At 66.6% G+C, this 366,177-nt stretch carries 301 protein-coding genes and 1 pseudogene (1 of these 302 only partly in view); 164 read left to right on the forward strand and 138 right to left on the reverse strand.

The features are described from left to right. The 12 genes in view from C4B30_RS00565 to C4B30_RS00620 are tightly spaced (at most 58 nt apart) and all read right to left on the reverse strand, a layout consistent with a single transcriptional unit that may run on beyond the window. Nucleotides 1–55, reverse strand: partial view of a PLP-dependent decarboxylase gene (locus tag C4B30_RS00565; RefSeq protein WP_027786444.1) — the beginning only. The gene continues 1,121 nt to the left of window position 1, outside the view; only the first 55 of its 1,176 coding nucleotides appear in the window; the start codon lies at nucleotides 53–55; the stop codon falls past the left edge of the window. Then, a complete protein-coding gene (locus tag C4B30_RS00570) occupies nucleotides 45–1,034 on the reverse strand; it encodes a 3-oxoacyl-ACP synthase (protein ID WP_034185521.1) in 990 nt (329 codons plus the stop codon). The genes C4B30_RS00565 and C4B30_RS00570 overlap by 11 nt, the downstream gene beginning before the upstream one ends. Nucleotide 1,035: 1 nt before the next feature. Beyond that, nucleotides 1,036–2,019, reverse strand: coding sequence for a ferritin-like domain-containing protein (locus tag C4B30_RS00575; RefSeq protein ID WP_051421441.1), 984 nt, complete (start codon nucleotides 2,017–2,019; stop codon nucleotides 1,036–1,038). Nucleotide 2,020: 1 nt separating this feature from the next. Further along, a complete protein-coding gene (locus tag C4B30_RS00580) occupies nucleotides 2,021–2,650 on the reverse strand; it encodes a hypothetical protein (RefSeq protein WP_027786447.1) in 630 nt (209 codons plus the stop codon). 1 nt (nucleotide 2,651) lies between these two features. Then, nucleotides 2,652–3,527: a hypothetical protein gene (locus C4B30_RS00585; protein ID WP_027786448.1), complete on the reverse strand. Its 876-nt coding sequence runs from the start codon at nucleotides 3,525–3,527 to the stop codon at nucleotides 2,652–2,654. A gap of 7 nt (nucleotides 3,528–3,534) precedes the next feature. Beyond that, nucleotides 3,535–3,789 (reverse strand): acyl carrier protein, encoded by a 255-nt coding sequence (locus tag C4B30_RS00590; RefSeq protein ID WP_006481176.1) that lies wholly within the window; start codon nucleotides 3,787–3,789, stop codon nucleotides 3,535–3,537. A gap of 58 nt (nucleotides 3,790–3,847) precedes the next feature. Then, nucleotides 3,848–4,945: a hypothetical protein gene (locus C4B30_RS00595; protein WP_027786449.1), complete on the reverse strand. Its 1,098-nt coding sequence runs from the start codon at nucleotides 4,943–4,945 to the stop codon at nucleotides 3,848–3,850. Between the two features lie 13 nt (nucleotides 4,946–4,958). Further along, complete coding sequence (locus tag C4B30_RS00600) at nucleotides 4,959–6,287, reverse strand: hypothetical protein (RefSeq protein WP_027786450.1); 1,329 nt, start codon at nucleotides 6,285–6,287, stop codon at nucleotides 4,959–4,961. Next, complete coding sequence (locus C4B30_RS00605; protein WP_027786451.1) at nucleotides 6,277–7,020, reverse strand: outer membrane lipoprotein-sorting protein; 744 nt, start codon at nucleotides 7,018–7,020, stop codon at nucleotides 6,277–6,279. The genes C4B30_RS00600 and C4B30_RS00605 overlap by 11 nt, the downstream gene beginning before the upstream one ends. Next, nucleotides 7,017–8,234, reverse strand: a complete 1,218-nt coding sequence (locus C4B30_RS00610) for an ABC transporter permease (RefSeq protein ID WP_027786452.1) — start codon at nucleotides 8,232–8,234, stop codon at nucleotides 7,017–7,019. Before C4B30_RS00610 ends, C4B30_RS00605 begins: the two co-directional genes overlap by 4 nt. Beyond that, nucleotides 8,206–8,916: an ABC transporter ATP-binding protein gene (locus C4B30_RS00615; RefSeq protein ID WP_027786453.1), complete on the reverse strand. Its 711-nt coding sequence runs from the start codon at nucleotides 8,914–8,916 to the stop codon at nucleotides 8,206–8,208. The genes C4B30_RS00610 and C4B30_RS00615 overlap by 29 nt, the downstream gene beginning before the upstream one ends. Further along, nucleotides 8,913–10,688 (reverse strand): fatty acyl-AMP ligase, encoded by a 1,776-nt coding sequence (locus tag C4B30_RS00620; protein ID WP_027786454.1) that lies wholly within the window; start codon nucleotides 10,686–10,688, stop codon nucleotides 8,913–8,915. Before C4B30_RS00620 ends, C4B30_RS00615 begins: the two co-directional genes overlap by 4 nt. A 420-nt stretch (nucleotides 10,689–11,108) precedes the next feature. Here C4B30_RS00620 and C4B30_RS00630 point away from each other — a divergent pair, with 420 nt between their 5' ends. From C4B30_RS00630 to C4B30_RS00645, 4 genes are all read left to right on the forward strand, one after another. Further along, nucleotides 11,109–12,056 (forward strand): fatty acid desaturase family protein, encoded by a 948-nt coding sequence (locus C4B30_RS00630; protein ID WP_027786455.1) that lies wholly within the window; start codon nucleotides 11,109–11,111, stop codon nucleotides 12,054–12,056. A 29-nt stretch (nucleotides 12,057–12,085) separates the two neighbouring features. Continuing rightward, nucleotides 12,086–12,946 (forward strand): diiron oxygenase, encoded by an 861-nt coding sequence (locus C4B30_RS00635; protein WP_089502478.1) that lies wholly within the window; start codon nucleotides 12,086–12,088, stop codon nucleotides 12,944–12,946. Nucleotides 12,947–13,566: 620 nt separating this feature from the next. Beyond that, on the forward strand, nucleotides 13,567–14,559 hold the full coding sequence (locus C4B30_RS00640; protein WP_027786457.1) for a LysR substrate-binding domain-containing protein: 993 nt from the start codon (nucleotides 13,567–13,569) through the stop codon (nucleotides 14,557–14,559). 160 nt (nucleotides 14,560–14,719) lie between these two features. Continuing rightward, a complete protein-coding gene (locus C4B30_RS00645; RefSeq protein WP_027786458.1) occupies nucleotides 14,720–15,544 on the forward strand; it encodes an alpha/beta fold hydrolase in 825 nt (274 codons plus the stop codon). Nucleotides 15,545–15,599: 55 nt separating this feature from the next. Here C4B30_RS00645 and proP read toward each other — a convergent pair whose 3' ends face one another. Further along, entirely contained in the window at nucleotides 15,600–17,069 is a 1,470-nt protein-coding gene (proP, locus tag C4B30_RS00650) for a glycine betaine/L-proline transporter ProP (RefSeq protein ID WP_027786459.1), read from the reverse strand. Nucleotides 17,070–17,343: 274 nt separating this feature from the next. Next, nucleotides 17,344–18,372: a DNA topoisomerase IB gene (locus tag C4B30_RS00655; protein ID WP_027786460.1), complete on the reverse strand. Its 1,029-nt coding sequence runs from the start codon at nucleotides 18,370–18,372 to the stop codon at nucleotides 17,344–17,346. A gap of 376 nt (nucleotides 18,373–18,748) precedes the next feature. On the opposite strand from C4B30_RS00655, the gene C4B30_RS00660 reads away from it, so the two are divergent. From C4B30_RS00660 to yjfF, 4 genes are read left to right on the forward strand one after another with little or no spacing between them, the layout of a single operon-like run. Beyond that, nucleotides 18,749–19,711: an ABC transporter substrate-binding protein gene (locus C4B30_RS00660; RefSeq protein ID WP_027786461.1), complete on the forward strand. Its 963-nt coding sequence runs from the start codon at nucleotides 18,749–18,751 to the stop codon at nucleotides 19,709–19,711. Between the two features lie 59 nt (nucleotides 19,712–19,770). Next, complete coding sequence (locus C4B30_RS00665; RefSeq protein ID WP_027786462.1) at nucleotides 19,771–21,285, forward strand: sugar ABC transporter ATP-binding protein; 1,515 nt, start codon at nucleotides 19,771–19,773, stop codon at nucleotides 21,283–21,285. After that, complete coding sequence (locus C4B30_RS00670; RefSeq protein WP_027786463.1) at nucleotides 21,282–22,325, forward strand: ABC transporter permease; 1,044 nt, start codon at nucleotides 21,282–21,284, stop codon at nucleotides 22,323–22,325. Before C4B30_RS00665 ends, C4B30_RS00670 begins: the two co-directional genes overlap by 4 nt. Further along, complete coding sequence (gene yjfF / locus C4B30_RS00675; RefSeq protein WP_027786464.1) at nucleotides 22,322–23,410, forward strand: galactofuranose ABC transporter, permease protein YjfF; 1,089 nt, start codon at nucleotides 22,322–22,324, stop codon at nucleotides 23,408–23,410. The genes C4B30_RS00670 and yjfF overlap by 4 nt, the downstream gene beginning before the upstream one ends. 94 nt (nucleotides 23,411–23,504) lie before the next feature. On the opposite strand, the gene C4B30_RS00680 is transcribed toward yjfF, so the two are convergent. Both C4B30_RS00680 and C4B30_RS00685 read right to left on the reverse strand, forming a co-directional pair. Continuing rightward, on the reverse strand, nucleotides 23,505–25,847 hold the full coding sequence (locus C4B30_RS00680) for a sensor histidine kinase (RefSeq protein ID WP_027786465.1): 2,343 nt from the start codon (nucleotides 25,845–25,847) through the stop codon (nucleotides 23,505–23,507). Continuing rightward, complete coding sequence (locus C4B30_RS00685; protein WP_027786466.1) at nucleotides 25,840–26,673, reverse strand: response regulator transcription factor; 834 nt, start codon at nucleotides 26,671–26,673, stop codon at nucleotides 25,840–25,842. The genes C4B30_RS00680 and C4B30_RS00685 overlap by 8 nt, the downstream gene beginning before the upstream one ends. 1,471 nt (nucleotides 26,674–28,144) lie before the next feature. On the opposite strand from C4B30_RS00685, the gene C4B30_RS00695 reads away from it, so the two are divergent. Together C4B30_RS00695 and C4B30_RS00700 are read left to right on the forward strand one after the other, a co-directional pair. Further along, on the forward strand, nucleotides 28,145–32,089 hold the full coding sequence (locus C4B30_RS00695; protein ID WP_027786467.1) for a YadA-like family protein: 3,945 nt from the start codon (nucleotides 28,145–28,147) through the stop codon (nucleotides 32,087–32,089). Nucleotides 32,090–32,204: 115 nt separating this feature from the next. Next, complete coding sequence (locus tag C4B30_RS00700; RefSeq protein WP_027786468.1) at nucleotides 32,205–32,867, forward strand: OmpA family protein; 663 nt, start codon at nucleotides 32,205–32,207, stop codon at nucleotides 32,865–32,867. A gap of 202 nt (nucleotides 32,868–33,069) precedes the next feature. Here C4B30_RS00700 and C4B30_RS00710 read toward each other — a convergent pair whose 3' ends face one another. Then, nucleotides 33,070–33,258, reverse strand: coding sequence for a hypothetical protein (locus tag C4B30_RS00710; RefSeq protein ID WP_027786470.1), 189 nt, complete (start codon nucleotides 33,256–33,258; stop codon nucleotides 33,070–33,072). Nucleotides 33,259–33,473: 215 nt separating this feature from the next. Here C4B30_RS00710 and C4B30_RS00715 point away from each other — a divergent pair, with 215 nt between their 5' ends. The 5 genes from C4B30_RS00715 to uvrA all read left to right on the forward strand — a co-directional run bounded on the left by C4B30_RS00715 (nucleotide 33,474) and on the right by uvrA (nucleotide 43,937). Continuing rightward, nucleotides 33,474–33,689: a DUF3820 family protein gene (locus C4B30_RS00715; RefSeq protein WP_027786471.1), complete on the forward strand. Its 216-nt coding sequence runs from the start codon at nucleotides 33,474–33,476 to the stop codon at nucleotides 33,687–33,689. Between the two features lie 266 nt (nucleotides 33,690–33,955). Beyond that, a complete protein-coding gene (locus tag C4B30_RS00720) occupies nucleotides 33,956–34,870 on the forward strand; it encodes a LysR substrate-binding domain-containing protein (protein ID WP_027786472.1) in 915 nt (304 codons plus the stop codon). Between the two features lie 184 nt (nucleotides 34,871–35,054). After that, a complete protein-coding gene (locus C4B30_RS00725; RefSeq protein ID WP_027786473.1) occupies nucleotides 35,055–36,329 on the forward strand; it encodes a dicarboxylate/amino acid:cation symporter in 1,275 nt (424 codons plus the stop codon). Beyond that, nucleotides 36,326–37,786 carry an amino acid racemase gene (locus tag C4B30_RS00730; protein WP_175888566.1) on the forward strand — a complete coding sequence of 487 codons (1,461 nt, stop codon included), beginning with the start codon at nucleotides 36,326–36,328 and terminating at the stop codon, nucleotides 37,784–37,786. The genes C4B30_RS00725 and C4B30_RS00730 overlap by 4 nt, the downstream gene beginning before the upstream one ends. A 256-nt stretch (nucleotides 37,787–38,042) precedes the next feature. After that, the gene (gene uvrA, locus C4B30_RS00735; protein ID WP_027786475.1) at nucleotides 38,043–43,937 is read left to right on the forward strand and encodes an excinuclease ABC subunit UvrA; all 5,895 of its coding nucleotides are present in this window, start codon (nucleotides 38,043–38,045) and stop codon (nucleotides 43,935–43,937) included. An 88-nt stretch (nucleotides 43,938–44,025) separates the two neighbouring features. Here the strand turns inward: uvrA and C4B30_RS00740 are convergent, their stop codons facing one another. From C4B30_RS00740 to C4B30_RS00750, 3 genes are all read right to left on the reverse strand, one after another. Beyond that, nucleotides 44,026–44,967, reverse strand: coding sequence for an amino acid ABC transporter substrate-binding protein (locus C4B30_RS00740; protein WP_027786476.1), 942 nt, complete (start codon nucleotides 44,965–44,967; stop codon nucleotides 44,026–44,028). Nucleotides 44,968–44,980: 13 nt separating this feature from the next. Beyond that, a complete protein-coding gene (locus C4B30_RS00745) occupies nucleotides 44,981–46,288 on the reverse strand; it encodes a dicarboxylate/amino acid:cation symporter (protein ID WP_027786477.1) in 1,308 nt (435 codons plus the stop codon). Between the two features lie 258 nt (nucleotides 46,289–46,546). Then, nucleotides 46,547–47,464 carry a LysR family transcriptional regulator gene (locus tag C4B30_RS00750; protein WP_027786478.1) on the reverse strand — a complete coding sequence of 306 codons (918 nt, stop codon included), beginning with the start codon at nucleotides 47,462–47,464 and terminating at the stop codon, nucleotides 46,547–46,549. Between the two features lie 175 nt (nucleotides 47,465–47,639). Between C4B30_RS00750 and gltP the strand changes: the two genes are divergently transcribed. Further along, nucleotides 47,640–48,968 carry a glutamate/aspartate:proton symporter GltP gene (gltP, locus tag C4B30_RS00755; protein WP_034185523.1) on the forward strand — a complete coding sequence of 443 codons (1,329 nt, stop codon included), beginning with the start codon at nucleotides 47,640–47,642 and terminating at the stop codon, nucleotides 48,966–48,968. 53 nt (nucleotides 48,969–49,021) lie between these two features. Then, nucleotides 49,022–50,281 (forward strand): aminotransferase class V-fold PLP-dependent enzyme, encoded by a 1,260-nt coding sequence (locus tag C4B30_RS00760; RefSeq protein WP_027786480.1) that lies wholly within the window; start codon nucleotides 49,022–49,024, stop codon nucleotides 50,279–50,281. 54 nt (nucleotides 50,282–50,335) lie between these two features. Here C4B30_RS00760 and C4B30_RS00765 read toward each other — a convergent pair whose 3' ends face one another. The 9 genes from C4B30_RS00765 to C4B30_RS00800 all read right to left on the reverse strand — a co-directional run bounded on the left by C4B30_RS00765 (nucleotide 50,336) and on the right by C4B30_RS00800 (nucleotide 54,378). Then, nucleotides 50,336–51,070, reverse strand: coding sequence for an ABC transporter substrate-binding protein (locus C4B30_RS00765; protein WP_027786481.1), 735 nt, complete (start codon nucleotides 51,068–51,070; stop codon nucleotides 50,336–50,338). A 359-nt stretch (nucleotides 51,071–51,429) separates the two neighbouring features. Next, a complete protein-coding gene (locus tag C4B30_RS00770) occupies nucleotides 51,430–51,744 on the reverse strand; it encodes a hypothetical protein (protein WP_143751686.1) in 315 nt (104 codons plus the stop codon). A gap of 73 nt (nucleotides 51,745–51,817) precedes the next feature. Next, nucleotides 51,818–52,024, reverse strand: coding sequence for a hypothetical protein (locus C4B30_RS00775; protein WP_027786482.1), 207 nt, complete (start codon nucleotides 52,022–52,024; stop codon nucleotides 51,818–51,820). 9 nt (nucleotides 52,025–52,033) lie between these two features. Then, nucleotides 52,034–52,246 (reverse strand): 30S ribosomal protein S21, encoded by a 213-nt coding sequence (gene rpsU, locus C4B30_RS00780; protein ID WP_027786483.1) that lies wholly within the window; start codon nucleotides 52,244–52,246, stop codon nucleotides 52,034–52,036. Nucleotides 52,247–52,278: 32 nt separating this feature from the next. Next, the gene (locus tag C4B30_RS00785; protein WP_027786484.1) at nucleotides 52,279–52,488 is read right to left on the reverse strand and encodes a hypothetical protein; all 210 of its coding nucleotides are present in this window, start codon (nucleotides 52,486–52,488) and stop codon (nucleotides 52,279–52,281) included. A gap of 48 nt (nucleotides 52,489–52,536) precedes the next feature. Continuing rightward, nucleotides 52,537–52,821, reverse strand: coding sequence for a hypothetical protein (locus C4B30_RS00790; RefSeq protein WP_027786485.1), 285 nt, complete (start codon nucleotides 52,819–52,821; stop codon nucleotides 52,537–52,539). Nucleotides 52,822–53,213: 392 nt separating this feature from the next. Beyond that, a complete protein-coding gene (locus C4B30_RS35550) occupies nucleotides 53,214–53,369 on the reverse strand; it encodes a hypothetical protein (protein ID WP_175888565.1) in 156 nt (51 codons plus the stop codon). Nucleotides 53,370–53,615: 246 nt separating this feature from the next. Beyond that, on the reverse strand, nucleotides 53,616–53,819 hold the full coding sequence (locus C4B30_RS00795; protein WP_027786486.1) for a cold-shock protein: 204 nt from the start codon (nucleotides 53,817–53,819) through the stop codon (nucleotides 53,616–53,618). Between the two features lie 274 nt (nucleotides 53,820–54,093). Next, nucleotides 54,094–54,378, reverse strand: coding sequence for a hypothetical protein (locus C4B30_RS00800; protein ID WP_027786487.1), 285 nt, complete (start codon nucleotides 54,376–54,378; stop codon nucleotides 54,094–54,096). A 472-nt stretch (nucleotides 54,379–54,850) separates the two neighbouring features. Between C4B30_RS00800 and C4B30_RS00805 the strand changes: the two genes are divergently transcribed. From C4B30_RS00805 to C4B30_RS00815, 3 genes and pseudogenes are all read left to right on the forward strand, one after another. After that, complete coding sequence (locus tag C4B30_RS00805) at nucleotides 54,851–55,813, forward strand: chromate resistance protein ChrB domain-containing protein (protein WP_027786488.1); 963 nt, start codon at nucleotides 54,851–54,853, stop codon at nucleotides 55,811–55,813. A gap of 20 nt (nucleotides 55,814–55,833) precedes the next feature. Further along, nucleotides 55,834–57,006, forward strand: a complete 1,173-nt coding sequence (locus C4B30_RS00810; protein WP_027786489.1) for a chromate transporter — start codon at nucleotides 55,834–55,836, stop codon at nucleotides 57,004–57,006. A 14-nt stretch (nucleotides 57,007–57,020) separates the two neighbouring features. Beyond that, a pseudogene (locus tag C4B30_RS00815) lies at nucleotides 57,021–57,095 on the forward strand (chromate resistance protein ChrB domain-containing protein); the annotation flags it as partial. A 37-nt stretch (nucleotides 57,096–57,132) separates the two neighbouring features. Here C4B30_RS00815 and C4B30_RS00820 read toward each other — a convergent pair. Together C4B30_RS00820 and C4B30_RS00825 are read right to left on the reverse strand one after the other, a co-directional pair. Beyond that, a complete protein-coding gene (locus tag C4B30_RS00820) occupies nucleotides 57,133–58,029 on the reverse strand; it encodes an oxidoreductase (protein ID WP_027786490.1) in 897 nt (298 codons plus the stop codon). Further along, on the reverse strand, nucleotides 58,016–59,248 hold the full coding sequence (locus tag C4B30_RS00825; protein WP_027786491.1) for an MFS transporter: 1,233 nt from the start codon (nucleotides 59,246–59,248) through the stop codon (nucleotides 58,016–58,018). Before C4B30_RS00825 ends, C4B30_RS00820 begins: the two co-directional genes overlap by 14 nt. 138 nt (nucleotides 59,249–59,386) lie before the next feature. Here C4B30_RS00825 and gcvA point away from each other — a divergent pair, with 138 nt between their 5' ends. Then, nucleotides 59,387–60,319, forward strand: coding sequence for a transcriptional regulator GcvA (gene gcvA, locus C4B30_RS00830; protein ID WP_027786492.1), 933 nt, complete (start codon nucleotides 59,387–59,389; stop codon nucleotides 60,317–60,319). 165 nt (nucleotides 60,320–60,484) lie between these two features. On the opposite strand, the gene C4B30_RS00835 is transcribed toward gcvA, so the two are convergent. Then, on the reverse strand, nucleotides 60,485–61,651 hold the full coding sequence (locus C4B30_RS00835) for a porin (protein ID WP_027786493.1): 1,167 nt from the start codon (nucleotides 61,649–61,651) through the stop codon (nucleotides 60,485–60,487). A 639-nt stretch (nucleotides 61,652–62,290) separates the two neighbouring features. Here C4B30_RS00835 and C4B30_RS35105 point away from each other — a divergent pair. Further along, nucleotides 62,291–62,683, forward strand: a complete 393-nt coding sequence (locus tag C4B30_RS35105; RefSeq protein ID WP_143751687.1) for a hypothetical protein — start codon at nucleotides 62,291–62,293, stop codon at nucleotides 62,681–62,683. Here the strand turns inward: C4B30_RS35105 and C4B30_RS00840 are convergent. After that, nucleotides 62,657–63,121 carry a GNAT family N-acetyltransferase gene (locus C4B30_RS00840; RefSeq protein WP_027786494.1) on the reverse strand — a complete coding sequence of 155 codons (465 nt, stop codon included), beginning with the start codon at nucleotides 63,119–63,121 and terminating at the stop codon, nucleotides 62,657–62,659. The two genes, C4B30_RS35105 and C4B30_RS00840, sit on opposite strands and share 27 nt — an antisense overlap. Before the next feature lie 149 nt (nucleotides 63,122–63,270). Here C4B30_RS00840 and C4B30_RS00845 point away from each other — a divergent pair, with 149 nt between their 5' ends. The 6 genes from C4B30_RS00845 to C4B30_RS00870 all read left to right on the forward strand — a co-directional run bounded on the left by C4B30_RS00845 (nucleotide 63,271) and on the right by C4B30_RS00870 (nucleotide 69,945). Then, entirely contained in the window at nucleotides 63,271–63,933 is a 663-nt protein-coding gene (locus C4B30_RS00845; protein WP_027786495.1) for a GntR family transcriptional regulator, read from the forward strand. Then, nucleotides 63,917–65,155 (forward strand): dicarboxylate/amino acid:cation symporter, encoded by a 1,239-nt coding sequence (locus tag C4B30_RS00850; protein ID WP_027786496.1) that lies wholly within the window; start codon nucleotides 63,917–63,919, stop codon nucleotides 65,153–65,155. Before C4B30_RS00845 ends, C4B30_RS00850 begins: the two co-directional genes overlap by 17 nt. A gap of 172 nt (nucleotides 65,156–65,327) precedes the next feature. Beyond that, nucleotides 65,328–65,729 carry a hypothetical protein gene (locus C4B30_RS00855; protein WP_152777264.1) on the forward strand — a complete coding sequence of 134 codons (402 nt, stop codon included), beginning with the start codon at nucleotides 65,328–65,330 and terminating at the stop codon, nucleotides 65,727–65,729. Nucleotides 65,730–66,100: 371 nt separating this feature from the next. Further along, nucleotides 66,101–66,556, forward strand: a complete 456-nt coding sequence (locus tag C4B30_RS00860) for a GNAT family N-acetyltransferase (protein ID WP_027786498.1) — start codon at nucleotides 66,101–66,103, stop codon at nucleotides 66,554–66,556. Between the two features lie 121 nt (nucleotides 66,557–66,677). After that, the gene (locus C4B30_RS00865; protein ID WP_027786499.1) at nucleotides 66,678–68,090 is read left to right on the forward strand and encodes an HD domain-containing phosphohydrolase; all 1,413 of its coding nucleotides are present in this window, start codon (nucleotides 66,678–66,680) and stop codon (nucleotides 68,088–68,090) included. Nucleotides 68,091–68,175: 85 nt separating this feature from the next. Beyond that, entirely contained in the window at nucleotides 68,176–69,945 is a 1,770-nt protein-coding gene (locus tag C4B30_RS00870; protein WP_027786500.1) for a histidine kinase, read from the forward strand. Nucleotides 69,946–69,977: 32 nt separating this feature from the next. On the opposite strand, the gene C4B30_RS00875 is transcribed toward C4B30_RS00870, so the two are convergent. Continuing rightward, nucleotides 69,978–71,093 carry an extracellular catalytic domain type 1 short-chain-length polyhydroxyalkanoate depolymerase gene (locus tag C4B30_RS00875; protein ID WP_027786501.1) on the reverse strand — a complete coding sequence of 372 codons (1,116 nt, stop codon included), beginning with the start codon at nucleotides 71,091–71,093 and terminating at the stop codon, nucleotides 69,978–69,980. 398 nt (nucleotides 71,094–71,491) lie between these two features. Here C4B30_RS00875 and C4B30_RS00880 point away from each other — a divergent pair, with 398 nt between their 5' ends. Next, nucleotides 71,492–72,613 (forward strand): sensor histidine kinase, encoded by a 1,122-nt coding sequence (locus C4B30_RS00880; RefSeq protein ID WP_027786502.1) that lies wholly within the window; start codon nucleotides 71,492–71,494, stop codon nucleotides 72,611–72,613. Between the two features lie 376 nt (nucleotides 72,614–72,989). Here the strand turns inward: C4B30_RS00880 and C4B30_RS35110 are convergent, their stop codons facing one another. Further along, complete coding sequence (locus C4B30_RS35110) at nucleotides 72,990–75,014, reverse strand: hypothetical protein (RefSeq protein WP_143751688.1); 2,025 nt, start codon at nucleotides 75,012–75,014, stop codon at nucleotides 72,990–72,992. A 554-nt stretch (nucleotides 75,015–75,568) separates the two neighbouring features. On the opposite strand from C4B30_RS35110, the gene C4B30_RS00890 reads away from it, so the two are divergent. Then, nucleotides 75,569–75,997: a hypothetical protein gene (locus tag C4B30_RS00890; RefSeq protein ID WP_227789469.1), complete on the forward strand. Its 429-nt coding sequence runs from the start codon at nucleotides 75,569–75,571 to the stop codon at nucleotides 75,995–75,997. Between the two features lie 36 nt (nucleotides 75,998–76,033). Here C4B30_RS00890 and C4B30_RS35775 read toward each other — a convergent pair whose 3' ends face one another. Then, entirely contained in the window at nucleotides 76,034–76,315 is a 282-nt protein-coding gene (locus tag C4B30_RS35775; RefSeq protein WP_227789468.1) for a hypothetical protein, read from the reverse strand. Between the two features lie 257 nt (nucleotides 76,316–76,572). Here C4B30_RS35775 and C4B30_RS00905 point away from each other — a divergent pair, with 257 nt between their 5' ends. Continuing rightward, nucleotides 76,573–77,301, forward strand: coding sequence for a transporter substrate-binding domain-containing protein (locus tag C4B30_RS00905; protein ID WP_027786504.1), 729 nt, complete (start codon nucleotides 76,573–76,575; stop codon nucleotides 77,299–77,301). Nucleotides 77,302–77,417: 116 nt separating this feature from the next. Here the strand turns inward: C4B30_RS00905 and C4B30_RS00910 are convergent, their stop codons facing one another. Genes C4B30_RS00910 through C4B30_RS00920 form a run of 3 tightly spaced genes read right to left on the reverse strand, consistent with a single transcriptional unit; the run spans nucleotide 77,418 to nucleotide 79,554 of the window. Continuing rightward, nucleotides 77,418–78,014 carry an NADPH-dependent F420 reductase gene (locus tag C4B30_RS00910; RefSeq protein WP_027786505.1) on the reverse strand — a complete coding sequence of 199 codons (597 nt, stop codon included), beginning with the start codon at nucleotides 78,012–78,014 and terminating at the stop codon, nucleotides 77,418–77,420. A gap of 27 nt (nucleotides 78,015–78,041) precedes the next feature. Beyond that, nucleotides 78,042–78,809, reverse strand: coding sequence for an SDR family NAD(P)-dependent oxidoreductase (locus tag C4B30_RS00915; protein ID WP_027786506.1), 768 nt, complete (start codon nucleotides 78,807–78,809; stop codon nucleotides 78,042–78,044). 10 nt (nucleotides 78,810–78,819) lie between these two features. Continuing rightward, the gene (locus tag C4B30_RS00920; protein ID WP_027786507.1) at nucleotides 78,820–79,554 is read right to left on the reverse strand and encodes an SDR family NAD(P)-dependent oxidoreductase; all 735 of its coding nucleotides are present in this window, start codon (nucleotides 79,552–79,554) and stop codon (nucleotides 78,820–78,822) included. A gap of 105 nt (nucleotides 79,555–79,659) precedes the next feature. Here C4B30_RS00920 and C4B30_RS00925 point away from each other — a divergent pair, with 105 nt between their 5' ends. Continuing rightward, a complete protein-coding gene (locus C4B30_RS00925) occupies nucleotides 79,660–80,583 on the forward strand; it encodes a LysR family transcriptional regulator (protein WP_027786508.1) in 924 nt (307 codons plus the stop codon). Nucleotides 80,584–80,673: 90 nt separating this feature from the next. Beyond that, nucleotides 80,674–81,636 (forward strand): GlxA family transcriptional regulator, encoded by a 963-nt coding sequence (locus C4B30_RS00930; RefSeq protein ID WP_027786509.1) that lies wholly within the window; start codon nucleotides 80,674–80,676, stop codon nucleotides 81,634–81,636. A gap of 113 nt (nucleotides 81,637–81,749) precedes the next feature. On the opposite strand, the gene C4B30_RS00935 is transcribed toward C4B30_RS00930, so the two are convergent. Next, on the reverse strand, nucleotides 81,750–82,682 hold the full coding sequence (locus C4B30_RS00935; RefSeq protein ID WP_027786510.1) for a LysR family transcriptional regulator: 933 nt from the start codon (nucleotides 82,680–82,682) through the stop codon (nucleotides 81,750–81,752). 210 nt (nucleotides 82,683–82,892) lie between these two features. Here C4B30_RS00935 and C4B30_RS00940 point away from each other — a divergent pair, with 210 nt between their 5' ends. Both C4B30_RS00940 and C4B30_RS00945 read left to right on the forward strand, forming a co-directional pair. Next, the gene (locus C4B30_RS00940) at nucleotides 82,893–83,759 is read left to right on the forward strand and encodes an NmrA family NAD(P)-binding protein (RefSeq protein ID WP_027786511.1); all 867 of its coding nucleotides are present in this window, start codon (nucleotides 82,893–82,895) and stop codon (nucleotides 83,757–83,759) included. Nucleotides 83,760–83,976: 217 nt separating this feature from the next. Then, nucleotides 83,977–84,915: a PLP-dependent cysteine synthase family protein gene (locus C4B30_RS00945; RefSeq protein WP_027786512.1), complete on the forward strand. Its 939-nt coding sequence runs from the start codon at nucleotides 83,977–83,979 to the stop codon at nucleotides 84,913–84,915. A 129-nt stretch (nucleotides 84,916–85,044) separates the two neighbouring features. On the opposite strand, the gene C4B30_RS00950 is transcribed toward C4B30_RS00945, so the two are convergent. After that, on the reverse strand, nucleotides 85,045–86,046 hold the full coding sequence (locus C4B30_RS00950; RefSeq protein ID WP_027786513.1) for an NADP-dependent oxidoreductase: 1,002 nt from the start codon (nucleotides 86,044–86,046) through the stop codon (nucleotides 85,045–85,047). Nucleotides 86,047–86,312: 266 nt separating this feature from the next. Between C4B30_RS00950 and C4B30_RS00960 the strand changes: the two genes are divergently transcribed. Further along, nucleotides 86,313–86,942 carry a TetR/AcrR family transcriptional regulator gene (locus tag C4B30_RS00960; RefSeq protein ID WP_027786514.1) on the forward strand — a complete coding sequence of 210 codons (630 nt, stop codon included), beginning with the start codon at nucleotides 86,313–86,315 and terminating at the stop codon, nucleotides 86,940–86,942. Nucleotides 86,943–87,077: 135 nt separating this feature from the next. Here the strand turns inward: C4B30_RS00960 and C4B30_RS00965 are convergent, their stop codons facing one another. Next, nucleotides 87,078–88,142, reverse strand: a complete 1,065-nt coding sequence (locus C4B30_RS00965; protein ID WP_034185525.1) for an AraC family transcriptional regulator — start codon at nucleotides 88,140–88,142, stop codon at nucleotides 87,078–87,080. Nucleotides 88,143–88,342: 200 nt separating this feature from the next. Between C4B30_RS00965 and C4B30_RS00970 the strand changes: the two genes are divergently transcribed. Together C4B30_RS00970 and C4B30_RS00975 are read left to right on the forward strand one after the other, a co-directional pair. Further along, on the forward strand, nucleotides 88,343–89,266 hold the full coding sequence (locus C4B30_RS00970) for an SDR family NAD(P)-dependent oxidoreductase (RefSeq protein ID WP_230469158.1): 924 nt from the start codon (nucleotides 88,343–88,345) through the stop codon (nucleotides 89,264–89,266). Nucleotides 89,267–89,383: 117 nt separating this feature from the next. Then, on the forward strand, nucleotides 89,384–89,680 hold the full coding sequence (locus C4B30_RS00975; protein WP_027786517.1) for a YciI family protein: 297 nt from the start codon (nucleotides 89,384–89,386) through the stop codon (nucleotides 89,678–89,680). Nucleotides 89,681–89,752: 72 nt separating this feature from the next. Here the strand turns inward: C4B30_RS00975 and aroE are convergent, their stop codons facing one another. The 5 genes from aroE to C4B30_RS01000 are packed head-to-tail and all read right to left on the reverse strand — an operon-like array spanning nucleotide 89,753 to nucleotide 93,606. Next, nucleotides 89,753–90,586 (reverse strand): shikimate dehydrogenase, encoded by an 834-nt coding sequence (gene aroE, locus C4B30_RS00980; protein WP_027786518.1) that lies wholly within the window; start codon nucleotides 90,584–90,586, stop codon nucleotides 89,753–89,755. Further along, nucleotides 90,586–91,806, reverse strand: a complete 1,221-nt coding sequence (locus C4B30_RS00985; protein ID WP_027786519.1) for a CaiB/BaiF CoA transferase family protein — start codon at nucleotides 91,804–91,806, stop codon at nucleotides 90,586–90,588. The genes aroE and C4B30_RS00985 overlap by 1 nt, the downstream gene beginning before the upstream one ends. Then, nucleotides 91,806–92,264, reverse strand: a complete 459-nt coding sequence (locus C4B30_RS00990) for a MaoC family dehydratase (RefSeq protein ID WP_027786520.1) — start codon at nucleotides 92,262–92,264, stop codon at nucleotides 91,806–91,808. Before C4B30_RS00990 ends, C4B30_RS00985 begins: the two co-directional genes overlap by 1 nt. A 2-nt stretch (nucleotides 92,265–92,266) precedes the next feature. Further along, nucleotides 92,267–92,659, reverse strand: a complete 393-nt coding sequence (locus C4B30_RS00995) for a VOC family protein (protein ID WP_027786521.1) — start codon at nucleotides 92,657–92,659, stop codon at nucleotides 92,267–92,269. Continuing rightward, nucleotides 92,656–93,606, reverse strand: a complete 951-nt coding sequence (locus tag C4B30_RS01000) for a ketopantoate reductase family protein (RefSeq protein WP_027786522.1) — start codon at nucleotides 93,604–93,606, stop codon at nucleotides 92,656–92,658. The genes C4B30_RS00995 and C4B30_RS01000 overlap by 4 nt, the downstream gene beginning before the upstream one ends. A 99-nt stretch (nucleotides 93,607–93,705) precedes the next feature. Between C4B30_RS01000 and C4B30_RS01005 the strand changes: the two genes are divergently transcribed. Continuing rightward, nucleotides 93,706–94,608: a LysR family transcriptional regulator gene (locus tag C4B30_RS01005; RefSeq protein ID WP_027786523.1), complete on the forward strand. Its 903-nt coding sequence runs from the start codon at nucleotides 93,706–93,708 to the stop codon at nucleotides 94,606–94,608. A gap of 110 nt (nucleotides 94,609–94,718) precedes the next feature. On the opposite strand, the gene C4B30_RS01010 is transcribed toward C4B30_RS01005, so the two are convergent. Further along, on the reverse strand, nucleotides 94,719–95,639 hold the full coding sequence (locus tag C4B30_RS01010; protein WP_027786524.1) for a LysR family transcriptional regulator: 921 nt from the start codon (nucleotides 95,637–95,639) through the stop codon (nucleotides 94,719–94,721). A 99-nt stretch (nucleotides 95,640–95,738) separates the two neighbouring features. Between C4B30_RS01010 and C4B30_RS01015 the strand changes: the two genes are divergently transcribed. Then, the gene (locus C4B30_RS01015) at nucleotides 95,739–96,353 is read left to right on the forward strand and encodes an NIPSNAP family protein (protein ID WP_027786525.1); all 615 of its coding nucleotides are present in this window, start codon (nucleotides 95,739–95,741) and stop codon (nucleotides 96,351–96,353) included. A gap of 120 nt (nucleotides 96,354–96,473) precedes the next feature. On the opposite strand, the gene C4B30_RS01020 is transcribed toward C4B30_RS01015, so the two are convergent. Genes C4B30_RS01020 through C4B30_RS01035 form a run of 4 tightly spaced genes read right to left on the reverse strand, consistent with a single transcriptional unit; the run spans nucleotide 96,474 to nucleotide 100,551 of the window. After that, nucleotides 96,474–96,857, reverse strand: coding sequence for a GtrA family protein (locus tag C4B30_RS01020; protein WP_027786526.1), 384 nt, complete (start codon nucleotides 96,855–96,857; stop codon nucleotides 96,474–96,476). A gap of 12 nt (nucleotides 96,858–96,869) precedes the next feature. Further along, nucleotides 96,870–97,913 (reverse strand): glycosyltransferase family 2 protein, encoded by a 1,044-nt coding sequence (locus C4B30_RS01025; protein WP_027786527.1) that lies wholly within the window; start codon nucleotides 97,911–97,913, stop codon nucleotides 96,870–96,872. Nucleotides 97,914–97,936: 23 nt separating this feature from the next. After that, entirely contained in the window at nucleotides 97,937–99,316 is a 1,380-nt protein-coding gene (locus tag C4B30_RS01030; protein WP_027786528.1) for a glycosyltransferase family 87 protein, read from the reverse strand. Further along, a complete protein-coding gene (locus C4B30_RS01035; protein WP_027786529.1) occupies nucleotides 99,313–100,551 on the reverse strand; it encodes a glycosyltransferase family 87 protein in 1,239 nt (412 codons plus the stop codon). Before C4B30_RS01035 ends, C4B30_RS01030 begins: the two co-directional genes overlap by 4 nt. A 1,049-nt stretch (nucleotides 100,552–101,600) precedes the next feature. On the opposite strand from C4B30_RS01035, the gene C4B30_RS01040 reads away from it, so the two are divergent. The 15 genes from C4B30_RS01040 (at nucleotide 101,601) to C4B30_RS01110 (ending at nucleotide 114,586) form a co-directional block, all read left to right on the forward strand. Beyond that, nucleotides 101,601–101,792 carry a Flp family type IVb pilin gene (locus C4B30_RS01040; RefSeq protein ID WP_027786530.1) on the forward strand — a complete coding sequence of 64 codons (192 nt, stop codon included), beginning with the start codon at nucleotides 101,601–101,603 and terminating at the stop codon, nucleotides 101,790–101,792. Between the two features lie 149 nt (nucleotides 101,793–101,941). After that, nucleotides 101,942–102,133, forward strand: coding sequence for a Flp family type IVb pilin (locus C4B30_RS01045; RefSeq protein ID WP_027786531.1), 192 nt, complete (start codon nucleotides 101,942–101,944; stop codon nucleotides 102,131–102,133). 82 nt (nucleotides 102,134–102,215) lie between these two features. After that, entirely contained in the window at nucleotides 102,216–102,434 is a 219-nt protein-coding gene (locus C4B30_RS01050; RefSeq protein WP_027786532.1) for a Flp family type IVb pilin, read from the forward strand. Between the two features lie 28 nt (nucleotides 102,435–102,462). Beyond that, nucleotides 102,463–103,002 carry an A24 family peptidase gene (locus C4B30_RS01055; protein WP_027786533.1) on the forward strand — a complete coding sequence of 180 codons (540 nt, stop codon included), beginning with the start codon at nucleotides 102,463–102,465 and terminating at the stop codon, nucleotides 103,000–103,002. Between the two features lie 43 nt (nucleotides 103,003–103,045). Continuing rightward, complete coding sequence (locus tag C4B30_RS01060) at nucleotides 103,046–104,446, forward strand: ATP-binding protein (RefSeq protein WP_027786534.1); 1,401 nt, start codon at nucleotides 103,046–103,048, stop codon at nucleotides 104,444–104,446. 35 nt (nucleotides 104,447–104,481) lie between these two features. Then, nucleotides 104,482–105,321: a Flp pilus assembly protein CpaB gene (gene cpaB / locus C4B30_RS01065; protein WP_027786535.1), complete on the forward strand. Its 840-nt coding sequence runs from the start codon at nucleotides 104,482–104,484 to the stop codon at nucleotides 105,319–105,321. Nucleotides 105,322–105,425: 104 nt separating this feature from the next. Further along, the gene (locus C4B30_RS01070) at nucleotides 105,426–107,345 is read left to right on the forward strand and encodes a type II and III secretion system protein family protein (RefSeq protein WP_027786536.1); all 1,920 of its coding nucleotides are present in this window, start codon (nucleotides 105,426–105,428) and stop codon (nucleotides 107,343–107,345) included. 20 nt (nucleotides 107,346–107,365) lie between these two features. Beyond that, complete coding sequence (locus C4B30_RS01075; protein ID WP_027786537.1) at nucleotides 107,366–107,662, forward strand: hypothetical protein; 297 nt, start codon at nucleotides 107,366–107,368, stop codon at nucleotides 107,660–107,662. Nucleotides 107,663–107,687: 25 nt separating this feature from the next. After that, the gene (locus C4B30_RS01080) at nucleotides 107,688–108,959 is read left to right on the forward strand and encodes a pilus assembly protein TadG-related protein (protein ID WP_027786538.1); all 1,272 of its coding nucleotides are present in this window, start codon (nucleotides 107,688–107,690) and stop codon (nucleotides 108,957–108,959) included. 13 nt (nucleotides 108,960–108,972) lie between these two features. Then, complete coding sequence (locus tag C4B30_RS01085) at nucleotides 108,973–109,509, forward strand: TadE family protein (RefSeq protein WP_027786539.1); 537 nt, start codon at nucleotides 108,973–108,975, stop codon at nucleotides 109,507–109,509. After that, nucleotides 109,506–109,949 carry a TadE/TadG family type IV pilus assembly protein gene (locus C4B30_RS01090; RefSeq protein ID WP_027786540.1) on the forward strand — a complete coding sequence of 148 codons (444 nt, stop codon included), beginning with the start codon at nucleotides 109,506–109,508 and terminating at the stop codon, nucleotides 109,947–109,949. Before C4B30_RS01085 ends, C4B30_RS01090 begins: the two co-directional genes overlap by 4 nt. Before the next feature lie 22 nt (nucleotides 109,950–109,971). Continuing rightward, nucleotides 109,972–111,180 carry an AAA family ATPase gene (locus tag C4B30_RS01095; protein ID WP_027786541.1) on the forward strand — a complete coding sequence of 403 codons (1,209 nt, stop codon included), beginning with the start codon at nucleotides 109,972–109,974 and terminating at the stop codon, nucleotides 111,178–111,180. Between the two features lie 18 nt (nucleotides 111,181–111,198). Beyond that, nucleotides 111,199–112,563, forward strand: coding sequence for a CpaF family protein (locus tag C4B30_RS01100; protein ID WP_027786542.1), 1,365 nt, complete (start codon nucleotides 111,199–111,201; stop codon nucleotides 112,561–112,563). A gap of 34 nt (nucleotides 112,564–112,597) precedes the next feature. Beyond that, the gene (locus C4B30_RS01105; protein ID WP_027786543.1) at nucleotides 112,598–113,575 is read left to right on the forward strand and encodes a type II secretion system F family protein; all 978 of its coding nucleotides are present in this window, start codon (nucleotides 112,598–112,600) and stop codon (nucleotides 113,573–113,575) included. A 36-nt stretch (nucleotides 113,576–113,611) separates the two neighbouring features. Then, complete coding sequence (locus tag C4B30_RS01110; RefSeq protein WP_027786544.1) at nucleotides 113,612–114,586, forward strand: type II secretion system F family protein; 975 nt, start codon at nucleotides 113,612–113,614, stop codon at nucleotides 114,584–114,586. 314 nt (nucleotides 114,587–114,900) lie between these two features. Here the strand turns inward: C4B30_RS01110 and C4B30_RS01115 are convergent, their stop codons facing one another. Both C4B30_RS01115 and C4B30_RS01120 read right to left on the reverse strand, forming a co-directional pair. After that, nucleotides 114,901–117,393, reverse strand: coding sequence for a xanthine dehydrogenase family protein molybdopterin-binding subunit (locus C4B30_RS01115; RefSeq protein ID WP_027786545.1), 2,493 nt, complete (start codon nucleotides 117,391–117,393; stop codon nucleotides 114,901–114,903). Nucleotides 117,394–117,395: 2 nt separating this feature from the next. Then, entirely contained in the window at nucleotides 117,396–117,869 is a 474-nt protein-coding gene (locus tag C4B30_RS01120) for a (2Fe-2S)-binding protein (protein WP_027786546.1), read from the reverse strand. 737 nt (nucleotides 117,870–118,606) lie between these two features. Between C4B30_RS01120 and C4B30_RS01125 the strand changes: the two genes are divergently transcribed. Continuing rightward, nucleotides 118,607–131,323: an autotransporter-associated beta strand repeat-containing protein gene (locus C4B30_RS01125; RefSeq protein ID WP_105131570.1), complete on the forward strand. Its 12,717-nt coding sequence runs from the start codon at nucleotides 118,607–118,609 to the stop codon at nucleotides 131,321–131,323. A 315-nt stretch (nucleotides 131,324–131,638) separates the two neighbouring features. Then, complete coding sequence (locus C4B30_RS01130; protein ID WP_105131577.1) at nucleotides 131,639–134,695, forward strand: beta strand repeat-containing protein; 3,057 nt, start codon at nucleotides 131,639–131,641, stop codon at nucleotides 134,693–134,695. A gap of 336 nt (nucleotides 134,696–135,031) precedes the next feature. Here C4B30_RS01130 and C4B30_RS01135 read toward each other — a convergent pair whose 3' ends face one another. Beyond that, nucleotides 135,032–136,045 (reverse strand): LacI family DNA-binding transcriptional regulator, encoded by a 1,014-nt coding sequence (locus C4B30_RS01135; RefSeq protein ID WP_027786547.1) that lies wholly within the window; start codon nucleotides 136,043–136,045, stop codon nucleotides 135,032–135,034. A gap of 235 nt (nucleotides 136,046–136,280) precedes the next feature. On the opposite strand from C4B30_RS01135, the gene C4B30_RS01140 reads away from it, so the two are divergent. The 6 genes from C4B30_RS01140 to C4B30_RS01165 all read left to right on the forward strand — a co-directional run bounded on the left by C4B30_RS01140 (nucleotide 136,281) and on the right by C4B30_RS01165 (nucleotide 143,912). Continuing rightward, nucleotides 136,281–137,435: an ABC transporter ATP-binding protein gene (locus C4B30_RS01140; protein ID WP_027786548.1), complete on the forward strand. Its 1,155-nt coding sequence runs from the start codon at nucleotides 136,281–136,283 to the stop codon at nucleotides 137,433–137,435. Between the two features lie 63 nt (nucleotides 137,436–137,498). After that, nucleotides 137,499–138,737, forward strand: coding sequence for an ABC transporter substrate-binding protein (locus C4B30_RS01145; RefSeq protein ID WP_027786549.1), 1,239 nt, complete (start codon nucleotides 137,499–137,501; stop codon nucleotides 138,735–138,737). Between the two features lie 79 nt (nucleotides 138,738–138,816). Further along, nucleotides 138,817–139,734, forward strand: coding sequence for a carbohydrate ABC transporter permease (locus tag C4B30_RS01150; protein WP_027786550.1), 918 nt, complete (start codon nucleotides 138,817–138,819; stop codon nucleotides 139,732–139,734). Nucleotides 139,735–139,745: 11 nt separating this feature from the next. Beyond that, nucleotides 139,746–140,597, forward strand: a complete 852-nt coding sequence (locus C4B30_RS01155; RefSeq protein ID WP_027786551.1) for a carbohydrate ABC transporter permease — start codon at nucleotides 139,746–139,748, stop codon at nucleotides 140,595–140,597. A 35-nt stretch (nucleotides 140,598–140,632) separates the two neighbouring features. Beyond that, nucleotides 140,633–142,603 carry a beta-galactosidase gene (locus C4B30_RS01160; protein WP_027786552.1) on the forward strand — a complete coding sequence of 657 codons (1,971 nt, stop codon included), beginning with the start codon at nucleotides 140,633–140,635 and terminating at the stop codon, nucleotides 142,601–142,603. Nucleotides 142,604–142,607: 4 nt separating this feature from the next. After that, the gene (locus C4B30_RS01165; RefSeq protein WP_027786553.1) at nucleotides 142,608–143,912 is read left to right on the forward strand and encodes a sugar efflux transporter; all 1,305 of its coding nucleotides are present in this window, start codon (nucleotides 142,608–142,610) and stop codon (nucleotides 143,910–143,912) included. 79 nt (nucleotides 143,913–143,991) lie between these two features. Here the strand turns inward: C4B30_RS01165 and C4B30_RS01170 are convergent, their stop codons facing one another. From C4B30_RS01170 to C4B30_RS01175, 3 genes are all read right to left on the reverse strand, one after another. After that, entirely contained in the window at nucleotides 143,992–145,152 is a 1,161-nt protein-coding gene (locus C4B30_RS01170) for a glycoside hydrolase family 53 protein (RefSeq protein WP_027786554.1), read from the reverse strand. 274 nt (nucleotides 145,153–145,426) lie between these two features. After that, nucleotides 145,427–145,597: a hypothetical protein gene (locus tag C4B30_RS35555; protein WP_175884989.1), complete on the reverse strand. Its 171-nt coding sequence runs from the start codon at nucleotides 145,595–145,597 to the stop codon at nucleotides 145,427–145,429. A 169-nt stretch (nucleotides 145,598–145,766) separates the two neighbouring features. Beyond that, nucleotides 145,767–146,678: a DUF72 domain-containing protein gene (locus C4B30_RS01175; RefSeq protein ID WP_027786555.1), complete on the reverse strand. Its 912-nt coding sequence runs from the start codon at nucleotides 146,676–146,678 to the stop codon at nucleotides 145,767–145,769. A 278-nt stretch (nucleotides 146,679–146,956) separates the two neighbouring features. Here C4B30_RS01175 and C4B30_RS01180 point away from each other — a divergent pair, with 278 nt between their 5' ends. Then, nucleotides 146,957–149,128: a TonB-dependent siderophore receptor gene (locus tag C4B30_RS01180; protein ID WP_027786556.1), complete on the forward strand. Its 2,172-nt coding sequence runs from the start codon at nucleotides 146,957–146,959 to the stop codon at nucleotides 149,126–149,128. 16 nt (nucleotides 149,129–149,144) lie between these two features. On the opposite strand, the gene C4B30_RS01185 is transcribed toward C4B30_RS01180, so the two are convergent. Beyond that, a complete protein-coding gene (locus tag C4B30_RS01185) occupies nucleotides 149,145–149,960 on the reverse strand; it encodes a response regulator transcription factor (RefSeq protein ID WP_027786557.1) in 816 nt (271 codons plus the stop codon). Nucleotides 149,961–151,090: 1,130 nt separating this feature from the next. Here C4B30_RS01185 and C4B30_RS01195 point away from each other — a divergent pair. Both C4B30_RS01195 and C4B30_RS01200 read left to right on the forward strand, forming a co-directional pair. Continuing rightward, nucleotides 151,091–154,684, forward strand: coding sequence for a YadA-like family protein (locus C4B30_RS01195; protein ID WP_027786558.1), 3,594 nt, complete (start codon nucleotides 151,091–151,093; stop codon nucleotides 154,682–154,684). A 337-nt stretch (nucleotides 154,685–155,021) separates the two neighbouring features. Next, the gene (locus C4B30_RS01200; RefSeq protein WP_027786559.1) at nucleotides 155,022–155,429 is read left to right on the forward strand and encodes a VOC family protein; all 408 of its coding nucleotides are present in this window, start codon (nucleotides 155,022–155,024) and stop codon (nucleotides 155,427–155,429) included. Between the two features lie 186 nt (nucleotides 155,430–155,615). Here C4B30_RS01200 and C4B30_RS01205 read toward each other — a convergent pair whose 3' ends face one another. Next, nucleotides 155,616–156,002: a MerR family transcriptional regulator gene (locus C4B30_RS01205; protein ID WP_027786560.1), complete on the reverse strand. Its 387-nt coding sequence runs from the start codon at nucleotides 156,000–156,002 to the stop codon at nucleotides 155,616–155,618. 98 nt (nucleotides 156,003–156,100) lie between these two features. On the opposite strand from C4B30_RS01205, the gene C4B30_RS01210 reads away from it, so the two are divergent. Both C4B30_RS01210 and C4B30_RS01215 read left to right on the forward strand, forming a co-directional pair. After that, nucleotides 156,101–156,997, forward strand: coding sequence for an alpha/beta fold hydrolase (locus C4B30_RS01210; RefSeq protein ID WP_152777276.1), 897 nt, complete (start codon nucleotides 156,101–156,103; stop codon nucleotides 156,995–156,997). Between the two features lie 255 nt (nucleotides 156,998–157,252). Continuing rightward, a complete protein-coding gene (locus C4B30_RS01215; protein ID WP_027786562.1) occupies nucleotides 157,253–158,680 on the forward strand; it encodes an MFS transporter in 1,428 nt (475 codons plus the stop codon). A 142-nt stretch (nucleotides 158,681–158,822) separates the two neighbouring features. Here C4B30_RS01215 and C4B30_RS01220 read toward each other — a convergent pair whose 3' ends face one another. Next, nucleotides 158,823–160,223: an LLM class flavin-dependent oxidoreductase gene (locus C4B30_RS01220; RefSeq protein ID WP_027786563.1), complete on the reverse strand. Its 1,401-nt coding sequence runs from the start codon at nucleotides 160,221–160,223 to the stop codon at nucleotides 158,823–158,825. Continuing rightward, nucleotides 160,220–161,491, reverse strand: coding sequence for an acyl-CoA dehydrogenase family protein (locus tag C4B30_RS01225; protein ID WP_027786564.1), 1,272 nt, complete (start codon nucleotides 161,489–161,491; stop codon nucleotides 160,220–160,222). Before C4B30_RS01225 ends, C4B30_RS01220 begins: the two co-directional genes overlap by 4 nt. Nucleotides 161,492–161,836: 345 nt before the next feature. Between C4B30_RS01225 and C4B30_RS01230 the strand changes: the two genes are divergently transcribed. Next, nucleotides 161,837–163,075, forward strand: coding sequence for an SfnB family sulfur acquisition oxidoreductase (locus tag C4B30_RS01230; RefSeq protein ID WP_034185528.1), 1,239 nt, complete (start codon nucleotides 161,837–161,839; stop codon nucleotides 163,073–163,075). 59 nt (nucleotides 163,076–163,134) lie between these two features. Here C4B30_RS01230 and C4B30_RS01235 read toward each other — a convergent pair whose 3' ends face one another. Then, the gene (locus C4B30_RS01235; RefSeq protein ID WP_027786566.1) at nucleotides 163,135–163,884 is read right to left on the reverse strand and encodes an SDR family NAD(P)-dependent oxidoreductase; all 750 of its coding nucleotides are present in this window, start codon (nucleotides 163,882–163,884) and stop codon (nucleotides 163,135–163,137) included. A gap of 163 nt (nucleotides 163,885–164,047) precedes the next feature. Here C4B30_RS01235 and C4B30_RS01240 point away from each other — a divergent pair, with 163 nt between their 5' ends. Further along, on the forward strand, nucleotides 164,048–164,941 hold the full coding sequence (locus C4B30_RS01240; protein ID WP_027786567.1) for a LysR family transcriptional regulator: 894 nt from the start codon (nucleotides 164,048–164,050) through the stop codon (nucleotides 164,939–164,941). Nucleotides 164,942–165,167: 226 nt separating this feature from the next. Here the strand turns inward: C4B30_RS01240 and C4B30_RS01245 are convergent, their stop codons facing one another. Next, nucleotides 165,168–166,256 (reverse strand): aldose epimerase family protein, encoded by a 1,089-nt coding sequence (locus C4B30_RS01245; protein WP_027786568.1) that lies wholly within the window; start codon nucleotides 166,254–166,256, stop codon nucleotides 165,168–165,170. A 27-nt stretch (nucleotides 166,257–166,283) separates the two neighbouring features. Next, complete coding sequence (locus C4B30_RS01250; protein ID WP_027786569.1) at nucleotides 166,284–167,477, reverse strand: XylR family transcriptional regulator; 1,194 nt, start codon at nucleotides 167,475–167,477, stop codon at nucleotides 166,284–166,286. A 264-nt stretch (nucleotides 167,478–167,741) separates the two neighbouring features. On the opposite strand from C4B30_RS01250, the gene xylA reads away from it, so the two are divergent. The 7 genes from xylA (at nucleotide 167,742) to C4B30_RS01290 (ending at nucleotide 177,489) form a co-directional block, all read left to right on the forward strand. Further along, a complete protein-coding gene (gene xylA, locus C4B30_RS01260; protein WP_027786570.1) occupies nucleotides 167,742–169,064 on the forward strand; it encodes a xylose isomerase in 1,323 nt (440 codons plus the stop codon). Nucleotides 169,065–169,068: 4 nt separating this feature from the next. Then, nucleotides 169,069–170,562, forward strand: a complete 1,494-nt coding sequence (gene xylB / locus C4B30_RS01265; protein WP_027786571.1) for a xylulokinase — start codon at nucleotides 169,069–169,071, stop codon at nucleotides 170,560–170,562. 70 nt (nucleotides 170,563–170,632) lie between these two features. After that, nucleotides 170,633–171,661, forward strand: coding sequence for a D-xylose ABC transporter substrate-binding protein (gene xylF, locus C4B30_RS01270; RefSeq protein WP_027786572.1), 1,029 nt, complete (start codon nucleotides 170,633–170,635; stop codon nucleotides 171,659–171,661). Nucleotides 171,662–171,724: 63 nt separating this feature from the next. Beyond that, nucleotides 171,725–173,284 (forward strand): D-xylose ABC transporter ATP-binding protein, encoded by a 1,560-nt coding sequence (gene xylG, locus C4B30_RS01275; RefSeq protein WP_027786573.1) that lies wholly within the window; start codon nucleotides 171,725–171,727, stop codon nucleotides 173,282–173,284. Continuing rightward, entirely contained in the window at nucleotides 173,281–174,492 is a 1,212-nt protein-coding gene (locus tag C4B30_RS01280) for a sugar ABC transporter permease (protein ID WP_027786574.1), read from the forward strand. Before xylG ends, C4B30_RS01280 begins: the two co-directional genes overlap by 4 nt. Before the next feature lie 37 nt (nucleotides 174,493–174,529). Further along, a complete protein-coding gene (locus C4B30_RS01285) occupies nucleotides 174,530–174,850 on the forward strand; it encodes a hypothetical protein (RefSeq protein WP_027786575.1) in 321 nt (106 codons plus the stop codon). Nucleotides 174,851–175,365: 515 nt separating this feature from the next. After that, a complete protein-coding gene (locus C4B30_RS01290; RefSeq protein ID WP_227789479.1) occupies nucleotides 175,366–177,489 on the forward strand; it encodes a LamG-like jellyroll fold domain-containing protein in 2,124 nt (707 codons plus the stop codon). A gap of 134 nt (nucleotides 177,490–177,623) precedes the next feature. Here C4B30_RS01290 and C4B30_RS01295 read toward each other — a convergent pair whose 3' ends face one another. Continuing rightward, complete coding sequence (locus C4B30_RS01295; RefSeq protein WP_027786577.1) at nucleotides 177,624–177,881, reverse strand: hypothetical protein; 258 nt, start codon at nucleotides 177,879–177,881, stop codon at nucleotides 177,624–177,626. A gap of 223 nt (nucleotides 177,882–178,104) precedes the next feature. Between C4B30_RS01295 and C4B30_RS01300 the strand changes: the two genes are divergently transcribed. The 6 genes from C4B30_RS01300 (at nucleotide 178,105) to C4B30_RS01325 (ending at nucleotide 185,078) form a co-directional block, all read left to right on the forward strand. Beyond that, on the forward strand, nucleotides 178,105–179,595 hold the full coding sequence (locus C4B30_RS01300; protein ID WP_027786578.1) for a sensor histidine kinase: 1,491 nt from the start codon (nucleotides 178,105–178,107) through the stop codon (nucleotides 179,593–179,595). Continuing rightward, nucleotides 179,577–180,959, forward strand: a complete 1,383-nt coding sequence (locus tag C4B30_RS01305; RefSeq protein WP_027786579.1) for a sigma-54-dependent transcriptional regulator — start codon at nucleotides 179,577–179,579, stop codon at nucleotides 180,957–180,959. The genes C4B30_RS01300 and C4B30_RS01305 overlap by 19 nt, the downstream gene beginning before the upstream one ends. A 369-nt stretch (nucleotides 180,960–181,328) precedes the next feature. Then, nucleotides 181,329–181,910 (forward strand): hypothetical protein, encoded by a 582-nt coding sequence (locus C4B30_RS01310; protein ID WP_230469160.1) that lies wholly within the window; start codon nucleotides 181,329–181,331, stop codon nucleotides 181,908–181,910. Between the two features lie 42 nt (nucleotides 181,911–181,952). Further along, nucleotides 181,953–182,501, forward strand: coding sequence for a hypothetical protein (locus C4B30_RS01315; protein WP_027786581.1), 549 nt, complete (start codon nucleotides 181,953–181,955; stop codon nucleotides 182,499–182,501). Nucleotides 182,502–182,521: 20 nt separating this feature from the next. Further along, entirely contained in the window at nucleotides 182,522–183,787 is a 1,266-nt protein-coding gene (locus C4B30_RS01320; RefSeq protein ID WP_027786582.1) for an MFS transporter, read from the forward strand. A gap of 37 nt (nucleotides 183,788–183,824) precedes the next feature. Continuing rightward, nucleotides 183,825–185,078 carry an arsenic transporter gene (locus tag C4B30_RS01325; RefSeq protein ID WP_027786583.1) on the forward strand — a complete coding sequence of 418 codons (1,254 nt, stop codon included), beginning with the start codon at nucleotides 183,825–183,827 and terminating at the stop codon, nucleotides 185,076–185,078. A 29-nt stretch (nucleotides 185,079–185,107) separates the two neighbouring features. On the opposite strand, the gene C4B30_RS01330 is transcribed toward C4B30_RS01325, so the two are convergent. Together C4B30_RS01330 and C4B30_RS01335 are read right to left on the reverse strand one after the other, a co-directional pair. Beyond that, nucleotides 185,108–187,213, reverse strand: a complete 2,106-nt coding sequence (locus C4B30_RS01330; RefSeq protein ID WP_027786584.1) for a TonB-dependent siderophore receptor — start codon at nucleotides 187,211–187,213, stop codon at nucleotides 185,108–185,110. A 250-nt stretch (nucleotides 187,214–187,463) separates the two neighbouring features. Next, nucleotides 187,464–188,165, reverse strand: a complete 702-nt coding sequence (locus tag C4B30_RS01335; protein ID WP_027786585.1) for a FadR/GntR family transcriptional regulator — start codon at nucleotides 188,163–188,165, stop codon at nucleotides 187,464–187,466. 233 nt (nucleotides 188,166–188,398) lie between these two features. Here C4B30_RS01335 and C4B30_RS01340 point away from each other — a divergent pair, with 233 nt between their 5' ends. The 8 genes from C4B30_RS01340 to C4B30_RS01375 are packed head-to-tail and all read left to right on the forward strand — an operon-like array spanning nucleotide 188,399 to nucleotide 197,672. Beyond that, the gene (locus C4B30_RS01340; RefSeq protein ID WP_027786586.1) at nucleotides 188,399–189,943 is read left to right on the forward strand and encodes a sugar ABC transporter ATP-binding protein; all 1,545 of its coding nucleotides are present in this window, start codon (nucleotides 188,399–188,401) and stop codon (nucleotides 189,941–189,943) included. Continuing rightward, a complete protein-coding gene (locus tag C4B30_RS01345; RefSeq protein ID WP_027786587.1) occupies nucleotides 189,936–190,967 on the forward strand; it encodes an ABC transporter permease in 1,032 nt (343 codons plus the stop codon). The genes C4B30_RS01340 and C4B30_RS01345 overlap by 8 nt, the downstream gene beginning before the upstream one ends. A 42-nt stretch (nucleotides 190,968–191,009) precedes the next feature. Then, nucleotides 191,010–191,957 carry an ABC transporter substrate-binding protein gene (locus C4B30_RS01350; RefSeq protein WP_027786588.1) on the forward strand — a complete coding sequence of 316 codons (948 nt, stop codon included), beginning with the start codon at nucleotides 191,010–191,012 and terminating at the stop codon, nucleotides 191,955–191,957. A gap of 36 nt (nucleotides 191,958–191,993) precedes the next feature. After that, the gene (locus tag C4B30_RS01355) at nucleotides 191,994–193,010 is read left to right on the forward strand and encodes an aldo/keto reductase (protein WP_027786589.1); all 1,017 of its coding nucleotides are present in this window, start codon (nucleotides 191,994–191,996) and stop codon (nucleotides 193,008–193,010) included. After that, on the forward strand, nucleotides 193,007–193,882 hold the full coding sequence (locus C4B30_RS01360; RefSeq protein WP_027786590.1) for an amidohydrolase family protein: 876 nt from the start codon (nucleotides 193,007–193,009) through the stop codon (nucleotides 193,880–193,882). Before C4B30_RS01355 ends, C4B30_RS01360 begins: the two co-directional genes overlap by 4 nt. A gap of 22 nt (nucleotides 193,883–193,904) precedes the next feature. Continuing rightward, nucleotides 193,905–194,915, forward strand: coding sequence for a zinc-binding alcohol dehydrogenase family protein (locus C4B30_RS01365; RefSeq protein ID WP_027786591.1), 1,011 nt, complete (start codon nucleotides 193,905–193,907; stop codon nucleotides 194,913–194,915). Between the two features lie 31 nt (nucleotides 194,916–194,946). Next, nucleotides 194,947–196,152, forward strand: coding sequence for a mannitol dehydrogenase family protein (locus tag C4B30_RS01370; RefSeq protein WP_227789466.1), 1,206 nt, complete (start codon nucleotides 194,947–194,949; stop codon nucleotides 196,150–196,152). Then, nucleotides 196,149–197,672, forward strand: a complete 1,524-nt coding sequence (locus C4B30_RS01375; RefSeq protein WP_027786592.1) for a UxaA family hydrolase — start codon at nucleotides 196,149–196,151, stop codon at nucleotides 197,670–197,672. Before C4B30_RS01370 ends, C4B30_RS01375 begins: the two co-directional genes overlap by 4 nt. 87 nt (nucleotides 197,673–197,759) lie before the next feature. Here C4B30_RS01375 and C4B30_RS01380 read toward each other — a convergent pair whose 3' ends face one another. The 5 genes from C4B30_RS01380 to C4B30_RS01400 form a co-directional block, all read right to left on the reverse strand. Next, nucleotides 197,760–199,718 carry a phosphatase PAP2 family protein gene (locus C4B30_RS01380; RefSeq protein WP_027786593.1) on the reverse strand — a complete coding sequence of 653 codons (1,959 nt, stop codon included), beginning with the start codon at nucleotides 199,716–199,718 and terminating at the stop codon, nucleotides 197,760–197,762. 188 nt (nucleotides 199,719–199,906) lie between these two features. Beyond that, the gene (locus C4B30_RS01385) at nucleotides 199,907–201,493 is read right to left on the reverse strand and encodes a methyl-accepting chemotaxis protein (RefSeq protein WP_027786594.1); all 1,587 of its coding nucleotides are present in this window, start codon (nucleotides 201,491–201,493) and stop codon (nucleotides 199,907–199,909) included. A 369-nt stretch (nucleotides 201,494–201,862) separates the two neighbouring features. Beyond that, nucleotides 201,863–203,044: a fumarylacetoacetate hydrolase family protein gene (locus C4B30_RS01390; protein WP_027786595.1), complete on the reverse strand. Its 1,182-nt coding sequence runs from the start codon at nucleotides 203,042–203,044 to the stop codon at nucleotides 201,863–201,865. 32 nt (nucleotides 203,045–203,076) lie between these two features. Further along, on the reverse strand, nucleotides 203,077–204,858 hold the full coding sequence (locus C4B30_RS01395; RefSeq protein ID WP_027786596.1) for an IlvD/Edd family dehydratase: 1,782 nt from the start codon (nucleotides 204,856–204,858) through the stop codon (nucleotides 203,077–203,079). A gap of 187 nt (nucleotides 204,859–205,045) precedes the next feature. Then, nucleotides 205,046–206,083, reverse strand: a complete 1,038-nt coding sequence (locus C4B30_RS01400) for a LacI family DNA-binding transcriptional regulator (protein WP_027786597.1) — start codon at nucleotides 206,081–206,083, stop codon at nucleotides 205,046–205,048. Nucleotides 206,084–206,380: 297 nt separating this feature from the next. On the opposite strand from C4B30_RS01400, the gene C4B30_RS01405 reads away from it, so the two are divergent. Next, nucleotides 206,381–207,727 carry an MFS transporter gene (locus C4B30_RS01405; protein ID WP_027786598.1) on the forward strand — a complete coding sequence of 449 codons (1,347 nt, stop codon included), beginning with the start codon at nucleotides 206,381–206,383 and terminating at the stop codon, nucleotides 207,725–207,727. Nucleotides 207,728–207,904: 177 nt separating this feature from the next. On the opposite strand, the gene C4B30_RS01410 is transcribed toward C4B30_RS01405, so the two are convergent. Next, nucleotides 207,905–209,071, reverse strand: a complete 1,167-nt coding sequence (locus C4B30_RS01410) for a pyridoxal phosphate-dependent aminotransferase (RefSeq protein ID WP_027786599.1) — start codon at nucleotides 209,069–209,071, stop codon at nucleotides 207,905–207,907. Nucleotides 209,072–209,124: 53 nt separating this feature from the next. Here C4B30_RS01410 and C4B30_RS01415 point away from each other — a divergent pair, with 53 nt between their 5' ends. From C4B30_RS01415 to C4B30_RS01435, 5 genes are all read left to right on the forward strand, one after another. Next, nucleotides 209,125–209,775 carry a GntR family transcriptional regulator gene (locus tag C4B30_RS01415; RefSeq protein WP_227789465.1) on the forward strand — a complete coding sequence of 217 codons (651 nt, stop codon included), beginning with the start codon at nucleotides 209,125–209,127 and terminating at the stop codon, nucleotides 209,773–209,775. 203 nt (nucleotides 209,776–209,978) lie between these two features. Further along, nucleotides 209,979–210,896, forward strand: coding sequence for a nucleotidyltransferase domain-containing protein (locus C4B30_RS01420; protein ID WP_089502469.1), 918 nt, complete (start codon nucleotides 209,979–209,981; stop codon nucleotides 210,894–210,896). After that, nucleotides 210,889–211,656 carry a DUF4149 domain-containing protein gene (locus tag C4B30_RS01425; protein WP_027786602.1) on the forward strand — a complete coding sequence of 256 codons (768 nt, stop codon included), beginning with the start codon at nucleotides 210,889–210,891 and terminating at the stop codon, nucleotides 211,654–211,656. Before C4B30_RS01420 ends, C4B30_RS01425 begins: the two co-directional genes overlap by 8 nt. Before the next feature lie 220 nt (nucleotides 211,657–211,876). Next, nucleotides 211,877–212,539, forward strand: a complete 663-nt coding sequence (locus tag C4B30_RS01430) for a nucleotidyltransferase family protein (protein WP_227789464.1) — start codon at nucleotides 211,877–211,879, stop codon at nucleotides 212,537–212,539. Nucleotides 212,540–212,744: 205 nt separating this feature from the next. Further along, entirely contained in the window at nucleotides 212,745–213,458 is a 714-nt protein-coding gene (locus tag C4B30_RS01435; RefSeq protein ID WP_027786603.1) for a DUF4396 domain-containing protein, read from the forward strand. A gap of 64 nt (nucleotides 213,459–213,522) precedes the next feature. Here the strand turns inward: C4B30_RS01435 and C4B30_RS01440 are convergent, their stop codons facing one another. Beyond that, nucleotides 213,523–214,098 (reverse strand): DUF308 domain-containing protein, encoded by a 576-nt coding sequence (locus C4B30_RS01440; protein WP_027786604.1) that lies wholly within the window; start codon nucleotides 214,096–214,098, stop codon nucleotides 213,523–213,525. A gap of 290 nt (nucleotides 214,099–214,388) precedes the next feature. On the opposite strand from C4B30_RS01440, the gene C4B30_RS01445 reads away from it, so the two are divergent. Then, entirely contained in the window at nucleotides 214,389–215,864 is a 1,476-nt protein-coding gene (locus tag C4B30_RS01445) for an HD domain-containing phosphohydrolase (protein ID WP_027786605.1), read from the forward strand. Nucleotides 215,865–215,995: 131 nt separating this feature from the next. Here the strand turns inward: C4B30_RS01445 and C4B30_RS01450 are convergent, their stop codons facing one another. The 9 genes from C4B30_RS01450 to C4B30_RS01490 form a co-directional block, all read right to left on the reverse strand. Then, nucleotides 215,996–217,453: an amidase gene (locus C4B30_RS01450; protein ID WP_027786606.1), complete on the reverse strand. Its 1,458-nt coding sequence runs from the start codon at nucleotides 217,451–217,453 to the stop codon at nucleotides 215,996–215,998. Between the two features lie 36 nt (nucleotides 217,454–217,489). Beyond that, nucleotides 217,490–218,722, reverse strand: coding sequence for an MFS transporter (locus C4B30_RS01455; protein WP_027786607.1), 1,233 nt, complete (start codon nucleotides 218,720–218,722; stop codon nucleotides 217,490–217,492). A 22-nt stretch (nucleotides 218,723–218,744) separates the two neighbouring features. Then, nucleotides 218,745–219,683 (reverse strand): SphA family protein, encoded by a 939-nt coding sequence (locus tag C4B30_RS01460; protein WP_027786608.1) that lies wholly within the window; start codon nucleotides 219,681–219,683, stop codon nucleotides 218,745–218,747. 78 nt (nucleotides 219,684–219,761) lie between these two features. Further along, complete coding sequence (locus tag C4B30_RS01465; RefSeq protein WP_034185530.1) at nucleotides 219,762–220,772, reverse strand: helix-turn-helix domain-containing protein; 1,011 nt, start codon at nucleotides 220,770–220,772, stop codon at nucleotides 219,762–219,764. A 234-nt stretch (nucleotides 220,773–221,006) separates the two neighbouring features. Then, entirely contained in the window at nucleotides 221,007–222,479 is a 1,473-nt protein-coding gene (locus C4B30_RS01470; RefSeq protein ID WP_027786610.1) for an NAD-dependent succinate-semialdehyde dehydrogenase, read from the reverse strand. Nucleotides 222,480–222,588: 109 nt separating this feature from the next. After that, a complete protein-coding gene (locus C4B30_RS01475; RefSeq protein WP_027786611.1) occupies nucleotides 222,589–223,080 on the reverse strand; it encodes an Lrp/AsnC family transcriptional regulator in 492 nt (163 codons plus the stop codon). Nucleotides 223,081–223,165: 85 nt separating this feature from the next. Beyond that, nucleotides 223,166–224,566, reverse strand: a complete 1,401-nt coding sequence (locus C4B30_RS01480) for an aspartate aminotransferase family protein (RefSeq protein WP_027786612.1) — start codon at nucleotides 224,564–224,566, stop codon at nucleotides 223,166–223,168. Nucleotides 224,567–224,726: 160 nt separating this feature from the next. After that, nucleotides 224,727–225,653 carry a 2-hydroxyacid dehydrogenase gene (locus C4B30_RS01485; protein ID WP_027786613.1) on the reverse strand — a complete coding sequence of 309 codons (927 nt, stop codon included), beginning with the start codon at nucleotides 225,651–225,653 and terminating at the stop codon, nucleotides 224,727–224,729. A 12-nt stretch (nucleotides 225,654–225,665) separates the two neighbouring features. Then, complete coding sequence (locus C4B30_RS01490; RefSeq protein ID WP_027786614.1) at nucleotides 225,666–226,526, reverse strand: GNAT family N-acetyltransferase; 861 nt, start codon at nucleotides 226,524–226,526, stop codon at nucleotides 225,666–225,668. A 462-nt stretch (nucleotides 226,527–226,988) separates the two neighbouring features. Between C4B30_RS01490 and C4B30_RS01500 the strand changes: the two genes are divergently transcribed. The 12 genes from C4B30_RS01500 to C4B30_RS01560 all read left to right on the forward strand — a co-directional run bounded on the left by C4B30_RS01500 (nucleotide 226,989) and on the right by C4B30_RS01560 (nucleotide 241,648). Continuing rightward, nucleotides 226,989–227,657: a haloacid dehalogenase type II gene (locus tag C4B30_RS01500; protein WP_027786616.1), complete on the forward strand. Its 669-nt coding sequence runs from the start codon at nucleotides 226,989–226,991 to the stop codon at nucleotides 227,655–227,657. 456 nt (nucleotides 227,658–228,113) lie between these two features. Next, nucleotides 228,114–229,697 carry an ABC transporter substrate-binding protein gene (locus C4B30_RS01510; protein WP_027786617.1) on the forward strand — a complete coding sequence of 528 codons (1,584 nt, stop codon included), beginning with the start codon at nucleotides 228,114–228,116 and terminating at the stop codon, nucleotides 229,695–229,697. Between the two features lie 79 nt (nucleotides 229,698–229,776). Then, a complete protein-coding gene (locus C4B30_RS01515; RefSeq protein WP_027786618.1) occupies nucleotides 229,777–230,730 on the forward strand; it encodes an ABC transporter permease in 954 nt (317 codons plus the stop codon). A gap of 31 nt (nucleotides 230,731–230,761) precedes the next feature. Beyond that, the gene (locus tag C4B30_RS01520; protein ID WP_027786619.1) at nucleotides 230,762–231,721 is read left to right on the forward strand and encodes an ABC transporter permease; all 960 of its coding nucleotides are present in this window, start codon (nucleotides 230,762–230,764) and stop codon (nucleotides 231,719–231,721) included. Then, entirely contained in the window at nucleotides 231,721–233,589 is a 1,869-nt protein-coding gene (locus tag C4B30_RS01525; RefSeq protein ID WP_027786620.1) for an ABC transporter ATP-binding protein, read from the forward strand. The genes C4B30_RS01520 and C4B30_RS01525 overlap by 1 nt, the downstream gene beginning before the upstream one ends. Nucleotides 233,590–233,784: 195 nt before the next feature. Continuing rightward, the gene (locus C4B30_RS01530; protein WP_027786621.1) at nucleotides 233,785–235,062 is read left to right on the forward strand and encodes an NAD(P)/FAD-dependent oxidoreductase; all 1,278 of its coding nucleotides are present in this window, start codon (nucleotides 233,785–233,787) and stop codon (nucleotides 235,060–235,062) included. A gap of 23 nt (nucleotides 235,063–235,085) precedes the next feature. After that, complete coding sequence (locus C4B30_RS01535; protein WP_027786622.1) at nucleotides 235,086–235,517, forward strand: helix-turn-helix domain-containing protein; 432 nt, start codon at nucleotides 235,086–235,088, stop codon at nucleotides 235,515–235,517. Nucleotides 235,518–235,637: 120 nt separating this feature from the next. Beyond that, nucleotides 235,638–236,372 (forward strand): cupin domain-containing protein, encoded by a 735-nt coding sequence (locus C4B30_RS01540; protein ID WP_027786623.1) that lies wholly within the window; start codon nucleotides 235,638–235,640, stop codon nucleotides 236,370–236,372. Between the two features lie 2 nt (nucleotides 236,373–236,374). Then, nucleotides 236,375–237,700: an NAD(P)/FAD-dependent oxidoreductase gene (locus C4B30_RS01545; protein WP_027786624.1), complete on the forward strand. Its 1,326-nt coding sequence runs from the start codon at nucleotides 236,375–236,377 to the stop codon at nucleotides 237,698–237,700. A gap of 140 nt (nucleotides 237,701–237,840) precedes the next feature. After that, a complete protein-coding gene (locus tag C4B30_RS01550; protein ID WP_027786625.1) occupies nucleotides 237,841–239,298 on the forward strand; it encodes an aldehyde dehydrogenase family protein in 1,458 nt (485 codons plus the stop codon). A gap of 65 nt (nucleotides 239,299–239,363) precedes the next feature. Next, complete coding sequence (locus C4B30_RS01555) at nucleotides 239,364–240,551, forward strand: M20 aminoacylase family protein (RefSeq protein ID WP_027786626.1); 1,188 nt, start codon at nucleotides 239,364–239,366, stop codon at nucleotides 240,549–240,551. Between the two features lie 194 nt (nucleotides 240,552–240,745). Continuing rightward, on the forward strand, nucleotides 240,746–241,648 hold the full coding sequence (locus C4B30_RS01560) for a GNAT family N-acetyltransferase (protein ID WP_027786627.1): 903 nt from the start codon (nucleotides 240,746–240,748) through the stop codon (nucleotides 241,646–241,648). Nucleotides 241,649–241,729: 81 nt separating this feature from the next. On the opposite strand, the gene C4B30_RS01565 is transcribed toward C4B30_RS01560, so the two are convergent. Then, the gene (locus C4B30_RS01565; RefSeq protein ID WP_027786628.1) at nucleotides 241,730–242,593 is read right to left on the reverse strand and encodes an SDR family oxidoreductase; all 864 of its coding nucleotides are present in this window, start codon (nucleotides 242,591–242,593) and stop codon (nucleotides 241,730–241,732) included. A gap of 110 nt (nucleotides 242,594–242,703) precedes the next feature. Between C4B30_RS01565 and C4B30_RS01570 the strand changes: the two genes are divergently transcribed. After that, the gene (locus tag C4B30_RS01570; RefSeq protein WP_027786629.1) at nucleotides 242,704–243,603 is read left to right on the forward strand and encodes a LysR family transcriptional regulator; all 900 of its coding nucleotides are present in this window, start codon (nucleotides 242,704–242,706) and stop codon (nucleotides 243,601–243,603) included. A 113-nt stretch (nucleotides 243,604–243,716) separates the two neighbouring features. Here the strand turns inward: C4B30_RS01570 and C4B30_RS01575 are convergent, their stop codons facing one another. Further along, nucleotides 243,717–245,237: a GGDEF domain-containing protein gene (locus C4B30_RS01575; protein WP_027786630.1), complete on the reverse strand. Its 1,521-nt coding sequence runs from the start codon at nucleotides 245,235–245,237 to the stop codon at nucleotides 243,717–243,719. A gap of 332 nt (nucleotides 245,238–245,569) precedes the next feature. On the opposite strand from C4B30_RS01575, the gene C4B30_RS01580 reads away from it, so the two are divergent. Together C4B30_RS01580 and C4B30_RS01585 are read left to right on the forward strand one after the other, a co-directional pair. Then, on the forward strand, nucleotides 245,570–246,865 hold the full coding sequence (locus C4B30_RS01580) for an MFS transporter (protein ID WP_027786631.1): 1,296 nt from the start codon (nucleotides 245,570–245,572) through the stop codon (nucleotides 246,863–246,865). A 55-nt stretch (nucleotides 246,866–246,920) separates the two neighbouring features. Further along, the gene (locus C4B30_RS01585; RefSeq protein WP_089502470.1) at nucleotides 246,921–247,703 is read left to right on the forward strand and encodes a substrate-binding domain-containing protein; all 783 of its coding nucleotides are present in this window, start codon (nucleotides 246,921–246,923) and stop codon (nucleotides 247,701–247,703) included. 24 nt (nucleotides 247,704–247,727) lie between these two features. Here C4B30_RS01585 and dctA read toward each other — a convergent pair whose 3' ends face one another. Then, a complete protein-coding gene (gene dctA / locus C4B30_RS01590) occupies nucleotides 247,728–249,038 on the reverse strand; it encodes a C4-dicarboxylate transporter DctA (protein ID WP_027786633.1) in 1,311 nt (436 codons plus the stop codon). A gap of 34 nt (nucleotides 249,039–249,072) precedes the next feature. Next, nucleotides 249,073–249,996: a LysR family transcriptional regulator gene (locus C4B30_RS01595; RefSeq protein WP_027786634.1), complete on the reverse strand. Its 924-nt coding sequence runs from the start codon at nucleotides 249,994–249,996 to the stop codon at nucleotides 249,073–249,075. Between the two features lie 242 nt (nucleotides 249,997–250,238). Here C4B30_RS01595 and C4B30_RS01600 point away from each other — a divergent pair, with 242 nt between their 5' ends. From C4B30_RS01600 to C4B30_RS01620, 5 genes are all read left to right on the forward strand, one after another. Further along, on the forward strand, nucleotides 250,239–251,138 hold the full coding sequence (locus C4B30_RS01600; RefSeq protein ID WP_027786635.1) for a LysR substrate-binding domain-containing protein: 900 nt from the start codon (nucleotides 250,239–250,241) through the stop codon (nucleotides 251,136–251,138). Between the two features lie 153 nt (nucleotides 251,139–251,291). Next, nucleotides 251,292–252,041 carry an SDR family NAD(P)-dependent oxidoreductase gene (locus C4B30_RS01605; protein ID WP_027786636.1) on the forward strand — a complete coding sequence of 250 codons (750 nt, stop codon included), beginning with the start codon at nucleotides 251,292–251,294 and terminating at the stop codon, nucleotides 252,039–252,041. A 74-nt stretch (nucleotides 252,042–252,115) separates the two neighbouring features. Next, nucleotides 252,116–253,441: an MFS transporter gene (locus tag C4B30_RS01610; RefSeq protein WP_027786637.1), complete on the forward strand. Its 1,326-nt coding sequence runs from the start codon at nucleotides 252,116–252,118 to the stop codon at nucleotides 253,439–253,441. 40 nt (nucleotides 253,442–253,481) lie between these two features. Continuing rightward, the gene (locus C4B30_RS01615; RefSeq protein WP_027786638.1) at nucleotides 253,482–254,327 is read left to right on the forward strand and encodes a transketolase; all 846 of its coding nucleotides are present in this window, start codon (nucleotides 253,482–253,484) and stop codon (nucleotides 254,325–254,327) included. Then, nucleotides 254,324–255,322, forward strand: coding sequence for a transketolase family protein (locus C4B30_RS01620; RefSeq protein ID WP_027786639.1), 999 nt, complete (start codon nucleotides 254,324–254,326; stop codon nucleotides 255,320–255,322). Before C4B30_RS01615 ends, C4B30_RS01620 begins: the two co-directional genes overlap by 4 nt. Nucleotides 255,323–255,569: 247 nt before the next feature. Here C4B30_RS01620 and C4B30_RS01625 read toward each other — a convergent pair whose 3' ends face one another. The 3 genes from C4B30_RS01625 to C4B30_RS01635 form a co-directional block, all read right to left on the reverse strand. Continuing rightward, nucleotides 255,570–255,866, reverse strand: coding sequence for a hypothetical protein (locus C4B30_RS01625; RefSeq protein WP_027786640.1), 297 nt, complete (start codon nucleotides 255,864–255,866; stop codon nucleotides 255,570–255,572). A 162-nt stretch (nucleotides 255,867–256,028) separates the two neighbouring features. Further along, the gene (locus C4B30_RS01630; RefSeq protein WP_027786641.1) at nucleotides 256,029–256,454 is read right to left on the reverse strand and encodes an Hsp20/alpha crystallin family protein; all 426 of its coding nucleotides are present in this window, start codon (nucleotides 256,452–256,454) and stop codon (nucleotides 256,029–256,031) included. A gap of 36 nt (nucleotides 256,455–256,490) precedes the next feature. Then, the gene (locus C4B30_RS01635; RefSeq protein WP_027786642.1) at nucleotides 256,491–256,934 is read right to left on the reverse strand and encodes an Hsp20/alpha crystallin family protein; all 444 of its coding nucleotides are present in this window, start codon (nucleotides 256,932–256,934) and stop codon (nucleotides 256,491–256,493) included. A 354-nt stretch (nucleotides 256,935–257,288) separates the two neighbouring features. Between C4B30_RS01635 and C4B30_RS01640 the strand changes: the two genes are divergently transcribed. After that, nucleotides 257,289–258,302: a hypothetical protein gene (locus C4B30_RS01640; RefSeq protein WP_027786643.1), complete on the forward strand. Its 1,014-nt coding sequence runs from the start codon at nucleotides 257,289–257,291 to the stop codon at nucleotides 258,300–258,302. A 105-nt stretch (nucleotides 258,303–258,407) separates the two neighbouring features. On the opposite strand, the gene C4B30_RS01645 is transcribed toward C4B30_RS01640, so the two are convergent. From C4B30_RS01645 to C4B30_RS01655, 3 genes are all read right to left on the reverse strand, one after another. Beyond that, on the reverse strand, nucleotides 258,408–258,722 hold the full coding sequence (locus C4B30_RS01645) for a hypothetical protein (protein WP_027786644.1): 315 nt from the start codon (nucleotides 258,720–258,722) through the stop codon (nucleotides 258,408–258,410). A 133-nt stretch (nucleotides 258,723–258,855) separates the two neighbouring features. Next, nucleotides 258,856–260,901, reverse strand: a complete 2,046-nt coding sequence (gene tkt / locus C4B30_RS01650; protein ID WP_027786645.1) for a transketolase — start codon at nucleotides 260,899–260,901, stop codon at nucleotides 258,856–258,858. Between the two features lie 307 nt (nucleotides 260,902–261,208). Beyond that, complete coding sequence (locus C4B30_RS01655) at nucleotides 261,209–262,591, reverse strand: spinster family MFS transporter (RefSeq protein ID WP_227789672.1); 1,383 nt, start codon at nucleotides 262,589–262,591, stop codon at nucleotides 261,209–261,211. A gap of 840 nt (nucleotides 262,592–263,431) precedes the next feature. On the opposite strand from C4B30_RS01655, the gene C4B30_RS35115 reads away from it, so the two are divergent. Together C4B30_RS35115 and C4B30_RS01660 are read left to right on the forward strand one after the other, a co-directional pair. After that, nucleotides 263,432–263,575 (forward strand): hypothetical protein, encoded by a 144-nt coding sequence (locus C4B30_RS35115; RefSeq protein WP_155257387.1) that lies wholly within the window; start codon nucleotides 263,432–263,434, stop codon nucleotides 263,573–263,575. 56 nt (nucleotides 263,576–263,631) lie between these two features. Beyond that, on the forward strand, nucleotides 263,632–264,876 hold the full coding sequence (locus C4B30_RS01660; protein ID WP_027786647.1) for an aromatic ring-hydroxylating oxygenase subunit alpha: 1,245 nt from the start codon (nucleotides 263,632–263,634) through the stop codon (nucleotides 264,874–264,876). Between the two features lie 192 nt (nucleotides 264,877–265,068). On the opposite strand, the gene C4B30_RS01665 is transcribed toward C4B30_RS01660, so the two are convergent. From C4B30_RS01665 to C4B30_RS01675, 3 genes are read right to left on the reverse strand one after another with little or no spacing between them, the layout of a single operon-like run. Further along, complete coding sequence (locus C4B30_RS01665; RefSeq protein WP_027786648.1) at nucleotides 265,069–266,733, reverse strand: GMC family oxidoreductase; 1,665 nt, start codon at nucleotides 266,731–266,733, stop codon at nucleotides 265,069–265,071. Nucleotides 266,734–266,736: 3 nt separating this feature from the next. After that, a complete protein-coding gene (locus C4B30_RS01670; protein WP_027786649.1) occupies nucleotides 266,737–268,233 on the reverse strand; it encodes an aldehyde dehydrogenase family protein in 1,497 nt (498 codons plus the stop codon). 21 nt (nucleotides 268,234–268,254) lie between these two features. Then, nucleotides 268,255–269,148: an MBL fold metallo-hydrolase gene (locus C4B30_RS01675; RefSeq protein WP_027786650.1), complete on the reverse strand. Its 894-nt coding sequence runs from the start codon at nucleotides 269,146–269,148 to the stop codon at nucleotides 268,255–268,257. A gap of 333 nt (nucleotides 269,149–269,481) precedes the next feature. Here C4B30_RS01675 and C4B30_RS01680 point away from each other — a divergent pair, with 333 nt between their 5' ends. Further along, on the forward strand, nucleotides 269,482–271,137 hold the full coding sequence (locus C4B30_RS01680; protein ID WP_080681427.1) for a methyl-accepting chemotaxis protein: 1,656 nt from the start codon (nucleotides 269,482–269,484) through the stop codon (nucleotides 271,135–271,137). Between the two features lie 84 nt (nucleotides 271,138–271,221). Further along, nucleotides 271,222–272,001: an enoyl-CoA hydratase/isomerase family protein gene (locus C4B30_RS01685; RefSeq protein WP_027786651.1), complete on the forward strand. Its 780-nt coding sequence runs from the start codon at nucleotides 271,222–271,224 to the stop codon at nucleotides 271,999–272,001. A gap of 30 nt (nucleotides 272,002–272,031) precedes the next feature. On the opposite strand, the gene C4B30_RS01690 is transcribed toward C4B30_RS01685, so the two are convergent. The 6 genes from C4B30_RS01690 to C4B30_RS01715 form a co-directional block, all read right to left on the reverse strand. Further along, on the reverse strand, nucleotides 272,032–273,027 hold the full coding sequence (locus C4B30_RS01690; RefSeq protein WP_034185532.1) for a LysR family transcriptional regulator: 996 nt from the start codon (nucleotides 273,025–273,027) through the stop codon (nucleotides 272,032–272,034). Nucleotides 273,028–273,261: 234 nt separating this feature from the next. Further along, on the reverse strand, nucleotides 273,262–274,443 hold the full coding sequence (locus C4B30_RS01695) for a CaiB/BaiF CoA transferase family protein (protein ID WP_027786652.1): 1,182 nt from the start codon (nucleotides 274,441–274,443) through the stop codon (nucleotides 273,262–273,264). 18 nt (nucleotides 274,444–274,461) lie between these two features. After that, on the reverse strand, nucleotides 274,462–276,414 hold the full coding sequence (locus C4B30_RS01700; protein ID WP_034185533.1) for an AMP-binding protein: 1,953 nt from the start codon (nucleotides 276,412–276,414) through the stop codon (nucleotides 274,462–274,464). Between the two features lie 15 nt (nucleotides 276,415–276,429). Beyond that, on the reverse strand, nucleotides 276,430–277,635 hold the full coding sequence (locus C4B30_RS01705) for an acetyl-CoA C-acetyltransferase (RefSeq protein WP_027786654.1): 1,206 nt from the start codon (nucleotides 277,633–277,635) through the stop codon (nucleotides 276,430–276,432). A 91-nt stretch (nucleotides 277,636–277,726) separates the two neighbouring features. Further along, on the reverse strand, nucleotides 277,727–278,476 hold the full coding sequence (locus tag C4B30_RS01710) for an SDR family NAD(P)-dependent oxidoreductase (RefSeq protein ID WP_027785805.1): 750 nt from the start codon (nucleotides 278,474–278,476) through the stop codon (nucleotides 277,727–277,729). Between the two features lie 24 nt (nucleotides 278,477–278,500). Further along, complete coding sequence (locus tag C4B30_RS01715) at nucleotides 278,501–279,376, reverse strand: MaoC/PaaZ C-terminal domain-containing protein (protein ID WP_027785806.1); 876 nt, start codon at nucleotides 279,374–279,376, stop codon at nucleotides 278,501–278,503. A 242-nt stretch (nucleotides 279,377–279,618) separates the two neighbouring features. On the opposite strand from C4B30_RS01715, the gene C4B30_RS01720 reads away from it, so the two are divergent. The 6 genes from C4B30_RS01720 to C4B30_RS01745 all read left to right on the forward strand — a co-directional run bounded on the left by C4B30_RS01720 (nucleotide 279,619) and on the right by C4B30_RS01745 (nucleotide 288,368). After that, entirely contained in the window at nucleotides 279,619–280,770 is a 1,152-nt protein-coding gene (locus C4B30_RS01720; RefSeq protein WP_027785807.1) for an acyl-CoA dehydrogenase family protein, read from the forward strand. Nucleotides 280,771–281,482: 712 nt separating this feature from the next. Continuing rightward, nucleotides 281,483–285,001: a pyruvate carboxylase gene (locus tag C4B30_RS01725; protein ID WP_027785808.1), complete on the forward strand. Its 3,519-nt coding sequence runs from the start codon at nucleotides 281,483–281,485 to the stop codon at nucleotides 284,999–285,001. Nucleotides 285,002–285,484: 483 nt separating this feature from the next. Beyond that, entirely contained in the window at nucleotides 285,485–286,237 is a 753-nt protein-coding gene (locus tag C4B30_RS01730) for an IclR family transcriptional regulator (protein ID WP_063831215.1), read from the forward strand. A 7-nt stretch (nucleotides 286,238–286,244) separates the two neighbouring features. Continuing rightward, nucleotides 286,245–287,033 (forward strand): IclR family transcriptional regulator, encoded by a 789-nt coding sequence (locus tag C4B30_RS01735; RefSeq protein ID WP_027785810.1) that lies wholly within the window; start codon nucleotides 286,245–286,247, stop codon nucleotides 287,031–287,033. A 90-nt stretch (nucleotides 287,034–287,123) separates the two neighbouring features. Continuing rightward, nucleotides 287,124–287,837 (forward strand): nitroreductase, encoded by a 714-nt coding sequence (locus tag C4B30_RS01740; RefSeq protein WP_051421416.1) that lies wholly within the window; start codon nucleotides 287,124–287,126, stop codon nucleotides 287,835–287,837. Nucleotides 287,838–287,954: 117 nt separating this feature from the next. Further along, entirely contained in the window at nucleotides 287,955–288,368 is a 414-nt protein-coding gene (locus tag C4B30_RS01745; RefSeq protein WP_027785812.1) for a YybH family protein, read from the forward strand. A gap of 78 nt (nucleotides 288,369–288,446) precedes the next feature. Here C4B30_RS01745 and C4B30_RS01750 read toward each other — a convergent pair whose 3' ends face one another. Beyond that, nucleotides 288,447–289,286: an alpha/beta fold hydrolase gene (locus C4B30_RS01750; protein WP_051421417.1), complete on the reverse strand. Its 840-nt coding sequence runs from the start codon at nucleotides 289,284–289,286 to the stop codon at nucleotides 288,447–288,449. 630 nt (nucleotides 289,287–289,916) lie between these two features. Here C4B30_RS01750 and C4B30_RS01755 point away from each other — a divergent pair. Then, entirely contained in the window at nucleotides 289,917–290,552 is a 636-nt protein-coding gene (locus tag C4B30_RS01755) for a TetR/AcrR family transcriptional regulator (RefSeq protein ID WP_051421418.1), read from the forward strand. A 39-nt stretch (nucleotides 290,553–290,591) separates the two neighbouring features. Here C4B30_RS01755 and C4B30_RS01760 read toward each other — a convergent pair whose 3' ends face one another. The 5 genes from C4B30_RS01760 to C4B30_RS01780 form a co-directional block, all read right to left on the reverse strand. Continuing rightward, nucleotides 290,592–291,491: an alpha/beta fold hydrolase gene (locus tag C4B30_RS01760; RefSeq protein ID WP_063831217.1), complete on the reverse strand. Its 900-nt coding sequence runs from the start codon at nucleotides 291,489–291,491 to the stop codon at nucleotides 290,592–290,594. 267 nt (nucleotides 291,492–291,758) lie between these two features. Beyond that, on the reverse strand, nucleotides 291,759–292,868 hold the full coding sequence (locus tag C4B30_RS01765) for a porin (protein ID WP_105131571.1): 1,110 nt from the start codon (nucleotides 292,866–292,868) through the stop codon (nucleotides 291,759–291,761). Nucleotides 292,869–293,464: 596 nt separating this feature from the next. Next, a complete protein-coding gene (locus C4B30_RS01770; RefSeq protein ID WP_080681396.1) occupies nucleotides 293,465–294,283 on the reverse strand; it encodes an SDR family NAD(P)-dependent oxidoreductase in 819 nt (272 codons plus the stop codon). A 48-nt stretch (nucleotides 294,284–294,331) separates the two neighbouring features. Next, on the reverse strand, nucleotides 294,332–295,804 hold the full coding sequence (locus C4B30_RS01775) for an aldehyde dehydrogenase (RefSeq protein ID WP_034185493.1): 1,473 nt from the start codon (nucleotides 295,802–295,804) through the stop codon (nucleotides 294,332–294,334). Between the two features lie 29 nt (nucleotides 295,805–295,833). Further along, nucleotides 295,834–297,273 (reverse strand): MmgE/PrpD family protein, encoded by a 1,440-nt coding sequence (locus C4B30_RS01780; protein ID WP_027785818.1) that lies wholly within the window; start codon nucleotides 297,271–297,273, stop codon nucleotides 295,834–295,836. A gap of 325 nt (nucleotides 297,274–297,598) precedes the next feature. On the opposite strand from C4B30_RS01780, the gene C4B30_RS01785 reads away from it, so the two are divergent. The 5 genes from C4B30_RS01785 to C4B30_RS01805 all read left to right on the forward strand — a co-directional run bounded on the left by C4B30_RS01785 (nucleotide 297,599) and on the right by C4B30_RS01805 (nucleotide 304,338). Next, entirely contained in the window at nucleotides 297,599–298,411 is an 813-nt protein-coding gene (locus C4B30_RS01785; RefSeq protein WP_027785819.1) for an enoyl-CoA hydratase/isomerase family protein, read from the forward strand. 210 nt (nucleotides 298,412–298,621) lie between these two features. Continuing rightward, nucleotides 298,622–300,112, forward strand: a complete 1,491-nt coding sequence (locus C4B30_RS01790) for an aldehyde dehydrogenase family protein (RefSeq protein ID WP_027785820.1) — start codon at nucleotides 298,622–298,624, stop codon at nucleotides 300,110–300,112. 41 nt (nucleotides 300,113–300,153) lie between these two features. Continuing rightward, complete coding sequence (locus C4B30_RS01795; RefSeq protein WP_027785821.1) at nucleotides 300,154–301,617, forward strand: aldehyde dehydrogenase family protein; 1,464 nt, start codon at nucleotides 300,154–300,156, stop codon at nucleotides 301,615–301,617. 54 nt (nucleotides 301,618–301,671) lie between these two features. Then, nucleotides 301,672–302,742: a zinc-dependent alcohol dehydrogenase family protein gene (locus C4B30_RS01800; protein ID WP_027785822.1), complete on the forward strand. Its 1,071-nt coding sequence runs from the start codon at nucleotides 301,672–301,674 to the stop codon at nucleotides 302,740–302,742. 171 nt (nucleotides 302,743–302,913) lie between these two features. Next, on the forward strand, nucleotides 302,914–304,338 hold the full coding sequence (locus C4B30_RS01805) for an MmgE/PrpD family protein (RefSeq protein ID WP_027785823.1): 1,425 nt from the start codon (nucleotides 302,914–302,916) through the stop codon (nucleotides 304,336–304,338). A 159-nt stretch (nucleotides 304,339–304,497) separates the two neighbouring features. On the opposite strand, the gene C4B30_RS01810 is transcribed toward C4B30_RS01805, so the two are convergent. From C4B30_RS01810 to C4B30_RS01835, 6 genes are all read right to left on the reverse strand, one after another. Next, nucleotides 304,498–305,364: an HpcH/HpaI aldolase/citrate lyase family protein gene (locus C4B30_RS01810; RefSeq protein ID WP_027785824.1), complete on the reverse strand. Its 867-nt coding sequence runs from the start codon at nucleotides 305,362–305,364 to the stop codon at nucleotides 304,498–304,500. A gap of 3 nt (nucleotides 305,365–305,367) precedes the next feature. Then, entirely contained in the window at nucleotides 305,368–306,567 is a 1,200-nt protein-coding gene (locus C4B30_RS01815; RefSeq protein WP_027785825.1) for a CaiB/BaiF CoA transferase family protein, read from the reverse strand. A 10-nt stretch (nucleotides 306,568–306,577) separates the two neighbouring features. Further along, nucleotides 306,578–307,435, reverse strand: a complete 858-nt coding sequence (locus C4B30_RS01820) for an FAS1-like dehydratase domain-containing protein (protein WP_027785826.1) — start codon at nucleotides 307,433–307,435, stop codon at nucleotides 306,578–306,580. Nucleotides 307,436–307,506: 71 nt separating this feature from the next. Beyond that, the gene (locus C4B30_RS01825; protein ID WP_027785827.1) at nucleotides 307,507–308,439 is read right to left on the reverse strand and encodes an electron transfer flavoprotein subunit alpha/FixB family protein; all 933 of its coding nucleotides are present in this window, start codon (nucleotides 308,437–308,439) and stop codon (nucleotides 307,507–307,509) included. A gap of 16 nt (nucleotides 308,440–308,455) precedes the next feature. Then, entirely contained in the window at nucleotides 308,456–309,205 is a 750-nt protein-coding gene (locus C4B30_RS01830; RefSeq protein ID WP_027785828.1) for an electron transfer flavoprotein subunit beta/FixA family protein, read from the reverse strand. Nucleotides 309,206–309,225: 20 nt separating this feature from the next. Then, nucleotides 309,226–310,398: an acyl-CoA dehydrogenase family protein gene (locus C4B30_RS01835; RefSeq protein ID WP_027785829.1), complete on the reverse strand. Its 1,173-nt coding sequence runs from the start codon at nucleotides 310,396–310,398 to the stop codon at nucleotides 309,226–309,228. 113 nt (nucleotides 310,399–310,511) lie between these two features. On the opposite strand from C4B30_RS01835, the gene C4B30_RS01840 reads away from it, so the two are divergent. Continuing rightward, nucleotides 310,512–311,441 (forward strand): LysR family transcriptional regulator, encoded by a 930-nt coding sequence (locus C4B30_RS01840; protein ID WP_027785830.1) that lies wholly within the window; start codon nucleotides 310,512–310,514, stop codon nucleotides 311,439–311,441. A 12-nt stretch (nucleotides 311,442–311,453) separates the two neighbouring features. Here the strand turns inward: C4B30_RS01840 and C4B30_RS01845 are convergent, their stop codons facing one another. From C4B30_RS01845 to C4B30_RS01885, 9 genes are all read right to left on the reverse strand, one after another. Beyond that, entirely contained in the window at nucleotides 311,454–312,950 is a 1,497-nt protein-coding gene (locus C4B30_RS01845) for a class I adenylate-forming enzyme family protein (protein WP_027785831.1), read from the reverse strand. Between the two features lie 69 nt (nucleotides 312,951–313,019). After that, nucleotides 313,020–313,706, reverse strand: coding sequence for a nitroreductase family protein (locus C4B30_RS01850; protein ID WP_027785832.1), 687 nt, complete (start codon nucleotides 313,704–313,706; stop codon nucleotides 313,020–313,022). Between the two features lie 112 nt (nucleotides 313,707–313,818). Further along, entirely contained in the window at nucleotides 313,819–314,985 is a 1,167-nt protein-coding gene (locus C4B30_RS01855; protein WP_027785833.1) for a CaiB/BaiF CoA transferase family protein, read from the reverse strand. Nucleotides 314,986–314,987: 2 nt separating this feature from the next. Beyond that, complete coding sequence (locus C4B30_RS01860; protein WP_027785834.1) at nucleotides 314,988–316,226, reverse strand: CaiB/BaiF CoA transferase family protein; 1,239 nt, start codon at nucleotides 316,224–316,226, stop codon at nucleotides 314,988–314,990. A gap of 111 nt (nucleotides 316,227–316,337) precedes the next feature. After that, the gene (locus C4B30_RS01865; protein ID WP_027785835.1) at nucleotides 316,338–317,504 is read right to left on the reverse strand and encodes an acyl-CoA dehydrogenase family protein; all 1,167 of its coding nucleotides are present in this window, start codon (nucleotides 317,502–317,504) and stop codon (nucleotides 316,338–316,340) included. Between the two features lie 25 nt (nucleotides 317,505–317,529). Continuing rightward, nucleotides 317,530–317,994, reverse strand: coding sequence for a MaoC family dehydratase (locus tag C4B30_RS01870; RefSeq protein ID WP_027785836.1), 465 nt, complete (start codon nucleotides 317,992–317,994; stop codon nucleotides 317,530–317,532). Nucleotides 317,995–318,025: 31 nt separating this feature from the next. Next, entirely contained in the window at nucleotides 318,026–318,913 is an 888-nt protein-coding gene (locus C4B30_RS01875; RefSeq protein WP_027785837.1) for an HpcH/HpaI aldolase/citrate lyase family protein, read from the reverse strand. Between the two features lie 191 nt (nucleotides 318,914–319,104). Next, nucleotides 319,105–319,725, reverse strand: a complete 621-nt coding sequence (locus C4B30_RS01880) for a TetR/AcrR family transcriptional regulator (RefSeq protein WP_027785838.1) — start codon at nucleotides 319,723–319,725, stop codon at nucleotides 319,105–319,107. 167 nt (nucleotides 319,726–319,892) lie between these two features. Further along, on the reverse strand, nucleotides 319,893–320,807 hold the full coding sequence (locus C4B30_RS01885) for an alpha/beta hydrolase (protein WP_027785839.1): 915 nt from the start codon (nucleotides 320,805–320,807) through the stop codon (nucleotides 319,893–319,895). Between the two features lie 447 nt (nucleotides 320,808–321,254). Here C4B30_RS01885 and C4B30_RS01890 point away from each other — a divergent pair, with 447 nt between their 5' ends. The 5 genes from C4B30_RS01890 to C4B30_RS35120 all read left to right on the forward strand — a co-directional run bounded on the left by C4B30_RS01890 (nucleotide 321,255) and on the right by C4B30_RS35120 (nucleotide 325,447). Next, entirely contained in the window at nucleotides 321,255–322,247 is a 993-nt protein-coding gene (locus C4B30_RS01890) for an AraC family transcriptional regulator (RefSeq protein WP_080681397.1), read from the forward strand. A 92-nt stretch (nucleotides 322,248–322,339) separates the two neighbouring features. Continuing rightward, nucleotides 322,340–322,795, forward strand: a complete 456-nt coding sequence (locus C4B30_RS01895) for a nuclear transport factor 2 family protein (RefSeq protein ID WP_027785840.1) — start codon at nucleotides 322,340–322,342, stop codon at nucleotides 322,793–322,795. Nucleotides 322,796–322,907: 112 nt separating this feature from the next. Next, nucleotides 322,908–323,270, forward strand: coding sequence for a hypothetical protein (locus C4B30_RS01900; RefSeq protein ID WP_027785841.1), 363 nt, complete (start codon nucleotides 322,908–322,910; stop codon nucleotides 323,268–323,270). A gap of 56 nt (nucleotides 323,271–323,326) precedes the next feature. Then, a complete protein-coding gene (locus C4B30_RS01905; RefSeq protein WP_027785842.1) occupies nucleotides 323,327–324,571 on the forward strand; it encodes an aromatic ring-hydroxylating oxygenase subunit alpha in 1,245 nt (414 codons plus the stop codon). Between the two features lie 45 nt (nucleotides 324,572–324,616). Beyond that, a complete protein-coding gene (locus C4B30_RS35120) occupies nucleotides 324,617–325,447 on the forward strand; it encodes an aspartate/glutamate racemase family protein (protein WP_158683359.1) in 831 nt (276 codons plus the stop codon). A 102-nt stretch (nucleotides 325,448–325,549) separates the two neighbouring features. Here the strand turns inward: C4B30_RS35120 and C4B30_RS01920 are convergent, their stop codons facing one another. Further along, nucleotides 325,550–327,064 (reverse strand): aldehyde dehydrogenase, encoded by a 1,515-nt coding sequence (locus C4B30_RS01920; RefSeq protein WP_051421422.1) that lies wholly within the window; start codon nucleotides 327,062–327,064, stop codon nucleotides 325,550–325,552. A 119-nt stretch (nucleotides 327,065–327,183) separates the two neighbouring features. Further along, on the reverse strand, nucleotides 327,184–327,978 hold the full coding sequence (locus C4B30_RS01925; protein WP_027785845.1) for an SDR family NAD(P)-dependent oxidoreductase: 795 nt from the start codon (nucleotides 327,976–327,978) through the stop codon (nucleotides 327,184–327,186). 367 nt (nucleotides 327,979–328,345) lie between these two features. On the opposite strand from C4B30_RS01925, the gene C4B30_RS01930 reads away from it, so the two are divergent. Continuing rightward, entirely contained in the window at nucleotides 328,346–329,308 is a 963-nt protein-coding gene (locus C4B30_RS01930) for a PDR/VanB family oxidoreductase (RefSeq protein ID WP_034185537.1), read from the forward strand. A gap of 146 nt (nucleotides 329,309–329,454) precedes the next feature. Here C4B30_RS01930 and C4B30_RS01935 read toward each other — a convergent pair whose 3' ends face one another. Both C4B30_RS01935 and C4B30_RS01940 read right to left on the reverse strand, forming a co-directional pair. After that, complete coding sequence (locus C4B30_RS01935; protein ID WP_105131574.1) at nucleotides 329,455–330,636, reverse strand: porin; 1,182 nt, start codon at nucleotides 330,634–330,636, stop codon at nucleotides 329,455–329,457. Nucleotides 330,637–330,980: 344 nt separating this feature from the next. Next, nucleotides 330,981–331,259 (reverse strand): hypothetical protein, encoded by a 279-nt coding sequence (locus C4B30_RS01940; RefSeq protein WP_051421423.1) that lies wholly within the window; start codon nucleotides 331,257–331,259, stop codon nucleotides 330,981–330,983. 602 nt (nucleotides 331,260–331,861) lie between these two features. On the opposite strand from C4B30_RS01940, the gene C4B30_RS01945 reads away from it, so the two are divergent. The 9 genes from C4B30_RS01945 (at nucleotide 331,862) to C4B30_RS01990 (ending at nucleotide 341,761) form a co-directional block, all read left to right on the forward strand. Then, nucleotides 331,862–333,055 (forward strand): acetyl-CoA hydrolase/transferase family protein, encoded by a 1,194-nt coding sequence (locus C4B30_RS01945; protein ID WP_051421444.1) that lies wholly within the window; start codon nucleotides 331,862–331,864, stop codon nucleotides 333,053–333,055. Nucleotides 333,056–333,195: 140 nt separating this feature from the next. Then, nucleotides 333,196–334,350, forward strand: a complete 1,155-nt coding sequence (locus tag C4B30_RS01950) for a CaiB/BaiF CoA transferase family protein (RefSeq protein WP_027785849.1) — start codon at nucleotides 333,196–333,198, stop codon at nucleotides 334,348–334,350. Nucleotides 334,351–334,656: 306 nt separating this feature from the next. After that, nucleotides 334,657–335,799, forward strand: a complete 1,143-nt coding sequence (locus C4B30_RS01955) for an acyl-CoA dehydrogenase family protein (RefSeq protein WP_009688657.1) — start codon at nucleotides 334,657–334,659, stop codon at nucleotides 335,797–335,799. A gap of 79 nt (nucleotides 335,800–335,878) precedes the next feature. Next, complete coding sequence (locus C4B30_RS01960) at nucleotides 335,879–336,376, forward strand: MaoC family dehydratase (protein ID WP_105131575.1); 498 nt, start codon at nucleotides 335,879–335,881, stop codon at nucleotides 336,374–336,376. A gap of 11 nt (nucleotides 336,377–336,387) precedes the next feature. Then, entirely contained in the window at nucleotides 336,388–337,599 is a 1,212-nt protein-coding gene (locus tag C4B30_RS01965) for a thiolase family protein (RefSeq protein WP_027785851.1), read from the forward strand. 19 nt (nucleotides 337,600–337,618) lie between these two features. After that, nucleotides 337,619–338,038 carry a Zn-ribbon domain-containing OB-fold protein gene (locus C4B30_RS01970; RefSeq protein ID WP_027785852.1) on the forward strand — a complete coding sequence of 140 codons (420 nt, stop codon included), beginning with the start codon at nucleotides 337,619–337,621 and terminating at the stop codon, nucleotides 338,036–338,038. A gap of 105 nt (nucleotides 338,039–338,143) precedes the next feature. Further along, the gene (locus C4B30_RS01975) at nucleotides 338,144–339,364 is read left to right on the forward strand and encodes a CaiB/BaiF CoA transferase family protein (protein ID WP_027785853.1); all 1,221 of its coding nucleotides are present in this window, start codon (nucleotides 338,144–338,146) and stop codon (nucleotides 339,362–339,364) included. A 21-nt stretch (nucleotides 339,365–339,385) separates the two neighbouring features. Further along, complete coding sequence (locus C4B30_RS01980) at nucleotides 339,386–340,534, forward strand: CaiB/BaiF CoA transferase family protein (RefSeq protein ID WP_027785854.1); 1,149 nt, start codon at nucleotides 339,386–339,388, stop codon at nucleotides 340,532–340,534. Between the two features lie 294 nt (nucleotides 340,535–340,828). Continuing rightward, nucleotides 340,829–341,761: a LysR family transcriptional regulator gene (locus tag C4B30_RS01990; RefSeq protein WP_027785856.1), complete on the forward strand. Its 933-nt coding sequence runs from the start codon at nucleotides 340,829–340,831 to the stop codon at nucleotides 341,759–341,761. A 14-nt stretch (nucleotides 341,762–341,775) separates the two neighbouring features. Here C4B30_RS01990 and C4B30_RS01995 read toward each other — a convergent pair whose 3' ends face one another. Further along, on the reverse strand, nucleotides 341,776–342,672 hold the full coding sequence (locus tag C4B30_RS01995; RefSeq protein ID WP_027785857.1) for a LysR family transcriptional regulator: 897 nt from the start codon (nucleotides 342,670–342,672) through the stop codon (nucleotides 341,776–341,778). A 111-nt stretch (nucleotides 342,673–342,783) separates the two neighbouring features. Between C4B30_RS01995 and C4B30_RS02000 the strand changes: the two genes are divergently transcribed. The 5 genes from C4B30_RS02000 (at nucleotide 342,784) to C4B30_RS02020 (ending at nucleotide 348,167) form a co-directional block, all read left to right on the forward strand. Next, a complete protein-coding gene (locus C4B30_RS02000; protein ID WP_027785858.1) occupies nucleotides 342,784–343,719 on the forward strand; it encodes an alpha/beta hydrolase in 936 nt (311 codons plus the stop codon). A gap of 111 nt (nucleotides 343,720–343,830) precedes the next feature. Next, nucleotides 343,831–344,697, forward strand: coding sequence for an oxidoreductase (locus tag C4B30_RS02005; RefSeq protein WP_034185494.1), 867 nt, complete (start codon nucleotides 343,831–343,833; stop codon nucleotides 344,695–344,697). Nucleotides 344,698–344,941: 244 nt separating this feature from the next. Beyond that, on the forward strand, nucleotides 344,942–346,387 hold the full coding sequence (locus C4B30_RS02010; protein ID WP_027785859.1) for an MmgE/PrpD family protein: 1,446 nt from the start codon (nucleotides 344,942–344,944) through the stop codon (nucleotides 346,385–346,387). After that, nucleotides 346,384–346,962 (forward strand): DUF2889 domain-containing protein, encoded by a 579-nt coding sequence (locus tag C4B30_RS02015; RefSeq protein ID WP_027785860.1) that lies wholly within the window; start codon nucleotides 346,384–346,386, stop codon nucleotides 346,960–346,962. Before C4B30_RS02010 ends, C4B30_RS02015 begins: the two co-directional genes overlap by 4 nt. A gap of 299 nt (nucleotides 346,963–347,261) precedes the next feature. Beyond that, nucleotides 347,262–348,167: an alpha/beta hydrolase gene (locus C4B30_RS02020; protein WP_027785861.1), complete on the forward strand. Its 906-nt coding sequence runs from the start codon at nucleotides 347,262–347,264 to the stop codon at nucleotides 348,165–348,167. Here the strand turns inward: C4B30_RS02020 and C4B30_RS02025 are convergent, their stop codons facing one another. From C4B30_RS02025 to C4B30_RS02035, 3 genes are all read right to left on the reverse strand, one after another. Then, complete coding sequence (locus C4B30_RS02025; protein WP_027785862.1) at nucleotides 348,168–349,790, reverse strand: GMC family oxidoreductase; 1,623 nt, start codon at nucleotides 349,788–349,790, stop codon at nucleotides 348,168–348,170. 13 nt (nucleotides 349,791–349,803) lie between these two features. After that, entirely contained in the window at nucleotides 349,804–351,090 is a 1,287-nt protein-coding gene (locus C4B30_RS02030) for an MFS transporter (protein WP_027785863.1), read from the reverse strand. A 589-nt stretch (nucleotides 351,091–351,679) separates the two neighbouring features. After that, nucleotides 351,680–352,420: a carboxymuconolactone decarboxylase family protein gene (locus C4B30_RS02035; protein WP_027785864.1), complete on the reverse strand. Its 741-nt coding sequence runs from the start codon at nucleotides 352,418–352,420 to the stop codon at nucleotides 351,680–351,682. A gap of 604 nt (nucleotides 352,421–353,024) precedes the next feature. On the opposite strand from C4B30_RS02035, the gene C4B30_RS02040 reads away from it, so the two are divergent. Both C4B30_RS02040 and C4B30_RS02045 read left to right on the forward strand, forming a co-directional pair. After that, nucleotides 353,025–353,948, forward strand: a complete 924-nt coding sequence (locus tag C4B30_RS02040; RefSeq protein WP_027785865.1) for an alpha/beta hydrolase — start codon at nucleotides 353,025–353,027, stop codon at nucleotides 353,946–353,948. 39 nt (nucleotides 353,949–353,987) lie between these two features. Then, nucleotides 353,988–354,893, forward strand: a complete 906-nt coding sequence (locus tag C4B30_RS02045) for an NAD(P)-dependent oxidoreductase (protein ID WP_027785866.1) — start codon at nucleotides 353,988–353,990, stop codon at nucleotides 354,891–354,893. A gap of 28 nt (nucleotides 354,894–354,921) precedes the next feature. Here the strand turns inward: C4B30_RS02045 and C4B30_RS02050 are convergent, their stop codons facing one another. From C4B30_RS02050 to C4B30_RS35125, 5 genes are all read right to left on the reverse strand, one after another. Next, nucleotides 354,922–355,701, reverse strand: a complete 780-nt coding sequence (locus tag C4B30_RS02050) for an IclR family transcriptional regulator (RefSeq protein ID WP_051421424.1) — start codon at nucleotides 355,699–355,701, stop codon at nucleotides 354,922–354,924. Between the two features lie 48 nt (nucleotides 355,702–355,749). Further along, a complete protein-coding gene (locus tag C4B30_RS02055) occupies nucleotides 355,750–356,502 on the reverse strand; it encodes an IclR family transcriptional regulator (RefSeq protein ID WP_063831218.1) in 753 nt (250 codons plus the stop codon). 258 nt (nucleotides 356,503–356,760) lie between these two features. Next, nucleotides 356,761–357,699, reverse strand: a complete 939-nt coding sequence (locus C4B30_RS02060; protein WP_027785869.1) for an alpha/beta hydrolase — start codon at nucleotides 357,697–357,699, stop codon at nucleotides 356,761–356,763. A 155-nt stretch (nucleotides 357,700–357,854) separates the two neighbouring features. Continuing rightward, on the reverse strand, nucleotides 357,855–358,427 hold the full coding sequence (locus C4B30_RS02065; protein ID WP_027785870.1) for a nuclear transport factor 2 family protein: 573 nt from the start codon (nucleotides 358,425–358,427) through the stop codon (nucleotides 357,855–357,857). 28 nt (nucleotides 358,428–358,455) lie between these two features. Then, the gene (locus C4B30_RS35125; protein WP_143751690.1) at nucleotides 358,456–358,677 is read right to left on the reverse strand and encodes a hypothetical protein; all 222 of its coding nucleotides are present in this window, start codon (nucleotides 358,675–358,677) and stop codon (nucleotides 358,456–358,458) included. 39 nt (nucleotides 358,678–358,716) lie between these two features. On the opposite strand from C4B30_RS35125, the gene C4B30_RS02070 reads away from it, so the two are divergent. From C4B30_RS02070 to C4B30_RS02090, 5 genes are all read left to right on the forward strand, one after another. Continuing rightward, entirely contained in the window at nucleotides 358,717–360,375 is a 1,659-nt protein-coding gene (locus C4B30_RS02070) for a flavin-containing monooxygenase (RefSeq protein ID WP_034185495.1), read from the forward strand. 184 nt (nucleotides 360,376–360,559) lie between these two features. Further along, nucleotides 360,560–361,312: an SDR family NAD(P)-dependent oxidoreductase gene (locus tag C4B30_RS02075; RefSeq protein WP_027785871.1), complete on the forward strand. Its 753-nt coding sequence runs from the start codon at nucleotides 360,560–360,562 to the stop codon at nucleotides 361,310–361,312. A 144-nt stretch (nucleotides 361,313–361,456) separates the two neighbouring features. Further along, the gene (locus C4B30_RS02080; RefSeq protein ID WP_027785872.1) at nucleotides 361,457–362,203 is read left to right on the forward strand and encodes an SDR family NAD(P)-dependent oxidoreductase; all 747 of its coding nucleotides are present in this window, start codon (nucleotides 361,457–361,459) and stop codon (nucleotides 362,201–362,203) included. 30 nt (nucleotides 362,204–362,233) lie between these two features. Next, a complete protein-coding gene (locus tag C4B30_RS02085; protein WP_027785873.1) occupies nucleotides 362,234–362,617 on the forward strand; it encodes a VOC family protein in 384 nt (127 codons plus the stop codon). A gap of 33 nt (nucleotides 362,618–362,650) precedes the next feature. Next, nucleotides 362,651–363,481 (forward strand): SDR family NAD(P)-dependent oxidoreductase, encoded by an 831-nt coding sequence (locus C4B30_RS02090; protein WP_080681399.1) that lies wholly within the window; start codon nucleotides 362,651–362,653, stop codon nucleotides 363,479–363,481. A gap of 119 nt (nucleotides 363,482–363,600) precedes the next feature. On the opposite strand, the gene C4B30_RS02095 is transcribed toward C4B30_RS02090, so the two are convergent. Then, nucleotides 363,601–365,154 (reverse strand): MFS transporter, encoded by a 1,554-nt coding sequence (locus C4B30_RS02095; protein WP_027785875.1) that lies wholly within the window; start codon nucleotides 365,152–365,154, stop codon nucleotides 363,601–363,603. Between the two features lie 806 nt (nucleotides 365,155–365,960). On the opposite strand from C4B30_RS02095, the gene C4B30_RS35780 reads away from it, so the two are divergent. Further along, the coding region (locus C4B30_RS35780; protein ID WP_234015367.1) for a hypothetical protein at nucleotides 365,961–366,177 on the forward strand (217 nt) is incomplete at its 3' end.

The following is a 366,177-nucleotide window of genomic DNA, read 5'->3' on the forward strand; positions in this document are numbered from 1 at the left end:
GGTCGGCGATCCATGCATGATCGCCGGTGACGGGAAGCGGGCGCTCAGGCGTCATGGCGGCCCACCGGATGAAGCGTGGCGGCCGCATACGCGCCGCAGTTCGACTGCATCACGCCGAGCACGCGCCGGCCGTGCGCGACCGCATCGAGCCCGACGTCGGCCAGGTTGATCGGAAAATCCGAACAGCACGCGTGGCCGCGCGCGTGGATGTTTTCCGCGTACAGCCGCTCGGCCGGCACGCGCATCGCGCGGCACAGCGCGTTCCAGCCGGGCAGGTCGGCGTTGTGCGGCAGCACGAGATCGTACGCGTCGAGCGCATGCGGCTCGAGCGCGACGGCCGCGTCGATCGCGCGGCGCGTGTACGGCCACTCCATCATGATTAGGTCGGCCTCGTTCGCGGCGACGGTGTCCGACCCGCGATGCCATTTCGCGTGCGTCTCGATCGCGATGCCGCCGAGCCGGTTCTTCGTGCTGTTGCGCGCGATCAGCATCGCGGCCGCGCCGTCGCACTGCACGCCCGTCATCTGCCGCATCCGGTAATCCTCGCCGTACACGCGGTCGGACGACACGACGAGCGCCGCGTCGAGCTGCGGATGGCGGCGCATCAGCGCGCGCACGGTTTCGATGCCGGCCGCGACCGACACGCAGTTCAGTTGCGCGACGGAGCCGAGCCACAACGGTTCGATGCCGAACCGCGCGGCCACTTCATGCGGCAGGCTGCGCGGCGCCGGCGGCACGCTGAACTGCTGCGTGTGCACGTGCACGATCGCGCCGACCTCGGACGGATGCACGCGCGCGGTGTCGAGCAGCCGGCCGACCGCCGCGATCGCGAGATCGGTCTCGCTCGTGTCGAGCGCCATATGGAAATAGCGGCTGCCCGACTGCGCGATCGCGGCCGCCCGCTGCGCCGGATAGTCGCGTTCGGCGGCCCAGGCCTCGATATCGACGGGCAGGCCCGGCAGCTCGTAGGCCACCGCGTCGATGCCGATCCAGAAGCCGGCGTCGCGGGATGCGTGTGAGGAGGGCATCGTCATGTCAGTTGAGCGGCATCGCCGCGTAGTCGAGGACGTCGAGCTTTTCGAAGGTCGCCTGCACGGTCGGCGTGAGCAGGCCCATCTCGCGGATCGTCGGCACGAGGCGCCGGAAGATCGAGCGGCGGATCGAACTCGACACCGGCGATTCGCGCACCATCGCGCTGCATTCGCGCTTCGACAGCCCCATCGGTTCCCAGATGTCGTCCGCGCACAGGTGCTCGTACAGCACGGCCGCGCCTTCGCAGACGAATTCCTCGCGCTCGCGCAGTTCGTGCGAACTCATCTCCGCGTACACGCGGCACAGCGTGATCCGGCCGACCGCGAAGTGACGCGCCTCGTCGCGCTGGATCCGCACGAACAGGTCCTTGATGAACGGATCGGTGCTGTACGCGACGACGCTCTGGAAGATCGACAGCGCGATGCCCTCCACCAGCACCTGCATCCCGAGGTTCGTCATGTCGAGCGCGCTGCTCGTGATCGTGTCGTGCAGCAGCCCCTTCAGCGAGCGGCTCATCGGGTAGCTGACGTCGAGCTTCTCGTTGACGAGCTTCGCGTACGCCTCGACGTGGCGCGCTTCGTCCATCATCTGCGCGGCCGCGCACAGCCGCGCGCTCAGGCCGCTCTCGGCCGATGCGAGCTTCGACGCGCAGATCAGCGCGGCCTGCTCGCCGTGCAGGATCTGCGACAGCAGCCAGCCCTGCGCGTGATGGCGCACCTCGCGCTTGTCGGCGTCGGCGAGCTTGCCCCACAGCTCGGTGCCGTAGATCAGGAGCGTCGGATCGGGCATGCCGAGCGGATTCGCCGGGTCGAGGTCGTGGCTCCAGTCGACGTCGGTCGCGACGTCCCACTGCGCGGCCTTCGCCTTCTCGTACAGCCGGTTCAGCGCCTCTTCGCGCAGCGCGTAGTCGTTCGACATCAGCGCGTCGACGGGCATCGACCAGCGGATATCGGCCGTGTCCTGCATCACGGTAAGCGTGTCATTCATGTCAGGGTCTCCCCGGCCGCGCGGCGGCGCCGGAATGTTGGGCGGAATCGGTGAACGGGGCGGCGGCGCGCGACGCGCCCGGGTGCGGTTCGAGCCGGATCGCATAGGCCGGCCACGCGCCGCGCAGTTGCGCGTCGAACGCATCGGCGAGCCGCGCGGGCCAGATCGCGCAGCACACGCGGTTGTCGCCGGCGAATTCCGCATCGCGCAGGATGCGGTCGCCGATCCAGACGACCGGCGCGCCGCGCGCGGCGTCGCGCAATGCTTCGTCGTACAGGTGCACGCCGAGCAGCACGTGCGGGGCGAGCAGTTCGGCCGGCAGCGCGCCGAAATACGGCGCACAGACTTCGATGAACAGGCGCGCCTCCGGATGAACGGCCTCGCGAATCCGCGCCGTGATTTCCGCGAGGAATGCGAAATACTGGACGTGATCGAGCAGCACGCGGCGTTCGCCGCCGGCCACGTCGTACGTATTGCCCGCGTCGTACGCATCGCCGGCCGCTTCCGCGAGTGCGGCGCGCGCATAATCGGCCGGCGTGTCGAGCGGCATCCGGTACGCGCTGGCCGCGACCGCGACCGGCTGCCGCGCGTCGCGCGCGATCCGGTAGGTGAAGTGAACGGGTCGCACCATGTCACGCCTCGCCGTCGAGAGAGAACGTCGCGTCCGGCGCGAACGCGACGTCGGCGATCGCGTAATAGCCGTTCAGCGCGAGCGAGCAGACGGCCCCGCGGCGCGGCGTGTCGCCGTCGCGGTGCGCGAGCAGCACCGACAGCCACGGATCGCTGCCGAACGCATGACCGAACACGCCGTGACCGTCCGGCAGCAGCGGCGTCTTGCCGACCGACGCGAGCAGCGCGCGGCGCGACGTGGCCGGAAAGAACGGCAGCGCCGCGTGCAGCCCGGGGCGTGCCGTGCAGAACGTACGGATGTCGCGACCGAGCCGCACGACCGCGCTGGCCGGCGGCGCGGCATCCGCGATGACCGACTGCGCCGGTTCGCGGCCGACGTCGACGAGCAGCGTGCAGACGCCGAAGCCCGAGCGCCCCCATGCGGGATTGCCGTGCCAGTACGTATAGCCGTGCACGTCGATGTCGACGATCTGCAGCAGCAGCGTGCGCGGCCCGGTCTCGGCCGCGGTCGCGAGCGTGCGGCGCAGCACGTAGCCCCAGCCCGCGCATTCGTACGAGCACGTCATCCAGTCGGGCGTGTAGTCGTTCGCGCCGGCGAGTGCCTGCGCGAACACGCGATGCTGCGGCGAATCGTTCATCAGCAGCATCGACAGGATCGTCGAGCTGACCACGTAGTCGTCCGCGCCGATCGCGCCGCACAGCCGCTCGCGTTCGGCGCACGCCAGCGTGCCGATCGCGCGGGCCGTGTCGTCGAGCGGCGCGGCCACGCCGTCGCGCGACGGCGCGACGCGCCGGTACGCGAGCGCCTGCACGGTCAGCGCGGTCGCCGGGGCCGGCTGGACGACGGCGGCCGCCACGGGGGCAAGGGGCGCGAGCATCGTCGTATCAGGCCGCGTGCTGCTGGCTGCGCAGTTGCGCGTCGAGCTGCTGCAGCGTCGTGTATTGCGTGATGTTCAGCGCTTCCGGGTCGATCGAACCGTAAAGCTGTTCGCAGAACACGATCAGCTCGACGATGTTCAGCGAATCGATGCCGAGTTCGCCGATGCCGGCGTCCGTGTCGACGGTTTCGACGTTGAGGATTTTCGCGACTTCGCGTGACAGGATGTCGAGCGCGTCGGCCGGAACGTTCTGGGTCGTCATGAGGAGAGCTCCTGGAGTTGAGTTGGATTGATCGGGATCGATCGGCCTGTCGCGTGGGTCAACTGCCGGCTTCGCAGCGCAGGCTCTTGCGAAGCTCGTGATAACAACGGTACGAACTGCCTTCCATCTTCGAAAACGCGAGCAGGTCGCGCTGGTCGTCGAACAGCGGCACCTTGCCGTCGCGGACGAGCGCGCTCAGGAACTCGTTCGACAGCAGCTTGATCGCGAGCACGCGCTGCACCTTGCCGAAGCTGTAGTGCGCGTCGTCGGTCTGGCTGCACGCGGCGTCCGCGATGAAGCGGTGCACCGCGCGTGCGTCGGCGTCGAGCTCGACGCGGCCGGCTCGTTCGAGCCAGCCGACGTGCGCCATCAGCGCGCGGACGAAGTACGGCCGCACGACGGTCAGGTATTTGTTGAACACGGTCGGGCCGCCGATCCGCAGGCGATCCTCGGCGGCGACGCGCACCTGGCCGCCGACGTTCGCGAGCTGCAGGTTGCCCGCGAGGAACGGCGCGCCGCAGGTCGCGCGCTTGAGCTTCCGGTATTCGTCGGGCCACACGAGGTACGCGGCCGGGAACATCACGCCCGGCAAGCGCGCCGCGACGACGGCCATGCAGTCGCGGTGTGCCTCGATGCCCCACACCTTGTCGACGGTCAACGCGAGCCCGCCGTCGTCGCTGCGTACGACCGTGCGCCATGCGGCGAGCGACGGGCCGCCGCCGTCGCTCATCAGGAACGCGAAGTTGTGGCCGCTGTCGATGCACTCGCATGCGCGGCGGTTCTGGTCGTCCGAAAAGAACAGCCCGAACATGATGCGGATGAACGCGCGCATGAACGGCTTGAACAGGTGATGAAACCCTTCGCGGCCGATCTGTTCGAGCAGCGCTTCGGTGAGCGGCGCCTCGTCGTGCCGAAGCGGTGTCGATGCGGCCGCGTCGGGCAGCACGTCCGGTGTGGACGCGCGCAGCGCGATCACCATCTCGCTGTCGAGCAGCCGCACGGCGGCGGCTTCGACGAGCCGGGCCGCCGCGCGCGGCGGCGTGCCGATCGCGTCGAGGTGGCGCAGCACCGGATACGCGGCCTGGTCGGCCACGCGCAGCAGCAGCGGCGGCGAGGGCGGCGTGGCGGTCGAAGCGAGAACGGAAAGCGTGGACATGGCAGGGTTCCTGTCAGAAACGCACGCGCACGGCGGCGTCGATACGGGTGCCGAGACCGACCATCCGGTACTCGGACTGGCTGTCGGAGAAGGCGCGGGTGAGCGCGACGTCGACGCTCACGCGTTTGTTCACGTCGGCGACGATCTGCGCGATCGCGAGCAGGCCCTTGTCCTGCGGCGAATAGACGCCGCGCAACGAATATTCGACGCGGCCGATTTTCTTGCCGAGCCGCGCGAACAGGTAGTCGCGCAGGCTGCCGTCGGCGCTCACGAAAGCGGCCGTGCCTCCGAGGCCGGCCAGCGCGGCGCCGGGCGCGACGGGCAGCAGCGCGTTGTTCGCCTGCACCGCGCCGACCATCCGGCGCCACTGGCTGGCGTCGTAACGCGCTTCGTCGTGCGACCACTCGACGATCAGCGACAGATTGCCGGGCAGCGCGCTCTGCATGCCGACCGCGCTGCGCCACATGTATTGGCGATCGTTGCGGCGATCCACGGCGTCGTACGCGGCCGCCGAATCGAGCGACGTGCCGTTCGCGATGAAGGCCGGCAGCGGCCGTGTCGTGCCGCGCTCGAGCCACGCACTCGCATAGACGGTGTTCGAGCGCGCGACGTCGAACGACAGCGTCGCGCCGGCGCCGCCGCGGCCCGCGTGACGGCCGGCGAGCAGAGCGGCCGAGCCGCCCGACCAGTTGTATGCGCCGCGCACGAGCTGCGTCGCGCCTTCGACGTCGCGGTTGTCGACGTCGTTGCGCAGCGTGCGGTTCTCGCCGGCGATGAACTGCAGCGTGGTCTGCTCGCCGGCCCATTTCGCTTCGACGAGCGGCGTGCCCTCGACGTCGCCGTAGCGGTCGTAGATGTCGGCCGTCGCGGCCCGTTTCTGGAAGAAGCCGAGCGGGAAGAACGCCTGCGACGTATCGAGCGTATCGATTCGCTTGCCGGCCGTCAGCGTGATGCCGTTGTCGAACGCATAGCGCACGCCGGCTTCGTTGAAGCGGCTCGCCTGTGCGCCGAGCGAATGGTTGCTGGCGACGACGCGTGCATTCACGAACAGGTTCTCGCCGTCGATGCGCGCGAGCACGCCGGCTTCCTGCCGATCGCGCGGCGAGTCGCCGATCAGGCGGCCGAGCAGCGCGCGGCCGTCCATGCTGTCGACGGAGCGCGCGTAGCCGATACCGTTGAGCGTGCCGAGCTGGTCCATCAGCGATTCTCCATGCGCGAGCGTGCAGCCGAGCGCGAGCGGGACGGCGAGCGCGATACCCGGCCAGCCGCGGCTGGCCCGGCCGGACGACGAACGGAGGCGGTCACGACGAGCGTCGGCATCGGCGTCGTACTCACTGACCATCGGCGAGCGTGTCGGGGTTGAACCAGCCCGACGGAATCTTGTGCGGCTGGCCGTCGAGGATGTCGACGACGCTCGCACGCTGCTTCTCGACCTCGTTGCGATACGTGATCTTGCGAATCACCTTGCGGCCGTTCGCGTCGACCGGCGCGGAAAAATCGGCGCTGCGAAACAGCAGGCCGCTTGCCAGGAAGAACTGCGCGCGCACCGGCACGTCGGTATCGGGCGTGACCCACAGCTTGATCGTCGGGTAGACGTTGTCGGGGTCGGTCGCGGTCAGGTCGAGCTCGGTGGCCGGCTTGCCGGCGATCGGCGTCGTGCCCGGCGCGGCCGTCGCGCGATAGCTGTCCGCCCAGTGCGTGCGCGTGATGTCGCTGATCACGACTTCGCCTTGCAGCCGCTGCATCCCGTTGATGCGCACCGCGCTGCGCGTATTCGGCACGTAGAACCAGTGCCCGCGCGTGGTCGCGAGGTATTTCTGGCCGTCGTTCTCGCCGCTGCGCGTGAGCGCGAGCGTGTCGCCGTTGCCGCGCGTGTAGACGAGATAGCGGGTCGCGTCGCCGGATTGCCCGGCGACCTCGTTGGTGATCCGGATGTTCGTCTGTGTATCGGCTGCCGTGCTGCGGTAGGCGTCGGCACGGGCGAGCATGGTCTGGGCCGTCGGCACGTCGGCCGCGTGAGCGGCGAGCGGCGCGCACGCGACGAGCGCGGCGAACGTAACGCGAATGCGATTCATGGGGCGAGTCCTTCGAGGATGTTGCGTTTCGCGAGCCCGAGCGTCGCGAGCAGCGCCGCGGCCACGCCGAGCACGACGAACGCGGCTTCGACGGCGGCCACGGCGACGGGCGACACGGTGAATTCGAGCAGGATCGGTTTCACGCGGCCGGGCGGCGCGGGCAGGTGGATCTGCGCGTGATTGAGCGCGACCATCGTCAGCAGCGCGAGCGCGATGCCGGCGGCCGCACCGAGCAGGCCGAGCAGCGCGGTTTCCTGGATCAGCACGCCGCGCACCGTGGCGGCCGGCACGCCGAGCGCGCGCAGCGTCGAGATCTCGCGGCGCCGCTCGACGATGCTCATCAGGATCCAGTTGCTCATCGACAGCAGGATCGTCACGCAGAGGATCGCGCCGAATACCGAGAACTGGTTCTTGTACAGCGCGACGACCTGGTGATAGAGCGACACGAGCTGGTCCCAGGTCCGCACGTCGAGCGTCGGCAGCGCGGCGCGCAGCGTCGCGGCGGCGGCCGGCGCGTGCGCGGTATTCGACAGGAACACCGCGATGCGCGACGCGCGGTCGGTGCGCAGCAGCGCCTGTGCGGCCGTGAACGTCACGTTGACGATCCGTTCGTCGACGTCCTTGTTGCCGGTGCTCATCACGCCGACGATCTGCGCGTCGGTCGCGTTGATGCCGCCGTGCGCGGTCGACGCCATCAGTTGCACGACCGAGCCGACGTGCACGCCGAGCTTGCGCGCGAGTTCGGCGCCGACGACGACTTCGGTGCCCGCCTGCGTCGGCGACAGATAGCGGCCCGACAGCACCGTGTGATAGTCGAAGAAGCCGGGCGGCTCGCGGTTCGGCTCGATCCCTTCGCCGACGAAGCCGTAGCTCAGATCGCCGTTCGACACGAGCCCGTCGAAGTCGATGCCGCGCGCGGTCGTCGCGACGCCGGGCAGCGCGGCGATCGCGCGCGTCGCGGCAGCCTGCTCGTCGGCGGTCAGCCCATACTGCAGCGGCCGTTCGCCGATCAGGTCGAGATAGCCGTGGTGCAATACCTGCACATGACCGACGCCGCTGTCGATCGACCCTTCGCGCACCGCGTCGAACGTCGCGATCACGTAGCCGAGCGCGAGGCTCGACGCGAACGCGGCGACGCCGATCATCGCCATCGTCAGCACGGTGCGGCGCCGGTTGCGCCAGAGGTTACGCCACGCAAACGTCGACCAGTTCACGATTCACTCCCGGTACGCCGTCGCGCATCTCGATGCGACGCGGCAGGTGCGCGCACAGACGATCGTCGTGCGACGCAATCAAAAAGGCGGTGCCCAGCGTGCGGTTGGTGTCGAGGATCAGCTCGGCGACCGCCCGCGCGTTGGTGCTGTCGAGGCTCGCGGTCGGCTCGTCCGCGATCACGATCGCCGGCTCCTTGGCGAGCGCGCGGGCCAGCGCGACGCGCTGCTGTTCGCCGCCCGACAGCTCGCCGGGGCGGTGCCGTTCGCGCGCGGCGAGCCCCACCGCGTCGAGCATCGCGCGGGCGCGTTCGCGCCGCGTGCGCGGCGTGCCCCACGCGAAGCAGCCGAGCTCGACGTTCTCGAGCGCCGACATCACCGGAATCAGATTGAATTGCTGGAACACGAAGCCGATGCGTTCGCGGCGAATCCGTTCGAGCGTGTCCGGTGCGTCGTCGATACGGCGGCCTTCGAGCCAGCGTTCGCCGCTGCTCGGCACGTCGAGAAAGCCGGCGAGGTTGAGCAGCGTGCTTTTGCCGCTGCCCGACGGCCCGACGAGCGCGACGACGTCGCGCCGGCCGATCGAGATCGTCGCGCCGCGCACCGCGACGACGCGGCCCGCGCCCTCGTACACGCGTGTGACGTCGCGCAGCTCGAGCACGGGATCAAGCGACGCGGCCGTCATGCGAACGCTCCCTGGCCCGCTTCGACGGCGGCCGACGCGGGAATCACGGGCAACGCGCCGTTCGCATAGAGATCGCGGCACTTCAGGCGCTGCAGCTTGCCGCTCGTCGTGCGCGGCAGCGAGCCGGGTTCGACGAAACACAGATCCTGCGCGGCGAACCCGATGCGCGAGGCGAGCAGCTGCTGGCATTCGGACCGCGTTTGCGGCGTCGCGTCGACGGGCCGCGCCTCGATCGCGACGACCAGCCGCTCGGTGCCGGTTTCCGGATCGGGAAGACCGAACGCGATGCATGTGCTCTTGCGCAGCGCGCCGTGCGACGCGAGCGCTTCCTCGATCTCGTGCGGGAAATAGTTGCTGCCGCGAATGATGATCACTTCCTTCTTGCGGCCGAGGATATGCAGCTGGCCGTCCGCGACGTAGCCGATGTCGCCGGTGCGGAACCAGCCGTCGGCCGTCAGCGGCGCGGCGACCGTGCCGTCGTCGGGGTTCAGGTAGCCGAGCATCACCGACGTGCCGCGGATCGCGACTTCGCCGACCGCGCGGTTTGCCAGCGCGTGGTCGCCGTCGTCGAGGATGCGGAACGCCATCCCGTCGATCGGCGTGCCCATCGCGAGCACTGTTTCGGTATCCGTATCGGTTTCCGTATCGTGGCCTTCGTTCGCGGCGACGGGCCGCGCCTCGCGGCGCTCGATCAGCGCGCGCCGGTCGAGCGTGTCGGCGATCACGTACGGTGCGCCGTCGACCTTGCCTTCGTGCCATGCACGATGCATCGATACCGCGAGCGTCGATTCGGCCATCCCGTAGCACGGTTGCAGCGCCGACGCCGCCAGGCCGTACGGCGCGAACGTCGCGGCGAAATCGCGCAGCGTCGCGTCGTCGACGCGTTCGCCGCCGATGAAGATGTTGCGGCACGCGGACAGATCGACGCCGTCCATCGCGGCGGCATTGAAGCGGCGCACGCAATAGCGCAGCGCGAAGGTCGGCACCGACGTCGTCGTCGCGCGTGCCGATGCGATGCGCTTCAGCCAGCCGAGCGGATTCCGGATGAAGCTGTTCGGCTGCATCATCAGCAGCGGTGCGCGGTAGTGGAGGTTCGACAGCAGCGTGAGCAGCCCCATGTCGTGATAGAGCGGCAGCCACGACACGGTGCCGTCGCCGGCCGCGACATCGAAGCGCACCGATCCGCCGATGCCGAGCACGTTCGCGATCACGTTCTCGTGGCTGAGCACCGCGGCCTTCGGATGCGACGTCGAACCCGACGTGAGCTGGACATGATGCGGATCGCGGCCGCTCTTCGCGCTGATCAGCGCGCGCGCGCCGGCATCCGCGGCGCTCGACAGCGTCGCGAGATCGACGACGCGCGTGGCGCCCGCGGGAAACGCATCGTCGTGCCAGGCCGCGGCCTGCGCATCCGCGGCAACGACGATGCGCGGCCGGTACAACTCGCACGCGACGTCGATCACCTGCCGTCCGGCCGCCGCACGCCGTGCGGGAACGGGCACGGTACAGGGCAGCGCGCCCGTCATCACGCAGGCCATCATCGCGACCGCATGCTCGACCGACGCCGGCAGCGCGAGCATCACCAGATCGTTCTCGCGCACACCGAGCTCGCGCAGCGCGCCGGCCTGGCGAAACACCTCTTCCGCGAAGTGCCGGTACGTGATGCCCGCTTCGCGGCCCGCATCGTCGACGAACGTCATGCGATGCATGGCACCCGCGACGTCCTCGAGCGATTCGATCAGGCGATGAATGGTGGATGCGTACTTCGTCACGAGGATTCTCCCCTTGAGGAACACGGCCGCTCGCGCCACGGTGCCGGCGGCGCCGTTCGTCGAGTGAGGAGGATTCTTGCCGGATCGATCCGTTGCGACAAACGGAATCTATGCAGGCTATGCATGAGCGGAGCGCATCCACGAAGACCCGCGCAAATTCATTATTAGCGTGACGGGACGCTAGGTGACTGGTCGGTCTCATTCGACCGGTCGTCTAGTTCACGATGTGGTTCGCTCATGCGCAGGCGTCATGCAATGCGTTCGGAAAATTCGTTTGTCCGAAACATCGACTCACAGAAGAATTGCATCCCGGCAGCGCGCCAGCGTCGCCGCGTCATCGTGCCGGGCAGGGTCCGGCTCAAGGAGAGCGTCTTGTCCGTCACCTCATCGCTTGTCGCCCGCTCGAAACCGGTTGCAGACATGAAGAGCCGCCCGAGCGGCGTGGTCTTCTCGCTGAAGCTGGCGGTGTACGTCGCGCTCATCGCGCACGGGATGATGTTCGCGCTGTCGGCGCTCGTGATCCTGAAGGTCGTCGGCATCCTGCTGCTCGGCGCGATGTATGCGCACGGCGTCGAGCTGCAGCACCAGGCGCTGCATTACCAGGGGTTCCGCAGCAAGCGCCTGAACATGGTGTTCGGCGTGCTGCTCGGCATGCCGATGCTCGTGTCGTTCCACGCATACCAGGACAGCCACCTGCGCCATCACCGGCTGCTCGGCACGCCGGAGAACAAGGAGTTCTTCGACTACGGCGATCAGTACGGCGCGAGCCCCGTCGTCAATGTCGGGCTGTGGGCGTGGCGGCTGTCGATGGCCGCGCACTATATCCAGTTCGCGAAGAACGTCGTGAAGCTCGTCGTGCCGGGCGCGCGCTTCGGCGACAACGCGCTCGTGTCGCGCGCGATCCGCCGCGACTACCTGCTGATGGCCGCGGCGATCGCGCTGCTCGCCGCGCTGTCGTTCGCGCTGCACACCTGGTTCGCCGTCTGGGTGTGGGTCGTGCCGCTCGTATGCGTGGCGGCGCCCGTGCATGCGCTGGTCGAGATGCCCGAGCACTACCGCTGCGACCTGACGAGCACCGACCCGTTCCGCAACACGCGGACGATCGAGAGCAACGCATTCATGACATGGTTCACGAACGGCAACAACTATCACGTCGAGCATCACATGATGCCGAGCCTGCCGATCGAGCGGTTGCACGACCTGCATGGCGCGATCGCGCCGCGCATCCGCTATTACCACCGCACCTATCGGCAGTTCTACTACGCGTTGCTGCGCGGCCGGCTGTCGCCGCGCTCGGTGGAGGACGATCGGGACGATCGCGAGCCCGATGCCGAATCGGTCGCGCCGGCGTCCACGCAATCGGCATGACCACCGGCGCCGAATGCCTTGCGACGACGGTGACCGCGATGCTCTATCCCGAACTTTACAGGTCGCTCGAAGCTGTCCGCTGGGACATGGAGAAGGACATTCCGTGGGACAGGTTCGACGCTTCGTTGCTCACCGACGAGCAGGCGAAGACGATCAAGATGAACGCGATCACCGAATGGTCGGCGCTGCCCGCGACGGAAATGTTCCTGCGCGACAACCAGCACGACAGCGACTTTTCCGCGTTCATGAGCGTGTGGTTCTTCGAGGAGCAGAAGCATTCGCTCGTGCTGATGGAATACCTGCGCCGCTTCAAGCCGGAGATGGTGCCGACCGAAGAGGAGCTGCACGCGGTGCGCTTCCAGTTCGATCCGGCGCCGCCGCTCGAGACGCTGATGCTGCACTTCTGCGGCGAAATCCGCCTGAACCACTGGTACCGCTGCGCGGCCGACTGGCATACCGAGCCCGTCATCAAGCAGATCTACGAAACGATTTCGCGCGACGAGGCGCGTCATGGCGGCGCGTACCTGCGCTACATGAAGAAAGCGCTGAACAACTGCGGTGACGTCGCACGCGCCGCATTCGCGAAGATCGGCGTGCTGATGGCCTCGGCGCGCCGCACCGAGAAGCCGCTGCACCCGACCAACCTGCACGTGAACCAGGCGCTGTTCCCGCGCGACACGGTGCAGTCGCGCCTGCCGGATCCGGAATGGCTCGAGCGCTGGCTCGACGAGCAGATCCGGTTCGACGGCGAGTGGGAGAAGAAGGTCGTCGAGCGGATTCTGCACAACCTGTCGATCCTGTTCGAGCGCACGTTCGCGACCGCGCAGGAGCTGAACCGCTACCGCCGCGAAGTGACGCCGCGGACGAATGGCGCGGCGGACGGTCCGTAGCGATCGACACGTATTGCCGTCGCGCGTTTCGGGCCGGATTCCGGCCGACAGGCGAACCCGCTGCACGCTGACCGGCACTGCCGGCCGGCGGATTATTCATTTCCGGACATAATCCGTTCATCAATTACTCGAACCGCATGGCAAGAACGAATTTCATCCGTTTAGTATTTTTTAATAAACACGGAATTCCGGATTTAAATGGCATTTTGCGTGTATGTTGCAGACTGTTTGTGTTTCGCAATCCGGAAAATAAAATGAAAAAGTCGGCTGATTGAAATCGAATTGTAGGCCTCGGGCGCTGCCTCTGCCATGGCGGCGTAATCGTCGCAATGACGCCGAATTTGGCCCGTAATCGACTGTTTTTACGAGAATTTAACAACCATCCTGGTACGCTCGATTCGTTCGCATATTAATTTACAAAATCACTACTTGATAATGTTGGTGTAAGAATATCGACACGACGAAAATTGATAGATAAATACAAGTGTCACGATTGAAAATAAGAATGATATGCATCCATGCTTCAATATAAAATCGTTTCCGAATCCAAATGGGAGAAACGAATCAGGGGAGACGAAAGGCAACTTGCCTGTCGATGGGTGCAACTTTGAGGCGGCGGTATGGCTAATGTGAGATTGGCAAAGCGATTGAGAAGTTTGCCTTCGCTGGATTTCCTGAGAGGCTTCGAATGCGCGGCGCGCCATTTGAGCTTCACGCGTGCGGGGCAGGAGCTCAACGTCACGCAATCGGCCGTGAGTCGGCAGGTCAAGGCGCTCGAGGAGCAGCTTCGGATCGAGCTTTTTCATCGGCACATTCGTTCGCTGACGCTGACCGACAAGGGACGCGAGCTGTACGACGCGATTTCGTTCGCGTTGTCCGACCTGGAATCGGTGGTCGGCAAGCTGTCGTCGAGTGTCGGCCAGCGCGCCATTTCGTTGTCGACCACCGTTTCGTTCGCCGCGCTGTGGCTGATTCCGCGCCTCGGTTCGTTCCGCGCCAGCTATCCGGACATCGACGTGCGCGTGTCCGCAACGAGCGAAATTGAAGATCTTAAACGCAAACGTTTGCACCTGGCCGTGCGTTATGCCGGCCCGTATACGTCGACCGACGATACGGACGTGCTGTTTCGCGAGCGTGTCGTGGCGGTGTGCAGCCCGAGTTTGATGACGGCGGTGGGCGACGCCGCGTCGATGAAGCCGGCCGACCTCGACAAGCACGTGCTGCTGCATCTCGACGATCCGCGCGGCGAATGGCCCTGGCACGGGTGGAGCCATTTGCTGAAGGAGCTGGGCGTGCCGCGGCTGCGGCCGGCCGGCGCGCTGCACTTCAGCCAGTACGATCAACTGGTCCAGGCCGCGGTCGACGGGCACGGCATCGCGATCGGCAGGCGGCCGCTGGTCGACGGGCTGTTGAAGCAGGGGCGGCTCGTCGAGCTGTTCCCGCACTGCACCGTAGCATCGGGCAGCTACGTGCTCGTGCAGAACCCCGATGCGTGCAACGAATTCGACATCGCGGTGCTGACCAACTGGCTGCTCGAACAAGCGTGTCATCCGCTCGCGACGGAGCCGGACACGCCCGGCAGCAACGTGCTGCCGATGTATCGCGTCGGATGACGCGTCGGGTAACGCGGCGCGGCGAGAGCGTCATGCGCGCCGTCATGCGCGATACCTGCAACCTGTGCGATGATGCGCCGCTTCGCGTTCGTCGCAGAACGCCGCCGACCGCGGCACCCGTTTCCGGGTCACCGCCGAGTCCTGACATTCCGGAGACAGCATGCCCGCACACAGCATCCAAGGCAGTACCCTGCATTACCACGATCACGGCGCCGGTTTTCCGGTGCTGCTCGGGCACAGCTATCTGTGGGACGCGACGATGTGGGCGCCGCAGATCGACGCATTGTCGCGCCGGTATCGCGTGATCGTGCCGGACCTGTGGGGGCATGGCGAATCGGGCGTGCTGCCGGACGGCACGCACACGCTCGACGATCTCGCCGCGCATGCGAGCGCGCTGCTCGACGCGCTGGAAATCGAACGGTGCGCGATCGTCGGGCTCAGCGTCGGCGGCATGTGGGGCGCACGGCTCGCGCTGCGCGAGCCGCAGCGCGTGCGCTCGCTCGTGATCATGGACGCGTCGCTCGAGGCCGAACCCGATGCGACGCGCATGCGCTATTTCGCGATGCTCGATGCGATCGAGGCCGCGGGCCGCATCGCGCCGCCGCTGCTCGACGCGATCGTGCCGTTGTTCTTCCGGCCGGATGTCAATCTCGACGATCCGGTGCCGACGGCGTTTCGCCATGCGCTCGCGAACCTGCCCGCCGACCGGCTGCGGCAATCGATCGCGCCGCTCGGCCGGCTGATCTTCGGCCGCCCCGACACGCTGCCGGCACTGGCCGAACTCGATGCCGCACGCACATTGCTGATGTGCGGCGCGGGCGACATGGCGCGCCCGCCGTCGGAAACCGTGAAGACGGCGAGCGTGATCGGCTGCGAGCATGTGCTGGTGCCGGACGCAGGCCATATCTCGAACCTGGAAAATCCCGCGTTCGTCACGCGCACGCTGCTCGACTGGTTCGACACGCAGCAACTGCCGTCGAACTGACGGTCACGCGAACGGCGACACGCGCGCAGGCCGCGCGGCGCCGCATCGACCCGCGTCACGCACGCTCGCTGACCGGCGTGAACTCCCGGTCGCGCACACGCGCTCCGTCGGCACCGCCGCGCACGAGGCTCAGCGCTTCCGCGCGGCTCGCCACGCACGGCCCGGAGCCGGGCAGCGGCTGGCGCGCGGTCTCGCGCAGCGCAAGCACCGACACGATGCCGATGAACGACGCGCCCATCAGGTAGTACGCGGGCATCATCAGGTCGCCGGTGCGATCGACCAGCCATGCGGCGACGAGCGGCGTCGTGCCGCCGAACAGCGACACCGACACGTTGAAGCCGATCGCGAGCGCGCCGTAGCGGATGCGCGTAGGGAAGAGGGCAGGCAGCGCCGACGGCATCACGCCCGTGAACGTCGACAGCAGGATGCCGTAGATCAGCATCCCGCCGAAGATCGGCAGCATGCCGCCGGTGCGGATCAGCATCAGCGCCGGCACCGAGAGCGCGAGCAGGCCCACGCAGCCGGCCATCATCACCGGCTTGCGGCCGACCTTGTCCGACAGGTGCCCGGCGTACAGCGTCATCGGCATCATCAGCACCATCACGAGCAGCACCATGAAGAGCCCGTGCGATTCGCGAACGTGCAGCGTCGCCGACAGGTAGCTCGGCAGGTACGACAGCGCCATGTAGTCGGTCACGTTGAAGATCAGCACGAGGCCGACGCATTGCAGCAGCGGCCTCCACTGTTCGACGAGCAGCGTCGCGAAGCGCTGCTTCGGCCGCGCGCGTTCGTCCGCTTCGCGTGCTTCGGCCTCTTTCCTGAACGCCGGGGTTTCCTCGAGCTTGAGCCGCACGTAGAGGCCCACGAGGCCGAGCGGGCCGGCGATGAAGAACGGTACGCGCCAGCCCCACGACAACAGCGCGTCCTGCGACAGCGTGGCCGTCAACAGCGCGACCGTGGCCGCGCCGAGCGTATAGCCGATCAGCGTGCCGAACTCGAGGAAGCTGCCCATGAAGCCGCGGCGCTTGTCGGTCGAGAACTCGGCGATGAAGGTGGCGGCGCCGCCGTATTCGCCGCCGGTCGAGAAGCCCTGCACGAGGCGGGCGACGAGCAGCAACACGGGCGCCATGATGCCGATCGACGCATAGCTCGGGATCAGGCCGATCGCGAAGGTGCCGGCGGCCATCATGATCATCGTGGCGGCGAGCACGCGCTGGCGGCCGATACGGTCGCCGAGCGGGCCGAACACCATGCCGCCGAGCGGGCGCACGAGGAACGCGGCCGCGAACGTGCCGAAGGTGGCGAGCAACTGCGCGGACGGGCTGCTGGACGGGAAGAACACCTTGCCGAGCGTGACGGCGATATAGCTGTAGACGCCGAAGTCGAACCATTCCATCGCATTGCCGAACGCCATGGCGCCGACCGCGCGCTTGACGACGGCAGGGTCGACGATCGTGATGTCATCCAGCTTGACGGACTTGCGCGAAGACCGGGCTTTCGCGGGGTGCGCTTGCGACGGGCTCAATGAACTCTCCTGGAATTGCCTTGGCAGCCGGCCGGCGGGAATGAAGCGGGGGCGTGCGGACCGACGGACAGCGAAGGCGGATGTCTCGGGGGTGCCTCGATGCCGGTGGCGTGGCGCGCGCAGCGGACGACACCGGGCAGGTGTGTTGTGCGAACCAGTTTAGAGAAACGGGGGCGAGCGGCTATCGGTCATGCGCCTGGAAACCGGTGGTAAACGACACGCCGGGGAAGCGGCCCCGATTGCGCCCCGTCGGGCCGCGGCGCGGCGTGGACGCTCATCTCGCCATTCGCCGGCTCGCGGACACCAGCAACGCCACGAACGCCGCTTCGTCCGCACGCAGGCCGCGCGGCGTGCGTCGGACCGCCAGCGCGGCGAGCGTACCGGCCTCGAACGCGTCGAGCACCGCCGGATGGATGTAGCAGCGCCGGCACACGGCCGGCGTGTTGCGCAGCAGCTCGGCCACCGCGCGCACGGTCTCGACGATCTGCTTGCGGGCGTGCGTGACGCCGCGATGCTCCACGCGCCGCAACAACCCGAGCGCATGCACGCTGCCGGCCCAGGTCCGGTAATCCTTCGCGGTGAAATCGGCGCCGCCGGCCTCGCGCAGGTAGTCGTTCACGTCGGACGACCCGACCGGATGGCGTGCGCCGTCGTCGTCCACATACTGGAACAGCTCGTGACCGGGCAGTTCCGCGCACCGTCGCACGATGCGCGCGACCCGCGCATCGTCGACCGTCACGTCGTGCTCGATCCCGCTCTTGCCGGCGAAGCGCAGCCGCACCTGGCCGGGCTGGATCTTCAGATGGCGCTTGCGCAGCGTCGTCAGCCCGTACGAGCCGTTTTCGCGCGCATATTCGGCGTTGCCGATCCGCGCGAGCGTCGTGTCGAGCAAGCGGACGATGGTTGCCACGACCTTGTCGCGCGGCATGCCCGGCAACGCCAGATCGCGGGTGACGCGCGCGCGGATGCGCGGCAGCGCCCGCGCGAACGCGGCCATCCGCGCGTACTTGTTCGCATCGCGGGTCGCGCGCCACTGCGGGTGATAGCGATACTGCTTGCGGCCGCGCGCATCGCGGCCCGTTGCCTGAAGATGACCGCGCGGGTCCATGCAGATCCAGACGTCGGTGTACGCGGGCGGAATCGCAAGCGCGTCGATGCGGGCGATTTCGTCGGCATCGCGAACCCGCGCACCGTCCGGCCCGTAATACGCGAAGCCGTTGCGCAGCCGCCGGCGCGTATAGCCCGGGCGACGGTCGTCGACATGGCGCAGCGGCCCGGCGGCGCCCGAAGCGGGCTGCTTCATGTCGGAAGGCGCCGGCCGGCGGCGACGTCGGCGCGCGGCGACCCACGTTCACGGGCAGCGATCATGTTTGTCTCCTTTGGGTTCGCGTGAAGGGCGGCCGCCCGGCATGGGGTGCGAACCGCCATTGCGACGGAGCAAGAACCGTGCGCCGCCTCCGCGCGGGCGATTCCGTGGTTAGGTGTTTATACGTATGCCGATTCCGGTATCGCCTCAATCCAATATTTCATTGGAAGGTTATCGGACTTGTTCCTAGACTGATGCGGGGCATGTATGCCGCGCCGACCGGACATGCCGGCCGGCGCAGCCCGATCCGCGCCAGCGCCACGCAGAAACACAACAGCGCCGCGGCACACAACGACATCATCGGAGACGGACCATGACATTCATCAGGAAGCTGGCGGCCACCGCGATCGTCGCGGCGACGGCGGTGTTGGCCACCGGCGCGCACGCGCAGCAAAAGCCGATCACGCTCGGGTTCTCGCAGGTCGGTGCGGAAAGCGCATGGCGCACCGCGAACACCGTATCGGTGAAGGGCGCGGCGAAGGACGCCGGCATCAACCTGAAGTTTTCCGACGCGCAGCAGAAGCAGGAGAACCAGATTCGCGCGATCCGCTCGTTCATCGCGCAGAAGGTCGACGTGATCGCGTTCTCGCCGGTCGTGGAATCGGGCTGGGAGCCCGTGCTGACCGAAGCGAAGGCCGCGCATATCCCGGTGATCCTGACCGACCGCGCGGTCGACGTGAAGGATCCGTCGCTGTTCGTGACGATGATCGGCTCCGACTTCCTCGAGGAAGGGCGGCGCGCCGGCCACTGGATGGAAGAGCATTACAAGAACGACCCGGGTCCGATCAACATCGTCGAGCTGCAGGGCACGGTCGGCTCCGCGCCGGCCAACGACCGCCGCGCGGGCCTGCTCGAAGTGATCAAGAACAATCCGAAATTCAAGGTGATCGCGTCGCAGAGCGGCGACTTCACGCTCGCCGGCGGCAAGCAGGTGATGGAAGCGTTCGCGAAGACCTACGGCAAGCAGATCAACGTCGTCTACGCGCACAACGACGACATGGCGCTCGGCGCGATCCAGGCGATGGAAGAGGCCGGAATCAAGCCCGGCAAGGACGTGAGCGTCGTGTCGTTCGACGCGACCAAGGGCGGCTTCCAGGCGATGATCGCGGGCAAGATCAACGTCGACGTCGAATGCAGCCCGCTGCTCGGCCCGCAACTGATGAGCGCGGTGAAGGACGTCGTCGCCGGCAAGCCGCTGCCCAAGCGCATCGTGACCAACGAAACGGTGTTCCCGATGAACGTCGCGGCGCAGGTGCTGCCGACCCGGAAGTACTGACCTGTCCGCACGGGCGGCGGCCTGCCGGCCACCGCCCGGCGACGTTTCGAGGAGGATGCATGGAGCGTGCGCCGGTGGTCGAGATGATCGGCATCGACAAGTCGTTTCCGGGTGTCAGCGCGCTGCAGCGCGTGGATTTCCGGCTGTTTCCGGGCGAGATCCACGCGCTGATGGGCCAGAACGGCGCCGGCAAGTCGACGCTGATCAACGTGCTCACCGGCGTGCATGCGCACGATGCGGGCGAGATTCGCGTCGGCGGCCAGCCCGTGCGCTTTGCCGCGCCGCGCGAGGCCGAGGCGGCCGGGATTCAGACGCTGTATCAGGAAGTGAACCTCTGCGCGAACCTGTCGGTCGCGGAGAACATCTTCGCGGGCCGGCAGCCGATGCGGCGCGGCGTGATCGACTGGAACACGATCCATGCGCGCGCGCGGGCGGCGCTGGCCGATCTCGACCTGTCGCTCGACGTCACGCGCTCGCTCGACGCGTATCCGATCGCGGTGCAGCAGATGGTCGCGATCGCGCGTGCGGTGTCGGTCGACGCACGCGTGCTGATTCTCGACGAACCGACCTCGAGCCTCGACGACGGCGAGGTCGCGCGGCTGTTCGACGTGTTGCGCCGGCTGAAGGCGTCGGGCATCGCGATCCTGTTCGTCACGCATTTTCTCGAGCAGACCTATGCGGTGTCCGACCGGATCACCGTGATGCGCAACGGCGAGCGCGAAGGCGAGTACCTGGCGCGCGACCTGCCGGTCGACGTGCTGGTCGCGAAGATGACCGGCCGCGAGCGCATGTCCGACACGCTGCAGGCCGGCGCCGCGGCGGTCGAGCGTACCGCCGCGGCCGCCGCGCCGTTCCTGTCGATGCAGCGGGTCGGCCGGCGCGGAATGATGAGCGCGCTCGATCTCGACGTGCGCCCCGGCGAGATCGTCGGGCTGGCCGGGCTGCTCGGCTCGGGCCGCACCGAAACCGCGCAGCTGGCGTTCGCCGCGGCGCGCCCGGATACCGGCGCGATCGAGATCGACGGCGCGCGCAGGCGGCTCGCGTCGCCGCACGATGCGGTCCGCAACGGCATCGCGTACTGCCCGGAAGACCGCAAGAAGGAAGGCATCGTCGCCGCGCTGTCGATCCGCGAGAACATCGTCCTCGCGCTCCAGGCGCGGCGCGGCTGGTGGCGGCTGATCGGGCGCGCGCGCCAGCGCGAGATCGCCGACACGTATATCGCCCGGCTCGGCATCAAGGCACGCGACGCCGAGCAGCCGATCGGGCTGCTGTCGGGCGGCAACCAGCAGAAGGTGCTGCTCGCGCGCTGGCTCGCGACGGACCCGAAGCTGCTGATTCTCGACGAGCCGACGCGCGGCATCGACGTCGCCGCGAAGTTCGACATCATGGAGCGCGTGCTCGCGCTGTGCGCGCAGGGGCTGGCGATCCTGTTCATTTCGTCGGAGATCGGCGAGGTCGTACGCGTGAGCCACCGGATCGCGGTGCTGCGCGACCGGCGCAAGGTCGCGGAGCTGACCGGCGCCGATGCGTCCGAGGAGCAGGTTTACCGGCTGATCGCGGGAGGCCAGTCATGACGTGGTTGCGCACGCTGTTTCGTCATTCGCTCGCGTGGCCGGTGCTGACGCTCGCGCTGCTGTTCGCGCTGGACGTCGCGCATCGTCCCGGCTTCCTGTCGATCGTGCTGCTCGACGGCCACCTGTTCGGCGCGCCGATCGACATCCTGAACCGCGCGGCGCCGCTCGTGATCGTGTCGCTCGGGATGACGCTCGTGATCGCGACGCGCGGGATCGACATCTCGGTCGGCGCGATCGTCGCGATCGCCGGCGCGGCCGCGGCGATCGTGCTCGAGGCGGACCCGTCGCGGGTCGGCACGGCGCTGGCCGCCGCGCTCGGCGTCGGGCTGCTGGCCGGTGCGTGGAACGGGCTGCTCGTCGCCTTCGTCGGGATGCAGCCGATCATCGCGACGCTGATCCTGATGGTGGCCGGGCGCGGCGTCGCGCAACTGCTGACGGGCGGCCAGATCATCCCGATCGGCGCGCCGGGCTACCTCGCGCTCGGCGGCGGCTACCTCGCGACCGTGCCGTGCGCGGTGTGGATCGCGCTTGCGACGATCGGCGCGACCGCGCTGCTGGTGAACCGCACGGCGCTCGGGCTGTTCATTCGCGCGATCGGCGTGAATCCGGTGGCGACGCGGCTCGTCGGGCTGCGCTCGGGCGCGGTCGTGTTCGGCGTGTATCTGTGCTCGGGCGTGATGTCGGCGCTCGCGGGCATCCTCGCGAGCTCGAACGTGCGCAGCGCCGACGGCAACAACGCGGGGCTGCTGCTCGAACTCGACGCGATTCTCGCCGTCACGCTCGGCGGCACGTCGCTGCTCGGCGGCCGCTTCAGTCTCGCCGGCTCGGTGCTCGGTGCGCTGATCATCCAGACGCTCACCTACACGACCTATTCGATCGGCGTGCCGCCGGAGGCGACGCTCGTCGTCAAGGCGGTCGTCGTGATCGTCGTGACGCTGATCCAGTCCGACGCGGCGCGTGCGCTGCTCGTCCGGCACGCGTCGCGGCTGCTGCCTTCCGCGCGATCGCGCGCCACCACCACCGGAGCGACGCCGCGATGAACCGTTTCCTTGGCCGGCTCGCCGATCCGCGCACTCTGCCGATCGTCGTGACGATCGTGCTGTTCGTCGTGCTGTTCGGCTTCGGGTCCGTGATGTACACGGGCTTTTTCTCGATGCAGGTGCTGACCGGGCTGCTCGTCGACAATGCGTTCCTGCTGATCGTCGCGATCGGGATGACGTTCGTGATCGTGTCGGGCGGGATCGACCTGTCGGTCGGCTCGGTCGTTGCGCTGACGACGATCTTCTGCGCGGTCGGCGCCGAACGGCTGCACTGGCCCGTGTGGGTGATCGTGCCGCTCGTGCTCGCGTTCGGCGCGCTGTACGGCGCGGCGATGGGCGCGCTGATCCATTATTTCCGGTTGCAGCCGTTCATCGTCACGCTCGCCGGGATGTTTCTCGCGCGCGGCGCGTGCTTCCTGATCACGACGCAGTCGATCACGATCAACGAGCCGGCGTTCCATGCGATCGCGGGCATCAGCGTGCCGGTCGGCGGCGGCATGCTGAGCGCCGGTGCGCTGATCGCGCTCGCGACGCTGGCCGTCGCGATCTACGTCGCGCATTTCACGCGCTTCGGCCGCAACGTGTATGCGGTCGGCGGCAACGAACGCTCGGCGCTGCTGATGGGCTTGCCGGTCGCGCGCACGAAGATCGGCGTCTACGCGCTGAGCGGCTTCTGTTCGGCGCTCGGCGGCGTGGTGTTTACGCTCTACGTGCTGTCGGGTTACGGGCTGCAGGCGCAGGGGATGGAGCTCGACGCGATCGCCGCGACCGTGATCGGCGGGACGCTGCTCACGGGCGGCGTGGGCTACGTGATCGGCTCGGTGTTCGGGGTCGGCATCCTCGGCACGATCCAGGTGCTGATCACGTTCGACGGCACGCTGAGTTCGTGGTGGACGCGGATCGTGATCGGCGCGCTGCTGTGCGTGTTCTGCGTGCTGCAGCGGGTCATCGAGCGGCACGCGACGCGGCGCCGCACCGGCGGCACGGGGCTCGGCGCGCAGCGGCCGACGCATGCCGCCGCGCCCGCGCGGCCGGCGCCGCCCGAAGAGGACATCGCGCTGGTATCGACGATGCGGCGGTCGTAGGGGATTCCTTCCCCCTTGCGCGACCGACAGCGCGGGCGAACCGCGGTGGAATGATGCACGCGGCCGCATGCCGGCCGCATGCGGCGCGGCGCCGTCAGGCCGGGCCGGCGGCGTCCGCCTCGGTGTCGAACGACGTATCCGCGACGCGCGTGCGTTTCAGCGAGCCGGCCAGTTTTTCGATCGCGGGCAGATCCAGCGCATCGAGGTGCTCGCGCATTTCCTGCACGAACGGCGCATGGTCGGGCTCGTCCGCATACTGGCCGAGCCATTCCTCGATATCGGTCAGCCGGCCTTCGCCGGCGAGCACGATCAGCTCGGCGAGCGCATCGGCGGGCGGGCTGCGCATCGCAAGCGGGGCGCTGGCCGGTTCCGCTTCGTCGTCGGAACGAAACCGCCTGATGAGCCCCGACACCGGCGCGAGCGCATGACCGAGGGCCGGCGCGGCGACCGCGAACGAGAACGTCGTGCCGCTCCCCGGCTGGCTCGCGACGGCCAGCTCGCCGTCCATCGCGGCGACGATGCGCTGCGCGATGAACAGGCCCAGCCCGGTGCCGCCGTTCACCGCCTGCACCTGCTGGTACGCGCGGAAGATGTCGGTGGTCTCGGTGATGTCGATGCCGATGCCCGTATCGGCGACCTCGAACAGCAGGCGCCATGCATGGCCTTCGCGCGATGCGTGAACCGACAGCGTGACCGTGCCGTTGCGCGTGAATTTCGATGCGTTGGACAGCAGGTTCAGCAGCACCTGTTGCAGCCGGATGCCGTCGATCAGCACCGTGCGCGGCAGCGGCGTGACGGGCCGATAGATGAACCGGTTGTCCTGCTGCGCGCACAGCGCGAGCGCGTAGTGGCCGATGTCGTCCAGCAGCCCGGGCAGGTCGGTGCGGTCGGGCGCGACGCCGAGCGGGTGGAGTTCGGCCTTCGTGAACGCGAGCAATTCGTCGATCAGCGCGAGCTGGTAGCGGATGCTGCGGTCGATCGACCGGATCAGCCGCGCCTGGCTGCGCGTCGCGCCTTGCAGCAGCAGCTTCGCATAGCCGTTGATCGTCGACAGCGGCGCGCGCAGGTCGTGACTGACGTAGCCGAGCGTCTCGATCTTCTGCTGCATGTGCGTTTTCGACTGCTGCAATGCGTCGTTGAGCGCGACCGTGCGCCGCGCGACCTCGTCGCGCAGCCGATCCTGCTCGGTGAGCTGCCAGTGTTCGAGCCGCTTGCGTGCCTCGGTGCGCTGACGGCCCACGTGGTGAATCCACGCGGCCAGCACGAGCAGGTGCGTCGCGAGCCCGATGATCGCGATGACCGGGTTCGGATAGACGTCGGACCGGATCCACGACAGCACGGGTGGCAATGCATCGCGGCCGTCGAGCATGCGGATCAGGATGTTGAACGTCGCGAACGCGACCGCGATCAGCATCACGCGCGCCGTCGGCGTGCGCCGGATCACGAGCATCAGCGCCATGCTGATGTTCACGATCGCGAGCACGGTGTTCAGCCACAGGCAGAACCAGGCGAAGGTCGCCAGATCGCCGAACGCCGCGCCGGTTATCCCCGCGCATTCGAGCGCGAGAAACACCACGTACACCGCGCGCATCGGCATCTTCGCCTTTTCGCGATGCGAGACCATCAGGATGAAGACGATGAAGCACGCGACCGACAGATACGCGAAGATCGTTTCGCCGCGCGTCGACCACTCGCGCGCGCCCGGCGCCAGGAGCATCGCGAGATAGCCGCGGTACGCGGCTTCGAACAGCGCGGTGTTCAGGGTCAGTGCGGCCAGCGTGTGGAACACGCCGCTGCGCGAGAAAAAGCCGATCAGCAGCGCGCACCAGACGAGTGCAAGCAGCCCGCCGAAGAACCCGAAGTTCCACATCGACGCGTGCAGTTCCTGCGCGATCCACGCGTCGCGGGTGAACGCGACCGGCGCAAGGCGCATTTCCTTGCGCGACGTGATGCGGATCAGCACGGGGAGCTGTTCGCCCGCACGCAGCGTGACGTCGAGGGTCGGGTAGCGCGACGGCGCGTCGCGCGCGTCGCCGCGGTCGGTCGGGAAGCTGCGCTCGAGCATCCATTGGCCGTGCCGGTCGACATAGAAGTCGGCCCGGTCGACGCGCGCATCGCGAATCGCCAGCACCAGCGGGCGCGTGTCGCTGTCGCGGTTGATCAGCGTCGCGCGGACCCACCAGGCCGAGCGCGAAAACGTCACGTTGAATGCAGTGCGGGCCGTGGCGGCCGGGTGAAGCGACGGCTCGGCGAGCCGGGCGGCGACCTCGTCGACGGACAGCGTCGTGCCGGTGTCTTCGAAAACCGCTACGGCTTCGAGTTGCGCGGGATTCGGCGTCGTCGCGGCACGGGCCGTCGCGCACGTGACGGCCAGCGCCGCCAGAAGCAGGAGCAACGTGCGACATCCCGCCGCCCATGCCGCGTAGTGCCTACGCATCGCCGTGGCGCCCCTCCGGTGCGGCCGGTGAGTCGACCGCGTGGCGCTGGCGCCGCCAGTCGGACGGCGTGATGCCGAAGCGTTCGCGGAACGCCGTCGCGAAATTGCCGGGTGTGGAAAAGCCGATTTCCTCCGCGATGTCGCCGATCCCCATCGACGTTTCCGACAGGAAGTGCATCGCGGCGCGCAGCCGCGTGTCGCGCAGGTACTCGAATACGGTCTGGCCGAGATGGTCGCGGAATGCGCGCGACAGCCGTTTTTCGTGCGTGCCGACCTGCTTCGCGAGATCCTCGAGGGCCGGTGGATGGCGCAAGTCGCGCAGCAGCACGTCGCTTGCCGCGCGCACCAGCGCCGCGTCGCGGTTGTCGGGCAGTTCGGGCAGGTGCGCGAACGGCTGGCTGCGTCGCACGCGCTTCAGGTGATTGCGGATTCGCGCGATGACTTCCGCCGGTTCGAACGGCTTGACGATGTAGTCGATCGCGCCCGTTTCGAGCCCCGCGATGCGATCCTCGAGATCGCCGGCGGCCGTCAGGATGATCACCGGAATGGATTGCGTCGATGGGGTGGACGCCAGCAGCCGGCTCGCGGCGAAACCGTCCATGCGCGGCATGCGGACGTCCATCAGGATCAGATCGGGCGCGATGGCCTGCGCACGGTGATAGGCCTGCAGCCCGTCGAACGCGACGCTGATCCGGCACTGGGCGGTGCGCAGGATCTCGGTCAGGAGTCGCAGGTCGTTCGGGCGGTCGTCGACGATAAGAATATGGGCGCCGGCGAGATCCGGCGTGGTGCGTGGCGACGCCGAACTGGACAAGCGGGATGACATGGTTGCGAACGCGTTGGAGGGGAGTGGCCTGTCAGGTCGGAGGCATCGCAATCTGAACGATTGTTGCAAAAAATTATATGCCGACAATAGTGTCGAAGGTGGGATTCCGTGCGGCGCGTGTGGGCTTGTCGCATCGGCATCGCGGGTGCGCGGAGGTCTGGTCCGTTCTTCCGGAAAACAAGTCGGAAAAATATGCCGAATCGATTTGTGAAATTACGGTCTTTATTTCCGGTTAAATGATTTCAAGAATGGAAATGGCCCGGATGATGAATTTATGCTCTCGGTGTCGAAATCCGATGACGAGGATGTAAATCGAATTCTCCGATTACTTGCCGGTCGACTAAATTCGATGTAATCCCGGCGTGCATTCATGTTTCCGGAAAATCGGATTTCCTGCAAATGTGTATGAATGTAAATACCGTCCGCTCCGGAAAAGTATTTGTCCGCTCAGGAAAAGGTTTGTTTGGACGAATGTCGGCACACTAGCTCCAGCGCGGCTGGAATCGGTTCTCTGGATGCTTCCGGCTGCCGTAAAGATTGCTGTCGCCGTTGCTTTCCGGGTAGCCAATTTTCAATGTCACATTGAATGATGGTATTCCCGGATAATGAGAAGGCGGTAACAAAAGAATAGAGGGCACGAGGGTAATGCAAACGTCATAATTCGCGAGAATTTTCGATATACAAGATGAGTCGCGAAATGACGGGACGGGGCTGGGTTTGAGGCATCGGGCGAGAAGAAATCGTCAAGTAAATTCGATCGATTAATTCGATGCCGGGGTCGTTCGGTGAGTGGCCGGTTTTTCCGGAAATCCGGAATAACCGTCGCCGGCCGGACGGAAAGGGGTGAGCGACTTCGCGTGAGTCGCCGGGCGGTTTGATCGATCCGGCGGCGGCGCGCGGTGCTCTGTCGAATCAGGCGGATACGAAAAATATGAATACGACAAGCATGGCAGGTCAGGGCGTCGGGTCGATCGATCCGGTGCCGGCTGTCAGCGTCAGCGATCCGGCGGCGCATGCCGCAGACCCGGGGACAGGATGGCGCCTTTCGCCGCCTGAATGAAAGATGACGGGCCGCCCGCGATGCGGGCCGGGGTCCGTTCGTCCAGCGTCCGAGCGACGTTTTTCCGATGAGATTCGAAGTCGCCCTTCGGCGGGTGCGACGGTGTACGCGTGTGCGGATTCGCGACGCGTCGTGCGCCATGTCGCCGCCGGGCAGGCGATCTCGACTTCCGTGAATCGATAACCGGCGATCGCCATCGCGCATCATGCCGAACGGGCATGCGCGCCGATCGATCGTGCCATCGCGATGTGGGTCGAGCGTTTCGTGCAGCGCTGTTCGTAGTCTTTATTAGTAATGCGAAGTAAGAGGCGGAGCGTCGCGAGGCAGACAAAAGCGGAGAGGGTCCGCATTTCGCCTGACGCCGCGTTCGCTGTTGCGTCATCCAGCACATGAGAACCGAGGGAACACAAGATGAACAAGTCGTTCAAGTCGATCTGGAACGAAGCACTGGGGGCCTGGGTTGCGGCTTCGGAGCTTGACCGGGCACGCGGCAAGCGTGTTGCGTCGTCGAAGCGCGCGCCGGAATGCGCCGCACACGGAGAAACCGCGATGCACGCGGGCAAGCCGCCGGCACCTTCGGTGCTGAGTCTGGCCGTGCTGACGGCGACCGCCTGCCTCGGCTTGTTCCATGCGAATGCGCATGCACAGTACGCGCCGGATGGTGGCACGGCCACCGGGGGAGTCAGCTCGATATCCATCGGTAACGGATCGACCGCCGCGCAGGTGAATTCCACCGCCGTCGGCAATCTGTCGACGGCGCAGGGCGTGTCGGCCACGGCGCTGGGCCCGGGCGCGCATGCGATGGCCGACGGTTCGACGGCCGTCGGCATCAACGCGCAAGCGAACGGTGTCAACAGCGTGGCAATGGGCGTGCAGGCGATCGGTTCGGGTCCCTTTGCGGTCGCGATCGGGAATCTGTCGCAGGCCACGCAAAGCGGCGCGGTGTCGATCGGCAGCGGCGCGACCGCGAACGGCCTGGCAGGCGTCGCGCTCGGGAACAATGCATCGGCCTCCGGCCAGTATGCGGCTGCGCTCGCGCTCGGGTCCCTCGCTTCCGGCGCGCAAAGTATCGCGCTCGGCTTTTCGGCGCATGCCACGGACACCGGTGCCGTTGCGCTCGGTAACCAGTCGACGAGTTCAGGCTCGGCCGCCGTCGCCTTGGGCAGCGGCGCACTGGCTTCGGGGAATTCGGCCGTCGCAATGGGCGTGAACAGCGGTGCGAAAGGTACGTCGTCGATTGCCATCGGTTGGGGCGGTATCGCCGGCGTGCCGGGCTCGGGCACCCAGTCACTCGGCACCAGTTCGATCGCGATGGGCTCGGGTACGGCGGCCAGTGCGGACAATGCACAGGCATTCGGCCTGAACGCCAATGCGTCGGGTCTCAGTTCGATCGCGATGGGCGTGCAGTCGACCGCGACGCAGCAGTTTTCGGTGGCGCTCGGCAATCTTGCGCTCGGCAGCGGCGTATCCGCGACCGCGCTGGGGCCGGGGGCGACGGCGTCGGCCACGAATGCGACGGCGGTCGGTATCAACAGCGTCGCGGCGGCGAGTTCGACCGTCGCGATCGGCGATTCCAACTCGGTCGCCGCGGCAGCAGGCACGGGTTCGGTCGCGGGCGGCTACGGCTCGAAGGTGCTGGGCGGTGTCGGCGCCGTCGCGCTGGGCTTCGGCCAGACGGTGAGCGGCAATGGCGCGGTCGCGATCGGCGATCCGAGCAGCGCGATCGGCACCGGCGCGGTCACGATGGGTTCGAACAACACCGCGAACGGCGACGGCGCGGTGGCGATCGGCAATACCAACAACGCGCAGGGCACGGGGTCGCTGGCGCTCGGCAATACGTCGACGGCGGCGGCGGCGGGAGCGGTCGCGTTCGGCGCGTCGGCCGTGGCCAACAACGCAAACGATGTCGCGCTCGGCTCGGGCTCGACCACGGCCGCGCCGAACCCGACGGCCAGCGCGGTCATCGGCGGCGTCACGTACAACTTCAACGGCATCAACCCAACCAGCGTCGTCAGCGTCGGTGCGGTGGGCAGCGAGCGCCAGATCACCAACGTCGCGGCCGGGCGCATCGATTCGTCGAGCACGGATGCGATCAACGGGTCGCAACTCGCCGCGACGAACACGGCAGTCAATTCGCTGTCGACGTCGACGGCGTCGAGCATCACGTCGTTGTCCACGTCCACGTCGACGGGCATCAGCTCCCTGTCCACCGGCCTCAGTTCGACCAACAGCACGGTGACGTCGCTGTCGACGTCCACGTCGACGGGCATCAGCTCGCTATCCACCGGCCTGAGCTCGACGAACAGCAACCTGACGTCGCTGTCCACGTCGACGTCGACGGTCGTCGGCTCGTTGTCCACCGGCCTGAGCTCGACCAACAGCAATCTGACGTCGCTGTCCACGTCGACCTCGACCGTCGTCGGCTCGCTGTCCACCGGCTTGAGCTCGACCAACAGTTCGATCACGTCGCTGTCCACGTCGACCTCGACGGTCGTCGGTTCGCTGTCCACCGGCCTGAGCTCGACGAACAGCAACCTGACCTCGCTGTCGACCGCCACGTCGACCGGGATCAGTTCGCTGTCGACGGGCCTGAGCTCGATCGCGAACAACAACACGAACCTCGGCAACAGCACGGCCGGCGCGATCGGCGGCGGCGCCACCTACGATCCGACGACCGGCACGATCTCCGCGCCGTCGTACGTGACGTACAACAGCGACGGCTCCACGACGATCAACAACAACGTCGGCTCCGCGATCGACAACATCAACGCCAACGGCATCAAGTATTTCCACGCGAACTCGACCGCGCCCGACAGCCAGGCGCTCGGCACGGACAGCGTCGCGATCGGCCCGAACGCGATCTCGCGCGTGAACGGCAGCATCGCGCTCGGTTCGGGTTCGGTCGCCGATCGCGCAACCGTGCCGTCGTCGGGCATCATCCGCAACGGCAGCGCGTCGATTCCGTACGACACGACCGACCAGACGCTGCTCGGCGCAGTGTCGGTCGGCGATGCGACGAACAGGACGTACCGCCAGATCACCAACGTCGCGGACGGCACCGGCCAGCAGGACGCGGTAACCGTGCGGCAGCTGACCGGCGCATTGCAGTCGTTCGCGGTCACGGGGCAGAAGTACTTCCACGCGAATTCGACGGCGGGCGATTCGCTGGCCGTCGGCGCCGAATCGATCGCGGTCGGTCCGACGACGGTCGTCAACGGCGACAACGGCGTGGGCATCGGCAACGGCGCGATCGTCGACCAGACGGCGCCGGGCGGGATCGCGATCGGGCAGGCGGCGAGTTCCGCGCAGGCCGATGCGATCGCGCTGGGCAGCGGCGCGACGGCAACCGGTGCGCAGTCGGTCGCGCAGGGTGCGAATGCGGTGGCGGTCAGTGTCGGCAGCGTCGCGCTCGGCTCGGGCGCGCGCAGCACGGCGACCGATGCGCTCGCGCTCGGCGCCGGCGCATCCGCGACGTTCGCGAACAGCGTGGCGCTCGGCGCCGGTTCGCTGACCACGGTCGGCGCGCTGACGAACTACGTCGCGTACGGCTTGAGCAGCCCGCAGTCGTCGGCCGGCGAAATCAACGTCGGCAATCGCCAGATCACGGGCCTGGCCGCCGGCAAGAGCGGCACGGACGCGGTGAACGTGTCGCAGCTCGATTCGGTCGCGAACCAGTTGACGACACTGATCGACCAGCGCACGACCAACCTCGGCGGGCAGTACACGACGAACCCGCCGGGCGGCAACGTGCCGCCGGGGGCGAGCGGTTCGAATTCGTCGGCGGGCGGCTCGGGGGCGGTCGCATCGGGCTCGAACAGCACGGCGGTGGGCAACAGCTCGACGGCGTCGGGCAACGGCTCGACAGCCATCGGCGTGGGTTCGACCGCATCGGGCAACAACTCGACCGCGCTCGGCACGGGCAGCAACGACGGCGGTCGCTCGAACGTCGTCGCGGTCGGCTCGGCGGATTCGGCGCGGCAGGTCGTGAATGTCGCGGCCGGTACGCAGGGCACCGACGCCGTGAACGTGAACCAGCTGAATGCGGTATCGAACCAGTTCACGCAGTCGCTGAACACGGTCAACAATCAGCTCACGCAGATGCAGCAGCAGATCCAGCAGACCGATTCGATGGCCCGCGAGGGGATCGCCGCGACCGCCGCGATGGCGTCGATCCCGCACATGGACCGCGATTCGAACTTCGCGATGGGGGTCGGCACGGCGACGTTCCAGGGCCAGAAGGCCATGGCGGTCGGCGTGCAGGCGCGCATCACGGAGAACCTGAAGGCGACGGTGAACGGCGGTTTCGCCGGCAGCCAGCGCGTCGTCGGCGCGGGCATGCTGTATCAGTGGAAGTGATCGCGCGCAGCGGTTCGTTCCGGCACGCATTGCCGGAGCGGACCGCGCCGAACGCAAACGCATGCGCGTGCGGCCGCGCCGCACGCTGCGCCCATCGCATTCTCGGAGTAATCAAGTGAAAAACATCCATCTTGCCCTGCTGGCGTCCGTCGTTTCCCTCACGGCCTGTTCGAGTGCATCGGGGCCGACGTACAACGCCTACGAACTGCAGGCGCGAAACGGCATCCGGACGTTCCAGGTCGACTGCCACGGCATCCTGTCGACCGCGAAGACCTGCATGAAGGTCGCGACACGCATGTGCGGCAACGAGCCCGTACGTCTCGTCGACACCACCACGCCGTACCGCGACGGCGCCGATCCGCATTCGATCGTGTTCCAGTGCGGTGCGGCACCCGCGCCGGCTGCCGCGGCCGTTGCGCCGACGCCCGCGCCGGTCGAGAAGGTGAGCCTGACCGGCGATGCGTATTTCGCGACCGACTCGGCCGTGCTGACGGCTGCGGCCACCGCCGCGCTCGACAAGCTGCTGAACCAGCAGGCCGACCGGCATTTCTCCCGCGTGGAAGTGGACGGCTATACCGACGCGACCGGTTCGGATACGCACAATCAGGCGCTCTCGAAGCGCCGGGCGGATGCCGTCGCCGCCTACTTGCGCGAACACGGGCTGAAGGCGGATTCGTTTGCCGCGGCCGGTCACGGGGAAGCCAATCCGGCGGCATCGAACGATACCGCCGAAGGGCGCGCGCGCAATCGTCGCGTGGAAATCTCGCTGCAGAAGTAGGACGCTGCGACCAGTTTGCCGCAAGCGTGGCCGTCGAAGCCGGACGGCTCGCTTGCGGCAATGATGCTCGGCGCGGACGACCGCGGCGGGAAAGGCCCGTCGCGGTGTGTGCAAGCGGTGCTCGTCGCATGGACGCCGCCGCCGCACGACGACTTGCGTCCGGCACGCGGATCGCCATCCGCACCGGGCCGTAAGGCGGCGCTCAGTGCCTGATCACGCAGACGGCCACGATCTCGTATCCCGGGTCGGCATGCGCGCTCGCGACTTTCTCCGCTTCATCATACGAACCAAACGATGCGGCATCTTCGATGGCGGGCGCCATGCCGATATCGCCGTCCTCGGCGGTGCACAGAAACTGCTCGCCGGTCTTCACGACGTAGGTGGACATCATGATTCCCTCCATGGTTGGCAGGGGGAAATTCCAGTCTAGCAGGCATGAAGGAAGTCGGCGGCCGACGCGAATCACGGCTGTCAACCGGCGCCGGCCCGTCGATTCGGCCTGCCATGAAGGGCCGGATTCGCGGCCGCGCGCCCGCCGCGTGGCCCGGCGGGCGCGCGGCGGGGCCGCGACGCGCGGGCGAGCGGAAAGCCGTGCACAATACGCGCATGCGAGCCCCCGATCTTGAGCGCCTTGTCGCCGTCACCATGCCCTTCGGAAAATACCAGGGCCGACTCATTGCCGACCTGCCCGGACCTTACCTCAACTGGATGGCTCGCGAAGGGTTCCCGCGCGGCGAACTCGGCCGCCAGCTCGCGCTCATGCACGAGATCGACCATAACGGCTTGCGGCACTTGCTGAAGCCGCTGCGCAAACCCGCATAGCACGACATCACGCCCGACCGGTCGCCCGAAGCGTTGACCGCGAGGCGGCGATGTCGTGCACGCTCGAACGCGGCGTCACGGCCGCCGCGCGACGGGCGCGCTCGTCCGCCTCGCCGCATGCATGTCCCTCGGCGGCGGGCACTGGCTTCAGAGCGCGGACGGCCGCGACGAGCACATACAATGTGAGCGTTCGTCGGCCGGCGCGCCACCATGACCCGAGCGCCGCGCGCAGGCCGATTCCTCCCGCGCACCTCTCCAGGGCCGACATGGAAATCAAATGGATCGAGGACTTCCTCGCCCTCGCTCAATATCAAAGCTTTTCCCGGGCGGCGGAGTTCCGTAACGTCACGCAGTCGGGCTTCAGCCGTCGCATCCAGTCGCTCGAGCAGTGGATCGGCGCCGAGCTGATCGATCGCAGCAGCTTTCCGCCGGTGCTGACGCCGGCGGGGCGCCTGTTTCGCGAGACGGCCGAGGACGTGCTCAGCCGCCTGTTCGACACCCGCGCCATCATCCGCACCGAGCAGCGGATCGCCGGCAAGAGCCTGCAGATCGCCGCGGGCCACACGATCGCACTGAGTTTCCTGCCGGGCTGGCTCAAGGCGCTCGCACCGCATTTCGGCGAAGTGCGGGCGCGCGTCATTCCGACCAATGTCCACGATTCGATCCTGATGCTCGTCAACGGCAACTGCGAGCTGATGTTTGCGTACCACCATCCGGAGTTGCCGCTTCATCTCGATCCCGCGAAGTATGCGCACCTGACCGTCGGGCTCGACACGTTGATGCCGGCATGCCGGCCGAACCGCCGCTCGGCGCCGGCTTTTCGTCTTCCCGGCACGAAGCAGAACCCGCTGCCGCTGATTTCCTATACGGAAACCAGCTACTTCGGCCGCTGCCTCGCGCTACTGCTCGGCCGCGCATCGGATGCGCCGGCATTGCAACTGCACTACGAGTCCGACATGGCCGAAGTGCTGAAGAAACTCGTGATGGAAGGCGAGGGCGTCGCATGGCTGCCCCGCAGCGCGATCGCCGCCGAACTGGCGGCCGGCGAACTCGTGCCGGCCGGGCCGGCGGCGTGGAATCTGGAAGTCGAGCTGCGCGTGTATCGCGACGTGTCCAACCGCAGCGAATTCCTCGACACGCTCTGGCAGCACCTGCACACGACACCTTCACGGCTCGCGTGAGACAGGGTTTCCCCGCGTTATGCGGGGCTCGCATACCGCCATGTCGTACCGGCATCACCGTTTTATCGACCGTCCCTACCATTCGTTCCAACGGCAAATGCGACGCATGACCGGCGTCGCGCGGCCTTCTTCGCCGCGCTCGTCCGCCTTTCGGCGGCACGGCGCCATCCAGGGACGAATGGACATGAAAAATCGCCTTACCTTGAGCATCGCAGTCGGCATGATCGCCGGTGTCGTCGCCGGCTATGCGTGTCACGCGAATATCGCGGACCCGGCCACGCTGAAAACGATCGCCGGCTACTTCTCGATCGTCACCGACATCTTCCTGCGGCTGATCAAGATGATCATCGCGCCGCTGGTGTTCGTGACGCTCGTGTCCGGGCTGGCCGGCATGGACGGCGGCGACGACGTCGGGCGCATCGGCCTGCGCTCGATCGGATGGTTCGTCTGCGCGTCGCTGATTTCGTTGAGTCTCGGCCTCGCGATGGCGAACGTGCTGCAGCCGGGCGCCGGCCTGAACCTCACGCCGGCCGCCGGCGAGGTCGACACCGGGCTGAATACCGCGGCGCTGAACGCGCGGGACGTGATCACGCACGCGTTCCCGACCAGCCTGCTCGACGCGATGGCGCGCAACGACATCCTGCAGATCCTGGTGTTCTCGGTGTTTCTCGGCATCGCACTGAGTGCGTTGAAGCGCGACAAGCGCGTGGCCGTCGTGATCCAGTCGATCGACGGGATGGTGCCGGTGATGCTGCGCCTGACGAACTACGTGATGCGTGCGGCGCCGCTCGGTGTGTTCGGTGCAATTGCTTCGTCGGTCACGCTGCGCGGCCTCGACGTGATCCATACGTACGGGAAGCTGATCGGCGCGTTCTATCTCGGGCTGTTCGTTCTCTGGGCGATCCTGATCGGCGTGGGCTACCTGTTTCTCGGGCGGCGCATCGGGCACCTGCTGAAGGCCGTGCGCGAACCCGCGCTGATCGCGTTCTCGACCGCGAGCAGCGAGGCCGCGTATCCGCGCCTGACCGAGCAGCTCGAGCAGTTCGGCGTCGACAAGAAGGTGGTGGGCTTCACGCTGCCGCTGGGTTACGCGTTCAACCTCGACGGCTCGATGATGTATCAGGCGTTTGCCGCCCTCTTCATCGCGCAGGCATTCGGCGTGCACATGCCGTTGTCGGAGCAGGTGTTCATGCTGCTGGTGCTGATGCTGAGCAGCAAGGGGATGGCCAGCGTGCCGCGCGGGTCGGTGGTCGTGGTCGCGGCGGTCGCGCCGATGTTCCATCTGCCGGCGGCGGGCGTCGCGCTGGTCCTCGCAATCGACCAGATTCTCGACATGGGCCGTACGGTGACGAACGTGATCGGCAACAGCGTGGCGACGGCGGTGATCGCGAAGTGGGAGGAGCGGCGCGCCGCGAAGCCGCGGGATGCCGGGTTCGATCAACCTGAGCTGAAAGCATGATGCGCACGGACCACGTGAACGCGCGGCGCAAATTCGGCGTGGTTGGCGGCCTGGGGCCGCTGGGCGGTGCCGACGTGTTCTTCAAGATGGTGAAGGCGACGCCTGCGTCGTCGGACGAAGCACACCCCGAAGTGATCTTCGAGCAATACCCGTTCAAGGGCGCGGGAGCGGGGAGTGCCGCGACCATCGAACGCAAGCTGTACGTGTTCGACATGATCCGGCAGTTCGAGAAGCGCGGCGTGACGACCGTCGTGCTGCCATGCTTCCTGAGCCACACGTTCATCGACGAGCTGAAGGCGAATACCAGCCTGCCGATCGTCGATATCGTCGAAGCGGTTCGGAGCCACGTGCGGTGCACGTACCCGGCCGCGACGCGTATCGGCGTGCTGGCGTCCGACTACGTGCGGGACAAGCGGCTTTTCGATGCGTATTTTCCGTCGCCGCGGTTCGAAGTCGTCTATCCGCGGCCGCACGGCGGGATCGACCTCGTGACCGAAGCCATCTACGGCGCCGACGGCATCAAACGCGGCAATCTTCGAGGGCGTCCGGTCGAACTGTTGCGCCGCGCGTGCGACGATCTGATCGATCGGGGCGTGCAGGTGATCGTGCCCGGCCTGACCGAGATCGCGCTGGTCGCCGATGAAATCGGTCCGCGGCGCGTGCCGCTCGTGGATTCGAATCTGGCCTATGCGCGGTACGCGCTGACCGGACAGCCGGATTCGCGCGCGGCGGCGTTCAAGATCGGCGTGGTCGGCGGCGTCGGCCCGGCCGCGACGGTCGATTTTCTGGACAAGATCGTGCGCAACACGCCGGCGTCGCGCGATCAGGACCATATCAAACTGCTGGTCGAACAGAATCCGCAGATTCCCGATCGGACCGAGAATCTGGTGGGTACCGGCGCGGACCCGACGATCTCGCTGTACGCAACCTGCAAGAAGCTCGAGGAAGGCGGTGCGGACGTCGTCGCGATTCCGTGCAATACCGCGCACGCGTTCGTCGAACGGATTCAGCCGTACCTCGGGATTCCGATCGTCAACATGCTGACCGTGACGGTCGCCCACTTGCGCGAAACCTGGCCGACGCTGCGCGAGGTCGGCGTGCTGGCGACGTCCGGCACGATCGAAAGCGGCGTTTACGACAAGGCGCTGGAATCGCAAGGGCTCCGGCAAGTCGCGCCGACGTCGGCGTTGCAGGCGCGCGTGATGGAGGCGATCTACGGCAAGCACGGCGTCAAGGCCGGTTTCACGACCGGACGGTGCGAGGAAGATATCGGCGCCGCCGTCGAGGCGTTGATGGCCGACGGCGTGAGCGTGATCGTGCTCGGGTGTACGGAGCTGCCGCTCCTGCTTCCGGGCGGAGAGTACGTCGCGCGCGACGGCAGTCGGGCCACGCTCGTCGACCCGACCGACGTGCTCGCCCGCACGTGCATTGCGTATGCGACGGGGGGCGGCGGCTGAGCCGGTTGGCGTTCGGGGCGGACGTCGCCGGGGCGCGGACGACAAACCCGTTTTGCCGCCCCGATGCCAGGAATGATCTGGAGCGCTTTAGTGCGTTCGCCGGTTCATGGAAAACTGTATGAATATACAGTATAGTATCCGTCGAACTCGGGCCGCGCGGGCATCACTTGTCGCGGCCCGCGCCGCGCCTGCGGGCATCCGCCGCAGCGTTCCGGCACCGTGAACTCTGGCTAACTCATTCAGACGGGCAGGCAAATTGTCATCCAGCAATCTGATCCGCATTCGCGGAGCACGTCAGCACAACCTCAAGAATCTCGATCTCGACCTGCGTACCGGTGAAATGACGGTCGTGACCGGCCCGTCGGGCTCCGGCAAGTCGAGTCTCGTGTTCGACACGCTGTACGCGGAAGGCCAGCGGCGCTACGTCGAAACCTTCAGCGCGTACGCGCGGCAGTTCCTCGACCGGATGGATCGCCCGCAGGTCGAGCGCGTCGACGGCGTGCCGCCCGCGATCGCGATCGACCAGACCAACCCGGTTCGCAGCTCGCGCTCGACCGTCGGCACGATGACCGAGCTGAACGATCACCTGAAGCTGCTGTACGCGCGCGCGGCCGAGCTGTTCGACCGCAAGACCGCGCGGCGGGTGCGGCACGACACGCCGGAGACGATCTACGCGGAACTCGTCGCGCGCACGCAGGCGGACGATCCGCGCGTCGTCGTCACGTTCCCGGTCGAATTGCCGGAGGCGGTGTCCGACGAGGAAATCGCGCAGTGGCTGTCGGCGAGCGGCTACACGCGCGTGCAGGCGCAGCGCGAAGTCGCGTCGCCCACCGGGCCGCGCAAGGTGCTCGACGTGGTGGCCGACCGTTTCCGCGTGCAGCAGGCCGACAAGGTGCGCGTGGTCGAGGCGATCGAGGCGTCGCTGAAGCGCGGCGGTGGCCGCGCGAACGTGTACGTGCTGGCGCCGGAGGCGGAGAACGCGGTGGCCGAGCCGCAGGTGTGGCGCTTCTCCACCGGGTTGCACGATCCCGATAGCGACCTGCGCTACGCGGAGCCGCAAGCGGCGCTGTTCTCGTTCAACTCGGCGTACGGCGCGTGCGAAACCTGTCGCGGCTTCGGCCGCGTGATCGGCGTCGATCTCGGCCTCGTGATCCCCGATGCGCGCAAGACGCTGCGCGGCGGTGCGATCAAGCCGATGCAGACGCCCGCGTGGAAAGAGTGCCAGGACGACCTGATGCGCTACGCGGCGAAGGCCGGCATCCGGCGCGACGTGCCGTGGTCCGAGCTGACGGAGGCCGAGCGCGACTGGGTCGTCGACGGTTCGCCGGACTGGAACGGCAAGTGGCAGAGCCAGTGGTACGGCGTGAAGCGCTTCTTCGGCTACCTCGAATCGAAAGCGTACAAGATGCACATCCGCGTGCTGCTGTCGAAATACCGCAGCTACACGCCGTGCGACGTGTGCGGCGGCGCGCGCCTGAAGACGGAATCGCTGCAATGGCGGCTCGGCTCGAAAGACAATGCCGACGGCGTGCTAGCCCCGGCCGATCGCTTCATGCCGCGCGGCGTCGACTGGAGCCGCGCGCAGCTCGAAGCGCTGCCGGGCCTGACCGTGCACGACCTGATGCTGCTGCCGATCGAGCGCATCCGGCGCTTCTTCGACGACATCGTCCTGCCGAGCGCGCTGCTCGACGATGCCTTGAAGCTGCTGCTCGCCGAAGTGCGCACACGCCTGAAATACCTGTGCGACGTCGGGCTCGGCTACCTGACGCTGGATCGGCAGAGCCGCACGCTCTCGGGCGGCGAGGTGCAGCGGATCAACCTGACGACGGCGCTCGGCACGTCGCTCACGAAAACCCTGTTCGTGCTCGACGAGCCGAGCATCGGGCTGCATCCGCGCGATCTCACGCGGATCGTCGAGGCGATGCACCGGCTGCGCGACGCGGGCAACACGCTGGTCGTGGTCGAGCACGATCCGTCGGTGATGCTCGCGGCCGATCGATTGATCGACATGGGCCCTGGCCCGGGCGAACGCGGCGGCACGATCGTGTACGACGGCACGCCGGCCGACATCCGTTCGGCGCACACGCTGACGGGCGAGTATCTCGGCGGCCGCAAGCAGGTCGCGCATGCGTCGAACTGGGCGCGCCGTCCGGTCGATGCGAACACGCCGCGCATCGTGCTCGAAGGCGCGACCGAGCACAACCTGCGCGACGTCACGGTCGAGATTCCGCTGCAGCGGCTCGTGTGCGTAACGGGCGTATCCGGTTCCGGCAAATCCACGCTGCTGCAGGACGTGCTGTACCCGGCGATGGCGCGCCATCATGGCAAGGCGACCGAGTCGCCGGGTGCGTTTCGCAGCCTCACGGGCGCCGACCAGGTCGGCGACGTCGTGTTCGTCGACCAGTCGCCGATCGGCAAGACCACGCGTTCGAACCCGGCGAGCTACGTCGGCGCGTTCGACGAAATCCGCAAGCTGTTCGCGAAGGCGCCGCTCGCGCTGCAGCGCGGCTACGGCGCCGGCACGTTCAGCTTCAACTCGGGCGACGGCCGTTGCCCGACCTGCGGCGGCTCGGGCTTCGAACACATCGAAATGCAGTTCCTGAGCGACGTCTACCTGCGTTGCCCGGACTGCGACGGCAGCCGCTACCGCGCCGAGATTCTCGAAGTGCGCATCGAGCGCGCGGGCCGCGCGCTGAACATCGCCGATGTACTCGACCTGACCGTCAGCGAAGCGGCCGCGTTCTTCGCGACCGACGCCGAGGTACTGCGCGTGCTGCAGCCGATCGTCGACGTCGGCCTCGAATACGTGAAGCTCGGCCAGCCGGTGCCAACGCTGTCGGGCGGCGAAGCGCAGCGCCTGAAGCTCGCCGGCTTCCTCGCCGAGTCGGCGGCGGCGGCCAACGGGCGCCGGGTCGCGACGGAAGAGGCGCGCATCGCGCGCGCGAAGCTGTTCATGTTCGACGAGCCGACCACCGGGCTGCACTTCGACGACATCGCGAAGCTGATGCAGGCGTTCGGCAAGCTGCTCGCGGCCGGCCATTCGCTGATCGTGATCGAGCACAATCTCGACGTGATCCGCGCGGCCGACTGGCTGATCGATCTCGGCCCGGAAGGCGGCGACGGCGGCGGCCTCGTGCTGTGCGCGGGCACGCCCGACGACGTGAAGGCCTGCGCCGGATCGCATACCGGCGTGGCGCTGCTGCAGTACGACCGCGCGATGGATGGCCGGGCGGCGGTGGCCGACGAAGGCGTGCCGCTGCAGGCCGCGCTCAACGCGGCGCGCGCGCGCCGTGCGATCGAGGGCGAGGACGTCGTGCGGATCGTCAACGCGCGCGAGCACAACCTGAAGTCGCTCGACGTCGACATCCCGCACGGCAAGTTCAACGTGATCACCGGCGTGTCGGGGTCCGGCAAGTCGACGCTCGCGTTCGACATCCTGTTCCACGAAGGCCAGCGCCGCTATCTCGAATCGCTGAACGCGTATGCGCGCTCGATCGTGCAGCCGGCCGGCCGACCCGAGGTTGACGCGGTGTACGGCATTCCGCCGACCGTCGCGATCGAGCAGCGGCTGTCGCGCGGCGGGCGCAAGAGCACGGTCGCGACCACGTCCGAAGTGTGGCACTTCCTGCGGCTGCTGTATGTGAAGCTCGGCCTGCAGCACTGCATCCACGACGGCACGCCGGTCACGTCGCAATCCGTCGAATCGATCGCCGCGCAACTGTTGCGCGATCATCGCGGCGAACACGTCGGGCTGCTCGCGCCGCTCGTCGTCAATCGCAAGGGCGTATATACGGATCTCGCGAAGTGGGCGAAGGCGCGCGGCAGCACGCATCTGCGCGTCGACGGCGAGTTCGTCGCGGTCGACGCGTGGCCGAAACTCGACCGCTTCCGCGAGCACACGATCGAACTACCGGTTGCCGACATCATCGTGTCGCCGGACAACGAGGCCGAGTTGCGGCGCAGGCTCGACGAGACGCTCGAACTCGGCAAGGGCGTGATGCATCTGCTCGCGCCGCTCGACGGGCTGCACGATGCGATGCGCAACGATCATTCGACCGCCCGGGTCGGCGCGGTCAAGGTGCTGTCGGTCAAGCGCGCGTGCCCGGTGTGCGGCACGAGCTATCCGGAGCTCGACCCGCGGATGTTCTCGTACAACAGCAAGCACGGCTGGTGCACGACCTGCGTCGGCACCGGCGTCACGCTCACGCGCGAACAGCGAGCCGCGTACGACGACACGGTGCTCGCCGAGGACGGCCGCGGCCGCGAACAGACGCTGCCGTCGGACGAGCAGGAGCCGGAAGGCGTCGGCAACGAGCCGTGCCCGGATTGCGGCGGTACGCGGCTGAACCCGTCCGCGCGTGCGGTCACGTTCGACGCGCATCCGATCGTCGAGGTCGCGCAATGGACGGTGTCGGACACGCGGCGCTGGATCGACGCGCTGGAACTCACCGGGCGCGACGCGCAGATCGCGCGCGACATCGTCAGCGAGATCGGCAGCCGCCTCGCGTTCCTCGAGGAAGTCGGGCTCGGCTACCTGAGCCTCGACCGCGCGGCGCCGAGCCTGTCGGGCGGCGAAGCGCAGCGTATCCGGCTGGCCGCGCAACTCGGCAGCAACCTGCAGGGCGTCTGCTACGTGCTCGACGAGCCGACCATCGGCCTGCATCCGCGCGACAACCAGATCCTGCTGGACGCATTGCGCAAGCTCGGCGACAAGGGCAATACGCTCGTCGTCGTCGAGCACGACGAGGACACGATCCGCCGTGCCGATCACATCATCGACGTCGGCCCGGGCGCCGGCAAGCGCGGCGGCACGCTGGTCGCGCAAGGCGCGGTCGCCGATCTGGCCGCGCAGGCCGAATCGGTGACGGGGCGCCTGCTCGCCCAGCCGATGCTGCACCCGCTGCAGCCGCGCCGCGGCGTGAGTTTGCCGGGCAAGAAGGGCGGTGCGGCGGTGCCGGACGCCTGGCTGACCGTGCATGGCGCCAAATTGCACAACCTGCGCGACGTCACGGTCGGCATTCCGCTCGCGCGGCTCGTCGCGGTGACGGGCGTCAGCGGGTCGGGCAAGTCGACGCTCGCGCGCGACGTGCTGATGACGAACCTGCTCGACGCGGTCGGCCGCTCGGTGCTGTCGTCGCCGGCCACGCGGCGTGCGCGCAAGGCCGCGCAGCAGGACGCGCCGGCCGCCAACCGCCGCTCGAGCGTGCTCGCGCGCAGCGCGCCGCGGCCGTCGCTGAACGTCACGCATGCGTGGCAGGGCTGCGAGTCGCTCAGTGGCTGGGAGCAGATCGATCGCGTGCTCGAAGTCGATCAGACGCCGATCGGCAAGACCCCGCGCTCGTGCCCGGCCACCTATATCGGCGTGTGGGACACGATTCGCAAGCTGTTCGCCGATACGCTCGAAGCGCGCGCCCGCGGCTATACGGCGTCGCGTTTCTCGTTCAATACCGGCGACGGGCGCTGCCCCGCGTGCGAAGGGCAAGGCGTGCGCACGATCGGCATGAGCTTCCTGCCCGACGTGAAGGTGCCGTGCGACGTGTGTCATGGGCAGCGCTTCAATCCGGAAACGCTTGCCGTCACGTGGCGCGGCCGGAACATCGGCGACGTGCTGACGATGGAGATCGACGAGGCGGTGGAATTTTTCGCGCCGATCTCGAACATCGCGCATCCGCTGCAGTTGATGAAGGATGTCGGGCTCGGCTATCTGACGCTCGGCCAGCCGTCACCGACACTGTCCGGAGGCGAAGCGCAGCGCATCAAGCTCGTCACCGAGCTGACGAAGGTGCGCGACGACGTCACGCGACGCGGCCAGAAGGCGCCGCACACGCTGTACGTGCTCGACGAACCGACGGTCGGCCTGCACATGGCGGACGTCGCGAAGCTGATTCGCGTGCTGCACCGGTTGGTGGACGCAGGGCATAGCGTCGTCGTGATCGAGCACGACCTCGACGTGATCGCGGAAGCCGACTGGATCATCGATCTCGGGCCGGAAGGCGGGGTCGGTGGCGGCACGATCGTCGCGGCGGCTCCGCCGGAAGCGCTCGCGAAGGTGAGCGCGAGCCATACGGGGCAGGCGCTGAAGCCGGTGCTGGCGCGAACGGCCACCGAAGGCGCCGAAGCGGAGCAGCAGGGCGCGGCGCGGGTCGGCTGAACGCGTTGCATCCGGCGAGCGGCCCCGGTGCCTGGCGAGGCATCGGGGCCGCTCTTGTTTCGTCATTCGTCGTTCATGCCGACGCCGCTCAATTCCCGTTGACGCCGATCGTCTCGATGATGGTCTCCAGTTGCGGGCTCATCGGTAGGTTGAGACTCAAGCCCGACGGCAGCGGGCGCAGGAACCAGCGCTTGTACTGGCGCGCGATCTCGCCGTCGGCGGCCAGCTCCTGGAACGTGCTTTTCACGAGCTGGGCGAGCTGCGGATCGTCCCTGCGGAACATGATGCCGTACGGGTCGTACGAGAGAAAATCGCCCACCACGTCGTACTGGCCGCCCTTGCCCGCATTCTCGGCGATCAGCCCGTACAGCAGCACGTCGTCCGTCGCGAACGCGTCGGCGCCGCCGTTCGCGACGAGCGCGAAGCCCTGCGCATGGTCCGGCACCACCTGTAGCTGGATCCCGAGCCTGAACCGCTCGTTCAGGTCGCGCAGCGCCTTCTCGTTGGTCGTGCCGGCCGTCACCGCGACTTTCTTGCCCGAGAGATCGCGGAACGAGCGGATCGGGGCACCTCGTTTCACCATTACCTTCGTGCCGGCCACGAAGATGATCGGCGAGAACGCCACGCGCTTCTGGCGCTCGAGGTTGCTGGTCGTGGAGCCGCATTCCAGATCGACCTTCCCGCCGACCACCGCGTCGATGCGGTTGTCGGACGTGACCGGCACCCACTGGATCGTCAGGCTCCGGTTGATCGCATCCTCGATCGACGACACGAGCGCCTTGCATAGTTCGATCGAATAGCCGATCGGCTGGTTGCGCGCGTTCAGGTACGAGAACGGTATCGACGCGTCGCGATAGCCGAGCGCGATCGTGCCGCTGCCGCGCACCTTCGCGAGCGTGCCGGTCAGTTGGGCCGGCGCGAACGGCTCGACGCGCGGCTGCGTCGAGGGTGCATCTTCCGCGCGCGCGGCCGCGCCCGTGGCGAGCAGGCCCACGAGCGCGAGCGCACGCCAGAATCGCTGCATCTTCATCGCCGGGCCTCCGTCAGACTTCCGTCGGATGTGCGATCGTCGCTTCCTGTTCCGCTTCGATGCGCGCCGCGTTGGCGTCGGCTTCCGCTTCCGACAGGAGCTGGCCTTCCCATTTCGCGACCACCGCGCTGGCGATCGAGTTGCCCACCGCATTGGTGGCCGAGCGGCCCATGTCGAGGAACGTGTCGACGCCGAGAATCAGCAGCAGCCCGGCTTCCGGAAGCCCGAACTGGTGCAGCGTGGCGGCGATCACGACGAGCGACGCACGCGGCACGCCGGCCATCCCTTTCGACGTCAGCATCAGCACCAGCAGCATCGTGATCTGCGTGCCGAGCGACAGGTGCATGTTGTACGCCTGCGCGATGAACAGCGACGCGAACGTGCAGTACATCATCGAGCCGTCGAGGTTGAACGAATAGCCCATCGGCATCACGAAGCTCGAGATCTTGCGGCGCACGCCGAAACGGTCGAGTGCGTCGAGGATCTTCGGGTACGCGGCTTCGGAGCTGGCCGTCGCGAACGACAGCATGAACGCTTCCTTGATCAGCACGAGCAGCTTGAACACGCGGCGGCCGAGGAACAGCAGCCCGGCACACACGAGCAATGCCCAGAGCAGGAACAGGCTGAGGTAGAAGTCGCCCATGAACACCGCGAACTTCAGCAGTACCGACAGCCCGTTGACCGCGACGGTGGCGGCCATCGCGGCCATCACCGCGAGCGGCGCGAGCTTCATCACGTAGCCGGTGATCTTCAGCATCACGTGCGACAACTGGTCGATCGCGGCGATGAGGATCTTGCCGCGCTCGCCGAGTGCAGCGAGCGCGACGCCGAAGAACATCGAGAACACGACGATCTGCAGGATCTCGTTGTTCGCCATCGCCTCGGCGATCGACCTCGGCACCATGTGGCCGACGAAATCCTTCAGCGTGAACTTGGACGTCGCGAGGTTCGCGGATGCGCCGATGTCCGGCAGCGGCAAGCCGAGATTGTCGCCGGGCCGCAGCACGTTCGCCATCAGCAACCCGAGCAGCAGCGAGACCAGCGACGCGGTGACGAACCAGCCGATCGATTTCGCGAACACGCGTCCGACCGATGCCGCGTCGCCCATGTGCGCGATGCCGACGACGAGCGTGGAAAAGACGAGCGGCCCGATCACCATCTTGATCAGACGCAGGAACACGTCGGAGACGAGCGAGATGTAGCCGGCGATTTCGGCGGCGGCCTTCTTGTCCGGAAAGCTCGTGAAGATCATGTAGCCGATCACGATGCCTACCGCCATCGCGATCAGGATCCAGACGGCTGCAGCATTCTTTTTTCGCATCGTGCGCCTCCCATGCAGCGGTTTCGCAATCGGGGATGGGAGGACAATACAGGACCAGAATGGCGATGAACAGTGCAACCGGGTTCGGGTTTGCGCTAGCGCCGGTCGCGGCCGATTGGGCGACGGCGCTTGCGCCGGTGGCGCTTCGTGCCTGCGGCCGGCGCAACCGGATACGGATTGATTGGTGCGGTGCAGCGGATCGCCGGTTCGGCGGCCGCAGAATGGCGATGGGCGATGGGCCGCGCCGCGCCATTCGCCCTAGTCATGCGCCCGCGGATCCAGCAGGCTCGTACTGAAATCGCATGCCTGCGCGGCGAGCCGGACGATCTCGGCGGTCAACGACTGGGCGCGTTCGGCGCGATGCAGCGCGACGTAGCGAACCGGCGGCAGCGCCGGTTGCGTGCGCACGATCTCCAGCGCGTCGCAAGCGACGAGGTGCGCGACGCACGCCTTCGGCAGATAGCTGATGCCGAGGCCCGACAGCGTCAGGCCGATCTGCGCGAGCAGGCTGTTGCTCGACAGCACACGCTGAATCGCGACGCCGTGTTCCTGCAGAAAGCGCGTGTACAGGTGTCCGGTGCCCGACAGGTTCCCCTGCAGGATCAGCGGAAACCGCGCGAGGTCCGTCAACGCAAGGGCGGCCCGGGACGTCGGCACGAATCCGGCCGCGCACATCCACGCGTTGTCGACCTCGCCGACCACCGTCGCCGTGAACGCGTCCGTCGCATGAATCTGCGGGACCACGATCAGATCGATCGTGTCGGCCGCGAGCCGGTCGCGCAGCGTCGCGGTCAGGTCCACCTCGGCCTCCACGTGCACGCGCGGATACGCGGCCTGGATCGCCGCGATCAGGCGCGGCAGCCACGTCAGCGCGGTCAGCTCGGTCACGCCGATCCGCACATGCCGCACCAGCGCTTCCTTCGAACTCATCCGCTCGACCACGCGGTCGCGCTGCTCGAGCAATTCCTTCGCATGGTCGAACAGCTCCGCGCCCTTGTCGGTGAGCCGCGCGCTGCGATGCGCGCGATCGAACACGGTCAGGTCGAACGCGCGTTCGAGTTCCTGGATCCGCTTCGATACGGCCGACTGCGTCGTGTTGAGGCGCGTCGCGGCCGCGTCGAACGAGCCGAGCCGCACGATCCAGTACAGCGCTTCCATCTGCTTGAACGTCAGCATCGCGTGTCACTCGATAGATGAGAAAAAGCGATATGTTCTCATGTCAAAAAATCGCTTTTTTTACCTATTTCGGCTGTTTAAGGTGCTCCCGTTGCGTCGCCGGGCGAGTGCGTTCACCAGAAAACGCACCGCGTCGCGCCCATCGTTCAATCGAACCCCCATTCTTGGAGACTGCATGGACACCGTCATCGATTCCCCGCCCTCCGTCGGCGCGGCCCGCAAGCCGCGCGTCGGTCTTGCGTGGCAGATCGTCATCGGCCTCGTCATCGGCATCGCGACCGGGCTCGTGCTGAACCGGTTTCCTCAATTGCGCGACACGGCCGTGTCCGGGTTGCTGCAGCCGGCCGGCGACATCTTCATCAAGCTGGTGCGGATGATCGTCGTGCCGATCGTGTTCACGAGCATGGTGATCGGCATCGCCGGCGTGGGCGACGGCAAGTCGCTCGGCCGTCTCGGCATCAAGACGCTGCTCTATTTCGAGGTGGTCACGACGATCGCGATCGTGCTCGGCCTCGTGATCGGCAACGTGCTGCAACCGGGCGTCGGCACCGACATGTCGCAACTCGGGCACACCGACATTTCCCGTTACCAGCAGGCCACGCAACAGGTGCAGCAGGCGCACCACGGGCTGATGGCGCTGGTGCTCGGCATCATCCCGGACAACATCGTCGCGTCGATGGCGAAGGGCGACCTGCTGCCGGTGATCTTCTTTTCGCTGCTGTTCGGGCTCGGGCTGCAGTCGGTGCCGGAAGAACATCGCAAGCCGGTGCTCGCGATGCTCAAGGGCGTCGCCGATGCGATGTTCAAGGTGACGAACATGGTGATGCGCTATGCGCCTGTCGGCGTGTGTGCGCTGATCGCGGTGACCGTCGCGAGCTTCGGCTTCGGATCGCTGCTGCCGCTGCTGAAGCTGGTCGCCGTCACTTACTTCGCGATCCTGCTGTTCGCGATCGCCGTGCTCGGCGTGATCGCACGGCTGTTCGGGTTCCGCATCCTGACGCTGCTGCGCGTGATCAAGGACGAGCTGATCATCGCGTTCTCGACCTGCAGCTCCGCGACCGTGCTGCCGCAGCTGATGAAGAAGATGGAGGACTACGGCGTGCCGAAGAGCATCACGACGTTCGTGGTGCCGACCGGCTACACGTTCAACCTCGACGGCGCGTCGATCTATCTCGGCATCGGCACGCTGTTCGTCGCGCAGCTCTACGGCGTGCACCTCGGCTGGCAGCAGCAGGTGCTGCTGACGCTGACCATGGTCGTCACGTCGAAGGGCGCGGCCGGTGTGCCGGGCTTCATGTTCGTGATCATGCTAGCGACGCTCGCGAGCGCCGGGTTGCCGCTCGAAGGGCTCGCGTTCATTGCCGGCGTCGACCGGATCATGGACATGGGCCGCACCGCGCTGAACGTCGTCGGCAACGCGCTTGCGCCGCTCGTCATCGCGAAATGGGAAGGCCGGTACGACGCGGAAAAGGGCCGCGCGTACGTCGAATCGCTGCGCGGCTGAATGCCGCCATGCATGCATCGCACAACATTCCGAAGCAAACAGGAGCATCGAAGATGAGCAGTCCCCGTGGAGCACTTTTTCCCGACGCGTTGATGCAGCAGATCAAGTCGCGCTTTCATCACGTCGATCGCGACGTCGACGGCCGGGAGCGGCTGTTCTTCGACAACGCGGGCGGGTCGTTCCGATTGAAGGCGGCGGTCGACGCGTACGCACGGGTCGATGCGCTGCCCGATTGCCCAGAGCGCATCCATGCGCGCGCGCTCGATCTGCAGGCGGTCCAGTCGCATGGCGAGGACGACGTTCGCACGATCCTGAACGCGCAGGGCGGCACCGTGTATGCGTCGCTGACCGCATCGGGGGCGATGTTCGACATGGTGCGCGCGATCATGGAGAACGTGCCTGGCACCAATGCGGTGACGACCGTGCTCGAGCATCCGTCGTCCTACGATGCGATGACGTATTACGCCGAACGTACCGGCAAGACGCTGCGCATCGCGCCGAGCAATCCGGAGACCGGCGGCGTGGACGTCGACGCGATCGTGTCGCTGGTCGACGCGGATACCGCGCTGCTCAACGTAATGGCTGCGTCGAACATCTCCGGCGCGAAATTCGATATCGAGACGATCGTCGCGCGTGCGCGCGAGAAGAAACCCGATCTGTTCATCGTCGTCGACGCGGTCCAGCATGCGCCGCACGGGATCATCGACCTGCAGCGCACGCCGGTCGACGGGATCAATTTCGCACCGTACAAGTTTTTCGGCTGCCGCGGCTCGGGCATGTCGTGGCTGTCGCCGCGGGCGGCGGCCTTGCCGCATCACCGGCTCGCCGCGAAGGAGAACGGCGTATGGGAACTCGGCAGCCCGGCACCCGCGCAGTTTGCGGTCGTGTCGTCGATCGTCGATTACGTGGCCTGGATCGGCCGGTATTTCATCGATTCGGACGACCGGCGCACGCTGTTCGTCGAGGGCATGCGCCGGATCGAATTGCACGAACGCGCGCTGCTCGCCGCGTTGCTCGACGGTTTGCGCACGCTCGACGGCGTCGACGTCTACTGGGATCATGACGATCTGACGAAGCGCGACCTCATCGTCGGGATCGGCTTCGCGCATCTCGAACCGACGCAGGCGGTGCGGGAATACGAGCAGCGCGGTGTGATCGTGTATGAGCGCGTCGCATCGAGCCTGTATTCGGGCCGGATGCTGAAATCGTTCGGGCTCGCCGGCGCGGTGCGGATCTCGCCGCTCCATTGTCACGCGCCGGACGATATCGCGCGATTCCTCGCGATAACCGAAGCGCTCGCGACGCAACGCTGATCGACGACTCGGCCCGGATCGTCCGGGCCGTGTCGCCTCCGGCGCGATTTTCGATCAGGCTGCCGGCGCGACCGATGCGCCCGTGATGCCGTGCCGGCGCAGCGAATCGGCGACGAAGCCCGACGCCTTCATTTCCTCGACGAATGCGTTCAGTGCCGCGGCGGCCGCGTCGCCGCGACTCTTCGGCACGCCCATCGCCTGCCGGATCACCATGAAGCGCTCGTCGAGCAGGCGCAGGCCGGGCGTTTTCGCGGCGTCGGTTTCGAGCTGCTGCTTCACGCCGGCCGCCACCTCCAGCTTTTGCTCGACGAACGTCGGCACGACGGCTTGCGACGTCGGCGCGCGCACGATCTGCGCCGCTTTCAGTTCGCGGGTGAGGAACAGGTCGTACGCGCTGCCCTTGCCGACGGCCACGCGTTGGTGCGGCTGGTCGACGTCCGCGTTGGCGCGGATCGGCGACGCGTCCGGCACGAGATAGAAGCCTTCGATCAGCACGTACGGCGCGGTGAACGCGACCGTTTCGCCGCGCAGCGGATCGACCGCGAAGAAGCCGAAATCGGCGCGCTCTTCTGTCAGCGCCTGCACCGATTTGCCGGCGGCGTCGAACACCACGAGTTCCAGGTCGGCCGACAGGCGCTCGGCGAATGCACGGGCGAGATCGATCGATACGCCGAACGGTTCGCCCGTGGCCGGGTCGCGGTTCGCGAGGATCGGGTTGCCGAGGTTGATCGATGCGCGGAGCTTGCCGGTGGGGGTGAAGGCGGAGACGACAGCAGGAGCGATGGGCATGAGCGGACTCGCGGGAGGCGTAGGGTCGATAGGGTGACGGGACGCGCGACGGCGCGTCGATGTCGAGCTTATCACCCGAACGTCGGGTATCGCGTGTTGTAGGCGTGTAGGCGTGTAGGCGTGTAGGCGCGTAGGCGTGCCGGCGTCGAAACGTCGAGCCGGGCGCCTTCCGCGTGTCACGTCACCCGCATCGATCGATGCATGCGATGCAGATAGATGCCGCAATTTGCGCTACCGGCGCTCCGTGCTCGCGTCATTGTCTACGCCGAAGCCACGCCGGGAGATCGCGAGGGTACGTACGGGGGGAATCCACGGGGTCGAACTCGAACGTTCTGCCTTACGGCGCAGCGGAATCGAGGTCAGACATGCTCGCGAAGGTAGCGGACGCATTTCATCCGCAGGCTCGACCGATCTCCCAGGGCGTCCGGCGATGCGGGCGTCGGGGCCGGTTCGGCATTCGCGAGCGGTTCCGCGAATGCGGTGCTGTCGGCCGGGCGGGCCGATTTCGCGATCTGAAGGGAAGCGTGGCCTATCCAGACGCGGTCGCGCCACTCGCATTTCGCGCGATGGATAACCAGCCACGCTTGCAGCGATTCGACGAGCTGGAACGGTGAAAGCCACTCGCGCGTCTGCCTGCGGGTGACGAGTTGCATGACAACGAGGAAGTAGAGCAAATCTACGTACTTGGTCCGGCCGCGCATAGTCCGTCTTGTGATTGTCGATACTTGCGATTGCGCCGGTGCCGGCTCACCGTTGAACGCTGAGCGCCTTCTCGATCGCGGCAATCAGTTTGAACGCATCGCTGCGCCCGATCAGCAACCCGCGGCTGGTGTACTCGCACCCGAATGCATAGAAGCTCGGCAGCAGCGTCACCATGTCGCTCTGCTGATCGAAATCGACTTCGCATTTCGTCAGGGGGAAGAACGGAGGCGCCTCGGCCGGCATGTTGTGCACGATGTTCTCCTAGTACATTTTTCGGGGCGGCAACATGCGCTTCGCCCTCAAGCGCTGTCTGGAAACGGCGCTGGCCTTTTTCCGCTTGCGCTCCGTCGTCGGCTTCTCGTAGCCGGTGCGACTGCGCAATTCGCGAATCAGCCCGGTTTTCTCGATGCTGCGCCGGAATCGTCGCAGCGCGACATCGATCGGTTCGTTGAGCTTCAGCGTGATTGTCGTCATGTAGATCCTGTCGGAAAGATTTGAACGGAAAGCTAGCCGAGCCGTGTCATGACGGCGCTCGCTATCTCGTCGGATTCGAATTCCGAATATCCTGCTCCGATCGATAACGCACGTACCGCCATGAACATGTGCAGCTCCGGTTGGTGGCACATCGCTGAATCGGCGATTCCGGCGGGGACGGCGGTGTCGAGCCGGGTCACTTCACGTCGTCCGATCAAGCCGAGCAGTTCGTCGATGATCATTTCGCCCTCCAGAATGCCGAAAAAATGATGTTGCACTGCCGAGCCGCTTCAGCGCGGGATGGAAAAGAACCCCTGCTTGTCGCGATTGTCGTCGATGATGTTCTCGGCGTAGCGCACCGATGCACGACGGGCGTCACCGGCGTTGTCGAATGGGGATGCGTCGCCCAATCGGAACGTCTGGCTCTGCGTCAGCGTATCGGTGGCATCGCGAAGGCAAATCTTGACTGCCGCGTCGAATCCGGCGTCGTAGTTATGCGGGCAGCCATTCAGCGCCGGCACATGGGGGTAAATCAGTGGATAAATTTCGAATCCACGGTAGACATGCATGCTCATGAGAAACTCCTGGCGTTCAGCCATGACGAGTCGCATGGGCGAACACATCCGGCCGGTATTCCCGTTGCGGGGCGGGCCAGTGGGTGAAGGGGACAACGTTGCAGCGCGAAGGAGGGGCGATGCAGCAAGCGGGCGGGTGGAGGGGCGAACGGTCAAAGGATGGCTGATCGCTCGAATGAACCCATCATACGCGCATCGTTTGTCGAACGCCCACTTTATTCCGGGTGGGCGCAAGCACGCACCTTCACACGGTGCGGGTGGCCGGATCGTGGACACGGTGCCGGCGCGTGCATCCCGATCCGTACGCGTCGACCGTCACGCCGTTTCCGGTGTCACGCGGAATCTGCCGTCGGGAAGGACTTCATCGAGGACGCCGCGCGGTTCCGCGCGCGTTATTGCGCAGCAAGCGGGCGTTTCTTCGCGCGCGATTTCGTGGCGGCGGGCGGCTCGGGCGGCACCCAGTTCAATGCGGTGCCCAGCTTCGGCAGGGCCATGGCTTGCTTGGCACGCGGAGGCACCTTGTTGCTGCGAGGCTGGCTTCGGGTCATGCGGATTCTCCTGCTGCGCCGCTTGCGCGGGTCGGTGAGCACGACGTGCGCCGACCGCGCTCGTGCGATTGAACGTGCGCGCGGCGATCGATGTTCGGGTACCGGTATACGCACAGGGACGATGGCCGGATGCGAAGCGGACCGCCGCGCCGAGCCTGCGTCGAATCGCATTGCCTGCGACGGAGGGCGTGGCACGTGAAGCGGCAGCGATGTGCCGCTTCGTGAACGGGACTGCCGGTTCAGCGATTACAGCGGGGTGATGTTCGATGCTTGCAGGCCTTTGGGGCCGTTCTTCGTTTCGAAGCTGACCTTCTGACCTTCCGCGAGGGTCTTGAAGCCGTCGCTGCGAATCTCGGAGAAGTGGGCGAACAGATCGTCGCCGCCCTTGTCGGGGGTGATGAAGCCAAAGCCTTTGCTGTCGTTGAACCACTTGACGGTACCGGTATCCATATTAGATCTCCTGAAAATGAACGAGCGAATGTGCCCCGAATGGACGAGGGGAAAAGAATCAAGGAGGGAGAGGACAACGAATACCGCAGGCTGCGGTCGATGATGAGCAGCAATCGCGCTTCTTGAATACTTCTGCGGCCGACAGTACGCGTCGGCAGGAAATGTGTCAAGCGCTTTCGGCCTCGGGGCCAGAAGCGTGACGCTTCTTCGGGCTGCGGCCAATCGCTTGCCGCATGCACGTCGCGCCGTGCGATGCGCGGTTCCGGCGATGACGTCAGAGCGTCGTCAGCAACTGCAACTGACGTTCGGTCTCGTTTCCCGCGACCAACGAAAAGAACCCGGTCTCGCGACGTTCGACTACCGTGAGCCCTTCGTTGTCGGAAAAGACGTTCCACGCGCTGTCGTCGACACGTGCGATCGCTCCGCGCGTGCGCGCGAATGCCAGCAATAGCGGGCTCGCTTGGCGGCGGAGCACTTGACGATCCGAATTCAGCACATAGGGCGGCCAGCCGGCCCGAAGGACGAGATAGTAAGGAATGGAGCCGGGATCGATTGTCATTGGGGCGGTTTCATGTGCGGGGCTGCGTTTGCCGTCCAGCTGCATTCGGAACGGTGTCGGGGCAAGCGGGCGATGGATCGACGGGAGTTCGCCGTGGCATACTGACAGTTTATGCGTTGAACCGCTCGATTCGCAGAATATCGTCACGATGTCCGGCGGCGTCGAGCGCGTATCCGGTTTCGATTGGGGTTGCGGCTCAGCGACGACGCGATCGGCCGTCGGGTGGCGCGCACTCGATCAGGACACGATACGCATGTTCCGATGTCGTCGCGCGCGGCTTCGGCGTTTATTACGTGATACCGGACGTTCTGTCCATTTCGTCGATATGTCGATCCGGATGGCGCGGGTGTTGTCGACGATCGTTATTTTGGCGTTCCTGCTCCACACGTCGAGCGGAGCTGCCTGCTGCCGAAACGTTGTAGCGATATCTACCGAATTGCAGTGTTCGTGACGGCAAATTATGCTGCCCATCATGAATGCCGCCCCGACTTCCTGGCTCCTGTTGATCGTCAGTCTGCCGAACTCCGGCGCGACTGCCCGCATGCGCATCTGGCGCACCGTCAAGGCGCTCGGCTGCGGCGCGCTGCGGGACGGCGCATACCTGTTGCCGGCGCATGCCGAGCAGGCGGCGCAGTTGCGCGAGCTGGCCGACGACGCGCGTAACGGCGAAGGGCATGCGTGGGTGCTGGATGTCCGTGCGGACGATCCGGCTGACGAAAGCGCGTACGAGTCGCTGTTCGATCGCGCGGGAGATTACGCGGACTGGCTCGCCGAGCTTTCGGAAGCCCGCAAGACGCTGCCCGATCTGGCGGTGGCCGATCTCAATCGCCTGCAACGCCGTCACGCTCGCACGTACGAGGCCATTCGAAGCATCGATTTCTTTCCCGGCGAAACCTCGCTGCGCGCGCTTGCGCAATGGCGGGATTTCACCGCCGCGGTCGAGGCGTTGCGCTCCCCCGGCGAGCCGCATGCGGCCCAACGCGGCATCCCACGTCGCGACCGTGCGCAGTATCAGGGCAGGCTGTGGGCGACGCGCCGTCACCTGTGGGTGGATCGCGTCGCCAGCGCGTGGTTGATTCGGCGTTTCATCGATCCGCATGCGCGCTTCGTGTGGCTGGACAACCTCGCCGATTGTCCGGTCGATGCGCTCGGCTTCGATTTCGACGGCGCTCCGTTCACGCATGTGGGCGATCGCGTGTCGTTCGAGGTGCTGGTCGCGAGCTTCGGATTCGGCGACGACGACGGACTCGTCCGGTTGGGCGCCATGGTGCATGCGCTGGATGTGGGCGGCGCCGCCGTACCGGAAGCCGGCGGATTCGAGGCCATTCTCGCGGGCGCCCGCAAGCGTCTTGCCGACGACGATGCGTTGCTGATCGAGATCGGCGCCGTACTCGATTCGTTGTACGTGCATTTCAGCGGCAACCGACAATCCTGACCTTGTTACCCGCCCGCAACATGGATACACATCGCGACCGCCCGGCCTATACGCTGTGGCAACTGATCCTGTACTTCGCGTGGCTCGGCGCGACGGGTTTCGGCGGGCCAGTCGCGCTTGCCGGCTACATGCATCGGGATCTCGTGGACACGCGCCGATGGATCGCGGACGCGGACTACAAGGAAGGCCTGGCGCTCGCGCAACTCGCCCCGGGCCCGCTTGCCGCGCAACTGGCGATCTATCTCGGCTATGTGCACTACCGTATCGTCGGCGCCACGATGGTCGGGATCGCGTTCGTGCTGCCGTCGTTTCTGATGGTGGTGCTGCTCGGCTATGCATACACGCGATTCGGCGGGCTGACGTGGATGCAGTCGGTGTTCTATGGCGTCGGCGCGGCGGTGATCGGCATCATCGCGATCAGCGCGCGCAAGCTGACCGCGAAAAGCATCGGTCACGACAAACTGCTGTGGGCGATCTATCTCGCGCTGGTAGCCGTGACAGTGATCACCGAATCGGAAGCGGCGTGGCTGTTTCTCGCGGCGGGCCTGCTCGTCTGGTTCACGCGCTCGCCGCCCAGGTGGTTGCGCCAGCGGCGCGTCAATGCGGTCGTGGCATTGCCCGTCTCGGCCGCCGGCACGTGGTTCGGTATCGTGGCCTGGCCGCAGCTCGCGCAACTCGCCGTCTTCTTTGCGAAGGCCGGCGCCTTCGTGTTCGGCTCGGGGCTCGCGATCGTGCCGTTCCTCTATGGCGGCGTGGTCACCGAGCACCATTGGCTCAACGAGAAGCAGTTCGTCGACGCCGTGGCGGTCGCGATGATCACGCCGGGTCCGGTCGTCATCACGGTGGGCTTCATCGGCTATCTGGTGGCGGGGTTGCCCGGCGCGTGCGTCGCGGCAGCCGGCACGTTCCTGCCGTGCTACTTGTTCACGGTGGTGCCGGCCCCGTACTTCAAGAAGTACGGCAGGCTGCCGGCGATTCTGGCATTCGTCGACGGGGTGACGGCCGCGGCCGTCGGCGCGATCACGGGGTCGGTGATCGTGCTGGCCCGACGTTCGATCGTCGACGTGCCGACTGCGTTGATAGCGCTCGCGACGATCGTGCTGTTGGTCAGGTTCAGGAAGCTGTCGGAGCCGGTGGTCGTCGGCGGGGCCGCCGTGATGGGCCTGATCGTGTACCCGCTGTTGCATCACTGACCGTGGAGGCCGCCATGCAATGGATTACGCGACGACGTCCGAAAATCGACAGGGTCGCTTGTCCCTGGCTCATTGCCCGTTTCATCGAACTCACACTGGTCCGACTGGATAGAGCGTTTCTCGCTATCAGCCCGGCCCGTCGCTGGCGGCCGCGAGAAGCGGCACGACCAGATCGCTGATCGGCGTCGGAATGCCATGAGTTCGCCCGTATCGCTGCACGACGCCGTTTCGGCAGTCCCATTCGAGGGGGCGGTTGCCTTGCCGGTCGGCAAGAATCGACGTACCTAAATCAGGCGGAAAGCCATGGAATCCCTCGACGATTTCCAGCGGCACTTCATCGCCGAGCTTCGCGCCCTCCGCACGCGCGACCTCGAGACATTCCCGCAGGTAGGCAAGCGACAGTTCGGTGATGTCGCTTCGCGAGAACATGCCGGCGCGGCGACCGGTCAGCACCATGAGTCCCGCCACCGCGTTCTGCAACAGCTTTCGCCACGCGAGCGAGACGAAATCCTCCGCCACCTCGGGCGAGCATCGCGTGCCGCGCAAAGCCGAGACCACCACGTTGCTCGCCGGCGTATCGGGCAGGGTGAGCCGCGGCTTGCCCCGCAGCCACACCGACGCACCCGATTCGCGCTGCGCCGGAAACCAGACGACCGATGGCACGACCTCGGCGCCGGCCGCATGCGGTGCGAACGCGGCTTTCTGCTCGACGCCGTTTTGCAGCACGCAGACGACGGTATTCGCATCGCATAGCGCGGCGAGCCAGGGTGCCGCGCTCGCCACCTGCGTCGACTTGACCGCGACGAACACGACATCGACCCTTTCCTTGATCGCTTGCGGATCGGTCAGTACGGGCCCGGGTACGACGATCTCGCCGCCATCGAAGCGCAACTTCAGTTGTTCGTGCGCCGAGCGGCCGCAGATCACCGGCGTGCGGCCGGCTTCATGAAGGGCCGCGGCGACGGTCGTTCCGATTGCGCCGGGACCGACGAGGGCGACGCTCGGGTAGTCAGACTTCATCATGGGGTTCATCCTGTCGAAAGTTATCCGCCAGATGCGGGCGCAGTGCGAGGGCGAGCGGAAAAATCGCCAGCGCGGTCAACGCCGTCGCATACGTGGCGCCGTGCACACCGATCCTGTCGCCCAGGAAACCGTAGAGAACCGGCGATAGCGCGCCCGATGCGATCGTCCCGGTATAGAAAATCGCGAATGCGCGCTCGGTGCGCTCGGGCGCGGACATCTCCGGGACGGTTCCGTACAGCACCGACGAAGTGCCGTTGAGCATCATGCCCAGAATCGGCAGCGACACCATGGTAAGCGCCAACGGGAGATACATCACCGCGATGATGCACACAGCCGTGCCGCCCTCCGTGAGCAGCACCGTCGTCACCGTACCCATGCGCGCGCCGAGCCAGCCGCACATGAATTTGCCGGCCGCGCCCCCGATGAAAACGAGCGCAAGGGCCGTGCCCAGCAGTGGAGGCGAGACACCCTTCGCCTGGAGCAGGAACGGCAGAAAGGTAAGCAGTCCCATGCGTACGGCCGTATCGAGCACGCCGATGGAAAACAGCGCGGAGAATCCGCTTTTTCCCGTGCCGCCGCGTTGAGCGGACGCTTGTTCTTTTGCCGGCGCTTTTCCGGCGCCGCGCGGCACGGCGGGAAACCAGAGCGCGATGACGGCGGCCACGACGCAGCCCAGCCCGGCGACGATCCATAGCGCATGACGCCACGGCATCATCGTCACGAGCAGCGAAATGGCGGCCGGCAGTGCGGATTTCCCCAGATCGCCGGAAAAGTTGTAGATGCTCAGCGGGCCTCTCGCGTCGCGCCCGTAGACGCGGGAGACGGCGCCCGATGCGATCGGATGCTGCGTGCTGGAGCCGCCGCCCGAAATCGCCAGCGCGACGCCCAAGCCGAGCAGGCCGCCCGACATGCCCGCGATCGCATAGCCGAGCGCGGCGAGCAGCGTACCGAGTGCGAGCGTCGCTCGGCTGCCCAGACGTTGTGCGAGACGCCCGGCGGACAACTGCAGCGTCGCCATCGTGCCCGCATAGACGCCGCGCAGGATAGCCAGGGCCGCAAAGTCGAGTCCGAATTCCGACTGCCACACGGGTAGCAGCGCGTAGATCATGTCCGTATAGCCGTCGTGCATCGCGTGGGCAATGCACGATAGCCATAGCACGCGCGGCCGCGATGGCGCAGTTTCCCGCACGACGGAAGGGGAAAAAACCGGCAAGCGCATCGTCATTCTCTCCGTACGAGCGGTGGATGAAAGGCGCTCGTGGTGTGGTTTTCAGGCTCGACGTGTAAATTTTATGACCGGGATACCGGTCATTTCAATTGAGCTAAAATCCCGTCAACGGAGAGAAAAAGTCACGTCATGAACGAAAGCCGAGGTGCTGCGAAGCACCGGGACGAGTTGCCCCCGCTCAATGCGCTGCGCGCTTTCGACGCGGTCGCGCGGCACGGCAGCTTCGCGGGTGCCGCGGCGGAACTGCACGTTACCCACTGGGCCGTCGGAAAACAGATCCGATTGCTGGAAGACTGGTTCGGCCTGCCGTTGTTCGATCGTCGTCCTCGCGGCGTCGTGCTGACCGACGAAGGCGCCGCGTTGCTGAATGACGTCAGTCACGCGTTCGAGCGTCTCGGTACCGCGGTGGTACGGCTGCGCCACAACCCGTTCGCGCACCGGATCTCGGGCGTCGTGCGGGTGAATGTGCCGATGAGCTTTGCGCTTTGCTGGCTGTTGCCGCGGCTCGCCGATTTCCATTCGCGGTACCCCGACGTCGATGTCAGGGTGTCGACGACATCGCGCAAGCTGCGCTATGTCGCCGACGCTTTCGATATCGGTGTTCGCTCCGGTCCGGAGCAAGGCGCGGGCGTCGTGTCGCGCCCGTTGATGCCCGACTTGCGCGTACCGGCCTGCAATCCCGCATTGCTGCGCCAGCATCCGATACAGAGCGTGACCGACCTGCGCCATCACACGCTGCTGCATTCGGCCACGACGCGCTCCGCCTGGTCGCACTGGTTGAAGGAAGCGGGTGCTTCCGATCTGCGAGCCGCCCGCCATGTCGAATTCGATCACGTGAATCTTCAGCTTGGCGCGGCCATCGAGGGGCTCGGTGTGGCGCTGGCGTCGCTGCCGCTGATCGGGCGCGATCTTGCCGAGGGGCGCCTCGTGTGTCCGATCGCATCGCCGGTATGGCGTGCCGACGATTACATGCTGGTGACGAACGCCGATCGCGCCGACGATGCGGCCGTGTCCGCGTTCGAGGCGTGGATGGAAGGCATGGCGAATCAGGAGGGTGGCTAGGTTCGCGGACTGGAGCGGGCGGTGAGGCTGCGCCGCGAGCGAATGAAACCCCATGGCCTTTCAGGTTTCCCGATCGTGGGGTTCGGAACGGGACATCGGTATTACCCACGCAAGTCTGCTTCGCCGGAGTAGTGCGGCCACTACCCCGGACTTGCGAGTCGGCGATCAGAAGCCGTGGAACATGCCGATGTTGACCTGAACCTGGTTGCCGCCCGATGAGGTGTTGCCGAAGTCGGCAGCCGAAGCCTGCGCGCCCTTGGCGTGGACATAGGCCCCCATCGCGTACAGCGCGGTGCTCTTCGACAGCGAGTACGTCGCACCCAGCGACACCTGGCTGATCGAGGCCATCGTGCGGCCCTCGGCAGCTTGCGTCGGCGTGGCTGCGGAACCGTATACATACGTGTAGCCCGTCGCCAGCGACAGCGCCGGCGTGACCCGGTACTGCAGGAGCGCACCCAGCACGTTGAAGTGGATCGACGGCTGGCCATCGTTCCCCTTGTACTGAGCGTTCGAGTAGCGCAAGCCGGCCGTGTACGGACCCACCTGGTATTGAGCGGCGATTTGCGCGATGCCCGCACTCTTGAACGCATTGCCGCCGTAGTAGCCCGAACTCGGATAGCCCAGCGCGCCACCGAAGCTCGGTTGTGCGGTTGCGTTCACCCATCCGTTCTCGCCCTGGTTTGCCGCGTGAAAGTAGCCGCCGGCGACCGTCAGGCCACCTTGAGCGTAAGTCGCCGCCGCCGACCACGATTGACCGGAACCCGTTGCACCGGCCACGCCGCCGAACGAGTACGCGCCTTCCGCCTGGAAGCCGTGGATGATCGGCGAAATGTACTTCACCGCATTGTTCTGGTTCGTCGTGTTGTCGTTGTTGTCGACGTCGCCCGGTGTCGAGAACGTCGACGCCGAAATGGCGTCACCGGTGAGAACCTGAACCATTTCCGTCACGGCGTCGAGCTGGCGTCCCATGCGCAGCGCACCGTACTGTTCGGACGCGAGGCCCACGTAGGCCTGACGGTTGAACAGCGAACGCGTGGAACCGATGGGCCCCTGGCCGCCTATCCCACCCGTAGCGATGTTGAAACCATTCTCGATCTTGAATACCGCCTGGAGGCCGCCCCCAAGATCCTCTTGCCCTCTGAGGCCCCACTTGTTCGAACCCGAGGCGCCGCCATCGAGGCCGAACCTGCTGTGGCCATTGATGTTCGACGTATAGCCGATACCGGCATCGAGCATGCCGTACAGGGTGATCGACGACTGTGCCATTGCTGCCGACGATGCGGCGAAGGCGGCAACAGCGATAACGCTGATGTTGATTTTTTTGTTTTTCATCTGCATTTCACGGTCAGGAGTGGTTTCGGGATGGGTTGAAACGGCTTTGGTCGTATTCGCGGTCTGCGCGTCGTATCGGTCGAATCGGGCGGCGTCACATTCGCCAAGTCGGCATATCGAGTTCGCTCATTTCGTGGTCCTTATAAAATGGCATGGGGAACGTCACGCTGCTCGACCGTCGCACTCCACGCTCGTGCAATGCCTGCGAGCGAAGTCGGCGACGGCGAGACCAGAGGCTGCTCCACTAGCGACAAAAGACGCGCTGGAAATATCGGCGATCCTCGCGGACTGACCAGGCGGCCGGTTCAGCCACGGCGACGTGCGCCAATCTTTTCGCCCGGCGCCAATACAGCGTGGTCGCACTTTGCAAGCGTAAAAACCATATCAGGAACATAAATTCCCGTCAAAATTAGTTTGATATAAGTTAATCTCGTTTGATGGCCTGGCGCCTTCCGGAGTTTCCCTTAGAGGCGCCGGCATCAGGACGAAGGGTTATCGAGGCCTGCGCGCCATCACGCTGACGATCTCGACAACGGCAAGCGAATGCGGGCGAGGTGATGTGAGGGCGATAGCGGGCTGCAAGGGGCAGCCACGGGGAGCAACAATCGGAGAGGAACGTACCGCGGTTGGCAGGTCGCATTGATCGCCGCACCGGGTCAAATTCGGTCGTTCAACAAGCGTAGAGCCCTCGCCGAAAATCGGTCGCCAAGGTTCGTTCTTGGTAACCGTTCCATTTTCTCTGGGATTGCAACAATCGAAACGGTAAAGACGATTGTTGAATATTCAACCGTCTTGACCGGAAACTCGCGAGACAAGCGAATGGCGCTACCGTTCGGCGGCGCGCTGGATGATGCAGGTATTGCGACAATCGTCGTCGCACACGATCTTGATCTTCGCGCGGGCGAACCAGCTAATGCGGACGCTGGGCGAACCGGTGTTTTCGGGCCGGCAGCCAGCGCCTGGTATCGGCCCGCGATTGCGATCGAACGTCGGTCGCAGATGGAATCAGCCCACGATTTGGCGCTGCATTAGATAGAATTTCATGTCGTCGCGGCCATGCATTGAAATCGGTATCGGATCGCGATCAAAGCCGAGCATTTCGTAGAATGGGTAGGCTGATTCGCGCGCCGTACACCAGAGCAGGGTGCCGCGCTGTTCGCGGACATGGCGAATGGAAAGATTGACCAGCAGGCGTCCGAACCCCAGGCCGCGTACCGACGGATGGACGGCCATGCCGCGAAGGCGCCACGCTTCGGCATTCGAAACGCCGGATTGTCCTTCTTTACACACCGATGCCACGGCAACGATATTGTCGTTGTCACGAACGGCAAAGTGGATTGTCGTTGGGGCGTGATCTCCGTGTAGAGCGCTTCCCTCTTCATCTCCAGCCATCAAGACCGCGGCCCTGAGGGGATAGGTTTCTTCCGCGCGGACGGCACAGATGGTAAAGCGCACATCTTGTGAAGTCATATAATTATCGGCTCTCTTCGTGACGCAGATTTTTCTTCCAATTCTCTTTCGGCATACTCACTCGCAAAATTAGCAGTTGCCGGACATGGCGAGTAAGGGTAATTTCCTATCACTTTCTTTTTTGAATCATACGCTAACTGCGATCACAGATGACGTCGAAAGTCTCGACAGATGCAGAGCTGGCCTACGACGAGATCCGGTCGAGGATTTTTGACGGCCGCCTTGCGCCTGGGCAGAAAGTATCGCACCGAGGCCTGTCGGACGAACTGGGTTTCGGCCAAATGCCGGTGCGCAGCGCATTGCATTTGCTCGAGTCCGAAGGGTTGGTCGTCGTGATCGAAAAGAGTGGCACATATGTCGCGTCGCCGACTACCAGCGATCTTCGCGAAATTTTTGAAATGCGGCTGGCCCTGGAGAGTACCGCAGCGTTTCTTGCAGCGAGATCGGGAGTAACGGCAGGCCTTTGCGACGCGGCGGCAAAAATGCAGGAACTGGTTGACCGAGACGTCTCGGACATCATGCTCGAGCAACGTATCGGTTGGGTGTTTCATCAAGAGTTGTTTGCTGCCGCACGGAACGTACGAATCTCATCGGCGTATGGTCTATTGCGGGCCCAGACCTTGGCCCTGAACGAACTCCCGCGCGGCGACGCTGAAACCGTTCGGCGCGGCACGATCGAGCACCTGCACATCTTTCACGCAATCGAAGCGAACGACGGCGAGCTTGCGCGTCAGCATATGTGGAATCACATCGTTGACGGTACGCCCGCACGGATAAAACTGCTAAAGGCGAGGCATGAACACGAAAAATAAAGGGCTTTCCCTTCCGATGCAAATGCTTGGCGGGCTTGTCCTGGGCGTCGCTTGCGGCGTGTTTGCTCCGGGCTTTGCCGCGAAGCTGGGCTTTCTGAGCACGATGTTCGGCCACGCGATCAAGATGGTCGTCATGCCGTTGATCTTCCTGTCGGTCACGGTCGGGGTCTTTCGTGCGGGCAGACTTCGCGAGCGGCTTGGAAAGGTCGCACTGTCCAGTATCGGCTTCTTCGTGTTGATGACTGGCTTGGCTGCATCGTTCGGCCTCTTGCTCAACTTCGTATTTCGACCGGGTCTTGGCGCGAGCGCGGCTCACTCTGGATCGATGCCCGCAGCGCTCGCGTCCAGCATCGACTGGACGAAATTTCTCGTTGATTTGATTCCCGCCAACATCGTCGCCGCGCTTTCCGCAGGGAATTCTCTGCCGGTGCTCGTTTTCGGCGTCATTTTCGGCGCGGCATTGTCGGCTGCCCCGGAGCGTGCCGAGCCCGCGATTGCCGTTTTCGAGGCGTTGCTGTCGGGGCTGTTCAAGATGATCCAGTGGGTGATCGCATGGTCGCCGCTCGCGATCTTCGCCGCGATCGCGCAGTTGTTGTCGGCCAAGGGCTTTGCGGGCGCGCACTCGCTTGTCGAGCTTCTTGGCGTGGCCTATCTCGGCATGGCGGTTCTGGCGGTCGTACTCACCATCGTCATTCGCGTCGCCGGTCAGTCGCCGCTCGCCGTGCTCAGGAAAGTGAGGGAGCCACTGATCCTCGGCTTCACGACGCGTTCGTCCGAAATTACCTATCCGTTGCACCTGAAGAAGCTGGTTGAATTGGGCGTGCCTTACGGCGTGGCGTCCACGATTTTGCCTCTGGCCTATATTTTCAATCGCGACGGCGCGGTTCTCTATACGGCCCTCGCGGTCGGTTATCTGGCCGACGCATATCACCTTGTCTGGTCCTGGCCGCTGGTGATCACGATTTTGATTTTGACGGTCGTCACCATCGACGGTGCAGCCAATGTGCCCTCCGGGGCGATCGTGGCCATCACCATCGTTCTCACGTCGATCGGCTTGCCGGCCGATGCGGTGCTGCTGCTGTTGGGCGTCGACGCCTTTTTCGACATGGGGAGAACCGCCCTCAACGTCTACGGAAGCACGGCGGCAGCGGCTGTCGCGGTGAGGCTTTCCGGTTCGGACAGTATGGCCGCAGATACCGTGACGGGTCAGGCGAGTGTGTAGGTGCTTCGAAAGCGCCGGGCGCTGCGCGCTTCAACGTTGCGCGCGCCCATTGCAAGGCGCTGGCGTACGTTCACCCGAGCATCCACGCACGGCGAGGAGGCACGGTTGGATGAGCAAGCGTATTCATCAAGTTGCAGTTAGTAGAACGACGTATCATTGCAGGAGAAACGTGATGGTTGGTTCAGAATCTGCGGATTTTTTCATGCTGCGCCTAGGCACGCCGCATCCGTCGTGGACATTCACCGATGACAGCAACATGATCGGCATGGTCGATTGCGATGGGGTGGTGAGCGCCGTGTTCGAACTGGATCGCAACCAGATCGCACAGATTAGAGGACTGGGCCGGTCGGTGGAGAGAATCAGATGTATTTGCGACCGCGCGGGCCGGGAGTTGCATTTTTATCTCCATGGCAGACAGGTGTCGCGAGGCGTGTGGGCTGGGGTCGCGTCGGCCGATCCTGACTATCTGCCGACTGAAGCGGCGATCGCAACATGGGAAGTGCCGAAGCCCGTCGATGCATTCAGGTTGACGGGCGTGCGCGCGGACTTGATCGCATCGGTTAGCCCGGCCTAAACTGCGATCACAGATCGCCGCGCAGGCTCGGAGGAGCCAATCGTTTGACATACCGGGCCGTCTGCACGCGTCCGCCATTTAATGCATGTGGTCCTGGCACACCTCAACCTCGGATCGCCAGGACCAATTTGCTGGCCGGTTCACCGGCCAGCGCTTTTTATTCATTGAGCCGATTGAATCGGTTCGTTTGCCGCGCGCCCTCCGATCAAGGAGCGGCGCGCCGCGCTGAAGTCTCCTTCGAGCGAAGATGTCAGAAGTCGGTTCACGCGGGCGCAAGGCGTCAAGCCGCCCTGAGGCGATCACTCGCCTCGATGCTGGGGGGCCGCACCGCCAAACCGAGCGTTCGCTTTCCCCTGCATCCCGCCAGCCCAATGACAGTGACCCCGACCTTCCTCCCCGTCACGCACGCCGACGCCGAAACCCTCGTCGCGATCCGCATTGCCGCGATGCGCGACAGCCTCGAGCGCATCGGCCGTTTCGATCCTCGGCGTGCGCGCGACCGGTTTCTCGTGTCGTTCGACCCGGCGCTATGCCGTTTCATCGAAGTCGACCATTCGCGTGCGGGCTTCTACACGCTTCGCCCGATGGCGGATCACTGGCTGCTCGACCACCTGTACATCGTGCCCGCGCATCAGGGGAAGGGCATCGGCGCCGCCGTGCTCCGCGAGATCCTTGCCCAAGCCGACGCACACCGGATGCCCGTTCGCGTCGGCGCACTGCGCGGCAGCGACTCGAACCGCTTCTACGAACGGCACGGTTTCGTGCGAACCGACGAAGCGGAATGGGACATCTACTACCGGCGCGAACCCGGCGCGTCAACGACATAGCGTTCGTGCGATGCATGCCGGTGGGAATCGACACGCGCACATTAGCGTTTCCACCAATGTGGAAAATGCGGACCCGGCCGATGTTGCAGAGAGGGCGTAAATAATTGATCCGAGGCCGATTATGACCACATCTGCAACAAACGACGTGAATGCCGTGCCGCCCGAAACGTCCGACAATGCGGCGGCATCCGGCGAGGCGGCCCGCGTACCGTCGATCCTGCTGGTCGACGACGAACCGAACGTGCTGTCGGCGCTCAGGCGCGTGTTCCGGCCCACCGGCTACGACATCGTGATCGCCGACAGCGGCGAGGCCGCGCTCGACATCCTGGCGTCGACGGAAATCGACCTGATCGTGTCCGACATGCGCATGCCGCACATGAGCGGCGCGGAATTCCTGGCGCGCGCGCGGGGGCTGTACCCGGACACGATGCGCATTTTGCTGACCGGCTATGCGGAGATCGCGTCGGTCATGCAGGCCGTCAACGAAGGCGGCGTGTATCGCTACCTGAACAAGCCGTGGGACGACCACGACCTGCTGTTGACCATCGAGCAGGCGCTGGAGCAGCGCCGTCTGCGTCGCGAAGCGGCGCGGCTGGCGGCGCTGACGGAGGCGCAGAACGAAGCGCTGCGCCGTTTCAATACGGACCTCGAAACGCAGGTTCGCGCGCGCACCGAAGAGCTTGGCCAGACGGTGATGTTTCTCGAAGCGGCGCAACGCGACCTGAAAAGCAGTTTCACGGCGATGGTTCAGGTGTGCGCGAGCATGATCGAGCTGCGCTGCGGGGCCGCGAGCGGGCATGCGATGCGGGTCGGCGAGATCGCGCGGCGGCTCGCGCTGGCGGCCGGGATGAGCGAACTGCACGCGCAGGACGTCTATTTCGCGGGGCTGTTGCACGGCATCGGCAAGCTGTCGCTGCCGGACGAATTGCTGCACAAGCCGCTCGCGCGGATGACGACGGACGAGCACCGCGTGTTCCAGGAGCATCCGTTGCGTGCGCAGATGGTGCTCACGCCGGTCGCCCAGTTGCACAAGGTCGCATCGATCGTGTTGCACCAGTACGAGCGCTTCAACGGCCGTGGCACACCGGACGGCCTGGTCGGCGACGCGATCCCGATCGGGTCGCGGATCGTCGCGATCGCGCGCGATTTCGAAGGGTTGCGCAACGGCGAAATCGGTGCGCCGCATTCGATCGAACAGGCAATCGACGTGTTGCGCTCGCAGGCGAGCGTGCGTTACGACCCGCAACTGGTCGCGCGCTTCATCGAGTTGATGCGGGATCCGGCAAGTCTCGGCATCGCGGCGTCCGTCGCGGAAATTCGGTCGGCGCAACTGCGCGAGGGGATGCAGCTCGCCGACGATCTGCGCACGCATCGCGGCGTGTTGTTGATGACGAAAGGCAGCGTGATGTCCGCGCACCAGATCGAGCTCGTGCGCCGCTTCGAGACACGGGAGGGCACGCCGTTCGACATTCTCGTGCTGGCCCGTCCGGCCGGGCAGGCGCACGCGCCCAACGCAGGTGCGCCGGCGGCCTGACGTCGACACGTCGGCCTGACGGCCGCGGTGTGCGCGACCGCGCGCACCGCGGCGATGCATTCAACCCGTTCCGGGGCGTCCGATCATGCATGGCACCTACAACCTTCCGCTCGTCCTGCTGTCGCTCGCGATCGCGACGCTGGCTTCCTATACGACGCTCGACCTCGCCGCGTTCATCTCGCTGCTCGACAATCCGAAGCTCAAGCGCGCATGGCTGGGCGGCGGTGCGGCGGCGATGGGCACCGGAATCTGGTCGATGCATTTCGTCGGCATGCTCGCGTTTTCGTTGCCGGTGTCGCTCGGCTATGCATGGCAGGAAACCGGCGCGTCGCTGGCGATCGCGGTGCTCGTATCGTATTTCGCGCTGAACGTCGTCACGCGCGCACGGTTGGCCTGGTGGCGGCTGTGCGCGGGCGGCGTGCTGATGGGCGGCGGGATCGCCGGCATGCATTACACGGGGATGGCCGCGATGCACATGCAGCCCGGCATTCGCTACGATGCCGCACTGTTCGCCGCGTCGATCGGCATCGCGGTGATCGCGTCGACGGCCGCGCTGTGGATCGCGCAGGCGTTGCGCATGCAACAGGCGCGCCACGCGACCGCGCAACGCATCGGCGCGGCCGTCATCATGGGCATCGCGATTACCGGCATGCACTACACGGCGATGGCGGCCGCGCATTTCGCGCCGGATGCGCGGTGCGGCGCCGCGAACGGGGTCGACGCACCGTGGCTCGCGACGACGGTCGCGTTGTTCACGATGGCGACGCTGGTCGTCACGCTGCTGGTGTGCCGTTTCGATGCGCGCACAACTTTCCTGCGCGGGATGACCGACACGCTCGAACGGCTCGTGCGGGTGAGAACCAGCGAACTCGAACGCGCGCTGCATAGCTACGAACAGACGACGCGGATGCTGCAACGCACGCGCGAGAACATGGCGGCCGAGATCGACGAGCGCAAGGCCGCGCATGCGCTGCTCGAACGGGAGAAGGACGAACAGCGGCGCCTGTTGCATGCGCTCGAGGAAACGCACGAGCAGTTGCTGCAGTCGGAAAAGCTCGCATCGATCGGCCAGCTCGCGGCCGGCGTCGCGCACGAGATCAACAATCCGATCGGCTTCGTCAGCGCGAACCTCAATACGTTGAAGACGTGGGTGCGCAGCCTGATCGATGTGGTCGCGGCACATGAAGCCGCGCTGCCGCAGCTCGATCCAGCCACTCGCGACACGTTGACGGCCGTGCACCGCGCGGCCGATCTCGACTATGTCCGGGACGAGATCGCGATGCTGATCGACGAGTCGATCGACGGCGCGCTGCGCGTGCGGCGCATCGTGCAGGACCTGCGCGATTTCTCGCGTCCGGCCAGCGACGAATGGAGCGTGGTCGATCTCCATGCGGGCCTCGAGAGCACGCTCAACGTCGTCCACAACGAACTCAAGTACAAGGCCGACATCGTGCGCGATTACGGCGATGTCCCGCACGTCGAATGCCTGCCGTCGCAGTTGAACCAGGTTTTCATGAACCTGCTGGTCAACGCGGCGCAGGCGATTCCGGAGCGCGGCGTGATCACGATCCGCACGTCGAGCGACGGCGATCAAGTGTCGGTCGCGATCAGCGATACCGGCGCCGGCATGACGCCCGACGTCGTCCGGCGGATCTTCGATCCGTTCTTCACCACGAAGCCGGTCGGGCAGGGCACGGGGCTCGGGCTGTCGGTATCGCACGGCATCATCGAGCGTCATCGCGGCACCATCGACGTGACCAGCGAACCGGGGCGCGGCACGACCTTCCGGATACGGTTGCCGGTGCGGCGTGCCGGCGACCGCGCGAACGCGGTCGCGCTGGAGCAACGGGCATGACGACATGACGGCGGGGGCGCGAGCGTCGTGCGTCATGTCGATCGCTTGCGGCGCTGACGACGAAAGAAATGCCAGAACATCGAGGTCGCGTCCGGCCCGGTGGCGGAATGGAACGGCTCGCTCGGATCTCCGCCGCTCCATGCATGCCGCAGCCCGCGAACGACACAAACCCTGACGACCAGCCGTCCACGCTTTAGATAATCGACGTAGTCCGCATCGTCCTGCGTGTAGCTGCGTTGCTCGCCGACGCGGATCGCACCGTGTTCGTCGACGAGCCGGTTGAGTCGCGCGAACGCGATGCCGAGCTGCGCCGCGTTCCGGTCGGTCACGACCGTATCGAGCGCGCCGTGCACGACGAGCGCCGGCATGCCGGGATAGGACGCGACGTCGGTGCACGCGTCGAGCACATGGATCGGATCGTCGCGGATGCCGCGACGCATCAGGCTCATCGCGGCCATCGTCGACGACGGCGGCGCGATGGCCGGGCCCGAGTGCAGGCCGACCGCCGCGAAGCGGTCGGGATACCGTATCGCCAGCGCCGCGGCGAGCCCGGCGCCGGCGGACATGCCGGCCACGTAGATCCGGTCGCGATCGAAGCCGTGGCGTTGCACGATGGCGTCGACCAGCGACGCGACGGCCGCGGCTTCGGATTCGGTCGCGTCGCCGTGCCAGTGCCAGCAGCGGTGCGCATGGGCCGTCTTGGCCTGCTCGGGAAACAGCACGGCGAATCCCGACCGCTCCGCGAGACGGCACATGCGCGTGCCCGCGGCGAACGATTCCGCGGTCTGCTTGCAGCCGTGCAGCATGACGACGGCCGGCATACCCGCTGTTATGGCCGGGGAGGCGGGAAGATACAGCGCGTACGCAAGATGGTTCACGAACCGGCCGGCGCTCGGGCCGGCGGAATGAAACGAGCGGAGCCACGTGCCGGGTGGTCGGGCCGATGGGATGCGGGCTCCGTGCGCGGACCCGGTCCGTCTCGCGGTACGGACGGTGGCGGCCGGCTTGACGGCCCGTTGGGCCACCTTTTTGCTGGCCTTTTTGACGGCCGGCCGCGATCTGCCGGCCTGCTTCTTCGGGCGTGTGCCGGTCGCGATGGAAAACAGGTCGAGAGGCCGCAGCCAGAGGCTGGATTTTTTCCTGGGCATGTGCAGTTGCGTGCCGGCGGCCGGCCGTGGCAGGAAAATGCGGCCGAATCCGGCGTCGGGATGAAAGACGAACGAGCGCGGCGCAAGGTTCGTGCTGCCGGCGCCGCGGCAATCGGACAGCGTCGCACCGATTATCGGCGATGCTAGCCGCCCGACGTGACGTGCGTGCGAATCGACGTTCGCTTCGGCCCCGTCGCGACCGCAAATTCAGTCGCGTATCGTTCAAGGGCTCCGAATGCCTGGCCAGGGCTAGGTCGATCGACGCTGCCGCTCGGTGCTCATCGCCCGCGCAGCCGGAAACGACGACGGTGATTGAATCGCCGGCTGACGTCGATATTCGCGTGATATCGTGCGGTTCGACTGAAGTGTCCACCGATCATTCCGTTGTGAGGGGCGACATGCGGCTTGCCGATTTCATCGTACGGAACATGGAACCGATCCTGGTGCAGTGGGAAGCGTTCGCCGCTACCCTGTTACCAGCCGCGAGGAACATGAACTCGCTCGGGCTGCGCGACCACGCGCGTGAGATCCTGACCGCCGTCGCCAAGGACATCGCGACGCCGCAAACGAGGAAAGCGCAACATGAAAAATCGTTGGGGCGCGCGCCCGAGCCGGTGAATGCCGCAGAGACGGCCGCCCAGACGCATGCCGTCCTGCGCGCCCGGCGGGGCTTCAACATCAATCAACTGGCAGCCGAGTATCGGGCGCTGCGCGCCAGTGTGCTGCGCTTGTGGATCGACGAGTGTCAGCCGAGCGTGCCTGATCTGGACGACGTCATGCGCTTCAACGAGGCGGTCGATCAAGCGCTGGCGGAATCCGTCGCCTTTTTTACCGAACAGGCCGAGCAGGCTCGCAACTTGCTCCTCGGCATGCTCGGCCACGACATGCGCACGCCGCTGCAGACGATCCAGGTCACGGCGTCGTATCTCGCCGCGCTCAATGCAGGGGAGGAGGTATCGGAAGCAGCCGCGCGCCTGATCAGGAGTGGTGGACGCATGCACGGCCTTCTCGACGATCTCTGCGATTTCAATCGAACCCAGCTCGGACTGGGCATCAACGTCGTTCCCCGTACGATCGATCTCGCGCACGTGCTCGTCAACGTGGTGGACGAATTGCGTGCAGGTCATCCCGATCGTGAAATTACGCTCGATATGAGCGGCGACCTTCGAGGCGATTGGGACGATCAGCGAATGCAGCAATTGCTGAGCAATCTGGTGAGCAATGCGGTCAAGTATGGAGCGCCCGGGACACGGGTGCGGGTGATGGCCGCGGCGGCCGGCGCGGAAGTGCTCATCGAGGTCGGCAACAACGGCCCGGCCATGGATCGGCTCACGCTGGACCGCATCTTCGATCCGCTTCAGCGCGGGGCGGATCATCCGGAAAGAACGGGTGACGATATCGGCCTGGGACTCGGCTTGTTCATCGCCAACGAAATTGCCAAGGCGCATCGCGGTCGGATCGACGCGCGGTCCGATCAGAGGGAAACCGTGTTCACGGTGCGCTTGCCGAGAGGCGCGTGAAGTGGGGAGTGTGGGCCGGGGATGCGTCGGCTTCGGGCGGTTCGACTCGGGGGCTTGTGGGATGGTGGTGATGCATCCGTCGGGGCGGCGGTTGAAACTGCTGCTGCGGGGGCGTGCTCACGTGATCGCGAAAAGTTGCTTTGGCCGATGAGTTCGCAGTGGCCCGCATGCGATCGCTTGAGGTTCGCCATCTGGCTTGCGGCCGGTGATGGCGATGGGCCGTTACCGGCCATAAAGCGACTTTCGTTTTATGCAGTGCCGACACATTCAGACGGCCGCTCCACTCCGCAAACGGCCATCCTATCAACCTAAGGCTGCATCAAAGTCGTCGACCTTTGCCGCGGTTGGACCGGCTTGGTGCCAGCGGCCGGTTTCCTCAAAGGTTCGCGTCGGCAGTAATAGCGTTAGACCGGGGAACGCACTCCAATGTGAGTACCAGTCCCTCCCAGTCGGTTTCACTGATTGCATGCAGCGGCACGAGACGAACCTTGACCCCGTCTCGCAGCCTTTGAACCTGAGGTGGAGAAGCAAGATAATCCGCCACACGTGCTTCGGCTTCAGCGAGGTCGGAATAAAAAACCCGTTTAATCCGCTTTACAACCGCGAGGTTACTCATATCCAGACCAGCATCTTCGAGTTCACCTTCGAGATACTTACCGAGAATGTACTCATCCACAACCGAAACCCCCTTGGCGGGAATACCAACATGGGTCGACGTGCTGACGACGGCAAGTGGTACAACTTTGAAGTCCTCGTGGAGCTTTATCCCGAGCCGCGCGACATCAGTCACGAAATCACCCCGGTTATCCGTCAAGGCCTTTGATTTTCGCAAGGCCTGATCCGCGGCCCCAAGAACCGTGCGTTGGTGCATGGCAAGCGCTTTCGCTTCAGTAGGTTCGAGAATGCACTTGCTCTCACCAACCAGAACGGTCGAACCGATCACGATTATCAAATCAATCTGCTCGGATCGACCTGCCGACGGACTAAACACATAGTTGTCTGCAATGCAAACAGCCTTGCCTGCCAGAACGGGGGAAGCATTGATGGCTGCTACCATCTTCGATCTGACATGCGCTTCGAAGGGATCTCCTCGGACTTCCAGGTCAATCCCGCCGCGCCGCATCCAAATGTCAACCAATCTTCTCAAATTCGGGTTAACAATTGCGGCGAAAATCGGTGCGACTACCTTTGAACCGACGGGTACCAGCGGGGAATCCCAGATCTCCTGCCCGGCCTTCCCATAAAAGGTAAAGAAATCGACGATCTTTCGCCCTTTGGCCGGCGCGATAGCTGCGGCGGACGAAATTGCCTGAACCAGTGCTTCGGTTTGCAATACGGGAACAAACGCCGGCAACCAAGTGTGGGTGGGAGCCTCTTGATCGTTAGCAGCGCGTTCATGATCAGAGATGGTCGCCAATAGCATTTGAGCTGCACGTGATATAACGACCCATGCGTCGAGGATCTCAGTGAGTGTCACACCCTCTAGAGATGGCAAGTCTTTCCCAAGTAGTTCCTGGTAGTACGGTTCATTTGCTAGCATTCTCAGTAATACCTGATCCTCTTGCGCCTCTGAGCTTTCGCCTAGTCTTGAAACGCTAATTACTTGCTTTCTACCTTCTTTGCGTATCGCCTTGATGTCTCGAATGCGCATAGTTGCGCCCCGAGCAGCGTATTCACGATGTAACATCTTTGCCTGAAGCGAAAATCCGGTCCACAAAGTGTGTCGTCTGGCAATGCCGACGGCCTGACCCCGCTTCACATCTATGTCCTTCGGAACAAACACCGTCCTATTTTTCACCTCTATTACGCCATAGCCATTCCAAAGACAATCATCCCAGAGATCTTCCGTGTGACGATACGTGATCCCTAGATTGAGTTCCAATAGAATGTCTTTCCACGAAATCTGCGCCATGCGGGGGTTTCCGCTCAGATCCGGATCGTCTTGCAATGCAACTTTGATAGGAATTTCAATTCCCTCGACGAGGCTCTCAACAATTTCATTGGGCGACCATTCAAATCCGCCAGGCAGTTCAAGTTTGACTTCCGCGAAAATGTCCTCAGGACGGATCCCGTCGTCGTTTCGCTGCGCAAGCTCCCTTCCCACTGCGATTAACGCCTCTCGGGTCTTTTCTTGCGCGACAAGAAAGCCGTGATTTGCAGCAGCAACAAACGCTCGTACTTTTTCTGTCGTAGTGAGATCTTTTGTTGTCGAAAGCTTTAATCTGCTACGAATATTCCCAAGCTTCGTGTGAATCACCAAAGCGGCATCATATAAACGCCGGTCAGCGATATCAGGCGATTTCACGCTATCAAATGCGGCTTTCCACTTTTTTTCTGTAAATTTGGTCCGACGCGGGCCGTCAACACCTTCAGATTGAACTAGTTGTACAAAATCACCCATTATTTTCCCCGTTAATTTAGAAGTCACTAATTTTTACGCAGTGTGAAGCACGTCGTCGTTCTTGCTTTAATACCATTTTCGATTAATTAATCGGCAAACTTGATCCATTCGGAACATTGTACTCTCGGCAGAAAAGTGGCGAATACGTCGATTTTGACATAAGGCTTTCCCAAGATGGATCTACAGAGAAACACGCGGAATGTCCGTTCCACTTTGCTTCCTGCCGTTGTAGCCGTGACTGCTCGACTGTCAGCAATGGGTCGGAAGTCGCCGGTCGGGCCGCACCGGGCGCCGACCGGCGACTTCCGGCCAATATCCGTCATTCGTCGGCGTGCGCCGGCAAACGCTCGACCGGTCGCTTCCCCGGTGCACTGCAGACGTTCAGTCGAAGATCGCGCTCTTCGCGCTATCGCGCCGATGCCGCTTGTGCTCGTCAACTCCGCGACTAGACTGGATAAATAGCGCCCGGGGGTGCTTCAGCGGCAGCCGCCTGTCGCGAGTCAGTGGACCGCTGGCTGCTCGCGTAAGTAGCGCCGAGCAGGAGGACATGTGAAATGCTTCATCTGGCGCCAGGAAAGAGCATGGCATCGAGGCGGGCAGAGAGCGCGATGGCGCGCGCGGTTCTGCTGGCGTCCTCTGTCTTCTTCACGTCAGGACATGCCGAGCCGGTCGTCACGGGGCCGCTCAGCGTCGAAGGATCGCTCGTCGTCCTCGGGCCGGTTACTGTCGACGGCTCACTGACGGTGGCTGGTGACATCTCCGCCCGCGGCCCGATCAACGCGGTCTCGATTGAACGGATTCCTCCCGACGGTCATGCCATACGCAGACGTCAGGGAGAAAATACGTTTCACGGCCCGCTCACCGTGCATGGCCCGCTGACCGTGCACGGGGATCTGGAAGCACATGGACCGATTTCCGTTGGTGGCGCCGTCGGCGCCGTTGGGAAAGTTGACGCTGAGGGTTCGATTACGGAGCGTCGTTGAATACGCGTCAGCGGAGATAGCACTCGTTCCGTTGGCTCAGTCGCTTGACGCATTTCGCAGATCCATATTCGAAGCGTTCCGGGCACCCGGCGATGCGCTCGACTTCGGCCATTTGTATAGCGTATGCAAGCGGCCCTTGATGTCCGGCCGATAGACTTCGTCCTTCCAGCGGTCTGACGCTATCTCTTCGAAACCTGCCGAAACCGACTCTTCGCCGTAGCCCGGAATGCTGAAGGCGAATCCGGGCGGGGTGCAGCAGCTGATCGCGATGCCGGTGCCACGGCCGCGCAATTTGAAGGTCAATACGCCGGCGTTCATCGCGACGAAGGCGCGGCTCTAAGCGCTGACTCGTCCGAAGGAGACCGCGACCGCCGAAGACGACGCCGTCAAGCCGCATATGATCCGGATGGCGGGCGTCGCGGACAAACATCGAATAGCGACGTCACATCTCGTCCATCGCGATAAAAAACCGCGATCGGCGTGCCATGGCCAGGAGACACGTCCGTCCGCATGAGTAAAATCATCAACGATCCGCCCCACACTTGAGCACCACCTTCGGCTTGCGAGGCAAAGCGATGAAGTTAACCATTGCGTACATCGAAGAACCTCCGTTCGGCTGGACCGAAGCGGACGGCACCGCTACCGGTGCCGATCTCGAGCTCGCGGAGACGATCCTCCGGCAGATAGGCGCCACTCGCATCGAGTATCGCCCGACGACGTTCAGCGAATTGCTGCCCGGGGTCGCAGCAGGTCGCTGGGACATGAACGTGCCGCTCTTCGTGACCCCGAAGCGTGCCGATACCGTCGCGTTCAGCGTGCCGGTGTGGGGGATCGAGGACGGCTTTCTGGTTCGGCCCGGCAACCCGAGAGCGCTCCGCAGCTATGCGTCGATCGCCGAACGTCCCAATGTGCGTCTCGGCATCATCGCAGGACAGGTGCAGCATGATTCCGCGATGGCGTCAGGCGTCAGTCGGCGGCAAATCGTCGTCTTCGAACAGCAGGCCGACGCGATTGCGGCCGTTCTCTCCGGCGTGATCGATGCCTATGCGAGCACGGCTTTGGGAAATCGAATCGTTGCGAGCCGGATAGGCAACTCGATGATCCAGGACGTCGCGCACGAGCCGGATGTAAACGGCACCCAGCGGACGCCTCCGCTGGGTGCGTTTTCATTCAACCGCGAAAACCGCGATCTGTTGACGGCGGTCAATCAGCAACTTCGTTCATATCTCGGCTCGTCGGACCATCGCGCTCGCATGGCGAGATTCGGACTGACGGCACGCGAGATCGATCCGGCCGTCCTGTAGACAAGGTAGGCCGGCACTCGGCCGCGAGCGGTCATTCGCACACGTTGCCGTTCGGGCGTCGGCTGCGCCCGGCAACGGTCCATTCGATTCGGCGAAATGCAGGAAATCGAACCTCGTCAGGCAAAGCTGATCAGGTCCTTGAAGATCAGGTGTCCCCAGCTTTTTCCGCGCGCGTGCACCAGCCATCCACCTTCCGATAACCCGCCGAGCCGGATCGGCGCGAAACCGAGTTTTTCCGCAAGCGCACCGACCTCCGCCGCGGCCTCGTCATCGTCGCTCGCCAGAAACACGACTCGCCTGCCGCCGTGGACGGCCGGGTCCTGACCGAGGACGGCGGCGACCAGATGATTGAAGCCTTTCACCAATCGGGCGCCGGTGAACGCTTTCGCGACGAAGGCCGAGGACGGCAGACCGTCCAGTTCTTCCAGCGGGGCCTGCGTGTTCATCGCGTCGACGACGGTCTTCCCGTTCCAGTCGGCCAGTGCTTTCGCGACCGCCGGGTGCGACTCGAAACGAACAGCCAAAAAGATGATGTCCGCCTTGACGGCTTCCGCAAGGGTCGTGGGCGTGATCGTCGGTCCGATCGCGGCCGCCTCCGCCGCAAAGCTTTCCGGATCGCGCGTGGTTGCAACGGCCACGTTGATGCCGTTGCGGGCGAACGCCCTGGCAAGCGCGTGGCCGATCTTGCCGAAACCGATGATTGCGTAACGCATATGTTTCTCCTTCGTTTCCCGATGTGGTCAGAGCTTGTAACCGCCGCTCGCCTCGATCGTCTGGCCGGTCACCCAATGGCCGTCATCGGAAGCCAGAAACGCGACGACGGCGGCGATTTCAGAAGGCTCGCCAAAGCGGCCCAGCGCGATTTGCGCCTCGGCCGCCTTGACGAGTTCGGGATTCTCGCGAAAGGCGGCGTTCGCATCCGTTCGCGTGAAGCCCGGCGCGACGGCGTTCGCAGTGATGCCGCGCGGCCCCAGCTCGATGGCGAGCGTATGGGTCAGGGTGTTGATGGCCGCTTTCGCCATCGAGTAGACGGGCGCCGCCGTGACGGGCTTCGTGGCGGCAGCGGAAGAAATGTTGACGATGCGCCCGCCGTCGGCGAGGCGATCCAGCGCGGCCTGAATGATGAAGAAGGGCGCGCGGGCGTAGACCGCCATCAGGGTGTCCCAACTCTCCGGTGTCGCGTCCTTGAAGCCGAGCCAGCCGGAATTGCCGGCGTTGTTGACCAGAATGTCGAGGGCTTTGCTGCCGTTGCGCCTGATGAGTGCGTCGTCGAGCTTTTCGAACAAAGCCGGGACGCTCGCCGGGTCGACGAGATCCGCATGGATCGCGAACGCGGTGCCTCCCGCTTTTTCGATGGCCGCGATCGTTTCATCCGCGCCGGATTGACTGGCGTTGTAGGTCAGCGCCACTGTCGCGCCGTCGCTCGCCAGACGTTCGGCGATGGCGCGGCCAATGCCCCGCGATCCGCCGGTCACGAGCGCGGTCTTGCCCTTCAGCGATTGGGTCATGTGCTTCTCCTCAGAGTTGTGCCAGCCCGCCGTCGACGGCAACCTCGCTGGCGGTCATGAAGCTGCTGTCCGGCGACGCGAGAAAGGCGGCCACCGCCCCGATCTCTGCCGGTTCGGCCATGCGCTGGAGCGGCGTCATCGCGCCGTAGGCCTTCTGGCCTTCTTCGCCCAGCGCCTCCTTGGCCAGTTCGGTCGCCGTCGCGCCGGGCGACAGCACGTTGACCCGGATGCCGGTACCCTTCAGGTCTGCCGCCCAGGTCCGGGCGAGATTGCGCACCGCGGCCTTGCTCGCGCTGTAGGCCGTGAATCCGGGGGCGCCCGTGGTGCCGGCGCTCGAGCCGGTCAGGATGATCGACCCGCCCGCGCCCATCAGCGGCAGCGCCTTCTGGACCGTGAAGATCGTCCCCTTCACATTGGTGTCGAAGGTGTCGTCGATGTGCTCGGCGGTGATCTGGCCGAGTGGAAGCGGGCTCCCGGTCCCGGCATTGGCGAAGACGATGTCGAGGGTGCCGCGCTCCGCTTTTACCGCCGCGTAGAGCCGGTCGAGATCGGTCGGATCGGAAACCGAGCCCTTCACCGCGCGGGCATTGGGCCCAAGGTCGGCCACCGCCGCGTCGAGCGCCGCCTGCCGGCGGCCGAAGAGGAAGACGAAAGCGCCTTCCTCGATGAAGCGCTGTGCCGCGGCGCGGCCGATGCCGGTTGCGCCGCCGGTGATCACGGCGGTCTTTCCATTCAGTCTGTTCATGTCGTGCATCCTTCGAAACAAAAGCGACAATCCGATTCTGGCGTGCTTGATTCATGAAGCCAATTGACTGAATATCTATAAGTGCCATCTACTTTTTAGATACCTATGCTGGACAACGTCACCATCAATCAACTTCGCGCGTTCGTCGCCGTGTGCGACCAGGGGAGCTTTTCCGGCGCGGCCAGGGAGCTGAGGCGTGCCCAGTCGGCGATCAGTCACGCGATCGGCGCGCTCGAGAGCGCTTTCGACGTGGTGCTGTTCGAGCGCAACACGCGCAAGGCGACGCTCACGGCCGCCGGGCGCAGCCTCCTGCCCGATGCGCGCGGGGTGATCTCGCGCACCGAGGAAATGAAGATGCGTGCGGTCGCGATTGCCGAAGCCGGCGTCCCGCAAGTGTCGATCGCCGTCGACACTTATTTTTCACGTGCGCACCTGATCGAATGCCTGCGCACGCTGCAGGCGGAATTTCCGACGGTTGCAATCAATCTGCGCATGACGACCATGCAGGGTGGCGAGCGTCTGGTTCTCCAGGGCACGTGCGCGTTGGCGGTGACGATCACGGACGTGCCCGAACTGAGCCCCGGCACCATCGAACGGCATCATCTATTCGATGCGCAAATGGTGACCGTATGCGGGCCATCGCATCCGCTAGCCGCAATGGCGAAGCCGATCCCGAGAGAGGAGTTCGGCCGGCACATCCAGCTCGTCGTCACCGACAATCAGCCGGATGCGGAAAAGACCCAGCAAGGGGTCGCCAGTGAACGCCAGTGGTGGGTGAATGACCTCGGCGCGAAGCACGACCTGCTCAGAGGGAGCTTGTGCTGGGGGCACATGCCGCGCCATATGGTCGAGGAAGACCTCGCGAAGGGGACACTGGTCGAACTCCGGCGGCGCGCATGGCACATGCGGCCCCTTACGTTCATGATCTCGCAGCGGCGCGGGTACGCGTTTTCCGGATGCGAGACGCGGCTGATCGAACTGCTTGGCAAATGTCCTTCGCAAAGGGCGGGACGAGCGAGGTCGGCGTGACGTGCTTCTTCACAGCGTTGCCTTGCACTCCGCGCTTTTTTCGGAAACCGGACTATAGTCGTAAATGATATCAACGGCGACGTTTACGACATGAGACTGACCATCCTCGCCCTCGACGGTCTGTTCGACACCGGGCTGACGGTGCTGCTGGATACCTTCGCGATGGCCAACGAACTGGCTGCTGCTCAGGGCTTCGCCGCACCGCCTTTCGACGTGACGGTGGTGGGCGTGCGCAAACGCATCCGAACCGCGCATGGATTGTCGATGCTGGTGGAACCGGCAAGCAGCGTACGCCACCCGGACTGGGTGGCCGTGCCCGCGCCCGGCATCAGGGAGCCGGAGCGCCTGATCAAGACGCTGGAGCGTCGAGACGTGCGCGATGCGATGGCGCATCTTCGTGCGTGGCATGCCGGTGGGATAGGCGTTGCCGCCGCCTGTATCGGGACGTTCTTGCTGGCCGAAGCCGGGCTTCTGGATCGTCGCGAGGCGACGACCACGTGGTCGCTCTCGCCTTTTTTTCGTCAACGTTATCCGACGGTCGATCTGAACGATTCGCGCATGGTCGTCGCCGCGGATCGTCTGGTCACGGCAGGATCGGCCATGGGCCATCTCGACCTTGCGCTGTGGTTGATGCGTCAAGCCAGTCCCGAACTGGCCACGCTGGTGGCCCGCTTCATGCTGATCGACAAGCGTTCGTCGCAGGCCGAATACATCATTCCGGATTACCTTGCACACGCCGATCCGTTGGTCGCGCGATTCGAGCGCTGGGCCCGCGAGAATCTTTCCCTCGGTTTCTCGCTTCAGACGGCGGCAGCCGCATTAGCCGTTGGGCCACGCACGTTGCAGCGCCGTACCGAGGCCGTACTCGGGAAGTCGCCGTTGGCGTTCTTCCAGGATCTCCGAATCGAACGGGCGCAGAACCTCGTGTCGATGGGTTACGACCTGGAGACGATCGCAAGCGAGGTCGGCTATGCGGATTCGGCGACGTTGCGGGCCTTGTTGCGGCGCCGGCTCGGCCGTGGGGTGCGGGAGTTGCGTGCCGACAATCGGTAGCGTCCTCGGTATGGATGAGCGGCCCGGCTCGAACGCAGTCGCTGCGTCGACGGCGGCGCAGTCGTCCGCCGCGAATGCCGACACAGAGTTCAGTGGGCTCGGCTGGAACCGCACTAGCGCGTGCCGACGCCCGCGTGAATGCCCGTCAGTTCGACCATGAAATCGAGGAACGCGCGGGTCTTCGCCGGCACGTGATGCCGGGATGGGTAATACGCGTATAACGGATACCGCTCGTCGGCCCATTCAGGAAAGAGATCGATCAACCGGCCTTCGGCGATCAGCGGCTCGGCGCCGAGCAGCAGCATCTGCGCGATTCCGGAACCGGCGAGGCATGCGTTGAGCAGGGCGCCCGGATCGTTGACCGTGAGGCGTCCCCGGGTATCGACCACGATGCGTTTGCGCTTGCGATGGAATTCCCACGCGAACGGCTTGCCTGTTTCAGGATTCCGAAATTCCAGGCAGCGGTGGCTCGGGTTTTCGAGATCCTCGGGTTTTGCCGGCCGTCCCCGGCGCGCGATGTACGAGGGCGCCGCAACCGTCACGACGCCGGTATCGAGCAGCTTTCTCGCGATCAGGCTCGATGCTCGCGGTTCGCCGAATCGCACGGCGAGATCGAAGCCGTCCATGACGAGGTCGCCCAGGCTGTCTCGCGCGATGAGTTCGATTTCGAGCTCGGGATGTGCGTCCATGAACGCATCGAGCCGCGGCCCGAGAATGGCCCGGTAGACGACGGGATCCAGATTGATGCGCAGCTTGCCGCGCACGGTTGAGGCGCCGCCCGCAGCCGCCGCGGCGGCTTCCTCCAGCCCGGCGAGATGGGGCATGACCTGCTCGTAAAAGCGGCGGCCCTCTTCGGTCAGCGACACGGACCGCGTCGTTCGGTTGAAAAGCCGGATGTTCAGCTTTCTTTCCAGCCGGGCAATCGCTCGGCTGACGCCCGGCGGCGTCATGCCTATGACGTCGGCGGCAGCCGCGAACGTCCCGGCATCGACCACGGCGGCGAACACGCTGATGCCGCCGGACAGTTTCTCGCTACTGGATCTCATGGTTGTTCGAGTGAATACGGATGGCGGATTGCGTGCGAGCCATTGAAGGCCGACACGCGAACGCCGCACGCTGCAGCACGGTCGGGCGTCTGCATCGATCATGCCGAATTGATGACACGTTGTCACTTATCTGATGCCATCCATGTCGTTTTGTTTTGATCGGCGTTTGTCCAGAATGCGACCCACGCATTCACACATGGAGAACGAGCAATGTATGCAATCACTGGAATCACCGGTCAGGTCGGCGGCGCGCTGGCGCGCGAGCTATTGGCCTCTGGGCGGTCGGTGCGCGCGGTCGTACGCGACACGACGCGGGCAGCGGCGTGGGCGGAGCGCGGGTGCGAGATGGCGACCGCGTTGATGGAAGACTCGTCGTCGCTCGCCGCCGCGTTCGCCGGCGCTTCGGGCGTTTTCATCCTGCTGCCGCCGGTGTTCGATCCGGCGCCCGGGTTTCCCGAAACGCGGAAGGTGATCGAGGCCGTATCCGCCGCGCTTCTGAAGGCGCGCCCCGAAAAGGTCGTTTGCCTGTCGACGATCGGCGCGCAGGCCGAGGAGACCAATCTGCTCACGCAACTCACGCTGATGGAGCACGCGCTGCGCGAGATGCCGATGCCGGTGACGTTCCTGCGGCCCGGCTGGTTCATGGAGAACGCCGCGTGGGATGTCGCGTCCGCGCGCGACGATGGCGTCGTCGCCAGTTACCTGCAGCCGCTCGACAAGCCCGTGCCGATGGTCGCCACCGCGGACGTAGGCCGTGTGGCGGCGGAACTGCTCCAGCAGACGTGGCGCGGTGTACGTGTCGTCGAGCTCGAGGGCCCGCGCCGGGTGAGCCCCAACGATCTCGCACTGGCCTTCGCTCGCGTTTTGGGCCGGCAGGTGCGCGCGGAAGCCGTCGACAGGCGAACGTGGGAAGCGCTGTTTCGCGCGCAGGGCATGAAGCATCCGCTACCCCGCATGCGCATGCTGGACGGCTTCAACGAAGGCTGGATCGATTTCGAAAGTCATCCTGACGAAATCTTGCGCGGCCACGTCGCGCTGGACACGGTTCTGGGCGAGCTCGTGTCGCGTGCGGCCTGATTGCATTCGGTGGGCGCGCGCGGCGCGTGTGCGCTACGCCCGCCCACGCATCGGATTCCCGGTAGAACGGATGTCGTGATTGTCGCTATTAATGTCATTTCTGACTATGGTGAAAGGCCTCGTCGCGCGTCTAGACTGCGAAGCATTTCCGGCATCGGCGGGTTTGTCCAACCGCCACTCGCCCGGTCTTGCCAGTTCGCTCACTTCAGAGGTCAACATGCAATCGACTCCCGGCAGCATTCTCGACACGATCGGCAACACGTCGCTCGTACCGTTGCGAAACGTCGTCCCGAAGAACGGCGCGCGCCTGTTCGTCAAGCTCGAAAGTCAGAATCCGACCGGCAGCATGAAAGACCGGATCGCGCTCGCGATGATCGAAGCGCCTGAGCGCGATGGGCGTCTGAAGCCGGGTGGCGCGGTGGTCGAGTACACCGGCGGCAGCACGGGCGTGTCGCTCGCGCTGGTATGCGCCGTCAAGCGGCATCCGCTGCATCTGGTTTCGTCGGACGCGTTCTCGAAGGAGAAACTGGATCACATGCGCCTGCTTGGCGCGACGCTGACGATCGTCCCGAGCGACGGCGGCAAGCAAACCGAGAAGCTGACGAAAGACATGATTCGCGAAGCGAATCGAATTGTCGGCGAGACGGGCGCATACCTCACCGCGCAGATGGAGAATACCGATCAGTTCGACGCCTATACGAAGATGGCCGACGAGATCTGGGAGCAGACCGGCGGCCGTCTCGACGGCTTCGTCCAGAGCGTCGGCACGGCGGCGTCGCTACGCGGGATTGCGCGGCGCTTGCGCGAACACGATGCACGCATCCGGATCGCCGGCGTCGAGCCGGCAGAATCGGCGGTGCTGTCGGGTGGCCCGACCGGGGCGCACAAGATCGACGGAATCGGCGCGGGCTATGTCGTGCCGCTATGGCACGACGGCATCGCCGACGAACTCGAGCGTGTCTCCACGGAGGAAGCGAGAGCCATGGCGTTCCGACTGGCCGCGGAGGAGGGGCTGTTCTGCGGTACGTCGACCGGAGCCAACGTAACCGGCGCATTGCGACTCGCCGAACGGCTTGGCCCGGACGCCACGATCGTGACGATCATGTGCGACACGGGCATGAAGTATCTGAAGTCGTTCGCGGAAACGATCGGTTGATGGCCGTTGGGCGAATCGTAGTCCTAAGCGGCCCTCAGGTTTTCCATCGAGTCCGGCCCTGGCCGCCGCTGCGCCTCTTCAAAAGCCAGGGCAAGAACCCGCACAGTCAGTCGTCAACGGATTGGCCGCTCACTTGATTTTCACGACGACCTTGCCCTTGGCGCGTCCCTGGGCCAGATATTCGAGCGCTTCCTTCGCCTGGTCAAAAGGAAACACCTTGTCGATCACGGGACGAACGTGTTCCGACTCGAGGAGTGCGCCAATTTCGGCGAGCTGGGCTCCATCCGGACGTACGAAGAGAAACGAATAGGTCGCATCTCGTGTTTCCGCAAGCCGGATGATCTTGCGGCTCATGAGCCCGAATACCCACCTCAGCACGACGTTCAGCCCGCGAGCACGGGCGAACGCCGCGTCCAGCGGCCCGACGAGAGATACGATCTTGCCGCCTGGATTCAGGATGCCTACGGATTTTTCAATCGCATCGCCTCTGATCGTGCCAAGCACGACGTCGTAGCCGCGCAGCACGTTTTCGAATTCCTGCTTCTTGTAGTCGACGATTTCGTCGGCGCCCAAGCTGGTTACCAGTTGGACGTTGCCCGTACTGGTGGTCGTTCCGACCGTCGCGCCGAAGTGCTTTGCCAGCTGAATCGCGAACGTGCCGATACCGCCGGACCCGGCAGGAATGAACACCTTCTGGCCGGCTTGAATATTGGCGCGCTCCTTCAATGCCTGCCACGAGGTAAGCCCGACCATCGGGACGGCGGCAGCCTGCACGAAGTCCAGATTGACCGGCTTCGGCGCCGCAACGCGCTCCGGCACTGCCGCGAATTCGGCGAGCGAGCCTCGGCCGAGATCGAAGAGGCTGGCAAAGACGGCATCACCCGGCTTGAAACGCGTGACACGGCTGCCGACCTCGGTCACCACACCGGAAATATCGCTGCCGAGCGTGGCCGGCAATTCGAATTTGAGGACGGGCTTGAACGTTCCTGTCGGAATCACGTTGTCGACCGGATTCAACCCCGCCGCGTGGATCTGGACCAACAGTTCATCAGGCTTTAGCGCGGGTCGCTGCACTTCGGCGAACCCGATCTCGGGGGACTTGCCATAGCGTCTGAAGATAAGTGCTTTCATGGTGTTCCAGATTCAAGGTTGGGTACCAGCCAGTGCCTGCCCGCGCGATTGCGGGTCAGCGGTGTCGTGACAACGCGATTGGCGAGGGTCACGCGGCCAAGGGCGCAGGCTCGAAAAGCGTCTTGTCGGTCATGTTGCGCCGGTTTTCGGGGTGGGGAACGCGGAGCAATGATGATGGTCGTAATCTAATCTGTCAAGGTTTTGATGACGATCGACATCAATGTATGATGGAGCCTTCGCAGGCATGCACTCACGGTCGTCAGGAAATGAAGATCACCAAGGCACAGGCGCAGGCCAATCGGGAGCACGTCGTCGAGACGGCGTCGAAGCTGTTTCGGGAGCGTGGCTATGATGGGGTTGGCGTTGCCGATCTGATGGCTGCCGCCGGCTTCACGCACGGGGGCTTTTACAAACAGTTCCGCTCGAAGGCCGATCTGATGGCGGAATCGGCGGCGTGCGGCATCGCGCAGACCGCGGCGCTGAGCGCGGGCGCGAACGCGTCCGAGTTCGTGCGGTATTACCTTTCTCGCACGCACCGCGACACCCGTGCGACCGGTTGTACGATGGCAGCGCTAGGCGCGGATGCCGCCCGTCAGCCGGAAGCGGTTCGAGCTACGTTTGCGGCCGGTATCGAGAGCCTGCTGGCTGCGTTGAGCCCTGAAGGCGGTGCGTTGGACGATGTGGACGCCGCCCGGACGCGAGCCAGGTCGCTCGACATGCTGGCGCACGCGGTCGGGGCCATCGTCATGTCGCGCGCGTGTCCGGACGATTCGCCACTGGCTGACGAAATTCTTGCGGTTTGCCGCGACGCGATTCTGGCGTCAATGAGCCAGTCGGTGACCGCGGGCGAACCTCCGCGCAATGAAGGTGGTGGCGCGTCGGCAGGGTCGGCGTGACACCGTGATCGGCGAGCACCGACCGGCGCGCAAAGCCGATCGAGCCCGTCGATGCAACACGGTGAGCCCTGTCAGGCGTGACCGGGGAGGGCGGCGCAAGCCGCCGCCAAAACCTGATACCGATTGCGAAACGATTCAGGAGCCGGTTTTCTTGAGCGCCAAACGCGCCGCCTGTGGCGTCTTCCCCGTCCACACCTGAAACGCCCGCGCAAACGAATTGGGATCCTCAAAGCCGAGCAGAAACGAGATCTCCGCGCCGGACATCGACGAATTCGTCAGGTAATGCTTGGCGAGCGACTCGCGCAGGGCGTCCAGCGTCTCCTGGAAACCGGTACCTTCAGCCTTCAGCTTGCGTTGCAGGGTCCGAGTGCTGACGCCGAGTTTTCGACAAACGGCATCCATCGACAGTTCACCAGCCGGCAGTGCCTCGAGTAGCACGCCGCGCAAGCGCTCCACCATGCTGGCGGCGCGGTCCAACTCCGCCAGCCGCGTGCGCAGGGCAGGCTCGAAATACGACCACATTTTGTGGTTCTCGGTCAGGAAGGGGCGTTCAACGTCCGCGGCGGCAAAAACCAGCGTGGCCAATGCGCTGCGGTCGACCGGTACGCCGAAGTACGCCTCGTATGCACGGAGGTCCGACTCCGATCCTTGCGGCACGGGCCAACTTGCCCGCAACGGGCGCACGTGGCTGCGCGTGGCGAGTCGTGCGAGCTGCACGAAGAACACCAGCTTGAACGCCAGGAACACGCTCGGCGCAGACTCCGTGCGGTCCAGGAAATCGATGGTGACCGTGCACTGCGTCGCGGTTCGCGCCACGTTGATCTCGATCGGCGCGACCAGCCTGACGTACTTTGCGATGCGGTGAAGTGCCGCTTCCATGTTCGAGCTGCAGAGTGCAGCAAAAAGTTCGGGGTCGAACCAGTCGGACGACATCACCTGCGCGACCTGCAACGGTGCCGGGCAGTCTGCCCGCACGGCCTGGCCTTCGGCTTCGATGGCCCGCCAAAGTTTGAAGAAGTCTGCCGAGTTCAGCCGCACGTTCTCGCGGGCGAACAGATCGCCCGGCAGCTGTGCGCGGCCCAGCACGCTCGGCGTTGCCAATCCTGCGTCATGCATCAGTAACCGCCAACCGGGCCACACGGCATACATCAACTGGGAGCCGCGGTAGCCATTCAGCGGGATTCTGGGTTCTGTGGACATGGGCGAAGTTTACGCGGTGGACAGCGACAGCGCACTCGCTGAACGCGCCAACAGCGTACGCGATCTTTGGCGCGTTCGGCAGTTTCATTGGCGCGTTCGGCGAGTGCGCGTGACGCGGCTCAACGGCAAAGTGCTGCTTAAGCCAGCGGTGCCGTCAACTCACGTGTGCCAGGCGGTTATTCACCATTGCAGACACGGCGGTGCGTCGGTTCGATGCTTTTGCGGGGCTGTTGCGGCAGTCGTCGGATCCTGCCAGCTCCGGACGCGAACTGCGCATCCCGGCCTGCATGAGTGACAACATCTTTTGGAAGGCGCACATGAAAAAAGCGGTCCTGATTACGGGCGCATCGTCGGGTTTTGGGTTGATGCTTGCCAATCACCTCCATCAACAAGGTTTCGACGTGATAGGCACCAGCCGTACGCCGGAAAAATGCGCCGGTAAGGTGCCGTTCAAACTGCTGCGCCTGAATATCGATGAAGATGGCTCCATCGAGGCGTTTGCCGACGAATTGTTCAGACACGTCAAGCAGCTGGATGTACTGGTCAATAATGCGGGTTACATGGTCACCGGCATCGCGGAAGAGACGCCGATCGAACTGGGCAGGCAACAGTTCGAGACCAACTTCTGGGGCACGGTCAAGGTGACAACTGCGTTGCTGCCGAAGCTCCGGGCGCAGAAGCGCGGGCATATCATTACCATCAGTTCCATCGTGGGGCTGATCGGTCCGCCGAACCTGTCGTATTACACTGCTTCCAAGCATGCGGTTCAGGGTTTCTTCAAGTCGTTACGTTTCGAACTGAATCAGTTCAACATCAAGATCAGCATGGTGGAGCCGGTCTGGTTCAAAACGAATCTTGGCCACAATGCCGTGTCGGCGGGCAGCGGCAACATCGCCGACTACGACGCGTACCGGAAACAGGTAACGGCCGCGACGCAAAAAGGCATTGACGAAGCGGAAGCGCCGGATGCGGTCGTCAATACTATTACCCGGCTGATCAATACCCACGAGCCGAAATTCAGCAATCCTGTAGGGAAGATGACGGGCATGATTCTTTTCCTTCAAAACTACGTGCCAAAAATGTTCGAAGGTTCGATACTTAAAAGCGTAAGAACGGCGAAATGAAGCTTCCGGCGGCCATTGATCTTTCAACTTACGGAAACGTTACGTAAGGATGTCAGTTGGTAAAGCCGTTGTTCATTCCGGAATGGCAGTCGGTTCTATAAATGAGGTGATTAAACGATGAAATATTATCTTTGCAAATTCATTCCGCCGCGTGCGAATTTCCTCGCGACGATGTCTGCCGACGAAAAGGAATGGATGAGGCAGCACGGAGTTTTCCAGAACGCGCTCCTCGACAAGGGGCTGATCGTCGCTCATGGCCCCGTGATCGATGACGCTGGCGGCTACGGCGTATCGCTCTACCAGATTGCCGACGATCAGGATATTTCCGCGCTGACATCGGAAGATCCGATCGTGAAGAACGGCGTGGGTCATTACGAACACTACACCATGCTTCATTTGACGACGCGTGGTTGAGCGCCCTGGCGGAAGCGGCGCCGAACGCGCCGCCGCGTCGATCGCTGGCTAGCCGCGCAACGATCCCGGCGTTCAGTCGAACGGCACGGCCAGCCGATCGATCACCGAACTGGTCGCCGGGCGCACGCCGCGCCACCATGCGAACGCCTCGGCCGCCTGCTCGACCAGCATGCCGACGCCCTCCGCGATCCCGTGCACGCCCGCGTTTTTCGCGAGCCGGAGAAACGGCGTGAGACGTTTGCCGTAGGCGAGTTCGTAGGCGGTTCCCGTCGGACTGAACACGCTCGGCGGGACGGGCGGCAGGTCGCCGGTCAGGCTGGCCGATGTCGCATTGACGACCAGGTCGAAACGTCCCATCCGCGCGAGGTCCGCGTAGCTGCCGGCCACCAGCGGGCCGCGCCCGGCGACCTGCGTGGCCAGGGCGCACGCCTTGTCGACGTCGCGATTCGCGATGACGAGTTCCGCCGGGCCTGCTTCGAGGAACGGCAACAGCGCGCCGCGTGCCGCGCCGCCCGCGCCGAGCACCAGGACACGCTTGCCGGCCATCGGAAGATTGAGGTTCGCTTCGATATCGCGAACCAGCCCGATTCCGTCGAAATTGTCCGCCAGGATGCGGCCGCCGTCGAACTTGAGCGCGTTGGCCGCGCCCGCGAGCTGCGCACGCTCGCTGCATTCGTCCGACATCGAGAACGCATCGAGCTTGAACGGCGCGGTAACGTTGATGCCCTTGCCGCCACCGTCGAAAAACGCGCGAACCGCGGCGGCGAAGGCGCCTGCCGGCTCGAGCGGGCCCTCGATCGCCGTATAGCGAATGTCCTGCCGCGTCTCTTGCGCGAAGAGGCCGTGAATCAACGGGGATTTCGTATGCCCGATCGGATTGCCGATCACCGCGTATCGGTCGGTCATCATTGGCTCGCTTTTGAATAGAGGACGCCGTCGGCCTGCATCGCGTCGATTTCGGCCGAATCGAACCCAAGGGAACGCGCGACTTCCGCGTTGTGCTGCCCGAGATCGGGCGCGACGTCGCGAATCGTCGTATCGCAATCGGAAAACCGGAACGGCAGGTTGGGCAGACGCAGCGTCCCGTAGCGCGGATGCTGTTGCTCGACGACCATGCCTCTGGCCTGGATCTGCGGATCGTTCAACACCTCGTCGATGCGTTGCACCTTCGCGCAGGGAACGTCGATGCCGTCCAGCAATTCCAGTACCGACGAGACGGAACGCGCGGCCACCCACGGCTCGACCACCGACAGAATCTCCGCGCGGTGCGCGTTGCGCCCGGTGCCGTCGTGAAAGCGCGGGTCGGCGCCGAAACCCGCCGGGCCGCCGTGCGTCGCGATCAGTGCTGCGAAGCGCTTCCACGCGTCGTCCACCTGCGCGGCGATCACGAGATCGCCGTCCGCGGCACGGAACACGCCATAGAGGGTCGAGGTCGGCATGTCGTGCCCGGTCTGCTCGGGCAGCACGCCCTGCAGCGTGTAGCACTGCACCGCGTATTCGTGCATCGACACCAGCGTGTCGTACAGCGCCATGTCGACGTGTTGCCCGCGACCGCTCTTCACGCGCCCCAGCAGCGCGGCGTTGATCGCCGCGACCGCATGAATGCCGGTGTACATGTCGCCGAGCGAAATGCGCAGCAGCGGCGGCCGCTCGCCGGGCGTGCCGACCATCTGCATGATCCCGCTCTTCGCTTCGGCGATCAGCCCGAAGCCCGCGCGATGGGCGTCGGGACCGGTGTGCCCGTACGCCGAAATCGAGCAGTAGACGAGGCCCGGATTGCGCGCCGACAGTTCGGCATAGCCGAGCCCGAGCTTGTCCAGCGCGCCCGGCCGATAGTTCTCGACGAAGACGTCGGCGGAGTCGCACAGCCGCTGCATGAACGCCTTGCCGCGCGGGTCCTTCATGTTGACGCTCACGCCGCGCTTGCCCATGTTGAGCTGCAGGAAGTAGCCGCTTTGCTGGTCGTCGAGCACGGTCGCGTGCTGGCGCCCGGCGTCGCCGGCGCCGGGACGCTCGACCTTGATGACTTCTGCGCCGAGCGCCGCGAGACAGCGCCCGACATACGGGCCGGCGAGGAAATGGCTGTAGTCGACGACGCGGATGCCTTCGAGGGGACGTGCCTGCATCACGATGCCTCCGGACGGCGCGGGACCATCAGACGATGTTCGCCATGCTGAACGATTTGCCCGTCCTGATTGATCAGTTCCGACGGCAGCACGACGATGCCCCAGTCCGGACGGCTCTTGCTGGCCCGCATCGAACCGACGCGGAACGTCACGTGCAGTACGTCGCCGACCTTGATCGGCAGCAGAAAATCCCAGGTCCAGCCGAGCGACATGCCCGGCAGAAAGCGATAGTCGCTCTGGGTCTTCAGGCCGTCGGCAACGGACAGGCCGAACAGCCCGTGCGCGACGAGGCAGCCGAAATGGCTGGCGTTCGCGTACGCCTCGTCCACGTGCACGGGCGTATGGTCGCCGGTGAGGTCGGCATACGCGAGAATGCGCTCCTTGGTCACGATGTAGCTCGGGCTCGTGCATGCATCGCCCTCGCGGGCGTCGTCCCAGTATTTCTCGACGATCGTCATGGTCATGCCTCCGCGCGCGGGTCGATCGCCAACGCCTGTGCGACACAGGAAGCCGGCCTGGCCTGAATCAGTTCGACGGCGAGCCCGTCGGGCAGGCGAAGCCAGTTGCGCCCCTGCGGCATCTCCGTCACGTCGAACCGCCGCGCCGCGGCCAGCGCGGCCTCCAGGTCTTCGCACATCACGCCGAGATGGGCGAGCCGGCCTTCCGGGCCGTCGTGTTCCGGCGCGTGAATGAACTGCAGGCCGCCGAGCGTCCAGTACTGCCGCGGTGCGTCGAGCGTGCCGTCCACTTCGCGCAGCGTCATGCCCAGCACGTCCTCGAAGAAACGGATGTGCCAGCGGATGTCCTTCACCCAGATCGCAACGTGTTCGAGATAGGCTTTCGTGGCGTTCATGCGGCAGTCTCCTCGCGTGCGCGATCGGCCATCGCGCGCTCCAGCCCCTTGATGCAGGCGACGAGCGTGGCATTGACCGGGGTCGGCACGCCGTAGCGCTGCCCGCAGCGCACGACCGAACCGTTGATGAAGTCGATCTCGGTGATCGAGCCTTTCTCCAGGCTTTGCAGCATCGAGGTCTTGAAGGCCGCGGGCAGCCCCTCGGCCGCGAGCGCCCATGCCTGTTCCGGATCGGTCATCGACAGCGTCACGCCGGCGGCCTGCGCCGCCGCGATCGCCTCGGCGACGGCCGCGAGCGACGTCGCCTTCAGCAACGGCTCGTCGTAAAGCTGACCGTAGGTGAGGCCGGTGAGGCCGGTCAGCGCGCCGGTCGCGACGTTCACCAGCAGCTTGTCCCACATCGTGCCGACGATGTTGTCGCTGATCGTCGTCGCGAGGCCGGCGGTATCGAACGCGTCGGCGATCGCCCGGACACGCGGGGTGATTCGGCCGTCGAGTTCGCCGATGTAGGTGGCCTTGCCGATGACGCCGGATTCGATATGGCCCGGCCCGCGAAGCACGCCGCCGACGTAGGTCTTGCCCGCGAGTACGCGCTCGCGGCCGACGGCCTCGCTCAGGATGTCCTCGTGCCCGAGGCCGTTCTGCAGCGACAGCACGACGGTATCGGGCCCCACCAGCGATCGGGCGCCGCGGATGGCCGCGTCGGTGTGGAACGACTTGACCAGCACCACCACCAGGTCGGCCGCGCCGACTTCGGCGGCCTGCGTCGTCGCGTGGACGCGTACGTGCCGGGAGCCGCCGGCGTCGTCGACCCGCAGGCCGTCGCGACGCATCGCATCGACGTGCGCGGGCGAGCGGTCGATCAACCAGGTCTCGTGACCGCCTTCGGTGAGGGTGGCGCCGATCGCACAGCCCAGTGCGCCGGCACCCAGAATCGCAATTTTCAACGGTGTCTCCTTGACGTATGGCCTCACGATAGGAGCCGCCGCTCATATCGGCAATGCAATGGATACAATGGCGTCATTGCCCAGCACAATAATGCGACGATGCCCGCCGATCTGCCGGACCTGAAACTGCTTCAGCTATTCGATCTCCTGTACGACGTGCGCAGCGTCACGCGCGTCGCCGAGCAACTCGGCCAGAGCCAGCCGACCGTCAGCATCTGGCTCGGGCACTTGCGGGAGCACCTGCACGATCCGCTCTTCATCCGGACGCCCGGCGGCATGGCGCCGACACCGCAGGCCGACGCGCTGATCGGGCCATGCCGGGAAATTCTCGAATCGCTGCGACGTTTCACTGCGTGGGAGATCGCGTTCGATCCCGCGACCGCCCAGCGACGCTTTCGCATCTGCATGACCGACGCGAGCCACGTCACGCTGCTGCCGCGGCTACTGGCCCATGTCCGCGCGCAGGCGCCCGGCGTCCGGCTGGAAGCCGCACGGATCGACGGCAATACGGAGCGGGCGCTCGAATCCGGCGAAGCCGATCTCGCGATCGGCTATGTGCCATGGCTCGGTGGCGGTATTTATCAGCAGAAGCTTTATGACCAGGACTGGATTTGTCTGGTGAATCGGCATCACCCGAGGATTCGCGGCCGGCTCGGGGCCAGGCAGTATCGTTCGGAAGGGCATGTCGCCATCACGGCCGGCACCGGGGCGCAGCTCCTCGAACAGGCGCTGCGACAGGCGCGCATCGAGCGGGACGTGGTGCTGGAATTGCCGGGCTTTCTCGGTCTGGGGGCGATTGTCCAGACGACCGACCTGATCACGACGCTACCTCGTCATATCGGCGAGACGCTGGCCCAGGCCAGCGATTTGGCGGTTCATGCTTGCCCGATCCCGGTCGACGGGTTTGCGGTGCGGCAGCATTGGCATGCGCGCTATCACCACGAGGCCGGCAACCGGTGGCTGCGCGGTGTCGTGATTCGATTGTTCGGTGCTTCGCATTGACCAGTGGCGTCGGCGTTCGCGATGGAGGCCGGAGGTGTCGCGGCATTCGGGCGTTACCGATCCGGTCGCGCCCGCAAGTCGATCGGCTTTGAACAGGAACGGCAGCCGCGTTACGTCCGGTAGGCCGTTTCGGCACCGAACCGGTCGACCACGAATTCAGTAAAGCTACGAAGCTTCGGTGATTTTCGCCGCTCTTGCAGATAAAGCAGATTCATCGGTCGTTCGGGGCCGGCAAAGTCCGGCATGATCTCGATGAGGCGCGCCTCGCGAATGTCCTCGTCTATCAACATGGAAGGAAGCATCGCGATACCCAGCCCGCTCAATGCCGCTCGGCGCAACGCTTCCGCGCTGTCAATTTTCAGTCGGCCGTCCACGGCGATGCTCATCGGCCCATCCGGACCTTCCAGCATCCATTGAGGTTGCGCCGCGTGCCATTCCGAACGGGGCGGATACGCGTACGTCAGGCATTGATGCTCGCCCAGCGCGTGCGGCGTAGTCGGCGCTCCATGTTCGCGAACGTAAGCGGGCGACGCACACAGCACCAGCCGATATGGCGCCAGCGGGCGCGCCACCACATCCGGGTTGGCGAGCGCGCCGATGCGAATGGCTGCCTCGAAACCTTCGTCGAACAGATCGGCGAGCGAGTCGGTTGCGACGATATCGAGCTTGATCTCGGGGTAGCGCCGGTAATAGTCCGCGAGCGCGGGAATCAGGCACTCGTTCGTGAACACGACGGGCGCAGTCACGCGCAAACGCCCTCGTGGCTGCTTGAGGTGATCGAGCGCAAGCTGTTCCGTGTCGTCGACCAGACCGAGGACTTCGACGCATCGCTCGTAGTAAGCATGGCCGAACGCGCTGACTTTCTGCTTACGGGTCGTGCGGTGAAGGAGGACCGCGCCTAGCCGACTTTCCAACGCCTGAAGATAGTTGCCGACCATGGTCGGCGACAGATTGGACGCTTGCGCCGCCGCCGTCAGGCTGCCCGTTTCCACGATACGGACGAATACGGCCATCGCCTTGAGGAGATCCATTGCGCAATGGTACTGGATTCTGTTTCAAGGTGCGGCGCGTTTATCAGCCGCCGGTTTGGAAATAGATTGGGATATGCAAGCAAAAAAGGGAGGACAGAAATGCTGTATGAACTCGCGACGTTGTCGTGTCCGCTTCTGGACCAGGACAGGGTGTCCCGCCATGCGCATCGCTGGGTATCGGATGCCGACGCGCAAGGGCGGCTGCTGGGAGCATGGCGCACGGAAATTGGCGAGCTATCGCGGGTTGTCGTGCTGCGTGGCTTCGAGACGATGGATGAGTTGCAGCATGAACGCAATCGGGCATTGAGCGCCGAGCGACCTTTCGGGATTGAAAGCGCATCCGTTCGATTGACGATGGAAAGCCATGCGCTTTTTCCTTTTCTACCCGATGTCGAACCGGCGGCATTTGGCGACTTCTATGAGATTCGCCGCTACTGGCTGAAAGCCGGCGGTATTGCGCCGACCATTGCCGCGTGGGAACGGGCGGTGGGCCCGGCCAAAGCCTATACGTCGCATCTCGTTGGCAACCTGTACGCGCTCGATGGACCGCCGCGCATCACGCACATCTGGGGATTCTCGAGTCTGGAAGAACGTATGGCGCTGAGAAAGCGGCACTATGCGGAGGGGCTTTGGCCTCCGAAAGGCGGTCCGGAGCAGATCGAAAGGGCGACGTCGACGATCGGCTTGCCGGAGGCGTGGTCGCCGTTGCGTTGAATGCGGCGCCGCGGCTGCCGCGCAATCCGGCCCGCGGCGCCGCTCGGGTGATCGGCCACGTAACGACATTGAATCTGTTAATTGATTGACCGATTGTCGGCAGGGACGAAAGAGGGCCGCTTACCGGTACGTCCAGAGCCGGTGCAGCACGAACGTCGTCGGCGGGATAAGCAGCGCGATCGCGACGACACCCATCGCGCGCGACACATCCAGCACCTCCGCGGCGCGTGCGATGAGGATCGTTTCGACGAAACCGGCGAGCGTGACCGCGAGAAAGCGCATGGCATTGCGGGTGCGCACCGTCGACGAGAAGCTCCACAGCGTATTCGCCAGATACGAGAACGCGGTGGCGCAGCCGAATGCGACCGCATTCGCGGTCACCGGCGTCGCATCGAGCAGCGCGAACAGCGCCGCCGCGACCAGCGTGTGAATCGCGGTCGAGCAGAGTCCGGATACGCCGAAGCGCACGAGCCGCGTGCGCTCGGCCCGGAGCGGGCCGATCATGGCGCCTGCGCGTCAGCGCGCGCCGATGCGCGCCCGGACCGGCTGTGCGCGCCGGCGGGGCGGCTGGCGGCGTGCGTCGCGAGCGACCGGCAGTTCGATCACCTTGCCGTGCGCCTGGTAGCGGCGGCGGATCAGGTAGATGGGCCGTTGCTTCGATTCGTCGTAGATCCGCCCGACGTATTCGCCGACGACGCCGATCCCGATCAGCTCGATGCCGCCGATGAACAGCGTGACCGAGATCAGCGATGCGTAGCCGAGCACCGGATTGCCGAACAGCAGCGTGCGCAGGATGATGAAGGTGCCGTACAGGAACGCGAGCGCCGCGATACCGACGCCGATGTAGGTCCAGCTGCGCAGCGGCACGGTGCTGAAGCTGGTGATGCCTTCCAGCGCGAAATTCCAGAGCTTCCAGCCGGAGAATTTCGAGTGCCCGGCGCTGCGCGGATCGCGCTGGTATTCGACGATCACGGTCTTGTAGCCGACCCACGCGAACAGCCCTTTCATGAAGCGGTGCCGCTCGGGAAGGTTGCGCAGCGCGTTCACGACCTTGCGATCCATCAACCGGAAATCGCCGACGTTCTCCGGCAGCTTCACGTCCGACAGCAGGTTGTGAACGCGATAGTAGATCGCGGCGGCGGTGCGTTTCGCGAAGGAATCGCACGCGCGGTTGCTGCGCTTGGCCGCGACGACCTCCGCGCCGTCGCGCCAGTGCTCGATCAGCACCGGAATCAGGCTTGGCGGGTCCTGCAGGTCGGCGTCGAGCGGGATCACCGCGTCGCCGGCGGCTTCGTCGAGGCCGGCCGTCAGCGCGGCTTCCTTGCCGAAATTGCGGGTGAGATCGATGACGCGCACGCGCCGCTCGGCGGCGCCGATGCGGACCAGGCGTTCCAGCGTGTCGTCGCGGCTGCCGTCGTTCACGCAGACGATCTCGAAGCGGATCGCGTCGATCGCGGTCAACAACGGAATCACGACGTCGAAGAAGCGCTCGACGGCTTCGCCTTCGTTGTAGAACGGCACGACCAGCGAGACGAGCGGCGTGTAGATGGATTCCCGCATGATGATTCCCCTTGTGATGTCGCTTACCGGTGGACGCCGAACGTCAGGCGGCCGGTGCGGCGCATGTCGTGCGCCGGGCGGTGGTGCGGTCGGACCGCGTGCGCGAAGTCGGTCTCGGTCGAGGTGTCGCGCGCATCGGGCATCGACGGCACGTCGCGTCGTTCCTGGGCAATCCGGCCGACGAGCAGCGCGAGCGACGCGAGCGTCACGAGCGGCATGAACTGGAACGACAGGTGCGGTACGATCGCGAGACCCGCGAGCGGCATCGGCCACAGCAGCATCAGCCATTCGCGGTCGAAGTGGCGCCAGCCGTGCGTCCACGCATAGCGTGCATACCACGCGATCACGATGCCGTACCACGTCAGGTCGTAGTCGTACAGATAGGGGCTGACGAGCAGGCATGCACACGCAAGGGTCGCGGCGCGCAGCGCGTACGAGCAGGCGCCGCGCCACGCGTAGACGACGGCGATCGCGGCAGCCGCGGCCGACAGTAACTGAAGGCCGCGCGCGACGAGCGCGGGCCAGCCGGCCATCGTCGCGAGCGCGAACAAGGTCGGCATGCGCGCGAGCTTGGCGTGGCCGGTGCCGACGATCGTATAGACGTGGGCGATCAAGTGGACGAACGCGATCCATGGGCCCACGCCGAACGCGAGCGTCGCGAGCAAGGCGCTGCCGACGATCGTCGCGGCCCACGCAGCCAGCGCGCGCCATTGGCCGGCACACAGCAGCGCGAGCGGGAACAGCACTGCGAGCTGCGGCTTCATCGTCAGCAACCCGAAACAGATGCCGGCGAAGACGGGGCGGCGGTTCAGCGCGAGCAGACCGAGCGCGGCGAGCGTCGCGGTGAAGAGGCTCGTCTGCCCGACGATCACCGTGAGGAACGCGCCGGGGAACGCAAGTGCGCAAAACCACGCGGCGTCGCGCTGCACGGTCGCGCGGATCGCCGCCGCGAACAGCGCGATTCCGATGCCGAGCCACAGCACGATCGCCAGCGTGTACGGCAGCCAGCCGAGCGGCAGCACGAGCAGTAGCATCGTCGGCGGATAGAGCCACGGCAGCGTGCCGTCCGCGAGCGTCATCGTCGGGAGCGCGAGCTTCTGGACCGCGAACAACGTGGAGTAATGCCATGCGTCGGCGCCGTGCCCGTGCGCGGCGAGCCATGCGGCGCTCCAGACCGGCGAGAAGTCCTGCGACAGCGGCTCCAGCGCGCCGTCGTGCGACAGGTGCAGGCGGACCAGGTAAATGACGATGAACAGCACCTCCGTCAGCAGCACGGCGGCCGCATAGAGGCGCACGCGATCGCGATTGAGCCAGTGCGGATAGCGGCGCGGGCCGGCGATCGGGAGTTCCGGATGCACGTGGGCGGCCGGGTGTGCGTGGCGGGCGAACGACGGCGTTTTCATCGTGCGCTCCGGGATACGAACGCCGTGCGGCGCACGACGACGAACAGCACCGCGAGCAGCACGACCGGCCCGATTTGCGGCAGCTTCATCAGCCGGTTCAGCATTTCGAAGATCGGCAGCAGCCATGCCAGCACGACGATGCCCTGGTCGCCGGGCAGCCAACCTTCGTCGAGGCCGTGCGCGATCAGACAGAAGAGCGCGATGCCGAGCCACGTCAGTTCGTAGTTCCAAAGATACGGCGTCGTCAGCAGCGTGGCGACCGCCAGCACCGCGCCGCGCAGCCGCATGTCGCGCGTGCGGCGCCAGACGTCGACGGCCGCGGCGAGCGCGACGAGCGCGACCGCCGCCTGGGCGGCCAGCGCGGCCGCGACCGGCGCGCCTGCGAGCCGCAACGCGGCGAACGGCGTCGGCGACGCGAGCCAGTACGACGCGAGCATGAAATGCTGCGCGCGTACCGTCTCCAGTGCGTGACTCAACCCGTGCAGCGCGGCGGGGCCGGCCAGCGCGACGCCGGCCGCCGCGAACAGCGCCGCGCTGATCGCCGCCGCCGCGAAGGTGCGCCACGCACGCGTCGCGATCAGCACGAACGGGAACACGACGGCGAGTTGCGGCTTGATCGCGAGCAGCCCGATCAGCACGCCCGCCACGACCGGCCGCTTGCCGAGCAGATGCAGCGCGAGTGCGGCGAGGCCGGCGGTCAGGATGCTGTTCTGGCCGAACAGCGCGGACATGCACACCGCCGAATATGCGACGACGACGAGCGTCGCGGCGCGCGGCACGGGAAGATGCGCGCGCAGCCCCGACAACCGCGAGACGGCGAACGCATAGCATAAAAGACTGCCCGCGAAAAAGAGGAAGTAAGCGGGCAGGAAAGGCACGAGGGCAATCGGCGCGACGAACAGCAGCATCGTCGGCGGATAGAGCCAGGGAAGCGGCCGGTTTTGCAGATACGCACCGAAGTGCGCGAATTCGGCCTGCAGAAATGACGACGTGTCGTAGGCCGCCGCGGCGTGACCTTGCAACACGAGATGCGATGCGGTCCAGAAGACGGAGAAGTCGGTGCCGGGGCGGGCGGTGGCGTTCGACGTGAAGCCGTCGGTCACGACGCCCCAGACGATCAGCAGCGCAGCGAAGAGCATCAGCATGATGCAGCTGTACGGAATGATCCGGTCGGCCGTCAGCCATTGAGCACAGCGTATTGCGCGATCGCGCGTTCCACGATTGGCTGTGTACATGATGCCCCGTCTGTCGTTTGGCCGCGTGGTCTGTCGCAGCCGTTTGATGTTGTCGTGCCTGCGGATCGATCGCTCTGAGATAGCGTTGTCCGTGAATTCATTGTTGAAGAAAAAATCGCATGATGCAAACCGCGCACGGCCGGCCGGCATTGAATGTGTTCATCGGTTCGGGTGAAAACCGCCATTTCTGGTATGAGAAAACGCCGCCGCCGGCATTCGTGTATCTGGCCTGAAACATTCCGCGTTTTTTGTCGGCTGTGCAGGCCGCCGAACCGGCGACGCACGAGGCGCTCGCCATGTTCGGGAAAATCCCGAGAAAATTTTTTGGACCCTTTGTGCAGCGCGGCGACGGGGTTTCGTGCCGACCACATGCGCCCGAACCGCATATATCAAGGTTGAAACATTTCGGTGGCCGGACGTTTGGCGAGGGGGCGTGCGGATCGCCGGAACCCTTGCCGCGCCTCGATTTCGCCCGGGATGGTCCGCTCTTTGCGTAAGCGTTGGCACGGCAGTCGACGATGTGGTGACCGGGCGGTTCGGGCAACAAGCAGAGGAACCGGCTCGGCATCACTTGCGGAAAAAGATGGTCCGGAGCGCGTCGGGGAACACGCGGCTCCGCTCGATCGAGCGCGGGAACCGTCGTCGAACGACCAACGAGACCCGATCGCTTCCGGGCAATAAGAAATCGGCATGGCAGTACATGGGGAATAAAAATGAAAGACCACAGCACATCGCGGATCGCAAGCCGCGTTAAAGACACATTGCAGTTTTGCCGGGAGTTCGTCTCCCGTTCAACTGGATTCCATGCGTCGAGCGGCCGCCGTGCCGTTCCGGTCGATCGACCTGCCCGGTTCATCCGACTGGTCGAACCGTACACGCATCTCTCATGCTCCGTCTCGCCGATACCCGTTCGCACGGACCGGGGTGGTCCGCCCCGTTTCCGCGACTGATCGTCGGCTTCCGATTTCTAGCGTAGTGCCGGTGGTGCCCACCCCCCGACGTCTCGACCGACGAAGGGTATTTCATAGCAGTCCGAAAGGAGAGTGCTCATGTCAAGAATCATCGAAAAGATCGCGTGGTTCGTCCAGGATCAGGGCGGCGTGACGGCCATCGAATACGGCCTGATCGCCGCGCTGATCGCGATCGGCATCGTCGCCGCTCTGGCGACGGTCGGTACGGATCTGAAGACCGTGTTCAGCACGATCGCCGCGGATCTGGACTCGGCGGTAGCAGGCATCTGATGGACGGTACGACGAACGGTTCGCCCGAATCGTCCGAATCGTTCGTCGGCGCCACACGGCATCAACGACATTCCTCGACGTATCGATGCACGGTCGTCCGACCAGCCGGTGCGCGAGGGTTTTGAAAGTCACCACGCAAGGAGATCACCATGTCCAAGCTCATTCAACAAGCCGGCCGTTTCATTCGCGACGAAGACGGCGTGACCGCCATCGAATACGGCCTGATCGCCGCCCTCATCGCCATCGGCATCATCGCCGCGCTGTCGACCATCGGGAAGGATCTCAAGACCGTGTTCAGCACGATCGCGGCCGACCTCGATTCGGCGGTTGCAGGCATCTGATGCACCGTGCCGCGGGCGGCTCGGCTGGTGCAGCGTTCGGGCCGTCCCCGGCCATCCGTTCAACCGGAAACCGGAGACCATCATGCATGCCATCACGCGTGTCGCCCGTCGCTGGATCGCCGACGAACAGGGTGTGACGTCGATCGAATATGCATTGCTCGCGTCGATGTTCGCCATCGCGGTACTGGGCAGCGTCGTCACGCTGAAGGGCTCGCTCGTCGATACATACGAGATGATCGCCGCGGCCGTGACGGCTGCCGTGAGCACCGCCGTGACCACCGCGTTGTCCATGGTTTCCTGATCCACCGATTCGATACGCGAGGTTCGCCATGCTTCCCGTTGCGCCGCCTTATCCGGTTCCGTTGTGCGTGACGCTGCTCGCGGTCGCCGCGGCCGGCACGGACATCGCGAGCCGTCGCATTCCGAACCGTCTCGTGTTGCTCGGCCTGGCCGGCGCGCTGGTTGCGCAGTGCCTGTTGCACGGCGTACTGGCAGGCGTGCTCGGATGGCTTGCCGGCGCTGCAACCGGCTTCGGCCTGCTGCTGCCGTTCTACCTGTTGCGCGGGATGGCGGCCGGCGACGTGAAGCTGATGCTCGCGATCGGCGCATGGGTCGGCGCGGAAATGACGTTCTACATCGTGCTGGCCACGTTCCTGGCCGGCGGGATCGGCGCCGTCGTCTACGCGCTGCTGCGCGGGCGGACGCGCCGGATGTGGGCGAACGTGCGCACGCTGCTCGTGCGGCGCTCGCAAGCGGCGCGCGCCGAGGCCGACAACGGCCCCGTCGAGATCGTCTCGGTCGGCACGCTGCCGTACGGCGTGGCGATCGCGGTCGGCACGCTGGGCATGCTGTTCGCGTCGTGCGCATAGCGCGGCGGATCCGCAACGAAGACGCAACGAGGACGCAACGATCATGAACACGAACCACACCGAACCGAGACGCGACGCGCAGGTGGCACGCCTGCCCGACCCGCCGCCGTCGCGGGAGGTCCATACGAAGCTGGGCGCGCAGCTGCCGCCGGCGCCGCGCTCGCTCGCGGAAACCGGCTTGAGCATGGCGTTCGTCGGCGGCCTCGTGCTGAAGTCGACGCTGGTGCTCGGCCGTCCGTCGTACGGCGACCTGGTCGAGCGGCACTGCCTGCCGCTCGCGGTGCTCGACGACGTCTTTGCGTTCCTGGTGCGCGAGCATCTCGTCGAGCTGATCCATCGCGGCGCGACCGATCTCGACGTGACGTTCCGCCTGACCGATGCGGGCCGCGTGCTCGCGCTCGAGGAACGGGAGCGCAGCGGCTACAGCGGGCCCGCGCCGGTGACGCTCGACGCGTATCTCGCGAGCGTGGCCGCGCATTCGGTGCGCAAGCTGCACATCGGCCAGAGCGACGTATGGGCGGCGTTCGAAGGCATCGTGATCGACACGGCAGTGCTCGATGCGGCGGCCGCGGCACTGAACGCGGGCCGGCCGCTGCTGATCTACGGCCCGGCCGGCAGCGGCAAGACCTTTCTCGCCGAACGGCTCGGCGCGCTGATGCACGGCCGCGTGCCGGTCCCGCACGCGATCTGCGCGGCGGGCGAAGTGATCCAGGTCTACGACCCGCTCGTGCATGTCGACGCGCAGGCACCGAGCGTCGGCCAGTCGGTCGATCGCCGCTGGCGCCTGTGCCGGCGGCCGGTCGTGATGTCGGGCGGCGAGCTGACGCTCGACGAGCTCGACCTGCGTCGCGACGAAGCGGCCGGTTTCTACCAGGCGCCGCCGCACATGAAGGCGAACATGGGCATGTACGTCGTCGACGATCTCGGCCGCCAGCGCGTCGAGCCGCGCGACCTGCTCAATCGCTGGCTGCGTCCGCTCGATCGCGGCGACGATTTCATGACGCTCGAATCCGGCAACCGTTTCGTGCTGCCGTTCGACGTATGGCCGGTGTTCTCGAGCAACCTGGCGCCGGAGCAGTTCTGCGACGACGCGTTCATGCGCCGCCTCGGCTCGAAGCTGCACGTCGGCGCGATGTCGATCGACGACTACCGCGCGGTGTACGACGCGGCCTGCGCATCGCTCGGGCTCGTGTCGGCGAGCGACGCGTTCGACTTCCTGCTGCATCGGCTGCATCTGCCGACCGGCAAGGCGTTTCTCGCGTGCTTTCCGGCGGACCTGCTGCGCCTCGTGGCCGCCGGCGCGCGTTATCGCGGCGATCCGCCCGAGGTGACGCACGACGCGCTGTACGACGCGTGGGCGAGTTACTTCGGCGCGGCGCCTGAACGGGACGGCAGCCATCCGCCGCCGGTCGAGCGCGGAGGCCGTACGTTCGTCACCGGTTGAGCGGTTTCTTTCACGATTCGTCGAGGAGCATTGCCATGAAAAACAGTCGAGCGGTCATGATGCTGGTCGTCGCGATGATCGCGGGTCTTGCCGCGGTCGTATTCGCCTCCCACTGGCTGATGCAGACATCCACGAGCTCGGTCACGTCCGTCGCGGTGGCCAGCACCGACCTGAACCTGGGCGAGCCGCTCGGGCCGAACCAGATCCACATGGTGAGCTGGCCGTCGGGCAGCGTGCCGACCGGCGCGTTCACCGACACGAAGACGCTCGAAGGGCGTGTCGTGCGCACCAGCCTGTCGCGCGGCGAACCGGTGATCGAATCGAAGCTCGCGCCGGTCGGCACGAAGGGCGGGCTGTCCGCGGTGATCGCCGACGGCAGCCGCGCGATCACGGTGCGCGTGAACGACGTGGTCGGCGTCGCCGGCTTCGCCCTGCCGGGCAACTACGTCGACGTGATCGTCAACACGCAGGAACAGCAGGGCAAGACCGACGGGCAGAGCATCTCCAAGATCGTGCTCGAGCACATCCTCGTGCTCGCCGTCGCGCAGCAGGTCAGCCGCGACGACACGGCGCCGAAGGTGGTCAACGCGGTGACGCTGGAAGTCACGCCCGAGCAGGCCGAACGGCTCGACGTCGCACGCAGCGTCGGCACGCTGTCGCTCGTGCTGCGCAACCAGGTCGACCAGAAGACGCTGAACACGGACGGTGCGACCAAGCTGACGCTGCTCGGCAAGGAGCCCGTGCCCGAAGCGCCGCCGGCGCCCGTCCACGTGCGGCAGGTCCGCGTGCACGTCGCGTCGCACGCGGCGCCGGAAGCGCGGCGCGATTGCGTCGGCGTGCTGACCGGCGTGAAGGGCAGCGTCGAATGTTTCTGAAGCCAAACCAACCAGCCAGACCAACAGATCGGCCGCCGGCAACGCGCGGCGGCCTTGGAAGTCGATAACCGGCACGGCGCCGGTCTCTCGGGGGATCAGACGAAATGAAGATCAAACCGCAATGCACAGGTACCGGCCCGCTACGCACACGCGTCGCACGGGGCACGATGATGGCCGCGATCCTCTGTTCGGGATGGCTGACCGTGTATGGCGCACTCGCGCAGGAAGGCGTCGAATCGGCGGTGCTGACGAAGGGCGGCGCCAGCGCGCCGGCCGCGGTCGGCAAGGGGCCGATGCAGATGACGATCAGCATGGCGCCGGTGCCGGCCGCCGCGCCCGCGTCGGCGGGGCCGCTGCGCGGGCCGAACTGCGTCGGCGCCGTGCGCGAATCGAGCAGCGTCGCCGTGCCGCTCGGCAAGTCGCTGCTGGTGCCGATGCCCGAGCCGGTCCGCAACCGGACGATCGGCAATCCGGCCGTCGCACAGGCGACGATGGTGTCGCCGCAGACGCTGTACATCCTCGGGCTCTCGGTCGGCACGACCAACATGATCGTGCAGGGCAGGAGCGGCGCATGCCGCGTGATCGACGTCGCGGTCGGCGCGGACGCCGGCGGCCTGCAGGCGTCGCTGCTGCAACTGATGCCGAACGAACGCGACATCCATGTGTCGACCGCGGCCGGCACGATCGTGCTGGCCGGCACCGTGTCGAGCTCGCAGGCCGCGCAGCAGGCGGTGCAGATCGCCCATGCGTACGGCGACAGCGCGGGCGATGCCGCGGGCGGCGGCAAGCAGGGCGGCGGCGTGCTCAACATGCTGAACGTCACGTCGCCGCAGCAGGTGATGCTCGAGGTGAAGGTGGCCGAGGTGTCGAAGACGCTGATCAACCAGATGGGCAGCGCGTTCAACATCCAGGGCGGGTTCGGTTCGTGGAGCGGCGCGCTGGTCAGCAACCTGCTCGCGGGCGTCGCGAGCGGCGCGCTGTTCAACAAGGCGAACAACAAGCCGTTCAGCGTCGCGGCCGACGCGCAGAACACCGACAACCTCGTCAAGATCCTCGCGGAGCCGAACCTCGTGACGATCAGCGGCCAGGAAGCGACGTTCCTCGCGGGCGGCAAGATCTTCATCCCGATTCCGCAGAGCAGCGGCAACGGCACGTCGTCGATCACGCTGCAGGAAGAGGAATTCGGCGTCGCGCTGAAGTTCACGCCGACGGTGCTGGCCAACGGCCGGATCAGCCTGAAGGTCGCGCCGGAAGTGTCGGAGCTGTCGCAGACGGGCGTCACGCTGAGCGCGACCAACATCGGCGGCACGTCGATCCTGCCGCTGATCACGACGCGGCGCGCATCGACGACGGTGCAGATGAGCGACGGCGAATCGTTCGCGATCGGCGGGTTGATCAAGGACAACGCGACCGGCGCGCTGAAGGCGATCCCGGGCGTCGGCGAAGTGCCGGTGCTCGGCGCGCTGTTCCGCAGCACGTCGTTCCAGCAGGATCGCACCGAGCTGATCTTCCTGATCACGCCGCACCTGGTGAAGCCGCTGCAGACCGCGGACGTCGCGCTGCCGACCGACAGCTTCTCGAAGCCGAACGAAGCCGACGTGTATGCGACCGGCAACATGGAAGGCCGCGGCGGCGTCCGCAAGGCAGGCGCCCAGCCCATGCAACCCGCGAACGCCGCCGCTCCGCAGACACCGGCCCAGGCGCCGGCGCCCGCTCCGGCGCCGCGATCGGAAGCACCGGTCGCGCCGGCCGCGCTGCCGGCGCCGCGCGCGCCGCAAGACGCCGACGTGCAGCCGCCGGCGCCCGTCGGGCCGCCGAAGGCGCCGGTCGCGGCCGCCGCCCCGCAGTCCGACCCGGCCACCTCGGCGCGTGTCGCCCGCATCGAAGCCGCCGCCGCGCGCCTCGCGGCAGCCGGCCCCGATACGCCGGCCCAGCCGGCGGCGCGCTCGAAGCACCGGATCGCGGCGGCGCCCAAAGCGCAGATCGCGCGTGCGGGCGCGGAACCTCAGTCCACCGATCGTTGAAGCCATCCAAGGGGAAGCTCATGAAATCCGCCTACCTCGTATTCGTGCGCCGCGCGGCGCTCGCCGTCCCGCTCGCGTTCGCGCTTGCCGGCTGCATGTCGTCGACCCCGGTGTGGGACAGCCGCTTCGGCGACTCGGTCCGCACCGTGATGCAGGCCCAGATCATCGATCCGCACGCCGGCGAACATACGGCGTCGGCATCGGGCGTCGACGGCAGCGCCGCCGCGGCCGCGCTCGACAACTACGACAAGTCGTTCAAGCAGATCACGCCGCCCTCCAACGCGTTCGTGATCGGCATCGGCAAGGCCACCCAGTAACGACGGCATGCTCAGGGAGAACGCCATGAACAGCGCAGCCCGCTATCCGAAAGTCACGCGTCGCAGCCTGCATCGCCAGCGCGGTGCCGTCGCGATCATCGTCGGCCTCTCGCTGGCGGTGATGATCGGGTTCGTCGGGCTCGCGCTGGATCTCGGCAAGCTGTACGTCACGCGCAGCGAACTGCAGAACAGCGCCGATGCATGCGCGCTGTCGGCCGCTCGCGACCTGACTTCGGCCATCAGCCTGTCGGTGGCCGAGGCCGACGGCATCGCCGCCGGCCATCTGAATTTCGTGTTTTTCCAGAAAAAGTCGGTGCAGATGGCGACGAACGCGAACGTCACGTTCAGCGATTCGCTGACCAATCCGTTCCTGGCGAAGAACGCGGTCACGACGCCGGCGAACATCAAGTACGTGCAGTGCACCGCGACGCTGAGCAAGATCGCGCACTGGTTCATCGAAGTGCTGAACGTGCTGCCCGGCACCAAGCTCGCCAATGCGGCGGAGGTGTCGGCGAGCGCGATCGCCACGGTCGGCGGCGGGCAGACGACCTGCGCGATCCCGGTGTTCGTGTGCCGCACGGCGGGCTCGCCGTCGTACAAGGTCGGCGACTGGATCTCGTCGCCGTCCGGGTCGTCGTCGACCTACGGGCCCGGCAACTTCGGCTGGGCCGCGCTCGACGGCTCGACGAACGAAACGACGCTGGCGGGCGAGCTGTCGGGCAACACCTGCAACATCACGACCCCGCCGGACCTGAGCACCACCGGCCTGAAGTCGGCGTCGCAGCGGGCCTGGAACACGCGTTTCGGCATCTATACGAACGGCGCGAACGGCTCGAGCGGCCAGCCGGACTTCACCGGTTACGCGTATGTCGGGCCGAACTACGGGCCGCCCGGAACGGCTGGCATCAAGGGGGACGCGTACACGCAGTTCGTGACCGACCGCGCGAGCTTCAAGCCTTACCAGGGCGACGGCGCGCCGCCGTCGGGCAGCGGAATCGCCACCAACGGCACGGCGACGGCGAGCAACTACCAGACGGCCGGCGGCGATCGCCGCGTCGCGCTCGCGCCGGAAGGCGATTGCTCGACGCTGTCCGGGAACAGCGGCAAGGTGCACGTCACGCAATGGGATTGCGTGCTGATGCTCGATCCGCTCCCGTTCAGCGCCGGCAGCGGCGCCGTCGTGGCGCACCTCGAATACCTCGGCTCGTCGGTCTCCGCCAACAGCCCGTGCGCGACGCACGGCTTGCCGGGCAGCGGTAGTGCGTCGGGAACCCAGGTTCCGATGCTCGTTCAATAACGGAGAGACGATCATGAAGAAGCCGTCGTTTCGTCGTTCGCGCACCCGCGGCGCCGCCGCCGTCGAGTTCGCGCTCGTGCTGATGCCGATGATCCTGCTGGCGACCGGCGTGGCCGAATTCGGCCGGGCGATCTACCAGTACGAGACGCTGACCAAGGCGACCCGCGACGCGGCGCGCTACCTGTCGGTCTGGTTGCCGACCGACAGCGCGTATCCGGTGTCGCAGGCGCAGTGTCTCGTCGTCTACGGCAGCACGACGTGCGGCTCATCGGGCACCGAGCTGGTGCCCGGCCTCACGACGTCGATGGTCACGATCTGCGACGCACAGCACACGACCGGCTGCAGCGATGCGTCCGATCCGTCGCAGTTCGCGAACCTGCCGACCTATGACGCGGACAACAACAGTTCGTCGAGCGGCTCGGCGGCGGGCGCGATCAACGTCGTCGAAGTGAAGATCAGCGGCTACAAGTACCAGCCGATTCCCGCGTACCCGGCGCTGCCGTCGATCACCTTCGGCAACATCGTCACCGTGATGAGGCAAGTGTCATGAACGCGCGCCATGTTCCGCCGTCACGCCGGCGCGCCCAACGCGGCGCGGCGATCGTCGAATTCGCCCTCATCGCGTCGGTGCTGATCATGCTGCTGATCGGCATCTTCGAATTCGGCCGCGTGCTGTTCTACTGGAATACCGCGAGCGAGGCCGTGCGCCTCGGCGCACGCACGGCGGTGGTCTGCGACGTGAACGCCGCGGGCGTCGTGAAGCGCGTGAAATCGATGCTGCCGCTGCTGTCGGACAGCAACGTGTCGGTCAGCTATACGCCGACGAGTTGCGACGTCAACACATGCTCGTTCGTGACGGTGAGCGTCACGAACGTCACCGTCAAGACCATGATCCCGTTCGTGAACGTCACGGTCAGGATGCCGCCGTTCACGACGACGCTGCCGCGCGAAAGCCTGAGCTCCGCGACGGGCGGCTCCGCCTGCAACTGATCGAACACACGAGGCACACGACATGATCAATATCCTCGTAGCTTCCGACGATACCGCGCGGCTTTCGCAGATCGCGCGTCTCGTGGCCGACTGCGGACGCTATCGCACGACGCGCGCCAACGGCCGTCCGTCGCAGATCGAACATCGCACCGACGGGCTCGACGCGTTCGACGTCCTGCTGGTCGACGGCACGTCGCTCGAGCCGTCCGAGCTGTCGGCGATCGAGCGCATCTGCCGCGCGCACGCGAGCCTGACCTGCATCCTCGTGACGGCCGATGCATCGCCGCACGTGCTGCTCGACGCGATGCGCGCGGGCGCGCGCGACGTGCTGCAGTGGCCGCTCGATCTGCAGGCGCTCGGCAAAGCGCTCGAACGGGCGGCCGGGCAAAGCACGCGGCGCGATACCGACGACACGCGGATCGTGTCGTTCATGTCGTGCAAGGGCGGGGCCGGCACGAGCTTCGCGGCCAGCAACATCGCGTTCGAGATCGCCGAGGGCTTCAAGCGCCGCGTGCTGCTGATCGACGTGAACCAGCAGTTCGCCGACGCGGCGTTTCTCGTCAGCGACGAAACCCCGCCGTCGACGCTGCCGCAGCTGTGCGCGCAGATCGAGCGGCTCGACGGCGCGTTTCTCGACGCGAGCGTCGCGCACGTCACGGAAAATTTCCACGTGCTGGCGGGCGCCGGCGACCCGGTCAAGGCCGCCGAGATTCGCGAGGACGCGCTCGAATGGATTCTCGGCGTCGCCGCGCCGCGCTACGACTTCGTGATCTTCGACGTCGGCGTCGGCATCAACCCGCTGTCGATGGTCGCGCTCGATCGGAGCGACCAGATCCAGCTCGTGCTGCAGCCCGCGATGCCGCACGTGCGCGCCGGCCGCCGGCTGCTCGAGATCCTCGTGTCGCTTGGCTATTCGACGGACCAGTTGCGGCTGATCGTGAACCGCGCGACCCGCGCGAGCGAGCGGACCCGCACCGCGCTCGAGGAAGTGCTCGGCCTGCAGGCGGCCTGCACGATTCCCGACGACGCCGACACCGTGCTCGAAGCGATCAACCAGGGCCATCCGGTGTCGCGGCTCGCGCGCGGCTCGGCGGTCGTACGGGCGTTGCAGGGCTGCGCGAAGCAACTCGTCGACGGCGAGGTGCGCGCGGGACGCAGCGCGACGCACACCGAACCGTTGATGTCCCGGCTGTTCGGCCGCAAGGCCACGCCTAAGCTCAAGTCGATGTAATTCTTTCGGGGAATCATCATGTCATTGCGCGAACAGATGTCCTTGCAACGGGCCCAGCCGACGGCGGCTAGCGAACCGGCCGGCCCGGCGCATTCGTCGGTGCGCGACGCATACCAGAAGCTGCGCCGCGAAATCCACCTGGCCGTGCTCGAGCGCGTGGAGCTCGAGCGCCTGTCGCGGCTGCATCAGGACCAGGTCCGCATGGAAATCGGCGCGCTGATCGCGCGCATCCTCGACGAGGAGCGGATGCCCGCGAACGACATCGAGCGGAGACAGCTCGCGATCGACGTGTACGACGAGATGTTCGGCTTCGGCCCGCTCGAGGCGCTGCTGCGCGACCCCGGCATTTCCGACATCCTCGTGAACACCTACCGGCAGGTCTACGTCGAGCGCCGCGGGCAGCTCGAACTGACCGACGTGACGTTCTACGACGACGCGCACCTGATGAAGGTGATCGAGAAGATCGTGTCGCGCGTCGGGCGCCGTATCGACGAATCGAGCCCGATGGTCGACGCGCGGTTGCCGGACGGCTCGCGCGTGAACGCGATCGTCCCGCCGTCCGCGATCGACGGGCCGCTGATGTCGATCCGGCGCTTCGCGGTCAACCCGCTGAAGATGGACGACCTGGTGCGCTTTCACAGCCTGACGCCGCCGATGGCCGAGCTGCTCGACGCGCTGTCTCGCGCGAAGGTGAACGTGCTGGTGTCGGGCGGCACCGGCAGCGGCAAGACGACGCTGCTCAACATCCTGTCCGGCTTCATTCCGCGCAACGAGCGGATCGTGACGATCGAGGACGCCGCCGAGCTGCAACTGCAGCAGCCGCACGTGCTGCGGCTCGAAACACGGCCGCCCAACATTGAAGGCAAGGGCGAGATCACGCAGCGCACGCTGGTGCGCAACGCGCTGCGGATGCGCCCGGACCGGATCATTCTCGGCGAAGTGCGCGGCGCCGAAGCGCTCGACATGCTCAACGCGATGAACACGGGCCACGAGGGCTCGCTCGCGACGATCCACGCGAACACGCCGCGCGATGCGCTGACGCGGCTCGAGAACATGGTCAGCGTGTCCGGACTGACGCTGCCGCCAAAGACGATGCGCCAGCAGATCGCGTCGGCGATCTCGGTGGTCGTGCAGGCGGCGCGGCTCACGGACGGCAAGCGCAAGATCGTCAGCATCCAGGAACTGACCGGGATGGAAGGCGACATCATCAACATGCAGGAGATCTTCACGTTCAAGCGCACGGGCGTGGACCGCGACGGTGCGGTGCGCGGCCACTTCTGCGCGACCGGCGTGCGGCCGAAGTTCGTCGAGCGGCTGCAGGCGTTCGGCATCAACCTGCCGGATTCGCTGTACGACCCGTCCGTGCGTTACGAGACGGACTGACGCCAGGGCGCCGTGTGCTGCCGGGGAGGCATTCATGAATGCGATCTTTTACGGTTTTGTGATTCTCACCTTCGTCGCGGTCGTGCTGTCGATCGAAGGTGTCTATCAATGGTGGAACGCGCGACACGGCGCCGCCGCGCGCCGGATCGAATCGCGCATTCGCGCGATGTCGGCGGGCGGCAACGTCCAGCAGGAGCGGCTGTCGATCCTGAAGAAGCGCATGCTCGACCAGTCGAAGCCGTTCGACCGGCTGCTGCTGCGCCTGCCGCGCGTGCATGCGCTCGACCTCGTGATTCAGCAGTCGGGCCTCGACTGGACGCTGCCGAAGCTGATCACGCTCAGCGCGACGTTCGCGGCGCTCACGTGGTTCGCGGTGAGCTTCGCGCGGTTGCCGCAACTCGCCGCGGTGCCGATCGCGCTGTTCGCCGGGTGGGGGCCGATGATGTACGTGTTGCGCCGCCGCGCCCGGCGGATGCGCAAGCTCGAGCGGCAGTTGCCGGAGATCTGCGACATGATCGCGCGCGCGCTGCGTTCCGGTCATTCGTTCACGAGCACGCTCGGAATGGTCGGCGACGAGTTTTCCGAGCCGATGGGCGGCGAATTCCGCGTCACGTTCGACGAGGTCAACTACGGCGTGTCGCTGCACGATGCGCTGATGAACCTCGCGACGCGCGTGCCGGTGCAGGACCTGCGTTACTTCGTGATCGCGGTGCTGATCCAGCGCGAGACGGGCGGCAACCTGGCCGAGCTGCTCGACAGCATCGCGGGGCTGATCCGCGAGCGCTTCAAGCTGTTCGACAAGGTGCGCGTGCTGTCGGCGGAAGGGCGGCTGTCGGCGTGGATTCTCGGGCTCCTGCCGTTCGGCACCGCGGCGGTGATGGCGCTGCTGAACCGCGAATTCCTGTCGGTGCTCTGGGAGGATCCGGCCGGGATCCGGATGGTCGGCACGATGCTGGTATCGATGCTGTTCGGCCTGTTCTGGATCCGCCGAATCGTCCGCATTCGCGTCTGACGCGCGAGCCGAATAACGAACCGTTGCGAGGTTGTCATGCAAAACCTGAGCGTGGTCCAGGCCGTGATGCTGGGCGGCTTGTTCATCTTCGTGGCCGGCGGCGTGCTCGTCGCGATGCTGCTGTTCGCGCCGCGCGGCATCCAGCGCCGGCTCCAGCAGGCCGGCGGGGCCGCGGCGGGCGCCGTCGCCGGCCCGGGCGACGGCGACGACATGGCGTCGCGCTGGGTCGCGAAGCTGGTCGAGCTGTCCACCCCGATCTCGAAGCTGTCGGTACCGAAGGAGGGCTGGGAGAATTCGCCGCTGCGCATCCGGCTGATGAATGCCGGCTGGCGCAACCAGAGCGCGGCCGCGCTGTATTTCACCGCGAAGACGATGCTCGCGCTCGGCCTGCCGTGCGCGGCGCTGGCGATACTGATCACGACGCCGCTCGGCGACGAGCGTGCGCTGCTGTCGGTGATCCTCGTGGCGCTCGCCGGCATCGGCTACTACATCCCGAACGTCGTGCTGTCGCAGCGGGTCAAGGTGCGCCAGCAGAAGATCTTCGAGGATTTCCCGGACGCGCTCGACCTGCTGACGGTGTGCGTCGAAGCGGGGCTGGGGCTCGACGCGGCACTGATGAAGGTGAGCGAGGAGCTGCGGTTTCGCAGCGAGGTGGTCGCGACCGAACTCGACCTGCTGCTGCTCGAGATGCGCTCCGGCTTCACGAAGGAGACGGCGCTGCGCAATCTCGCGCTGCGCACCGGCGTGGAAGACATCGAATCGTTCTGCGCGATGCTGATCCAGGCCGACCGGTTCGGTACGAGCATCAGCGAATCGTTGCGCGTGCTGTCGGACATGCTGCGCACGCGGCGCCGGATGCGCGCGGAGGAGCGCGCGGCGAAGATCGCGCTGAAGCTGCTGTTTCCGCTGATCTTCTGCATCTTTCCCGCGCTGATGATGGTGCTGCTCGGCCCGGCGATGATTCACGTCTATCGCGTGCTGCTGCCGACGTTCGTCGGCGTCGCACAGTGAGCGGCGGGGCGACACGGCTTTACCTGCATCGATCACGATCTTGCGTGCCGGCCCCGGGCGATCCGGCGGCCGGCACGGCAACAGGCTTCATGGAGGCTTCCTCCCCAGGCGGCGCCGCGAGACAGGCCGACCATAGCGGCGTCAATGCATCCTGGACCCATGGTCGACCATGGAACAAGCCGTAGTCCACCGCCTTCACGGCTGCCCCCTACTGCTAACCGCTCGAAGCGGCGGCGTCCCGTATCGGGACGGCCGGCGCGCGGCGCATCACTAAAAACGACTGCCGGTATCGATCGCGCGCCGGATCGTCTACGTCACACCGTGCCTTTCTTCAGATCCTCGATGCACGGAATCCCGGCGCGCCGTTTCGGCCGCAGGAATTTCGGCACCGCCGGCGACTGGCCGACGCCGGCGTGGCTTTGGTCGACCTTGGGCTTCGACGCGATCGACTTGGCCTTGCGCGGCAGCCGGCAGCCGCCGGCCGGCAGGTCGCCGTACGGGTCCTCGTCGACGGCCGCAGTGGGGGCCGCCGACATCGCGGGGGCGGCCGAGGCGACCAGCATCGGGCCGAACGGCAGCGCATGCAGCCGTTCGCCGGTCAGGACGAACGCACCGTTGGCCACCGCCGGCGCGATCGGCGGCACGCCGGCGTCGCTCAACCCGGTCGGCTGAGCGTCCGACGGAACGAAGAAGACATCCACCGGCGGCGCCTCCTGCATGCGCACGGGCGAATAGTCGGCGAAACCGGCGTTGCGCACCGCGCCATGGTCGACGTCGATCGCGAAGCCCGGCTTGGTCGTCGAGAGGCCGAACAGCGCGCCGCCCTGGATCTGGGCTTCCGCACCCGTCGGGTTGACGATGCGGCCCGCATACACGCCTGCCGTCACGCGATGCACGCGCGGCTGCTGCGCTTCGATCGAGACTTCCGTCACGTACGCGACGACCGAGCCGGCCGTTTCGTGCATCGCGACGCCCCACGCGTGCCCGGCCGGCAGCGTGCGCGTGCCGTAGCCGGACTTGTCGACGGCCAGTGCGAGCGCCTGGCGATGCGGTGCGTGTTCGGGGCCGGCCAGCCGCGCCATCCGGTAGGCGACCGGGTCCTGCCGCGCCGAGTGCGCGAGTTCGTCGACCAGCGTTTCCATCACGAACGCCGTGTGCGTATGGCCGCCCGAACGCCACGACTGGACCGGCACGTCGGCGTCGGTCTGATGGACCGATACCTGCATCGGGAAGCCGTACGGGCTGTTCGCCACGCCTTCGGTCAGGCTGGGATCGGTGCCGCGCTTGAGCATCGTCGTGCGCTCGAGCGGCGAGCCCTTCAGCACCGACTGGCCGACGACGACGTGCTGCCAGTCGCGTACGGCGCCGCTGCCGTCGACGCCGATGTCGACGCGATGCAGCACCATCGGGCGGTAATAGCCGCCGCGCAGATCGTCCTCGCGCGTCCAGATCGTCTTGACCGGGCCGAGATGGCCGGCCGCGAGGTACGCGGAGGACACGTGGGCGGCTTCGACCACGTAGTCCGACGTGGGCGTCGAGCGCCGGCCATAGTCGCCGCCCGTCATCATCGTGAAGATCTGAACTTTCTCCGGGGCGACGCCGAGCGCCTTCGCGACCGCCGCGCGGTCGGTCGTCTGCAGCGACGAGCCGCCCCAGATCTTGATCCCGCACGCGCAGCTCGGTGGCCCGACGTCGACCGTGCAACTGAGCGGCTCCATCGCCGCATGCGCGAGATACGGAAATTCGTAGTCCTTCTGGATCCGCGTTGCCGCGGGCGGCGCGCTGCCCGCGTCGCCCGTGCGAACCACGGTCCCGGGCGTGCCGGCGAGCTGCTTGTACGCCTGCATCTGTTCGGCGGACGTGACGGTCGAGCCGGCATCCTTCCACGTGATCTTCAGCGCATCGCGGCCGAGCTTGGCCGGCCAGTAGCCGTTCGCGATCACGGCCACGCCGGTGCCGCCGCGATCGGTCGGGATCTCGACGACCTCGACCACGCCCTTGACGGCCCGGGCCGCCGCCGCGTCGTAGCTCGCGACCTTGCCGCCGAAGCGCGGGGGGCGCGCGACCACGGCCACCATCGTGTCCGGCAGGCGCCAGTCCATCCCGTACTTGAGCGTGCCGTCGAGCATCGCGCGCGCGTCGACGCGCGGGGTCGGCTTGCCGATGAGGCGGAACTGGTCCGGCGACTTCAACGGCACCCGCTGCGGTACCGGCATCGCCATCGCGTCCGGTGCGAGCTCGCCGTAGGTCGCGCGGTAGCTGCCGGACGTCACGACGCCATTCGCGGTCCGGCACGTGGCGGGATCGACGTTCCAGCGCCGTGCGGCCGCGGCGACGAGCATCGCGCGGGCGGACGCGCCGAGCTCGCGGTATTGCGCGAACGAGTGATTGACCGACGTCGAGCCGGCCGTCATCTGGATGCCCGTCACCGGATCCTTGTACGGCTCGCCGGCCGGCGCGAGCACGGTGCGCACGTTGCGCCAGTCGGCGTCGAGCTCGTCGGCCAGCGCTATCGGCAGCGCGGTGCTGACGCCCTGGCCGGATTCCGTCCGGTTGACGGCAACGGTCACGGTGTTGTCCGGCGCGATGATCAGGAATGCTTGTGGTGGTGAAGCCTGCACGGTTTTGCCCGCTTGCGCCGCGGCGCGCGTCGGCGCGATGCCGAGCGCGAGGCAGCCGCTCGCCGCCATCGTCAGCTTCAGGAAGCCGCGCCGGCCGAGCTTCGGAGAACGTGTTCCGGCGACCGGCGAAGCGTCGCGGTGGGGGGCGTCGGCGCTTGCCGGGCGCCCGAAAGTGCGGATACGCATGGTCACAGTCTCCCGGCAGGCTCAAGCGCGTGAGCCGCATCGTGAATCGCGGCGCGAATGCGCTGGTAGGTCGCGCAACGGCACAGGTTGCCGGCCATCGCGCGATCGATGTCGGCATCGGTCGGCGCCTTGTTGCCGCGCAGCAGGCCGGCCGCACTCATCATCTGGCCGCTCTGGCAGTAGCCGCATTGCGCGACGTCGTGCCGGATCCATGCGTCGAGGACGGCCTTGCCGACCGCATCGTCGGCGAGATGTTCGGATGTCGTGACGTGCGCGCTTCCGACCGCCGACAACGCAAGCGTGCAGCTTCGGGCCGGCCGGCCGTCGACATGAACGGTGCAGGCGCCGCAGTCGCCGGTGCCGCATCCGAACTTGGTGCCGGTCAGCCCGAGGTTGTCGCGCAGCACCCAGAGCACCGGTGTCGACGGATCGGCGTCGATCTCGGCCGGCCGGTTGTTGATGTTCAACGTCACCATCGTGAAGTTCTCCCTTGGACACCTCGTTATCGCCCGAGAAACAGGAAAGGCAATGCGGCGAATCTGAACCAATTAAAGCAGATTCGCTAAAAAGTCTGCACCGGGGAATTCGAGTTTTTTGCCTTTCTTAATGATTTTCCCGGTTTATTTAAAGAGAATCATTTTCATCTCGCGCGACCAATGGATTAATGTGAATGAAAGAATATTGAGTTTTGCCAAAAAAATACCCGTTCGATGGAAAACGTTTGCGACTCGGGCCTATATTTGACTCGCGATCGCGCCGGGAGACAGGCGGATCGGGCGGCAGGCACTAACGAATCGGTATGCGGGGCAACAGGAGCGCGGTTGTCCGACGGGATCGGGCGGCGTTTGATTGTGGGGCGGGAAGTCCCGTACGGGCAGGGTTTCGGCATGGATGCGTTGTTGGCCTGTATGGATGGATGTGCGATGAGCTGTGCTCGTCGAGGCAACGTTTACGGTGTCGTGAAAACAACTATTATTGATTAGTGGAAAATTTACCGGGTAATGAAGGGGGTTAAAAGTAAAATATGCCGATTCAATAATTCTCGTCGATTCGTTCTTGTTTGTTTTTAATCCAGCCAGCCGCTTCGGATTGGTGACGGGACGGTGTTTTTCCGGAAAACATCGAATAACGCATTCCGGTATTTATCTCAGGCCATTTTAATTCGCCGAGTGAATGCCCGGTGTCGTCGATTCTCTTATGGGAAGGTGTGATTATGCGTATGCGCATGGGCTCGAACAAAAAGCGCGCGGAAGCACGTCCGAAATTCCTCGTCCCGACCGGCATGCTGGTCGCGCTGGTCGGCGCCGGGATCGTCCCCGTCGACGCACTGGCTGCCTGCACCGGAACGACGACCGTCAGTTGTACCGGAGCCAGCACGTCCTATTCGAACGGCACGAACAATCTCAACCTGACCGTCCAGTCCGGCGCGACCGTTTCCGTGGTGCCGTTGATCGGCGGCACGGCGCTGTCGCTGACGGGCAGCGGCGTCACGCTGACCAACAACGGCACGATCGACCCCGCGTTGTCCGGGTTGAGCATCGTGTCGAACGGCACGGTGGTCGGCAATATCGCGTCGGCGAGCACCGTCAACGTCACGAACGCCAGCTCGGGCGTGATGATGGGGTCGACGAGCTCGCTGCTCAACGGGCCGGCGTTGACGGTATACAACGGCACCGGCGGCACGACGAACATCACGAATGCCGGCACGATCGGTACGACCGGCCTGCTCGGCTTCGGCGCGGGGCCCACCGCGCAGGTCGTGACCACGTCGGGCGGCGCGCAGGCCAACTTCACCAACGCGAGCGGCGGCACGATCAACGGTTCGGTGGTGCTCGCGCCCAGCGGGACGCCGGGCACGGGCAACACGTTCACCAACGCCGGCACCGTCACGGGCAACGTGTCGCTGGGCGCGGCCTTGGGCACGTCGAACACGTTCAATGCGCTGACCGGATCGTCGGTCGGGCTCGGCGTCGATGCCGGGCTGGGCGGCAACAACACGCTCAACCTGCAACTGAACACGGCCGCCGGCGGCGCGACGAACGGCGCCATTGCGGTCGATACGTACGGCAATTTCAACAACCTCGCCGTGCAGGGCGGCACGTGGGACATCACCGGCGCATCGACCGCGACGAACGCGTCGCTGACCGGCGGCACCGCGATCGTCCACGGCGCCGGTGCGTTGGGCACCGGCACGATCGTCGGCGGCGGCGGCACGCTCGAGGCCGGCGCGGCCGGCGTGAACCTGCTCAACAACGTGACGCTGACCGGCGGCCTGACGGTGGACGGCGCGACCGGGCTCGCGTTGTCGGGGGCGATCGCCGGCGGCGGCCCGCTGAACGTGAGCGGCACCGGCGCGCTGACGCTGAACGGCGCCAATTCGTTCACGGGAGGAACGAATCTGACGGGGGGCGGCGGGCTCATCGTCGGCACCGGCACGGCGCTCGGCACGGGCGCGCTGAACGTGAGCGGCGCGGGCGGCACGCTCGGCACCAGCGTCGGCGGCACGCTGCTCGGCAACGCGGTGAATCTCGATACCGGCGTGACGTTGGGCCTGAACGGTTCGGCCGACCTCGGTCTGGGCGGTACGATCGCAGGCACTGGCAGTCTCGCGCAAACCGGCACGGGGACGACGACGCTGTTGGGCGCGAACACGTTCTCGGGCGGCACGGCGCTGAGCGGCGGCGGGCTGATCGCCGGCAACGGCGCGGCATTGGGCACGGGGGCGCTGAACGTGGCCGGCACGGGCGGCACGCTCGCGACGAACGTCGGCGGAACGCTGCTCGGCAATGCGGTGAATCTCGACGCAGGGGCCACGCTGGGCCTGAACGGCGCGGCCGACCTGAGCCTCGGCGGCACGATCGCCGGTAACGGCGGCCTCGCGCAAAGCGGCACGGGCACGACGACGCTGCTCGGCGTGAACACGTTCTCGGGCGGCACCGCACTGAGCGGCGGCGGGTTGATCGCCGGCAATGGCGCGGCGCTCGGCACGGGCGCGTTGAACGTATCCGGCGCGGGCGGCACGCTCGCGACGAGCGTCGGCGGCACGCTGCTCGGCAACGCAGTCAACCTGGGCGCGGGCGCGACGCTGGGCCTGAACGGCGCGGCCGACCTGAGCCTGGGCGGTGCGATCGGCGGGAACGGCAGCCTGGCGCAATCCGGTGCCGGCACGACGACGCTGCTCGGCGCGAACACGTTTACGGGCGGCACGGCGCTGAGCGGAGGCGGACTGATCGCCGGCAACGGCGCGGCATTGGGCACGGGGGCGCTGAACGTGGTCGGCGCGGGCGGCACGCTCGCGACGAACGTCGGCGGCACCGTGCTCGGCAATGCGGTCAACCTGAGCGCGGGCGCCACGCTCGGCCTGAACGGCGCGGCCGATCTCGGCCTGAGCGGCGCGATCTCGGGCGCGGGCGCCCTGGCGCTCGGCGGCACCGGCGCCACGACGTTGTCCGGCGCGAACACGTTCACGGGCGGCGCGAGCCTGACGGGTGGCGGCAGCCTGATCGTCGGTGGCAACTCGGCGCTCGGCGTGGGCGGCGCATTGACCGTGAGCGGCCTCGGCGGTTCGCTGAGCACCGATCTGGCCGCCGGCGCAGCGCTCACGAACGGGATCGACCTGAACGGCGCGTCGCTGACGCTGAACGGCGCGAACGACCTCGGCCTGAGCGGCTCGATTGGCGGCACCGGCGGTCTCGTGCTGAGCGGCACGGGGACGACGACGCTGTCCGGCGCGAACACCTTCGGCGGCGGCACGACCCTGAGCGCCGGCACGCTGCTCGCCGGCAGCAATACGGCGCTGGGCAGCGGCGCGCTGAACGTCGCCGGCGCGGGCGGTGCGCTCGGCGCGAGCGTGAACGGCACGACGCTGGGCAACGCGGTGAACCTCGGCGCGGGCGCGACGCTCGCGTTGACCGGCGCGAACGATCTCGGCCTGAACGGCGTGATCGCCGGTACCGGCGGGCTCGCGCAAACCGGTTCGGGCATCACGACGTTGACCGGCGCGAACACGTTCTCGGGCGGTACGACGCTGAGCGGCGGCGGAATCCTCGCCGGCAACGGCGCGGCGCTGGGCACGGGTGCGCTGAGCGTGACCGGCGCGGGCGGCTCGCTCGGCACGACCGTCGGCGGCACGGTGCTCGGCAATGCGATCCAGCTCGGCGCGGGCGCGGCACTGACGGTTGGCGGTGCGAACGACCTCGGGCTGGGCGGGATCATTTCCGGCGCGGGCGGCCTGTCCGTGAGCGGTCCGGGGACGACGACGCTCACCGCGGCCGAGACGTTTACCGGCGGCACCACGATCGGCAGCGGCACGCTCGCGATCGGCGCGGGCGGCAGCCTCGCCGCGTCGAGCCCCGTCAACCTGACGGGCGCCGGTGCGCAGTTCAACATCACCGGTGCGACCACGCCGCAGTCGATCGGCACGCTGTCGGGTGTCGCGGGTTCGACGATCGATCTCGGTTCGAACAACCTGACGCTGGCAGGCAGCGGCAGCGGCGTCTTCGCCGGCAACATCGGCGGTGCGGGCGGGCTGACGCTTTCCGGCACCGGCACCGAAACGCTGACCGGCAACAACACCTATGCGGGCGGCACGGCGCTGACGGGCGGCAGCCTGGTCGTCGGCAGCGGCGCGGCGCTCGGCCTCGGCGCGCTCGACGTCAACGGCTCGGCTTCGCTCGGCGCGAGCGTGCCGGGCGTGACGCTCGGCAACGCGGTCAATCTCGGTGCCGGCGTCACGCTGGGGCTGAACGGCGCGAACGATCTCGGCCTGAGCGGCACGATCGCCGGCAACGGCAGCCTCGCGCAAACCGGCACCGGCACGACGACGCTGCTCGGTGCGAACACGTACACGGGCGGCACGACGTTGAGCGCCGGCGGGCTCATCGCCGGCAACGGCGCGGCGCTCGGCACCGGTGCGCTGAACGTGAGCGGCGCGGGCGGCACGCTCGCCACGAACGTCGCCGGTACCTTGCTCGGCAACGCGGTGAACCTCGGCGCCGGCGCGACGCTCGGCCTGAACGGCACGGCCGATCTGAGCCTGGGCGGCGTGATTGCCGGCGACGGCGGGCTTGCGCAAACCGGCAGCGGCACGACGACGCTGCTCGGTACGAACACGTACACGGGCGGCACGACGCTCGCCGGCGGCGGGCTCGTCGCGGGCAACGGCGCGGCGCTCGGCACGGGCGCGTTGAACGTTACCGGCGCGGGCGGCTCGCTCGGTACGAGCGTCGGCGGCACTGTGCTCGGCAATGCGGTGAATCTTGGCTCGGGCGCGACGTTGACGGTCGGCGGCGCAAACAACCTGGGCCTGGGCGGCGCGATTTCGGGCGGCGGCAACCTCGCGGTGAGCGGCCCGTCGATCACGACGCTCACGGGGGCGGGCAGCTACACCGGCAACACGACGATCGGCAACGGCAGCACGCTCGCGGTGGGCGCGGGCGGCAGCCTGTCCGGCGGCAGTTTGTTCGATCTGGCCGGCGCGGGCGCGACGCTCGACCTGAGCGCGGCCACGTCGCCGCAGACGACGGGCGGGCTGGTCGGCACGGCCGGCTCGGCGGTGAATCTCGGCGGCAATACGCTGACGCTCGGCGGCTCCGGTAACGGCACGTTCGGCGGCACGATCGGCGGCGCGGGCGGGCTGACGATGGCCGGCACCGGCACGGAGACGCTGACCGGCGCGAACACCTATATCGGCGGCACGACGATCAACAGCGGCACGCTGGCGCTCGGCGCGGGCGGCAGCCTGGCAGCAAGCGGCGCCGTGAATCTCGGCGGGGCCGGCGCGACGTTCGACCTGAGCGGCGCGGCGCTGCCGCAGGCGATCGGCACGCTGTCGGGTGTGACCGGTTCGACGGTGAACCTCGGCGGCAATGGCCTGATACTCGGTGGTGCAGGCAGCGGCACGTACGACGGCACGATCGCGGGGGCCGGTGGCAGCCTGACGCTGTCGGGTACGGGCACCGAAACGCTGAACGGGACCAACACGTACACGGGCGGCACGAACCTGACCGGCGGCGGCACGCTGCTTGCCGGCAACGGTGCGGCGCTCGGCACCGGCGCGCTGAACACGAGCGGCGCAGGCGGCACGCTGGCCGCGAGCGTCGCCGGCACGACGCTGAACAATGCCGTGAATCTCGGCACCGGTTCGGCGCTGACGCTCGGCGGCACGAACGATCTCGGCCTCGGCGGCGTCATCGCCGGCGGCGGTAGTCTCGCGCAGGTCGGCAGCGGCACGACCGCGCTCACCGGTGCGAACACCTACACGGGCGGCACGACGCTGAGTGCCGGCGGCCTGTCGGTCGGCAGCAACACGGCGCTCGGCACGGGCGCACTCAGCGTCACCGGCAGCGGCGGCGCGCTCAGCGCGAGCACGGCGAACCTGCTGCTGGCGAACGCCGTCGATCTGGGCGCCGGCTCAGCACTGAATCTCGGCGGCGCGTTCGACTTCGGCCTGAGCGGCATGATTTCCGGCGCGGGCGGCGTGGTGCAGTCCGGCTCGGGCACGACCACGCTCGGCGGCGCGAACACCTATGGCGGCGGGACGACGTTGAGCAGCGGCGGACTGAGCGTGGGCAGCAATACGGCGCTCGGTTCCGGCGCATTGAACGTGACCGGCAACGGCACGCTGAACGCGAGCGTGAGCGGCACGACGCTCGGCAACGCGGTCACGCTCGGCGCGGGCGCGACGCTCGGGCTGAACGGCGCGAACGATCTCGGCCTGAGCGGCACGATTTCCGGCAGCGGCGGCCTGGCGCAGACCGGTGCGGGCACCACGACGCTCACCGGCACGAACACCTACGGCGGCGGCACGACGTTGAGCGGCGGCGGGCTCATCGCCGGCAACGGCAGCGCACTGGGTTCCGGCGCGCTGAACGTGACGGGCGCGGGCGGCTCGCTCGGCACGAGCGTGGGCGGCACGACGCTCGGCAATACAGTCAATCTTGGCGCGGGATCGACGCTGACGGTTGGCGGTACGAACGATCTCGGGCTGGGCGGCGGGATCTCGGGCAGCGGCGGTCTGTCGGTCAGCGGCCCGTCGACGACGACGCTCACGGGAACCAACACCTACACCGGCAATACGACGATCGGCGGCGGCAGCACGCTGGCGGTCGGCGCGGGCGGCAGCCTGTCGTCGGGCAGCGCGCTCGATCTCGCCGGCACGGGCGCGACCCTCGACATCAGCGCGGCGACCGTGCCGCAAACGAGCGGGATGCTGTCCGGCGTGGCGGGCACGAACGTGAATCTCGGCGGCAACACGCTGACGCTGGCCGGCGCCGGCAACGGCAGCTATGCGGGGACGATCGGCGGCACCGGCGGGCTGACGATGGCCGGCACGGGGACGGAAACGCTGACCGGAACCAATACGTACACGGGGGCGACGACGATCGACAGCGGCACGCTGGCGATCGGCGCGGGCGGCAGCCTGTCCGCGAGCAGCCCGGTGAATCTCGCCGGCGCGGGCGCGACCTTCGACGTCAGCGGCGCGACCACGCCGCAGACGACGGGCACGCTGTCGGGCGTGGCCGGTTCGACGGTGAACCTCGGCGGCAACAACCTGACGCTCGGCGGGTCGGGCAGCGGCACGTATGACGGCACGATCGCGGGCGCGGGCGGCAGCCTCACGCTGTCGGGCACCGGTACCGAAACGCTGACCGGCAACAACACCTATACGGGCGGTACGAGTCTCACCGGCGGCGGCACGTTGATCGCGGGCAGCGGCTCGGCGCTCGGCACGGGTGCGCTGAACACGAGCGGCGCAGGCGGCACGCTCGGTACGAGCGTGGCCGGCACGACGCTGACCAACTCGATCAACCTGGGTTCGGGCTCGACGCTGACGGTCGGCGGCGCGAACAACCTGGGCCTCGGCGGCGCGATCTCGGGAAGCGGCAACCTCGCGGTGAACGGCCCGTCGACCACGACGCTCACCGGCGCGAGCACGTACACCGGCAACACGACGATCGGCGGCGGCAGCACGCTGGCGGTCGGTGCGGGCGGCAGCCTGTCGTCGGGCAGCGCGATCGATCTGGCCGGTGCAGGCTCGACGCTGGACGTGAGCGCGGCCACGTCGCCGCAGACGACCGGCACGTTGTCCGGCGCAGCGGGTTCCGCGGTGAATCTCGGCGGCAACACGCTGACGCTCGGCGGGTCGGGCAGCGGCACGTTCGGCGGGACGGTCGGCGGCACGGGCGGATTGACGCTGTCGGGCACCGGCACGGAAACCTTGACCGGGACCAACACGTACACCGGCGCGACGACGATCAACAGCGGCACGCTGGCGATCGGCGCGGGCGGCAGCCTGTCCGGCAGCAGCCCCGTCAATCTGGCCGGTGCGGGCGCAACGTTCGACGTCAGCGGCGCGACCACGCCGCAGACGACCGGTACGCTGTCGGGCGTCGCAGGTTCGACGGTGAACCTCGGCGGCAACAACCTGACGCTCGGTGGCACGGGCAACGGCACGTATGGCGGCACGATCGCGGGCGCGGGCGGCAGCCTCACGTTGTCGGGCACGGGTACCGAAACGCTGACCGGCAACAACACGTACACGGGCGGCACGACCCTGAGCGGCGGCGGCACGTTGATCGCGGGCAGCGGTTCGGCGCTCGGCACGGGTGCGCTGAACACGAGCGGCGCGGGCGGTACGCTGGCCGCGAGCACGCCCGGCACGACGCTCGGCAACGCGGTGAACCTCGGCAGCGGTTCGACGCTGACGGTCGGGGGTACGAACGATCTCGGCCTCGGCGGTGCGATCAGCGGCAGCGGCAACCTCGCGGTGAATGGTCCGTCGACGACGACGCTGTCGGGCGCGAACACCTACACCGGCAGCACGACGATCGGCGGCGGCAGCACGCTGGCGGTCGGCGCGGGCGGCAACCTGTCGTCGGGCAGCGCGATCGACCTGTCCGGCACCGGCGCCACGCTCGACCTGAGCGCGGCCACGTCGCCGCAGACGAGCGGCGCGCTGTCCGGCGGCACGGGCACGAACGTCAACCTGGGCGGCAATACGCTCACGCTCGGCGGCGCAGGCAGCGGCACGTACGGGGGCGTGATCGGCGGCACGGGCGGGTTGACGCTGTCGGGCACCGGCACCGAAACGTTGACCGGGACCAACACGTACACCGGCGCGACGACGATCAACAGCGGCACGCTGGCGATCGGCGGCAACGGCAGCCTGTCGTCGAGCAGCCCGGTCAGCCTCACGGCGTCCGGCGCGACGCTCGACCTCAGCGGCGCCGCGTCGCCGCAATCGACCGGCGCGATCTCGGGCGTGGCCGGATCGACGGTGAACCTGGGCAACAACAACCTGACGCTCGGCGGGTCGGCCAGCGGCACCTACGCGGGCAACATCGCCGGCACGGGCGGCGTGACGATGTCGGGCACCGGCACCGAAACGCTGACGGGCAGCAATAGCTACACCGGCGCCACGACGATCAACAGCGGCACGCTGGCGATCGGCGCGGGCGGCAGCCTGTCGGGGACGACGCCGGTGAGCCTGACGGGTGCGGGCGCAACCTTCGACCTGAGCGGCGCGACCACGCCGCAGACGACGGGCACGCTGTCGGGCGTGGCCGGTTCGACGGTGAATCTCGGCGGCAACAACCTGGCGCTCGGCGGCACGGGCAGCGGCACGTACGACGGCACGATCGCGGGCGCGGGCGGCAGCCTCACGCTGGCGGGCACGGGTACCGAAACGTTGACGGGCAACAACACCTATACGGGCGGTACGAGCCTCACCGGCGGCGGCACGTTGATCGCGGGCAACGGTTCGGCACTGGGCACGGGTACGCTGAACACGAGCGGCGCGGGCGGCACGCTCGGCACCAGCGTGGCCGGCACGACGCTCGGCAACGCGGTGAATCTCGGTGCAGGTTCGACGCTGACGGTCGGCGGCGCGAACAACCTGGGCCTGGGTGGCGCGATCTCGGGCAGCGGCAATCTGGCGGTGAGTGGCCCGTCGACGACGACGCTCACCGGCGCGAGCACGTACACCGGCAGCACGACGATCGGCAACGGCAGCACGTTGGCCATCGGCGCGGGCGGCAGCCTGTCGTCGGGCAGCGCGGTCGATCTGGCCGGTGCGGGCTCGACGCTGGACGTGAGCGCGGCCACGTCGCCGCAGTCGACGGGAGCATTGGCGGGCGTCGCGGGTTCGACGGTGAACCTCGGCGGTAACGCGCTGACACTCGGCGGGTCGGGCAGCGGCACGTTCGGCGGTACGATCGCCGGCACGGGCGGCAGCCTGACGCTGGCGGGTACCGGTACCGAAACGTTGACCGGTCCGAACACGTACACGGGCGGCACGAACCTGGCGGGCGGCGGCACGCTGCTCGCCGGCAACGGTTCGGCGCTCGGCACAGGTGCGCTGAACACCAGCGGCGCAGGCGGCACGCTCGGCACGAGTGTGGCCGGCACGACGCTGACCAACGCGGTCAACCTGGGTTCGGGCTCGACGCTGACGGTCGGCGGCGCGAACAACCTGGGCCTCGGCGGCGCGATCTCGGGCAGCGGCAATCTGGCTGTGAACGGTCCGTCGACGACGACCCTCAGCGGCACCAGCTCGTACACGGGCAACACGACGATCGGCAACGGCAGCACGCTGGCGGTCGGCGCGGGCGGCAGCCTGTCGTCGGGTAGCGCGGTGGATCTGGCGGGCAGCGGTGCGACGCTCGACCTGAGTGCCGCGACGACGCCGCAGACCACCGGCGCGCTGTCCGGCGTATCGGGTTCGGCGGTGAATCTCGGCGGCAACACGCTGACGCTCGGCGGATCGGGCAGCGGCACGTTCGGCGGGACGGTCGGCGGCACGGGCGGATTGACGTTGTCGGGCACCGGTACTGAAACGCTGACGGGCAACAACACGTACACCGGCGCGACGACGATCAACAGCGGCACGCTGGCGATCGGCGCGGGAGGCAGCCTGTCCGGCAGCAGCCCGCTGAGCCTGACCGGTGCGGGCGCAACGTTCGACGTCAGCGGCGCGACGACGCCGCAAACGACGAACGCGCTGTCGGGCGTCGCGGGTTCGACGGTGAACCTCGGCGGCAACACGCTGACGCTTGGCGGGTCGGGCAGCGGCACGTACGGCGGCACCATCGCCGGCACGGGCGGCAGCCTCACGCTGGCCGGCACGGGCACCGAAACGCTGACCGGGCCGAACACGTACACGGGCGGCACGAACCTGACCGGCGGCGGCACGCTGGTCGCGGGCAGCAACACGGCGCTCGGCACCGGCACGCTGAACACCGGCGGCGCGGGCGGCACGCTGGCCGCGGGCACGCCGGGTACGACGCTCGCCAACGCGGTGAACCTCGGCACGGGATCGACGCTGACGGTGGGCGGTGCGAACGACCTCGGTCTGAGCGGCCCGATCTCCGGCAGCGGCGCGCTCGCGCTCGGCGGCCCGGCGACGACGACGCTTTCCGGCGCCAACACGTACACGGGCGGCACCAGCGTCACGGGCGGCGGCACGCTGGTCGCCGGCACGCCGACCGCACTCGGCAGCGGCACGCTGAGTGTCGGCGGCAACGGCGGCACGCTCGGGACCAGCGTGCCCGGCACGACGCTCGGCAACGCCGTGAATCTCGGCACGGGTTCGACGCTGACGGTGGGCGGCGCCAACAACCTCGGCCTGAGCGGCGCGATCTCGGGCGGCGGCAACCTGGCGGTGAGCGGTCCGTCGACGACGACCCTCAGCGGCGCGAACTCGTACACGGGCGGCACGACGATCGGCAACGGCAGCACGCTGGCGGTCGGCGGCAACGGCGGCCTGTCGGCCGGCAGCGCACTGACGCTGGCCGGCAACGGCGCGACGCTCGACGTCAGCGGCACGACGACGCCGCAGACGGCCAGCGCGCTGTCGGGCGCGGCCGGTTCGACCGTGAATCTCGGCGGCAACACGCTGACCGTGGCCGGCCCGGCGGGCGGTTCGTTCGGCGGCACGATCGCGGGCACCGGCGGCTTCGCGATGCAGGGCGGCGGCACGCAGACGCTGACCGGCGCCAACACGTATACCGGCGGCACGACGATCGGCAGCGGCAGCACGCTCGCGCTCGCCGGCGCAGGCAGCCTCGCGTCGACGAGCCCGATGATTCTCGCGGGCAGCGGCGCGACGCTGAACCTGACGGCCGCGGCCGCACCGCAGTCGATCGGCACGCTGTCGGGTACGACGGGCTCGAACGTGAACCTCGGCGCGACGCCGCTGACGGTCAATACCGCGGGCACCAGCTCGTTCGCGGGCACGCTGTCGGGTACCGGCCCGCTGACGCTGGCCGGCACGGGCGCGCAGGTGTTGAGCGGCACGAACACGTTGTCCGGGCCGACGACCGTGACCGGCGGCACGCTCGCCGTGACCGGTTCGCTGGCCAGCTCGCCGGTGACCGTCGGTAGCGGCGCGACCGTCACCGGGACGGGCACGATCGGCGGCCTGGTCGTGTCGGGTGGCGGCACCGCATCGGTTCTCCAGCTCGGGCAGCCGCTGAAGGTCGCGGGCAACGCGACCTTCCAGCCGGGCTCGACGCTGCAGGTCGGCGCCACGCCGCAACAGAGCGGCGGCCTCGACGTGACCGGCTCCGCCACGCTCAACGGTGGGTCGGTCCAGGTCGTCGCGGCGGCCGGGCAATACCAGCCGGGCAAGCTCTACACCATCGTGAATGCCGGCGCGGGCGTGCAAGGGCAGTTCAGCGCGGTGAACTCGACGTATGCGTTCCTCACGCCGACGCTCACGTACGACCCGGCGCGGGTGCTGATGTCGCTGGCCCCGAACGGCACGCCGTTCGCGTCGGTTGCGACGACGCCCGACGGGCAAGCGGTGGCGGGCGCGGTCGGCACGCTCGGCGCAGGCAACCCGCTGTTCGATACGGTGCTGACCTCGGATGCGCCGACCGCCAACCGTGCGTTCACGCAACTGGCCGGCGACCTGTATCCGAGCACGCGCAGCGTGCTGCTGTCGGATAGCCGCTACGTGCGTGACGCGGTGCTCGATCGCGCGCGGCTCGGTTCGCAGCCGGGCGGGGCGCTGTGCGGATGCGAGGCGCCGGTGTCGGCGGACGATCACTCGGCGGCGCTCGACCGGCGCATGGCCGCGGAGAACGGCTGCACGCCGGCCAAGTCGTTCAAGCCCGCGGTGTGGGGCCGGCTGTACGGTTCGCATAGCCGGTTCGACGGCGACGGCGTCGCTTCGATCGATCGCAACCTGTACGGCTTCGTCGTCGGTACGGATGCGGAAGTCAGCAGCCACTGGCGCGTCGGTATCGCGGGCGGCGCGTCGCGCAGCCAGCTCAATACCGACCAGAACGAGTCGGCGAAGGTCAACGGCGAGACGATCGCGCTGTACGCCAGCGGCCGATACGACGCGTGGAACGTGCGCGGTGGCGTGTCGCAGTCGTGGTACCGCGTGCATAGCGAGCGCAATCCGTCGTTCGGCGGCTTCTCCGATCACGATACCGCGAGCTACGACGCGAACGCGACGCAGGTGTTCACGGAGATCGGCTACTCGACGGCCATTCGCAACGTCGAGCTCGAACCGTTCGTCGGGCTCGCGTTCGCGAGCCTGCACACCGGCGGCTTCAAGGAGAACGGCGGCGCGGCTGCGCTGCAGGGCGATTCCGACACGACGGGCCTCGGCTTCTCGACCGTCGGCGTGCGGGCCTCGACCGACCTCGCGGTCACGACGAAGGGCAAGGTCACGGCGTTCGGCACGGTCGGCTGGCGCCACGCGTTCGGCAATACGCAGCCGGCGTCGAGGCTGTCGTTCGCGAGCGGCGGATCGCCGTTCAGCGTGGTCGGCGTGCCGGTCGCGCGCGACGCCGCGGTGCTCGAGGTTGGTGTCGATGCGGCCGTCACGAAGAATCTGTCGCTCGGCCTGTCGTACAGCGGCCAGCTCGGCGGCAACATCGGCGATCACGCGCTGTACGGCAATCTGTTGTGGAAGTTCTAAAGGGAGGCGGGGGCCGCTCGCGATGGAGGGGGGCGTCGTGAGCGGTCGATCGTTGTTGGTCGTCGATCGATGGTTTGATAGTTCGATGATGGTTGGTTTTCAGATTCGCATTGAAGACGTTTCGTGATGCGAATCAATTTTCATGAAGTGCGCCGCTTGGTGTTTGGTATCCCGTTGCATCGGCCTGTTTGAACCTGTTTCAACGCTTTGCCGTATCGGGCAATCCGCGAACGATTCGCGCCGCCTTCGGGCGATGGGGTCCACGCGTCATCGCTCGAGCTGTTCCGCGGTTGTCCAACCGAAATGAGGTTATTCATGAAAACGAAAATGAACGCGAAATTGACAGGCATCGCCTTGTCGGTCGGGGTTTTGTTCAGCCTGGCCGCCACGGCGTCCCAGGCGGGGGTCGTGACTGCCGTGCCGGGAAGTCTCAGCAATACCGACGGCGTCATCATCGAAGGCGCATCGCCGGCGCCCGACGGGCTCATCGGCACCGTGACGGGATGGGGGAATGGGGCGGTGACGGTCGGCAGCCCGAATGCAGGCGGTATCTCGATCGGGATGGCCGGGTCGGGGACGGGAACCGCGGCGATCGATATCGGTAGCGGATTGCTCGAGCCGGTCGCGGGTGCGGCCGGCACGGTGACGGGGGCGTTGGGTGGCATCGGCGGGAGTGGCGGTGCGACGGGTGGTCTTGGCGGTGTCGTTGGCACGGTGACCGGTGCACTGGGCGGTCTTGGTGGAAGCGGTGGTGCGACGGGTGGTTTGGGTGGTGTCGTCGGGACGGTGGGCAACGCGGCCAGCGGTGCGGTCGGTGCTGTGACGGGTGCCTTGGGTGGTGTGGGCGGCGGCGGTGCGACTGGTGGTCTCGGTGGTGTCGTTGGCACGGTGACCGGTGCGCTGGGTGGTCTTGGTGGAAGCGGTGGTGCGACGGGTGGCTTGGGCGGTGTCGTCGGGACGGTGGCGAACACGGCAACTGGCGCGGTCGGTACGGTAACGGGTGCTTTGGGTGGTGTTGGCGATCCGACCGGTGGGCTTGGTGGCGTCGTTGGCACGGTAACCGGTGCACTGGGTGGCATCGGTGGCGGCAATCCGACGGGCGGCCTCGGTGGTGTTGTCGGGACGGTGGCGAACACGGCAACTGGCGCGGTCGGCGCTGTGACGGGTGCCTTGGGTGGTGTTGGCGATCCGACCGGGGGTCTCGGTGGTGTCGTTGGCACGGTAACCGGTGCACTGGGCGGCATCGGTGGCGGCGGGACCGGTGGTCTCGGCGGTGTTGTCGGCACGGTAGCGAATACGGCGACGGGTGCAGTCGGAACGTTGACTGGCACGCTGGGTGGCGTCGGCGGTGGGACCGGTGGTCTCGGCGGTGTTGTCGGCACGGTAGCGAATACGGCGACGGGTGCAGTCGGAACGGTGACTGGCGCGCTGGGTGGCGTCGGCGGTGGGACCGGTGGTCTCGGCGGCGTTGTCGGCGCGGTAGCGAATACGGCGACGGGCGCAGTCGGAACGCTGACTGGCGCGCTGGGCGGCGTTGGTGGCGGGACCGGTGGTCTCGGTGGCGTCGTTGGAACGGTGGGCAACGCGGCAAGCGGCGCAGTCGGTACGGTGACAGGTGCCTTGGGTGGTGTCGGCGATCCGACAGGCGGTCTTGGTGGTGTGGTCGGTACGGTAATCGGTGCACTGGGTGGCATCGGCGGTGGCAATCCGACTGGCGATCTCGGCGGTGTTGTCGGCACGGTAGCGAATACGGCCACGGGTGCAGTCGGAACCCTGACTGGCGCGCTGGGTGGCGTCGGCGGTGGGACCGGTGGTCTCGGTGGTGTTGTTGGAACGGTGGGCAACGCGGCAAGCGGTGCAGTCGGTACGGTGACGGGTGCCTTGGGTGGTGTCGGCGATCCGACTGGTGGGCTTGGTGGTGTGGTCGGTACGGTAACCGGTGCGCTGGGTGGCATCGGTGGCGGCGGGACCGGCGGCCTCGGCGGCGTTGTCGGCACGGTAGCGAATACGGCGACGGGTGCAGTCGGAACGCTGACTGGCGCGCTGGGCGGCGTGGGCGGTGGGACCGGTGGTCTCGGTGGTGTTGTTGGAACGGTGGGCAACGCGGCAAGCGGCGCGGTCGGTACGGTGACGGGTGCCTTGGGTGGTGTCGGCGATCCGACCGGCGGGCTTGGTGGCGTGGTTGGCACGGTAACCGGTGCACTGGGTGGCATCGGTGGCGGCGGGACCGGCGGCCTCGGCGGTGTTGTCGGCACGGTAGCGAACACGGCCACGGGTGCAGTCGGAACGTTGACTGGCGCGCTGGGCGGTGTTGGTGGCGGGACCGGTGGTCTCGGTGGCGTCGTTGGAGCGGTGGGCAACGCGGCAAGCGGCGCGGTCGGTACGGTGACAGGTGCCTTGGGTGGTGTCGGCGATCCGACTAGCGGGCTTGGTGGCGTGGTTGGTACGGTAACCGGTGCGCTGGGTGGCATCGGTGGTGGCGGGACCGGTGGTCTCGGCGGCGTCGTTGGCGCGGTCGGCAACACGGCAACGGGCGCAGTCGGAACGTTGACCGGCGCAGTGGGCGGTGCCGGCGGTGCGACCGGTGGTCTCGGCGGCATTGTGGGCACGGTCGGCAACACGGCAACCGGTGCAGTCGGAACGCTGACCGGCGCAGTGGGCGGTGCCGGCGGTGCGACCGGCGGCCTCGGTGACATCGTAGGCACGGTCGCCAATACCGGCACGGGCGTCGTCAACGCCGTCACCGGAGTCGCCGGCAACGGCGGCGCGCTGATCACGCCGATCACGAGCATCGTCGGCAATCTCGGCGGTTCGCTGCCGGTCGGCGCAGCGACTGGTGCGATTGGCGCAATGTCCGGCGCGGTAACCGGCATCGCCGGCACCGGCACGGCGGCAATCACGCCGATCGCATCGACCGTCACGTCGTTGATCGGATCCGCCACGGGCGGCGCCGGCAACGTCGTCGGCTCGGGAACCGGCGTCCTCTCCGGCGCAACCGGCGCGGCGGGCTCGCTCGCGACGGTCACCACAGGCCTGGCGGGCTCGCTCGCGCACACCGTAACCAGTACCACCGGCGCGGTCGCCGCGACCCTGCCGGCATTGAGTGTCGCGCTCAACGGCGGCACGGCGGCCGGCGCAGTCGGCGGTGTGACGAACGCCGCCGGGGCGCTCATCTCCGGTGGCGCGACGGTCGCCAACGCGGCGGTGCAATCGGTCGGTTCGGCCGTCGGTGCGGTGGCCGGCGTCGTTCCCGCGCTGGCGGTTTCGCTGAACGGCAATTCCGCGCAAGGCGGAGGCAGTTCGTCGGGCGGTCTGCTGGCACCCGTGACGTCGCTCGTCACTTCGCTCACCGTCCCGGTGATCAAGAAGTAGGCGACGTCGATATCGCGGCCGCCGCATGCTCCGGGCGACCGCGAATCATCACGCTACACGCGCGTCACCCACAACGCCGGCGGGACGACGAATCGTGTCGACTCGCGCGGCGTTGTCTCGGTGACGCGCCATTTTGCGTTTCGCGGAGCGGTGGCGTCGGATGCCGCTCTCTCGGACTTCCGATCTCTTCCTGCCCGCATCGGTTCGCCGCGCGTCGAAGGGGCGATGTACGTTTCCCGCCCTCGTCGAATGCGAAAACGCAAACCGCGCGACCGACGCCACGCCGTTCATTGCCGACGCATACGCCGCACGCGCAAACGCGTGCATGTCGAACCGTCAGTCCGGCGCCACCCCGGTCGATTCGCGCACGACGAGCTCGGGCGCGCCGATCGTATGCACGGCCGCGGACGGCTCGATCCCGTCGATCATGTCGAGCGTCAGCGCGATCGCCCGCGCGGCAATCTGCGCGGTCGGGAACCGTACGGTCGTCAGCGCGGGGCGGAACTGGTGGGCGAGCTGGATATCGGTCATGCCGACCACCGACAGATCGGCCGGTACGCGCAAGCCGAGATCGGCGGCGGCCTGCATCGCGCCGATCGCCATCAGGTCGTTGGTCGCGAACAGCGCGGTGAGGCCCGGCTTTTCCCGTAGCAGCGCGGCGGCCGCTTCGTAGCCGCCTTCGATCGAGTCGTGCGCCGACACGGTCGTCAGCGCATTCGCCGGATGGCCGCGCGCGGCGAGTTCGTCGGCGAAACCGCGCAGCCGCACCGACTGCGGTCCGCCCGAACCCTTGCCGACGAGCGCGCCGAACGCGCGATGCCGCAACCCGGACAGATGCGCGGCCGCCAGCGCGCCCGCCGCCGCGAAATCGACGGTCACGCACGGCAGCGTGCGCGACGCATGCACGTGTTCCCACATGCACAGCACGATCGATGCGCCGTGACGCGTGATGTCGGCGAGTTCGGCTTCGGCCAGATCGGTGTTCATCACGATCGCGCCGGCCGCGAGCGTGCCCGCGATCCGCTCGAGGTAGTTGCGCGTGATCGCCGGATCGTCGTCGGTATTCGACACGAGCAGGTAATGGCCGCGCTTGCGCGCCTCGCGTTCGGCGGCCAGCACGAACTCCGGGTAGAACGGGTTCGTGATGTTCGACAGCATCAGCGCGAGCGTCGACGTGCGGCCTTCCGCGAGCGCGCGTGCGGTCAGGTTCGGCCGATAGCCGAGCTCGCGGATCGCGGCCATCACGCGCTCGACGGTCGCCGGCTTCACCTTCTGCGGATTGCGCAGCACGTTCGAGACGGTCGCCGCCGTGACGTTCGCGCGTCGCGCGACTTGGGCGAGTGTCACCATGCGAGGGCTCCGTTCGGCCGGGCAGCGCCGCAAGAGAACAGTAAGGCGGGGGAGTGTCTGCTCATATTCTGGGAGTGTGTCCCACAAGTTGCACAGGGACAGCCGATACGCTAATTTCTCGACACATCAGAGGAAGGAGACGACATGGTACGGCGAACCGGGCGAATCGAACCACAGAAATTTAAGCGTTTAAATTTTCCGATCCGATGCGTGTGACCGGCCAGAGGAGAGCGCGATGACCGCCATTTCATTGAAGGATGTCTCCAAGCGCTACGGCGACCATGCGCCGGTGCTGCGCGACGTGAACCTCGAGATCGCGTCGCACGAATTCTGCGTGTTTCTGGGCCCGTCGGGCTGCGGGAAATCCACGCTGCTGAGAATGATCGCGGGGCTCGAGGACGTGACCGAAGGCGAACTGCGGATCGACGGCGCGCGGATGAACGACACGCCGCCCGCGGAGCGCGGCGTCGCGATGGTGTTCCAGAGCTATGCGCTGTTTCCGCACATGACCGTGTTCGACAACATCGGTTTCGGGCTGCGGATCGCCGGCACGCCGAAGGACGAAATCCGCCGCCGCGTGACCGAGGCCGCGCGCGTGCTGCAGCTCGACGCGCTGCTCGATCGCAAGCCGAAGGCGTTGTCGGGCGGGCAGCGGCAGCGCGTCGCGATCGGCCGCGCGATCGTGCGCGAGCCGCGCGTGTTCCTGTTCGACGAACCGCTGTCGAATCTCGATGCGACGCTGCGCGGCCAGACGCGAGTCGAAATCGCGCGGCTGCACGCGCGCTTCACGCAATCGAGTTCGGTCTACGTCACGCATGACCAGATCGAGGCGATGACGCTGGCCGACCGGATCGTGCTGCTGCACGCGGGCGACGACGTCGCGCGCTTCGGCAGCATCGCGCAGGCCGGTGCGCCGCTCGAGCTGTATCACCGGCCGGCCAACCGCTTCGTCGCGGGCTTCATCGGCTCGCCGCGGATGAATTTTCTGCCGGCGGTGGTCGACGCAGGCGATGCGCACGGCTGCCGGCTGACGCTGGAAGGGTCCGGCGAAATGCTCACGCTGCGCGATCGCCCGTTGCCGCGCCACGTCGGCCGCGGCGCGCGCGTGACGCTCGGGATCCGTCCCGAGCACCTGACGGTCGCGGCGTCCGGCGATGCCGGGTTGCCGTCGATCGTCCGCGACGTCGCGCTCGTCGAGCAGCTCGGCGAAGCCGCGTACGTGCATCTCGACCAGCCCGATGGTGTGCCGCTACTCGCGAAACTGCCGGGGCAGGCCGCATTGCGGCGCGGCGAGCGCCACGCGTTCCGCGTGCCGCCGTCGAGCTGTCACCTTTTCGACGAAGCCGGCATCGCATTGCCGGCCATCCACGCCGAAGCGGCGTTCGCGTAACGGCGCAATGCCGACCCGCCGCATGCGACGCGGCATTCAACACACCAATACCAGGAGACAACGATGAAACTTCGTGCGAGCCGACTGCTGCTTGCCCTGACGACTGCCGCGGCATGCGCCGCGGGCACGGCCGACGCGGGCACGCTGAAAGTGAACGTCGCCGCGCGCGGCAACCAGCGCGCGACGTGGCAGGCAGCGTTCGACCAGTTCCACAAGGCGAATCCGGATATCGATCTGAAGGTCAGCTACGTCGGCGAGGAGGCATACAAGGTGCAGATGTCCGGGTGGCTCGCGACCGATCCGCCCGACGTGCTGAGCTGGAACAACGGCGAACGGCTTGCGTATTTCGCGAAGCGCGGGCTGATCGAGGACCTGAGCGCGGACTGGCAGAAGAACGGCTGGAACGACACGTATGCGTCCGTCAAGCAGTCGTCGACCTACGGCGGCAAGCTTTACAGTTTGCCGCTCGGCTATGACGCGTACGGGTTGTTCTATCGCAAGGACCTGTTCGAGAAGGCCGGGATTCACGGCGAGCCGGCCGACTGGCCGCAGTTTCTCGACGCGTGCCGCAAGCTGAAGGCGGCCGGCATCGCGCCGATCGCGGTGGCCGCGCGCGATGCGTGGACGCTCGCTGCGTGGTTCGACTACCTCGACCTGCGGATCAACGGCTATGCGTTTCACCAGAAGCTGATGGCCGGCGACGTCGCGTATACCGATTCGCGCGTGCGTGCCGTGTACGCGGCGTGGAAGAAGCTGATCGACGACAAGTATTTCATCGACAACGCGCTGTCCTACGACGTCGATTCGTTGAGCCCGCTGATCGTCAACGGCCAGGCCGCGATGACGCTGATGGGCACGTGGTATTCGGCAGGACTGCTGAGCGCGACGCGCAACCCGATCAGCTTCTTCCGCTTTCCGGTGATCGACGCGTCGGTGCCGCTGGCGGAGGACGGCCCGGTCAATGTGCTGATCGTCCCCGCGAAGGCGCACAACAAGGCCGATGCGCGCCGCTTCCTCGCGTTCATGGGGCAACCGGCGGTCAGCGGCGAATTCGCGAAGGGAATGGGGCAACTGCCGTCGAACAACAAGGCGCCGGAGCCGCAGGACCCGATCTCGAAGATCGGCTTTCACACGCTCGCGACGACGCCGGGCGGGATCGCGCAGTTCTACGACCGCGACATGACGAAGGAAATGGCCGACGAGGGGATGAAGGCGATGCAGCAGTTCCTGTCCGATCCGACGCAGCTCGATGCGATCCTGCAGCGCCTCGAGCAGACCCGCAAGCGCATCTACCGGAAGTAATGCGCCGCGCGGCCGGGCCGGCGCTGCCGGTCCGGTGCTTCGTCGTCACCGTTACGTTCGTTTCATCGAAGGTCATCTCATGTCAACCAGCCTGTCCGAAAGTGTCGCGCGCCGCGATGCCGGCTTGCAGCGGCCTGCACGCGCGTCGCTCGCGCGGCGGCGCAACCGCGCGGCCCTGTGGTTCGTGCTGCCGGGTTTCGCGCTCTTCACCGTGTTCGTGCTGTATCCGATCGTCAGCAGCATCTGGCTGAGTTTTCATCACTGGGACGGGATGACGCCGATGACGTTCGCGGGGCTCGACAACTATCGCGAGCTGCTGCAGTCCGACACCTTCTACGTCGCGCTGAAGAACAACGTGCTGTGGCTCGTGCTGTTTCTCGCCGCGCCGCCGCTCGGCCTCGCGCTCGCGCTGTACCTGAACCAGAACGTGTTCGGCATCCGGCTCGTGAAGTCGCTGTTTTTCGCGCCGTTCGTGCTGCCGGGCGTCGTGGTCGGTCTCGTGTTCTCGTGGTTCTACGACCCGACGTTCGGGCTGCTGAAGCTGATCGTCGGGCACGGGATCCCGGTGCTCGGCGATCCGCGCTATGCGACCTACGGCGTGATCGCCGCCGCGCTGTGGCCGCAGATTCCGTTCTGCATGATTCTCTACCTGACCGGGCTGACCGGCATCAACGGCGAGATCGTCGAAGCGGCGCGGATGGAAGGCGCGCGCGGCTTCACGCTGCTGTGGCACGTGATCCTGCCGCAACTGCGGCCCGCGACGTTCATGGCGGTCGTGCTGACCGTGATCGGCGCGCTGCGCAGCTTCGACCTGATCTCGGTGATGACGGGCGGCGGCCCGTTCGACAGCTCGACCGTGCTCGCATATTTCATGGTCGACCAGGCGATCAAGTATTACCGCGAAGGCTATTCGGCCGCGATCGCGGTCGTGCTGTTCGCGATCATGCTCGTCTATATCGTGTGGCAGCTTCGCAAGCTGGTGCGCGTCGAGTCGTAAGGATAACCAACATGTATCCGATGCCCGTGTCCCGCTGGGGACGTCCCGCCCGTCTGCTGTACCGGCTATCGCTGCCGTGCGCGCTCGCGCTGTGGCTCGTGCCGCTGCTCGCGGTGCTCGTCACGTCGATCCGATCGACCGACGAGATCATGGCCGGTCATTACTGGGACTGGCCGAAGCAGTTCGCGCTCGTCGCCAACTACGGCGCCGCGCTCACGCAGACGCCGATGCTTCATTACTTCGCGAACAGCCTCCTGATCACGGTACCGTCGGTCGCCGCGTCGATCCTGCTCGCGTCGCTTGCCGGGCACGCGCTCGCGAACTACCGGTTCCGCGGCAATCTCGTGCTGCTCGGGCTGTTCGTCGCCGGCAATTTCGTGCCGATCCAGATTCTGATGATCCCGGTGCGCCAGATCATGCTCGGCGTCGGCCTCTACAACACCGTGTGGGCGCTCGTGCTGTTCCATACCGCGTTCCAGACCGGCTTCTGCACGCTGTTCCTGCGCAACTTCATCCGCGAGCTGCCGTTCGAGCTGATCGAGGCCGCGCGCGTCGAAGGCGCGTCCGAGTGGGCGATCTACTTGCGCGTGGTGCTGCCGCTCGTGCGGCCCGCGCTCGCGGCGCTCGCGATCCTCGTGTTCACGTTCGTATGGAACGACTACTTCTGGGCGCTGTGCCTCACGCAAGGCGACGACGCGGCGCCGATCACCGTCGGCGTCGCCGCGCTCAAAGGGCAGTGGACGACGGCCTGGAACATCGTGTCGGCCGGCTCGGTACTCGCCGCGCTGCCGTCGGTCGCGATGTTCTTCGCGATGCAGAAGCACTTCGTCGCGGGGCTCACGTTCGGCGCGACCAAGGGCTGACCGTCCCATCCTCTTTCTTCAGCAAGGAATCCACGATGCACCTCGGCGTTTGTTACTACCCCGAACACTGGCCGCGCGAACAATGGGATCGCGATGCACGGCGCATGGCCGAACTGGGCCTGACCCGCGTGCGGATCGCCGAATTCGCGTGGAGCCGGATGGAGCCGGAGCCCGGCCGCTACGACTGGGCGTGGCTCGACGAGGCGATCGACACGCTCGCGCGCCGGCAGTTGAAGATCGTGCTCGGCACGCCGACCGCCGCGCCGCCGAAGTGGCTCGTCGATCGTCATCCGGAGATCCTGCCGGTGGGCGCGGACGGCGCGGTGTGGCAGTTCGGCTCGCGTCGCCATTACGACATCGCGAGCCCGGTGTATCGCGAGCACTGCGTGCGCATCGCCGACGCGATGGCGCGGCGCTACGGCGCCCATCCGGCGGTGATCGCGTGGCAGACCGACAACGAGCTCGGCTGCCACAACACGCTGCCCAGCTACACGCGTGCGGCGCTCGAAGGCTTCCGCGCGTGGCTCGCCACGCGTTATGGCGACATCGGCGCGCTGAACCGCGCGTGGGGCAACGTGTTCTGGAGCATGGAGTATCGCGGCTTCGACGAGATCGAGCTGCCGCGTCATACGCCGACCGACGCGAATCCCGCGCACCTGCTCGACTTCCGGCGCTATCAGTCGGACGAGGTCGCGCGGTTTCATGCCGCGCAGGTCGACGCGATCCGTCCGCACGCGCCGGGCCGCGACGTGCTGCATAACTTCATGGGATTTTTCACCGAGTTCGATCACTACGCGTTCGCACGCGGCGGCCTCGACGTCGCCGCGTGGGACAGCTATCCGGTGCCGCGTACCGAAGTGCTGCCGCTCGATGAGGCGGACAAGCGACGCTGGGCCCGCACCGGGCATCCGGACGTGTCGGCGTTCTCGCACGATCTGTATCGCGGGGTCGGCAACGGCCGGATGTGGGTGATGGAGCAGCAGGCGGGGCCCGTCAACTGGGGGCCGTACAACCCGGTGCCGCATGCGGGCGCGGTGCGGCTGTGGACGTGGGAAGCGTTCGCGCATGGCGCGGAACTCGTGTCGTATTTCCGCTGGCGGCAGTATCCGCACGCGCAGGAGCAACTGCACTCGGGACTCAACGCGCCGGACGACCGGTTGTCGCCGGGCGGTCATGAAGTGGCGCGCGTCGCACGCGAGATCGCCGCGCTGGATCCCGCGCTCGTCGTCGGCGAGCGTGAGACGGCCCGCGTCGCGCTGCTGTTCGACTACGAGGCAGACTGGATGATCCGCATCCAGCCGCACGGCGCCGACTTCGACTATCAGCAGCACGCGTTCGACTGGTATCGCGCGCTGCGCGAGCTAGGGCTCGACGTCGATATCGTCGCGGCCGATGCCGACGTGTCGCGTTATGCGTTCGTCGTCGTGCCGACGCTGCCTGTCGTGACGGATCGCGTCGTCGAGCAGGCCGCGCGCGGAAACGCACATTGGTTGTTCGGGCCGCGCACGGGTTCGCGCACCGCGGAATTCGCGATCGCGCCGGGTCTCGCACCGGGCAAGCTGCGCGACGTGCTGCCGGTGCGGATCGGCCAGGTCGAATCGCTGCGGCCTTCGCTCGCGCCGCGTGTGTCGTTCGACGGTGTCGACGGCCATGCACTGAAATGGCGCGATCACATCGACATGGAATCGCCGGCCGACATAGACGTGCTGGCCGCCTGCGACGACGGTGTGCCGGCGCTCGTGCGGCGCGGTTACGTCACGATGGCGACGGCCTGTTTCGATCGGACGCTGTTGCGCGCGATCGTTGCCCGCTGCGCACGCGATGCCGGCCTGCCGATGCGTGCGCTGCCGGACGGTGTGCGGTTGCGTCGACGCGGGCGGGTAACGTTCGCGTTCAACTACGGTGACACGTCGTGCACGCTGCCCGCGCCGGACGGTGCGCGCTTCGTGCTCGGCGGCCGGGAACTCGGCGCGGTGGACGTGGCCGCCTGGGTCGAGCCGGACTGACGCGATGCAGTCGTTGCGGTCGCTGCGGTTGCATTTCGCGCGCCTGGCGGGGATCGCGTACTTCGTACCGCTGTCCGCGGCGGCGCTGATGCTCGGCGTCGCGATGTCGTTCACCGCGCCGTACCTGTCGCTGTTCGGCGTGGAGGCGGCGGGAATGTCGCCGCTGCTCGCGGGCGTGTTCATGACGCTGATCGCGGCGAGCGGGGTGGTCGCGAGCACGTGGGCCGGACGCTGGTCGGATCGCCGCGACCGGCACCGGCCGCTGCTCGTCGTGTCGCTCGCGGCGGCCGCGCTGGGCTTCGCGCTGCTGTGCGTATTGCGGACGCACGGGCCGGTGATCGCAGCCGGCACGATCCTGCTCGGCGCGGGCGCCGTGTCGCTGTCGCAGATCTTCTCGTTCGCGCGCGCGGTACTGCCCGTCGCCGACGATGCGCAGCGCGAACTCGCGTCGGCCGCGCTGCGCACGATGCTGTCGATCGCGTGGGTGTTCGGTCCCGCGCTCGGTGCGCTGATTCTCGCGCAGACGGGTTTTACCGGGCTCTTTCTAGCGGCTTCCGTGGGCTTCGTCGCATGCGCGGCGATCGTCGCGCGGATTCCGGAGCCGGTGCGGCGGCCCACGGCGGCGCATGTGCGCGCAGTCGATCGCGCCGCGGCGCCGCCGGACGAGGCGACGGCTGGCGTCGCCGCGCCTCGCGCGAGCGTGCTGCGGACCCTCGTCGCGCTCGCGCTGATAGGGCTGGCGGCGAACGCGACGATGATCGTGCTGCCGCTCTACATCGTGCGTGGACTCGGCGGCACGCCGACGAACGTATCGGCGGCGCTCGGGCTGGCCGCATTGCTCGAAATCCCGATGATGCTGTGGCTCGGCGTCCGGTCGACGCGGCTGGACAAGGCGCGCTGGCTGATGGCGTGCGCGCTCGTGCATGCGGCGTATTTCATCGGGCTCGCGGCGGTGTCGCGGGTCGATGCGATCCTGCCGCTGCAGTTGTTGAGCGCATGCGTGGTCGCGATCACGTCGTGCCTCGGGATGACGCGCGTGTGCGATTTGATGCCGTCGCGCCCCGGCACCGCCACCGCGATGTTCTTCAGCACGGCGCGCGTCGGCTCTATCGCGTCGGGCGTGCTGTCGGGCGCGTGCGTCGACCTGTTCGGCTATCGCGCGACATTCGCGGGCTGCTGTGGGCTCGCGCTCGTCGCGTTCGCGCTGCTCGCCCGGGATGCGCACGGCGGGCGGGGCGGAGCCGGCGGCACAAGCGGCACAAGCGGCACGGCGACGCCCGCGCGTCGCCGCTTCGACGCACCGCACTGACGCGCGCTGCGTCGCCGCTTCGACGCACCGCACTGACGCGCGCTGCGCCGGTGCGGTGACGCCGTCACGACGTGCCGCGTCAGCGCTGGCGATATGCGTCGAGCGACGACAGGGCGTGGCCGTGGAAGTCGAACAGCGTGTTGTTGTCCCACTGATCGCCCGCGCCGACCTTCCAGCCGACGCCCGGCGTCGGAATCCACTCCGGCTCCCACCAGAACACGCCCTTGCCGCGATGGCCCGGCACACCCTTCACGATATCGACGACCGCCGCGAGGAATTGCGCCTGCCCGGCCGGCGACGGCGGGAACGCGGTCGAGCCCGTGTTCGTCATCGCGTTCGGCTCGGAGTCGCCGTCGCTGGTGGTCCACGGATACGCGGTCTCGACGACGATCAGTTCCTTGTCGTAGCGCACCGCGAGATCGTTCGCGTTGTTGCGCAGGTCGTCGAGCGCGCCTTGCCACTGCGGGTAATACGACAGGCCGATCACGTCGAACGCGACCCCGCGTTGCGTCGCGCTGTCGAACCACCAGCGGCTTTTCGCGTTGTCGCCGCCGCTGTCGATGTGCAGCATCACCTTGATGCGCGGATCGACGGCCTTCACCGCATCGTGGCCCGCCTTCAGCAACTGAGCGAGGTTGTCCCACTGGTCGTAGCGGCCGAGCGGCCACAGCATGCCACCCGTGATCTCGTTGCCGATCTGCACCCACTCCGGCCGCACGCCGGCGCGCTGCAGTTGGCGCAGCACGTCGGTCGTATAGGCCGACAGCAGCGCGCACGTATCGGCGAGATTCTTGCCGGCCCACGCGTGCGGCGGGTATTGCTTGCCGGGGTCGGCCCACCAGTCGCTGTAGTGGAAATCGATCAGGATGCGCATCCCGAGCGCGGCCGCGCGCCTGGCGAGCGCAACGACATGGGCCGCATCGTTGTAGCCGGCCGCGGCGCTCTGATTCGCCGGGAAGAAATCCGGATTGCCCGGATCGTTCCATACCTTGATGCGGATCGAGTCGACGCCGTGCGCGTGCAGGATCTTCAGGCAGTCGCGCGGGTGCCCGCGGTCGAAGTACTGCGCGCCGTGCGCCTCGAGTTCCGGTAGCGTCGACACGTCGGCGCCCATCGCGAACGGGGCGCTGCCCGCGGCACGCGTGACGGCCTGCGCGAAGGCCGGCAGCGGGCCGGCCAGGTCGAGACAGGCAAGCGCCGCGGTCGAAACGCTCCATTTCAGCATCGATCGTCTGTTCATCGTCATCCTCCAGGTGAGGGATCCCGTCGGATGCGGGATCGCCGGCTTCAAAAAATTTTAAGCGCTTAAATTTGCGGCCCCGATACGAGGCCGGATCGAGCGTAGCGCAACCGCTGTCGCCTACGCAAAGGACGCATGCGTTGCCTACTATCTGGTGAGGTGGGGAGGCGCGCGCATTCCCGGCGTCCCGCCGTGCGCGCGAAACGGCCATTGGACGTACGTCAGGAATCCGGACGATGCCGCCCGATCGTGCAGGGCAGGCGCCCGTGACGTGTTACGACCGATCTCGATTCCGCGCGCGCGTCGCGCCGGTGATGACCGCGATGCCGAACAGGATGACGGCCACGATCTCGATGATGTACTGCGCGACGTGCAGCGTCATCAAGCCCCAGGCGACGCCGCCGATGAAAATGATCCATCCGACCAGGTAGATAAGCAGGGTCATCGCTTTCTCCTTGCAGTGTTGGGTTCATGGCGCCGCTTGCCGGTCGTGAAAAATTTACCGGGCGCGCGGTGCGCGCGATGAGGAGATGATCTCGCAGCACCGGAGCATATTGCGCGCCCGGCCTCGCGGTTCCCGACGGCATTTTTCGGCATGCGGCTTGCTAGCCGCTTCATTCGGATGCCGTGTCGTGCGCATGCAGCCCGAGCCGCGCCATCAGCCGCCCGGCGTCGAACGGCGCTTGCGTTTTCGTGTCGTTGTCGAAATAGCAGTACACGTCGCGCGTGGCCGCGCGCGGCGGTTGCAGCGCGGGTGCGGCGAGACGCGCATCGTCGGGCTGCCCGCCCTGGCTCCACGTTTCGATTCTGCGTGCCCATCGCTCGAGCGCCGCATCGGAGTATTCGCCTGAATACTTCGTTTCGGTGCCGTGCAGCCGCATGTAAACGAAACGCGCGCTCAGATCCTCGAACTGGGGCCACGCCTCGGTCGAATCCGACACGACGAGCGCGACCTTGTGGCGGCGCAGCAGCTTCACGAACGCCGGATCCACGAAGCTCTCGTGCCGCACTTCCACCGCGTGGCGCAACGCTCGCTTGCGGTCGATCTCCAGATACGTCGCCCGGACGTGCGAATCGTGCCGGCGGGCGAGCGCGAGTGCGGCTTCCGTATCGTGCGGCAGCAAGCTCAGGAAGTGCTCCATGTGCGCCGGGTCGAAACGCAGCGACGGCGGGAATTGCCACAGCAACGGCCCGAGCTTGTCCTTCAGCGCGAGCAGCCCCTGGGCGAAAAAATTCGCGCACGCGACCGTGGCTGCTTCGTCGCGAAAACGCAGTATGTGCGTCAGGTAGCGCGAGCCCTTGACGCTGAACACGAACCCCGGCGGTGTTTCGGCATACCAGCGCCGCCAGCTGTCCGGCGCTTGCAGGCTGTAGTGCGTGCCGTTGATTTCGATCGTCTGCATCCGGCCCGATGCATACCGCAGCTCGCCGGCCTGCTTCAGGTCGTCCGGGTAGAAGGTCCCCCGCCAGCCGGGGTAGCGCCAGCCTGAAATGCCGATGTGAATCCTGCCTGATGTGCGTGTCACGTCGATGCCCGGCTATGCCGGGTCCCTGATGAGGTTCGGGCGACGCGCAATATGCGTGCCGCCCCGTCACCGGTCCAATTCTTTTTTTAAAGACCGCGCCACGTTCGGCCGGTATGATCGCTGCGCTCGCGAACGGCGCGATCGGCCGGTGCGTACCGATCCACGCTTCACTGCCTTCGCCAGCACGGTAATCACGACACCACCGGACGGACCCCGACGATACGCGGTCCGTCGATCCGGCCGAACGGGCCAACCCAGCACGACGGAGTATCGAGACGATGTGGATGGAGACAGAGGCGGGGCGGCGCGCGACGGCGATCGCGGCTGGCGGAGCATTGTGCATGGCCGCCGCGGGCGGTGCGCACGCGCAGGCATCGGCGCCGGCCGCGGCGGCCGTGCTGCCGGCCATCGACGTGCGAGGGCCGACCGATGCTTCGGCCGTCGGGCTCGTCGGGCGGCGCACCGCCACCGGCACCAGGACCGACACGCCGATCGACGAGATTCCGCAAACGATCAACATCGTGACCGCGCAACAGATCGAGATGACCGGCGCGGCCGACCTGAACCAGGCGTTGCGCTACGTGCCGGGTTTCGCGACGTTCGGCGCCGACAGCCGCACCGACTGGTATGCGGCGCTGCGCGGCTTCACGCCGACGCTGTACGTCGACGGCCTGCCGGCGCCGGACACGGCCGTGATCGCGAACTGGCGCGTCGATCCGTACACGATCGATTCGATCGCGGTGCTGCGCGGGCCGACGTCGGTGCTGTACGGCGCGGGTGAGCCCGGCGCGATCGTCGACGCGCAGACGAAGCGCGCCGACGGCGCGCGCGTGCGTGAAGCCGGCGTGCAGATCGGCAACGATGCGCGCAAGCAAGCCATGCTCGATGTCGGCGACAGGCTCGATCCGGACGGCAAGTATGCGTACCGCTTCGTCGGCGTCGCGCGCGACGGCAACGCGGTGACCGGCCCGAACGGCGACCGGCGGGTCGCGCTCGCGCCGTCGTTCCGGTGGCGGCCGAACGCCGACACGTCGCTGACGTTTTCCGCGACGTACCTGCAGGACAGCGGCGACATCTCGTCGAACTTCCTGCCCGCTCAGGGCACGGTGCTGCCGAACCCGAACGGCCGCCTGTCGCAGGACATCTACATGGGCGACCCGTCGTTCAACGACTACCGCAAGAAGCAATGGTCGCTCGGCTACGCGCTGGAACACCGCGTGAACGCGATCTGGACGCTGCATCAGGACGTGCGCTGGTCGCACCTGTCGCTCGACGATGCGACGGTGTTCGGCAACGGCCTCGTGCCCCGCAGCACGACGAACATGATGCGTTTCGCGGGGCTGTTCCAGCTCAACTACAGCCGGCTCGACATCGACAATCATGCGCAGGCGCGCTTCGGCACGGGGCCGCTCGAACACACGCTGCTGTTCGGCCTGCAGTTCGACCGGCAGACGACGACCAACAGCGTGCAGCTTGCGCTCGCGCCGTCGCTCGACCTGTACCACCCCGTCTATCGGCCCGTGACGGCCGCGATCTTCTCCGGCCCGACGTCGCTCGGCCACGTCGACCAGTACACCGCGATGAACGGGTTCGGCGTGTATGCGCAGGACCAGATCCGCTGGCAGCGCTGGACGCTGACGCTCGGCGGCCGCGAGGACGTCGTGAACGCGCGCTTCGACGACCGGACCGCCGGCACGCATGCGCAGCAGGACGTCAGTGCGTTCTCCGGACGCGTCGGGCTTACCTATCGCGGCGACGCCGGGTTATCGCCGTACGTCAGCTATTCGACGTCGTTCGATCCGGTCATCGGCGTGCGGATGTTCGGCGGCGGCTTGCCGAAGCCGACCCGCGGCACGCAGACGGAAGCCGGGCTACGCTGGCAGCCGGCCGGCCGGAACCTGATGCTGAATGCGGCCGTGTATCAGATCGACCAGACCAACGTCGTGACGCCGACGCCGGTCAATCTCGACCCGAGCGCGACGACGTCGGTGCAGACCGGCAAGGTGCGCTCGCGCGGCATCGAGCTGAGTGCGGTCGGCAAGGTGACGCGCGAGGTGTCGATCGTCGCGTCGTATCTCTATCAGGACGTCAAGAACGTGCAGGCGAACGACGCGTCGCTGAACCACTGGCCGGTGTCCGTACCGCTGCCGCGGCAGATGGCGTCGATGTGGGCCGACTGGACCTGGCACACGGGCGCGCTGGCCGGTCTCGGCATCGGCGGCGGCGTGCGCTACCAGAGCGCATCGGCCGGCGCGCCGGACAATTCGCTGACGGTGCCGAGCGCGACGCTTTACGACCTCGCGATCCATTATGACCTGCCGCGCTGGCGCTTCGCGGTGAACGTCGCGAACCTGTTCGACCGGCGCTATGTGAGCGGCTGTCAGTCGTACGCCGTGTGCGTGTTCGGCAACGAGCGGACCGTGCTGGCCAGCGCGAAATACAACTGGTGAGCGCGTCGCATGCGGCCTACACGCGGCGTTGCGGCGCCCGGGTAACGGTGCGCGCGCCCGCATGGCCCTGGCGTCGCCATTCGGTCGGCGTGATGCCGAAACGTTCGCGGAACGCGGTGGCGAAATTGGCCGGCGTGGAAAAGCCGATTTCCTTCGCGATACTGGCGATGCTGAGCGACGTGGAATCCAGCAGATCCTGCGCGATCCGCAGCCGCTCGTAGCGCAGATATTCGAATACCGTCTGGCCGAGATTGTCGCGAAACGCGCGCGACAAGCGCTTTTCGTGCGTGCCGACCGCACGCGCCAGTTCCTCCACCGTCGGCGGATCGTTGAGCGTGCGCGACAGGTGGCGGATGGCCGCGCGCACGATGATGTCGTCGTCGTTGCCGCCCGCGAACGGGCTTTCCGCCTGTTCCGTCCCGGCGGGCCGTTCGCGTTTCGCTCGCGAGAGCTGCACGCGAATCCGCGCGATCACCTCCGCCGGCTCGAACGGCTTCACCACATAGTCGACGCCGCCGATCTCGAGCCCCTCGAGCCGTTCGTGCAACGCGCCGGCCACGGTCAGGAAGATGATCGGGATCGCGCCCGTCAGCGGATCGGCGGCCAGCAGGCGGCATGCGGTGAAGCCGTCCATGCGCGGCATGCGCACGTCCATCAGGATCAGGTCGGGCATCAGCGCCTGCGCGCGCTGGCACGCTTGCTCGCCGTCGAATGCGATGCTGATCCGGCATCCCGTGCTGCGCAGGATGTCGGTCAGCAAACGGAGCTGGTCGGGTTGATCGTCGACGATCAGGATATGCGCGTCGCTCAATGCGGAGATCGATGAAGGCATCGTGCACCTGTTGTGAAAAGGCGGTTGGCTGCGTTTTCCGCGGGTGGCCTGCCCGGTGAGATGGAAACGTCGGAAGCCGCTCCGTGGCGATGCATCCGGCGCATCGCACGCTCGCATCGATTCCCGACAGGGTAGAACCGCGCGGCAGGCAACCGCTCGGCGCATCGCGCGGCGTTCGTCGTTTTGATCGCCGAGCCGGTCGGGACGCGACGCATTGCCGTGCTCGCGTGGAGAATGATCGCGACTGCCGGAATCGATGCGAGCGGAATTGTAGGAGCATATTGGAAATCCGGCCAGCCATGACCGCTTCATTCGCGCCATTCCATCTTCGTGATTATCGAAAATGTCGGTTTGCGACAGGGATGTGAAACGCCGAGGCGCGCAATTACTCGTGGTTTACGCGTATACCCAGTGAGAAGCCGCGTATCCGGCCGGCTTTCGGATTGTATTTTATGGAAAAACATTATTTGAATCCGCTTTGGCAAAGTATTTATCCGCCCGGTAAAAGATCTTGAATAACGGCGTCGAGCGGCAATCGTTTGCGGGGTGGGCTTATTTTACGTAACTCATTGAATATCCGGAATTTTACAATCTATAAAGAATGCCCGCTTTAATAATTCAAGTTCGTGTCTCATAATTCGTCCGAACTTTGAGTAACGGGTGGAGCAGGTAAGCGGAAGCACCGCAAGCGGTGACGGACGTTGCCTGACCCGGGGCCGGCGCATCAATTGATGATTGTCCAGGCATGTGCTCGCTGCACGAAGTGAAACCCGGTCGCCGGGGATGAAATAAAAGAAGCGGAGTGAGCCGCGATCGGTGCGGCGACAAATCGGGGATGGTCATGACGACGGGTTGAATCTCCGGATTCAGTCGGGGAAAGACTCGTCCATGGAAATCGATACGTATTCCTAATGCAGTTGTCGAATTAACGGAACGGGACGTCAGGCCGACGGCATGCCCCGGGCGTTCGAACGCCCGGTCGAAACGGATGCTCGACGCGTGTCGTGTCGACATGGCTTGCCCGGCGCCGGAATCCGCTTCCGAAACGAAGTCGCAATCGAAGTCGAAGCTGTCAATAAAAGTAAGTAGTCCATATTCAAACCAGACGCTACACAACGGAGCAGAAGACCATGAAGAGGAAGCAGATTTCGGCGCTCGCCGCCGCGATGTTCACGGGGGCGGGTGTGCTGATCGCCGGCGCCGCGCACGCGGACAATTTCGTCGACCGAGGCAACCCGGACAACGCGCTGAACGGCCAGTGCATCGACGGCACCAACCCGCTGTGCGTGGCAACGAAGAACGGCAGCTTCGTCGCGGTCAGTACCACGAACGTGACGCAGGGCACCAATGCGAAGGCAGGCTCCAGCGGTATCGCGATCGGCGACCAGTCGAATGCGAGCAGCAACGGCGGCAGCAGCAGCGGCGGCGCGATCGCGATCGGGGTCGGTTCGCAGGCGCTGGCGAATTCGTCCACCGCGATCGGCACGGTGGCGGTCGCGCAGGGCAACACGGCGCTGGCGATCGGCCGCCAGTCGGCCGCGGTCGGCGATTTCTCGATGGCGCTCGGCAACGTCGCGGATGCGCACGGCACGAGCTCGATCGCGCTCGGCCATTCGGCGCTGGCCAGCGGCGACCGTTCGGTCGCGATCGGCGGCGCGAACCCGACGTCGAGCGACGGCGTATCGGCCGGCGCCTCGTACGACGCGGCCACGCAGACGCGTGCGGCCGGCACGCAGTCGGTGGCGATCGGCGCGGGCGCGCAGACGAACGACAACAACCAGGTGGCGATCGGCTCGGGCAGCGTCGGCGCGAACAACGGCGGCACGCCGGTGTTCGGCGGCACGGCCGCGCCGGTCGGCGGCGCGGTGTCGTTCGGCGCGCTCGGCAAGGAACGCCAGCTCAAGAACGTCGCGGCCGGCGCGGCCGATACGGACGCCGTCAACGTCCAGCAGTTGAAGAACGTGAACAGTACGCTGAGCACGGGCATCGGCAATGTCGACGCACGCGTGACGTCGGTCGGCAATGCGCTGTCGACCTCGATCTCGAACGTCGACGCACGCGTGACCAGCGTCGGCAACAGCCTCAGCACGAGCATCGTCACGGCGACGCAGAACGTCGTGAAATACACCGACGATTCGCATGCGGCGATCGCGCTCGACGGCGCCACCGGCACGACGATCGGCGGCGTGGCTGCCGGCGTCGCCGATACCGACGCCGTCAACGTCGGCCAGTTGAAGGGCAGCATCGCGCCGCTGCAGACGTCCGTTTCGACGGCGGCTTCGAACATCACGAACCTGCAGAACAGCGTGACCGGCATCAACGGCTCGCTGAGCACCGCGGCGTCGAACATCGTCAACCTGCAGGCGGCCGATACGCGCAACGTCAAGTACGACGGCGCGAGCGGCTTCGACTCGGTGACGTTCGCCGGCCCGAACGGCACGACGCTGCACAACGTCGCGGACGGCAAGGACCTGCACGACGCAGTCAACGTCGGCCAGTTGACGGGCGGCCTCGCATCGCTCAGCACGAGCGTGACGAACAACCTCAGCACGACGCTCGGCAACCTGAGCACGTCGATCACCAGCCAGATCGGCAACGCGACGAAGAACGCGGTGCAGTACGACGACGATGCACACGGCGGCGTCACGCTCGGCGGCACGGGCGCCGCGGCGCCGGTCGGCCTGCACAACGTCGCGGACGGTGTGGCGGCAGGCGATGCCGTGAACGTGGGCCAGCTCGGCAAGGCGACCGACACGCTCAACCAGTCGATCACGACCGTCGGCAACCAGGTGACGACGAATACCGGCAACATCGCGGCGCTTCAGCAGGATGCGCTGCAATGGAACCCGGACCTCGGCGCCTACGATGCGAGCCACGGCGGCCACGGTCCGCAACTCATCAGCAACGTCGCGGCCGGCAAGAGCGGAACGGACGCGGTCAACGTCGATCAGTTGACCGCGGCGATTCACGACGGGACGAGCCAGCTCGATGCGCTCGCCGTCAAATACGACGATGCAAGCAAGCAGCAGGTGTCGCTCGGCGCGGGCAACGGCGGCAGCCCGGTGCGCGTGACCAATGTCGCGGAAGGCAACGTGGCGGCCGGCAGCACCGATGCGGTGAACGGCGCGCAACTGCGCCGCGCGACCGACGGCGCCGCGGCTGCGCTCGGCGGCGGCGCGAGCGCGAACCCGGACGGCTCGATCGGCGCACCGAACTACAAGATCGGCGGCAGCGCGTTCAACAACGTCGGCGACGCATTGACGAACCTCGACGGCCGCGTCGGCAGCAACACGACGACGCTCGAGAATCACGAAACGCGCATCGGCAACGCCGAGACGAATATCGCGGGCAACACGGCCGCGATTGCCGGGCTGCAACAGGATGCGCTGCAATTCGACCCGGCGCTCGGCGCGTTCAACGCCGCGCGCGGCGGTGCGCCGACGAAGCTGACGAACGTGGCCGACGGCAACCTCGCCGCGGGCAGCACGGATGCGGTGAACGGCGGCCAGTTGTCGGGCGTGAAGACCGCGCTCGAACAGCAGATCACGCAGGTGTCGAACCAGGCCGGCGAAGCCGTGAAAAACGTCGTCAAGTACGACGTCGACCCGAGCGGCAACCGGCTGAATTCAGTGTCGCTCGTCGGCGGCGACGCAACGTCGGCGGTCGTGCTGAAGAACGTCGCGGCGGGCACCAGCGATACCGACGCGGTGAACGTGAAGCAGTTGAAGGACGTGCAGTCGAACCTGAATCAGCTCGGCGCGCTCGCGGTGCAGTACGACGACAGCTCGAAGAGCACGATCACGCTCGGCGGTGCGGGCGGCACGCGCATCACCAACGTGCAGGCCGGCACGCTCGGCGCGACCAGCACCGACGCGGTGAACGGTTCGCAGCTCTACGCGACCAATCAGCAGGTGTCGAAGAACACCACCGACATTTCGAACCTGCAAGGCAGCGTGACCAACATCGCGAACGGCAAGGCCGGCCTCGTGCAGCAGCAGGATCCGAACGGCGCGATCACGGTCGGCAAGGACTCCGGCGGCGCGAGCGTGAACTTCACCGGCACGGCGGGCGACCGCGTGCTGACCGGTGTCGCGGCGGGCGTGAGCGACAACGACGCGGTCAACGTGGGTCAGTTCAACAACGCGCTGAAGAACGTGGCGGCCAACGACAAGATCCGTGCGGCCGCAACCGATTCGAACACCACGTGGATCGCGCGTGCCGATGCCGGTGCAATCGGTTCGACGGCGACCGCGACCGGCAAGAACGCGGTGGCGGTCGGGCAGGGCTCCGTCGCCGATCGCGACAACTCGTTCTCGGTCGGCGCGAAGGGCAGCGAGCGCCAGATCACGAACGTCGCGGCCGGCACGGCGCCGACCGACGCGGTGAACGTGCAGCAGCTGAACGACAACCTCGCGACGGCGTCGACGCAGGCGAAGGGTTATACCGACCAGCGCATCGGACAGGTATACAACTCGTTCAACGACCTGAAGAAGGACATGTACGGCGGCGTGGCGTCGGCGATGGCGGTGGCAGGCTTGCCGCAGCCGACGGGGGCGGGGCGCTCGATGGTATCGGCGGCGACGTCGAACTATCACGGCCAGCAGGGCTTTGCGGCCGGCTACTCGTACGTGACGGAGAGCAACCGCTGGGTCGTCAAGGCATCGGTAACGGGCAACGCGCGGTCGGACTTCGGCGCGGTGGTCGGCGCGGGTTATCAGTTCTGATGCAGGTCGCGTCGCGTTGAGCGATGCGCAGGTGCCGGGCAATGCATGCAAAGCCCGGTATTCGCCGTAGATCGGTGGCCCGGCGTCCGAGTGTGGACGCCGGGCCTTCGTCGTTTGACGCACGCCGGTGCGATCGGTCGCACGACGCCGAATGCGAGCAGCGCGATCCGTTGCGAGCGTCGCTCGCCGCCCGAACGACCGCCTCACGCGGGCTGGGCGTCCTTTCGGCGGGTGCGTCCAATGCGAGTTGTGGAATGCGAGCCCGCGCTCGTATTCTGAAGTCACCGGGCGGCACGGCATGGGGCCTGCGCCCACCACCGCATCGGAGCACGCGACAATGACCGAAACGACACCCACGATGAAGCTCAACCACCTGAGCTTTCCGTCCGCCGACACACTGGCGACCGCCCGATTCTTCGAGCGATACCTCGGCTTCACGATCGCGGGAAGCTGGGAGAAATCGTGGATCCTCAAACGCCCGGGTTTCGACGTCGTGATCGATCACGTCGGCGACGGCGTGCCCGCGTGGCCCGCCAATTTCCACGTCGGCTTCGAACTGCCGAGCCTCGATGCCGTGCAAGCGCTGTTCGCGCGCTTCAAGCAAGAGGGCGTCGCGATGGAGACGGGCGTCTTCAACAACGGGCGCGGTTCGCGCTTCTTTTGCCGCGCGCCGGGCGGCGTGATGTTCGAACTGAACACGCGCGCGGATGCCGCGCCGGAATATCAGGGCACCTTCGACGATTGACGCGAGGCGGTTCGTGCCGTGCCGCGCTCAATCGCAATCGCAATCGCTACCGCCGGCTCGGGTGAGGGCGAGGGACTCGATGACCGCGCGGGTACGCGACGGTTTGGTGATCTCCGTCCATTGCAGATGCGCGTATGAGTAGCCGAAGGGCGAGGAGAGGCGATCCGTGCCGCGAACGCCACCGCGTCAATCGAGCGGCGGCACCGCGCCATCCCGCAACATCTTGACGAGCCGCGCGCGCCGCTTTTCTAGATCGGCGATCTGACGGTCGATCGCTTCGAGGCGGTCGCGCTGGACGTCGGTGTTCTGATCGCACGAACGCGCGCCCTCGATCAGCAGCATGCAGTCCGGAAAGCCGCGAATGTCGTCGAGGGTGAAACCGGTCGCGATCATGCGCTGAATCTGTTTGACCTGCGTCACCGCCTTGTCGGGGAACAGGCGATAGCCGTTGCCGGCGCGCACCGACGCGAGCAAGCCGTGCTCGTCGTAGTGCCGGATCGAGCGCACGCTCGCGCCGGTGAGCTGCGCGAGTTTGCGGACGGTCAGCAGCGGTGGCGGAGGCGGGTTTTTCATGAAAGGCAGGTTAGCACGATTCGCTTGACTCTCACATCAGTGTGAGGGTTGAGACTGTACGCCCGTTCATCCTTACAGGAAAAATCGTGAATATCCGAATGCTGATCCACTGGCTGATTGCCGCGATCTGGTGGGCGACGCCCTTCGCATGGGCGTACGACGCGGCGGCCGCGCCGCTGAGCTATACCGTCACGTCGACGGACGGCGTGAAGCTGGCCGTTCAGGAAAGCGGCGACCCCGACGGCGTACCGATCATCCTGATTCACGGCCTGCTCGGCAGCCGTCTGAACTGGGACGCGCAGGTCCGCAGCCCCGAACTGCGTGGATTCCGGATCATCACGTACGATCTGCGCGGCCACGGGCTGTCGGACAAGCCGTCCGGCGCGCAGCCGTATCGCGACGGAACCCGCTGGGGCGACGATCTCGCCGCCGTCATCGAAGGCGCGCATGCGCGCAAACCCGTCGTGGTCGGCTGGTCGCTCGGCGGCGTGGTGATCTCGAACTACCTCGCCAGGTACGGCGATCGCGCGATCGCGGGCGCTGTGTACGTCGACGGCGTGGTCGAGCTTGCGCCGGGCCAGATCGTCGATCATCCGGACGTGTACCGGGACATGAACGCGACGGATCTGAAAACGCATCTCGACGGCGAACGTACGTTCGTCGGTCTGTGCTTCAACCGTCGGCCGGATGCCGTCACGTTCGAGCGGTTGCTCGCCAACGCCGCGATGGCGTCGTGGGACATGCAAAAGGCCATCCCGACGATGTCGGTGTTCGCCGCCGCGGGGCTCGGCAACGCGCGCGTGCCGCTGCTCTTCGTCTACGGCGGCCGCGACGCGCTGGTCGATACGCATGCGACGCTGGCCCGCGCGGCCGAGCTGAATCCACGCATTGCCAGCAAGGTGTACGCGGAGTCGGGGCACGCGCCGTTCATCGAGGAAGCCGAGCGGTTCAATCGCGATCTGGCCGAGTTCGTCCGGTCGGCGTCCTCGCCATGAAGTCGTGTGCCGTGCGGGCCGGCGATGTCGGGCCGGCGTGACCGGGATTCCGGCCGTGTTTATGACGCACGCCGATTAATTTATCGCTTTATATCGCTTGGGATTGCCGGATCGGAGGAACAGAATTTCTGCTGCCGGAACCCGCCCACAGCGGCGCCGCGTTCGCTTGGCGCCGCGATGATCGCGAAGGCACCTGCCCGGTTCCCGGCTTCACGACGACCTTGCCGTGCATTCGGCAATAAACTAAGGAATCCGATGAGTTCGATCGATCTGAGCCCCGTCACGCCGGTTTCTTCCCCCATCCGCTCGGCCAGCGACGTCGCGCGCCTGATCAACACGGTGGGCAGTTCGGTCAGCCATGCACGGATGATCGTGCTGCTGGCGCTCGGCGGCGTGTTTCTCGACGCGTACGACCTGACGACGCTGTCGTACGGCATCGACGACGTGGCGCGCGAATTCGGGCTGACGCCCGCGCTGACCGGGCTGGTCGGGTCGGCGATCATGATCGGCACGATCTTCGGCAGCCTGATCGGCGGCTGGCTGACCGACCGGATCGGCCGCTATCAGGTGTTCATGGCCGACATGCTGTTCTTCGTGGTCGCGGCGATCGCGGCCGGGCTCGCGCCGAACGTCTGGGTGCTGATCGCCGCACGTTTCGTGATGGGGCTCGGCGTCGGCATCGACCTGCCCGTCGCGATGGCGTTCCTCGCGGAATTCTCGAAGTTCGACGGCCGCGGCAACAAGGCGTCGCGGCTCGCGGCATGGTGCCCGATGTGGTACGTCGCGTCGTCGGTCTGCTTCCTGCTGATCTTCGGCCTGTATTTCCTGCTGCCGGCCGAGCATGCGGGATGGCTGTGGCGCGCATCGCTGATTTTCGGCGCGGTGCCGGCGCTCGTCATCATCCTGTTCCGCAACCGCTTCATGAACGAATCGCCGCTGTGGGCCGCGAATCAGGGCGATCTGGCCAATGCCGCGCGCATCCTGCGCGAGTCGTACGGCATTCACGCGCACGAAGCGGAGGACGCGCGACGCGAGCCGAGCCCGCCGCCCGTGCGGATTCGCGTGCTGTTTCAGCGCCCGTATCTGGGGCGCACGATCGTCGCCAGCGTGATGAACCTGTGCATCCCGTTCGAGTACACGGCGATTGCGTTCTTCCTGCCGTCGATTCTGTCGCAATTTCTGGGTGCGGGCGTGTTCGAGACGATCGCGGCATCGCTGGCGCTGAACGTGCTGTTCGCGTTCACCGGCGGCTTGCTGGGCATGCGTCTCGCGTATCGCTATCCGTCGCGCCACGTCGCGATCGCGGGTTTCGCGTTGCAGACGGTCGCGCTCGTCGCGCTGGCGCTCGCGGGACATCCGCATGGCGCACTGGCGGTGGGCGTCGTGCTGCTGATGCTCGGCACGTGGCTGTTCGCGGAAGGGTTCGGGCCGGGGGCGCAGATGATGATCTATCCGACGCTGTCGTATCCCGCCGCGATCCGCGGCACCGGCGTCGGCTTCGGACGGTCGCTGTGCGGCATCGGCCAGGCGCTGGCGCTGTTCGTGCTGCCGATCCTGCAAGCCCGACTCGGCACCGACATGTTCTGGGTCGTCGCGGTCAGTGCGGTCACGCCGATCGTGTTTCTGCTGATCGTGCGTCACGAACCGACGGCGCACGACATCGACGACGAAAGCGTCGCGTAAGCGCTGACGGGCGCTGACGGGGACGCTCGCCTTCCCCGGAAAACACGAACGGCTTCGTCGAACCGCACGAAGCCGTTTGTCCTGAAGCCGGCCGGAGTCGCATATGCGGACCGGCCGGCTTCGATATTGCCCGACGTTTTCGTTACGCGCCGACCGCTTCCCGCTCGGCCTCGCGCTTGACCTGTTCGATATCGCGAAACCGCGCGGCCGGATGCTCGTCGGGCAATCGCGCCGAGCCGCCGAAGAGCTTTTCGCGCAGCGTGCCCGGCGCATACGCGCTCGGATACACGCCGCGGCGCTGAAGCTCGGGCACGAGATGGCGGACGACATCCTCGAAGGTTTCATGCGCGACCGCATACGCGAGATTGAAACCGTCCACGTCGGTCGCGGCCACCCATTCCTGCAGGATGTCCGCGACGGTCGCCGCCGACCCCACGAATACCGGGCCCATCCCGCCGATGCCGCCCCAGGCCGCCAGCGCCTCGATCGTCCACGCGGTGTCGCCGCCCGACAGGTGCTCGACCGCCGACACGATGGCATTCGTTTCGACGCGCCTGACGGGATCGGTCGCCGCGTACTGGCCGAAGTCGATACCGGTCCAGCCCGACATGAACACCAGCGAGCCGTCGTACGACACGTAGCGGCGATACTCGTCGAACTTGGCCTGCGCCCGCTCGTCGGTCTCGTCGACGATCACCGTGACGAGGTTGTAGATCAGCACCTTGGCCGGGTCGCGTCCGGCGGCAGCGGCCTGCGCGCGTACGTCGGCCACGTAGCGCGCAAGCTGGTCGCGGGTGGGCGCGGCGACGAACACGCACTCGGCGTGCTGCGCGGCGAACGCCTTGCCGGGGCCCGACGCGCCGGCCTGGAACAGCACCGGCGTGCGCTGCGGCGACGGCTCGCACAGGTGATAGCCGGGCACGTCGAAGAAGCGGCCCTGGTGACCGATCTCGTGCACTTTCTCGGGATGCGTGAACACGCGGCCGTCGCGATCGCGCACCACCGCACCATCCTCCCAGCTTCCCTCGAACAGCTTGTACAGCACCTCGACGTACTCGGCCGCGACCGCATAGCGGTCGTCGTGCGTGCGCAGCCCGTGATCGCCGACGTTCTTCGCGCCGCTCTCCAGGTACGACGTGACGATGTTCCACGCGAGCCGGCCCTTCGTGTGATGGTCGGCGGTCGACAGCCGGCGTGCGAACGTGTAAGGGTGCTCGAACGTCGTCGACGCGGTGATGCCGATGCCGAGATGCTCGGTCGCCATCGCGATCGGCGCGGCCAGTTGCAGCGGATCGTTGACCGGGATCTGCGCGGCCTGGTGCAGCGCGTGATAGTTGCTGCCCTTGTACACGTCGTAGTAGCCGATCACGTCCGCGATGAAGATCGCATCGAAGATCCCGCGCTCGAGCACGCGGGCGAGGTCGGTCCAGTAGTCGAGATCCTTGTACTGCCACGAGCGGTCGCGCGGATGCGCCCACAGGCCGGGCGACTGGTGGCCCACGCAGTTCATCTCGAACGCGTTGAAGCGGATGGTCTTGCTCATTGCGCGGCTCCCGTTTGCGTGCCGGTGCCCGCATCGGCGCCCGAACCGTTGCCCACGCGCCAGACGAACGGCGGCGTGCGGCCGTTGATGATCCAGTCTCCGACGATGCGCGCCTTGTAGACGAGCGGATTGTGCGACGACACCGTGCGCGCGTTGCGCCAGTGGCGATCGAGCGCGGTCGTGCTGCGGGTCGCGGACGCGCCGAGCGCGTCGAACAGGCGCGTCGCCGCGCGCAGCACGAGTTCGGACACGACGAGCTGGCTCTGCGCGGATTCGATTTCGGCCGCGACGTTCGCGGCCTGCTCGGCCGCCTCGTCGCCGCCGAAGCGCGCTTCGTACGCCTGCTGAAGCGGTTGCGCGGCGCGCAGCGCGAGCGCGTCGGCCGCGTATGCCCATGACGCGATCTCGCCGATTACCTGCTGCAGCTGTGCGTCGTCGCCCGCGCGCCGTGCATTGCCGTGGCTGTACACGCGCGTGCGGTTGCGCACGAGTTCGCCCGCGTCGCGCACGATCGCATGGCCGATACCGGCCAGCGTCGCGACGTGGAACAACTGGTAGAACGCGGTCTGGTACTTGAAGCGGCGCGCGAAATCGATCACGTTGTCCGCGTCGACCGTCGCATTCTCGAAACGTGTCGTGCCGCTGCCGGTGGTCGTCTGGCCGAAACCGTCCCAGTCGTCCTCGCGGATCACGCCGGGCTGCGCGGTCGCAACCGCGACGATCACGTCGCTGCCGTCGTGCGCGCGCTGCGCGAACACGTCGATCCAGTCGGCGAACAGGCTGCCGGTGCTGTAGAACTTCCGGCCGTTCAGCACGAGCCGGCCGTGCTGCTCCGACACCTTCGTGGCGGTCTGGCCGAGCGGTACGTCGCCGGCTTCCGACCACGCGTTGCCGACGAGCTGGCCGCTCGCGAAGCGGTCGAGCCAGGTCGTGCGTTGCGGCCCGTCCGGCGCGTTCAACCAATCCTCGACGAACGCGAAATGTCCGCGCAACGCCTGCGGCAAATTGGAATCGGCGGCGGCCAGCTCGGTCAGCAGCCGGAACAACTGCGGCAGCGATGCGCCGGCGCCGCCGGCGTTGACCGGCAGTCGTATCGCGCCGAAGCCAGCGGATTTCAGCCAGCCGATCGCCTCGTGCGGCAGTTCGCGGCGGCGTTCGCGCTCGGCGGTGCCGGTGGCGATGCGCTCGAAGATCGGCCGGAACCGGCTCGCGAGCGCATCGTAGTCGGTACCGGTGGAAAGGTCGAAGGCTGCGTGCGACGAAGTCATGCGGTATTCCTCGAAAGACGGGCCGTGTGCGCCGGGAGCCCAGTATAGGAAGCGCGGCGCGGGCGTTCCAATAACGGATTCTCGGATCGTTATCGTCGCTGCGTATTACCGGGACTGCGACTTCGACCGCGACCGGAACCGCGACCGCGACCGCGACCGCGACCGCGACCGAGTGGGGCCGCATCGACGTTCTCGCGTCCGTTTCGACGCCAAGACACCGGTTCGCCTGCGTCAGGCTCGACATCGTTTGTTATCCAAAGGAATATCGTTTCAAGAATCGCTCGGTTTTCCGGCCCGCGCGGCGCTGCTAGATTGAATGCTTTCGCCATTCGACAGGAGAACCCGATGTCAGACACGAGCGCGACGATTCAGGAGCGGCCGGCCGACGTGCCATCGCAGGCGGCGAACGTGATCGCCGACGATGCGCAAGCGCTTGCGGTCGCGCATGCGCTGGCGCAACGCCTGGCGCAAGGGGCGGCCGAACGCGATCGCGAGCGCCGCCTGCCACGCGAGGAAATCGAATGGTTTTCGCAGTCCGGGCTGTGGGCGATCACGGTGCCGAAGGCATACGGCGGCGCGGGCGTATCGCATGTGACGCTCACCGAGGTGATCAAGATCGTCGCCGCGGCCGATGCGTCGCTCGGGCAGCTTCCGCAGAATCATTTCGGGCTCGTCGACGTGATCGCGCTCGTCGGCAACGACGCGCAGAAGCGTCATTTCTTCGCCGAAGTGCTGAGCGGCAAGCGATTCGGCAACGGGTTCTCGGAGAAGGGCACGAAGCACGTGCTCGACCTGAAGACGCGCGTGCGCCGCGACGGCGACGACTATGTCGTCGACGGCACGAAGTTCTACTCGACCGGTGCACTGTTCGCGCATTACGTGCCGGTGCTCGGGCTCGACGACGCACGCCAGGCATGGCTCGCGTACGTGCCGCAACCGACGCCGGGGTTGACCGTGATCGACGACTGGTCGGGATTCGGGCAGCGCACGACCGCGAGCGGGACGGTCGTGCTCGACGCGGTGCGCATTCCGGCGTCGCACGTGCTGCCGGCGCAGCGCGTATCGGACGTGCCGACGCTCAACGGTCCGCTGTCGCAGATCATCCAGGCGGCGATCGACGCGGGCATCGCGAAGGCGGCCATCGACGATACGCTGACATTCGTGCGAACCCGCTCGCGGCCATGGGTCGACAGCGGCGTCGAACGGGCGGCGGACGATCCGCTGACGATTCGCGAAATCGGCCGCCTGCACGTCCAGCTGCACGCGGCCGACGCGTTGCTCGAGCGTGCGGCGCGCACGCTCGACGAGATCGCGGCAAAGGGCGACGTGACCGATGACGATGTCGCGCGGGCATCCGTCGCGGTCGGTGAAGCGAAGGTGTTGACGACCGAGGTCGCGCTGCTCGCGGGCGAGAAGCTGTTCGAGCTGGCCGGCACGCAATCGACGCTCGCCGAGCACAACCTCGACCGGCATTGGCGCAATGCGCGCACGCATACGCTGCACGATCCGGTGCGCTGGAAATATCACCTCGTCGGCAACTACTACCTGAACGGCGCGCGCCCGGCGCGCCATGCGTGGAATTGAACGTCAGCGGCCGGACGCCGGCAGCGCGCGGGTCGACGGCCGCGCGATGCCGTCGAGCGTCAAACCTGACCGACGCCGCCGTCAACCATCATGTCCGCGCCTGTCATGTACACGCTTTGATCGGATGCAAGGAACACGGCCGCGTTCGCCATCTCCTCGGGCTGCGCGAGCCGGCCGAGGGGGACCATGTTCAGGTACATGTCGACCAAGGATTGACGCTCCTGCGCATTCGTCACCTGTGAGTCGAGCATCGGCGTGTCGGTGACGCCCGGGCTCAGCGTGTTGACCCGAATGCCGCGATTCTTGAACTCGGCGGCCCAGGTGCGTGCATACGAACGCAAGGCCGCTTTCGTCGCTGCGTAGGTGGTGTGACCCGGAATACCCATCACGTGCATGGCCGACGAAACCAGAATGATCGATCCGCCATTCGTCATGAGCGGCAGGAGCTTCTGCACCAGGAAGACGGGGCCACGGGCGTTGAGGTCGAACGTCTTGTCGAAATGTTCCGGGGTCAGGGTATCGATCGACGCCTGTTCGACCAACGCCGCATTCGACACGACGATGTCGACCGCGCCCGTGTCGGCCCTGACCGCCGACGCAACGCGTTCGAGATCGTCGAGATTCGTCGCGTCGGCCTGGATGGCCGTGACATTGCGTCCGATCCGTTCGGCGGCCGCGTCGAGTTGAGCCTGCCGGCGCCCGAAAATGAATACGTGCGCACCTTCGGCGACATAGCGCTGCGCGATCGCGAGACCGATACCGGTTGTGCCGCCGCTGATGACGGCGACCTTGCCTGCGAGAGAAGTCATTGGAATCTTCCGTGTATTCGTGGTTGACGGAAGAAAGCGTAACTGCCTGCGCCGCGAATGATAATCGGGCGAATCTTCATAAGCGCTATTCCTTGTTAGAATCGCTCGCACTTCAATGTGAGCGATCCGAGCGCGGAAACGAGCGGTTTCGCCAGGGGCTGCAATGGATCGATTGGACGAACTCGGCGCCTTCATCGCCGTCGTCGACGCAGGCGGGTTCTCGGCCGCGGCGCGTAGAACCGGCCACTCGCAGTCGGCCATCAGCAAGGCGGTCGGCTCGCTCGAGAAACGTCTCGGCGTCATGCTGCTGAACCGCAGCACACGGAGTGTCACGCTGACGGATCAGGGGCAGCGCTATTACGATCGCATGAAGCCGCTCGTCGACGAGTTCGACGAAGCCGACGGCGAGATGACGAGCAGCACGCTCAATGTCACGGGCCTGGTCAGGATAGCGACGCCTTCGACCTTCGGCCGCCTGCACGTACTTCCGCTTATTCCGGACTTGCTGTCATCGAATCCCGGGCTTCAGGTCGATCTCGTTCTCTCGGACTTCGTGCGAGACATGGTGGAAGATCGCATCGATCTCGCCATTCGAGTCGGTCGAGTCGACGATGCCGACGCTGTCGTCAAACGCGTGGCAAGCACTCGCCTTGTTTGCGTCGGCTCCCGAGACTATTTCGAGCACCATGGCACCCCGAAGGCGCCTGACGAACTGGTCGATCACAATTGCCTTCTGTACGGGGGCCTTTCGGAATCGGCCGCCAGTTGGCCGTTCGTCGGCCCCGCCGGCGATTTCAGCGTGACCGTTCGCGGCAACTTGTCGTCGAACAGCGTCGAAACGATTCGGGCGGGCGTGCTGGCGGGTGTCGGAATTGGCCTCTTCACTGAGGCTTCGCTTACCGACGAACTCGGGCATCCCGGCATCATCACGGTTCTCGACGAATTTTTGAAAGAAGTGAGGGACATCAGCCTCGTGTGGCCGAAACGCCGGTATGTGCCGGCACGCGTCCGCATGGTGACCGACTTCTTTTCCGCCGCTCTTGCCCAGCGCGATTAGGCAACCACGGGGATCGTCACCGTATCGGCATCGAGACGCGAACCGAAGGAACGACAACCGGGACCGCGCATCGCTGACGCCGATCCGGTGGGGCAACCGGTCGTTCGTCATGCGTAAGACCCGCCGCCACGACGGCCCGGATGCCGTGGCGGAGCCGGCAGTCGCCCGGGGCGACGTCGACGCCGCCTGACGCGCGACGATGCGGCTCGCGCGTCCTGTGCGCCTCCTATGCCTGAACCCCCACCCGATACCGGGTGGTTTGCCGATAGACGGCGCCCGGATGAAGGATCGCATCGTCGCGCAGGCCGTCCATGTTGACCTGATCCGGAAAGCCGCCCGCCTCGACGCACAGCGCCGCGTGTCGCGCGCATGGCGTGCCGCCGCTCACGCGCACGCCGTCGAGATAGTTGCCCGTATAGAGCTGCAGTCCGCGCTGATCGGTCGACACGATCAATTCGCGGCCGCTCTCCGGATCGTAGACCCGTGCGACGGGCCGGACCTCGCGCGCGCCGTTGCCCACGACGAAGCAGTGATCGAAGCCGCGTGCGCGCGCCAGTTGCGCATGCGGCCAGTCGAGGCGTGCACCGAGCGGCGCGCTTTGCCGGAAATCGAACGCCGTGCCCGTCACGTCGGCCGTGCCGGTCGGGATCAGCGCGTCGTCCACTTCGAGGAACGCGTCGGCGTCGATGTGCAGCAGATGGCCGCGCACGTCGCTGCCCGCGCGCCCGTTCAGGTTGAAGTAGCTGTGATTCGTCAGGTTCAGCGGCGTCGGCGCATCGGTCCAGCCCGTATAGTCGATCGTCAGCGTGCCGTCGTCGTCGAGCGTGTAGCGAACCTGCACGCTCACGTTGCCGGGGAATCCCGCGTCGCCTTCCGGCGAATTGAGCCGCAGCGTCAGCCCGCCGCTATCGTCGAGCACGTCCCACCGCGCGCGATGAAAACCGTTCGCGCCGCCGTGCAGCAGGTTGCCGTTCTCGTTGCGGTCGAGCAGGTAGTCCACGCCGTCGAGCGTGAAGCGTGCGCCGGCGATCCGGTTCGCCCATCGGCCGATCGTCGCGCCCAGGTAGACCCCGGATTCGAGGTACTCGGCGGGCGTGTCGTGCGCGAGCACGATATCGGCAAAGCGTCCCGTGCGGTCGGGTGCGAGCCACGACACGACGGTCGCGCCGAGGTCGCTGACGACGACACGCATCCCGTGCGCATTGCGCAGCGTATAGCGCCGCACGGGCTCGCCGTCGGGCAACGTGCCCCACGGCTCGGCATGCACGCGTGCCACGCCGGGCGTCAGGTATGAGGAATCGGTATCGATATGCATGAGTGGATGTCGGGTGGGCGGCGCTCGTCAGTGCGTGGCGGCCGCGCGTTCCTGATATTCGCGCGGCGTGCAGCCGAGTTCACGCCTGAACACCGCGTACATGTACTGAATCGACGTGAACCCGCACCGGATCGCGACTTCGGCGCTCGATGCCTGCCGGCCGGCGAGCAGCGCCTGCGCGGCTTCGAGTTTGTGGCGCAGGATCTCCTGGTGCACGGTGCGTTGCAGTTCGCGCCGGAAGTGCTCCTCGAGCAGCGAGCGCGATACGCCGACATAGTCGGCGACCTGTTCGGTCTTGATTCCCTGGCACGCGTACTGCCGGATGAAATGCCGGGCACGCATCACGTGCGGGCTCGCGAGCGGCTGGTGGCGCGTCGATTCGAGCACGTTGATGCCGACCGGCGGCACGAGAATGCGCTGCCCGGGAAAGCGCGCGCCGCGCAGCATCCGGTGCAGCAAGTGCGCGGCGGTGCGGCCCATTTCCTCGGTGCCCTGGATCACCGACGACAACGGAATGCGCGTCAGCGTGCGCGTGAGCGGATCGTTGTCGATACCGATGATCGCGACCTGCTCCGGCACCGCGATGCCGGCGATCAGGCACGCCTGCAGCAGGTGGCGCGCGCGGGCATCGGTCACCGCGATCACGCCGACCGGCTTCGGCAGCGCATGCAGCCAGCCGACCAGTTGTTCGATCGCGTGATTCCAGCCCGACGCGCTCGTCGACAGCCCGCGGTAGATCGGGGCGTCGAGCCCGTCCGCGCGCGCGAGCCGGTCGAACGCCAGTTCGCGCTGCTGCGCCCAGCGGTTCTCCTGCGCGACCGGCAGGCTGTACATCGCGAAATGCGCGAGGCCCGCCCCGATCAGATGCGTATAGGCGAGCGACACGAGCTTGGAGTTGTCCGTCGCAATATATGGGACGCCGTCCGGGTATTGCGTCGGATCCTCGTACGACGATCCGATCGCGACGATCGGCAGCGGCGAACCGGCGAGCGCGTCGGCGACGGCGGGGTCGTCGAAGTCCGCGATGATGCCGTCGCCGTCGAAACGCTCGATCCCGGTGAGCCGGCAGCGGAAGTCGTCTTCGAGGAAGAGGTCCCACACGACGCGCGTCGTGTGCAGGTACTGGCCGATGCCGCTGATGATCTCGCGGTCGTAGACCTTGTTCGCGTTGAACAGCAGCGCGATGCGGTGCGGTGTCTGGGCGGAAGGGGCGCGTGTCATGTCGGTGTCGGGTGAGCGCGTCGGGGGCGCCGTGCCGTTGTCTCCGGGGCGCGCTCGCGGAGGCGGCGCGGTGGTCTGGTGTACGGCGATTGTAGGACGGAACGTGCGCCGCGCGAGCGCGGCTGGCAAGAAACATCAAGCGCGCTGCGCAATTTCGCAATTGCCGGCCGGCAGGCGTGCGGGCACGATCCAGCCAACCGAACTCGGCCGCGTGCGTCGTCGCGACGTGCGTTGCGCTGCAACAAGAACCTGCACGGAGACGCCATGTCGTATTTCGAACACATTCCCGCGATTCGCTACGAAGGTCCGCAGTCGGACAACCCGCTCGCCTATCACCATTACGACCCCGAGAAGCGCGTGCTGGGCAAGACGCTCGCCGAGCATCTGCGGATCGCGGTCTGCTACTGGCACACGTTCGTATGGCCCGGCCACGACATGTTCGGGCAGGGCGCGTTTCAGCGGCCGTGGCAGCAGCCGGGCGACGCGCTCGAACGCGCGCGGATGAAGGCCGACGCCGCATTCGAGTTCTTCACGAAGCTCGGCACGCCGTTCTATACGTTCCATGACACCGACGTCTCGCCGGAAGGCGACAGCCTGCGCGAATACGCGGCCAATTTCGCGCGGATGGTCGACTATCTCGGCGAGCGCCAGCAGGCAAGCGGCGTGCGGCTCCTGTGGGGCACCGCGAACCTGTTCTCGCACCCGCGCTTCGCGGCCGGCGCCGCGACGAACCCGAACCCCGACGTGTTCGCATGGGCCGCCACCCAGGTGTGCCATGCGCTCGACGCGACCCACCGGCTCGGCGGCGAGAACTACGTGCTGTGGGGCGGACGGGAAGGCTACGAGACGCTGCTCAATACCGACCTGAAGCGCGAGCGCGACCAGTTCGCACGCTTCCTGTCGATGGTCGTCGAGCACAAGCACCGGATCGGCTTCAAGGGCGCGCTGCTGATCGAGCCGAAGCCGCAGGAGCCGACCAAGCATCAGTACGACTACGACGTGGCAACGGTGCACGGCTTCCTCGTGCAGTACGGACTGCAGAACGAGATCCGCGTGAACATCGAGGCGAATCACGCGACGCTCGCGGGCCATTCGTTTCATCACGAGATCGCGAATGCATTCGCGCTCGGCGTGTTCGGCAGCGTCGACGCGAACCGCGGCGATGCGCAGAACGGCTGGGACACCGACCAGTTCCCGAACAGCGTCGAGGAACTGACGCTCGCGTTCTATGAAATCCTGCGCCACGGCGGCTTCACGACCGGCGGGATGAACTTCGACGCGAAGGTGCGGCGCCAGAGCATCGATCCGGAAGACCTGTTCTACGGTCACGTCGGCGCGATCGACATACTCGCGCTCGCGCTCGAACGCGCGGCGGTGCTGGTCGAGAACGACCGGCTCGACGCGCTGCGCCGGCAACGCTACGCGCAGTGGGACGATGCATTCGGCCGCAAGATCCTGTCGGGCGGCTATACGCTGGAGTCGCTCGCGGCCGACGCGCTCGCGCGGGGCGTGAACCCGCGGCATGCAAGCGGTGCGCAGGAGCGGCTCGAGAATATCGTGAATCAGGCGATCTACGGGCTGCGCTGACGCCATGTACATCGGACTCGATCTCGGCACGTCGGGCGTGAAGGCGGTGCTGCTCGACCGCGATGGCGCGGTGCGCGCGAGCGCGAGCCGCCCGCTCGCGGTGAGCCGGCCGCAGCCGCGCTGGTCGGAGCAGGCCCCGCGCGACTGGTGGGACGCCGCATGCGGCGCGCTTGCCGCACTCGTGTCGGACGCGCGCACGGCCGGCATCGACCCGCGCGACATCGATGCGCTCGGCCTGACCGGACAGATGCACGGCGCAACGCTGCTCGATGCCGACGGCGACGTGCTGCGCCCCGCGATCTTGTGGAACGACGGACGCGCGGACGCGGAGTGCGAGGAACTCGAACGGCTCGCGCCCGCGCTGCGCACGGTGGCCGGCAACATCGCGATGCCGGGCTTCACGGCGCCCAAGCTGCTGTGGGTGCGTCGTCACGAGCCCGACGTGTTCGCGCGCATCGCCCGCGTATTGCTGCCGAAGGATTATCTGCGCTACCGACTGACCGGCGCGTTCGCGACCGATCCGTCGGACGCCGCCGGCACGCTGTGGCTCGACGTCGCGAAGCGCGACTACGACGACACGCTGCTCGCCGCCTGTGGGCTGTCGCGCACGCAGATGCCGGCCGTATTCGAGGGCAACCGCATCACCGGCACGCTGCTTCCGGCGGTCGCACGAGAGCTCGGCCTGCGCGAGATCCCGGTGGTCGCCGGCGGCGGCGACAACGCGGCCGGCGCGGTGGGCGTCGGCATCGTGCGGCCCGGCGACGCGCTGCTGTCGCTCGGCACGTCGGGCGTGTATTTCGCGGTGTCGGACGGGTTTCGCGCGAATCCCGAATCGGCGGTACACAGCTTCTGTCATGCGCTGCCGGATACGTGGCACCTGATGTCCGTGATGCTGAACGCGGCCGGCTGCGTCGACTTCACCGCGCAACTGGCCGGTTACGACGGCGTCGCGGCGCTGCTCGACGATGCCGAGACGAACGCACGCGCGAGCCACCCGTGGTTCCTGCCGTACCTGAGCGGCGAGCGCACGCCGCACAACGACGTGAACGCGAAGGGCGTGTTCTATGGGCTCGAGCCCGACACGCGGCGCGCGGATCTCGCGAACGCGACGCTCGAAGGCGTCGGCTTCGCGCTGCTCGACGGCATCGACGCGCTGCATGCGGCCGGGCTCGCGCCCGACAGCATCACGGTGATCGGCGGCGGCTCGCGCAGCGCGTACTGGACGCAGATGCTCGCGGACCTGAGCGGCCGTGCGCTGACGCTGCGCGCGGGCGGCGAAGTGGGGCCGGCGCTCGGCGCCGCGCGCCTTGCCCGTCTCGCGCTTGAACCGGGTGCGACGCTCGCCGACGTGTGTCCGCAACCGCCGGTCGTCGCGGTGCGCGAGCCCGATCCCGCGCGGCACGCGTGGTATCGCGACGTGCGGCGGCCGACGTTTCGCGCGCTGTATCGTGCGCTCGAACCGGTGTTTGCGACGGGCGCGCGACGCACGTTGCAGTGACTCGATGCGGGCGGTGCCATCCGGCGGCCGCCCGCGGTTCGTGAGTGGTTCAATAACAAGGAGTGGAGACATGAAATCCGTGACGCGTCGTACCGTATTGAGTTCGCTTGCCGGCGCCGCCGCGCTGGCGATCCTCGCGCTGGGCACGCCGCTCGCCCACGCGAGCAAGGACAAGCCCGAGATCGGCTTCTGTATCGACGACCTGCGCGTCGAGCGCTGGTCGCGCGATCGCGACTATTTCGTCGCGGCCGCGACGAAGCTCGGCGCGAAGGTGTCGGTGCAGTCGGCCGATGCGAGCGAGGAGCGGCAGATTTCCCAGATCGAGAACCTGATCTCGCGCGGCGTCGACGTGATCGTGATCGTGCCGTTCAACTCGAAGACGCTCGGCAACGTCGTCGCCGAAGCGCGCAAGGCCGGCATCAAGGTCGTGTCGTACGATCGCCTGATCCTCGACGCGGACGTCGACGCGTATATCTCGTTCGACAACGAGAAGGTCGGCGAGCTGCAGGCGCAGGGCGTGTTCGACGCGAAGCCGAAGGGCAATTATTTCCTGCTCGGCGGCGCGCCGACCGACAACAACGCGAAGATGCTGCGCGAAGGACAACTGAAGGTGCTGAAGCCGGCGATCGACCGCGGCGACATCAAGGTGGTCGGCCAGCAGTGGGTGCCCGAATGGAGCGCGTCGACCGCGCTGCGGATCGTCGAGGACGCACTGACCGCGAACAACAACAAGATCGACGCGATCGTCGCGTCGAACGACGGCACGGCCGGCGGCGCGATCCAGGCGCTCGCCGCGCAGCATCTGGCCGGCAAGGTGCCGGTGTCCGGGCAGGATGCGGATCTGGCCGCGGTCAAGCGCGTGATCGCCGGCACGCAGACGATGACCGTCTACAAGCCGCTGAAGCTGATCGCGAGCGAAGCCGCGAAGCTCGCGGTCGATCTCGCGAAGGGCACGAAGCCCGCGTTCAACGCGCAATACGACAACGGCAAGAAGAAGGTCGATACGGTGCTGCTGCAGCCGACGCTGTTGACCAAGCGTAACGTCGACGTCGTCGTGAAGGACGGCTTCTATACCCAGGCCCAGCTGGCGAGCCAGTAACGGCGCGACGCGCGGGCGGCGCTTCACCGGCGCACCCGCGCGCATCCTGCGAGGCATGAACGAATGACGGAACCCCTGCTGACGATGCGTGGCATCGTCAAGGCATTCGACGGCGTGAAGGCGCTCGACGGTATCGACCTGACCGTACGGCCCGGAGAATGCGTCGGGCTGTGCGGCGAGAACGGCGCGGGCAAGTCGACGCTGATGAAGGTGCTGTCGGGCGTGTACCCGCACGGCACGTGGGACGGCGAGATCCGCTGGGAAGGCGCGCCGCTCACGGCATCGGGCGTGCGCGACACCGAGCGCGCGGGCATCGCGATCATCCATCAGGAGCTGATGCTCGTGCCCGAGCTGTCGGTGGCCGAGAACATCTTCCTCGGCAACGAGATCACGCTGCCGGGCGGGCGCATGCACTTCGCGGCGATGGTCCAGCGCGCCGAGGAGCTGCTGCACGAATTGCGGATCGACACGATCAACGTCGCGCAGCCGGTGATGAACTACGGCGGCGGCCACCAGCAGTTGATCGAGATCGCGAAGGCGCTGAACAAGCAAGCGAAGCTGCTCATCCTCGACGAACCGTCGTCGTCGCTGAGCGCGTCGGAGACGCGCATCCTGCTCGACATCGTGCGCGACCTGAAGCGCCGCGGCGTCGCCTGCGTCTACATCTCGCACAAGCTCGACGAGGTGGCGGCCGTGTGCGACACGGTTACGGTGATCCGCGACGGCCGCCATGTCGCGACCGAGCCGATGGCCGCGCTGACCACCGACCGGATCATCGCGATGATGGTCGGCCGCGAGATTCGCGACCTGTATCCGCGCGAGCCGCACGAGATCGGCGACGTCGTGCTCGACGTGCGCCACGTGACGTGCCGCGACGTGACGAACGCGCGCCGCAAGCGCGTCGACGACGTGTCGTTCAGCGTACGGCGCGGCGAGATTCTCGGCGTCGCCGGGCTCGTCGGCGCGGGGCGCACCGAGTTGATGCAGGCGATCTTCGGCGCGTATCCGGGCGCGTGCACGGCAACCGTGACGATGAACGGCCGGCCGCTGTCGATCCGCTCGCCGGCCGACGCGATTCGCGCCGGGATCGCGATGGTGCCGGAGGACCGCAAGCGCCACGGCATCGTGCCGCAGCTCGGCGTGGGCCACAACATCACGCTGGCGGTGCTGCGGCGCTTCTCGGCGCGCGGGCGGATCGACGCGGCCGCCGAACTCGATACGATCCGCACCGAGATGCAGCGGCTGTCGGTGCGCGCCGCGCATCCGTTTCTGTCGATCGCGAGCCTGTCGGGCGGCAACCAGCAGAAGGCGGTGCTCGCCAAGATGCTGCTGACCGAGCCGCAGGTGCTGATCCTCGACGAACCGACGCGCGGCGTCGACGTGGGCGCGAAGGCCGAGATCTATCGGCTGATCTTCGCGCTGGCCAAGCGCGGCGTCGCACTGATCGTCGTGTCGTCGGAACTGCCGGAGGTGCTCGGCCTGGCCGATCGCGTGCTGGTGATCGGTGAAGGCGAGCTACGCGGCGATTTCATCAACCAGGGCCTCACGCAAGAACAGATTCTCGGCGCCGCGCTGAAGCCCGCGCGGCTGCCCGCCGAACCCACCGCAGCGAGTGCGACATGAATTCCGAACTTTCTTCCTCGACCCCGGCGACGCCGGATGCGAACGCGCGTCGTCCCGACGGCCGCGCGCCGCGGCTGCCGTTGCGCCATGTCTTCACGCGCTACAAGGTGCTCGCGCTGCTGTTCGCGGTGGTCGCGATCTGGGCGTTCTTCTCGGTGCTCACGGACGGCGCGTTCGTCACGCCGCGCAACGTATCGAACCTGTTGCGGCAGATGTCGATCACCGGCATGCTCGCGTGCGGCATGGTGTTCGTCATCATCGCGGGCGAGATCGACCTGTCGGTCGGCTCGCTGCTCGGGCTGCTCGGCGGCGTCGCCGCGATTCTCGACGTCAACCGCCACTGGCCGGTCGCGGCGACGGTTCCGGCCGTGCTCGTGCTCGGCGTGGTGATCGGGCTCTTCAACGGCTGGTGGTCGACCTATCGGCGCGTGCCGTCGTTCATCGTCGGGCTCGGCGGAATGCTCGCGTTTCGCGGCATCCTGCTCGGCGTGACGGGCGGCTCGACGATCGCACCCGTGTCGGACGGCTTCGTGTTCATCGGGCAGGGCTATCTGCCGCGTGTGGCCGGGGACGCCCTCGCGGTGCTGCTGTTCGTGGTCGCGACGCTGCTGGTGGTGCGGCAGCGCGGCACGCGGCGGCGCTACCGGCTCGCGGTCGCTCCGTTGTGGCAGGACGTCGCGAAGATCGTGGGCGCCGGGGCGGTGCTGTTCGCCTTCGTCGCGACGCTCGACCGTTACGGCGGTATTCCGGTGCCCGTGCTGCTGCTGCTCGTGCTGCTCGGCGTGTTCTCGTGGATCGCCACGCAGACGGTGTTCGGCAGGCGTATCTATGCGGTGGGTTCGAACCTGGAGGCGACGCGGCTGTCGGGCGTGGATACCGACCGCGTGAAGCTCGTGATCTTCGCGCTGATGGGGCTGATGTGCGCGTTTGCCGGCCTCGTCAATACGGCGCGGCTCGCGGCTGGGTCGCCGTCCGCCGGCTCGATGGGCGAACTCGACGCGATCGCCGCGTGCTTCATCGGCGGCACGTCGATGCGCGGCGGGTCGGGCACGGTCTACGGCGCGCTGATCGGCGCGCTCGTGATGGCGAGCCTCGACAACGGAATGTCGATGCTGGACGTCGATGCGTACTGGCAGATGATCGTCAAGGGCGCGGTGCTGGTGCTGGCGGTGTGGATCGACGTGGTGTCGCGATCGAACCGGCGGTGACGGGCCGGTCGGTCGCCAGTCGAAAAAGAGGAAGACCATGGAACCAGACACGATGCGCTTGCCGGATGTTTCCGTGCTCGGGGCGGCCCGGCCGCTCGCGATGCCGGATGCCGGCTCCATGCTCGACCTCGGTGACCCGCGCGACCGGCAGGTGATCGCGGATGCACTGCGCGCGCTGCTGCGCGAGCGTTCCGAAGCGCTTGCATTCGCGATGCGCATGGCCGACCAGTGCGGCCGGCCCCGGCCCGATGCGGCCGATTTCGCGCTGACCGACATCATTCGTCTCGCGCGCATCGTCGAGCGGATCGAGCGGGACGGCGCGGCGAAGCGCGCTGCCGTCCCCGCGAACGCACGCTGAAAGGCAATGGGGCCGATGCGCGGACTGCAGGCCGAAAGCGCCACGCATGCCGTACGGTCGACGTTGAACGCGGCGAACCGGATCGCACGCCGATCGGGCGACGACGCTTGCCCACGTCGCGAGCCGACGGGACCGTTGCTTACAACACGTAATTGACCCAGCCGATCCCGACGCGCACCATGCGCGGTCGCCGCCGCTTCCCACCACTGTCACCGTTCACGTTTAGGATCGCATGGCGTGTTGCCGTGGCGGCCGGAAGCTGGGCAGGCGAAGCGGGGACGCTTCGGAGGATGCCCGATCGACAGCCCTCCGGATCGCCGATCGCCGTGCCGGCATTCCCGGCGCGCGGCACGCTTTCGATGAAGTTCGAACCCAGGGCCGCGCGCGGGCGTGGCCGCAACGACGAAGGGAGACGCATGAGCGGCAGGCAAGGGACGAAGGACAAGGCGATGCGCGAAGCGCTGGCGCATCGCACGGGCGACGCTTCGCAAGCGGAATGGACGTCGGACGACGCGATGTCGCGGCGCACGTTTCTCCACAGTCTGGGCGCGCTGGCGGTGCTCGCCTGCGGCGAGACGTTCGGCGGCGCAAGCACCGCACTCGCCGCCGTATCGACGGGCTCGTCGCCGGCCTTCGTCCATCCGGGCCTGCTGCATACGCAGGCGGATTTCGATCGCGTCGCGCAAAAGATGATGACGCACGCGCAGCCGTGGTTCGACGGCTGGTCGGTGCTGATCGCGAACAGCCACGCGAACTCGTCGTGGAAGCCGCGGCCGCAGGTCGAAATCGATCGCGGCGGCAAGGGGTCGCAAAACTATGGAATCCTGTACAACGACGTCGCCGCCGCCTATGCGTGCGCGCTGCGCTGGAAAGTGACCGGCGACAGGGCGTATGCGGACACGGCGGTGCGGATCATGAACGAATGGGCGTCGACGCTGCAGCGCCTGGGCGGCGATTCGAACGTCGATCTCGCGGCCGGCCTGTACGGCTACGAGTTCGCGAATGCCGGCGAAATCATGCGCGGCTATCCGAACTGGGCCGCGGCGGATTTCGCCGCGTTCCAGAAGATGATGCGCACCGTGTTCTACCCGATCAACACCGATTTCCTGCATCGCCACAACAATACCGAGATCACGCACTACTGGGCGAACTGGGATCTGTGCAATATCGCGTCGATTCTCGCGATCGGCGTGCTGTGCGACGACCGCGCGCTGTTCGACGAGGCGATCGACTATTTCCGGTCGGGGCCCGGCAACGGCGCGATACCGCAGGCGGTGTATTACCTTCATCCCGGCCATCTCGGCCAGTGGCAGGAGAGCGGCCGCGACCAGGGGCACAACACGCTCGGCATCGCGCTGGCGGGCGCGATCTGCGAGATGGCCTGGAACCAGGGCGTCGACCTGTACGGATACGACAACAACCGCTTTCTCGCCGGCGCGGAATACGTCGCGAAAGCCAACCTGCGCCAATCGCCCGACGGTCCGTTCTTCGACGTGCCCTACGTCACCTACGCGAACGTGAACGTCACGCAAACGCAGTTCGCGACCGGCGGACAGGGCGGCGTTCGGCCGTGCTGGGCGCTCGTGTACAACCATTACGTGAACCGCAAGGGGCTCGCGGCGCCGTGGTCGAAACGTTTCGCGCTCGCGGCGCAGCCCGAGGGCGGGGGCGGCAACTACGGGCCCAACAGCGGTGGTTACGACCAGCTCGGCTACGGCACGCTGATGCACACGCGCGATCCGGCCGGGGCCGCGCCGGCGCCGAGCGGCCTGACCGCGCATGCGAGCACCGGGCGCGCGGTGTTGTCGTGGTGGGGCGTCGCGAACGCCACGCACTACACGGTCAAGCGCGGCGCGGCATCGGGCGGCCCGTACGCCACCGTGGCGACCGGCATCGTCGATCCGCTGACGTGGACGGACAGCCCGGCCGCGGGTACCTGGTATTACGTGGTGAGCGCGACGACGCCGACGGGCGAAACGGCGAATTCTGCGCCAGCGCGCGTGGTGACCGGCCAGCAGTTGCAGATCTGGCTGCCGTTCGACGAGTCGCGTGGCGCCACCGCCGCCGATCGCAGCGGCAACGGGCATGCCGGTACGCTGGTCGGTGCGGCGGCATTCGCGCCGGGGCGCAACGGCAATGCGCTGTCGCTCGACGGTGCCGGCAGCCATGTCGCGCTTGCGGCGGGCGTGCTGGCCGACGTGTCGGATTTCACGGTTGCCGCGTGGGTGTGCGCGCGCACCGTGCGGAAATGGTCGCGGGTGTTCGACTTCGGCACCGGCACCGGGCGCTACATGATGCTCACGCCGCTGGCCGACACCGGTGTGCTGCGCTTCGCGATCACGGTCAACGGGCCGCACGGCGAACGGCGCATCGATGCGAAGGCGCCGCTGCGGGCCGCGCAGTGGACACACGTTGCCGTCACGCTGGCGGGTACGACGGCGACGCTCTACGTCGACGGTGCAGCCGTCGGCAGCGCGACCGACGCGTTTCTCGCGCCCTGGCGACTCGGTTCGACCGCGAACAACTGGATCGGGCGTTCGCAGTTTGCGGCCGATCCGGCCTTCGACGGCCTCGTGAGCGATTTCCGCGTGTACCAGGGGGCGCTGACGGCGGCGCAAGTCGCCGCGCTTGCGCGGTAGGGGCGCCCCACACGCCAGGATTGGCCGAGATGGCCGGCGCCGGATTTCCGGCGGCGGGCGTTTTTGATTCCCGTTCGTTTTTTCGGTCGGACACCTTTAAGCCTGATCATGCCCTGCCTTGTGTCCCGAACGGATTACATACTTGCCTTCGACGACAGCCGCGCGAGATCGACCGTCTGGTGGGACGAGCGGATCACCCTCATGACGATCCACACGACGAGGTAAGCCGAGCCGCAGATCATGAAGAGGATGTTGTAGCCCGCGCCGATGTGCCCGAGCGCCTTGAAGTGATCGAGAACGGCGCCCACTAGCAGCGGGAAGAGCGTTGCGCCGAGCGCACCCGCCAGTCCGCCGATACCCACCACCGAACCGACGGCTGCCTTGGGAAACATGTCCGAAGCCGTGGTGAACAGATTGGCCGACCATTCCTGGTGCGCGGTCGTCGGGATCGGTCGCCGATTCCGAAATGCAAGCGGCGAGCGTGATGGCAGCGGCGCGCGCCGTCGCCGTTCCCATCCGGTCGGGCCAGCCGTCGGCGCGATGGATGGCGGTCGTGACGGCTTCGCATGACATGCAATACGCTATTCTGTCGTCCTCGACCGCCAGCCCGATCCGATGAAGCGCCCGTCGTTTTCCACCCAACTCGTCATGCTCTGGGCACTCGTCGCGGCGCTGTACGCGACGCTGGTCGCGGTCGTCTGGGTCATGGCGAGTTCCGCCGAGAGCCAGCAGGTGGCCAGCGCGAAGGCCGCCGGCGCGTCGGCATGCGAAGCGGTCGCGTCGCGTTACAGCGCGTCTTCCGCGTCGGCGGGCGCCGCGCCCGGGCCGGAGCTGATGCACGCGATCCTCGATATCGTGCTCTCCCGTGCGCCGGACATGGAGGGCGGGTTCTGGATGCCCGGCGCCGCCCCTGCGGCGAGCGGCTTTCTCGCGTATTCCTTTCCCACTTATCAGGGCAGCGGCGCCAAACACGACGTTCCGGAAGCGGAAACGCCGCTGATCCTCCGCACGCTGCGTGCCTCGGCCGCGACGCATGCCGCGACGGCGAACGTCGTCGAAGGCGCGCAGGATGCCGTGATCGCGGCGGCCTGCCCGGTACGCGGCGGCTCGGGTCTGTACGTGTGGATGCTGACGCGTGCGCGCCCGCCGCTGGGCCGGCACGGGGAACTGCTGGCAACGGGCCTCGCGGCCGTGCTCGCCGTGATTCTGGCGATCGCGGCGGCGCTGGCCGTGGCGCTGCGCCGATGGAAGCGCAATCTCGCACGGATCGAGAGGGGGCTGGGGCCCGACGGTCGCGAGCATCACCTGCCGTACGTCGGCGAACCCGATCTCGACCGCGTCATCGATGCGTTCAACGAGCGGGCGCGGCGCGCGGACCTGTTGCAACAGCAGGCCGACGAACTGCGCACGCGCCTCGCGCAGGCCGAGCGCTTCGGCATGCTGGGCAAGCTTGCCGCGCAGGTTGCGCACGAGATTCGCAATCCGATGGGCGCGATGCGGCTGAAGGCGGAAAACGCGCTGGCCGGTGACGGCCGGCGGCAGCAGGACGCGTTGCGCGTGATCCTCGCGCAGATCGAGCGCATCGACGCGCAATTGTCGAGCCTGCTCGCGCTGACGCAGCCGGTGCGCCCGCATGCGACACGTGTCGACGTCGACGCGTGGCTCGCGCAGGTCGTCGATGCGCACCGCGAGCTGGCGCAGCGGCAAGCGATCGATCTGACGCTGTCGCTCGCGGGGCAGGGCGAACGGCTCGCGTGGCCGTCGGATTTTCCCGCTTTCGATCCCGACCAGATGCGGCGGGCGCTCGACAATCTGCTGCTCAACGCGCTGCACCACGCGGGCGACGGCGGCGCGGTCACGCTCGCCGCCGAGCGGCGCGCGTTCGCCGGGCGCGACTGGCTGCGCATCATCGTGTCGGACAGCGGCCCCGGCGTGCCGGCCGCGCAGCGCGAGCGGATTTTCGAGCCGTTCGTGACGGGCCGCGCGGATGGCACGGGTCTCGGTCTTGCCGTCGTCCGCGAAGTGGCGGCGGCGCACGGCGGGCACGCGCGCCTCGATGGAGGCGCCGCATTCGTGATTGAAATTCCATGGCAAACATCCTCATAGTCGACGACGACGCGGCCTTTCGCGACGGCCTCGCCGAAACGCTCGCCGATCTCGGTCATCGCGTCGTCGAGGCCGCAACCGGCCGGGCCGCGCTCAGCGTGCTGCGCGACGGCGGTGGCAACGGTATCGAATGCATCTTTCTGGATTTCCGCCTGCCGGATCTGGACGGATTGGCCGTGCTGGCGCAACTGCGCGACGATGCCACCCTGGCCGCGATTCCGGTCGTCATGCTGACGGCCCATGCGACCAGCGACAACACGATCGAAGCGATGCGGCTCGGCGCATTCGATCACCTGACGAAGCCGATCGGGCGTCGCGACATCGCGCAACTGCTCGAACGCATCGTGTCGGCGAATCAGCCGCCGGCGCCGGCGCCATCCGACGGCGGTTTCGCGGGCGAACCTGCCGCGGACCGACCGCGCTTGCTGGGCGTGAGCGCGGCGATGCGCGACGTGCAAAAGCAGATCGGCCGGGCCGCGATGAGCGATGCGACCGTGCTCCTGACCGGCGAGACGGGTACGGGCAAGGAGGTGGCGGCCCGCGTGCTGCATGCGGCATCGGCGCGGCATGCGGGGCCGTTCGTCGCCGTCAACTGCGCGGCCATCCCGGCCGATCTGCTCGAAAGCGAGTTGTTCGGGCATCGTCGCGGCGCGTTCACCGGGGCGCATGCCGATCGCGCGGGGCGGCTCGTCGAGGCCGACGGCGGGATGCTTTTTCTCGACGAGATCGGCGACATGCCCGCCGCGATGCAGGCGAAGCTGTTGCGCGCGCTGCAGGAGCGTCAGGTGATGCCGCTCGGCGCGGATCGCCCGACCGCGATAGACATTCGCGTCGTGGCCGCGACACACCGCGACCTCGCCGCGGCGGTCGCGAACGGCACGTTCCGCGAAGATCTCTTCTATCGGCTGAACGTCATTCCGCTGCACCTGCCGCCGCTCGCGGAGCGTGTGGCCGACATCCTTCCGCTGGCCGCGCATTTCCTCGGCAGCGCGGCGGGCATGCGCCCGCTGCACCTGACGAACGACGCACAACGCGCGCTGCTCGATCACCGCTGGCCGGGCAACGTTCGGGAACTGCGCAACGTGATGGAGCGGGCGGCCGCGCTCGCCCCCGGGCCGGCCGTCAGCGCGGCCGATCTCGGCCTGGCCGCCGTGCCGGCGCGCCAGCCGGGCGCCGATGCGGTGCCGGCGCACCTGCTCGACATGCCGCTGCCCGATGCGTTGGCGACGGTCGAGCGCGCGGCGATCATGCATGCGCTCGAGCGCGCGAACGGCAATCGCGCGGAAGCCGCGAGGCAGCTCGGGATCGGCCGCCAGTCGCTCTATGCACGCATGGCGAATCTCGGGATCGAGCGCGACGACTAGTCGCGCCGTTTCGACTGTCGGGAATGCCGACATCCGGCGAAGCGACGTGTCGGGAAATCCGACATGTTTGGCGCGCGTCGTCGTTCGGCGCATGACCACGCGGGGCGTCACGGGTTGGCACGGGTATTGCGGATATCGATGCATCGCAATCCGTCGCCGGACCCCGTCATGAAGTCGTACCTGCCTGTCGTTCGATCGCGGCCGCGGTGCCGTGGCGCCGTGCGCCGGTCGTATCGCATGCTCTGCGCCGCCGCACTCGTTGCCGTCGCAACGGTCGGCCTGGCGCAGGTGCCGCCGGCGCCGCGCGCGGAAGACCCGCCCGGCGCCGTGCCGCCTCCGTCTCCTGCTCCTCCTCGGCCTCGCACGCTCGTGCCTGCCGGGCCCGGAAACGACACCGCATCGGATGCGCTGGTTTCCGGCACGCTGTCGCGCCTGACGATCAATCCGGAAGGCACCGTCGACGGCTTCGTGCTCGCCGACGGCACGCTCGTCCGACTGCCGCCGCATCTCGGTTCGCAACTGACAGCGCTCGTGCGGTCGGGCCAGCGTGTCACGGTAGCCGGCGAACGACGCGTCGACGATGAAATCCGCGCACGCATCGTCCGCAACGACGACACCGGTGCATCGCTGTCCGATCAGCCGCCCGCGCCCGTCGCGCCCGTGCCGCCCATGCTGCGCGGCGTCCACCTCGCCCGCCTGAGCGTGTCCGGCGTCGTGCGCCGCGTGACGCGCGCGCCGCGCGGCGAGCCGGACGGCGTAATGCTCGACAGCGGTGCAATCGTCAAGCTGACCGTTCCGGCCGCCCAGCAATTCGGCGCGCTGCTCGTCCCCGGCGAGCGCGTGGCCGCGGTCGGTTACGGCACGCGCAACGCATACGGTGAAGCGTTGCAGGCGACGGCGTTCGGCGCACCGGGCCATGTCGTGAATCTCTATGACGATGTCGCGCGCTGATCGCGCGACGCTGTTCCCCAATCCATCGAAAGGAGTCCTGCCATGCACTGGATCGATCCCGCCTGCCTGCCCGAAACGCGCGGCCGCGTCACGCAGTTCCTGCTCAATCCGCACGGAGAAATAGACGGCCTGATCCTGAACGGCGACCTGCAGGTTCACGTGCCGCCGCATCTGGGCCGCGAACTGGTGCGCCGTGTGGCGGTCGGCGACCGCATTCGCGTGCGGGGCGTCAAGCCGCGTCGAGCGGCGATGATCGCGGCCGTGCAACTGACCGGGCGCGACGGCGTCGACATCGTCGACGACGGGCCTGCGCACGCTGCACCGCCGAAGCCGACGCACGCCACTCGAAAACCGATGGAATCGAGCGGCGAAGTCGCGTTTGCGCTGCACGGCCCGAAAGGCGAGTTGAACGGCGCGTTGCTGACGAGCGGCGTCGCGTTGCGGGTACCGCCGCATGCGGCTGAAGCCCTGCACGATTATCTGCGTCCCGGTGTCCATGTGCAGGCGTGGGGCCACGGCATCGTCACGCCGCACGGCACGATGCTCGACGTGAGCGAGATCGCAGAGCTCGTCGATGCGGATATCGAATGATCGTGCGACGGTGAGACGACATGAGAGCGGCACGCGCGCTCGAAGCGCTCAACTTCTTCCTGGCCGACGTGCAGGCCGGCATCGGCCCGTTCATCGGCGTCATTCTGCTGTCGCGCGGCTGGGGTGCCGATGCGATCGGCTCGGTCATGACGCTGGCCGGGCTCGCCGCGATGGCCGCGACGCCGTTGGCCGGCGCGCTCGTCGATGCGGTGCGCGCGAAGCAGGCGTTGATCGTCGTGGCGACCGCGGTGACGGCGCTTGCGTCGCTGGCGTTGATCTTCGTCCACAGCTATCCGGCGGTGGCGGCGTCGCAGATCCTGGCGGCGGTCAGCGGCGCGGTGCTGGCGCCGGCCGCCGCGGGCGTGACGCTCGGCATAGTGCGCCGGCAGGGGTTCGATCGGCAGTTCGGGCGCAACCAGATGGCGAACCATGCCGGCAACGTCGCCGGTGCGGCGCTCGCTGGGTGGCTCGGCTGGCATGTCGGATTCGACGCGGTGTTCGCGCTCGTCGGCGTGTTTACGGTCCTCGCGATCGTGAGCACCCTGGCGATTCCCGGGCACGCGATTGATCATGCGTCCGCACGTGGTCTCGATCCTGCCGGCGCTACGCCGGGAACGGACGCGACGCATCCCGATGCGTTCGACACGGCGTCGACGTCGCGCGTCGGCGGCCTGCGCACGCTCGCCGAAAACCGGCCGCTGGTTCTGCTCGGCGCGTCGCTCGCGCTGTTTCATCTCGGCAACGCCGCGATGCTGCCGCTCTACGGGATGGGCGTCGTCGTCACGCATCGCAGCAACCCGAGCGCGTTCACTGCACAGACCATCGTTATCGCGCAGTGCGTGATGATTGCGGCGGCGTGGCTCGCGCCCCGACTGATTCGCACGCACGGTTACTGGCGGGTGCTGCTGTGCTCGTACCTCGTGCTGCCGGTGCGCGGGCTGGTCGCCGCGACGTGGATGAGCGAAGCGGGCGTGTGGCCGGTGCAGGTGCTCGACGGTATCGGCGCCGGCCTGCAAAGCGTGGTCGTGCCCGCGCTCGTGGTTCGCCTGCTGCATGGCTCCGGCCGCGTGAATGCCGGGCAGGGCGCCGTCGCGACCGCGCAGGGCATCGGCGCGGCGCTCAGTCCGGTGCTGGGCGGCGTGCTCGCGCAGCACTTCGGCTATCCGGCCGCGTTCGTCGTGCTGGGCGCCGTGTCGACGGGCTCGCTCGCGCTGTGGCTCGGCCACGCGCGATCGCTGAGCAGCGTGTGCGGCAAGCCCGCCGATCTATCGGCGACATCGTCGTGACAGCGATGTCGATTCCCATGCCTCCGTCCCTTTGCTCATGAACCCTGTTTCGCTTGCCTGGCTGATTTCCGCGCTCGCCACCGCGGGCGTCATCACGCGTCCGTTCGGTTGGCCCGAGGCCACGTGGGCGGTGAGCGGCGCGCTGCTATTGGTCGGGTTGAACCTGCTGCCCGCTGCCCAGGCGCTGGACGCCGTCGCGAAAGGCGGCGACGTGTACCTCTTTCTGACGGGCATGATGCTGCTGTCCGAGGCGGCCCGTCGCGAGGGGCTGTTCGACTGGGTCGCGACGCACGTCGTCAATCTCGCGCAGGGCTCGCCGCGGCGGTTGTTCGCGCTGATCTACCTGGTCGGTGTCGTCACCACGGTGTTCCTGTCGAACGATGCGACCGCCGTCGTGCTGACGCCCGCGGTCCTTGCCGCCGCGCGCCGCGCGAAGGCCGATCCGATGCCGCTGCTGTACAGTTGTGCGCTCGTCGCGAATGCCGCGAGTTTCGTGCTGCCGATTTCGAATCCGGCGAACCTGGTGCTGTATGGCGCGCGCATGCCGTCGCTCGGCCCATGGCTCGTGCACTTCGCGGCGCCGTCCGTCGCGTCGATCGCGTGCACGTTCGTCATGCTGCGGATCGTGCAGCGACGTGCGCTTTCCGGCGGTTGCGAGTCGGGGCTGCCGGTGCAACCGCTGACGCGCGGCGGGCGCATCGCGCTGGCGGGCATCGCGGCAACGGCCGTCGCGCTGATGGTGGTGTCGGTCCTGGATCGCCCGCTTGGATTGCCGACCGCACTGGCGGGCGTCGTCACGGTCGCGTGCGTGGCGATGCGGGATCGCGCGGCGTGCGTGCCGATCGTTCGCGCGATTTCATGGAGCGTGCTGCCGCTTGTCGCGGGGTTGTTCGTCGTTGTCGAGACGCTCGACCGGACCGGCGCGGTGCACGTACTGGCGGGGCTGCTGCACGCGCTGATGCAAAGCGGCGAGCACGTCGCCGCCGCGGCGGCGGGCGTCGCGGTCGCGCTGGTGTCGAACGGGGTCAACAACTTGCCCGCCGGGCTGATCGCGAGCTCGACGATCCAGGCCGCGCACAGCCCGCGAACGGTGGTCGATGCGATCCTGATCGGCGTGGACCTCGGCCCGAACCTGTCGGTCACCGGATCGCTCGCGACGATTCTGTGGCTGAGGGCGATCCGGCGCGAAGGGCTGCAGGTCGGTTTCCGCGCATTCCTCGCGGTCGGTGCGTGCGTGATGCCGCCGGCGTTGCTGCTCGCGCTGGGCGCGCGATTCGTGGTCGGCGGCTGACGCGCGATGCGTCAGCCGTCCCGGCCGGCCTAGAACGAGTACGCGAGCGACGCGAACAGGCTGCGCGGCGCGCCCGGCGTGACCCACAGGCTGTTGTACGAGCTGACGTAGGTGGTGCGATTGAACAGGTTGTTCAGCACCACCGACGCACGCAGGTGCTTGTTGACCTGAAGGTAGCCGTTGAGCTGGACGGTCGCGTAGGCCGGCAGCTCGAAGCCGTCCTGCGTGTTGGCCGTGTTGCCGGCCCGGCGCCCGACGTAGATCAGGCCCGCGCCGGCGCCGGCCTTGTCCGCGAACGGCAGCGTGGTCTCGTACATGAGCAGCGCGCTGCCGCTCAGCCGCGGTACGTCGACGAGACGTGAACCGGGCGCCAGCACGGTATCGCGCGTGACCTCGGCGTCGACGTACGCGAAATTGGCGATGCCGCGCAAGCCGTGGCCGAGGTCGCCGCTCCACTCGAATTCGACGCCCCGGCTGCGCACTTCGCCGGCCGCGCGCGAGAAGCCGGCGTTCGCCGGGTCGGCGGTGAGCACGTTGCGCTTGGTGACGTAGAACGCCGAGACGGTCGTGAGCCAGCGCGCGCCTGCCCATTTCGCCCCGGCTTCGTAGCCGCGGCCCTTTTCGGGATCGAACGCGCGGCCGCCGACGTCGGCGCCGTTGTTCGGCCGGAACGAATACGCGGTGTTCGCATACAGCGACAACGCGGGGCTCATTTCATACACGACGCCGACACGCGGGCTCACCGCGGTCTGCAACTGGCTCGTCGTCACGCCCTTCAGGCGGTTGTCGATCGACTGGTGGAAGCGATCCCAGCGCAGCCCGGCAAGGATTTTCCAGTGCGGCCCGAACGCGAGCGTGTCCTGTGCGTAGACGCCTTGACCGTCGTCGCGCTCGAGCAGGTTGGTCGCGGTGCGCGGTGTCGGCGCGGGCTGGCCGTAGACCGGATCGAAGATGTCGATCGCATACGGCGCCGCGGCGGTCGGCGTGGAACGCGTGACGAACTGGTCGTAGTTGAAGCGGTACGCATCGACGCCCATCACGAGCGTATGGCCGATGCCGCCCGTGCGGAACGTGCCGGTCGTCTCGAGGCGGCCTTGCAGGTCGTTCGAGTGAAACGCGACTTGCCGGTAGCGGCGCCACAGCGTGCGGCCGTCCGGCTGCAACGCGAAGGCTTCGGACGAACGCCCCGACAGGTCGGTGTTGCGTTGCGCGACGCCGGCGTTGATCGACCAGCGCGAATCGATGCGATGCTCGAGCGTGAACTGGTGGCCCGTGTTGCGCACGTCGTAGTCGCCGTCGCGCGGCTCGCCGAGAAAGCGCGACGCGGGGATCACGCCGAGCTGCCCGTTGACCGCCAGCACGCCGCGATCGAGCGGCGCGCGCTGACGCGCACTCTCGAACTCGTAGTGGAGCGTCGTGTCGGCGCCGATGTCCCAGGTGAACGACGGCGAGAACAGGTAGCGTTTGCTCGACACCGTGTCGCGAAAGCTGCCGTTGTTCTCGTTCATCGCGACGAAGCGGTACGCCAGCGATTTCGTGACGGGGCCGGTCGAATCGAGCGTCTGGCGCAATGCGCCGTAGCTGCCGGCCGACACGCCGATGGTGTTCGCGCGTGCGAACTGCGGCTGCTTCGTCGTATAGCTGATGATCCCGCCCGGATCGCCGCGGCCATACAGCGCGGACGCCGGCCCCTTGAGCACTTCCATGCGCTCGAGGTTGACGGTGTCGCGCGGCACGCTCATGCCGCGATTCCACGAAAAGCCGTTGACCAGATAGTCGGTGCCGGACGTGTTGCCGTCGCCGGCGAAGCCGCGCACAGCGTAGTTGTCCCATAGGCCGCCGAAGTTGTTCTGGCGCGAGACACCCGCGACCCAGTCGTAAAGATCGTCGCCGCGCGTGGCGGCCACGGTCTGGATCAGCTTCGTATCGACGCTGCTGACCGCGAACGGAATCTCCATCACGTCCGCCTCGCCGCGCGTCGCGCTCGTCGATTCGCGCATGCGAAACGGCGCCGTCGCGCGTTGCGCCGATACCTCGATGGTGGGCAGCGACGTTTCCTGCGCGTCGGCGGCGCCCATGCCCGCCGTGCCGACCACGATGGCCATCGGTGCGGCCGCCCAGTTGCTCCTGCTCATACGCCTCCTGTTGGTGTGTTTCGCGTTCGGGCACGGCGGGCGGCCTCGCGCCGACATCTGTGTTCCAAACAGTACATTTGCGCGGCAATTTAATGCAAATGAGAGGCATTTGCAATCGTAATTTTCAGAACGGACGCGCAACGCGAAACGGCGCGGCACGCGGCCGCGAAGGAGGGGAAGAGAGGGACGGAAACCGGGCTGGCGTCACATGACGACGCGCTCGCCGACGCGTGCCGGCGCCGGTGCGCGATCAGTCGGGATCGGCTTTCAGCCCGCCGTCGATCCAGCGCGCCTCGGACGCGCGAAGATGCGCGCGGATGGCCGTCTGCGCCGCGATCGGGTCGCCGGCCTGCAGCGCGAGGAGCACGTCCTCGTGCTCGCGCACGGCGGCGGTCCAGGTCTGAGGATTCTCCGCGTGGCCGCGCATGGCCGTCGCGATCGGGTCGTGACGGCTGTCGAACAGCTCGCCGACGAAGCGGGTGAGCACCGAATTGCCGGCGGCTTCCGCGATCAGCATGTGGAACTGCCGGTCGGCTTCGACCGGGGATTTGCCGGCCTCCGCGAGCCGCTTCATGCGCTGAACGGTGCGGCGCAGGCGCTCGAGCATCGCGGCCGTCATCCGCGCGGCGGCCAGTGCGGCGACGCTGCCTTCGACGGCCGCGCGGGCCTGCATCAATTCCGACGGGCTGTCGCCGAGCGTGACCATCGTGCCGACATCGTCGGCCGCCGTGTCGCGGACATAGACGCCGGAGCCCATCCGGATTTCGATCTGGCCGCCAATTTCCAGCGCGATCAGCGCCTCGCGAAGCGACGGGCGCGATACGCCGAGCGTCAGCGCCAGCTCGCGTTCCGGCGGCAGCCGCTCGCCGATCGCGAATTCGCCCTGACGAATCAACGCGACGATCTGGGCCGCGACCGATTGGTAAAGCCGCTTGGGTTCTGTCGATTTCATTCGATGCAATGGGGTCAATGCGCTTTCGGCGCAAGCGCGTGTCGCGGAGTCTATCACGCACGCTGCTTCGCCCTTTGCGGCGGCCCGTTCATCCCGATGTGCGGGTTTTCACCATTGGTAAGATCAGATGTGAATAGTTAAATTGGCTTGACCAAAATTGGTTTGATTGCTGTAATTCGTCTAAATTGGACTGACCAGAGCCTGCCGAGGTCGATCCACCCCAAGGAGACGCAATGGCAATGCCTCGCAATCTGCCCGGTCAGGCCGCTCAGGACGAAGCGGACCGGGAGATCCTGCGCCTGGAAGGGATTCGCAAATGCTTCCCGGGCGTCGTCGCGCTCGACCGGATTCGCCTCGATCTGCGCCGCGGCGAGGTGCATGCGGTGTGCGGCGAAAACGGCGCGGGCAAATCCACGCTGATGAAGATCATCAGCGGTCAGTACCTGCCCGACGAGGGGGTGATTCGCTATCGCGGCGCGCCGGTGCGATTTCGTTCGGCATCCGAAGCGCAGGCGGCGGGCATCGCGATCATTCACCAGGAACTCAATCTCGTCCCGCACCTGAGCGTGGCGGAGAACCTGTTTCTCGCACGCGAGCCGCGGCGCGGGCCGTTCGTCGATACGAGGCGCATGAATACGGATGCGGCGCGCTGCATCGCGCGAATCGGCCTGAATGTCGCGCCCACGACGAAGGTCGGCGTGCTGTCCATCGCGCAGCAGCAAATGGTCGAGATCGCGAAGGCGCTGTCGCTCGATGCGCGCGTGCTGATCATGGACGAACCCACGTCGTCGCTGACCGAAACGGAAACGGTGCAGCTCTTTCGCATCATCGAGGAACTGCGCGCCGACGGCGTGGCGATTCTGTATATCTCGCACCGGCTCGACGAAATGGCGCAGATCGTCGATCGCGTGACGGTGTTGCGCGACGGGCGCCACATCTCGACGGACGATTTCGCCGACGTGAGCATCGACGACATCGTCGCGCGCATGGTCGGGCGGACGCTCGACGACGCCTATCCGTCACGGCAATCGGTGCCGACGGACGACGTGCTGCTCGACGTGCGGGAACTGCGCCGCGACGGTGTGTTCGGGCCGGTGTCGTTCGCGCTGCGCCGCGGCGAGATCCTGGGTTTCGCGGGATTGATGGGCGCCGGGCGCACCGAGATCGCACGCGCGATCTTCGGCGCGGACCGCCCCGACGGCGGCACGATCGCGCTGCACGGCCGGCCCGTGACGATCCGCTCGCCGCGCGAGGCGATCCGGCACGGCATCGCGTATCTGTCGGAGGACCGCAAGAAAGAAGGGCTCGCGCTGCCGATGCCCGTCGCGGCGAACCTCACGCTCGCGAACGTGCGCGGTATCTCGTCGCGCCTCGGTTTCCTGCGCTTCGACGCCGAGCTGGACGTGGCGCGCCGCTACGTGCAGGACCTCGCGATTCGCACGCCGTCCGTGCATCAGCGCGTGCGCAATCTGTCCGGCGGCAACCAGCAGAAGGTCGTCATCGGCAAATGGCTCTACCGCGGTTCGAAGATCCTGTTCTTCGACGAGCCGACGCGCGGGATCGACGTCGGCGCGAAATTCGCGATCTACGGGCTGATGGACCGGCTCGCCGCCGACGGCGTCGGCGTGGTGCTGATCAGTTCGGAACTGCCGGAGCTGCTTGGCATGACCGATCGGATCGCCGTTTTTCACGAAGGTCGATTGACCGCGTTTCTCGACACCAAACACACCAGTCAGGAGGAGATCATGCACTACGCGTCGGGGCGTTCCCATGCTTGAAATGACATCCGATCGAAGCCAGGCCGACGAACGGGCGGCGCGACAGCGGCGGCGCGACCTGATCCAGAAGTTCGCGGCGCTGGGCAGCCTGGTCGTGCTCGTGTTCGCGTTTTCGATTTCGAGCGCGGCGTTCTTCTCGGTCGACAACCTGATGACCGTCGGCCTGCAGGTCACGTCCATCGCCTATCTGGGCGTGGCCGCGACCTGCGTGATCATCACGGGCGGCATCGACCTGTCGGTCGGCTCGGTGCTCGCGCTGGCCGGCGTGTGCGCGGCGCTGCTGGTCAAGGCCGGCGTGCCGGTGCCGGCGGCCATGGCGGCCGGCATCCTGGTCGGCGCGCTGTGCGGGTTCGTCAACGGCATTTGCGTGACGCGCATGGGCCTGCCGCCCTTCATCGCGACGCTCGGCATGATGCTCGTCGCGCGCGGCATCGCGCTCCAGATCACGGGCGCCCGGCCGGTATCGGATCTCGGCGACGCGTTCGGCGCACTCGGCAACGGTGCGCTGCTGCGGATCTCGCGCATCGGCGCGGACGGGTTCCCCGACACGACCTTTCCCGGCATTCCGTATCCGGTCGTGATCATGGTCGTGCTGTTCGTCGTGGTGTCCGTCCTGCTGTCTCGAACGTCGCTCGGCCGTCATATCTACGCGGTCGGGTCGAACGCGGAGGCGGCCCGGCTCTCGGGCGTGAACGTGCAGGGCGTGAAGCTGTTCACCTATGTGCTGTCCGGCGCGCTCGCGGGCGTGACCGGCTGCGTGCTGATGTCGCGGCTCGTCACGGGGCAGCCGAACGAGGGCGTCATGTACGAGCTCGACGCCATCGCCAGTTCGGTCATCGGCGGCACGTCGCTGATGGGCGGCGTCGGCACGATTTCCGGCACGGCGATCGGCGCGTTCGTGATCGGCGTGCTGCGCAACGGCCTGAACATGAACGGCGTGTCGAGCTTCATTCAGCAGATCATCATCGGCGTCGTGATCCTGGGCACGGTCTGGATCGACCAGTTGCGCAGTCGCCGGCCCTGACCGGCAGCAAGCAGTCCCTACCAACGAGAAGCGGAGCGAGACATGAACAAACCCATCCTGCTGGCGGCATCGGCGTGCGTATTCGCGGCGTGCAACAGCGGCGCGTATGCGGCGGGCGGCGAGATCGCCGTGATCGTCAAGACGGTCAATTCGAACTATTGGCAGAACGTGCAGAAAGGCGCGAAGGCGGCGCTCGACGGGGCCAAGGGCTACACGATGACGTTCCAGGGGCCGGCGGCCGAGTCCGACATCAGCGGACAGGTGAACATGGTCGACAACGCGGTCACGCGCCATGTGGCGGGCATCGTGCTCGCGCCGTCCGACCCCGATGCGCTGGTACCCGCGATCAAGAAGGCGTGGGAAGCGCATATTCCCGTCGTGCTGATCGATTCGGCCATCGCGGATGCCGGCAAGCCGTATTACCAGGCGTTCCTGTCGACCGACAACGAGAAGGCGGGCGCGCTGTGCGCGAAGGCGCTGATCGACCGCGTCGGGCAGTCCGGCAAGATCGCGATCATGTCGTACGTGCCGGGCGCCGGGTCCGAGGTCAGCCGCGTCGGCGGGTTCCGCAAGTATATCGAGAGCCATTCGAAGCTGCAGGTCGTTGGTCCGTACTACTCGCAATCGCAAATGGCGACCGCGCTGAACCAGACGACCGACGTGCTGTCGGCGAATCCGGACCTGAAGGGCATCTTCGGCGCGAACGAGCCGACCGCGGTCGGGATGGGCCGCGCACTGAAGCAGTCGGGCAAGGCGGGCAAGGTGGTGGCGATCGGGTTCGACGGCAACGAGGACCTGCAGGGCTTCGTGCGCGACGGCACCGTGCAGGCGATCGCGGTGCAGGGCTCGTGGCAAATGGGGAACCAGGGCGTGCGCACGGCGCTCGACGTCATCGAGCGCAAGCCCGCGCCGAAGCTGATCGATACCGGCGTCGTGATGGTCGACAAGCAGAACCTCGATTCGCAGGCGGCGAAGAATGTCCTGTACTGACCGGCCGTGCCGCTTTCCCGCATCGAGTCACGACGCATGAATGCAAACGATACGCGCATGTTGCCGCGCAGCGGGCTGACGGTGTCCGCGCTCGGTCTCGGCTGCTCGCAGCTCGGCGGCCTTTATCGTCCGATGTCGGCCGCCGACGCCGCCGCGCTCGTCGACGCCGCGTGGGCGGCCGGCCTGCGCTACTTCGACACCGCGCCTTATTACGGTTACACGCTGTCCGAGCGGCGCACGGGGGCGGGGCTCGCCCCGCGCGAGCGCGGCGCCTTCACGCTCAGCACGAAAGTCGGGCGGCTGATGCGCGCCGACGCGAGCGTGCGGCCAGGCGACGACGGCTGGGCCGAGCCGTTGCCGTTCCGGCCGGTCTACGACTACAGCTACGACGGCATCATGCGTTCGCACGACGACAGCCGGCAACGGCTCGGGCTCGCGCGGATCGACCTGCTGTATGTGCACGACATCGGCGCGATGACGCACGGCGATCGTCACGCGCACTACTGGGAGCAGTTGACCCGCGGCGGCGGGTTTCGCGCGCTGGACGCGCTGCGCGCGGGCGGCGAGATCGGCGGGTTCGGTCTTGGCGTGAACGAATGGGAAGTCGCGGCCGATGCGCTGAACGAAGCGGCGCTCGACGCCGTGCTGCTGGCCGGCCGCTACACGCTGCTCGAACAGACGGCGCTGGAACCGCTGCTCGATGCGTGCGCCCGTGAAGGGACGGGTATCGTGATCGGCGGCGTGTTCAATTCCGGCGTGCTTGCCGGCAACGGCAAGTTCAACTATGCGGATGCGAGCGCCGACGTGATCGACAAGGCCACGCGGCTCGGCGCGCTGTGCAACCGCTTCGACGTGCCGCTTCCCGCCGCTGCATTGCAGTTTCCGTTCGGCCATCCGGCCGTCGTGTCGTGCGTGGTCGGGGCGCGCAGCGTGGCTCAGCTTAAGCAGAACATCGAATGGTTCGAGCGCCCCGCGCCGGCCGAACTGTGGGATGCGCTGCGCGACGAAGGTCTGATCGACGCGCGCGCGCCGGTTCCGGGGGCACGCGCATGACCGCACGCATCGACGCCCATCAGCATTACTGGCGAATCGGCGCGCGGGCCGGCTGCTGGCCGCCGGCCGAACTCGACGCGATTCACCGCGATTTCGGCCCCGCCGATCTGGCGCCGCTGCTCGATGCCGCGCGCATCGATACCACCGTCCTCGTGCAATCGCTGCCGAGCGAAGCCGACACGCGCTTTCTGCTCGATCTCGCGGCCGCCACGCCGAGCGTCGGCGCCGTGGTCGGCTGGGTCGACATGAAGGCCGACGACGCGCCGGCGCGGATCGCGGCGTTTGCATCCGCGCCGAAGGCGCGCGGCTTGCGACCGATGCTGCAGGATCTGCCCGACGACGCATGGATCGACGATCCGCGGCTGGATCGCGCAGTCGCCGCGATGCTCGAGCATGGGCTCGGTTTCGATGCGCTGGTGATGCCGCGCCATCTCGATGCGCTGCATGCGTTCGCGCGACGCCATCCGGATCTGCCGATCGTGATCGACCACGGCGCCAAGCCATTCGTCGAGCGCGGCGAGTTGCAGCCGTGGCTGTCGTCGATGCGCCGGCTCGCGAGCCTGCCGAACCTGCATTGCAAGCTGTCCGGCCTCTGGACGGAGGCCGGGTCGTCGGCCGGCCCGGATGCCGTGCGGGCGCGCACGCGGCCGTATGTCCACGCGCTGGCCGAGCTGTTCGGGCCGACGCGCCTGATGTGGGGCAGCGACTGGCCGGTGCTGCGGCTGGCGTCGGCATGCGGCGGCTACGGCGAATGGCTGGCTGCGTGCGAGGACGATTGCACGCGGTTGCTTGGCTCGGCTTCACTGGCCGATCTTTTCGGCGGCAACGCGCGCCGCTTTTACCGGATCGACACCGCACGCCACGACGAATGAACCAGAACGAAAGGAACCCGACATGCTCAGCGTGATTTGCGAATCCCCCGGCGTGCTGCGCGTGCAGCATCGCGAACTGCCCGTGCGCGGCAGCGGCGAAGTATTGTTGCGCGTGCAACGTGTCGGCATCTGCGGCACCGATTTGCACATCTTCACCGGCAACCAGCCATACCTCGACTATCCGCGCGTGATGGGTCACGAGCTTTCCGCGGTGGTCGTCGAGGCGGAACCCGAGTCGGGGCTCGACGTCGGGGACGCTGTGTACGTGATGCCGTATCTGTCGTGCGGGCATTGCATCGCATGCCGTCACGGCAACACGAACTGCTGCGTCAACATCAAGGTGCTCGGCGTGCATCGCGACGGTGCGCTGGCCGAATACCTCAGCGTGCCCGCCCAGTTCGTCCACAAGGCCGACGGCATTTCGCTCGACCAGGCGGCGATGCTGGAATTTCTTGCGATCGGCGCGCATGCGGTGCGGCGCGCCGACGTCCGTGCCGGACAGCGGGCGCTGGTCGTCGGCGCCGGGCCGATCGGCATGGCCGCGATGATCTTCGCGAAGCTGCGCGGCGCCGACGTCACGTGCCTCGACACGCGGGCCGATCGGCTGGCGTTTTGCCGCGAGCACCTGGCGGTCGATGCGGCGGTGGAAGTGGGGGAAGACGACGCGGCGCGTCTCGCGTCGTTGACCGACGGCGAGTATTTCGATGCGGTATTCGACGCGACGGGCAACCTCGATGCGATGAATCGCGGTTTCGAATTCGTCGCGCACGGCGGCAAATACACGTTGATCTCGATCGTGCGCGGGCACGTTGCGTTTTCGGATCCCGAATTCCACAAGCGGGAAACCACGCTGCTCGCAAGCCGCAATGCCACCGCCGAGGATTTCGCGACGGTGCTCGACGCGATGCGTTCAGGGCGTATTCCGGACCGTGCGCTGAACACGCACCGGATGCGGCTCGACGAGGTGCCGGACGCGCTTCCGCGTCTGCTGGAAGCGGGGCAGACCGTCGTGAAGGCGCTCGTCGAATGTTGATCCGTCGAATCCGGCACGTGGAGCGCATGCGATGACGCCGCCGATCCTGCAATTCGGCACGAGCCGCTTCCTGCTGGCGCATGTCGACCTGTTCGTCTCCCAGGCGCTGGACGACGGCAACGCGATGGGCGGCATCGGCATCGTGCAGACGACCGGCAATCCGGCCAGCCGCGCCCGCATCGACGCGCTGCGCGCGACCGGTCGCTATCCGGTGCGGATTCGCGGGCGCGACCGCGGCGGCATCGTCGACGAAGTCGTCGAATGCCGCGCCGTGCATCGCGCATGGGACGCCGAGCGCGACTGGGCGGAGATACGCCGCGCCGCGATCGAGACGGTCCGCGTGATCGTATCGAACACCGGCGACGCAGGCTATCGCACCGATCCGCGCGACGCGGCGGACCTGCCGGACCGGCCGCAGCAGACCCCGCGCGGCTTTCCGGCGAAGCTGCTCGTGCTGCTGCATGCGCGCTGGCAGGTGCGTCCCGACGATGGCATCTCCATCCTGCCTTGCGAGCTGGTGACGAACAACGGCGACACGCTGCGCGACATCGTGCTGGACCTCGCGCGCCGGTGGCGGCTGCCCGACGCGTTCGCCGACTATCTGCGCCACCGCTGCGTGTGGGTCAACTCGCTCGTCGACCGCATCGTGTCCGAGCCGCTGCATCCGGTCGGCGCGATCGCGGAGCCCTACGCGCTATGGGCGATCGAACGGCGTGCCGGCATGGCGTTGCCGTGCCGGCACGCGCAGATCGTCGTCACCGACGATTTGCGCAGCCATGAGCGCCTGAAGCTGTTCTTCCTCAATCTCGGGCACAGCTGGCTCGCGGAGCAGTGGCTCGCGGCGGGGCGCGACGCATCGGAAACGGTGCTGGACGCGATGAACGATGCGCGGCTGCGCGACGGTCTCGAGGCGGTGTGGCGCGATGAAGTCGCGCCGGTATTCGTGGCGCTGGGCCTGCGCGAAACGGCCGAACACTATGTCGACAGCGTGCGCGAGCGCTTTCTCAATCCGTTTCTCGCGCATCGCATCGCCGATATCGCGGTCAATCATCGCGAGAAGGTGGCGCGGCGAATGGAGCCGTTGCTCGCGCTCGCGGATTCGCTGGCGCTGCCGGCCGAACAGCCTCGGTTGCGGCAACTCGTCGCCCGCCATGGCATGGCGGCCGGCGATCCGGCGGCCGGCGACCCGGCCGGCGACCCGGCAGGCGTCGCAACGACAGGGAGAACTGCATCGTGAAGCAACCGGCAATCGTGATCCTTCACGGCGACGACAACGTCGCCGTCGCACTCGACGCGCTGGCGCCGGACGTGCCGATCGACGTGCACGGCGCGCCGTTGCGGCCGGCGGCCGCGGTGCCGGCCGGCCACAAGGTCGCCACGGCGCCGATCGCGCGCGGCGACGCGATCGTCAAATGCGGGCAGCCGATCGGCATCGCGCTGCGCGACATCGCCGCGGGCGAGCACGTGCACGTGCACAACGTCGGGATGCCCGAGCGTCATGCGCACGACGACGGGCCTGCCGGCGATGCGCACGAGGTTCCGGCGGATCGCGGCGACACCTTCGACGGATTCGTGCGGCCCGACGGCAGCGTGGGCACCCGCAACTACGTCGGCGTGATCGCGAGCGTCAACTGTTCGGCGAGCGTCTGTCATGCGATCGCCGATGCGTACCGGCACGGCGCGCTCGATGCGTTCGGTCATGTCGACGGCGTCGTCGCGATCACCCATCAGAGCGGCTGCGGCATGTCGGCGACCGGCGACGGCATCGAACTGCTGCGCCGCACGCTCGTCGGTTATGCACGCAACCCGAACTTCGCCGGCGTGCTGCTCGTGGGTCTCGGTTGCGAGGTCAATCAGGTCGGCGCGCTCGCGGAACGGCTCGACGCGGCCGCGCCGGGCACCGTGCGCACGCTGGTCATCCAGGACGAAGGCGGGGTGCGCGACACCGTTGCCCGAGGCGTGTCGATCGTGCGCGCGTTGCTGGAGGTGGCCGACGGCGCGCGTCGCAGCGCGGTGCCGGCATCGCGGCTGACGGTCGGCCTGCAATGCGGCGGGTCCGACGGCTATTCGGGCATCACGGCGAATCCGGCGCTCGGCGCGGCCGTCGATCTGCTGGTCCGCAACGGCGGCACGGCGATTCTGTCCGAGACGCCCGAGATCTACGGCGCGGAGCATCTGCTGATCGCGCGGGCGGCCTCGCGCGACGTCGCCGAGCGTCTGCTCGGCCGGTTGCAATGGTGGGAGCGCTACGTCGCCGATCACGGCGGCGAAATGAACAACAACCCGTCCCCCGGCAACCTTGCCGGCGGCATCACGACGATTCTCGAGAAGTCGCTCGGCGCGGTGTCGAAGGGCGGGCGCTCGCCGCTTCGCGCGGTCTACGACTATGCGGAGCCGGTGCGGCAAGCCGGGCTCGTGTTCATGGATACGCCCGGCTACGACCCGGTGTCGGCGACCGGGCAGATCGCCGGCGGCGCGAATCTCGTGTGCTTCACGACGGGCCGCGGTTCGGTGTTCGGCTCGAAGCCGGTGCCGACGATCAAGATCGCGACGACGACCGGCCTGTTCGAGCGGATGCAATCGGACATGGATTTCGACAGCGGCGGGATCGTCGCCGGTTCGCTCACGGTCGACGAAGCGGGCGCGCGGCTGTTTCGGCTGATGCTCGACGTCGCCTCCGGACGACGATCGCGCAGCGAGGACAACGGTATCGGCGAACGCGAGTTCGTACCGTGGCTGCGCGGCGCGATCATGTGACGCGCCGCGCACGCTCCTCGCGCGATCAGGCCGCGAAGGAGCACCCGTGACGGAAACCGGCACGAGCCGGCAGGCGATCGTTGTCGGCTACGCCGCCGACAGCGTGATCGACACGCCCGTCGCGGTGTAGGCCGGCGTGGCCTTGAACCCGTCGACCGTCACCGTCGAGAACTTCGCGGCAGCCGCCGCGCCGTCGATTAGCGCGATGGTGTCGCCGGCCTTCGGCGCGTAGCCGTTCACGAATTTCACGTGCAGCGTGCCGCCCGCGACGGTGAGCGGGCCGCCCACGCGCAGCCGTCCGCCGCCGTTGCCGTCGATGTCGAGTTCGAGCGTCGTGTTGTCGAGCTGCGTGTAGCGGGTGGCGATCGTCACCGGCGCGGCGGCCGCGATTCGCACGCTGCCGCCCGGTCCGACGTACACGTCCCCTTTGCCGAACGCCGTCGTCGACGCGGCTGCCAGCGTGCCGCCGCTCACCTGCGTGCCGCCCGTGTAGCCGTTGTTGCCCGCCAGCGTCAGCGTGCCGCTGCCCTGCAGCGTCAGCTTGCCGGCGCCAGCGACGTCGTTGCGCCACAGGTCGGCGGCATTGAGCCCGCCCTGCGATGCATCCATCGACACGATCACGTTGCCGTTGAACGCGCCGTAGCCGTCGGCCGCCGCGAACAGGTTCAGGCGACCCCAGCCTTCCGCGTCGTCCATGACCGGATAGCCGGACGGCAGTTCGGTTGTTTTCAGCACGACGCGCCGCTGGTCGGCGCTCAGGTACGGAAAGCGCGTCTGCAGCAGAATCTCCGAGCCCTTCGGCACGACCGGCGGTGCGTTCGTCGATTCGATCGCGCCAAAGCCGAACGTCATGCGGCGCAGGAACGCGCTCTTGTTCGTCGTGTAGTCCGCGAACCGGTCGGTGGCCGTCGTGCCGGCGTGCGCGAATGCGGAGAAGGTCGTGGCGCTGGTGCCCGTCAGTTGTTGCAACGTCTGATGGGCTTGCGTGTAGGCGGCCTGCGCGTCGCCGGCGTACGCGGTCAGGTTCGCCGCGCTGACGGCCAGCGCGAGCATGCGCCCGCCGATCACGTCGAGCGGCGAATGCATGCCGGCCAGGATCCGGTTCTCGCCGAGCTCGAGGCCGCGGCTGACCATTTCCTGGAAGCGTTCCGGCACGAGCCACGCCATCGTCGTCGCATCGCGCATCGCTTCGGCCGTGTGGCCGCTGATGAAGCCGCCGTCGGTCGCGGGCGTCGCGCTTTCGGCCGGCACCAGCGTCGGCGCGACGATCACGCTCGTGCTCCAGCGGTACGGACGCGCGTATTTGAAGAAGCGCTTCGAAGGTTCGGTCGACGCGTTGTTGCCCATTTCGTTGAGCAGGTCGACGACCTTCCCGAAACTGGCGTTGCCGCTGCTGCCGACGCCGACGTTGTTGCCGGAGTCGTTGTACAGCACGGTCGTGGCATCGGCGGGCACGCTGGTGATGCTGGTCGTCTGCTGGGCCGCGGTGCGCCACGCGGCGGTGAGCGGACCCATGCCGTCGGTCACGCTGTATCCCTTGCCGCGCCGGTCGTCGTAGTACGCGGCATCGGCCTGCTGCGGCGTACGGGCGGTCGTCGCGTCGATCACGTACTGCACGTTGGCCGACAGCACCGCATCGTTCAGGATCGTGCCGCACGGCACGCCGCTGTTCGGCAGTCCGGAGCAGGTCGACGGCGAGATGGCCGGGAACGCGCCGTTCGCCGGCGCGCTCACGCCCGCGTCGACCAGCATCGTCGACGGTTGCCAGAGATCGAGGAAACGGCTCAACACGCGCACCGCGGCGTTGGTCGACAGCGTCGCATAGCGCGCATCGCCGCGCTGGTTGGTCGCGACGTTGTCGACGAAAGCGGGCGCGCTCGGGATCGGCGCGCTGTCGACGAAGCCGGGGTCGGCGGGGGGCGCCGGAACGGCCGCGGCGATCGTGGCGGTCGACGCGACGTCGTCGCCGCCGCCGCAGGCGGCCAATACGATCGCACTCGACAATGCCGCGACGTGCAGCGGGAAACGGCTTCGTGACGCAAACATGCAAGACTCCATCCTGATGGTCGAAGAGGGAGGATTGTGGTGAGCGATCGTTACGCGGTCGTTACGGAATTGTTGCGCGTCGTACGCGGCGGGTGTGAATTCCCACTATCTGGTTAATTTCGGGTGCTGAACATGGCGGACGCCGATTCGATGCGCGTGTCGCGGATATGCGGCTGCGCGTCGAGTCGCTACGCCTTCGCCGTGCCGGTGTCCAGCCGGAACAGCGATACGGCCTCGGCAAGCCGGTTCCCCTGTTCCTCGAGCGACTTCGATGCGGCGGCGGCCTGCTCGACGAGTGCGGCATTCTGCTGGGTGACTTCGTCCATTTGCGTAATCGCCAGATTGACCTGCTCGATGCCGCGGCTCTGCTCGTTCGACGCGGCGGCGATTTCGCCCATGATGTCGGTCACGCGCGAGATCGCGTGCGTGACTTGGCTCATCGTATCGCCCGCGTTGTTCGCGATATGCGAGCCGTCCTGGATTTTCCGGACCGATTGCGAGATCAGCTCGCGGATTTCCTTCGCGGCGCTCGACGAGCGCTGCGCAAGACTTCTGACTTCGCTGGCCACCACCGCGAAGCCGCGGCCCTGCTCGCCGGCGCGGGCGGCCTCCACGGCCGCGTTGAGCGCGAGGATGTTGGTCTGGAACGCGATCCCTTCGATGATTCCGGTGATCTCGGCGATCTTGGCAGAGCTCGCGCTGATGTCCGTCATCGTGTCGACCATCAGGCCGACCGCCGTGCTGCCACGCTGGGCGACTTCCGATGCGTTGTCGGCCAGGCCGCTTGCCTGCTGCGCGTTGTCGGCGTTCAGACGCACGGTGGATGTCAGTTGCTCGATGCTCGAGGCGGTTTCCTGCAGCGATGCGGCTTGCTGTTCCGTGCGGGAGGAGAGGTCCTGGTTGCCGGACGCGATTTCGCCGGCGCCCGTCGCGACGTTGCCGGATGCGGTACGGACTTCCGAGATCAGGCGGATCAGGTTCGCCTGCATGTCGCGCATGGAAGCCAGTACGCTGCCGGCCGGCGCGGCGCCGGTCGTGGATTCGGCGCCGAGATCGCCGGCGGCGATATGGCGGGCGATCTCGCTGAGCGCGGCAGGCTCCGTGCCCAGCGAGCGCAGCAGGCCGCGGATGATGAAGAGGCCCGAGATCGCGGCGGCCGCCGCCGCGGCGATGCAGATCACGATCAGCATCAGTCGCCGCGAGGTATATCGGTCTTCCGATTCCTTCACCAGTTGGGCGGCCCGCGAGCGCGAGTACGTCGCATATGCCTCGGTGGCCGCGACGAGCTGGGCCAGCAGCGGTCGGCACTGTTCGTTGATCATCGTGATCGCCTGATCGCGCCGGTTGTTCGCCGCCGCTTCGACGATCGCGCGCGCCACGGGGCCGTACTGCGCCTCGACCGCCGCGATTTGCCGAACCAGTTCACGAGACTTGTCGGACGCGCCGCTCCCCTCGCGGACCGCATTCGTCAGCTCGCCCAGCAGCGTGCCGACTTCGCGGTCGGCCTGCAGTGCCGCTTCCTTCTCGAGGTCCGCATCGCGCGGTCCCGCCGCCAGGACCTGGTTGCGGGCGGCGATCGCACGCCGGTCGACCGCGACGCGAACCTTGTCCACGAGGGTCGCGCGGGCGTTGGTGCCGTTGACATAGTTATCGAATGCCGCGTTCGCGTTGGCGAGCGATACGATGCCGACGAGAGAGACGACCACAACCATGCACGTAAGAAGTCCGAAAGCCATGATCAGCTTCGTGCGAACCGTTAGCCGTCGATCGTTCATGGGGAAAGTCCAGTATCAAATAGCTTTCCTTATTATCGGTACGGTGAGTGAACAATTTAGGACGGTTGCCGAGCGCAATCGTTTGCGCGTGACCTGCCATCGAAAAAAAATTTCGACAGCGATCCGAGCTCGTCACGTCGAGGGGGCGAAGGGCTCCGTTTGCGCCCGACAGACCCGCTTCTGCCTTCGCGCTTCGCGCGGCGTGGTGCGTCGCGGTTGATACGCGACAAGAGGCGCCGGAGCAGGCGAACGGCACGTGAAGCGGGTTCGATCGCACGCGACGTTGCGCGGGTGCTTCACGGACCGATCGTCGACGAGGCTACCGCCACCGAGCAATGCGCGGCGGTTCGCACGCCCCGTCTGCCGCCTTCACGCAGCAAGCAGCCCGCGCGCGGCCAGATTCGCATACAGCGCGCGCACGCCGAAGGTCCACGGCGCGATCTCCGTGCAAAGCCGCACGGTGTTGACGAGTGCGCCGAGCGCGGGCGTGGAGATGGTGACGCGGTCGCCGAGGTGATGCGTGAATCCGCCGCCGGGCGCGTCGCGATCCTGGATCGGCGAGAACATCGTGCCGAGGAACAGCATGAAGCCGTCCGGATACTGGTGATGCGCGCCGCAGGTCTGCGCGACGAGGTCGGCCGGGTCGCGGCTGATCTCGCGCATGTGGCTGATGCCGTCGAGGACGAAGCCGTCGTCCGCGCCTTCGACGCGCAGCGACACGCTGGCCTGCCGTACGCCGTCCAGCGTGAAGCCGTCGTCGAACAGCCGCACGAACGGGCCGATCGCGCACGAACCGTTGTTGTCCTTGCATTTGCCGAGCAGCAGCGCCGAACGGCCTTCGATGTCGCGCAGGTTCACGTCGTTGCCGAGCGTCGCGCCCACCGGCCTGCCGTCGCTGGCGACCGCCAGCACGATCTCCGGCTCCGGGTTGTTCCACACCGACACGGGCAGCAGCCCCACGTCCGCGCCGAAGCCGACCGCGGACATCGGCTGCGACTTGGAGAACACCTCGGCATCCGGGCCGATGCCCACTTCCATGTATTGCGACCATGCACCGCGGCGCTCGAGTTCCGCCTTCAGGCGCAGTGCGGCTTCCGAGCCCGGCACGATCTTCGACAGATCGGTGCCGATGGTCGCGGCGATGGTGTCGCGTACCTCCCTCGCTTTGGCCGGATCGCCGCCGGCCTGTTCCTCGATCACGCGCTCGATCAGGCTGACCGCGAAGGTGACGCCGCACGCCTTGATGGCCTGCACGTCGCACGGCGCGAGCAGGCGCGTGGCGCCGGGCGTGCCGTCCAGCGTCGCCTGCAACAACGGCTCGACGCGGCCGAGCGATTCGCCGGGAGCCGTGCGCGCGAGCGCGACTGCATCGGGGCGGTCGAACAGGTCCGCGGTGGTCGGCACGGTGCGCGTGATGTCGAACACTTCGCCGCCACGCACGGCGACGACGCTCGGCCCCGCGTGGGCGCCGTCGTGCCGCCAGACGCGGCCGATCAGCAGCGCGTGGGCGAGGTCGTGCGGCAGGCAATCGGAAACGGAAGGAGTACGCATGGTCAGCTCGGCAAGAGTCGGGGGCGGGGCAGTCAGTGCGAATGGCGCGGGTTGCCGCGCTGCTCGATGACCTTCAGGTACAGCGTGGCCGGTTCGAGGCAGCCGCCGGTGGACAACTGGCCGACGAACCGGCGATAGAGTTCCTGCCAGGGCGTTTGCGCCTCCGGCACGGTGAAGCTCGCGGTCTCGCGACGGCGCGCGAGTTCGTCCGCGTCGACGAGCACGTCGACGCTGCGGCGATTCAGGTCCACACGCACGCGGTCGTTCGTGCGCAGCAAGGCGAGGCCGCCTCCCACCGCGGCTTCCGGCGACATGTTCAGGATCGACGGGCTGGCCGACGTGCCGCTCTGGCGTCCGTCGCCCATGCACGGCAACGACGTGATGCCGCGCTTCACCAGCTCGGCGGGCGGCGCCATGTTCACGACTTCCGAACTGCCCGGGTAGCCGACCGTGCCGCAACCGCGGATCACGAGGATGCAGCGCTCGTCGATGTTCAGCGCGGGATCGTCGATACGCGCGTGGTAGTCCTCGGGGCCGTCGAACACGATCGCGCGCGCCTCGAACGTATTCTCCGCGCCCGGCTCGGCCAGGTAGGTCCGGCGGAAGGCGTCGCCCACCACCGACATCTTCATGATGGCGCTGTCGAAGAAGTTGCCCGACAGCACCATGAAGCCGGCCCCGTGCTTGAGCGGCGCGTCGGGCGTACGGATCACATCGCGGTCGGCATCCTGCGCGGTGTCGGCGATCTCGCCGATCGCGCGGCCGGATACGGTCAGGCAGTCGCGCCGTAGCAGGCCGGCCGCGTCGAGCTGGCGCAGCACGGCGGGCACGCCGCCGGCGCGATGGAAGCTCTCCCCGAGGTATTCGCCGGCCGGCATGCAGTTCACGAGCAGCGGCACGGCTTCGCCGAAGCGCTGCCAGTCGTCCAGACTCAGCTCGACGCCCATGTGGCGCGCGATGGCGATCAGATGCGGCGGGCAGTTGGTCGAGGCGCCGAGCGCCGACGCGACGACGATCGCATTCTCGAACGCCGCGCGCGTCATGATCGTCGACGGGCGCAGGTCGTCGCGAACGAGTTCGACCGCGCGCTTGCCGGTAGCGTAAGCGATCTGGCCGCGCTCGCGATAGGCGGCGGGGATGCTCGCGCACCCGGGCAGTGACATGCCCAGCGCCTCGGCGAGGCTGTTCATCGACAGCGCCGTGCCCATGGTATTGCAGTGGCCGATCGACGGCGACGAAGCCGTGGTCAGCTGCATGAAGCCTTCGTAGTCGATCTCGCCGGCGGCGAGCAGGTTGCGGGCATGCCAGATCACCGTGCCGGAGCCGACCCGCTTGCCCTCGTGCCAGCCGTCGAGCATCGGGCCGCCCGACAGCACGATCGCGGGCATGTCGACGGTCGCGGCCGCCATCAGGCAGGCCGGCGTGGTCTTGTCGCAGCCGGTCGTCAGCACCACACCGTCCAGCGGAAAACCGTGCAGCACTTCCACCAGCCCGAGGTAGGCGAGATTGCGGTCGAGCGCGGCCGTGGGCCGGCGGCTCTGCTCGGCCAGCGGGTGCACGGGGAACTCCATCGGAATGCCGCCCGCGTCGCGAATGCCCGCCTTGGTGCGCTCGGCCAGCTCGATGTGGTGGCGGTTGCACGGCGCCAGGTCGCTGCCCGTCTGCGCGATGCCGATGACGGGGCGGCCCGACTGCAGCTCCTCGCGCGTCAACCCGTAGTTCATGAAGCGCTCGACATAGAGCGCGGTCATGTCCGCGTGCGCGGGATCGTCGAACCATTCCTGGCTGCGCAAGCGGCGAGGGATTTGTGACATGGCAGGCTGTCTCCGAAGGGCCTTCTTGATTGTGCGTGCCGGATAGTTACCGGTAACATCGATTGGATGTTAGCACGGGTTTTTTGCGTTGCGGAAGGGATTTGTGCGCGCGTGGCGGAGGTGAGGGCAGGGGGCCGGAGCAACGCCGCGCACGTCGCGCGCCGGCACGTGGGCGGCCGTCGACCCGTCAGGCGCTTTCCCGCGCGACGATCGTGTAGTCGATACGGATGCTGTGCGACTCGGTCCGCTCGCCGCCGTCGCGCGCTTGCAGCGCCGCCAGCAACGCTTCGCCCGTGCGTAGCCCGATGCCGTACGCGTCCACCGACACGGTCGTGATGGTCGGGTGGCAGCACGCCGCCACTTCGAAGTTCCCGAAGCCGGCCACGGCCATATCGGCGGGTACGGCAAGCCCGCGCCGGTGACATTCCATGATCGCGCCGAATGCCGACATGTCGCTCACGCACATCACCGCATCGGTATCCGGCCATTGCTCCAGCAGCGCCGCCATCGCGGGCCCGCCGTGGCTCATCGTGATCGGCGATTCGCCCAGCCGCACGACGCGCGGTTCGCCCAGCCCCAGCGCCTTGATCTCTGCCTGGTAACCCTTGAGTCGGTCGAGGCCGCGGCGATCCAGTTCGCTGGCGCCGACCAGAAAGCCGATGCGTCGGTAACCGCGCTCGGCCAGGTGGCGCACCATCGCACGGGCGGCGCGCACGTTCGAGAAGCCGACGGCGGTGTCGATGGGGCGCGTGGGCAGATCCCACATCTCGACCACGGGAATCGCCGAGCGCTCCAGCACCTTGCGCGTCGCATCGGTGTGCTGCGCACCCGTCAGCGCGATGCAGCGCGGCTGGTGTCGCAGCATCGAGCGCACTAGCCGTTCTTCACGTTCCAGGTCGTAGTCGGTGTCGCCGAGCAGCAGCTGGAGGCCATGCGGTTCGAGCGCATCGGTCAGGCCGCGCACGGTGTCCGAGAAGTTGGAACTCGACAATGACGGCACCAGCACCGCGACGAATTCCGACCGCCCGGACGACAGCGCACCGGCGGCCGCGTCGGCCACGTAGCCGAGCTGGTCGATGGCCTCGCAGACCCGTGCGCGCGTCTCGGCGGCCACGCTGTGGCCCGCGAGCACGCGCGACACCGTCATCTTCGATACGCCGGCCAGGCGCGCTACGTCGGACATGCGGGGCGGCCCGGCGGGCCGGACGGCGGTGGGACTGGGCATCGGAATCGCGATCGGGAGAAAGCCGGAAAGGCTACATCATACCGGTGCGGCATATCGTGCAGGCCGGCCGCGATGCGCTCGTCGAAGCGACGCCCGTACTAGGGAAACCACGCGTTCGGCGGGACTTGTACGCGCCTGTCGCTGCATGCTACCTTGGCGTTTGTTACCGGTATCAAAGCACTGCTCGCTCCCGTCGCCTCGTCGGCTTTTTTTTGCCACCGGATGTTATCGGTAACATCGATGCGTCAAGCGCACTCGCCGGTACGAAGAAGACCTAAACGAACAGGAGACAGACCGATGCCATCCATTACGCAGGCCGCTGCCGCACCGGCCGCGGCCGACTCGTCCGAGGACGCCCTTTATCGCAAGGTCATGCGGCGCATCCTGCCCTTGCTGCTGCTGTGCTACGTCGTGGCCTATCTGGATCGCGTCAACGTGGGTTTCGCCAAGCTGCAGATGCTCGACGACCTGAGCCTGAGCGACAGCGTCTATGCGCTCGGCGCCAGCATCTTCTTCTGGGGCTATTTCCTGTTCGAGATGCCGAGCAACCTGTTGCTGCATCGTTACGGCGCACGCTTCTGGATCGCGCGGATCATGATCACGTGGGGCATCGTGTCGTCGTCGATGGCCTTCATCGTGCCGCTCGCGCAGTTCTTCCACGTGCAGACGACCACGATGTTCTACACGCTGCGCTTCCTGCTGGGGCTGTGCGAAGCCGGGTTTTTCCCGGGCGTCATCCTGTACCTGAACTACTGGTTCCCGGCGCGCCGCCAGAGCGTGGCGATGTCGGGTTTCCTGGTGGCGATCCCGCTGAGCCTGACGCTGGGCAGCGTGCTGTCCGGCTGGCTGATGGAGCAGACGCATGGCCTGTCGGGCATGAGCGGCTGGCAATGGATGCTGCTGCTCGAAGGGCTGCCGTCGATCGTGGTGGCGTTCATCGTGCTGGCGTGCCTCGGCGACGGCCCGCGGTCGGCGAAGTGGCTGTCCGCCGACGAAAAGGCGGTGCTGTCGCGCAACCTCGAATCCGAGGCCGCGCACAAGTCGCACAGCGTCGGCGCCGCGCTGCGCAGCCCGCGCGTCTGGTTGCTCACCTTCATCCTGCTCACGTTCAATACCGGCTTCTACGGGCTGGCCTTCTGGCTGCCGTCGATCATCCGCGCGTCGGGCGTGCGGAGCCCGCTGCATATCGGTTTGCTGACGGCCATTCCGTACCTGACGGCCATCTTCGCGATGGTGTGGAACGCATCGCACTCGCGCAGGACCGGCGAACGCCGCCTGCACGCGGCGATTCCCGCGCTGATCGGCGGCGTCTTCCTGATTCTGAGCGCGGCGTTCGCCCACAACGTGGCGCTGTCGATCGTGTTCCTGACCGTCGCCACGTGCGGCATCCTCGCGCTGATGCCGATCTACTGGACCTTCCCCGGACAGATCCTGTCCGGCACGGCCGCGGCGGCCGGCATCGCGCTGATCAACTCGGTGGGCAACCTGTCCGGCTTCACGGGCTCGATGATCACAGGCGTCGCTAAGCAAATGACCGGCGACATCAACAACGGCACCTATGCGCTCGGCGCCTGCCTGCTGATCAGTTGCGTGCTGATCGCATTGATTCCGCGGGACATCCTGCAGCCGCCGGCGGGGCGGTAGGGCGTTCGCGCGATGTCACGTCCAGCCGGGGCCGGGACATCGCGCCGCCCCGGCGCCGGATGCATCACGTCATGTGGATTGATCTCGTGTGAATTCGCTCGACCATCACGGACGGAATGCCGGATGCCTCCAACCGGCGACGCCCTGCGCGCGACTCAGTTTTCTCGTGGGCGACCGTCATGCGTCTTCCAGGGCGAAGCGTACTTTGTCCCCGAGCGTGCGCAACCGCTCGACCGGTTCGTTCGAGTACACGAATCGGACGTACTGCTCGCCGTGTGCGACGCCCCATCCGGTCATGGCCGTCGCACATACGCCACGGCGCAGCAACCGCTCCGACATCTGCGATCCGGTCAGGCCGAAATCGGACACCCGCAGCAGCATCGACCAGCCGCCCGCCGGCATGCCGAACGGAAGACCTGACAGTTCGGCGGCGACCGTATCCCGGCGCCTCTCGAGTTCGCTCACGTAGCCAGGCAGATCGGATGCAGAATGTTCGAGCGCAACCGCCGCGGCCTCCTGGGCAATGCCGACCGGCACCACGACATTGGCGAGCGACACGGCCACAAGATCGGGAATCAGCCATTCCGGCGCGACGATCCAGCCGACGCGCCAGCCAATCATGCGCAGCTCTTTCGACGCGGCGCCGACCGTGACCGTACGCTCGGCCATGCCGGGCAGGCCGGCGGGATGGATGACCGTGCGTCCATCGAAGAGCAGCCGTTCCATCGCGCTGTCGAGGATCAGCAGCAGATCGTTCTGCACACACAGGCTCGCGATCAGTTGCCAGTCGGACGCATCGAAGAACCCGCCCGAAGGCATCGACGGAGACATCAGCAGCATGGCCCGTGTTTGCGGACCGATCGCTGCCCGCAGCGCGGTCTGATCCAGCTTCCACTCGCCGCCCGGCGCGAAGGCGAACGGTACTTGCCTGGGCACGCCGCCCGCAAGGCGGACGCGGTTCAGCAGGCCTGCGTACGTCGGATCGGTGACGATGACTTCGTCGCCGGTCTCGACGGTGGCGAGCAGCGTGTTCAGAATGCCGGAGAGTCCGCCCGCCGACACCACCACCTGGTCGGCCGTGAAGCATTGCCCCGAAAGCCCCGACACGTGGGCGGCAGCGCTCGCGCGTAGCCGATCCTGGCCGACGAATGGCAAATAGGAGTTGGCCGCGTCTCGCTGGATTGCCTCGCGGGTGAAGGCGAGCGCCTCGGAAGTGGGTGGGATGTCGGTATCGAGATTCTCGAGTCGCAAAAGGTCGACGTCGGCATGATCGGCGATCGAACCCATGCGATCGACGCCGATGCCGGCAATGTGCTGCAGGCGTGCAGGACGGTGGTGGCGCATCGAGCCTCCGATTTTGTTACAATTTAATAGATAATATATGCATGGTGGTCGGCATGAACTTTGAAGTCAAGGAGGATCGCTCGCTGGCCGATCGGATCGCCGTCGCGCTGGGGGACCGCATCATCTCGGGCGTCATCGCGCCGGGGGAGTGGCTGCGTCAGGACCACATCGCGGCGGAGTTCGGGGCGAGTCATGTGCCGGTACGCGAGGCGTTCAGACGCCTGGAAGCGCAGGGGCTGGCCGTGGTGGAACCGCGGCGAGGCGTGCGGGCGGCGCCGCTCGAGCCGGCGGACGTGCTTGAAATGGCAAAGATGCGTGCTGCTTTCGAGGGGCTGGCGCTGCGCGAGGCGATTTCCGCTCTCGACGCACGTGCGCTGGAGGAACTCGATGCGATCCTCGATCAGGAGGCGGCGGCGCATGGTATAGCCGTGCTGGGTACGCTGAACCTGAGATTTCATCGCGCACTGACCGCGCGGTGCGGGATGCCGCGGCTCGTCGACGCGATTGGCGACATGCATCGCGCAAGCGCACGGCATTTGTACGCGACGTGGCAGCAACTTGACTGGCACGATCGCTCGAACGACGAGCATCGGAACATCGTCCGGGCGATACGTGATGGGGATGTGGACGCAGCGTGTGCGGCCTTGTCCTCGCATATTCTGGCTGCGGGGGACGCACTGGCTCAGGCGTTGCGCAGGCGGTAGAGGGATGCAGGTCGAGACGGGGGCGTCAAGCGGTCCCAAAGGCCGGTTTTGGGAATGGCTGGCGTCTTCTGCGGGTTGGTTATAGCTGAACGCGTGGGGCGGCATTCGGCTAGTTCCAGTCGTTCGCAGCCGCTTCAGACTGGCACTGGAACGTCAGCTGCACCGCACTAAGCGGCCACCAACGTCGTGCCAGTCCAAGTGCAATGACGATCCTGCGGGCTTATAATCTTCCGACAACAAATCGGGGGCTCTACGTGGCATACACCGTAGACGGAGCATTCGCGGAGTTTTACGACGAGATCAATCTTTCAGGCGACTTCCGCGCGTTAGCGTCGGCGCGCCGGGATCACATTTTCAATCTACTCGGTAATCGATTCCACTTGATCGATGCTTTCGCTGGCGGCTCAATCCCCAAATACACAGCGCTTCATGGCCGTGCTGACATGGACATCTTTGTCGTCCTCCACTATGGGAAGCACTGCGCCGGCCGTCTTCCCTCGCAAGTATTACTTGATATCCGAACCGCGCTATCGGGCAAGGAGCGCGTTAGGCGCAACGGACAAGCGGTGACGCTTCGCTACACTGCTTTTCCTGACGTCGACGTCGTTCCCGTGTATTTCACAAGTCACGATGGTCAGCGATATGAAGATGCGCAGTATCTGAACGTGCCCGACATGAACACGGAGACATGGATCCGCTCGATGCCGAAGCTACATACGGCACGCGTCGAGCAAGCTGCGGCTGCATATGGTAAATATTTTCGGCGCGCCATAAAGATGATGAAGTACTGGAATTGGAAGCACGGAGATATATTGCGAAGCTTCCACATTGAGGCGCTTGCGGTGCTGTTTCTCGGAATAGGCGATTGCAGCAGCCTGCCGCTCGCCCTTCACAGATTTTTTGATGCAGTACATGGCAGTGTTTTGACAGCCGTGCATTACGACGGGGCGCGCATCGACGATTACCTAACGGCGCAAGATCGGATTGGACTCTCCGACAGACTTCGTAGCGCGTGCACCCACGCAAACTCGGCGTGGCTGAATGGTTTTCTCGGCAACCACGAGTTTGCAATAGCCGAATGGCGAGCGATTTTCGGAGATCCCTATCCTTCTTATGGCTAACAATCAGCGTCACGACCCTATTCGCGCTACGTACTATCGCCCCGTCGAAATCGGCGAAGCCTTCGGTGAGTGGCTGTTCTGGATCACAACTGGGCTGTCGGCGACCCTGATTCTCGTTGACCGAGCCACCCACGCGCAGTTGTACGATAGGCTGCAAATGGGTCTGGTCATTGCAGCGGTTCTGGCGTTTATCATCGGCACCGCAGTCAGACTCTATCTTCAACCCCGTGCATTAGCCGCAAGATCCGCTGACTTGATATCTCAGAGCTTTGGAGTAGCGTTGTCGCATGAGACGACTGTCGGATACTACAATAATCAAATGCCGGCTGGCCACAGAAGGTTGGCGGCAATGGCGCTAGAAAACGCGTTCTTTAGCAAGGAAATCTCTAAATCAATGCTCAGGTTTGAACGGTTCCGCGCCGGAGTTGCGCTCCTGATATTTATTTTTTTGATGAGAGAGGACGATCTTGCATTTGGGGCGATTGCTGCTGCTACCGTGTTTGGTGAGCAAGTCATAGTGCGTTATCTACGACTAGAATGGTTTCGCAGTCGCTGCGAATCAATTTATAAACAGCTTCACGACTTGTTTCTCCACAATCCAACAGATCCGACTTTCACCGCCGAGACGATTGGTGGCCTGAACTCATACGAGTCTGGAAAGGCCATGGCGGGAGTAACACTTTCTGACCGAATTTTCAAAAAACGCAATGCCGACCTGTCGACACAGTGGGATGTCATTAAGCAGACACTGAGGCTCTAACTGGAGCAGTTGACACTTGTACATACTCGGGTGTTACCGCATCGTGTGGCCCCTCGTGCGCCGATGCGGCGAGTCGATCGTTGAGTGACGACGAAACCGAGATTTTCGGCACCCCACAGCAAATACATTCTCGCGATATTACCCGAGAACTTGTTCCATGCGGTGCCACCGGAATTGCCAAAAATGCCAGCACTCCCCTAAGTTTGGAGCGAAGATTTACATGAACTCTTATGAAAAACTGATTGGAATAGCCAGTCGTTCCACTTGGTGTATGTCTGCATTATCGGCGGTACGCGAGATGCAGCTGGATTCGTGGTGCATCGGTGGAGGAGCGATTCGCAATCTGGTGTGGGATTCACTCCACGGATATGAGACTCCAACATACCTACCAGATGTCGATGTGGCGTATTTCGACTCGTCCGATCTGTCTTCAACTCGCGACGCGGAGATTCAACAGCGACTCGCCGCAAGGTGTCCTGAGATTCCCTGGGAAGTCACCAACCAAGCGGCTGTTCATCTATGGTTTGAGAGTGTATTCGGCCACCCGGTGCCACCATTGACTTCCTTGGCAGAAGCTATCGCATCGTGGCCGGAGTACGCGACGGCAGTCGGATTATCCCTTCTCCAGGATGGGACAATTGATGTTTGCGCGCCGCACGGCGTCGACGATCTTTTTTCTATGGTTATACGACGCAACCCGACGCGCGTCAGCATCGAGACATACCGTAGACGGATCGAGCAAAAAAATACTGCGACCGCTGGCCCCGCGTTACGGTTGTCAGCTAGCCACGATGAGCAAGCCACGCCACCGCCCGAATGTCGGACATTGTCAAGAAGCCGTTGTACCGTCGGTGTAAAGACGGTTGCCCGTTTGAGTCCGTGAGCAGCCACTGAGCGCGCGTTCGCTCGACAGACCGCTTCGGGTCGGAAGTCGCCGGTCGGCCGCACCGGGTGCCGACCGGCGACTTCCGGCCAAGAGACGACACTCGGCCAAGTGAATCGGCGGACCTGACGACGGAAAGCTTCATCCGGCGAACGGAACGTGCCTTGCTGGGTGTTTGGCATTTGACTCGCCAGCAGGAATATCGATGATTTACGGAACCTTTCCACCTTGGCTGCATACGCTATCGGTCACATCGATCATTTTGGGTGCGGCCTGTGCCGTTGCAATCGTCGTTGACGAAGCTCGACACCCTCAGAAGATGTGGATCATGAACGTCGTCTGGCCCCTGACGGCGTTGTTCGGGACGGTCTTGTGGGTTGCCGCCTACTACGTGTGGGGACGGAATGTCACTGACGCGGGACACGAGGTCGACGAGCAGCCGTTCGTCGCGATGGTGATGAAAGGCACGAGTCACTGCGGCGCGGGCTGTACGCTCGGAGACATCGTTGTCGAGTGGTCGGCTTTTGCCTTCCCCGCCTTGGCAGTCTGGTTCGGGTGGCACACGGTGTTTGATGAAAAAACGTTTGCTGTCTGGATCCCCGATTTCATCGTCGCCTTTCTGTTCGGCATCGTTTTTCAGTACTTCACTATCAAACCGATGCGGGGGCTCTCGGCACGCGCAGGTTTGATTGCGGCCGTCAGAGCGGATATCGCGTCGATTACCGCGTGGCAGGTCGGCATGTACGGCGTTATGGCCATCATCCAGTTCCTGTGGTTCAAGCCGGCTTACGGCGGTATCGCGAAAGTTGCGAGCCCCGAATTCTGGTTCGCCATGCAGCTCGCGATGCTTGCAGGATTCGCCACCAGCTATCCCGTCAACTGGTGGCTGATCAATTCGGGTATGAAGGAAAAAATGTAAGGGTCCTGACCGCAAGCACAGCGAAGGTGGCTTGTCGCGTGACATCTTCATTTCGACCGAAGGCTCACGACACCCTACGCCGCATCCCCCGCACCTGCAGCCAGATGGCGGATATCAGGAAATAAAGCGCACCCACTCCCGCATAGCCTGCGATCTTCACGATCGCCGGCGGCATTGGCGCGTGGCTTTGCAAAATGAAGAACAACCCAGCCAACGCCGATTGCGCACCGCTCAGTATCATCACCCACTGGGCGCCGGCATGCTTCCAGCGCCGGACGGCGGTGCCGAGCTGCAGCGCGCCGGAGAGAATCGCCCAGACGCCGAACACCGCGAGTACCGCGTGCGTGCCCGCATTCAACGCCGGAAATACCGCCAGTGTCGTGACGGCGCTGATCGCGACGTTGATCGCCTGCGTGCGGTTTGCCGCCGTCCCGCCGCTGCGGGACAGGTCGACGAAATTGGCGAGTGCATCCCAGGCCGGATAAACGACCAGCAGGACCGCCGCGCCGGCCGCGCTTTGCCGGCCGACGGAAAACGCCAGTGCGACCCAGATCAGCGAGAATATCGCCCTGGAAAAGTAGTACCGCTTCAGCCATGGTTCGTCGGCAAGGGCACGGAATTCGGGGTAACGATCAACCATTTGCACTCCTTCTTACATCGAATCGTCGTTGCGGCCGGTGCGCAAGGTGTCCGCCATGCGGATGCCGATGTGGCGCCGACCGAATCTCCAGTGCGCCGAGTATCGCAATCGTCCAGGCCTCCCGCTATCGGTCAGATGTCCGATGGCGAAGTCCGCCGGCCGTCTGCGCCGATGCGGGCCAACCTCGCGCCGGCGTGGCCACGGTGAGCCGCCACGCGCATGCTCGTGCATGACACGACGCCGTCGCGTATGATCGTTTTCCCGTCCTCGCGAATGTCTCTGCCCACCCGATGTCCGACGCCGAAGCCCGTCACGCCCCGCTGCGCATATTCGACGCCGTACGCGCGCTGGCCTTCATCGGCGATCTCAGCATGGGGCAGCCGACCGACCATTCGCCGCGCACCGGCTGGCTGGCGTCACGGCTCGCGCACGCGGCACGATTCGATGCATCGGTGTGCGACACGGCGCGCGAGGTGGCGCTGTTGCGCTGGTCGGGCTGCACGGCGAACGCGGCGGGTTTCGCGCAGGTATTCGGCGACGACGTCGCGATCCGCGCCGCGATGCTCGAGAGCCGGTCCGGCATCGCCGAAGCGATCGGCGGCGCGGGCGTCGCGATGATCCCGCTCGCGCAGATTCATTGCGAAGTCTCGGGCGAGGTTGCACGAATACTCGGTCTGCCCCACGCGACGGAAACCGCGCTGCGGCATATTTTCGAAAGCTGGGACGGCAACGGGCTGCCCGCACGGCTCGCGCGGGAAGAGGTGCCGGCCGCCGTGTCGATCGTCGCGCTTGCGGGCGATCTCGACGTGTTCAGCCGCACGTACGGCGTCGAGCGGGCCCTCGAATTGATCGGGCAACGGGCGGGGGCACGCTATCCGGCCGTGCTCGTCGACACGGCTGCGCGCGACGCAACGCGCTGGCTGGCGGCGCTCGAGCACATGACGTCCGCCGAACTGGACGCCGCATTGGCCACGCCGGACATGCAGGGCGCGACGTCCGCTGAATTGATTGCGGACGTCATCGATCTGAAACTGCCGTGGATGACGGGTTTTTCGCGTGCGGTCGCCGCGACGGCGGCCGCCTGTTACGGCCGTCTCTCGTCGGACGAGGCAGCGCGCGAACGCGTGTACCGCGCGGGGCTGATCCATGGCATCGGCAGGGCCGCGGTGCCGAACGACGTGTGGAATCTGCCGGCGCGGCTGCCTGCGAGCGCATGGGAAAAGGTGCGGCTCGTGCCGTACTGGACCGAACGCGCCGGCAGGCAGACCGGCGCGCTCGGCGAAGCCGCGGTGCTTGCTTCGTATGCCTACGAACGGCAGGACGGCTCGGGCTATTTTCGCGGCGTGCGTGACGCGGCGCTGACGCTGGAAGCGCGCGTGCTGGCGGCGTCGCTGGCATGGGTCGCGTTGCGCTCGGCGCGCCCGTGGCGCGCGGCGCTGAGCGATGCGGCCGCCGCCGGCCAGTTGCAGGAAGAAGCGGCGCGCGGCCGGCTATGCGGCGAAGTGGTGGCCGCGCTCGTGACGAATGGGGCGCCCGCGCTCCGGCGCACCGTCACGCGTCCGTCGCCCGCTGGCCCGCGCCTGTCCGCGCGGGAAATCGACGTCCTGCGGGCGATTTCCCGCGGCGCGAGCAACAAGCAGGTCGCGCAGGCGCTCGCGATGAGTCCGAGCACGGTGCGAACCCATGTCGAAAAGGCGTTTCGCAAGCTCGAATGTTCGACACGCGCCGCGGCGACCCTCAAGGCGTCGGCGCTGGGGCTGCTCTGACGCGATCCGAGACGCGGATTCGCGTTCGCGCGGCTGGTGCACCGGCTGCGCCGGGCGCCGATGATCGTGGCACGCGCGGCACGCGACGATCAACCTGGGTGCCGCCATCCCGTCGCCTGCCGCCGGACCATTCACGCACCCGACGGCCCGACGCGAACCAGCGGGGCACGCTCGGCCCACGGTGCGGCGCGTTCGAGCTGGGCGGCGAGCGAGAACAACAGCGACTCCGCGCCGAAGGCCCCCGCGAAATGGCTGCCGATCGGCAAGCCTTGCTCGTCCCAGTAAAGCGGCACCGACATCGCCGGCTGGCCGGTCGCGTTGAACCACGCGGTGAACGGCGAAAACCGGTGCGACCGATCGATGACGTCGCTCAACGATTGCGCGGCGTCCACCGTCGCGAGTGCGGCCGGCGGCAGCGGCGGCATCGCGAGCGTCGGCGTCAGCAACACGTCGTAGCGTTCCATCAGCCGGCCGAACGTCCTGCCCAACGCATGGATCCAGTCGACCGCGCCCGCGTATTCGGCGCCGCTCACGTTGCCTTTTTCGCGCAGGATGATGCGGGTGCGCGCCTCGATTTCGTCGTCGCGCACCGGCGCGCGTCGCTGGGTGCCGATCGTGTCGAGCAGCGCGCGCGTTTGCGCGCCGATGATCGTGAACACGTGGCCATAGAAAGCGGCCGAATCGACGGGACTGCCGAGCGGCTCGACGTCGTGTCCGAGCGAGCGCAGCAACGCGACGGTATGTTCCAGTGCAGCCCGGCATGCCGGATGAAGCGGCCAGGGCGGCGCTTGCTCGATCACGGCGATTCTCAGCGGCCGGGGATCGTGCTGCGTGGCCGCGAGAAACGTGTCGGCCTGATGCGGCGCCGCATACGGCGCACCGGTATCGGCGCCGGCGGTCAGGTCGAGCAGGGCGGCGCTGTCGCGAACCGAGCGCGTGATCGCGTGGTTGATGCCCATGCCGGCCCATCCCTCGCCGATCATCGGGCCATTCGGCGTTCGGCCGCGCGTCGGCTTCAATCCGAACACGCCGCAGCAGGACGCGGGTACCCGCAGCGAGCCGCCGCCGTCGTTGCCGTGCGCGAACGGGAGCACGCGAGCGGCGACGAGCGCCGCCGCCGCGCCGCTCGATCCGCCGGCGCTCACCTGCGGATTCCAGGGGTTGCGCGTGATGCCGAAGCGTGCCGACGACGTGCAATACGACGTGCCCAGCTCCGGCGACAGCGACGTGCCCGCGATCGGTATGCCCGCGCGCCGCAGGCGGGCCACGAGTTCGCCGTCGAAGTCGGGCCGGTAGTCGCCGAACAGGAACGATCCGTTCGACATCCGCGCACCGCGCACCGGCATGAACAGGTCCTTGATCAGCGTCGGGACGCCGGCGAGCACGCTTTCGTGCCCGGTGACGGACGACGCGGCCTGTCTTGCCGTGTCGTCGAGGCGTTCCGCCACGGCATTCAGCGTGGGGTCGAGCGCGTCGAGACTGGCGAGCACGGCGTCCAGCAATTCGGTCGGTTTCACTTCTTTGGCTCGAACGAGCGCCGCGAGCGCGATGCCGTCGTGCGTGGCGATGAGCGTCTGAAAGTCTTTCATGGGTTTATCGTTCAGGAACAGGAAAACATGAATGGGTCATTCGTCGTCGCGGCGGCGACACGCCGGTAACGACCACGACAACGCCGCGACGGCCGTGCCTGCCGCAATCGCGAACACCGCCGCGCGTAGCCCGCCGAATGCGTGCGCGCAGCCCAGCACGACGAGCGGGCTGACGAACTGACCCAGATAGAGCGCGGCCGTGAAACCGCCCAGGCCGCGGCCGCGCATCGCGAGCGACAGCGTGCGCATCAGCGGCAGGATGGCGTTGGGCACCAGCATGCCGCCGCCGAAGCCGTGAATCACGACCGCCACGACGATGGCCGGCACCGTATGCGCGCGGGCCAGCAGCGTCAGGCCCGCCGCGAGCAGCGCAAGGAGCACGACGTTGACGAAGCGGCGGCCGATCGCGTCGCGCAACCATGGCCACGCGATCGAACCGGCCAGCGTCGACAGCAGGCCGACGCCCGCTACCGCGCCGATCATCGTCGACGATCGCTGGCCGATGTCGACCATCAACTGAGGCATCTGCACCGGCACCACGAACGAGCTGATCATGCCGATGCAGATCAGCACGTAGCCGACCGCGAGCGTCCGCCCGAGCGTTCCATGGGCCGGCGGCGTGCCGTGGTCGGCCGGCTGCGCGGGCTGACCCTCGCGCAGCGGTTCCCACAGCACGGTCGCAATCGCCGGCAGCAGCAGGATCGGCAACAGATAGAGATAGAACGGATAGCGCCACGCGTGCTCGCCGGCCGCGCCGCCGAGCACGAAAAACACCGTGCCGACGATACCGATCGTGACGACCTGCCGGTTCACGTAGCGCACCCGTTGCTCGCCATGCCAGTAATCGCCGATCAGCGTCGTGCAGCACGTCATCACGCACGCTTCGGCCGCGCCGAGCGCGAACCGGCAGACGAGGATCGCGGTGAGGCTGTCGAGCCACGCCGGCGCGGCGCCGACCAGCCCGTACACGAGCGTCGCGAGCAACAGCAGCATCTTGCGTCCGACGCGATCGGCCAGCCAGCCGGCGAGCGGCGCGCACAGCGCGATCGCGAGGGCGGGGCCCGTCGCGACGAGCGGAACGAGCGCGGCCAGCCGCGGGTCGGCCGGCACGAATTCGGCCGCGAGTTTTGGCAGGACCGGCGCGATCATGACCGCGCCCATCACCGTGAGACTGCTGCCGAGCAGCAGCACGGCACCCTGGCTTGCGCCGGCCTGTCGGGCGGCACGCGTACAGGGCGGCGCGGATTGCGTTGAAGAAAGCGGATTCATCGACAGCTCCCGAATCGGAACATCAGAACGACAGCGCGGCACGTAGCGCGATCTGGTAACCCTGCGCGCGGTTTTGCGCGCCGAATTCCTTGTAGGCATGCAGCCAGACGGCGGGCTTGCCGGGCTCGACGTAGCTGATCGCCGGGCCGAGCGCGTTCACGCGCGCGCGGTTGCCGTCGATGGTCGGGCCGTGGTCGTTGCTCAACTGCCGCTCGAGGTAGCCGCCCAGGCCCACCGTGAACGCGCCGACGTGCTGGCCGAGCGCGAATTCCTGGCGGAATCCGGTGCCGCTGCGATAGTTCGTTGCATGGTTCGTCGTGTTCTGATCGATCTCGATGCTGGTCGAGATTTCGAAGCCGCCGTCGGTGATGTAGGTCGCGCCGACGATCGGCGAGAAGGTCCAGTGATTGACGCCGGGATTGAAGAGACGGGTGGCGCGATACGCGCCCGTCGGCGCTTGCACCTGCAGGGCGACGTTGACGTACAGATTCGGCGATGTCCACGCGAGGATCAGCGGCTGGAAGTCCGCATCGCCGATGTTGGTCGGATCGGCGGACATCGCGAGCGTGCCCGCGGGCGTCGGCACGTTCACGTGTCCGTTCAGGTTCAGGAACGGCACGACCGCGCCGAAGCCGACGTTCGCGCCGAACAGTTTCGCGTTCGTCATCCGGATATACGCGACGCTCCACGACGCGACCGTCAGCGAGAAGTCGGCGTTGCCGCCGTTGCGGATCGTGCGGGTCGAGTAGTACGCGAAGCGCGTGGCGAGCGTGCCGTTCGGCGTGGGCGGCGGCATGATGCCCGCGCCGAAATCGAATACGCCGAACGGCGTGATCGGGCCGTCGCTTTCGAGCGCCCGGGCGTTCTGGCATGCGAGCGTGGCCGCCAATGCGCCGATCGCGACGGCGGTGGTGCGTGTGCGGCAGCGCCGCACGCCGTGCGGACGTCTGAGGATTTCCATCGTGCCGTTCCCCGTACAGTTGAAATGTGTACGGAGTCTAGGAACGTCAAAATCCGGGGCGTTATCCGCTTTTGGTAATTATCGTGACGGGCGTTTGAGCGTGTCGGACGGCAGTTCCCCGAACAGTTCCCGGTAGTGCGACGCGAACCGGCTCAGGTGCCAGAAACCCCAGCGGCACGCGACGTCGCTGACCGATGCGCTTGCGGGAGAATGCTCGCGCAGCTCGCGGCGCACCGCGTTCAGCCGCAGCACGCGCAGGTACCACGCGGGGTGCGTGCCGAGGATTTCCTCGAAGCAATACTGCAGTTTGCGCCGGCTCGCACCGACTTCGCGACACACGTCGAGCACCGTCAGCGCCACACCGGGCCGCGACGCGACGAGTTCGCGCACGCGATCGACGACGCGGCGACGCGCGGACGGATCGAGCCGGACGGGGCGGCCGGCCGCCTCCATCGCGTGCACGAGTTCGACCAGAATGGCGTCGTGCAGCGTCTTGCGCGTTTGCGGCCGCGCGAGCGGGCGCTCCGGCGTATCGGCCGCCCCGAAGCCGGCCATCAGCAACGCTGTCAGCGCGTCGTGGCGCGCGGCGGGCACCCGCAGGATGCTGGTTTCGCTCGACGATACGCCGTCGCCATCATTGTCCCGATCGCCGAGCCACGCCAACCGGTGCAGCGTGTCGCTGGGCACCGTCAACAGCACGACGTCCTGATGGTCGGGCGTGCGCAACTCCGGCAGCGACGTGCCGCCGGAGACGAGCAACGCCTTGTCGCGCAGCGGCGCGCCGCCGCAGAAGCCGGCGCCGGCGGTTTCCAGCGGGATGCTGAACGACGTCTTGCCGGCGCACTGGTCGCCGCGCTTGAGCAGCGCGCGGTTCACGCGTTCGCGCAGCAATTGCATGCCGTCGAAGCGGATTTCGTGCAGCGTTCCATGGAACGGCCCCGGCGACAGCTGATCGAGCCGGATCGACCAGCCGTGCGTGCATTCCGCGTGGGTATCGACGTCCTCGCTGGAGAAGCGCCGGATCAACGGCAGCGCGTCGGGCGCGGTGTCGGCGAGGCCTGCGGCGAGCGGCTGCGGAGCGGAATGCATGGCGAGCGGGGCGATGGAGGAGGCGTCCGCCGACAATGCGCACACAAATTCCGGTTGGCAATGCGTTTTTACCCGGGGCCGGGGCCGTGGCTGCGGTCGCGCCGCGGATGGCGCGGCGGGCACGCGCGATTCGGCATGACGTCAGCACCGACCGCTTCGTCGCGCCCGAATCCGTAAGGCATGCCGGCGGGAGCGGCACGCCCGACGGGAAATCGAACGCGCGGCGACACCGGTTCAGTCGAGCCCGCCTTGGCACAGATACTTGATCGACAGATAATCGTCGAGGCCGTAGCGCGAGCCCTCGCGACCATAGCCCGATTCCTTCACGCCGCCGAACGGCGCGGCCTCGCTCGCGAGCGCGCCTTCGTTGATCCCGACGATCCCCGTTTCGAGCCGCGCCGACACGCGCGCGATGCGCCGCACGTCCTGCGTGTAGAAATAGGCGGCGAGTCCGAACGGCGTGTCGTTCGCGGCGTCGACGGCGTCGTCCTCGGACTCGAAGCGAAACAGCGCGGCGACCGGGCCGAAGGTTTCCTCGCAGGTGAGCCGCATGTCGGCGGTGGCGTCGGCGAGCACCGTCGGCGCGTAATAGTTCGGCCCGAGTTCGGTCAGGCGCTGGCCGCCCGTCAGCACGCGTGCGCCGCGTTCGACGGCATCGCCGACGTGGCGCGCGATCTTGTCGACCGCACGCGCGTTGATCATCGGGCCGATCTGCGCGGCCGGGTCGGTCGCCGGCGCGACCTTCAGCGCGGCGACGCGCGCCGCGAGCTTCGCGGCGAATGCGTCGTAGACGCCGGCCTGCACGTACACGCGATTCGGCGACACGCACGTTTGCCCGCCGTTGCGGAACTTGGCGGCCATCAGCCCGTCGACCGCGGCATCGAGCTCGGCGTCGTCGAACACGATGAACGGCGCATTGCCGCCGAGCTCCAGCGACAGCTTCTTCAACGTCGCCGCGGATTCGCGCGCGAGCAGCTTGCCGACGGGCGTCGAGCCGGTGAACGTGATCTTGCGCACGCGGCCGTCGGCGAGCCAGTCGGCGGCGGCGTCGATGCCGCGTTCGCGCGACGCGGCGATCAGGTTCAGCACGCCGGGCGGCACGCCGGCTTCCTGCGCGAGAAACGCGAGCGCGAGCGCGGTCAGCGGCGTGTCCTCCGCCGGCTTCGCGACGACCGTGCAGCCGGCCGCGAGCGCGGGAGCGATCTTGCGCGCGATCATCGCGAGCGGAAAATTCCACGGCGTGATCGCGGCGACGACGCCGATCGGTTCCTTCACCGCACTCAGCCGCTTGCCGCGCTGCTGCTGCGGGATCAGGTCGCCGTACGTGCGCGTCGCTTCCTCCGCGAACCACAGCACGTACGACGCACCGTACGCGACTTCGCCGCGCGCTTCGGCAAGCGGCTTGCCCTGTTCGCGCGACATCAGCTTCGCCAGATCGTCGGTGTGGGCGATGATCGCCGCATGCCATGCACGCAGGATCGCGGCCCGTTCGCGCGCGGGCGTCGCGCGCCATGCGGGCAGCGCGCGTGCCGCGGTGTCGGTTGCCGCGCGTGCGTCGGCGGCGCCGCTGTCGGGTGCGTGGGCAACGGTCTCGAGCGTGGCCGGATCGGTGACGGCGAAGCGGCGGCCGTCGAGCGCATCGCGCCAGGCGCCGTCGATCAGATTGGCGGTGCGAACGAGTTCGGTTCGGGACAGCGTAAGCGGCATGACAGGTCCTTGAATGAAGCGGTTCGGCGACGACGGCGGCGCGGCGCGGGCGCGACTCCGCCCACGCGGACAGCCGGCTGCCGCGTGACGGAGCGACGCACGCCGAGTATCAGTGGCGTTCGCCGAACAGCGATTCGAGCGGGTAGTGCCGTTTGACGAACGGCGACTTGATGATCACGTAACTGAAATACTTCTCGATGCCGATGTTCTGCTCGAGCAGCCCTTCGACGATCGTCTGGTAATGGCTCACGCTGCGCGTGATGAACTTCAGCAGGTAGTCGTAGCCGCCGCTCGCGAGGTGGCATTCGACGATCTCGTCGACGTTGCGGATCGCCGCGACGAAACGCTCGAAATCCTCGCGCCGGTGGTCGGCCAGCGTGACCTCCGTAAACACGACCTGCACGTCGCCGAGTTTCTCGAGCTGGATGTGCGCGCCGTAGCCGCCGATGTAGCCGGCCTTCTCGAGCCGCTTCACGCGGATCAGGCATGGACTGGGCGACAGCCCGACCGCATCGGCCAGCTCGACGTTGGTCATGCGGCCGCGCTTTTGCAACTGGGAGAGGATGCGCAGGTCGATGCGATCCAGCTTGCTGTCCGTCATGTTCACGTGAAAGGGCAAAAATGGAATGTCCGGTTACTTTAGAGTCGAACGATGGCGGCCACAAGCCCGGCTTTCCCTTGGCCTGTCAGGCCGGCTGCGCGTGCGCGGCGTCGAGCGCACGCTGCACGCCCGGGTCGGCCAGCACGTCGTCGAGCGTCTTGCGCAAGCGTTCGAACAGCAGGTCGAACTCGCCCGCGGTGAAACTCAGGGCCGGCGCGAAGCCGAGCACGCCGTCGCCGAACGCGCGAAACACCACGCCGTTCGCGTACGCGGCGGCCGCGATCCTGTCCGGCACGTTCAGCGCCGCGTCGAAGCGCGTCTTGCGGGTCTTGTCGGTCACCAGTTCGAGTGCGCCGAGCAGGCCGACCGAACGTGCGTCGCCGACGAGCGGATGCGCGCGCAGTGCGTCGAGCCCCGCGGCGAAGCGCGGCGCCATCGCCTGGCCGTTCGCGAGCAACCCGCCTTCGTGATAGAGCTTCAGCACCTCGAGGCCGATCGCCGCGCTGACCGGGTGCGCGGAATACGTATAGCCGTGGCCGACCACGGGCGCATCGGCGTGCTGGCCCGCGATCCCTTCGTAGATCTCGTCGGACATCAGCACCGCGCCCATCGGCGCATAGCCGGCGGTCAGGCCTTTCGCGACGGTCATCAGGTCCGGATCGACCTGCTCGGCCTCGCATGCGAACAGCGGGCCCGTGCGGCCGAAGCCGGTGATCACCTCGTCGGCGACGAACAGGATGCCGAGGCGCCGGCACGCGTCGCGCATCGCCTTCAGCCAGCCGGCCGGCGGCACGATCACGCCGCCGGAACCCTGCACCGGTTCGCAGAAGAAGGCGGCGACGTTGTCCGCGCCGAGTTCGGCGACCTTCGCTTCGAGCGCGGCGACCGACGCGGCGATCAGCGCCTGCGGATCGTCGCCGAGCGGATGGCGGTACGGGTAGGGCGACGGAATATGGTGCTGGTCCGCGCGCGGCAGGTCGAAATGACGGTGGAACGCCGGCAGCGCGGTGAGGCCGGCGCCGATCGACGACGAGCCGTGATAGCCGCGTTCGAGCGCGATCATCTGCTTTTTCGACGGGCGGCCGGTGGCGTTGAAATAGTGCGTGATGAAACGCACCGCCGAGTCGACCGCGTCCGAGCCGCCGAGCGTGAAGTACACGCGGTTCAGCGACGGCGGGGCGAGCGCGGCGAGCCGTTCGGCGAGTTCGATCGCCGGCTGCGAGCCGAAATGGAAATAACCGGTCGCGTAAGGCAGCTTCGCCATCTGGTCGGCGGCGGCTTTCACGATGCTGTCGCGGCCGTAGCCGACGTTCACGCACCACAGGCCCGAGAACGCGTCGAGTAGCGTGTGGCCCGCGGCGTCGCGCAGGAACACGCCGTCCGCGGATTCCAGCACGGTGACGCCGCGCGCCTCGTGCGCACGGTAATTGACGACGGGGTGGATCAGGTGTTGACGATCGGCTTCGATCAGCGCGGCTTGGTTCATGGGAGGGCGGGACTCTCGTCAGGTGTCAGCGGTGAGTTCATGCTACCGGGCGAGACATTCGCATGCGTCTTCAATTTGCGGTCCGAAACGTATGCGCGCGGCGTTTGTGCGGGGCGCTTCGGCATTTTCTGCTGCGTGTCCGGCGGGCCGGGCATACACGTCAGTAGCCGCGTGCGCGATCGACGACGCCGATCATCGGCTGGCCCGCGCGATGGCGAGCGAGGTTCGCGAGCACCGCGTCGACCGCGGTGTCGGGCCGCGTCGCGCTGGCGATGTGCGGCGTGATGCGAATGCGCGGATGCGTCCAGAACGGATGTCCGGCCGGCAGCGGTTCGGGATCCGTCACGTCGAGGATCGCGCTGTCGATGCGGCCGCTCGCGAGCGCGGCGAGCAGCGCCGCCGAATCGAGCTGCGGGCCGCGCCCGACCTGCACGAGCGACGCGCCGGCCGGCAGCGCGTCGAACACGCGCGCGCCGAGCAGGCCGCGCGTGCCGTCGGTCAGTGGCAGCAGGCAGATCAGGATGTCGGTGCGGGCGAGGAACGCGTCGAGCGCCGCGTCGCCTGCATGGCAGTCGACGCCGTCGAGCGTGCGCGGCGTGCGGCTCCAGCCGGCGCACGGGAAACCGAAGCGCCGCAGCGTGTCGAGCACCGCCTGGCCGAGCGTGCCGAGCCCGAGCACGCCGACGCGCCGCGACGCGGCCGCGCGCACGGGCCGCTCGCGCCACGTCCGGTCACGCTGCTGGGCCGCATAGTCGAACAGGTCGCGATGGATCGTCAGCACGGCCTGCGTCACGTATTCGACCATCCCTTCGACGATGCCCGGCTCGATCATCCGCACGACCGGGATGTGCGCGGGCACGCGCGACAGGTCGAACTGGTCGATGCCGGCGCCGACCGAGAACACGACTTCGAGATTCGGCAGCAGCGCGACCGGATCGTCCGGCGGCTGCCACGCGGCGAGATAGCGGACGGCTTCGGCGTCGCCGAGGTCTGGCCAGATCCGGAACGGCAGATCGGGCGCCTGTTGCGCGAAGCGCGCCGCCCACTGCGCGCCGCGCACCGGGTCGGCCTTGTAGAGAAAGCTCATCGTGCGTGCCGCTCAGCCGAGCGCCTGGTTCACGATCGCGAACGCGCGCAGCGTCGGGTCGCGCTCAGGCGCCGTGCCGCGCGCCATCGCGACGACGGTGTCGACGCGCGGCAGCCCGAGCCCCTGCAGCCAGTCGGACAGCCCGCTGTCGCCGGGCACGTCCAGCCGCACGAACATGCCCTCGTGCAGCGCGAGCCAGTGGCTGATCAGCGCTTGCGCGCGCAGCGCATCCGGCGCGATCACGGGGCCGATCACGTGGCCGCGGCCGAACCGGCGGAACAGCGCGAAGCCGAGCAGCTCGCCGTCGCGGTCGAGCGCGATCCCGTTCGCAACGTCAAGCAACGCTTCGATCACCGCACCGCGTTCGTAACCGGCCGCGCGCGACGCGAGCGCGGCGAGGCGCGGCCCGTCGTTGGTGCCGAGCGGGCGCAGGCGCTCGCCGGGCGGCAGCGAGATCAGCGGCGGCTGGAAGGCGGCGCCCTGGTGCTGATCGATGGTGCCGATCGCCTCGAAGCCGAACTTCACGTAGAGCGGTTCGCCGGACGGCGTCGCATGCAGGAAGATCGTGCGCGCCCCGAGGCTGTCGACGACGCGCGCGAGCAGCTCGCGCCCGATGCCGCGGCCCTGACGCTCGGGAGACACGATGACCATGCCGAGCGACGCGTGCGATTCGCCGAAGCGCCAGCCGAACGCGGTACCGACGACGCCGCTTTCGTCTTCGGCGACGAAGCCGCTGCCGAGCCGGAAGACGAAGCGCCAGTCGTCGAGCCGGTGCGGCCACTTGACCGCTTCCGACAGTCGATGGGCGGCGGGCAGGTCGGTTTCGGCGAACGTGCGATAGATGAGCGTGCGGGATGGGTTGAGGTCGGACACGCCGGACTCCGGATGGGTGGGAATGACCCGTTCACTCTGCCAGCGCGGTGGCGGCACGGATAGGACGATTCGCCTGTTTTCCGGCTGCGGCCGGCGCCCGCGGGACCCATGCAAACCCGCACGATCGGCACGAACGAACGCACCGACCGTGCCGGCGCGGCCGGTCGATCCGGCAACGCCTGCTGTGCGAATGCCACTACGATGAATGTACGGCGACGCCGCCTGCCGCCAGGCCGCGCCGGCAGGCGAGCCCGTCGCAGTGGCGCGGTGTTCGTCGGCCGGACCCGCCGCGCCACACCCGATCGCGCCGCAGATCGTGCTGCATGTGCCGCGCAACACGCGGCGATTCTGCGCTTTGAGCCGCGTCGAACGATGTGCGAACGACTTTTTGCCCTGATTCAATTTCAACCAACCCAGCCCGTCCCCGGCCCTGCCGGGGCTTCACACCGACAGGACGTCACCATGATCCAGTTTGAACCGAAGTTCATCACCTTCGACTGCTACGGCACGCTGACCCGTTTCCGGATGGCCGAGATGGCGCGCGAAGTCTATGCGGACCGGCTGTCGCCGGTCGCGATGGAGGAATTCGTGCGTGCGTTCGCCGCCTATCGGCTCGACGAGGTGCTCGGCGCATGGAAGCCGTACCGCGACGTCGTCGTCAACGCGATCCGCCGCACCTGCGCGCGGGTCGGCACGGCGTTCGACGAAGCCGAGGCCGAGCGCTTCTATCTGGCGGTGCCGACGTGGGGCCCGCACCCCGACGTGCCGGCCGGGTTGTCGCGGCTGGCTTCGAAGTACAAGCTCGTGATCCTGTCGAACGCAATGGACGACCAGATCATGAGCAACGTCGACAAGCTCGGCGCACCGTTTCATGCCGTCTTCACCGCGCAGCAGGCGCAATCGTACAAGCCGCGGATGCAGGGCTTCGAATACATGTTCGGCAAGCTCGGCTGCAAGCCGGAGGACGTGCTGCACGTGTCATCGAGCCTGCGCTACGACCTGATGACGGCCGAGGATCTCGGGATCAAGCACAAGGCATTCGTGAACCGCGGCCACGAGCCGGGCACGCCGTTCTACAACTATTACGAAGTGTCGGACATCGGCCATCTCGCGACGCAGCTCGGGCTGTAAGCGGCGCGTTTCTCCGGGGCGACGTCGCGCACGCCGTGCCGCCGCCGGTCGCGATCCCGGGGAAAACCCGCGCAAGCGGCAGGCTGCCGACGTCGCCACGTCGCCACGTCGCCACGTCGCCGCGTCGCGCAAGCCCTGCGCGCATTCGCGCCGCACGGTCGGGATGAACGCGTCGATGCCGGCGAACAATCCTCTGAACTTTCGCGCGTGCGTCGGCATGCGGGCGGCACCCGCCGGCGATTCCTGGCGCATGCAGCGAATCATGCTGCGCAGGCTACCCAAAACGGTCGATTCGTATCGTGAGGGTGCCTCGAATCGCGACAACCGGCATTTTGGCGATGCTTAAATGAATTGCATGTGCACGACGTCGCGCCCGCCACCAGCAAGCGGGCACGGCGAGATTGAACAACCACGCTGGACCCTTGGACCCACTTTCCACAGTCAGGAGCAGTTCGGATGAGCGACGATATCGACAATGGCGGCAAGGGCGGCTTCACGCGCCGCGACATGATGCGGGTCATGGCGGCGAGCGGCATGATGGCCGCCGGGGGCGGCGGGCTGCTGATGCATGCGCAGTCGGCATTCGCCGCGCCCGCGCCGAAGCGCGGCGGCAAGATCCGGGTCGCGAACGAATCCAGCTCGACAGCCGATACGCTGGATCCGGCCAAGGGCTCGACGGGTGCGGACTACATCCGCTTCTTCATGTTCTACAGCGGCCTCACGCAGCTCGACGCGAGCCTGACGCCGCAGATGAACCTCGCCGAGTCGCTGCAGACGGCAGATGCGAAGACGTGGATCATCAAGCTGCGCAAGGGCGTCACGTTCCACGACGGCAAGCCCGTCGGCCCGGCCGACGTGGTGTTTTCGCTGCTGCGTCACAAGAACGCGGCCACCGCGTCGAAGGTCAAGCCACTTGCCGACCAGTTCGCCGACGTGAAGGCGAGTGGCCCCGACGAAGTCACGTTGACGCTCGCCAGCGCGAACGCCGATCTGCCGGTCATCCTCGCGACGCCGCAGCTCGTGATCGTCAAGGATGGCACGACCGACTTCGCGACCGGCATCGGCTGCGGCCCGTACAAGCTCAAGTCGTTCAAGCCGGGCGTGTCGACCGTCGGCGTGCGCAACGACAGCTACTTCAAGCCGGGCATGCCGTATCTCGACGAGATCGAGCTGATCGGCATCAGCGACAGCGCCGCACGCCTGAACGCGCTGCTGTCGGGCGACGTGCACCTGATCAACGCGATCGACCCGCGTTCGACGCAGCGGGTCGCGTCGGCGTCCGGCTATGCGCTGAAGGAAACGAAGTCGGGGCTCTATACCGACCTGATCGCGCGCAGCGACAATCCGATCGTCTCGAATCCCGATTTCGTCGAAGGGATGAAGTACCTGTTCGATCGCGAGCAGATCCGCTCGGCGGTGTTCCGCGGCTACTCGGTGATCGGCAACGACCAGCCGATTCCGCCGGGGCATCGCTACTTCAACGCGTCGCTGCCGCAGCGGCCGCACGATCCGGACAAGGCGAAGTTCCTGTTGCAGAAGGCGGGGGCGCTCGGCGCCTCGCTGCCGCCGATCTATGCGACGTCCGACGCAAACGGGTCGATCGAAATGGCCGTGCTGCTGCAGCAGGCCGGCCAGAAGATCGGGCTGAACCTGCAGGTCAACCGCGCGTCGCCCGACGGCTACTGGTCGAACCACTGGATGAAGCACCCGCTCACCTTCGGCAACATCAACCCGCGCTCGAGCGCCGACGTGCTGTTCACGCAGTTCTTCAAGTCGGATGCGCCGTGGAACGAGTCGGGCTGGAAGAACGCGAAGTTCGACCAGTTGCTGCTCGCCGCGCGTTCGGAAACCGACGACGCGAAGCGCAAGCAGATGTACGGCGACATGCAGGTGATCGTGTCGCAGCAGGGCCGGGTCGGGATTCCGGCGTTCATCAGCTTCCTCGACGGATACGACAAGCGGCTCGCGGGCCTCGGTTCGATCCCGACCGGCGGGATGATGGGCTTCATGTTCGCCGAACACGTGTGGTGGAACGCATGACGTCGTTGCTGGCCGCCGTCGCGCGGCCGGTGCGGATCGCCGCGCCGGCCACGCGCGGTTTTTTGGGGAGTGCCGCTCCATGAACCGGATTCTCATCGGGCTGATCGGCCGGCGCATCGCAGTGACCGCGCTGACGCTGCTGATCGTGTCCGCGATCATCTTCACGATCACGAACCTGCTGCCCGGCGACGCCGCGCAAGCCGCGCTCGGTCAGTCGGCGACGCCGGAAACGGTCGCCGCGCTGCGCCAGCAGTTCGGCCTCGACTTGCCGGCGCACGTGCGTTACGTGCACTGGCTCGCCGGGCTGCTGCACGGCGATTTCGGCCGCTCGCTGTCCGGCGACATGCCGGTGTCGGAAATGATCGGAGGACGCCTGCCGAAGTCGCTCATGCTTGCGGCGATCACGACTGCCGTGTCGGTACCGATCGCGCTGCTGCTCGGGATCCTCGCGGCGGTCAAGCGCGAGTCGGCGATCGACCGCGCGATCAGTCTCGGCACGCTGTCGCTCGTCGCGACGCCGGAATTCCTGATCGCGACGGTCGCCGTGCTCGTGTTCGCGGTGAAGCTGCGCTGGCTGTCCGCGCTGTCGTACGGCGGCCCGATCGACAGCCTGCACGATTTCCTGCGGGCATATGCGATGCCGGTGCTGACGCTGTGCGCGGTCGTGATCGCGCAGATGGCGCGGATGACGCGCGCCGCGGTGATCGAGCAGTTGAGCGCGTCGTATGTCGAGATGGCCGTGCTCAAGGGCGCGAGCCCCGCACGCGTCGTGCTGCGCCATGCGCTGCCGAACGCGATCGGCCCGATCGCCAATGCGATCGCGTTGAGCCTGTCGTATCTGCTCGGCGGCGTGATCGTCGTCGAGACGATCTTCAACTATCCGGGTCTGGCGAGCCTGATGGTCGACGCCGTCAGCAACCGCGATTTCCCGTTGGTCCAGGCGTGCACGCTGATCTTCTGCGTCGCTTACCTGACGCTCGTGCTGTTCGCCGACCTGTGCTCGATCGTGTCGAATCCGCGACTGCGGACCTGAGCGCCCCCGTCCACCTTCCGAGATGCCGCCCATGCACCCGACCGACCCCGTTCATCGCAGCAGCGCGCTGCCGCCGTCAGGCGAACCGCGCTCGCCGTGGGGAGGCGCGACGCCGCCCGCCGCGCCGTCCCCCGACCAGCCGCGCAAGCGCCGCGGGGCACGCCTCGGACTGACCACCGGCGGCCGCGTCGGCCTGTCGATGGTCGGCCTGATGCTGTTCGTTGCGGTGTTCGCGCCGCTGCTCGCGCCGCACGACGTCGGCGCGATCGTCACGCCGGACGTGTTCGCGCCGTTCGGCGCGAAGCTGCCGTTCGGTTCCGACTTTCTCGGCCGCGACATGCTGAGCCGGATCCTGTACGGCACGCGGCTGACCGTGCTGCTCGCGCTGGCCGCGGTGCTGCTCGCCGCGGTGACCGGCACGACGCTCGGGCTGCTCGCGACCGTGTCGGGCCGCGCGGTCGACGAGACGATGAGCCGGCTGCTCGACGCACTCACGTCGATCCCGTCGAAGATGTTCGCGCTGATGTTCGTCGCCGCGTTCGGCTCGTCGCTGCCGCTGCTGGTCCTCACCGCCGCGGTCAGCTACATGCCCGGCTCGTACCGGATCGCGCGCGCGCTGGCGGTCAACATCAGCACGCTCGAATTCGTGCAGGTGGCGAAGGCGCGCGGCGAAAGCGCGCTGTACATCGCGTGCGTCGAGATGCTGCCGAACATGATCCACCCGATGCTGGCGGACACCGGGCTGCGCTTCACGTTCGTCGTGCTGCTGCTGAGCGGCCTGAGCTTTCTCGGGCTCGGCGTGCAGCCGCCGTATGCGGACCTCGGCTCGCTCGTGCGCGAGAACATCGCGAGCCTCGGCGACGGCTCGGCCGTCGCGATCATGCCCGCGGTCGCGATCGCGATCCTGACGGTGGGCGTCAACCTGATGATCGACGGTCTGCCGCATCGCGGCCGCCGCAAGGGCGCGGCCGGCGCCGCCGGAGGACGCTGATGCGACACGAATCGAACCCGCTCGTCGAAGTGCGCGGGCTGCGCGTGGTCGGCGGCCGGCCGGGCGGCGAGGAAACGACGATCGTCCACGGCGTCGACTTCGAGATCGGGCGCGGCGAGGTGCTCGCGCTGATCGGCGAATCGGGCTCCGGCAAGACGACGATCGCGCTGTCGCTGATGGGCCATGCGCGCACCGGATGCCGGATCGCCGGCGGCTCGGTGAAGCTCGACGGCACCGACGTGTGCACGCTGTCCGCGCAAGCGCTGACCGCGCTGCGCGGCCGCAAGGTCGCGTATATCGCGCAGAGCGCGGCCGCCGCCTTCAACCCGTCGCGCACGATTCTCGACCAGGTGATCGAGAGCGCGCTGATCCACAAGACGATGACGAAGCGCGACGCGCAAGCGAAGGCGATCGAGCTGTTTCGCGCGCTCGCGCTGCCGGAGCCGGAGACGATCGGCAAGCGCTATCCGCACCAGGTATCCGGCGGTCAGCTGCAGCGGCTGATGGCCGCGATGGCGCTGATCACCGATCCGGAGCTGGTGATCCTCGACGAGCCGACCACCGCGCTCGACGTGACCACGCAGATCGACGTGCTGCAGGCGTTCAAGAGCGTGATCCGGCGCTACGGGATGAGTGCGGTGTACGTATCGCACGACCTGGCCGTGGTCGCGCAGATGGCCGACCGGATCGTCGTGCTGAGCGACGGCGTGATCCGCGAGGCGGGCGACACCGAACAGATCCTCCATGCGCCGACGCACCCGTACACGCAGAGCCTGATCGCGGCGGTCACGCCGAACGATGCCGAACGCGACGCGCGAGCGGAACAACCGGCCGCGCCGGCGCCGCTGCTCGACGTGCGCGGCGCGATCGCGGGCTACGGCGGCCGCACCGCGAACGGCTGGCCCGCGAAGGTGATCCTGCATGAAGTCGACCTGCGCATCGGGCGCGGGCAGACGGTCGGCGTGATCGGCGAATCGGGCTCCGGCAAGACGACGCTCGCAAAGGTGATCGCGGGCCTCGTGCCGGCGACCGGCGGCGAGATCCTGCTCGACGGCGAGCCGCTCGCGCGCGATATCGGCAAGCGCACCAAGGAGCAGCATCGCCGCGTGCAGATCGTGTTCCAGAACGCCGATACCGCGCTCAACCCGGTGCATACCGTCGAGCGCACGCTCGCGCGACCGCTCGCGTTCTACCACGGGATCAAGGGCGCGCGTGCACGCCAGCGCGTCGCGGAACTGCTCGAACTCGTGCGGCTGCCGCCGGCGGTGGCCGCGCGGCGTACCGGCGAGCTGTCGGGCGGGCAGAAGCAGCGCGTGAACCTCGCGCGCGCGCTCGCGGCCGAGCCCGACCTGATCCTGTGCGACGAGGTCACGTCGGCGCTCGACACGGTCGTCGGCGCCGCGATCATCGAGTTGCTGCGCGACCTGCAGGCGAAGCTCGGCGTGTCGTACGTGTTCATCACGCACGACATCGCGAAGGTGCGCGCGATCAGCGACGACATCGTCGTGCTGTATGCGGGCCGCCGCGTGGAGACGGGCAGCCGCGACGCGCTGTGCGCGCCGCCTTATCACCCGTATTCGCACCTGCTGGTGTCGTCCGCGCCGGAACTGCGCGTGGGCTGGCTCGACGATGCGGCCGAGCGCTGTCACCGTCCGCTGGTGCCGATCGCCGCGGGCGCGGACGATGCCGGGCTGTGTCCGTTCCTGTCGCGCTGCGCGATGCGGGTGGACGGACTGTGCAACCGGACGGCGCCCGTGCTGCGCACGCTCGACAACGGCGCGCAGGTGCTGTGCCATCGCAGCGAGGAAGATCTCGTGCGCTTCCAGGCGGAGCCGGTGCCGGCCGGTGTCACGCCGGTGCAGCTGTAGTGCGCGGGCGCGAACCGTTCCTCGCGCGGTGCGGTGGACGGTGCACCGCATAGTCTGCTGAGACGGTCGCGCAAAACGGCAATTTGTGCGCGTGTCGTGCGCGAATACGCGGCAACCGCGGTTTGTGACGATGATTAAATGATTCCCATTGAACGGTCGCCGATCGTCATTGCCGGCATGCAAATGAAGGATCCAATGAAACTGGAATCGTACTGGCTGGATACCCGCCCCGCGTTTCGCGCCGGCAGCGTTGGCCCCGTCGAAGGGCGCGCCGACGTGGTCGTGATCGGCGGCGGCTTCACCGGCTTGTCGGCGGCGCTCGCGCTCGCGCAGCGCGGCGTATCGGTGGTCGTGCTCGAAGCCGCGCAGGTCGCCGGCGAAGCGTCGGGTCGCAACGGCGGCCAGTGCAATACCGGCGTGGCGCAGGACTACGCGTCGCTCGCCGCCCGTATCGGCGCCGAGCCCGCGAAGCAGTTCTATCGCGCGTACGAAAGCGCGGTGAAGAGCGTCGAGACGATCGTGACCGAACACACGATCGACTGCGACTTCCGGCGCGCGGGCAAGCTGAAGCTCGCCGCGAAACCGCAGCACTTCGCGGGGCTCGCGAAGACCTTCGACGCGTTGCGACGCGACGTCGATCCGGATATCGAACTGATCGAGCCGTCGCGGATCCGCGATGAAATCGCGTCCGACGGTTTTTACGGCGGACTTCTGCAGCGCAACGGCGCGCAGATGCACATGGGCAAGTTCGGCGTCGGGCTCGCGCAAGCGGCCGTGCGTGCCGGCGCGCGCGTCTACGAGCACGCGGCCGTCACGCAGATCGAGCGGCTCGACGGCGAGCGCCACACGGTCACGTGCACGCGCGGCACGCTCGTCGCCGACCGCGTGCTGGTCGCGACCGGCGCCTCGCAGCACGGGCCGTTCGCGTGGTTCCGGCGACGCATCGCGCCGGTCGGCAGCTTCATCGTCGTGACCGAGCCGCTGCCCGACGCGCAGTTGAACCGATTGTTTCCGCATCGCCGCGCGTATGTGACGTCGCGCCAGATCGGCAACTACTTCCGCGTGACGCCCGACAACCGGCTGCTGTTCGGCGGCCGCGCGCGTTTCGCGATGTCGAGCCCGCGCTCCGATGCAAAGAGCGGCGACGTCCTGCGCGCCGGCATGGCCGGCTATTTCCCCGAACTGGCCGGGGTGCGGCTCGACTACTGCTGGGGCGGTCTGGTCGACATCACCGCCGACCGGCTGCCGCGCGCGGGCCAGCACGACGGGCTCTATTACTCGATGGGCTACAGCGGCCACGGCGTGCAGATGTCGGTGCACATGGGCCGCGTGATGGCGGACGTGCTGTACGGCGCGGCCGCGTCGAACCCGTGGCGCGAACTCGACTGGCCGGCGATACCCGGCCATTTCGGGCACGCGTGGTTCCTGCCGCTCGTCGGCGCGTATTACCGGATGCAGGATTTCCTGCATTGAAGCGAGCGCCGGGAGAATTCGATATGACAGTGCAATTCGTTGGCTCGCCGCGTGTCGCGCGGCCCGTCTCGCCGGCGATCGGCGACGTGCTGCGCACGATCGACGCGTCGTTCGCGCAGCCGCTGAACCTCGATACGCTCGCGGCGGTGGCCGGGTTGAGCGTGTCGCGTTTCACCGCGCGTTTTCGCAGCGAAACCGGGCTGTCGCCGCACCGGTATCTGTGTCTCGTGCGGGTACGGCGGGCGCAGGACCTGTTGCGCGCCGGTCTCGCGCCGTCGGTCGTCGCGACCGACGTCGGCTTCTTCGATCAGAGCCATCTGTGCCGGCATTTCCGGCGTGTGCTCGGGATCACGCCGCGCGATTACGTGGTCGCCCGAACGGGCGGCGCATCGGTGCGAACGCCGTCGACGCGCCTGCGCGCCGAACGCCGCGATGCGTCGTGTCATGCGGCATAAGCGCACGCATGGACGTCATGCCCCGCTGAGGATTTTCCGGCAGAAGAGCCGGCGAACGACGATTTCCGATATCGCGTGACGACGTTGAAGCAGTCCGTCGCGCACTGCACAGGAGTAGAAATGACCGCAGTTTTCGTGTTGCACCGGGCCGACGGCGCACCGTCTTCCACCGCATTCAGCAAGCAGGCGTTCGGCGCGAGCGATCCGTTCGCGTCGCATCGCGAGATCGCATGGGAAGGCCCCGACGCGATGGCCGCCGGACGTATCGGTTTCGTGGGCGAGCTGGACGTGCCGAGCTTTCCGCACATCGAAACGCTCGTCGTCGTCGAAGGCGAGCTGACGCTCGAAGCGGTTGGGGCCGCACCGTTGGTCGTCGGCCCGGGGCAAGGCGCCGTCATCGGCTGCGGCACCGCACTGCGCGTCGCCGCGCAATCGCCGGTGCTACTGATGTTCTGCGCGGCAGCGTGCGCGAAACCGACGAAGCAGGGCCTCTTTGCGCTGCGCGCCGACGCGGATTTCAAACCGTCCGCGACGCTGCCGGCCGAGGTACTGCTCGGCCCCGCGCCGCAATGCCGCAGCGACAACGTGTTCACCGACGACGGCGCCGGGTACTGCGCGGGCACGTGGGATTCGACGCCGTATCACCGGATCGTGCGGCCGCATCGCGCCAACGAGTTCATGTTCCTGCTGGACGGCGGCGTGCGGTTCGCGGCGCCCGACGGCAGCGTGCTGTCGCTCGGTGCCGGCGATGCGCTGTTCGTGCCGCGCGGCGCGTCGATCGGATGGGAAAGCAGCGAACGCGTGGCGAAGTTCTACGTCATGCAGACCGTCGATACCACCGTGGAGCGAGACTGAACATGTCCCCTCCGCTGCGCCATATCGAAACCTTGTCCACGCCGCCGGCCGCGGCCGACGTCGTCGTGATCGGCGGCGGCATCATCGGCGTCTTCACCGCCTACTATCTGGCGCGCCGCGGCATCTCGGTCGCGCTCGTCGAGAAGGGGCGCATCGGCGCCGAACAGTCGAGCCGCAACTGGGGCTGGTGCCGGCAGCAGAACCGCGACGCGCGCGAGTTGCCGATGGCGAGCAAGAGCATCGATCTGTGGGAACGATTCGCCGCCGAATCCGGGGAAGACACGGGCTTTCATCGCTGCGGGCTGCTGTATCTCAGCAACGACGAGGCCGAACTGTCCCGCTGGGCCAACTGGGGCGAATTCGCGAAGACCGCGGGCGTGACCACGTACATGCTCGACAGCAAGCAGGCCGCCGAGCGCGGGCGCGCGACCGGCCGGCAGTGGAAGGGCGGCGTGTTCTCGCCGACCGACGGCACGGCCGATCCGGCGAAGGCCGCGCCGGCCGTGGCCGCCGCGCTGATGAAGCTGGGCGGCAGCGTCCACCAGCACTGCGCGGCGCGCGGCATCGAGCTCGAGGCCGGCCGCGTCGCCGGCGTCGTCACGGAGGCGGGCGTCATCAAGACCCGGACGGTCGTGATGGCCGGCGGCGCATGGGCGTCGTCGTTCTGCCGCCAGCTCGGCATCCGGTTTCCGCAGGCGTCGATCCGTCAGTCGATCCTGAGCGTGTCGCCGGTCGAGCATCCGCTGCCGGATGCGATGTATACGTCCGGCGTGTCCGTGACGCGCCGCAGCGACGGACGCTACGCGTTGGCGATCAGCGGCCGCGCGCGGGTGGACCTGACGCCGCAGTTCCTGCGCTTCGCGCCGCAATTCGTGCCGATGTTCGCGAAGCGCTGGCGCAATCTGCTGCCGGGCGGCCTCGAAGGCGTGCGTGGCGGCCATGAAACGTTGAAGCGCTGGCGCCTCGATGCGCCGACGCCGATGGAAGCGGTACGCATTCTCGATCCGAAGCCCGACATGCCGACGGTTGCCGAAACGTACCGCCGCGCGGCCGAACTGTTGCCGGAACTGCGCGACGCGACGATCACGCACGCATGGGCCGGGTTCGTCGACAGCACGCCGGACGGCGTGCCGGGCATCGGCGAAGTGCCGGGCGTGCCGGGGCTGATCCTCGCGGCGGGGTTTTCGGGGCACGGCTTCGGGATCGGGCCGGGCGCCGGGCACCTGATCGCCGATCTCGCGTCCGCGGCGCAACCGTTCGTCGACCCGGCGCCGTACCGGCCCGGCCGGTTCAGCGAGTCGGCATGGGGCAAGGTCGCGGATTTCTAGTGCAAGGCCGTCGCGCGGACGCGGCGCGCCGACCTCAACCCGTGGAAAGGTTTCGACTGGCCCGCGATTCCGGGCCGCTTCGGCAAACCCTGGTTCCTGCCGTTCGTCGGCGCCTGGTATCGACTCAAGGACCCGCTGCAATGAATTCACCTGTTGTTCGCCTAATGCAAGCCGGCCGGCTCGATCGCTTTTTCATCGACGGCGACTGGGTCATGCCGGACGGTCGCGACCGGTTCTCGGTCGTCAGTCCGTCCACCGAAGACACGCTGTGCGAGATCCCGCTCGGCAGCGCGCGCGACGCCGACCGCGCGGTGCGGGCCGCGCGCCACGCGTTCGAACGCTGGTCCGCGACGTCACCGCAGGAACGCGCTGCATTGCTCGACCGCGTGCATGCGCTGATGCTGGAGCGCGCCGAGCTGTTCTCGACCGCGCTCGCGCTGGAAATGGGCGCGCCGATCGGCTACGCACGCGGCGCGCACGTGCCGCTCGCGGCCGAACATATTCGCGTCGCGCGCGATAACCTCGCGCGCTACCCATTCGTCGAGCGGCGCGGGACGACCGCGGTCGTGCGCGAGCCGATCGGCGTGTGCGCACTGATCACGCCGTGGAACTGGCCGATCTATCAGATCACCGCGAAGGTCGGGCCGGCGCTCGCGGCCGGCTGTACGGTGGTGCTGAAGCCGAGCGAACTGTCGCCGCTCAGCGCGCTGCTGTTCGCGGAAGTCGTCGCCGACGCGGGCGTGCCCGCCGGCGTATTCAATCTCGTGAGCGGCAGCGGCGAAACGGTGGGCGCCGCGCTTTCGGCGCATCCGGAAGTCGACATGGTGTCGATCACCGGCTCGACGCGGGCCGGCGTGCTGGTGGCGCAGGCGGCGGCGCCGACCGTCAAGCGCGTCGCGCAGGAACTGGGGGGCAAGTCGCCGAACGTCGTGTTGCCGGATGCGGACCTGTCGCGCGCGGTCCCGCCGGGCGTGGCCGCCGCGTTCCGGAACATGGGGCAATCGTGCAGCGCGCCGACCCGCATGATCGTGCCGCGCGACGCGCTCGGCGCGGTCGAGGCACTGGCCGTCGCGGCGATGCAAACGCTCGTTGTCGGCGATCCGTTCGACGAGGCCACGACGCATGGGCCGCTCGCCAATCGCGCGCAGTTCGGTCGGGTCGCGCGGATGATCGACGCGGGCATCGACGAACGCGCGAAGCTGATCGCCGGCGGCCCCGGCCGGCCCGCGGGGCTCGACAAGGGCTTCTATGCGCGGCCGACGATTTTCTCCGATGTGCGCACCGACATGGCGATCGCGCAGCAGGAGATCTTCGGTCCGGTACTCGCGATCCTGCCTTACGACACCGTCGACGAAGCGGTCGCCATCGCGAACGACACGGTCTACGGGCTCGGCGCGCACGTGCAGGGCACCGACAAGGAACGCGCACGCGCGGTGGCCGCGCGCATCCGGGCAGGACAGGTGCATCTGAACTACCCTGCATGGGATCCTCAGGCGCCGTTCGGCGGGTACAAGCAGTCGGGCAACGGCCGCGAATACGGGGTCGAGGGGATGGAGGAGTACATGGAGGTCAAGTCCATCCTGGGTTTTTATGATTGATGCGGCCGTTGCGCGCGACGCAGCAGTCGCGATTTGAACCGGTTTGCTTAGCAAGGGTGCCGAGAGTGGAAAACGCCATCATCCCCGACGCGTCGCTGGACGCGCATCACGCGCACTGGGCGACACTGCGCCGCGACCTGCACGCGCATCCCGAGTTGCGATTCGAGGAACACCGGACGGCCGACGTCGTCGCCCGCGAGCTCGAAGCGCTCGGCTACGCGGTGTCGCGCGGGCTGGGCGGCACGGGCGTCGTCGCGAGCCTGCCCGGCGCGGATCCGCGCCGCGGCATCGTGCTGCGCGCCGATCTGGACGCATTGCCGATCCACGAAGCGAACGACTTCGCGCACGCATCGTGCACGCACGGGATCATGCATGCGTGCGGCCATGACGGCCATACCGTGATGTTGCTCGGCGCCGCACGCGTACTGAAGGCGCTGCCGCAGTTGCCCGGCGCCGTCCATTTCGTGTTTCAGCCGGGCGAGGAGGGCGGCGCGGGCGCGCGCAGGATGATCGACGACGGGCTGTTCGAGCAATACCCGACGGAAGCGGTATTCGGCATGCACAACTGGCCCGGTCTGCCGGCCGGGCATTTCGGGTTGCGTACGGGCCCGATCATGGCCGCGGGCTGCCGCTTCAGGATCACGGTGACGGGCAAGGGCGCGCATGCGGCACAGCCGCATCTGGGCATCGATCCGGTGCCGCTCGCGTGCTCGATGGTGCTGCAGTGTCAGACCATCGCCGCACGGCACAAGGACCCCGTCGACCCGGCCGTCATTTCCGTCTGCATGTTCCATGCGGGCACGACGGACAACGTGATTCCCGACACAGCCGAGCTGCGCGGCACGATCCGCACGCTGTCGTCGGCATTGCAGCAGAAGCTGCAGCGCGACGTCCGGCTCGCGTGCGAGGGGCTCGCGGGGGCCTATGGCGCGCAGGTCGACGTGGAGTTTTTTCAGTACTACCCGGCGACGGTCAACACGCCGGCCGAGACGGCGCTGTGCGAAGCGGTGATTCGCGACACGTTCGGCGACGCGCGCGTTGAGCGCGACGTGCCGCCGAACATGACGTCCGAAGACTTCGGCTTCATGCTGGAGGAGCGGCCGGGCGCTTACGTGCTGATCGGCAATGCGCAGGACGGCGCGAGCGCGCCGGCACTGCACCACCCGAAATACGACTTCAACGACGACATCATTCCGGCCGGCGTCCGGTATTGGGTCGCGCTGGCGCAGCGTTACTTCACGCGATCGCCGTGATGGGTCGGGGCGGTGTTGAAACCGGTCGACGTCGGGTTGATCGGGCGTCGGGTCCGGGAAAGGCGTTCTTCCGGGTGGTCGGGTACCCATGCCAGCCGGGGAGAGCCGTGCAATTCGTCGCCGCTTCGACGTGATCGCCGCGTATTTTTCAGCGTGCCGTGTCGCACGAAAACACTATTTGGAAGGATTCCTTGATGAAACAGGAACATGAAGTGAAGGCGCACGGCGCGACGTCGGCGCTTCGCTACCGGGGATTCACCGCGGCGGACGTCACCGCTGCCCATGCCCTTACCACGGCGCTTCGCTGGCCGTTCAGGGTGGAAGACTGGCAGTTCTCCGCCGACACGTCGACCGCGTTCGCGGCCGAGGAAGACGGCGTGGTCATCGGCACGGCGATGTGCTGGAAGTTCGGTGCGGATCGCGCGGCGATCGGGCATGTGATCGTCTCCGACGCGCATCAGGGCCGGGGAATCGGCCGCAAACTGATGGAGACGCTCCTCGACGAACTGGGGCCGCGCATCACGTTTCTGCACGCGACGCCGGCCGGTCGGCCGCTCTACGAGAAACTGGGATTCAGCGTGTGCGGATCGCTGGGCCAATATCAGGGCAATGTCGATCGGCCCGCCGCGGTTGCCGTGCCCGACGGCGAGCGGCTGCGTGCCGGTTCGCCGGCGGACTGGCCGCGCCTGATCGAACTCGACGCACGGGCTTCCGGCCTCGAGCGCGAAGCGCTGTTGTCCGCGTTGCTGAAGCGGGGCGAAAGCGTCGTGCTCGAACGCGACGGCGAGGTCGTCGGGTTTTCGGTGCTGCGGCGCTTCGGTCGCGGATACGTGATCGGTCCGGTGGTCGCGCCGCGTTCGGGCGACGATGCGCGTGCGAAGGCGCTGATCGGCTATTGGCTGACGAAACGAGACGGCGAATTCGTTCGTATCGACGTGCCTTCCGGGAGCAGTCTGCCGGCGTGGCTGAGCGAGCAGGGATTGAAACAGGTGGATACCTGTTCGAAGATGGTTCGCAACGCGCCGGCCGCGGCACACGAGGGCCCGGCCGACCCGGCCTTCGGACTGTACGCGTTGATCAGTCAGGCCATGCTGTAAACCCCGGCCGCGCACGGCGGCCGGTTCTTCCAGGGCGGCTGCCCGCCCAGCCACCGTCGGCATGAACGCGCGCCATCGCGCTCAGCGCACAAGCGCGGCCGCGAAGTCGCGATACGTCCGCAGCGGGCGGCCGAGGATCGCGGTCAGCCGCTCGACGTCGCCGGCCTCCGGCACCATGCCGTCGCTGACGTAGCGTTCGGCCATCAGCCGCATTTCGTAGGCCATCCATTTCGGCATGAACTGAGCCAGATTGCTTTCGAACGGCGTCGGATCGTCGCCGCCATACGCAACCGGGCGGCCGAGCGTTTCCGACCAGATCGACGCCAGTTGCGCGCCCGTCAACGTGTCGGGACCGACCAGGTTGAGGGTGTCGACCGGCAGCTTGCCGGGCGCGTCGTGGCGGCGGATCAATTCGATCGCCGCGACTTCCGCGATGTCGCGCACGTCGACCATCGCGGCGCCCTTGCCGCCGATCGGCACCGGATAGACGCCGTGCCCGACGATCACGTCCTTGACCATCGATTCGTTGTCCATGAAATATGCGGCGCGCAGGATCGTCGCGCTGAAGCCCATCTGCTCGATCATCCGCTCCGCGCCGAATTTCACCGCGAGGTGCGGCACGTTCACGAAGCGGTCGGCGTGGAGAACCGACAGATAGACGACGCGCTCGATGCCCGACTCGCGGGCCAGATTCAGCGCAATCAGCGCTTGCGTGAATTCGTCGCCCGCCACGGCGTTGAGCAGGAACAGCGTGCGGACGCCGGAGAATGCCGCCCGCAGCGCGTCGACGTCGAGCATGTCGCCCTGCGCGACGGTCACGCCCGCCGGAAAGTCGGCCTTGGCCGGATCGCGCACCAGCACGCGCACGTCGGCGCCGCGATCGACGAGTTGACGGACGACCTGGCGGCCCACACGGCCGGTGGCGCCGGTAACGAGAATGGTCATGATGTTCACTCCTGAAGTAACGGTTGGGTTGACTGCCTGCGTAAGTTAAGTGATCCACACACGATCCGGAAGATGTGATAAATAGACGTGTCGTCTCACTGGTGGAACACATGGACCTGCTTGCTCTCGCCGATTTCAACCTCGTCGCCCGCCATGGCAGCTTCGGGGAAGCCGCGCGGGTCGCGGATCGCCCAAAGGCGACGCTGTCGCGCCGCGTGGCGGAACTGGAGAACAGTCTGTCGTTGCGTCTGTTCGAACGCGGGTCGCGCGGCGTGAAGCTCACGCAGGAAGGACGCGCGCTCTACGAGCGGACGGGTGCTTTGCTCGCGGAGCTTGCCGACAGCGCGTCGGCGATCGCATCGGGGAGCGAGCGGCCGCGCGGCCGGCTGCGCATCAGCGCGCCGATGCTCTTTTCCCAGTTCGCGATGGGGAAGCTGGTGGCGACGTTCGCGCTGAAATACCCGGACGTCCGGCTGGAGGTGACGACCGAAGACCGGCCCGTCGACATGATCGAGGAAGGGTACGACCTCGTGATACGCGTGAACCCGGACCCGGACGAGAGCCTGATCGGGCGCGTGATCCTGCGCGACCGGCTGGTCGTCGTCGCGACGCCCGCGCTGGCGCGGCCTAGCGGCGACGCACCCGCACCGGCCGTGGTTCGCGGCGCGATCGGCACCCGCGCCGTATGGGAAATCGCGGGCCCGGCCGGGACGGCGCGCATACCGGTCGAACCCGTGGCGCGGCTGTCGTCGCTGGTCATGGTGCGCGATACGGTCCGCCTCGGCCTGGGCGTCGCGCGCCTGCCGGTATCGCTCGTGAGCCGCGACCTGGCCGCCGGCACGCTCGTCAGTTGGGGCGACGTGCCGGGGCCCGATATCGCCCTGTGGGCGCTGTATCCGTCCAGACGATTATTGAGCGCGCGCGTTTCCGCGTTTCTCGATCATCTGAAGGACGCGTTTCCATCGGGAAAGCCGGAAGAACTGGCTGCGTATATCGAACCCGGGCAGTGAAACGGCCGCGGTCGAGACAGCGCACGCGCGTCGCGGCCGCGATGTGCCGAGGGGGATGCCGTCGCAATCGGCAGGGGTGATTCCGCCTTCCATCCCGATTCGAACCGGGGCCTTCACGCCGGCTGTGCGACCGGCTCCGTCCGCGCGCAACACACGCGGTTCCTGCCTTCGCGCTTGGCGCGGTAGAGCGCCATGTCCGCCTGATGCGCGAGCGCGTGCACGGAAGCATGCCGCGCGCGCCGACCGGTTGCACAGCCGATGCTGACGGTGAAGGCCGGAACGGTTTCGGCAAACCCGTCGAGCCGGTTGCGTTCCACCTCGCGGCGAATCGCGTCGGCCACCTGCGCGGCGCCGTCTTCGTCCGTATCGGGCAACACCGCGACGAATTCCTCGCCGCCGTAGCGCGCGGCGAGGTCGCCGCGCCGCCGCGTATGCGCGCGGATGCATTCGGCGAGAAAGCGCAGCGCGGTGTCGCCCAGCGCGTGCCCGTGCCGGTCGTTGTACTGCTTGAAGTGATCGGCGTCGATGAACAGCACCGACAGGCTCCCGTCGCTGCCGCGTTGCAGCCGCTCCCATTCGTCGGCCAGCGCGGTATCGAGCGCGCGACGATTGTGCAGTCCGGTCAACGGATCGGTACGCGTGAGATCGGTCAGCAGCGTCTGCTTGCGGAAGTTGTCCCGCAATGCGAAGGCAAGCAGCCAGACCACCGCGCAGAACGATACGCCGATCACGGATGCCGACACGCCGACCGTCCACGACAGGCGCCGGATGCCGGCCAGCACGTCGCTTTCGGCCGGCGCGACGACCGCGATCAGCGGCGTGCCCGGTATCCGCTGGTACGTATACAACCGCACGGTGCCGTCGAGGCTCGAGCGCGCGGGATAGAAGCCCGATTCGCTGTTCACCATCCGCTTGAAGGATTTCGACAGACGCAGGCGGCTCATCTGGCCTTCGTTCAACGAAGGGTTTCTCGCGAGGATCGTGCCGTCCGCGCGCACGATCGCGCTGACCCCGTTCGGCCCGACGTCGAGACGGGACAGGAGCTGCTCGAAGTAAGCGAGATCGACGGCGACGACCGCGATCCCGTCGAACGCATGATCCGGCCGCTCGATGCGCCGCGACAGCGCGATGGATTCCTTGCCGTCGCGCGAGCGGGCGCGATAGGGCTGGGATACGTAGAGCCCGACGTTGTCCGCATCGCGATGAACCTTGAAGTAGTCGCGATCGCCGAAGTCCCACCGGTGGGTCGAGCTGCAGCACCCGTCGATCAGCCGGCCGTGCCGGTCGGTCACGCCCATGCCGGTCACGTATTGCGCCGCGGTGCGCTCGAACAGCAGGTCGTGCCGTAACCCGGCGTCCATGCGCTGCACGCCCGGCTTGCCGAGATCGGCCGCCAGCGCGACCAGCGCGGTGTTCGACGTTTCGACCGTCCTCGCGATCTGGCTCGCCAGTACGGCCGCGACGTTGCGCGACGTCTCATGTGCGTGCACGACGACTTCGCTGCGCGCGGCCCACAGCGTCACCGCGCTGATTCCGAGCGCCGCGAGCGACATCAGCGTGCCCAGCGCGCCGACGACGAACGGATTGCGTCCGGCCCAGTCGGCGATTTTCTCGATCGAAGTGAATGCGGGCATGCTCGCGCTCGTTGTGAGATGCCAGCTGCGATTGCGCCAGCGCGGATTCCAATCCCGGTTAACGGCACGGTTCAGGAAAAATCGAGGCCGGCATGGCCGCCCGTCGGCCACATCGGCATCGCGTGACGGCGCAAACGTGTGCGGTCACCCAGGCATGCGGCAATACGCCCGAACGCCATCCGGACACATGCGGCTCATGTTGATTGATAACCATCCTGCATCAATCGTTCCGAAAATCGCACTTATCGTTTGATCGATACCGCGCCAACATGCCGGAAAACGACAATCGACCAGCCCCTCCCGCGTATTTCAGGTTTTCAGGAGACACCCCGATGCACCCCTCGTCCCGCCTTCCGGCCGAACGTTCGAAGGCCGCCGCGATCTTTCGCGTCACGGCCGGCAATTTTCTCGAGCAGTTCGACTTTTTCCTGTTCGGCTTCTACGCCACGCAGATCGCCAACGTCTTCTTCCCCGCGCAAAGCGAGTTCGCGTCGTTGATGATGACCTTCGCCGTGTTCGGCGCCGGCTTCCTGATGCGGCCGCTGGGCGCGATCGTGCTGGGCGCGTACATCGACGAGGTCGGCCGACGCAAGGGCCTGATCGTCACGCTGACGATCATGGCGAGCGGCACCATCCTGATCGCGTTCGTGCCGGGCTACGCGACGATCGGGCTGCTCGCGCCCGTGCTCGTGCTGACCGGCCGGCTGCTGCAGGGCTTCTCCGCGGGCGCCGAACTGGGCGGCGTATCGGTCTATCTCGCCGAGCTGGCGACGCCCGGCCGCAAGGGCTTCTTCACGAGCTGGCAATCGGCCAGCCAGCAGGTGGCGATCGTCATCGCGGCGGGCCTCGGCTTCGCGCTCAATCAGTGGTTGAGCGCGTCGCAGATCGCCGCCTGGGGATGGCGCGTGCCGTTCTTCGTCGGCTGCATGATCGTGCCGTTCATCTTCATGCTGCGCCGCAACCTGGAGGAAACCCATGAATTCAAGGCCCGCAAGCATCGTCCGGGCATGAAGGAAGTGTTCGGTACGCTGGTCCAGAACTGGGGCGTCGTGGTCGCCGGCATGATGCTGGTCGCGATGACCACGACGAGCTTCTATCTGATCACCGTCTACGCACCGACCTTCGGCAAGACGGTGCTGCATCTGAGCACCGCCGACAGCCTGCTCGTGACGCTTTGCGTCGGCGTGTCGAACTTCGTGTGGCTGCCGATCGGCGGTGCGCTCTCCGACCGGATCGGCCGCCGGCCGCTGCTGGTCGGCATGACGATGCTCACCGTCGTGACCGCCTACCCGGCGCTGACGTTCCTCGCTCACGCGCCGTCGTTCGTCAACATGCTGCTCGTCCTGCTCTGGCTCTCGTTCATGTACGGGATCTATAACGGTGCGATGATCGTCGCGCTCACGGAAGTGATGCCCGTGCAGGTGCGCGTCGCGGGCTTCTCGCTCGCGTACAGCCTCGCGACGGCCGTGTTCGGCGGCTTCACGCCGGTCATCTCGACCGGGCTCATTCACATGACGGGCGACAAGGCCGCACCGGGCTACTGGATGAGCTTCGCCGCGATGTGCGCGTTGCTTGCGACGTTCGCGCTCTATCGCCGCCGTGCAGCGACGTTGACGCCGGCGCATTGAGGTCCGGCCCCTCCGGCATGCCAACCCACATCCACGAATCCGCACGACCACGACCATGAGAAATCCGTTCCTGACATTCTGCGCGACCGCGCTCGTCGCCACCGCGGCGTTGGCGGCCAACGTACAGGCCGCCGAACTGCACGTGATGAGCTCGGGCGGCTTCACCGCCGCCTACAAGGTGCTCGGCCCCCGGTTCGCGTCCACGACGGGCAATACGCTCGCTACTGCGCTCGGCCCGTCGATGGGCAAATCGCCCGAAGCAATTCCGAACCGGCTCGCGCGCGGCGAGCCCGCCGACGCCGTGATCATGGTCGGCTACGCGCTGGACGATCTGATCAAGCAAGGCAAGGTCGCTCCCGAATCTCGCGTCGAGCTGGCCGACTCGCGCATCGGCATGGTCGTGCGCGACGGCGCGGCAAAGCCCGACATCAGCACCGCCGAGGGCCTCAAGCAGGTGCTGCTGCACGCGAAATCGATCGCCTATTCGGACAGCGCGAGCGGCGTGTATATCGAACGCGCGCTGTTCAAGAAGCTCGGGATCGAGGAGCAGGTGAAGTCGAAGGCGAAGATGATCCCGCGGATTCCGGTGGCGTCGGTCGTCGCGAACGGCGACTACGAAATCGGCTTCCAGCAGGTCAGCGAGCTGCTGCCCGTCAAGGGGGCGAGCTTCGTCGGCAAGATTCCCGAATCGCTGCAGTCCGTCACGCGCTTCGCCGCCGGCATCCCGGTCGGCGCGCAGCATCCGCGGGAAGCGAAGGCGCTGCTCGACTTTCTTGCGTCGCCCGACGTGCAGGCCGACGTGAAATCGACCGGCCTGGATCCGGTTTCCGCACATTGAGCCCGATCGACGGGAAGGCGCGTATCAGACCGTCTTTCCGTCGCCGTCGCCGCCTGCCGCGGCACGCGCTTCATCGGCCCCGGCCGACGCGAGCCGCTGCGCGAGGCGCGTGCGATCGCATGCACCTTCCCACGCCGACACGAAGATCACCGCGCACGCATTGCTGATCACGCTGGTCAGCGCGCGCGCTTCCGACATGAAGCGATCGATGCCGACCAGCAGCGCGACCCCGGCGACGGGCAGGTCGGGCATGACGGCGAGCGTCGCGATCAGCGCGACGAGCCCGCTGCCGGACACGCCGGCCGCCCCCTTGGACGTGAGCAGCATGATCGCGAGCATCGTCGCGATCTGCGGCGCGGAAAGCGGGACGTCGCATGCCTGCGCGATGAACAACGCCGCGAGCGTCAGATAGATCGCGGTACCGTCCAGATTGAACGAATAGCCGGCCGGCAGCACGAGCCCCACCACGCCTTTGTCGCAGCCGAGCGCTTCCAGCTTGACGATCAGGCGCGGCAGGACCGGCTCCGTGGACGAGGTCGCGAGGACGATGAGCAACTCTTCGCGCAGGTAACGCAAGAGCCGCCACAGCGCGAAGCCGTGCAGCCGCGCGAGCGGTGCGAGCACCAGCGCGACGAACAGCGCGCAGGCCACGTAGAAGGACATCATCAGCTTCGCAAGCGAACCGACCGAGCCGATGCCGAAGCGGCCCACCGTGAACGCCATCGCGCCGAACGCGCCGAGCGGCGCCAGTCGCATGATCATCGCGAGGATGCGAAAGACGACCTGGGCGATGCCGTCGATCAGCGCAAGAACGGGGCGGGCGGTGCGCGGATGCGCATTCAGCGAGAAGCCGAACAACAGCGACAGCAGCAGCACCGGCAACACTTCGCCGCTGGCGAACGCGCCGAGCATCGTATCCGGAATCACGCCGAGCGCGAACGCCACCAGGCTGCGCGGCTCCGCATGCTTCGCGTACGGCGCCAGGATGCTCGCATCCAGATGATGGACGTCGATGTGCATGCCGGCGCCCGGTTGCAGCCCGTACGCGGTGACGAGCCCGAGCGCGAGCGCGGCGGCCGTCAACAGATAGAAGAGCGCGAGCGCCCGCACGATCGTGCGGCCGATGGCCCGCCCGTTCGACAACGACGTGATGCCCGACACGATCGTGCAAAAGACGATCGGGGCGATGGTCATCTTCACGAGCCCGACGAACGCGTCGCTGAGCGGCTTGAGCATCGAGCCCGCCGCCGGCCACACGTGACCGATGGCGATGCCGAGCATCATCGCGAGCAGGACCTGCACGTAAAGCGATTTGAGCAGCCGGGTCCACCTCACGATGCAATCTTCCTTCGTTTGCGTTCCGGCGTCGTCATGCCGATGTGCCGCTGCCGACGGCGTCGCCGCGCTTCGCGTCGACGATCATCCGGTGAAACGCCTCGGCGGCCGGCGTCAGCGAGCGCCCGCGCCGCTTGACGATGCCCACGCGCCGTTTCACGGCCGGCTCGACGAGCGGCACGCTCGTGAGGACCGGGTGGTCATGCCCCGGCATCGCCATCGATGGCACCGCGGCGACGCCGAGCCCCGCCTCGATCAGCCCGAGCAGGGTCGTGACGTGGCGCGCCTCGCAGACGCTCGGCTTACGCGGCGCGACGGCGGCCAATGCCTGGTCGAGCAGCAGGCGGTTACCGGAAGTCTTGTCCACCGATACGTAATCGTGTTCGTAAAGTTCGTTCCAGGTCACGCGCTTCTTGCGCGCGAGCGGATGGTCGCGGCGGCACGCGGCGACGAACCGTTCCTGGAGCAGCACCTTGAATTCGATCTCCGCCTCCTGGCTGCCGATAAAGCTCACGCCGAAATCCGCCTCGCCGCTGATCACGGCGCCGAGCACCTCGTTGGCGCCGGCGTCGAGCAGCTTCACCCTGATGCGCGGAAAGCGCTGATGATAGCGGGCGATGATGGGGGGCAGGAAGTAGTAGGCGACCGACGGCACGCAGGCGATCGTCACGTGGCCCAGGCGGCTCGACGACACGTCGCGGATGCCGAGCAGCGCGGCGTCGAGATCGTCGAGCAGTTGTTCGGCGCTCTGCGCGAACACGCGGCCGACGGTGGTGAGTGCGACGCGGCGCGTGGTGCGTTCGAACAGCCGCACGCCGAGTGCGTCCTCGAGCTTGTCGATCCGGCGGCTCAACGCGGGCTGGGAGAGGCTGACCGCTTCGGCGGCCTTGCGGAAACTGCCCGTTTCCACGACCGCGCGAAACGCCTGCAAGTCGGTCAAATCGAAATTGATGCCCACCGGTCACTCTCCGCCACTCAGATGCGCAGCATTTTGCATGATTCGGTCCGCGCCATGCGTGTCGCGTCGTCCATGCGGCGGCGTTGGCGCGGCGCGGTGTGCTGCCCAGCCGAGGCCACGCCGCGAATCGATCGTCCCGGCGCGCTTCCTGTTGTACCGTATCGCTTTTGCCCGGGCAACGATTCAGCGCCGGCGTTAGCCCCGGCCAGCCGGGCGAGCCGCTCTCTTCAACGGACTCCAGCATGCGCATTCCGCCGCTCAAGGCCATCATTGCGTTCGAAAGCGTCGCCCGGACCAAAAGCGTCAACCGTGCGGCGCAAGAGCTCGGCCTGACCGCGTCCGCGGTGAGCCATCAGCTCAGCAACCTCGAATCGCAGATCGGTCAGCCGCTGTTTCAGCGTTCGGGGCGCGGCCTCGTCCTCACGCCGACCGGCGAACGCTACCTGGCCGACGTCACCGGCTCGCTGGCCGACCTGAGCCGCGCGACCGAGCGCGCGTCGAGCCGCACCGAAGTGGACATCCTGCGCGTGCATTCGAGCCCGAGCTTCGGGCTGATGTGGCTGCTGCCGCGGCTGTCGTCGTTTCAGGAGGCGAACGGCGATATCCAGCTGAACCTCGCGTGCTCTTACGAAAACGTGTCGTTCTCGAACGGCTTTTACGATATCGATGTCCGGCACGGCTACGGCAACTGGGACAACCTCGAGGTCCGGACCGTGCGCGGCGAATTCATCGCGCCGCTCGCGTCGCCGCGCTATCTCGAACGGCATCCGGTGAACGCGCCGGAAGACCTGCTCGCGCATCGGCTGATCTATTCCGAAACGCCGCTGGTCCAGTGGAAGCAGTGGTTCGGCCGGACCGGCGTGCCGCTCGCGGCCCAGAAGACCTTCGATTTTTCGTTCGACCGTTCGTACATGTCGCTCGAAACCGCCGCATTGGGCCTCGGCATCGCGCTCGAAAGCCTGATGCTCGCGTCGGTGAAGATCCGCGAAGGGCTGCTGGTGCCGGTCTTCGACGCGGCCCATGCGGTCGAAGTCGGCGCGCATCATCTCGTTTACCCGCGGCAGAACGCGGAGCTGCCGCGCGTGAAGCGCTTCCTGGCATGGATCGAACGGGAAGTGGCGGCGCACGCGCGGCCGGCTTGAACGCGGCGCCCGACGGCGCTCGCGATATTGCGCTGCAGCACCGGCCGCGCGCCGTCACCTGAAATTTTCTCAACGATGTCTGAGCGTTTCCGCGTTGATGCGGGTGTCCGCCGAGCCGACACTCTGCACACACATCAACACAGGAGACGAACCATGTTGCTCGACGACAAGGCCATCATCGTGACCGGCGCCGCATCGCCGCGCGGTATCGGCAAGGCCACGGCCCGCGCGCTGGCCGCGCAGGGCGCACGCGTGGCGATCCTCGACCTGCGCCGCGAAGACGCGCAAGCGGCCGCCGCCGAACTCGGCCCGGATCATCTCGGCTTCGCGTGCGACGTGACCGACCGCGACGCGTGCGTGGCGGCAGCCCGCGCGGTGCTGGAGCACTTTGGCCGTATCGACGGCCTCGTGAACAACGCCGGCATCACGCAGCCCGTGCGCACGCTGGATATCTCGGCGCGCGACTTCGATGCGATCGTCGACGTGAACCTGCGCGGCACGCTCTACATGTCGCAGGCGGTGTTGCCCGCGATGAAGGCGCAGCGCAGCGGCAGCATCGTCTGCATGTCGTCGGTATCCGCGCAACGCGGCGGCGGCATTTTCGGCGGCCCGCACTACAGCGCCGCCAAGGCCGGCGTGCTCGGCCTCGCGAAGGCGATGGCACGCGAATTCGGCGCCGAGCGCATCCGCGTCAATTCGATCACGCCGGGCCTGATCCAGACCGACATCACCGGCGACAAGCTGACGCCCGACATGCGCGAGGACATCATCAAGGGCATTCCGCTCGGCCGGCTCGGCGATGCCGCCGACGTCGCCAATGCGTGCCTGTTCCTGCTGAGCGACCTGTCGAGCTATCTGACGGGCGTCACGCTCGACGTCAATGGCGGGATGCTGATTCACTGAGAACGGCGCCGCCCGATGCGCGGCGCCGACCATCATGCACCCGGGACGACCCGGGGCCATGGCAGGAGACAAAGATGAGAGCAAAGTACCCCGCACCGCCGGTCCAGGGCGAGACGCTGCAACGGGACGATGCGCCGACGTTCGAGGCGGCCACCTACGCGAAGGTTGCCCGACGGCTGATCCCGTTCCTGATGTTGTGCTATCTCGGCGCGTATCTCGACCGTGTCAACGTCGGCTTCGCGAAACTGCAGATGCTCAACGACCTGCGCTTCAGCGAGACGGTCTACGGCATGGGCGCAGGCATCTTCTTCCTCGGCTATTTTCTGTTCGAGGTGCCGAGCAACCTGATCCTGCATCGCGTCGGCGCGCGTCGCTGGCTCGCGCGCATCATGCTGACGTGGGCGGCGATCTCGGCGAGCTTCGTGTTCGTCAAGTCGCCCACCGCGTTCTACGTGCTGCGGTTTCTGCTCGGCGTCGCCGAAGCAGGCTTCGCGCCGGGCGTGATCCTGTACCTCACGTACTGGTTCCCGTCGGCGCGGCGCGCGAAGGCGCTGTCGCTGTTCTTCATGGCGATTCCGCTCGCCGGGATCATCGGCGGGCCGCTGTCGGGCGCGATCATGCATTCCCTGCACGGCGCGATGTCGATGGCGGGCTGGAAGTGGCTGTTTCTGCTCGAGGCGCTGCCTTCGTTCGTGCTGGGTTTCGCGATCCTGCTGTATCTCGACGATGGCATCGCCGGCGCGAAATGGCTGACCGACGCCGAAAAATCCCTCCTGGCGCGCAACGTGTCGGCCGATGCCGAGCACACCACCGCCCACCTGTCGATCCGTACGTTCGTCGCGGACCGACGCCTGTGGCTGATGGCGGCGATCTACTTCTGCGTGGTGCTCGGCCAGTACGGCCTCACGTTCTGGCTGCCGACGATCATTCGCAAGGCCGGCGTTGCCGATCCGCTGTGGGTCGGCCTGTTCACCGCGATTCCGTATGCCTGTGCGATCGTCGCGCTGCCGCTGATCGGCATCAGCGCGGATCGTCGCCGCGAGCGCCGCCTTCATCTCGCGGTGCCGATGCTGGTCGCGGCGGCGGGCTTCGCCACGTTGCCGATGCTCGGCAGCGTCGGCGCGTCGATCGTGTGCCTGAGCATCGCGTCCGCCGGCATCCTCGCGTCGTCGTCGCAGTTCTGGTCGCTGCCGACCGCATTGCTGGGCGGGGTGTCGGCGGCGGCGGGCATCGCCGCGGTCAATTGCTTCGCGAACCTCGCCGGTTTCTTCTCGCCGGCGATTGTCGGCTGGCTGAACGACCTGACCGGCAAGTCCACCGCGGGACTCGTGTTCATCTCCGTCGCGATCGCGGTCGGTGCGCTGTTGGTGTTCCTCGTTCCGCGATCCGTCAACCGCTGATTCGATTTGTATTCCTTCCGATCCGATAATGGAGCTATCGATGGACAACGAAACCATCCATGAAGCGGCCACGCTCGCCGAGCGCGCGTACCGCATCCGTAGAAACGCCGTGCTGATGGGCGAAGTGCAGGGGCAGGGCTATGTCGGCCAGGCGCTCGACATCGCCGACGTGCTGGCCGTCGCGTATTTCGGCGCGATGCGCTATCGCGCCGACGATCCCGAATGGGAAGGGCGCGACCGCTTCCTGCTGTCCAACGGGCACTATGCGATCGCGCTGTACGCGGCGCTGTTCGAAGCCGGCATCCTGCCGGCCGCGGAACTCGAGACCTATGGCAGCGACGACAGCCGTTTGCCGATGTCCGGCATGGCGAGCTATACGCCCGGCATGGAAATGTCCGGCGGCTCGCTCGGGCAGGGCCTGACGATCGCGGTCGGCCGTTGTCTCGGCCTGAAGCGCAAGGGCTCGGATGCGTTCGTCTACACGCTGTTCTCGGACGGCGAGCTGGACGAAGGAGCCATCTGGGAAGGGCTGATGTCGGCCGCGCACTGGCGGCTCGACAACCTGATCGCGATCGTCGACGTGAACAACCAGCAGGCCGACGGCCCGTCGACCCAGGTCATGGCGTTCGAGCCGCTGGTCGACAAGCTCGAGGCGTTCGGCTGGTACGTGCAACGCGTGGACGGCAACGACATCGACGCGGTGAAGCGTGCGTTCGACCAGGCGCGCCGGCATGGCGCGCCGCAGCCGCGCATCATCGTCTGCGACACGAAGATGGGGTGCGGCGTGCCGTTCCTCGAGGCACGCGAGAAGAGCCATTTCATCCGCGTCGATGCGCACGAGTGGCAACTCGCGCTCGACGCACTCGAAGCAGGGAGACAGGCATGAGCACCGTCGACAACAAGCCGCGTCTGAAGACGTCGGCGATGATCGCGTCCATCGCGGCGGAAGGGCAGGCGACCCGCGCTGCGCCGTTCGGCCATGCGCTGACCGAACTCGCCCGCACGAACGACAACGTGATCGGGATGACGGCCGATCTCGGCAAGTACACCGACCTGCACATCTTCGCGAAGGCCTTCCCCGAACGTTACTACCAGATGGGCATGGCCGAGCAACTACTGATGGGGGCCGCCGCCGGGTTCGCGCACGAAGGCGCGCAGCCGTTCGTCACCACCTATGCGGTGTTTGCGACGCGCCGGGCGTACGACTTCATTCATCAGGCGATTGCCGAGGACAATCTCGACGTGAAGCTGGTGTGCGCATTGCCGGGGCTCACGACCGGCTACGGGCCGAGCCACCAGGCCGCCGAGGATCTGGCGCTGATGCGCGCGATGCCGAACATGACCGTGATCGATCCGTGCGACGCGCTGGACATCGAACAGATGGTGCCGGCCATCGCCGCGCACAAGGGGCCGGTGTACGCCCGCCTGCTGCGTGGCAACGTGCCGGCCGTGCTCGACGAATACGATTACCGTTTCGAACTCGGCAAGGCCAAGCTGCTGCGCGACGGCAACGACGTGCTGCTGATCTCGTCCGGGATCATGACGATGCGCGCGCTCGAGGTAGCGAAGGCGCTTCAGGGCGATCGCGTCGATGTCGCCGTGCTGCACGTACCGACGATCAAGCCGCTCGATACGGCGACCATCGTCCGCGAGGCCGCGCGCAGGGGGCGCATGGTCATCGTCGCCGAGAACCATACGGTGATCGGCGGCCTCGGCGAAGCGGTCGCGACCGCGTTGCTCGGCGCCGGCGTCGCGGTCCCGTTCCGGCAGATCGCACTGCCGGATGCATACCTCGCCGCGGGCGCGCTGCCGACGTTGCACGAGCGGTACGGGATCTCGGCTGGCGCGATGGGCGCGAACATCAAGTCTTGGCTCGGATGATCGGGCGATCGTTCGACACCCGCGTGTCGATGCGAAACGAGATCTCGCCGGTCGGCGATGCGAAGCGGTCGGGGTTCGGCCGCGGCGGGGCGCACGCCGGCATCGGCGACCATCGGACCGTCAAATGCCGGTGCCTGGCGGTTTGAGCGTCGGTGAGTGACCCGGCTACCCGCGCACGGTAACCCCGCGGCAAACCTGTTCGCCGGCGTGGCAGCCGGGCCGTCGCCGATGGCAAGCGCAACGTGCGTCAGGCTTGTCGTCGTGCGCGCGGTACCTTGTCCAAATCGCGGCTCGGCCCGGCTCGATTTCGTCTCACATACCGGTCCGACACGACCGACCGTCGCTGGATCCATGCGAGCCCGAGTTCGAGCGCCTGGTCGCATGCTTCGCGGGTATCGGCGAAGTCGCCGTCGACGCCGAGCGCCCGGCTTTCACCGTCGCGATCCATGAGGATCGCCGTCGCCGAATAGCGGCCCGTCTCCGTGTCGGTCACCACGGCCCGGACCGTATATCCGCCATGTTCGATCGTCCTGTTGATCTGCATCGGATGCCTCCTGCATGGAAATACGACATGTGCGACGACTCGCTTGCGCGGTGCCGGTACTTCACGCCGCGACCGTAAGCGCGGGTGCCCGCACCCGGCGGTCGAAGCGGCGCAAGCGACGCGGACCGCGCCGGGTCGATGAAACGCGCCCGGCGCGTCCGTTTACCCCGCCATCACCTCGATCCGCCGCGGTTTCGCTTCCTCGCGCCGCGGGATGCTCAGTTTCAACACGCCGTCGCGCAGTTGCGCGTCGATGCGCGACACGTCGAAATCCGGGCTGAGCGTGAATGCGCGCGAGAAGTGCGGATGCTGCACTTCGCCGTGCTGCAGGCGCAATCCCGCTGGCGTCGGAACGACGGCCTCCGCTTCGATGGCAAGGCTGCCGTCGTGCACGCGGACGTCGAGCTTCTCGCGCGGCACGCCCGGCAGGTCCGCGTACAACGTGATGCCGTGCGCATCCTCGACGATGTCGACGGCCGGCGCAATACGCGTGCGCGGCGTGTCGTGCTGAGCCGCTTCACGGTTCGTCACGGCCGTTCGAGTGTCGGCCGCACGGGTCGTCAGTTCGGTCGTATTGGTGTCACTCATGATGTCCTCCGTCATGCGTTCGTGACGTCGTGCTGCTTACTGGACCGCAATCGCGCGCGGCTTCGATGCTTCCGACTTGCCGATGCTGATCGTCAGGCAGCCGTTCGTATAGCGGGCCTCGATCTTGTCGGGGTCCGCATGTTGCGGCAGTTCGATCACGCGGCGGAATGCGCCCATGAAACGTTCGTTCGCGTAGACGCGCCGCTCGTCGTCGGTCGTGCCATCGTCCGGCGGTGTGCGCTCGCCGCTGATCGACAGTAGCCGGCGATCGACGGAGATGTCGATCCTGGCGGGGTCGAGACCCGGCGCGAAGGCGACGATCTCCACCGTGTCGTCGGTACTGCCGATATTGACCGGTGGAAACGCACCGGGCCGCGGGGCGCGCAGACTGGCCGGCAAGCCCGTGAACATACCGGCCATCTGCCGTTGCAGGCGGTCGAATTCCGCCAGCAGATCGGAGGGGAAGAAGATATCGCTCATGACTCGCTCCTGTTGTGCCCCCTGCGGGGGACGTACCGGACCACGCGCTCCAGTTCGTCCATCCGCGAGAGGGTCGCTGACTAACAAATCGAAACACGCAGCGCGTAAGCCGCGACTGCCTTGAGCGATACCTAAAATAGGATACGCCGCGTGAATTTCAAGGGGGGCGACGGCTCACCGGTCGTTCCCCGATTCCGGCGGGCAAGTGGCGGGTCGCGGCCGCGCCGTGAGGGCCGCCGCCTGATCGCCCGATGTCGGCATGCGGTGCACGTCAGCCGTCCGACCGGGCGCCGCCTATAATCGCTATCAACCTTTCCGGCAAATCGCGGTTACCAAGGTGAGGAGGGTGTCCAAATGGAAGACTGCCGTCGCATCCGTTCGCGCTGGGTCCTCGCCAGCTCGATCGCCGGTCTGACCATGCTGGCGTGCCCGGTACCCGCGCACGCCGAGGACGATCCTTCGAGCCCGCCGGGCGGGCTCAAATCATCTGAGCGAACGCTCAACGCCTATGCGGTGTATGGCGACGGGCGCGCGACCGAGGGTGGCGATATGCATTGGCGTGCGTACGAAGTCGGCTTCGGCGACGTCTTGAACGATTACCTGTCGGTCTACCTTGCATACTTGAACGAAGGGCATCCGGCGGATCATCATCGCGACGGCTTCGCTGCCCTGGGTTCGTTTCGTTGGCCGGTCGGCAGTCGTCTGGCGCTCGAATTTTCGGCGGGCCCGTATTTCAGCATGGACACGACACATGTCGACGACCGGGCACGCAATGAAAAGCGCTGGGGTGTGCGTGCGTCGGCGGCGGTGCGGTATTACGTCGTGCCCAAGCGCTTCTTCCTCAAGGTGCAGTACAACCACGTCCAGATGATTGGCGGATTCAATTCCGACGCCGTGCTCTTCGGCATCGGCTCGGATTTCGGCGGCGATCCTCGCCCGGCGTTTTCGGACGGCAAGACGCAGGTCAGCGTCTGGGCCGGGACGTCGCAGACGAACCGTCCTCAAGTGCCGATCGAAAAGGGATACATGGTCGAAGTCAAGCGGCCGCTCGGCAATGCGTGGGCTTATTCGGCGAGCTTCGTCTACGAAGGCAACAATGGCGTTGCCGGCCGACGAGGCGTGGCCGCGCAATTCTGGTACGTCGCGCCGATCAAGAGCAAATGGACGCTGTCGGCAGGCGTCGGTCCGTATCTCTCGCGGGATCGGGACGAGACCTCGGGCAAGACGCGACTCAATGCGTTGCTCAGCGCGCAAGTAACCTATCAGGTCACGAACGATTGGGCGGCAAGCTTGCGCTTCAATCGCGTCGCAACCGGCAACGACAAGGACCAGGACATGTTCATGGTCGGCGTGGCGCGCAATTTCTAGGCACTCGTTCTGGTGCGCCGGGTCATTCTGTCGAGCGCGCTGACTATTCGAACTGGCTCGCGAGCACGCTCGACTTTTTCCGTCGGCTTCCGCTGGGGCCAGCTTTTACGCGTCGTTCAACCAGGGCATTTCCACGGGCGACACGACCAGTTGCCGGAATTCGCGTTTCAAATCGAAGATGAACCCGACCAGGATCATGGAGTCGGCGTAAGGAATCGGAAAGACATGCGGATTTTCCGGAGTGCGCAGGGGACGATCGGGAGTGTCCGCCGTTGCCGCGGCGTTCTCGCGAACGCTTTCCAGTTCATCGGCCATGGCCGCGCCACTGACTTGCAGCACACGGCTGCGCAGGTCGCTGAAGGGCTCGATGCGCGCAGCGTCTTCGTGGTATTCGGGCACTTCGTATACGAACCAGGACATTTTCGTCTCCCATGAGAAGGGGCGCTATTCTAACGCTACGCGAGAATCCACCGAAAAATCGGGGCCGCCCACTTCTCCAAGCACATCCACGAGCCCTGCGAGGTCATCGCATCCCGAGCGGATCGCAGCAATGTCACACTTCGGATAACACCTGGTGCGCCGCGCGAACAACCGCATCTACCGTAATGTCAAACTTGTCGTACACGTCTTTGATTTTCCCGGACTCGCCGAAACTGTGCATTCCGACGAACCGGCCTTCCGGACCGATGTACCGCTCCCATCCCAGTTCGACCGCCGCCTCGACCGCGACTCTCGCGGGAGAGGTGCCCAGCACGGCCCGTTGGTAATCGCGTGGCTGCTCCTCGAAGAGCAGGCGGCACGGCATCGATACAACGGCCGTCGGCACGCCTTCGTGCTGCAGGACGTCGCGTGCCTGGACGGCGAGGTCGACCTCCGAACCTGTCGCGAGCAGCGTGAGTTGGCGCGGTCCGCCATCGGCCTCCCGCAAAATATAGGCACCCCGTGCCGACTTGTTTTCGTTTCCAGGCTCGTTGCGCAGGAGCGGGACCGGCTGTCGTGACAATGCGAGGAGGGCAGCCCTGCGGGGCTGTTCGAGAATCAGTTCCCAGCACTCTGCCGTTTCGACTGGATCGGCCGGCCGATAGACGGCGAGTTGGGGAATGGCCCGAAGGGCGGCAAGATGTTCAACGGGTTGATGAGTCGGGCCATCTTCGCCGAGACCGATGGAATCGTGCGTCATCACGAAGATGGATCGCACCCGCATCATCGCGCTTAACCGGATCGCCGGTCGACAGTAGTCCGAAAAACAAAGGAAGGTGCCACCGTACGGAATGAGGCCTCCATGAAGGGCAATGCCGTTCATGGCCGCGGCCATGCCGTGTTCGCGGACGCCGTAGTGAAGGTATGAACCTTTGAACCGGCCAGGCTCGATTGCGATTTGATTTTTTGTCTTCGTATTGTTGGACACCGTAAGGTCCGCCGAGCCGCCGAGCAATTCCGGAATCACGTCGAAGAGACGGTCAAGCACTTCGCCGCTGGCCTTGCGGGTGGCCATTTCACGACCACTGGCAATAAAAGCCTGCCGTGCCGCGGCAATGGCCTGCTTCCAGTCATCGGGAAGCTTGCCCGCATTGCGCCGCTCGAATTCGGTACGCAGCGCCTGCGGTGCCCGGCGGACACGCTCTTCCCACGCGAGTCTTGCGTCGCGGCCGCGCGCCCCGACCTCCCGCCATGCTTTCAGCAGGTCATCCGGGATTTCGAACGGCGGTGAATGCCAGTCGAGGGTCTGTCGTGCGCCCGCGATTTCATCCTCGCCCGGCGCGTCGCTATGGGCTTTCTCGGTTCCAGCCTTCGTCGGAAAGCCGAAACCGATGATCGTCCTGCATGCGATCAAGGTCGGTCTGTCATTCGTTGTCCGAGCGGTCTCGATAGCACGCCGTATCGCATCCGTATCGTGGCCGTCGATTTCCAGGACGTGCCATCCAGCCGAGTGAAAGCGCTCGATTTCGTTGTCCGAGACAGCGAGCTTGGTGGCCCCGTCGATGGAAATCGAATTGTTGTCCCAGAACGCGATCAGTCTGCCCAACCGGAGGTGGCCGGCCAACGAAATGGCCTCGTGGCTGATGCCCTCCATCAGGCAACCGTCACCGAGAAATACGTATGTGTAGTGATCGACGAGATCATCGCCGAAGTTCGCATTCATCACGCGTTCGGCCAACGCCATGCCGACGGAGTCCGCGATGCCTTGTCCGAGGGGACCGGTAGTCAGTTCGATGCCATCGGCATGCGAGTACTCCGGATGACCGGGTGTCTTGCTGCCGACTTGCCGGAACCGCTTGAGCTCGTCCAGGGTCATGTCGGAATAGCCGGTGAGATAGAGGAGGCTGTAGAGGAGCATCGACGCGTGGCCGTTGGAAAGTACCAACCGGTCTCGATCGATCCAGTGGGGGTCCGATGCATCGAATTGGATGAACTCCTTGAACAGGACGGTCGCGACGTCAGCCAATCCCATTGGCGCACCGGGATGACCGCTGTTGGCTTTCTGGACTGCATCCATCGTGAGGAAGCAGATACAGTTCGCCAGCGCGCGAAGATGTGGGTCTCGTGGGGACGGCACCGATTTCGCAGTCGTGCCGGAATTTGTGGTGGGATCGCTCATCGGTTCTCCTATGTTGGCGAGGAAAGATGAGGCTACGGTGCAATATGCATACCTTGTCGGCGGTGGCGAGGTTATGGGGTGTAAAGATTCGACCCTTTTAAATTAACAAATACTATTTATGTAATGTGCGAATCGTGTTCCGACGCGAGTGACTCGACGAGAGCCCGACCGGGTTCGGTCTCGTACATGGCACCCGACCCGCCACCGCGTTTAGTACGGTGCGCGCGGCATGCCCATCCGCATTGAAATCGTGTATCGATGGCGCGCAACGTTGGTCGCGCGCTTACTGGTCTCGTCCAAATCCACGTCAACCTATATGCGTGCCACGCTCCTCCGCGAGCAGACGACGATAATGAGGCAGTGCGCCGAACAGCAGCCACGCAGCGAGAGCGGACGCGATCGTACAGATGATCCCGATCGAGCCACCGACCATCTTCGGATTGCCGAACACACGGTCGGTGAAGACTGCGATCAGCGTAGGTCCGAGCCCAAAACCGATCAACTGCGCGAAGAACGAGTAGAGCGCCCCGACGGTGCCGCGCATGCGGCTGGGCGCGACGAGTTGCAGAGCCGCGGCCATGCACCCCGTCGGCAGCGTAAAGAAAAACACGGTGCCGCCGGCTGCGACCAGCGTACCCGTTGCATCAGGCACAAACGGGATACTCGCGCAGCACAGCAACATCGGGATCATCGCGAACGCTGCCGCGCGCAACGGTGCGTCCTCATAGCCGCGCTGTTCGAAGCGGCGCACCACCCAGGGGCCCGACAGTGCCCCCGCAATTCCGCAGCAGACCACCAGCGCGCCGAAACGAAATCCGACCAGCGCAGCGGGCATGCCGTGCGAACGGATCAGGTAGGTCGGCATCCACGCGGGCATGCCCAGCACGACAATGGCGAGCATGCCGACGCCGAGCAATATGCGTGCGTAGAACCCGCGCCGAGCCCAAAGAAATGCGGCGGATTCGCGGGTCGAGAACTGGCGGTCGTCCGCGCTACCGCTGACGACCTTGCTGCGCATGGGCTCGCGCACGGTCAGCCACACGAGCAACGCAAACAGCATGCCTGGAAGCCCGATCAACACGAATGCCAGTTGCCAGGTCTCGAATCCGGCGAGCGCTGGTAATTGCTGGCGAACGTTGCGGGTGAACGAGATGACGAGGCCGCCGGCGACGAGAGAGAGTCCACCGCCAAGCATCGGGCCGAGAATGAACACGCTCATCGCGCGCGGCATCTGCTTCGCCGAAAAGCAGTCGGCAATCAGCGACAACGCGATCGGGAACACGCATGCTTCACTAGCCCCGACGCCAAAGCGCGCCAGGAACAGGCCCTGGAACGTCGTGGCCTTGCCGCACAGCGCCGTAAAAATGCACCATAGGCAAATGCCGACCAGCAGGATGTTGCGCCGGTTGGTTACGTCGACGAGTCGACCGAATAGCGGTGATGCGATCAGGTACGCGGAAATGAATGCGACCCCTTGCACGAGGCTGAGTTGCGTGTCGGAGATACCAAGCGAATGCCGGATCGGATCGACGAGCAGATTGAGAAGCTGGCGGTCGATGTACGCAAGCGAATATGCCAGCGTGACGATGACCAGGATGTACCACGACCGAAGACTGTCGTGGACCACTCTTGGCGACGATTGTCCCGTTGGTGCTTCATCCACGCCGTCGATGGGTGGTACGTCATTCATGGCATTCCTCATCTTATCTCCAATGCGGTCGATGGATTCATGTGAAGGGTTGGTGTCGAGCCGATAGGCTGAATGCGCGCCCGTCGGGTCATTCGCATCCGTGCAATCTTGATTTCGGTGCGGCGCATCGGCGGTTCCACCGGCACATCGCATTTAATCGAACAATTGTTAGTTAGTTTGGCGTGCCCCAAAGTGATTCGCCATGAGTGTTATCCACTAAGCACGGTTGCCACGACACCTGAGCTGCCACGCGAACTTCGCACGTAGCGTCGTCGGGCTTGTTGTTGCTTGGCAAGCTCGTCCCAATCCTCCTGAAACAGGCATTCGCATAGGGGTTTGACCGGATGGAGCGCACGCATTCTTGTAATCAAGCTATCGTTAGTTAGATAAATGCGCGGACCTCGAACAGGCCGAATCAGCTCGGATATCGCCATGTATTTTGAAGTACGGAATGCGAAACGTTTCTGGTGGCGTGCGAAGCCGATGGCACCCCAGGTCGAAGCCGGAAAGATGGCGCGCGGACATCTGGGTGCTGATGTCGCGAGGGTACGCATGACGCTTTGAGATGACGCGATGCGCTGCAGCTCATTTCGGGCTCGGGTGTTGCGTTTCAAATTGGAGGAGCACGATGACTGACGATGAATCACGCGATTCGAAGCGTTTGCCCATAGGCTTCGAATCCCTCGAACCGTTTCTCGATCGCTGGAATGCGCCGACGTCGCACGCGCGCTGGATCAATCGGGCGGCCACGCCGTACGCGGAGATTGTGGCGTTTTACGAAGCGATGTCCGCGCGGAGGCGACTGTCCATCTCGAGCAGTTTCCGCTCGACGACATGCCAATGCCGGAGCAGAACCTGTTTCGCTTGCTGCTCGCGATGTGCCACGCCGCGATCGCAGTCGAGATGCACGAGACGTCGGGCATCAGGCATGCGCCGCCGGTTCACGCATTGACGATCACTACCGGCTTTCAGCCGCACGGTTGAGCGCGCCACGTCGATTTGATTCGAATCCCGCACCCAAACCCTTTTAAGGAGCTGGCATGAATCACCCTGGCGAACTCAAACCGAGCTTGACCGAATCCGTCGGCCTGTCGACGAAGCCGATGCCGACCACGCTGTACACGGATCCGGAACAATACGAAATCGAACGCGAACGAATCTTCCGCCGTGCGTGGCTGATGGTGGGCCGTGTCGAGCGGATCCCGAAGCCGGGCGATTTCTTCGTGAAGGATCTTGCGGTTGCGAAGGCGTCCGTGATCGTCGCGCGTTCGGAGGACGGCAACGTCCGCGCGTTTCACAACGTGTGTGCGCATCGCGCGAACATCGTGGAGCACCGCCCGAGCGGTAACGCCAAGCGTTTCGTCTGCCGTTATCACAGCTGGGGATACGGCAACGCGGGCGAGTTGGCGAACGTGCCCGACGAAGCCGGTTTCTTCCATCTCGACCGGAAGAAATGCGGGCTCACACCCGTCGCACTCGACGTGTGGGACGGCTGGATCTTCATCAACATGGCGCCCGCGCCGGAGGTGAGCCTCGCCGAGTTTCTCGGTCCGATGGCGGAAGCGCTGTCTGGCATCGACTATCCGAACGCCGACAACACGATCGTGCTGCGCGGCGAATTCAAGGCGAACTGGAAGGCGGTGGCCGAGAACTTCAGCGAGGTGTATCACATCGCGTCGATCCACCCGAAGACGTTCGCGCCCATCTACACCGGCAGGGAGAATCCGTTCGGGCGGCCCCTGAGCGCGAACCTGCGCGGCGCCCATCGCTCGTTCTCGCTTTGGCTGAACCAGAACGTCGCGGTGCCGGAGAAGGCGAAGGTAGCGCGCTGGCTGTTTTCGGCGGGCGAAACGGTGACCGGCACGCGCAACGTCGCGCAGGCCAATCCGCTCACGGAGCATCGCGGCGTGAACCCCGATCGGCATCCGAACTGGTCGCAGGACGTGAACTGGTTCTTTCCCAACTGGCATCTGCAGGTCTCGGCGAACCAGTTCTGGACACATGAATTCTGGCCGACGTCGGTGAATACGACGATCTGGGAGGCGCGCTTCTACAACAAGAAACCGAAGAGCGTGCGCGAGCGCCTGCAGCTCGAGCATTTCACGTCGCACATCTCCGACGGCATGCTCGAGGATCTCGGCAACATCGAATCGATGCAGACCGGCATGGAGACGGGCGCCAAACCGTTCGTTTATTTCAACGAGAGCGAGCTCCTGTGCCGACACGGGCTCGAGCAGGTCGTCCGGTGGTCGTCGGCGTCGACCGTGAAGGACGCGATCGCGTAGTGGAGAAGTCCGCGATCGGACGCTGCCGAAATGGTGGCGACGATCACGGACGTATCGATCGGGTGGGGCCGCGCAGCGTCGTTCCTCCGGTGCCCCCCCACACGTTAGCCGAAATCGTTCGACGCCCGTTTCGACGGGCGGTGAGATCGGCACGTCGCGCAGATGCCCGAGCTTGCCGGGCGCCTGCCGCAATCAAGCGGTATCGAACAACCGCGCGCTCGGGACGCTGTCCGCCTTCGCATCCTCGACCAGCATCGCGGCGGCCTTCTCGCCGATCATGATCGTCGCCGCATTGGTCGCACCGGAGATCGGCAACGGCATCACGGACGCGTCGGCGATGCGCAGCCCCTGCACGCCGCGCACGCGCAGCCGCGCATCGACCACCGCCATCGGATCGCTGTCGGGCCCCATACGCGCGGTGCCGTTGTGGTGATAGACGGTGCCGCCGCGCTGGCGCGCGAACGCGAGGATCTCGTCGTCGGTCCGGACGTCCTTGCCGGGGAACATCTCGTCGACGTAGTACGGCGCGAACGGCCTGGCCTGTAGCACGGCGCGCGCCATCTTGACGACGGCCACCATCGCACGCTGGTCCGATTCGTCGGTCAGGTAGTTCGGCTGCACCTCGGGTAGCACGTCGATGTTTGGGGAGCGCGCCTTGACCCAGCCGCGGCTGTCGGGCCGCTGCTTGTGGCCGCCCAGCGTCATGCCCGGGTAGCGATCGAGCAGGCCGGGCAGACCTTCCTGATAGCTGCCGGGCGTGAACGATACCTGCAGGTCGGGGCGCGCCAACGACGGCTCCGAGCGGAAGAAAAAGCGCATCGGCACCGGGCCCATGCTCAGGATGCTCGGCCGGCCGAGGAAGTAGCGCGCGATCTCGCGGGCCAGCGGCAGGCCGCGCCCGCGCTCGTTGAGGGTGGGGACGTCCTTGACCTTGACGGCCACGCGCAGGTTGAAGTGATCGACCAGGTTCGCGCCGACGCCGGGCAGATCGATCTGCGTCTGCACGCCGATGGTGCGCAGATGCGCATCGTCGCCGATGCCGGAGATCTGCAGCAGGCGTGGCGTGTTCAGCGCGCCCGCCGAGACGATCACCTCGCGACTGGCGCGCACCTCGCGCTCCGGGGCGCCGATGCCACCCGCCCGGTATCGCACGCCGGTCGCGCGCCGGCCGTCCAGCAGCACGCTGGTGGCGGGGCTGTCGGTCCGTAGCGCCACGCGTCCGCTTCTGATGGCCGGATGCAAGTACGCCCGTGCGGCGCTCCAGCGTCGCGGCAAGCGGCCGCGCGTGTCGATCATGAAATGCCACGGCCCGACGCCGTCCTGCGCTTCGGCGTTCGAGTCGGCCACGTACGGATAGCCGAAGCTCTTGACCGCTTCGACGAACAGCTCGCACAGCAGCGCCGGCATGATCGGGTCGGTGACGATCAGCGGCCCGCTGCGGCCGCGGTAGCGGTCGTCACCGGGCCCGATACGCGTCTCGGCCTTCTTGAAGTAGGGCAACACGTCGTCGTAGGACCAGCCCGGATTGCCGAGCGCGGCCCAGCCGTCGAAGTCGGCATGTTGCCCGCGGTTGTAGACCATGCCGTTGATCGAACCCGATCCGCCCACGACCTTGCCCTGCGTCAGTTCGATCGTGCGCCCAGCAGTGCCAGCGATCGGCTCGCTGCGAAAGCGCCACACGAGCCGGTCGTTGAAGAGGTTCTTGATGTAGCCGGCCGGAATGTGGATGAACGGGTTGGTATCGGGCGGGCCGGCTTCCAGCACGCACACGGTATGGCCGGCTTCGGCGAGCCGCGCGGCCACGACGCTGCCGCCGCTGCCGGCGCCGACGACCACGTAGTCGAAGGTTTCGCTCATGGGTCAGGCATCCAGATTGAAATTGATGGTCTTCAGTTCGGTGAACGCCTCGATCGTCGACCAGCCGCCTTCGCGGCCGACGCCCGAGCGCTTGATGCCGCCGAACGGCGCGTTCGGAATGCTGGCGAAGCCGTTGACGCCGATCGCGCCGCTCTTGACCGCGCGAGCGACGCGAAAGGCACGGCTGACGTCCGTCGTATATACGCAGCCGGCCAGGCCGTATTCGCTGCCGTTCGCGATGCGTATCGCTTCTTCTTCCGTATCGAAAGGAATCACAGACAGCACGGGGCCGAAGATTTCCTCTTGCGCAATCCGCATGTCGTTGCGCACGTTTGCAAAGAGCGCCGGCTCTACCCAGTTGCCGATGCCGAGCGCGCCGCCCGGCACACCGCCGCCCGCCAGCAGCGTCGCGCCTTGCGCACGGCCGGTTTCGACGTATTCGAGCACGCGCGACTGGTGACGCCGGGAGATCATCGGCGCGGACGTGGTGATGGCGTCGAACGGATCGCCGAACCGCACCTTCGCGAGTTGCGCCTGCGCGTGATGCAGAAACTCGTCCATGATTGACCGATGCACGATCGCGCGCGACGGCGTGGTGCAGACCTGCCCCGACAGGAAGGTGGAACACAGCCCCATGAGCGCCTGCGCCGTGGCCGGCACGCTGCGCGTGTCGGGAAAGACCAGCGCCGCACTCTTGCCGCCGAGTTCCAGCGACAGGCGCTTCATAGTCGGCGCGCTCGCTACCGTAATGCGTTCGCCGACGAGCGGGCTGCCGGTGAATGTCACCTTGTCGATCCCGGGATGGGACGTGAGCGCGGTGCCCGTTTCGGTGGCGCCGGTCACGAGGTTGAAGACGCCGGGCGGCAGATCGCTGTCGGCCAGGATCTGCGCGAGCCGGCTCACGGCGAGGTTGGTGAGTTCCGACGGCTTCACGACGACGGTACAGCCGCAGGCCAGCGCCGGCGCCACCTTCATCGCGAACGTCATCACGGGGCCGTTGTACGGCAGGATCGCCGCGACGACGCCGACCGGGTCGCGAAACGTCATGTACTGCATGTTCGACGCGGCGGAGAAGATCGGCAGCGTGTCGCCGTTGATCTTGTCGATCCAGCCGAGGAAATGGTCGAAGATGTCGGCGGCGGCTTTTGCCGACACGCGCGAGTTGCGGCTGAACGTGTACGGAATGCCGTTGTCGAGCGTCTGCAATCGGGCGATTTCGTCCTCGGCCGCATAGAGCCGCTCGACGATGGGTTGCAGCAGGCGCTTGCGTTCCTGCGCGCGCATGCGCGGCCACGGGCCTTCGTCGAACGCCTTGCGTGCCGCTGCCACCGCGAGCGCGACACCGCGCGTGCCGGCCTCGGCGAAGCTCGTCATGACTTCGTTCGTGCAGGGATTGATCTGGTCGAAACGCGCATCGGGCCAGTCGAGCCATTGGCCGTCGATGAACAGGCGGCCGGGGTTGACGTTCAGCGCATCGAGCCGGGAAACGAGACTGAGCATGGATTCGTGCAAGTAAGGGGTTTACTTCGGTACGCCGGTGAACACGTAGTTGCCGTCGGCGTCCTGGCTGACCAGCCCGAACGACGGCGAGCAGAAATGCGTGCAGGTAAACAGCGTGGCGCTTCCACCGAGGCGCGACAGCAGCGTATGCCGCGTGGTCGCCGATTGCGCGTGGTCGTAGTCCAGCACCAGCGCCATCTCGGGCCGCGCGATCTGGACCGGGTGATGCATCGCGTCGCCGGCGATGATGAACCGCTCGGTACCCGCATCGATCGCGACGGCGATATGACCGATCGTGTGCCCAGGCGTGGCGAACACCGAGATGCCGTCGCCGAGATCGGTATCGCGATCGATGAAGTTCGCGAGCCCCGCGTCGACGACGGGCTGCACCGATTCGTGAAACGAAATGTTCTGCGCGTCGTACATCGCGTCGTTCGCGTCGCCCTGTTGCGCGAACGCGTATTCCGCCTTGCCGAAGTGGTAATTCGCGTTGGGAAAGGTGGGCAGCCAGCGGCCGTCCTGCTTGTATGTGTTCCAGCCGACATGATCGAAATGCAGGTGCGTGCACAGCACGTCGGTCACGGCCTGGCGATCGATGCCGGCCTGCTTGAGCGTAGCCAGGAAGTCGAGCCGCAGATCGGCGAACGCGTCGAAACCGGCGATGTTCTTGTCGTTGCCGACGCAGGTGTCGATCACCAGGATGCGCTGGCCGATCCGCACGATGAAGCACTGGCTGACGGCACGCATGCGGTGTGCTTCGTCCACGTAGGGCGGCTTCATCCACGGAATCGACTTCATCACGTCGGGCGTGGCCTCGGGCAGCAGTGCGCCGAGAATCCCGCTGATGTCCATCTCGACGATCTGCACGACTTCCGCATGGCCGATCCGCGAGCGAATGGTATGCAGCAACGGCATGGTGATTGTCCTCGGAGTGGGTTGCACGACGGAGCACGCTGAACCGCACGCCGGCAGCGTGGCTGCGCGCCGGTCGATCGCCCATTCAACCATGTCACACGCCGTTTCCGCGGTTTTTCCGACGCGTTGTTTCTTCCTTCGAAAGTGCAAGCCGTGATGCCGCGCGACACGCGCGCTTCCAACCCACGGAACAACGTGCGCGCCGTATTGCGGATCACCGCGCGACGGGCCTTTAATGCAGGGCAACCGCGACGCAAACCCATGCGCTGCACGAGACGTTCAAGCGTGCCCGATCGAGCTGCATAGCCATAACAACGAGGAGATGCCACCACAATGAAATTGTCATTCAAGCAGCGGCTCGGCTTGCCGTTGGTTCTGAGCCTGTTCTGTCTGATTCTGCTGTCGGTCACGGACGCGTACCGGAATCGCGAGATGCGTCTCGAGGAGCGCAAGTCCGATCTTGTGCATGCCGTCCAGATCGCACTTGCCACGGCCGAGTTCTATGCGAAGCGGGTCGATGCGGGCGAGCTGAGCGCCGAACAAGCGCAACGGCTGGCGATGGACGTGATTCGCGGCATCCGTTACGGCGAAGCGGGTAGCGGTTATTTCTCGATTGTGAACTCGAAGGGCGTGGTGTTGATGTACCCGTTCGATGCATCGATCCAGAACAAGCCGTTGAGCGAACTGAATCCGAAGACTGCTGCCATCGTCAAGCAGCAGGTCGAACTGGCCGCGCGAGCCGGCAGCGGGTTCCAGCGCTTCGACTATCCGAAGGAAACGCCCGGGGTGACGACCGACGCTGCGCGAATCGCGTATGTCGATACGTACCGTCCATGGGACTGGATCATCAATACGAGTCTGTTCGTCGACGACATCGACAGCGCGTTTCAGGCAAGCCTGCTGCAAAGCTTCGGCCTCTTTGCGCTGATCGCGCTGGTGATGAGCGGCATCGTCGTGGTGCTCAATCGCGGCATCGCCCGCACCATAGGCGGCGAGCCTGCCGATGCGGTCGAGATTGCCGGGAGAATCGCGGCCAACGATTTCACGGCCGTCATCGCGACCGCGCCGAACGATTGCGGTAGCCTGCTCTATTCGATGAAACGGATGCAGGCGAATCTGTCCGGCGCCATCGACGGCATCAAGGCGAGCGCGGATTCGATTGCATCGGCGGCCGCGCAGATCTCGGCCGGCGATCTCGATCTGTCGCGCCGCACCGAGATGCAGGCTGCTTCGCTGCAGGAGACTGCGGCGAGCATGGCGGAACTCTCGTCGCGAGTCGGCCAGAACACCGACAACGTTCGGCAGGCGCTGGAAGTCGCCGTGCAGGCCGTGCAGTCGGCCGAGCGTTGCAACGGCGTGGTCTCGCAGGTCGTCGAGGCGATGGGCAGTATCGATGCGAGTTCCGGCAGGATCGCCGAAATTGTCGGCATCATCGAAAGCATCGCGTTCCAGACCAACATCCTCGCGCTCAACGCCGCCGTCGAAGCGGCGCGTGCAGGCGAGCAGGGGCGCGGTTTCGCCGTCGTCGCGTCGGAGGTGCGTTCGCTCGCTCAGCGTTCGTCGTCGGCATCGAAGGAAATTCGGGAATTGATACACGAATCCGTCGGACGCGTCAGGGGCGGCGTGGAGCTCGTGAACGCCGCGGGCACGTCGATGGCCGAGATCATGCACGCGATCTCGCGTGTGACGGCCTTGATGGAAGAAGTCGCAGCGGCCTCGGCGGAGCAGGGGCACGGCATCGATCAGGTCAACCAGGCCGTGTCGGAGATGGACCGGGCGACGCAGCATAATGCCGCGTATGTCGAGGAAGTCGCCGCCGCGGCGCAGTCGCTCGACGATCAGAGCAAGCAACTCGTCGCGATGATTTCGAATTTCGTCGTGCGCGAGGCCGACACGTCGCCGATGCCGGAAGTACTGCATACACCATACGATGGGGCACCCGCGATCGCGCGACGTCCGGTGCCTGCGAGCGAGTCCTATGCGATGTAACGGTGGACGCGATGTCGCGATCGTGCAAAACGATCGCGCGGCGCCGGTCGACGCAATTCGGCTCGCCCGAACCCTGGGGACAAGATGACGAACACGTTGCTGACAGATGACTCGACGCCTGGCATCCGCGTCGTCACGCTGAATCGCCCCGAGCGGATGAATGCGCTCGACGGCGCGACGCTCGCGGCGTTGAACGACGCCGTGCGCACGGCAGGCGATCCGGGCCGCGATATCCGCGTGATCGTGATTCGCGGTAGCGGCCGCGCGTTCTGCGCGGGCAACGACCTGAAGTGGCTCGCGAGCGGCGTGCTCGCCGATCCGGCCGCGCATATGCGGCATCAAGACCTGATGCAGGACACGTTCGCGTTGATAGAGGCGTCGCGGCAGATCGTGATCGCGTCGGTCAACGGTTATGCAGTCGCAGGCGGGTTCGAGCTGGCGCTGGCGTCCGACATCGTGATCGTCGACGAAAACGCGGAGCTGGGCGACGCACATCTGCAGCGCAATCTGCTGCCGAGCGGCGGCGGCTCGCAGCGGCTGCCGCGCAAGATCGGGCTGCCGCGCGCGATGTACTACCTCATCACGGGCCGACGCATGACGGGCCGCGAGGCTGAGCGGATCGGGCTCGCGGCGCTCGCGGTCAGCGGTGACGCCCTCGACGCCGAGACGATGGCGCTCGCGCGCGAGATCGCGCGAACCGACGCCGATGCGCTCGCGGCGATGAAACAGATGACGCGCCGCGCGCTGGAGATGCCGCTCAACGACGGGCTGTCGATGGAGCGGTGGATGCAATACCGTTACCGGACCGAATCGCCGTCGCTGGTGGCGTCGGTGCACGCTTTCGCGCAGGGCGAGCGCCGTTGAGCGGCGGCCGGCCGCGCGGGACGCACGCGCTCAGGGACGTTTCGCGCGCCGCTTGCGCGGCGGCGCTGACGCGACGGAAGCGGCAGGCGCGGCCGTTCGCGTGGCCGCGTCCGCTGTGAGCTGTTCGCGTTTCTCGACGAGGAAATCCATCAGCGCGCGCACCTTCGCCGGCATCTGCTCGCGCGACGGCGTGTACAGGTAGTAACCGGGAAACGGCTTGCACCACGGCGCGAGCACACGCACCAGCGTGCCGGCATCGAGATGCTCGCGCAGCGCGATGTCCTGGTGCTGGATCAGGCCGATGCCTTGCAGTGCCGCGCGTATCATCCCGTCGTCGTCGTTCGTGATCGTGGTGCCTTGCGGCTCGACCTCGAACGCATGCCCTTCGATCTCGGGCGACGTGAATTCCCAGCGATAGATCGCGCCGCTCGTCGTATGGCGATAGCAGAGGCAGTTGTGCCGGATCAGATCGGCGGGCGTCGCCGGCGTGCCGTGACGCGCGAAGTAGTCGGGCGAGCCGGCTACGACCATCTCGAGCATCGGCGTGATCGGCACGGCCACCATGTGCTCGGCCAGGCTCTCGCCGAGCCGGATGCCCGCGTCGTAACCGTGGGCGATGATATTCGACAGCCCGTCGTCCATCACGAGCTCCACGCGCAGCAACGGATAGCGCGCCATGAATTCGCCCAGGTGCGGTTCGAGCAGCTTGCGCGCGGCCACGCGCGACGTGTTGATGCGCAGCAGCCCGGACGGGGCGTGGCGGACTTCGTGCAGGTTGCGGATCGCCGCTTCGATCGAGTCGAAAGCGGGGCGCAACGTGTCGTACAGCCGTTGGCCGTCTTCAGTCAGCGACATGTCGCGCGTGGTGCGGTACAGCAGCTTCACGTTCAACTGCCGCTCGAGCGCTTTCAGGTTCTGCGAAAGCGCGGCGCGCGACACGCCCATTTCCGCGGCGGCCTTGGTGAAGCTCAGATGGTGCGCGATGTGCACGAACCAGACGAGGGAAGGGAGCTGGGACGGATCCATGATGCGATTGTCAAGTGTGACTGACGAATATAGTTGAAATTCGATGGGCGGGTAAGCGGCGAAATGCCGATATCGGCCGGCGCGCGGGAACCGGGAAACGGGCGCGAAGAGGGGGAAGCGCCGGCGCGTGCGCGCCGGGCGGCCGCGCAGGCCGCGAACTGGCTTGCGTGCAGCGAGTCGGCACCGATCCGCGCGCACCGGGCAGCGGTGCGCGCGACGATGCAGTCGATCCGGTCAGACGATCTTGCGCGATCGCAGCTCGGCCACTGTCCGTGCGTCGAAGCCGATGCCGGCGAGGATTTCGTCGGTGTGTTCGCCGGTCAGCGGAGGCCGCGTATGGATTTCAGGCGGCGTGCGCGACAGCGAAACCGGCGTCGCGAAGATCGGCACCGGTTTCGGCGCGCCAGGATAGTCCATCCAGCGAATCACGTCGGCGGCCTTGATGGTTTCGTCCTCGAGCGCCTGGCGCGGCGAATTGACCGGACTGGCCGGGATCCGCGCCGCCTCGAGCGCGGCCAGCGCGTCGGCGAGCGTCTTGTCGGCGCACCATTCGCTCATGATGTCGCTGAGGAACGCGCCGTTCTCGCCGCGCAGCGTATCGTTGGCGAAGCGCGGATCGTCGAGCAGTTCAGGCCGCCCCACGAGCTGCGTCCAGCGCTTGAACATCGGTCGGCCGATGACCTGCGTGATGAACCAGCCGTCCGTGGCCTTGAAGATGTCGGACGGCGCATAGCCGGACGCGCGGTTCAGCGTGGCCTGACGATCGAGGCCGAGCAGCGCTTCCTCGATCAGTGCGCCGCTGGCCATGTTCAGGCCCGTACACAGCAGCGACGCGCTGACTTCCTGGCCCATGCCGCTGCGCTGGCGTTCGTAGAGCGCCAGCACCACGCCGAGCGCGCAGGAAAACGCCGTCGCGAAGTCGACCACCGGCACCATCGCCTTTTGCGGCCGGTCGGGCGTGCCGGCCATATACACGGCGCCGCTGAGCGCCTGGCCGACGCCGTCGAAGCCGACCCGATCGCGCACGGCTTCGCTGTTGCCGAACGCATTGGACGCGACGAGAATGACGTCGGGCTTGATCGCGCGCAAGCTCTCGTAGTCGAGTCCGAGATGCTGCAGCGTGCGAGGCGGCATGTTCGCGATCACCACGTCGGCATCGACGACCAGCCGGCGCACGATCTCGCGCCCTTCCGGGCTGTCGAGATCGAGCGTCATCGAGCGCTTGTTGCGGTTGACCTGCAGAAACAGCGCGCCCTCGCCGTGTTCGGTCACGGGCACGATGAAGCGATCCTCGCCGCCGCCGACGCGGTCGATGCGGATCACGTCCGCGCCGTAGTCGGCGAGCAGCGCCGAGCAGAACGGCCCGGCGATGAAGCGTCCGAAATCGAGGACCTTGATGCCTTCGAGTACTTTCATGTTTCGTTTGCGGTAGGGTCAGGCGGAGGTCGCGGCCGTGCGCACTTCGTCGAGCGCACCGGGATTGTCGAGCGACGACAGATCGCCCGGCGGCTGCCCGCAGTACACGCTGCGGATCACGCGCCGCATGATCTTAGAGCTGCGCGTCTTCGGCAGTTGCGCGACCACGTGCACGCGGCCGGGCCGGAACGGGCGGCCCAGGCGCTTGTCGACGTGGCCCGACACGAGCGCCTCCAGATCGGCGCCGGCGATCGCGGCGTCGGGCTTCGGCACGACGAACACGACGAGCTTCTGCCCCTTGTCCGCATCGGCCACGCCGATCGCAGCCGCCTCCGCCACGTCCGGCAGCTCCAGCACGACTTCCTCGACCTCGGCGGGCCCGAGGCGCTTGCCGGCGACCTTCAGCGTGTCGTCGGAGCGGCCCATCATGAAGTAGTTGCCGTCGCGCGTGCGCAGCGCCAGGTCGCCGTGCACCCAGATGCCCGGAATGGTGTGCCAGTAGGTTTCCAGATAGCGTTCGTCGTCGCGCCAGAACGACTGCGTCATGCCGACGAACGGCGCGCGGATCGCCAGCTCGCCGACCTCGCCGGTCACGCTGACGCCGTCGGCATTCACCACGTCGGCGGCCACGCCGGGCGATACGGTATTGAAGCCGCTCGGCGGAATCGGCCGGATCGGTACGCTCGCGAGCAGCGCGCCCGACGCCTCGGTGCCGCCGGTGTAGTTGATGACAGGTGCAGTGCCGTCGCCGAAGCGCTGCAGGAACCAGTTGAAATGTTCGGGTGCGATGCCTTCGCCGGCCGTGATCAGCAAGCGCACGGTCGAGCGGTCGCCCGCGAGCGCCAGCCCTTCGTGGCTGGCCATGCCGCGGATCAGCGTCGGCGCCGAGCCGAAGTGCGTGACGCGGTGACGTTCCACCACGCGCGACATGCGCGACCAGTCGGGGTAGTCCGGCGCGCCGTCGTAGCACACCAGCGTCGAGCCGCGCAGCAGCGCGCAACCGAGTACCAGCGTGCCGGCGATCCAGCCCATGTCGGCGGGCCAGCAGTAGACGTCGCCGGGATGCACGTCGAAATGTACGAGCGAATCGTGAGCGATCTTGATCGGGAAGCTGCCGTGCGTATGGACCACGCCCTTCGGCTTGCCGGTGGTGCCCGACGTATAGATCACCATGAACGGCGTGTCGGGCGTGACCGACACCGGCTCGATTGCGTGGTCCGCCGCGGCGCGAGCCGTTTCCTGCCAGTCGAGGTCGCGCGCGTCCTGCGCGGTGTCGCCTTCGCCGCGCTTCCAGATCACGTGTTCGAGCAGCGGCAACTGGCGCCACGCATCGCGCAACGCGCCCTGGACGTCCACGCGCTTGGTGCGGCGCGAGAAGCCGGTCGACGCGATCACGATGCGCGCTTCCGCAGCCGACAGGCGCGCGACGATCGCATCGACGCCGAAGCCGCTGAACAGCGGCACGACGAGCGCACCGAGATGCACGATCGCGAGCAGCGAGACGGTCGCCTCGATGCCGTTCTCCATCAGCAGGCCGATGCGGTCGCCCTGTTTGACGCCGCGCTGCGCGAGCCCCGCCGCAAAATCGCGCACGCGCCGTTCGAGTTCCGCATAGGTCAGCTCGCTCACGCTGCCGTCCTCGCGCTCGGCCACCACGGCCTTCTGTTGCGCGGTGGCGGGGTGGCGCGCCCAGCCGTAGATGGTGTTGACCCAGTTGAGCTTGCCGCCGGGGAACCACCTCGGAAACTGCGGGCCGCGCGACAGGTCGACGTAGCCCGTAGGCGGCACGTCCCACGCGATCGCGCATTCGCGCATCACGGTCTGCCAGTAGCGCTCGGGCTCGTCGATCGACACGCGCATCAGTTCTTCATACGACGGCACGCCGAGCGCGCGCATCAGCGTCACGATGCCGGCGTTCTGCAACTCGCGCTGGCCGGGTTGCCACGCGCGGGCGGATTCATGGTCAGTCATGATCGGTCTCCTTGCTCAGGCGCGCTCGACGATCATCGCGATGCCCTGACCGCCGCCGATGCACATCGTTTCGAGGCCGTAGCGGACCTTGCGGCGCTGCATCTCGTGCAGCAGCGTGCTCATGATGCGCACGCCCGTCGCGCCCACTGGGTGACCGAGCGAGATGCCGGAGCCGTTCACGTTGAGCTTGTCCTCGAGCGCGTCCATCGAGCTGCCCCAGCCCTTGACGCAGGCGAGCGCCTGGCACGCGAACGCTTCGTTGAGCTCGATCAGGTCCATCTGGTCGAAGCGCAGGCCCGTGCGTGCCAGCACCTTCTGCACGGCAGGCACGGGACCGATACCCATGCGCGCCGGATCGCAGCCCGCAGCGGCCCAGCCGACCAGCCAGCCGAGCGGCGTGAGGCCGAGTTCGTCGAGCTTGTCCTCGGCGACGATCAGGCAGGCGGCGGCCGCGTCGTTCTGCTGACACGCGTTGCCGGCCGTGACGACGCCGTCCTTCATGATGGTGCGCAGTTTGGCGAGGCTCTCGGGCGTCGTGTCGCCGCGCACGCCTTCGTCCTGCGCGACGATCAGCGCGTCGCCCTTGCGCTGCGGCACCGACACGGGAACGATCTCGGCGTCGAAATGGCCGGCCTGCTGCGCGGCCGCGGCGCGCCGGTGGCTGCGCGCGGCGAACCGGTCGGACGCTTCGCGCGTGATGTCGTATTCGCGCGCCAGCGTCTCGGCCGTCTCGATCATGCCGCTGATGCGGCCGAAGCGGCTTTCCGGCTGCGAGCGCTCGCGGCCGCGGTCGAGCCGGTCGTGCATCGTGACCGAACCGGCACGCTTGCCCCAGCGCATGTCGGTCGTATAGAACTCGACGTTGCTCATGCTTTCGACGCCGCCGGCCATCACCACGTCGGCCGCGCCTGTCTGCACCATCATCGCCGCGGTGGCTAGCGCCTGCACACCGCCGCCGCAGCGCCGGTCCAGCTGCATGCCGGCCACTTCGATCGGGAAGCCCGCTTGCAGCGCGACCCAGCGCCCCGTACACGGCGTCTCGCCGCTCGCATAGCTTTGCGCGAACACGACGTCGTCGAGGCGCGCCGGGTCGAGCCCGGTACGCTCGACGATGGCGCGCGCGACGGTGGCGCCGAGTTCCTCGACGGGAACGCCCTTCAACGTTCCGCCGAACGCGCCCACCGGGGTGCGCAGCGGAGAGACGATGGCTGCTCGTTTCATTTGGAATGCCTTTGAATGTCGTCAATAATCGGCCACCGTCGCGCGCGTGTCACGCGCCGGCGGCCTGGGTTGTTGCGCTGCCGCCGCCGGATCAGCCGTAGCGTCCGCCGGTCACGTGCAGCACTTCGCCGCTGATGAAGCCGGCACGCTCGCTGGCGAGGAACGCCACCGCGTCGGCGATGTCGTCCGGGCGCCCGACGCGCTTGATCGGCTGCGCGGCCACCGCACGCTCCTTGATCGTTTCGTAGGTCGGCAGCGCCTGCACCATTTCCGTTTCCATGAAGCCCGGCGCGACGCAGTTCGCGGTGATCCCGTAGCGGCCTTCCTCCATCGATAGCGCCTTGGCCATGCCGATCAGGCCGGCCTTGGCGGCGGAGTAGTTGGCCTGCGTCGGGTTGCCGAGGTACGCGCGCGAGCTGATGTTGATGAGCCGGCCCCAGCCCTGCTCGATGAAGTGCGGCATGACCGCTTTCGCGGCCAGGAACGCGCCCTTGAGCATGACGTTCATCACGAAGTCCCAGTCGTCCTCGCTCATCTTCACGAGGTACTTGTCGCGCGGCGCGCCGGCGTTGTTCACGAGGATGTGCACACCGCCGAAATGCGCGACCGTTTCATCGACGAGGCGCTGCACGTCGGCCGCGCACGTGATGTCGCCGACGATGCAGTGCGCGGCGAGCCCTTCGTCCTGCAGCGCTCGGGTGGTGGCTTGTGCCAGCTCGGCATTGATGTCGGTAACGACGACGCTCGCGCCTTCCTGCGCGAGCCGGCGCGCGGTGGCGGCGCCGAGGCCGCGCGCCGAGCCGGTGACGATGGCGACCTTGCCGGTCAAACCCAGATCCATGACTGTCTCCTGAAGAATTGCGTATCAGCGCAGGTCGACCCGCGCGTTGGTCAAAACCACCACGTTGCGCTCCACGGCCGTGACGCGCAGTGAAACCGTGTCGCCGCGCACCCACATCTCGGTACGCAGCGTGTCGCCGGGCCAGGCTGGCGCGGTGAAGCGCACGCGCATGCCCGCGAAGCGCGTGTCGTCGTAGGCCAGTACCGTGCGCAGCACCGCGTGCGCGGCCACGCCCATCAGCGCCATGCCGTGCAGGATGGGGCGCGCGAAACCGGCCGCGGCGGCCACCGCCGGGTCGGCATGCAACGGATTCAGGTCGCCGCTCAGGCGGTAGATCAGCGCCAGTTGCGCGGGCGTGGTCAGCTCGCAGACGTGATCGGGCTCGCCGTCGGGCATCGCATGCGGCACCGGCAGCGGCGTGGTGCTGCCGCCGTCGCCGAAGCCGCCGTCGCCGCGCAACAGGCTCAGTTGCACGACGGTCGCCAGCAGGTGGCCCGTGTCGGCATTGGCGATCTCGCGCGTCTGCTGCAGGAACGCGCCCTTGTTTTCGCCCTTGTCCCACAGCCCGGTGATGCGCGTCGTGCCCGTGACGCGGCCGCTGGCCGGCAATGGCGCGTGAATCCGGATTTCCTGTTCCGCATGCAGGATCTTTTGCCAGGTGATGCCGGTGTCCGGCTCGCGTGCCCAGAAACCGGGATAGGCGAGCACGTTCGCCATGGTCGGCAGCGCGCGCAGCGACGTGCCGGCGCGGCCTTCGTAGACGTAACGCAGTTGCCCCGCGTCGAGCGGATCGGCGCCGAGGCCCACGCCGAGTGCGTAGAGCTGCGTATCGCGCAGCGAGTACGCATGCTCGATGGGCGGGAACGGACGGGACAGCAGATGATCGGGCTGGAGCGGCATGGCAAACGTGACGGCAGTGGATTCGAGTGCTCACGATGGAGCCGCGTGGTTGTCGGGTCAACGGATCGGCGCAGATTGTTCCGTACCTTGGCAGGCGTCCGGGCCGCGGTGCGCGCCGGCCCAATGTCGGCCGTGCCGGCGCCGTTTCATTCTTCGGAACGTTTTTGGCCGTGCAATTGTTTCGGGCCGGCCGCCGGCGCAGCATCTCGTCGTCTTTCTCATCTTTTTTCAGGCCCACCGACATGATTCGCGATCAAGAAACGCTCAACGGCCTGCTCGACTCCATCGCCCGGTTCGTGCGCGAGCGGCTCGTGCCCAACGAGGAACTCGTGGCCGAAACCGACGAGATTTCCGACGACATCGTCGCCGACATGAGGGCGCTGGGCCTGTTCGGCCTCACGATTCCGGAGCGCTTCGGCGGTCTGGAACTGACGATGGAGGAGGAGGTGCTGGCGGTGTTCGAGCTGTGCCAGGCTTCTCCGGTCTTCCGCTCGCTGTTGGGCACGACCGTGGGCATTGGCTCGCAAGGGATCCTGTTCGACGGCACGCCCGAACAACAGGAGAAGTACCTGCCGCGCCTCGCGACCGGCGAGCTGATTGCGTCCTTCGCGCTGACCGAACCGGAAGCCGGCTCCGACGCGGCGTCGCTGCGCACCACCGCGATCCGCGACGGCGACGACTACGTCGTGAACGGCACCAAGCGCTTCATCACGAACGCGCCGCATGCAGGCATCTTCACGTTGATGGCGCGCACCAACCCGGAAGACAAGGGCGCGGGCGGCATTTCGGCGTTCATCGTCGATGCGAAGTCGCCCGGCATCAGCTTCGGCAAGCGCGACAAGAAGATGGGACAGAAAGGCGCCCATACCTGCGACGTGATTTTCGACAACGTGCGCGTGCCGGCCGCGAACCTGATCGGCGGCAAGGAAGGGCAAGGTTTCAAGACGGCGATGAAGGTGCTCGACAAGGGGCGTATCCATATCGCGGCCGTCTGCGTGGCTGTGGCTGAGCGGATGCTGTCGATGGCGTTGTCGTACGCGATGGAGCGCAAGCAGTTCGGCAAGCCCATCGCCGATTTCCAGCTCGTGCAGGCGATGCTGGCCGACAGCAAGGCCGAGATCTATGCGGCGCGCTGCATGGTGCTGGACGCCGCGCGCCGGCGCGACGACAAGCTGCCAGTCAGCACCGAGGCATCGTGCGCGAAGCTGTTCGCGTCCGAGATGTGCGGCCGCGTGGCCGATCGCGCGGTGCAGATTTTCGGCGGTGCCGGCTACATGGCCGAATATGCAATCGAGCGTTTCTATCGCGACGTGCGCCTGTTCCGGATCTATGAAGGCACGACCCAGATCCAGCAGATCGTGATTGCCCGCAACATGATTCGCGACGCGCAATAAGGCGCGGTGTGCGCCGTCGCAATTTCAAAATCAGAACTCGATTTCAGAATTGAACGAATTTTGAAACCGCCTTTGAACGATCTCCACGCGCGTCGGGGCCGTGCGGTCGAGATCCGATGTGGCCTGCTTTTTGCATGATTGAACCTCGACGCATGGGGCGCCCGCCGGCCACGCAGGTATCTCCGCGAGCCAGACGGGCCGGGCCGAAGAGCGACAAGCTTCTATACACGCAAGGTGATGCAATGACTGGCTATCAAAAGCGAAATGGCTACCGCAAGACGATGCGCGCAGGCTCGGGCTCGAGGGAGCGGGGGAACGCCTTCGAACAACGACGGCGCAGCCCGGCGACCGGCCCCGCGATGTGAACTGGGCGTGGGCGAGATCCGGTGCGGGTTACGACTGGATGGACCACGCGCCGCTTTTCGAGCACCGCGACTGAAATCGTGGCGGCCCGCGTCGTGGCGCGGGCCCCCGTGTCCCGATCGACGACCGACCGGCCGGTCTCCTGTTGGTCTGCCCGGTTGGTCGGCTGGATGCTGTTCGTCGTCGCGTCGTCGATAGCGGCTATCGGGCGATATGACGACGATGTCGACTGGCGAAAGCCGGGACGAAAGCAACGCCGCGTGACCGACGCGACGATCCGTCGCCGCCCCGTGAATCAGGCAGGCGGTGGATGGCGCGTCGGCGCACCTCATTCAACCCTTCACAATCCATGGCTGCCGTGACGCCTACCCCCATCCAGTCCATCCTGATCGCGAACCGCTCGGAGATCTCGATTCGCGTGATGCGCGCCGCCGCCGAGCTAAACATGCGCACCGTGGCGGTGTATTCGAAGGAAGACCGCCTCGCGCTGCATCGCTTCAAGGCGGATGAAAGCTACCTGATCGGCGAAGACAAGAAGCCGCTCGCCGCGTATCTCGATATCGACGACATCCTGCGCGTCGCGCGCCAGGCCAAGGTCGATGCGATCCATCCCGGCTATGGCTTCCTGTCGGAGAACCCCGATTTCGCGCAGGCCGTGATCGACGCGGGCATCCGCTGGATCGGCCCGTCCCCCGACGTGATGCGCACGCTCGGCAACAAGGTCGCCGCGCGCAATGCGGCGATGGCGGCCGGCGTGCCGGTGATGCCCGCCACCGCGCCGCTGCCGGACGATCTCGACGCATGCAAGGCGCTGGCTGCGGAGGTTGGCTATCCGCTGATGCTGAAGGCCAGCTGGGGCGGCGGCGGGCGCGGCATGCGCGTGCTGGAAAACGCACAGGATCTCGAGACGCTGCTGCCGGTCGCGCGGCGCGAAGCGCTGGCCGCGTTCGGCAACGACGAGGTGTACGTCGAGAAGCTCGTGCGCAATGCACGGCACGTCGAAGTGCAGGTGCTCGGCGATATGCACGGCACGGTCGTTCATCTGCACGAGCGCGATTGCACGGTGCAGCGCCGCAACCAGAAGGTCGTCGAACGCGCGCCGGCGCCGTATCTCGATCGCGAAGGTCGTCATGCGCTCTGCGAAGCGGCGCTGCGGCTGATGCGCGCGGTCGGCTATACGCATGCGGGCACCGTCGAATTCCTGATGGATGCCGACACGAGCCGGTTCTATTTCATCGAGGTGAACCCGCGCATCCAGGTCGAGCATACGGTGACCGAAATGATCACCGGGATCGACATCGTGAAGGCGCAAATCCGCATTACGGAGGGCGGCCGGATCGGGCTTGCCGAAGACGTCGTGAACGGCGCCGGAACGCTCGCCGAGCGCGCGGCCGGCGTGCCGGCGCAGCAGGACATCCCGCTGAACGGCCATGCGCTGCAATGCCGGATCACGACCGAGGATCCGGAGAACGACTTTCTGCCCGACTACGGCCGGCTCACCGCCTACCGCAGCGCGGCGGGCTTTGGCGTGCGGCTCGACGCGGGCACCGCGTACGGCGGCGCGGTGATCACGCCGTACTACGATTCGCTGCTCGTCAAGGTCACGACGTGGGCGCCGACCGCAGCCGAATCGATTCATCGGATGGATCGCGCGCTGCGCGAATTCCGCATTCGCGGCGTCACGTCGAACCTGCAGTTTCTCGAGAACGTGATCAATCATCCGGCGTTCGTCGCCGGCGACGTGACGACGCGCTTCATCGACAGGACGCCGGAACTGCTCGCGTTCGCGAAGCGCGGCGACCGCGCAACGAAGCTGCTGCGCTATCTCGGCGAGCTGAACGTGAACGGCAACGCGGAGATGAACGGCCGCACGCTGCCGGCGCTGCCGTTGCCGAAACCGGTGCTGCCGAAGGTCGACACGGCGGTGGCGATTCCAGCCGGCACGCGCGATCGCCTGCGCGAGCTCGGCCCGGAAAAATTTGCGCAATGGATGCTCGAGCGCAGGCAAGTGCTGCTGACCGACACGACGATGCGCGACGCGCACCAGTCGCTGTTCGCGACGCGCATGCGTACGGCCGACATGCTGCCGATCGCGCCGTTCTACGCGCGCGAGCTGTCGCAACTGTTCTCGCTGGAATGCTGGGGCGGCGCAACCTTCGACGTCGCGCTGCGCTTCCTGAAGGAAGACCCGTGGGAGCGCCTCGCGCAACTGCGCGAGTGCGTGCCGAACATCCTGTTCCAGATGCTGCTGCGCGGCTCGAACGCGGTCGGCTACACGAACTACGCGGACAACGTCGTGCGCTTCTTCGTGCAGCAGGCCGCGAGCGCGGGTGTCGACGTGTTCCGCGTATTCGACTCGCTGAACTGGGTGCGCAACATGCGCGTGGCGATCGATGCGGTCGGCGAAAGCGGGATGCTGTGCGAAGGCGCGATCTGCTACACCGGCGACCTGTTCGACACGTCGCGCTCGAAATACGACCTCAAGTACTACATCGGCATCGCGCGCGAGTTGCAGCAGGCCGGCGTGCACGTGCTCGGCATCAAGGACATGGCCGGCATCTGCCGTCCGCAGGCGGCCGCCACGCTCGTGAAGGCGCTCAAGGAAGAAACCGGGCTGCCGGTGCATTTCCATACGCACGACACGAGCGGGATTGCCGCGGCGTCCGTGCTCGCGGCGATCGGCGCGGGTTGCGATGCGGTGGACGGCGCGCTCGACGCGATGAGCGGCCTCACGTCGCAGCCGAACCTGTCGAGCATCGCGGCGGCGCTCGCGGGCAGCGAACGCGACCCGGGGTTCGATGCCGATCGCCTGCACGAAGCGTCGATGTACTGGGAAGGCGTGCGCCGCTATTACGCGCCGTTCGAATCGGAGATTCGCGCGGGCACCGCCGACGTCTATCGTCACGAGATGCCGGGCGGCCAGTACACGAACCTGCGCGAGCAGGCACGCTCGCTCGGCATCGACCATCGCTGGACCGAGGTGTCGCGCGCATACGCGGACGTGAACCGGCTGTTCGGCGACATCGTGAAAGTCACGCCGACGTCGAAGGTGGTCGGCGACATGGCGCTGATGATGGTCGCGAACGACCTGAGCGTGGACGACGTGCGCAACCAGAACAAGGACATCGCATTCCCGGAGTCGGTCGTGTCGCTGTTCAAGGGCGAGCTCGGTTTTCCGCCGGACGGCTTCCCGGTGGAGCTGTCGCGCAAGGTGCTGAAGAGCCAACCGCCGGCGCCGTATCGCCCTGGCGACCAGCTTCCGCCAGTCGATCTCGACGCGGTGCGCGTGCAGGCCGAGGCAGCCTGCGAGCAGCCGCTCGACGACCGGCAATTGGCGTCGTACCTGATGTATCCGAAGCAGACGGTCGACTACTACGCGCACGTGCGCGCGTACAGCGACACGTCGGTGGTGCCGACGCCGGCGTTCCTGTACGGCCTGCAGCCGCAGGAGGAGGTGGCGATCGAGATCTCGCCGGGCAAGACGCTGCTCGTGTCGCTGCAAGGGCAGCACGCCGATGCGCAGGACGGCATCGTAAAGGTTCAGTTCGAACTGAACGGTCAGCCGCGCTCGGCGCTCGTCGAGCAGAAGACGGTCGTGCAGGCCGGCAAGGAGCGGCACGGGCTGCAGCGCGCCGATCCGGGCAACCCGCTGCACGTGGCCGCGCCGATGCCGGGGTCGGTGGTGACGGTGGCCGTACAGCCGGGCCAGCGCGTGATGGCCGGCACGACGCTGATCGCGCTCGAGGCGATGAAGATGGAAACCCACATCGCGGCCGAGCGCGACTGCGAGATCGCGGCCGTGCATGTGAAGCCCGGCGAGCGCGTCGCCGCGAAGGATCTCCTGATCGAGCTGAAGGGCGACGCGTAACGCGGGCGGTGGCGGCCCGGCGCGGCGGGCGGCGGACCGCCGCCGCGCCGCGTCTTCGTGCCATTCCCGGATTCGTCTAACGTTCCGTACTTTGATCCGTCGCGCCGCGCTTGTTCCGTCTCGAATTTGGCGGAAAACCACGAAGAGGAACTGCCGGCGGCCGATTTCGAGGCCACTTATGTTTTCAGAGTACGGAACATATTGGAACTACAATTGACGCGTTTACCGGTTGGCTTCTCTAATGAAGCCATCGGACGGTCGCGTGCCGCGCGCGCCGCCACGCTGCGTGGCGGACCGCGTTGACCGACCGGTACACGCAAGTTCACGGCCGCTTCCAGAGCCAGATCGAGACAAACGGAGCAATCGATGTCGCCGCAGTCGAACCGGGCAGCGCTGCCCCTGTCAGGACAGGAAAACGCGGGTTGGCACGATGGGCCGACCGGAGACAGAGAGCGTCCGGAAGGCAGCCCCGCGTCCGGCGCGATGGTCGTTCCGCTCGCGCGCAGCCTGGCAATCCTCGCCGCGTTTTCGCCGCACGAGCCGTGGCTCGGCAATCAGGAACTCGTGATCGAGACGGGCATCCCCGCACCGACGGTGTCGCGGATGGCTCGCTCGCTCGTCGCGCTCGGCTATCTTCACTATTCGCCGCAGCGCCGCAAGTATCGGCTGGCGGCGCCCGTGCTGTCGCTCGGCTATGCCGCGATCGCGCATTCGAACGTGCAATTGCTGGCGCGGCTCGAGATGCAGGCCTTCGCGAACGCGAACGAAACCTACGTGATGCTCGGCACGCGCGACCGCCTCGACGTGATCGTGCTGGAGACGTGTGCGGGCAAGCCGGCCTCGGTCGACCTCAAGCTGTATGCGGGCACGCGGCTGCGCATCGCCTCGTCGCCGATGGGCTGGGCCTTGCTAGCCGCGCTGCCGGAACTCGAGCGCTTCTACCTGCTCGGCAATATCGAACGCAAGACCGGCCGCGACTGGCCGAGCCTGCGCCGCCGCATCAGCGAAGGCATTTCACAGGTACACAACGTCGGCTACTGCATGTCGCTCGGCGAATGGGAACCGGACCTGACGATCCTCGCGGTGCCTCTGGTGGTGCAGGATCACACGCCGCTCGTGCTGGCCTGTATCGGGCGCAGCGCGCGGCTCGGGCGCGCGCGGGTTGAACGGGAACTCGGGCCGAGGCTGGTGGCCGCGGCCCAGCACCTGCAGGAGCAGGCGGTCGTGACCGACTGACATGCCGATGAACAGAACCGACAAGCAACATGGCGTCACGCTGACCGTCGAGCGCGGGCTCGAGGTGCTGCATGCGTTTCGCGCGGCGCGTGCGCCGCTGTCCAACGCGGAACTCGTGCGGCGCACCGGTCTGCCGAAGGCCACGGTATCGCGGCTGACCACGACGCTGATCTCGATCGGCTATCTGCGCCGGGTGGGCGGCGGGCGGCAGTTCGAACTCAGTGCCGGCGCGTTGAGCATCGGCCACGCGTATCTGGAAGCCAATGCCGTCACGCGCCTCGTCGCGCCCGTGATGCAGAAGCTCGCCGACAAGCTGAACCTGTCGGTCGCGCTCGCGGTCCCGCATCGGCTCGACATGGTGTATATCGCGTGGCGCGCAAGCGCGCGGATCGCGACGCTGCGGCTCGGCGTCGGTTCGCTGCTGCCGATGGCGACGACCGCGGTCGGGCGCGCCTACCTGTATGGGCTGCCGGAGGCGATGCGCGCGCCCCTGATCACTCAGCTGCTCGATGCGGCGGGCGACGATGCGGAGACCGTGCGCGAGAACCTCGATGCGGCATTCGAGGATCTGCGGCAGTCGGGCGTATGCATGTCGGTCGGCGAGTATCAGCGCAACGCGTACGGCATTGCGTTGCCGATCGTGGTTGGCCGCACGCAAACGCTGATGGCGCTGAATTGCGGGGCCGTGGAACTGGAGCCGGACATGGCGGCGATCCGCGAGCGTGTGACGCCCGAACTGAAGGCGGCGGCCAAGACGCTGTCCTTCATCCTGAACGACGTCGACTGCGAGCCTTGATGATCGGATTCAGTGTGTTCGGGTCGCTGGTCGATCTAACTAATGATAGTTTCAATCGAAATGCAAGCTACCGCTAACCGGAGACGTGGGATGCAGGCGCAACGAGACGGCAAGGATGCAGGCGACCGGTCGGCAGCCGATGTGGAAACGCTCGAACGCATTGCCGCCGAGCGGTACACGTGCCGTGCCTATTTGCCGGACGCGGTGCCGACCGACGTGATCGAGCGCATCGTCGAGATCGCGAAACGCGCGGCGTCGTGGTGCAACGTGCAGCCGTGGCATGCGATCGTCACGTCGCGCGACACGACCGAGCGTTTCCGCGCGGCGCTCGTCGCCCATGCGGCGCAGCATCCCGGCATCGACGCAGACATGCCGTTTCCGGACGAATATCGCGGCGTGTACGGCGAGCGTCGGCGGGAAGTCGGCTATGCGCTCTATGCGGCGCTCGGCATCGCGCGCGACGACCGCCCGGCGCGCGAGCGGCAGGTTGCCGAGAACTTCCGGCTGTTCGGCGCGCCGCATGTCGCGCTGCTGACGATCCCGGCCGAGCTGGGGCCGTACGCGGCGCTCGATTGCGGCGCGTTCGTCGCGTCGTTTCTGCTGGCGGCGCGCGCGCACGGCGTCGCAACGACCGCACAGGCGGCGCTCGCTCATCACGCGCGGTTCATTCGCCGCTATTTCGGCATCGGCGACGAGCGCCGGTTCGTCTGCGGCATCGCGTTCGGTTATGCGGACATGACGCATTCGGCCAACGCGTTCCGCTCGACGCGCGCCGCCATCGCGGACGTAATGCAGCTGGTTTGACGCATGCCGTTCCCATCGATTCGCGGCGTGCCAACGCATGGCGCCAGCGAACGGCCAGATCGACGAATCCGGCCGGCAGCCACGCGTGCCGGCGCCCAAAAACAGGAGAACAACACGATGACTGGAACGAACCATACGCCCGGCCCGGCGCTGGCCGTCGTGCAGGCCGCATGGAACGCGGCTGCGCGCGACTGGAATGCCGACGCGTTGACCGGCGTCTACACGACCGATGCGCTGTTCTTCGGCGGCCGGCCCGGTCACGCGGCCGGGCACGATGCGATTCGCGCGTACTTCGCGTCGTACGAAGGCGTGATCAGGTCCGCCACGCTGGAACTGGTCGAGCAGCAGTTCATCCGGTTCGGCGACGACTGCTTTCTCGCGCAGGGCTACGGCGAATTCGCGTTCGTGCTCGGCGACGGCACGACGTCGCGCTCGCGTCTGCGCACGACGCTCGTGATCGCGGCGCAGCAGCACGAATGGAGGATACGCCAGCATCATTTCTCGGCTTCGCCGGACACGCCGCCGATCTGAGGGGGTGATTCGCACGCGAGGGCCTCGGGGCGCCCGTGCGCCGTGGCCCATACCGCGGACGCCCGCATACCGCGCGCCTTACGTCGTGCCGACGTGACGCGCGAGAAACTGCTCGGCGGCGCGGCCGAACACGTCGTTGCGGTCGCCGGCGACCATGTGTCCCGCCGCGGCGACGTTCACGTATTCGGCGTGCGGGCACAGTTCGAGAAACTCGCGCACGCCCGCTTCGCTGACCACGTCGGAACTGCCGCCGCGCACCAGCAGCGTGGGGAGCGCGAGGTTACGCGCGCACGCGGAGAAGCGGGCGTGACGGGCGGGCAGGTCGGTCGTTCCCGACAGAAAGCGCGGATCCCAATGCCAGTGATAGCGGCCGTCGTCGCCGAGCCGGACGTTCTTCGACAGGCCGGCATGATTACCCGAGTGTGAACGGTGCGAACGATAGCGCCCGATCGCATCGGCGACTTCGTCGAGCGAGCCGAATCCGTCGGGGTTCTGCTGCATGAAGGAACGGATGCGCGCGACGCCGGCCGGCTCCGTATACGGCACGATGTCGACCAGGATCAACGCACGCGCGTCGAGCTTGCGTTCGCCGATCGCGACGAGGCTCGTGCCGCCGCCGAGCGATGCGCCGATCAGCACCGGCGGGCGACGGGCGCCGAGCGCGTCGACGACGTGGCGCAGATCCCTGACGAATGCGTCCTGGCTGTAGTCGCCGTCGGCGCTCCAGTCCGAGTCGCCGTGTCCGCGCGCGTCGAAGGCCACCGCGAAATAGCCGGCGCTGCCGAGCAACGCGCCGGTGCCACCCCACGCATGACGCGTCTGGCCGCCGCCATGCAGCAGCACGACGAGCGGGGCGTCGGGATGCCCCCATGTGTCTCCGGCGAGCCGCACGCCGTCGGCGGTACGCCACAGATGCATGGGCTCGGGGGTGCCGGGAAGGCGGCGTCCCGGCCTCGTCGGAGTGCGCGCGATGGTTTGGCTGGATGGCGTCATGACGGATCGAGAGGGATTGAAGGGGCAGCGTGGATGCGGTCCGCGGTTCACCGCGCCTTCCAACTTCGCCGGTGCACGCACGCGTGTCAACGCGGGCGGCCGCGGCGTTCCGTACTGTGAGCGTGCCGGCCGATCGCGCGGTGGCGGTTCCGCGCGATCGGCTGCGCGACGTCGCGCGGCGAGCGAGAGATTCAGGCAAAGCCGCGGGAGGTGCGCCGCGCGCGACCGGCCGGCCGCCGCGGTTGCGGTTCGCTGGCTCACGCCATGAAAATACGCTACCCTGTCAAACATTAGTTTTGTGTCACATGGCGGCAGGCGATAGGATCAGGCATTACCCGGAAGACGCAGACATGCCGCCGGCCGCCGTCGCGCGCCGGAACGGCAACGGGACGGACAATCGCTTGCGCGGCGTGCTGCACGACGCCGCGTGGCCGGTGGCCCCGCATGCGGCATCCGGCGTGCTTCACTTCATCCAGATTCTTGATAACAGTGGACGGCTGATACACGAACGTGCGAAAGCGAAATGTAAATCCCAGCGCGGATACCCGGGAAACCTTGCTGCGGCTTGCCGCGCGCTCTTTTGCGACGCAGGGCTATGCCGCGACCACGATGCGCTCGATCGCGGACCAGGCCGGGATCGAGGCGGCCAGCATCTACTATCACTTCTCGTCGAAGGAAGAATTGGTCGACGTCGTGATGGAGCACGGCGCGGACAGCATCGTGCAGCACATCAACGAGCATTTCGACGCACTGCCGCCCGATGCGACGGCCGAGGCGCGCTTCAAGGCGGCGCTGCTCGGGCAGATGAGCGCGCTGATCAAGTTTGGCGACTACGCGCTCGCGCACGGCAGGCTGCTGACCCAACTGCCCGAGAAGGTGCGGGAGCGCCAGGTCAAGCGGCGCGAACGCCATCAGCAGCTGTGGACCGCAGTGTTCGACGGCTTGCGCGCCGAAGGCCTGCTGCGCGAGGACGTCGACATCGCGCTCTGCCGCGTGTTCGTGCTCGGCTGCATCAATTCCGTCCAGACCTGGTTCGACCCGAAGAAGGGTTCGCTGGACAAGGTCGCCGAACAGCTCAGCACGATGTTCTTCGAAGGCGTGAAGCCCGCGGCAGGCGCGAAGCGCGCGGCAGCCGCGAAGCCTGCCGCGAAAGCGAAGCGCAGCACCCGCAAGGGCGAACTGGCCGCGTGAGCGGGCCGGCGATTCGAGGCGACGTGCTCGTCGGCCCGCTCACGCGGCCGCGCGATTCCGCAGCACGTGGTCGCGCGGCATCCGGCGCTCGAGAAAGTCGAGCACGGTCTGGCCGAACAGGTCGTTGTGTTCGCCTGCACTCGTATGGCCGGCATCCCGGACGTCTGTATGCTCCGCATGGGGGCACAGGCTCAGGAACTCGCGTGCGCCCGTCTCGCTGACGATGTCGGAGTCTGCGCCGCGCACGAGCAACGTCGGCAGCCTCAGGCGACGCGCGCTGGCCGCAAAGCGCGCATGGCGGCGCGTCAGGTCGCGCGGCCACGCGAGAAAATGCGGATCCCAGTGCCAGTGATATTTCCCGTCGTCGTAGCGCAAGCTGCGCGCGAGGCTTTCCTCGCTGAGTGCTTGCGGCGGATGCGCGCGATCGTGGCGGATCGCGTCGGCCGCCTCGTCCAGCGAGCCGAAACCGTCCGGCCGCTGTCGCATGAACGACTGCAGGCGCAGCGCGCCCGCCGGTTCGACGAAGGGCGCGATGTTGACGAGCACGAGCGCCGCCGCGTCGACATAGCCTTCGCCCACCGCGAGCAGGCTCGTTCCTCCACCGAGCCCCGCGCCGACGAGGATCGGACGCCGGCCGTCGAACATCGCGACCACTCGTTCGAGGTCGCGGATCATCGCGCCCTGGCTGTAGTTGCAGGTTGGCGACCAGTCGGACTCGCCATGACCGCGCGCGTCGAACGCGACCGCGTAAAAACCCGCCGCGCCGAGCAAGCGGCCCATTCCGCTCGACGCATGCCGGGTCTGCCCGCTGCCGTGCAGCAGGATGACCGGCGTGCCGTCGGGGGCGCCCCATGACCGGCCGGCGAGCCGGAGCCCGTCGGCGCTCGTCCACGTATGCCGGATACCGGTCGGCCCGGCCGCATGCGTTTGCGTCGTCATTGCATTCTTCATGATTCGATTGCATTCGCGTGGCGGGGCCGCCCTTCGTCGAGCCGCAGCCCGGCGCCCGCGATCCGCGGTCCTTATCCACCGGCGTTCGGCGCAGCGATGCCGGCATGCCATCCGTGCCGAACAGGTCTGCGCACGGATTCGCATACGTTCGCCGCGGTTTGCAATCGCGTCAATCGCGGCGGCCGGAATGTTCCGTACTCCGGCCGGACGAGGGCGGCAACGCGTCGCTTGGCGCTCCCGTCGAAGATCGCCGCGCTAGAACCGCTTGTTGATCCCGACGATCGCGCCGACCGTCGTGCCCGACACGCCGTACAGCGCATTGTCGATCGACAGCCCGAATCGCTCGCGGCCGTGGTTGTTCACCGCGCCCACCTGCATATAGAGCGAGGTCGCCTTCGACAGGAAATAGCGCGTCGTCAGCGCGCCGAGCAGCGTGTGATTGTCCGAGTCGTGCGGGTCGCGGATGTACCACAGGCCGGCATTGATATCGAGCTGCGGCAGCGCGTAGTAGTCGAAGCCGACGTTCCAGACGTTGTTGGTGCCGCCGTTCACGACGCCGCCGGCCACCGTCGTCGGCACCTTGTAGCTGGTGAACGAACCCTTCACCGTGAGCCGGTCGAGGTGGTAGCCCACGCCGATCATGCGGCCGAAGAACGGCTGCTGGAAGGTCGTCAGCCCGGCGGAGCCGTGGCCTGAACTCGAGTCGTACATCGCGGCGTTCACGACGAGCCCGCGAAACTCGTAGCGCGCGCTGAGCGAGTACTGCTGCCCCGCACGATAGTCGCCCGGCACGCCGCCGAACGCATACATCGCACTGCCGGAAAACCCGGCGAACTTCGGGCTCGTATAGGTGATCGCATTCGGATTGAAGGTGCCCACGAACGTGTTGTCCGCATACACGGAGAACGCCGTGCCGAACTGGCCCGCGTTGCGCGGATCGGCCTCGTAGATCGCCAGCACGAACGGCGAATACTGCACGCCCGCCTTCAGCTCGCCGAAGTCGCCGTTGAGCGCCAGCCATGCCTGGCGGCCGAACAGATTGCCGTTGCTGTTGTCGAAGCCGCCGTTGACGACACTGACGCCGCTCTCGAGCCTGAAGGTCGCCTTCAACCCGCCGCCGAGGTCTTCCTGTCCGAACAGGCCGAAATTCGACGGCTCAAGTCCGCCGTTGATGAGGCTGAACTGCTTGCCGCGATTGGCGCTGGTTGCCGCATTGAGTGTCTTGCTGGTGAACAGCATCCCCACGTCGAGCGTGCCGTACAGCGTGACGCTGCTTTGCGCCCATGACCATGCGGGCAGCATCGCAATGCCAAGCGCGAATATCGTCTTCTTCGTGCCCAACCCTGATGATCGGTTTACATTCATTTCGAAATCCGAATTTAACGAAAGGTGAAGGAACGGTGCATATCGGGCCGCTGATGCCTTGCAGCAATATTCAAGGCCGTCGGTCGGGTCGCGACGTCCGGCAGCAGACACGCTGTGCCGGCTCGACGTTAATCTAACGTTAGGTAGATTGAGGTGCGCAACATCGAATCTCCATTGGGTATAACCCGAGGCGAATTCCTGCTTTCACGCGACGATCCACTGGATGAATTTCGGCGTTCCGTACTTCAACGCATTCAGGCGCGTTTCTTTTTAAAAAAATCATCCGTTATACGGAATAAATCGAATGGGAGCGTTTCCAGGCGCGTAACGGAAGCCGTGTTCGCGCGAGTGACGCGTGATGCCGGTGCCAAAAGACGTTTTATCCGGCGGAACGCATTTTTTGCGCGTGTTTGCCGAAAATCGGCAATTCGACGGCCTGAGCGGACAGGTGGATTTGTGCTGCCGGGGAGCGTGTGAATGAAGGAGAGGGAGAAGAAGGGGGGCGGGCAACGCGGACGATCACTGGCGATGACGGCTCGGGCGGACCGTCATCGCCAGCCGCACAAACTGCGCGACGGGCGCGTGGCGCAGCGCGCCTACTTGCCCATCGGTTTCGCGAACATCATGTGCGACATGCCGCCGTCGCACGCGATCGACTGCGCCGTGATATACCCGGCGGCCGGCGACGCGAGATACACGATCAGATCGGCGACTTCCTCCGGCTTGCCGACCCGGCTCATCGGCAGCATCGTCGCCAGTTGATCGAGAATCTCCTGCGGCACCGAGCCGCGCGCCATCGGCGTGTCGATCACGCCCGGCAACACGACGTTGACGCGCACGCCGTAGGCTGCCCATTCGTGCGCCATCTGCCGGCTCAGCGTGATGAGCGCCGCCTTGCTCGGCCCATATGCGCCGCCCTGCGAATAGCCATGGACGCCCGCCAGCGAAGCCGTATTGACGATGGCCGCATGCGGGCTCTTCTTCAGGTGCGGCAGCGCGCTGCGCGCGAGCATCAATGCGCCGTCGACGTTCACCTGGAAGCCGGCACGCCATTCGTCGATCGGCACGTCCTCGAGCATCCCCGAGCGCACCAGCGCGGCGGTATTGATCACGACGTCGAGCCGTCCGAAGCGCTCGACCGTGGCGGCGATAGCCGCATCGATGTCCGGCTGTTTCGACACGTCGAGACCCAGTGCGATCGCCTCGGCGCCGTCGCGCACGATCTCGCCGGCGACGCGTTCGGCGTGGCCGGCATTCAGGTCGGCCACGGCGACGGCGCCGCCGTTGGCCGCGAACGTCTTCGCGCTGGCCTCGCCCATGCCGCTGCCCGCGCCGACTACGAGCGCGACCAGCCCCTTGATGCGTGAATGGATCATCCAGTCGCTCGGCGCGTCATGGCTGGATTCGGTGTTCATCGGTTGCTCCTCTTGATGTCAGGTGATGGATGGTTCGTACATCGGCACTCAGGCGGCCGGCTGGTCCAGGACGACGGTCTTGGATTCGAGGAACGCTTCGAGGCCGCCCGTGCCGCCTTCGCGTCCGACGCCCGATTGCTTGAAGCCGCCGAAGCCGATCGAGAAATCGGTGCGCGACGCGTTGTGGCCGACCGAGCCCGCGCGCAAGCGTCGCGCGACGCGCAGCGCCCGCTCGGTGTCATGCGTGAAGACCGCGGCATTCAGGCCGAAGATCGTGTCGTTGGCCATGTCGATCGCGTGTTGCTCGCTGTCGGCCGCGATGACCGACAGCACCGGGCCGAACAACTCGTTCTGCGCGATGCGGGAGCGGTTGTCGACGTTCGCGAACACCGTCGGTTCGAAGAAGAAGCCGCGCGCCAGATGGGCGGGCCGCTTGCCGCCGATCGCCAGCCGCGCGCCGTCGGACACGCCTTGCGCGACCAGTCGCTCGACTACGTCGCGCTGCGCGGCCGTCGCGAGCGGCCCCATGCTCGTCGCGTCGTCGAGCGGGTCGCCGAGCACCATGCCGCGCGCGGCCTCGACGAGCGCGTCGACCATCTGGTCATGCTTCGCGCGCGGCACGATGATGCGCGTTAGGCTGTGACAGACCTGGCCCGACAGATAACTGAAATACGGTGCGCCGAGCACCTTCGCGGCCGTTTCGATGTCGTAGTCGTCGAGTACCACGGCAGGCGATTTGCCGCCGAGTTCGAGCGTGACGCGGGCGACGCGTTCGGCCGCCACCGCGCCGATGCGCCGGCCCGCGCCGGTGGAGCCGGTGAAGGTGATCTTGTCCACGCCGGGATGGCGCACCAGCGATTCGGACACGGTCCGGTCGGCCGTCAGCATGTTGACCACGCCGGGCGGCAGGCCGACTTCGTCGCAGATCTGCGCGAACAGATGGCCCGAACTCGGCGTCTCGGGCGAATTCTTGATGACGACCGTGCAGCCCGCGAGCAGGGCCGGCGCGATCTTGTACGCGAGCAGCCCGGCCGGGCCGTTCCACGGCACGATCACCGCCACCACGCCGACCGGCTCCTGCACGCGGTAGGCCTGGTGGCCGGTCACGGCGCGCGCGGGCGCGACGAACGGATAGCTGTGCGCCATCGCCGCGTACTGGCGGAACGCACCGCTCAGGAACAGGCCGATGCGCGGTTTGGCAATCCGGTACAGCACGCCGGATTCGATACTCCAGCCGCGCGCGAAATCGTCGTTCAACGCTTCGAGGCGGGCGGCGATCTTCTCGAGGAAGGCGCCGCGTTCGGCCGGCGACAGGTGCGGCCACGGCCCGCGATCGAACGCACCGCGTGCGGCGCGCACGGCAGCGTCGACGTCGGCTTCGTTGGCCATCGCCGCGTGCGCAACCACGTCCTCGGTTGCGCAGTCGAGCACCGCGCGGGTGTCGGTGGAAGCGGGCGCCACCCAGCGTCCGCCGATATAGAGGCGATCCGCGTGCGGCATGTTCAGGGAAGGGCGGTTCATCGTTGGCGGTTCTCCGGTTGCGGGTCGGCTTACCGGCCGGCGGACCGCACGAACTGGCGGATCACGGTGCCGAAGTCGTCTACCTGCTCGAGGTTCAGCACGCTGTCGACGACGCGGTCGACGGTCGCGGCCGGCAGCAGGCCATCGACGAAGGTGCGGAACTTGCCGACCAGTTCGTCCGTCGTCATGTAGGTCGACGGATCCGCCGACGGCGTGCCCTTCGGGAACATCTTCTCGCCGGCGAAGACCTGGCCGCGTGCGCGCACTTCGACGCGCGACGGGCGGCTCGAGATGTCGGCCGAGATCGACTGGAAATAGGTGGGGTGCGTCTTCAGCGAGACGCGGCTCATCAGCGCCATCACGGACGGATCGAACACGACGGCCGGATCCTGCCAGCGAGGGCCCGGCGGAATGCGGTGCGCCGCGACCGCCAGCCCGTGCGAGAAACAGAACTGCGCGTCGTGCACCTCGAGAATTTCACGGTTGGTGAAGCAGGGCAGCACATAGGCCCAGCCTTCGCCGTACGACGTGATGCTGTCGATTTCGTCGGGCTTCAGGTCGTGCTGCGTGACGATGTCGATCAGCAGGTCGAGCGGCGCGTGCATCACGCGGCAGTGCGGATAGGGCTTGAACATCTGGAAGGCGGGGAAGCGCCACGTGTCGCCGAGATCGGCCGTGATCAGCTCGGGCGTCCAGCGATCGGTGCCGATGAAGCTCGCGTAGCCGTTCACTTCGTCATCGAGGATCCGAAGATCGCCGCGGTGCCCGAGTTCGCCCATGTCGGCGGCCGTGAGCGCGATATTGGTCAGGCCGCCGGCCAACTGGTACTTGATGGTCGCGGTGGGCGCGTGCGTGAACCACGCGCGCTGCGCATTCACGGGCGCCGATGCGGCGGCGAGGCCCAGTGCGTTGGCCAGTTGCGCCGACGACAAGCGCTTGAGCTTGCCCGCGGACGCGGTCGCGCCGAACACGGTGCTGCTATAGCCGACGACCGACGCGGGATTGGCGGACTTGCCGTCCTTGGTGTCGCGGTAGCCGGCCATCGCGGCGCCGAAGCGGTACGAGATCTCGTGCGACACCGCCACGGCGGCGATCAGATCCTTGCCGGAGCGGCCGTACACCTCGGCGGTCGCAAAGGCGCCGGGCAGCACGTACGGGCTCACGTGGCCCGGCAGCAGCACCGAGTCCGCATCGAGCGCGTTCAGCAATTCGCTGTTGGCGAACGCGGCGCCGTAGACGGTGGTGCGCTCGCCGGTGCCGATGATCGTCGCATCGCCTGCGCTGCCGCCGATGCGACGGCCCATTTCGACACCGATGCGCCCGCGCGGATGATCGATACCGGCCAGCGCGACGCCAAGCGAGTCGAGGATGTCGCGCTTGCATTCCTGCACGACGATGTCCGGCAGCCGCGCCGTGTCGACGCCGGCCGCGAAATCGGCCAGTTGCTGGACGATGGTGGGGGAAGTCATGTGTCTCGCTCCTCGTTCGAATGCTGTTTATGTCTGGACAAATGCGATCAGCGTTGGCTCGCGCGCCGTCGTGCGCAATGCCTGCGATCGAAACGTTCCGTTCTTCGAAAGCCGCGCGCCGCGTCGCGCGCGCGCGAACTGCCGCATGCGGGGATACCCTGATGGGAAATCGCCGCATGCAAAATAGAATAACGATTGTTAGTTAGATTGCGTGAAGCCGCCATGGCCTATACGCTTTCCCTTTTGCACCGCGAACCGACACAGCCGCACTTCGCCGGCGGGCGCGATACACGCCGCCCGCGCTCTCCCACTTCCCGGACTACGCATGAAATACGAAGACTTCCAGTTTCTCCTGTTCGATCGCCAGCCGGACGGCGTCCTGCTCGTCACGCTCAATCGCCCGGAGGTCATGAACGCGACGAACAACCGCATGCACTGGGAATTGACCAAGGTCTGGGGCGTGGTTGCCGAAGACCCGAGCGTCAAGGTCATCGTCGTGACGGGGGCGGGCGATCGCGCGTTCTCGGCCGGCGGCGATCTCGCCGTCGTCGAGGAAATGGCGGGCAGCCAGGAAGCCACGCTGCGCGTGATGAAGGAAGCGTCCGACATCGTCTACAACATGCTCGCGTGCGACAAGCCGATCGTCTCCGCCATCAACGGCACGGCCGTGGGCGCGGGTCTCGTCGTCGCGCTGCTGGCCGACGTGAGCGTGATGGCCGAGGATGCGAAGCTGACCGACGGGCATGCGCGCCTCGGCGTGTCGGCCGGCGATCACGCGGCGATCGTGTGGCCGCTGCTGTGCGGGATGGCCAAGGCCAAGTACTACCTGATGACCGCGGATTTCGTCGACGGCAGGGAAGCCGAGCGGATTGGGCTGGTCAGCTTCTGCACGCCGCGCGCCGACGTGCTGCCGCGCTCGCTCGCGATTGCCGCGAACCTCGCGCGCGGCAGTCAGACCGCGATCCGCGCGACCAAGAAATCGCTGAACAACTGGATGCGACTGGCGGGCCCCATCTTCGACAACTCGCTCGCGATGGAGATGTTGTGTTTCCTGGGCGCGGACGTGAAGGAAGGCGTCGCGGCATTGCGCGGCAAACGCCAGCCCGAATTCCCGTCGGCGCAGCTGCCGCAGTCGTAAGCGATCGAATGCCCGGGCTTCGGCCCGGCTGCCGCAGCCTTCTATCTAACTAACGGTAGGTAAAATCGCGCAGGCCGCGACCGCTTCTCGACGGCATGGCGCCTACCGAAGCTGCACGCTGTGCCTGCCATGGTGCGCGGCATTTTGAATTCGGGCGCGCGTCGACGTTCCGCTGGCCTGACGAACGCTGCGCTATCAACTGGAGGTTTCATGACGACCGTAACTGATGCTGCACAGGCCGCGCGCGCGAAAGCGCTCGCGTGGATCGGACAAGGCACGAAGCGTCTGCTGATCGGCGGGCGATGGGTCGACGCCGCATCGGGAAAGACGTTCGAGACGATCAACCCGGCCACCGAGCAGCCGCTTTGCCGCATTGCCGAGGCCGACGGCGCCGACGTCGACGCTGCCGTGATCGCGGCGCGCAACGCGTTCGACGCGCCGTCGTGGTCGGCGTTGTCGCCGCACGCGCGCACGCGGGCGTTGCTGAAGATCGCCGACGCGATCGAAGCCCATGTCGACGAGCTGGCCGCGATCGAATCGCTCGACAACGGCATGCCGCTGTGGTTTGCGCGCGCCGCGGCGGGCGCCACCGTGGACATCGTCCGCTACTACGCGGGCTGGTGTTCGAAGGTGCTGGGCACCACGATCCCGTCGGACGGCAGCACGCTGATCTACACGCTGCGCGAGCCGCTCGGCGTGTGCGGCCAGATCATCCCGTGGAACGTACCGATCCTGATGGCCGCGATCAAGATCGCGAACGCGTTGTGCTGCGGCAATACGGTGATCCTGAAGCCGGCCGAGCTGGCTTGCCTGACCTCGATCCGGCTCGCGGAGCTGATCCAGGAAACCGACTTGCCGCCGGGTGTCGTCAACGTGCTGCCGGGCTTCGGCGCGACGGCGGGCGCCGCGCTCGCGCAGCACCCGGGCGTCGACAAGATCGCGTTCACGGGCTCGACGGCGGTCGGCAAGCAGATCACGCGCGACGCGACGCTGAACCTGAAGAAGGTGACGCTCGAACTCGGCGGGAAGGCGCCCAACGTGGTGTTCGCCGATGCCGACATCGAAAAGGCCGTGCAGGCCGCTGTGAAAACGTTCTGCGGCAACTCGGGCCAGGTGTGCTCGGCCGGCACGCGCCTGTTCGTGCAGGAAAGCATCCACGAGCAAGTGGCGGAACGCGTCGCGCAGGTGGCGGCCGAGTGGAAGGCCGGCGACCCGTTCGCGGCCGACACGAAGATCGGCCCGCTGATCTCGGCGACGCAGCGCGAGCGGGTCCAGTCGTACATCGCCGTGGGCCGCGAAGGCGGCGCGACGTTGCGGCTCGGCGGCCAGCCGTGGCGCGGCACCGGCTATTTCGTCGAGCCGACGATCTTCGACAACGTGCGCAACGGCATGCGGATCGCGCAGGAGGAGATCTTCGGGCCGGTGCTGTCGATCATCCCGTTCCGCGACGAGGACGATGCGGTGCTGCAGGCCAATGACACGACCTACGGGCTGTCCGCCGCGGTCTGGACGCGCGATGTCGCGCGGGCGCACAAGGTGGTGCGCGCACTCAAGGCCGGGCGGCTGTGGATCAACACGTTCGGCGAATCCGACCCGGCGATGGCATTCGGCGGATACAAGCAATCGGGCTGGGGCCGCGAATTTGGCCAGGAGTCGATCGACGCCTATACGCAGACCAAGTCGATCATGCTCCGCATGTAAATTTCGACGTCCGGAACAATAGCCAGGAGACATTCATCAGCATGGACATTCCACATTTCGTGAAGGGTACGAAGCAGTTGCTGATCGGCGGGCAGTGGGTCGAGCCGGCCGGCGGCGAGCGCATCGAGGCCATCAACCCGGCCACCGGCGAGGTGCTGTGCCATATCGCGCAGGGCAGCACGCAGGACGTGGACCGCGCCGTGGCCGCGGCGCGCCACGCGTTCGAAGGACCGTGGAGCCGCTTCACGCCGCACGAGCGGCGCAAGCTGCTGCTGCGCGTGCATGACGCGATTCTCGATTACTTCGACGAGCTCGCGCTGATTGAGACGCTCGACATGGGCGCGCCGCTCGCGCGCACGCGCGGCTACAAGGAATGGCTGTCGCAGCTGCTGCAGTTCTACGCATCGCAAACGGGCGCGGGCGCGGTGGAAACGCCGCCGATGTCGATCGCGCCGAACTTCACCGCGCTCAAGCAGTTGATGCCGGTCGGCGTGGTCGGCGGCATCATCCCGTGGAACGGCCCGCTGATGGGGATGTGGTGGATCTACGGCCCCGCGCTGGCCACCGGCTGCACGGCCGTGCTGAAGCCGGCCGAGGATGCATCGCTGTCGTCGCTGCGCGTGTCCGAGCTGATGATGGAAGCGGGCGTGCCCGACGGCGTGATCAACGTCGTCACCGGCTACGGCAAGGACGTCGGCCAGGCGCTGGCCGAGCACCGGGACGTCGATCGCGTCGCCTTCACGGGCTCGGTCGGCACCGCGCAGGCGATCGTGCGCGCGTCGGCCGGCAACCTGAAGCGGCTGCAGCTCGAACTCGGCGGCAAGTCGCCCGACATCGTGTTCGCCGATGCCGATCTCGACAAGGCCGTGCCCGGCGCGGCGATGGGCGTGTTCACGAATACCGGCCAGGTGTGCGTGGCCGGCACGCGGATCTTCGTGCAGCGCGCGATCCACGACGAATTCGTGCAGCGCATGGCCGCGTTCGCCGGCACGATCCGCATCGGCGACGGCCGCGATCCCGATACGCAGATCGGCCCGCTGATTTCGCGGCGCCAGCTCGAGCGCGTGATGCATTACGTGGACGTCGGCGGCAAGGAGGCCCGGCTCGTGCACGGCGGCGGTCGTCCGGACGGCGCGCCCGCCGGCGGGTTCTTCATCGAGCCGACGGTGTTTGCCGACGTGCGGAACGACATGACGATCGCGCGCGAGGAGATCTTCGGGCCGGTCGCGTCGGTGATTCCGTTCGACACGATCGAGGACGCGCTGCGGCTCGCGAACGATACGCCGTACGGGCTCGCCGGCGGCGTATGGACCAGCAGCCTGTCGACCGCGCACCGCGTCTCGCAGGGGATTCGCTCGGGCACCGTGTGGGTCAACTGCTACGGCGTGATCGATCCGGCGGTGGGTTTCGGCGGCACGAAGATGAGCGGCTACGGCTGGAAAGGCGGCAAGGAGCACGTCGAGAGCTTCCTGTACCCGAAGGCCACCTATATCAATCTGGTGTGAGCCGGCACGGCGCCGCGTCACGACCGCAGTCCCGAGGCACAGGAGACACAAGACATGAAAGGCGTGGTTTTCAGAGGCGAACGCAGGCTGGAGATTCTCGATTTCGACGATCCGACGCCCGGCCCCGCCGATGCCGTGATCGAAATGAAGGCATCGGGCATGTGCGGCAGCGACCTGCACTTCTATCGCAACAAGCCGGCCGACGTGATCCATTCGCTGGGTTTCAAGGATCTAGCGTCGCGCGGCATGTCGGAGGACACGCCGATCATCGGCGGTCACGAGCCGTGCGGCCGAATCGTCGCGGTCGGCTCGGCCGTCGACCCGCGCGCGTTCAAGGTCGGCGATCGCGTCGCGGTGTTCCACTACGAAGGCTGCATGCACTGCGATCACTGCCGCACCGGCTGGACGCAGATGTGCAGCCACGGCGCGGATATCCACGGCGTGATCAAGCACGGCGGCCACGCGCACTACATGAAGGTGCCCGCGACCTCGCTCGTCCATCTGCCCGACGACGTGTCGTACGCCACCGGCGCCGCGATTTCCTGCGGCACCGGCACGGCGTGGGGCGCGCTGCTGCGCCTCGGCATCACCGCGCGCGACACGCTCGCGGTGTTCGGGCTGGGCCCGGTCGGCCTGTCGGCCGTGCAGCTGGCCGCGGCGATGGGCGTCGAGGTGATCGGCGTCGATATCGCGGCCGACCGCGTCGCGCGCGCGAAGGATTTCGGCGCGGCCCACGTGATCGACGGCAGCCGGCAGGATCCGATCGAGGAAATCCAGAAGCTCACCGGCGGCCTCGGCGCGACCTGTGCGATGGATTGCGCGGGCGGCGACGTGCCCAAGCAGCAGGCGGTGCGCAGCACGCGCCCGTGGGGGCGGATCGCGCTGGTGGCCGTGGGCGGCAACCTCAACGTCGACGGGATGAAGGACGTGATCGGCAAGCAGCGCACGATCCTCGGCTCCTATACGTTCTCGGAAGTCGGGATGAAGGACTGCATTCACTTCGTCGCCGATCACGGCGTGGACGTCGACAAGCTGTTCACCGACCGCTGGCAGCTCGAGCAGGCCGACGAGGCCTACCGGCAGTTCGACGCGCAGGCGGGCGGCAAGGGCGTTTTCGTGTTCTGAGCGCACCGGCGGCTACACGGCGGCAATGCTGCTGATGGCCGTCGTCGCCCTGCTTGCCGCCGGCATCGCGCTTTCGGCAGGACGGCCGGGCCGCACCTATCGCCCCGCATGACCCGTCGTGGCCCGCGCGAGAGCCGGGCCATTTACCATTCGATCATCCAGGAGACTTTCATGACCGTCACCCGCGAGACCCGCTCCGTCGCGCCGGACAACTGCCCACCGCTCGAGCAAGCGGTGGTGCGTTTCATCCAGGAGCTGAAATACGAGCACCTCGACGCGCGCGCGCTGGCCGGCGTCAACCGCCTGATGCGCGACCAGATCGCGTTGCAGGTCGGCATTTCGAAAATGCCGTGGTCCGAGCGGCTCCTCGCTTACGCGAAGGCCGGGCAGCGTCCCGGCAAAAGCCGCGTGAGCGCGTCGGCGCTGACGATGAGCGCGGCCGATGCCGCGTTCGTGAACGGTTCGTATGGGCACGGCTTCGAGTACGACGACGCGCACGGCCCGAGCTACAGCCACCCCGGCAGCTGCGTGATTCCGGCCGCGCTCGCGATTGGCGAGGAGCTCGGCGCATCGCTCGAGGAGGTGATCGTCGCGATGGTGGCCGGCTACGAAGTCTATGCGCGCATCGGCCTGCTTGCCGCGCCCGAACTGCTGCAGCGCGGCTATCACCCGCACGCGACGCTGTCCAACTTCGGCGCGGCGGCCGTGGCGGCCAAGTTGCGCGGCTTCGACGCCGAGACGACGCTGCACGCGCTGGCGATCGCGCTGAGCCACGTGTCGGGCACGACCGAATACACGTCGACCGGCGGCTCCATCAAGCGCATCCATGCGGGCATCGGCACGCGCAACGGGATGGCGGCGGCCGACATGGCACGCGCGGGCATCACGGGCCCGCGCGCGTTCCTGAGCGGCAACAAGGGCTTCTTCCGCACCTTCCTGCAGCGCACGGCCGGCGACAACGCCGAGCGACGCTTCGACCTCGACCGGCCGTTCGAGATCGGTACCGTGTGGCTCAAGGCGTATTGCGCGTGCTACTGCACGCACGCGTACATCGACGCGCTGCGGCCGTTCGCGGCGCGCCGCGACGAGATCGCCGACATCCATCTGAAAATTACGCCGCACTTCAACGTGGTCGTCGGCACGGCCAACGTCAACGCGTATACGCCGAAGAACATCGAGCACGTGCAGTTCAGCCTGCCGATCCAGGCGGCGTTCACGCTGCTCGGCAAGGGCAACGGCTATCCGGTCCACCGCGATTACCTCGTCGGCAAGGTCGACATGGCGCCCGTGATCGAGATCGCGCGCAGCATCCGCATCAGCGAGGCGCCCGAGCTGGAGAAACAGTATCCGGGCAAGTTCGTCGCCGACGTGACCGTCACGTTCAAGGACGGGCGCACCGAGCACGTGTTCGTCGGCGATCCGATCGGCACCGACACGAATCCGATGCCGGAGCACGAGCAGGATGCGAAGTTCATGGACTTGACCACCGACGTGCTGGGCACCGAACGCGCACGTGCGCTGCTGGCCGCGCTGCGTGAGCTGAATCCGGCGACGAAGGCGGCGGAGCTGACTGCGATGTGGGCGGTGGAAGGCTGAGCGGCGCGGTCGTCCGGAGCGATGTGCGCGTTCCGGGCGGCCGCTGCGGTGATTCGAGACTATGCAAGAACAACGGGCGGCGCCGGAATACCGGACGCCGCCCGCTTTTTCATCGGCCCGCGGATTCGAGGCCGATACCGTCGTTGGCGTGAACAGACGCTAAGCCGATCGCGCCGGTTTCCGCACGCTCGCGACGATCGCCTCGGCGGCGCGAATCACCGGCAGGTCGACCATGCGGCCGTCGAGGCTGAACGCCGCGCCGCCGTGCTTCGCGGCTTCGTCGAGCACGCGGCGCGCCCACGCATGCTCTTCGTCCGAGTATCCCATCGCATCGTTCACGCCGGCGACCTGCGCCGGGTGGATGCACAGCTTGCCGCCGAAGCCAAACGCGCGTGCGCGCTGCGCGTCAGCGGCCAGACGTGGCGCATCGTCGGTGCGGGTCGTCACGCCGTCGATCGGCGCGGGCAACTGCGCGCGGCGCGACGCGGCCACGAGCGCGTTGCGCGCGAACGCCAGCTCCGGCTCGTCGGGCGATGCGCGCATGCCGAGATCGAGCTGGAAGTCGAGATGGCCGAAGGCGAGACGCACGACTTGCGGATCGCGCGCAAGCGCATCGGCCGCATCGAGCCCGGCCAGCGATTCGATCAGCGCGACGAGGCGCGCCGCCTCGCCGAGCTGCTGCGCGACGCGGCGCAGCGCATGCACGTCTTCGGACTTCGGCAGCATCACGGCGACGCCTTGCCCGGTCCAGTCGCGCAGCAACGCGAGATCCGCGTCGTGCCACGGCGTGCCGACGGCGTTCACGCGCACCACGGTGCGCGCGCGATGCTCGGGCGTGAAGTGCGGGAGATGCCGCGCGAGCTGCGCGCGTGCGTCGTCCTTGCTGCCTTCGGGCACCGCGTCCTCGAGGTCGATGACGATGCAGTCGGCGTCCGTATCGAATGCCTTCGCAAAGCGCTCGGGACGCGTGGCGGGCACGAACAGCAGGCTGCGCGCATGCAGCACGGGGGAAGGAGAGGTCGTCATGGCTCAGATCACGCCGTCGGCGCGCAGTTGTTCGATATCGGCGTCGCTGCGCCCCAGTTCGCGCAGGATCGCCGTGCTGTGTTCGCCGAGCGCGGGCACCGGATCCATGCGCACGTCGAAGCTGTCGATCGTGGCGGGCGGCAGCAGCGCCTGCAGCTCGCCGGCCGGCGAACCGACGGTGCGGAAGCGACCGCGCGCATGCAGCTGCGGGTGCGTCCACAGATCGCGGACCTGGTTGACCGCGGCATTCGCGATCTGCGCTTCGTCGAGCCGCGCGCTCACGTCCTGCGCGGTCAGGTCGGCAAACACCTGCTCGATCACGGCTTTCAGGCTCGCGCGGTTTTCCGAGCGGCGCACGTTGGCGTCGAAGCGCGGGTCGGTCGCGAGGTCCGGGCGGCGCAGCACGACGTCGCAGAACACCTTCCACTCGCGCTCGTTCTGCAGGCCCAGCATCACGACGCGGCCGTCGCCGGCCGTAAACGGCCCGTACGGATAGATGGTCGCGTGCGCCGCACCGTTGCGTGTGGGCGGTTGCTGGCCGTCGTACGCGTAGTACATCGGAAATCCCATCCACTCGGCGAGCGCCTCGAGCATCGAGATTTCCACGTGCGAGCCTGTGCCCGTGACGCCGCGCTGCAGCAGCGCGCTGAGGATGCCCGTGTACGCGTACATGCCGGCCGCGATATCCGCGATCGAATTGCCGGCCTTGCACGGCTCGTCGGGCGTGCCGGTGATCGACAGGAACGCGGCCTCGCTCTGGATCAGCAGGTCGTAGGCTTTCTTGTCGCGATACGGGCCGTCGCCACCGTAGCCGGAGATGTCGCAGACGATCAGGCGCGGATACTTGGCGTGCAGCGCGTCGAACGACAGCCCCATGCGCGCGGCGGCACCGGGTGCGAGGTTCTGCACCAGCACGTCGGCCTGGGCGACGAGCTCGCCAAGCACGTCCTGTGCAGCGGGTTGCTTCAGGTCCAGCGTGAGGCTTTCCTTCGAGCGGTTGGTCCAGACGAAGTGCGACGCGAGACCGCGCGTGCGGTGATCGTAGGCGCGCGCGAAATCGCCGACGCCGGGCCGTTCCACCTTGATCACGCGCGCGCCGAGATCGGCGAGCTGACGCGTGCAGAACGGCGCGGCGATCGCGTGTTCGAGCGTGACGACGGTCATCCCGCTCAGCGGGCCGGGTTGAGCTTGGCGAGCTTGCATGATCGGATCGCTATTCCAGTTCGATGCTGGCCTGCATGGCCAGCTGTCCTTGCGGGCCGCGCGCCCACACGCGGGCGGTCTTGCCGTCGAGCTTGCCGTTCACGGTGAACGGTGCGGTGTCGAACAGCGGGCTGACCGCCTTGAAGTCGAAGGCGCGGATCGTCTTGCCGGGGTGCGTGCGGCGCAGTTCTTCCATCAGCAGCATCGCGATCAGCGGGCCGTGCACCACGAGGCCCGGATAGCCTTCTTCCTGCATCGCGTAGGGGCGGTCGTAGTGGATCCGGTGGCCGTTGAAGGTGAGGGCGGAAAAGCGCATCAGCAGCACCGGATCGGGGATGACGATGCGCGAATACTGCTCGTCGGTCGGGGCCGGCTGCGGGGCGGGCGCTGGCGTGCCTGCAGCGGCGGGCGGCGGCGCGTCGCGATAGACGATGTCCTGTTCTTCGCGGATCGCCAAGCCTTGCGCGTCGCCGATCTCGTGCAGCACGGTCACGAACACGAGCCGGCCGCTGCGGCCGGACTTGCTCTGCACGTTCGCGATCGTGGAGCGGCGCTGTATCGGCGTATCGACGGCGAGCGGACGCAGAAACTGCAGCCGTCCGCCGGCCCACATGCGGCGCGGCAACGCGACCGGCGGCAGGAAGCCGCCGCGCCGCGCGTGACCGTCGATGCCGATGTTCGACTGCCGCTCGCCGGGCAGGAAGTACAGCCAGTGCCACAGCGGCGGCAGGGCGGCCGGCAGCGCGGACGGCTCGGCGTCGTCCAGCGTGGCCCGCAGGAGCCGGATCGGCGCGGGGGTGATGCGGTCCACACTCTCTTCGCGGCGGCCAATCCACGCGTCGAATGATTCGGGTTGTTCGCCAGTCATGTCGTTTCGCGTTCTCGATGATTGAAGTGTCGTGAAGGCTGCCGGCAGTTGAGTTGCGGCAGCCGTTCCCGTCAGAGTTCGTTGACCAGTTCTGGCACGAGCGTGAACAGATCGCCGACGAGGCCGTAATCGGCCACGCTGAAGATCGGCGCTTCCGGATCCTTGTTGATCGCGACGATCACCTTCGAATCCTTCATACCGGCCAGATGCTGGATCGCACCCGAGATGCCGACCGCGATGTACAGCTGCGGCGCGACGATCTTGCCGGTCTGGCCGACCTGGTAGTCGTTCGGCACGTAGCCGGCGTCGACTGCCGCGCGCGATGCGCCGAGCGCGGCCGACAGCTTGTCCGCCAGCGGCTCCAGCACCTTCGTGTAGTTCTCGCCGCTACCCAGACCGCGGCCGCCCGACACGATGATGCTCGCCGACGTCAGTTCCGGACGGTCCAGCTTCGTCACTTCACGGCTTACGAATTGCGACTTGCCGGCGTCGGCCGCCGCTTCGATCTTCTCGACCGCTGCGCCGCCGCCTTCGGCCGCGACCGGATCGAAGCCCGTCGCACGCACCGTGATGACCTTGATCGGGTCGCTCGACTGTACCGTCGCGATTGCGTTGCCCGCATAGATCGGACGCTCGAACGTGTCGGCCGAATCGACCGCCGTGATGTCCGAGATCTGCGCGACGTCGAGCTTCGCGGCGATACGCGGCGCAATGTTCTTGCCGTAGGCCGTCGCCGGCGCGAGGATGTGCGAGTAGTCCTTCGCGATGTTCAGCGCGGTCGCCTCGACGTTTTCCGCGAGGCCCTCGGCCAGTTGCGGCGCGTCGGCCAGCAGCACCTTCGACACACCCGCGATCTTCGCTGCCGCGTCGGCCGCCGCTTGCGCGTTGTGGCCCGCGACCAGCACGTGGATGTCGCCGCCAATCTTCGCAGCCGCCGCCACCGTGTTCAGCGTCGCGGCCTTGACCGACGCGTTGTCGTGTTCTGCAATCACCAGAATCGTCATTTCTTTGCGCTCCTTCTTACAGCACCTTGGCTTCGGTCTTCAGCTTCTCGACCAGCGTCTTCACGTCCGGCACCTTCACGCCGGCCGCGCGCTTCTGCGGCTCGACCACCTTCAGCGTCTTCAGGCGCGGCGCGACGTCCACCCCGAGGTCTTCCGGCTTCACGGTTTCCAGCGGCTTCTTCTTCGCCTTCATGATGTTCGGCAGCGTCACATAGCGCGGCTCGTTCAGGCGCAGGTCGGTCGTCACGACTGCCGGCAGCGTCAGCGACAGCGTTTCCGCACCGCCGTCGACTTCGCGCGCCACCGTTGCCTTGCCGTCGGCGATCGTCACCTTCGATGCGAACGTCGCTTGCGGGAGACCTGCCAGCGCGGCCAGCATCTGGCCCGTCTGATTCGAATCGTCGTCGATCGCCTGCTTGCCGAGGATCATCAGTTGCGGCTGTTCCTTGTCGACCAGCGCCTTCAGGATCTTCGCGACGGCCAGCGGCTCGACGCTGTTGTTCGACTCGACGAGGATCGCGCGATCCGCGCCGATCGCCAGCGCCGTGCGCAGCGTTTCCTGCGCTTGCGCGACACCCACCGATACCGCGATCACTTCGGTCGCCACACCCGCTTCCTTCAGGCGCACGGCTTCTTCAACGGCGATTTCGTCGAACGGGTTCATCGACATCTTCACGTTCGCGATGTCGACGCCGGATTGGTCGGACTTCACGCCGACCTTCACGTTCGCGTCGACCACGCGCTTGACGGGTACGAGAATCTTCATGAAAAGGCTTCCTTCGGGAATCAATAGGAACGGGGCAGTTGCAGCACGTGCTCGGCCACGTGCCCCAGGATCATGTTGGTGGAGATCGGCGCGACCTGGTACAGGCGCGTTTCGCGGAATTTGCGCTCGATGTCGTATTCGCAGGCGAAGCCGAAGCCGCCGTGCGTCTGCAGGCATGCGTTCGCGGCTTCCCAGCTCGCCTTCGCGGCCAGGTACTTGGCCATGTTGGCCTCGACGCCCGCGTTCTGGCGCGCATCGATCTTCTCGCACGCGCGCCAGCGCATCAGGTTCGCCGCTTCCAGTTCGATGAACGACTCGGCCAGCGGAAACTGGATCCCCTGGTTCTGCCCGATCGGGCGGCCGAACACCTTGCGCTCGCTCGCGTAATCGCGAGCCTTCTCGAGGAACCAGTAGCCGTCGCCGATGCACTCGGCCGCGATCAGCGTGCGCTCCGCGTTCAGGCCGTCGAAGATCACCTTCAGCCCCTTGCCCTCGGTGCCGAGCAGTGCGTCTTCCGGCAGTTCGAGATTGTCGAAGAACAGTTCGTTGGTCTCGTGATTGACCATGTTGAGGATCGGGCGCACGGTCAGGCCGTTGCCGATCGCCTTGTCGAGTTCGACGATGAAGCACGAGAGACCGTCGCTCTTCTTCTGCACCTGCTCCAGCGGCGTGGTGCGTGCGAGCAGGATCAGCAGGTCGCTGTGCTGGACGCGCGAGATCCACACCTTCTGCCCGTTGATGACCCAGCGGCCGTCCTTCTTCACGGCGGTGGTCTTCAGCTTAGTCGTGTCGCTGCCGGTGCTCGGCTCGGTCACGCCCATCGACTGCACGCGCAGCTCGCCCGCCGCGATCCGCGGCAGGTAGCGCTGCTTCTGCGCTTCGGTGCCGCTGAACACGATCGTGTTCATCACGTACATCTGGCCGTGGCAGGCGCCCGAATTGCCGCCGGAGCGGTTGATTTCCTCCATGATGACCGACGCCTCGGCCATCGACAGGCCCGGGCCGCCGTACTCCTGCGGGATCAGCGCGGCCAGCCAGCCGGCCTGCGTGAGCGCGGTCACGAAGGCCTCGGGATAGCCGCGCGCTTCGTCGATCTTGCGGTGGTATTCAGCCGGAAACTGACTGCACAGGCCGCGCACGGCGTCGCGGATTTCCTGGTACTGGTCGGGGGCGGAAAAGATGGAGGCGCTCATGAATCCTGTCTCGTCATTGGCATCGGTTAGGTCCATAATAAGTTTTGATGGATCAACCAAAAAATAGAATTTTCTGATCGATGGATCAGTTTTCGGTATCGAGGACCCTTGCGATGGATCTGAAGCAACTGCGCGCCTTCGTCACCGTGGCCGAAACCGGCAACGTCACGCGTGCGTCGAGCCTGCTCAATCTCGTGCAGCCGGCGGTGTCGCGCCAGCTGCGGCTGCTGGAAGAAGACATGGGCACCGAGTTGTTCGAGCGCGGCCGTCACGGGATGCAGCTGACGCCGTCGGGCAAGACGATGCTCGAATACGCGCGGCGCATCCTCAACGAGGTCGCGCGCGCGAAGGCCGAGATTCAGCCGACCGACGGGCCGGTCGCCGGCATCGTCAGTATCGGCCTGCTGGCCAGCACGTCGGACCTGCTCGCCACGCGACTGGCGAGCGAGGTCGCCAGCCGTTACCCGCATATCCGGCTGCGGCTCACGATCGGCTATGCGGGCCACCTGCAGGACTGGCTCGAAGCCGGCGACGTGGATGCCGCGCTGCTGTACGGGCAGAAGGAAACGCCCGCGCTGCACGTGAAGGCGCTGATCGAGGAAAGCCTGTGGGCCGTGGCCGCGCCGTCGGTCGGGCTGTCGCGCAAGCGGCCGCTGGCGCTGTCGCGCGTCGCGAGCGAGCCGTTCATCCTGCCGTCCGCGCCGCAGGGCCTGCGTGCGGCGATCGAGCACGCGGCGGCCGAGGCGGACGTGACGCTGCGCGTCGTCACCGAAACCAATGCCCTCAGCGTGCAGAAGGATCTGGTCGCGCAAGGCCACGGCTGGACGATCCTGCCGGCCGTCGGCGTCACGCGGGAAGTCGAGCAGGGCACGCTGAGCGCGGCGCCGCTCGCGCCACCGGGCATCAAGCGCACGATCGTGCTGGCGGCGCCCAGCAGCCGGCAGGCGACCGCGCCGGTGCGCTGCGTGGTCGGCGTGCTGCTCGACTGCGTGAAGGCCACGTTCGACGAGGGCCAGTGGCCCGATGCGCGCTGGCTCGGGTAGTGCGGTCGCGGCTTACAGTCGTTCCAGCAACTTCCGCCGCATCAGCTTGCCGTTGCTGTTGAACGGCAGTGCGTCGACGGCAATGATGCGGCCCGGGTGCTTGTACGGCGCAAGCTGTTCGCGCAGATACCGGCGCAGCGCGGTTTCGTCCAGCGGCCGGCCGCCATCCAGTTCGACGAACGCGACGACGGCCTCGTTGCCGTCCGCCTCCCGCTGCCCGACGACGGCTGAATTCAGGATGCCCGGAAAGCGGTTCAGCGCCTGCTCCACTTCACCCGGATACACGTTGAACCCGGAGCGGATGATCATCTCCTTGAGCCGGCCGACGATGAACAGCGCGCCGTCGTCGTGCAGCTCGCCCAGATCGCCCGACGCATACCAGCCGCCGTCGCGCATCACGTCGGCCGTGGCCTGCGGATCGCGGAAATAGCCGGGCATCAGACCGACGCCGCGCACCCAGATTTCGCCGCGCTCGCCTGCCGGCAGCGGGCGGCCGTCGGCCGGATCGACGATGCGCAGCTCGGCGCCAGGGAACGCGTAGCCCGCGCTCGTATCGGCGCGCGCTTCGCCAAGGCGCGTCGCGTGCAGCGAGCCCGCGTACTCCGACAGCCCGTAGCCGTGATGCAGCGTCTGCCCGAACAACGCCTCGACCTGCTGCTTGAGCGCGAGGTCGAGCGGCCCGGCGCCGGCATACAGATAGCGCAGGCAGGGCGAGTCGGGACGCGCGATGCGATGTTCCGCGCAATGCCGAAGCAGCCGCGAGAACAGCATCGGCGGCCCTTGCACCTGGCTCACGCGCCGCCGCGCCAGCGCGTCGAACAATTGCACCGGCTCGAACTGCGCGCGCATTTCCAGCGCCGCGCCCGCATGCAGCGACGCGAGCAGCACGGTGCCGAGGCCGAAGATATGCGTCATCGGCGCATACGCGTAGACGCGATCGTCGGGGCGGAGCGCGCGCGATTCGGCCGATACGCGCGCGAAATGCAGCACGCCGCGGTGCGTCATCATCACGCCCTTGGGCGCGCCGGTGGTCCCCGACGTGAAGATGATGGCCGCCACGTCGCTCGCGAGCGGCTCCGGCTCCGGCCGCGCCGCCGCGCGCACGGCGCTGCGCGCGAGGGCGCTCACGCACGACGGGTGCGCGTCGTGCCGCGCCGCATGTGCGCCGGCCGCCGATGAGACGCCCGACGTGAAATACAGCACGCGCGCGTCGGCCCTGGCGGCGAACGCGTCGACTTCGCCCGGCGCCATGCGCGCATTGACGCCGCACGACCATGCGCCGATCCGGCTGCACGCGATCAGCAGCGCCGCATGTTCGGGGCAGTTTTCGGCGACGACCAGTACGCGATCGCCGCGACGTACGCCGTCGGCGTGCAGCTCGCGTTCGAGCCGGTCGGCGAGCGCGCCGAGATCCGCGTAGCTGACGCTGCGGTCGGGCAGATGGATGAACGCTCGCGCGGGCGCCTCGGACAGCCAGCGATCCAGCAGTTCATGAATGCGTGCGGCCATGTTCGATTCTCCTTGTCCTCGCAAACGATGCGCGCACCGCGGCGCTCGCGCAATACGCGAGCGGCGGCCTCACGCGAAGTGCAGCAGATCATCGACGGCGGCACGCGTGGTGCGGAACTGGTTAACCGGATGCGCGTCTTCCGCATAGCCGAACGAGATGCCGCAGATCATGTGCTGCGTGTCGGGAATGCCGAAATACTCGCGCACGAAACGCGCATGGCGCGCCAGCGCGCCCTGCGGCGTGGTCGCGACGCCATGCGCATAGGCCGCGATCAGGAACGACGACACGAAGCCGCCCGCGTCGACGAGCGCATATGGGCCGAGCTCGGCCGGCACCGTGACGATCGCGACGTGCGGCGCGTCGAACAGGCGGAAGTTGCGCAAGGCCTGCTCGGCGCTGCGCTCGCTGTCCTTCGGACCGATGCCGAGCGCGGAGTAGAGCGCGAGGCCTGCGCCGCGCCGGCGTTCGCGATAGATGCCTTCGTAGCTCGGCGGGAACGGCAGGTCCGATTCGTTGTCCGGATGCGCGGCGACGCGCTGCATCAGCGCCTGCCGAAAGCGCTCGGTGCTTTCCGGCGTTTCGGTGACGACCAATTGCCACGGCTGCACGTTGCACCACGACGCCGAGCGGCCGGCCATGCCGACGATGCTGCGGATCAGTTCGCGGTCCAGCGCCGTGTGCCGATACGCGCGGCAGGTGGAACGGCCGCTCGTCAGGCGATCGAGCGCGACGAGTTCGGGAGAGGGCGATGTCATGTCTACAGTCCTTGCCAGTGCCCGGCCCGCGCGCTGCGAGGCGCGACGGGCGCGGGCGGAAAACGGCGGCGAGCAGCGCGCCGGCCGCGGCGCGCGACGCTGGTCGCCTGCGTCAGATGAAAGTCTGCTGCGCGCGCAACGCCTCGATGCGCGCGTCGGGCAGCCAGTCGCGCAGCGCGGCGATCGCGTTGTCGGTCGTCGGCGCTGCGGGCGGTTCCGGCCGCGCGGCCGGCGTGCGCGAAAAACGCGGGCCGGGCGCCGGATGCGTGACGCCGTCGAGCTCGACGAAGGTGCCGCGCGCCTTCACGTGCGGATGGTGCGGCGCTTCGTCGAAGTCGAGCACGGGCGCCACGCACACGTCGAGATGGCCGAGCAACCGCGCCCACTCGTCGCGCGTGCGCTCGCGGAATTTCGCGGCGAGTACCTGCTTTGCTTCGGGCCATTGCGCGCGGCCCATCTGCGCCTGCAGCGCCGGATGGTCCTGCAGCCCGAGCTGTTCGAGCAGCAGCCGGTAGAACTTCCCCTCGATGGGCCCGACGCTGACGTACTTGCCGTCGGCGCACGCATACACCTCGTAGAACGGCGCGCCCGTGTCGAGCAGGTTCGTGCCGCGCGCCTTGTCGAGCATGCCGGCCGCATGCAGGCCCATCGTCACCGTCATGATCGACGCGACTCCATCGACCATCGCCGCATCCACGACCTGGCCCCGCCCGGAGCCGCGCGCTTCGAGAATGCCCGCGAGCAGCCCGAAGGCGAGGTAGAGCGAGCCGCCCGCATAGTCGCCGAGCACGTTGAGCGGCGGCGTCGGCGCCTGCCCGGCGCGGCCCATCGCATGCAGCGCGCCGGTGATCGAAATGTAGTTCAGGTCGTGCCCGGCCACCTGCGACAGCGGGCCGTCCTGCCCCCATCCGGTCACGCGCCCGTACACCAGTCGCGGATTGCGTGCGAGGCAGGGCTCGGGCCCGAGGCCAAGACGCTCCATCACGCCGGGGCGAAAGCCCTCGATCAGGCCGTCGGCTTGCTCGATCAGTTCCAGCACCATCTCGACGGCGGCGGGATCCTTCAAGTCGACGCGCACCGACTTGCGGTTGCGCAGGCCGAGGTCGAATTCGACGGGGCGCGGCGCGCCGAGCCCTGACGGTTCCTTGCGGTCCACGCGGATCACGGTCGCGCCGAGATCGGCGAGGAACATCGCGGCCAGCGGGCCGGGACCGATGCCCGCGATCTCGACGATCCGGACACCGGCGAGCGGGCCATGACGGGATGACGCAGCGGACATGATCAGATCACTCCCTCGTCGCGCAGTTGTTGCAGGCGATCCTCGGGCAGCTTCAGCAGCCCGCGATAGATCTCGTCGTTGGCGGCGCCGAGTTCCTGCGCTGGCTGATCGAACTGCACGGGCGTCTGCGACAGCTTGATCGGCAGGCCCATGCCCATCGCGTCGACGTCGGCGAGCCCCGGGTGCTCGAGCCGCACCACGGCGCCGCGTTCCTGCAGCACCGGGTCCTTCAGCACGTCGAGCGGCGAGCGCACGGGCGCGGCCGGCACGCCGCGCCGGATCTGCAGTTCTTCGACGACCTCCGCGGTGCTGCGCCGGCTCGTCCATGCCTCGATGATCGCGTTGATCTCGGCCGCATGCTTCATGCGTGGGCCGCGCGTCGCGTAGCGCGGATCCGTGACCATCTCGGGCCGGCCCACGGCTTCCATCAGGTTGCGGAACCAGTCCGGCTGGAACGCCACCATCGCGACGTGGCCGTCGCGCGTGCCATAGACGCCGAACGGCACCAGCCGGTCCTGGAAATTGCCCGAGCGCTTCGAGTAGCCGTGCTTGAGGAACACGTCGAAGTGCTCTTCGGCCACCAGCGACGACAGGCAGTCGAGCATCGACACCTGCACGCACTGGCCCACGCCGGTGCGGCCGCGGTGGATCAGCGCGGCGAGGATGCCGTTGACGGCGTACAGCGGCGCGATCAGGTCGGCGATCGGCAGGCCCGAGCGCGTCGGCGGGCCGTCGGCGAAGCCCGTCACGTCCATGATCCCCGACAGCGCCTGGACGATGATGTCCATGCCCTTCAGGTTCTTGTACGGGCTCGGTTCGCCGAACGCCTTGATCGACGCATAAATGATCTTCGGATTGACCTCGCGCACGCTCTCGTAGTCGACGCCCAGCCGCGCGGTGACGCCTTCGCTCGCGTTCTCGATGACGACGTCCGATTCCTTGACCAGTTCCATGAACAGCGCCTTGCCCTGCGCCGATTTCAGGTCGAGCGTGATGCTTTTCTTGTTGCGCGCGCGATTGAGGACGGTCAGCGACACCTCGTCGTCGCCCTTCACGCCGAAGTGGACGCCGTTTCGGCCGACGTATGGCGGGTTGTTGCGCGCGATGTCGCCCCCGCCGGGTGATTCGATCCGGATGACTTCCGCGCCCATGCCGCCCAGCAGCAGCGATCCATAGGGACCGGCCAGGGCCACGGTCAGATCGAGCACTCGGATCCCTTCCAACGGTCTTGCAGCTGACATGCTTGTCTCCTGAAACGGGCGCGCGACCGGGGCGCAGCCCGCAGACATTTCTTTATGCCGGTTCGACAGCCGGCGCCGCCCGGTTCGGGCAACGCCGGCGATTTGCCGGGTTCAGTACGATTTCGGCAACCCGAGCTTGCGCTCGGCAATGTTTGACAGAATGAGTTGCGGGGTGACAGGGGCAATGTAGCCGATCCACGCCTCGCGCATGAAGCGCTCGACGTGATACTCCTTCGCGTAGCCGAAGCCGCCGTGCGTGAGGATCGACGTCTGGCACGCGTTCATGCAGGCCTCGGATGCCAGCAGCTTTGCCGCGTTTGCTTCCGAGCCGCACGGCAGCCCCTTGTCGTAGAGGTCCGCGGCCGCGAAGATCATGTGGTTCGCCGCTTCGAGCTCCGCCCAGTTGCGCGCGAGGGGATGCTGCACCCCCTGGTTCTGGCCGATCGGCCGGCCGAACACGACGCGCTCCTTCGCATACTGCGTCGCGAGCTTGAGCACCGCGCGGCCGATGCCGATCTGCTCGGCCGCCACCAGCACGCGCTCCGCGTTCATCCCGTGGAAGATGTAGCTGAGGCCCTTGCCTTCCTCGCCGATCAGCGCGTCCTTCGACACCGGCATGTCGTCGATGAACAGCTCGTTGGTATCGACCGCCGCGCGGCCGAGCTTGTCGATCTCGCGGATTTCGACGTATTTGCGGTCGAGCTTCGTGTAGAACAGGCTCAGGCCCTCGCTGTGCTTCTTCACTTCCTCGATCGGCGTCGTGCGCGCGAGGATCAGCATGTGATCGGCCACCTGCGCGGTCGAGATGAAGACCTTCTTGCCCGACAGCAGGTAGTTGCCGTCGGGCTGCTTCTTCGCGACCACCTTGAGCTTGGTCGTGTCGAGGCCGGTGTCCGGCTCGGTGACCGCGAAGCAGGCCTTGTGCTCGCCGCGCGCGAACGGCGGCAGCCACGCCTTCTTCTGCGCGTCCGTGCCGAAGTGCACGACCGGCTGCAGCCCGAAGATGTTCATATGAATGGTCGATGCGGCCGCCTGCCCGCCGCATTCGGCGACCGCGCGCATGAACAGCGCCGCCTCCGTCACGCCGAGGTTCGCGCCCCCGACATCGTCCGGCATGCAGATGCCGAGCCAGCCGCCGCTCGCGACGGCCGCGAAGAATTCGTGCGGGAATTCGTGGTTCTTGTCCTTGTTGCGCCAGTATTCGAGCGGGAAGTCCGCGCAGATCTTCTGCGCCGCATCGACGATCGCGACCTGGTCGGCGCTCAGTTGGTAGTCCATTTCCGGATCTCCTGCGGGAACGAGGTCAAGCCTGGGCGGCGGCGGGGCGCAGCATCATCAGGCCCGTGCGCACGGCGGTGCAGACGATTTCGTCGCGCTGGTTGCGCGCGACGTGCTTGAACGTGACGATGCCCGAATCCTTGCGGCTCTTCGACAGGCGCGTGTCGACGATCTCCGTCTCGACGCGGATCGTGTCGCCGTGGAAGGTCGGCTTCGGGAACGCGATCTCGCCGAAGCCGAGATTGCCGAGCGTCGTGCCGAGCGTGGTCTCGTACACCGTGATGCCGGCCACCAGCGCGAGCAGGAACATGCTGTTCACGAGACGCTGGCCGTACATCGTGTTCTTGCTGTATTCGGCGTCGATGTGCAGCGGCGCGCAGTTGTAAGTCATCGCCGAAAACAGCACGTTGTCGGTTTCGGTCACCGTGCGGCGGATCGCATGCTCGATCACCATCCCGGGCTTGAATTCTTCGAAGTAAAGGCCTGCCATTTCTTGTCTCCTGAGGTATTGGGGTGAGCGATCAGCGGTTGAACGACTGCGCGAGCGCGATGATTTCGCGCGCCGTCTTCGCATGCGCGATGTCGATGTGTTCGCCGTCGTAGATGCACGATGCGCGGCCTTCGGCCTGGGCCTTGTCGAGCGCGTCGATCATGCCCTGGTAGAACGCGACTTCCTCTTCGGTGGGGCTGTAGGTGCGATTGACGATCTCGACGTTCGACGGATGCAGCACCAGTTCGCCGCTCATGCCGAGCTGGCGGTCGTTCGCCGACGAGACCTTGAGCCTTTCGAGGTCGTGCACCTGCTGCCAGACGCCGCCGATCGGCAGCTTGCCGGCCGCACGCGCGGCCATCACGATGCGCGACTTCAGGAACTGGGTTTCGCGGCCCTCGAGCGACCAGACGGTCTTGAGCGCGCGCGCCACGTCGGCGTTCTTGGCCGTCGCGCCGACGATCGCCGGCACGCGTTCGTGCTGCGCGATTTCGTAGGCGAGCTGCAACGAGCGGGCGGTTTCCAGCAGCGGGATCACCTTCGTGTGACCGACGTCGATGCCCGCGCGGTACTCCGCTTCGGCCAGCATCGATGCGACGGTATGGATGTCCTCCGGCCCGCACGGCTTCGAAATCACGATGCCCTCGACCACCGGGTTCACGATCGCCAGGATGTCGTCGAAGTCGTACAGGTGCGCGCTGCGGTTGATGCGCACCCAGATGCGCTGCTGCTGCTCGGCCAGCCAGGCCAGCTTGGAGCGGACGATCTCGCGCGCCTCGACTTTCTGAGCCGGCGGCACGCTGTCCTCGAGATCGAGGATCAGCGCGTCGGCCCCGGACTGGATGGACTTCTCGATCCAGGTCGGCTTGTTGCCCGGAACGAAAAGGAAGGAACGGATCGGTTTCATCTGCATCGTCATGACTGTCTCGGCCTGTTGATGGGATCGGCTGCTTTACCGTTAGGTTTAATCTAACAACTGGTAGTTAGTTTGATGTGCAAATGCCGGGACCGTCATTGGGGTTTATACCGAGCACGATTGCCGTGACGCATCGCGGGAACACACCGGCGGCGGCGCGAGGGTGGTGTGCGGCGTTGTCCGGCGCGGCGCGATCAGGGCCGCGACGACGGCCCCACGCCGTAGAAGAACATCGTGCAGAGCTGGTCGGCGATGCGTTCCAGCGAGCCCTTTTGTGGGTTGAACCACGACTGGATCGAATTGATGCTGCCGAGGATGTGGATTCGCGCGAGCGCGATGTCCACGTCTTCGCGCAGGTGGCCTTCGGCACGCAGGTCTTCGAGCAGCCCGTTCCAGAGGGTCTGATGATGCTCGCGCCTGATGACCTGCCGCTCGCGGATCGCGTCGGGCAGCTGACCGAGCAACCGGCCGTGCGCGACGGCGAAATCGCCATGCATGACGAGGCCGCGCATCTGCCCGAGCACGGCGGCACGGAACCGTTGTTCGGCCGTCGCGTCGGGGCCGAGCGCGTTCAGGCGCTCGCTCAGGTGATGGAGGATGTGTGCCGCGCCTTGCTCCATCACCGCCTCGACCAGTTCTTCCTTCGACGAAAAGTGGTAGTAGATGCTCGCGGCCTCGATGCCGGCCTGATCGGCGACGTTGCGCATCGTCGTGGCCGAATAGCCCTGCGTGCCGAACGTGCGCGCGGCAAAACGGATCAGCGATTCGCGCGTCTCGCACGGATTGACGGAGTTCGACTTCGGTCGTTTTGCCATGCTCCTGCAGCCTGCCGATGGTGAGTCATGTCGACATACTAACAGTAGTTAGGCTGACGGCAGGCAGGCGGCATTCATCGGACGAACGGCTCGCCGCGCGGAGGCGGTGAGCCGTCCGTTCGGGTTTCGGCGGCGAGCGCGCCGTCGCGCGCCTGCCGCGCGCCAGGTTACAGCGTGCTCGCGAAGAACGGCGCCAGCACCGAGACGGCTTCGTCGACGTATTGCGGCACGTCGTACAGCGACATGTGGTTCGCACCTTCGACCACATGGAAGCGTTTGTCGGCGCTGGCCGCGCGCGCGAACAGGTCGTCGCTCATCCATTTGCTGCCCGCGACGCTGCCGGCCACGATTTGCAGCGGCTGCGTCAGGAACGCTTCGGCCTTGTTATACGCGTCGTACGTAATGACCTGGTTGAGGCTGCGGGCGGTCATGAAACCCGGTGCGTTCGGATGTTCGCAGCGCGGCGTATGGTAGTACTCCCATGCTTCTTCCAGTTCCTTGTCCGGCGCATCTTCCTTGCGCAGCGGTGCGAGCGGCAACGTGGCGAGCTGTGCGCCCGACGCGTCGGCAGAGCGCGCCTGCGAACCGTGCGCGAGGAACGGAATCGCATCGGCGTCCTTGACCGTGTTTTCCCAGCCGTTGCGGAACATCGAGCCGATGTTGACCGCGCTGACCGTGCCAAGCGCCTTGATGCGCCGGTCGTTGATCGCCGCGTTGGCTGCGTAGCCGCCGCCCGCGCAGATGCCCATTGCGCCGATCCGATCGGCGTCGACGTACGGCAGCGTCGTCAGGTAGTCGACCACGGCGCTGACGTCTTCGGTACGGATATACGGGTTCTCGAGCTGACGCGGCTCGCCGGTGCTTTCGCCCTGATACGACGCGTCGAACGCGATTGCGACGAGGCCGTGCTCGGCCAGCTTCCGGGCGTAGAGCCCGGCCGTCTGTTCCTTCACGCCGCCGCCCGGATGCGCGACGACGACGGCCGGATACTTCGCGTTCGAATCGAAACGGGCCGGAAAGTAGATCACGGCGGCCATCGTGATGCCTCGGCCGTTCAGGTTCCTGAAGTTGACTTTCTGCATGACGGGTAACTCCTGTTGTGGGTTCAGTGAAGTGCGTGATTCCATGGTAGGCAAGAAATTGATGCGGATATACCGCTCAAAATCGACCTCAGTGTTAAGGGGAGGCTTACAGATTCGGCGCGGGCGCGTTTTGCTGCTGTACCGTGCGTGGCGCACTCGACTACGGCTCATGCGGCATTCACAGTACGGAACGGAATCGCCGCGTGAATTGACTTGCGTTCGCGGCGGAATCAGGCTGGCTCACATCGCGTCCGGCCGTGCGCGACGCCCTTGCCGGCTTCGACGCCGCGCCCGCTGCAGGACGAGCGTCGATTGTCGCCGGCGGACACCAGAACACATTCAGCGTCGCAACAGCCGGGACCGGCAGTGCGGCCAGGAGACAGACGATGCGGGTCCGCCGTGGTCCGATGGACGGTGCGCCAGGCATCGTTCACGGATGGATGGCCTATGGACTCGCTCTCGGATGTGCTCGCGCGGCTCAAACCGCACAGCCAGTTCTATGCGGGACTCGACGCGGCGGGCGAGTGGTCGTTCGCGTTTCCGGAATATGAGGGAATCAAGTTTGCCGCCGTGCTGCAGGGCGCATGCTGGGCCGTGATCGAAGGCGTAGCGCAGCCGGTCCGCTTCGAGAAGGGCGATTGTTTCCTGCTGAACAGCCGGCGCAGCATCGTATTGTCGACCGACCTCGCGCTCGAGCCGCAGGATTCGACGGCGATCATGGATGCGGTCGCGCGCGACGGCATCGCCGTGCACGGCGGCGGCGGCGACGTGCTGCTGATCAGCGGCTTCTTCGCGTTCTCGGGCGACCATGCCGCGCTGCCGTTCGATGCGCTGCCGCCGCTCGTCAGCGTGCCGCGCGCGTCGAGCCAGGCCGAGGTGCTGCGCTGGTCGCTCGACCAGTTGACCGCCGAGCTGCGCGACCCGCAGCCGGGCGGCGCGCTGGTGTCGAACCATCTGCTGCACCTGATGCTCGTGCAGGTGCTGCGCCTTCATCTGGCGGCCACGCCCGCCGGATGGTTCATGGCGCTGTCCGACCGGCGGATTGGCGCGGCCATCAGTGCGATCCATGCGGAGCCCGCGCGCCACTGGACGCTTGACGAACTGGCGCGCATCGCCGGGCTGTCCCGAACCGTCTTCGCGCAGCGCTTCAAGCGCCTCGTCGGCGCGACCACGATCCACTATCTGACACGCTGGCGAATGCTGATCGCGGCCGACCGCCTGCACGCCGGGCACGAGACCATCGCATCGATCGCGTTCTCGCTCGGCTACGAATCCGAAAGCGCGTTTTGCACGGCCTTCAAGCGAACCATGTGTTGCTCGCCGACGCAGTATCGCCGCCGGGCGCGCGCGGCAGATCCGTACGATCTCGAAACAGAAGCGCACGGCGGCGATAGGTCCGAGCGGCGGGGGAAAAATAACATGACGCTGTGTCCGATCTAGATCGTCGCGCTTCGCCACGCACGCATGTGCATCGGAAACCGTGCCCGGCCGCTGTCCGGACACGCATCAGCCTATAACGGGAGACAACCGGCATGACCTCCAGCGATTCCAGCCTCGACGCAGCATTGCGGCGACTCGTCGATACCGACGTGATCCGTACCTTGATGTCGAAGTACTGTCACGGTATCGACAAGCACGACGAGACTCTCTTCATGAGTATCTGGGCGGACGACGGCATCTACGAGCTGCCGCGCGGACAGACGGCCGGCATCGGGGGGATCCGGCAGTTGGTCCACAAAGTCTGGCGCGAGGTGCCGAAGTGCCACCATCACATCACCAATCCGCTGATCGAGATCGATGGCGATCGCGCCACGGCGGCCACCGACGTGATCTATTACCGGCAGACCGACGACGGCGTGCTGCAGCTGCTTTCGGGAACCTATGCATTCCGGTTCGCGAGGATCGCCGGAGTATGGAAGACGACGTATCTGAAATTCTCCAGCTTCGGCACGGTCAGCCCGGTCTTCAAGGAAAACATCGGCGGGTGAGGGTGTAATCCGCTGGCGAAGCGGACGGCCGTGACGGACCGTCTCGCGACAAGCAACATGCCAAATGATTCGGATAACGATTTAATCATCAAAATGAAGAAGGAGTCATCGAATGACTGATTGCGCAACCGATGAATCGCAATGCTTGCCGGAAGGCTTCGAGGAACTCGCCCCGTTTCTCGCCGACTGGAACGCGCCCACCTCGCACCAGCGATGGATCCGGCGCGCGGCGATGCCTTACGCCGAGATTGTCCGCTTCTACGATGCGATGTTCGCGCGTGCGGAAGAGGCGACACGCTATCTCGAGCAGTTCCCGCTCGACGACATGCCGGCACCGGCGAACAACCTGTTTCGCTTGCTGCTGTCGCTGTGCCACGCGTCCGTCGCCGTCGAAATGCATGAGGCGCCGAGTATTCGCCACGCGCCGGCCGAGCATGCGCTGCGGATCGTAACGGGCTTTCAGCCGCACGGTTGAGAAACAGCCGATCGTCCGTCGCAGTGGACGGCCTTCATTCATCAGCAGGAGTCAGCATGAATCATCCGACCGGTTTCAATCCGGGCCTGACGCGTGCCGTCGGCCTCGGCACCGACGCGATGCCTACCTCGCTCTATACCGACGCGGCGCAGTTCGAGCTCGAACGCAAGCAGATTTTCCGACGCGCATGGCTCATGGTCGGCCGCGTCGAACGCATTCCGAATCCCGGCGATTTCTTCGTGAAGGACCTCGCGGTCGTCGATGCGTCGATCATCGTCGCGCGCGCGTCGGACGGCAAAGTCCGTGCGTTCCACAATGTCTGCGCGCATCGCGCGAACATCGTCGAACATCGCGCGTCCGGCAACGCGAAGCGCTTCGTGTGCCGCTATCACAGCTGGAGCTACGACAATGCCGGCGCGCTCGCGAACGTTCCCGACGAAGCCGGCTTCTTCGGCCTCGACAGGAAAAAATGCGGGCTGACGCCGGTGGCACTGGAGAGCTGGGAGGGCTGGATCTTCATCAACGTGGCGCCGGAGCCGGAGGTCACGCTGCGGGAATTCCTCGGGCCGGTCGCCGACGCGCTGACCGGCATTGCATACCAGCATCCCGATCATCCGATCGTGCTGCGCGGGGAGTTCAACGCGAACTGGAAGACCGTCGCCGAGAACTTCAGCGAGGCCTATCACGTCGCGTCGATTCACCCGAGGACACTGGCGCCTTTCTACACCGGGCCAGCCAATCCGTTCGGGTGTCCGATCAGCGTGCGGCTCCATGGCCCGCACCGCTCGATGTCGTGGTGGCTGAACCCGCTCGCGCAGCCGTTCGCCGATTCGAAGGTCGCGAAATGGCTGTTCTCCGCGGACCACTCGGTGACGGGCACGCGCAAGGCCGGGCAGACCAACGCGGTCGTGGAGCACAAGCACGTGAATCCGACGAAGGACGCGAACTGGGCAAGCGACGTCAACTGGTTCTTTCCGAACTGGCATCTGCAGATTTCCGCGAACCAGTTCTGGACGCACGAGTTCTGGCCGACGTCGGCATCGACGACCGTCTGGGAAGCACGCTTCTATTACAAGAAGGCCGCGACCGTGCGCGATCGGCTTCAACTCGAGCACTTCACGTCGCAGATCACCGATTCGATGCTCGAGGATCTCGGCAACATCGAGAGCATGCAGGTCGGGATGGCGTCGGGCGCGAAGCCCTTCGTTCATTTCAACGAGAGCGAAGTCCTGTGCCGGCATTCGCTCGAGCAGGTCGTCAAATGGTCGAATGCCGCGACGGTGAAGGATGCGCTCGCGTAGGTCGGCCGGATTTCAGCTATCCAGTGCGGTGAAAAGGAGGGGACGATGGGAACGAGAATACTGTGGCAGGCCGAAAACCGCTCGAACGATGCGGACTTCGAGGGCGTCACCGAAACCTATGCAGCGATGCTGAAGTTCGCGCATCAGGTGGCGAGGCCCGATACCGAGATCACGCTGCGCTACATGGAGGAAGCGCCGCGTTCGTTTGCGAACAACCTGATCTACCCGCGCGCGGTCACGAAGGTGCAGGTCGTCAACCGCGTCGTCGAGGCCGAGCGGGAAGGATTCGATGCGGCGCTGGCCGGCGTCTGTATCATCGACGCGTATTCGCAGGAATGTCGGCAGACGGTCCGGATGCCGGTACTCGGCGGCGCGGAATCGACGATGCTGATGGCGCAACTGGTCGGCAAGCGCTTCGCATGGGTCACGATCGCGCCGTCGTTCATCGAGCCGTTCGAAGCCCATATCCGTCAGCACGGCTGGGCGGATCGCGCGATTCGCGACCGGCCGGTGCGCGCGCTCGATCCGTCGTGCTGGCTGGCGATCGTCGACGCGGCGAGAGGGCCGCCCGAGCGCTGGATCGAGATGTTCGACGAGGCAGCCCAGGCCTGCGTGCGCGACGGCGCCGATACCGTGCTGTGCGGCTGCAACCCCGGCGGCGCGTTGCTGGGGCTGGCCGGCTATCGCGAGGTGCGCGACACGGGCGTGCCGGTCATCATGGGGCCGGCGGCGATGGTGAAACTGGCCGAAGCGATGGTCGACCTGCGCAGAAGCGTCGGCCTGACCAAGTCGGAGGCCGTGACCGGCGCGTATCGAACGACGCCGGCTCACATCCTCGAAGAACTTCAGGCGATGGGGAAGAAGCTCGTCGCTTGACGCATCGGCGGCGATTCGCCGCCGATGCTTCGCCGATACGCGCGGGTTGCGCCAAAGCGATGCGCAGGCGGTGAGTCCGCGCATCGCCGGCGCGCCACCCGTTCAGTCCGCATACAGGTTCGGAAACTGCCCGGTCGTGCTGATCACCGTCGTGCGGGTTTCCAGATACGGGGCAAGCGCATCGATCCCGTTTTCGCGTCCCCAGCCGCTGGCCTTGAAACCGCCATACGGCGTCGACCAGCGCAGGAACGAGTAGGTATTGACCCACACCATGCCCGCGTCGATACGGCTGGACACGCGATGCGCGCGGCCGACGTCGCGCGTCCACAGGCCTGCCGTCAACCCGTAGGGTGTGTCGTTCGCGATCGCGACGGCCTCGTCTTCGCCATCGAACGGAATCAGCGAGGCCACCGGGCCGAAGATCTCGTCGCGCGCGACGCGCATCCGGTTCGTGACGCCGGCGAACACGGTCGGCTCGACGAAGTAGCCGGCCGCGAGTTCGGGCGTCGCGATACGATGGCCGCCGGCGACGAGTTCCGCGCCGTCCTGCTTGCCGATCTCGATGTACGACAGCGTCTTGTCCAACTGCGCCTGATGCGACTGCGGGCCCATGTGATTCGTGTCGACCGACGGCATGCCGACGCGCACCGACTTCGCGCGCGCGCAGAACGCGTCGACGACGCGACCGTAGATCGACCGCTCGACGAGCACGCGCGAGCCGAGCGCGCAGCTCTGCCCGGTCAGCCGCCACGCGGATGCGGTGGCCGCGTTGATCGCGTTGTCGAGGTCGGCGTCCGCGAACAGGATATGCGGGGCCTTGCCGCCGAGTTCGAACGTGAAGCGCTTCAAGTTATCAGCGCCGTCGCGAACCATCTGTTTGGCAGTCTGGCTCGCGCCCGTGAACGAGATCTTGTCAACGTCCGGATGCTTGACCAGATGCGCGCCGGCCGTGCGCCCGTAACCGGGCACCACGTTGAACACGCCCGGCGGAAAGCCCGCTTCGTGGACCAGGCGCGCAAGCTCGAGCGCCGACACGGGCGTTTGCTCGGCCGGCTTGACGACGACCGTGCAGCCGGCCGCGAGCGCGGCGCCGATCTTCAGGCAGGTAGCGAGCAGCGGCGCATTCCACGGGATGATCGCGCCCACCACGCCGATCGGCACGCGCGTCGTGAATGCGTGGACGCTATCGTCGATCGGGATGGTCGTGCCTTGTGCCTTGTCCGCCAGCGATGCGAACCACTGATACCACTGCACCTGCGCAGTCAGACTCGCGCGATGCTCGCGCACGAGATTGCCGTTGTCGCGCGATTCGATGATCGCCAGCTCGGGAACCGCCGCGCTGAAGCGCTCCGCGAGGCGGCGCAGCAGCGCCGCGCGCTCATGTCCCGGCGTGCGGCGCCACGGGCCGTTGAATGCGGCCCGCGCCGCGACGACTGCACGATCGATGTCCTGCGGGCCGCCCATCGGCGCGATCGCCCAGGGCCGGCCGGTCGCCGGATCGATGCTTTCGACCAGCTCGCCGTCGATCGGCTTCACCCATGCGCCGTCGATATAGAGGTGCTCGTAGCGGCGCAATGATGTGTCATCCGTCGTCGCGTGTGGTGAGGCGTTCGACATTCGGTACTCCGGTCAGGTCAGGCGTGGTTCATGTAAGCGCGCAGCGCATGCGGCGCGATGGCGTCGAGGTCGCGCGTGCGTCGCGCCGGTTGGTGAGTAGCCGCAACGGCTGCCGCCGCTCAGATCGGTGTGTCGGCGACGCCGCCGTCCGCCCGCAGCGCGGCGCCCGTCGTCGCCGACGCGAGCGGCGAGCACGTGTAGAGCACGAGGTTCGCCACTTCGTCGACCGACGCGAAGCGCCGCGTGATCGACGACGGACGCAGCGCCTTGACGAGTTCGGCGCCTTGTTCCTCGATCGTCTTGCCGGTACGGCGGATTTCCGCTTCGAGGAAATCCACCACCCCTTCGCTGAGCGTCGGGCCCGGCAGGACTGCGTTCACCGTGACGCCGGTGCCCGACATGCGTTTCGCGAGGCCGCGCGACAGGCCGAGCAGCGCCGTCTTGGTCACCGCGTAATGCAGCATGTCGGGCGGCGTGCTGATTCCGCACTCGGAGCTGATGAAGACGACGCGCCCCCAGTCGCGCGCGCCCATGTTCGGCAGGTAGGCCCGCGCCAGCCGGACCCCGGACAGGATGTTGAGCTCGAAATATTTCTGCCAGGTCGCATCCGGGATCTCGAAGAAATCGGCGGTCTCGTAGATGGCCGCGTTGTTCACGAGGATGTCGCAATCGGGCACCTGTTCGACGAGGCGGTTACAGCCGGCGGCCGACGACAGGTCGGCCGCCGCGCCGCGCACCGTTGCGCCGGGGATCGCGGCGCGGATCGCGTCGACGGCGGTTGCGATCCGCCGTTCGTCGAGATCGTTGACGACGACCTCGGCACCGCACTGCGCGAGCCGCTTCGCGATCGCATGGCCGATGCCCTGCGCGGCGCCCGTTACGACGGCAAGCTTGCCGTCCAGCGTGATCTGCATGATGTCTCCTTGCCTAATATGGTCGATTCTGTCGGCGCGTCGCGGTCGTTCGTTCCGTGCAGCGAGCTGCAAGCGGCAAGCGGTGTGCCGGCGGAAGGCGTCGCGTGCCGATCTTAAGTAGCGGACGCCGAACGGGCCATGCTGCAGCGTTCGCATTTCTTGCGCGATCGTACGGAATCGCGTTGTCTGCGAGTGACGTAGCCGCAGGCGTTCGAACCGGCACACGCGTGAATGCGTATGCGCCCGGAGGCGTCGATTGTCGCCAGCAACGCAGGTCCCCGAAGTACGGAACGCCGAAAGACGCCTGATTGACACGAGTCAGCCTCGCCTCTGTAATCGCCCCCATCGAGGGGAGGAGGTGACGAACATGATCGACGGACTGACGGTCCGCGTCGCGGCGAGGCACGACGAAGCCGCCGGCATCTGCAGTTTCGAACTGGTTCGGGCGGATGGCCGGCCGCTGCCGCCGTTCTCGGCCGGCGCGCATATCGACGTGGCCGTGCCCGGCGGCCCGACGCGCCAGTACTCGCTGTGCAATGCACCCGACGAAAGCCACCGATACCGGATTGCCGTTCTGCGCGATCCGAACTCGCGCGGCGGGTCGGCCGGCATGCACGATCGCGTGAAGATCGGCGACACGCTGACGATCAGCGCGCCGAAGAATCATTTCCCGCTCGCGCATGACGCGGAGCACAGCCTGTTGCTCGCAGGCGGCATCGGCGTGACGCCGATCCTGTGCATGGCGGAACGGCTGGCGCGCATCGGCGCGTCGTTCGACATGCACTACTGCACGCGGTCGCGCACGCGCACGGCGTTTCTCTACCACATCGCACGTGCACCCTATGCGGGCCGTGTGCAGCTTCATTTCGACGATGAAGCCGCCGAGCAGCGCTTCGATATCGCGGCGCGACTCGCCGTTCCCGAAGCAGGCACGCATCTGTACGTCTGCGGACCGAAGGGCTTCATGGATGCAATGCTGACGACCGCGCGTGCGAACGGATGGCCGGAAGCGCAACTGCATTACGAGTTTTTTGCGGCCGAGGCGCGACAGACGGAACGGGACGGCCGGTTCGAAGTGCAGATCGCGAGTTCGGGCCGCGTGATCGTCATCGAAAAGCACGAATCGGTCGTGCGGGCACTCGCGAGGGCCGGTATCGAGATCGAGACCTCGTGCGAGCAGGGCCTGTGCGGAACCTGCGCGACGCGCGTGCTCGCGGGCGAGCCCGAGCATTTCGATCATTGCCTGACCGCCGAGCAACGCGCGGCGAACGACCAGTTCATGCCGTGCTGCTCCCGCTCGAAATCGGCGCGGCTGGTTCTGGATCTGTAGCGGGCAGGCCGGCGTCGACGGCTGGTTCCGAACCATCGTCGCAGCAGACGCAAAAAACAGACGCGCCGCACGCATCCGCCGACAGATTTCCGACGGATACGTGCGGCGCGGCGCTTCGATACGACGACCGAAGTCGTCGCGGCGCATCAGAATTTGTGCCGCATCGCGACGCGCAGCGCGATCTGATGATTGGACGTCGACGGCGTGAGTTGGTTGATCGACGCGACGGCACGGCGTCCGGTCGAATCGGTTCCGCTCGCGCGCTGATAGGTGCCGACGAAGTAGACGTCGGTGCGTTTCGACAGGAAGTAGTCGGCGCCGAATGATGCCTGGTTGTAGTGCCCGCTGCCCGTCGCATCGGCGCCGCTGTTCTTCGTGTACACGTAGTTCGCGCCGACGACGAAAGCCGGCGTGATCTGGTATTTCACGTTCAGTTCGGCGTTGTTCAACTTCGCGGTGCCGCTGATGCCGCCGGCGGGCACGGGACCCGACGTGGTATCGCCGAGATGGCGGAACTGCGTGTTCGAATAGGTCGCGCCGAGCGTCAGCGAGCCGATCGTGTAGGCCGCGCCCGTGCCGATCACCTGCAACGTATGCGCCGACGCGTAACCCGAAATCACCGGCGACGCGCCGAAGTTCGAGCCGGGCACACCGTTGACGGTCGCGGCGACGGTGCCGCCCGCGCCATAGAACGATGTGTTCGGGTTCCGCACGTTGAGGTAGCCCGCGCCTATCGAAAGCGGGCCGTTCGTGTAGCTGGCGCCGGCCGACCAGATCTGGTTGCGGCCCGTGTGCCCCGACACGCCGCCCAGCGAGTACAGCGCGGTCGCCGTCAAGCCGTGAAAGACAGGGCTCGTGTATTTGATCGCGTTGTTGACGCGATTGGTGTTGTTGAAGTTGTCGTTGTCGGACGGGTGGGCGGCGAGATAGCCGCCCCACTGATCGCCCGCTTCGAGCAGGCCGACCGAATCGACGACCGAATCGTACTGACGCCCGAGCGTGACGGTTCCGTACGGGCCGGACAGGCCGACATACGCTTGTCGGCCAAATTCGAGGCCGCCTTGGCCGAGCTTGCCGGTATTGAGGTCGAAGCCGTTCTCCAGCACCGCGATCGCGCCGTAGCCGCCGCCGAGGTCCTCCTTCACGCGCAGCCCCCAGCGGCTGCCGTTGAGCACGCCGCTCGCGAGACTATACAAATGGTGGCCGGACGCGTTGCTCACGTAGTTGACCCCTTCGTCGATAATCCCGTACAACTGCACGCTGCTCTGCGCATGTGCCGTACCGCCGACGCAACCCACCGCTGCGCAAAGCGCAATCGTCCTTTTCATTGACTGTCTCCAAAGTTTCTTCTGAATGTACGTATCGTGACGTCGCGATCGGTATCGGCGTCAATTAATATGGAAAACTAATTGATACGACAAGAAACGCCCGATTGCCGCAACGTTCGGTCGATTAGATGCGTGGCCGATATCACCGTCAATCGGTCGGGCAATCCGATTCCGTGCAGTGAAAGAGGTGCCGCGCGATGCGTCGTGGACAGCGTGGAGACCCTTAAGGGTAAAGCCGCAGGGCGATGGTTCGATCGCGATGTCAGTCGCGATCGATCACATACACGTGTGGGTGGGAGTGCCGACTCATGGCGCGATGATGCGTCGGCAGGCCCGAGACTCAGTTACTTCACGAGATGAATCTTTCTTCCCGATCCGTCGGACTTCGACGCCGCATCGATGCGGCGCGAGCCGCTGCTCTCGACGTTTTCCTTGGCGATCCGCATCGCCTGATCGAACTGCGTGCCGGTGGCGACGTGACGATGGTCGACGCTCACCAGCCATCCGCGCCCGCTGTGACACCAGCGGATCCGCCGCTCATCGAGCAAGGCGGCGAACCATCGCCATAGCGCGGCATCTTCCGCGTTGGCGTTTTCCCGCGCGCGGGCACGCGCGACCGTCATGCTCGATCCGTGATCCTCGATTCGTTGCTTCTGCATTGTCTGAGCCCTGCAATGAGCCACGTTGGCCCGTCGGTTCCGGCACCGCGTCATGTCAGTCTCAAGGGGAGCGCATTCGACCGGGACGCACCATGCCGCAGCGTCAACAGTGTCGGCTCGACCGCCGCAGCGTCAATAGTGCGCGGGCGACGATTCCGTACTTCGGAAGCCGGTCGCGCCACGCCGAGCGCACGCCGCATGACGCGCATCGCATACCGAACCAAAACCCGCGATGCAGGCGTTCCGACGTACGGAACAGGCTGCGGGTGCGCATTGACGCTCCCCGGTGAGCGAATCACGATGAGCAGCGATGCCTGTCGCATCGTCCGTCGATCTTCGTCGCTTCGGACAGGCGCCCGTCCGGGACGCTATCGCGACGCGCGCGAACTTCAACCCGTCATGACGATGATTCCGGATGGCGCATGCGACGCCGGAGCGCCCGACGTGACCCTCGATCTCGCCCATCCATGAACCATCCAGCATGCGCGACCGCGCACGCATCGCCCGATGCCCGTCAGGCCGGCGACTGCGATGCGCTTTCCTCGCTGATTCGCCCCGGCGACACCATGATGTGGGGCCAGTCGCACGCCGAGCCCGTAACGCTGATGCGCGCGCTGGTCGCCCAGCGCCACAGCTTCAAGCGCATTCGCGTCTTTCTCGGCATCGGCCTCACCGACGTCCTGGCACCCGAGCATGCCGACGCCATCGATTTCCTCGCGTACTGCGGCAGCGGCGCGAACCGCAGGCTGGCGCGCGCGAACGTGCTCGACATTCTGCCCGCGCACTATTCGCAGCTGCCGGACCTGATCCGCAGCGGCGCGTTGCGGATCGACGTCGTGATGCTGCAGGTGTCGCCGCCGGACGAGCACGGTCGTTACAGCCTCGGGCTCGCGCGCGAGTATCTGGTGGAAGCGCTGAAACATGCGCGGGCGATCGCCGCGGAAGTGCATCCCGACGTGCCGTGGACCTACGGCGGTCCTTACTTGCGCGCCGCCGACATCGATTTGCTGGTGGCGTCGGACATGCCGTTCCCGGATGCCGCCGCGACGACGCCCGGGCCGGTGGAGCAGGCGATCGGGCAGCACGTCGCGTCGATCGTCGAAGACGGCGCGACGCTGCAGACGGGCATCGGCGCGATTCCTGACGCGGTGATGGCCGCGCTACACGACAAGCGCGACCTCGGCGTGCACACCGGCAGCATCGGCGACGGCATCGCGGCGCTGTGCGAAGCCGGTGTCGTGACGAATGCGCGCAAGACGATCGACGCGGGCATCACCGTCGGCGGCGTCATCATCGGCTCCGCGCGTGTGCGCCGCTTTGCTCACCGCAATCCCGCGCTCGAACTGCGCGCCACCGAATACACGCACAATCCGCACGTGCTGCGCCGGATCGATCGCTTCACCGCGATCAATTCCGCGGTGGAGGTGGACCTGACGGGGCAGGTCAACGCGGAAGTCGTCGGCGGCACGTATGTCGGCGCGGTCGGCGGCGTCGGCGATTTTCTGCGGGCCGCGCAGGCCAGCCGCGGCGGCGTGCCGATCGTGGCGCTACCGTCCACCGCGGGCCCGCACAGTCGCATCGTGACGAAACTGTCAGGCCCGGTAACGGTGCCGCGCAGCGACGCGTGCGTGATCGTCACCGAATATGGGATCGCCGATCTGCGCTGCCTGTCGCTCGCGCAGCGCGTGCCGAAGATGATTGCGATCGCGCATCCCGATCATCGCGAACGGCTCGCGCGCGAGGCCGGCCTGTCCGGCTGACGCAGCGGTGCGAAACGGACTTCGCCGGCGCCGGACCGGTTCGATCCGGCCGAATCGACGCTTCGATTAATCGGAATTGGACTGTCGGCGCGACCCGCGTAAGCTGGATCGAAGACAGTCATCACATGGAGACAATCGGAATGGGCAATGCAAAGGGGCCGCTGGCCGGCATCAGGATCGTGGAGCTGGGCGGCGTCGGGCCGGTGCCGTTCTGCTGCATGCTGTTGTCGGATCTGGGCGCGGACATCATCCGCATCGATCGCCCGCCGGGCTACGACGGCGGCCAGCCGGGCGATCCGCGCTTCAATCTGCTGAACCGTGGCCGGCGCAGCGCCGCGTTCGACCTGAAGAAGCCCGAAGCGGCCGACGCGGTGCTCAAGCTCGTCGCGCGGGCCGATGCGCTCGTCGAAGGGTTCCGTCCCGGCGTCGCCGAAAAGCTCGGCCTCGGGCCCGACGCGTGCCTCGCGGTCAATCCCGCGCTCGTCTATGGCCGCATGACCGGCTGGGGGCAGGACGGCCCGCTCGCGCAGGCGCCGGGCCATGACGTCAACTACATCTCGCTGACCGGCGTGCTGCACGCGGTCGGCGCGGCCAGCGGGCCACCCGTGATTCCGCTGAACCTGGTCGGCGATTTCGGCGGCGGCTCGCTCTATCTCGCGCTCGGCGTGGTGTCGGCACTGCTCGAAAGCCGGCGCTCGGGGCACGGGCAGTTCGTCGATGCCGCGATGGTCGACGGCTCGGCGTCGCTGATGACACTGTTCTACGGCATGTTCGCGAGCGGCTACTGGAAGGACGAGCGCGGCAGCAATCGTCTCGACTCCGGCGCGCCCTGGTACAACGTCTACGAGACGAAGGACGGCCGCTGGGTCAGCGTCGGATCGAACGAAACACGCTTCTGGCGCAATACGCTGGCGCTGCTCGGGCTGCACGAAGAGGACATGCCGGATCAGCACGACCGATCGCGATGGCCGGAAGTGCATGCGAAATTCGCCGAGATATTCCGCACCCGCACGCGCGACGAATGGTGCGCGCTCGCCGAAGGCCGCGAGGTCTGCATCGCACCGGTGATGTCGCTGACCGAAGCGCCCACTCATCCGCACCTGCGCGCTCGACAGACCTTCGTCGAACGCGACGGGGTCGTGCAGCCCGCACCCGCGCCGCGCTTCAGCCGGACGCCCGGCGCCATCCAGTCTTCGCCCGCGCGGCCCGGCGAGCATACCGACGCGGTGCTCGGCGACTGGGGATTCACCGCCGCGGAACTCGCGACACTGCGCGACGCCGGCGCGATCGCGTGATCCGAACGATGCGTGCATGACGCGCCCGCACCGCACGCGGGCGCGTTGCTGCCGTTCTTCAGGCGAGACCTTCATCCTTCCCGCGCATCACGTGAACGTCGCGCGGTGCGGCGACACGCCTGTCGCATCCCTGTCTTCGCAATGCCCCCGACATCGCTTGTGCACCGCACCCAACCACGCTTCGATATTTTCGAATCGCCGCTTCAAAAATGGCCAGTTGGTTCGCGACGCCGCAAGCCCTAAGCTCGATTCCAGGATGAACAGCGCGGCTGCCCGAGCAGACGCCGATAACTGGAGCGAAGACAAATGGCTAACTTTCTCGACGAATCGCAAAGCATGTGGCTCGACACCGTGAACAAGTTCATGGACAACGAGATCACGGTCGAATACGTGCGCAAGTGCGACATGAATCGCGATTACCCGTACGAGGCCTACGAAAAGATTGCGAAGCAAGGCTGGCTCGGGATCCTGATTCCCGAGGAAGAGGGCGGCTCGGGCGGCGACATCTTCGACTATTCGCTGATGGCCGAAGGCCTCGGCAAGTTCGGCTTCGACTTCGCGTGCTCGGTGCTGGTGCCGACGTTTACCGCGATGAACATCATCAAGTTCGGCACGCCCGAGCAGAAGAAAAAATACGTGCAGCCGTTCATCGACGGCAAGATCCGCTTCTCGGTGTCGATCTCCGAACCCGACGCGGGCTCCGACGCCGCGAACACGAAGACGCGTGCGCGCCGCGACACCAACGGCGACTGGATCGTCAGCGGCCAGAAACTCTGGTGCAGCGGCGCGGCGGCGAAGGACACCGTGATCGCGATGCTCGTGCGCACCAGCACGGACGACAAGCACAAGGGCCTGTCGGTGCTGCTGATCCCGAACGACACGCCGGGCATGGTGATCAACAAGCTGCCGACGCTGTCGCGCCACGCGACGGGCACGACCGAGATCTTCCTCGACGAGGTGCGCGTGCCGGCCGACGCGCTGCTCGGCGAAGAGGGTCAGGGCTGGCGCATCATCACCGAGCACCTCGAGCTCGAACGCTGCGCGGTCGCAGCCGCCTATACGGGCAATGCGCAGCAAGCCGTGAATACGGCGACGCGCTATGCGCACGACCGCATCCAGTTCGACCACCAGCTGTACGACTTCCAGGTGATTCGCCACATGCTCGCCGACTGCCAGACCAAGGTCGACGCCGCGCGCCTGCTGTGCTACCGCGCTGCGCGGATGGCAGCCGATCACGTGCCGTGCAGCCGCGAGGTGTCGATGGCGAAGCTGTACGGCTCGGAGACGCTGAAGGAATGCGCGCTGGCCGGCATGCAGATCCTCGGGGGCTACGCGAACCTGCCGGAAGCCGACATGGAGCGCTACCTGCGCGAGAGTATCCAGTCGACGATCGGCGGCGGCACGTCGCAGATCCAGCGCACGATCATCGCGAAGTCGATGCGCCAGTAACGGCCCCCCCGGTTTTCATCGGTGCGGCGCGCATGCGGCCGCGCCGCACCCCGCCATTCCATCATCAGGAGACACCGCCATGAGCGGCATCAACAACAGCATCAACATTCCGCTCGACGAGCTCGAAGTCGGCCAGAAATTCCGTTCGCCCGGCCGCACCGTGACCGAGAGCGACGTCGTGATGTTCTGCATGTTCACCGGCAACTGGATCGAGATCCACTCGAACAAGGAATATGCGGAGAAGACGCGCTGGGGCGAGCGCATCGTGCAGGGCATGCTGACGTTCTCGCTGATTTCCGGCCTGCTGCAGTTCGGTCCGGCGATCCAGGCGAACTACGGCGTCGACAAGATGCGCTTCCTGAATCCGGTGAAGATCGGCGACACGGTCTATGCGACCGCCGAAGTCATCGCGAAGAAGGACAAGGACGACAAGTTCGGCGTCGGCACGATGCTGATCCAGGCGTACAACCAGCTCGGCGAAGTCGTGCAGCGTAGCGAATGGAGCCTGCTGATGCTGCGCAAGCGCGCGGACCTCGACGCGCTGATCGCCGAAGCGCAGCCCGATTTCAAGGTCTGAGGAGCGCAGCCATGACTCCTCGTCCGGTTGCGGCGATCGTCGGCATGGGCGATGCCTACGCGTCGCGCGCGAATCGCAAGGACCCGCTGCAGTTGGCCGCCGAGGCGACGCTCAACGCGCTCGCCGACGCGGGCATCGGCAAGGACCAGGTCGACGCGGTATTCACGGGACGTTCGCCGTGGGCCGACAAGCGTTCGCAGTGGAGCAACATCTTCATCTCGCACATGCAGATGCCGGTGACGATCACGAGCGAGCTGACGATGCACGGCGCGGGCCTGACGTCGACGCTCGCGATCGCGTCGCAGATGATCGCGGCCGGCCGCGCCGAGTACGTGCTGTGCCTGCAGAGCGACGCGACCGAGCTGTTCGTCGACGCGGTCGCGATGGGCGCGGAAGCCGACGCGGATCCGCAGTTCGAGATTCCGTACGGTCCGACGATTCCGGCGCTCTACGCGCAGGCCGCGCAGCGCTACTTTCACGAGTTCGGCATCACCGAGGACGATCTCGCCGATGTCGCGATCGCGAACCAGCGCTGGGGACGTCATCATCCGCATGCGGCGAAGGCGAAGTTCGGCGAGATCGATCGCGCGGCGGTGCTGTCGTCGCCGTACGTCGCCACACCGCTGCGCCGCTGGATGTGCTCCACCTGGGGGGGCGGCACGGGCGGGGCGCTGATCGTCACGTCGCCGGAGAACGCGCGTCACGCGCGCGATCCGGTCTACCTGCTCGGCTACGGATCGGCGACCACGCACGAGTACCTGACCGATCGCATGAACCTGCGTCGCTGCCGGTTCGACAGTCTCGGCGCGTTGCCGAACCTGACGACCACCGCGACCGCCGAGGCGGCGCGCCAGGCCTATGCGATGTCGGGGCTGACGCCCGCCGACATCGACATGGCGCAGATCTCGGTGAACTTCGCGCATATGGGGCCGATCGTGATGGAGGATCTCGGCTTCGCGAAGAAGGGGCGCGGCATCGATCTTTATCGCGAAGGCCGCACCGGCGTCGACGGCGACCTGCCGACCGACACCAACGGCGGGTGGCTGTCGTTCGGGCAGCCCGGCATCTCGTGCAACATGGACAGCATGATCGAGGCCGTCCGGCAGCTGCGCGGGCAGGCGCTCGGGCTCGCGCCGGCCCGCCGGCCGCAAACCGTGCTGGTGCAGGGCGCGGGCGGGATGCTGGCCGCCGGCGCCGTGCTGCTGCTGTCGTCCGCAACGTGATATCCGACCGGAGCATTCCATGACCGAAACGCATTCCCCGAATGCCTGGCCGCAACCCTACCGGCTGCTCGATGCGCAACCGTACTGGGACGCGCTGGCCGAAGACAAGCTGACGTACCAGCGCTGCACGTCCTGCCACGAAGCCGTGTGGCCGGCTCACTCGTTCTGCACGCATTGCGGCGCGAAATCGCTCGACTGGACCGAATCGTCGGGCCGCGGCGAAATCTATTCGCACAGCACGATCATGCGCGGGCCGACGCCGGTGTGGGCCGGCATCGTGCCGTACACGGTCGGCTTCATCCGCATGGACGAAGGCTATTACCTGTTCGCGCAGATCGATGCGCCGGCCGAGACGATCGCGATCGGCCAGCGCGTCGAGGTCCGCTTCGTGCAGCGCGGCGAACAAAAGTTGCCGGTATTCGTGCCGTCGACAACCTGAGGGCCGCACGCGGCGCGCCGGCCCACCGGCGCCCGCGCGGCGTGCCCGCTCACGGAGGAGACATCGTGAAGCGCATTGATTTTCATCCCGTCGACGGAGGCTGACATGGCCGGACCGCTCGACGGAGTACGCATCCTCGACCTGACGTCGAATTTCATGGGCCCGTACGCGTCGCTGCTGCTCGCCGACATGGGCGCCGGCGTCTGCAAGATCGAATCGCGCGACGGCGACACGACGCGCCACATCGGCCCGAGCCGCCATCCAGGCATGGGCCCGATCTTCCTGCACCTGAATCGCAACAAGCGCAGCCTCGTGCTCGACCTCAAGCATCCGGACGGGATCGCCGCACTGAAGCGCATGGCGGAATCGGCCGACGTGCTGCTGTACAGCATGCGGCCGCACACGATGGCGAAGCTCGGGATCGCATACGAGGACGTGCGCAAGCTCAATCCGCGCATCATCTACTGCGGCGCGTTCGGCTTCGGGCAGAACGGCCCGTATGCATCGCGCCCCGCATACGACGACCTGATCCAGGCCGCGGTCGGGATGCCGGTGCTGCAAAGCCGTAAGGCGGGGCCGCCGACCTATGTCGCGACGGCGGTCGCCGATCGCGTGGTCGGTATGGCGACCAGCAACGCGGTCGCGATGGCGCTGTACCGGCGCGAGAAGACGGGCGTCGGACAGCAGGTGTTCGTGCCGATGCTCGAGACCTTCGTGCATTTCGTGCTCGGCGACCATCTGTACGGGCACACGTTCGTGCCGCCGCTCGGCGACTGGGGCTATGCGCGGATGATGAATCCCGACCGCCGTCCGTATCGCACGCGCGACGGCTATATCGGCGTGAACGTCTATGCGGACCATCACTGGCAGCGTTTCTTCGTGCTGTCCGGGCATCCGGAGATGGCCGACGATCCGCGCTTCAACAACATCGGCGGGCGCACCGAGCATATCGCGCAGCTGTACGCGTTCCTCGCGAGCGTGTTCGAGACGCGGACCACGGCCGAATGGGTGAACGCGCTGACCGAAGCCGACATTCCGGTGATCGAGATGAATACGCCCGAAACGCTGATCGACGATCCGCACATGAAGGCGGTCGGCTTCTTCGCCGAGCAGGATCATCCGTCCGAAGGCCGGATCCGGACGCTGGGCATCCCTCAGCAGTGGAGCGAAAGCACGCCCGAGTTGCGCTATCCGGCGCCGCGCCTCGGCGAGCATTCCGCGGCGCTGCTGGCCGAGTATGGCTTCGGTGCCGAGGAAATCGACCGGATGCTGCGCTCCGGCGGCGCGTATGCGCCGGACGCGAGCGGCTCGCCGCAATCGCAGTAAAACGAAATCAGGAGAAGCGACATGTTGCGTGACCTGCCGCTGTCGGGCGTTGTGGTGGTCGAACTGAGCGATAGCGCATCGGCGCCGTTCGCCGGAAAAATCCTGGCGTCGCTCGGCGCCGAAGTCTGGAAGATCGAACGCCCGACCGGGGACTCGGCGCGCGGCTGGGGGCCGAGCGAATGGAAGGGCAGCGGTGCGGCGTATCACGCGCTGAACCGCGGCAAGCGTTCCGTCTGCATCGACATCAAGGACCGCGAGCAACTGGCGACGCTGCACCGGTTGATCGCCGAGCATGCGGACGTGTTCATCCATAACCTGCGGCCGGGCTCCAGCGCGCAATACGGCCTCGATGCCGACAGCCTGCGCGTGACCAAGCCGGAACTGATCTATTGCGAGATCGGCGCGTTCGGCCATCTCGGGCCGCTGAACACGCTGCCAGGCTACGATCCGCTGATGCAGGCGTTCTCGGGGATCATGAGCATCACCGGCGAGGAAGGGCAGGCGCCGGTTCGTGCCGGCGTGTCGATCGTCGATTTCGGCTCGGGGCTGTGGGCCGTGATCGGCATTCTGTCGGCCCTGTATCGCCGCCAGATCAAGCATTGCGGCGCGACCGTCAACGGCTCGCTGCTGGAAACGGCGATCGGCTGGATGACCGTGGCGATCGCGAACTACAGCGCGGACGGCGATACCGGCGGCCGGCACGGATCGGGCGTCGCGTTCATCGTCCCGCATCGCGCGTATGCGACGGCCGACGGCTATCTGATCGTCAGCGCCGCGAACGACGCGTTGTTCGCCAAGCTGTGTGCGGCGCTCCAGCGCCCCGAATGGGCGCGCGACGAGCGCTTTGCGACCAATGCGGCGCGCCTGCGCAATCGCGCGGAGATCGACCGCCTGATCGGCGAGCGGCTCGCGACGGACGACCGCGCGACGTGGCAGGCGCGTTTGCAGGCGGCAGGTATTCCGGTCGCGCCGATCCAGACCACCGCGGAGGTGGTCGCGCATGCGCAGACGCACGCGCTCGGCATCATCGAGAAACCGTCCGACGACGAGATCGGCCTGGTCGGACTGCCGCTGTCGTTCGACGGCAAGCGCCCGCCGCCGCTGCACGCGGCGCACGACATCGGCGCCGACAACGCGTCGCTCGACGCGCTGCTGCGCACCGGCCGCTAGGCGCGCGGCAACCGTCTGACGATTGGCGGCGCGACGCGACGCGGCAACCGTCGCGGCTGTGCCGCCGCGTTCACGAAAACCGCCGCACGCGCGCGGCCGTGCGTGATCGCGCGGCCGCGTCCTGTCGCGCCGTTCGCATCGATCGGGTGTACGATCGGCGTCGAACGCCGCGATCCTTCACGCGCCGCGCGCTCGCCGCCACGCCTCGTTTCCTGTACGACGCGCCCGGCACGAGACCGCGCGCGACCGGCCGCGACGTGCGACAACGTCATCGAGACGTGCATGAGGGGAGACATGAGTACATTCAATCGCCTGCATCTGATCCGGCAGGTCGATCTGTTTACGCTGAAGCTGTTCCTGTCGGCGGTCGAGGAGCAGCAGATCGGGCTTGCGGCCATCCGCGAGAACGTCGCCGCATCGACCGCGACCAAGCGCATCCAGGACCTCGAGGACATCGCCGGCATCAAGTTGCTGGAACGCCGCCCGAAAGGCGTGGCGCCGAGCCCGGCCGGCGAGGTGCTGGTCCGCTATATTCGCCGCATCTTCGACGACCTCGACGACATGCGTTCCGAGATTTCGTCGTTTACCGACGGCATGCGGGGAGAACTCTCCGTCGCGTCGGCGCGCTCGATCATCGTGCCGTTTCTCGCGCGCGAGATCGGCGAGTTCAAGCGCGAGTATCCGCTCGTCGATCTGGTGGTGAACGAACTCGAGAACGCCGAGATCGTGCAGGCCGTCGCGCGCGGCGACGCGGACATCGGCGTGTTCGCGGCCGCGCACGAACTCGATCTCGGCGGCGTCGACGTGACGCCTTACCGCGAGGATCGCCTCATCGCGGTCGTCCCGCTGGGCCACCCGCTCACGGCACGCGCCAGCCTGACGACACAGGATCTGCTGTCGGAAAACCTGATCGTCGTCGGCGCGATGCTCGGTGCGATCCGTGCGGCGGCGCGCCGCGTCGGCATCGATTTCGAGCCGCGGTACGGCGTCAGAAGCGCGGGCGTCGCCGTCAGCCTCGTGCAGGCGGGGCTCGGCGTGACGGTGCAGCCGGAGTGCCTCGTCAGTCATGAACTGTTCAGCCGCGTCGCCGTAATGGAGCTGGCGGAACCGTGGGCCGTGCGCCGCATCCATATCGCGACCGCGCGCGGCCGCGAGCAGGGCCCGATCGCGCGCGCGCTGATCCGGCAACTGCTGGACCGGCCGGCCGGCGACGCGCCGGCGGCGTGACGCAACGCGGGCCGTCAGGGCTTGCGGTATTTCAGCGCGTCGACCAGCAGCGAGAACGCGGAGGTCGCGTGCCGCCGGTTCGCGTAATAGAGGTGATAGCCCTCGAAGGTCTTGCGCCATGCGCCCAGCACCTCGACCAGTTGCCCGGACGCCAGCGCCGTGCGCACGTATTCGACGGGCAGATAGGCAAGCCCGAGGCCGGCGAGCGCCGCGTCCCGCACGGGTGCGATGCTCGTGTACACGAGCGGGCCGTCCACCTTGATGCGTTGCTCGTTGCCGGCCCTCGTGAAAATCCACGGGAGAAATTCGCCATGCGTCGGCAGGCGCAGGTTGATGCATGCATGCGACACGAGATCGGCCGGGCGCTTGGGCGCCGGATGGCGGTCGAGATACGCGGGCGCGCAGAAGACGGCCATCGGAATATCGGGGCCGATCCGCACCGCGATCATGTCCTTCGCGACGAGGCGCCCGCGCCGCACGCCGGCGTCGAAGCGGCCGTCGACGATATCGGCCAGACCGTAGTCGGTCGTGATCTCGATCCGGATGCCCGGATGATCGGGCAGGAAGCGCGCGATGGCCGGCTGCAGCACGCTTTGCACCGCGAATTCGTCGGCCGTCAGCCGGATCACGCCGGTCGGCTTGCCGATCAGTTCGCCAATCTCCTCCAGCCCGGCATCGATTTCGCTCATCGCGGGGCCGACGCGGTTCAGCAGCCGTTCGCCGGCCTCGGTCAGCGACACGCTGCGCGTCGTGCGCGCAAACAGCCGCAGGTCGAGCCGCGCTTCCAGCCCGCGGATCGTCTGACTCAGCGCCGATTGCGATACGCCGAGCCGCGCGGCCGCACGCGTGAAGCTGCGCTCTTCCGCCACCATCACGAACGCGGACAGATCCTTGAGGTTATTGCCGGCCATTGAGAACTCCTGCTTATGACTTTAAGCAGATTTTGCAGGATTATCACTCGACGGACCAGCCTCTAACATGGTTGCTGTTTCGACTTTCTGATCGCAATGGAGGACAACGCCATGCCGCAATCCGTCACGTTCCCCAACCGCTCGGCAAACATTGCTGCCGATCTGTACGTCCCGCCGAACTTCGACGCCGGCACGAAGTATCCGGGCATCATCTGCGGCCACCCGATCAGCAGCTGCAAGGAGCAGACCGCGTCGATCTACGCGCAGAAGCTGGCCGCGCTCGGCTTCGTGACGCTCGCGTTCGACGCCTCCCATCAGGGCGCGAGCGGCGGCGAGCCGCGCTACCTCGAGGATCCGGCGTCGCGCGTCGAGGACTTCCGCTGCGCGGTCGACTATCTGGTGACGCTCGATTACGTCGACGACGCGCGTATCGGCGTGCTGGGCATCTGCGGCGGCGGCGGCTATGCGGTCAACGCGGCGATGACGGAGCGCCGGATCAAGGCGGTGGGCACCGTCGTCGCGGCCAACTACGGCCGCATCATGCGCGAAGGCAACCTGTCGGCCGACGCGGCGCTCGCCACGCTCGACGCGATCGGCAAGCAGCGTACCGCCGAGGCGCGCGGCGCCGACCCGCTGATCGTCACCTACATTCCCGCGTCGGAGGCCGAGCGCCAACAGGCCGGCATCAAGGACATCGACATCGTCGAAGCCGTCGACTACTACACGACGCCGCGCGGACAGCAGCCGGGCTCGCCGAACAAGCTGCGCTTCTCTGGCCTGCAGGCGGCGGTGGGCTTCGACGCGTTTCACCTCGCGGAGCAGTTGCTGACCCAGCCGCTGCAGATCGTCATCGGCAGCAAACCCGGCGCGTTCGGATCGTACCGCGACGGCTACGAACTGTTCGAGCGCGCGCGTTCGAGCCGCAAGAACCTGTTCGTCGTCGACGGCGCGAGCCACTACGACCTGTACGACAAACCCGAGTACGTCGAGCAGGCCATGTCGAAGCTCGGGCCGTTCTTTCAAGAGAATCTCGCGTCCGCGCGTTGACGCCGGCGGGCATTCCCGCGCGCGTCTCCGTTTTTCATCATCCGGCGGTCACGCCTGTGCCGCGCGCTGCGGCGCGGCGTGACGACGTCGATCCATCAAGAGAAAGTTTTCATGGCAAAGATCTGGTTTATCACCGGCGCCTCGTCGGGCTTCGGCAAGGCATTGGCCGAACACGTGCTGGCCAGTGGCGATTGTGCAGTCCTGACCGCGCGGCGACTGGCGCCGCTCGAAGCCATCGCCGGCCGCTACGGCGACCGCGCGCTGGCGCTGTCGATGGACGTGACCGACGCAGCTGCTCGGGCAACCGCACTGCAGGCCGCGTTGCAGGCGTTCGGCCGTATCGACGTGCTGGCGAACATCGCCGGCCGCGGTTCGTGCGGCGCGGTGGAGGAGTTTTCGCCGGCCCAACTGCGCGAGCAGATGGAGCTCAACTTCTTCGCTGCCGCCGAGCTGACGCGCGAGGTGTTGCCCCACATGCGCGCGCGTGGCAGCGGCCACGTGCTGAACCTGACCAGCGTCGCCGGGCTCGTGACGTTCCCGGCATGCGGTCCGTATTGCGCGGCGAAGTTCGCGCTCGAAGCGTGGAGCGAGGCGTTACACCACGAAGTCGCACCGCTCGGGATCCGCGTCACGCTCGTGGAGCCCGGCGCATTCCGAACCGAATTCGCAGGGGACGCGAACATGCGGCCGGAGCAGTCGCTCGATGCCTATCGCCCGGTCGTCGCGCCGATGCTCGACTATTTCGAACGGGAGGCCGGCAAGCAGGCGGGCGATCCCGCGAAGGCCGCGCGCGTGATGGCCGATGCCGTCAACAGCGACGTGCCGCCGTTGCGGCTGATGCTGGGCAAGGACGCGTATCGCGCATGGGACGCCGCCGTCGCCGCGCGTCAGGCCGATCTGGCCGCATGGCGCGATCGTGGCGAAGCCACGGCCTACGATGGCGTCGAAGTGACGTCGATCGAGTCCCTTTCCGCGTAGGTCGGCAGATACCGGGCGTTCGCTGCGACCGTTCGTGCCGCGCCCGATCCATCTGATCGACGATCGGGCGTGCTCGGTGTCGCCAGCGGCATTTCGAAGTACGGAAGGGACGCTCGGCGCGAATTGACCGGTGCACCGTTGCCCGCGCATCGTGACGGTATGTGCACCGCGTGCCCGCGTATCGCGGCCGCACGCGCGATGCCGCAGCGCGCGCCGCCCTGGCCGCGTCACGACAGGAGACAGCATGCAATCCCCCAACGGCACCGGCGAATCGGCGCCTGCACCGACGGATGTCACCGCGGCCATCGCCGCGCATGTCGCGTCCGTCGCGAACCGGTGCGCGACCGATGCCGATACGGCAGCACTGCGCCGGCTTTTCCTCGACAACTTCATCGTGTCGCTGTGGGGCGCGACGCGGCCGTGGACCGGCCAGATCGCGCGCTGGTCGCGTCGTTTTGCCGGCACGGGCGCGAGCCCGGTGCTCGGCGCCGACTGGACGGCCGACGCATCCGTTGCCGCATTGGTACACGGCACGGCCTCGCACAGCTACGAGCTCGACGACACACATAACGAGACGCTGAGCCATCCCGGCGCGGTCGTCATTCCCGCCGCGTTGGCCGTCGCGGCGAGCACGGGCGCGTCGCAAGCCATGCTGTTCCGGGCCGTGGCGGCCGGATACGAAGCGATGGCGCTGGTCGGCGCCGCAGCGGGCGGAATGGAAACCGTGCATCGCGGCTTTCATCCCACGGCGATTTTCGGCACGTTCGGTGCGGCCACCGCCTGCGTGGCGCTACATGCCTACCGCGACGACACGCCCGTCACGCCGGAATCGCTGATCCGTGCGTGGGGACATGCGTTGTCGCAGGCAAGCGGCGCGATGCAGTTCTCGGCGGAAGCGTCGGGCGGGGAGGTCAAGCGCGTTCATGCGGGTATCGCGGCACGCAACGGCGTGCTCGCTGCGGAATTCGCGCGAATGGACGCCGTAACGGCGCCGCGGCGCGTCGTCGAAGGCACCTACGGGCTCGCCGCGCTGTTCGGCGGTCCGCTGCGTGCGGTCGAATTGGGCGGCCCGCTGCAGATCCATTCGATCAGCCTCAAACCGTACGCATGCTGCCGCCTGTTCCATTCGACGATCGACGCGCTGGCCGAACTGACCACCAACTTTACGATGCGGACCGACGACATTCGCGAGATCGTGATCAGCGGCCCGCAGCTCATCGCGGATCAGCACATGCTCGCGCAGCCCGAATCGACGATGGCGGCCCAATACAGTTGCCCTTATATCGTCGGCGCGACGCTGAGCTACGGGCCGACCCGCTATGACGCCTATGACGACGCGTTCCTCGGCGATCCGCAGATCCGGCGCATTGCCGAGCGTGTGCGTTTCGAGGCGAGCGACGCGCTGACGCAGTATTACCCGACCCGCTTCGCGACAGGCGTACGGATCGTGCGCGACGACGGCAGCGCACAGTCGAGCGTCGTGATCGACAGCGTCGGTACGCCTGCCAGGCCGCTGACGCTCGATCAGATCATCGCGAAAGGCGAGAGTCTGACGTCGCATGGCGTGTGCGCGTCGGCCGGCAAGCAGTTCGCCGCGCTCGTTCACGACGATCGCAGCGATGGCCGAATGCTCGCGCAGGCGCTGGCAGCCGTGTCGTGCGAGATCCATGCAAACGGGAGCGAGGAATGACTGTCCATGACAATGCCGCGACAACGGAACGCGTCACGCGCGAGCCGCTGCACACCAGGCAGATCACGTTCGATGGGTTCAGACGAAGCGACGGTCTCTTTGAGATCGAAGGCTATCTGACCGATCGAAAACCACACGATTTCGCGCCGCCGAGCAGCCCGCGCGTGGTACCGGCGAACGAGCCGATCCACGATCTCGGCTTGCGGGTGGTGTTCGATCTCGACATGGTCGTCCACCAGGTCGACACCTTCATCCGCGCGTATCCGTACCGCGAATGCCCGGGCGGCGGCGCGACGCTGCAAGCGCTGGTGGGGCTGCGCATCGGTGCGGGCTGGAGCGGCGAGGTACGCAAGCGCCTGCCGCCCGGCGACACGTGTACGCATTTGCGGGAAATCCTGATTCCGCTCGCCACCGCGGCCATTCAGACCGTCAATCCGCTGCGTTCGCAAACCTTGCTCGAGGCGACCGACGCCAGCGGAAAACCGCTCAAGATCGACAGTTGCTTCGCATACGGCGCGTCGCGCGAGCTCGTCCTGCAGCGCTGGCCGGCGTTTCACCGCCCGAATCGAAGCTAGCCGGCGGGCGCGGCAAAGCGCTCGCTGCAAGCCTTCATCACGTCACCGGCCGCTTGGCACGCCCGGTGACGTTCGTCCTTTCCATGCCTTTCCCTGCGCGTCGACCTGCCCGGATCGGCCGTCGGCCAGCGTCCCGACGCACATTTCCGATCGCGAAAGTTCGACCGCGATTGATAAGCCCCGCTTATTGGCGTAAGTGCTTTAAGCAGTCTAGTTGCTGACGATATCGACCGCTATATTCGAACCAGTCCGGGATGCAAACGTCGAATCGCCCCGGCAAGACATCTAGCGGAGAATCCATGAAGTCAGTCAAATTCAGCAACGGCTCGCTCGAAATGGCGGGCAACCTCTATTTCCCCGAAGGCTTCGATGCGTCGCGCCAGTACGCGGCCATCGTCTGCGTTCACCCGGGCGGCGGCGTCAAGGAGCAAACGGCCGGCCGCTATGCGGAACAACTCGCGCGTGAGGGGTACGTCACACTCGCGTTCGACGCGTCGTTCCAGGGGGAAAGCGGCGGGACGCCGCGGTTCCTCGAGGATCCCTATGCGCGCGTCAACGACGTGCGCAGCGCGGTCGATTTTCTGGCGACGCAAGACTTCGTCGATCGCGACAGGATCGGCGCGCTGGGCGTATGCGCAGGCGGCGGCTATGCGATCCACGCGACGATGACCGACCGGCGCATCAAGGCAGTGGGCGCCGTCAGCGCGGTCAATATCGGCAGCATGTTCCGCGTCGGCTGGCATGGCAACGAGGCGCCGGCCAAATCGATCGCATTGCTCGAGCTCGGCGCCGCAGCGCGCACGCGCGAGGCCGCCGGCGAGCCGGTCGCCTATATCCCGTTCTCGCCGACGAGCCTCGATGGCGTCGAGGATCGCGACATGCGCGAAGCGTACGACTACTACCGTACGCCGCGTGCGCAGCACCCCAACACGCCGAGCCAGTTCACGACGAGCAGCCTGCCGCAACTCGTGACCTACGACGCCTTCGCGTTGGCCGACGTGCTGCTGACGCAACCGCTCCAGTTGGTCGCCGGCAGCGAAGCCGGCTCGCTCTGGCACAGCCAGGACCTCCTTGAAAAAGCGGCCAGCACCGACAAGCACCTTCACGTGATCCGGGGCGGCACGCACATGTCGCTTTACGACACGCCGGAGCAGATGCGCGAAGCGGTGTCGACGCTGGCGCCGTTCTTCGGCAAGCACCTGTAATCACGCGGGTACCGCACGGGCGGGTGTCGCGTCCGCGCGGATCAGGTCCGCGGCCTTTTCGCCGATCATGATGCAGGCCGCGTTGGTATTGCCCGCGACAATCTTCGGCATGATCGACGCGTCGGCGACGCGCAACCGCGCGACGCCGCGCACGCGCAGCCGCGGATCGACGACAGCCTGCGCATCGACACCCATCCGGCAGGTGCCGACCTGGTGCCAGCCGCTGTTGCCGTAGGTCTTGAGATGGGCGAGCCACTGTTCGTCCGTCGTGACGGCCGCGCCCGGCACGCGTTCCTCGACGATCCGCGACGCGAGCGGGGCAGTGTTCGCGATGCGCCGCATCAGCCGCAAACCCGCGATCGAACGCCGGATGTCGCCGGGATCGCTCAGGTAATTCGGATGAAACGCGGGCGCATCCAAAGGGTCCGGCGACTTCAGCTCCATATGGCCGCGCGAGTCGGGCGTCAACAGAACGACCGCCGCACCGATGGCCGGGAAATCGTCGACGACCGGCTCGCCGGACGCCGAAAATTTGAACGTCATCGGGCTCACCGTCAGTTGCAGGTCGGCTTCCGGTCGCCCCGGCTCGCTGCGCGCATAAGCCGTCACGGGCGCCGCGCCTAGTGCAAGATACCCGCGGCGAGTCAGCAGATAGCGCACGCCTTCCAGATACTTGCGTAGCCCGCGCAGCCGGTGGTTATAGGAGCTGTCCGGCGTGACATGCCATGCCAACGAGCCGAACCAGTGATCCTGAAGGTTGCGGCCCACATCGGGCGACTCCACCGTCGCCGCGATCCCGTGGCGATGCAGGGCCGCGGCGTCGCCGATTCCCGATAGCATCAGCAATTGCGGCGAAGCCAGTGCGCCGCCCGACAGGATCACTTCGCGCGCGGCAGCGATGTGCCGCCGCACGCCGCGGTCCAGCACCTCGATGCCCGTGGCATGAGCGGCTTCGAGAACGACGCGCATCACGCGCACACCGGTGCGCACGGACAGGTTGCGGCGATGACGCACAGGTTCGATGAACGCGTCATAGGACGAATGGCGGCGCCCGTCGCGGATCGTGTATTGCCGATAGGCGACGCCTTCGTACGGCGGCCCGTTCAGATCCGCGCTGCGGGGAATGCCGGCCTGCTCCGCGGCGGCGATGAAATCGTCGGCGCTCGGGTGCGAGATGGCCGCGTCGCTGACATGCAGCGGGCCCTGTGCACCATGATGGTCGCTTGCGCCGCGCTGGTTCGCTTCCGACCGGATGAAATAGGGCAGCACGTCGGCCCAGCTCCATCCGTCGTTGCCGAGCGCCGCCCAATGGTCGAAATCGCTCGGCTGGCCGCGCATGTAGATCATGCCGTTGATCGCGCTGCTGCCGCCGAGGCCTTTGCCGCGCGGCCAGTACACGGTGCGGCCGCCAAGCGTCGGCACGGGCTCGGTATCGAATGCCCAGTTGAACCGTTTGTCCATGAACAGCTTGCCCGCACCGGCGGGCGTGCGCACCCAGAAGTTGTTCATGTCCGCGCCGGCTTCGACGAGCAGCACGCGCACCGCGGGATCCTCGGACAGGCGGCTCGCGACCACACAGCCCGACGAGCCTGCCCCCACTACGATGTAGTCGTACGTTTCCATCACGTGCGACACCTCATGCCGATCTCGGGATCAGCGGCACGACCGTCGCCGCGACGATCGCGGGGATCGCAAACGCATAGAAATTCCAGTGCAGGCCGAGATTGGCACCGACGATCCAGCCGCCGATCATCGGCCCGAGGATCGAGCCGAAACGCCCGACGGCCTGTGCGCCGCCCAGCGCCGACCCGCGGCACGAAGTCGGGAAGTGCGCGGCGATATACCCGTAGATCAGGCTGCTGGTGCCGATCGAACTGAGTCCCGCGCCGAATACGGCGAGCATCAGCCAGGTGGAATCGAGCTTCTGGCTCAGCACGATCAGCGACAAGCAGCCGAGCACGAGAAACGCAAACATGACGCGTCGCGTGCCGACACGATCGGCCAGCCACGCGCCGCCGAGCATGCCCACGACCGCCCCGAACTGCATCACCAGCAGGAACTGCAGCGATGAGCCGAGCGGATAGCCGGCCGCTCGCATCAGCTGCGGCAGCCACGCATTGAGCCCATACACGATCAGCTGCACGCAGAACGTCATGAACGCGAGCAGCAGCGCCGTGGCGCGAAACTGGCGCGACAGCACCAGCCGGTAACCGCCGGCCTGCCGCGCCGTGCCATGCAATACGCGTTGGTCATCCTTGTCGCGCAGGATCTGGTCGAGATCGAGTGAATAGCGGGCCGCGAGCGTGCGCGCCTCGTCGATACGGCCGCGATTGACGAGGAAATCCGCCGACTCGGGAAGCAGGAAGTACATGACGGGCAGGATCAGCGCATACAGTGCACCGAGCGCGTACAACGTGCGCCAGCCGTGCTCGTGAAGCAGCACGATGGCCAGCAGCGCGCTGACGATGCCGCCTACCGAGTAGCCGGTCAGCGTGAGCGCGTTGTAGAACTGGCGACGGCCCTTGGGCGCGTACTCCACCGCCAGCGCCACGGCGGACGGCACCACGCCGCCCATGCCGATTCCCGTGATGAAGCGGGCCGCGCCCAGAAACGTGGGGGAGGTCGCGAACGCGCAGACGAACGAGCCGACCGAGAACCACAGCACGCCCACCATGAGCAGGCGGCGTCGGCCGATACGATCGGTCAGCGGACCGGCCACCGCGAGGCCGACCATCAGCCCGACCAGCGTCCAGCTGCCGATCATGCCGGCGGCGGCAGGCGTCAGATGCCAGCCGGGCTCGGCCAGCAGATGCGGAACGGTTGCGCCGTAGACGATGAGATCGTAGCCGTCCGCCACGATCGTGAGGAAGCATAGAAGCACGACGAATAGACTGCTGCGGACCGGCGGCGTTGCTTGATTCATGTTGTCTCCATACCTTTGTTGTAAATGTATTGCCTGACGAATCCTTCCGGATTCCCAAGCATGGCGATCCTCCTTTCACGCAATGAATGCCGGAAGGACCTATTCCGGAAACGTCCCGGATTTTTCTTATACGTCGAGTCGGATCCCGCTCGAACGTTGGAATGGGCGTGTGCGTGCACGCCTTGCCGGTGATGACGGACACCGCCTCCCGGTCGCCGGGATGGCCGGCCGGCGAGCGCGATGTCTGCCGTGCAGTTCGATGCTGCCGCAGCCTCGTGCCGATGCACGCGTATCGCGTTTGCCACGGCTGTAATCCGTGATGGGGAGCGTAAGAGCATGCCGCCGGCGAACCAATTGAGTTTTCATGAAGCCGCGATTCGACGGGATCGAATTCGACTCCCATGTACCGACAATGAGTATGCAGACGCAGGCCGCACTCCGCGCCTCGGCATTTCCAGCCCTGCGCACGTGCCCATTCAAAAACCGGAGCGAGGGTTTCGTCGAAAATCTCACGATGTGTCGAATGAGTAAGGAGCGACGCGTGCGCCGAAGCAGGGAAGCGGCCGTGCATACGGCCATGAACGCGTGGTCAGGGCGTCGCCGATCTCAAATGCGGTGCGCCGAGCAGAAAGCTCTGCATCCCGATACAGCTGACGATTTGCATGACCTGCAGCACTTGTGCCGGCGTCGCGCCGTAGCGAAGCGCGTTGCGCATATGAATGCGGACGCCCGGTTCGAACAGGTGCGTCGTCGATACGTCGATTGCCACATACAACAGCTCCTTGACGACGGGCGGTAGCGATGCGGTCTGCCACGGCGCCGACGAAAAGGCCGTATAGCCGTCGAAGAATGCGGGCGAGCTGCGTACCATGCCTTGCAGTTCGTCGCTCCAGTAGCCACGACGCTCGCAGAACTCGGTGCGTACTTTGTCGAACGCACTGTCGAGCGGGAACGCGGCATCGACCGATTCACCGGCGGCGGCGAGTTCGTCGAGCAGGATCGGCACACCGACCATGTACGCATGGATCCCGAGCACGGAGGCGATCTGTAGCACCTCGCGCAGTTCGGCTCGGGTGGCGCCATGTTTGACGGCAGCGTCGATGTGCTGCCCGACGGCCTCGGCGTTCAGATGCGTGACGCTTGCGTTCGCGGCGATCAGGACGAAATGCTGGATCTTCGGCTCCAGGTGCGGCGAGCCCAGCGCGACTTCCGCCATGGACAGATAACGGTCGAAGAACGCGGGATCCTCGTTCAGACCGATATCGAGGGCGTCGTTCCAGAAGCCGTGAAGTCGTTCGAACCGGGCCTTGAGTGAGACGGGATCGCTCATGATGGTCGTCTACCTGAGATTCGGCGCCGAAGATGGGCCGCGAAAGCAGGATAAGGGCCGACTTGCCGTGCGTGAATCGGTTTCGTTCGAGCCTTCCGTACGTTGAAAATCTTCCTGTATCGATTGCCCGGCTGGCTTCCGGCGATCGTCGATGCGGCGGTGCGCGCGGACCTTGTTCCTTGTATCCGCATGGTCGGTTCGAGACGAAGTGCTGTCCCAGCCGCGATTCAGCCGCGAGCCTGACTATTTGGATGCGACGATTGCCGAGGTGCGGGCGGACGAAGCGGCTGCGTCCGTTGCGCGCCCGATCTCGCTCGGAAGCCGGGTTCCGTTGTACGGAAATGACCGCTCGCCAAAATTGACCGGCCCCCGACACGCCTGCACGCTTTACACGCACCTGTCGGCGTCGTTCCGATCGGCGCGGTTGGCGCAATCTCAATCGTTCCATGCGCACGATCGACGCGCGACGGAGACCACTATGGAGACGACTCATGCCCCTTTTCAACAGCTTGCGATCGAATCGTCGAGACGATTTCGGCATCGATGTCGAATATCGCGTCACGCCGGGCCCTGTAACGGCCTCGCGCGCCGCGGAGTAACGCGCATGGCGCTGGATCCCGACATTGCGACGATGCTGAAAAGCCTCGAATCGGCGCCGCCGATGGAGAGCCTGTCCGTCGAGGCGCTCCGCGAGGGGCTTGCGTATCCGCCGCTCGACCGGCGCACGGTCGTGGGCGAGACCGTCGATTTCGACATACCGCTCGAAGGGCGAATGCTCGCGGCGCGCCTGTACCGGCCGGTGGAGAGAAAAAGTGACGGCGTGACCGTGTTCTTTCACGGCGGCGGTTTCGTGATCGGCAATCTCGATACGCACGATCACGTGTGCCGCGACCTCTGCGCGGGAAGCGGCGCCGCCGTGATTGCGGTCGACTACCGGCTTGCACCCGAGCATCGCTTTCCCGCCGCGGTCAACGATTGCTTCGATGCCGTGTGCTGGATCGCGCAGCACGCCCCCCTGCTGTCGCTCGACGCGTCGCGCCTGGTCGTGGCCGGCGACAGCGCGGGCGGCAACCTCGCCGCCGTGACGGCGCTGCGAATCCGCGACGAAGGCGGCCCTCCACTATGCGCGCAGGTGCTGGTCTACCCGGTGACCGACTATCACACGCCGCCTACGCGTTCCTACGTCGAGAACCAGTCCGGCTATGTGCTCACGCGCGCGGCGATGGTGTGGTTCTGGCGCCACTACGTCGAGAACGAGCAGGACGCGTTTCATCCGCATGCGTGCCCGCTGCGCGCGAAGTCGCTCGCGGGATTGCCGCGCGCCCTCGTGGTGACGGCCGGTTTCGATCCGCTGCGCGACGAAGGCGACGCCTACGCGAATCGCCTGTTCGACGCCGGCGTGCCCGTCACGTTGCGGCACTACGAGGGCATGATCCACGGCTTCTTTCGGATGGGCCTCGCATGCGCGGCCGCACAGGAAGCGCTGAGGGCGGCTGCGGCCTGGATAAGCGATGCGATGGCGCGTTGACACGTCTCGCCTGTTTGATGAACCGATCCGGAATTTCGAATGGAAACCTTGAAACATATCGGCTTTTTGGGCCTCGGACAGATGGGCGGCCCGATGGCCGAGCGCTTGCTCGGACAATCGTTCCGCCTGCATGTCTACGATCCGTCGCCTGCGGCCCTCCAGCCCTTTATCGAAGGCGGCGCGGTCATCCATAATTCGCCACGCGAGGTCGCCGATGCGGCCAGCATCGTCTTTGCGTGCCTGCCGAATCGCGATGTGTCGCTCGCGGTCGGCCTCGGCGCGGACGGCGTCGTGCATGGCAAAGCGATTCGCGTGTACGCGGAGATGTCGACGATCGGTCAAGACATGATCGAACGAATCGGCACCGGGCTGGCCGAGAAAGGGATCGACATCGTCGATGCACCGATCTCGGGAGGCGCCCCGGCTGCGCGGGCCGGCACGCTCGCGATGCTCGCCGCCGGCGCACCAGCCGCGGTCGGGCAGGTCATGCCGCTGCTGTCGCTGATCGGGAAAGCCGTGTTCGTGATGGGTGAACGCGCAGGCATGGCGCAGGTCATGAAGATCGTCAACAACATCATCATGGCGACCAATCTCGTCGTCTGCTCGGAAGGGCTCGCGATGGGCGCGAAGGCCGGCCTGGACGCGGACATGATGATGCGACTACTGGATGCGGGTACGGCGCAGAGCTTTGCCGGCTCGAAGATGCTGAGCCGCGCCGTGTCGGGTCGGTTCGACTATGGCGCAGCGCTGGCCATCATCGAAAAGGACATGTCGCTCGGATTCAACGAAGCGCGTCTGCTGAATATCGCGACGCCGACCATCGACCGCGCGCGCGATGTCTGGCATGCGGCATACGAAGCGGGGCACGAGGCGGAGGACTTTACTTCGATTCTGACGTTCGTCGCGGAGCAGGGCGGCACGCGCGTGCGAGGGCGGACCGCTTGAGTCGCGGTAGCGCGACGCCTGCATGCCATCACGGTTCGAAGCGAACGTCGCGAAGCACGATCTCGAGTTCGTGTGCGGCTTGTTTGAGCGCCGGCACGATGCGCTGCCTGACGGCGCCGATATCCGGTTCGAACCGGATCGCGCCGCAACTCAGCGACATCGGTGTGGCGGCGTGGCCGATGCTGATCGGCAGCGCGATGCCATACGCGTGACGCTGGAACTCGCCGAATGACATGCATACGCCGTTCGTGTCGAGATCATCGAACGCGTTGTCGATGCCGGTTCGCATCGCTTCTCGCTGCGGACCGGCAGCTTCGAGCAGCCGCGCGACGTACTGTTGCCGTTCCGGTTGCGGCAGCGTCCAGAGCCACGCCCGCCCGATCGCCGTGCAGCCCATCGGCAGTAACGAACCGACGCCGAGCCGCAGCGTGGCGATGCCTGCGCTCGTCCGATGGGCGATATACAGCATGTCGAGCCCATCGGGTGCGGCGAGTGCGACCGACACGTTCAACTGATCGGCGAGCCGCTGCATCAGCGGGTTCGCGAGTCGCGTGACAGGATTGGTTTCGAGGTAGGCGTAACCGATGCCGAACACGCCCGTCGCGAGCTCGAATCGCGCGCCGCCCGCGACGCGACGAATGTATCCCAGATGGATCAGCGTAGAGGTCAAACGCGAAACGGCCGATCGGGACATTCCCGCGCGCTGCGCCAGTTCTCCATTGGTCAGCGGTGCCCGCTCCGCGTGAAACGCGCGCAATATCTGCAGGCCGCGATCGAGCGTCAGCGTGACATGAGTGGCTTCGGGCATTGGGGCTCCTGAACGATCGGGTTGCGTCGCCATCGCGATCCCTTGTTTTCAGACACCGAGCGGCGCGCGCTCGCGAAGCGTCTGCGCGATCGCGACGAGCCGCGGGCCGAGTTCGCGTTCGAGCCTCGCCTGCGCGAGGCGCGCTGTGCGGCCGACGCAGCCGAGCACCAGTGGCGGGCGATTGGGAAGCGATACGGGCGCGGCGACACACGCGAGTTCCGGTTCCCAGTCGCCGTGCAACATGCCGAATCCCAGTTCGCGCACCTGCGCGACTTTTTCGACCATGCGGCGTCCGATGGTGGGCCAGTTGTCGTCGGCACGCTGCTCGAGCTCGCGCTGCAAGTAGCTGCATTCCGCTTCGGGCAGGGCGGCCAGCAATGCCCATCCCATCAGCGAATACGCGATATGCATGCGCATGCCGGGCCGCAGCCGCAGATCGAGCACGGTGCGACTCCCGATCTGGGTGTCGAGGATCAGGATGTCGAGACGGTCGCGCGTGCCGAGCAGCACGTAGGTATCGGTCGCCTCGGCCACTTTCCGCATTTCGCTGCTGGCGAGGCGCTGAAGGTTCGGGTCGATGACGGCCGCGTAGCCGAGCGCGAGCGACGCGGCCGCGAGCGCATATTTCCGGCTGCTCTTGTCGTGGTGCAGGTAGCCCAGTGCGACGAGCGAGCGAAGCAGGCGCAGCACCGTCGGCGGCGGAATGCCGGTTGCTTGCGCGATTTCCAGGTTGCCGAGCCAGGCCTTGTCCGGGGCGAACGCCGACAGGATCGCCAGCCCGCGCGCGAGTGGGGTCACCATCGCGTTGCTCGGCGCGCGTTCGCCACGAGGCAATTTCGGCCACGCGGTGTCGACGCCATGCGGGCCATTGCCGGACCTCGTGTCGACGTGCGTCGGCAAGGATCTACCGGGTTGCATGCGTGTCTCCGTCTGTTTTCTCGATGGCGGATCATATTTGGTCCGACGCGCGTGCGCGCGTCCATGCGGATCGTACTACCATCGCGCGAACCATGGAGTCGGGACGTGCCCGAGATCAGACGGCTGGTGCAATGTCGCGGATCAGCGCGACGCGTGCGCGACGACGCGGCGGAGCCGGTCACTGATGAATTCCAATCCGATACGGCTTCCGGGCAGAATGCCAATCATCATAAGAAAGCCGTGCATCTGCCCGTGCGCGCGAAGATGATGAACCGGCACCCCGGCCTCCTCGAGACGCAGCGCGTAAGCTTCCCCTTCGTCGCGCAACACGTCGTGCTCCGCGGTGACGACGATCGCCTCCGGCAGGGCCGACAGGTCTGCTTCCCTGAGCGGCGACGCGAGACTGGAGTGCCGAGCCTCATCGGTCGGCGCATAGTGCGTCCAGTACCACGTCATCGCGTCGCGGTTGGTCAGCAGTTGATTGTCGGGCGAGACATATGAAGGCCGATCGAATACGCAATCGGTCACCGGATAGACGAGCAGCTGGCCGGCGAACGACACAGCTCGTTCGCGTCGCGCGAGCAGCGTCACCGCAATCGCGAGGTTCGCCCCCGCGCTATCCCCACCAACGAGCACCGGCAGCGTCGTACCAAGCAGGGCGGCCTGCTCGGCGACCAGCCATTGCGTGGCCTGCCATGCATCGAGCACCGGCCGCGGAAACGGATGTTCCGGCGCTTTCCGGTATTCGACGAGCGCGACCGCAACATCTGCACCGACCGCGATTTCGCGGCAAAGCGGCGTGAATTCCTCGATGCCGCCAACGACCCAGCCGCCGCCGTGAAAATACACGAGCAACGCTTGCGGCCGTTCGTCCGGTACAAACAAGCGCGCGCGGAGCGTGCCGCCGTCGACCGGGACATCGAGCGGAATGGTGGCACGCACGTCGGCGCCCGCGGACAGGATCGTGCTGATTCGCGCAAACGCGGTGCGCGCCTCTTCCGGTGTCATCAAATGACGGGGTTTCGACGCCGTCGCGGCGAGCTTGTCCATGAAGGCGCGGGTTTCGGTATCGAGGCTCATGATGGCGACTTTTCAGCGGCGCGATGCGGCGTGGCGCCGTTACGAGTAAGCGGTCGACTCCTTGACGCAGTCGAGCAGTGCATGTGATGTCTCAGTGAGCGCGTCTGCCGATGCATTGCCTGCCCGCAAAAGCGCTCGGCAGTGCGCCCGACGAGTCAGTTCAACCCGACCTCGGCTCGTAGCGCGAACACCGGATCGCGCTGATCTCGGCTGCCGAGCAGCCATGTCGGATTGAGCTTGTTGTCTGCGGCATCGACGAGATGCGACTCGATCGCATCGAACACCGTTCGGCGACGCGCGATGCGCCACTCGTCGTTGCGCTTCTCGAAGCGGTCGACATAGCGGCCGAATACCTGGACCCGGCTGTTGTGCGTGCTATCGGCGTGTTTCGCGTCGAGCATCGACCGATGTTCGCTCGCCTGCGGCGCGAGCTCCAGCCGCGCGACGAAATACGTTTCGACGGCGGCGATGCTATCGGACGCGAATTCCACGAGACAGTTGCCGAGGAAGTGCGTGGACGTCAGCAGGCTCGGCGCATCGTGCCGCTCCCTGACCCACGCGATGAACGCGTCGCGGGTGCCCTTGAAGTCGGCATGGTCGTCGTGGCAATCCTCGAAGAACGCGGAGCGGACGAGCTCCCAGTCGCGGCGGTCGACGCCGCGCGCGTAACGAAGCATCACGTCCCGGATCAGGTCCTTCTCGATCAGGCGTTGCATGGCGGCAGACATGGCGTTGCGCTCCTTTCGTTTTCCTGCCTCAACGATGAAGAGCCTGCCTGTCTCGCGTCAATTCGCGCGATGCGCGTCTGCCGTACTTTGAAATCTCCCACGGATCGTGCGACCCGACATGCCGATCTGCCTGAACGCACAGCACGTCGGTCCCGACATCGGCACGCACGAACGCGGTGTCGGCGCCGATTTCAATGTACGGGAAGGCATCGCTGCCGCAATTGATGCGGACCGGCGTGCGGTCATTCAATAGGTTCCTGACAAGCACCAATCTTCAGGAGACAACCCAATGAACCAGAACTCGGAAGTGCTGGACGCCGTCATTGTCGGCGCCGGCTTTGGCGGACTCTATGCGATCAAGCGGCTCACCGATGCCGGCTTTCGCATCCAGGCATTCGAATCGGGAGACGGCGGCGGCGGAACGTGGTACTGGAATCGCTATCCAGGCGCGCGGGTGGATCTCGAGTGCTGGGACTACTCCTATTCGTTTTCCGCGGAGCTTCAGGACGAGTGGGACTGGCCCGAGCGCTATCCGACCGCTGCGGAGCTCATGCGATACCTGAATCACGTGGCCGATCGCTTCGACCTGCGTCGGCACATACGCTTCAATACGCGTGTCGAGTCCGCCGTATTCGATGAAAAACTGAATCTCTGGAACGTGACGACGTCGGATGGAAAGGTCACGCGTGCACGTTTCTTCGTACCGGCGACCGGCGTGTTGTCGGTGCCGAAGCCGCCCGAGATTGCGGGAATCGAGACGTTCGCGGGCGAAAGTCATCACACCGGCCGCTGGCCGCACCACGAAGTCGATTTCAGCAACAAGCGGGTCGGCGTCATCGGCACCGGCTCGTCGGGTATCCAGGTGATTCAGGCACTTGCCGGCAAGTGCAAACACCTGACCGTGTTTCAGCGCACGGCCGTCTATGTCGTGCCGGCGAAGAATCATCCGCTGACGCCCGAAATGCGCGCCCGCGTGCGGGCGACTTACGCTGAACGGCGCGAGATCAGCCGCCTCACGCGCTTCGGCATCGCCGTGCCGTTCCCGGTCGAGTCCGCGCTCGACGCCACGCCCGACGAGCGCAAGCGGAAATATGAAAACGCGTGGGAAAACAGCCAGCTGCTCGGCTTTCGTATGTGCTACGGCGACATTCTGTCGAACGAGGCCGCCAACGAAACCGTGGCCGAGTTCATTCGCGGCAAGATCCGCGAGACGGTGAAGGACCCGGTGACTGCCGAGAAACTGATGCCGCGCGGGTTCCCGTTCGGCACGAAACGCCCGTGTCTCGGCGATACCTACTACAGCGTCTACAACCGCGACGATGTGACGCTCGTCGACCTGAAGGCGACGCCGATCGAGCGCGTGGTGCCGGAGGGCATCGTGACGAGCGACGACCTGCACGAACTCGATGTGCTGATCTACGCGACCGGCTACGACGCACTGACGGGCGCACTCACGCATATCGACGTGCGTGGCGTGAGCGGCGTCAGACTGAACGACAAGTGGGCGGCCGGTGCGAAGACCTATCTTGGCCTGATGACAAGCGGCTTTCCGAACCTGTTCACGGTGACCGGGCCCGGCAGCCCGGGGCCGCTCGCGAACATGTCGATGAGCATCGAGCAGCACGTCGACTGGATCGCGCGTTGCATGGCCGATTTGCGCGACGCAGGCATCGTGCGGATCGACGCCGACCCGGAGGCGGAAGAGGGCTGGATGCAGCACGTCCAGGACGTCGTGTCGAAGACGCTCTATCTGAAGGCGAACTCCTGGTATGTCGGCGCGAACGTGCCGGGCAAGCCGCAGGTGTTCCTGCCGTATCTGGGCGGGCACGGCACCTACCGGAAAAAATGCGACGCAGTCGCGGCGTCCGGCTATACAGGGTTTGTGCTGACGGGCGCGGAAGAGCGCAATACCGAGTCGCTAAACGCAACGGTCGAACATCAGGCGTAACGACATCATCGCTGAGCGGTCCGACGGCCGCCCGGGTATCGCAAGCGCGAGGGCGGCCTGTCGAGAATCACGAACTCGACGACCTATTGATGCTGCATACGGTACATGCGTGTGCGCGAACGGATCGGCTATCGCGATCGGCGCTCAGACGGGAATCGTCCGAACAACATGAAGGAGACGTGAAATGGGAAGGCTTGACGGCAAGATTGCATTCGTGACCGGTGCGGGCGGTGGCATCGGCGCCGCCATCTGCAAGCAGTTCATCGCCGAAGGCGCGTGCGTACTGGCCGGCGATATTCATCTGGATCTTGCCCAAGCGGCCACCGAAGCGAGCGGTGGCGCGGAACGGACCATCCCGCTGAGGCTCGACGTCACCGACAAGGAGAGCGTCCGCGCCGGCTTGGCGCGTGCCGCAGAGGCGTTCGGAAAGATCGACGTGCTGTGCAATACCGCTGGCGGATCTACGCCGCATGACGCGCGCGTGACCGATGCATCGGAGGAAGAGTTCTGGCGGGCGATCAAACTGGATCTCTTCGGTACGTTCCTGGTCTGTAAATACGGCATTCCCTATCTGCAACGAGCGGGTGGCGGTTCGGTCATCAACTTCTCGTCGATGGTCGCACTGATGGCGCTCACCGATCGCGATTGCTATACGGCGGCGAAGGGCGGCGTTCATGCACTGACGCGTTCAATGGCGCCGGAGTATGCGCGCGATCGCATCCGCGTGAATGCGATCGCACCGGGACTGACGCTGTCGGAGCGCGTGCGTCATCTGGTGGATGAGCGGGAGGAGTTGCGCAAGCTGGCGGACCAGTGCCTGCTGGGGCCGTGTGAGCCCATCGATATGGCCCATGTGGCGGTCTATCTGGCTTCCGACGAGTCACGACATACGACCGGGCAGATCATTCCCGTGGATAGCGGCGTCACGATTTATTGACCGACGCTCCCCGCCTGCCTGACTACCCGCGTAGACGTGGCATCGCGACGGCAGGGGGTAGCGATCCTTGCCATGAACGGCATATATGCCACTCACCCGGCGGACATGACTGGCTCGATATACGAATTCTCTGAAGGGCAGACAATGAGCAAAGGAACCGCAATCGTGACCGGAGGCGCCGGCGTTCTCGGTCTGGCAATTTCGAAAGGTCTCAGGAACGACGAATGGAACGTGATCATCCTCGATCGACAAGAGGCGCTTGAGGGTTTCGTCCCGCCCGAAGGGATACGGACCGATGTGCTGGACGTGACGGATTTCGCGGCCTGTCGCGCCTATTTTGCCGGGCTGACGGAACTGTCGGTGCTGGTCAACAATGCAGGCACGGCCAAGCTGTCCTTGGTGCGTGAAATGCAGCTGGAGGACTGGAACCGGATACTGGAACTCAATCTGACCGCACCATTGGTTCTGACGCAACTCGCAACCGACCTTTTGGTGCGCAGCGGGCACGGCGCCATCGTCAACATTGCATCCATCGCGGGACTCCGGGCAGGTTTCGGCCGGGTTGCCTATGGCGCGTCGAAGGCGGGCCTCATTCAGCTTACGCGACAAACGGCGTTGGAATATGCGCCGTTGGGCGTGCGTTGCAACGCAGTCGCCCCGGGTCCGGTCAATAGCGACATGGTGCGCAAACAGCTGTCGATGGAAGACTTCGAAGCGTACCTCGAGGACATTCCATTCAATCGCATGGCCGAACCCGACGAAGTTGCAAATGCAGTCGCGTATCTAGCCTCTGAAAAATCGCTTTACATCACTGGGCAATGCCTGGCTGTCGATGGTGGATTCCTTGCCGCCGGGGCTGGCATCAAGAAGGCCCATCAGATGATCTCTTGAACCTGGTCCATCGATACTGAGGAAAGTGACATGTTCAGTCATGTGAACCTGGGCAGCAACGATCTGGAGCGCTCGAGGAAATTCTACGATGCCGTGATGGGAGTGCTCGGCATTGGACCTGCGATAACGATCAATTTCAATTCGCCTCGCATCTACTATACGCACGGCGATACGTTACTGACCATCGCCATACCGCTGAATGGCAAGCCGGCACATGGTGCCAATGGCGGAACGATTGGATTTCGTATCGACAGCCGGGAGAAGGTCGATGCATGGCACGCAGCGGGCATGGCCAACGGTGGAACGACCTGCGAGGATCCCCCGGGAGTCCGGGACACGCCGGTAGGACAGCTTTATCTGGCGTATATGCGCGATCCGGACGGCAACAAACTGTGCGGATTTCATTCCGTGTGACGGATCGAGACGGTCGCCCACCCTAACGATCGAATGACGACGAGCGATCTCGTGCAAGAACACCATCCACGTAAAAACCGCCCGGTTTCAACGAAGGGAGAAGAAACGATGCTGATCAGGAACAAAACGGCAGTGGTGACCGGCTCTGCGTCCGGGATCGGCGCGGCCATCGCCGAACGTCTGGCGGAAGAGGGCGCGCATGTGATCCTGACCGACGTGGACGACGCGCGCGGCAACGAACTCACAACACGACTGATCGACCGCGGCCGGAAGGTGAGCTACCTCCATTGCGACAGCGGCAACCTCGAATCGATCGCCGCGATGACGGCCCGAGCCGTTGCAGAAAATGGCCGGGTCGATGTGCTCGTGAACAACGCAGGCGTGACGCGGAAGATCAAACTGCTCGACTTGACGCCGGAGGATTGGGACTGGATCCAGAACGTCAATACGCGCGGACTGTTCTTCACCATGCAGGGTTTCGCGCGTCACATGGCCGAGGCGAGTGGCGGCGTGATCGTCAACATCGCGTCGATTGCGGGCAAGGGTGCGAAGGCCACCTCGAATGCGTCCTATGCTGCCTCCAAGGCCGCGGCCATCGTGATGTCGCGTGTGGCCGCGAACGAACTCGGCGGCAGCGGCATACGGGTGAACGCGGTTTGCCCTGGCGCCACGCGTACCGCGTTGCTGGAGGATCTGGAAAAAGCCAATCCGGTCGGTTTTCGCAAGATGCTGGACGAAACCGCGCTCGGCCGGTTCGCCAGCCCGCGCGACATAGCCGACGCCGTTCTGTTTCTGGCCTCGGATTTGTCGAGCAGCATTACCGGTCAGTCAATCAACGTCGACAATGGCTTGATGTGGGACTGAGCGGCAAGCCGTCATATGTCGGGCGGCTTTCGATGTTGATTGCGCCGTCACGCTCCGGCCGGCTCAAATGCTGCGGGATTGAGAACGCGCCGGCAATGTGTATAAGCGATCTGCATCGATCATCTGATTTGCCGCTGCACCAAGGCGATTACGCCGCCTACGATCGCTAGGCCTACTATCATCTCGAAGCCGTCCAGCACGCTCAGGAAACTGGCCTGATGAGCGGCCATCATCGCCAGTCGGCCGAGCGACAGGCCTCGCGCCGCGTTCTCGTCGAGGCCTTGCGCCTCGAACGCATGCGTCATCGTTTCAAGCGCGTTCTGGAACGTCGCGTTATACGGGTTTGCGAATTCGACGAGACGCGTGTGATGCACGGCCGTGCGATGCTGATCGACGATGATGAACGTCGCGGTCGACACCGAGTAGGCCATCTGCTTGACGACATTCTTGAATCGGTATCCGTGCGTGAATTCGTCGTTCGAGAAAATTTGAAACGCGGCGCTCGCCGTCGGCAGCGCGATGAACATCAGCAGGAATCCGCGCAAGACCAACGGCGGCAGCAGCCAACCCATGCTGACGTCAGGCGGCAGGTTGAGCATCCAGATGCCGATCACGGCCGCCATGATGAAGCCCGGGACGATCAGCAATTTGCGCTTGATGAGACGCGAGTACCGGAAATACGCGATCGCCATCGGAATCGCTGCGAGCGACGTGATCCCGACGAGACGGCCGGCATTTTCGACCGGATAGCCGAGGCCGCCTTGCAGCAACCGCGAAACCAGGAAGCTGATCGCATTGCTGATGAAGTAGTAGAAGGCATAGAGCACCATCCCTTGGCGGAAAGGCCCCTCACGCAGCGCATTCAGGCGCACCAGCGGACGCGGATGGTGCCACTGTTGCCAGGCGAACCAGCCGATCGCGGTCAACCCTGCAACGGTGACCAGCGGCATCAGCGGTGTCGTGCTGAACACTTCGAAACGCAGTTGCTGTACGACAATCTGCAGCGCTCCCAGTGCAATGGCGAACACGAGATACGGCCATAGGTGAGCGGCGCTGCGCCGCTCGACCGGCCGCCTGCCGATGTGCGGCACCACCAGGAAGGCAAATACCGATAGCGCGGCGCCGCCGACTGTCGAACACGTATATAGCGCGCGCCAGTCGAAGTAGGCAACGAGATAACCGCCCGCCATTGGCGCAAGCGCGCTCGCGAGCAGGATCATGATCAAGAAAATACGCGTGGCCCCTGCGCGATCTTGTGGCGCGAAACCGGTTTGCAACATGATGCGGCAGGTGCCGAGCATCGGCCCGATGAAGTAGCCCTGAAAGCCGCGCGCCATTGCGAGGGAAAGCGACGATTCGCTAAGCGATGCGGCCAGCGATCCTGCCGCGAACATCAGCAGACAGCCGCTCAGGTAGCGACGGAACCCGAGACGCTCGATCAGCCACTGCTGTTGCACGATGCCGAGCACGGAAGCGGTTGCATAGGCCGTCGACGACCACACCAGTTCGTCCGGCGATGCATTGAGGCCGCCCGCGATATAGCTCGTAAAGAACGAAAAGATCGTGTTGTCGAAGTAGTCGATACCGACCGATAGCGCGATCGCCCATGGCAGTAGGTCGCTGCGCAAATGCCTGAGCGTGAACAGGCGGGCGCGGGCGGGCGTGATTTTCATGATGCCGCGGCCTCAGGCATCGGCGTCGGGCGCATTTGCTCGCGCGCGGATACGATGGGGGAAAGGGCGCGCGCGTGGGGCGCGGCGCCGGTACGAACGTGAAGAGACACCTGGACTCCGGAATGAATCGGATGAAAAACCCGGGCTGGAAAAGCAGATGAAACCATCTTTGACGGTGCCACCGGTTGAAGGTCCAGGTGGCGATTTTCATGACGGCTGCGCGTGTGGCTGCGAGAAGCCGCGGCCTGGTGCTCTCGGTCGCTTCCGCAAGTAATGACCCGGCGTGCCGCAGAGCTACATGGACAGGTTCAAGTTGGCGCGGCGCGGTAGCTCGGCGGCTGGCCGCCGGCTGTCGCGGACGCTGACGCTTCGGCGAAAGTGGCCGTGGCGCAAATGGCGGCCGCGAACTGTCATCGGCTATCGTTCGGCGCGTCTTCGTCCAGAGACGACGGCGGCGCCAACTGCGCATGTCGAACGATTGCAGCCGTCGCAGACCATCGCCGAGGGACCGTCACGGCGGATTATTCCGGGCGTCACGGGTCGCTATCAATGGTTAACGCTTACGTATTCCGTACTTTGAAATTTGTGCACGAGTCGCCGAACGATGCGTTCGGAGCAGCCGGCACACCGCGACTGTGCCAGGGGCGCGAGGCCGGACATGCGTACGCGCTATTGATGCTCACGGTTGTGGCAATCGGAGCAACAGCTGCCAGACAGCTTACGCGGCCCGAAAGCGGACGGTCAATCTAGCCACTGCAACCACTGTCATACCCGGATTCAGATGTCGTAGCGCCAGCTAAATACAGATGTCGCATGTTTCATCCGCTTTCTCGTCATTCAGCATTGAAGCGCCGAGCCTGAAGCAGCAGGGCGCTTACGCCTATCCGCGGGCCTTGGCAGACCGCCGCTCAGTTCCTGCGTTTGATGTGACCTCCAGAATCGCCGTCTCCATGTCAGCCGCCGTGAACCGGCGCGGTTTCTTGGTGCCGGGTTGCGCTTCGTTCTCCCGCACCGGAAGCCCTC

Source organism: Burkholderia sp. BE12, assembly GCF_002959955.1.
Taxonomy (GTDB): Bacteria; Pseudomonadota; Gammaproteobacteria; order Burkholderiales; family Burkholderiaceae; genus Burkholderia.

Coding starts and splice junctions, on each gene's coding strand:
- C4B30_RS00570 (WP_034185521.1), bottom strand. CDS start 1,034: ATGACGATGCCCTCCTCACACGCATCCCGCGACGCCGGCTTCTGGATC.
- C4B30_RS00575 (WP_051421441.1), bottom strand. CDS start 2,019: ATGAATGACACGCTTACCGTGATGCAGGACACGGCCGATATCCGCTGG.
- C4B30_RS00580 (WP_027786447.1), bottom strand. CDS start 2,650: ATGGTGCGACCCGTTCACTTCACCTACCGGATCGCGCGCGACGCGCGG.
- C4B30_RS00585 (WP_027786448.1), bottom strand. CDS start 3,527: ATGCTCGCGCCCCTTGCCCCCGTGGCGGCCGCCGTCGTCCAGCCGGCC.
- C4B30_RS00590 (WP_006481176.1), bottom strand. CDS start 3,789: ATGACGACCCAGAACGTTCCGGCCGACGCGCTCGACATCCTGTCACGC.
- C4B30_RS00595 (WP_027786449.1), bottom strand. CDS start 4,945: ATGTCCACGCTTTCCGTTCTCGCTTCGACCGCCACGCCGCCCTCGCCG.
- C4B30_RS00600 (WP_027786450.1), bottom strand. CDS start 6,287: ATGGTCAGTGAGTACGACGCCGATGCCGACGCTCGTCGTGACCGCCTC.
- C4B30_RS00605 (WP_027786451.1), bottom strand. CDS start 7,020: ATGAATCGCATTCGCGTTACGTTCGCCGCGCTCGTCGCGTGCGCGCCG.
- C4B30_RS00615 (WP_027786453.1), bottom strand. CDS start 8,916: ATGACGGCCGCGTCGCTTGATCCCGTGCTCGAGCTGCGCGACGTCACA.
- C4B30_RS00630 (WP_027786455.1), top strand. CDS start 11,109: ATGAAGAGCCGCCCGAGCGGCGTGGTCTTCTCGCTGAAGCTGGCGGTG.
- C4B30_RS00640 (WP_027786457.1), top strand. CDS start 13,567: ATGGCTAATGTGAGATTGGCAAAGCGATTGAGAAGTTTGCCTTCGCTG.
- C4B30_RS00645 (WP_027786458.1), top strand. CDS start 14,720: ATGCCCGCACACAGCATCCAAGGCAGTACCCTGCATTACCACGATCAC.
- C4B30_RS00655 (WP_027786460.1), bottom strand. CDS start 18,372: ATGAAGCAGCCCGCTTCGGGCGCCGCCGGGCCGCTGCGCCATGTCGAC.
- C4B30_RS00660 (WP_027786461.1), top strand. CDS start 18,749: ATGACATTCATCAGGAAGCTGGCGGCCACCGCGATCGTCGCGGCGACG.
- C4B30_RS00665 (WP_027786462.1), top strand. CDS start 19,771: ATGGAGCGTGCGCCGGTGGTCGAGATGATCGGCATCGACAAGTCGTTT.
- C4B30_RS00670 (WP_027786463.1), top strand. CDS start 21,282: ATGACGTGGTTGCGCACGCTGTTTCGTCATTCGCTCGCGTGGCCGGTG.
- yjfF (WP_027786464.1), top strand. CDS start 22,322: ATGAACCGTTTCCTTGGCCGGCTCGCCGATCCGCGCACTCTGCCGATC.
- C4B30_RS00680 (WP_027786465.1), bottom strand. CDS start 25,847: ATGCGTAGGCACTACGCGGCATGGGCGGCGGGATGTCGCACGTTGCTC.
- C4B30_RS00685 (WP_027786466.1), bottom strand. CDS start 26,673: ATGTCATCCCGCTTGTCCAGTTCGGCGTCGCCACGCACCACGCCGGAT.
- C4B30_RS00695 (WP_027786467.1), top strand. CDS start 28,145: ATGAACAAGTCGTTCAAGTCGATCTGGAACGAAGCACTGGGGGCCTGG.
- C4B30_RS00710 (WP_027786470.1), bottom strand. CDS start 33,258: ATGATGTCCACCTACGTCGTGAAGACCGGCGAGCAGTTTCTGTGCACC.
- C4B30_RS00715 (WP_027786471.1), top strand. CDS start 33,474: ATGCGAGCCCCCGATCTTGAGCGCCTTGTCGCCGTCACCATGCCCTTC.
- C4B30_RS00720 (WP_027786472.1), top strand. CDS start 33,956: ATGGAAATCAAATGGATCGAGGACTTCCTCGCCCTCGCTCAATATCAA.
- C4B30_RS00725 (WP_027786473.1), top strand. CDS start 35,055: ATGAAAAATCGCCTTACCTTGAGCATCGCAGTCGGCATGATCGCCGGT.
- C4B30_RS00730 (WP_175888566.1), top strand. CDS start 36,326: ATGATGCGCACGGACCACGTGAACGCGCGGCGCAAATTCGGCGTGGTT.
- C4B30_RS00740 (WP_027786476.1), bottom strand. CDS start 44,967: ATGAAGATGCAGCGATTCTGGCGTGCGCTCGCGCTCGTGGGCCTGCTC.
- C4B30_RS00745 (WP_027786477.1), bottom strand. CDS start 46,288: ATGCGAAAAAAGAATGCTGCAGCCGTCTGGATCCTGATCGCGATGGCG.
- C4B30_RS00750 (WP_027786478.1), bottom strand. CDS start 47,464: ATGCTGACGTTCAAGCAGATGGAAGCGCTGTACTGGATCGTGCGGCTC.
- gltP (WP_034185523.1), top strand. CDS start 47,640: ATGGACACCGTCATCGATTCCCCGCCCTCCGTCGGCGCGGCCCGCAAG.
- C4B30_RS00760 (WP_027786480.1), top strand. CDS start 49,022: ATGAGCAGTCCCCGTGGAGCACTTTTTCCCGACGCGTTGATGCAGCAG.
- C4B30_RS00765 (WP_027786481.1), bottom strand. CDS start 51,070: ATGCCCATCGCTCCTGCTGTCGTCTCCGCCTTCACCCCCACCGGCAAG.
- rpsU (WP_027786483.1), bottom strand. CDS start 52,246: ATGACGACAATCACGCTGAAGCTCAACGAACCGATCGATGTCGCGCTG.
- C4B30_RS00785 (WP_027786484.1), bottom strand. CDS start 52,488: ATGATCATCGACGAACTGCTCGGCTTGATCGGACGACGTGAAGTGACC.
- C4B30_RS00790 (WP_027786485.1), bottom strand. CDS start 52,821: ATGAGCATGCATGTCTACCGTGGATTCGAAATTTATCCACTGATTTAC.
- C4B30_RS35550 (WP_175888565.1), bottom strand. CDS start 53,369: ATGACCCGAAGCCAGCCTCGCAGCAACAAGGTGCCTCCGCGTGCCAAG.
- C4B30_RS00795 (WP_027786486.1), bottom strand. CDS start 53,819: ATGGATACCGGTACCGTCAAGTGGTTCAACGACAGCAAAGGCTTTGGC.
- C4B30_RS00800 (WP_027786487.1), bottom strand. CDS start 54,378: ATGACAATCGATCCCGGCTCCATTCCTTACTATCTCGTCCTTCGGGCC.
- C4B30_RS00805 (WP_027786488.1), top strand. CDS start 54,851: ATGAATGCCGCCCCGACTTCCTGGCTCCTGTTGATCGTCAGTCTGCCG.
- C4B30_RS00810 (WP_027786489.1), top strand. CDS start 55,834: ATGGATACACATCGCGACCGCCCGGCCTATACGCTGTGGCAACTGATC.
- C4B30_RS00820 (WP_027786490.1), bottom strand. CDS start 58,029: ATGATGAAGTCTGACTACCCGAGCGTCGCCCTCGTCGGTCCCGGCGCA.
- C4B30_RS00825 (WP_027786491.1), bottom strand. CDS start 59,248: ATGCGCTTGCCGGTTTTTTCCCCTTCCGTCGTGCGGGAAACTGCGCCA.
- gcvA (WP_027786492.1), top strand. CDS start 59,387: ATGAACGAAAGCCGAGGTGCTGCGAAGCACCGGGACGAGTTGCCCCCG.
- C4B30_RS00835 (WP_027786493.1), bottom strand. CDS start 61,651: ATGAAAAACAAAAAAATCAACATCAGCGTTATCGCTGTTGCCGCCTTC.
- C4B30_RS00840 (WP_027786494.1), bottom strand. CDS start 63,121: ATGACTTCACAAGATGTGCGCTTTACCATCTGTGCCGTCCGCGCGGAA.
- C4B30_RS00845 (WP_027786495.1), top strand. CDS start 63,271: ATGACGTCGAAAGTCTCGACAGATGCAGAGCTGGCCTACGACGAGATC.
- C4B30_RS00850 (WP_027786496.1), top strand. CDS start 63,917: ATGAACACGAAAAATAAAGGGCTTTCCCTTCCGATGCAAATGCTTGGC.
- C4B30_RS00855 (WP_152777264.1), top strand. CDS start 65,328: ATGGTTGGTTCAGAATCTGCGGATTTTTTCATGCTGCGCCTAGGCACG.
- C4B30_RS00860 (WP_027786498.1), top strand. CDS start 66,101: ATGACAGTGACCCCGACCTTCCTCCCCGTCACGCACGCCGACGCCGAA.
- C4B30_RS00865 (WP_027786499.1), top strand. CDS start 66,678: ATGACCACATCTGCAACAAACGACGTGAATGCCGTGCCGCCCGAAACG.
- C4B30_RS00870 (WP_027786500.1), top strand. CDS start 68,176: ATGCATGGCACCTACAACCTTCCGCTCGTCCTGCTGTCGCTCGCGATC.
- C4B30_RS00875 (WP_027786501.1), bottom strand. CDS start 71,093: ATGCCCAGGAAAAAATCCAGCCTCTGGCTGCGGCCTCTCGACCTGTTT.
- C4B30_RS00880 (WP_027786502.1), top strand. CDS start 71,492: ATGCGGCTTGCCGATTTCATCGTACGGAACATGGAACCGATCCTGGTG.
- C4B30_RS35110 (WP_143751688.1), bottom strand. CDS start 75,014: ATGGGTGATTTTGTACAACTAGTTCAATCTGAAGGTGTTGACGGCCCG.
- C4B30_RS00890 (WP_227789469.1), top strand. CDS start 75,569: ATGCTTCATCTGGCGCCAGGAAAGAGCATGGCATCGAGGCGGGCAGAG.
- C4B30_RS35775 (WP_227789468.1), bottom strand. CDS start 76,315: ATGAACGCCGGCGTATTGACCTTCAAATTGCGCGGCCGTGGCACCGGC.
- C4B30_RS00905 (WP_027786504.1), top strand. CDS start 76,573: ATGAAGTTAACCATTGCGTACATCGAAGAACCTCCGTTCGGCTGGACC.
- C4B30_RS00910 (WP_027786505.1), bottom strand. CDS start 78,014: ATGCGTTACGCAATCATCGGTTTCGGCAAGATCGGCCACGCGCTTGCC.
- C4B30_RS00915 (WP_027786506.1), bottom strand. CDS start 78,809: ATGACCCAATCGCTGAAGGGCAAGACCGCGCTCGTGACCGGCGGATCG.
- C4B30_RS00920 (WP_027786507.1), bottom strand. CDS start 79,554: ATGAACAGACTGAATGGAAAGACCGCCGTGATCACCGGCGGCGCAACC.
- C4B30_RS00925 (WP_027786508.1), top strand. CDS start 79,660: ATGCTGGACAACGTCACCATCAATCAACTTCGCGCGTTCGTCGCCGTG.
- C4B30_RS00930 (WP_027786509.1), top strand. CDS start 80,674: ATGAGACTGACCATCCTCGCCCTCGACGGTCTGTTCGACACCGGGCTG.
- C4B30_RS00935 (WP_027786510.1), bottom strand. CDS start 82,682: ATGAGATCCAGTAGCGAGAAACTGTCCGGCGGCATCAGCGTGTTCGCC.
- C4B30_RS00940 (WP_027786511.1), top strand. CDS start 82,893: ATGTATGCAATCACTGGAATCACCGGTCAGGTCGGCGGCGCGCTGGCG.
- C4B30_RS00945 (WP_027786512.1), top strand. CDS start 83,977: ATGCAATCGACTCCCGGCAGCATTCTCGACACGATCGGCAACACGTCG.
- C4B30_RS00950 (WP_027786513.1), bottom strand. CDS start 86,046: ATGAAAGCACTTATCTTCAGACGCTATGGCAAGTCCCCCGAGATCGGG.
- C4B30_RS00960 (WP_027786514.1), top strand. CDS start 86,313: ATGAAGATCACCAAGGCACAGGCGCAGGCCAATCGGGAGCACGTCGTC.
- C4B30_RS00965 (WP_034185525.1), bottom strand. CDS start 88,142: ATGTCCACAGAACCCAGAATCCCGCTGAATGGCTACCGCGGCTCCCAG.
- C4B30_RS00975 (WP_027786517.1), top strand. CDS start 89,384: ATGAAATATTATCTTTGCAAATTCATTCCGCCGCGTGCGAATTTCCTC.
- aroE (WP_027786518.1), bottom strand. CDS start 90,586: ATGACCGACCGATACGCGGTGATCGGCAATCCGATCGGGCATACGAAA.
- C4B30_RS00985 (WP_027786519.1), bottom strand. CDS start 91,806: ATGCAGGCACGTCCCCTCGAAGGCATCCGCGTCGTCGACTACAGCCAT.
- C4B30_RS00990 (WP_027786520.1), bottom strand. CDS start 92,264: ATGACGATCGTCGAGAAATACTGGGACGACGCCCGCGAGGGCGATGCA.
- C4B30_RS00995 (WP_027786521.1), bottom strand. CDS start 92,659: ATGAACGCCACGAAAGCCTATCTCGAACACGTTGCGATCTGGGTGAAG.
- C4B30_RS01005 (WP_027786523.1), top strand. CDS start 93,706: ATGCCCGCCGATCTGCCGGACCTGAAACTGCTTCAGCTATTCGATCTC.
- C4B30_RS01010 (WP_027786524.1), bottom strand. CDS start 95,639: ATGGATCTCCTCAAGGCGATGGCCGTATTCGTCCGTATCGTGGAAACG.
- C4B30_RS01015 (WP_027786525.1), top strand. CDS start 95,739: ATGCTGTATGAACTCGCGACGTTGTCGTGTCCGCTTCTGGACCAGGAC.
- C4B30_RS01020 (WP_027786526.1), bottom strand. CDS start 96,857: ATGATCGGCCCGCTCCGGGCCGAGCGCACGCGGCTCGTGCGCTTCGGC.
- C4B30_RS01025 (WP_027786527.1), bottom strand. CDS start 97,913: ATGCGGGAATCCATCTACACGCCGCTCGTCTCGCTGGTCGTGCCGTTC.
- C4B30_RS01030 (WP_027786528.1), bottom strand. CDS start 99,316: ATGAAAACGCCGTCGTTCGCCCGCCACGCACACCCGGCCGCCCACGTG.
- C4B30_RS01035 (WP_027786529.1), bottom strand. CDS start 100,551: ATGTACACAGCCAATCGTGGAACGCGCGATCGCGCAATACGCTGTGCT.
- C4B30_RS01040 (WP_027786530.1), top strand. CDS start 101,601: ATGTCAAGAATCATCGAAAAGATCGCGTGGTTCGTCCAGGATCAGGGC.
- C4B30_RS01045 (WP_027786531.1), top strand. CDS start 101,942: ATGTCCAAGCTCATTCAACAAGCCGGCCGTTTCATTCGCGACGAAGAC.
- C4B30_RS01050 (WP_027786532.1), top strand. CDS start 102,216: ATGCATGCCATCACGCGTGTCGCCCGTCGCTGGATCGCCGACGAACAG.
- C4B30_RS01055 (WP_027786533.1), top strand. CDS start 102,463: ATGCTTCCCGTTGCGCCGCCTTATCCGGTTCCGTTGTGCGTGACGCTG.
- C4B30_RS01060 (WP_027786534.1), top strand. CDS start 103,046: ATGAACACGAACCACACCGAACCGAGACGCGACGCGCAGGTGGCACGC.
- cpaB (WP_027786535.1), top strand. CDS start 104,482: ATGAAAAACAGTCGAGCGGTCATGATGCTGGTCGTCGCGATGATCGCG.
- C4B30_RS01070 (WP_027786536.1), top strand. CDS start 105,426: ATGAAGATCAAACCGCAATGCACAGGTACCGGCCCGCTACGCACACGC.
- C4B30_RS01075 (WP_027786537.1), top strand. CDS start 107,366: ATGAAATCCGCCTACCTCGTATTCGTGCGCCGCGCGGCGCTCGCCGTC.
- C4B30_RS01080 (WP_027786538.1), top strand. CDS start 107,688: ATGAACAGCGCAGCCCGCTATCCGAAAGTCACGCGTCGCAGCCTGCAT.
- C4B30_RS01085 (WP_027786539.1), top strand. CDS start 108,973: ATGAAGAAGCCGTCGTTTCGTCGTTCGCGCACCCGCGGCGCCGCCGCC.
- C4B30_RS01090 (WP_027786540.1), top strand. CDS start 109,506: ATGAACGCGCGCCATGTTCCGCCGTCACGCCGGCGCGCCCAACGCGGC.
- C4B30_RS01095 (WP_027786541.1), top strand. CDS start 109,972: ATGATCAATATCCTCGTAGCTTCCGACGATACCGCGCGGCTTTCGCAG.
- C4B30_RS01100 (WP_027786542.1), top strand. CDS start 111,199: ATGTCATTGCGCGAACAGATGTCCTTGCAACGGGCCCAGCCGACGGCG.
- C4B30_RS01105 (WP_027786543.1), top strand. CDS start 112,598: ATGAATGCGATCTTTTACGGTTTTGTGATTCTCACCTTCGTCGCGGTC.
- C4B30_RS01110 (WP_027786544.1), top strand. CDS start 113,612: ATGCAAAACCTGAGCGTGGTCCAGGCCGTGATGCTGGGCGGCTTGTTC.
- C4B30_RS01115 (WP_027786545.1), bottom strand. CDS start 117,393: ATGCGTATCCGCACTTTCGGGCGCCCGGCAAGCGCCGACGCCCCCCAC.
- C4B30_RS01120 (WP_027786546.1), bottom strand. CDS start 117,869: ATGGTGACGTTGAACATCAACAACCGGCCGGCCGAGATCGACGCCGAT.
- C4B30_RS01125 (WP_105131570.1), top strand. CDS start 118,607: ATGCGTATGCGCATGGGCTCGAACAAAAAGCGCGCGGAAGCACGTCCG.
- C4B30_RS01130 (WP_105131577.1), top strand. CDS start 131,639: ATGAAAACGAAAATGAACGCGAAATTGACAGGCATCGCCTTGTCGGTC.
- C4B30_RS01135 (WP_027786547.1), bottom strand. CDS start 136,045: ATGGTGACACTCGCCCAAGTCGCGCGACGCGCGAACGTCACGGCGGCG.
- C4B30_RS01140 (WP_027786548.1), top strand. CDS start 136,281: ATGACCGCCATTTCATTGAAGGATGTCTCCAAGCGCTACGGCGACCAT.
- C4B30_RS01145 (WP_027786549.1), top strand. CDS start 137,499: ATGAAACTTCGTGCGAGCCGACTGCTGCTTGCCCTGACGACTGCCGCG.
- C4B30_RS01150 (WP_027786550.1), top strand. CDS start 138,817: ATGTCAACCAGCCTGTCCGAAAGTGTCGCGCGCCGCGATGCCGGCTTG.
- C4B30_RS01155 (WP_027786551.1), top strand. CDS start 139,746: ATGTATCCGATGCCCGTGTCCCGCTGGGGACGTCCCGCCCGTCTGCTG.
- C4B30_RS01160 (WP_027786552.1), top strand. CDS start 140,633: ATGCACCTCGGCGTTTGTTACTACCCCGAACACTGGCCGCGCGAACAA.
- C4B30_RS01165 (WP_027786553.1), top strand. CDS start 142,608: ATGCAGTCGTTGCGGTCGCTGCGGTTGCATTTCGCGCGCCTGGCGGGG.
- C4B30_RS01170 (WP_027786554.1), bottom strand. CDS start 145,152: ATGAACAGACGATCGATGCTGAAATGGAGCGTTTCGACCGCGGCGCTT.
- C4B30_RS35555 (WP_175884989.1), bottom strand. CDS start 145,597: ATGACCCTGCTTATCTACCTGGTCGGATGGATCATTTTCATCGGCGGC.
- C4B30_RS01180 (WP_027786556.1), top strand. CDS start 146,957: ATGTGGATGGAGACAGAGGCGGGGCGGCGCGCGACGGCGATCGCGGCT.
- C4B30_RS01185 (WP_027786557.1), bottom strand. CDS start 149,960: ATGCCTTCATCGATCTCCGCATTGAGCGACGCGCATATCCTGATCGTC.
- C4B30_RS01195 (WP_027786558.1), top strand. CDS start 151,091: ATGAAGAGGAAGCAGATTTCGGCGCTCGCCGCCGCGATGTTCACGGGG.
- C4B30_RS01200 (WP_027786559.1), top strand. CDS start 155,022: ATGACCGAAACGACACCCACGATGAAGCTCAACCACCTGAGCTTTCCG.
- C4B30_RS01205 (WP_027786560.1), bottom strand. CDS start 156,002: ATGAAAAACCCGCCTCCGCCACCGCTGCTGACCGTCCGCAAACTCGCG.
- C4B30_RS01210 (WP_152777276.1), top strand. CDS start 156,101: ATGCTGATCCACTGGCTGATTGCCGCGATCTGGTGGGCGACGCCCTTC.
- C4B30_RS01215 (WP_027786562.1), top strand. CDS start 157,253: ATGAGTTCGATCGATCTGAGCCCCGTCACGCCGGTTTCTTCCCCCATC.
- C4B30_RS01220 (WP_027786563.1), bottom strand. CDS start 160,223: ATGAGCAAGACCATCCGCTTCAACGCGTTCGAGATGAACTGCGTGGGC.
- C4B30_RS01225 (WP_027786564.1), bottom strand. CDS start 161,491: ATGACTTCGTCGCACGCAGCCTTCGACCTTTCCACCGGTACCGACTAC.
- C4B30_RS01230 (WP_034185528.1), top strand. CDS start 161,837: ATGTCAGACACGAGCGCGACGATTCAGGAGCGGCCGGCCGACGTGCCA.
- C4B30_RS01235 (WP_027786566.1), bottom strand. CDS start 163,884: ATGACTTCTCTCGCAGGCAAGGTCGCCGTCATCAGCGGCGGCACAACC.
- C4B30_RS01240 (WP_027786567.1), top strand. CDS start 164,048: ATGGATCGATTGGACGAACTCGGCGCCTTCATCGCCGTCGTCGACGCA.
- C4B30_RS01245 (WP_027786568.1), bottom strand. CDS start 166,256: ATGCATATCGATACCGATTCCTCATACCTGACGCCCGGCGTGGCACGC.
- C4B30_RS01250 (WP_027786569.1), bottom strand. CDS start 167,477: ATGACACGCGCCCCTTCCGCCCAGACACCGCACCGCATCGCGCTGCTG.
- xylA (WP_027786570.1), top strand. CDS start 167,742: ATGTCGTATTTCGAACACATTCCCGCGATTCGCTACGAAGGTCCGCAG.
- xylB (WP_027786571.1), top strand. CDS start 169,069: ATGTACATCGGACTCGATCTCGGCACGTCGGGCGTGAAGGCGGTGCTG.
- xylF (WP_027786572.1), top strand. CDS start 170,633: ATGAAATCCGTGACGCGTCGTACCGTATTGAGTTCGCTTGCCGGCGCC.
- xylG (WP_027786573.1), top strand. CDS start 171,725: ATGACGGAACCCCTGCTGACGATGCGTGGCATCGTCAAGGCATTCGAC.
- C4B30_RS01280 (WP_027786574.1), top strand. CDS start 173,281: ATGAATTCCGAACTTTCTTCCTCGACCCCGGCGACGCCGGATGCGAAC.
- C4B30_RS01285 (WP_027786575.1), top strand. CDS start 174,530: ATGGAACCAGACACGATGCGCTTGCCGGATGTTTCCGTGCTCGGGGCG.
- C4B30_RS01290 (WP_227789479.1), top strand. CDS start 175,366: ATGTCGCGGCGCACGTTTCTCCACAGTCTGGGCGCGCTGGCGGTGCTC.
- C4B30_RS01295 (WP_027786577.1), bottom strand. CDS start 177,881: ATGTTTCCCAAGGCAGCCGTCGGTTCGGTGGTGGGTATCGGCGGACTG.
- C4B30_RS01300 (WP_027786578.1), top strand. CDS start 178,105: ATGAAGCGCCCGTCGTTTTCCACCCAACTCGTCATGCTCTGGGCACTC.
- C4B30_RS01305 (WP_027786579.1), top strand. CDS start 179,577: ATGGCAAACATCCTCATAGTCGACGACGACGCGGCCTTTCGCGACGGC.
- C4B30_RS01315 (WP_027786581.1), top strand. CDS start 181,953: ATGCACTGGATCGATCCCGCCTGCCTGCCCGAAACGCGCGGCCGCGTC.
- C4B30_RS01320 (WP_027786582.1), top strand. CDS start 182,522: ATGAGAGCGGCACGCGCGCTCGAAGCGCTCAACTTCTTCCTGGCCGAC.
- C4B30_RS01325 (WP_027786583.1), top strand. CDS start 183,825: ATGAACCCTGTTTCGCTTGCCTGGCTGATTTCCGCGCTCGCCACCGCG.
- C4B30_RS01330 (WP_027786584.1), bottom strand. CDS start 187,213: ATGAGCAGGAGCAACTGGGCGGCCGCACCGATGGCCATCGTGGTCGGC.
- C4B30_RS01335 (WP_027786585.1), bottom strand. CDS start 188,165: ATGAAATCGACAGAACCCAAGCGGCTTTACCAATCGGTCGCGGCCCAG.
- C4B30_RS01340 (WP_027786586.1), top strand. CDS start 188,399: ATGGCAATGCCTCGCAATCTGCCCGGTCAGGCCGCTCAGGACGAAGCG.
- C4B30_RS01345 (WP_027786587.1), top strand. CDS start 189,936: ATGCTTGAAATGACATCCGATCGAAGCCAGGCCGACGAACGGGCGGCG.
- C4B30_RS01350 (WP_027786588.1), top strand. CDS start 191,010: ATGAACAAACCCATCCTGCTGGCGGCATCGGCGTGCGTATTCGCGGCG.
- C4B30_RS01355 (WP_027786589.1), top strand. CDS start 191,994: ATGAATGCAAACGATACGCGCATGTTGCCGCGCAGCGGGCTGACGGTG.
- C4B30_RS01360 (WP_027786590.1), top strand. CDS start 193,007: ATGACCGCACGCATCGACGCCCATCAGCATTACTGGCGAATCGGCGCG.
- C4B30_RS01365 (WP_027786591.1), top strand. CDS start 193,905: ATGCTCAGCGTGATTTGCGAATCCCCCGGCGTGCTGCGCGTGCAGCAT.
- C4B30_RS01370 (WP_227789466.1), top strand. CDS start 194,947: ATGACGCCGCCGATCCTGCAATTCGGCACGAGCCGCTTCCTGCTGGCG.
- C4B30_RS01380 (WP_027786593.1), bottom strand. CDS start 199,718: ATGTTTGCGTCACGAAGCCGTTTCCCGCTGCACGTCGCGGCATTGTCG.
- C4B30_RS01385 (WP_027786594.1), bottom strand. CDS start 201,493: ATGAACGATCGACGGCTAACGGTTCGCACGAAGCTGATCATGGCTTTC.
- C4B30_RS01390 (WP_027786595.1), bottom strand. CDS start 203,044: ATGCGTACTCCTTCCGTTTCCGATTGCCTGCCGCACGACCTCGCCCAC.
- C4B30_RS01395 (WP_027786596.1), bottom strand. CDS start 204,858: ATGTCACAAATCCCTCGCCGCTTGCGCAGCCAGGAATGGTTCGACGAT.
- C4B30_RS01400 (WP_027786597.1), bottom strand. CDS start 206,083: ATGCCCAGTCCCACCGCCGTCCGGCCCGCCGGGCCGCCCCGCATGTCC.
- C4B30_RS01405 (WP_027786598.1), top strand. CDS start 206,381: ATGCCATCCATTACGCAGGCCGCTGCCGCACCGGCCGCGGCCGACTCG.
- C4B30_RS01410 (WP_027786599.1), bottom strand. CDS start 209,071: ATGCGCCACCACCGTCCTGCACGCCTGCAGCACATTGCCGGCATCGGC.
- C4B30_RS01415 (WP_227789465.1), top strand. CDS start 209,125: ATGAACTTTGAAGTCAAGGAGGATCGCTCGCTGGCCGATCGGATCGCC.
- C4B30_RS01420 (WP_089502469.1), top strand. CDS start 209,979: ATGACGATCCTGCGGGCTTATAATCTTCCGACAACAAATCGGGGGCTC.
- C4B30_RS01425 (WP_027786602.1), top strand. CDS start 210,889: ATGGCTAACAATCAGCGTCACGACCCTATTCGCGCTACGTACTATCGC.
- C4B30_RS01430 (WP_227789464.1), top strand. CDS start 211,877: ATGAACTCTTATGAAAAACTGATTGGAATAGCCAGTCGTTCCACTTGG.
- C4B30_RS01435 (WP_027786603.1), top strand. CDS start 212,745: ATGATTTACGGAACCTTTCCACCTTGGCTGCATACGCTATCGGTCACA.
- C4B30_RS01440 (WP_027786604.1), bottom strand. CDS start 214,098: ATGGTTGATCGTTACCCCGAATTCCGTGCCCTTGCCGACGAACCATGG.
- C4B30_RS01445 (WP_027786605.1), top strand. CDS start 214,389: ATGTCCGACGCCGAAGCCCGTCACGCCCCGCTGCGCATATTCGACGCC.
- C4B30_RS01450 (WP_027786606.1), bottom strand. CDS start 217,453: ATGAAAGACTTTCAGACGCTCATCGCCACGCACGACGGCATCGCGCTC.
- C4B30_RS01455 (WP_027786607.1), bottom strand. CDS start 218,722: ATGAATCCGCTTTCTTCAACGCAATCCGCGCCGCCCTGTACGCGTGCC.
- C4B30_RS01460 (WP_027786608.1), bottom strand. CDS start 219,683: ATGGAAATCCTCAGACGTCCGCACGGCGTGCGGCGCTGCCGCACACGC.
- C4B30_RS01465 (WP_034185530.1), bottom strand. CDS start 220,772: ATGCATTCCGCTCCGCAGCCGCTCGCCGCAGGCCTCGCCGACACCGCG.
- C4B30_RS01470 (WP_027786610.1), bottom strand. CDS start 222,479: ATGCCGCTTACGCTGTCCCGAACCGAACTCGTTCGCACCGCCAATCTG.
- C4B30_RS01475 (WP_027786611.1), bottom strand. CDS start 223,080: ATGACGGACAGCAAGCTGGATCGCATCGACCTGCGCATCCTCTCCCAG.
- C4B30_RS01480 (WP_027786612.1), bottom strand. CDS start 224,566: ATGAACCAAGCCGCGCTGATCGAAGCCGATCGTCAACACCTGATCCAC.
- C4B30_RS01485 (WP_027786613.1), bottom strand. CDS start 225,653: ATGAGCTTTCTCTACAAGGCCGACCCGGTGCGCGGCGCGCAGTGGGCG.
- C4B30_RS01500 (WP_027786616.1), top strand. CDS start 226,989: ATGATCCAGTTTGAACCGAAGTTCATCACCTTCGACTGCTACGGCACG.
- C4B30_RS01510 (WP_027786617.1), top strand. CDS start 228,114: ATGAGCGACGATATCGACAATGGCGGCAAGGGCGGCTTCACGCGCCGC.
- C4B30_RS01515 (WP_027786618.1), top strand. CDS start 229,777: ATGAACCGGATTCTCATCGGGCTGATCGGCCGGCGCATCGCAGTGACC.
- C4B30_RS01520 (WP_027786619.1), top strand. CDS start 230,762: ATGCACCCGACCGACCCCGTTCATCGCAGCAGCGCGCTGCCGCCGTCA.
- C4B30_RS01525 (WP_027786620.1), top strand. CDS start 231,721: ATGCGACACGAATCGAACCCGCTCGTCGAAGTGCGCGGGCTGCGCGTG.
- C4B30_RS01530 (WP_027786621.1), top strand. CDS start 233,785: ATGAAACTGGAATCGTACTGGCTGGATACCCGCCCCGCGTTTCGCGCC.
- C4B30_RS01535 (WP_027786622.1), top strand. CDS start 235,086: ATGACAGTGCAATTCGTTGGCTCGCCGCGTGTCGCGCGGCCCGTCTCG.
- C4B30_RS01540 (WP_027786623.1), top strand. CDS start 235,638: ATGACCGCAGTTTTCGTGTTGCACCGGGCCGACGGCGCACCGTCTTCC.
- C4B30_RS01545 (WP_027786624.1), top strand. CDS start 236,375: ATGTCCCCTCCGCTGCGCCATATCGAAACCTTGTCCACGCCGCCGGCC.
- C4B30_RS01550 (WP_027786625.1), top strand. CDS start 237,841: ATGAATTCACCTGTTGTTCGCCTAATGCAAGCCGGCCGGCTCGATCGC.
- C4B30_RS01560 (WP_027786627.1), top strand. CDS start 240,746: ATGAAACAGGAACATGAAGTGAAGGCGCACGGCGCGACGTCGGCGCTT.
- C4B30_RS01565 (WP_027786628.1), bottom strand. CDS start 242,593: ATGACCATTCTCGTTACCGGCGCCACCGGCCGTGTGGGCCGCCAGGTC.
- C4B30_RS01570 (WP_027786629.1), top strand. CDS start 242,704: ATGGACCTGCTTGCTCTCGCCGATTTCAACCTCGTCGCCCGCCATGGC.
- C4B30_RS01575 (WP_027786630.1), bottom strand. CDS start 245,237: ATGCCCGCATTCACTTCGATCGAGAAAATCGCCGACTGGGCCGGACGC.
- C4B30_RS01580 (WP_027786631.1), top strand. CDS start 245,570: ATGCACCCCTCGTCCCGCCTTCCGGCCGAACGTTCGAAGGCCGCCGCG.
- C4B30_RS01585 (WP_089502470.1), top strand. CDS start 246,921: ATGAGAAATCCGTTCCTGACATTCTGCGCGACCGCGCTCGTCGCCACC.
- C4B30_RS01600 (WP_027786635.1), top strand. CDS start 250,239: ATGCGCATTCCGCCGCTCAAGGCCATCATTGCGTTCGAAAGCGTCGCC.
- C4B30_RS01605 (WP_027786636.1), top strand. CDS start 251,292: ATGTTGCTCGACGACAAGGCCATCATCGTGACCGGCGCCGCATCGCCG.
- C4B30_RS01610 (WP_027786637.1), top strand. CDS start 252,116: ATGAGAGCAAAGTACCCCGCACCGCCGGTCCAGGGCGAGACGCTGCAA.
- C4B30_RS01615 (WP_027786638.1), top strand. CDS start 253,482: ATGGACAACGAAACCATCCATGAAGCGGCCACGCTCGCCGAGCGCGCG.
- C4B30_RS01620 (WP_027786639.1), top strand. CDS start 254,324: ATGAGCACCGTCGACAACAAGCCGCGTCTGAAGACGTCGGCGATGATC.
- C4B30_RS01625 (WP_027786640.1), bottom strand. CDS start 255,866: ATGCAGATCAACAGGACGATCGAACATGGCGGATATACGGTCCGGGCC.
- C4B30_RS01630 (WP_027786641.1), bottom strand. CDS start 256,454: ATGAGTGACACCAATACGACCGAACTGACGACCCGTGCGGCCGACACT.
- C4B30_RS01635 (WP_027786642.1), bottom strand. CDS start 256,934: ATGAGCGATATCTTCTTCCCCTCCGATCTGCTGGCGGAATTCGACCGC.
- C4B30_RS01640 (WP_027786643.1), top strand. CDS start 257,289: ATGGAAGACTGCCGTCGCATCCGTTCGCGCTGGGTCCTCGCCAGCTCG.
- C4B30_RS01645 (WP_027786644.1), bottom strand. CDS start 258,722: ATGTCCTGGTTCGTATACGAAGTGCCCGAATACCACGAAGACGCTGCG.
- tkt (WP_027786645.1), bottom strand. CDS start 260,901: ATGAGCGATCCCACCACAAATTCCGGCACGACTGCGAAATCGGTGCCG.
- C4B30_RS01655 (WP_227789672.1), bottom strand. CDS start 262,591: ATGAATGACGTACCACCCATCGACGGCGTGGATGAAGCACCAACGGGA.
- C4B30_RS35115 (WP_155257387.1), top strand. CDS start 263,432: ATGCCGGAGCAGAACCTGTTTCGCTTGCTGCTCGCGATGTGCCACGCC.
- C4B30_RS01660 (WP_027786647.1), top strand. CDS start 263,632: ATGAATCACCCTGGCGAACTCAAACCGAGCTTGACCGAATCCGTCGGC.
- C4B30_RS01665 (WP_027786648.1), bottom strand. CDS start 266,733: ATGAGCGAAACCTTCGACTACGTGGTCGTCGGCGCCGGCAGCGGCGGC.
- C4B30_RS01670 (WP_027786649.1), bottom strand. CDS start 268,233: ATGCTCAGTCTCGTTTCCCGGCTCGATGCGCTGAACGTCAACCCCGGC.
- C4B30_RS01675 (WP_027786650.1), bottom strand. CDS start 269,148: ATGCCGTTGCTGCATACCATTCGCTCGCGGATCGGCCATGCGGAAGTC.
- C4B30_RS01680 (WP_080681427.1), top strand. CDS start 269,482: ATGAAATTGTCATTCAAGCAGCGGCTCGGCTTGCCGTTGGTTCTGAGC.
- C4B30_RS01685 (WP_027786651.1), top strand. CDS start 271,222: ATGACGAACACGTTGCTGACAGATGACTCGACGCCTGGCATCCGCGTC.
- C4B30_RS01690 (WP_034185532.1), bottom strand. CDS start 273,027: ATGGATCCGTCCCAGCTCCCTTCCCTCGTCTGGTTCGTGCACATCGCG.
- C4B30_RS01695 (WP_027786652.1), bottom strand. CDS start 274,443: ATGAAAGTACTCGAAGGCATCAAGGTCCTCGATTTCGGACGCTTCATC.
- C4B30_RS01700 (WP_034185533.1), bottom strand. CDS start 276,414: ATGACTGACCATGAATCCGCCCGCGCGTGGCAACCCGGCCAGCGCGAG.
- C4B30_RS01705 (WP_027786654.1), bottom strand. CDS start 277,635: ATGAAACGAGCAGCCATCGTCTCTCCGCTGCGCACCCCGGTGGGCGCG.
- C4B30_RS01710 (WP_027785805.1), bottom strand. CDS start 278,476: ATGGATCTGGGTTTGACCGGCAAGGTCGCCATCGTCACCGGCTCGGCG.
- C4B30_RS01715 (WP_027785806.1), bottom strand. CDS start 279,376: ATGCCGCTCCAGCCCGATCATCTGCTGTCCCGTCCGTTCCCGCCCATC.
- C4B30_RS01720 (WP_027785807.1), top strand. CDS start 279,619: ATGATTCGCGATCAAGAAACGCTCAACGGCCTGCTCGACTCCATCGCC.
- C4B30_RS01725 (WP_027785808.1), top strand. CDS start 281,483: ATGGCTGCCGTGACGCCTACCCCCATCCAGTCCATCCTGATCGCGAAC.
- C4B30_RS01730 (WP_063831215.1), top strand. CDS start 285,485: ATGGTCGTTCCGCTCGCGCGCAGCCTGGCAATCCTCGCCGCGTTTTCG.
- C4B30_RS01735 (WP_027785810.1), top strand. CDS start 286,245: ATGAACAGAACCGACAAGCAACATGGCGTCACGCTGACCGTCGAGCGC.
- C4B30_RS01740 (WP_051421416.1), top strand. CDS start 287,124: ATGCAGGCGCAACGAGACGGCAAGGATGCAGGCGACCGGTCGGCAGCC.
- C4B30_RS01745 (WP_027785812.1), top strand. CDS start 287,955: ATGACTGGAACGAACCATACGCCCGGCCCGGCGCTGGCCGTCGTGCAG.
- C4B30_RS01750 (WP_051421417.1), bottom strand. CDS start 289,286: ATGCATCTGTGGCGTACCGCCGACGGCGTGCGGCTCGCCGGAGACACA.
- C4B30_RS01760 (WP_063831217.1), bottom strand. CDS start 291,491: ATGACGACGCAAACGCATGCGGCCGGGCCGACCGGTATCCGGCATACG.
- C4B30_RS01765 (WP_105131571.1), bottom strand. CDS start 292,868: ATGAATGTAAACCGATCATCAGGGTTGGGCACGAAGAAGACGATATTC.
- C4B30_RS01770 (WP_080681396.1), bottom strand. CDS start 294,283: ATGAACACCGAATCCAGCCATGACGCGCCGAGCGACTGGATGATCCAT.
- C4B30_RS01775 (WP_034185493.1), bottom strand. CDS start 295,804: ATGAACCGCCCTTCCCTGAACATGCCGCACGCGGATCGCCTCTATATC.
- C4B30_RS01780 (WP_027785818.1), bottom strand. CDS start 297,273: ATGACTTCCCCCACCATCGTCCAGCAACTGGCCGATTTCGCGGCCGGC.
- C4B30_RS01785 (WP_027785819.1), top strand. CDS start 297,599: ATGAAATACGAAGACTTCCAGTTTCTCCTGTTCGATCGCCAGCCGGAC.
- C4B30_RS01790 (WP_027785820.1), top strand. CDS start 298,622: ATGACGACCGTAACTGATGCTGCACAGGCCGCGCGCGCGAAAGCGCTC.
- C4B30_RS01795 (WP_027785821.1), top strand. CDS start 300,154: ATGGACATTCCACATTTCGTGAAGGGTACGAAGCAGTTGCTGATCGGC.
- C4B30_RS01800 (WP_027785822.1), top strand. CDS start 301,672: ATGAAAGGCGTGGTTTTCAGAGGCGAACGCAGGCTGGAGATTCTCGAT.
- C4B30_RS01805 (WP_027785823.1), top strand. CDS start 302,914: ATGACCGTCACCCGCGAGACCCGCTCCGTCGCGCCGGACAACTGCCCA.
- C4B30_RS01810 (WP_027785824.1), bottom strand. CDS start 305,364: ATGACGACCTCTCCTTCCCCCGTGCTGCATGCGCGCAGCCTGCTGTTC.
- C4B30_RS01815 (WP_027785825.1), bottom strand. CDS start 306,567: ATGCAAGCTCGCCAAGCTCAACCCGGCCCGCTGAGCGGGATGACCGTC.
- C4B30_RS01820 (WP_027785826.1), bottom strand. CDS start 307,435: ATGACTGGCGAACAACCCGAATCATTCGACGCGTGGATTGGCCGCCGC.
- C4B30_RS01825 (WP_027785827.1), bottom strand. CDS start 308,439: ATGACGATTCTGGTGATTGCAGAACACGACAACGCGTCGGTCAAGGCC.
- C4B30_RS01830 (WP_027785828.1), bottom strand. CDS start 309,205: ATGAAGATTCTCGTACCCGTCAAGCGCGTGGTCGACGCGAACGTGAAG.
- C4B30_RS01835 (WP_027785829.1), bottom strand. CDS start 310,398: ATGAGCGCCTCCATCTTTTCCGCCCCCGACCAGTACCAGGAAATCCGC.
- C4B30_RS01840 (WP_027785830.1), top strand. CDS start 310,512: ATGGATCTGAAGCAACTGCGCGCCTTCGTCACCGTGGCCGAAACCGGC.
- C4B30_RS01845 (WP_027785831.1), bottom strand. CDS start 312,950: ATGGCCGCACGCATTCATGAACTGCTGGATCGCTGGCTGTCCGAGGCG.
- C4B30_RS01850 (WP_027785832.1), bottom strand. CDS start 313,706: ATGACATCGCCCTCTCCCGAACTCGTCGCGCTCGATCGCCTGACGAGC.
- C4B30_RS01855 (WP_027785833.1), bottom strand. CDS start 314,985: ATGTCCGCTGCGTCATCCCGTCATGGCCCGCTCGCCGGTGTCCGGATC.
- C4B30_RS01860 (WP_027785834.1), bottom strand. CDS start 316,226: ATGTCAGCTGCAAGACCGTTGGAAGGGATCCGAGTGCTCGATCTGACC.
- C4B30_RS01865 (WP_027785835.1), bottom strand. CDS start 317,504: ATGGACTACCAACTGAGCGCCGACCAGGTCGCGATCGTCGATGCGGCG.
- C4B30_RS01870 (WP_027785836.1), bottom strand. CDS start 317,994: ATGGCAGGCCTTTACTTCGAAGAATTCAAGCCCGGGATGGTGATCGAG.
- C4B30_RS01875 (WP_027785837.1), bottom strand. CDS start 318,913: ATGACGATGCAGATGAAACCGATCCGTTCCTTCCTTTTCGTTCCGGGC.
- C4B30_RS01880 (WP_027785838.1), bottom strand. CDS start 319,725: ATGGCAAAACGACCGAAGTCGAACTCCGTCAATCCGTGCGAGACGCGC.
- C4B30_RS01885 (WP_027785839.1), bottom strand. CDS start 320,807: ATGCAGAAAGTCAACTTCAGGAACCTGAACGGCCGAGGCATCACGATG.
- C4B30_RS01890 (WP_080681397.1), top strand. CDS start 321,255: ATGGACTCGCTCTCGGATGTGCTCGCGCGGCTCAAACCGCACAGCCAG.
- C4B30_RS01895 (WP_027785840.1), top strand. CDS start 322,340: ATGACCTCCAGCGATTCCAGCCTCGACGCAGCATTGCGGCGACTCGTC.
- C4B30_RS01900 (WP_027785841.1), top strand. CDS start 322,908: ATGACTGATTGCGCAACCGATGAATCGCAATGCTTGCCGGAAGGCTTC.
- C4B30_RS01905 (WP_027785842.1), top strand. CDS start 323,327: ATGAATCATCCGACCGGTTTCAATCCGGGCCTGACGCGTGCCGTCGGC.
- C4B30_RS35120 (WP_158683359.1), top strand. CDS start 324,617: ATGGGAACGAGAATACTGTGGCAGGCCGAAAACCGCTCGAACGATGCG.
- C4B30_RS01920 (WP_051421422.1), bottom strand. CDS start 327,064: ATGTCGAACGCCTCACCACACGCGACGACGGATGACACATCATTGCGC.
- C4B30_RS01925 (WP_027785845.1), bottom strand. CDS start 327,978: ATGCAGATCACGCTGGACGGCAAGCTTGCCGTCGTAACGGGCGCCGCG.
- C4B30_RS01930 (WP_034185537.1), top strand. CDS start 328,346: ATGATCGACGGACTGACGGTCCGCGTCGCGGCGAGGCACGACGAAGCC.
- C4B30_RS01935 (WP_105131574.1), bottom strand. CDS start 330,636: ATGAAAAGGACGATTGCGCTTTGCGCAGCGGTGGGTTGCGTCGGCGGT.
- C4B30_RS01940 (WP_051421423.1), bottom strand. CDS start 331,259: ATGACGGTCGCGCGTGCCCGCGCGCGGGAAAACGCCAACGCGGAAGAT.
- C4B30_RS01945 (WP_051421444.1), top strand. CDS start 331,862: ATGATGTGGGGCCAGTCGCACGCCGAGCCCGTAACGCTGATGCGCGCG.
- C4B30_RS01950 (WP_027785849.1), top strand. CDS start 333,196: ATGGGCAATGCAAAGGGGCCGCTGGCCGGCATCAGGATCGTGGAGCTG.
- C4B30_RS01955 (WP_009688657.1), top strand. CDS start 334,657: ATGGCTAACTTTCTCGACGAATCGCAAAGCATGTGGCTCGACACCGTG.
- C4B30_RS01960 (WP_105131575.1), top strand. CDS start 335,879: ATGAGCGGCATCAACAACAGCATCAACATTCCGCTCGACGAGCTCGAA.
- C4B30_RS01965 (WP_027785851.1), top strand. CDS start 336,388: ATGACTCCTCGTCCGGTTGCGGCGATCGTCGGCATGGGCGATGCCTAC.
- C4B30_RS01970 (WP_027785852.1), top strand. CDS start 337,619: ATGACCGAAACGCATTCCCCGAATGCCTGGCCGCAACCCTACCGGCTG.
- C4B30_RS01975 (WP_027785853.1), top strand. CDS start 338,144: ATGGCCGGACCGCTCGACGGAGTACGCATCCTCGACCTGACGTCGAAT.
- C4B30_RS01980 (WP_027785854.1), top strand. CDS start 339,386: ATGTTGCGTGACCTGCCGCTGTCGGGCGTTGTGGTGGTCGAACTGAGC.
- C4B30_RS01990 (WP_027785856.1), top strand. CDS start 340,829: ATGAGTACATTCAATCGCCTGCATCTGATCCGGCAGGTCGATCTGTTT.
- C4B30_RS01995 (WP_027785857.1), bottom strand. CDS start 342,672: ATGGCCGGCAATAACCTCAAGGATCTGTCCGCGTTCGTGATGGTGGCG.
- C4B30_RS02000 (WP_027785858.1), top strand. CDS start 342,784: ATGCCGCAATCCGTCACGTTCCCCAACCGCTCGGCAAACATTGCTGCC.
- C4B30_RS02005 (WP_034185494.1), top strand. CDS start 343,831: ATGGCAAAGATCTGGTTTATCACCGGCGCCTCGTCGGGCTTCGGCAAG.
- C4B30_RS02010 (WP_027785859.1), top strand. CDS start 344,942: ATGCAATCCCCCAACGGCACCGGCGAATCGGCGCCTGCACCGACGGAT.
- C4B30_RS02015 (WP_027785860.1), top strand. CDS start 346,384: ATGACTGTCCATGACAATGCCGCGACAACGGAACGCGTCACGCGCGAG.
- C4B30_RS02020 (WP_027785861.1), top strand. CDS start 347,262: ATGAAGTCAGTCAAATTCAGCAACGGCTCGCTCGAAATGGCGGGCAAC.
- C4B30_RS02025 (WP_027785862.1), bottom strand. CDS start 349,790: ATGGAAACGTACGACTACATCGTAGTGGGGGCAGGCTCGTCGGGCTGT.
- C4B30_RS02030 (WP_027785863.1), bottom strand. CDS start 351,090: ATGAATCAAGCAACGCCGCCGGTCCGCAGCAGTCTATTCGTCGTGCTT.
- C4B30_RS02035 (WP_027785864.1), bottom strand. CDS start 352,420: ATGAGCGATCCCGTCTCACTCAAGGCCCGGTTCGAACGACTTCACGGC.
- C4B30_RS02040 (WP_027785865.1), top strand. CDS start 353,025: ATGGCGCTGGATCCCGACATTGCGACGATGCTGAAAAGCCTCGAATCG.
- C4B30_RS02045 (WP_027785866.1), top strand. CDS start 353,988: ATGGAAACCTTGAAACATATCGGCTTTTTGGGCCTCGGACAGATGGGC.
- C4B30_RS02050 (WP_051421424.1), bottom strand. CDS start 355,701: ATGCCCGAAGCCACTCATGTCACGCTGACGCTCGATCGCGGCCTGCAG.
- C4B30_RS02055 (WP_063831218.1), bottom strand. CDS start 356,502: ATGGTGACCCCACTCGCGCGCGGGCTGGCGATCCTGTCGGCGTTCGCC.
- C4B30_RS02060 (WP_027785869.1), bottom strand. CDS start 357,699: ATGAGCCTCGATACCGAAACCCGCGCCTTCATGGACAAGCTCGCCGCG.
- C4B30_RS02065 (WP_027785870.1), bottom strand. CDS start 358,427: ATGTCTGCCGCCATGCAACGCCTGATCGAGAAGGACCTGATCCGGGAC.
- C4B30_RS02070 (WP_034185495.1), top strand. CDS start 358,717: ATGAACCAGAACTCGGAAGTGCTGGACGCCGTCATTGTCGGCGCCGGC.
- C4B30_RS02075 (WP_027785871.1), top strand. CDS start 360,560: ATGGGAAGGCTTGACGGCAAGATTGCATTCGTGACCGGTGCGGGCGGT.
- C4B30_RS02080 (WP_027785872.1), top strand. CDS start 361,457: ATGAGCAAAGGAACCGCAATCGTGACCGGAGGCGCCGGCGTTCTCGGT.
- C4B30_RS02085 (WP_027785873.1), top strand. CDS start 362,234: ATGTTCAGTCATGTGAACCTGGGCAGCAACGATCTGGAGCGCTCGAGG.
- C4B30_RS02090 (WP_080681399.1), top strand. CDS start 362,651: ATGACGACGAGCGATCTCGTGCAAGAACACCATCCACGTAAAAACCGC.
- C4B30_RS02095 (WP_027785875.1), bottom strand. CDS start 365,154: ATGAAAATCACGCCCGCCCGCGCCCGCCTGTTCACGCTCAGGCATTTG.